The sequence below is a fragment of the Plantibacter sp. ME-Dv--P-122b genome (genome assembly GCF_030209375.1).
Lineage (GTDB): Bacteria > Actinomycetota > Actinomycetes > Actinomycetales > Microbacteriaceae > Plantibacter.
Window position 1 is genome coordinate 56,219 of record NZ_JARVSC010000003.1, and the last position, 461,373, is coordinate 517,591.

Annotated in this window: 412 protein-coding genes, 1 tRNA gene, 1 pseudogene and 1 riboswitch (1 of these 415 running past the window's edge); of the genes and pseudogenes, 162 read left to right on the forward strand and 252 right to left on the reverse strand. The window is 70.0% G+C overall.

Translation table 11 applies throughout. From position 1 onward, the window contains the following. From QRN19_RS05065 to dapA, 3 genes are all read right to left on the reverse strand, one after another. A protein-coding gene (locus QRN19_RS05065; protein ID WP_285025677.1) for an efflux RND transporter periplasmic adaptor subunit crosses the window boundary here: on the reverse strand, positions 1–718 show its 5' portion. The gene continues 275 nt to the left of window position 1, outside the view; the window shows 718 of its 993 coding nt (coding positions 1–718); the start codon lies at positions 716–718; the stop codon falls past the left edge of the window. Between the two features lie 147 nt (positions 719–865). Further along, positions 866–2,542, reverse strand: a complete 1,677-nt coding sequence (locus QRN19_RS05070; RefSeq protein ID WP_064294449.1) for a ribonuclease J — start codon at positions 2,540–2,542, stop codon at positions 866–868. 20 nt (positions 2,543–2,562) lie between these two features. After that, positions 2,563–3,540, reverse strand: a complete 978-nt coding sequence (dapA, locus tag QRN19_RS05075) for a 4-hydroxy-tetrahydrodipicolinate synthase (RefSeq protein WP_064294450.1) — start codon at positions 3,538–3,540, stop codon at positions 2,563–2,565. A gap of 181 nt (positions 3,541–3,721) precedes the next feature. Here dapA and QRN19_RS05080 point away from each other — a divergent pair, with 181 nt between their 5' ends. Further along, positions 3,722–4,147: an OsmC family peroxiredoxin gene (locus QRN19_RS05080; protein ID WP_064294452.1), complete on the forward strand. Its 426-nt coding sequence runs from the start codon at positions 3,722–3,724 to the stop codon at positions 4,145–4,147. 39 nt (positions 4,148–4,186) lie between these two features. Next, positions 4,187–5,077 carry a TIGR01777 family oxidoreductase gene (locus QRN19_RS05085; protein ID WP_285025680.1) on the forward strand — a complete coding sequence of 297 codons (891 nt, stop codon included), beginning with the start codon at positions 4,187–4,189 and terminating at the stop codon, positions 5,075–5,077. A gap of 23 nt (positions 5,078–5,100) precedes the next feature. Here the strand turns inward: QRN19_RS05085 and QRN19_RS05090 are convergent, their stop codons facing one another. The 10 genes from QRN19_RS05090 to QRN19_RS05135 all read right to left on the reverse strand — a co-directional run bounded on the left by QRN19_RS05090 (position 5,101) and on the right by QRN19_RS05135 (position 15,940). Then, complete coding sequence (locus tag QRN19_RS05090) at positions 5,101–5,538, reverse strand: hypothetical protein (RefSeq protein ID WP_285025682.1); 438 nt, start codon at positions 5,536–5,538, stop codon at positions 5,101–5,103. Beyond that, positions 5,535–6,353 carry a 4-hydroxy-tetrahydrodipicolinate reductase gene (gene dapB, locus QRN19_RS05095; RefSeq protein WP_285025684.1) on the reverse strand — a complete coding sequence of 273 codons (819 nt, stop codon included), beginning with the start codon at positions 6,351–6,353 and terminating at the stop codon, positions 5,535–5,537. The genes QRN19_RS05090 and dapB overlap by 4 nt, the downstream gene beginning before the upstream one ends. A gap of 73 nt (positions 6,354–6,426) precedes the next feature. Further along, positions 6,427–7,029 carry a histidine phosphatase family protein gene (locus QRN19_RS05100; RefSeq protein ID WP_285025686.1) on the reverse strand — a complete coding sequence of 201 codons (603 nt, stop codon included), beginning with the start codon at positions 7,027–7,029 and terminating at the stop codon, positions 6,427–6,429. After that, positions 7,030–8,397 carry a M16 family metallopeptidase gene (locus QRN19_RS05105; RefSeq protein WP_285025688.1) on the reverse strand — a complete coding sequence of 456 codons (1,368 nt, stop codon included), beginning with the start codon at positions 8,395–8,397 and terminating at the stop codon, positions 7,030–7,032. It lies immediately after the preceding gene. A gap of 70 nt (positions 8,398–8,467) precedes the next feature. After that, entirely contained in the window at positions 8,468–9,547 is a 1,080-nt protein-coding gene (locus QRN19_RS05110) for an aldo/keto reductase (RefSeq protein ID WP_079002693.1), read from the reverse strand. Between the two features lie 171 nt (positions 9,548–9,718). Continuing rightward, entirely contained in the window at positions 9,719–10,564 is an 846-nt protein-coding gene (locus QRN19_RS05115; RefSeq protein WP_285025692.1) for an HpcH/HpaI aldolase/citrate lyase family protein, read from the reverse strand. Then, on the reverse strand, positions 10,561–11,058 hold the full coding sequence (locus QRN19_RS05120; protein WP_285025694.1) for a MaoC family dehydratase: 498 nt from the start codon (positions 11,056–11,058) through the stop codon (positions 10,561–10,563). The genes QRN19_RS05115 and QRN19_RS05120 overlap by 4 nt, the downstream gene beginning before the upstream one ends. A 7-nt stretch (positions 11,059–11,065) precedes the next feature. Further along, on the reverse strand, positions 11,066–12,232 hold the full coding sequence (locus tag QRN19_RS05125; protein ID WP_064294458.1) for an acyl-CoA dehydrogenase family protein: 1,167 nt from the start codon (positions 12,230–12,232) through the stop codon (positions 11,066–11,068). Next, entirely contained in the window at positions 12,229–14,340 is a 2,112-nt protein-coding gene (locus QRN19_RS05130) for an ATP-binding protein (RefSeq protein WP_285025697.1), read from the reverse strand. Before QRN19_RS05130 ends, QRN19_RS05125 begins: the two co-directional genes overlap by 4 nt. A gap of 4 nt (positions 14,341–14,344) precedes the next feature. Next, entirely contained in the window at positions 14,345–15,940 is a 1,596-nt protein-coding gene (locus QRN19_RS05135) for a carboxyl transferase domain-containing protein (protein WP_502928131.1), read from the reverse strand. Positions 15,941–16,057: 117 nt separating this feature from the next. Between QRN19_RS05135 and QRN19_RS05140 the strand changes: the two genes are divergently transcribed. Beyond that, entirely contained in the window at positions 16,058–16,690 is a 633-nt protein-coding gene (locus QRN19_RS05140; RefSeq protein ID WP_285025701.1) for a TetR/AcrR family transcriptional regulator, read from the forward strand. A 15-nt stretch (positions 16,691–16,705) separates the two neighbouring features. Here QRN19_RS05140 and QRN19_RS05145 read toward each other — a convergent pair whose 3' ends face one another. From QRN19_RS05145 to QRN19_RS05170, 6 genes are all read right to left on the reverse strand, one after another. After that, complete coding sequence (locus tag QRN19_RS05145; RefSeq protein WP_285025703.1) at positions 16,706–17,083, reverse strand: VOC family protein; 378 nt, start codon at positions 17,081–17,083, stop codon at positions 16,706–16,708. Positions 17,084–17,205: 122 nt separating this feature from the next. Beyond that, a complete protein-coding gene (locus tag QRN19_RS05150) occupies positions 17,206–18,549 on the reverse strand; it encodes a dihydrolipoamide acetyltransferase family protein (RefSeq protein WP_285025705.1) in 1,344 nt (447 codons plus the stop codon). Further along, entirely contained in the window at positions 18,546–19,592 is a 1,047-nt protein-coding gene (locus QRN19_RS05155) for an alpha-ketoacid dehydrogenase subunit beta (protein ID WP_285025707.1), read from the reverse strand. Before QRN19_RS05155 ends, QRN19_RS05150 begins: the two co-directional genes overlap by 4 nt. Further along, on the reverse strand, positions 19,589–20,737 hold the full coding sequence (pdhA, locus tag QRN19_RS05160) for a pyruvate dehydrogenase (acetyl-transferring) E1 component subunit alpha (RefSeq protein WP_285025709.1): 1,149 nt from the start codon (positions 20,735–20,737) through the stop codon (positions 19,589–19,591). The genes QRN19_RS05155 and pdhA overlap by 4 nt, the downstream gene beginning before the upstream one ends. Before the next feature lie 194 nt (positions 20,738–20,931). After that, positions 20,932–23,223 carry a polyribonucleotide nucleotidyltransferase gene (locus QRN19_RS05165; protein ID WP_285025710.1) on the reverse strand — a complete coding sequence of 764 codons (2,292 nt, stop codon included), beginning with the start codon at positions 23,221–23,223 and terminating at the stop codon, positions 20,932–20,934. Between the two features lie 301 nt (positions 23,224–23,524). Beyond that, positions 23,525–24,607, reverse strand: coding sequence for an FUSC family protein (locus QRN19_RS05170; protein ID WP_285025711.1), 1,083 nt, complete (start codon positions 24,605–24,607; stop codon positions 23,525–23,527). Between the two features lie 117 nt (positions 24,608–24,724). Between QRN19_RS05170 and QRN19_RS05175 the strand changes: the two genes are divergently transcribed. Beyond that, positions 24,725–25,837: an acyltransferase family protein gene (locus tag QRN19_RS05175; RefSeq protein WP_285025712.1), complete on the forward strand. Its 1,113-nt coding sequence runs from the start codon at positions 24,725–24,727 to the stop codon at positions 25,835–25,837. On the opposite strand, the gene QRN19_RS05180 is transcribed toward QRN19_RS05175, so the two are convergent. Next, the gene (locus QRN19_RS05180; protein ID WP_159879101.1) at positions 25,827–26,747 is read right to left on the reverse strand and encodes an NADP-dependent oxidoreductase; all 921 of its coding nucleotides are present in this window, start codon (positions 26,745–26,747) and stop codon (positions 25,827–25,829) included. The two genes, QRN19_RS05175 and QRN19_RS05180, sit on opposite strands and share 11 nt — an antisense overlap. A 116-nt stretch (positions 26,748–26,863) precedes the next feature. Between QRN19_RS05180 and QRN19_RS05185 the strand changes: the two are divergent. Then, positions 26,864–27,349, forward strand: a pseudogene (locus QRN19_RS05185) (DedA family protein); the annotation flags it as partial. A 156-nt stretch (positions 27,350–27,505) separates the two neighbouring features. Here the strand turns inward: QRN19_RS05185 and QRN19_RS05190 are convergent. From QRN19_RS05190 to QRN19_RS05210, 5 genes are all read right to left on the reverse strand, one after another. Further along, positions 27,506–28,993, reverse strand: coding sequence for an amino acid permease (locus QRN19_RS05190; RefSeq protein ID WP_285025713.1), 1,488 nt, complete (start codon positions 28,991–28,993; stop codon positions 27,506–27,508). A 248-nt stretch (positions 28,994–29,241) separates the two neighbouring features. Continuing rightward, the gene (gene rpsO, locus QRN19_RS05195; protein WP_056012204.1) at positions 29,242–29,511 is read right to left on the reverse strand and encodes a 30S ribosomal protein S15; all 270 of its coding nucleotides are present in this window, start codon (positions 29,509–29,511) and stop codon (positions 29,242–29,244) included. Between the two features lie 102 nt (positions 29,512–29,613). Continuing rightward, positions 29,614–30,402 carry a hypothetical protein gene (locus QRN19_RS05200; RefSeq protein WP_285025714.1) on the reverse strand — a complete coding sequence of 263 codons (789 nt, stop codon included), beginning with the start codon at positions 30,400–30,402 and terminating at the stop codon, positions 29,614–29,616. Between the two features lie 148 nt (positions 30,403–30,550). After that, positions 30,551–31,180: an FMN reductase gene (locus QRN19_RS05205; protein WP_285025715.1), complete on the reverse strand. Its 630-nt coding sequence runs from the start codon at positions 31,178–31,180 to the stop codon at positions 30,551–30,553. After that, positions 31,177–32,340, reverse strand: coding sequence for an LLM class flavin-dependent oxidoreductase (locus QRN19_RS05210; protein ID WP_285025716.1), 1,164 nt, complete (start codon positions 32,338–32,340; stop codon positions 31,177–31,179). Before QRN19_RS05210 ends, QRN19_RS05205 begins: the two co-directional genes overlap by 4 nt. 151 nt (positions 32,341–32,491) lie before the next feature. On the opposite strand from QRN19_RS05210, the gene QRN19_RS05215 reads away from it, so the two are divergent. Together QRN19_RS05215 and QRN19_RS05220 are read left to right on the forward strand one after the other, a co-directional pair. Continuing rightward, positions 32,492–33,601 carry a M4 family metallopeptidase gene (locus QRN19_RS05215; protein WP_285025717.1) on the forward strand — a complete coding sequence of 370 codons (1,110 nt, stop codon included), beginning with the start codon at positions 32,492–32,494 and terminating at the stop codon, positions 33,599–33,601. Positions 33,602–33,642: 41 nt separating this feature from the next. Next, positions 33,643–33,915 carry a protealysin inhibitor emfourin gene (locus tag QRN19_RS05220; protein ID WP_064294474.1) on the forward strand — a complete coding sequence of 91 codons (273 nt, stop codon included), beginning with the start codon at positions 33,643–33,645 and terminating at the stop codon, positions 33,913–33,915. 35 nt (positions 33,916–33,950) lie between these two features. Here the strand turns inward: QRN19_RS05220 and QRN19_RS05225 are convergent, their stop codons facing one another. Next, the gene (locus QRN19_RS05225) at positions 33,951–34,991 is read right to left on the reverse strand and encodes an LLM class flavin-dependent oxidoreductase (RefSeq protein WP_285025718.1); all 1,041 of its coding nucleotides are present in this window, start codon (positions 34,989–34,991) and stop codon (positions 33,951–33,953) included. 168 nt (positions 34,992–35,159) lie between these two features. Between QRN19_RS05225 and QRN19_RS05230 the strand changes: the two genes are divergently transcribed. Beyond that, the gene (locus QRN19_RS05230) at positions 35,160–35,828 is read left to right on the forward strand and encodes a hypothetical protein (protein WP_285025719.1); all 669 of its coding nucleotides are present in this window, start codon (positions 35,160–35,162) and stop codon (positions 35,826–35,828) included. A 37-nt stretch (positions 35,829–35,865) separates the two neighbouring features. Here the strand turns inward: QRN19_RS05230 and QRN19_RS05235 are convergent, their stop codons facing one another. Together QRN19_RS05235 and QRN19_RS05240 are read right to left on the reverse strand one after the other, a co-directional pair. After that, positions 35,866–36,147 carry a YdeI/OmpD-associated family protein gene (locus QRN19_RS05235; protein WP_285025720.1) on the reverse strand — a complete coding sequence of 94 codons (282 nt, stop codon included), beginning with the start codon at positions 36,145–36,147 and terminating at the stop codon, positions 35,866–35,868. 84 nt (positions 36,148–36,231) lie between these two features. Then, positions 36,232–36,663, reverse strand: a complete 432-nt coding sequence (locus QRN19_RS05240; protein ID WP_079707123.1) for a pyrimidine dimer DNA glycosylase/endonuclease V — start codon at positions 36,661–36,663, stop codon at positions 36,232–36,234. A 131-nt stretch (positions 36,664–36,794) separates the two neighbouring features. Here QRN19_RS05240 and QRN19_RS05245 point away from each other — a divergent pair, with 131 nt between their 5' ends. Continuing rightward, entirely contained in the window at positions 36,795–38,111 is a 1,317-nt protein-coding gene (locus QRN19_RS05245; protein WP_285025721.1) for an MFS transporter, read from the forward strand. A 3-nt stretch (positions 38,112–38,114) separates the two neighbouring features. On the opposite strand, the gene QRN19_RS05250 is transcribed toward QRN19_RS05245, so the two are convergent. Beyond that, positions 38,115–38,645, reverse strand: a complete 531-nt coding sequence (locus tag QRN19_RS05250) for an adenine phosphoribosyltransferase (RefSeq protein WP_285025722.1) — start codon at positions 38,643–38,645, stop codon at positions 38,115–38,117. A gap of 88 nt (positions 38,646–38,733) precedes the next feature. Continuing rightward, positions 38,734–39,108: an FKBP-type peptidyl-prolyl cis-trans isomerase gene (locus QRN19_RS05255; RefSeq protein ID WP_137243256.1), complete on the reverse strand. Its 375-nt coding sequence runs from the start codon at positions 39,106–39,108 to the stop codon at positions 38,734–38,736. A 328-nt stretch (positions 39,109–39,436) separates the two neighbouring features. Between QRN19_RS05255 and QRN19_RS05260 the strand changes: the two genes are divergently transcribed. Then, complete coding sequence (locus QRN19_RS05260; RefSeq protein ID WP_370281973.1) at positions 39,437–40,339, forward strand: fumarylacetoacetate hydrolase family protein; 903 nt, start codon at positions 39,437–39,439, stop codon at positions 40,337–40,339. Between the two features lie 75 nt (positions 40,340–40,414). On the opposite strand, the gene QRN19_RS05265 is transcribed toward QRN19_RS05260, so the two are convergent. From QRN19_RS05265 to QRN19_RS05275, 3 genes are all read right to left on the reverse strand, one after another. Then, positions 40,415–41,893, reverse strand: coding sequence for an aspartate ammonia-lyase (locus QRN19_RS05265; protein ID WP_285026730.1), 1,479 nt, complete (start codon positions 41,891–41,893; stop codon positions 40,415–40,417). A gap of 177 nt (positions 41,894–42,070) precedes the next feature. Next, complete coding sequence (locus tag QRN19_RS05270; protein ID WP_285025723.1) at positions 42,071–42,973, reverse strand: phosphodiesterase; 903 nt, start codon at positions 42,971–42,973, stop codon at positions 42,071–42,073. 34 nt (positions 42,974–43,007) lie between these two features. After that, a complete protein-coding gene (locus tag QRN19_RS05275; RefSeq protein ID WP_086473905.1) occupies positions 43,008–44,459 on the reverse strand; it encodes an NCS2 family permease in 1,452 nt (483 codons plus the stop codon). A gap of 135 nt (positions 44,460–44,594) precedes the next feature. On the opposite strand from QRN19_RS05275, the gene QRN19_RS05280 reads away from it, so the two are divergent. Beyond that, positions 44,595–45,872, forward strand: a complete 1,278-nt coding sequence (locus tag QRN19_RS05280) for a uracil-xanthine permease family protein (RefSeq protein ID WP_285025724.1) — start codon at positions 44,595–44,597, stop codon at positions 45,870–45,872. Positions 45,873–46,166: 294 nt separating this feature from the next. Here the strand turns inward: QRN19_RS05280 and QRN19_RS05285 are convergent, their stop codons facing one another. The 4 genes from QRN19_RS05285 to QRN19_RS05300 form a co-directional block, all read right to left on the reverse strand. Continuing rightward, positions 46,167–46,502: a peptidase gene (locus QRN19_RS05285; RefSeq protein WP_079707129.1), complete on the reverse strand. Its 336-nt coding sequence runs from the start codon at positions 46,500–46,502 to the stop codon at positions 46,167–46,169. After that, the gene (locus QRN19_RS05290; protein ID WP_285025725.1) at positions 46,499–47,677 is read right to left on the reverse strand and encodes an inorganic phosphate transporter; all 1,179 of its coding nucleotides are present in this window, start codon (positions 47,675–47,677) and stop codon (positions 46,499–46,501) included. The genes QRN19_RS05285 and QRN19_RS05290 overlap by 4 nt, the downstream gene beginning before the upstream one ends. A gap of 144 nt (positions 47,678–47,821) precedes the next feature. Then, positions 47,822–49,666, reverse strand: coding sequence for a DUF2207 domain-containing protein (locus QRN19_RS05295; RefSeq protein ID WP_285025726.1), 1,845 nt, complete (start codon positions 49,664–49,666; stop codon positions 47,822–47,824). Positions 49,667–49,719: 53 nt separating this feature from the next. Further along, complete coding sequence (locus QRN19_RS05300; RefSeq protein ID WP_285025727.1) at positions 49,720–50,559, reverse strand: aldo/keto reductase; 840 nt, start codon at positions 50,557–50,559, stop codon at positions 49,720–49,722. A gap of 76 nt (positions 50,560–50,635) precedes the next feature. On the opposite strand from QRN19_RS05300, the gene QRN19_RS05305 reads away from it, so the two are divergent. After that, complete coding sequence (locus QRN19_RS05305; protein WP_285025728.1) at positions 50,636–52,738, forward strand: S9 family peptidase; 2,103 nt, start codon at positions 50,636–50,638, stop codon at positions 52,736–52,738. Between the two features lie 62 nt (positions 52,739–52,800). Here the strand turns inward: QRN19_RS05305 and QRN19_RS05310 are convergent, their stop codons facing one another. Then, entirely contained in the window at positions 52,801–53,829 is a 1,029-nt protein-coding gene (locus tag QRN19_RS05310; protein WP_064294489.1) for a 6-phosphofructokinase, read from the reverse strand. A gap of 146 nt (positions 53,830–53,975) precedes the next feature. Between QRN19_RS05310 and QRN19_RS05315 the strand changes: the two genes are divergently transcribed. Further along, positions 53,976–54,242 carry a mycoredoxin gene (locus QRN19_RS05315; protein WP_064294490.1) on the forward strand — a complete coding sequence of 89 codons (267 nt, stop codon included), beginning with the start codon at positions 53,976–53,978 and terminating at the stop codon, positions 54,240–54,242. Between the two features lie 57 nt (positions 54,243–54,299). Here QRN19_RS05315 and QRN19_RS05320 read toward each other — a convergent pair whose 3' ends face one another. The 18 genes from QRN19_RS05320 to QRN19_RS05405 all read right to left on the reverse strand — a co-directional run bounded on the left by QRN19_RS05320 (position 54,300) and on the right by QRN19_RS05405 (position 74,718). After that, complete coding sequence (locus QRN19_RS05320; protein ID WP_285025729.1) at positions 54,300–56,483, reverse strand: DEAD/DEAH box helicase; 2,184 nt, start codon at positions 56,481–56,483, stop codon at positions 54,300–54,302. 165 nt (positions 56,484–56,648) lie between these two features. Further along, on the reverse strand, positions 56,649–57,041 hold the full coding sequence (locus QRN19_RS05325; protein ID WP_285025730.1) for a DUF779 domain-containing protein: 393 nt from the start codon (positions 57,039–57,041) through the stop codon (positions 56,649–56,651). A 140-nt stretch (positions 57,042–57,181) separates the two neighbouring features. Continuing rightward, the gene (gene exaC, locus QRN19_RS05330; protein ID WP_285025731.1) at positions 57,182–58,705 is read right to left on the reverse strand and encodes an acetaldehyde dehydrogenase ExaC; all 1,524 of its coding nucleotides are present in this window, start codon (positions 58,703–58,705) and stop codon (positions 57,182–57,184) included. 115 nt (positions 58,706–58,820) lie between these two features. Beyond that, positions 58,821–60,101 carry a GAF domain-containing protein gene (locus tag QRN19_RS05335; RefSeq protein ID WP_285025732.1) on the reverse strand — a complete coding sequence of 427 codons (1,281 nt, stop codon included), beginning with the start codon at positions 60,099–60,101 and terminating at the stop codon, positions 58,821–58,823. Between the two features lie 75 nt (positions 60,102–60,176). Then, a complete protein-coding gene (locus QRN19_RS05340) occupies positions 60,177–62,471 on the reverse strand; it encodes a heavy metal translocating P-type ATPase (RefSeq protein ID WP_285025733.1) in 2,295 nt (764 codons plus the stop codon). Continuing rightward, positions 62,471–62,695 carry a heavy-metal-associated domain-containing protein gene (locus QRN19_RS05345; RefSeq protein WP_285025734.1) on the reverse strand — a complete coding sequence of 75 codons (225 nt, stop codon included), beginning with the start codon at positions 62,693–62,695 and terminating at the stop codon, positions 62,471–62,473. The genes QRN19_RS05340 and QRN19_RS05345 overlap by 1 nt, the downstream gene beginning before the upstream one ends. 82 nt (positions 62,696–62,777) lie before the next feature. Continuing rightward, positions 62,778–63,776: a malate dehydrogenase gene (locus tag QRN19_RS05350; RefSeq protein WP_285025735.1), complete on the reverse strand. Its 999-nt coding sequence runs from the start codon at positions 63,774–63,776 to the stop codon at positions 62,778–62,780. Positions 63,777–63,785: 9 nt separating this feature from the next. Beyond that, positions 63,786–65,384 (reverse strand): SDR family oxidoreductase, encoded by a 1,599-nt coding sequence (locus tag QRN19_RS05355; protein WP_285025736.1) that lies wholly within the window; start codon positions 65,382–65,384, stop codon positions 63,786–63,788. Between the two features lie 90 nt (positions 65,385–65,474). Beyond that, complete coding sequence (locus tag QRN19_RS05360; protein ID WP_285025737.1) at positions 65,475–66,335, reverse strand: aldehyde dehydrogenase family protein; 861 nt, start codon at positions 66,333–66,335, stop codon at positions 65,475–65,477. Beyond that, the gene (locus QRN19_RS05365; protein WP_285025738.1) at positions 66,332–67,825 is read right to left on the reverse strand and encodes an aldehyde dehydrogenase family protein; all 1,494 of its coding nucleotides are present in this window, start codon (positions 67,823–67,825) and stop codon (positions 66,332–66,334) included. The genes QRN19_RS05360 and QRN19_RS05365 overlap by 4 nt, the downstream gene beginning before the upstream one ends. Before the next feature lie 6 nt (positions 67,826–67,831). Continuing rightward, positions 67,832–68,854 (reverse strand): deoxyribose-phosphate aldolase, encoded by a 1,023-nt coding sequence (gene deoC, locus QRN19_RS05370; protein WP_071262338.1) that lies wholly within the window; start codon positions 68,852–68,854, stop codon positions 67,832–67,834. Then, positions 68,851–69,852 carry a sugar-binding transcriptional regulator gene (locus QRN19_RS05375; protein ID WP_285025739.1) on the reverse strand — a complete coding sequence of 334 codons (1,002 nt, stop codon included), beginning with the start codon at positions 69,850–69,852 and terminating at the stop codon, positions 68,851–68,853. The genes deoC and QRN19_RS05375 overlap by 4 nt, the downstream gene beginning before the upstream one ends. Before the next feature lie 145 nt (positions 69,853–69,997). Further along, positions 69,998–71,227, reverse strand: coding sequence for an MFS transporter (locus QRN19_RS05380; RefSeq protein WP_285025740.1), 1,230 nt, complete (start codon positions 71,225–71,227; stop codon positions 69,998–70,000). Next, positions 71,227–72,159: a bifunctional riboflavin kinase/FAD synthetase gene (locus QRN19_RS05385; protein WP_285025741.1), complete on the reverse strand. Its 933-nt coding sequence runs from the start codon at positions 72,157–72,159 to the stop codon at positions 71,227–71,229. The genes QRN19_RS05380 and QRN19_RS05385 overlap by 1 nt, the downstream gene beginning before the upstream one ends. Next, the gene (locus QRN19_RS05390; protein WP_086473922.1) at positions 72,156–72,575 is read right to left on the reverse strand and encodes a hypothetical protein; all 420 of its coding nucleotides are present in this window, start codon (positions 72,573–72,575) and stop codon (positions 72,156–72,158) included. Before QRN19_RS05390 ends, QRN19_RS05385 begins: the two co-directional genes overlap by 4 nt. 102 nt (positions 72,576–72,677) lie before the next feature. Beyond that, positions 72,678–73,046: a hypothetical protein gene (locus tag QRN19_RS05395; RefSeq protein ID WP_285025742.1), complete on the reverse strand. Its 369-nt coding sequence runs from the start codon at positions 73,044–73,046 to the stop codon at positions 72,678–72,680. Beyond that, positions 73,043–73,978 (reverse strand): tRNA pseudouridine(55) synthase TruB, encoded by a 936-nt coding sequence (gene truB / locus QRN19_RS05400; RefSeq protein ID WP_285025743.1) that lies wholly within the window; start codon positions 73,976–73,978, stop codon positions 73,043–73,045. Before truB ends, QRN19_RS05395 begins: the two co-directional genes overlap by 4 nt. A gap of 65 nt (positions 73,979–74,043) precedes the next feature. After that, positions 74,044–74,718 carry a nucleoside/nucleotide kinase family protein gene (locus tag QRN19_RS05405; RefSeq protein ID WP_071262341.1) on the reverse strand — a complete coding sequence of 225 codons (675 nt, stop codon included), beginning with the start codon at positions 74,716–74,718 and terminating at the stop codon, positions 74,044–74,046. A 38-nt stretch (positions 74,719–74,756) separates the two neighbouring features. Here QRN19_RS05405 and QRN19_RS05410 point away from each other — a divergent pair, with 38 nt between their 5' ends. Further along, positions 74,757–75,641 carry an iron-sulfur binding domain-containing protein gene (locus QRN19_RS05410; protein WP_285025744.1) on the forward strand — a complete coding sequence of 295 codons (885 nt, stop codon included), beginning with the start codon at positions 74,757–74,759 and terminating at the stop codon, positions 75,639–75,641. A gap of 154 nt (positions 75,642–75,795) precedes the next feature. On the opposite strand, the gene rbfA is transcribed toward QRN19_RS05410, so the two are convergent. From rbfA to nusA, 4 genes are all read right to left on the reverse strand, one after another. Continuing rightward, positions 75,796–76,233, reverse strand: a complete 438-nt coding sequence (rbfA, locus tag QRN19_RS05415; protein ID WP_079707157.1) for a 30S ribosome-binding factor RbfA — start codon at positions 76,231–76,233, stop codon at positions 75,796–75,798. Positions 76,234–76,351: 118 nt separating this feature from the next. After that, positions 76,352–79,126 (reverse strand): translation initiation factor IF-2, encoded by a 2,775-nt coding sequence (gene infB, locus QRN19_RS05420; protein WP_285025745.1) that lies wholly within the window; start codon positions 79,124–79,126, stop codon positions 76,352–76,354. 287 nt (positions 79,127–79,413) lie between these two features. Further along, on the reverse strand, positions 79,414–79,683 hold the full coding sequence (locus QRN19_RS05425; protein WP_285025746.1) for a YlxR family protein: 270 nt from the start codon (positions 79,681–79,683) through the stop codon (positions 79,414–79,416). Between the two features lie 5 nt (positions 79,684–79,688). Then, a complete protein-coding gene (nusA, locus tag QRN19_RS05430; RefSeq protein WP_079707160.1) occupies positions 79,689–80,690 on the reverse strand; it encodes a transcription termination factor NusA in 1,002 nt (333 codons plus the stop codon). A gap of 207 nt (positions 80,691–80,897) precedes the next feature. On the opposite strand from nusA, the gene QRN19_RS05435 reads away from it, so the two are divergent. Both QRN19_RS05435 and QRN19_RS05440 read left to right on the forward strand, forming a co-directional pair. Continuing rightward, the gene (locus QRN19_RS05435; protein WP_285025747.1) at positions 80,898–82,607 is read left to right on the forward strand and encodes a sensor histidine kinase; all 1,710 of its coding nucleotides are present in this window, start codon (positions 80,898–80,900) and stop codon (positions 82,605–82,607) included. Then, positions 82,604–83,284: a response regulator transcription factor gene (locus QRN19_RS05440; protein WP_285025748.1), complete on the forward strand. Its 681-nt coding sequence runs from the start codon at positions 82,604–82,606 to the stop codon at positions 83,282–83,284. The genes QRN19_RS05435 and QRN19_RS05440 overlap by 4 nt, the downstream gene beginning before the upstream one ends. Before the next feature lie 47 nt (positions 83,285–83,331). Here QRN19_RS05440 and QRN19_RS05445 read toward each other — a convergent pair whose 3' ends face one another. The 7 genes from QRN19_RS05445 to QRN19_RS05475 are packed head-to-tail and all read right to left on the reverse strand — an operon-like array spanning position 83,332 to position 90,625. Then, positions 83,332–85,089, reverse strand: a complete 1,758-nt coding sequence (locus QRN19_RS05445) for a proline--tRNA ligase (protein ID WP_285025749.1) — start codon at positions 85,087–85,089, stop codon at positions 83,332–83,334. Between the two features lie 41 nt (positions 85,090–85,130). Beyond that, positions 85,131–86,252 carry a hypothetical protein gene (locus QRN19_RS05450; protein WP_285025750.1) on the reverse strand — a complete coding sequence of 374 codons (1,122 nt, stop codon included), beginning with the start codon at positions 86,250–86,252 and terminating at the stop codon, positions 85,131–85,133. After that, positions 86,249–87,289 carry a VWA domain-containing protein gene (locus tag QRN19_RS05455; protein ID WP_285025751.1) on the reverse strand — a complete coding sequence of 347 codons (1,041 nt, stop codon included), beginning with the start codon at positions 87,287–87,289 and terminating at the stop codon, positions 86,249–86,251. Before QRN19_RS05455 ends, QRN19_RS05450 begins: the two co-directional genes overlap by 4 nt. Continuing rightward, positions 87,286–88,284, reverse strand: coding sequence for a vWA domain-containing protein (locus tag QRN19_RS05460; RefSeq protein WP_285025752.1), 999 nt, complete (start codon positions 88,282–88,284; stop codon positions 87,286–87,288). Before QRN19_RS05460 ends, QRN19_RS05455 begins: the two co-directional genes overlap by 4 nt. Then, a complete protein-coding gene (locus tag QRN19_RS05465) occupies positions 88,275–88,742 on the reverse strand; it encodes a hypothetical protein (RefSeq protein ID WP_285025753.1) in 468 nt (155 codons plus the stop codon). The genes QRN19_RS05460 and QRN19_RS05465 overlap by 10 nt, the downstream gene beginning before the upstream one ends. Further along, positions 88,729–89,619 (reverse strand): DUF58 domain-containing protein, encoded by an 891-nt coding sequence (locus QRN19_RS05470; RefSeq protein WP_285025754.1) that lies wholly within the window; start codon positions 89,617–89,619, stop codon positions 88,729–88,731. Before QRN19_RS05470 ends, QRN19_RS05465 begins: the two co-directional genes overlap by 14 nt. Positions 89,620–89,623: 4 nt before the next feature. Further along, positions 89,624–90,625, reverse strand: a complete 1,002-nt coding sequence (locus tag QRN19_RS05475; RefSeq protein ID WP_502928030.1) for an AAA family ATPase — start codon at positions 90,623–90,625, stop codon at positions 89,624–89,626. A gap of 198 nt (positions 90,626–90,823) precedes the next feature. Between QRN19_RS05475 and QRN19_RS05480 the strand changes: the two genes are divergently transcribed. Genes QRN19_RS05480 through QRN19_RS05490 form a run of 3 tightly spaced genes read left to right on the forward strand, consistent with a single transcriptional unit; the run spans position 90,824 to position 94,357 of the window. Next, positions 90,824–92,092 carry an acylneuraminate cytidylyltransferase gene (locus tag QRN19_RS05480; RefSeq protein ID WP_285025756.1) on the forward strand — a complete coding sequence of 423 codons (1,269 nt, stop codon included), beginning with the start codon at positions 90,824–90,826 and terminating at the stop codon, positions 92,090–92,092. Then, complete coding sequence (locus QRN19_RS05485) at positions 92,089–93,018, forward strand: N-acetylneuraminate synthase family protein (RefSeq protein WP_285025757.1); 930 nt, start codon at positions 92,089–92,091, stop codon at positions 93,016–93,018. Before QRN19_RS05480 ends, QRN19_RS05485 begins: the two co-directional genes overlap by 4 nt. Next, positions 93,011–94,357 (forward strand): DUF6716 putative glycosyltransferase, encoded by a 1,347-nt coding sequence (locus QRN19_RS05490; protein ID WP_285025758.1) that lies wholly within the window; start codon positions 93,011–93,013, stop codon positions 94,355–94,357. The genes QRN19_RS05485 and QRN19_RS05490 overlap by 8 nt, the downstream gene beginning before the upstream one ends. A 45-nt stretch (positions 94,358–94,402) precedes the next feature. Here the strand turns inward: QRN19_RS05490 and ispG are convergent, their stop codons facing one another. The 7 genes from ispG to QRN19_RS05525 form a co-directional block, all read right to left on the reverse strand. Continuing rightward, on the reverse strand, positions 94,403–95,563 hold the full coding sequence (gene ispG / locus QRN19_RS05495; protein ID WP_064295337.1) for a flavodoxin-dependent (E)-4-hydroxy-3-methylbut-2-enyl-diphosphate synthase: 1,161 nt from the start codon (positions 95,561–95,563) through the stop codon (positions 94,403–94,405). Positions 95,564–95,639: 76 nt separating this feature from the next. Next, positions 95,640–95,978, reverse strand: a complete 339-nt coding sequence (locus QRN19_RS05500) for an SHOCT domain-containing protein (protein WP_285025759.1) — start codon at positions 95,976–95,978, stop codon at positions 95,640–95,642. 137 nt (positions 95,979–96,115) lie between these two features. Next, positions 96,116–96,775, reverse strand: a complete 660-nt coding sequence (locus QRN19_RS05505; protein WP_285025760.1) for a response regulator transcription factor — start codon at positions 96,773–96,775, stop codon at positions 96,116–96,118. Continuing rightward, positions 96,772–97,980 carry a sensor histidine kinase gene (locus QRN19_RS05510; RefSeq protein ID WP_285025761.1) on the reverse strand — a complete coding sequence of 403 codons (1,209 nt, stop codon included), beginning with the start codon at positions 97,978–97,980 and terminating at the stop codon, positions 96,772–96,774. Before QRN19_RS05510 ends, QRN19_RS05505 begins: the two co-directional genes overlap by 4 nt. 125 nt (positions 97,981–98,105) lie before the next feature. After that, a complete protein-coding gene (locus QRN19_RS05515) occupies positions 98,106–99,440 on the reverse strand; it encodes a M50 family metallopeptidase (protein ID WP_285025762.1) in 1,335 nt (444 codons plus the stop codon). Between the two features lie 85 nt (positions 99,441–99,525). After that, positions 99,526–100,605 (reverse strand): 1-deoxy-D-xylulose-5-phosphate reductoisomerase, encoded by a 1,080-nt coding sequence (locus tag QRN19_RS05520; protein WP_121291795.1) that lies wholly within the window; start codon positions 100,603–100,605, stop codon positions 99,526–99,528. A gap of 35 nt (positions 100,606–100,640) precedes the next feature. Next, on the reverse strand, positions 100,641–101,639 hold the full coding sequence (locus tag QRN19_RS05525; RefSeq protein ID WP_285025763.1) for an FKBP-type peptidyl-prolyl cis-trans isomerase: 999 nt from the start codon (positions 101,637–101,639) through the stop codon (positions 100,641–100,643). A gap of 146 nt (positions 101,640–101,785) precedes the next feature. Between QRN19_RS05525 and QRN19_RS05530 the strand changes: the two genes are divergently transcribed. Further along, the gene (locus QRN19_RS05530; protein WP_285025764.1) at positions 101,786–102,598 is read left to right on the forward strand and encodes a lysophospholipid acyltransferase family protein; all 813 of its coding nucleotides are present in this window, start codon (positions 101,786–101,788) and stop codon (positions 102,596–102,598) included. Between the two features lie 21 nt (positions 102,599–102,619). On the opposite strand, the gene QRN19_RS05535 is transcribed toward QRN19_RS05530, so the two are convergent. Further along, entirely contained in the window at positions 102,620–103,102 is a 483-nt protein-coding gene (locus QRN19_RS05535) for an OsmC family protein (protein WP_192006645.1), read from the reverse strand. Between the two features lie 82 nt (positions 103,103–103,184). On the opposite strand from QRN19_RS05535, the gene gabT reads away from it, so the two are divergent. Next, complete coding sequence (gene gabT / locus QRN19_RS05540) at positions 103,185–104,558, forward strand: 4-aminobutyrate--2-oxoglutarate transaminase (RefSeq protein WP_285025765.1); 1,374 nt, start codon at positions 103,185–103,187, stop codon at positions 104,556–104,558. Continuing rightward, the gene (locus QRN19_RS05545) at positions 104,555–105,559 is read left to right on the forward strand and encodes an asparaginase (protein ID WP_285025766.1); all 1,005 of its coding nucleotides are present in this window, start codon (positions 104,555–104,557) and stop codon (positions 105,557–105,559) included. Before gabT ends, QRN19_RS05545 begins: the two co-directional genes overlap by 4 nt. 30 nt (positions 105,560–105,589) lie before the next feature. Here QRN19_RS05545 and QRN19_RS05550 read toward each other — a convergent pair whose 3' ends face one another. Next, positions 105,590–108,643 (reverse strand): FtsK/SpoIIIE domain-containing protein, encoded by a 3,054-nt coding sequence (locus tag QRN19_RS05550; RefSeq protein ID WP_285025767.1) that lies wholly within the window; start codon positions 108,641–108,643, stop codon positions 105,590–105,592. Between the two features lie 91 nt (positions 108,644–108,734). After that, on the reverse strand, positions 108,735–109,541 hold the full coding sequence (locus QRN19_RS05555) for a PP2C family protein-serine/threonine phosphatase (protein WP_285025768.1): 807 nt from the start codon (positions 109,539–109,541) through the stop codon (positions 108,735–108,737). A 193-nt stretch (positions 109,542–109,734) separates the two neighbouring features. Here QRN19_RS05555 and QRN19_RS05560 point away from each other — a divergent pair, with 193 nt between their 5' ends. From QRN19_RS05560 to QRN19_RS05570, 3 genes are all read left to right on the forward strand, one after another. After that, the gene (locus tag QRN19_RS05560; protein ID WP_085513208.1) at positions 109,735–110,217 is read left to right on the forward strand and encodes an Lrp/AsnC family transcriptional regulator; all 483 of its coding nucleotides are present in this window, start codon (positions 109,735–109,737) and stop codon (positions 110,215–110,217) included. A 218-nt stretch (positions 110,218–110,435) separates the two neighbouring features. Beyond that, positions 110,436–112,028: an ATP-binding protein gene (locus QRN19_RS05565; RefSeq protein WP_285025769.1), complete on the forward strand. Its 1,593-nt coding sequence runs from the start codon at positions 110,436–110,438 to the stop codon at positions 112,026–112,028. Further along, the gene (locus tag QRN19_RS05570) at positions 112,025–113,197 is read left to right on the forward strand and encodes a diguanylate cyclase domain-containing protein (protein WP_285025770.1); all 1,173 of its coding nucleotides are present in this window, start codon (positions 112,025–112,027) and stop codon (positions 113,195–113,197) included. Before QRN19_RS05565 ends, QRN19_RS05570 begins: the two co-directional genes overlap by 4 nt. Before the next feature lie 19 nt (positions 113,198–113,216). Here QRN19_RS05570 and QRN19_RS05575 read toward each other — a convergent pair whose 3' ends face one another. Then, on the reverse strand, positions 113,217–113,855 hold the full coding sequence (locus QRN19_RS05575; protein ID WP_285025771.1) for a hypothetical protein: 639 nt from the start codon (positions 113,853–113,855) through the stop codon (positions 113,217–113,219). 199 nt (positions 113,856–114,054) lie between these two features. Here QRN19_RS05575 and QRN19_RS05580 point away from each other — a divergent pair, with 199 nt between their 5' ends. Next, on the forward strand, positions 114,055–115,551 hold the full coding sequence (locus QRN19_RS05580; RefSeq protein WP_285025772.1) for a glycosyltransferase family 2 protein: 1,497 nt from the start codon (positions 114,055–114,057) through the stop codon (positions 115,549–115,551). After that, positions 115,548–115,925 (forward strand): hypothetical protein, encoded by a 378-nt coding sequence (locus QRN19_RS05585; RefSeq protein ID WP_285025773.1) that lies wholly within the window; start codon positions 115,548–115,550, stop codon positions 115,923–115,925. The genes QRN19_RS05580 and QRN19_RS05585 overlap by 4 nt, the downstream gene beginning before the upstream one ends. Before the next feature lie 63 nt (positions 115,926–115,988). Here QRN19_RS05585 and QRN19_RS05590 read toward each other — a convergent pair whose 3' ends face one another. Then, complete coding sequence (locus QRN19_RS05590) at positions 115,989–116,966, reverse strand: response regulator transcription factor (protein ID WP_350224026.1); 978 nt, start codon at positions 116,964–116,966, stop codon at positions 115,989–115,991. Positions 116,967–117,021: 55 nt separating this feature from the next. Next, a complete protein-coding gene (locus tag QRN19_RS05595; protein ID WP_285025774.1) occupies positions 117,022–118,083 on the reverse strand; it encodes a glycoside hydrolase family 6 protein in 1,062 nt (353 codons plus the stop codon). Between the two features lie 263 nt (positions 118,084–118,346). Here QRN19_RS05595 and QRN19_RS05600 point away from each other — a divergent pair, with 263 nt between their 5' ends. Further along, positions 118,347–120,113: a BCCT family transporter gene (locus tag QRN19_RS05600; RefSeq protein ID WP_502928031.1), complete on the forward strand. Its 1,767-nt coding sequence runs from the start codon at positions 118,347–118,349 to the stop codon at positions 120,111–120,113. A 9-nt stretch (positions 120,114–120,122) separates the two neighbouring features. On the opposite strand, the gene QRN19_RS05605 is transcribed toward QRN19_RS05600, so the two are convergent. Beyond that, the gene (locus QRN19_RS05605; RefSeq protein ID WP_285025775.1) at positions 120,123–121,091 is read right to left on the reverse strand and encodes an aldo/keto reductase; all 969 of its coding nucleotides are present in this window, start codon (positions 121,089–121,091) and stop codon (positions 120,123–120,125) included. A 108-nt stretch (positions 121,092–121,199) separates the two neighbouring features. On the opposite strand from QRN19_RS05605, the gene QRN19_RS05610 reads away from it, so the two are divergent. Further along, entirely contained in the window at positions 121,200–121,748 is a 549-nt protein-coding gene (locus tag QRN19_RS05610; protein WP_285025776.1) for a methylated-DNA--[protein]-cysteine S-methyltransferase, read from the forward strand. Continuing rightward, entirely contained in the window at positions 121,745–122,332 is a 588-nt protein-coding gene (locus QRN19_RS05615; protein ID WP_285025777.1) for a DNA-3-methyladenine glycosylase I, read from the forward strand. The genes QRN19_RS05610 and QRN19_RS05615 overlap by 4 nt, the downstream gene beginning before the upstream one ends. 10 nt (positions 122,333–122,342) lie before the next feature. On the opposite strand, the gene QRN19_RS05620 is transcribed toward QRN19_RS05615, so the two are convergent. The 16 genes from QRN19_RS05620 to QRN19_RS05695 form a co-directional block, all read right to left on the reverse strand. Further along, a complete protein-coding gene (locus tag QRN19_RS05620) occupies positions 122,343–123,104 on the reverse strand; it encodes a YaaA family protein (protein ID WP_285025778.1) in 762 nt (253 codons plus the stop codon). Between the two features lie 4 nt (positions 123,105–123,108). Continuing rightward, positions 123,109–123,384, reverse strand: a complete 276-nt coding sequence (locus QRN19_RS05625; RefSeq protein ID WP_064295316.1) for a F0F1 ATP synthase subunit epsilon — start codon at positions 123,382–123,384, stop codon at positions 123,109–123,111. Between the two features lie 2 nt (positions 123,385–123,386). After that, entirely contained in the window at positions 123,387–124,853 is a 1,467-nt protein-coding gene (gene atpD, locus QRN19_RS05630) for a F0F1 ATP synthase subunit beta (RefSeq protein ID WP_064295315.1), read from the reverse strand. 47 nt (positions 124,854–124,900) lie between these two features. Further along, a complete protein-coding gene (locus tag QRN19_RS05635) occupies positions 124,901–125,794 on the reverse strand; it encodes a F0F1 ATP synthase subunit gamma (protein ID WP_064295314.1) in 894 nt (297 codons plus the stop codon). Between the two features lie 3 nt (positions 125,795–125,797). Continuing rightward, complete coding sequence (gene atpA, locus QRN19_RS05640) at positions 125,798–127,426, reverse strand: F0F1 ATP synthase subunit alpha (protein WP_071262368.1); 1,629 nt, start codon at positions 127,424–127,426, stop codon at positions 125,798–125,800. Between the two features lie 109 nt (positions 127,427–127,535). Then, complete coding sequence (locus QRN19_RS05645; RefSeq protein WP_285025779.1) at positions 127,536–128,333, reverse strand: F0F1 ATP synthase subunit delta; 798 nt, start codon at positions 128,331–128,333, stop codon at positions 127,536–127,538. Further along, positions 128,333–128,884 carry a F0F1 ATP synthase subunit B gene (locus QRN19_RS05650; protein ID WP_064295311.1) on the reverse strand — a complete coding sequence of 184 codons (552 nt, stop codon included), beginning with the start codon at positions 128,882–128,884 and terminating at the stop codon, positions 128,333–128,335. Before QRN19_RS05650 ends, QRN19_RS05645 begins: the two co-directional genes overlap by 1 nt. Positions 128,885–128,914: 30 nt before the next feature. Beyond that, positions 128,915–129,148: an ATP synthase F0 subunit C gene (atpE, locus tag QRN19_RS05655; RefSeq protein WP_064295310.1), complete on the reverse strand. Its 234-nt coding sequence runs from the start codon at positions 129,146–129,148 to the stop codon at positions 128,915–128,917. 46 nt (positions 129,149–129,194) lie between these two features. Next, positions 129,195–129,974, reverse strand: a complete 780-nt coding sequence (gene atpB, locus QRN19_RS05660; protein WP_175117868.1) for a F0F1 ATP synthase subunit A — start codon at positions 129,972–129,974, stop codon at positions 129,195–129,197. A gap of 274 nt (positions 129,975–130,248) precedes the next feature. Further along, positions 130,249–130,734: a Cg1360 family ATP-synthase-associated protein gene (locus QRN19_RS05665; protein ID WP_085513235.1), complete on the reverse strand. Its 486-nt coding sequence runs from the start codon at positions 130,732–130,734 to the stop codon at positions 130,249–130,251. Next, positions 130,731–131,996, reverse strand: coding sequence for an MraY family glycosyltransferase (locus QRN19_RS05670; protein WP_285025780.1), 1,266 nt, complete (start codon positions 131,994–131,996; stop codon positions 130,731–130,733). The genes QRN19_RS05665 and QRN19_RS05670 overlap by 4 nt, the downstream gene beginning before the upstream one ends. Further along, positions 131,993–132,661 carry an L-threonylcarbamoyladenylate synthase gene (locus QRN19_RS05675; protein WP_285025781.1) on the reverse strand — a complete coding sequence of 223 codons (669 nt, stop codon included), beginning with the start codon at positions 132,659–132,661 and terminating at the stop codon, positions 131,993–131,995. The genes QRN19_RS05670 and QRN19_RS05675 overlap by 4 nt, the downstream gene beginning before the upstream one ends. Before the next feature lie 73 nt (positions 132,662–132,734). Next, positions 132,735–133,721, reverse strand: coding sequence for an MraY family glycosyltransferase (locus QRN19_RS05680; protein ID WP_285025782.1), 987 nt, complete (start codon positions 133,719–133,721; stop codon positions 132,735–132,737). Beyond that, positions 133,718–135,538 (reverse strand): polysaccharide biosynthesis protein, encoded by a 1,821-nt coding sequence (locus QRN19_RS05685; protein WP_285025783.1) that lies wholly within the window; start codon positions 135,536–135,538, stop codon positions 133,718–133,720. Before QRN19_RS05685 ends, QRN19_RS05680 begins: the two co-directional genes overlap by 4 nt. A 12-nt stretch (positions 135,539–135,550) precedes the next feature. Continuing rightward, positions 135,551–136,528, reverse strand: a complete 978-nt coding sequence (locus QRN19_RS05690) for an NAD-dependent epimerase/dehydratase family protein (RefSeq protein ID WP_285025784.1) — start codon at positions 136,526–136,528, stop codon at positions 135,551–135,553. Then, positions 136,525–137,322: a glycosyltransferase family 2 protein gene (locus QRN19_RS05695; RefSeq protein WP_285025785.1), complete on the reverse strand. Its 798-nt coding sequence runs from the start codon at positions 137,320–137,322 to the stop codon at positions 136,525–136,527. The genes QRN19_RS05690 and QRN19_RS05695 overlap by 4 nt, the downstream gene beginning before the upstream one ends. Positions 137,323–137,447: 125 nt before the next feature. On the opposite strand from QRN19_RS05695, the gene QRN19_RS05700 reads away from it, so the two are divergent. Then, positions 137,448–138,086 carry an HAD-IA family hydrolase gene (locus tag QRN19_RS05700; protein WP_285025786.1) on the forward strand — a complete coding sequence of 213 codons (639 nt, stop codon included), beginning with the start codon at positions 137,448–137,450 and terminating at the stop codon, positions 138,084–138,086. A gap of 6 nt (positions 138,087–138,092) precedes the next feature. On the opposite strand, the gene prmC is transcribed toward QRN19_RS05700, so the two are convergent. Then, the gene (gene prmC / locus QRN19_RS05705; RefSeq protein WP_285025787.1) at positions 138,093–139,001 is read right to left on the reverse strand and encodes a peptide chain release factor N(5)-glutamine methyltransferase; all 909 of its coding nucleotides are present in this window, start codon (positions 138,999–139,001) and stop codon (positions 138,093–138,095) included. A gap of 163 nt (positions 139,002–139,164) precedes the next feature. Here prmC and cysK point away from each other — a divergent pair, with 163 nt between their 5' ends. The 3 genes from cysK to QRN19_RS05720 all read left to right on the forward strand — a co-directional run bounded on the left by cysK (position 139,165) and on the right by QRN19_RS05720 (position 142,327). Beyond that, positions 139,165–140,103 carry a cysteine synthase A gene (gene cysK, locus QRN19_RS05710; RefSeq protein ID WP_285025788.1) on the forward strand — a complete coding sequence of 313 codons (939 nt, stop codon included), beginning with the start codon at positions 139,165–139,167 and terminating at the stop codon, positions 140,101–140,103. A gap of 9 nt (positions 140,104–140,112) precedes the next feature. Further along, positions 140,113–140,679 (forward strand): serine O-acetyltransferase EpsC, encoded by a 567-nt coding sequence (epsC, locus tag QRN19_RS05715; RefSeq protein ID WP_285025789.1) that lies wholly within the window; start codon positions 140,113–140,115, stop codon positions 140,677–140,679. A 91-nt stretch (positions 140,680–140,770) separates the two neighbouring features. Further along, positions 140,771–142,327: an ABC-F family ATP-binding cassette domain-containing protein gene (locus tag QRN19_RS05720; protein WP_285025790.1), complete on the forward strand. Its 1,557-nt coding sequence runs from the start codon at positions 140,771–140,773 to the stop codon at positions 142,325–142,327. A gap of 65 nt (positions 142,328–142,392) precedes the next feature. On the opposite strand, the gene prfA is transcribed toward QRN19_RS05720, so the two are convergent. The 9 genes from prfA to QRN19_RS05765 form a co-directional block, all read right to left on the reverse strand. After that, positions 142,393–143,472, reverse strand: a complete 1,080-nt coding sequence (prfA, locus tag QRN19_RS05725) for a peptide chain release factor 1 (RefSeq protein WP_071262434.1) — start codon at positions 143,470–143,472, stop codon at positions 142,393–142,395. 109 nt (positions 143,473–143,581) lie between these two features. Then, on the reverse strand, positions 143,582–145,810 hold the full coding sequence (rho, locus tag QRN19_RS05730) for a transcription termination factor Rho (RefSeq protein ID WP_285025791.1): 2,229 nt from the start codon (positions 145,808–145,810) through the stop codon (positions 143,582–143,584). A 232-nt stretch (positions 145,811–146,042) separates the two neighbouring features. Beyond that, positions 146,043–146,999, reverse strand: a complete 957-nt coding sequence (gene thrB, locus QRN19_RS05735; protein ID WP_285025792.1) for a homoserine kinase — start codon at positions 146,997–146,999, stop codon at positions 146,043–146,045. 65 nt (positions 147,000–147,064) lie between these two features. Next, complete coding sequence (locus QRN19_RS05740) at positions 147,065–148,384, reverse strand: homoserine dehydrogenase (RefSeq protein ID WP_285025793.1); 1,320 nt, start codon at positions 148,382–148,384, stop codon at positions 147,065–147,067. Further along, positions 148,381–149,787 (reverse strand): diaminopimelate decarboxylase, encoded by a 1,407-nt coding sequence (lysA, locus tag QRN19_RS05745; RefSeq protein WP_285025794.1) that lies wholly within the window; start codon positions 149,785–149,787, stop codon positions 148,381–148,383. Before lysA ends, QRN19_RS05740 begins: the two co-directional genes overlap by 4 nt. A gap of 322 nt (positions 149,788–150,109) precedes the next feature. After that, entirely contained in the window at positions 150,110–150,877 is a 768-nt protein-coding gene (locus QRN19_RS05750) for an LmeA family phospholipid-binding protein (protein ID WP_285025795.1), read from the reverse strand. Between the two features lie 37 nt (positions 150,878–150,914). Next, positions 150,915–151,496, reverse strand: coding sequence for a hypothetical protein (locus QRN19_RS05755; protein WP_285025796.1), 582 nt, complete (start codon positions 151,494–151,496; stop codon positions 150,915–150,917). A 118-nt stretch (positions 151,497–151,614) separates the two neighbouring features. Then, positions 151,615–153,285 (reverse strand): arginine--tRNA ligase, encoded by a 1,671-nt coding sequence (locus tag QRN19_RS05760; protein WP_285025797.1) that lies wholly within the window; start codon positions 153,283–153,285, stop codon positions 151,615–151,617. Positions 153,286–153,344: 59 nt separating this feature from the next. Continuing rightward, complete coding sequence (locus QRN19_RS05765) at positions 153,345–154,178, reverse strand: transglutaminase-like domain-containing protein (protein ID WP_285025798.1); 834 nt, start codon at positions 154,176–154,178, stop codon at positions 153,345–153,347. Between the two features lie 90 nt (positions 154,179–154,268). Here QRN19_RS05765 and QRN19_RS05770 point away from each other — a divergent pair. After that, positions 154,269–154,343, forward strand: a tRNA-Arg gene (locus QRN19_RS05770). Positions 154,344–154,398: 55 nt separating this feature from the next. Beyond that, the gene (locus QRN19_RS05775; RefSeq protein WP_285025799.1) at positions 154,399–155,067 is read left to right on the forward strand and encodes a 4'-phosphopantetheinyl transferase family protein; all 669 of its coding nucleotides are present in this window, start codon (positions 154,399–154,401) and stop codon (positions 155,065–155,067) included. Positions 155,068–155,073: 6 nt separating this feature from the next. Here QRN19_RS05775 and QRN19_RS05780 read toward each other — a convergent pair whose 3' ends face one another. Together QRN19_RS05780 and QRN19_RS05785 are read right to left on the reverse strand one after the other, a co-directional pair. Next, the gene (locus QRN19_RS05780) at positions 155,074–156,408 is read right to left on the reverse strand and encodes a M1 family metallopeptidase (protein WP_285025800.1); all 1,335 of its coding nucleotides are present in this window, start codon (positions 156,406–156,408) and stop codon (positions 155,074–155,076) included. Next, positions 156,408–160,412: a Pls/PosA family non-ribosomal peptide synthetase gene (locus tag QRN19_RS05785; protein ID WP_285025801.1), complete on the reverse strand. Its 4,005-nt coding sequence runs from the start codon at positions 160,410–160,412 to the stop codon at positions 156,408–156,410. The genes QRN19_RS05780 and QRN19_RS05785 overlap by 1 nt, the downstream gene beginning before the upstream one ends. 159 nt (positions 160,413–160,571) lie before the next feature. On the opposite strand from QRN19_RS05785, the gene QRN19_RS05790 reads away from it, so the two are divergent. Then, the gene (locus QRN19_RS05790) at positions 160,572–161,906 is read left to right on the forward strand and encodes an aminotransferase class III-fold pyridoxal phosphate-dependent enzyme (RefSeq protein ID WP_502928032.1); all 1,335 of its coding nucleotides are present in this window, start codon (positions 160,572–160,574) and stop codon (positions 161,904–161,906) included. A gap of 207 nt (positions 161,907–162,113) precedes the next feature. Here QRN19_RS05790 and QRN19_RS05795 read toward each other — a convergent pair whose 3' ends face one another. Together QRN19_RS05795 and QRN19_RS05800 are read right to left on the reverse strand one after the other, a co-directional pair. Then, positions 162,114–162,944, reverse strand: coding sequence for a DUF3097 domain-containing protein (locus QRN19_RS05795; protein WP_071262446.1), 831 nt, complete (start codon positions 162,942–162,944; stop codon positions 162,114–162,116). Between the two features lie 120 nt (positions 162,945–163,064). After that, complete coding sequence (locus tag QRN19_RS05800) at positions 163,065–163,811, reverse strand: gamma-glutamyl-gamma-aminobutyrate hydrolase family protein (protein ID WP_285025803.1); 747 nt, start codon at positions 163,809–163,811, stop codon at positions 163,065–163,067. 294 nt (positions 163,812–164,105) lie between these two features. On the opposite strand from QRN19_RS05800, the gene QRN19_RS05805 reads away from it, so the two are divergent. The 5 genes from QRN19_RS05805 (at position 164,106) to QRN19_RS05825 (ending at position 169,746) form a co-directional block, all read left to right on the forward strand. Further along, the gene (locus QRN19_RS05805; RefSeq protein ID WP_350224027.1) at positions 164,106–166,139 is read left to right on the forward strand and encodes a TPM domain-containing protein; all 2,034 of its coding nucleotides are present in this window, start codon (positions 164,106–164,108) and stop codon (positions 166,137–166,139) included. A gap of 74 nt (positions 166,140–166,213) precedes the next feature. Then, the gene (locus QRN19_RS05810) at positions 166,214–166,987 is read left to right on the forward strand and encodes a PspA/IM30 family protein (RefSeq protein ID WP_285025805.1); all 774 of its coding nucleotides are present in this window, start codon (positions 166,214–166,216) and stop codon (positions 166,985–166,987) included. Between the two features lie 79 nt (positions 166,988–167,066). Next, entirely contained in the window at positions 167,067–167,927 is an 861-nt protein-coding gene (locus QRN19_RS05815) for an arginase family protein (RefSeq protein ID WP_285025806.1), read from the forward strand. Next, positions 167,924–169,339 (forward strand): dihydrolipoyl dehydrogenase family protein, encoded by a 1,416-nt coding sequence (locus tag QRN19_RS05820; protein WP_285025807.1) that lies wholly within the window; start codon positions 167,924–167,926, stop codon positions 169,337–169,339. Before QRN19_RS05815 ends, QRN19_RS05820 begins: the two co-directional genes overlap by 4 nt. Continuing rightward, positions 169,336–169,746, forward strand: coding sequence for a Fe-S oxidoreductase (locus QRN19_RS05825; RefSeq protein ID WP_285025808.1), 411 nt, complete (start codon positions 169,336–169,338; stop codon positions 169,744–169,746). The genes QRN19_RS05820 and QRN19_RS05825 overlap by 4 nt, the downstream gene beginning before the upstream one ends. 46 nt (positions 169,747–169,792) lie before the next feature. Here QRN19_RS05825 and QRN19_RS05830 read toward each other — a convergent pair whose 3' ends face one another. After that, the gene (locus QRN19_RS05830) at positions 169,793–170,248 is read right to left on the reverse strand and encodes an SIP domain-containing protein (protein WP_285025809.1); all 456 of its coding nucleotides are present in this window, start codon (positions 170,246–170,248) and stop codon (positions 169,793–169,795) included. A gap of 273 nt (positions 170,249–170,521) precedes the next feature. Between QRN19_RS05830 and QRN19_RS05835 the strand changes: the two genes are divergently transcribed. Genes QRN19_RS05835 through QRN19_RS05855 form a run of 5 tightly spaced genes read left to right on the forward strand, consistent with a single transcriptional unit; the run spans position 170,522 to position 175,457 of the window. Further along, positions 170,522–172,030 carry an ABC transporter substrate-binding protein gene (locus tag QRN19_RS05835; RefSeq protein WP_285025810.1) on the forward strand — a complete coding sequence of 503 codons (1,509 nt, stop codon included), beginning with the start codon at positions 170,522–170,524 and terminating at the stop codon, positions 172,028–172,030. After that, positions 172,027–172,986 (forward strand): ABC transporter permease, encoded by a 960-nt coding sequence (locus QRN19_RS05840; protein WP_285025811.1) that lies wholly within the window; start codon positions 172,027–172,029, stop codon positions 172,984–172,986. The genes QRN19_RS05835 and QRN19_RS05840 overlap by 4 nt, the downstream gene beginning before the upstream one ends. Then, entirely contained in the window at positions 172,983–173,894 is a 912-nt protein-coding gene (locus QRN19_RS05845) for an ABC transporter permease (RefSeq protein ID WP_285025812.1), read from the forward strand. Before QRN19_RS05840 ends, QRN19_RS05845 begins: the two co-directional genes overlap by 4 nt. Beyond that, positions 173,891–174,679 carry an ABC transporter ATP-binding protein gene (locus QRN19_RS05850; protein WP_285025813.1) on the forward strand — a complete coding sequence of 263 codons (789 nt, stop codon included), beginning with the start codon at positions 173,891–173,893 and terminating at the stop codon, positions 174,677–174,679. Before QRN19_RS05845 ends, QRN19_RS05850 begins: the two co-directional genes overlap by 4 nt. Then, positions 174,672–175,457 (forward strand): ABC transporter ATP-binding protein, encoded by a 786-nt coding sequence (locus tag QRN19_RS05855; RefSeq protein ID WP_285025814.1) that lies wholly within the window; start codon positions 174,672–174,674, stop codon positions 175,455–175,457. The genes QRN19_RS05850 and QRN19_RS05855 overlap by 8 nt, the downstream gene beginning before the upstream one ends. 33 nt (positions 175,458–175,490) lie before the next feature. On the opposite strand, the gene QRN19_RS05860 is transcribed toward QRN19_RS05855, so the two are convergent. The 6 genes from QRN19_RS05860 to QRN19_RS05885 all read right to left on the reverse strand — a co-directional run bounded on the left by QRN19_RS05860 (position 175,491) and on the right by QRN19_RS05885 (position 180,820). Next, entirely contained in the window at positions 175,491–176,444 is a 954-nt protein-coding gene (locus QRN19_RS05860) for an oxygenase MpaB family protein (RefSeq protein ID WP_285025815.1), read from the reverse strand. Between the two features lie 244 nt (positions 176,445–176,688). Continuing rightward, a complete protein-coding gene (locus QRN19_RS05865) occupies positions 176,689–178,119 on the reverse strand; it encodes an amidase (protein ID WP_285025816.1) in 1,431 nt (476 codons plus the stop codon). A 55-nt stretch (positions 178,120–178,174) separates the two neighbouring features. Then, complete coding sequence (locus tag QRN19_RS05870; RefSeq protein WP_085513310.1) at positions 178,175–178,756, reverse strand: GNAT family N-acetyltransferase; 582 nt, start codon at positions 178,754–178,756, stop codon at positions 178,175–178,177. 65 nt (positions 178,757–178,821) lie between these two features. Further along, positions 178,822–179,541: a uracil-DNA glycosylase gene (locus QRN19_RS05875; protein WP_285025817.1), complete on the reverse strand. Its 720-nt coding sequence runs from the start codon at positions 179,539–179,541 to the stop codon at positions 178,822–178,824. A gap of 3 nt (positions 179,542–179,544) precedes the next feature. Further along, positions 179,545–180,282, reverse strand: coding sequence for a Type 1 glutamine amidotransferase-like domain-containing protein (locus QRN19_RS05880; protein WP_285025818.1), 738 nt, complete (start codon positions 180,280–180,282; stop codon positions 179,545–179,547). A gap of 40 nt (positions 180,283–180,322) precedes the next feature. Further along, on the reverse strand, positions 180,323–180,820 hold the full coding sequence (locus QRN19_RS05885) for a phosphoribosyltransferase (protein WP_071262460.1): 498 nt from the start codon (positions 180,818–180,820) through the stop codon (positions 180,323–180,325). 45 nt (positions 180,821–180,865) lie between these two features. Here QRN19_RS05885 and QRN19_RS05890 point away from each other — a divergent pair, with 45 nt between their 5' ends. After that, positions 180,866–182,404 carry an MFS transporter gene (locus QRN19_RS05890; RefSeq protein ID WP_285025819.1) on the forward strand — a complete coding sequence of 513 codons (1,539 nt, stop codon included), beginning with the start codon at positions 180,866–180,868 and terminating at the stop codon, positions 182,402–182,404. 71 nt (positions 182,405–182,475) lie between these two features. On the opposite strand, the gene QRN19_RS05895 is transcribed toward QRN19_RS05890, so the two are convergent. Then, positions 182,476–183,252 (reverse strand): SDR family NAD(P)-dependent oxidoreductase, encoded by a 777-nt coding sequence (locus tag QRN19_RS05895; RefSeq protein ID WP_285025820.1) that lies wholly within the window; start codon positions 183,250–183,252, stop codon positions 182,476–182,478. Positions 183,253–183,455: 203 nt separating this feature from the next. Between QRN19_RS05895 and QRN19_RS05900 the strand changes: the two genes are divergently transcribed. From QRN19_RS05900 to QRN19_RS05920, 5 genes are all read left to right on the forward strand, one after another. Next, a complete protein-coding gene (locus tag QRN19_RS05900) occupies positions 183,456–184,781 on the forward strand; it encodes a bifunctional o-acetylhomoserine/o-acetylserine sulfhydrylase (RefSeq protein WP_079707226.1) in 1,326 nt (441 codons plus the stop codon). Positions 184,782–185,066: 285 nt separating this feature from the next. Beyond that, a complete protein-coding gene (metX, locus tag QRN19_RS05905; protein WP_285025821.1) occupies positions 185,067–186,272 on the forward strand; it encodes a homoserine O-acetyltransferase MetX in 1,206 nt (401 codons plus the stop codon). Positions 186,273–186,361: 89 nt separating this feature from the next. Next, positions 186,362–187,519 carry a sensor histidine kinase gene (locus tag QRN19_RS05910; protein ID WP_285025822.1) on the forward strand — a complete coding sequence of 386 codons (1,158 nt, stop codon included), beginning with the start codon at positions 186,362–186,364 and terminating at the stop codon, positions 187,517–187,519. Next, the gene (locus QRN19_RS05915) at positions 187,516–188,748 is read left to right on the forward strand and encodes a hypothetical protein (protein WP_285025823.1); all 1,233 of its coding nucleotides are present in this window, start codon (positions 187,516–187,518) and stop codon (positions 188,746–188,748) included. Before QRN19_RS05910 ends, QRN19_RS05915 begins: the two co-directional genes overlap by 4 nt. Further along, positions 188,745–189,395, forward strand: coding sequence for a response regulator transcription factor (locus tag QRN19_RS05920; protein WP_056012577.1), 651 nt, complete (start codon positions 188,745–188,747; stop codon positions 189,393–189,395). The genes QRN19_RS05915 and QRN19_RS05920 overlap by 4 nt, the downstream gene beginning before the upstream one ends. 87 nt (positions 189,396–189,482) lie before the next feature. On the opposite strand, the gene QRN19_RS05925 is transcribed toward QRN19_RS05920, so the two are convergent. The 8 genes from QRN19_RS05925 to QRN19_RS05960 all read right to left on the reverse strand — a co-directional run bounded on the left by QRN19_RS05925 (position 189,483) and on the right by QRN19_RS05960 (position 197,583). Further along, a complete protein-coding gene (locus tag QRN19_RS05925; RefSeq protein ID WP_285025824.1) occupies positions 189,483–190,199 on the reverse strand; it encodes a hypothetical protein in 717 nt (238 codons plus the stop codon). A gap of 327 nt (positions 190,200–190,526) precedes the next feature. Then, the gene (locus tag QRN19_RS05930; RefSeq protein ID WP_285025825.1) at positions 190,527–191,828 is read right to left on the reverse strand and encodes an MFS transporter; all 1,302 of its coding nucleotides are present in this window, start codon (positions 191,826–191,828) and stop codon (positions 190,527–190,529) included. Between the two features lie 76 nt (positions 191,829–191,904). After that, positions 191,905–192,213: a thiamine-binding protein gene (locus tag QRN19_RS05935; protein WP_285025826.1), complete on the reverse strand. Its 309-nt coding sequence runs from the start codon at positions 192,211–192,213 to the stop codon at positions 191,905–191,907. 2 nt (positions 192,214–192,215) lie between these two features. Next, on the reverse strand, positions 192,216–193,445 hold the full coding sequence (locus QRN19_RS05940) for a glycosyltransferase 87 family protein (RefSeq protein ID WP_285025827.1): 1,230 nt from the start codon (positions 193,443–193,445) through the stop codon (positions 192,216–192,218). Positions 193,446–193,534: 89 nt separating this feature from the next. Further along, positions 193,535–195,076 carry an FAD-dependent oxidoreductase gene (locus QRN19_RS05945; RefSeq protein WP_285025828.1) on the reverse strand — a complete coding sequence of 514 codons (1,542 nt, stop codon included), beginning with the start codon at positions 195,074–195,076 and terminating at the stop codon, positions 193,535–193,537. Positions 195,077–195,134: 58 nt separating this feature from the next. Continuing rightward, positions 195,135–196,022, reverse strand: a complete 888-nt coding sequence (locus tag QRN19_RS05950) for an FAD:protein FMN transferase (RefSeq protein ID WP_285025829.1) — start codon at positions 196,020–196,022, stop codon at positions 195,135–195,137. Between the two features lie 20 nt (positions 196,023–196,042). Beyond that, on the reverse strand, positions 196,043–196,570 hold the full coding sequence (locus QRN19_RS05955; protein WP_285025830.1) for an FMN-binding protein: 528 nt from the start codon (positions 196,568–196,570) through the stop codon (positions 196,043–196,045). A 149-nt stretch (positions 196,571–196,719) separates the two neighbouring features. After that, the gene (locus QRN19_RS05960; RefSeq protein WP_285025831.1) at positions 196,720–197,583 is read right to left on the reverse strand and encodes an ADP-dependent NAD(P)H-hydrate dehydratase; all 864 of its coding nucleotides are present in this window, start codon (positions 197,581–197,583) and stop codon (positions 196,720–196,722) included. 141 nt (positions 197,584–197,724) lie between these two features. On the opposite strand from QRN19_RS05960, the gene QRN19_RS05965 reads away from it, so the two are divergent. After that, positions 197,725–198,801: an NADH:flavin oxidoreductase/NADH oxidase gene (locus QRN19_RS05965; RefSeq protein WP_285025832.1), complete on the forward strand. Its 1,077-nt coding sequence runs from the start codon at positions 197,725–197,727 to the stop codon at positions 198,799–198,801. A gap of 75 nt (positions 198,802–198,876) precedes the next feature. On the opposite strand, the gene QRN19_RS05970 is transcribed toward QRN19_RS05965, so the two are convergent. From QRN19_RS05970 to QRN19_RS05980, 3 genes are all read right to left on the reverse strand, one after another. After that, positions 198,877–199,926, reverse strand: coding sequence for a hemolysin family protein (locus QRN19_RS05970; RefSeq protein WP_285025833.1), 1,050 nt, complete (start codon positions 199,924–199,926; stop codon positions 198,877–198,879). Continuing rightward, positions 199,923–201,242 (reverse strand): hemolysin family protein, encoded by a 1,320-nt coding sequence (locus QRN19_RS05975; RefSeq protein WP_137243333.1) that lies wholly within the window; start codon positions 201,240–201,242, stop codon positions 199,923–199,925. Before QRN19_RS05975 ends, QRN19_RS05970 begins: the two co-directional genes overlap by 4 nt. Before the next feature lie 149 nt (positions 201,243–201,391). Next, on the reverse strand, positions 201,392–202,705 hold the full coding sequence (locus tag QRN19_RS05980) for an MFS transporter (protein ID WP_285026736.1): 1,314 nt from the start codon (positions 202,703–202,705) through the stop codon (positions 201,392–201,394). Between the two features lie 203 nt (positions 202,706–202,908). Here QRN19_RS05980 and QRN19_RS05985 point away from each other — a divergent pair, with 203 nt between their 5' ends. Then, positions 202,909–203,754: a LysR substrate-binding domain-containing protein gene (locus QRN19_RS05985; protein WP_079003972.1), complete on the forward strand. Its 846-nt coding sequence runs from the start codon at positions 202,909–202,911 to the stop codon at positions 203,752–203,754. A 15-nt stretch (positions 203,755–203,769) separates the two neighbouring features. Here QRN19_RS05985 and QRN19_RS05990 read toward each other — a convergent pair whose 3' ends face one another. Next, entirely contained in the window at positions 203,770–204,069 is a 300-nt protein-coding gene (locus QRN19_RS05990) for a hypothetical protein (RefSeq protein WP_194645532.1), read from the reverse strand. Between the two features lie 48 nt (positions 204,070–204,117). Continuing rightward, positions 204,118–205,557: a GMP reductase gene (gene guaB1, locus QRN19_RS05995; RefSeq protein WP_285025834.1), complete on the reverse strand. Its 1,440-nt coding sequence runs from the start codon at positions 205,555–205,557 to the stop codon at positions 204,118–204,120. A gap of 134 nt (positions 205,558–205,691) precedes the next feature. On the opposite strand from guaB1, the gene QRN19_RS06000 reads away from it, so the two are divergent. Both QRN19_RS06000 and QRN19_RS06005 read left to right on the forward strand, forming a co-directional pair. Beyond that, positions 205,692–209,459 (forward strand): multifunctional oxoglutarate decarboxylase/oxoglutarate dehydrogenase thiamine pyrophosphate-binding subunit/dihydrolipoyllysine-residue succinyltransferase subunit, encoded by a 3,768-nt coding sequence (locus QRN19_RS06000; protein ID WP_285025835.1) that lies wholly within the window; start codon positions 205,692–205,694, stop codon positions 209,457–209,459. Positions 209,460–209,583: 124 nt separating this feature from the next. Further along, positions 209,584–211,287 (forward strand): cation:proton antiporter, encoded by a 1,704-nt coding sequence (locus QRN19_RS06005; protein ID WP_285025836.1) that lies wholly within the window; start codon positions 209,584–209,586, stop codon positions 211,285–211,287. 16 nt (positions 211,288–211,303) lie between these two features. Here the strand turns inward: QRN19_RS06005 and QRN19_RS06010 are convergent, their stop codons facing one another. Together QRN19_RS06010 and QRN19_RS06015 are read right to left on the reverse strand one after the other, a co-directional pair. Further along, a complete protein-coding gene (locus QRN19_RS06010) occupies positions 211,304–211,555 on the reverse strand; it encodes a zf-HC2 domain-containing protein (protein WP_079707242.1) in 252 nt (83 codons plus the stop codon). Continuing rightward, complete coding sequence (locus QRN19_RS06015; protein WP_191942097.1) at positions 211,552–212,163, reverse strand: sigma-70 family RNA polymerase sigma factor; 612 nt, start codon at positions 212,161–212,163, stop codon at positions 211,552–211,554. Before QRN19_RS06015 ends, QRN19_RS06010 begins: the two co-directional genes overlap by 4 nt. Positions 212,164–212,284: 121 nt before the next feature. Here QRN19_RS06015 and aroA point away from each other — a divergent pair, with 121 nt between their 5' ends. Genes aroA through bcp form a run of 3 tightly spaced genes read left to right on the forward strand, consistent with a single transcriptional unit; the run spans position 212,285 to position 215,196 of the window. After that, complete coding sequence (gene aroA / locus QRN19_RS06020) at positions 212,285–213,634, forward strand: 3-phosphoshikimate 1-carboxyvinyltransferase (protein WP_285025837.1); 1,350 nt, start codon at positions 212,285–212,287, stop codon at positions 213,632–213,634. Between the two features lie 4 nt (positions 213,635–213,638). Beyond that, the gene (gene rsgA / locus QRN19_RS06025; RefSeq protein ID WP_285025838.1) at positions 213,639–214,703 is read left to right on the forward strand and encodes a ribosome small subunit-dependent GTPase A; all 1,065 of its coding nucleotides are present in this window, start codon (positions 213,639–213,641) and stop codon (positions 214,701–214,703) included. Positions 214,704–214,716: 13 nt separating this feature from the next. Then, positions 214,717–215,196: a thioredoxin-dependent thiol peroxidase gene (gene bcp / locus QRN19_RS06030; protein WP_285025839.1), complete on the forward strand. Its 480-nt coding sequence runs from the start codon at positions 214,717–214,719 to the stop codon at positions 215,194–215,196. Positions 215,197–215,234: 38 nt separating this feature from the next. On the opposite strand, the gene QRN19_RS06035 is transcribed toward bcp, so the two are convergent. Further along, positions 215,235–215,660 (reverse strand): hypothetical protein, encoded by a 426-nt coding sequence (locus QRN19_RS06035; RefSeq protein ID WP_285025840.1) that lies wholly within the window; start codon positions 215,658–215,660, stop codon positions 215,235–215,237. 193 nt (positions 215,661–215,853) lie between these two features. Here QRN19_RS06035 and QRN19_RS06040 point away from each other — a divergent pair, with 193 nt between their 5' ends. Next, a complete protein-coding gene (locus QRN19_RS06040) occupies positions 215,854–216,102 on the forward strand; it encodes a WhiB family transcriptional regulator (RefSeq protein WP_056012627.1) in 249 nt (82 codons plus the stop codon). Between the two features lie 77 nt (positions 216,103–216,179). Here the strand turns inward: QRN19_RS06040 and QRN19_RS06045 are convergent, their stop codons facing one another. The 4 genes from QRN19_RS06045 to QRN19_RS06060 form a co-directional block, all read right to left on the reverse strand. Beyond that, complete coding sequence (locus tag QRN19_RS06045; protein ID WP_079002802.1) at positions 216,180–217,679, reverse strand: sensor histidine kinase; 1,500 nt, start codon at positions 217,677–217,679, stop codon at positions 216,180–216,182. Positions 217,680–217,818: 139 nt separating this feature from the next. Next, positions 217,819–218,154, reverse strand: coding sequence for a histone-like nucleoid-structuring protein Lsr2 (locus QRN19_RS06050; protein ID WP_085513359.1), 336 nt, complete (start codon positions 218,152–218,154; stop codon positions 217,819–217,821). Positions 218,155–218,356: 202 nt separating this feature from the next. After that, positions 218,357–219,628, reverse strand: coding sequence for a CpaE/TadZ family protein (locus tag QRN19_RS06055; RefSeq protein ID WP_285025841.1), 1,272 nt, complete (start codon positions 219,626–219,628; stop codon positions 218,357–218,359). Continuing rightward, positions 219,628–220,284: an SAF domain-containing protein gene (locus tag QRN19_RS06060; RefSeq protein ID WP_285025842.1), complete on the reverse strand. Its 657-nt coding sequence runs from the start codon at positions 220,282–220,284 to the stop codon at positions 219,628–219,630. Before QRN19_RS06060 ends, QRN19_RS06055 begins: the two co-directional genes overlap by 1 nt. A 189-nt stretch (positions 220,285–220,473) precedes the next feature. On the opposite strand from QRN19_RS06060, the gene QRN19_RS06065 reads away from it, so the two are divergent. Continuing rightward, positions 220,474–220,770, forward strand: coding sequence for a helix-turn-helix domain-containing protein (locus QRN19_RS06065; protein WP_285025843.1), 297 nt, complete (start codon positions 220,474–220,476; stop codon positions 220,768–220,770). A 33-nt stretch (positions 220,771–220,803) separates the two neighbouring features. Here QRN19_RS06065 and QRN19_RS06070 read toward each other — a convergent pair whose 3' ends face one another. Beyond that, positions 220,804–221,394, reverse strand: a complete 591-nt coding sequence (locus QRN19_RS06070; RefSeq protein ID WP_285025844.1) for a hypothetical protein — start codon at positions 221,392–221,394, stop codon at positions 220,804–220,806. 147 nt (positions 221,395–221,541) lie between these two features. Between QRN19_RS06070 and QRN19_RS06075 the strand changes: the two genes are divergently transcribed. Then, positions 221,542–222,042 (forward strand): Rv3235 family protein, encoded by a 501-nt coding sequence (locus QRN19_RS06075; protein WP_285025845.1) that lies wholly within the window; start codon positions 221,542–221,544, stop codon positions 222,040–222,042. A 92-nt stretch (positions 222,043–222,134) separates the two neighbouring features. On the opposite strand, the gene secA is transcribed toward QRN19_RS06075, so the two are convergent. Continuing rightward, positions 222,135–224,963, reverse strand: coding sequence for a preprotein translocase subunit SecA (gene secA, locus QRN19_RS06080; RefSeq protein ID WP_285025846.1), 2,829 nt, complete (start codon positions 224,961–224,963; stop codon positions 222,135–222,137). A gap of 227 nt (positions 224,964–225,190) precedes the next feature. Here secA and QRN19_RS06085 point away from each other — a divergent pair, with 227 nt between their 5' ends. Beyond that, positions 225,191–225,811, forward strand: a complete 621-nt coding sequence (locus QRN19_RS06085; RefSeq protein ID WP_285025847.1) for a PadR family transcriptional regulator — start codon at positions 225,191–225,193, stop codon at positions 225,809–225,811. On the opposite strand, the gene hpf is transcribed toward QRN19_RS06085, so the two are convergent. The 5 genes from hpf to mtrA all read right to left on the reverse strand — a co-directional run bounded on the left by hpf (position 225,786) and on the right by mtrA (position 231,475). Further along, the gene (gene hpf / locus QRN19_RS06090; protein WP_285025848.1) at positions 225,786–226,430 is read right to left on the reverse strand and encodes a ribosome hibernation-promoting factor, HPF/YfiA family; all 645 of its coding nucleotides are present in this window, start codon (positions 226,428–226,430) and stop codon (positions 225,786–225,788) included. The genes QRN19_RS06085 and hpf overlap by 26 nt on opposite strands. Positions 226,431–226,571: 141 nt before the next feature. After that, on the reverse strand, positions 226,572–227,273 hold the full coding sequence (locus QRN19_RS06095; protein ID WP_285025849.1) for a ComF family protein: 702 nt from the start codon (positions 227,271–227,273) through the stop codon (positions 226,572–226,574). 94 nt (positions 227,274–227,367) lie between these two features. Then, a complete protein-coding gene (locus QRN19_RS06100; RefSeq protein WP_285025850.1) occupies positions 227,368–229,101 on the reverse strand; it encodes an LpqB family beta-propeller domain-containing protein in 1,734 nt (577 codons plus the stop codon). Next, the gene (gene mtrB, locus QRN19_RS06105; RefSeq protein WP_285025851.1) at positions 229,094–230,785 is read right to left on the reverse strand and encodes an MtrAB system histidine kinase MtrB; all 1,692 of its coding nucleotides are present in this window, start codon (positions 230,783–230,785) and stop codon (positions 229,094–229,096) included. Before mtrB ends, QRN19_RS06100 begins: the two co-directional genes overlap by 8 nt. 6 nt (positions 230,786–230,791) lie before the next feature. Further along, entirely contained in the window at positions 230,792–231,475 is a 684-nt protein-coding gene (mtrA, locus tag QRN19_RS06110) for an MtrAB system response regulator MtrA (RefSeq protein WP_064295232.1), read from the reverse strand. Positions 231,476–231,638: 163 nt separating this feature from the next. Here mtrA and QRN19_RS06115 point away from each other — a divergent pair, with 163 nt between their 5' ends. The 5 genes from QRN19_RS06115 to QRN19_RS06135 are packed head-to-tail and all read left to right on the forward strand — an operon-like array spanning position 231,639 to position 237,269. Next, positions 231,639–233,096 (forward strand): DUF7847 domain-containing protein, encoded by a 1,458-nt coding sequence (locus QRN19_RS06115; protein ID WP_285025852.1) that lies wholly within the window; start codon positions 231,639–231,641, stop codon positions 233,094–233,096. Further along, the gene (locus QRN19_RS06120) at positions 233,093–233,761 is read left to right on the forward strand and encodes a DUF4129 domain-containing protein (protein ID WP_285025853.1); all 669 of its coding nucleotides are present in this window, start codon (positions 233,093–233,095) and stop codon (positions 233,759–233,761) included. Before QRN19_RS06115 ends, QRN19_RS06120 begins: the two co-directional genes overlap by 4 nt. Beyond that, entirely contained in the window at positions 233,758–234,975 is a 1,218-nt protein-coding gene (locus tag QRN19_RS06125) for a DUF4350 domain-containing protein (RefSeq protein WP_285025854.1), read from the forward strand. The genes QRN19_RS06120 and QRN19_RS06125 overlap by 4 nt, the downstream gene beginning before the upstream one ends. Beyond that, positions 234,972–235,961 carry an AAA family ATPase gene (locus QRN19_RS06130; protein WP_079707257.1) on the forward strand — a complete coding sequence of 330 codons (990 nt, stop codon included), beginning with the start codon at positions 234,972–234,974 and terminating at the stop codon, positions 235,959–235,961. The genes QRN19_RS06125 and QRN19_RS06130 overlap by 4 nt, the downstream gene beginning before the upstream one ends. Continuing rightward, a complete protein-coding gene (locus QRN19_RS06135; protein WP_285025855.1) occupies positions 235,962–237,269 on the forward strand; it encodes a DUF58 domain-containing protein in 1,308 nt (435 codons plus the stop codon). It begins immediately after the preceding gene. A gap of 60 nt (positions 237,270–237,329) precedes the next feature. On the opposite strand, the gene QRN19_RS06140 is transcribed toward QRN19_RS06135, so the two are convergent. Beyond that, a complete protein-coding gene (locus QRN19_RS06140; protein WP_285025856.1) occupies positions 237,330–238,196 on the reverse strand; it encodes a LysR family substrate-binding domain-containing protein in 867 nt (288 codons plus the stop codon). A 98-nt stretch (positions 238,197–238,294) separates the two neighbouring features. On the opposite strand from QRN19_RS06140, the gene QRN19_RS06145 reads away from it, so the two are divergent. Further along, complete coding sequence (locus QRN19_RS06145) at positions 238,295–238,690, forward strand: DUF5997 family protein (RefSeq protein WP_056012681.1); 396 nt, start codon at positions 238,295–238,297, stop codon at positions 238,688–238,690. Between the two features lie 3 nt (positions 238,691–238,693). Here QRN19_RS06145 and QRN19_RS06150 read toward each other — a convergent pair whose 3' ends face one another. Then, on the reverse strand, positions 238,694–239,689 hold the full coding sequence (locus tag QRN19_RS06150; RefSeq protein ID WP_285025857.1) for a stage II sporulation protein M: 996 nt from the start codon (positions 239,687–239,689) through the stop codon (positions 238,694–238,696). A gap of 67 nt (positions 239,690–239,756) precedes the next feature. On the opposite strand from QRN19_RS06150, the gene QRN19_RS06155 reads away from it, so the two are divergent. Continuing rightward, entirely contained in the window at positions 239,757–240,617 is an 861-nt protein-coding gene (locus tag QRN19_RS06155) for an RDD family protein (protein WP_285025858.1), read from the forward strand. A gap of 22 nt (positions 240,618–240,639) precedes the next feature. On the opposite strand, the gene ahcY is transcribed toward QRN19_RS06155, so the two are convergent. Further along, entirely contained in the window at positions 240,640–242,130 is a 1,491-nt protein-coding gene (gene ahcY / locus QRN19_RS06160; protein WP_285025859.1) for an adenosylhomocysteinase, read from the reverse strand. 81 nt (positions 242,131–242,211) lie between these two features. Beyond that, a complete protein-coding gene (locus QRN19_RS06165) occupies positions 242,212–242,421 on the reverse strand; it encodes a DUF3499 family protein (protein ID WP_369808449.1) in 210 nt (69 codons plus the stop codon). Positions 242,422–242,528: 107 nt separating this feature from the next. On the opposite strand from QRN19_RS06165, the gene QRN19_RS06170 reads away from it, so the two are divergent. Then, complete coding sequence (locus QRN19_RS06170) at positions 242,529–242,966, forward strand: metallopeptidase family protein (protein WP_064295223.1); 438 nt, start codon at positions 242,529–242,531, stop codon at positions 242,964–242,966. A gap of 25 nt (positions 242,967–242,991) precedes the next feature. On the opposite strand, the gene QRN19_RS06175 is transcribed toward QRN19_RS06170, so the two are convergent. The 5 genes from QRN19_RS06175 to QRN19_RS06195 form a co-directional block, all read right to left on the reverse strand. Continuing rightward, on the reverse strand, positions 242,992–244,425 hold the full coding sequence (locus QRN19_RS06175) for a DUF5719 family protein (RefSeq protein WP_285025860.1): 1,434 nt from the start codon (positions 244,423–244,425) through the stop codon (positions 242,992–242,994). Then, complete coding sequence (locus QRN19_RS06180) at positions 244,415–247,774, reverse strand: glycosyltransferase (protein WP_285025861.1); 3,360 nt, start codon at positions 247,772–247,774, stop codon at positions 244,415–244,417. Before QRN19_RS06180 ends, QRN19_RS06175 begins: the two co-directional genes overlap by 11 nt. A gap of 111 nt (positions 247,775–247,885) precedes the next feature. After that, on the reverse strand, positions 247,886–248,215 hold the full coding sequence (locus QRN19_RS06185) for a WhiB family transcriptional regulator (protein WP_079002812.1): 330 nt from the start codon (positions 248,213–248,215) through the stop codon (positions 247,886–247,888). A 186-nt stretch (positions 248,216–248,401) separates the two neighbouring features. Beyond that, on the reverse strand, positions 248,402–249,364 hold the full coding sequence (gene galE, locus QRN19_RS06190) for a UDP-glucose 4-epimerase GalE (protein WP_285025862.1): 963 nt from the start codon (positions 249,362–249,364) through the stop codon (positions 248,402–248,404). A gap of 54 nt (positions 249,365–249,418) precedes the next feature. Beyond that, positions 249,419–249,562, reverse strand: a complete 144-nt coding sequence (locus QRN19_RS06195; RefSeq protein ID WP_285025863.1) for a hypothetical protein — start codon at positions 249,560–249,562, stop codon at positions 249,419–249,421. Between the two features lie 93 nt (positions 249,563–249,655). Here QRN19_RS06195 and QRN19_RS06200 point away from each other — a divergent pair, with 93 nt between their 5' ends. Next, positions 249,656–250,636 (forward strand): GlxA family transcriptional regulator, encoded by a 981-nt coding sequence (locus QRN19_RS06200; protein WP_285025865.1) that lies wholly within the window; start codon positions 249,656–249,658, stop codon positions 250,634–250,636. Between the two features lie 31 nt (positions 250,637–250,667). Here QRN19_RS06200 and manA read toward each other — a convergent pair whose 3' ends face one another. Then, the gene (manA, locus tag QRN19_RS06205) at positions 250,668–251,867 is read right to left on the reverse strand and encodes a mannose-6-phosphate isomerase, class I (protein WP_285025866.1); all 1,200 of its coding nucleotides are present in this window, start codon (positions 251,865–251,867) and stop codon (positions 250,668–250,670) included. 196 nt (positions 251,868–252,063) lie between these two features. Here manA and QRN19_RS06210 point away from each other — a divergent pair, with 196 nt between their 5' ends. Genes QRN19_RS06210 through QRN19_RS06220 form a run of 3 tightly spaced genes read left to right on the forward strand, consistent with a single transcriptional unit; the run spans position 252,064 to position 256,011 of the window. Continuing rightward, the gene (locus tag QRN19_RS06210) at positions 252,064–253,242 is read left to right on the forward strand and encodes an acyl-CoA dehydrogenase family protein (protein ID WP_086474313.1); all 1,179 of its coding nucleotides are present in this window, start codon (positions 252,064–252,066) and stop codon (positions 253,240–253,242) included. 56 nt (positions 253,243–253,298) lie between these two features. Beyond that, complete coding sequence (locus tag QRN19_RS06215; RefSeq protein WP_285025867.1) at positions 253,299–254,726, forward strand: O-antigen ligase family protein; 1,428 nt, start codon at positions 253,299–253,301, stop codon at positions 254,724–254,726. A gap of 7 nt (positions 254,727–254,733) precedes the next feature. Next, on the forward strand, positions 254,734–256,011 hold the full coding sequence (locus tag QRN19_RS06220) for an O-antigen ligase family protein (RefSeq protein ID WP_285025868.1): 1,278 nt from the start codon (positions 254,734–254,736) through the stop codon (positions 256,009–256,011). 22 nt (positions 256,012–256,033) lie between these two features. Here QRN19_RS06220 and QRN19_RS06225 read toward each other — a convergent pair whose 3' ends face one another. Then, positions 256,034–257,479 carry a sugar transferase gene (locus QRN19_RS06225; RefSeq protein ID WP_285025869.1) on the reverse strand — a complete coding sequence of 482 codons (1,446 nt, stop codon included), beginning with the start codon at positions 257,477–257,479 and terminating at the stop codon, positions 256,034–256,036. 187 nt (positions 257,480–257,666) lie between these two features. Here QRN19_RS06225 and QRN19_RS06230 point away from each other — a divergent pair, with 187 nt between their 5' ends. Then, positions 257,667–258,587, forward strand: a complete 921-nt coding sequence (locus QRN19_RS06230; RefSeq protein WP_285025870.1) for a polysaccharide pyruvyl transferase family protein — start codon at positions 257,667–257,669, stop codon at positions 258,585–258,587. Continuing rightward, positions 258,584–259,921, forward strand: coding sequence for a hypothetical protein (locus QRN19_RS06235; protein WP_285025871.1), 1,338 nt, complete (start codon positions 258,584–258,586; stop codon positions 259,919–259,921). Before QRN19_RS06230 ends, QRN19_RS06235 begins: the two co-directional genes overlap by 4 nt. Here the strand turns inward: QRN19_RS06235 and QRN19_RS06240 are convergent. Together QRN19_RS06240 and QRN19_RS06245 are read right to left on the reverse strand one after the other, a co-directional pair. After that, on the reverse strand, positions 259,807–260,919 hold the full coding sequence (locus tag QRN19_RS06240; protein WP_285025873.1) for a glycosyltransferase family 4 protein: 1,113 nt from the start codon (positions 260,917–260,919) through the stop codon (positions 259,807–259,809). The two genes, QRN19_RS06235 and QRN19_RS06240, sit on opposite strands and share 115 nt — an antisense overlap. Beyond that, the gene (locus tag QRN19_RS06245) at positions 260,919–261,983 is read right to left on the reverse strand and encodes a glycosyltransferase family 4 protein (RefSeq protein ID WP_285025874.1); all 1,065 of its coding nucleotides are present in this window, start codon (positions 261,981–261,983) and stop codon (positions 260,919–260,921) included. Before QRN19_RS06245 ends, QRN19_RS06240 begins: the two co-directional genes overlap by 1 nt. Positions 261,984–262,107: 124 nt before the next feature. Between QRN19_RS06245 and QRN19_RS06250 the strand changes: the two genes are divergently transcribed. Genes QRN19_RS06250 through QRN19_RS06260 form a run of 3 tightly spaced genes read left to right on the forward strand, consistent with a single transcriptional unit; the run spans position 262,108 to position 264,870 of the window. Then, positions 262,108–262,698, forward strand: a complete 591-nt coding sequence (locus QRN19_RS06250; protein ID WP_285025875.1) for an acyltransferase — start codon at positions 262,108–262,110, stop codon at positions 262,696–262,698. Positions 262,699–262,736: 38 nt separating this feature from the next. Next, the gene (locus QRN19_RS06255) at positions 262,737–263,582 is read left to right on the forward strand and encodes a glycosyltransferase family 2 protein (RefSeq protein WP_285025876.1); all 846 of its coding nucleotides are present in this window, start codon (positions 262,737–262,739) and stop codon (positions 263,580–263,582) included. A gap of 7 nt (positions 263,583–263,589) precedes the next feature. Further along, complete coding sequence (locus QRN19_RS06260; protein ID WP_285025877.1) at positions 263,590–264,870, forward strand: lipopolysaccharide biosynthesis protein; 1,281 nt, start codon at positions 263,590–263,592, stop codon at positions 264,868–264,870. Here the strand turns inward: QRN19_RS06260 and QRN19_RS06265 are convergent. Then, positions 264,867–265,859 (reverse strand): glycosyltransferase family 2 protein, encoded by a 993-nt coding sequence (locus tag QRN19_RS06265; protein ID WP_285025878.1) that lies wholly within the window; start codon positions 265,857–265,859, stop codon positions 264,867–264,869. The genes QRN19_RS06260 and QRN19_RS06265 overlap by 4 nt on opposite strands. 87 nt (positions 265,860–265,946) lie before the next feature. On the opposite strand from QRN19_RS06265, the gene QRN19_RS06270 reads away from it, so the two are divergent. Then, on the forward strand, positions 265,947–267,035 hold the full coding sequence (locus tag QRN19_RS06270; RefSeq protein WP_285025879.1) for a glycosyltransferase family 4 protein: 1,089 nt from the start codon (positions 265,947–265,949) through the stop codon (positions 267,033–267,035). Between the two features lie 47 nt (positions 267,036–267,082). Here QRN19_RS06270 and QRN19_RS06275 read toward each other — a convergent pair whose 3' ends face one another. From QRN19_RS06275 to gmd, 5 genes are all read right to left on the reverse strand, one after another. Beyond that, positions 267,083–269,602, reverse strand: a complete 2,520-nt coding sequence (locus QRN19_RS06275; RefSeq protein ID WP_285025880.1) for a glycoside hydrolase family 65 protein — start codon at positions 269,600–269,602, stop codon at positions 267,083–267,085. Then, the gene (locus QRN19_RS06280; protein ID WP_285026739.1) at positions 269,599–270,426 is read right to left on the reverse strand and encodes an HAD family hydrolase; all 828 of its coding nucleotides are present in this window, start codon (positions 270,424–270,426) and stop codon (positions 269,599–269,601) included. The genes QRN19_RS06275 and QRN19_RS06280 overlap by 4 nt, the downstream gene beginning before the upstream one ends. Before the next feature lie 124 nt (positions 270,427–270,550). Beyond that, positions 270,551–271,738: a DegT/DnrJ/EryC1/StrS family aminotransferase gene (locus QRN19_RS06285; protein WP_285025881.1), complete on the reverse strand. Its 1,188-nt coding sequence runs from the start codon at positions 271,736–271,738 to the stop codon at positions 270,551–270,553. Then, positions 271,735–272,670, reverse strand: coding sequence for an NAD-dependent epimerase/dehydratase family protein (locus tag QRN19_RS06290; protein WP_285025882.1), 936 nt, complete (start codon positions 272,668–272,670; stop codon positions 271,735–271,737). The genes QRN19_RS06285 and QRN19_RS06290 overlap by 4 nt, the downstream gene beginning before the upstream one ends. A 5-nt stretch (positions 272,671–272,675) precedes the next feature. Continuing rightward, positions 272,676–273,707, reverse strand: a complete 1,032-nt coding sequence (gene gmd, locus QRN19_RS06295) for a GDP-mannose 4,6-dehydratase (RefSeq protein ID WP_285025883.1) — start codon at positions 273,705–273,707, stop codon at positions 272,676–272,678. A gap of 233 nt (positions 273,708–273,940) precedes the next feature. On the opposite strand from gmd, the gene QRN19_RS06300 reads away from it, so the two are divergent. Genes QRN19_RS06300 through QRN19_RS06310 form a run of 3 tightly spaced genes read left to right on the forward strand, consistent with a single transcriptional unit; the run spans position 273,941 to position 275,975 of the window. Further along, complete coding sequence (locus QRN19_RS06300) at positions 273,941–274,822, forward strand: glycosyltransferase family 2 protein (RefSeq protein WP_285025884.1); 882 nt, start codon at positions 273,941–273,943, stop codon at positions 274,820–274,822. Positions 274,823–274,875: 53 nt separating this feature from the next. Continuing rightward, complete coding sequence (locus QRN19_RS06305) at positions 274,876–275,610, forward strand: glycosyltransferase family 2 protein (RefSeq protein ID WP_285025885.1); 735 nt, start codon at positions 274,876–274,878, stop codon at positions 275,608–275,610. After that, on the forward strand, positions 275,607–275,975 hold the full coding sequence (locus QRN19_RS06310) for a DUF2304 domain-containing protein (RefSeq protein ID WP_285025886.1): 369 nt from the start codon (positions 275,607–275,609) through the stop codon (positions 275,973–275,975). Before QRN19_RS06305 ends, QRN19_RS06310 begins: the two co-directional genes overlap by 4 nt. Here the strand turns inward: QRN19_RS06310 and QRN19_RS06315 are convergent. Next, positions 275,935–277,239: a polysaccharide biosynthesis protein gene (locus tag QRN19_RS06315; protein ID WP_285025887.1), complete on the reverse strand. Its 1,305-nt coding sequence runs from the start codon at positions 277,237–277,239 to the stop codon at positions 275,935–275,937. The two genes, QRN19_RS06310 and QRN19_RS06315, sit on opposite strands and share 41 nt — an antisense overlap. 128 nt (positions 277,240–277,367) lie before the next feature. Between QRN19_RS06315 and QRN19_RS06320 the strand changes: the two genes are divergently transcribed. The 4 genes from QRN19_RS06320 (at position 277,368) to QRN19_RS06335 (ending at position 282,507) form a co-directional block, all read left to right on the forward strand. Beyond that, entirely contained in the window at positions 277,368–278,498 is a 1,131-nt protein-coding gene (locus tag QRN19_RS06320; protein WP_285025888.1) for a hypothetical protein, read from the forward strand. Next, positions 278,495–279,907: a glycosyltransferase family protein gene (locus QRN19_RS06325; protein ID WP_285025889.1), complete on the forward strand. Its 1,413-nt coding sequence runs from the start codon at positions 278,495–278,497 to the stop codon at positions 279,905–279,907. The genes QRN19_RS06320 and QRN19_RS06325 overlap by 4 nt, the downstream gene beginning before the upstream one ends. Before the next feature lie 81 nt (positions 279,908–279,988). Further along, positions 279,989–281,107, forward strand: a complete 1,119-nt coding sequence (locus QRN19_RS06330) for a hypothetical protein (protein ID WP_285025890.1) — start codon at positions 279,989–279,991, stop codon at positions 281,105–281,107. Next, positions 281,104–282,507, forward strand: a complete 1,404-nt coding sequence (locus QRN19_RS06335) for a hypothetical protein (RefSeq protein ID WP_285025891.1) — start codon at positions 281,104–281,106, stop codon at positions 282,505–282,507. The genes QRN19_RS06330 and QRN19_RS06335 overlap by 4 nt, the downstream gene beginning before the upstream one ends. Before the next feature lie 197 nt (positions 282,508–282,704). Here the strand turns inward: QRN19_RS06335 and QRN19_RS06340 are convergent, their stop codons facing one another. Next, positions 282,705–284,999 (reverse strand): hypothetical protein, encoded by a 2,295-nt coding sequence (locus tag QRN19_RS06340; protein ID WP_285025892.1) that lies wholly within the window; start codon positions 284,997–284,999, stop codon positions 282,705–282,707. Next, positions 284,996–285,460 carry a hypothetical protein gene (locus tag QRN19_RS06345; RefSeq protein ID WP_285025893.1) on the reverse strand — a complete coding sequence of 155 codons (465 nt, stop codon included), beginning with the start codon at positions 285,458–285,460 and terminating at the stop codon, positions 284,996–284,998. The genes QRN19_RS06340 and QRN19_RS06345 overlap by 4 nt, the downstream gene beginning before the upstream one ends. 244 nt (positions 285,461–285,704) lie before the next feature. On the opposite strand from QRN19_RS06345, the gene QRN19_RS06350 reads away from it, so the two are divergent. The 3 genes from QRN19_RS06350 to QRN19_RS06360 are packed head-to-tail and all read left to right on the forward strand — an operon-like array spanning position 285,705 to position 289,007. After that, positions 285,705–286,631 carry an ABC transporter permease gene (locus tag QRN19_RS06350; protein ID WP_285025894.1) on the forward strand — a complete coding sequence of 309 codons (927 nt, stop codon included), beginning with the start codon at positions 285,705–285,707 and terminating at the stop codon, positions 286,629–286,631. A gap of 12 nt (positions 286,632–286,643) precedes the next feature. Then, on the forward strand, positions 286,644–287,813 hold the full coding sequence (locus QRN19_RS06355; RefSeq protein ID WP_285025895.1) for an ABC transporter ATP-binding protein: 1,170 nt from the start codon (positions 286,644–286,646) through the stop codon (positions 287,811–287,813). A 3-nt stretch (positions 287,814–287,816) separates the two neighbouring features. Continuing rightward, positions 287,817–289,007, forward strand: a complete 1,191-nt coding sequence (locus QRN19_RS06360) for a polysaccharide pyruvyl transferase family protein (RefSeq protein ID WP_285025896.1) — start codon at positions 287,817–287,819, stop codon at positions 289,005–289,007. Positions 289,008–289,052: 45 nt separating this feature from the next. Here QRN19_RS06360 and QRN19_RS06365 read toward each other — a convergent pair whose 3' ends face one another. The 4 genes from QRN19_RS06365 to QRN19_RS06380 are packed head-to-tail and all read right to left on the reverse strand — an operon-like array spanning position 289,053 to position 292,690. Beyond that, complete coding sequence (locus QRN19_RS06365; protein WP_285025897.1) at positions 289,053–289,970, reverse strand: NAD-dependent epimerase/dehydratase family protein; 918 nt, start codon at positions 289,968–289,970, stop codon at positions 289,053–289,055. After that, positions 289,963–291,213 carry a rhamnosyltransferase WsaF family glycosyltransferase gene (locus tag QRN19_RS06370; RefSeq protein WP_285025898.1) on the reverse strand — a complete coding sequence of 417 codons (1,251 nt, stop codon included), beginning with the start codon at positions 291,211–291,213 and terminating at the stop codon, positions 289,963–289,965. The genes QRN19_RS06365 and QRN19_RS06370 overlap by 8 nt, the downstream gene beginning before the upstream one ends. After that, complete coding sequence (gene rfbA, locus QRN19_RS06375) at positions 291,213–292,082, reverse strand: glucose-1-phosphate thymidylyltransferase RfbA (RefSeq protein WP_285025899.1); 870 nt, start codon at positions 292,080–292,082, stop codon at positions 291,213–291,215. Before rfbA ends, QRN19_RS06370 begins: the two co-directional genes overlap by 1 nt. A 2-nt stretch (positions 292,083–292,084) precedes the next feature. Then, entirely contained in the window at positions 292,085–292,690 is a 606-nt protein-coding gene (locus QRN19_RS06380) for a dTDP-4-dehydrorhamnose 3,5-epimerase family protein (RefSeq protein ID WP_285025901.1), read from the reverse strand. Between the two features lie 89 nt (positions 292,691–292,779). Between QRN19_RS06380 and QRN19_RS06385 the strand changes: the two genes are divergently transcribed. From QRN19_RS06385 to QRN19_RS06400, 4 genes are all read left to right on the forward strand, one after another. Continuing rightward, a complete protein-coding gene (locus tag QRN19_RS06385; protein WP_285025903.1) occupies positions 292,780–293,373 on the forward strand; it encodes a GtrA family protein in 594 nt (197 codons plus the stop codon). Then, complete coding sequence (gene rfbD / locus QRN19_RS06390; RefSeq protein ID WP_502928033.1) at positions 293,370–294,221, forward strand: dTDP-4-dehydrorhamnose reductase; 852 nt, start codon at positions 293,370–293,372, stop codon at positions 294,219–294,221. The genes QRN19_RS06385 and rfbD overlap by 4 nt, the downstream gene beginning before the upstream one ends. Further along, positions 294,218–295,354 carry a glycosyltransferase family 4 protein gene (locus QRN19_RS06395; RefSeq protein ID WP_285025904.1) on the forward strand — a complete coding sequence of 379 codons (1,137 nt, stop codon included), beginning with the start codon at positions 294,218–294,220 and terminating at the stop codon, positions 295,352–295,354. The genes rfbD and QRN19_RS06395 overlap by 4 nt, the downstream gene beginning before the upstream one ends. 116 nt (positions 295,355–295,470) lie before the next feature. Continuing rightward, on the forward strand, positions 295,471–296,286 hold the full coding sequence (locus tag QRN19_RS06400) for a class I SAM-dependent methyltransferase (protein WP_285025905.1): 816 nt from the start codon (positions 295,471–295,473) through the stop codon (positions 296,284–296,286). Positions 296,287–296,312: 26 nt separating this feature from the next. On the opposite strand, the gene QRN19_RS06405 is transcribed toward QRN19_RS06400, so the two are convergent. Both QRN19_RS06405 and purE read right to left on the reverse strand, forming a co-directional pair. Next, entirely contained in the window at positions 296,313–297,683 is a 1,371-nt protein-coding gene (locus tag QRN19_RS06405; protein WP_285025906.1) for an LCP family protein, read from the reverse strand. Then, on the reverse strand, positions 297,680–298,210 hold the full coding sequence (purE, locus tag QRN19_RS06410) for a 5-(carboxyamino)imidazole ribonucleotide mutase (RefSeq protein ID WP_285025907.1): 531 nt from the start codon (positions 298,208–298,210) through the stop codon (positions 297,680–297,682). The genes QRN19_RS06405 and purE overlap by 4 nt, the downstream gene beginning before the upstream one ends. A gap of 138 nt (positions 298,211–298,348) precedes the next feature. Here purE and QRN19_RS06415 point away from each other — a divergent pair, with 138 nt between their 5' ends. Continuing rightward, on the forward strand, positions 298,349–299,452 hold the full coding sequence (locus tag QRN19_RS06415) for a VIT1/CCC1 transporter family protein (RefSeq protein ID WP_285025908.1): 1,104 nt from the start codon (positions 298,349–298,351) through the stop codon (positions 299,450–299,452). Between the two features lie 132 nt (positions 299,453–299,584). Continuing rightward, the gene (locus tag QRN19_RS06420) at positions 299,585–301,678 is read left to right on the forward strand and encodes an acyltransferase family protein (protein ID WP_285025909.1); all 2,094 of its coding nucleotides are present in this window, start codon (positions 299,585–299,587) and stop codon (positions 301,676–301,678) included. A 217-nt stretch (positions 301,679–301,895) separates the two neighbouring features. Here the strand turns inward: QRN19_RS06420 and QRN19_RS06425 are convergent, their stop codons facing one another. Genes QRN19_RS06425 through mvk form a run of 5 tightly spaced genes read right to left on the reverse strand, consistent with a single transcriptional unit; the run spans position 301,896 to position 307,420 of the window. Then, positions 301,896–303,089 (reverse strand): hydroxymethylglutaryl-CoA synthase, encoded by a 1,194-nt coding sequence (locus QRN19_RS06425; protein ID WP_285025910.1) that lies wholly within the window; start codon positions 303,087–303,089, stop codon positions 301,896–301,898. A gap of 59 nt (positions 303,090–303,148) precedes the next feature. Next, positions 303,149–304,216: a hydroxymethylglutaryl-coenzyme A reductase family protein gene (locus tag QRN19_RS06430; RefSeq protein WP_079002857.1), complete on the reverse strand. Its 1,068-nt coding sequence runs from the start codon at positions 304,214–304,216 to the stop codon at positions 303,149–303,151. Then, positions 304,213–305,430 carry a phosphomevalonate kinase gene (locus QRN19_RS06435; protein WP_071262515.1) on the reverse strand — a complete coding sequence of 406 codons (1,218 nt, stop codon included), beginning with the start codon at positions 305,428–305,430 and terminating at the stop codon, positions 304,213–304,215. Before QRN19_RS06435 ends, QRN19_RS06430 begins: the two co-directional genes overlap by 4 nt. Further along, positions 305,427–306,485, reverse strand: a complete 1,059-nt coding sequence (gene mvaD / locus QRN19_RS06440) for a diphosphomevalonate decarboxylase (RefSeq protein ID WP_285025912.1) — start codon at positions 306,483–306,485, stop codon at positions 305,427–305,429. The genes QRN19_RS06435 and mvaD overlap by 4 nt, the downstream gene beginning before the upstream one ends. Continuing rightward, positions 306,482–307,420 carry a mevalonate kinase gene (mvk, locus tag QRN19_RS06445; RefSeq protein ID WP_285025914.1) on the reverse strand — a complete coding sequence of 313 codons (939 nt, stop codon included), beginning with the start codon at positions 307,418–307,420 and terminating at the stop codon, positions 306,482–306,484. The genes mvaD and mvk overlap by 4 nt, the downstream gene beginning before the upstream one ends. Before the next feature lie 389 nt (positions 307,421–307,809). Here mvk and QRN19_RS06450 point away from each other — a divergent pair, with 389 nt between their 5' ends. Together QRN19_RS06450 and QRN19_RS06455 are read left to right on the forward strand one after the other, a co-directional pair. Next, a complete protein-coding gene (locus QRN19_RS06450; protein WP_285025916.1) occupies positions 307,810–313,392 on the forward strand; it encodes a glutamate synthase-related protein in 5,583 nt (1,860 codons plus the stop codon). Between the two features lie 23 nt (positions 313,393–313,415). Beyond that, positions 313,416–315,248, forward strand: coding sequence for a sulfite reductase subunit alpha (locus QRN19_RS06455; protein WP_285025917.1), 1,833 nt, complete (start codon positions 313,416–313,418; stop codon positions 315,246–315,248). 136 nt (positions 315,249–315,384) lie between these two features. Here the strand turns inward: QRN19_RS06455 and QRN19_RS06460 are convergent, their stop codons facing one another. Both QRN19_RS06460 and QRN19_RS06465 read right to left on the reverse strand, forming a co-directional pair. Next, positions 315,385–316,530: a 5-(carboxyamino)imidazole ribonucleotide synthase gene (locus QRN19_RS06460; RefSeq protein WP_285025918.1), complete on the reverse strand. Its 1,146-nt coding sequence runs from the start codon at positions 316,528–316,530 to the stop codon at positions 315,385–315,387. A gap of 129 nt (positions 316,531–316,659) precedes the next feature. Beyond that, positions 316,660–317,217 (reverse strand): PH domain-containing protein, encoded by a 558-nt coding sequence (locus tag QRN19_RS06465; protein WP_231884331.1) that lies wholly within the window; start codon positions 317,215–317,217, stop codon positions 316,660–316,662. Between the two features lie 101 nt (positions 317,218–317,318). Here QRN19_RS06465 and QRN19_RS06470 point away from each other — a divergent pair, with 101 nt between their 5' ends. After that, positions 317,319–318,131 carry an EI24 domain-containing protein gene (locus QRN19_RS06470; protein ID WP_285025920.1) on the forward strand — a complete coding sequence of 271 codons (813 nt, stop codon included), beginning with the start codon at positions 317,319–317,321 and terminating at the stop codon, positions 318,129–318,131. Here QRN19_RS06470 and QRN19_RS06475 read toward each other — a convergent pair. Then, on the reverse strand, positions 318,115–318,906 hold the full coding sequence (locus QRN19_RS06475) for a biotin--[acetyl-CoA-carboxylase] ligase (protein ID WP_285025921.1): 792 nt from the start codon (positions 318,904–318,906) through the stop codon (positions 318,115–318,117). The genes QRN19_RS06470 and QRN19_RS06475 overlap by 17 nt on opposite strands. Positions 318,907–319,045: 139 nt before the next feature. Here QRN19_RS06475 and QRN19_RS06480 point away from each other — a divergent pair, with 139 nt between their 5' ends. From QRN19_RS06480 to QRN19_RS06490, 3 genes are all read left to right on the forward strand, one after another. Continuing rightward, complete coding sequence (locus tag QRN19_RS06480; RefSeq protein WP_285025922.1) at positions 319,046–320,647, forward strand: acyl-CoA carboxylase subunit beta; 1,602 nt, start codon at positions 319,046–319,048, stop codon at positions 320,645–320,647. Next, positions 320,644–320,895: an acyl-CoA carboxylase subunit epsilon gene (locus QRN19_RS06485; RefSeq protein WP_124769700.1), complete on the forward strand. Its 252-nt coding sequence runs from the start codon at positions 320,644–320,646 to the stop codon at positions 320,893–320,895. The genes QRN19_RS06480 and QRN19_RS06485 overlap by 4 nt, the downstream gene beginning before the upstream one ends. A 613-nt stretch (positions 320,896–321,508) precedes the next feature. Beyond that, positions 321,509–322,729, forward strand: a complete 1,221-nt coding sequence (locus QRN19_RS06490) for a DUF222 domain-containing protein (protein WP_285025923.1) — start codon at positions 321,509–321,511, stop codon at positions 322,727–322,729. A 175-nt stretch (positions 322,730–322,904) separates the two neighbouring features. On the opposite strand, the gene QRN19_RS06495 is transcribed toward QRN19_RS06490, so the two are convergent. From QRN19_RS06495 to QRN19_RS06510, 4 genes are all read right to left on the reverse strand, one after another. Then, on the reverse strand, positions 322,905–323,966 hold the full coding sequence (locus QRN19_RS06495; protein WP_285025924.1) for a DUF8320 family protein: 1,062 nt from the start codon (positions 323,964–323,966) through the stop codon (positions 322,905–322,907). Beyond that, entirely contained in the window at positions 323,963–325,135 is a 1,173-nt protein-coding gene (locus QRN19_RS06500) for a sensor histidine kinase (protein ID WP_285025925.1), read from the reverse strand. Before QRN19_RS06500 ends, QRN19_RS06495 begins: the two co-directional genes overlap by 4 nt. Positions 325,136–325,202: 67 nt before the next feature. Beyond that, positions 325,203–325,859 (reverse strand): response regulator transcription factor, encoded by a 657-nt coding sequence (locus QRN19_RS06505; protein WP_064294846.1) that lies wholly within the window; start codon positions 325,857–325,859, stop codon positions 325,203–325,205. A gap of 77 nt (positions 325,860–325,936) precedes the next feature. Further along, positions 325,937–327,241 (reverse strand): class I SAM-dependent RNA methyltransferase, encoded by a 1,305-nt coding sequence (locus tag QRN19_RS06510; RefSeq protein ID WP_285025926.1) that lies wholly within the window; start codon positions 327,239–327,241, stop codon positions 325,937–325,939. A 62-nt stretch (positions 327,242–327,303) separates the two neighbouring features. Here QRN19_RS06510 and QRN19_RS06515 point away from each other — a divergent pair, with 62 nt between their 5' ends. The 3 genes from QRN19_RS06515 (at position 327,304) to QRN19_RS06525 (ending at position 331,503) form a co-directional block, all read left to right on the forward strand. Next, positions 327,304–327,954, forward strand: a complete 651-nt coding sequence (locus QRN19_RS06515; protein ID WP_285025927.1) for a Maf family protein — start codon at positions 327,304–327,306, stop codon at positions 327,952–327,954. A 96-nt stretch (positions 327,955–328,050) separates the two neighbouring features. After that, complete coding sequence (locus QRN19_RS06520) at positions 328,051–329,811, forward strand: ATP-binding protein (protein ID WP_079707321.1); 1,761 nt, start codon at positions 328,051–328,053, stop codon at positions 329,809–329,811. Between the two features lie 54 nt (positions 329,812–329,865). After that, complete coding sequence (locus QRN19_RS06525) at positions 329,866–331,503, forward strand: helix-turn-helix transcriptional regulator (RefSeq protein ID WP_285025928.1); 1,638 nt, start codon at positions 329,866–329,868, stop codon at positions 331,501–331,503. 38 nt (positions 331,504–331,541) lie between these two features. Here QRN19_RS06525 and QRN19_RS06530 read toward each other — a convergent pair whose 3' ends face one another. After that, positions 331,542–332,978, reverse strand: a complete 1,437-nt coding sequence (locus QRN19_RS06530; RefSeq protein WP_285025929.1) for an NAD(P)H-quinone dehydrogenase — start codon at positions 332,976–332,978, stop codon at positions 331,542–331,544. Between the two features lie 128 nt (positions 332,979–333,106). Here QRN19_RS06530 and QRN19_RS06535 point away from each other — a divergent pair, with 128 nt between their 5' ends. Further along, a complete protein-coding gene (locus QRN19_RS06535; RefSeq protein WP_285025930.1) occupies positions 333,107–333,940 on the forward strand; it encodes a purine-nucleoside phosphorylase in 834 nt (277 codons plus the stop codon). Continuing rightward, entirely contained in the window at positions 333,937–335,640 is a 1,704-nt protein-coding gene (locus QRN19_RS06540; protein WP_285025931.1) for a phospho-sugar mutase, read from the forward strand. Before QRN19_RS06535 ends, QRN19_RS06540 begins: the two co-directional genes overlap by 4 nt. Positions 335,641–335,696: 56 nt before the next feature. Here the strand turns inward: QRN19_RS06540 and QRN19_RS06545 are convergent, their stop codons facing one another. The 10 genes from QRN19_RS06545 to QRN19_RS06590 form a co-directional block, all read right to left on the reverse strand. Beyond that, positions 335,697–335,969 carry a PTS sugar transporter subunit IIB gene (locus QRN19_RS06545; RefSeq protein ID WP_285025932.1) on the reverse strand — a complete coding sequence of 91 codons (273 nt, stop codon included), beginning with the start codon at positions 335,967–335,969 and terminating at the stop codon, positions 335,697–335,699. Continuing rightward, on the reverse strand, positions 335,966–336,433 hold the full coding sequence (locus tag QRN19_RS06550; protein ID WP_285025933.1) for a PTS sugar transporter subunit IIA: 468 nt from the start codon (positions 336,431–336,433) through the stop codon (positions 335,966–335,968). The genes QRN19_RS06545 and QRN19_RS06550 overlap by 4 nt, the downstream gene beginning before the upstream one ends. A 120-nt stretch (positions 336,434–336,553) precedes the next feature. Next, the gene (locus tag QRN19_RS06555) at positions 336,554–337,711 is read right to left on the reverse strand and encodes an adenosine deaminase (protein WP_502928034.1); all 1,158 of its coding nucleotides are present in this window, start codon (positions 337,709–337,711) and stop codon (positions 336,554–336,556) included. 62 nt (positions 337,712–337,773) lie between these two features. Beyond that, positions 337,774–339,066 carry a thymidine phosphorylase gene (locus tag QRN19_RS06560; protein WP_285025935.1) on the reverse strand — a complete coding sequence of 431 codons (1,293 nt, stop codon included), beginning with the start codon at positions 339,064–339,066 and terminating at the stop codon, positions 337,774–337,776. Further along, a complete protein-coding gene (locus tag QRN19_RS06565; protein WP_285025937.1) occupies positions 339,063–339,482 on the reverse strand; it encodes a cytidine deaminase in 420 nt (139 codons plus the stop codon). Before QRN19_RS06565 ends, QRN19_RS06560 begins: the two co-directional genes overlap by 4 nt. A gap of 2 nt (positions 339,483–339,484) precedes the next feature. After that, positions 339,485–340,786, reverse strand: a complete 1,302-nt coding sequence (locus tag QRN19_RS06570; RefSeq protein WP_285025938.1) for an ABC transporter permease — start codon at positions 340,784–340,786, stop codon at positions 339,485–339,487. Next, on the reverse strand, positions 340,783–342,069 hold the full coding sequence (locus QRN19_RS06575; protein WP_285025939.1) for an ABC transporter permease: 1,287 nt from the start codon (positions 342,067–342,069) through the stop codon (positions 340,783–340,785). The genes QRN19_RS06570 and QRN19_RS06575 overlap by 4 nt, the downstream gene beginning before the upstream one ends. Beyond that, a complete protein-coding gene (locus tag QRN19_RS06580; RefSeq protein ID WP_285025940.1) occupies positions 342,066–343,580 on the reverse strand; it encodes an ABC transporter ATP-binding protein in 1,515 nt (504 codons plus the stop codon). Before QRN19_RS06580 ends, QRN19_RS06575 begins: the two co-directional genes overlap by 4 nt. A 140-nt stretch (positions 343,581–343,720) precedes the next feature. Then, positions 343,721–344,827 carry a BMP family lipoprotein gene (locus QRN19_RS06585; protein WP_285025941.1) on the reverse strand — a complete coding sequence of 369 codons (1,107 nt, stop codon included), beginning with the start codon at positions 344,825–344,827 and terminating at the stop codon, positions 343,721–343,723. Positions 344,828–345,123: 296 nt separating this feature from the next. Beyond that, a complete protein-coding gene (locus QRN19_RS06590; RefSeq protein ID WP_285025942.1) occupies positions 345,124–346,830 on the reverse strand; it encodes an ABC-F family ATP-binding cassette domain-containing protein in 1,707 nt (568 codons plus the stop codon). A gap of 263 nt (positions 346,831–347,093) precedes the next feature. Here QRN19_RS06590 and QRN19_RS06595 point away from each other — a divergent pair, with 263 nt between their 5' ends. Beyond that, complete coding sequence (locus tag QRN19_RS06595; protein WP_285025943.1) at positions 347,094–348,089, forward strand: LasA N-terminal domain-containing protein; 996 nt, start codon at positions 347,094–347,096, stop codon at positions 348,087–348,089. Between the two features lie 71 nt (positions 348,090–348,160). On the opposite strand, the gene QRN19_RS06600 is transcribed toward QRN19_RS06595, so the two are convergent. After that, positions 348,161–348,649, reverse strand: coding sequence for a hypothetical protein (locus QRN19_RS06600; protein WP_285025944.1), 489 nt, complete (start codon positions 348,647–348,649; stop codon positions 348,161–348,163). Between the two features lie 13 nt (positions 348,650–348,662). Beyond that, complete coding sequence (locus QRN19_RS06605; protein ID WP_064294827.1) at positions 348,663–349,778, reverse strand: mannose-1-phosphate guanylyltransferase; 1,116 nt, start codon at positions 349,776–349,778, stop codon at positions 348,663–348,665. Positions 349,779–349,885: 107 nt separating this feature from the next. On the opposite strand from QRN19_RS06605, the gene corA reads away from it, so the two are divergent. The 5 genes from corA (at position 349,886) to QRN19_RS06630 (ending at position 354,677) form a co-directional block, all read left to right on the forward strand. Next, positions 349,886–351,010 carry a magnesium/cobalt transporter CorA gene (gene corA, locus QRN19_RS06610; protein WP_285025945.1) on the forward strand — a complete coding sequence of 375 codons (1,125 nt, stop codon included), beginning with the start codon at positions 349,886–349,888 and terminating at the stop codon, positions 351,008–351,010. A 193-nt stretch (positions 351,011–351,203) separates the two neighbouring features. Further along, entirely contained in the window at positions 351,204–351,632 is a 429-nt protein-coding gene (gene sdhC, locus QRN19_RS06615) for a succinate dehydrogenase, cytochrome b556 subunit (protein ID WP_255376691.1), read from the forward strand. Then, complete coding sequence (locus QRN19_RS06620; protein ID WP_064294824.1) at positions 351,632–352,078, forward strand: succinate dehydrogenase hydrophobic membrane anchor subunit; 447 nt, start codon at positions 351,632–351,634, stop codon at positions 352,076–352,078. Before sdhC ends, QRN19_RS06620 begins: the two co-directional genes overlap by 1 nt. A gap of 26 nt (positions 352,079–352,104) precedes the next feature. After that, positions 352,105–353,907: a succinate dehydrogenase flavoprotein subunit gene (sdhA, locus tag QRN19_RS06625; protein ID WP_285025946.1), complete on the forward strand. Its 1,803-nt coding sequence runs from the start codon at positions 352,105–352,107 to the stop codon at positions 353,905–353,907. Positions 353,908–353,909: 2 nt separating this feature from the next. Beyond that, on the forward strand, positions 353,910–354,677 hold the full coding sequence (locus QRN19_RS06630) for a succinate dehydrogenase iron-sulfur subunit (protein ID WP_285025947.1): 768 nt from the start codon (positions 353,910–353,912) through the stop codon (positions 354,675–354,677). A gap of 145 nt (positions 354,678–354,822) precedes the next feature. Here the strand turns inward: QRN19_RS06630 and ptsP are convergent, their stop codons facing one another. Continuing rightward, complete coding sequence (ptsP, locus tag QRN19_RS06635) at positions 354,823–356,481, reverse strand: phosphoenolpyruvate--protein phosphotransferase (RefSeq protein WP_285025948.1); 1,659 nt, start codon at positions 356,479–356,481, stop codon at positions 354,823–354,825. Positions 356,482–356,538: 57 nt separating this feature from the next. Between ptsP and QRN19_RS06640 the strand changes: the two genes are divergently transcribed. The 3 genes from QRN19_RS06640 (at position 356,539) to trpS (ending at position 359,777) form a co-directional block, all read left to right on the forward strand. Beyond that, positions 356,539–357,846: a YihY/virulence factor BrkB family protein gene (locus tag QRN19_RS06640; RefSeq protein WP_285025949.1), complete on the forward strand. Its 1,308-nt coding sequence runs from the start codon at positions 356,539–356,541 to the stop codon at positions 357,844–357,846. A gap of 9 nt (positions 357,847–357,855) precedes the next feature. After that, entirely contained in the window at positions 357,856–358,701 is an 846-nt protein-coding gene (locus QRN19_RS06645; RefSeq protein WP_285025950.1) for an exodeoxyribonuclease III, read from the forward strand. Positions 358,702–358,772: 71 nt separating this feature from the next. Further along, positions 358,773–359,777: a tryptophan--tRNA ligase gene (gene trpS / locus QRN19_RS06650; RefSeq protein ID WP_285025951.1), complete on the forward strand. Its 1,005-nt coding sequence runs from the start codon at positions 358,773–358,775 to the stop codon at positions 359,775–359,777. A gap of 123 nt (positions 359,778–359,900) precedes the next feature. Here the strand turns inward: trpS and glpK are convergent, their stop codons facing one another. From glpK to QRN19_RS06665, 3 genes are all read right to left on the reverse strand, one after another. Continuing rightward, positions 359,901–361,415: a glycerol kinase GlpK gene (gene glpK / locus QRN19_RS06655; RefSeq protein ID WP_285025952.1), complete on the reverse strand. Its 1,515-nt coding sequence runs from the start codon at positions 361,413–361,415 to the stop codon at positions 359,901–359,903. 101 nt (positions 361,416–361,516) lie between these two features. Then, positions 361,517–362,269, reverse strand: a complete 753-nt coding sequence (locus QRN19_RS06660) for an MIP/aquaporin family protein (protein ID WP_285025953.1) — start codon at positions 362,267–362,269, stop codon at positions 361,517–361,519. A 146-nt stretch (positions 362,270–362,415) separates the two neighbouring features. Continuing rightward, on the reverse strand, positions 362,416–364,152 hold the full coding sequence (locus QRN19_RS06665) for a glycerol-3-phosphate dehydrogenase/oxidase (RefSeq protein WP_285025954.1): 1,737 nt from the start codon (positions 364,150–364,152) through the stop codon (positions 362,416–362,418). 133 nt (positions 364,153–364,285) lie between these two features. On the opposite strand from QRN19_RS06665, the gene QRN19_RS06670 reads away from it, so the two are divergent. The 7 genes from QRN19_RS06670 (at position 364,286) to QRN19_RS06700 (ending at position 372,890) form a co-directional block, all read left to right on the forward strand. Continuing rightward, positions 364,286–365,272, forward strand: coding sequence for a sugar-binding transcriptional regulator (locus QRN19_RS06670; protein WP_056012949.1), 987 nt, complete (start codon positions 364,286–364,288; stop codon positions 365,270–365,272). Between the two features lie 90 nt (positions 365,273–365,362). Continuing rightward, a riboswitch (FMN riboswitch) is annotated at positions 365,363–365,524 on the forward strand. A gap of 80 nt (positions 365,525–365,604) precedes the next feature. Then, on the forward strand, positions 365,605–366,681 hold the full coding sequence (gene ribD / locus QRN19_RS06675) for a bifunctional diaminohydroxyphosphoribosylaminopyrimidine deaminase/5-amino-6-(5-phosphoribosylamino)uracil reductase RibD (RefSeq protein ID WP_285025956.1): 1,077 nt from the start codon (positions 365,605–365,607) through the stop codon (positions 366,679–366,681). A 21-nt stretch (positions 366,682–366,702) separates the two neighbouring features. Beyond that, entirely contained in the window at positions 366,703–367,398 is a 696-nt protein-coding gene (locus tag QRN19_RS06680) for a riboflavin synthase (protein WP_285025957.1), read from the forward strand. Further along, a complete protein-coding gene (gene ribA, locus QRN19_RS06685) occupies positions 367,395–368,678 on the forward strand; it encodes a GTP cyclohydrolase II (protein WP_285025958.1) in 1,284 nt (427 codons plus the stop codon). The genes QRN19_RS06680 and ribA overlap by 4 nt, the downstream gene beginning before the upstream one ends. Positions 368,679–368,758: 80 nt before the next feature. Next, positions 368,759–369,229 carry a 6,7-dimethyl-8-ribityllumazine synthase gene (gene ribH, locus QRN19_RS06690; protein WP_285025959.1) on the forward strand — a complete coding sequence of 157 codons (471 nt, stop codon included), beginning with the start codon at positions 368,759–368,761 and terminating at the stop codon, positions 369,227–369,229. 203 nt (positions 369,230–369,432) lie between these two features. Further along, the gene (locus tag QRN19_RS06695; protein ID WP_285025960.1) at positions 369,433–370,779 is read left to right on the forward strand and encodes an MFS transporter; all 1,347 of its coding nucleotides are present in this window, start codon (positions 369,433–369,435) and stop codon (positions 370,777–370,779) included. 182 nt (positions 370,780–370,961) lie between these two features. After that, the gene (locus QRN19_RS06700; protein ID WP_285025961.1) at positions 370,962–372,890 is read left to right on the forward strand and encodes an ABC transporter ATP-binding protein; all 1,929 of its coding nucleotides are present in this window, start codon (positions 370,962–370,964) and stop codon (positions 372,888–372,890) included. A gap of 69 nt (positions 372,891–372,959) precedes the next feature. Here the strand turns inward: QRN19_RS06700 and QRN19_RS06705 are convergent, their stop codons facing one another. Both QRN19_RS06705 and QRN19_RS06710 read right to left on the reverse strand, forming a co-directional pair. Continuing rightward, entirely contained in the window at positions 372,960–373,712 is a 753-nt protein-coding gene (locus tag QRN19_RS06705; protein ID WP_285025962.1) for a putative endonuclease domain-containing protein, read from the reverse strand. A 377-nt stretch (positions 373,713–374,089) separates the two neighbouring features. After that, positions 374,090–375,955 (reverse strand): phosphoenolpyruvate carboxykinase (GTP), encoded by a 1,866-nt coding sequence (locus QRN19_RS06710; RefSeq protein ID WP_285025963.1) that lies wholly within the window; start codon positions 375,953–375,955, stop codon positions 374,090–374,092. A gap of 123 nt (positions 375,956–376,078) precedes the next feature. On the opposite strand from QRN19_RS06710, the gene QRN19_RS06715 reads away from it, so the two are divergent. Continuing rightward, positions 376,079–377,536, forward strand: coding sequence for a helix-turn-helix transcriptional regulator (locus QRN19_RS06715; protein WP_124769726.1), 1,458 nt, complete (start codon positions 376,079–376,081; stop codon positions 377,534–377,536). Here the strand turns inward: QRN19_RS06715 and QRN19_RS06720 are convergent. Next, positions 377,521–378,708, reverse strand: coding sequence for a DUF4192 family protein (locus QRN19_RS06720; protein ID WP_285025964.1), 1,188 nt, complete (start codon positions 378,706–378,708; stop codon positions 377,521–377,523). The genes QRN19_RS06715 and QRN19_RS06720 overlap by 16 nt on opposite strands. Before the next feature lie 223 nt (positions 378,709–378,931). Here QRN19_RS06720 and QRN19_RS06725 point away from each other — a divergent pair, with 223 nt between their 5' ends. Beyond that, entirely contained in the window at positions 378,932–380,656 is a 1,725-nt protein-coding gene (locus QRN19_RS06725; RefSeq protein WP_285025965.1) for a thiamine pyrophosphate-binding protein, read from the forward strand. Positions 380,657–380,690: 34 nt separating this feature from the next. After that, positions 380,691–381,485 carry an alpha/beta fold hydrolase gene (locus tag QRN19_RS06730; RefSeq protein ID WP_285025966.1) on the forward strand — a complete coding sequence of 265 codons (795 nt, stop codon included), beginning with the start codon at positions 380,691–380,693 and terminating at the stop codon, positions 381,483–381,485. Positions 381,486–381,579: 94 nt separating this feature from the next. On the opposite strand, the gene QRN19_RS06735 is transcribed toward QRN19_RS06730, so the two are convergent. The 3 genes from QRN19_RS06735 to QRN19_RS06745 all read right to left on the reverse strand — a co-directional run bounded on the left by QRN19_RS06735 (position 381,580) and on the right by QRN19_RS06745 (position 384,798). Further along, positions 381,580–383,850 carry an MMPL family transporter gene (locus QRN19_RS06735; RefSeq protein ID WP_285025967.1) on the reverse strand — a complete coding sequence of 757 codons (2,271 nt, stop codon included), beginning with the start codon at positions 383,848–383,850 and terminating at the stop codon, positions 381,580–381,582. Positions 383,851–383,928: 78 nt separating this feature from the next. Further along, complete coding sequence (locus tag QRN19_RS06740; RefSeq protein ID WP_285025968.1) at positions 383,929–384,504, reverse strand: isochorismatase family protein; 576 nt, start codon at positions 384,502–384,504, stop codon at positions 383,929–383,931. Between the two features lie 99 nt (positions 384,505–384,603). Further along, on the reverse strand, positions 384,604–384,798 hold the full coding sequence (locus tag QRN19_RS06745; RefSeq protein ID WP_285025969.1) for a hypothetical protein: 195 nt from the start codon (positions 384,796–384,798) through the stop codon (positions 384,604–384,606). A gap of 60 nt (positions 384,799–384,858) precedes the next feature. Between QRN19_RS06745 and QRN19_RS06750 the strand changes: the two genes are divergently transcribed. Both QRN19_RS06750 and QRN19_RS06755 read left to right on the forward strand, forming a co-directional pair. Beyond that, positions 384,859–385,722: an endo alpha-1,4 polygalactosaminidase gene (locus tag QRN19_RS06750; protein ID WP_285025970.1), complete on the forward strand. Its 864-nt coding sequence runs from the start codon at positions 384,859–384,861 to the stop codon at positions 385,720–385,722. A 131-nt stretch (positions 385,723–385,853) separates the two neighbouring features. Beyond that, positions 385,854–386,759, forward strand: a complete 906-nt coding sequence (locus QRN19_RS06755) for a LysR family transcriptional regulator (RefSeq protein WP_285025971.1) — start codon at positions 385,854–385,856, stop codon at positions 386,757–386,759. A gap of 10 nt (positions 386,760–386,769) precedes the next feature. Here QRN19_RS06755 and QRN19_RS06760 read toward each other — a convergent pair whose 3' ends face one another. The 13 genes from QRN19_RS06760 to QRN19_RS06820 all read right to left on the reverse strand — a co-directional run bounded on the left by QRN19_RS06760 (position 386,770) and on the right by QRN19_RS06820 (position 401,551). After that, complete coding sequence (locus QRN19_RS06760) at positions 386,770–388,224, reverse strand: LCP family protein (protein WP_285025972.1); 1,455 nt, start codon at positions 388,222–388,224, stop codon at positions 386,770–386,772. A gap of 82 nt (positions 388,225–388,306) precedes the next feature. Next, positions 388,307–389,464 (reverse strand): CPBP family intramembrane glutamic endopeptidase, encoded by a 1,158-nt coding sequence (locus tag QRN19_RS06765; RefSeq protein WP_285025973.1) that lies wholly within the window; start codon positions 389,462–389,464, stop codon positions 388,307–388,309. A gap of 74 nt (positions 389,465–389,538) precedes the next feature. Next, a complete protein-coding gene (locus tag QRN19_RS06770; protein ID WP_285025975.1) occupies positions 389,539–390,528 on the reverse strand; it encodes a LacI family DNA-binding transcriptional regulator in 990 nt (329 codons plus the stop codon). An 87-nt stretch (positions 390,529–390,615) separates the two neighbouring features. Next, on the reverse strand, positions 390,616–391,536 hold the full coding sequence (locus QRN19_RS06775; RefSeq protein WP_197479028.1) for a hypothetical protein: 921 nt from the start codon (positions 391,534–391,536) through the stop codon (positions 390,616–390,618). A gap of 88 nt (positions 391,537–391,624) precedes the next feature. Next, a complete protein-coding gene (locus QRN19_RS06780) occupies positions 391,625–393,034 on the reverse strand; it encodes an FGGY-family carbohydrate kinase (protein WP_285025977.1) in 1,410 nt (469 codons plus the stop codon). A 159-nt stretch (positions 393,035–393,193) separates the two neighbouring features. Then, entirely contained in the window at positions 393,194–394,249 is a 1,056-nt protein-coding gene (locus tag QRN19_RS06785; protein WP_285025979.1) for a DUF4432 family protein, read from the reverse strand. A gap of 53 nt (positions 394,250–394,302) precedes the next feature. Next, complete coding sequence (locus QRN19_RS06790; protein ID WP_285025980.1) at positions 394,303–395,070, reverse strand: SDR family oxidoreductase; 768 nt, start codon at positions 395,068–395,070, stop codon at positions 394,303–394,305. A gap of 57 nt (positions 395,071–395,127) precedes the next feature. Beyond that, positions 395,128–395,874 carry an SDR family oxidoreductase gene (locus QRN19_RS06795; RefSeq protein WP_285025981.1) on the reverse strand — a complete coding sequence of 249 codons (747 nt, stop codon included), beginning with the start codon at positions 395,872–395,874 and terminating at the stop codon, positions 395,128–395,130. Next, complete coding sequence (locus QRN19_RS06800) at positions 395,871–396,713, reverse strand: class II aldolase/adducin family protein (protein ID WP_285025982.1); 843 nt, start codon at positions 396,711–396,713, stop codon at positions 395,871–395,873. The genes QRN19_RS06795 and QRN19_RS06800 overlap by 4 nt, the downstream gene beginning before the upstream one ends. Then, positions 396,710–398,182, reverse strand: a complete 1,473-nt coding sequence (locus QRN19_RS06805) for a rhamnulokinase (RefSeq protein WP_285025983.1) — start codon at positions 398,180–398,182, stop codon at positions 396,710–396,712. The genes QRN19_RS06800 and QRN19_RS06805 overlap by 4 nt, the downstream gene beginning before the upstream one ends. Further along, on the reverse strand, positions 398,179–399,183 hold the full coding sequence (locus tag QRN19_RS06810) for a 1-phosphofructokinase family hexose kinase (protein ID WP_285025984.1): 1,005 nt from the start codon (positions 399,181–399,183) through the stop codon (positions 398,179–398,181). The genes QRN19_RS06805 and QRN19_RS06810 overlap by 4 nt, the downstream gene beginning before the upstream one ends. Continuing rightward, the gene (locus QRN19_RS06815) at positions 399,180–399,965 is read right to left on the reverse strand and encodes a DeoR/GlpR family DNA-binding transcription regulator (RefSeq protein ID WP_285025985.1); all 786 of its coding nucleotides are present in this window, start codon (positions 399,963–399,965) and stop codon (positions 399,180–399,182) included. Before QRN19_RS06815 ends, QRN19_RS06810 begins: the two co-directional genes overlap by 4 nt. Beyond that, entirely contained in the window at positions 399,962–401,551 is a 1,590-nt protein-coding gene (locus QRN19_RS06820) for an FGGY-family carbohydrate kinase (protein WP_285025986.1), read from the reverse strand. Before QRN19_RS06820 ends, QRN19_RS06815 begins: the two co-directional genes overlap by 4 nt. Positions 401,552–401,683: 132 nt before the next feature. On the opposite strand from QRN19_RS06820, the gene QRN19_RS06825 reads away from it, so the two are divergent. Further along, a complete protein-coding gene (locus tag QRN19_RS06825; protein WP_285025988.1) occupies positions 401,684–402,454 on the forward strand; it encodes a DeoR/GlpR family DNA-binding transcription regulator in 771 nt (256 codons plus the stop codon). A 54-nt stretch (positions 402,455–402,508) separates the two neighbouring features. Beyond that, positions 402,509–403,327, forward strand: a complete 819-nt coding sequence (locus tag QRN19_RS06830; RefSeq protein WP_285025989.1) for a class II fructose-bisphosphate aldolase — start codon at positions 402,509–402,511, stop codon at positions 403,325–403,327. Positions 403,328–403,365: 38 nt separating this feature from the next. Here the strand turns inward: QRN19_RS06830 and QRN19_RS06835 are convergent, their stop codons facing one another. The 6 genes from QRN19_RS06835 to QRN19_RS06860 all read right to left on the reverse strand — a co-directional run bounded on the left by QRN19_RS06835 (position 403,366) and on the right by QRN19_RS06860 (position 408,964). Continuing rightward, entirely contained in the window at positions 403,366–403,665 is a 300-nt protein-coding gene (locus QRN19_RS06835) for a hypothetical protein (RefSeq protein ID WP_285025990.1), read from the reverse strand. 123 nt (positions 403,666–403,788) lie between these two features. Beyond that, complete coding sequence (locus tag QRN19_RS06840; RefSeq protein WP_285025991.1) at positions 403,789–404,784, reverse strand: ABC transporter substrate-binding protein; 996 nt, start codon at positions 404,782–404,784, stop codon at positions 403,789–403,791. Between the two features lie 71 nt (positions 404,785–404,855). Further along, positions 404,856–405,941 (reverse strand): ABC transporter permease, encoded by a 1,086-nt coding sequence (locus QRN19_RS06845; RefSeq protein WP_285025992.1) that lies wholly within the window; start codon positions 405,939–405,941, stop codon positions 404,856–404,858. Next, positions 405,938–406,699, reverse strand: coding sequence for an ATP-binding cassette domain-containing protein (locus QRN19_RS06850; RefSeq protein WP_079707372.1), 762 nt, complete (start codon positions 406,697–406,699; stop codon positions 405,938–405,940). Before QRN19_RS06850 ends, QRN19_RS06845 begins: the two co-directional genes overlap by 4 nt. A gap of 130 nt (positions 406,700–406,829) precedes the next feature. Beyond that, a complete protein-coding gene (locus QRN19_RS06855; protein ID WP_285025993.1) occupies positions 406,830–407,930 on the reverse strand; it encodes a class I mannose-6-phosphate isomerase in 1,101 nt (366 codons plus the stop codon). Continuing rightward, positions 407,927–408,964, reverse strand: coding sequence for a LacI family DNA-binding transcriptional regulator (locus QRN19_RS06860; protein ID WP_285025994.1), 1,038 nt, complete (start codon positions 408,962–408,964; stop codon positions 407,927–407,929). The genes QRN19_RS06855 and QRN19_RS06860 overlap by 4 nt, the downstream gene beginning before the upstream one ends. A gap of 356 nt (positions 408,965–409,320) precedes the next feature. Between QRN19_RS06860 and QRN19_RS06865 the strand changes: the two genes are divergently transcribed. The 3 genes from QRN19_RS06865 (at position 409,321) to QRN19_RS06875 (ending at position 413,276) form a co-directional block, all read left to right on the forward strand. Then, on the forward strand, positions 409,321–410,529 hold the full coding sequence (locus tag QRN19_RS06865; RefSeq protein ID WP_285025995.1) for an HAD-IA family hydrolase: 1,209 nt from the start codon (positions 409,321–409,323) through the stop codon (positions 410,527–410,529). Between the two features lie 246 nt (positions 410,530–410,775). Then, on the forward strand, positions 410,776–411,396 hold the full coding sequence (locus tag QRN19_RS06870) for a CPBP family glutamic-type intramembrane protease (protein WP_285025997.1): 621 nt from the start codon (positions 410,776–410,778) through the stop codon (positions 411,394–411,396). 332 nt (positions 411,397–411,728) lie between these two features. Next, entirely contained in the window at positions 411,729–413,276 is a 1,548-nt protein-coding gene (locus QRN19_RS06875) for an HNH endonuclease signature motif containing protein (protein ID WP_285025998.1), read from the forward strand. Between the two features lie 327 nt (positions 413,277–413,603). Here QRN19_RS06875 and QRN19_RS06880 read toward each other — a convergent pair whose 3' ends face one another. Together QRN19_RS06880 and QRN19_RS06885 are read right to left on the reverse strand one after the other, a co-directional pair. Next, a complete protein-coding gene (locus QRN19_RS06880) occupies positions 413,604–415,097 on the reverse strand; it encodes a mannitol dehydrogenase family protein (RefSeq protein WP_285025999.1) in 1,494 nt (497 codons plus the stop codon). 101 nt (positions 415,098–415,198) lie between these two features. Further along, positions 415,199–415,915 (reverse strand): nucleoside/nucleotide kinase family protein, encoded by a 717-nt coding sequence (locus tag QRN19_RS06885; protein ID WP_285026000.1) that lies wholly within the window; start codon positions 415,913–415,915, stop codon positions 415,199–415,201. Between the two features lie 221 nt (positions 415,916–416,136). Here QRN19_RS06885 and QRN19_RS06890 point away from each other — a divergent pair, with 221 nt between their 5' ends. Both QRN19_RS06890 and QRN19_RS06895 read left to right on the forward strand, forming a co-directional pair. Beyond that, positions 416,137–416,865 carry an SDR family oxidoreductase gene (locus QRN19_RS06890; protein WP_285026002.1) on the forward strand — a complete coding sequence of 243 codons (729 nt, stop codon included), beginning with the start codon at positions 416,137–416,139 and terminating at the stop codon, positions 416,863–416,865. A 36-nt stretch (positions 416,866–416,901) separates the two neighbouring features. Further along, on the forward strand, positions 416,902–417,885 hold the full coding sequence (locus QRN19_RS06895) for a LacI family DNA-binding transcriptional regulator (protein WP_285026003.1): 984 nt from the start codon (positions 416,902–416,904) through the stop codon (positions 417,883–417,885). A 169-nt stretch (positions 417,886–418,054) separates the two neighbouring features. On the opposite strand, the gene QRN19_RS06900 is transcribed toward QRN19_RS06895, so the two are convergent. The 4 genes from QRN19_RS06900 to QRN19_RS06915 form a co-directional block, all read right to left on the reverse strand. Next, positions 418,055–418,996 carry a linear amide C-N hydrolase gene (locus tag QRN19_RS06900; protein ID WP_285026004.1) on the reverse strand — a complete coding sequence of 314 codons (942 nt, stop codon included), beginning with the start codon at positions 418,994–418,996 and terminating at the stop codon, positions 418,055–418,057. Positions 418,997–419,035: 39 nt separating this feature from the next. Then, entirely contained in the window at positions 419,036–419,587 is a 552-nt protein-coding gene (locus tag QRN19_RS06905) for a GIY-YIG nuclease family protein (RefSeq protein WP_285026005.1), read from the reverse strand. A gap of 114 nt (positions 419,588–419,701) precedes the next feature. Then, complete coding sequence (locus QRN19_RS06910) at positions 419,702–420,880, reverse strand: Gfo/Idh/MocA family protein (RefSeq protein ID WP_285026006.1); 1,179 nt, start codon at positions 420,878–420,880, stop codon at positions 419,702–419,704. Next, a complete protein-coding gene (locus QRN19_RS06915; protein WP_285026007.1) occupies positions 420,877–421,719 on the reverse strand; it encodes a class I fructose-bisphosphate aldolase in 843 nt (280 codons plus the stop codon). The genes QRN19_RS06910 and QRN19_RS06915 overlap by 4 nt, the downstream gene beginning before the upstream one ends. Positions 421,720–421,844: 125 nt before the next feature. Between QRN19_RS06915 and QRN19_RS06920 the strand changes: the two genes are divergently transcribed. Together QRN19_RS06920 and QRN19_RS06925 are read left to right on the forward strand one after the other, a co-directional pair. Next, on the forward strand, positions 421,845–422,921 hold the full coding sequence (locus QRN19_RS06920) for a carbohydrate kinase family protein (RefSeq protein ID WP_285026008.1): 1,077 nt from the start codon (positions 421,845–421,847) through the stop codon (positions 422,919–422,921). A gap of 25 nt (positions 422,922–422,946) precedes the next feature. Continuing rightward, the gene (locus QRN19_RS06925; RefSeq protein WP_285026009.1) at positions 422,947–423,969 is read left to right on the forward strand and encodes a LacI family DNA-binding transcriptional regulator; all 1,023 of its coding nucleotides are present in this window, start codon (positions 422,947–422,949) and stop codon (positions 423,967–423,969) included. A gap of 18 nt (positions 423,970–423,987) precedes the next feature. Here the strand turns inward: QRN19_RS06925 and QRN19_RS06930 are convergent, their stop codons facing one another. Both QRN19_RS06930 and QRN19_RS06935 read right to left on the reverse strand, forming a co-directional pair. Continuing rightward, the gene (locus QRN19_RS06930; RefSeq protein ID WP_285026010.1) at positions 423,988–425,757 is read right to left on the reverse strand and encodes a glycoside hydrolase family 3 protein; all 1,770 of its coding nucleotides are present in this window, start codon (positions 425,755–425,757) and stop codon (positions 423,988–423,990) included. Positions 425,758–425,893: 136 nt separating this feature from the next. Further along, a complete protein-coding gene (locus QRN19_RS06935) occupies positions 425,894–426,847 on the reverse strand; it encodes an alpha/beta hydrolase fold domain-containing protein (RefSeq protein ID WP_285026011.1) in 954 nt (317 codons plus the stop codon). A gap of 68 nt (positions 426,848–426,915) precedes the next feature. Here QRN19_RS06935 and QRN19_RS06940 point away from each other — a divergent pair, with 68 nt between their 5' ends. From QRN19_RS06940 to QRN19_RS06955, 4 genes are read left to right on the forward strand one after another with little or no spacing between them, the layout of a single operon-like run. Continuing rightward, positions 426,916–427,767: a siderophore-interacting protein gene (locus tag QRN19_RS06940; protein WP_285026012.1), complete on the forward strand. Its 852-nt coding sequence runs from the start codon at positions 426,916–426,918 to the stop codon at positions 427,765–427,767. Between the two features lie 56 nt (positions 427,768–427,823). Beyond that, positions 427,824–428,759 carry an ABC transporter substrate-binding protein gene (locus tag QRN19_RS06945; RefSeq protein WP_285026013.1) on the forward strand — a complete coding sequence of 312 codons (936 nt, stop codon included), beginning with the start codon at positions 427,824–427,826 and terminating at the stop codon, positions 428,757–428,759. Beyond that, positions 428,756–429,811: a FecCD family ABC transporter permease gene (locus QRN19_RS06950; RefSeq protein WP_285026014.1), complete on the forward strand. Its 1,056-nt coding sequence runs from the start codon at positions 428,756–428,758 to the stop codon at positions 429,809–429,811. Before QRN19_RS06945 ends, QRN19_RS06950 begins: the two co-directional genes overlap by 4 nt. Next, positions 429,808–430,836: a FecCD family ABC transporter permease gene (locus tag QRN19_RS06955; protein ID WP_285026015.1), complete on the forward strand. Its 1,029-nt coding sequence runs from the start codon at positions 429,808–429,810 to the stop codon at positions 430,834–430,836. Before QRN19_RS06950 ends, QRN19_RS06955 begins: the two co-directional genes overlap by 4 nt. Before the next feature lie 20 nt (positions 430,837–430,856). On the opposite strand, the gene QRN19_RS06960 is transcribed toward QRN19_RS06955, so the two are convergent. From QRN19_RS06960 to QRN19_RS06975, 4 genes are all read right to left on the reverse strand, one after another. Continuing rightward, the gene (locus QRN19_RS06960; RefSeq protein WP_285026016.1) at positions 430,857–431,096 is read right to left on the reverse strand and encodes a helix-turn-helix domain-containing protein; all 240 of its coding nucleotides are present in this window, start codon (positions 431,094–431,096) and stop codon (positions 430,857–430,859) included. Then, entirely contained in the window at positions 431,096–431,746 is a 651-nt protein-coding gene (locus QRN19_RS06965) for a DUF2975 domain-containing protein (protein WP_285026018.1), read from the reverse strand. Before QRN19_RS06965 ends, QRN19_RS06960 begins: the two co-directional genes overlap by 1 nt. Before the next feature lie 100 nt (positions 431,747–431,846). Beyond that, positions 431,847–432,179 (reverse strand): biopolymer transporter Tol, encoded by a 333-nt coding sequence (locus QRN19_RS06970; protein ID WP_285026019.1) that lies wholly within the window; start codon positions 432,177–432,179, stop codon positions 431,847–431,849. An 81-nt stretch (positions 432,180–432,260) separates the two neighbouring features. Then, positions 432,261–432,569: a hypothetical protein gene (locus QRN19_RS06975; RefSeq protein WP_079706962.1), complete on the reverse strand. Its 309-nt coding sequence runs from the start codon at positions 432,567–432,569 to the stop codon at positions 432,261–432,263. Positions 432,570–432,866: 297 nt separating this feature from the next. Between QRN19_RS06975 and QRN19_RS06980 the strand changes: the two genes are divergently transcribed. Continuing rightward, entirely contained in the window at positions 432,867–433,352 is a 486-nt protein-coding gene (locus tag QRN19_RS06980; protein WP_285026020.1) for a pyridoxamine 5'-phosphate oxidase family protein, read from the forward strand. 21 nt (positions 433,353–433,373) lie between these two features. On the opposite strand, the gene QRN19_RS06985 is transcribed toward QRN19_RS06980, so the two are convergent. Continuing rightward, the gene (locus QRN19_RS06985) at positions 433,374–434,786 is read right to left on the reverse strand and encodes an aminotransferase-like domain-containing protein (protein ID WP_285026021.1); all 1,413 of its coding nucleotides are present in this window, start codon (positions 434,784–434,786) and stop codon (positions 433,374–433,376) included. Between QRN19_RS06985 and QRN19_RS06990 the strand changes: the two genes are divergently transcribed. Then, on the forward strand, positions 434,785–435,699 hold the full coding sequence (locus tag QRN19_RS06990) for a DMT family transporter (protein WP_285026023.1): 915 nt from the start codon (positions 434,785–434,787) through the stop codon (positions 435,697–435,699). The genes QRN19_RS06985 and QRN19_RS06990 overlap by 2 nt on opposite strands. A 7-nt stretch (positions 435,700–435,706) precedes the next feature. Beyond that, positions 435,707–436,324, forward strand: a complete 618-nt coding sequence (locus tag QRN19_RS06995; protein WP_285026024.1) for an FMN-binding negative transcriptional regulator — start codon at positions 435,707–435,709, stop codon at positions 436,322–436,324. On the opposite strand, the gene QRN19_RS07000 is transcribed toward QRN19_RS06995, so the two are convergent. Beyond that, positions 436,242–437,252, reverse strand: coding sequence for a DMT family transporter (locus QRN19_RS07000; protein WP_285026025.1), 1,011 nt, complete (start codon positions 437,250–437,252; stop codon positions 436,242–436,244). The two genes, QRN19_RS06995 and QRN19_RS07000, sit on opposite strands and share 83 nt — an antisense overlap. Before the next feature lie 32 nt (positions 437,253–437,284). On the opposite strand from QRN19_RS07000, the gene QRN19_RS07005 reads away from it, so the two are divergent. Both QRN19_RS07005 and QRN19_RS07010 read left to right on the forward strand, forming a co-directional pair. Continuing rightward, the gene (locus tag QRN19_RS07005; RefSeq protein WP_285026026.1) at positions 437,285–437,872 is read left to right on the forward strand and encodes a TetR/AcrR family transcriptional regulator; all 588 of its coding nucleotides are present in this window, start codon (positions 437,285–437,287) and stop codon (positions 437,870–437,872) included. 55 nt (positions 437,873–437,927) lie between these two features. Next, a complete protein-coding gene (locus tag QRN19_RS07010; protein ID WP_285026027.1) occupies positions 437,928–438,752 on the forward strand; it encodes an SDR family oxidoreductase in 825 nt (274 codons plus the stop codon). On the opposite strand, the gene mmuM is transcribed toward QRN19_RS07010, so the two are convergent. Then, a complete protein-coding gene (mmuM, locus tag QRN19_RS07015; RefSeq protein WP_285026029.1) occupies positions 438,749–439,648 on the reverse strand; it encodes a homocysteine S-methyltransferase in 900 nt (299 codons plus the stop codon). The two genes, QRN19_RS07010 and mmuM, sit on opposite strands and share 4 nt — an antisense overlap. A gap of 237 nt (positions 439,649–439,885) precedes the next feature. Between mmuM and QRN19_RS07020 the strand changes: the two genes are divergently transcribed. Further along, the gene (locus QRN19_RS07020) at positions 439,886–441,472 is read left to right on the forward strand and encodes an MFS transporter (RefSeq protein WP_285026030.1); all 1,587 of its coding nucleotides are present in this window, start codon (positions 439,886–439,888) and stop codon (positions 441,470–441,472) included. Here QRN19_RS07020 and QRN19_RS07025 read toward each other — a convergent pair. From QRN19_RS07025 to QRN19_RS07040, 4 genes are all read right to left on the reverse strand, one after another. Beyond that, on the reverse strand, positions 441,453–441,938 hold the full coding sequence (locus tag QRN19_RS07025; RefSeq protein ID WP_285026032.1) for a twin-arginine translocase TatA/TatE family subunit: 486 nt from the start codon (positions 441,936–441,938) through the stop codon (positions 441,453–441,455). The two genes, QRN19_RS07020 and QRN19_RS07025, sit on opposite strands and share 20 nt — an antisense overlap. A 15-nt stretch (positions 441,939–441,953) precedes the next feature. After that, positions 441,954–442,133, reverse strand: coding sequence for a twin-arginine translocase TatA/TatE family subunit (locus tag QRN19_RS07030; RefSeq protein WP_137243487.1), 180 nt, complete (start codon positions 442,131–442,133; stop codon positions 441,954–441,956). 66 nt (positions 442,134–442,199) lie between these two features. Continuing rightward, positions 442,200–443,183, reverse strand: a complete 984-nt coding sequence (locus tag QRN19_RS07035; RefSeq protein ID WP_285026033.1) for an intradiol ring-cleavage dioxygenase — start codon at positions 443,181–443,183, stop codon at positions 442,200–442,202. Positions 443,184–443,318: 135 nt separating this feature from the next. Further along, a complete protein-coding gene (locus tag QRN19_RS07040) occupies positions 443,319–443,594 on the reverse strand; it encodes a hypothetical protein (protein ID WP_285026034.1) in 276 nt (91 codons plus the stop codon). Positions 443,595–443,733: 139 nt separating this feature from the next. Here QRN19_RS07040 and QRN19_RS07045 point away from each other — a divergent pair, with 139 nt between their 5' ends. The 9 genes from QRN19_RS07045 (at position 443,734) to QRN19_RS07085 (ending at position 453,964) form a co-directional block, all read left to right on the forward strand. Then, a complete protein-coding gene (locus QRN19_RS07045; protein WP_285026035.1) occupies positions 443,734–445,221 on the forward strand; it encodes a glycoside hydrolase family 32 protein in 1,488 nt (495 codons plus the stop codon). A gap of 78 nt (positions 445,222–445,299) precedes the next feature. Beyond that, a complete protein-coding gene (locus QRN19_RS07050) occupies positions 445,300–446,661 on the forward strand; it encodes an ABC transporter substrate-binding protein (protein WP_285026036.1) in 1,362 nt (453 codons plus the stop codon). Positions 446,662–446,731: 70 nt separating this feature from the next. Beyond that, positions 446,732–447,613: a carbohydrate ABC transporter permease gene (locus QRN19_RS07055; RefSeq protein ID WP_138947179.1), complete on the forward strand. Its 882-nt coding sequence runs from the start codon at positions 446,732–446,734 to the stop codon at positions 447,611–447,613. After that, positions 447,610–448,524: a carbohydrate ABC transporter permease gene (locus tag QRN19_RS07060; protein WP_285026037.1), complete on the forward strand. Its 915-nt coding sequence runs from the start codon at positions 447,610–447,612 to the stop codon at positions 448,522–448,524. Before QRN19_RS07055 ends, QRN19_RS07060 begins: the two co-directional genes overlap by 4 nt. Next, positions 448,521–449,561 (forward strand): LacI family DNA-binding transcriptional regulator, encoded by a 1,041-nt coding sequence (locus QRN19_RS07065; protein WP_285026038.1) that lies wholly within the window; start codon positions 448,521–448,523, stop codon positions 449,559–449,561. Before QRN19_RS07060 ends, QRN19_RS07065 begins: the two co-directional genes overlap by 4 nt. 10 nt (positions 449,562–449,571) lie before the next feature. Next, positions 449,572–451,014, forward strand: coding sequence for a glycoside hydrolase family 32 protein (locus QRN19_RS07070; RefSeq protein WP_285026039.1), 1,443 nt, complete (start codon positions 449,572–449,574; stop codon positions 451,012–451,014). Positions 451,015–451,096: 82 nt separating this feature from the next. Then, the gene (locus tag QRN19_RS07075; protein WP_285026040.1) at positions 451,097–452,674 is read left to right on the forward strand and encodes a glycoside hydrolase family 32 protein; all 1,578 of its coding nucleotides are present in this window, start codon (positions 451,097–451,099) and stop codon (positions 452,672–452,674) included. A gap of 145 nt (positions 452,675–452,819) precedes the next feature. Continuing rightward, entirely contained in the window at positions 452,820–453,302 is a 483-nt protein-coding gene (locus QRN19_RS07080) for a hypothetical protein (RefSeq protein ID WP_285026041.1), read from the forward strand. Positions 453,303–453,376: 74 nt separating this feature from the next. Beyond that, positions 453,377–453,964 carry a DUF1349 domain-containing protein gene (locus QRN19_RS07085; RefSeq protein ID WP_285026042.1) on the forward strand — a complete coding sequence of 196 codons (588 nt, stop codon included), beginning with the start codon at positions 453,377–453,379 and terminating at the stop codon, positions 453,962–453,964. Here QRN19_RS07085 and QRN19_RS07090 read toward each other — a convergent pair. Next, positions 453,918–454,925 carry a helix-turn-helix transcriptional regulator gene (locus tag QRN19_RS07090; protein ID WP_285026043.1) on the reverse strand — a complete coding sequence of 336 codons (1,008 nt, stop codon included), beginning with the start codon at positions 454,923–454,925 and terminating at the stop codon, positions 453,918–453,920. The two genes, QRN19_RS07085 and QRN19_RS07090, sit on opposite strands and share 47 nt — an antisense overlap. Before the next feature lie 98 nt (positions 454,926–455,023). On the opposite strand from QRN19_RS07090, the gene QRN19_RS07095 reads away from it, so the two are divergent. Beyond that, positions 455,024–455,482, forward strand: a complete 459-nt coding sequence (locus tag QRN19_RS07095) for a VOC family protein (protein ID WP_285026044.1) — start codon at positions 455,024–455,026, stop codon at positions 455,480–455,482. Between the two features lie 88 nt (positions 455,483–455,570). On the opposite strand, the gene QRN19_RS07100 is transcribed toward QRN19_RS07095, so the two are convergent. Beyond that, a complete protein-coding gene (locus QRN19_RS07100) occupies positions 455,571–456,161 on the reverse strand; it encodes a DUF805 domain-containing protein (protein WP_285026045.1) in 591 nt (196 codons plus the stop codon). Between the two features lie 259 nt (positions 456,162–456,420). Here QRN19_RS07100 and QRN19_RS07105 point away from each other — a divergent pair, with 259 nt between their 5' ends. Beyond that, on the forward strand, positions 456,421–457,689 hold the full coding sequence (locus tag QRN19_RS07105; RefSeq protein ID WP_285026046.1) for an HNH endonuclease signature motif containing protein: 1,269 nt from the start codon (positions 456,421–456,423) through the stop codon (positions 457,687–457,689). A gap of 172 nt (positions 457,690–457,861) precedes the next feature. Here QRN19_RS07105 and QRN19_RS07110 read toward each other — a convergent pair whose 3' ends face one another. After that, positions 457,862–458,173: a GNAT family N-acetyltransferase gene (locus tag QRN19_RS07110; protein WP_285026047.1), complete on the reverse strand. Its 312-nt coding sequence runs from the start codon at positions 458,171–458,173 to the stop codon at positions 457,862–457,864. A 178-nt stretch (positions 458,174–458,351) separates the two neighbouring features. Between QRN19_RS07110 and QRN19_RS07115 the strand changes: the two genes are divergently transcribed. Together QRN19_RS07115 and QRN19_RS07120 are read left to right on the forward strand one after the other, a co-directional pair. Further along, positions 458,352–459,620: an ammonium transporter gene (locus tag QRN19_RS07115; protein WP_079706939.1), complete on the forward strand. Its 1,269-nt coding sequence runs from the start codon at positions 458,352–458,354 to the stop codon at positions 459,618–459,620. A 46-nt stretch (positions 459,621–459,666) separates the two neighbouring features. Continuing rightward, positions 459,667–460,290: a hypothetical protein gene (locus QRN19_RS07120; protein ID WP_285026049.1), complete on the forward strand. Its 624-nt coding sequence runs from the start codon at positions 459,667–459,669 to the stop codon at positions 460,288–460,290. Here the strand turns inward: QRN19_RS07120 and QRN19_RS07125 are convergent. Next, positions 460,281–460,799, reverse strand: coding sequence for a DUF3592 domain-containing protein (locus QRN19_RS07125; protein WP_285026050.1), 519 nt, complete (start codon positions 460,797–460,799; stop codon positions 460,281–460,283). The two genes, QRN19_RS07120 and QRN19_RS07125, sit on opposite strands and share 10 nt — an antisense overlap. 24 nt (positions 460,800–460,823) lie before the next feature. Then, complete coding sequence (locus tag QRN19_RS07130) at positions 460,824–461,324, reverse strand: DUF4188 domain-containing protein (RefSeq protein WP_285026051.1); 501 nt, start codon at positions 461,322–461,324, stop codon at positions 460,824–460,826. Between the last annotated feature and the right edge of the window lie 49 nt (positions 461,325–461,373).

Genomic DNA, 461,373 nt, shown 5'->3' on the forward strand with positions numbered 1-461,373 from the left:
CGAGTTCGATCGTCGCGGCGAGTCCGGCGAAGACCCGGACGTCACCGGGCACCGCGCAGGTGACGGAGGTTCCGCCGGCACCGGGTGTCTGCCCGGATCCACCGCCCGTCGCCGGCTCCTCCTCGTCGCCACCGCTCGACGGCGTCGTGACGCGGACCGCCGGACAGACGAACGGGGCCGGGCCGCCGTTGATGGTGACCGTCGCCTCGCCGGGGATGGTGAGCAGACGGTACTGCTTGTCGGCGCTCAACGCCCCGGTGATGGAGAACGTGGCCGGCGACACCTGCGCCACCGCGTCGCCGATCTGGACGGACTGTCCGTGGATGAGCTTGACGTTGCCGAGGGTGCCCGCGACCGGTGCGGTCACCTGCACGTACCGCTCCTTGCCCTCCTCGTCGATCGTCTTGACGTCGAGGATGGGGTCACCCTCCGCGAGGACGGCCCCCTTGGCGGCGAACACCTCGTCGACGGTGCCTGCGACGGTCGACTTCGCTGTACTGGCCGGGTCGGCCACGACCTGGCCCTCCACCGAGACGGTGTTGACCACGGTGCCGAGCGCCGCCTGGACCTGCGGTTCGACGAGGCTCCCGGTCGGCTGCGTCGGTCCTTCCTCCTGCGGCGCGTCCGGGAAGAACGCGACCTTCACGAGCGCCACCGCGATCACGGCGAAGACGAGCAGTTTCAGAATGGGGAACACCCAGGTGCGGACAATGCCCACGCCGACCTCCGGAATCCACCGCAGTCGGAGTGACGAGCGGCCATAGGAGATTCCAAGGTAGCAACGCCGAAGGCGGCCGGACATCACCCTCGCGGATGATGTTCGACCGCCTTCTGGCGGGTGGATCCGAGCGGACCCGACCGGTGATCAGGCCTCGATGACGAGCGGCACGATCATCGGGCGGCGACGGAAGGACGTGTTGACCCAGCGGCCGACGGTCCGACGGATCACCTGCGACAGCGCGTGCGTGTCACGGACGCCGTTCTCCGCCGCCTCGGCGAGTGCCTTGGCGACCTTCGGCTTGATGTCGGCGAAGACCTTGTCGTCCTCGGCGAAGCCCTTCGCGTGCACCTCGGGGCCGGAGATGATGTGCCCGGTCTTCGAGTCGACGACGACGATGACCGAGATGAAGCCCTCTTCCGCCAGGATGCGACGGTCCTTGAGGTCGGCGTCGGTGATCTCACCGACGGTCGAGCCGTCGACGTAGACGAGCCCGACGTCGAGCTGCCCGACGACCTTCGCGACGCCGTCCTTCAGGTCGATGACGATGCCGTCCTCGCCGATGAAGGTGTTCTGCGCCGGGACGCCGCTGTCGATCGCGAGTTTCTGGTTCGCGACGAGGTGACGGTACTCACCGTGGACCGGCAGCACGTTCTTCGGCTGGAGGATGTTGTAGCAGTAGAGCAGCTCGCCGGCGGCCGCGTGCCCGGAGACGTGGACCTTCGCGTTGCCCTTGTGGACGACGGTGGCGCCGAGCTTCGTCAAGCCGTCGATGACGCGGTAGACCGCGTTCTCGTTGCCCGGGATGAGGCTCGAGGCGAGGATGACGGTGTCGCCGGGGCCCGGCTCGATCGCGTGGTCGAGATTCGCCATCCGGCTCAGGACGGCCATCGGCTCGCCCTGCGACCCGGTCGACATGTAGACGATCTTGTCCTCGGGGAGGTCCTTCGCCTTCTTGTAGTCGATGAGCAGGCCCTCGGGGACGTTCAGGTACCCGAGGTCGGCTGCGATCCCCATGTTGCGCACCATGGAACGACCGAGGAACGCGACCCGGCGGCCGTGGGCGTGTGCCGCGTCGAGGACCTGCTGGACGCGGTGCACGTGACTCGAGAAGCTCGCGACGATGACGCGGCGCTCGGACTTCGCGATGACCTGGTCGAGGACCGGCCCGATGGACCGCTCGAGCGGCGTGAATCCCGGGACGTCGGCGTTCGTCGAGTCGACGAGGAAGAGGTCGACGCCTTCTTCACCGAGGCGGGCGAAGGCGCGGAGGTCCGTCAGGCGGCCGTCGAGCGGCAGCTGGTCCATCTTGAAGTCACCGGTCACGAGGACGGTGCCGGCATCGGTGTCGATGAACACCGCGAGTGCGTCCGGGATCGAGTGGTTGACCGCGACGAACTCGAGGTCGAACGGCCCCAGCGCCTCGATCTGGCCCTCCTTCACCGGCAGGGTGTACGGGACGATGCGGTGCTCCTTGAGCTTCGCCTCGATGAGCGCGAGCGTCAGGCCGGAACCGATCAGCGGGATGTCCTTGCGGAGCTTCAGGAGGTACGGCACGGCGCCGATGTGGTCCTCGTGACCGTGCGTGAGCACGACGCCGACGATGTCGTCGAGCCGGTCCTTGATGGAGGTGAAGTCGGGCAGGATCAGGTCGACGCCCGGCTGGTGCTCTTCGGGGAAGAGCACGCCGCAGTCGACGATCAGGATCTTGCCGTCGATCTCGAAGCAGGTCATGTTCCTGCCGATCTCGCCGAGTCCTCCGATGGGGATGACGCGGAGCGTCCCCGGTTCGAGGACTGGCGGATCGATGATGGTATTGGGCATGTAGCCCCCCTCTGGTTTGTCTAGCGAGTCGTACCGGCGACCTTGGGCAGCGCGCCACCGGCGGCGGCGTTGCGGTCTGGCCGGAAGTTGCGGAAGTCGACGCCTGGGATGTCCTTCACCAGGTCGATCTCATCCTCGATCTGCGCGGCCTCCCACTCCTCCGGACCGACCAGCGGAAGACGTACCCGCGGGCTCTGGATCCGGCCGAGGCCGTGCAAGATGTATTTGGCGGCGACGGTGCCGGGGACGTGGGTCATGACCGCGCGCACGAGCGGCTCGAGCTGCCGGTGCGCGGCGGTCGCCGCGACGAGGTCGCCGGAGTTCACCGCGTCGACCATGTGTCGGTAGGGCGTCGGCGCGATGTTGGCCGTGACGCCGATGAGGCCGGTCCCGCCGATCGCGAGCGTCGGGAGGGCGTTGGCGTCGTCGCCGGCGAAGTACATGAGGTCCGTCTGGTTCATGACGCGGCTCACTTCGCTGAGGTCGCCCTTGGCGTCCTTCACCGCGAGGATGTTCGGGTGCTTGGCCGCACGCAGGATCGTCTCGTACGTGATGGGGATACCGGTTCGCCCCGGGATGTCGTAGAGGATGACGGGTAGGTCCGTGGAGTCGGCGATCATGCGGAAGTGGGTCAGCACGCCGGCCTGCGTGGGCTTGTTGTAGTACGGGGTGACGATCATGTTGCCGTCGGCGCCCGCCTGTTCGCTCTTCTTCGCGAGCTCGATCGCGTGGGCGGTCTCGTTGGACCCGCCGCCGGTGATGATTTTCGCGCGGCCGCCCGCGACGGCCTTGCCGACCTCGACGAGCTTGACCTTCTCCGGGTCCGTCAGCGTGGACGTCTCACCGGTGGTGCCGGTGACGACGATGCCGTCGGCACCCGCGGTCACGACGTCGTCGATGTGTCGCTCGACGGCCTTCCAGTCGACCTCGCCGTCGGCGGTGAACGGCGTCACCAGGGCGACGAGGACTTGACCGAAGGGGTTCTCTGCACGCGACACCCTCTCAGGCTATCGGGTTTCCCTCTTCCGGGTCACCACCCGACGGGCGTCGGCGGGTGGCCGAAGGCACACCGCGCGGCTCCCGTCGACGGGGTGACCACCCAGGTCGATCCGGTTAGGCTGACCCCACGAACACCAGCGCCGATGCGCTCCTGCACGGCCCGACGACGGAGGTTGCACCATGGCGGTAACAAGCGAAGCCACGACAGTCTGGAACGGCACGCTCTTCGAGGGATCCGGGCACACGAGCCTCGACACCTCCGAGGCGGCCGAGTTCGCCGTCGACTGGAAGGCACGCTCCGAGGGCTCCAACACGACGACGACCCCGGAGGAACTGCTCGGGGCTGCGCACGCCTCCTGCTACTCGATGGCGTTCGCCAACGAACTCACCAGCGCCGGCTTCCCGCCGGAGCGCATCCAGGCGACCGCAGCGGTCTCCTTCACCCCCGGCACCGGCATCACCGGCAGCCACCTGCTCGTCAGCGCGGTCGTGCCCGGCATCTCCGAGGCCGACTTCGAGCGCATCGCCACGGCGGCGAAGGACGGCTGCCCGGTCTCGCAGGCGCTCGCCGGCATCCCGATCACCCTCGAGGCCAGCCTCGCGTAACCACCACCGTCCAGCAGCACGACCAGGAAGGCGACGCGCATGCGCATCGTGATCGGCGGAGCCTCCGGGCTCATCGGAACGGCGCTCGGGCGCTCCCTCGAGACCGACGGCCATGAGGTCGTCCGGCTCGTTCGTCGTCCGGCGCGCGGTGCCGGAGAAGCGGAGTGGGATCCGCTCGCAGGCGTGCTGGATCCGACGGTCGTGAGCGGTGCCGACGCGGTCGTCAACCTCTCCGGCGCCTCCCTCGGCAAGCTGCCGTGGACGGCGGCCTACCGCTCCACGATCCTCTGGTCACGACTCAGCGCGACCCGCACCCTCGTCGACGCCATGAACCGGGCCGAGCAGCCACCGGCCGCCTTCCTCAGCGGGTCGGCGGTCGGGTACTACGGCGACCGTCCGGGAGAGACCCTCACGGAGGACTCCTCCAGAGGGGCCGGATTCCTCGCCGACGTCGTCGTCGCCTGGGAGGACTCGGCGCTCGCGGCGCCCGACGCCGTCCGCACCGTGCTGCTCCGCAACGGCATCGTCGTCGACCTGGCCGGCGTGCTCAAGCCGCTGGCACCGCTCACCCGGTTCGGTGTCGCCGGTCCGCTCGGTTCGGGCCGCCAGTTCTGGCCGTGGATCGGGCTGCAGGACGAGGTCCGGGCGATCACCCACCTCCTGACCTCGACGCTCTCCGGACCGGTGAACCTGTGCGGTCCGCAGGCCGCCCGTGCCGACGACCTCATGTTCGAGCTCGCCAGACGGATGAACCGGCCCTATCTGCTCCGCGTCCCGACGTTCGCCCTCAAGGCGCTCCTCGGCGACGCCGCCGACGGACTGCTGCTGAGCGATCAGCGCGTCGAACCTCGTCGACTCCTGGACGACGGCTTCACGTTCAGCACGCCGACCGTCGAGCAGGCGTTGGCCGAAGCACTCGCCCGCGACTGAACGACGGGACGCCGCCGCTCCGGTCAGCTCCGCGAGAGCCGGATCGCCTGTCGGATGGCCTGCCGCGCGCGGCGACGGTCTCCGGCTCCGTCGTAGACGAGTCCGAGGCGGTACCAGGATCGCCAGTCCTCGGGAGCGGCCTCTGCCGCGTCACGGTATTTCGGGAACAGCTCGTCTGCGGCATCACGCATCGGCCGGCCGCTCTCGCGGGTCTCGACCTGCTCGGGCGGAAGGCCGCCCTCGGCCTCGAGGCGGACGCCGAGTCGCTCGGCGCCCACCCCGAAGACGATCTCGCGCCAGAGCGCCCAGACGCCGAGGATCGGTAGGACGATGAGCGCGGCACCCATGGCGATGCCGACAGGCTCACCGGTGCTGAGGAGGACGACGGCACGGTACCCGACGAGGACGATGTAGAGGACGAGCAGGGCCGCGATGATCGCGACCATGATGCGGGTCTTCACAGGGCGCTGGCCGCCGCGGCTTGACCGGAGACGTGCTCGGGCGCGCCCTGGGCGGGCCGCCGACCCGCCGGCCCTGGGCGATCGAGTCCGAGGTCGAGCAGACTGTCGAGACCGACGGTGACCCCCCGGGCGTCGCGGGCGGCCACGAGGGCGAGCCGGATGCCCCGCTCGTAGGACGCGGGCGAGATCGTGTCGTGCGTGATCGTGACGAGTTCGTCGACGCCTCCGAACACGACCTCCTGGCGGGCGACGACGCCCTGGAGCCGCAGGCTGTGGATCGGGATGCTCGAGACCTGCTGTCCCCTCGCCCGCTGGTCGGTGTGTGGGGCGGCGACCGGCCCCCGGTCGCCACGCGCGGCCATCATCAGCTCGGCGGTGCGCACGGCGGTCCCGGAGGGCGAGTCCACCTTCGTGTCGCGGTGGGACTCGATGATCTCGATCGAGTCGAAGAAGCGGGCCGCGACGGTCGCCAGACTCGTCGACAACACCGATCCCAGCGAGAAGTTCGGGATGATGACGACGCCCTGTTCCGGCAGCTCGGTGAGCCGTCGGTCGAGTCGCTGGATCCGCTCGGCCGACCAACCGCTCGTCCCGACGAGCACGTTGATCCCCTGAGCGACGGCGTGGTCGACGATCCGCTGGCTGACACCCGGGACCGTGACGTCGACGACCAGGTCCGCCGCGTCCATCTCGCTCAGCTCGCTCAAGGAACCGAGCGACGCGACCAGCTCGAAGTCGTCGAGCGAACCGATGATGCTGGTGAACAGTCGGCCCATCTTGCCGCTCGCGCCGGCCAGCGCCACTCGTGTCGTCATGTCCTCAGCTTACGTGCTGCCCGTGCGCGCCGTCCTCGGGCGGAGGCCTGCCGACCTGCTCCCCCGCCGCCGACTAGACGATGTGCGGCTCGGGAAGACCCGTGCGGAGTTCCATGGGGAGGTGCGCGAGGTCGTTGTGGGTGATGAGGCTCCACGGACGCCCGGCGCGCTGGTGCAGCACCGTCAGTCCGCCGTTGGCCTGGTTGATGCTCACCCAGCGCCATGCAGGCGACTGGAGCGCCTCGCGGACGAGCCACCCGATGACGAAGTTGTGCGTGATGAGCAGTTCGTGATGGTCACCGCGCTTCGGCGAGAGGAACTCGGCGGCGGCGTCGGCCATCTGCGCTTCGCCCGCCTCGATCTCCGCCTCGGTGATCGAGCCGAAGAAGGGGTCGAACGCCGACGGCGTCTCCGGTGTGCGACCGCTCGGGACGCAGTCGAAGAGCAGTGACGACGGTTCCGGTGTGACGGCCGGCATCCGCTCGGCGATGATCTGGGCGGTCTCCGCGGCACGCTGCAACGGCGAGTGCCACGCCGCGGTCATCGGGACACCACCGAGGCGCTCCGCGAGCAACTGTGCCTGACGCCGACCGCGTGCCGACAGTGGTCCGTCGGGTAAGCCGTGCTCGGCGTGCTGCTGCTCGCCGTGTCTGACGAGATATAGGTAATGGGACATTCAACGCACCCCCGCGATGATCGGAGCGAAGGTGTCCTCGTCGACGGCTCCGACCGCCGACACCGTGATGGGCTGCGCGGCGAGATGCTGCGCGAGCTGCTGGACGTCGTCGTGACCGACGGACTGCAGGCGACGGATGCTCTCGTCGAGGTCGATGAACTCGCCGAGGGTCAGCTCCGCCCGACCGAGGCGGCTCATGCGCGAGTCCGAATCCTCCAGGGCCAGCGCCGAGGCGCCGCTCAGCTGCCCGAGCGCGCGCGACAACTCCTCGTCCGTCACGCCGTGCTCGGCGAGCCGGTGGAGTTCGGCGAGCATGAGTTCGGCGACGGTCGCCGCCTTCGCCGTGGAGCAGGCGGCAGCGAGGCCGAAGACGCCGGCATCCGAGTAGCTGCCGGCGAACGAGTACACCGAGTAGGCGAGCCCGCGCCGTTCCCGGATCTCTTGGAACAGGCGGCTGGACATGCCGCCGCCGAGGATGGAGTTGAGCATGCTCATGGCGAATCGACGCTCATCGCCCGCGATGAGGCCCGCTCCGCCGATCTGCAGGTGGACCTGCTCGGTGGGCCGGTGCACGACCGAGAGCGGCGAGCCGCCGACGATGGCAGCAGGCGCGAGTGTCCGACGCGCGACCGGTGCGGCGACCGCGTCCGCCGGCCAGCCCGCATGCACGAGCGCCTCGGACACCTGTGCGACGAGCGCGTCGTGGTCGACGGCGCCGGCCGCCGTCACGATGACGTCGTTCGCGCGGTAGTTGGCCCGATAGTGTGCTACGACGGCGTCCCGGCCCACTTCGATGATCGACTGCGGGTGACCGCCGATGGGACGCCCGAGCGGGTGCTCCCCCAACACGCGCTCGAAGAACCGTTCGTTGGCGACGTCTCCCGGATCGTCGTCCATCATCGCGAGCTCCTCGAGGATGACGCCGCGTTCGTTCTCGAACTCCTCCGGGTCGAGCAGCGAGGAGGTAAGCATGTCGGTGATGACGTCCACAGCCATCGGCAGGTCGCGATCGCGCACCTTGGCGTAGTAGCAGGTGTGCTCCTTGGCCGTGAGCGCGTTGTGCTCGCCGCCGACCGCATCGAAGGCGACCGCGATGTCGAGGGCGGAACGCGACGGCGTGCCCTTGAACAGGAGGTGCTCCAAGAAGTGCGTCGAGCCGAAGGTCGCCGGTCGATCGGCAGTCGCCGGTTGTTCGTCGCGGGAGCCGACGGCCACCCAGTAGCCGATCGTGGCGCTGCGGCTGCCCGGCATGTGTTCGCTCAGGATGCGCAGCCCGTTGGGCAGGACCGTCCGTCGGACGAGCGCGTCCCCGGATGCGGTGAACGCGAGCTCGGGACGAGTGAGCGGAAAGTCGACGGCGGCGTTCATCACCCCAACCATACGTCAGGTTCTCGGGCGTCGCGCGCGAGCGTCGGTGCGCAGGCGCACGCCGGTCGACTCAGCGCAAGCGACCGGAGACGCGGTCGAGCTCGAGGATCTGCCCGCGGCTCAGCCGCACGTCGGCCGCCGCGATGAGCGAGTCGACGTGAGCCGGCTGGGACGCGCTCGCGATCGGCGCGACGACGCCGGGACGGGACATGGCCCAGGCGAGCGCGGCCGAGGCCACCGTGCAGCGGTTCTCCTCCGCGATCTCGTCGAGGACGTGCAGGACCCGCAGCCCACGGCGGTGCAGGTGGGTCGCGGCGCGACTGCCGCGGGTGCTCGGGTCGAGGTCGGAGCGGGTGCGGTAGCGGCCGGTCAGGAACCCGTTCGCGAGGGCGAAGTAGGGCAGGACGCCGAGGTGCTGGGCCGTCGCGACGAGCGCGAGGGTGCTCTCGTAGGGCTCCCGGTGCATGAGGCTGTAGTGCGTCTCGAGCGCGACGAACTGGGTGAAGCCGCTCGCCGAGAGGATCCGTGCCTCCATGAGCCGTTCGGGGGTCGTGTTCGAGGTGCCGAGGTAGCGGACCTTGCCGGTCTCGATCAACCAGTCGACCGTCCCGAGGCTGTCGGCCAACGGGATGCTCGGGTCGTCGTCGTGGAAGGACAGCAGGTCGATGTGGTCGGTCTGCAACCGTTCGAGCGCCGCCTCGACCGCACGGATGATGCTCACCGAGCCGAGACCCGGGTAGTCGGGGTGCCGGCCGATCTTCGTCGCGACGACCATGTCGTCCCGGTTGCGGCGCTTCCGCATCCAATTGCCGATGAGGATCTCGCTGCGTCCGCCCGCGTAGCTGTCGGCGGTGTCCACCATGTTGCCGCCGGAGTCGTGGAACCGGTCGAGGATGTCCGACGTCGTGTCGGGGTCGACGGTCCACCCGAACACGCTGCCACCGAGCACGACCGGGAAGACCGACAACTCCGAGTCGCCGATCGTGCGCCTCGGCGCCTCGGAGGGCTCGGGGTCCTGGACAGGCGTCGGGAAGGACGGGTGCGGGACGAGCTGCTCGGGACGACGACTCGCGTCGTCGTCGACGCCGTCCGCTGCTCCGCCGACCAGAGAACTGCCACGGGTGCTCGACGAGCGCCAGAGGTGTGGCATCCCCTGCCCCTCTCTCGGTCCGCCGACCGGTGACGCGCTGCACCGTCGGGATCCGTGCGTGGAGCGACGGGCCGGTGCTTGCTCACCAGGCTAGAGGAGACCGGCGACTTCGGCTGGACGACATCGCGACCGGGCGGCAACTGATTCGTAACGATTGCTGGAGTCGGCCGATCACCTCGGATCGACGGACCCCCCGGCACGGGCGAGCACGAGTCGCGCGTGTCGCAGGAGCGGCTCGTCGACCATACGCCCCTCGTGCCGGAACACCCCGGAGGCACCCGCTGCGGCGTCGAGCAGCTCCCGCGCCGCGACCACCGATCGGGGATCCGGGCGGTAGGCGGCGCGAACGGTCGGGACCTGTCCCGGGTGGATGCACGCGGAGGCGATGCAGCCGACGGCGGCCGCGTCCGCCGCCTCGTCCGCGAGCCCGGCGAGATCGTCGATGTCGAGATGGACCGCGTCGATCGCGGCCACCCCTGCGGCTCCCGCGGCGAGCAGCACCGAGGAGCGCGCCTGTCGGACGACGTCCCGGTATCGCCCGTCGGCCCCTCGGCTGCTCATGCCGCCCAGGGAGGCGATGAGGTCTTCAGAGCCCCACATGAGCGCGATGACCGCAGGATGGGCGGCCAACGCGGGTGCCTGCACGACACCGGCAGCGGTCTCGCACAGCGCGATGATCCGGGCGTCCGGGATCGCGTCCACGAGCCGGTCGAGCGCCGCGGTCGTCTCCGTCTTCGCCAGCATCACCGTGCGATAGGCGGTGTCCGCGAGCGCCGCGACATCGTCGTCGAAGTCGACGGTCCCAGCCGGGTCGACCCGGACGACCGTGCGCGAGGGATCGAGCGGATGGTCGACGATCGCCCGGCGGGCGGCCGGTTTGTCGGCCGGGGCCACGGCGTCCTCGAGATCGAGGATGACGGCATCCGCGCGCTCGGCCGCTTTCGCGAAGCGGTCCGGACGGTCCGCCGGGACGAAGAGGATCGCCGGCCCCAGGTCGAACGCCGCGGCGCCGGTCACGATGCACCCGAGCACTGGACGAGCGTGCTCCTGGTCGCGGTCGCGACGACGACGCCGTCCTGGTTCCGGCCCGTGTGGAGCAGGGTGACGACACCCTCGCCCGGCCTCGACGACGACAACCGTTTGGCCGTCACGAGCGTCTCGGCGTACAGCGTGTCGCCGTGGTGCATCGGGTTCGGGAAGGCGATGTCGGTGAAGCCCAGGTTCGCGACGATCGTCTGCTCGGTGAGCTGCGCGACCGACAGCCCCACGAGGGTCGAGAGGGTCAGCATCGAGTTCACGAGCCGTTCGCCGAAGGGCCCGGTCGCGGACCACGCGGCATCCACGTGCAGCGACTGCCCGTTCATCGTGAGGGTCGAGAACAGGACGTTGTCGGCTTCCGTGAGGGTGCGCCCGGGGCGATGGCGGTACGTCGCACCCACCACGAACTCCTCGAAGTACAGGCCTCGCTGCTCGATCACGGGGCCGGACGACGTCTGGGACGAGTCGGTCATCATGACCTCACGACGCGAAGCCGAGTTCGCGGGCGATGATCATGAGCTGCACCTCGGTGGTGCCCTCACCGATCTCGAGGATCTTCGAGTCCCGGTAGTGCCGCGCCACCGGGTTCTCGTTGAGGAACCCGTAGCCGCCGAAGATCTGGGTCGCGTCACGGGCGTTGTCCATCGCAGCCTCCCCGGCGACCATCTTCGCGATGGAGGCCTCCATCTTGTAGGGCGCTCCCCGGAGCATGCGCGACGCGGCGTCGTAGTAGGCCTGCCTTGCGGTGTGGACCCGCGCCTGCATCTTCGCGATCCGGAAGGCGATCCACTGGTTGTCACCGATCGCCCGACCGAACACGACCCGCTCCTTGGCGTAGCGGATCGCCTCCTCGAGGCAGCCCTGGGCAGCTCCGACGGCGAGCGCGGCCACGGCGATCCGTCCCCCGTCGAGCGCCGTGAGGAAGTTGGCGTACCCGCGCCCGCGTTCGCCGAGCAGGTTGCCCTCCGGTACGCGGACGTCCTCGAACCGCAGCGGGTGGGTGTCGGAGGTGTGCCACCCGACCTTGTCGTACGGTGGCAGCGCGGTGAAGCCCGGCGTCGGGACCGGTACGAGGATCGACGACAGCTCCTTCGTCACCCGCCCGTCGGATCGGACCCGTTCCCCCGTGACCGCCGTCACCGTCACGAGCCGGGTGATCTCGCTCCCGGAGTTGGTGATGAACTGCTTCGTGCCGTTGATCACCCACTCGCCGTCGACGAGCTCGGCGGTGGTCTCCGTCGCGCCCGCGTCGCTGCCGGCTCGCGCCTCGGTGAGGCCGAACGCGGCGAGCGCCTGCCCGCTCGCGAGCTGCGGGATCCATTCCTCGCGCTGGGCGTCGGTGCCGTACAGGTAGATCGGCATGGCTCCGAGGCCGACGCCGGCCTCGAGGGTGACGCCGATGCTCTGGTCGACGCGTCCGAGCTGCTCGACGGCGAGGCAGAGCGCGAAGTAGTCCATCCCCCCACCGCCGAGTTCCTTCGGGAACGGCAGCCCGAAGAGTCCGAGCTCCCCCATCTGCGCGATGATGTCGTACGGCAGGCGGCGTTCGGTGTCGTACTGATAGGCGGCGGGCGCGACGACCTCGTCGGCGAACGCCTTGACCGTGTCGACGATCCGCTGGTGCTCGGGGCTGAGCTCGGTGTTCATGCTGATGCTCCGTTCGTGGGTGCTGCATCGGTTGGGGCTGCGTTCAGGTGGGCTGCGACGGGGTCTGCGGCGATCGTCGCGACCGACTGACGGGTGGCGACCGTGCCACCCGTGGCGACGTGGAGGGTGACCGTGCCGTCGGTCGTGGCGGTGAGGAGGTGCTCCATCTTCATCGCTTCGACGGTGACCAGCGGCTGACCGGCCGTGACGCTGTCGCCGCTCGTGACGTGCACGGCGGTGACGGTGCCGGGCATCGGCGTCCGCACCTCCGGATCGACCGCCCCGGCCGCGGTCGGATCCCCGCCGGCCGGGAGCGCCTCACGCGGGACCACCTCGACCACACTGATGGCACCGTCGAGCGCGATCCATCGCTCGTCCCCCACGCGGACGGTCTCCAACGGGGTGCTGACACCGTCGTGCTCGAACCGCAGGGTGCCGTCCGACCGGCTGAGGACCGCGGCCCGGGCCGGTGCCGCGTCATCGACGGAAACGCTCGCGTCGTCGATCGACCCACGCACCTCGATGCGCACGATGCGTCCGTCCTCCAGACGCAGATGCTGTCGCGTCGGTGCTGCCGCGCCGAGGCGCCACCCACCCGGATCCGACCACGGCGTCCCGAGTCCGGCGGTCCGCGCTGCGGCCTCGGATCGCCGGTCGTCCATTTCGGCGAGCGCCGCGGCGGTCAGGACGCGCTCGGACGTCGTGGCGGGCGGGCTGTCGTCGAGCAGGTCGGCGATGAGACCCGTATGGAGTCGTCCCGCGAGGACGTCCTCGTCGGAAAGGAGCCGTCGGAGGAAGCCGAGGTTCGTGCGGACGCCGAAGACCACCGTCGCCGCGAGCGCCGCGTCGAGTCGCCGGAGCGCGGTCTCGCGATCCTCGGCCCAGCACACGATCTTCGCGAGCATGGGGTCGTACCAGGGGCCGACGAACTGCCCGGCGACGATGCCGCCGTCGACACGGACCCCCGTGCCCTCCGGCAGTCGCACCCGCTCGAGCACCCCGGTCTGGGGCAGGAAGCCGCTCGACGGGTCCTCCGCGTACAGCCGTGCTTCCACCGCGTGACCACGCAGGACGACGTCGTCCTGCGTCATCGTCAGCGGTTCACCGGCGGCGACGCGCACCTGCCACTCCACGAAGTCGAGCCCCGTGACGAGCTCGGTGACCGGATGCTCCACCTGCAGCCGCGTGTTCATCTCGAGGAAGGCGAACTCGTCCGGTCGGTCGTCGGCGACGAGGAACTCGACGGTCCCCACACCCCGGTAGCCGACGCTCCGGGCGACCGTGCAGGCCGCCTCGCCGAGTCGGGCCCGCTGCCGGTCGTCGATGAGTGGCGACGGGGACTCCTCCATCACCTTCTGGTGCCGACGCTGGAGCGAGCATTCGCGCTCCCCCAGGTGCACGACTGCACCGTGGGCGTCCGCGAGCACCTGCACCTCGATGTGCCGGGGCCTCACGACGAACCGCTCGAGGAGGAGGGTGGCGTCGCCGAAGGCCGCCTCGGCCACCCGATGCGCGGAGGCGATGGCCGATGGGAGCTCCTCGGCGCGCTCCACCACCTGCATCCCCTTGCCGCCGCCACCGCCCGCCGGTTTGACGATGAGCGGGAAGCCGATGGCGACGCCCGCGCTGACGAGCGCTTCGTCGTCGAGCGAGGCGTCGGCGACACCCTCGATGATCGGGACACCTCGTGCCGCGACGTGGTCCTTCGCCCGGATCTTGTCGCCCATGAGGACCAGGGCGCGCTCGTCCGGGCCGATGAAGACGATCCCGGCAGCGGCGAGCGCCCTCGCGAGCGCGGGCTGTTCGGACAGGAAGCCGTACCCCGGGTGCACCGCCTCGGCCCCGGTCGAGACGGCGGCACGGACGACGGCGTCGACGTCGAGATAACTGTCCGAGGCCGGCGCGGGTCCGAGTCGGACGGCGCGGTCCGCGAGCCGGACGTGCGGGGCGTCGCGGTCAGCGTCACTGAAGACCGCGATGCTCTCGATGCTCATCGCCTTGAGCGTACGGATCACGCGACAGGCGATCTCGCCGCGGTTCGCGACGAGGACGGAGCGGAAGGGACGGGCGCATGTCTGGCCCGGCCGGTTCGGTGTCTGGGTCGTCATGCCGTCACATCCTGAACAGGCCGAAGCCGGGTTCTGGCAGGGGCGCGCGGGAGCACACCTCGAGCGCGAGTCCGAGGACCGTGCGGGTCCGGGCGGGGTCGATGATGCCGTCGTCCCAGAGTCGTGCGGTCGAGTAGTACGGGTTGCCCTGCTCCTCGAAGTCGGCGAGGATCGGCGCCCGGAAGTCCTCCTCCGCCTGGGCGGTCCACGTCTCGCCGCGTGCCTCGAGCTGGTCGCGCTTGACGGTCGCGAGGACGCTCGCCGCCTGCTGTCCGCCCATCACGGAGATGCGCGCGCCCGGCCACATCCAGAGGAAGCGTGGGTCGTAGGCCCGGCCGCACATGGAGTAGTTGCCGGCGCCGAACGAACCGCCGATCACGACCGTCAGCTTCGGCACCCGGGTGGTCGCGACCGCGGTGACCATCTTCGCGCCGTGTTTGGCGATGCCTCCGGCCTCGGCGTCACTGCCGACCATGAAGCCCGAGATGTTCTGGAGGAACAGCAACGGGATGCCGCGCTGGTCGGCGAGCTCGATGAAGTGGGCGCCCTTCAGGGCCGACTCGCTGAAGAGGACGCCGTTGTTCGCGATGATGCCGACGGGGTGCCCGTGCAACCTGGCGAACCCGGTCACGAGGGTCTCGCCGTACTCGCGCTTGAACTCCGAGAAGTCGCTGCCGTCCACGAGCCGCGCGATCACCTCGCGGACGTCGTAGGCCGTCTGCAATTCCGCCGGGACGACGCCGTACAGCTCCGCCTCCGGGACGACCGGTGGCACGCTCGGACGCACCTCCCACGCGCGCGCGTGGGGCGCCGGCAGCGTCGCGACGGCGTCCCGGAGGATGTCGAGCGCGTGCGCGTCGTCGTCCGCGAGGTGGTCGGTGACGCCCGACACCCGGGCGTGGAGGTCACCGCCGCCGAGCTGCTCCGGGGTCACGACCTCGCCGATCGCGGCCTTCACGAGGGGTGGACCGCCGAGGAAGATCGTGCCCTGGCCGCGCACGATCACGTTCTCGTCGCTCATCGCGGGGACGTACGCGCCTCCGGCGGTGCAGGAGCCGAGCACGGCGGCGAGTTGCGGGATGCCGGCCGCCGACATCCTGGCCTGGTTGAAGAAGATCCGGCCGAAGTGGTCCCGATCGGGGAAGACCTCGTCCTGCGTCGGGAGGTTCGCTCCCCCGGAGTCGACGAGGTACAGGCAGGGCAATCGGTTCGCAGCCGCGATCTCCTGGGCCCGGAGGTGCTTCTTCACCGTCATCGGGAAGTACGAGCCACCCTTCGCGGTCGCATCGTTCGACACGACGAGCACGTGTCGTCCGTGGACGAGGCCGATCCCGGCGATGACCCCGGCGCCGGGAGTCGCGTCGTCGTACATGCCGTGGGCGGCCAAGGGCGCGATCTCCAGGAATGGGCTCCCCTCGTCGAGCAGGCGGTCGACCCGATCCCGCGGCAGCAGCTTCCCCCGGGCGACATGCCGGGCCCGCGACGCCTCCGGTCCGCCCAGGGCCGCGGTCGCCATCGTCTGTTCGAGCTCCGTCACGAGCTCCCGCTGCGCCGCCTCCTGCTCGCGGAATCGGGCTGAGGTGGGATCGGCACCGCTCATGAGGGTGGGCACTCGGGCTCCTGTCGTCGTCGACCGTGAGTGCGTTCAGTTACTCATCACTCACTGAAAGAGAGGTTACAGTTCATTAACTGAAAAAGTCCACCCCGAGGAGATCCGATGACCGGTCGTGACACACCGTCCCCGAACCCGCCGCACCTCGGACGCTCGGAGGCGAAAGCGGCCCGCCGTTCGGCCCTCCTGCGGTCGGCGGCCGGACTGTTCGCCGAGCGCGGCTTCGCCGGGGTGTCGATGGAGGACCTCGGAACGGCCGTCGGCATGAGCGGACCCGCCGTCTACCGCCACTTCCCGAGCAAGCAGGCCGTCCTCGCAGCACTCCTCGTCGGCGTCAGTCAGGACCTGCTCGAGGGCGGGACCCGCGAGGTCGAGCAGGCTCCGGACGGCGATCGGGCGCTGCGTTCGTTGGTCGCCTTCCACGTGGCCTTCGCCCTCGACGACCCCGACGTGATCCGTATCCAGGACCACGACCTCGACAGCCTGGCACCGGACGACCGTCGCACGGTCCGCACCCTCCAGCGGCGGTACGTCGAGCGGTGGGTGGACGTCCTCACGACGCTGCATCCCACGATCCCCGCGACGGAACTGCGGGTCCGCGCGCTGGCGGGCTTCGGACTGATCAACTCCACGTCCCACAGCACCTCCCTCGGCAGGAACGAGGCCGGGCCACCCGACCGCGAGGCCGTGCGCTCGACGCTCGAGCGGATGGCGCTGGCCGCCCTGCTCGCCGCGTGAGGAAGCGGGCCAGGGTCAGTCGACGAGCACGGACAGGACGTTCCCCGCTGGATCGGTGAACCAGGCGATGTCCGGGCCGTTCCCGCGCATGATCCCCTTCGCGTCCGTCGGCAGGACGTCGTCCGGGTAGAGCTTCGTCACCACACCGCGCGCCTGCAGCTCGTCGACCGCCGTGTCGATGTCGTCGACCACGAGGTTCAGCACGGTGAACGAGGCCGGCGCGTGGTCCGGCTTGTCGTAGACGAGCACCGACCCACCGGCGGGGAGCGAGAGGTCCAGGAACCCCATGGCGTTGTCCGTGACGGTGAGCCCGAGGACGTCCCGGTAGAACGTCCTCGCCGCGTCGATGTCGTCGACCGAGAAACCGCTGAAGACATCCCTGTACGTGACCATGAGCCGCTCCTTCGCTGATTCCCGATGCGTACACGATGCACGATGCCACGTCGTGGTCGTCGCGTCCAGGCCCGAACGGCCACCCGGGCGGGCGGGCGAGCGCGCGGGCCTGGTCACAACGCTCACACCATCGTCAGGACCATCGCCGGATCGGACAGCATCGTCCCGAGGTCGACGAGGAACCGGGACCCCTGCTCCCCGTCGATGAGTCGATGGTCGAACGACAGCGACAGCGTCACGACGTGTCGCAGCGCGACCTGCCCCTCGAACTCCCACGGCCGGCGACGGACGGCACCGAGCGCGATGATCGCCGCCTCACCGGGGTTGAGGATGGGCGTCCCCGCATCGACGCCGAAGACGCCGACGTTGGAGATCGTGATCGTCCCCCCTCGCAGTTCCGCCGGAGCGGTGCGTCCCTCGCGGGCCGTGCGCACGAGGTCCGCCACGGCGTCCGCGAGTTCGAACAGGCTGAGCTCCTCCGCCCGTGCGATGTTCGGGACGAGCAGACCCCGCGGCGTCGCTGCGGCGATCCCGAGTCCGACGTGCCCGTACTCGACGATCTCACCGGCCGCCTCGTCCCAGCTCGCGTTGACCGCGGGGGTGCGTCTCACGGCGATGCAGACCGCCTTGGCGAGGACGGTCAGGATGTTGACCCGGTGGTCGCCGGTCCGAGGCGAGCGGGCGAGCGCGTCCAGCAGGGACATCGTCGGTGTCACGTCGACCGTCAGGAACTCCGTCACGTGGGGAGCCGTGAACGCGCTGCTCACCATCGCCTCGGCGGTGCGGCGTCTGACCCCCGTGATCGGTCGACGAACCGACCCGTCGGCCGCCGTGGCCGGCGCTTCCGGGGTCCCGGCCGGTGTTCCTCCCGCTCCGCGAGCACGCTCCGGCAGCTGCCCACTCAGGCTGGTCGCAGCGCGCTCGACCTCCTCACGCGCGATCCGACCACCGACGCCGGTGCCGACGAGCGTTCCGAGGTCGACGCCCAGATCGCGCGCGAGTCGTCGGACCGGTGGCGTCGCGCGGGGCCGGGCACGCTCCGGCATCGGAGCGGTGTGCGCCCGGGCGGGTGCGTCATCGCCCACGGACCGGGCACGACGCCGTGGCCGTTCACCGCTCGCCGTGCGAGGGCCGTAGCCGACGAGGACCGGCTCGCGGTCCGCCGCCCCACTCGGGCTGTCGGCCTCCGCCCTGCCGGCCCCGAGGACCGACGGGGACGGAGCGGTCTCACCATCGGGCGCGAAGTCGACGAGCGCCTCGCCGACGAGGACCGTCGTCCCCGGTTCGACGTGGAGCCTCGTGACCACGCCGGCGGTCGGCGCGGGCAGTTCGACGAGCGCCTTCGCGGTCTCGACTTCGGCGATCACCTGGTTGAGCTCGACGTGGTCGCCGACGGCGACGCGCCAGGACACGAGTTCGCTCTCGGTCAGACCTTCACCGAGGTCGGGCAGGGAGAAGCGCTTCATCGCCGTCCCTCCCCACCGGTCACGGGCCGGGCATCGGCCCTGCCGACGTCCGAGGTGGAGGACCGACGTCCCAGTGCGCGATCCACCCCGTCCAGGATCCGGTCGAGATCCGGGAGGAAGTGGTCCTCGAGCGCCGACGCGGGATAGGGCGTGTCGAACCCCGTCACCCGCACCGGGGCCTCCTCGAGGAGGTCGAAGCAGCGTTCGGTGATCGAGGCCGCCAGCTCGGCTCCGACGCCGCCGGAGCGTTGCGCCTCGTGCGTGATGACGAGTCGCCCGGTCTTCTCGACCGAGACCGCGACGGCGTCGACGTCGAGGGGCGCGAGGGATCGGAGGTCGATCACCTCCAGGTCGACGCCCTCGTCGGCCGCGGCCTCCGCAGCTTCGAGCGCCGTCTGGACGAGCGGTCCGTAGGCGACCAACGTCGCGTCCGTGCCGGCGCGAACCGTCCGCGCACGGGTGAACGCGAGCGGATCGGCGGGAAGGTCGTCGAGCACCTCGCCCTTCGTCCAGTACCGCCGCTTCGGCTCGAAGAACAGCACCGGGTCGTCGCACGCGATCGCCTGACGGATCATGGTGTGCGCGTCCTGGGGATCCGAACACGTCACCACGCGCAGTCCCGCCGTGTGCGCGAAATACGCCTCCGGGGACTCGGAATGGTGCTCGACGGCGCCGATGCCTCCGCCGTACGGCACCCGGATGGTGACCGGCATCCGAACGGCCCCCTTCGTCCGGTAGTGCAGCTTCGCCAACTGCGCGACGATCTGGTCGAACCCCGGATAGATGAACCCGTCGAACTGGATCTCACACACCGGGCGGAAGCCCCGGAACGCCAGACCGATCGCCGCTCCGACGATCGCGGACTCCGCCAGCGGCATGTCGACGACGCGATCGGCACCGAACTCCGCCTGGAGGCCGTCGGTCACCCGGAACACCCCACCGAGTCGGCCGATGTCCTCGCCGAGCAACAGGACCCGGTCGTCATCGGCGAGGGCGTGGTGCAGTCCGGTGTTGATCGCCTTGCTGAGGGTGAGCGTGGTCATCGGGCACCACCGTCGAACATCGCGAGGTACGAGCGGTACTCCTCGCGTTGCCGTTCGAGCCCGGGGTGGGCGGTGGCGTAGACCTCGTCGAAGAGCGAGAGCGGGTCAGGAGCAGGCAGCGCGAGGCACCCCGCACGGACCCGGGCGGCCGCCGTGTCGGCGACGGACGCGACGTGGGCTCGGGCCGTCTCGTCGAGGACCCCCTCGGACTCCAGCAGACGCTCGAGACGGGTGATCGGATCCTTCGCACGCCACGACGCGACCTCGCTCTCGTCCCGGTACCGCGTCGGATCATCCGAGGTGGTGTGCGGTCCCATACGGTAAGTGACGGCCTCGATGAAGGTCGGCCCACCACCGGACCGTGCGCGGTCGACGGCGATCCGCATCGCCGCCGTCACGGCGAGCACGTCGTTGCCGTCGACCCGCATGCTCGGCACCCCGAAGCCCGGTGCCCGGTCCGCGATGGGGCGCTGGGCCTGCAGCCCGACGGGCTCGGAGATCGCGTACTGGTTGTTCTGGCAGAAGAAGACCACGGGTGCCTGGAAGCTCGCGGCCAGCACCAGCGCCTCGTTCACGTCGCCCTGACTCGTCGCCCCGTCGCCGAAGTAGGCCACGGCCACCGCGTCGGACCCGTCGCGCTGACAGCCCATCGCGTAGCCCGTCGCATGGAGCGTCTGGGCCCCGATGATGACCGCCGGCGTCGCCATGCCGACCGCGAACGGGTCCCAGCCCGACAGCGCGGTCCCCCGCCACATCGCCATCAGTTGGTCGAGTTCGACGCCACGGCAATAGGCGACGGCCTGTTCGCGGTAGCTCGTGAAGACGAAGTCCCCGCGCCGCAGGACCCGCGCCGACCCCACCTGGGCGGCCTCCTGCCCGAGCGACGGTGGCCATAGACCGATCTCGCCCTGCCGTTGCAGAGCCGTCGCCTCCGTGTCGATGCGACGTGTGACGACCATGTCCTCATAGAGCGCAAGGAGCTCGGTGTGACCGAGGTCGGCGACGAAGAGGTCATAGAGGGCGTCCTCCTGACGGACGCCCTCCGGATCGAGGAGCTGAACGCACCCGTGGTCGACCGGGACCGGTTCGCGTGCATCACCGCCCCGCTCGTCGGAATCCTGCGGGAATTGGGTGTGAGTCTCCATCGACACGATGCACGCCGCCTTGAGTTCGGTGACCTCACGGCGGTGCCTCGTGAGCGATGCCGTGCCCTCGCGTCATCGCGAGGTGGTCCGAGGCTACGCCGGATCGCCCTGGCGCTCAACCGTCGACACTCCGCGCAACGGCGAACGCCCGCCCCGCGGAAGCGGGACGGGCGTTCGGGTGCAGCTGGTGAGACTTAGCCCTCGGCCGGAGCTTCGGGGCCCTCGCTGGCAGCGTCGCTGCCGTGCGTGTCGGCCTCATCGGCGACGACCGGAGCGAGCGAGAGCTTGCCGCGGTCGTCGATCTTCGTGATCTCGACGAGGATCTTCTGGCCGACGCCGAGCACGTCTTCGACGTTCTCCACGCGCTTGCCACCGGCGAGCTTGCGGACCTCGGAGATGTGCAGCAGGCCGTCCTTCCCCGGGAGCAGCGAGACGAACGCGCCGAACGCGGCGATCTTGACGACGGTTCCGAGGAACTGCTCGCCGACCTCCGGGTTGGTGGGATTCGCGATCGCGTTGACCTGGGCACGGGCGGCCTCGGCCGACGGACCGTCGACGGCGCCGATGTAGACGGTGCCGTCCTCCTCGATGGAGATGTCGGCGCCGGTCTCGTCCTGGATCGAGTTGATCGTCTTGCCCTTCGGGCCGATCAGCTCACCGATCTTGTCGACGGGGATCTGGACGCTGATGACGCGAGGCGCGGTCGGCGCCATCTCGTCGGGGGCGTCGATCGCCGCGTTCAGCACGGAGAGGATCGTCGTGCGGGCGTCCTTGGCCTGCTGGAGCGCACCGGTCAGGACCGAGGTCGGGATGCCGTCGAGCTTCGTGTCGAGCTGGATGGCCGTGACGAACTCGGAGGTACCGGCGACCTTGAAGTCCATGTCGCCCAGGGCGTCTTCGGCGCCGAGGATGTCGGTGAGGGCCGCGTAGCGGGTCTCGCCGTCGACGACATCGGAGATGAGGCCCATGGCGATACCGGCGACGGGTGCGCGGAGCGGCACACCGGCGTTCAGCAGCGACAGGGTCGAGGCGCAGACGGAACCCATCGAGGTCGAACCGTTGGACCCGAGGGCCTCGGAGACCTGACGGATCGCGTAGGGGAACTCCTCGCGGCTCGGCAGCACCGGCACGAGGGCGCGCTCGGCGAGGAAGCCGTGCCCGATCTCGCGACGCTTCGGCGAACCGACCCGGCCGGTCTCACCGGTCGAGTAGGGCGGGAAGTTGTAGTGGTGCAGGTAGCGCTTCTTCGTGACCGGCGACAGCGAGTCGATCTGCTGCTCCATCTTGAGCATGTTCAGCGTGGTGACACCCAGGATCTGGGTCTCGCCGCGCTGGAAGATCGCGGAACCGTGGACGCGCGGGATGACCTGCACCTCGGCGTCGAGCGGACGGATGTCGGTCAGGCCACGACCGTCGATGCGGATGCCCTCGCGGAGGACACGGCCGCGCATGACGACCTTCGAGACGGACTTGTACGCCGCCGAGAACTGCGTGAGCACCTCGGCGTCGAGCGAACCGGCCTCGACGCGCTCGGTGATCTCCGCCTTGACGCGGTCCTTGAGGGCGTCGTCGGCGTTCTGGCGCTCGATCTTGTCGGCGATCTGGTAGACGTTCACCAGTTCGTCGTGTGCGAGACCGGCGACGGTGTCGTAGCTCTCCTGCGTGTACGGGAGGAACACGGGGTAGGCCGCGATCTCCTTGGCCGCCTGAGCGGCGAGTTCGCTCTGCGCCTTGACGAGCTGCTTGAGGAACGGCTTGGAGGCCTCGAGGCCGGCCGCGACGACCGCCTCGTCGGGCTTCGTGGCGCCGCCCTTGATGAGGTTCCAGCTGTTCTCGGTGGCTTCCGCCTCGACCATCATGATCGCGACGTCTTCGTTGCCGTTGGCGTCGGTCACGATGCGACCGGCGACGACGATGTCGAAGACGGCCTCCTCGAGCTGGTCGACCTTCGGGAAGGCGACCCACTGGTCGGCCTCGCCGGCCTGGCCGGGGATCAGCGCGAGACGGACGGCGCCGATCGGACCGGAGAACGGCAGACCCGAGATCTGGGTGGACATCGACGCCGCGTTGATCGCGAGGGCGTCGTAGAACTCACCCGGAGCGATCGAGAGGACGGTGATGACGATCTGGACCTCGTTGCGGAGGCCGGTGACGAACGACGGGCGCAGCGGCCGGTCGATGAGGCGGCAGACGAGGATCGCCTCGGTCGAGGGGCGGCCCTCACGACGGAAGAACGAACCGGGGATCTTGCCGGCGGCGTAGGAGCGCTCCTCGACGTCCACCGTGAGGGGGAAGAAGTCGAAGTTGTCCTTGGGGTGCTTTCCGGCCGAGGTGGCCGAGAGGAGCATGGTCTCTTCGTCGAGGTACGCGGCGATCGCGCCCTGTGCCTGCTGCGCGAGGCGGCCGGCTTCGAACCGGACCGTGCGCTTGCCGAACTTGCCGTTGTCGAGAACGGCCTCGGCGAACTTGATTTCTGGACCTTCCACAGGTCTCTCCTTCGTACGTGTGCGCTCCCGTCGAGTGACGGGCCGCGCGTCCCGAATGGACGCGCCGTCGAGCGCGGTCGTGCATGATGCAGCGCGCAACACAGCCGCAGTACTTGCTCAAGCCGCCCGGTCTTCCGGGACTTGGCTGGCCACCAGTAGAACACCACCCGCGGATCGCGAGGGATACACCACCGAGGACCAGCTTCCTGTCGGCTGGCTGTGCGCGGAGCGGACCATCACGGTCCGCCGTCGGCCAGCCTAGCAGAGGGGGGTCCGGCGATCCCCGGAACGACACGGATCCTCAGGTGATGGGCGGGCTGCCAGGGGTGTCCGGAGACGCCGCGCGCCGGCGGTCGCGTCCCCAGGACACGACCAGGAGGAGCATCGCGACGGCCGCTCCGAGGAGGGTGTCGAGCACGCGCTCCCCCACGATCGCGAGCACCGGCTGTGTCGACGAGGACGTGCTGATGATGAGCACGAGCGGCGTGATGAAGACGAGCGCCAACGCGTAGTGCCGGATGACGACGAGCTCGATCGTGAACTGCAGGGCGGCCAGCACGAGTGCGAGGACGTAGCCGTGCGGCTGGAGCGAGGCCACGGCGAGGAAGATCCCGGCGCCGACGACCGTCCCGAGCACGCGGTGCACGCCGCGGGTCGCGCTCAGGGTGCGCGAGTGCCCGACGCTGAGGATCGCGACGGCGGACCCCGCGATCCAGTACCCGTGACCGAGGCCGAGGACCGCTCCGAGGACCGCACTGATCGCCAGCGCGACCGTCAGGCGCGTCGCGATCCGGCGGTCGGTCGCGCTCAGCCGGTACTCCGGGAACAGCACGCGCATCGGCGTCGGCCTCCCCGCGCCGCGGCGGACGGCCGGCACGAGCAACGGCACGACGACCACCAGGAAGGCGAAGGCGGAACCGGCCGCCACGAGCAGGATCACCAGTCCGCCGTCGAGACCAGCGCCGCCGATCGGGACGGGCGCGGTCAGGTGGCCGGCGATGCCGAACACGAGGATGAAGAACAGCGCGCCCGGCGGGCCGAGGACGATGCCCTGCACCAGCCAGATCACCACCGTCCCGACGACGATGAGACCGATCGCGGTCAGCGGCCGCGAACCCGACATCGCGACGCCCAGCGCCGCGGCCGTGACGAGTCCGGCTCCGATGAGCGGCAGCACCCGCAGACGGTCCCGACGGCTGAGCGGCGCGCAGTAGAGCGCGGTGAACGCCCCGAGGCCGGTGAGCAGGCCGAGCGGCGTGAGTCCGAAGAACGTCGCGACCGCGACCGGCACGGCCATCGCTATCGCGGCTGTGAGGGCGGCCGGCCAGCGCTTGGGCGACGGCGCGAAGCTGATCAGCGAGGTCTTCAGACCGCGTTCAGCCATCCGGTCCTCCGCTCTCATGCAACCATCCAACGCTACGCCATCCTGAGCCCGGCGCCCGGGCCCCGTCGTCGCACGGGCCGCCCCGGGCTACGCTGGTGCGGACCCCAGGAGGTGACGTTGACGCATCCCGCGCCGGCAGCCGCTCGCCCGAAGCAGCGCGTCCCGTTCTGGGACAACGCCCGTTTCGCGTGCATCACGCTCGTGGTCATGGGCCACGCGATCCAGCGCCTGACCTCCGAGTCCGACCCCGCGCTCGTCGTGTACCTGTTCCTCTACGCCTTCCACATGCCGGCGTTCGCGATCATCAGCGGGTACTTCTCGAAGTCGGCCCCTCCCGGACGTCGACAGATGCGTCGGGTGATCACGGACATCCTCCTGCCCTACCTGATCATGGAGGGGATCTGGTCCCTCGTGCAGTTCCTCGTCGAGGGCAAACGCGCGTTCAACCCGACCCAACCGTCGTGGACCCTCTGGTTCCTCCTCGCGCTCGGCATCTTCCGCCTCGTCCTGCCCTATCTCGCACTCCTGCGCTGGCCACTGCTCTGGAGCGTGGTGATCTCGATCGGCGTCGGCTACCTCGACAACGTCGACAGCACGTTCTCGCTCTCACGCGCGCTCGGGATCCTGCCGTTCTTCGTGCTCGGGTGGCAGATCAACCGGTGGCGGCTCGTCGACCGCTGGCGTCTCGTCCGAACGAGGGCCTGGTGGATCCGGATCGCTGCCGCCGCCGTCCTCATCGTGTGGGCGGTCGTCCTCGTCGTCGGGATCGACCTGTGGCGGCGCATCGACCTGCGCTACTGGTTCTTCTACGACCGGGGGTACACCGCGCTCGGCAACGAGGACGGGACGGGCGGCCTGGTGCGACTCGCGGCGATCCTGCTGGCCGTCGTCCTCACCGCGGCGTTCTTCGCGCTCGTCCCCCGCGGCCAGTCGTGGATCACCCGGTACGGACAGTCGACGATGTACGTCTACCTGCTGCACTCCTTCGTGCTCTACCCCCTGCGTGAGTCGGGCGTCCTCACCGACACGGGCAGCCCCGAGCTCGTCCTCGTCGGCCTCCTGGTGCTGTCGGTCCTGATCGTCGTCGTACTCTCCAGCGGACCCGTGCGCCGCATCACGAGACCGCTCATCGAACCCCGCGCGGCGTTCATCTTCAGTCGCAAGCGGGCCTTCGACCCGGAGCCCCCTCGGAGCGACCCGACCGGGTCGCGCCGCGACGTCACGAGGTGACGAGGACGACCTTCCCGCGGACGTGACCGTCGATGAGGTGGCGGTAGGCGTCGACGACCCGCTCGATGGGCCACACGCTGTCGATGGGGAGGACGATCTCACCCCGCGCGATCGACTCGCCGAGCGCTGCCAGCTCGTCGAGCGTCGCGTCCTGTCCGCCGACGCCGCGGAACCCGTGCTCGGCTGCAAACGGACGGTCCGCGATCGTGTTGACCCGCTCCGGCGCGACGCCGAGGTCGCGCGCCAGCTCGAGGGTGGGCCGGCCGTGGGTGTCGATGACGGCGGTGATCCCGCCAGGGGCCGCCTCGAGGACACGCTCGCGCAGCCCGTCGCCGTACTGGACGGGGATGATGCCGAGACCGCGGAGGAACTCCTGATTGGCCTCGCCGGCGGTGCCGAGCACGACCGCGCCCGTCCGCCTGGCGAGCTGCGCCGCGAGCACGCCGACCCCGCCGGCCGCAGCACTCACGAGCACCGTGTCCGGCTGCTGGACGCCGACGGCGGCGACCGATGCGATCGCCGCGCGTCCCGCGATGTCGAGGGCGCCGGCCTGCTCGATGGTGAGCCCGTCCGGCACGTGATGGAGGATGCCGGCCGGAGCGATGAGGAAGTCCGCCTGCGCGTGGAACCGGTGTCCGCCGTACACGTGGTCGCCCGTCGCGAATCCCTGGACACCGCTCCCCACGCCGTCCACCACCCCGGCGAAGTCGTTGCCGTTCCCGCTCGGGACGTCTCGGCCGAAGGAGGCGAGCGCTTCGGGTGATGCCGCGAGCTTGTGGTCGACGGGGTTGAGGCCTGCGACCAGGACACGGACGCGGACCTCGTCGTGGCCGGGCACCGGGATGTCACCCTCCACGAGGTGGAACACCTCAGGACCGCCGAACCGATCGAACCGCACGAACCTCGCCATGATGCCTCCTCCGCCGGCTTCCGCCGACCTCCATGCTCACACGCTTCCCGGGCGAGGACCACCCTGGCCCCAGGGGACGTCACGCGCCGTTCACCCGGTCGAGCGAGAATCGCGGCATGGCATGGGTCGATGAGCTGCAGACGGCGATCACGGCGTGGTTGCTCGAGATCGCCGCGTCGGGCTGGGTGTTCCCGGCGCTGTACCTGCTGACGGTCGCCGACGCCTTCCTGGTCGTCCTGCCGAGCGAGACCGCGGTGACGGCGCTCGGAGCGATCTCGGCGTCGAGCGGCTCGCCGGACCTCGCCCTCCTCATCGGCGTGGCCTGGGCGGGCGCCGTGACCGGCGACGTGTCCTGCTACCTCCTCGGAAGACGGATCGGGACCACACGGTTCGCCTGGATGCGGCGCCCGCGGATCGCGGGCGCGATCGGACGTGCGGGCGTCGCGCTCGAGCGCCGCGCCGCTGCAGCCATCCTCACCGCGCGCTACATCCCGTTCGCGCGCATCGCGGTCAACCTCGTCGCCGGGGCGAGTGGCCTCCGCCCCCGTCGGTACCTGCCGATCACCGTCCTCGCAGGGCTCGCCTGGGCACTGTGGAACGTGGGCGTCGGAGCCGTCGTCGGCCGGTTCCTCCCGGATCAGCCGGTACTCGCGACCGCCGTCTCGATCGTCATCGCCGTCGGCCTGGGCGTGACCGTCGACCGGCTCAGCGCAGCCCTGACCGCACGACGGCGACGGCGACGGACACAGACACGGGCGTCACTCGACGAGCTCGCCCCGCGCCTTCTTGCCGACGATGGAGTGCCGGCGGCTGTAGGCGAAGTAGATGATGAAGCCGAGCGCCAGCCAGACGAGGAACCGCACCCAGGTGAGCGTCGTCAGGTTGAGCATGAGCCAGACGCAGAGCACCGCTGAGAGGATCGGGAGGAACGGCGACCACGGGACGCGGAACGCCCGCGGCAGCTTCGGGTACTTCTTCCGCAGCACGATCACCGCGATGCTGACGAGCACGAACGCGGAGAGCGTCCCGATGTTGATCATCTCCTCGAGGATGCCCACGTCGGTCAGGCCGGCGATCAGCGCGACGAGCGCGCCGACGATGAGCTGCACCCGCACGGGTGTCTTGCGCTTCTCGGAGGTGACGCTGAGCGAGCGCGGGAGCAGGCCGTCGCGGCTCATGGCGAAGACCACACGGGCGAGGCCGAGCAGGAGCACCATGATGACGGTCGTCAGGCCGGCGAGGATGCCGATCGAGATCACCTGCGCCGCCCAGTCCGCGCCCACCGCGATGAACGCCGTCGCGAGCGAGGGGTCCTCAGCCTCGGCGAGCGTCGTGTACGGCACCATGCCGGTGAGGACGAGGCTCACGCCGACGTAGAGGACGGTCACGATGGCGAGGCCGCCGAAGATGCCGCGTGGCAGGTTGCGCTGCGGGTTCTTGACCTCTTCCGCGCTCGTGGCGACGACGTCGAACCCGATGAAGGCGAAGAAGACGAGTGAGGCACCGGCGAGCAGACCGAAGACGCCGTACTGCGCGGGCGCGGCCCCCGTCATGAAGGAGAACAGCGACTGCGACCAGGCGTCGGACGCCCCGCCCTTGGTCGGGACCTCGTCGGGGATGAACGGCGTGTAGTTCGCCGCCTTGACGAAGAAGGCACCGACGACGACGACGAAGATGACGATCGCGACCTTGATGATCGTGAAGACACTGGCGACACGCGAGGACAGCTTCGTCCCGAGGACGAGCAGCGTGGTGAAGATCGCGACGATGACGAACGCACCCCAGCTGACCTTGAGCCCGAAGACGTCGAGCTCGCTCGGCACGTCCCAGCCCCAGAGCATGAAGACGTTGCTGAGGTAGATGCCCCAGTACTTGGCGATGACGGCGGCCGCCGTGAGCATCTCCAGGATGAGGTCCCACCCGATGATCCACGCGAGGAGCTCACCGAGGGTGGCGTAGGTGAAGGTGTAGGCGGAGCCGGCGACGGGCACCGTGGAGGCGAACTCCGCGTAGCACATGATGGCGAGGGCACAGGTGACGGCCGCGAGGATGAACGCGAGCGACACGGACGGGCCCGCGTAGTTGCCCGCGGCCTTGGCTCCGACGGAGAAGATGCCGGCGCCGACCGCGACCGCGACACCCATGATCATGAGGTCCCAGGTGCCGAGGGTCCGCTTCAGACTGCGCCCCTCGATGCCGGAATCCGCGAGAGAGTCCTCGATGCTCTTCGTCCGCCAGATGCTCATGGTGCTCCTTGCCGTGGTGCGGTCCTTCGTGGCCTCGCGCGAAGCCGACTCTCGACCTTGCCAGATACGTGGGCCCTGGTCGAGTCGTCGACAGGATTTCCTCCAGCTGTCCGGTTCCTGGCGCAACACGAACGGGCCGCCATCCCGGAGGATGACGGCCCGTCACGAAGAAGCTCGCGGTGTCAGCGCCCTTCGACAGGCTCAGGGACCGTGGGTCTCGTGGGCTGGCGGAGGGTTCAGAGTGCTGCCTAGCGGCGGAGTCCGAGGCGCTCGATCAGCGAGCGGTAACGCTCGATGTCGACGGCCTGGAGGTAGCCGAGGAGGCGGCGACGCTGTCCGACCAGGAGCAGCAGGCCACGACGCGAGTGGTGGTCGTGCTTGTGCTCCTTGAGGTGCTCGGTGAGGTCCTTGATGCGGCGGGTCATGACCGCCACCTGGACCTCGGGGGATCCGGTGTCACCTGGGTGGGTTGCGTACTCTTCGATGATCGCCTTCTTACGGTCTCCTTCAAGCGCCATAGTGGTGATCCCCTCTCTGTTCGTTGCGCGGTGCCCGTCGCCTGATGCGTGGGCTCTCTTGATCCGCGGCCGTTCGACGGCAACCTTGTGATTCTAGCAGGTTCAGAGCGTGGGAGGTTCGCGGTGCGTCGAGCGCCGCTTCGCGTTCGCCCGCTCCTCCGCCTCGGTGGCTGCGACCCGGCGCCGACGACGCAGCACGAGGATGAGGGCGAGCGCGATGAGGTCCAGGACCAGGAAGGCGAGGAGCAGCCAGACCCAGAGCGGCGGCCCGGCACCGGCACTCGGCGCGGGCTCGGCCGCGGCCTCCGCCGCCTCCGCGGTCGTCGTGGAGTCGTAGACGAGCCGGACCGGGTCGCCGAGCGTCGCCCCGCCGTCGTCGTTCGTCGACACGAGGGCGAGGGTGATGTCGTACTCCCCCGCCTCCGCACCGCGCAGCCACTGGGTCATGTTGATCCTGGTGGACCATCCGCCGTCGCTCCCGACCTCGATCGACTGCCCGTCGAAGCGGAACTCGGTCGCACCGGTCCCGCCGGTGGACTGCAGGTCGCAGGACGCGTCGTCGGCCGTCGAGCTGCTGAAGCAGGCCTTCGCCGAGTCGTACAGGTCGATCGAGCGCCAGTAGGACAGCACGACGTCGGCACCCGGGTCGGCGGTGCCGGTGACGTCGAATCCGCTCACCTGCTCACCGTCCAGGGTGTAATCGACGCGGTAGACGGTGTCGCCGTCGGTCGGGCTCTCGATCGTGCCGGCGCCGGCGGCCGACGCGGGAGCGGATGCGGCGAGCGGCAGGACGACGGATCCGGCACCGAGCGACACCGCCACCACGGCGAGCGCCGCGGCACGGGAGGCACGCTGCAGCAGCGAACCGAGTCGACGCGCTCCGGGGATCACCTGGCCACCACTCCCTCCGGCGACGCCGGACGGCGACGCACGCCACCAGTATCCCAAAGACCGGGGCGCCGAGCCTGGGAACGACGGGGGGCGGGGACCGCACCCGGCGATCCCCGCCCCGTCGTGGCGGTCGGACGGAGCCGTCCGATCAGGCCCCGAGACCGCCGAGCAGCTCGGAGAACGGGCGATCGAGTGCGAACGGGTCGTCCAGGCGCCCGGAACGGTCCGAGGCCGCCACGAGTGCGCTCAACTTACCGGCAGCGCGGTCGATCCGCGCCGGCAGGGCACTGACCTGCGCGTCGCCCGACCCCCAGTCCTCGGAGGCCGCGAACACGGCGGTCGGCACGGTCACCGCCCGCAGGTAGGCGAACAATGGACGCACGGCGTATTCGAGGGCGAGCGAATGCCTGGCCGACCCACCCGTCGCCCCGAGGACGACGGGCACCCCGGTCAACGCCGTCGGCTCCACCACGTCGAAGAACGACTTGAACAGGCCGGAGTAGCTGGAGGAGAAGATCGGCGTCACCGCGATCACGCCGTCGGCTGCGGTCATCGCCTCGATCGCCTCGGACAACCGTGGACTGGGGAACCCGGTCAGCAGGTTGTTCGTGATGTCCTGCGCGAGGTCGCGCAGCTCGATCGACGTCGTCCGGACCTCGTACCCGTCCTGCTCGAGGCGTGCCACGGCGGCGTCGCGGAGGCGGTCGGCGAGGAGGCGCGTCGACGACGGCTGGCTGAGGCCGGCCGACACGACGGCGAGTGTGCGCTTCGCGGTCATCGGGTCGCCCCGACCGCCGCCGCGCCGAACGCCGAACCGGATGCGACGCGGCTCGTCTCGACCGCACCGGAGCGCGAGGCGAGTTCCGCCTCAGCGGCCGCGACCATCGACGCGTGCGTCGGCGCCTCCGGCACGTCGGCCGGACGGTCCTTCGCGAACTCCTTGCGCAGCACCGGCACGACCTCGCCGCCGAGGATCTCGAGCTGGTCGAGCACCGTTGCGAGCGGGAGCCCGGCGTGATCCATGAGGAACAGCTGACGCTGGTAGTCGCCGAAGGTCTCGCGCATGCCGGCGTACCGGTCGATGACCTGCTGCGGGCTGCCGACGGTGAGCGGCGTCTGCTCGGTGAAGTCCTCGAGCGTCGGCCCGTGGCCGTAGACCGGAGCATTGTCGAAGTACGGCCGGAACTGGGCGACGGCGTCCTGCGAGTTCTTCGCCATGAACGCCTGACCGCCGAGTCCGACGATCGCCTGCGCGGCCGTGCCGTGCCCGTAGTGCTCGAACCGCTGACGGTACAGCTGGATGAGGCGCATGTAGTGCTCCTTCGGCCAGAAGATGTTGTTCGCGAAGAAGCCGTCGCCGTAGTAGGCCGCCTGCTCGGCGATCTCGGGGCTCCGGATGGAGCCGTGCCACACGAAGGGCGGCACGCCGTCGAGCGGTCGCGGCGTGGACTGGAAGCCCTGCAGCGGGGTGCGGAACTGGCCCTGCCAGTCGACGTAGTCCTCTCGCCAGAGGCGGTGGAGCAACGCGTAGTTCTCGATGGCGAGGTTGATGCCCTCGCGGATGTCCTTGCCGAACCAGGGGTAGACGGGCCCCGTGTTGCCACGGCCCATGATGAGGTCGACCCGGCCGCCGGCCAGGTGCTGCAGCATGGCGTAGTCCTCGGCGATCTTCACCGGGTCGTTCGTGGTGATGAGCGTCGTGCTCGTCGAGAGGATGAGGTCCGTGGTCTTCGCCGCGATGTAGCCGAGCATGGTCGTGGGACTCGACGGTACGAAGGGCGGGTTGTGGTGCTCGCCGGTCGCGAAGACGTCGAGGCCGACCTCCTCCGCCTTCACGGCGATCGCGACCATCGCCTCGATGCGCTCGTGCTCGGTGGGCGTGACCCCGGTGGTCGGGTCGGTGGTGACATCCCCCACCGTGAAGATTCCGAATTGCATCGTGCGCTCCCACTCGTTCTTTCATGCGTTTGCATGGATATTCAGGACAACGGCGTTCACACCCGCGCTATTCCCGCCCCGTTCGGCACCCTGTCCACAGCGCGCCGAGCGAGCCGTACGCCGTGTCGGCGGGCTATGGCAGGATCACCGCATGAACGGCTCACCGAACCCTTCGTCCAGCACGCCGCCACCGGCCCCTCGGCACGTGTGCGGCATCGTCCCGCCCTGGTTGCTCGAGCGGATCGCCGAACTCGACGCCCCGCAGCTGGCACGCGCCGCCAGTGCCGCACGGTACTCGCTGCTTGCCACGCGACCATACCGCTTCCCGGAGCCCGGATCGGAGCGGGCCGCTGATCCCGTCCGCAGCGCCACCGCGGGCAAGCGTCCGGTCGGCCCACCACAGCGCAGTATCCACGACGCCCGGCGGACGGAGACCCTCCCGGGCACGCTCGTCCGCTCGGAGGGTGAGCCGGCCACCACCGACACCGCGGTCTCCGCCGCCTACGACGGCCTCGGCGACACCCACGCCCTCTTCGCCGAGGCGTTCGCACGCGACTCCATCGACGGCCGCGGGCTGCCCCTGCTCGCCACGGTGCACTACGGCGACGACTACGACAACGCGTTCTGGAACGGCGAGCAGATGGTCTTCGGCGACGGCGACGGCGAGGTCTTCCGCAGCTTCACGAGCTCCCTGAGCGTCATCGGCCACGAGCTGGCCCACGGCGTGACGCAATACACGGCGAACCTCGTCTACGAGGGGCAGCCCGGAGCGCTCAACGAACACGTGTCAGACGTCTTCGGCGCCCTCGTCGAACAGCACGCGCGCGGCGAGGACGCGGCATCGGCGTCCTGGCTCATCGGCGAAGGGCTCTTCACCGACGAGGTCGAGGGCAACGCCCTGCGCTCCATGCTCGCCCCGGGCACGGCCTACGACGACGACGTCCTCGGCAAGGACCCGCAGCCGGCGCACTTCGACGACTACATCGAGACGACCGACGACAACGGAGGTGTCCACCTCAACTCCGGCATCCCCAACCGGGCGTTCGCGACGCTCGCCGTCGCGCTGGGCGGCAACGCCTGGGAACGTGCGGGTCTCATCTGGTACGACACCCTCATCGGTGGCCTGTCGGAGCGCGCCGACTTCGCGACCTTCGCAGCGGCGACGATCGCGGCGGCCGCCGCCAGGTTCGGTGCGGACTCGGAGGAGCACACCGCGGTCGGGCAGGCGTGGGCGCTCGTCGGTATCGAGCCGTCCGCCTGAGCGCCGTGGCAGCGCCCACGCTCGCGGAGTAGCATCGCGGCATGAAGGTCACGGTGACGAGGAGCGGCGGTGTCGCCGGTCTCACCCGACGCTGGGAGGTCGTCGTCGACGAGCAGCCCGACGTCGACCGGTGGATCGTCCTGCTCGACCGCCTCCCGTGGGACGACACCCCGCAAGGACCACCGGTCCCCGACCGCTACGTCTACCGCATCCGATGCGCGCCCAAGGAAGCCACCCTCGGCGAGCAGCAGCTCACCGGTCCCTGGCAGGAACTCGTCGAACGGGTGCGCGCCGTCCAACCACCGCGCGACTGACGATTCCTCGCCCGCGTCGCACGATCCCGACGGCGTCAGCGCTGCGGGAAGCGCTCCGCCAGCAGTTCGATCGTCCGCTCACGTGCGGGCGCCGAGTTCGACGGCGTGCCCTCCCGTGCCGACCCGACCGGCGACACCATGACCTCGTCGACGCCGAAGCGGTCGGCGAGACCCTGCAGCTCGGCCGCAGCCCGGTCGGCGTCGCCGATGATCCAGGCGGCGCGCATCTGCTCGACGAACCCGAGCTCGAGATCGCTCTGCTCGGTCGCGGCGGCCTCCTCGACCGTCGCGATGGGGCCGAGCGACTTGCCGGAACGCAGTCTCGCCATCTGCTGCAGGTTGGGCAGCGCCAACGCCTCCGCCTCGGCGGCCGTGTCGGCGACCACAGCGTTCGCGGTCAGGAAGGTGCGAGGCGCGTCGAGATGTGCGGATGGTTGGAAGCTCGACCGGTAGAGCTCGAGGGCCCGAGCCGTCCCCTGGCCGGAGAAGTGGTGCGCGAAGACATAGGGGAGTCCGAGCGCTGCGGCGAGCGCCGCCGAGTAGTCGCTCGAGCCGAGCAACCACACGTCCGGCACGCTGCCGGCCTTCGGCGTTCCCCGCAGGGCGTACTCCTCGCCGGAGGTCATCCGTACACTCGCACCGTCGACGCCGAGGAGGGCGACGATGTCCTGCACGTTGTTCGGGAACCGGTCGACGTCGCTCGTGTTACCGGACTGGCGGAGCACGGCGGAGATGACCGGGTCGCTGCCCGGTGCCCGGCCGAGGCCGAGGTCGATGCGGCCGGGCGCGGAGGCCTCGAGGAGCGCGAACTGCTCGGCGACGACGAGCGGAGCGTGGTTCGGGAGCATCACGCCGCCGGAGCCGACGCGGATCTGCTGCGTGGCGGCGGCCAGGATGCCGATGACGACCGCGGGGTTCGTCGATGCGACGGACGGCATGTTGTGGTGCTCGGCCACCCAATACCGGTGGTACCCCAGCTCGTCGGCGCGCTTCGCCAGGGCGATCGTCGCGGCGAGGGCAGCCGCGGTGTCCTGGTCGGTGCGGACGGGGATGAGATCCAGTATCGAGAGTCGCATGGTCACCTTTCGTCGCGCTGCCGAACGGCGACAGACGCATCAGGGTGCAGCGCTCGGACGGCCTGACATATTCCGCCTCGGCGACCGCAGCGGATTCCCAGGGCGATCCAAGCCAGATGCCACACCTGACGCGTACGCTGGACGCCCGCGACCGTGAAGGAGCACAGCATGGGATTCCTCGATCGACTGCTCGGACGTCCCGAGTCGGATGGACCTGTCCAGGCGACGGGCGGCGGCGGAAGCCAGGCTTCGGCACCCGCACGGACGGAGGACGAGATCGCCGTCGAACGCTACCGCTACCTCCTGCGGACCGCGCCGCCGGAGACCATCGAACAGGTCCACGAAGAGGCCTTCACGAAGCTCACCCCCGAACAGCGGGGCATCCTCTACCGACAGCTGTCGGAGGACGCTCCGACCGGTGAGGCACCGGCAGACGACTCCCCCAAGGCCCTCGCGCGTTCGGCCACCCGGGCCGAGGTGCGGCAGCCCGGGACCCTCGAGCGCAACCTCGGTCCGCAGGGCGGCGGGGTGGGCTTCGGCGGCATGCTGGCCAGCTCCATGCTCGGCACCATCGCCGGTGTCGTGGTCGGTTCGGCCATCGCGCAGGCGTTCATTCCGGACACCGCCGGGACCGATGCCGCAGCCGATGCCGGTGGCGCCGACCAGAGCGGTGCCGAGGCCGGGGCGGGAGACAGCGCGGCGACCGACACCTCCGCCGACGGCGGTGGCTGGGGTGACGGTGGATTCGGCGACGTCGGAGGTGGCGGCGACTTCGGTGGCGGCGGCGACTTCGGTGGCGGCGGCGACTTCGGTGGCGGCGGCGACTTCGGGTTCTGAGCCATACCGGCACCCGTGGCGCGCCGACGCGTGTCCGTCAGCGCCGCTGACCACCCGCGGTACGCGCAGGAGCGGCCGTCCGGAGTTCCACGGCCCGCTGGGCGAGCAACTCGATGACCGCTTCGATCCGTGCATCCCGCTGCGTGTCGTCGGACCGCTCCACCCACATCGCGAGTTCCCGCTGTGCACTGTTCGGCAGGCCGCGGAAGAACGACAATCGACCGGCGTCGTCGATCGCCTCCTCAAGGTCCGGCCGCAGCCGCACCACCGTGCCGGTCGCCGAGAGCGGCGCGGCTCCCACATCAGCGTGTCTGCCCATGCGGCAACGGTAGTGGGTCGGGCGGCAGCCGTCGAGCAGCTCGGTCCTGACCGACCTCGGCCGGGTCCTCGGGCCGTCAGGACCTCAGGCGAGTTCCCATGAGGCGACGCCACCACCGACGACGACGAACACCGGGTGCGGCTGCGGTCGCCAGACCTTCGCCCATCGGGACGCGACGTCCGGGCTGCGTCCGAGCAGATGTCGCCGCAGGTTGCCCCATTCGTAGTCGAGCTGGCCGTCGGTCACGACGAGAGGTTCCGGGAGGACGCCGGAGGCGACGACACGCGCACGGTCGAAGACGATGTCGCGCTCCTGCGCCTCGTCGGCGACACCGTTGAGGTAGGCCGCGATCGCCTCCAACGGTTCGTCGGCCTCGAGGAACCGCTGGAGCTGCGGGTGTGCACGGAGGCTCGATCCGGGCTCCTGCAGGACCCGTTGGGCGATCAGCCCCTCGCGCCAGGACGACGTCAGTGCCTGGGCGTCGAAGTACCGGGGGTGGATCGACCAGAGACGCATGTCTCCATCCTGCCCGAGGGCGCTGACAACCGACTCCGGGCAGCCCCTGCCCTCACCGCGGAGCCCTGCCGCGACGCGCGTAGGCTGAGGTGCATGTCTGAGCGCGCCCCATCCCGTCACCCGATGCCCCGGTGAGCGCTGCACCCGGATCCGGGCGGCGCGGACTCCTCGTCGATCTGAGTCCACTCCGGGAGAGTCCCGCCTTCGCCCGGCTGTGGATCGGCGGCGCGATCACCGGGATCGGCGGTCAGATGACCATCGTCGCCGTCGGCCTCCAGGTCTACGACCTCACCGCGTCGACGTTCGCCGTCTCGCTCGTGGGCGTCATCGCCCTCCTCCCGATGATCTGCTTCGGCCTCTACGGGGGCATGCTCGCGGACGCGTTCGACCGACGCACGGTCGCCCTGACGGCCGCCGTGGTCACGTGGGTGTCCACCGCGATCATCGCGGTGCTCGCCTGGAGCGGCTCTGAGGTGGTCTGGCCGCTGTACCTCCTCACGACGATCAACGCCGTGTCGACGACCATCGTCGGGACGACGCGCCAGGCGATCCTCCCCCGGCTGCTGCCGGCCCGCCTCCTGCCGTCCGCCGCGGCGTTGTCCGGCATCGCCGCGGGGGTCATGGTCACGGTCGGTCCCGCACTCGCCGGTGTGCTCGTGGCCGGTGTCGGATTCCGATGGACCTACACGATCGACGTCGTGCTGTTCGTCGCCGCCTTCCTCGGGATCGCGTCGCTGCCGAAGATCCTGCCCGAAGGCGGCGTCAGTCGGCTCCCGGGCCTCGCGAGCCTGGTCGACGGCTGGACTTTCCTCCGGACGGCCCCCAACGTCCGGATGACGTTCATCGTCGACATCGTCGCGATGACGTTCGGCAACCCACGGGTGCTCTACCCGGCCGTCGGCACCCTGTTGCTCGGTGGCGGCGCGATCACCGTCGGGGTCCTGACCGCGGCCGGCGCGGTCGGCACCCTGCTGTCGAGCCTCGTGTCCGGACGACTCGGCCGGATCGACCACCAGGGCCGCGCCATCGAGCGGGCCATCATCGTCTACGGGCTCGCCATCGCCTGTTTCGGCGCGGTCCTCGCATGGGTCACGTTCTCCGGGACGGCGACCCACGATGCGGCAGACGCGAACCTGCCCGCCATCGTGATCGCGGCGATCGCACTCGCCGTCGCCGGAGCGGCCGACAACATCAGTTCGATCTTCCGGATGACGATCCTCCAGGCGGCCGTGCCCGATGCCGTGCGGGGCCGGTTGCAGGGCGTCTTCACCGTCGTCGTGACCGGCGGTCCCCGCGTCGGCGACCTCTACATCGGCCTCGCGGCTTCGGTGTTCGCGCTCTGGGTACCGGCGCTCGCCGGCGGACTCCTGGTCGTCGTGCTCGTCTGGACACTCGTCCGCGTCCAGGGGGCCTTCCGGCGCTACGACGCCCGGACGCCGACGCCGTAGCGCCTAGGCGGGAGCCGTGGCGATCGAGAAGACGTCGCGACCGCTGAGCGAGGCTCGGCCGGGCAGTCCCTCGAGCTCGAGCACCAGCCCGAGGCCAGCCACCTCGTACCCGGCGCGCTCGATGAGGTTGACCGCCGCACCGCAGCTGCCGCCCGTCGCGAGCACGTCGTCGAGGATGAGCACGCGCGTCCCGGCCGGCAGCTGCTCGGTGCGCAGCTCAAGGGCGGCGGCACCGTACTCGAGTCCGTAGTCCTCGCGGAGCACCTCACCCGGCAGCTTGCCCGCCTTGCGGATGGGGACGAGGCGGGTGTGGGTCGCGTACGCGACCGCCGCGGCGAGCAGGAACCCGCGGGCCTCGACGCCGGCGACGGCGTCGAAACGCCCCGCGAAGCGCGCTGCCAGCTCGTCGATGATCGCGCGGAAGGCGTCTGCGTCGGCGAAGACCGGGGTGAGGTCGCGGAACAGGATGCCGGGCGTCGGGAAGTCGGGGATGGTCGCCGTCAGGCGGTCGACGTACTGGGTTGCGGTGGTCATGCGGTCCTCGTTCGGTCTGGGAGACATGCGACACCCCTCGCCTCCGCGACGCGTCGGTCGAGGGAGACGAGGGGTGACCTGCGGATGGTTACTTGACGCCCAGGAGGTCGATCACGAAGACGAGCGTCTGGCCGGAGAGCTGGTGGCCGCCACCGGCGGGGCCGTAGGCGAGCTCCGGCGGGACCGTGAGCTTGCGACGGCCGCCGACCTTCATGCCGGGGATGCCGTGCTGCCAGCCCTGGATGAGGTTGCGCAGCGGGAAGTTGATGGACTGCCCGCGGCTCCAGGAGGAGTCGAACTCCTCGCCGGAGTCGTAGCCGACGCCGAGGTAGTGGACGTCGACGGTCGAGGAGGCCTGGGCCTCGTCGCCCTCGCCGAGGAAGATGTCCTCGATGACGAGTTCGGTGGGGGCCGGGCCCGTGGGGGCGTCGACCTCGGGCTTGGTGCGTGCTGAATCGGTCATGACTCCATCCAAGCAGTTCCGTCCGACCGGTTCACGCGGATTTCGCTGAGCGCGTGACGACCCGGGCCGACGCCGGGTGGGGTGGTCGTGGCGCTGCACCCGGTACTTGGGGGTTGCGGGCCGTGGCACCCGGGTGCATGCTGGATGGACAGACCAACTCATCGCCCGGGCGACTCGCAGGCAGTGCCGCAGCACCGGGCGATGAGTCTGTCCGGGGCCGACACCCGGGATCCGCCTCGCAACCCGTTCCGTCGCGTCCGGGCACCGGCAGCTCGGACCGGTATGTCCACAACGCCCGCGCCCGACGCGCCTGCGATACCGTAGACGGGTGAAGTTCGCCCATTTCGTCGCCACAGACCACCAGCCGAGTACCCCCGCAGAGCCGCGGGTCCGACTCGCCGTCATCAGCGACACCGGGGCGGTGTTCCTCGACGAGATCCTCGAGGACGCCCCGCGCGACCTCCAGGAGCTCATCGAGCGCGGCCCGGCCGAGCTGGACCGCGTGCGGAGCTTCGTCGAGACGTCGCTCGCCCACGGTGTCAGCGGAGAACCCCTCGACGGGCTCGTGCACGCGTCCGCGGTCCTCCGCCCGCCGACGATCCTCGCGGTCGGGCTCAACTACTCGGCGCACTCGCAGGAGCTCAACCTCAAGACCGACAACGCCCCCACCATCTTCGGCCTGTGGGCGAACTCGCTCACCGGTCACGAGGGCACCACGAGCTGGCCCGCGGCGATCAGCGAGCAGGTGGACTACGAGGCGGAGCTCGGTGTCGTCATCGGCCGGGCCGCTCGCGACGTCGATGCGGCCGACGCGCTCGGGTACGTGTTCGGGTACACCGTCGTCAACGACATCACCGCCCGCAACATCCAGTACTCCGAGGCCCAGTGGTCGCGCTGCAAGTCCTTCGACGGGTTCACCCCGACCGGCCCGGTCGTCGTGACCGCCGACGAGATCCCCGACCCGCAGGACCTCCACATCTCGACCGTCCTCGACGGCGTGACGCTCCAGGACTCCTCGACCAGCCACATGGTGCGCAGCGTCGCAACGCTCATCGAACACTTGTCGGGCTCCGCGACCCTCCTGCCCGGAACGCTCATCTCGACCGGCAGCCCGGGCGGCGCCGGATACTCGCGCGACCCGCAGGTCTTCCTGACCGACGGCGCGACGGTGACCGTGTCCGTCGAAGGCGTCGGATCGCTCACGACGCACTGCACGGTCACCGCCGGGTAGCGACTCCCCCCACAGCACACGACGAAGCCGCCCGGACCCTGGTCCGGACGGCTTCGTCGTGTACAGCCGCGTCGGTCAGCGACTCGGGTCGGAGTCCGCGCCCGGGATCGGCAGGTCGATGATCGGGATGGCGGAGGTGATGGCCTCGATCCCCGAGAGCCGTGCGGGCGAGAGCTGCTTCGTGACCTCGTCGCGCGTCATGAGGTTGGCCTCGACCACGAGGTCCGCGACGTTGCGGCCCGTGAGCAGTGCGGTCTTCGCGAGCGCCGCAGCCGACTGGTAGCCGATGAACGGGGTCAGGGCGGTGATGACGCCGACGGAGGCGCCGACCATCACCTCGAGCCGTTCCTCGTTCGCCGTGATGCCGTCGATGCAGTTCACCCGCAGCGTCTTGCACGCCTGCGCCATCCAGACGATGCTCTGGAGCAGCGAGTGGGCGATGACCGGCTCGAAGGCGTTGAGCTGCAGCTGCCCGGCCTCGGCAGCCATCGTGACCGTCATGTCGGCGCCGACGACGCTGAAGGCCACCTGGTTCACGACCTCCGGGATGACCGGGTTGACCTTGCCCGGCATGATGCTCGATCCGGCCTGTCGGGGCGGCAGGTTGATCTCGCCGAGGCCGGCCTGCGGACCGCTCGACAGTAGACGCAGGTCGTTGCAGATCTTGGAGAGCTTGATGGCGCTCCGCTTCAAGGTGCCGCTGAACGACATGAATCCGCCGGCGTCGCTCGTCGACTCGATAAGGTCGGGTGCCGTGGTGAGCGCGAGGCCCGTGATCTGGTTGAGGTGACGGACGACGGCCTCCGCGTAGCGCGGGTCGGCGGTGATCCCCGTCCCGATCGCGGTGGCGCCGAGGTTGACCTCGGCGAGCAGCCAGAGGGTCTCGTGGAGGCGGTCGTAGTCCTCCGTCAGTGTGGTCGCGAAGCCGTGGAACTCCTGCCCGAGGGTCATCGGCACCGCGTCCTGGAGCTGCGTGCGTCCGACCTTGAGGACGTGGGAGAACTCGACGGACTTGGCGCTGCACGAGTCACGCAGCAGGCCGAGCTCCGTCAGGAGGAACTGCAGCGAGAACGCGAGCGCGATCTTGATCGAGGTCGGGTAGACGTCGTTGGTGGACTGCGATCGGTTTGTGTCGTCGAGCGGGTGTAGGAACTGGTAGTCGCCCTTGGCGTGGCCGGCGAGCTCGAGCGCGATGTTGGTGATCACCTCGTTCGCGTTCATGTTCGTCGACGTGCCCGCGCCGCCCTGGATCACGCCGACGAGGAACTCCTCGTGGAAGTCACCGTCGATGATGATCTGGCACGCGCGGTCGATGAGGTTCGCCTTCGCGGGGTCGAGGACCCCGATCTCGGCGTTCGCGCGGGCGGCGGCCTGCTTCACGCTCGCGATGGCGACCACGAGGTCGGGGTAGACGGAGATCGGGCGCTTCGTGATGGGGAAGTTCTCGAGCGCGCGTGCCGTGTGGATGCCCCAGTACGCGTCGGCCGGGATCTCCATCGAACCGAGTGAATCCGACTCCGTCCGAGTCTCGTCGCTGTTCGTCCTGTCCGCCATGTCGTCGTCTGCTCCAAGGGTGGTGGGGATGCTGCTGCTGGTGGTGCTGATCGTCACTCGTGGCTCCGTTGCCTGGTGGGTGGATGTCCCTTCCAGCGTAGCCGGGTGCGATCCGCGATGCCTCTGCGGTGTCTTGGACCCGAGACGGTTCCGTGCCTGCGGTGCAGCGCCCGTGGGTCACCGCTTGCGCGAGAACGCCTCCAGCCGCTCGGCCGGGCTCAGGGCGGCCATGCGGTCGATGAACGCCGCACTGAAGGTGTCGGCGGTGGTGTAGTCACCGAGCGGGACCGTGGAGTGGGTGATGCGGTCGTCGTAGACGTGCACGAGGTTGAAGGACTGACCACCGAACATCCCGTTCACCTCCACGGACGGGAGCGAGAGGTTCATCGAGTAACAACTCGCGCTGGCGACCTGGACGGGGATGCCGGCGAAGGTACTCGAAGTGGAGTAGTGCAGATGGCCGCCCAGGATGGCCCGGACGTCGCTCCCGCGCAGCACGGCCTCGAGCCGGTGCTGGTCGCGGAGCTCGAGGATGTCGAAGAACGGGATGCTCGACGGCACCGGCGGGTGGTGCATGGCGAGGATGCTGCCGAGCGGCGCCGGCGTGGCCAGCACCGTCTGCAGCCACTCCAGCTGGCTGTCTTCCAGCTCACCGTGGTGCCATCCCGGGACGGTCGAGTCGAGGCCGATGACGCGCAAGCCGCCGAAGTCCCAGACGGCGTCGAGCGGCTGCTCCCCCGCCGGGAGGTCGAGGAGCTCCGTCCGCATGACCGACCGTTCGTCGTGGTTGCCCATGAGCCAGACGATGGTGGTGCCGAGTCGCTCGGCGACGGGCTCGACCCGCTCCCGGAGTCGACGGTAGGCGTCGGCCTCTCCGAGATCCGCGAGGTCGCCCGTGAACACCATCGCGTCGGGCCGGAGCTGCATGCGCTCGATCTGACGGAGGGCCTGCTCAAGGTTGGCCTGCACGTCGACCGCGTCGTAGAGGCGTCGGCCGTCGGCCAAGAGGTGCGGGTCGCTCAGATGGACGATGACCCTGTCGGGTGCCGGATACTGCCCGAATCGGACGTCGGAAGTCATGCCCCGAGTCTAGGACGCGCCCCCGACGCTCCGATCAGGACGCGACGCCGAGGAGCTGCTCGATGGGCCCGCGGGCGAAGAACACGAGGAACCCGGCTGCGACGACCCACAGTAGCGGGCTGATCTCGCGCGCCTTCCCGGACAGGGAACGGAGCACGACCCAGGCGATGAAGCCGGCGCCGATGCCGTTGGCGATCGAGTAGGTCAGCGGCATGACGACGACCGTCAGGAACACCGGGAGCGCGACCGAGAACTCGGTCCAGACGATGTCCTTGATCTGCGACATCATGAGCGTTCCGACGATGACGAGCGCGGCGGCGGCGACCTCGGAGGGCACGATCTGCGTGAGCGGCGTGAAGAACATGGCCAGGAGGAACAGCGCGCCGGTCACGAGGTTCGCGAGGCCGGTCCGTGCTCCTTCACCGATACCAGCACCGGATTCGATGAACACGGTCGACGAGGAGGACGAGGTCGCGCCGCCGGCCACCGCACCGACACCCTCGACGATGAGCGCCGAGCGGAGTCGCGGGAAGTCGCCCTTGGCGTCCGCCACACCGGCCTCCTTCGAGAGCCCGGTCATCGTGCCCATGGCGTCGAAGAAGTTCGTGAACACGAGGGTGAAGACGAGCATGAGCGCGGCGAGGACGCCGATGCGCTCGAAGCCGCCGAAGCTCACCTGGCCGAGCAGGCTGAGGTCGGGGATCCCGACGACCTGGGTGGGCAGGGTCGGGACGCTCAGGTTCCAGCCACCGGCGTTCTCGCCACCGTTGGAGGCGCCGACCTTGAAGATCGCCTCCGCGATGATGGCGATGATCGTGGAGGCGACGATGCCGATGAGCAGCGCACCCTTGATCTTGCGAGCGACGAGCACGCCCGTGAGCAGCAGGGAGATGACGAACACGGCGGTGGGCACGGTGGCGACAGAGCCCTCGATCCCGAGGCCGACGGGCGGCGAACCGGCGCCCGTCGAGCGGACGAAGCCGGCGTCGACGAAGCCGATGAACGCGATGAAGAGACCGATGCCGACCGTGATCGCGATCTTCAACTGGATGGGTACCGCGTTGAAGATCATGGCGCGGAGGCCGGTCGCCGCGAGGAGGACGATGATCAGGCCGTTGATGACGACGAGCCCCATGGCCTCGGCCCAGGTGACCTGACCGACGACGCTGACCGCGAGGAACGAGTTGATGCCGAGTCCGGCCGCGAAGGCGAACGGCAGCCGCGCGACGAGACCGAAGAGGATCGTCATGACGCCGGCGGTCAGGGCGGTCACGGCGGCGACCTGGGCGAAGCCGAGCTCGCCACCGGTGACGTCGGCCGAGCCGCTCAGGATGATCGGGTTGAGGATGACGATGTAGGCCATCGCGACGAAGGTCACGAGGCCGCCGCGCACCTCGCCTCCGACGGTCGAGCCGCGCTTGCTGATCTCGAAGAAACCGTCGAGACGCTCTCGGAACGAGCGCGGAGCGGTGGGCGTCGTGGTCACTGGACCTCCTGGGTCTGCATCGAAGGAACCAGCGTACCGGCACGGCGGACCGCCCCGCGACGACCGGGATGCGAGGGTGCCGCTACGATCGGCTGGACCCCTTTCCCAGTACCCTCCTCACGGAATCGAGCTCACATGGCGCTGCCCTGGACTCTGCACGGCGACGGCAAACACGTCCCGACCCACGCGATCGTCGGCCCCGGAGAACGACTCACCTGGCCGCGGACCATCGGCCTCGGCATGCAGCACGTCGTCGCGATGTTCGGCGCCACGTTCCTCGTCCCCGTGCTGACCGGGTTCCCGCCCACCACGACACTGTTCTTCTCGGGCGTCGGCACCATCCTGTTCCTCGTCATCACCAAGAACCGCGTGCCGAGCTACCTCGGCTCCTCGTTCGCCTTCATCGCCCCCATCTCCGCCGCGGTCGCGAGCCAGGGCATGGGCAGCGCCCTCTTCGGCATCCTCGCGGTGGGGCTCCTCCTGGCGCTCGTCGGCGTCATCGTGCAGGTCACGGGCACGGGGTGGATCGATGCGCTCATGCCGCCGGTCGTCGCCGGTGCCATCGTCGCGCTCATCGGGTTCAACCTCGCCCCCGCCGCGAAGAACAACTTCGTTGCGGCTCCGATCACCGCCCTCGTCACGCTCGCGGCCGTCATCCTGTCGACCGTCGTCTTCCGCGGGATCCTCGGCCGACTGTCGATCGTCATCGGCGTCGTGGTCGGGTACATCGTCGCGGCGATCCGTCAGGAGATCGACTTCTCGAAGATCGGCGACGCCGCTTGGGTCGGCCTCCCCGAGTTCCACCTCGCGGACAACCCGATCTCGAACCCCGCGGTCTGGGCGGTCCTCCCGGCCTTCCTCCCCGTCGTGCTCGTCCTCATCGCCGAGAACGTCGGCCACATCCGGGGCGTCGCGCAGATGACCGACGCCTCCGTGAACAAGCAGACCGGTCGCGCGCTCCTGTCCGACGGCCTGGCGACGATGCTGGCCGGCTTCGGCGGCGGTTCGGGCACGACGACCTACGGCGAGAACATCGGCGTGATGGCGGCGACGCGGGTGTACTCCACGGCGGCCTACTGGGTCGCAGGGCTCTTCGCGGTCCTCCTCGGTCTCTCCCCCAAGGTCGGCGCGGTCATCAACACCATCCCGGCGGGCGTCCTCGGCGGCGTCACGACGGCGCTGTACGGACTCATCGGCATCATCGGCGTGAAGATCTGGCTCGACAACAAGGTCGACTTCTCGAAGCCCGTCAACCAGTTCACGGCCGCGACCGCGCTCATCATCGGCATCGCGGACTTCACCTGGGTGGCCGGTGGCGACGTGAGCTTCAACGGGATCGCGCTCGGCACGATCGCCGCGATCGTCATCTACCACGTGATGACGGTCATCGGCCGCTGGCGGAAGACCGCCTGACCCGTCCGGTGCGGGTGCGCCAGCGCGGTGCGCTGACGTCAGCGCGGGTCGTACGCGTGGGCGCGGGTCGTTCGCACGGTTTCGGGTCGGGCCAGCGCGGTGCGCTGACGTCAGCGCGGGTCGTACGCGTGGGCGCGGGGCTCTGGAGGCCCGCGCTCACGCGTGTCCCCCGCGGTCACGCCAGGTAAGTGCGGTTCGCGTCAGCGCACCGCGCTGGCGCTCCTACACGGATCGGTTCAGGACCGGGTGGCCCGCGCTCGCGTCAGCGCGGTGCGCTGGCGAAACCCCGAGGGGTCAGCCCTGGTGGAAGAACGGCACGATCAGGTAGATGCCGAAGAGGACCGCCGCCGCACACAGGGCGAAGCAGGCATAGGCACCGGCTCGGGCCAGGTTCTGCTGTGCCGGGGTCAACGGGTTCTTCCGGGCGGCCTTCGCAGCCCGCTTCGCCGCCTTCGCGGCCTCCTCCGGCGTGATGACCGTGATCGCGTCGGTGAACTCGGCCGGCGCCACCACAGGTACACGCCCGGCGGTCGTCAGGAGCCGGAGCCCGAGGGAGTACAGACTGACGATCGCGGTCGCACCGATGAGCGACGTCGCGAAGACGATCAGGAATGCTGCCCAGTCGATCACTTCTTCACCTTCTTGGGCTTGGGATTGCGCTTGATCTTGACCGCACGACCGGAGTCGGCGACCTCGCTGACGACGTTGCTGTGGTCGACCTGGTTCCGGCGCGAGATGAGGAAGATGGTGAGGATGACACCGACCCCCACCACGGCGTCGATGACGATGCCGACGACGCCGAGGTGGGCGACGGCGGCGGCGAGTGCCCCGACGATACCGGCCGCTGGCAGGGTCATCAACCAGCCGAGGGCGATGCGCCCGGCGGTCCCCCAGCGCACCTTCGATCCGCGTCGCCCGAGGCCGGAGCCGATGACGGAACCGGAGGCGACCTGCGTGGTGGAGAGGGCGAAGCCGAGGTGGCTCGACGCGAGGATCGTGGCGGCGGTGCTCGTCTCGGCAGCGAAGCCCTGCGCAGGCTTGACGTCGGTGAGCCCCGTGCCGATGGTCTTAATGATCCGCCAGCCGCCCATGTAGGTGCCGAGCGCGATGGCGAGGGCGCAGACGACGATGACCCAGAGCTCGGGGCCGGTGCCGACCGCCTGCACGCCGACCGCGATGAAGGTGAGCGTGATGACGCCCATGGTCTTCTGCGCGTCGTTCGTGCCGTGCGCGAGGGCGACGAGGGACGAGGAGAAGATCTGCGCGTACCGGAATCCGTCGCGGCCGTCGGGTTTGCCGTCGTAGCGGCGCGTGATCCGATAGGCGAGCTTCGTCGCCGAGTAGGCGACCAGGCCCGCCGTGACGGGGGCGATCAACGCCGGGAGGATGACCTTGGAGAGGACGACACCGAAATCGATCGAGCCGAAGCCGGCGCCGACGATCGCCGCGCCGATGAGCCCGCCGAACAGCGCGTGGCTGGAGGACGACGGCAGACCGAGGAGCCAGGTCAGCATGTTCCAGACGATCGCGCCGATGAGCCCGGCGAAGATCAGCTCCGGTCCGATCCGGATGCCGCCCTCGCCCTCCCGGATGAGCCCGCCCGAGATGGTCTTCGCGACCTCCGTGGACAGGAACGCGCCGACGAGGTTGAGGATCGCGGCGAGCAGGACGGCGGTCTTCGGCTTGAGGGCGCCCGTGGCGATCGGGGTCGCCATGGCGTTCGCCGTGTCGTGGAACCCGTTCGTGAAGTCGAAGAACAGTGCCAGTGCGATGACCAGCACGACAGTCAGGGTAACGAGTTCCACTGGTGTCTTTCTCGAGGCGGAGCGAATACGGACACAGTGCTCCCCGACGAGATGTTTGGGGGGAATTCACGTGCTGGATACGGGCGGTTCACCCGCCGTACACGATCCTTACACCCTGCCCGGTCGAGGTCAACTCGACGCCGATCAGCGCCCGCCGCCGCCTCCGCCGCCTCCGCCGCCGCCCGCGAAGCCGCCGCCCGTCGAGCCGCCGGACGAGCTTGCTCCCCCACTGGTCGACCAGGACGCCGACGTACTCGACGCCGATCCGGAGAAGCCGGAGAACGCGTTCGCGAACATCGCCGCCTGGAACGGGGTGTTCGAGGCGTACCACGACGGCGCACTCCCTGCCTGCTCGTAGCGGGTGCCGAGTTCCTTCGCCCACTCGCGCTCCACGCCCCAGAGCACGGCGAAGGGCAGGAGCCGCTCGGTGACCCGGACGAGCTGGCCGGGGTCGCCGAGGTCCACCCGTTCGGCACCGTCAGGGCTCTGCAACATGCGGAAGCGGTCCTGCTCCGCCAGCGCGAGGTAGTCGCGGAGGCCGAGCAACTCGTCCCGCGCATCGGCACCGGTGGCGGTGAGCGGCTTCGGCGCGATGGCCAACACGATCCCCGCGAGCAGCGCGATCCCGGTCACGAAGAGCGCGGCGACCGACCAGCCGTTGTCCGCTCGCTGGGAGTAGGCGACCCCGAAGAAGACGATCCCGGCGACGCCGAGGACGGCGAGCGCCCCCACGATGATCCACGCCCGCCCGGAGGAGACCGAGCGTCGGAGGCCGAGGTCGAGGGCGTTCCGCTTGGCGGCCGCGAGTTCCGCGGTGACCGCCTTGCCGAGCGCCGGGTCGACCTCCTTCATCTCCCGCGGTCGGTTCCGGTCGGGGAAGAGCGCGGCGAGCACGCGCCGTTCCTGCTCATCCGTCGCGCTGTCGTCGAGGTACTGCAGGGAGTAGTCCTTCTTGCCCGGTCCGTCCACGATCCGGAGCTTGCCGCGGACGGCCAGGCTGACGATCTCGGCGGCCATCGACGAGGCGGCGCGACCGGCGAGGTCGCCCGCCAGCAGGAGGTTCATCTGCCTCGGGGCGGAGTACTGCGGCACGATGACGCCACGACCGGGGTGGTCCCTCCAGAAGCGCAGTCGGATCCACAGGAGTGCTCCGAGCCCCGCGGCCGACAGCGCGCCGAGGACGATCGGGACGATGGAGAAGACCGGTGCCTCGCCGGGGCGGGCCGGTTGGACGAACGTGCCCGGTTCGAACCCGATCGCGACCGTCAGCGTCTGGCGGGCCTGCAGCGGGACGGAGGAGGTCGTGAAGACGTCTCCGTCGGCGTCCTCCGCTTGGGAGAGGTCGCACGGCGAGCTGTCGTCCGGATCCCCGCGGTAGCAGGCGCCGTCACCGGTGAGCGCGTCGGCGATGTCGGGCGCGACCCGCACCGTCATGCTGGCGTCGGCGAACGGCTGGTCCCAGCCGGTCCCGGGCGCGTCCCAGTAGAACTCGTCGGAGCGTGTGTCGCGATAGGCGCCGACGACGCCGCGCTGCGTGTAGGTGATGACGTAGCTCTGCGTGCCGCGCACGTAGTCGTCCGTCCCGAGCGACAGCTCGAGGAAGTCACCGTCGCGCTCGGTCTCCCACTCCACGGGCGCACCGTCGGCGTCGGTCACCGAGACGACCTCCGTGTGCAGTGGTGCCCGGTCGAACTCGTCGGGGATCGCTCGGATGATGCCCTTGTTCTGGTCGGAGTCGGGGAACTCGGCGACGAAGGTCTCGACCGCGCGCAGCTCGGCTTGACCGTCGCCGCCACGACTCAGGGTGTAGTCGCCGTCGAAGGACGCGAAGGTGAAGTCGGACACGTCGGTCCAAGCGTCGGCCGCGGCGGGCTGCGTGCTCGCCAGGGTCGCGACGAGCGGTGCACCCACCGCCAGGGCCAGGGCGACGAGGAGCACCCGCGACGAGCGTGCACGGACCGGGGACAGGCGACGACGTCTGGGCTTCACCCGGCCAAGTCTAGGAGGGGTGCCGGCGGGCGCGCGGACGCGCCCGCCGGGACTCACATCTCCTCGTGGGTGTTGGGGTCTCCGTCGAAGAGCCTGCCGTCGGTCCGCCCGAGTGCGGTGATCGCCTGCACCTCGGTGTCGCTGAGCTCGAAGCCGAACACGTCGATGTTCGTGCGCTGGCGTTCCGGGGACGCGGACTTCGGGATCGGGAGCACGCCACGCTGGTGGTGCCAGCGGAGGACGACCTGCGCCGGTGAGACGTCGTGCGCCGCGGCGGCCGCTGCGACGGGTTCCTCGGCGAACGGCGCCTGTGCCTTGCCGAGCGGGCTCCACGCCTCGGTGACGATGTCGTGCTCGCGGTGGAAGGCGAGGAGCTCCTCCTGCGGGAAGTACGGGTGCAGCTCGACCTGGTTGACGGCCGGCAGCACACCCGTCTCGTCGGCGAGGCGGGTCAGGAACTCCTCGGTGAAGTTCGAGACGCCGATGCTGCGGACGAGGCCCTCGCGCTGCAGCTGGATCATGGCCTTCCACGACTCGACGAAGCGGCCGACGGAGGGGTTCGGCCAGTGGATGAGGTACAGGTCGATGTGGTCGAGGCCGAGCGAGGCCAGGGATCCACGGCACGAGGTGATGGTCTCCTCAAAACCGTGGTCACGGCCGGGCAGCTTCGTCGCGACGACGAGCGCGTCGCGTGGGACGTCGGTCTCGCGGACCGCGGCGCCGACGGCGTCCTCGTTGCGGTAGTTCACGGCGGTGTCGATCAGTCGGTAGCCTGCGTCGATGGCGGACAGCGTGGCGTCGGTGCCCTCGCGGCCTCGCAGGGGGTACGTGCCGAAACCGATCGCGGGGACGCTCGAACCGTCGTTGAGCGCGAATGTTGGGATGGTCGTCATCACCCCACGCTAGACCCGGCGGCCCTCGGATGGCTCCGAGCAGGCTGGGAGGGCGTGCCTCGACTAGCGTTGGACCATGGCGAAGCTCTCTGCCCCCCGTGCCCAGACCCGACCGACCGAACGCACCCACCACGGCGACACCGTGGTGGACCCGTACGAGTGGCTCCGAGAGAAGGAGTCACCGGAGGTGATCGCGCACCTCGAGGCGGAGAACGCCTACACCGAGCAGGAGACGGCCCATCTGGCCGGACTGCGCGAGCGCATCTTCCAGGAGATCAAGGGACGCACGCTCGAGACCGACCTCTCGGTCCCGACCCGGTCCGGCGCATGGTGGTACTACGGCCGCAGCGTCGAAGGCCGACAGTACGGCATCCAGTGCCGCATCCCGGTCGCCGACCCGGAGGACTGGACGCCGCCGACCCTGCCCGAAGGCGGCGCGGCCCCCGGCGAGCAGATCATCCTCGACGCCAACGTCGAGGCGGAGGGCCACGAGTTCTTCTCCCTCGGCAGCTTCGACGTGTCGGACGACGGCTCGCGACTGCTCTACGGCGTCGACGTCGAGGGCGACGAGCGGTACACCGTCCGTGTCCGGGACCTCGCGAGCGGCGTCGACCTCGACGACGAACTCCTCGGGACCGCGGGCGGGGCGGAGTTCTCCCCCGACGGCACCGCCATCGTCTACACGACGGTCGACGAGAGCTGGCGCCCCGACACCGTGCACCTGCACCGGGTCGGGACCTCCCAGGACGACGACACGGTCCTCTTCCACGAGCCCGACGAGCGGTTCTGGGTCGGCGCCGGATTCACCCGCAGCCGCGCGCTGCTCCTGATCGAGGCCGGCTCGTCGGTCACGAGCGAGACCCGGCTCGTCCCCGCCGACGCACTGTCCGAGGAGGCGCGGATCGTCTGGCCGCGGACCGACGGCGTCGAGTACAGCGTCGAACACCGGGTGGCCGACGGCGCAGACCGGTTGCTCATCCTGCACAACCGGGACGCGCCGGACTTCGAGCTCGTCGAGGTGCCGCTGACGGATCCACTCGGCACCGCCCGGGTCGTCGTCGCGCACAGCAGCGAGCGTCGGCTCGAGGACGTCGAGGCGTTCGAGACCGTGACCACCGTCTCCTACCGGCGCGACGGCCTCACTCGCATCGGCCTGCTCGACCCGACGAGTGGCGACATCGACGAGATCGCCTTCGACGAACCGCTGTCCACCGTCGGTTGGCACGGCAACGGTGAATGGGCGCAACCGATGCTGCGGTTCGGCTACGGCTCCCTCGTCACACCGTCCACGGTGCTCGAACTCGACCTCCGGTCCGGCGAACGCTTCGTGCGCAAACAGCAGCCGGTGCTCGGCGACTACGACCCGGCGGACTACGAGCAGTTCCGTGAGTGGGCGACGGCCGCCGACGGGACCCGGGTGCCGATCTCCATCGTGCGCCGGGTCGGCGTCCAGGGGCCCGGGCCGCTCCATCTCTACGGGTACGGCTCGTACGAGGCCAGCATGGACCCGTCCTTCTCGATCGCGAGGCTGTCGATGCTCGACCGCCGTGTCACCTTCGCGATCGCGCACGTGCGCGGCGGCGGCGAACTCGGGCGGCACTGGTACGAGGACGGCAAGAAGCTCCACAAGCAGAACAGCTTCAGCGACTTCGTCGACGTGGCCGACCACCTCATCCGCGAGGGCTGGACGACGCCTGCCCGGCTCGTCGCCGAGGGCGGCAGCGCCGGTGGGCTCCTCATGGGCGCCGTGGCGAACCGTGCTCCCGACCGCTTCGCGGGCATCCTCGCCGGCGTCCCCTTCGTCGACGCGCTGACGAGTATCCTCGACCCGTCGCTCCCCCTGACGGTCATCGAATGGGACGAGTGGGGCGATCCGCTCCACGACCCCGAGGTCTACGCGTACATGAAGGCGTACAGCCCCTACGAGAACGTCGACCCGGCGAAGCGCTACCCGCGCATCCTCGCGACGACGAGCCTCAATGACACCCGCGTGCTGTACGTGGAACCCGCGAAGTGGGTGGCCCGCCTGCGGGACGCCGGAGCACCGGCACTGATGAAGATCGAGATGAGCGCCGGCCACGGCGGGGTGAGCGGCCGCTACAACGCGTGGCGTGAGCGCGCCGAGGAGCTCGCCTGGCTGCTCGACGTGCTCGAGCTCACGGACACCGATCCGGCCTGATCGACGCGACGACGCCCCTGCTCCGGACGGAGCAGGGGCGTCGTCGGTGCGGCGGCGGGTGTCTAGCCGAAGAGGATCGCGGCCTCGTCGTAGCGCTCCTGCGGCACGGTCTTCAGCTTGCCGAGCGCCTCTTCGAAGCGGCAGTTGACGAGTTCGGTGCCGCGGAGTGCGATCATCGTGCCCCAGTCGCCGGCCATGACGGAGTCGATGGCCGCCATACCGAGGCGGGTGGCGAGCACGCGGTCGTAGGCGCTCGGAACGCCACCGCGCTGCAGGTGGCCGAGCACGGTCGCGCGCGACTCGATGCCCGTGCGGCGCTCGATCTCGGGTGCGAGCACGTCGGCGATGCCACCGAGACGGGGACGGTTGAACGCGTCGAGTCCCTTCTCGGAGTGCGCGGTCTCCATGGTGTCGAGCGTGAAACCCTCGGACACGACGATGATCGGAGCGCGACCGCGCTGGTAGACGCTGTCCGCCCACTCGCAGATCTGCTCGATCGACTGCGGCTGTTCCGGGATGAGGATGGCGTGGGCACCCGCCGCCATGCCGGCGTGCAGGGCGATCCAGCCGACGTGTCGGCCCATGACCTCGATGACCATGCACCGTTTGTGGGACTCGCCCGTCGTCCGGAGGCGGTCGATGGCCTCGGTCGCGATCTCAACGGCGGTGTCGAAGCCGAAGGAGTAGTCGGTGGCGTCGAGGTCGTTGTCGATCGTCTTCGGGACGCCGACGATCTTGAGGCCGGCGTCGGTCAGGCGCTTCGCCGCGGCGAGCGTGCCTTCGCCACCGATGGCGATGAGCGCGTCGATGCCGAGCCGGTCCATGGTGTGCTGGACGTTCTCCGGGCCGCCGTGCGGTCCTTCGAACGGGTTGGTGCGGCTCGTGCCGAGGATGGTGCCACCCTGCTTGGCGAGACCACGCACGCTGTGGCGGTCGAGTGGCATCGTCAGGCCCTCGACGACTCCTCGCCAACCGTCGCGGATGCCGATGAACTCCTGGTTGTGGATCTTCGTCCCCTTGAGGACCGCTCCTCGGATGACCGCGTTCAGGCCGGGGCAGTCGCCGCCGCTCGTGAGCACACCAATTCTCATATCAACAGTCCTCATGGGGATCGGGGCACCTCAGGTGCCGGGAGTCATCCCCGACAATACCGTCTCGCCGACGGTGCTTCATCCGGCGCGGACGGTCCTCCGGCCCAGAGGGTCGGTGCCTCGTCCACCGGGGTTAGGCTGCTGGGATGAGTGCCGACGACTACCTGCCCGCCGATGGCGGCATCACGATGTTCTCCACGACCTGGTGCGGGTACTGCGCCCGACTGAAGCACCAGCTGTCCGCAGCCGGCATCCCGTTCACCGAGGTCGACATCGAGCAGGTCCCTGGGACCGCCGACCTCGTCGCTTCGCTGAACGGCGGCAACCAGACGGTCCCGACGGTGATCTTCCCCGACCGCTCGACCGCGACGAACCCGTCGCTCGCTCAGGTGAAGGCGGCACTCGGCGTCTGACCAGCCGACGACGTCCGGCCGGGCGACCCGTGGTCACCCGGCCGGACGATCCGGACGTCAGGCGCCCAGCGCCTCGCGGAGCAGGTGGACGAGGGCGTTGAGCTGCACCGAGTCGACCGACGCGACGTCCTGGTCGCTGCCGTCGAGCGCGCGAGCGGCCAGGCCCTGCTTGCTGTCGATGAGTTCCGCGACCTTCGCGTCGATCGTGTGCGCGGCGATGATGCGCCAAGCGGTGACGGGCTCCTCCTGACCGATGCGGTGCACGCGGTCGATCGCCTGGGTCTGCTCGGCGGCCGTCCAGGACAACTCGGCGAGCACGACGTTGGATGCAGCCTGCAGGTTGACGCCGACGCCGGCGGCGGTGAGTGAACAGACCGCGACCGCGACCTCCGGATCGGTGTTGAACGCGTCGATCGCGGCCTGACGTGCCTGCGCGGTCTGGTCGCCGCGGAGCGACACCGTCTTCAAGCCGCGACCCGCGAACAACTGCTCGGCCGCGTTCATGACGTCGATGTGCTTCGCGAAGAACACGACCTTGCCGACGGACCTCGCGAGCTGCGCCGTGTAGTCGGCGGCGAGCACGGCCTTCGCCTGACCGATCTTGCGGATCATGGTGAACACGTTCTCCGTGCCACCGGCGGCCTTGGACTCGTCGAGCTCGGCCTGGGCGACCATGCGCATGAGGTCGGTGTTCGGCTCGTGCAGCGCGTCGACGCGCTCACCACGCGACTCCAGGACCCGCACGTAGCGGGACTTGAGCCGTTGCCCGAGCTCGGCCTCCGCGTCGCGGATGGAGCGGATCGCCTCGTCGTCGAGCTCGACCGGGAGGTCGGCGACGCGCTTGGCGGGCAGGTCCTTGGCGACGTCGAGCTTCTTGCGGCGTACGATGCCCATGTCGATGACGGCGGACCGCGCGGCGGCGTAGAAGGCGTGCTCGGCCGGGGTCAGACCGGTGTCCTCGAGCCGCTCCATGAGTTCGGCGGTCGGCTTGCCGTCCTTGATCCAGCCGAGGAACTGCCAGATGGCGTTGAAGTCCTCGACGTCGTTGATCAGCGGCGTACCCGTCAGCGCGAGCAGCAGCGGGTCCTGGCCGGGCGTCGCCTTCCGGATCCGGTTCGCGAGCGACAACACGTGCTGCGAGCGCTGGGAGTGGAGGTTCTTGATGAAGTGCGCCTCGTCGACCACCATGCCGCGGAAGCCGAGCGTGCCGAGCCAGGCGAGGTGGCGGTCGAGGACCTCGTAGTTCACGATGATGACGTCGGCGAAGGCGTCGAGCGCCTGACCGTCGCCATGGATGACCGTCGCGCGCCGGTGCGGCGTCCAGCGCTCGACCTCGCGGGCCCAGTTCATCTTGACGACGTTCGGGACGATGACGAGGAGCGGGTACGCCTCGGCGACCGAGGCGGCGAGGACCGACTGCGCGGTCTTGCCGAGGCCCGGCTCGTCGGCGAGCAGGAACGAACGGTGTCCTTCACGAACGCTCTCGACGAAGCGCGCCTGGTGCTTCATGACCTCGAGGCCGCGCGGCGAGAGCCGGTCGAGCTTCGGGGCCTCGGGCAGTTCCATCGAGGCCGCTCCCCCGCCGGAACCGAGCTCGAACGCCTTGTACAGGGGGCCCATGAGCTCCCAGCTGTCGAGTCGTCGGCGCACGGTGGGCTGGGGCGCCGCCTGGCTGAAGTCCGGGGCGAGGAACGGATTGGCCAGCTGACGTGCCTTGACCGACTGCGGGATGACCTGCTTCTCGGCGAGCTCGGCCGGGACGACGGACTCCACGGCGGGCTTCTCGACGGTGATGATGAGCTCGTCGGCACTGAGTTCGGCACCGGACTCGAGGAGCCAGTCGCGCCGGAGCCGCTGCGCGACGGGGCTCGTCGCGGCGTCGGCTTCAAGCAGCTGGATGAGCGAGGTGTCGCGCGCCGCCGTCTTGGCGAGGATGGTCGCCACACCGTCGAGGCGCTTCAGGAGCTCGGCCCGTGTGGCGTCGCTGTACGTCGTGTCGGCCTTGACCCTGGCGCGTTCCTCGCGGACGAGGAACGCGATGACCTGGTACTTGGTCCGATTGGTGGGACCGACCTTGCCCTTCTGCGCCTTCGCCTCGACCTCGCGCACCTTGCGGGCGAGGATGGGGATGATCGGCGCGTCGTCGTCGTGACGCGACGAGGACCCTCTGGGGTTCGAGCGGCCAGATGAACGGGTGCTGGAACGCCCCTGGGAACGGCGTTGCTGGCCGGTGTGCGGCATGCTCCTCCTGAGCAGTCGAAGAGCCTCATCGGCCGAGGGGCCGGAAGAGACGGGCGTCGGGCCCGACTGGTCGTCGTGGAGCAACAGAGCGTTGCACGAGACCGACACGGGCGCCCGACGGGCGTGTGCCCAGTCTACGCCATCGGCCGCATCGGTCGCGAGCGCTCAGTCCGGCGCACTGTCGACGAGTCCGAACCGCTCCAGTTCGGCGTCGTCGAGCATGCGGGAACGGATGAGGAAGCGCTGCCCCGTCGGGGCCTCGACGCTGAACCCGCTGCCGCGCCCCTGCACCACGTCGATCGTCAGGTGCGTGTACTTCCAGTACTCGAACTGGGAACGCGACATGTAGACCTCGACGGGCGCGTCGAGCCCCGGCACGTCGAGCGTGTCGAGCAGGACGTCGACCGCGCCCGTACGGAACATCCCGACGGGGTAGCACATGGGCGAGCTCCCGTCGCAGCACCCTCCGGATTGATGGAACATGAGCGGTCCGTGCAGCGCGGTCATCTCCTGCAGCAGTGCGGCCGCGGCGTCGGTGACGTCGACCCGTCCGGTCATGGTGTACTCCCTCGTCGTGTCGTGTATCCCGGCCCTGCCCCTCCGCCGGTCCCTGAGCCTGTCGAAGGGCGCCCTTCGACAAGCTCAGGGACCGGATGGGGCTCAGAGACCGGATGGGGCTCAGAGACCGGGGATGTCGATCAGAAGAAGCCCATCGGCCCCTCCGCGTAGCTCACGAGCAGGTTCTTCGTCTGCTGGTAGTGGTCGAGCATCATCTTGTGGTTCTCCCGGCCGATGCCCGACTGCTTGTACCCGCCGAACGCCGCGTGCGCCGGGTACTGGTGGTAGGTGTTCGACCAGACACGTCCCGCCTCGATCGCCCGCCCGGCCCGGTACAGCGTCGTCGCCTCACGGCTCCACACACCGGCGCCGAGGCCGTAGAGGGTGTCGTTCGCGATGGAGATCGCCTCGTCGTAGTCGGCGAAGCTCGTGAGGGCGAGCACGGGCCCGAAGATCTCCTCCTGGAAGATCCGCATGTCGTTCGTCCCCTCGAAGACGGTCGGCTGGACGTAGAACCCACCACTCAACTCACCGCCGAGGTCGGCGCGCTCGCCGCCGATGAGCAGCTTCGCGCCGCCCTGCTTGCCGATGTCCATGTAGGAGAGGATCTTCTCGAGCTGGTCGTTCGACGCCTGGGCACCGATCATCGTGTCCGTGTCGAGCGGGTTGCCCTGCTTGATCTTGGCGATGCGGGTCAGCGCATCACCGACGAAGCCGTCGTAGATGGACCGCTGGACGAGCGCCCGGCTCGGGCAGGTGCAGACCTCTCCCTGGTTGAGGGCGAACATGCTGAAGCCCTCCTGCGCCTTCTCGTAGTACTGGTCGTGCTCGCGCGCCACGTCCTCGAAGAACACGTTCGGGCTCTTACCGCCGAGCTCCAGCGTCACCGGGATCAGGTTCTCGCTCGCGTACTGCATGATCAGGCGACCCGTCGTGGTCTCGCCGGTGAACGCGATCTTGCGGATCCGCGGGTGGGAGGCCAGCGGGGCCCCGGCCTCGATGCCGAAGCCGTTGACGACGTTGAGCACGCCGGCCGGCAGCAGGTCCTTCACGAGGTCGACGATGAGGTGGATCGACGCCGGAGTCTGCTCGGCCGGCTTCAGCACGACGCAGTTGCCTGCGGCGAGCGCCGGTGCGAGCTTCCACACGGCCATGAGGATCGGGAAGTTCCAGGGGATGATCTGTCCGACGACGCCGAGCGGTTCATGGAAGTGGTAGGCGACGGTGTCGTGGTCGAGCTCCGAGATGCCACCCTCCTGGGCGCGGATCGCCCCGGCGAAGTAGCGGAAGTGGTCGATCGCCAGGGGGATGTCGGCGGCGAGGGTCTCACGGACCGGCTTGCCGTTCTCCCAGCTCTCGGCGACGGCGATCTCCTCGAGGTGCTCCTCCATGCGGTCGGCGATGCGGTTGAGGATCACCGCACGCTCGGCGACGCTCGTCTTCGACCAGGCGGGGAACGCCTTCCATCCCGCCTCGACCGCTCGGTCGACGTCGGCCGCGGTGCCCCGGGCGATCTCGGTGAACACGGCTCCCGTGACCGGGGTCTGGTTCTCGAAGTACTGCCCGTTCGCGGGCGGGACGTACTCGCCCCCGATGAAGTGGTCGTAGCGGGGGGCGTAGCTGAACACGGCACCTTCGGTACCCGGGTTGGCGTAGACGGTCATGTCACTCCTTGTCGACGACGTTGTCGGTGTCCGCACCGCTCAGGTGCGTGCCGTCGACGCTAGTCCGCCGGAGGTTGCAGGAGGTTGCGCCGAGGAGCGCGGACCGGATCGACCGTCAGGACGCCGAGAGGTCGGCGTCGATCGCCTCGATGCGGGCGACGAGCCCCGCGCGCTTCGGTGACCGCGGCGGTAGGAGCCGGAGGCAGGCGTGCAGGACCTCGACGTCGTCGGGTGCGGCCGCGGTCCGGATGTAGTCGTGCAGCAGGTCCGCCGATGCGTCGGTCAGCATCGCCTCCCGGAGGCGCGTCGCGACCCGCTCGCGGAGGTCGACGACACCGGGGGCGGTGGAGTCGGGCAGAAGCGGACCCGGGTAGGCGGCGAGCGCTGCGCGGTGGGCGCCGCGGTCCAGGAGCGACAGCACCTGGTGGGCGTCGAGCTGGAGCGGGGTGGTGAGCCGGTACGGCCGCGAGGCCGGCACGAGTGTCGGTGCGGTCCCGCCGAGCACCTTCCGCAGCCGGACGAGCTCCGCCCGGAGGGTGACCGCCACCTCGTCCGCGTCGTACAGCAGCCCGGCGAGCGCGTCGGCGCTGAGGCCCTGGTGGTGCCAGGCCAGGAGCGTCAGGATCTCGGCGTGCCGTCGGCTGAGCTCGGTCGGGCGGCTCGCCCCGTGTCCGACCAGCAGGCCGGTGTCGCGGCCGAGCACCTGCAGGCCGGGCCGCGCCGTGGTCGTCCGGCGAGGTGCGTCCGTGCGTGGACGACCGGCGAACCGACGGTCGGCGACCGCGCGCAGCCGCTGCACCATGATCTCGGACTCGACGGCGGCAGCGGTCGCCTCCATGAGCGGCAGCGCATGTGAGGCGACCGCCTGCGGGCCACCGGTGATGTCGATCACACCGATGATCTGCCGGGTCTCCGGATCGTGCACCGGGACCGCCGTGCAGCTCCACGGGTGCACGAGGCGGTTGAAGTGCTCGGCCGCGTGGATCTGGATGCCGTGGTCGAGTTCGAGCGCGGTGCCGGGCGCGCTCGTCCCCACCTCCCGCTCCGACCACCCGGCACCCTCGACGAAGAGCATGCCCTCCGCCCGTCGCCGCAGATGACGGTCGCCGTCCACCCAGAGCAGTCTGCCCATGGCGTCGCCCACCGCGACGAGCATGCCTGAGTCGTCGTCCGCGTCGTTGACCAGCAACCTGGTGATGACCGGGAGGACGCCGGCGAGCGGGTGCCCGAGGCGGTGGTCGCGCAACTCGTCCTCGTCGAAGGCGAGCTCCGGCATGAGGTTGTCCGGGTCGAGGTGACGGCCCATCGACCGCTCCCAGGACTCGCGGACGAGCCGTCGGACGAGTCCGCGCTGCGCTTCGGCACGCGTCGGGGCCGCCAGCCACGGACTGGACACCTCACCACCACCCATCCACGTCGACCGGTTCTGCGGACAGTGTATCCGCCGCAGCCTGACGGCCGGCGGGTAACCTCAGGCGGCCGGCCGGAACCGGCGGAGGCGCAGGCTGTTGAGGACGACGAACACGCTGGAGAACGCCATCGCCGCACCCGCGATCATCGGGTTGAGGAGCCCGAGCGCGGCGAGCGGGATCGCCGCCACGTTGTACGCGAACGCCCAGAACAGGTTGCCGCGGATGATCCCGAGCGTCCGTCGGGACAGCCGGACGGCGTCGATCGCCGTGGCGAGGGAGCCGGAGACGATGCTGAGGTCGGCCGCGCCCTTGGCCGCATCCGTGCCCGTCCCCATGGCGATTCCGAGATCGGCCGTGGCGATCGCCGCGGCGTCGTTCACCCCGTCGCCGATCATGGCGACGCGGTGACCGGCCGCCTGGAGCCGTTCGACGGCGGCGACCTTGTCGGCGGGGCTCGCGTCGGCGATCACCTGGGTGATCCCGACCTCGGCCGCGACCCGCGCTGCGACGGCCGCATTGTCGCCGGTGAGGAGCACCGGTGTCATGCCCAGGGACACGGCGCGTCCGATGGCGGCGCGAGCCTCAGGCTTCACGGTGTCGGCGACCTCGACGACGCCGCGGACCTCGCCGTCCCAGGCGACCACCACCACGGTGCTCGCACGCTCCGCGGCGGCAGCGAGGGCGCTCGCCGCGTCCGGCCCGATGCGGAAGCCCTGGTCCTCCGCGAAGGCGGGACGTCCGGCCAGCACGGCTCCTCCGTCGATCGTGCCGGTGACGCCGAGACCCTCGAGGCTCGCGAAGTCCGAGACCACCGGACGCGCTGCGTCGCGACGTGTCGCTTCCGCGACGATCGCCTCGGCGATGGGGTGCTCGGAGGCCGCTTCGAGCGCCGCGCCGAGGGCGAGCACCTCGTCCATCGCACCGGCCGCCCAGACCGCCGTGACGCTCATCCGCCCGGACGTGACGGTCCCCGTCTTGTCGAGCAGGATGCGGTCGATGCCGCTCGCCCGCTCGAGCGCCTCCGGTCCGGCGATGAGGATGCCGAGCTGCGCGCCACGCCCCGTCCCGACGAGGAGGGCCACCGGCGTCGCGAGCCCCAGCGCGCACGGGCAGGCGATGATGAGGACGGCGACCGCGGCGGTGAACGCCGCCTCCATGGTCGAGCCGGTGAGCGCCCACACGATGGCGGTGCCCAGGGCGATCACCAGGACGACCGGGACGAACACGCTCGAGACGCGGTCGGCGAGCCGTTGGACCCGGCTCTTCCCGAGCTGCGCCGCCTCGACCGCCTGAGCCATACGCGCCAGCTGCGTCTCGGCGCCGACGGCCGTCGCCCGCACGACGAGACTGCCGCCGCGCGCGATCGTGCCACCGATCACCCGAGAGCCGGCTACGAGCTCGACCGGGACGGACTCCCCCGTCACGAGACTCTCGTCGACACTCGCCGCCCCCTCGACGACGACGCCATCGGTGGCGACGGACTCGCCGGGACGCACGAGGAAGCGGTCTCCGACGAGCAGCTGCTCGATCGGGATCCGTTCCTCGGTGCGGGTGGGCGCCATGAGGTCGGAGGGGTCCGGCGCACGGTGCCGGAGCACGGAGACCTCGGAGGCACCCAGCGTCATGAGGTCCCGGAGTGCCTCACCGGCTGCGCGCTTCGACCGCTGCTCGATGAGGCGGCCGGCGAGCAGGAAGACGGTCACGCCGGCGGCCACCTCGAGGTACAGCGCGCTCGACGGGTCGGCGTCGGGTGCGAAGAAGGTGAACTCGTGCCGCATGCCCGTCATCCCGGCCATGCCAAAGAAGAGCGCCCAGACCGACCACAGGTATGCAGCCCCCGTCCCGAGCGTGATGAGGGTGTCCATCGTCACCGAGCCGTGCCGCAGCGTCGCGAACGTCGCCCGGTGGAACGGGTACCCACCCCAGAAGACGACCGGCGTCGCGAGGGTCAGCGAGAGCCACTGCCAGTGGTCGAACTGCCAGGCGGGGATCATCGCGAGCAGCACGACGGGCAGCGCCAGCACCGCACTGACGACGAGGCGGGTGCGGAGCGTCGTCACGGTCGCCGAGGGGTCGGACGTCGTTCCCGACGTCGGAGTCTGCTCCCGGTTCGCCGCGGCGCGTTCGTCAGCGGGCGGACGCACCGTCGCCGTATAGCCGGCCTTCGCGACGGCCGCGACCAGCTCGTCCGCGGTGACGGTGGAGGGCGCGGTCACCGTCGCCCGTTCGGTCGCGAGGTTGACCTGCGCCTCGACACCGTCGAGCGCGGTCAGCCGCTTCTCGACGCGTGCCACGCAACTCGCGCAGGTCATGCCCTCGATGTCGAGGTCGAGCTGGATGAGTGGCGCGCTCATCAGCGACGACCCACGAGGGTGTAGCCGGCTTCCTGGACGCCGGCCGCGATGGCCGCGTCGTCGGTCGACGAGGCACCCGAGACAGTGACCGTCCCCGCGGCGAGATCCACGGCGACCCCGTCGACGCCGGGCATCGCGGCGAGCTCGGTCGTGACGGCGGAGACGCAGTGCGCGCAGGTCATGCCGTCGACCCGGTAGGTGGTGGTTGCGGTGGTTTCGGACATGCGTCCTCCTCAGTGGATCGGAGCCCTCACTATACCCCCAGGGGGTACCCCTTGCAACCGTCCGCGGGACGCGATCGCCGGGTCAGCCGAGCAGGCCGAGCGCCCGCACTGCCGCACGCTCCTCCTCGAGTTCCGCCACGGAGGCGTCGATGCGGCGCTGCCAGACGGGCGCGATGCCGAGCCCCTCGACGACCTCCCAGCGTCCGTCGACCGAGCGGGCCGGGAACGAACTCACGAGCCCCTCCGGCACGCCGTACCAGCCCTCCGAGGGGAGCGCCACGGACGTCCAGCGTTCCGGCCGGTCTGGAGTGGCCGTGCCGTTCACCCAGTCATGTACGTGGTCGATGGCGGCGGCAGCGGCCGAAGCGGCGGACGACGAGCCCCGGACCGCGATGATCTCCGCACCGCGCTTCGCCACCCGTGGGATGAACTCGTCGGCGATCCACTCCTCGTCGACGAGGTCAAGGGCCGGACGACCACCGACCGTCGCGTGGGAGAGGTCCGGCACCTGGGTCGCCGAGTGGTTGCCCCAGATCACGACGCCGTCGATCTCGGACACGGGTGCGCCGGTCTTGGCGGCCAACTGCGCGACGGCACGGTTGTGGTCGAGTCGGGTCAGGGCGGTGAACCGTTCGGCCGGCACCCCGGCGGCGGCCGACTGCGCGATGAGTGCGTTCGTGTTGGCCGGGTTGCCGACCACCAGGACGCGCACGTCGTCGGCCGCACCGGCCCCGATCGCCGCGCCCTGCGGTGCGAAGATCCCGCCGTTCGCCGCGAGGAGATCGGCTCGCTCCATGCCGGGGCCACGCGGACGTGCCCCGACGAGCAGCGCGACGTCCACCCCGTCGAAGGCGCGCGACATCTCGGTCGTCGCCTCGACCCCCACCAGGAGCGGGAACGCGCAGTCCTGCAGTTCCAATGCCGTCCCCTCGGCCGCGCCGAGACCCTGCGGGATCTCGAGTAGGCGCAGGACCACGGGCCGGTCGGGCCCCAGCAGCTGACCTGACGCGATGCGGAAGAGCAGGGAGTAGCCGATCTGGCCTCCGGCTCCGGTGACGGTGACGACGGTGGGTTCGCTCATACGCCCACGCTACTCCGCGGCCTCCGGCGTGGGTCGGGAGGCCTGCATGTCCGCCTCTGCGGAGTCCACTGCGTCGTGCTCCTCGGGAGACACCGGGCCGACCCGGCTCTTCCGTTGCGCAGAGGTCTCCGAGGGCAGCGCGACGGCCGCCTCCGTGATCCGGTTCGCCATCCCGTTGAAGATGATCCCGTGGAACGGCAGGATCGCGAACCAGTAGAGTCGACCGCCGAGCCCCTTCGGGAAGAAGACCGCGCGCTGCCGGTAGACCGAGCCGTCGCCGACCGGGGTCGCGCTCATCTCCAACCACGCCAGACCGGGCACGCGCATCTCGGCGCGCAACCGCAACATGCGACCGCGTTCCAGATACTCCACGCGCCAGAAGTCGAGCGCGTCCCCCACGCTGAGGTGCTGCGGGTCGTCCCGGCCACGTCGGAGCCCGACACCCCCGACGAGCTTGTCCATCCACCCGCGGATCGCCCAAGCGAGCGGGAACGAGTACCAGCCGTTCTCACCGCCGATGGACTCGATCACCGAGAAGAGACGGTCGGCGCTCGCGGAGGTCTTCCGTTCCTTGAGATCGATGTAGACGGTGTGACCGGCCCAGTCGGGGTCGCTCGGCAGCGGGTCGCTCGGCGCGCCGTCCACGGTCGCGTTCCGCCAGGAGGTCTCGACCTCACCGTCCCGCATGCGCTGCAGCGCGAGGCGCACCGCGCGTCGGTACCCCGTCAGACCGCTGTCCGGCGGCGGGATGACCGCGTCGATGTCGTGGTCGCCCATGACGCAGTCCACGAGGAGCGACTCGATGATCGGCGACGCGAGCCGACGCGGGATCGGGGTCACGAGGTTCACCCACTGCGAGGCCAACCACGGCGTCAGGACCGGGAGCGGCGCGATCGGGCGCTGCGGGAGGCCGGCCTCGACCGCGTAGCCGTTCATCATCTGTCCGTAGCGGAGGACGTCGGGGCCACCGATGTCGAAGGCCCGGTTCACGTCGCGGTCGACCTCGGCGCTCGCCAACAGGTAGTGCAGGACGTCGCGGACCGCGATCGGCTGGATGAAGTTCCGGACCCAGCGCGGCGCCGGCATGTACGGCAGGATGTCCGTCAGATGGCGGATCATCTCGAAGGAGGTCGATCCGGAACCGATGACCACGCCCGCTTGCAGGACGATCGTCGGGACGCCCGAGGCGAGCAGGATCCGCCCGACCTCGGTGCGGGACCGCAGGTGCTTCGACAGCTCGACGCCCTCGGGGTGCAGACCACCGAGGTAGACGATGCGCGACACCCCCGCCGCTGCAGCGCCGGCGGCGACGTGCTCGGCGGCGTCGAGTTCCGTCTGCTCGAAGTCGCCCTTGCCGCCCATGGAGTGCACGAGGTAGTAGACGACGTCGACGTCCTCGCAGGCCGAGGCGACCCGGGCGGCGTCGCCGAGGTCGCCCTCGACGACCTCCACCTGATCACGCCAGGGCACGTCGGTGAGCTTCTGCGGCGAGCGCACGAGGACCCGGACCGTGTACCCGGCCTCCAGGAGGCGCGGCACGAGCCGCCCGCCGATGTAGCCGGTGGCACCCGTGACGAGCACAAGCTTCGGAGTCGATGATTCGGTCATGGGTGCAACGTTACGACCCGTCGACGACAGCGGCGCCCGGCTGTACAGCCGGGCGCCGCTGTGCAAGCACCACGCGGGTACTGCGGGTCGCTACAGGAGCGCCTTCGTGTGCCAGACGGTCTTCACCTCGGTGAACGCGGTGATGCGGTCGAGGCTCGCGGGGACCGGACCGCTGGCACCGCTCGGACGGACCACGCGCTTGAGCGTCTCGGCCGCGAGGACCTCGAGCTCGACCCAGTCGAGCTCACCGGCGCCAGCGAGGTCGATCGCGTTGACGTCGGCGTGCGATGCGAGCCACGGAGCCATCTCAGTCGGCGAACCGGTCAGCACGTTCACGACGCCGCCGGGGACGTCACTCGTGGCGAGCACCTCCGCGAGGCTGATCGACGAGAGCGGCAGGCGCTCGCTCGCGATCACGACGACCGTGTTCCCCGCGACCAGCGCGGGAGCGACGACGCTTACGAATCCGAGGAGCGACGAGTCCTGCGGCGCGATGAGTGCGACGACGCCCGTCGGCTCCGGAACCGACAGGTTGAAGTACGGACCCGAGACGGGGTTCGCTCCCCCGACCACCTGGACGTACTTGTCCGCCCAGCCCGCGTACCAGACCCAGAGGTCGATGGCCTCGTCGACCTGGGCTGCGGCCGTCGCCTGCGAGACGCCCTCGGCCTGCACGATCTCCTCGACGAACTGTGCCCGCCGACCCTCGAGCAGCTCGGCGATGCGGTACAGCACCTGGCCGCGGTTGTAGGCGGTGGCGCCCGACCAGCCGGAGAGGGCCGATCGTGCGGCGACGACCGCGTCGCGGGCGTCCTTCCGTGAGGCCAGTGAGGCGTTCGCCAGGAACCCGCCAGACGCGTTCGTCACTTCGTACGTCCTTCCGGATTCGCTGCGGGGGAACTTGCCGCCGATGGCGAGCTTGTAGGTCTTGGGGACGGTGAGCCGGCTCATCGCTGCTCCTCCTTCGTGATGCTCGTGGACGGTGCGACGACGACGGCCGATGATCCGGCCGGGGCGAGATAGGCACCGAGCCCGTGGCGACCGCCCTCGCGGCCGTATCCCGACTCCTGGTACCCGCCGAACGGGCTTGCGGGATCGAACCGGTTGAAGGTGTTCGCCCAGATGACGCCGGCGCGGAGCTTGTCGGCGACCGCGAGGATGCGGCTCCCCTTGTCGCTCCAGATACCCGCGGAGAGCCCGTACGGGGTGTTGTTCGCCTTCGCGATGGCCTCCGCGGGCGTCCGGAAGGACATGACCGAGAGCACCGGTCCGAAGATCTCCTCACGGGCGATGCGGTGGCTGGTCGAGACGTTCGTGAAGATCGTCGGCGCGAACCAGAAGCCGTTCTCGGGCAGCTCGCAGTCCGGGCTCCACCGTTCGGCTCCTTCGAGCTCGCCGATGTCCGACAGCTCGCGGATGCGTGCCAGCTGCTCCGCCGAGTTGATGGCGCCGACGTCCGTGTTCTTGTCGAGCGGGTCGCCGACGCGCAGCGTCTGCAGACGGCTCTTCAAGCGGTCGACGACCTCGTCGTGGATGCTCTCCTGGACGAGGAGCCGGGAACCGGCGCAGCAGACGTGACCCTGGTTGAAGAAGATGCCGTTCACGATGCCTTCGATGGCCTGGTCGATCGGGGCGTCGTCGAACACGATGTTCGCCGCCTTGCCACCGAGCTCGAGCGTCAGGCGCTTGTCGCTGCCGGCGATGGTCTTCGCGATCTCGCGCCCGACGGCGGTCGACCCGGTGAAGGCGACCTTGTTGACGTCGGGGTGGCGGACGATCGCGGCACCGGTCGCTCCGGCACCCGTGACGATGTTCACGACGCCCGCGGGGAGCTCCGCCTGCTGGAGGATCTCGGCGAAGATGAGCGCCGTGAGCGGTGTGGTCTCGGCCGGCTTGATGACGACCGTGTTGCCGGCGGCGAGCGCCGGAGCGACCTTCCAGGCGAGCATGAGGAGCGGGAAGTTCCACGGGATGACCTGCCCGGCCACGCCGAGGGCGCGCGGGTTCGCGCCGAGGCCCGCGTAGTCGAGCTTGTCGGCCCAACCGGCGTAGTAGAAGAACCATGCGGCGACGAGCGGGACGTCGACGTCGCGGGACTCCTTGATCGGCTTGCCGTTGTCGAGGCTCTCCGCCACGGCGAGTTCGCGGGCGCGCTCCTGGACGAGGCGCGCGATCCGGAAGAGGTACTTGCCGCGGTCGGCGCCCGACAGCTTCGACCAGACGCGGTCGTAGGCACGCCGCGCGGCGATGACGGCGCGATCGACATCGGCATCACTCGCCGCGGAGATCGTCGCGATGGACTGCTCGGTGCTCGGGGAGATCGTCTGGAAGGTCCCACCCGTGCCCTCGGTGAACTCGCCGTCGATGAAGAGGCCGTACTCGGAACGGAGGTGGAGGACGGAGGTGGACTCCGGGGCTGGTGCGTATTCGAGGAAGCTCATGATGTCCTAGTCGATGGTGACGTAGTCGGGGCCGGAGTAGTGGCCGGTGGTGAGTTTCTGACGCTGCAGGAGCACGTCGTTGAGGAGGCTCGAGGCACCGAAGCGGAACAGGTGCGGCTGGAGCCACTCCTCACCGACCGTCTCCGCGACGGTCACGAGGTACTTGATCGCGTCCTTCGAGGAACGGATGCCGCCGGCGGGCTTCACACCGATCTGCTCACCGGTGAGGCGGTGCCAGTCCCGGACCACCTCGAGCATGAGGAGGGTGACCGGGAGGGTCGCGGCGGGCGCGACCTTGCCGGTGGACGTCTTGATGAAGTCGCCGCCCGCGAGGATGGCGAGCCAGGAGGCGCGCTTCACGTTGTCGTAGGTGTTCAGCTCGCCGGTCTCGAGGATGACCTTGAGGTGCGCCGAGGTGCCGTCGCTCCGACGGCAGGCCTCTTTGACCGCGACGATCTCGTCGAAGACCTGGCCGTACCGGCCGGAGAGGAACGCACCCCGGTCGATGACCATGTCGATCTCGTCCGCTCCGGCGTCGACGGCGTCGGCCGTGTCCGCCAGCTTGACCGCCAGGGAGGCGCGTCCGCTCGGGAAGGCCGTCGCGACCGCCGCGACGTTGATCCCGCCGGCGTCGTGTGCCGCACCGGGCTGCGTGTGCGCCGCGCCCAGCGCCTCGACGGCGTACGGCACCATGTCGCCGTAGACGCAGACCGCGGCGACGCGCGGGGTGGACGGATCCCCGGCGTCCGGGGTGATGGCCTTGGCGACGAGGGAGCGCACCTTGCCGGGAGTGTCGGCGCCCTCGAGGGTGGTGAGGTCGATGAGTTCGATGATGCGGTCGAGGGCCCAGGCCTTCGACGTCGTCTTGATCGAGCGCGTGCCGAGGTCGGCTGCGCGCTGTTCGAGCCCGACGGCGTCGACGCCCGCGAGGCCGTCGAGGTAGCGCCTGAGGCTGGCGTCGGTGACGGGGCCGTCGACGAGTTCGAGCGCCGTCGGCTTGGCCACGAGGTCGCCTGGTGGAGTGGTCATGGTGCGTTCCTTCCGAGCAGTTCCTGCTCCGGGGTGTGCTGCTTGGCGGATGATGGTTCGTGGTCGGCGAGGAGTGCCGTCGCGGTCGCCTCGTCGGTGACGAGCACGGTGCAGAGGCCGCTGCTGACGACGGCTCTCGCGACGGCGTGCTTCTGGGCTCCGGCGATGACCGCGATGCTGCGGCCGGCGCGCCGGAGCGCTTCGAGTCCGAGCCCGACCGTGCGCTCGTCGAGTGTGGGGTCGACGATCATGCCCTCGGCGTCGATGTAGCGCCCGACGACATCCCCGACGGCACCGCGTGCGACCAGGACGTCGACGTCCGCGGCCGTGAGGTAGCCGCTGTGGACGAGGGCGGAGTCGGGCCCGGCCACGCCGGCACCGTACAGGTAGGTGTCGGCCGCTGCGGCCGTGCGGAGCACCTCCGCGACCGTGCGGTCCGACTCGATGCTCAGCTTCGTCTCCAGTCGCTCGAAGATCGCCGGGCTCGGAAGCAGGGTGACGTCGCCACGGCCCTTCTCGGCGATCCGAGCAGCCGTGGCGGCAGCGGTGCCGACGCGCTGGTTGAGGCTCACGCCGCCGTTGATCTGCACGACCGAGAGCCCCGTCGCCCAACCATCCGACAGGTGGTCGGCGATGTCGCGCAGCGTCCTCCCCCAGCTCACACCGAGCGTCCGCGGCACCGGTCGCATGGCACCGAGGTAGTCGGCGGCCGCGCGCGCGACGCGTTCGTGGAGGTCGGCACTGTCGCTCGGGTTCGGCACGACGACCGCGTCCGCGAGTCCGAAGCGCTCGCGGAGCGCCCGTTCGAGTGGAAGACGGCGTGCGCGCGGATGCACGATCTCGATGCGGATGTAACCGAGTTCCCGGGCCTGGGCGAGAAGCCGACCGACCTTCCACCGCGTGATGCCGAGCAGCGCGCCGATCTCGTCCTGGGTCTTCGTCTCGTCGTAGTACAGCTCCGCGGCGCGCACCGCGAGCAGCTCGTCGCTCTCGATCACCTCGGGCCTCCTCCGGATCGTCTCCAGCCTAGGACGCCACCACCACCCGGACAACGTCCGTTGGCACCCATGCTCAGATGAGCAGAGGTCGGTGCGCGGATGCGCATCGTCGCTGCGATCCGTCAGGGGGTCCGGACCAGACCGTTCAGCGACCGCGTGCCGCCAGATCCGCCTCGATCGTCGTCGGCCGGCCGGTGATGCGCCCGGCGATGGCGCACAGCGCGCCCGTGGCCAGCAGGAGCAGCAGCGGGACGGTCCACGATCCGGTCACGGCGTGCAGCAGGCTCACGACCAGCGGGCCGAGTGCACCGAGGGTGTAGCCGACGCTCTGCACGAAGCCACTCAGGGCCACCGCGCCCTCGTGCGTCGCCGTCCGCAGGTTGATGAGCACGAGGGCGAGCGGGAACAGCAGCGGGCCGAGCCCGGCCAGCAGCACCCACAGCCACGTGAGCGTCGCCGGCCACAGGAGCAGCCCGAGATAGCCGAGCACGAAGCACGCGCTCGCGACGTAGACGAGGACGGCGACGTTCCGCAGCCTCGCGACGAGCATCGGGACGATCAGGCTGGCCGGGACACCCATTGCGGAGAAGAGCGAGAGCAGCAGGCCGCCCTGGGCCGGGGTGACGCCGGCGACGTCACCGACGATGGTGGGGAGCCAGGTGAACATCGCATAGGCGTTCAGCGAGGAGGTGGCGAACACGGCCGCGATGGCCCACGCGATCGGCGATCGGTGGACGAGGACGCGCCCGGCGCGGGGCACCTCCTCGATCTCGGGATCCGTCGCGGCGGCGGCCCGGGCGTCGCGACGCTCCCGGACGATGAGCGTGATCCAGGGCAGCACGGCGAGCATGGCGACGATGGACCACACCCCGAGCGACACCTGCCACCCCGCGGCGTCGGCGACCGGCACGGCGATCAGCGGCGGGATGAAGGTGCTGACCGACAGGACCGTCGCGTAGAGGGAGGTGACGAGGCCGACGCGGTCGGGGAAGTACTTCTTGACTAGCGGCGGGAGCACGACGTTGCCGATGCCGATCCCGGCGAAGCAGAGCGCACTCCCGATCGCGAGGACGGCGAAGTCGGGAGCGAGCGAGCGCATGAGGTGCCCGGCGACGATCGACCCGAGCGCGATGAGCAGCACCGGCTCGAGATGCAGCCGACGCACGAGTCGCGGGGTGAAGACGCCGAAGAGGGCGAAGCACAGGGGCGGCAGCATCCCGAGGAGTCCCAGCCCGACCGACCCCACGCCGATGTCGCCGTCGATCTCGGCGTAGATCGGCGAGAGCGAGGTGACGGCCGTGCGGAGGTTCGCCGCGACCAGCACGATACCGACGAGCGCGAGGGCCCTCCCCCGCCACAGGGGACGCGGACCCACTAGGACAGCATCCGGCGCGCGCGCTCGACGTCGTCGGTCATCTGCACGATGAGCGGCTCGATCCCGGTGAACGCGACCATGCCGCGGATACGCTCGACGAACTGCACCTCGACCTCGTCGTCGTAGAGGTCGAGATCGGTCTCGTCGAGGACGTAGGCCTCGACCTGCTTCTGCGGGACGCCGTCGAAGGTCGGGTTGTTCCCGACCGAGATCGCCGCCGGATACCGACGCCCACGCCAGAACAACCAACCCGCGTACACGCCGTCCGCGGGGATGAGCCCCTGCGAATCCGGCGACAGGTTGGCGGTCGGGAACCCGAGTTCCCGGCCACGCTTGGCGCCGTGGACGACGACGCCCCGCACGCCGGGCGGACGACCGAGGAGCCGCGACGCCTCACGGACGTCACCCTCCTCGAGGAGTTCGCGGATCCAGGTGGACGACACCCGACGCCCGCCGCCGGGACGGACGTCGTCGACGACGCGCACGGAGAATCCGTAGACCTCACCGAACGACTCCAGCGTGGCGACCGTGCCGAGGCCGCGATGGCCGAACCGGAAGTCCTCGCCCACGAGGACCGTCTTGGCGCGCAACGCTCCGACGAGGATCGAGGTGACGAACTCCTCGGGCGTGAGCTGGGCCAGCGTCTGGTCGAAGCGCAGCAGCAACGCCGCGTCGACCCCGGCGTCCGCCAGGAGACCGAGCTTCTGCTCGTTGCTCACGAGCGACGCCGGGCAGCGGTCGGGGTTGATGAGACTCAGCGGGTTGCGGTCGAAGGTGACGGCGACGGAGCTGAGACCGGCGCTCGCGGCCTCTTCGAGGAGCGCGGCGACGACCGCGCGGTGACCCGTGTGGACGCCGTCGAACTTGCCGATGGTGACCGCAGACGGTCCGAAGGCGTCGGGGACCTGGTCGAGCTCGGTGAACGTGATCATTTGCCGGTACGCCGATGTCCGGCCAACCACCACAGTCCGAGGACCGGGAGGACGAGCGGGATGAAGACGTACCCGCGACCGAAGACGGACCAGACCGTGTCGTGGGGGAAGAGCTCGGGATCGAGCAGGCTCAGCAGGCCGACGATCAGGACCCCGGCGAGCTCGAACGAGATCGTGGCCCAGGCGATCCGCCGCCAGACGGCACCTGGTGCGACGAGCGAGACGGTCGCCAGGATGTACACCACGGCGGCGACGGCCGAGAGCACATAGGCCAGGGGCGCCTGGTCGAACTTGGTCGTGATCTGCACCACGGACCGGCCGGTGGCGGCGAGGGCCAGGATGCCGTAGACGGCGACGAGCACGACCCCGACACCACGGACGCGTGGACGGGCTGGAGCGGTGGTGGGGAGAGGCATGACCCGACGATTCTATGCGACGCAGGCCCTCGCCCCGGCACTTCGCGACCGTCACGCGGGCTGTGGTGCCCTCGCCCTTCACCGCCGTCGGTGCACCGACGGTCAGCCGAGCTGGACGGTCCAGATCTGCTCCATGCGGTAGAGCATCACCGCGATCGCGAGACAGACGACGCCGAGGACGACCGTCGACCATCGGGTGCGCTCGACGAGCGCCCAGAACCCGCCGGCGATCGGCAGGATCATCGCGGAGACGAGGTAGGTGTAGAACTCGGGCACACTCCCCGTGGCGGTGTTCCCGAACGCGGGCGCGGCGATCGCCACCACCAGCTGCACGATGAGGAGGACCTCGACGAGTGCCGTCGCCCCCATCGTCAGGTCGTTCGGCGCGCGCCCGGCGAACCCGAGCACGACGCAGAGGAGCCCGGCCACGACCGCGACCGCGATCTGGGCGAGGGTGAACCACTCGATCATGCCGGCTCCTCCGCCGGGAAGTTCACGACCGACTTGAGCGAGCCGCCACGGCGCTCGACGAGCCCCACCAGTCGGCCGTCCGGCGCGAGGGCGGCGATCGGACCGGTGTGGCCGGCCGGCAGGTCGCGTTCGAGCCGCTTCCCGTGGCCGAGATCGACCGCCTCCTGCTCCGTGAGTTCGAGGGCACCGAACAGGCGCTTCGCGACGTCGGCCGGGTGCAACAGCGCCGTCTCCACGTCGAGGTCGTCGATCGTCGATGCGGCCGTGACGTGGAAGGGTCCGATCCGGGTCCGGCGGAGCGCGGTGAGATGGCCACCGACGCCGAGGGACGCCCCCAGGTCGCGGGCGAGCGCGCGGATGTACGTGCCGGAGGAACAGACGACCCGGACGTCGACGTCGACGGCCGCCCCATCCCGACGGATGGCCAGCACGTCGAACGCGCTGACGGTGACCGCACGGGACTTCAGCTCCACCTCGATCCCCTCGCGCGCCAGGGCGTAGGCGCGCTTCCCGCCCACCTTGATGGCGCTCACCGTGCTCGGCACCTGCTCGATGTCGCCGGTCAGCGGACGGATCGCGGCGATGATCGCGTCGTCGTCGACGGCAGCCACCGCGGCCTGGTCGGCGCGCTCGGTGACCTCACCTTCGGCGTCGTCGGTGGAGGTCGCCACGCCGAGGCGGATGGTCGCCGTGTACTCCTTGTCGAGACCGACGATGAAGGTCAGCAGTCGGGTCGACGAGCGCGTGCCCAACACGAGCAGCCCGGTGGCCATGGGGTCGAGCGTTCCCGCATGCCCCACCTTGCGCGTGCCGGCGAGCCGTCGCACCCGGGCGACCGCGTCGTGGGAGGTGTGCCCCTGCGGCTTGTCGATGAGGAGGATACCGGGACGGGCGGACGCCGACCCGGGTGCTGCTGTGCTGTTCTCGACCACCCTGCAACGGTACCAGCGGCGGTCGGCGCAGCCAGGCGCCCGGAGCACCCCCTGGACGGCGGCGCTCAGCAGAAGTCGGCGAAGATCCGCCGTGGGTGCCGCTCGTCCGTGTTGTCCACCAGGGCGGTCGCCCGCGCGGTCGGGTCGTCGTCCTTGCGGTACAGCGCCTGCCCGCCCACGTAGCGTGCGTTGGACGGCGCCGTCGGGTCGGCGTCGACGCCGAGGCGCTCGTGCAGCCGCTCGTAGGCCGTCGCCATCGGGACGTCGAGCCAGACCGACGCATGCCAGAGGCCGCGGAGCTCGGGCCGGTTCAGGAAGACCCCGTCGACGATGAGGACGGCGTCCTGCGGGCCGGTCGTCCACCGCAAGGGAGCGCCGACGTCGCGCTGCTCGTCGAACCCGACGAGTTGGAAACCGGCGCTGCCCGCCAGGCGGAAGGGCTCGACGAGCACCCGGCGGAACAGCGAGTAGTCGAACGAGTCGAGCCAGTACCCCTCGGCCGAATCCCGCCCCCGCGCGTACCGTTCCTCGCGAGGACGGTGGAAGTCGTCGATCGAGGCGCGGAACACCGCACGGCCGGCCTCGTCGAACACCTCGGCCAGTCCGTCGGCGAACGCCGCCGTGCCGGAGCCACTGACGCCGTCCACCGCGATGAGGGTGCGGCCTCGTGGGTAGTCCCGTTGGAACTGGTCTCGCAGCTGCCGGAGCAACTCGATCCGTGGTGTCGTGACGAGCTTCATGGCGCCGAGCCTACCCGCGCGGATCGTAGGCTGGTGCGGTGCCGCCCGAACCCTCCGACCTCACCCCGCTCGTGACGGGATGGTTCCGCACCAACGCGCGCGACCTCCCGTGGCGTCGCCCGGGGTTCCCTGTCTGGGGCACGCTCGTGTCGGAGTTCATGCTCCAGCAGACGCAGGTCAGCCGGGTGATCCCGCGGCTCGAAGAGTGGCTCGGGCGCTGGCCGACGCCCGCCGACCTGGCGGCCGAACCACCGGCGGAAGCCGTCCGTGCCTGGGGCCGGCTCGGCTATCCGCGCCGAGCGCTCTGGCTCCACGCGGCGGCCACCCAGATCGCCGAACGGCACGACGGCATCGTCCCGTCGGACGTGGATCAGCTCCTGGCGCTCACCGGCATCGGCGACTACACCGCACGCGCCGTGGCCGTCTTCGCCTACGGGGACCGGCACCCGGTGGTGGACACGAACACCCGACGGGTGATCGCGCGAGCCGTCCGCGGCCAAGGCGAGCCCGGCCCACCGAACGCCAAGACGGACCTCTCCGCCATGGAGGCGCTCCTGCCGGAGTCCCGCTCGGAGGCAGCCGTCTTCAACGCCGGGCTGATGGAGATCGGCGCGGTGGTCTGCACGGCTCGAGCACCGCGGTGCGAGGAGTGTCCGCTCCGCGAGGTGTGCGCTTGGCGCGCAGCGGGATACCCGGCCTACGACGGACCGGTCAAGACGAAGCAGAGGCAGTTCGCGGGCAGCGACCGACAGGTCCGGGGCATCATCATGGCCGAGCTCCGTTCCACCCACCGCTCACTCACGGACGAGGAGCTCCGGGCGCTCTGGCCCAACGGCGAGCAGTTCGACCGCGCACTCGCAGGACTGGTCGCCGATCGCCTCGCGGTGCGCGTCGACGGCGGGTACGCCCTCCCCCACGACTGACCGGTCCCTCGGCCCCAACCGGGCCCCGGAGCCTGTCGAATGGCGCACGTCGACAGGCTCAGTGACCGGATGAAGGAATCCAAACGTCGACAGGCTCAGTGACCGGATGAAGGAATCCCGGTCCCTGAGCCTGTCGAAGGGCTGATGGAGGTGGCTAGTCCTCGGCGTCCACGTCGCGCGGCTTGACGTAGGGGTCCTCGTCGCCGGCGTAGGCGGCACCGGCGGCAAGCCCGGCCACCTCGGTGTCGCGGTTCTTCGCCTCGCGCAGCAGGTCTTCGATGTGCTGCGCGTTCTCCGGGATCGCGTCCAGGAAGAAGTCGAGGCTCGGGGTCAGCCGGGTGTTGATGTTGCGGCCGATCTCGGCACGCAACAGGCCCTTGGCGGACTCGAGCGCGGCCGAGGTGTCGGCGCGTTCCTCGTCGGAGCCGTACACCGTGTAGAACACGTTCGCGTGCTGGAGGTCGCCGGTCACCTGTACGTCGGTGATCGTCACGAAGCCGAGCCGCGGGTCGCGGATGCCCTTGTCGAGCCGTTTGGCGATGACTTCCTTGATGCGGTCCGCCAACTTGCGGGCCCTGGGGTTCTCTGCCATCTCGTCCTCCTCTGATGACCGTCGGGCGGAGGGCCGCCCGACGGATGCTGCACACACAATACAAGCAGGAATCCCCGCCGCCCTCCCGGAGGAGGACGACGGGGATCGGCCGAGCGGACTAGCCGCGCGGCTTCTCCTTCATTTCGATCGTCTCGATCTCGTCACCGATCTGGATGTCGTTGAACTTGCCGAGACCGATACCGGCCTCGAAGTCCGTCCGCACCTCGGTGACGTCGTCCTTGAACCGACGCAGCGATTCGATCGCCAGGCTGTCGCCGACCACGACGCCGTCGCGGATGACCCGCGCCTTGGCGTTCCTCGTGATCGTGCCCGAGCGGACGATGACACCCGCGATGTTGCCGAACTTGGAGGAACGGAACACCTCGCGGATCTCGGCGACACCGGACTGGACCTCTTCGTACTCGGGCTTGAGCATGCCGGTGAGGCTCTGCTCGACGTCCTCGAGTGCGTTGTAGATGACCGAGTAGAACCGGACGTCCACACCCTCACGGGCCGCACGCTCGCGGGCCTTCGGGTCGGGGCGCACGTTGAACCCGATGATGATCGCGTTGTCGATCGTGGCGAGGTTGACGTCGGACTCGGTGACCGCACCGACACCGCGGTGGATGATCCGCAGCTGGACGCTGTCGTCGACGTCGATCTTGAGTAGCGACTCCTCGAGTGCCTCGACGGCACCGGAGACGTCACCCTTGATGATGAGGTTGAGCGACTCGACCTTGCCCTCTTCGAGTGCACGGGTGAAGTCCTCGAGCGAGATGCGCTTGCGAGCCTTGGCCAGAGCGGCGTTGCGCTCCGCGGCTTCACGCTTCTCGGCGATCTGACGCGCGGTGCGGTCCTCCTCGGTGACGAGGAAGGTGTCGCCGGCCCGAGGAACACTCGAGAGGCCCTGCACCTGGACGGGACGCGAGGGACCCGCCTCGGCGACGGTGTCGCCGTTCTCGTCGACCATCGCACGGACGCGGCCGTAGGCCGTACCGGCGACGATCGCGTCACCGACGCGGAGCGTACCCGACTGGATGAGGACGGTCGCGACGGAACCGCGGCCCTTGTCGAGCTTGGCCTCGATGGCCACACCGCGTGCATCCTTGTTCGGGTTGGCGCGCAGGTCGAGACCGGCGTCCGCGGTGAGCAGCACGGCGTCGAGGAGGTCCTTGATGCCGGTGCCGGCACGAGCCGAGACGTCGACGAACATGACGTCTCCGCCGTACTCCTCGGCGACGAGGCCGTATTCGGTCAGCTGCTGGCGCACCTTGGCCGGGTTGGCGTCGGGCTTGTCCACCTTGTTGACCGCGACGACGATCGGCACGTCGGCCGCCTGCGCGTGGTTCAAGGCCTCCACCGTCTGCGGCATGATGCCGTCGTCGGCCGCGACCACGAGGATCGCGATGTCGGTGACCTGCGCACCACGAGCACGCATGGCGGTGAACGCCTCGTGACCCGGGGTGTCGATGAAGGTGATCGGACGCTCGACGCCCTCGTGCTCCGCGACGACCTGGTACGCACCGATGTGCTGCGTGATGCCACCGGCCTCGCCGGCGACGACGTTCGCGTTGCGGATGGCGTCGAGGAGGCGCGTCTTACCGTGGTCGACGTGACCCATGACGGTGACCACGGGAGGACGGATGGCGAGGTCCTCGTCGGACTCATCCTCCAGCTCCTGGTCGAGGTCGATGTCGAAGCCCTCGAGGAGCTCCCGGTCCTCGTCCTCGGGCGAGACCATCTGGATCTTGTAGCCGAGCTCGGAACCGAGCACGTCGAATGTCGCCTCGTCGAGCGACTCCGTCGCCGTCGCCATCTCGCCGAGGTGGAACAGCACGGTGACGAGGTTGCCGGGGCTGGCGTCGATCTTGTCGGCGAAGTCCGAGATGGACGCGCCACGACGCAGACGGATGATCGTGTTGCCATCGCCGCGGGGAACGCTCACGCCGCCGAGCGACGGGGCTTCCCGCAGCTCGAACTCGGCCCTCTTCGTCCGCTTCGACTTGCGTGCCTTGCTCTTGCCGCCACCGCGACCGAAGGCACCTGCGGTACCACCGCCGGGTCCGCGACCACGACCGCCGCCGCCACCAGGGCGACCGGCGAATCCACCGGCGGGCGCACCACCGGGGGCGCCACCGGGACGGAAGCCGCCACCGGCACCACCGGGACGGAAGCCGCCGCCACCGGCGGGACGACCTGCGCCACCTGGACGACCGGGACCGCCGGGACGCTGACCCTGGCCGACGCCCGGACGGGGCGAGCCGGGGCGCGGAGCCTGCGGACGCGGGATGTTGCTGGGGTTCGGACGCTGACCCATGCCCTGAGCCGCTGCGAACGGGTTGTTCCCCGGACGCGGCGTGCCGGTGGGGCGCTGGCCCATGCCCTGCGAGGACGCGAACGGGTTGTTCCCCGGACGCGGAGCACCGGGACGAGGGCCGCCCGGCTTCGCGGCGTCGCCGGAGGGCGAGTCGCCGGCGGCCGGAGCCGCGGGTGCGGACGGTGCCGCCGGAGCAGCGGCCGCCGGTGCCTCAGCCGCAGGGGCGGGGGCGGGGGCTGCCGGAGCCTTCGGGCCTGGGGCGGCCTGCTTCGGTGCGGGCGCAGCGGGCGCCTCGGCCTTGGGGGCGGGTGCCGCGGGGGTCGGAGCCTTGGGTGCTGCGGGACCCGGGGTCGGAGCGCCGGGCGTGGCCGGTCGCTTCGCCGGGGCGGCGGGGGCGGCTGACGCCTTCGCGCCCTCGGCCTCGAGGGCGGCGCGCAGCTTGCGGGCCACCGGTGGTTCGATACTGGAAGACGGTCCCTTGACGAACTCGCCCAATTCCTTGAGCTTCGCCATGGCGATCTTGCTGTCTACTCCGAGTTCGGATGCGATCTCGTGTACACGTGGTTTTGCAGCCACAATTCTCCTGTCTGAGCTTGCACCCAGGCAGGGGCAAGCGTTAGTGGTGGACGGTGCTCATTTCGAGCCGCTCATGAGTTGTCCATTAGCCGTTCAGCCTGTTCTCTCGGAATGCCGCACCCGGGTGGGGCGGCAGCAGGATGGAGGCCCGAGATTCGGACCTGATACCTGCGGTGGGAAGCACGGTGTGCGCCGGAGCGCTCTCGCGTGCACTCACCATCGTACACCCCGACCCTGGGTGCGGGCTCACCACCGGATCATGAGCGGGTCGTTCGAGCCCGCCGACGTCATTCAGCCGTCGGCGCGGCCGGTTCCGTCGACACGAAGGCCCGGACCGCCGACGCGTCGGGTCCCGTGCTCAACCGGAGCGCTCTCGTGAACGCCCGACGCTGCACCGCCTGGTCGACGCACGCCGACGTCGGATGCACCCAGGAGCCGCGACCCGGCAGGCGCGCCGCGGCGTCGGGGACGAGCGCCCCCTCGACCGCGACGACGCGCAGCAGAGCCGAGCGCGGCTCGCGACGGCGACAGCCGACGCAGGTCCGCACCGGTTCCATCCGGCTCAGTCCGATTCGAGGATCGAGTCCGGCTGGATGTCGATCTTGGCGCCGGTGAGCTTGGCGGCGAGACGGGCGTTCTGCCCCTCCTTGCCGATCGCGAGCGACAGCTGGTAGTCCGGCACGAGCGCCCGGACGGCCTTGAGGGACTGGTCGATGACGTACGAGCTCGTCACCTTGGCCGGCGAGAGCGCGTTCGCGACGAACGTCGGCAGGTCGGGCGAGTAGTCGACGATGTCGATCTTCTCAGCGCCCAGCTCGTCGGTGACCGCGCGGACACGACGCCCGAGCTCACCGATGCAGGCGCCCTTGGCGTTGATGCTCGGGTCGTTCGCCTTCACCGCGATCTTGGTCCGGTGTCCGGCCTCGCGGGCGAGTGAGACGATCTCGACGATGCCGGATGCGATCTCCGGGACCTCCAACGCGAACAGCTTCCGAACGAGTCCGGGGTGGGTGCGCGAGACGGTGATCTGCGGACCCTTGAGGCCCTTCGTGACGCTCGTCACGTACACGCGGATGCGTGCGCCGTGCGGGTACTCCTCGCCGGCCACCTGCTCCTCGGGCGGGAGGATCGCCTCGATGGTGCCGAGGTCGACGTGGATCATGCGCGGGTTCGGGCCCTGCTGGATGACACCCGCGATGATGTCGCCCTCGCGGCCCTTGAACTCTCCGAGGACGGCGTCGTCCTGGATGTCGCGGAGTCGCTGGAAGATGACCTGCTTCGCGGCGAAGGCGGCGATGCGGCCGAAGTCGTCCGGCGTGCTCTCGGCCTCCCCGATCAGGACACCCTCGTCGTCGAACTCGGGCACGAACACCCCGACGTGGCCGGTCTTGCGGTCGAGCTGGACCCGGGCCGCCGGGACGTCGCCGCGCGCGGTGGTGTCGGTACCCTCGGTGCTCTTCAGGTACGCACTCAGGATGGCCTGCTCGATGATCACGACGAGCTCCTCGAATGGGATCTCCTTCTCGCGTTCGATCGACTTCAACAAACCGAGATCGATGTCCATCGATGGCCTCCTCTATTCAACTGGTGGTGCCGCGGCAAGACGTGCAGCGGCACGACGGGCATGCTGCTGCCGTGCTGCCGAACCCGTCTGTCTACGGTACCGGATGCCGAGGGGTACGTCATCCACCCAGCTGGGAAGCGGCCGCGCGTCCTCGAGGGCCCCGCCACCGGCTCGACCGCGTCTCGGCGCGGGTGACATGATTGGCCAATGGTCTTGGGCGAGCTGCGGAACGTCATGCGGAGCACGAGGGTGAGGATCCTCGTCGCGATCCTGCTCGCGACGACGCTCGCGATGACGCTCGTGGGTGTCTCCACCTACACGCTCGGCCGGCAGCAGACCCTCGCGACCATCGACGCCCGCCTGGAGCACAGCGCCGAGCTCATCGCCTTCATGGTGGTCGGTTCAGGCGACTCCGCCGACGCCCCGGCGACGAGCGACGCGGCCGTCGACGCGGTGATGCGACGCTGGATCTTCGCCGAGGACGAGACCGCCATCGGTGTGCGCGCGGACGGCTCGACGGTCGCCCCGAGCGCCCCGTCCGCCTTCCGCCTGGACGACGACCCGCGGCTCCTCGACGCCATCACGGCCCGATCGTCCCGCGGCGTCGTGACGGGTGAGGCCACCGGCGACCGCACCGTGCGGTACGCGATCATCCCGGTGCAGGTCGTCGGCGATCCGAGTGTGGCCCACGTCGTCATCGCCACCGACGTGCACGCGGCACTCGCGGAGTCCCGAGGCATCCTCGCCGTCGAGATCGTGGTCGCCGTCGTCTGTCTGCTGCTCCTCGGCCTCGTCGGTTGGCAGCTCGCGGGCGGACTCCTCCATCCCATCCGACTGCTGCGGGACGCCGCCGCGCGCATCACCGAGTCGGACCTCGACGAACGGATCCCGGTCGTCGGTCGCGACGACGTCTCGGAGCTCACCACGACCGTGAACGGCATGCTGGACCGGCTCGACGAGGCCTTCACCAGTCAGCGGCAGCTGCTCGACGACGTCGGCCACGAACTGAAGACGCCGCTGACCATCGTGCGCGGACACCTCGAGCTCCTCGACCCGTCCGACCCCGCGGAGGTGGCCGCCACCCGGGACCTCGCCCTCGACGAACTCGACCGGATGAGCTCCCTCGTCGCCGACATCACGGAGCTCTCGACGGCCGGACTCGCGTCCACCCTCGACCGGGAGCCGGTCGACATGGAGGCGTTCACCGCCTCGGTCCACGAGAAGGCGACGGCGATCTCGACCGAACACGAGTGGACCCTGGGCGAACAGGCCGCACTCACCGCGGACGTCGACGCCGGGCGCTTGGCCCAGGCCTGGCTGCAGCTCGCGGACAACGCCGCGAAGTACTCACCGGCCGGGTCGACGATCGTGATCTCGAGCCGGTTCGACGAGTCGGACGACCCGGCGCTCGTGCTCTCCGTCGCCGACGACGGGCCCGGGGTGCCGGAGGCGCTCCGCGAACGCATCTTCGACCGGTTCACCCGGGTGAGCGGTGGACGGGGCGTCGCCGGCTCCGGCCTCGGCCTGTCGATCGTGCAGGCGATCGCCGCGGCACACGGCGGGTGGGCCGAGGTCGAAGACACGCAGCAGGCCGGCTCCCTCTTCAGCATCCACCTGCCGCTCGCGGTGGCGGATGATGACGAGAGCTCCGACGCCGACCTCGACCTCGACCCGGACGAGACGGCGGCGATCCCCCGCAGCGCGATGGCCCAGGCGATCGCACTCCGGGAGGCGCAGGCCGCTCAGGAGGCCGCTGAGGCGCAGACGACTGCGCTGATGCAGGCCGGACCGACACCCGGCGATGCAGGCCCCGCGATCGACGCGTCCCCGCCGTCGCGAGCGCCGTCCGCCGAGGACGACTTCCCCGACCTCGTCGACACCTCGGCTCGGCGGAGTGCGCCGGAGGACCGCGTATGAGCCGGATCCTGGTCGCCGAGGACGAGACGCGGATCTCCGCGTTCGTGAGCAAGGGCCTGCGCGCCGCCGGCCACACGGCGGACGTGACCGTCGACGGCTCGCAGGTCGTCGAGCTGGCGGAGAGCGGCGACTTCGACCTCCTCGTCCTCGACATCGGCCTGCCCGGTGTCGACGGCTTCGAGGTGCTCAGACGGCTGCGGGACGACGGCAGCGAGCTCCCCGTCATCATCCTGACCGCCCGCGATTCGGCCAGGGACCTGGTGGCGGGCCTCGACGGCGGGGCGAACGACTACATGTCGAAGCCCTTCCGGTTCGAGGAGCTCCTGGCCAGGATCCGCCGACGCTTGGCCGAGCGGGCACCGGCGTCGACCACCGCCGTGCCGGAACGGCTGTCGGTCGGTCATCTGGAGCTCGAGCTGCGCGAACGGCGCGTCCTCGTCGACGGGGTGCCGGTCGAGCTGTCCACCCGTGAGTTCGCCCTCGCCGAGGAGTTCTTCCGCCACCCGGACCAGATCCTCAGCCGCGAGGAGCTCCTCAGCCGGGTCTGGGGCTACGACTTCGATCCCGGCTCGAACGTCGTCGACGTCTACGTCAGGTATCTCCGGAACAAGATCGGCAAGGACGCCATCGCGACGGTCCGCGGAGCCGGCTACCGCCTCAGCACGAGAGCGCAGTAGCGGTCGTCATCCGCGCTGGATGACGACCGTTCCTGCGTTCTCGCGCCTCAGAGGGCGAGATCGGCGATCGCGACCCGGTCCTTCGTGCCGGCGGCACGGTCCCAGAGCTCGACGAAGCCCTCGGTTGCCTCGCGACCGACGACCACCACGACGGGCACACCGATCAGCTCGGCGTCGCCGAACTTGACGCCCGGGGACACCTTGCCGGTGCGGTCGTCGTAGAGGACGTCCTTGCCGCCGGCCTCGAGGGAGGCCACGAGTTCCTCGGCCACCTCGAAGATCGCCGCGTCGCGTCCCGCTGCGACGACGTGCACGTCGAACGGGGCGACGGCCTTCGGCCAGATGAGACCGCGCTCGTCGTTGTTGCCCTCGGCGATGATCGCGAGGATGCGCGTGATCCCGATGCCGTAGGAGCCCATGGTCACCGTGACGAGCTTGCCGTTCTCGTCGAGCACCTTCAGGCCGAGCGCCTCGGCGTACTTGCGCCCGAGCTGGAAGACGTGCCCGATCTCCATGCCTCGAGCGAGCTCGACCGGCCCGGAGCCGTCGGGTGCGGGGTCGCCGGCACGGACCTCCGCCGCCTCGACGAAGCCGTCGGCGGTGAAGTCGCGCCCGGCGACAAGGCCGAAGACGTGCTGCTGATCGACGTTCGCGCCGGTGATCCACTCGGTGCCGTCGACCACGCGCGGGTCGAGGAGGTACCGGATCTCCGTTGCCGACTCCTCTCCGAGGACGGGCCCCTGCGGGGACCACGGCCCGATGTAGCCCTTGACGAGCCCGGCGTTCGCGGCGAAGTCAGCCTCGGTCGCGGCCTCCACCTCCGCGGGGCTGAAGGCCACCTCGACGCGCTTGAGGTCGACGTCGCGGTCGCCCGGCAGACCGATGACGACCAGCTCGCGCGTACCGTCGAGGTGCTGGAGCGCCAGGACGACGTTCTTGAGGGTGTCGGCGGCCGTCCAGGCCCGTCCATCGTCGCGCGGGTGTCGTTCGTTCGCGAGCTCGACGAGCGTCGAGATCGTGGGGGTGTTCGGCGAATCGAAGACCGTCGCGGGTGCCAGACCCTCGATGGGGCGGGCCTCCGGGACCTCGGTGGTGTAGGCCTCGACGTTGGCGGCGTACCCGCCGGCCGAACGCACGAAGGTGTCTTCGCCGACCGGGGTGGGGTGCAGGAACTCCTCGCTCCGCGAACCGCCCATCGCTCCGGCGTCGGCCTGCACGATCTCGTACTCGAGGCCGAGCCGCGTGAAGATGCGCTCGTAGGCATCGCGCTGCGCCTGGTAGCTCGCGTCGAGCCCGGCGTCGGACACGTCGAACGAGTAGGCGTCCTTCATGGTGAACTCACGACCGCGCAGGAGGCCTGCCCGGGGACGGGCCTCGTCGCGGTACTTGTCCTGGATCTGGTAGATCGACAGGGGCAGGTCCTTGTAGGAGGAGTACAGGTCCTTCACGAGCAGGGTGAAGACCTCCTCGTGCGTCGGCGCCAGCAGGTAGTCGGCACCCTTGCGGTCGTGCAGGCGGAAGAGGGCGTCGCCGTACTCCTCCCACCGGCCGGTGACCTGGTAGGGCTCGCGCGGCAGGAGGGCGGGGAAGTGCACCTCGAACGCGCCGGCGTTCGCCATCTCCTCGCGGACGATGGCCTCGATCTTGTTCTTCACCCGCAACCCGAGCGGCAACCAGGCGAAGACACCCGGTGCCTGGCGGCGGATGTACCCCGCCCGCACCAGCAGGCGGTGACTCGTCACCTCCGCGTCGGAGGGGTCTTCACGGAGCGTACGGAGGAAGTAATTCGAAAGGCGCGTAACCACCTGTCCATGCTAGTCCGTCACGCGCGGGCAGCCCGGAACCGCTACCAGGGGCGATCGGCGAAGTTCCCGTTGTCGTTGTTCCGACCGCGGTTCTTGGCGTCCTCGGTCGACTTGTCCTGCTGGGCGTCCTGGCCGGCGTCCTTCAACTTGTCGACCTTCCCGTCGACCTCGCTGTCACCGGTACCGCTCGAGCCGCTCGAGTCGCCGTCGCCCTGTCCCCCGTTCGAAGGATCCTGCTGGCCTTGCCCGCCGGACCGGTCGCGCTGGTCGGTCGCATCCTGACGTTTCCGGTCGATGCGATCGCCGGTGTCCTGCAGGTTCTCACCGGGCGTACCCTTCGGATCGATCACGTCGGGCTGCTGCCCGGTTCCGCCCTGGTCGCCCTGGTCGCCCTGGTCTCCTTGGTCACCCTGGTCCCCTTGATCGCCCTGGTCCCCCTGGCCGCCTTCGTCGCCTTGGTCCCCTTGCTCGCCCTGGTCCCCCTGGCCGCCTTGGTCCCCTTGCTCACCCTGGTCCCCCTGGTCGTCTTGACCGCCCTGACCACCCTGATCGCCCGCATCCCCCTGGCCACCCTGGTCCTGCTGGTCCTGCTGGTCCTCGTTCTGATCCTGGGACTCCCCCTCGAAGCAGTCCTCGCCCTCGTCGACGATGCGCTTCGCGGTGTCGTAGAGGTTGATGGCGCCCTGGAAGAACTGACCCTTCACGTACTCGTCGGCCTGGGTCTCGTACGCGCGCGCCAGATTGACCCGGACGATGCACGCGGTCTCCTTCGTCGGCGCGAGCTCGAGCGCCTTCCCGAGGTCGTCGGTCCCCTGCACCCAGTCCTGTCCGGCCGCTGCTGCGGTGCCTCGGTCGAACCAGGCGATCCACGGCTCGACGGCGTTCCCCGTGAAGAGGTGCCCCGCGCTCAACTGCGCCCCGGAGTAGTCCTCGGCGCGGTACTCGGCGATCGCCGACTGCGCGACGACCGGCAGACTCACGAACTTGACCCCGACGACGAGGGCGATGAGCACCAGTGGAAGGGACCACCAGAACAGCCGACGGCGCAACCGGGCGACCTCGGCCGGGGCCAACGGCGGACGCCGCGGTTCCTCGGGCCGTGGCCGTGGCTCGGGGCTGCGCGGCACATCGTCGGTCCGGGTCCGATCGTCGAAGAGGGTCATACCCGCCCACCCTTCGTCCGTCGGAGCTCGCCCAGCGCGCCGACCAGGCCGGGGAGCTCGGTGAGGAGCAGCACGCCGAACCCGAGCGCGAACACCCAGTACAGCTCATCGGTGCGCCGGATGTCCACCTCGTCCTCGACGGTGACACCGCCGACCGCGAGGCCGTCGAGCGCGTCGTCGAGCGACGCGCCCGGAGTCCTGATCTCCGCCTCGACGCCGAGCTGCGACGCGATCGTCTCGAGTGCGCCCGGATCCAGCCGGGACACGGCGGGCTCACCGGTCGCGTAGTCCTGGATGTAGCGGACGCTGCCGTCCTGGTATCCCGAGAACTCACGCATGGTCCCGCCGGCCTCGGTCCCGTAGCCGAGCACGCCACCGCCGCCGATGAGCGGTGCGATGCTCTCGAACGACCCGGGCGCCGCGCCACTCGTCTGCTCGCCGTCGCCGAGGTAGAACATGATCCGGTTCCGACCCGGCTCCTGCTCCTCGGCCTGGGTCAGCAGCGTGGTCATGAACTCCACCGGCGCGTCGATGCTGCTGCCGCGGGAGTAGGTGGTTATCTCCTGCGTCATCGCCTCCGCAGCCGACCGGAGCGCCGTCGCGTCCGTCGTGAGCGGCATGCGCTGGACGGCCACGGCGTCGAACGTCACGAGGGCGTAGCGGGCACCGGCCAGCCGGTCGGCGATGCCGGTGATGTCGGCCTTCGCACCGTCGAGTCGGGTCGGCGGCTTCGGGGCGCCGTTCTCGTCCGTCCCCGACGCGCTCTCGTCCGGCCAGTCCTCGGCGGCCATCGAGCTCGTCGTGTCCACGACGAAGTAGACGTCGAGGTCGCCCATCGCGGACGGCGGGCGATGGTTGCCGGGGATGGTCGGTCGGAGGGCGATGATCACGAGCACGACGACCATGGCCAGTCGGGCGATCCAGTGCCAGGCTCCCGGCCGCCGCACCCCGGCGAGGAACTGCCAGACGGCGAAGGCCGCGAGGACGGTGCCGAGCACGGCGACGGCCCAGATCGGGAGGACGGGGTTGATGGTCATCGGCGCAACCTCCAGGCGAGCAGCATGAGCGCCGCGAGGCCGCCGAACGCCGCCAGCACGAACACGAACGGCTCGTCGACCTGCACGAGCTGTTTGGCGCCCTTCAGCGTCTTCGTCTGTTCGGCCGTGATCTGCTGGACGATACCGCCGACCGCGCCGGGGTCGGCGAGCGCGTAGTAGTCCCCTCCGGTGGACGTCACGACCTCGTCCATCTCCGCGGCGAGGTCGTCGAGGTAGTCCTTGCTGGAGACGTCGCCGGGGTTGATCCCGTACACCGTCACGTCCTGCGCCTTCGCGTACGCGCCGGCCTCCTTGAGCGTGAGGATCGGCTCGCCGGCGACGTAGTTGTCGGTCGCGAGCACGATCGAGCGCGACCGTTCCTCGCCGACCTGGTCGAACCGCATGACGCAGGACCCGAGACCGTCGCCGATGAGGGACGACCCGTTCCCGAGATCGGTGCCGTTCCAGTACTCGTAGTCGCTCTCCGGCGAGGTGAGGTCCTCGACGAGGTGGTCGAGCTGCGCGGCCACGTAGTCGTAGTCGCTCGTCAGCGGGAAGTACGTGGTCGCGGACGCGTTGAACAGGACGAGCGCGATCCGCTCACCGTCGAACCGCTGCACGAGCTTCTCGAACACCCCGACCAGCGCGGCGTCGTACTCCGTCATCGACCCGGAGACGTCGAGGCAGAGCACGATGTCGCGGTTGCGGAGCTCCGGCTGGAACACCGTCGTGCTCACCACGCGGGACCCGAGGGCCGTGCCGGCGAGGAGCAGCACCCCGAGCGCGGCGATCGTCGCGATGATGAGGCGTCGGTACCGCGACAGCGCGCGACGGTATCCGGGCAGCGCGGTGAGCCGTTCGGAGTGCGCGACCCACAGGGGTTCGGCGCTCGCCTTCCGGCGCCGCCCGGTGCGGGCGACGAGGAGGACGGCGGCGACCACCGCGGCCACGGCGAGGAGCCAGACGAGTGGCATCCACCAGTAGATCAGCTCCACGTCGTCACCACCTGGCGGGCGAGCGTGGCGGCCTCGGCGACGCTGCCCGTCTCGGCTTCGCGGAATTCGACCGGGTAGTAGGCCGACACGGCACGACTGAGTGGCCCGAGTCCGGCGCGATCGAGGTCGGCGAGGGTCATGACCTGGGCGCGGACACCGCTGGACTCGTGCGCGTACATCCGGAGGATGGCTCCGAGCCGCTGGTGGGCGCGCCGGGTGCTCAGCGCGCCGTCCCCGTGCTCGCGCTCGATCTCGCCGATGAGTGCGAGGTAGCGGTCGCGCAGGACGGTCGGCGACGGCTGTGGCGCCGGGCGTGGAGCGCTTCCGCGCGCGCGACGGCGCACGTGGGCGAGCATCCAGATGTACCACCCGATCACGAGCGCGATGAGCACGAGTCCGAGCACCGGCCAGAGCAGCGTGTACTGGACCGGTGCGTAGTAGCCGTTATCGCCGGGCATGTCGGTGGGCCTCGAGGAGGTGGAAGAGGACGGGGACGACGTCGTCGGCCCCGGTCACGCGCTGACCGCTGATGCCGAGTTCCTCGAGCTGGTCGAGGTGACGGGCGGTCGCGCTGGTGACGGCCTCGGTGAACTCGCGTCGGAGCGCGTCGTCCGACCGGATGAAGGCCGGCAGGGACCGCTCGTCGGCGACGTCGACCATCGACCGACCGGTGTACTCGGCTCGCATGAGGTCGGCGTCCCCGACCGAGATCCAGAGCACCTCGTGCTGGACGTGCAGGCGACGGAGGATCTCCGACCGCTTCGGCGAGATCTCCTCGTCGTCGGAGACGATCACGAGCAGACAGCGCTGCTTGACCGACCGTGCCGCGTAACCGAGCAGCTCGTCGAGATCGCTCTGGGGTGCCGCGAGCGACGCACGCCGGTCGATGTGCTGCAGCAGGCGTTCGAGCGCCGATTCGGTGCCGGCGGGTCGGACGAGTTCCGGTGCGGCGGCGTCCCCGGCGACGAGACCGACGAGGTCGCCGTGCCGGATCGCGAGGTACCCCAGGATGCCGACCGCGAGGATGGCGACCTCGCGTTTGGTGCTCCCACCCTCGGCGAGCGCCGCGAGATCACGACCCGTGTCGACGACGAACAGCACCTGGTGCTTCCGCGTGGCGATGAAGCGCTTCACGAGCGGAGCACCGTGTCTGGCGGTCGCCTTCCAGTCGATGTCCTTGATCTCGTCGCCCGGGGTGTACTCGCGGAGGTCGTCGAAGTCGAGGCTCCTGCCCTGGAAGACCGAGCGGTACTCGCCGTCGAGCATCCCCCGCACGCGGCGGTGGGCGTGGATGAAGAGCTTGGACTTCACCCGGTGGAGCAGCGGGGTCGGCACGGGCCTACGGGGCCTGGACCGCTCCGAAGACGGCGTCGATGATCGTCTCGGGTGAGACGTCGTCGGCCGCGGCCTCGAAGTTCAGGATGATGCGGTGCCGCAGCACCTGATGGCGGTAGCCCTTCACGTCCTCGGGGATGACGTGGTCACGCCCGGCGAGGATCGCGAGCGCCCGTGCGACGGTGCTGAACGCGATGCTGGCACGCGGGCTCGCCCCGTACTCGATGTAGCTCGCGAGCTTCAGCGGCAGGTAGTCGCTCGCATGGCGGGTCACGTAGACCGTCTGGACGATGTAGTTGAGGATCGATGCGTCGAGGTAGACCCGCTTGGCGAGGGACTGCAGGAACAGGACGTCCTCGAGGCTCACCCCCGGGCGATCCTGGTCGGTCTCGTAGAGCCCGGAGTTCACCCGACGGACGATCTCGGCCTCCTCGCCGATCGTCGGGTAGTCGAGCACCTCCTTGAGGAGGAAGCGGTCGAGCTGCGCCTCGGGCAGGTGGTACGTGCCCTCCTGCTCGATGGGGTTCTGCGTGGCGAGCACGAAGAACGGCTTCGGCAGCGGATAGTGCGTGCCGCCGATGGAGGTCTGGCGTTCCTGCATCGCCTCGAGCATCGCGCTCTGGGTCTTCGCGCTCGACCGGTTGACCTCGTCGAGGAGCACGAAGTTGGCGTGCACGGGCCCGAGCTGGGTCTGGAACGCGCCCGTGCGGGCGTCGTAGATCTGGGTGCCGATGATGTCGCTCGGCAGCAGGTCGGGGGTGCACTGGATGCGTTTGAACGAGGCGTTCACCGCTTGGGCGATCGATTCCGCCGCGGTCGTCTTGGCGAGTCCGGGGACGCTCTCGAGCAGGACGTGTCCGCCCGAGACGAGTGCCGCGAGCAGGGTGGTGCGCAGGCCCTGCTGGCCGACCACCTTCGCGTCATAGGCACCGACGATCTCGGAGAGGATGCTGCGGGCCCGCTGCAGCTCGGCGGGCGCGATGGGGGTGCTCGGCGTCACGGTCACTGGTCTCCCTGGCGAGGCTGGCGGTCCGGACGGTTGACCGTCGAACGCGGATCCGCCTGGTGGAACCCGGCGGTCCGAACAGTCTACGTGTGCAGATCCGGAGCTCGGACGCCTCGGCCACCGGATGGCCACCCGGGCGTCGGCCGCCGTTCGCCCACCGTCCTCCTCGCGTCCACCGCTGCTTCCTACCGTGGATCGATGACATCTGCAACGCACGGGAGGCCCCCGGAGACCGGCGGCGCGACGGCGATCGTCCCGGTCAGGGGCGGTTCGAAGGGGATCCACCGCAAGAACCTCAGGACGGTCCGCGGGAGCACCCTCATCGCGCGGTCGGTCGAAGGTCTGCTGCGGTCGGGTGGTGTCTCGCGCGTCGTCGTCACGACCGACCACCCGGACCTCGCCGCCGCCGCCGTGGCGGCCGGTGCCGAGGTCATCGATCGGCCCGCCGAACTCGCCGAGGACAGCACCTCCTCCGAGGCCGCGCTCCTCCACGCGCTCGGCGTCCTCGCGGAGCGTGGCGAGCTCACCCCCGTGACGGTGTTCGCGCAGGCGACGTCGCCCTTCCTCGACGTGGAAGCGCTCGACGACGCCGTCGCGCTGGTCTCCTCCGGGAGGGCGGACTCCGTCTTCGCCGCGGTGCTCGACCACGGATTCCTCTGGACGGAGAAGGCGAAGGGTGCCCGAGGGATCGGTCACGACCACCGCGAGCGTCCCCGGCGGCAGGACCGCGCCCCGCAGTACCGCGAGACCGGCTCGTTCTACGTCTTCGACACCGACGGCTTCCTCGAGGCCGGGCACCGCTTCTTCGGCCGGATCGCACCGGCCGTCACCAGGTCCTTCGCCGCGCTCGACATCGACGAGCCGGAGGATCTGCTCGTCGCCGAGGCGATCGCCGGACTCGCCGAACGCCAGCTGGGCATCCCGTCGGGCTCGGAGCGTTCGGAGCACCACCTCGACGTCGATGCCGTCGTCACCGACTTCGACGGGGTCCACACCGACGACCGCGCCAGCATCGACGCCGACGGGGTCGAACGGGTGAGCGTCCATCGCGGTGACGGCCTCGGCGTCCGTCTGCTGCGCGAAGCCGGGCTGCCGTTCCTGATCCTGTCGACCGAGCGGGTCCCGATCGTCGCCGCACGTGCGGCCAAACTCGGCGTCGACGTCGTGTACGGCTCAGCCGACAAGGCGACCGCGCTCCGCGACTGGGCCTCGGTGAAGGGCGTCCCGCTCGACCGCATCGCGTACCTCGGCAACGACGTCAACGACATCCCGGCCCTCGAGATCGTCGGCTGGCCGGTCGTCGTCGCCGACGCGCACCCGGAGGCCCATGCCGTCTCCCGGCTCGTCCTGGAACGCCGGGGCGGCGATGGCGCCGTCCGCGAACTCGCCGACCTCGTCCTCGCCGCACGCGCGCCCCTCGACCCCCTGAAGCTGTCCACGCTGCAATCGAACGGAGCACGACCATGAGCATCCACCAGGACGCGAACGACACCACCGACCTCGACGGCCGGACGCAGCCGTCTCCCGTGCGCATCGACGGCATCCCCGTCGGCGGCGGCGCCCCCGCGTACGTCATCGGGGAGATCGGCCTCAACCACAACGGCGACGTGGAGCTCGCGAAGCGACTCATCGACGTCGCCGCCGACGCCGGCGCACAGGCCGTCAAGTTCCAGAAGCGCACGCCGGAGATCTCCACGCCGGCGCACATGCGCGACGTCCCGCGGCAGACGCCGTGGGGTGAGATGAGCTACCTCGACTACCGCTACCGGGTCGAGTTCGACCGCGAGCAGTACATCGAGATCGGCGACCACGCCACCCTGCGCGGCCTCAGCTGGTTCGCCTCCCCGTGGGACGAACCGTCGGTCGACTTCCTCGAGGACCTGGGCGTCAGCGCCCACAAGGTCGCGTCCGCCTCGGTGACCGACTCGAGCCTCCTGACCCGTCTCGCGGCGACCGGGAAGCCGATCATCCTCTCGACCGGCATGTCGACGCTCGAGCAGATCGACCGCGCCGTCGAGATCCTCCGGGGCTCACCGCTGGTCATCCTGCACGCGACCTCCACCTACCCGTTGCCCGCCGAAGAGGCGAACCTCCGGATGATCGACAGCCTCGCCGCCCGGTACCCCGGGGTGCCCATCGGGTACTCCGGCCACGAGACCGGCCTGCAGATCTCCCTCGCCGCGGTCGCCCTCGGGGCCACGATGGTGGAACGCCACATCACGCTCGACCGTGCCATGTGGGGCTCGGACCACGCCGCGTCGCTCGAACCGCACGGCTTCTCGAACCTCGTCCGCGACATCCGGGTCATCGAGACCGCCATGGGTGACGGCGTCAAGCGCATCTTCCCCGGCGAACTCGCGCCGCTCGCGAAGCTGCGCAGGGTCGATGCCTGATCACGGGCCCCGTCGTCGGGTGATCGGGGTGGTGGACTCCGACTCCTTCGTGAAGTGGGGCGCCGCCACCCTCTCCCGCGCGACGGGCTGGGACGTCGACCTCGTCCTCATCGAGAGCGACGTGTCCGCCACGGACCGGCAGGTGGACATCGCCCTGCTCCACACGGCGTTCGAGGGTCGGACCGTCCGGCGCCTGTCACTCCGACGACTCGTCGACCTCATCCGGATCGAGCAGCCGGACGGGGTGTTCGTCTCCACCCGTGGGCCGGTCGCCGAGGTCGTCATCTCGGAGCTCCTCGCGCTCGGACGCGCGACGCGTCCGGTGCTGCTCACCGGCCTCCCGGGCATCTCCATCCCGGCGAAGTGGAAGGGGATCTTCCTCCGTGCGCAGGCGGACGTCTTCGTCCTGCACAGCCACCGGGAGGTCGCCGCCTACCGCGAGCTGGCGGTGGCCCACGGGGTCGAGCCGGCGTTCGCGCTCGCGACCCTGCCGTTCCTGACGGACGCGGCGACCGAGCCACCGGCCGAGCCCGCCCCGCGTACCCGGGTAATCTTCGCCGCCCAGGCCACCGTCCCGGCCGATCGCGGCGACCGGCTCCGGATCCTCTCCTGGCTGCGGACCCTCGCGATCCGGCACCGTGACCTCGATGTCGTGATCAAGGTGCGCGGCCTCGCCGGCGACCCGCAGACGCATCACGAGCACTACCCCTTCGACACCCTCCTGACCGGGCCGACACCCGACAACCTGCGGGTCGCCACCGGTTCGATGGCGGTCCACCTCGGCCACGCGGCCGGGCTCGTCACCGTGAGTTCCACCGCCGCGATCGAAGCCATCGCCGCCGGCGTGCCGGTCATCCTGCTCGACGACTTCGGTGTGGACCCGGCGCTCATCAACACCGTCTTCGAGGGCAGCGGGCTGCTGGCCTCCAAGGACGACCTCATGGCCGCCCGGTTCCGGCACCCGAACCCGGACTGGCTGCAGCAGAACTACTTCCACCCCGTCGAGGAGGACGACTGGATCCAGCGGTCGGAGGAGGCGTTCGTCGCGCGCGACCTCGGGACCCTGCCGATCCGTCCTCGCGCACGACGCAGTCGCGGCGGCATGCTCCGCACCGGTTGGGAGCGTCGTCGGGCGTTCGGGCGAGCCGACACGAGCGCGCTGGGCACGGTCGCCTTCGTCATCGGGCGGCCACTGCAGATCGTTCGTCGTCTGGTCCGTCGCGCTCGAGGCGTCCAGCCGGCCGAACGCCGACCGATCCCCTCCCGTCGGCTCGCGCCGATCGAGACGGAGACGCCGGTGCGCGCTCCGCACGGGGCTCGTCACCGAACGGCTCGCTGACGAGATCGCCGTTCGACCGGAGCCCGGTCGGACGGCGCTCCGGGCTCAGTTGGAGCCGACCGTCACCACCGGTGCGCCCGTGGAGGTGTCGTCGGCGGGCATCTCGGCGGCGAGACGGTTGGCCTCCTGGATGAGCGTCGCGACGATCTCCGACTCCGGCACCGTCTTGATGACCTCGCCCTTGACGAAGATCTGGCCCTTGCCGTTGCCGCTCGCGACACCGAGGTCGGCCTCGCGAGCCTCTCCGGGGCCGTTCACGACGCAGCCCATGACGGCGACGCGCAGGGGGACGCTCATCCCCTCCAGGCCGTCGGTCACGTCGTTCGCGAGCTTGTAGACGTCGACCTGCGCGCGCCCGCAGCTCGGGCAGGAGACGATCTCGAGCTTGCGCTCGCGGAGGTTCAGCGACTGCAGGATCTGCAGCCCGACCTTGATCTCCTCCGCCGGAGGCGCGGAGAGCGAGACACGGATGGTGTCGCCGATGCCCTCGGAGAGCAGGATGCCGAACGCGGTCGCGCTCTTGATGGTGCCCTGGAACGAGGGACCGGCCTCCGTCACACCGAGGTGCAGGGGCCAGTCACCGCGCTCCGCGAGCAGCCGATAGGCCTTCACCATGACGACCGGGTCGTTGTGCTTGACGGAGATCTTGAAGTCGTGGAAGTCGTGCTCCTCGAAGAGGCTCGCCTCCCAGACGGCGCTCTCGACGAGCGCTTCGGGGGTCGCCTTGCCGTACTTCTGCAGCAACCGCGGATCGAGGGACCCGGCGTTGACGCCGATGCGGAGGGAGACGCCGGCGGCCTTCGCGCGCCGGGCGATCTCGCCGACCTGGTCGTCGAACTTCCGGATGTTGCCCGGATTGACGCGGACGGCCGCACACCCCGCGTCGATCGCGGCGTAGACGTAGGCGGGCTGGAAGTGGATGTCGGCGATCACCGGGATCTGACTCTTCTTCGCGATGATCGGCAGCACCTCGGCGTCGTCGCGGGTCGGGACGGCCACGCGGACGATGTCGCAGCCCGAGGCCGTGAGCTCGGCGATCTGCTGGAGGGTCGCGTTGATGTTGGTCGTCTGGGTCGTCGTCATCGACTGGACACTCACCGGGGCGTCGCCACCGACGAGCACCTTGCCGACCTTGATCTGTCGCGACTTGCGCCGCGGGCTGAGCGTCTCGGGAACCGACGGAAGACCCAGATTGATAGCTACCACGAGCCTCAGCTTACGCGCGCGACGCCTCGCAGGCTCCCCGTGAGCTGAATGCCTGCTGGGACGGCGCGACGCGCGGTCAACGCGTGGGCGGCGCCTCGCGATTCGCGCGCAGGACGCCGAGCCGTTCCCGATACTCGACCTCGTCGATGTCGCCCTGGGCGAAGCGCTCGGCGAGCGTCTGTTCGGCGCTCCTGGCCCCGTCCTGACGCCAGGCCCACGGCGGGCCCTGGTGGCCGTCCGGGGACGCCCCGGACCAGGCCCGGCGACGCCACCGCCGACCGACCAGCGCGACGATGAGCACGATCACGCCGATCCAGAACGCGGGGATGAGGAGCAACCAGAGGAGGTGCAAGCCCGGCCCGGGACCGCCGGGATGCATGGCGGTCGCGGCGAGCACGATCAGGGAGGTGGACATGGAGCACTCCGTTCGTCGGGCGGACGACGACGACCGTCCTCCGCATCACGAACCCGAGCCTCCTCCGGACACCGTCGGAGGACATCCGACGACGGGACCGATCGTCTGACTCCCCCGGGAGTACGACAGCCAGGCGTTCAGCTGCCCGGACTCACGAGCCCGCTCTCGTAGGCGATGACGACGAGCCGGACCCGGTCGCGCGCGGCGAGCTTCGACATGATGCGTGACACGTGGGTCTTCGCCGTGAGCGGGCTGAGGAACAGTGCCCCGCCGATCTCCTCGTTGGTGAGTCCGCGTCCGACGAGGCCCAGCACCTCGCGTTCGCGCTCCGTGAGGCCGGCGATCACGGTGTCGTCGAGCGGCGCGGCGATCGCTCCCGCGACCTGGGTGAGCAGCCGCCGCGTGACCCCGGGCGACAGCAGGGCGTCACCCGAGGCGACCACGCGGACGGCCCGGATCAGCTCGGCAGGTTCGGTGTCCTTGACGAGGAAGCCGCTCGCTCCGGCCCGGATCGCCTGCGCGACGTACTCGTCGAGTTCGAAGGTGGTGACGACGATGATGCGGGTGGCCTCGAGTGCCGGATCCGCGACGATGGCCTCGGTGGCGGCCAGGCCGTCCCCGCCGGGCATCCTGATGTCCATGAGGACCACGTCCGGCCGTTCCCGGCGGATGACGACGAGCGCCTCGTCCCCACCGGCCGCCTCGCCGACGACCTCGATGTCCGGCTCGCCGTCGAGCAGGGCGCGGAACCCGCCGCGGATGAGTGCCTGGTCGTCGGCGACCACCACGCGGATCATGCGACGCCTCGGACCGGCACCCGGGCCGTGACACGGAAGCCGCCGAGCGGACTCCGCCCGGACTCGAGGGTGCCGCCGAGGAGCTCGGCGCGCTCGGTCATGCCCAGGAGACCGTTCCCGTGCTCCGCGGGTCCGGGCGGGGCGCCGACTCCGTCGTCCTCCACGAGCAGGCGGTAGGTGCCGTCGACCTCGACGAGCTCGACGGAGACCCGTCCGGCCTGCGCGTGCCGGAGGACGTTCGTGACGCTCTCCTGCGCGATCCGGTACAGCGCCTGCTGCACGGCCGCGCCGGGCGTGGAGACGAGGCGCAGGTCGAGCACCGCGTCGACGCCCTGGTCCCGGAGGGACTGGACGAGGACTGGTAGCGCCTCGAGATCCGGCCCCGGTCGCCTCGGCGCACCGGTCGTGGGGTCCTGAGCATCATCGGCACCACGGAGGACGTCGAGGAGGCCACGGACCTCGTCGAGCGATGCCTTGCTCGACCCCTTGATGTTCGTCAGCGCCTCCCTGGCCCGTTCGGGCTGCGTGTCCATGAGGTGCAGTCCCATGCCCGCCTGGACGGTGATCTGCGCGAGCGAGTGGGCGACCACGTCGTGCAACTCACGGGCGATGCGCACGCGCTCCTCCTGGGCGGCGGACGCCCGACGTTCGCCCTGCCGCCGGCGGTCCGCGTCGAGCTGTTCGCGTCGAGCGCGGAGCCCCTCGGCGAGGAGGAGGGCGACGATGACGAGGACGGTCGTCGCTCCGACGCGGAAGCCCGACAGCTCCCAGCCGAGGGCGAGGGCGACGGTCAGGACCAGCGCCCAGCCGAGGCCCAGCGACGGATAGGTCCAGCCGCGCGCCCCGCGGACGATGCCGGAGGCGGCGGCGAAGGCCAAGGCCACGGCCGGCGGCCCCCAGGTGGGGCCCGCCAGCATCGAGGCGCTCGACAACACGGCGACGGCCGCGACCGTCGGCCCGGGCGAGCGCCTGGCCGCGAGCAGGCAGAGCGCGCCGGCGACGGCCAGCAGGACGGCTGAGGAACGGGACCACCCCGAACCGCCGGCAGCCGGGCCGACCGCCCCGTGGAGGGCGATCACCGCGGTCGCGGGCACTTGGACGAGGAGCGACACGAGCACCGGTGTCAACAGGCGCCAGACGGGGCGCCCGGGTCGGCGATCGCCCGGCGTGATCCAGGGCGCCGAACCCGTCTCGACCGATGCCATCCCTGCATGCTACTCGCGGGTGGAAGCCGTCGCGTCGGCCGCTCGGTGCCTCCGCCGTACTCCAAGGGGAGTACCCGTCGTCGGCGGACCGGCTTGCTGGTGTCGACCCCGCAGCCGTGACCCGTCTACCCGAAGAGGTTGACCGGCTTGACGATGTCGGCGTAGACGAGGAGCGCGCTCATGCCGCCGAGGACGATCACGACGCCGAAGGTGAGCGGGATGAGTCTCGCCGCGTCCACCGGCCCCGGATCACGACGTCGGAAGATCTTCGCGAAGCGGCGACGGATCGCCTCCCAGAGCGCGGCTGCGACGTGCCCGCCGTCGAGGGGCAGCAAGGGGATGAGGTTGAAGACGAAGAGCGCGACGTTCAGCGAGCCGAGGATGCCGAACACGGTCGCCGCCTTCGACGCGACCGGGATCTCGTCGAGGCTGACCACCTCGCCCACGACCCGTCCGACACCCACGACGCTCATCGGCCCGTTCGGGTCGCGCTCTCCGGATCCGAACGCGGCCTGCCCGACGTCGATGAGTCGCTGGGGCAGGTTCAGGATGATGTTGGCGGTCCGGGCGATCGTGTCGCCGACGGTCGGCAGGATCGTGGTGACGGGCTGCGCCACCATCTGCTGCTGCGGGGTGATCCCGACGAAGCCGACCTCATGGGTCTTCGCCGAGCCGTCGGCGTTCGTGACGATCTTGCCGGTCTCGGCGTCGACGACGTCCCGCTCGAGCAGCAACGGCGTCAGGGTGAGGTCGAGTCGCTGCTCACCGCGCGCGACCTCGAGGGCCAACGGCTTGCCCGGCGAATCCTGCACGGCCGCGGAGATCTCGGCGAAGGTGGAGATCGGGGTGCCGTCGATCGAGAGGATCGTGTCGCCCGGCTTCAAGCCCGCGGCAGCGGCCGGACCCTGCGGATCGCCCGCCTCACAGCTCTGGCGGTCGCTCGTCGACGGCAACACGCACTCGTACACCGACGTCAGCGTGCTGCTCTGCTGAGGGACGCCGAACCCCGACACGGCGATACCGATGAACAGGACGGCGAGGACGAGGTTCATGAACGGCCCGCCGAGCATGACGACGATCCGCTTCCAGACGGGCAATCGGTAGAAGGTGCGCTCCTCGTCGCCGGCGCCGATCGTGTCGGCACTCGCCTCCCGCGCGTCCTGGACCAACGTGTCGAAGAAGCCGGTGCTGGCGTTCCGGGCGGCACCGCCGGGCTGCTTTGGCGGGAACATGCCGATCATCGAGATGTAGCCGCCGAGCGGGATCATCTTGACCCCGTACTCGGTCTCGCCCTTGCGGCGCGACCAGATGGTGCGGCCGAAGCCGATCATGTACTGGGTGACCCGCACGCCGAACAGCTTCGCGGGCACGAGGTGACCGACCTCGTGCAGCCCGATGGACACGATGAGGCCCACGAGCACGATCACGATGCCGAGGAGGTAGAGGAGGACGGATTCCACGGCGCAACCCTACTCGCGCGGTCGGGTCACCGGCTGCACGCCGGCTGTACGGCCGCTCGGAAGCTTCCGACGATGATCGAGCAGGTCAGCCGATGCGCTGCTGCGCGCGGGCCCTCGCCCAGCGCTCCGCCTCGGCGAGCGCCTCGCGGGTGAGCTCGCCCTCGGGCGCCTCATGATCGTCCACGACCGCGCGGACGGTGTCGAGGATGCCGAGGTAGCCCAGTCGACCCGCGTGGAAGGCCGCGACGGCTTCCTCGTTCGCCGCGTTGAACACGGCCGGATAGGTGCGACCCTGCCCACCCACGAGCTTGGCCAGTCGCACCGCAGGGAAGGCCTCGTGGTCGAGGGGCTCGAACGTCCACTGCTGGGGCGACGTCCAGTCGAGCGGGACGCCCACGCCGCCGACCCGGTTGGGCCAGTCGAGTCCGAGGGAGATAGGGAGCCGCATGTCGGGCGGCGAGGCCTGGGCGATGGTGGAACCGTCGATGAACTCGACCATCGAGTGGACGATCGACTGTGGGTGGACCGTCACCTCGATGCGGTCGTACGGGACGTCGAACAGCAGGTGCGCCTCGATCACCTCGAGCCCCTTGTTGACGAGGGTCGCCGAGTTCGTCGTGACGACGAGACCCATGTCCCAGGTGGGGTGGGCGAGCGCCTCGGCCGGCGTGACACCGACGAGTGACGCGCGGTCCCGTCCACGGAACGGCCCTCCCGAGGCGGTCAGGACGAGCCGGCGCACCTCGGTGGCGGTGCCGGAACGGAGGGCCTGGGCGATCGCGGAATGCTCGGAGTCGACGGGCACGATCTGGCCGGGTGCCGCGATCCGCCGCACGAGGTCGCCACCGACGATGAGCGACTCCTTGTTCGCGAGCGCGAGCGTCCGGCCCGTCTCGAGGGCCGCAAGGGTCGGTCCCAGCCCGATGGAGCCCGTGATGCCGTTCAGCACCACGTCGGCGTCGACACTGCGGATGAGCCGCTCGGCGTCGGCCGCGCCCAGAGCCGTGTCGTCGACGTGGAAGGCGGCGGCCTGCTCGGCGAGGAGCTCGGCGTTCGAGCCGGCCGTCAGACCGACGATCTCGAAGCGGTCGCGGTCACCCCGGATGACGTCGAGTGCCTGCGTGCCGATCGAGCCGGTTGATCCGAGGATGATGACGCGTCTCACGGCGGTCAGTCTACGTCGGCGGCGGTGCGGGCCGCTCAGCCCGCGGCGGGAGCCGTGGTGCTGCTCGCGTCGAGGATGTCGATGACGAACACGATGGTGTCGTCGGCTTCGATGCCCGCCTGGCTGTTGCCGCCGCTCGGTCCGTATCCGAGGTCGGGTGGGATGACGGCGATGACCTGCGATCCGATGTGCTGGCCGGCGATGGCGCTCGAGAAGCCCTTCACCACGGCGGACAGTTGGAAGTTGGTCGGCCCGTTGCCCCAGCTCTCGTCGAAGACCTCGCCGGTCCGCCAGTTCACGCCCTGATAGTTGATGATCACTTCGGCGTCGGGCTGGACCACCGCGCCGTCGCCCTGCTTGAGGACCGCGACCTGGAGATCGGCCGGGGCTGGCTCCTCGGGGATGGTGACCGTCGGCCGTCCAGCGGTGTCGAGTTCGACCGCCGGCATCCCGGCGACGGGCTCCTGCGGGACGCCGTCGGCCTTGGCGTCGCTGTGCACGGTGCTGAGGACGTCGGCGACGACGACCAGCGGCTGGTCGGCCTGGACCGTGCCGTCGCTCGAGCCGGCGGAACCGAATCCGTCGCCCGCCGTGACGAACGCCGCGACGCGGGATCCGACCGTCGTGCACTCCACGGCCCGGACGAGCCCCTTCAGGTACTTCTGGTCGTTGACCACGATCGCGGTCGCGGGGCTCGCACCGTAGGCGGTCTGCGCGACGATGGACCCGGTCACGGCGTTGTAGATGGACATCTCGACGAAGGTCGTGTCGCCGGGGTCGACCTGTTCGCCGTCACCCTTCGACACGATCGTCCGTTCGGTCGCGTCGGCGGCGAGCTTCCCCTTCGCGAAGGTGACCTCGGGGATCGAGCCGAAGTCGCCGCTCACGCTGATCGCCTTGGACGCCTTGCCGGCACTCGTGTCGGCGCACTCCCCCGGGCTGGCCAGCGCCTGCGACTGCGACGTCGCCGAACTGCACGCGGTCAGCGACACGAGGGACGCGATGACGGCCAGAAGGCAGAGGCTCTTGCGCACAGGGGAACTTTCGGTCGTTGCTGAGGGGTCGGTCCAGTTTCACCCACCAGGCTCCATGCTGGCTGACAGCGCGCCGAACATCCGCGGTGCACGAGTACGCGTGAGTATGCCGGGTCGCGCATGCGACGGCGGGTACAGTCGTGCGCATGGCCGATGAGGAGCAGACGCAGCGCCGCGCCCAGGAACCCTCCGACCAGACCACGGTCGAGCCGTCGACGGACGACACGGCGGTCGCACCCTCGAAACCCGGTGTCGTCTACTACTTCGGTCGAGCCGTCTTGAACACGACGGCCAAGCTCCTCTACCGCCCCAAGATCATCGGCCGGAAGAACGTCCCGAAGCGTGGGCCGGTCATCCTGGCGAGCAACCACCTCTCCTTCATCGACAGCATCGCGATCCCCATCAGTGCCCCACGTCGGGTGCAGTTCCTGGCGAAGTCCGACTACTTCACCGGCCACGGCTTGAAGGGTTGGGTCTCGCGCACCTTCTTCACCTCGATCGGCGCGGTCGGGGTCGAACGGGGTGTCGGGCAGGCGGCGCAGGAGGCGCTCGACCAGGGACGCCGGATCCTCGAGAGCGGCGAGGCCTTCGCCATCTACCCCGAAGGCACCCGGTCGCTCGACGGACGGTTGTACCGCGGCCGGACCGGCGTCGCCTGGCTGGCGCTCACCACGGGCGCGACGGTCGTGCCGGTGGGCCTCATCGGCACCGACGACCTCATGCCCGTCGGCACGACGATCCCGAAGTTCAAACCCGTGACGGTGATCTTCGGCGAGCCCATCGACGTGAGCCACCACGGCCCGGCGACCTCAGGACGCGCCAGACGCAAGGCGACGGACGAGATCATGGCGGCGATCCACGCGCTCACCGGTCAGGAGCTCGCGAACGCCTACAACGAGTCGCCGCCCGCCGACGCCGTCGAGCGGATCAAGCGCGCCCTGCGCCCGGAACGGCTCTGAGGCACGGCATCTTCCTGATCCTCAGGCGGTCGTCGCGACCACGATCGTCGGCTCATGGCGGACCGGGAAGTTCACCGAGTTGGCGATGAAGCACAGCTCGTTGGCGCGGGCGTGTCCGGCTCGCGCCGCCTCGACCATCGACGCGTCGGCGACCGTGACCTGCGGGCGCAGGACCACCTCGGTGAACGCTCCGCTGCCCGCGCCGTCCTCGACCATGGTCCCGACGGCATCGTCCGTGTAGGCCGTCACCACGACACCGAGGGTCACGGCGACGTGGAGGTAGGACAGGAGATGACACTGCGCCAGGGCCGCCAGGAGCAGCTCCTCGGGGTTCCATCGACCCGGGTCGCCGCGGAACGGTTTGTCGGCCGACCCCTCGAGGTCGTGCTTCCCGGCGGCCGTCACCGTGAGCTCCCGGGAGTAGTCCCGGTACCCGCTCGTGCCCGTCCCGAGGTCTCCGTCCCAGCGGACGCCGATGGTGTAGTCGTGGTGGCCCGTGATCATGCCACCAGTATCCCACTGGCCTCCCCGCCGCAGCCCGCGTTCGCGGCCCCGCTGTCGGGAGGTCGCGCTACGCTGGAGGACTATGACTGACACGCTCGACACCACGGACCAGACGACCGCCTCCGCCCCCAGCGTGACGCAGGAGCGTCGCATCGTGACGGCCGTTCCGGGCCCACGCTCGCAGGCGCTGCACGCCCGCCGGACCGCCGTCGTGTCCGATGGCGTGTCGAGCGTCCTCCCGGTGTACATCGAGCGCGCGCACGGCGCGATCGTCGTCGACGTCGACGGCAACCAGTTCATCGACCTCGGTGCCGGCATCGGCGTCACCACCATCGGTCACACCGAGTCCTCCGTGGTCGGCGCCGTCCAGGACCAGGCGGCCGACGTCCTGCACACCCTGTTCACCATCACCCCCTACGAGGAGTACGTGCGCGTCGCGGAACTGCTCGCCGAGCACACCCCGGGCGACTTCGCGAAGAAGTCGGTCCTGGTGAACTCGGGCGCCGAGGCGGTCGAGAACGGCGTGAAGATCGCCCGCAAATACACCGGTCGACGGGCGGTCGCCGTGCTCGACCACGGCTACCACGGTCGCACCAACCTGACCATGGCGATGAACTACAAGGCCGCCCCGTACGCGACCGGCTACGGTCCGTTCGCCGGCGACGTCTACCACGCCCCCAACTCCTACCCCTACCACGACGGCCTGTCGGGAACTGCGGCCGCAGCCCGCACCATCGCGTACCTCGAGAAGCGCATCGGCGCCACCGACCTCGCGTGCCTGGTGGTCGAGCCGATCCAGGGCGAGGGCGGCTTCGTCGTCCCCGCCGAGGGCTACCTCCCCGCGCTCCAGGAGTGGTGCACGGCCAACGGCGTCGTGTTCATCGCAGACGAGATCCAGAGCGGCATGGCGCGCACCGGCGAGTACTTTGCGAGCTCGCACTTCGGCCTCGTCCCCGACCTCGTGCTGAGCGCGAAGGGCATCGCCGGCGGCCTGCCGCTCGCTGCGGTCACGGGGCGCGCCGAGATCATGGACGCGAGCCAGCCCGGCGGCCTCGGCGGTACCTTCGGTGGCAACCCCGTCGCGTGTGCCGCGTCGGTCGCGGTCTTCGAGTCGATCGAGTCCCGTGGTCTGCTGGCCGAAGCGGATCGCATCGGTGCCACCCTGACGTCGGCGCTGCTCGAGCTGCAGGGCAAGTACGACATCATCGGCGACGTCCGCGGCATCGGTGCGATGATCGCGATGGAGCTCGTCCAGCCGGGTACCGCCTCGACGACGAAGGAGCCCAACCCGGCCGCCGTCAGCGCCATCGCCGCAGCCGCCGCGCAGCAGGGCGTGCTCGTCCTCACCGCCGGCACGTACGGCAACGTCCTCCGCTTCCTCCCGAGCCTCGCCGTCTCCGACGAGCTCATCGCGGACGCGATGACGGTCATCGATCAGGCGCTCGCAGCGCTGTGAGCACGGCGGTCCCCCAGACCTTCGGCGTCGCGGACGCGGTGGAATTGGCCGTGGTCGAGCGCAGCGGCTTCGTCGAGTCACGACACGCCGGATCGGCGATCGTCCTCGGGCCGGAGGGCGAGGTCCTCGCGAGCCTCGGAGCACCGGACGCACCGGTCTTCCCCCGCTCGTGCCTCAAGCCCTTCCAAGCGATCACGATCATGAACGCCGGCGTCTCCCTCGAGGGCGCTCAGGCCGTGCTCGCGACCGCGAGCCATGCGGGGACCCGGAAGCACGTCCAGGTCGTGCGCAGCATGCTCGGCCGGGCGCGGATCGAGGACTCAGCGTTGCAGTGCCCGGCCGATTGGCCCGGTGATCGCGCGTCCCGCGACGAGCTGGTCCGGGACGGGCTCGGCACGAGCCCCCTGTACATGAACTGCTCCGGCAAGCACGCAGCCATGCTGCTCGCCTGCGCGCAGAACGGGTGGGACCAGGCGACGTATCTCGAGCCGGACCACCCGTTGCAGCTCGCCATCCGCGACACCGTCGAGCGTTTCACCGGCGAGAAGCCCGCCGCCAGCGGGGTCGACGGCTGCGGGGCGCCGGTGTACGCGATCTCGCTGACCGGACTCGCTCGTGGCATCGGACGCGTCGTCAACTCCTCGCCCACCTCGCCGTTCGCCCTGTACCGGAACGCCGGGCTGCTCACGGCGGCGGTGCTCGCCAACGGCTGGGCGCTCGACGGGCCCGGCCGGGCGAACACGCTCGTCATCGAACGCCTCGGCCTGTTCGCGAAGCTCGGTGCGGAAGGTGTGATGGTCATGTCGGCACCCGGCGGCGCGACCGTCGCCCTCAAGGTCCTCGACGGCTCGCTCCGGGCCTCGACGATCGTCGCCCTCCGGCTGCTCGTCTCGGTCGGAGCGCTCGATGCGGCCGCCGTCGACGCCCTCGAACCGGAACTCGACCTGGCCATCCACGGCGGAGCCGCCGTCGTCGGGCGGATCGCCGTCACCGCGGTCTGACCGCCGTCCGACAGCCTCGGCGGTGTCGGGTCAGGAGCCGAGCAGGTCCACACGCGTCGTCTCCTGCCCGGCCCGCCACCACCAGGCACGTCCGCTCGCATAGCCGAGGAGCGGCGGGAGTTCGCGACTCCTGGTCACCTGCCGGAAGTCGGCGGCGGAGCAGGCGTGGACCACCAGGTCGGCACCCGCGGTGCTCGGCGGAAGGTCTCGGCCGACGACCAACCGGCCAGACAACCACGTCTCGGGGTCGACGAGGACGACGACCGCGGCATCGTCCTCCGGGACGTCCTTCTCGATGCCGGCGACGCCCGCGAGCGGTGCGGACGGGAACGGGTGCGCCGCCGGTTCGATGAGCCGCAGACGTTGCTGCGTCCCGTTCGGGCGCTGCAGCATCGCCCGGACTGCTCCGGTCGCACGCGTGACGATGACGGTCGCGCGTTCCGGGCTCGGCCGCCAGCGGTGGACCCCGGGCGCAGAGGACGGCGACGCAGGCGACGGCGGAGCGAGCGCGATCTGCACCTCCGCGTCCTGCCAGTGCGCGCGGCCGGCAGGGCGGCGTGGATCGAAGCAGGAGGCGGGTGCGCCGGCGACGAGATGATCCTGCCGATCGGCGAGGCGGAGGACCAGGGTGCTGCCCAGCTGAGCCGAGAACCGGTGGACCACCCCGCCGAGCCGGGAGGCGACGAGGACGACGCTGATGCCGCGGCGTCCGCCGTCTCGAAGCAGGCCGAGCAGTGCGTCGCGGAGGGCGGCGCCGTGCTCGTCCCCGGCGGTGGCGAGGAGTGACTCCACGTCGTCGACGAGGAGGAGGAGGTTGTGCTCGGTCGGACGGAGCGGATCCGACAGTGCCATGACGGTGTCCCAGGCCTGCTCGGCATCGTGACCGACGCGCTCCACCTGGAAGCGATCGCGCGCGCCGACCTCGAGCGTGTCCAGCAGGGTCGTCCGACCGGAACGCCCGGTGCCGAGCACCAGCAGTGAGCCGTCGTGCTCCGGACACCACACCGCGGGACGTTGCGCCTGCTCCTCGGGGAGGTCCGCGAGGCCGAACACGATGCCCTCCCCGGGAGGACAGCCGCCACCGGCGCTCTCCGATCCTCCGGAACGTCCCGCCTCGATCGCCGAGACGGCGCTCAGCGCCAGCCGGGGCGGCAGGGGGTCGAGCCAAGGCCGCCGAGGGACTGGCGCGTCGCGCCAGCGCTCGCGCACCGCAAGGATGTCGTCCGAGGTGGTGACCGCGGACTGGAACACGAGTCGTCGGTCACCGTTCCAGACGATGCAGCGGCCCGGTGTCCCGGCCGGGATCGACGCTGCATCGGGCACGCCGAGGATCGCGGCGCTGTCGGGGCGCGAGGTGACCCGGAGCGAGAGACGGAGCGTGCAGTTCGCGAGGATGGCATCGGCGGCGACCGCCGCAGGACGCTGACTGCAGAGGATCAAGTGCAGGCCGAGTGATCGTCCACGGGCCGCGAGGTCGGCGAACACCTGATGGAGGTGCGGGCTCGCGTCGAGCAGTGCCTGGAACTCGTCGACGACGACGACGAGCCGAGCCGGGCGGTGTTCCGGCAGCAGCACGGGGTCGAGCAGGTGCCGCGCCCCGTGTTCGGCGAGCACGCGCTCGCGGTGGCGGAGCTCGGCTCGCAGACTCGACACGACGCGCTCCGCCGCTCCCGGTTCGAGGTCGGTCACCATCCCGACCACGTGCGGCAGGGTCTCCACCGCTTGGAATGAAGCACCACCCTTGCAGTCGACGAGGAGCAGGGAGAGCTCCTGCGGCGAGCACTGCGCGGCGAGAGCCGTGATCCAGGTGATGAGCAGTTCGCTCTTGCCGCTCCCGGTCGTGCCACCGACCAGAGCATGGGGGCCGTCCGCCCCGAGGTCCAGCAGCTGCACGCCCTCGACGCCGGCGCCGACGGCGACCCGGAGTGCATCGGGCCGCCAGTCGGATCCCGTCGGCGGGCGTCGGCCTCGCACCGGATGCACCTGTGCGAAAGCGACGTCGGTCGGCAGACTCGAGAGGGTCGGGGACTCCCCCGTCGTGAGTGCGGCGGCGGTGAGCGCCGCGACGACATGCTCCGCCTCGGCTTCCGCGAGCAGGGTGGGCGACACCGACACGGACGAGGAACCACCGGTACCGTCGGCGAGGACGGTCTGCCCATCAGCACCGAGGACGAGCAGGTGTCTGCAGCGGGTGGGGATGAGCTCGACGGTGTCGGACAGTGCGATGAGCACACCGCCGGTCGGTGGGCGTCCTCCTGAACGCCCCGCGGCGGACCCGACCGCTTCCCAGCGTTCGACGACCGCGACGGAGGTCGGCTCCGCCGTTCGCCCGCCGTGCGCAGGCTCGACCGGGTCCGAGACCGCACGGTGCGGGAGGTCTCCGAGGAACGCCCAGGTGCGATCGTCGGGAGCCACGGGCTCGCCGGAGAACTGCGCTGCCTGCGGCGGGAGCTGTCGGGCGAGCTGGACGAGGATGCTGCGGGCCACCGCGCGCGCGATCACCTTCCCGCCGACGATGCCGATCCCCTCGACCGCGTCGACCACCACGGGCGCCTCGGACAGCCGTGCCGCCCACTCCCACCGTTCGTCGTCGGCGCCCGCGTCCACCCGGACGGCACTCCTCGTCTCCCCTCGCCCGACGCAGACGAGCGTACGTCGGGCCTCCGGTACCCGCCATCTGGCACGATCGGGTCCGTCGAGGGTATCGAGCTGCCGACCGGCAGGATGGAGCGCGCCCAGTTCCTCGCGTTCCTCGGCGTGTGCGCGCGCGATGTCCTGTTCCAGCTCCTGCGCCGCAGCGTCGTACGCCACGCGTGCCCGCCGTCCGCGCCGCCGTCGGGTCCAGCGTGCGTCGATGAACCCGGCGACGGCGATGAGGGGCCCGAGCGCGGCGAAGACGAGGGTCACGGGTGAGCCGGTGATGGCGAACAGGGCGACCGACCCGACGACCGGAGCGAGGCTCGCGAGGATCGGGAGCGACCCGGCGGGCGGCTGCGCCGGTGGGCTGGGGGCACGGAGGCGGGTCGGAGTCGTCACGGGCCGGTGCGAGGTCGTCGCGGATGGCGACACGTCCGAAGGGCTCATGGCTCCAGTGGAGCACCGTGCGGGCCTGACGGCTCCCCCGGACGACCCGACGTGGCGCGGAGGCCTCGCGAGCAGCGGCTGTGGAGCGGACTCAGGAGGCGGGCTGCTCGACGCCCTCGTCCGCGGACTCGTCGACCGCCGCGATGTCGAGCACGATGACCGAGACGTTGTCGCGTCCGCCGTTGTCGAGGGCGGCACGCAGCAGGAGCTCGGCCGCGTCGACCGGTGTGGCCCCCTCCGTCAGGAAGTACCAGATGCCGTGGTCGGTGAGTTCCTTCGTGAGCCCGTCCGAGCAGACGAGCCATCGGGCACCGGTCTCGATCGGGAAGAGTTCGACGTCCGGCACGGGGTCGTCCGACGGTCCGACGGCCCGGGTGATCATGTTGCTGTTCGGGTGGAACTCCGCCTCCTCCGGGCTGATCGCTCCGGCGCGGATCAGTTCTTGGACGATCGAGTGGTCTTCGGTGACCTGGACCAGCTCGCCCTCCTGCAGCCGGTACACCCGGGAGTCGCCGATGTTGAAGACCGCGACGCGCCCCTCGCCCTCGTCGGCTGTGAGGACGACACCGGTGACGGTGGTGCCCATGCCGAGTTCGCCCTCCTCCGCGGTGTCGATCATGTCCGCGACGGCCATGCGCAGCGCGTCGACGAGACCGTCGACGGTGAGGATCTCGGCCCCCTCGGTGGCCTTGGTGAGGCGGTGCGCGACAGCGGCGCTCGCGACCTCGCCGGCGGAGTGACCGCCCATGCCGTCGGCCACGGCGAACACGGGAGGGAGCGCCACGAAGGCGTCCTCGTTCAACTCGCGCCGCTTGCCGACATCGGTCATGCCGGCCCACGCGAGTGAGACTCGACGCCCGCCGGGCAGCGTGACGATCCGTTGCCCGTGCTCGGTCACGTCTGCTCCTCTAATACGGCTGGCGGTGGCTGATGCACCCTCGACGATAGTACGGTACCGGCCGACCGCAGGACCGCCCTACCCGGCTCGGCGGATTCCGCCGGGGGATCGGCGACGACGGATCCGCACGCCGGGGTCCGCCGGTCCTGCGGATCCGCTTGCCGCGACCCGTCGGCACTGTCATGATCGACGCATGACACGAGCGAGCTCCGATCCACCGGCGAAGGCGGCGCCGCCCGACGACACCTCGAAGGCGATCATCGAGCAGCTCCAGACCGACGGCCGCCGCTCCTACGCCGAGATCGGGAAGGCCGTCGGCCTCAGCGAGGCCGCCGTGCGGCAGCGGGTGCAGAAGCTCACCGAGTCCGGCGTCATCCAGATCGTCGCGGTGACCGACCCGATGCAGCTCGGTTTCACCCGACAGGCGATGATCGGCGTCCGGGTGACCGGTGACACCCGCGTGGTCGCGGACCGTCTGTCCGCGTTGTCGGCCGTCGACTACGTCGTCCTGACCGCCGGCTCCTTCGACCTGCTGGTCGAAGTGGTCTGCGAGGACGACGAGGAACTGATCGCGCTGCTGAACGACGAGATCCGTACCGTCGACGGCGTCTCCGGAACGGAGACCTTCGTCTACCTGCGCCTGCACAAGCAGCTCTACGACTGGGGCACCCGCTAAGGGGGTTCCCCGCATCGGCGCAAGCCGCCCCTCGTAACACGCTCCGCCACCCCCGACCGAGGTACGCTCAACCCATGCCCGCGAAGCCGAACGGAGAACGGACTCCCCCGTCCGCTCCGTCGACGTCGGATGACACCGCTTCCACGCCCGGTCTCGCGGACACCGGCCCCACGAGAACGGGGCCCCACGCGGTCGAGGTCCCGCGACGCGTCGGCAGGATGACCGGCTACAGCGCCTTCCCACAGCTGCTCTTCGGCCTGGCTGTCGTCGCGATCCTCTTCGCCACGCTCCTGTTCCAGGGCGTCGACGACAACTCCGTCCTGTTCTACATCGGGGTGATCCTGGCGTTCATCGCCACGGCACTCGCACCGATCGTGCCCTGGCACCAGGTGCCACGCCTGCTCATCGTGCTCCCCATCCTCGACATCCTCGCCATCGCGCTCATCCGGCAGGGCGAGCCGCTGATCGGCGCGGGACTCCTCTGGGTCTTCCCGACCATCTGGATGGCGACGGCCTTCGGGCTCGCCGGAGCCGTCACCGCCATCGTGCTCGTGTGTGCGTCGAGCTGGTCCACCCTGGCGATGACGCCGGGCCAGATCACCATCGCCAACCTGCCGGCGCTCGTCATCCTGCCGACGGTCCTCGCCTTCGTCGCCGTCTCCACCGCGATGACGGCGAAGCGCACGGAGGCGCAGCGCGTCCTACTGAACAAGCAGGCCGGCCAGCTCGAGACCGCCCTGTGGCGCGCACAGGACCAGGAGAGCCGCCTCGCGGAGATCCTCAACGCCGTGAACTTCGGCGTCGTCCGCTTCGACCGCATCGGTGCCCGGGCGATGGTCAACCGGTTTCAGACACGGCTGCAGGACGAGGTCGGCGAGCTGTCCGACGTCAATCCCGCACTCCCGGTGTGGGCCGAGGACGGACTGACCCTCCTCGAGCCGCAGGACAAGCCCTACATCCGCGCACGCCGTGGCGAGGAGTTCGAGAACCTCACCGTGTGGCTCGGCGCCCCCGGCACAGAACGGATCGCCCTCGCCCTGACCTCGCGCCGCCTCTACGATCACGAAGGCGGATACGACGGCACGGTCCTCGTCTCGCGCAACGTCACGAGCGAGATCAACGCGATCCGCGCCAGGGACGACCTCGTCGCCTCCGTCTCGCACGAGCTCCGGACGCCGCTGACGTCGATCCTCGGGTACCTCGACCTCGCCCTCGACGACCCAGGGCTCCCGCCGCGGGTCGCGAAGCAGCTCACGATCGCCCAGACGAACGGTGATCGCCTCCTCGAACTCATCGCGGACATCCTCGCCGCCTCCCGCGACGTGAATCGGACCATGGCGCTCGAACGCACCGAGTGCGAGCTCCGTGAGATCGTCGACCGCTCGGTCGAATCGTTGGCGCACGTGGCCGCCGAACGGAGCATCACGATCGTGCGACACGACGAGGAGGCCGTGCCACTCTTCGCCGACCCGTTCCGCCTCCGGCAGGTGGTCGACAACCTGCTCTCGAACGGCATCAAGTACAACCGGGACGGCGGCGAACTGAGCGTCGGTGTCACCGCTGAAGGCGACACCGCCTGGGTCATCGTGCGCGACACCGGCATCGGGATCTCCGAGGAGGATCAGCCGAAGCTCTTCGAGCGGTTCTTCCGCTCCGACCTCGTCCGCAACTCCACGGTGCACGGCAGCGGCCTGGGCCTCGCGATCAGTCGGGACATCGTCCGCTTGCACGGCGGCGACCTCACCCTCCACAGTGTCCTCGGTGAGGGCACGACAGCGGTCGTCCGGATTCCGAGAGGCGGGACCGAATGACCTTCGACAGCCAGACCGTCGCGGTGATCAACGCGCTCGTGATCTTCGTCTGCGGCGCCACGTTCATCGTGAACACCTTCATGCGGAAGGACGACGCGAGCGGGCGGGTGTGGTCCGTGTCCTACATGGCCGGGATGTTCACCAGCTTCTCCTACGTCGTCAGCGCGCTCAGCCACGAAGCCTGGTGGGCGATCGCCGCCGGGAACGGCGGCTACGTGCTGAGCATCGCCGCCCTGTGGTCCGGCGCGCGGCTCTTCAACGGCAAGTCGAGTCTGCTCTGGGTCTCGCTCGTCGGGACGGGGGTCACGATCGTCGCCGCGCTCGCCGCAGGGCCCTCGGGTGGCCCCTGGGCGGGCGCGCCCGCGACGTTCCTCTGCATCGCCCTCTTCGCCGGCCTCGGCACCGCCGAGACGCTCCTCGGTGCGATGCGGGACAACCCGACCACCCGCGGCTTCACGATCGTGCTCGGCATCGCGTCCGCGTTCTTCACGGCTCGGCTGATCGCGCTCCTCGTGGAGGGGCCGGACGGCACGCTCTTCACGACACTCTTCGGGACCGTGGCCGCCTCGTTACTGCTCATCGCGCTCCTCATCGTCGCGACCGTGGTGCTCTCGGTCCTGCGCGCAGAGCGGGCCGCACCGGCGAGCCGCCGGCACGGCAGCATCGTCGCGTACACGGGTGACGACGTCCTCCTCCACGAGTCCTTCGTCCGCATCGTCGAGGACTGGCTGGAACGGGCCAACTTCCACGACGAGCAGCTCGCGATCCTCCACATCCGTCTCGACGACCTCGACGAGATGAAGACGGCGTTCGGAGCGGCGTTCAGTAGCGAGGTCGCCGAGGGGTTCATCTCCTCGGTCCGTCGATACGGTCCGACGCTCTCCGACATCGGCGAGGACGGCGCCGGGTGTCTCCTGATCGCGACGCCCGCGGTGGACGCCGACGTCGCGCTCCAGGCGGCCAAGGGCATCCAGGACGGCCTGCTCGACCACCCCGTCGAGACCACGCCGCGCCTCCGCCCGACGGCGAGCATCGGGATCGCTCTGACCGACTACCTCGGGTACGACGTCGCCGTCCTCACGCGTGCCGCCAGCGACGCCAGCCTGCGTGCCGCAGCGGCCGGCGGGAACCGCACGGTCCTCGCCTCGTCGTCGCCGACGGGCCGCTGACGGATCGGACCGAGCTCGGTCAGGCCTGCGGGGCGATCGCGATGGTGAGCGTGTCCACCGCAGTCTGTTTCGCGTACTCGGCGGACGTCGGCGTCGCCTGCACCAGCAACTCGTAGGTGATCGTCAAGGTGACGCCGGTCGCCGCGCTGTCCACCTCGGGCAGGACGAACGTCTGGCTGTAGCTGTACGGCGCCTTGATGAGGTACCCCGGAACCACCGTCGACTGGTCGGTGAACGGCGCTGGCGACTCCAGCTGACCCTTCGGCCCGTGGACCGTCGTGGTGAGCGTCACCCGCGACAGGTAGAGCGCCTGGAGATCGTCGGGGTTGAGCACACCGCTGAGGGAGAAGCTCACCGGCTTGTTGACGTCGGCGGTCCACGCATCCATCGACAGCGTGGACCAGTAATCGACGGTGAGGGTCGCCGCACCGGCCGTCAGCGTGTGCTTGGCACTCCCGCTCGCGAGTTCGTTGGTGATCGCACTCACCGTCGGCCTTGGCGTCTTCGACACGCGCGGCGAGCTGGTCGGCTGCGCGCCCGGTTCCTCCCACGGAGGCGTGCCGCAGGCGCTCAGCCCGAGGACGAGCGCGGCGGCGGTCGCGGCTTGGAGAGCGTGCCGGACGTGCCCGTTCCGGACCTGGCTGGGGTGGTTCGACATGAGGCTCCTGGCGGGTGTCGGAGGGATGATCGCGTGACCCTCGAGGGTCCGCATGACCCACGAACTGGGGCCAGCGCGAATCTTGAGGAAATCCTGAGCCGACGCTATCGCATTCGCGCGCGAAAGCCGCGCCTGACGCGGCAGAGTTGCAACTACAGCGCGACCCGCTGCACCTCACCCACTCGGAACAGGACCCCTGATGTCAGAACTCGAAGCGCGACCGGACAGCTCTCGGCCCAACGCCCAGCAGCCTGACCCTCGGTACATTCAGACGCAGCCGCTTCTCGCGCCCGAACTTGAAGCGTACGCCAACGAATTCATCGACTCGGTCAACTCGCTCCCCGAGTACCGCGCGACCATCGGGTGCATCATCCCCGCCTACAACGAGGAGGAGTCGCTGCCGGCAGTGCTCGCGTCCCTCCTCGAGCAGACGCGGATGCCCGACGTGATCCACGTGGTCATCAACAACACCACGGACCGGTCGGTCGACGTCGCCGCGCCGTACGCCGGCCCGCACTCCCGGGTCGACGAGGACGGCTACGAGCAGTTCACCGAGGTGTTCATCCACGACATCGGGAAGAACCCCGACAAGAAGGTGGGCGCGCTCAACTACGGCTTCACGCTCGTCGAAGGCTACGACTACCTGCTCGGTGTCGACGGTGACACGGTCGCCGATCCGACCGCGATCGAGTCGCTCGAAGCCGAGATCGTCTCGGACAGTCGCATCGGCGGCATCTCCGCGATCTTCTCGATCGACGACGAGCCGTTCAAGAGGCAGCTCGTACCGGCGTTCCTCATCGCCGGCCAGCGCACGCAGTTCGCCGCGTTCAACATGCAGAACATGCTCCGCGGCCGCAACATGGCCGTGCTCGGCGGTCAATACTCGATCTTCTCCGTCCAGGCCCTGCGCGACGCCATGGAGCAGAACCACCAGTCCACCCCGTGGGTGAAGGACTCCGAGGTGGAGGACTCGCTCCTGTCGCTGCAGATCAAGAGCGCCGGCTACCTCACGAAGATCAGCGCCCGCGCCCGCGCCGACGTCGGCGGGATGACCACCGTCCGGTCGCTCGACGCCCAGCAGGTCAAGTGGAACTACGGTGCGATCGAGCTCATGTGGCCCGGCCAGCGCGGAGACACCAAGGGGCAGCCGCTCCACCCGAACCTCCGACTGCGGTGGCTCGAGAACGCGGAGATGCTCCTCAACATGGTCACGCGCATCCTCTTCGTCGTGCTGCTCGCCGGTTCGCTGTCGATCCACGCGTTCGTGTTCAGCCCGGTGTGGCTCATCCCACCGCTGATCGCGATCCTCCTCAACCTGCGTATCGCGCTGTCGATGAAGAAGCGGAACGTGCGCGACATCCTCTTCGCGGTCCTCATCTTCCCGGCCGAGTTCTACATGTGGATCCGTATGGGGCACTTCATCCGCGCTTGGTCGAAGTTCGCCTCGAACAAGAAGGTCGACAACTGGGCCGAGCAGGCGAAGGCCGAACGAGGCTCGGGCAACGCGCACCTCGCGCCACTCCTGTTCGTCCTCGCCGCCATCATCGCGATCGTCGCCGCCTGGACCCAGCTCTCCCCCGTCGTCCAGTCCACGATCCTCTGGGCGGGCTGGCCGGTCCTCGGCGTCATCACCGTGCTGCAGACACTCAGCATGTTCGGCAAGCTCATCCGTCGTCAGCGCGGCTACCGGGTGTGACCTCCCCCGACCAGGGCACGGTCGACGCCGAGGAACTGCGCAGGTTGCTCCGAGAACTCTCGGGCGACCTGCGCAGTCGTCGTCGGTTCGTCCAGACGTACGTCGAGATGTGGCCCACCCGTCTGGCGCGTCTGGGAGCGGCGCTCGACGCCCACGACACCGACGAGTCCAAGGTCGTCCTCCTGAGCATGCGCTCCTCCAGCGTCATGCTCGGCGTGATCGGGGTGGCCGGGCTCGCGAGTGCCGGGCTCCGGGCGATCGAGCTGGGGCGACTCGATCGCGCACGCGAGATCCACGCCGCCCTCCATGAGGTCGGCCGTCGCAGCTGCGAACGGCTCCTCGAACTCGACGCGGCGGACGCGGCGGAATCCTGAGCCCGGGCACCTGGCGTCGTCCGTCGTCGGTGAGGCTCCGTCGCGGTGAGGATCGCGGCGGTCTCAGTCGTCGGAGGTCATGCGGTAGCCGACACCGCGCACCGTCTCGATGAACCGCGGCGCCACCGTGCTGTCCGCGAGCTTCCGTCGCAGGTTTGCGAGATGCACCTCGATCGCACGCTTGTCGGCTTCACTGACGTAGTAGGCCGTGATGTAACTCTCGCCGCGGAGCATGAGCGCGAGGTCCGCCTTGCTGCGCACTCGCCGGCGGGACTCCATCAGTGCCTGCAACAGGTCGAATTCGCTCCGCGTGAGGTCCACCTCGGTGCCGTCGACCTCGACGATGCGGGTCGCCGAGCTGAGCTTCAGACCGCGGTGGACGAGCCACCCCTCGCCGTCGTCGGGCGCTGCGGCGGCAGGCTGCATGATGATCGGGACGACCGACTGACCGACGGGTGCGACATGACGGGCGACGGTCTCGTGGACGATCGTGGGTTCGGGCGAGGACACCTGCTGCTGCAGCGGCGGCGCGGCGACCTGGGCCTGCGTGACCTGAGCGCCCTGGGCCGGCGCGACCTGGGCGACGGGAGCCGGCGCGGCCGCGGTCGGAGCCGGTTGTGCCGGTGCCGCCGCCGCGACGGCGGGAGCATCACCGTTCGCGCGAGGCCGACGGAGCATCGCCTCGATGCGGGCACGGAGTTCGCGCGGGCGGAAGGGCTTGGTCATGTAGTCGTCGGCGCCGGAGTCGAGCCCCTGCAGGGTGTCGATCTCGTCGCCCCGGGCGGTGAGCATGACGATGTAGGTGGAGCTGATGGCGCGGATGCGCTTGGCCGCTTCGAAGCCGTCGATACCCGGCATGCTGACGTCGAGTGTCGTGACGAGGGGGTTGTGCGTCCGGACGGCCTCGACGCCGTCGAGACCGTTCGCCGCGGACACCGTCTCGAAGCCGGCCTGCTCGAGGACGGTCTCGAGCAGTTGGCGGATGTCCGCGTCGTCTTCGATGACGACCGCGGTCCGACGTTCGCTCAGCTCTTCGGTCACGATGCCCCTACCCGTTCCACCCGTCAGCGACGTGCCGGATGTGGCCGTTCCCGACTCACCACGCGCTGAATCCCTTGGCCAGTTGCACGGCCTGCTCCGGCCACCATACCCCAGCAAGGGGGCCACCGTTGCACGCTCCGTCGCTCTCGCCGGGGGCTTTCACCCAGAGGTTCGCGTCGAGGTGTTCGGCCTGCGCGGTGAGGGGCTGCTGCCCCACCGTCCGGCCGGACGGGTTGCACCACTCGCCGTTCGAGCCACTACCGTTCCGAGAGGTGTCGATCACGTAATGGGCGCCGTCGAGGAGGCCGCTCAGTTCCTCCGCATAGGCGATCTCGTCCTCGGTCGTGTTGTAGTTGGAGACGTTGGTGGCGAAGCCCGTGGCGTCGGCCACACCGGCCTCCCGGAGCAGTTCGGCCATCTCGGCGGGCGGTCGCCAATCGGAATGCCCGCCGTCGAGGTACACGGGGACTGATGCGTCCGCGAACTGCTCGGTCGCGGCTGCCAGTTGCCGCATCCGCGCGGTGCGGTCACCGCAGTCCGGCGCGAGCGCGACGGCGTCCGGTTCGAGGACGACGGCGACGCGGTGATCCGCGACGGCGGCGACGATCTCGGCGACCCAGTCCTGGTACTCGTCACTCGACAACCCACCCGCCGACTGGTTGCCGCAATCCCGCTCCGGGATGCCGTAGACCGTGAAGACCGGCATGGAGCCAGCGCGTTCGGCTGACCGGACGATCTCGGAGACGGTGTCCTGCACCGTGTTCATGGGATACCGCTCCGGGACGAGCCAGATCGCCGTCGGCTCCGCTGCGAGCCGTGACGCTGCCGCGAGTTGGTCGGCGACGTCCGTCGGGTCACCGTCGGACCCACCGCTCGTCCCGGTCGTGGCGGAGCTCGACGGTTCCTCGGTCGTGGCGACCTGATCGGCCGCGGCGGCGCGAGCGGCCAGCGAGGACGGATCGACGTACAACTGCGCCCCGTCGAACGGGCCTGCGGCGGCGTTCGGGACGCGGCTCACGAGGGACACCGCGAGCGCACCGCCGGCGAGGAGGACGGCGACGACGCCGAGGGCGACGGCCGTCCGGGTACGTCGTCGGTCGCGGGGCGTTCTCGGCACGGATCCTCCTGCATGGTCATCCGCAATTGTGCCCGACAATGTCCCACCACGGTGCCGATTCCCGTGAATCCGTGCCCCGAGTGGGGGACGTGTTCGCTCAGTGGCCGCCCTGACGGCCCGGGGACGCGCCGAGCTCCGCCAGCGACACGCCACTGGGACTGCACACCACGGCCCGCTCCGCAACGTTGTCCGGATCGCCGCGGCTCCCTACCCTTGATGATCGGAGCGACGCAGGGTCGCTCCAGGGCCCGAGGAGCGCACACGTGAGCACGAAGACCATCCCCACCTCCGACGCGGCCGCCGGCGGTGCGCCAGCGAAGGTCATCCCGTGGGTGCTCGGGCCATCCCTCGTCGTCATCCTCGGCGTGGCGCTGTTCTCGATCCTGCTCCCGAAGCAGGCCGAGTCCGTCTTCGGCTCGATCCAATCCGGCATCATCGGGAGCCTCGGGTGGTACTACGTCCTCCTCGTCGCGGCCTTCGTCATCGTGGCGATCGTCTTCGCCGTGTCGAAGTTCGGCGACATCAAGCTCGGCAAGGACGACGACGAACCGGAGTTCTCGCTCCTGTCCTGGTTCTCCATGCTCTTCGCGGCCGGCATGGGCATCGGGCTCGTCTTCTACGGCGTCGGTGAACCGCTGACGCACTTCCTCGAGCCGCGTCCCGGCGTGACGGGGTCCCAGCAGTCCCTCGCTCAACAGGCGATGAGTCAGACGTACCTGCACTGGGGCCTCCACGCCTGGTCGATCTATGCGGTCGTCGGCGTCGCGTTGGCCTACGCCGTGCACCGGAAGGGACGGCCGATGTCGATCCGCTGGGCGATCGAACCACTCCTCGGCAAGCGCGTGCAGGGCGGCTGGGGCAACGCGATCGACACCATCGCCGTCATCGGCACCGTCTTCGGCGTCGCGACCTCACTCGGGCTCGGCGTGCTGCAGATCTCCGCAGGACTCGGCTACACGGGCATCGCCGAGCCGAACATCCTCACCCAGGTCGTCCTCATCCTCGTGATCACCGGCGTCACGATCTTCTCCCTCGTCTCCGGCGTGCACAAGGGCATGAAGTGGCTCTCGAACACCAACCTCATCCTCGCCGGGCTCCTCCTGTTCTTCGTCCTGTTCGCCGGCCCGACGCTGTTCCTCCTGCGTGAGTGGGTGCAGTCGATGGGCGCGTACCTCCAGAACGTGGTCGGACTCACCTTCAACGTCTCCGCGTACCAGGGTGCTGCCGGCGAGGCCTGGCAGTCCTCGTGGACGACCTTCTACTGGGGCTGGTGGATGTCGTGGGCACCCTTCGTCGGCGTCTTCATCGCCCGCATCTCGAAGGGGCGCACCGTGCGGCAGTTCGTGCTCGGCGTCCTCCTCGTCCCGACCCTCGTGACCTTCCTCTGGTTCGCCGTGCTCGGCGGCACCGCCATCATGCAGTCGTTGGAGGGCCGTGACTTCAGCGGGGCGGACGGTCCCGTCGACCTCAACACCGCCCTGTTCAACATGCTCGCCGGCCTCCCCGGTGGATCGATCGCGACCGTCGGCGCCCTGCTGCTCATCCTCCTGTTCTTCGTGACCTCGGCCGACTCGGGATCGCTCGTGATGGGCATGCTCACGACCGGTGGGACGGAGCCACGGAACCGGGTCCGGATCGCCTGGGCACTCGTGACGAGCCTCCTGGCCATCTCGCTGCTCATCGCGGGCGGTCTCGCTTCGATGCAGACGGCGGCCATCATCACCGCGCTGCCCTTCAGCGTCGTGATCATCCTCATGTGCGTCTCCTCGTTCAAGGCCTTCGGCATCGAGGTGCGACGGGAGCAGCGAGCGAAGCGCCGTCTGTTCGCCGCCGAGCTCACCGAGAGCGTCTCAGCCGACGTGAGCGAACAGCTGTCCGATCAGGTCTCGGAGCAGGTCACGGAGCACTTCGGTACGATGACCGCCCAGCTCGACCTCCGGCAGCTCGCGTCCCCGGACACCCCCGGATCATCGGCCGTGTCCGCTGACCCGCAGCAGCAGGACCCGAAGCAGCCCCGCTCGAAGGACTGACCGGGCGGCTCAACCGACGGGGAAGCGGTCCGAGATCCAGGCCGCTTCCTCGGCGGTCGGCGACCATGCCGAACCGGCCGCGGCGTTCGCGCGGATCTGTTCCGGAGTGGTCGCGCCCGCGATGACACTCGTGAGCCCGTCCTGGGCGAGCAACCAACCGAAGGTCGCCTCGAGCATGGTGATCCCACGCTCGTCGCAGAAGGCCTGGTAGGCCTCGATCGCGTCCCAGGGCGCCGTGTCGAGCAGGTGCTTGCGCTGGCGCATGATGCGGCTGTCCGCCGGCCCGCCGTCGCGGGAGAACTTCCCCGTGAACAGGCCGTTGTAGAGCGGGAAGTACGGGAGGAAGCCGACGCCGGCGGCGCGCATGGCCGGGAACAGCTCGCGCTCCGCGCCGCGGACGAGCAGGCTGTACTCGTTCTGGGCCGAGATGAAGGCGGGGTGGCCTGCCGTGCGAGCCGCCCAGTCCGCCTCGGTCAGCTGCCAGCCGGCGAAGTTCGAGTGGCCGGCGTAGCGGATCTTCCCCTCGTGGACGAGCTCGTCCAGGGCCGCGATCGTCTCCTCGATGGGCGTGAACGGGTCGGGGGTGTGCAATTGGTACAGGTCGATCCAATCCGTGCCCAGGCGGCGGAGCGAACCCTCGACGGCGAGCCGTACATAGCGACGGGAGCCTTTGGCACCCCAGTTCGGGATCGGGCTCTCGTAGTCCACGTGGCCGAACTTGGTCGCGAGCACGATCTCATCCCGTCGTCCGGCGATCGCCTGACCGAGGAGCCGTTCGCTCAGCCCGTACTCCCGGCCGTAGATGTCGGCGGTGTCGAAGAGGGTGACGCCGGCGTCGATGGCCGCGTCGACGACGGCTCGCGTGCCGTCCAGGGTCTCGGTGACCGTGCCCTCGCGGCCGAAGTTGTTGCAGCCGATGCCGACCGCTGAAACGAGGAGGCCGCTGCGACCAAGTGGGCGATAGCTGAGATCAGACATGCATCCAGGCTAGTCCGACCGTCCTCCACAGGCACCCGTCAGGCCCCGACGTCGCAGCCACGCCCGCGTGACGCATCGCGCCGATCACGGGCTTCCTACGCTCGGTGGATGACCACACACCTCACCGCTACCGATCCCTCGCTCCCCTCCTCCTCCGCCGCCGATCCGGCCGCCGAGCGTTTCCTCCGGATGCCGACGCCGGTGGGGCGGATCGAACTCCGCTCCATCGACGATGCGGTCTCAGCGGTGCGTTTCGAGCGCCACGGGCGACTCCCGCTCGACGGGGCGGACGAACGACCCACCACGGTGCTCCTCGACGCTGCCGAGCAGATCGACGAGTACTTCCGCGGACGACGCACCGTGTTCGACCTCCCGATCGTCACGACCGGCACACCGTTCCAACAGGCGGTCTGGTCGGCGCTCGCCGAGGTGCCGTTCGGCGACTCCACCGGGTACGGCGCCCTTGCGGCCGCGGCCGGAGCCCCACAGGGCGGTCGGGCAGCCGGTCAGGCGGTCAGGGCCAACGCCATCGCGCTCCTCATCCCCTGCCATCGCGTCCTCGGAACCGGACGGATCGTGACGGGCTATTCTGTCGGGGACGGACCGGCCACCAAACGCTGGCTCCTCGACCACGAAGGGATCCCGTACCGCCGATGAGCCCAGCCTCGCCCACCATCGTCGGCGCCGACGGCCTGACCCGCTGCTCCTGGGCTGGGACGGACGCGGAGTACCAGCGCTACCACGACGAGGAGTGGGGCGTGCCGCTCCACGGACAGCGTCAGGTCTTCGAGAAGATCAGTCTTGAAGGGTTCCAGGCCGGGCTCTCCTGGATCACGATCCTCCGAAAGCGGCCGGCCTTCCGCGAACGGTTCCACGGCTTCGACCTCGACGCCGTCGCAGCCATGACGGAGGCGGATGTCGAGAGTCTCCTCGAGGACGCCCGGATCATCCGGCACCGCGGGAAGATCAACGCGGTCATCGGCAACGCCCGCACCGCCCTCGATCTGGGCGACGACCTGGATGAGCTCCTCTGGAGCTTCGCTCCCCCGCCACGGCCCGCACGGTTCGCCGAGTGGACCGAGGTCCCTGCGGTGACCCCGGAATCCACCGCCCTCAGCGCCCACCTGCGGAAGCGCGGCTACCGGTTCGTCGGCCCGACGACGATGTACGCCCTCATGCAGTCCGGAGGCCTCGTCGACGACCACCTCGTCGGCTGCTGGCGTTCCGAGAGCGCTCCCTGATCCGCCGCGGTCAGACGACGAGGGCGAGCTCGGTCACCCGACCGTCGTCGGCCCGGGCGTGGACATCGAGCACCCATCCCGTCGATCGTGCCCAATCGAGCAACGACTCGACATCAGGGTGGTCGACACCGGCCTCCAGCAGCGCGCGGGTGAACCGGCCTTTGCCCTGCTTGTTGAAGTGGTTGAGCGCCCGGCGTCGGCCATCGTCGCCGACCGTGAGCACCCGGAGGTAGACGGCACCGACGCGGTCCGGCAGCGGTCCGAGCGCGGCATACCCTTCCGAACGCAGGTCCAGCAGGACACCCGGGACCGCGTCGAGCTCGCGGGCGACCGGTCCCGCCCAGTGACGTTTCAGGACGAACCCAGGGAGCCTGGAGTCGTGGGAGAGCCGATACGCCGGAATGGGATCGAGCGCGCCGACCGGGCCGAGTAACGCCGAGTGCACGGCCAGGTGCTCTGCGGCGAAGCCTCGCGCATCCGCTGGGAGCGTGGCTGCATCAAGCGCGTCGTACAGCACCCCCGTGTACCGGTCGACCGCCGCCATCGTCGGGGATGTCGCAGCCACACGGTTGCGCTGGACCTCGCCGAGCTGCTTGGGGCCGAGCTTGAGGGCCTTCACCGTGGCAGCCTCGTCAGCAGCGAGCGACACCAGGGCGCCTAGGCAATCGTTCCGGGACGAGGAGAGCCCTGGAAACCGCAGCAGAGCGATGTCCAGGGCTCGTCCGTCGCCGCCGTCCCGCTTCGTCTCCGAAGGGGGAAGGAGGATCAGCACCGAATCAGGAGCTGGTCACGAGCGTGGCGTTGCCGGCCACGACGGTGACGGTGTTGTTCTCGACCGACAGGAAGCCGTCTTCAGCGTTCGCGACGATCTTCGAACCGTCTTCGAGCGTGACACGGACCTCACCGGCGGCGAGGATGGCCAGCATCGGCTCGTGGCCGGGCAGGATTCCGATCTCGCCGTCGACGGTCTTCGCGATCAGCTGGCGCGCCGGGCCCGACCACACTTCGTGGTCGGCCGCGACGACGCTCACGGTCAGAGGAGCGGAGGCCATGACTAGCCGTTCTCCTTCTGGATCTGAGCCCACTTCTCTTCGACGTCGGAGATGGCCCCGACGTTGAAGAAGGCCTGCTCGGCCACGTGGTCGAACTCGCCCTTGGCGATGGCGTCGAACGACTCGATCGTCTCCTTGAGCGGAACGGTCGAACCCTCGACACCGGTGAACTTCTTCGCCATGTAGGTGTTCTGCGAGAGGAACTGCTGGATCCGGCGCGCACGCGACACCGTGATCTTGTCCTCCTCGGAGAGCTCGTCGACACCGAGGATGGCGATGATCTCCTGCAGTTCCTTGTTCTTCTGGAGGATCTGCTTGACCGTGGTTGCGACGCGGTAGTGGTCGGCACCCAGGTAGCGGGGGTCGAGGATACGGCTCGTCGAGGTCAGCGGGTCGACGGCCGGGTACAGACCCTTCGACGCGATCTCACGGGAGAGCTCGGTCGTCGCGTCGAGGTGCGCGAAGGTCGTCGCCGGAGCCGGGTCGGTGTAGTCGTCGGCGGGGACGTAGATCGCCTGCAGCGAGGTGATCGAGTGACCACGCGTCGAGGTGATGCGCTCCTGGAGGAGGCCCATCTCATCGGCGAGGTTCGGCTGGTAGCCCACGGCGGACGGCATGCGACCGAGCAGGGTCGACACCTCGGAACCGGCCTGGGTGAAGCGGAAGATGTTGTCGATGAAGAGCAGCACGTCCTGCTTCTGGACGTCGCGGAAGTACTCCGCCATCGTCAGCGCGGAGAGGGCGACGCGGAGACGCGTTCCCGGCGGCTCGTCCATCTGGCCGAACACGAGGGCCGTCTTCTCGAAGACCCCCGCCTCCTCCATCTCGTGGATGAGGTCGTTGCCCTCACGGGTGCGCTCGCCGACACCGGCGAACACCGACACACCACCGTGGTCCTGCGCGACGCGCTGGATCATCTCCTGGATGAGGACGGTCTTACCGACACCGGCACCACCGAAGAGACCGATCTTGCCACCGAGGACGTACGGCGTCAGGAGGTCGATGACCTTGATGCCGGTCTCGAACAGCTGCGTCTTCGACTCGAGCTGGTCGAACGACGGCGGCTGACGGTGGATCGGCCAGCGCTCGGTGATCTCGATCTGCTCACCGGGCTCAGCGTTGAGCACCTCGCCGATGACGTTGAAGACCTTACCCTTGGTGACGTCGCCGACGGGCACCGAGATGGGCGAGCCGGTGTCGGTGACCTCCTGGCCGCGGACGAGGCCGTCCGTCGGGTTCAGGGCGATGGCGCGCACGAGGTCGTCGCCGAGGTGCTGCGCGACCTCGAGCGTGAGGACCATCGTCTGCTCGCCGATCACGACGCTGGTCTTCAGGGCGTTGTAGATGCCCGGGATCGCGTCGTGCGGGAACTCGATGTCGACGACCGGGCCGGTGACGCGGGAGATGCGGCCGACGGCGCCGGCCTTCACCTCTGCAGCGCCCTGCTCGGCAGTTGCGGTGGGAGTCATGTTCTTCTCTTCTCTGTCTCTACAGATACGTGTGCGTGTTGCGATGACTAGGACGAGAGCGCGTCTGCGCCGCCAACGATTTCGGAAATCTGCTGGGTGATCTCGGCCTGCCTCGCGTTGTTGCGGAGGCGGGTGTAGTCGGTGATGAGCTTGTCGGCGTTGTCGCTGGCCGACTTCATCGCCTTCTGCGTCGCGGCGTGCTTCGCGGCGGAGGACTGCAACAGCGCGTTGAAGATCCGGCTCTCGATGTAGTTCGGGAGCAGTGCATCGAGCACGCTCTCCGCATCCGGCTCGAACTCGTACAGCGGCAGCACAGCGGTGTCGGTGGGCTCCTCGACGCCTTCGACGACCTCGAGCGGCAGGAGACGGACGACCTCGGGGGTCTGCGTCATCATGCTCACGAGGCGGTTGTAGACGATGTGGATCTCGTCGACGCCACCCTCGGAGGCGTCCGTGAGGAACGCCTTGAGGATGGACTCGCTGATCTCCTGCGCCGTGGCGAAGTCGGGGTTCTCCGTGTTGCCGACCCACTCCCCTGCAGCCTGCATCCGTCGGAACGTGAAGTAGGCGACGGCCTTGCGGCCCACGAGGTAATGCGTGACGTCCTTGCCCTGGCTGCGCAGGAGCTCGGTCAGCTCGGCGGCCTCTCGGAGGACCTGCGAGTTGAAGGCGCCGGCGAGGCCTCGGTCGGATGCGAACACGACGACCGCAGCCCGCTCAACCTTCTCCGGCTCGGTCGTGAGCACGTGGTCGACGTTGGAGTACGTCGCGACGGCGGACACGGCACGAGTGATCGCACGAGAATAGGGTCCGGATGCCGCCACCCGCGCCTGCGCCTTCTGGATGCGCGACGCGGCGATGAGCTCCATCGCCTTCGTGATCTTCTTGGTCGTCTGCGCAGACTTGATCTTCTGCGTGTAGACCCGGAGTTGAGCGCCCATGGACTAGCGGCGACCCTTCACGATCTTCTCCTGGTTGACGTCTTCAACCGGGAGCTCCTCGACCTGCTCCGAACCGAGGGCAGCGCCCTCGCCCGTCTGGAACTCGAGCTTGAACTGGTCGACAGCGGCATCGAGCTTCGAGACGGTGTCGTCGTCGAGCACGTTCGTGTCGCGCAGCGTGGTGAGGACCTCGGTGTTCCGACCCAGGTAGTCGAGCAGCTCGCGCTCGAACCGGAGGACGTCCTCCACCGGGACGTCGTCCAGCTTGCCCTTGGTTCCGGCCCAGATCGAGACGACCTGCTCCTCGACGGGGTACGGCGAGTACTGCGGCTGCTTGAGCAGCTCGGTGAGGCGGGCGCCACGGGCGAGCTGACGGCGGCTGGCCGCGTCGAGGTCGGATGCGAACATCGCGAACGCCTCGAGCGAGCGGTACTGCGCGAGCTCGAGCTTCAGCGTTCCGGAGACCTTCTTGATGCTCTTCACCTGAGCGTCACCGCCGACGCGCGAGACGGAGATACCGACGTCGACCGCTGGGCGCTGGTTCGAGTTGAAGAGGTCGGACTGCAGGAAGATCTGGCCGTCGGTGATCGAGATCACGTTGGTCGGGATGTACGCCGAGACGTCGTTCGCCTTGGTCTCGATGATCGGCAGACCCGTCATCGAACCGGCGCCGAGCTCGTCGGACAGCTTCGCGCAACGCTCCAGCAGACGGGAGTGGAGGTAGAAGACGTCACCCGGGTAGGCCTCGCGTCCCGGCGGACGACGGAGGAGGAGGGAGACGGCACGGTAGGCCTCGGCCTGCTTCGACAGGTCGTCGAAGATGATCAGGACGTGCTTGCCCTCGTACATCCAGTGCTGGCCGATGGCCGAACCGGTGTACGGAGCGAGGTACTTGAAGCCGGCCGGGTCGGACGCAGGCGAGGCGACGATCGTCGTGTACTCGAGCGCGCCGGCCTCTTCCAGCGCACCCTTGACGGAGGCGATGGTCGAGCCCTTCTGGCCGATGGCGACGTAGATGCAGCGGACCTGCTTGTTGACGTCGCCCGACTCCCAGTTGGCCTTCTGGTTGATGATGGTGTCGATCGCGATCGCGGTCTTGCCGGTCTGGCGGTCACCGATGATCAGCTGACGCTGGCCGCGGCCGACGGGGATCATGGCGTCGATCGCCTTGATGCCGGTCTGGAGCGGCTCGTGCACCGACTTGCGCTGCATGACGCCGGGAGCCTGGAGCTCCAGCGCGCGGCGCCCGGTGCTGGCGATCTCGCCGAGGCCGTCGATCGGGTTGCCGAGCGTGTCGACGACACGGCCGAGGTAACCGTCGCCGACGGGGACCGAGAGGACCTCGCCCGTGCGGGTGACGTCCATGCCTTCGACGATCTCGTCGAACTCACCGAGGACGACGACGCCGATCTCGTGCTCGTCGAGGTTGAGCGCGAGGCCGAGGGTGCCGTTCGCGAAGCGGAGGAGCTCGTTCGCCATGGCGCCCGGGAGGCCCTCGACGTGGGCGATGCCGTCAGCGGCATCGATCACGCGTCCGACCTCGGTGGCCGCGGCGGTGCCGGGCTCGTAGGCCTTGACGAAGTCCTTGAGAGCATCCCGGATCTCGTCTGGGCTGATCGTGAGTTCTGCCATCATGTTCCTTTTGGTTGTGGAACCCGGGGGTTCCGAGAGGTGCGATCCGTCAGGATCAACGTCTTGAGTTGTGGAGACCGTCGGGCCGGTCCCCGCGCTGCACGGGCCGTTATCCGGCCAGTTGCAGACGGAGGTCGTTCAGTCGGGCAGCGAGGCTGCCGTCGATGACGTCGTCCCCGAGCTGCACGCGCAGTCCACCGACGACGGCGGGGTCGATCACCTGGTTGATCTTCACCTGACGGCCGTAGGCCGTGGCGAGGTGGCGCTCGAGGCGCTGCAGCTGCGACGCCTCGATCGGTGCGGCTGCCGTGACCGTGGCGACCGCGAGGCCCTGCTGGTCGGCGACGATGCCTGATGCGTACCGGAGGAGTTCTCCGATCCGACGGTCTCGCGGCTGCTGCACGAGCTGACCGACGATGCTGACGGTCTGCGGGCTCGCCTTGCCCGCGAGGAGGGACGCCGCGAGGGCACCCTTCGCAGCGGACGAACCGAGCTTGCTGCTGAGCGCGAGTTCGAGCTCGTGATTGCTCGACACGAGCTTCCCGAACTCGAACAGCTCGGCCTCGATGTCGCCCTGCGCGCCCGCGGAGATCGAAGCGGCCCGGAGGCCGAGCTCCTCGATGCCTGCGAGCAGGTCGGCCTCGCTGGACCAGCGGCCGGAGACGACGGTCTGCAGCAGGCCGAGCGCCTGAGCGTTCAGCTGGGTGCCGAAGATCCGCTCGACGACGGTGCGCTTGGCACCGGCGTCGGCTGCAGGGTCGCTGAGCGCTGCGCTCAGGTGGCTCGAGCCGCCGATGGCCCGGCCAGCTGCGAACAGTCCGTCCGCGGTGGCCAGATCGGCCCCGGCGCCGAGGGCGGCGAGGGCCTCCTTCGACGAGGCGAGTGCTTCTCTGGTCGCGCTTCCCATTACTTGGCTGCCTTCTCCGACGCCTCGAGGTCCGCGAGGAACCGGTCGACGACCGCCGTGGCCTTCGCGTCGTCGTTCAGCGTCTCGCCGATGACGCCACTGGCGAGGTCGAGCGCGAGCGTGCCGACCTCGGCACGCAGCGACACGACGGCCGCCTGACGCTCGGCTTCGATCTGTGCCTGAGCGCTCGCGGTGACGCGAGCGGCCTCGACCGTGGCCTGCTCCTTGAGCTCGGCGAGGATCGTCTGACCCTCGACACGAGCCTGCTCGCGGATGCGGCCGGCTTCCTGACGGGCTTCGGCGAGCTGAGCGTTGTACTGCTCGAGCGCCGCTTCGGCCTGCTTCTGCGCTTCATCGGCCTTGGCGATGTTGCCCTCGATGGCCGCTGCGCGGTCGTCGAGGAGCTTCTGCACCTTGGGCAGGACCAGCTTCCAGAAGAAGCCGAGGATGATGATGAAGACGACGGCAGACCAGACGATGTCGTAGACCGCTGGGATGAGAGGGTTCGTCGGAGCGCCCTCTTCAGCAGCGATGATCACTGCATCAAACATCTTGCCTCCTTCGGAGATGTGAAAGGGGGCTTAGACGAAGATGAAGTAGGTCGCGATGCCGATGAAGGCGAGCGCCTCGGTGAAGGCGATACCGATCCACATGAGGACCTGGAGACGACCACCCAGTTCGGGCTGACGCGCGGTGCCTTCGATCGTCTTGCCGACGACGATACCCACGCCGATGGCGGGGCCGATGGCTGCGAGACCGTAACCGACCGTCGCGATGTTTCCTTCAAGGGCGGCGAGAACGGTAGTTGCGTCCACGTTTGTTTCCTTCCGTTGGGTGAGACCTGGCGGGTGCCCGGCTCGATTAGTGCTCTTCTGCGACCGCGAGCTGGATGTAGACCGCGGTGAGGAGGGTGAAGACGTAGGCCTGGAGGACTGCGACCAGGAGTTCGAAGAGGGTGAACACGAGGCCGAAGGCCAGCGTGCCGACACCCATGAGGGCGAACCATCCACCGAGGTTCACGATGAAGAACTGCGTCGCCGCGAAGAACAGGACGAGCAGCAGGTGCCCGACGATCATGTTCATGAGGAGTCGGAGCGTCAGCGTGAGCGGGCGGATGACGAAGGTCGAGATGAGCTCGATCGGCGTGACGATGATGTACACCGGCCACGGCACCCCGGAGGGGAAGAGGGAGTTCTTGAAGAACTTGCCCGGGCTCTTCTTGATACCGGCGTAGATGAAGGTGACGTAGGACACCAGCGCGAGCACCAGCGGGACACCGATGACCGAGGTGCCGGCCAGGTTGAGTCCCGGGATGATGCCCGTCAGGTTCATCGCGAGGACCATGAAGAAGATGGTCGTCAGGATCGGCAGGAACCGGAGGCCGTCCTTCTTGCCGAGCAGGTCTTCCGCGATGTTGACGCGGACGAAGCCGAGCCCCATCTCGGCGAGGCTCTGCGCACGGCCGGGGACGAGACGCATCTTGCGCGTCGACAACCAGAAGAACAGGAGGAGCGCGATCACCGCGATGAACCGGATCAGGATGACCCGGTTGATCGCGAAGGGCGTGCCCTCGAAGAGGATGATGTCGGGGAAGAACTCGTCGATCGACGGACCGTGGAACTCGCCATCTTCGGCGGCCATCGGTGCGATCAGGTGCACGGCGTTAGCGAACAGCACGTATCTCCAGTTTCGGGGGCGTGGAGCAGAGCTCTCGCGGCGACGAACAGGGGGGATGTCTCCTCGCCGCACGCCGAAGCGGTGCTAGTGGGAGGATTCGTTGACGAGTCTAGCAAGGAAACCCGGCCCCGACGAACCCAGGGGTGGTATTCCACGGCTATATTCCGAGCCGCGACCTCGACTGCGGCCCGGATACCGGTTCCGGCATGCTGCCGCGCGGCGAGATGCGTTTGCCGCGTCAGCCTTGGTCGGAGTCCTGCGGCGATGCCTTCGGGAGGATGTCGTCCGAGACGTAGGGCACCCGCACCTTCGCCGCCACGACGGCGTCGATCACGAGCGAACCGACGACACCGACGATGACGCTCCCGAACAGGATCGGTGCGTTGACCCAGGGTTGGTCCTTCAGGATGAAGCCCAGGACGAGGAAGATGACGAACTTCACGAGCCAGCTGCCCATCACCACCCCGAACAGGATGCCGACGAAGAACTCCTGGCCGGACCAGCGGTTGGCGAAGAGGATGCTCACCGAGGTGATGCCGAGGAACACGAGCGCCATCGCGGTGCCGATGAGCGCACTCGTCAGCCCGCGGGAGCCGTCGACGCTCCAACCGACCACTCCCCCGACGACGGCGATCACGAGGGCGAGGAGCGCGCTGTACCGGAGTGCCGTGCGGAAGACCCGGTTGGCACTCGCGTGCGAGCCGGCCTGGGCGGGAGGAGTCATGGATGCTGGTCCTTCTTGGCGAGAGAGTCGAGGGTGTCGAGGGTGTCGCCGCTCACGGGCGCCTCGGGGTCGCGCTGCCCGGAGGCCTCGTCGAGCCGATCGTACAGCGCCGACCCGGGAGCCCCCTCCGCGCCGGCAGTCACGCGCTGCGCGAGCCGGTCGGCCCGCCTCCGGCGACCGATCGGCAGGAGGGTGAACACCGTGCAGGTGACGACGCCCACGGACACGAAGAGCACGGCCACCCACGTCGGGGCCGCGAAGAACGCCAGGCATCCGACGGAGATGACGACGGTCCAGCCGTAGAAGATGAGGACCGCGTGCACCTGGCTGTGACCGAGGTCGAGCAGCCGGTGGTGGAGGTGCATCCGGTCGGCGCTGAACGGCGACTTGCCGGCGCGGAGACGACGGAGGACCGCCAGGACGAAGTCGGCGAGCGGCACGACCAGGATGGCGAACGGCAGCAGGATGGGGATGAACGCGGGCAACAGTTGCGTGCGGCCGAGGGCGGCCGGGTCGACCTGGCCGGTCACGGCGGCTGCGGAGGTCGCCATGAGCAGCCCGACGAGCAGGGCACCGGCGTCGCCCATGAACAGCCGGGCGGGGTGCCAGTTGAGCGGGAGGAAGCCGAGGCACGCACCGACGAGGATCGCGGCGATCAGCGAAGCGAGGTTGAAGTAGTCGCTCGCCCCGGTGGAGGTCACGAGCAGCTGGGTGTAGACGAAGAACACGGTGTTCGCGATGACGGCGACACCGGCGACCAGCCCGTCGAGCCCGTCGACGAAGTTGATCGCGTTCATCACGAGCACGATGGCGAAGACCGTCATCGAGAAGGACACCCACGACGAGCCGACCGTCAGGCCACCGATGGGCAAGGAGTAGATCTGCACACCGAGCCAGGCGACGAGCCCTGCCGCCATGAACTGCGCGGCGAGCTTGATCATCCAGTCGAGGTCCCAGAGGTCGTCGGCGACGCCGATCCCGACGATGAACAGGGCGGCACCGAGGATCGCCAGCACCGGCTCCGGATCGGCGAACACGAGGTCGAAGAACGGCAGCTGCCAGGCCACGCCGAACGCGACCAGGATGCCGATGAACATCGCGACCCCGCCGAGACGCGGCGTCGGCGTCTGATGGACGTCCCGTTCGCGGATCGGCGGGTGGAGGCCGTACTTCACGCCGACCCGCCGCGCGAGGTGGGCGAAGCCGAAGGTGATGCCCGCGCTCACGACGAGCACGATGAGGTACCCGGAGAACTGGTTCATGGTTCGCGCGGCTCGGGGAGCAGATCGCCCACCACGTCGCGGATCGCCTCCCGGGAGACGGCTCCGTCGCGCAGGACGACGATCCGTTCGTCGGCCGTGCCGAGTCGGGTCGCGTCGATGATCGTCGACGACTGCTCGCCGCTCTCGCCGCCGTCGAGGTAGACCGCGACCGAATCGCCGAGCATCTCGAGCGCGGCAGCGGCGGACGTGGCGGCCGGTCGGCCGGTGAGGTTCGCCGAGGAGACCGCGAGCGGGCCGGTGTCCTGCAGGAGTTCGAGGGTCACCGGGTTCGACGGCATCCGGAGCGCGACCGTGCCCGCGGTCTCGCCGAGGTCCCAGGCGAGCGAGGGCTGGGCCTCGAGCACGATGGTCAGGCCCCCGGGCCAGAACGCCTCGACCAGCCGGTGCACGGCATCGGGGACGGACGCCGCCAAGGCCTCGAGCGTGTTCACACCGGAGACGAGGACGGGCGGCGGTGACTGCCGGGTCCGTCCCTTCGCGTCGAGCAGGCGCTGCACCGCGGCCGGCGAGAACGCGTCGGCGGCCACCCCGTAGACCGTGTCGGTCGGGAGTACGACCAGCTCACCCCGGGCCAGGGCCGTCCGTGCCAGGCGCATCCCGGCGAGCAGCTGCGCGTGATCCTGGCAATCGAAGGTCTGCGGCATGTGGTGGGTCCTGGCTGAACGGGGCCGCCGATCGGTGATCAGTCGGCCGGATGATCGGGGTGACGACGCTCAATCATAGCCTCGGGCGTCTTCCGAGCAGTCTGGGCAGGCAGAGGTAGACAGCGAGGACGATCAGGATGCCGAGGACGGCGAGGGCCTGGAACGGCCAGGCGCCCGTCGCCACGACCACCCCGAGGAGCCCGGTGGCGAGGGTCGCGACGCTCACGACGGCGGTGGACCCGAGGTGACCGAGTCCGCCGGCGGCGAGACGCTGGTACACGTGGCTGCGATGCGCCTCGTGCAGCGGCTCCCCCCGCCGCCAGCGCGCGATGATCGTCGTGCCGGTGTCGGCGACGTACACGAGGACCGGGCCGATCAGCGCGACGAAGGAGATGCCGCTGAAGGCCGCGGAGATGGCGACCGCGACGAGGGAGCCACCGAGGAGGTAGCTGCCGACGTCGCCCAGGAACATCCGGCGCCGAGCGAGGTTCCACGGCAGGAACCCGAGGAACGCGGCCGCGACGACGAGGCCGGCGGCCGTGACGCCCGGGAGTCCGGCCACGGCACCCAGACCGGCGTAGAACCCGCCGACGACCGTGCCGTGCATCGAGGAGATGCCGTTGACGCCGTCCATGAAGTTCGCGATGTTCGTGTAGGCGACGAGCGCCACGATCCCGAGCGGGATCCACCAGAAACTCGCGGCCATCGAGACGACGAGCACCCAGGTCGCCACGAGTCCGAGGACGACCTGCAATCCGAAGCGCACGCGCACGGGGAGTCCGCGGACGTCCTCCACGGCGCCGATGGCCGCGTTCACGACCGACACGGCGGCGACGATCCAGAGCGGCAGGCTGTGGAGCAGGACCGCGGCTGTTCCGAGACCGACGGCGACCGCGACGGCGACGCCGATCCCGCCCCCGCGGATCGTCGGCGTGGCGTGCATGGACCGGTGGTTCGGGGTGTCGACGACCGCCCGGCGGATGAGGATCGGGCGGATAGCGAGCTGGGACAGCAGGCTCACGACGAGCGCGAGCACGCCCGCCAGGATGGCAGTCGTCATTGCACCAGGTGGTGGGTGCCGGCGCCCTCGTCGGCGATCGTCTCCCGCCAGACGTCGATGTCGAGCAGTGCCGGGTCGAGCGGCTGGATCCGCGTGTGCGAGACCTTCGGGTGCTTCGAGCGGTCGGCGATCTCGTCGGTGTCGATGAGGACCTCGTGCAGCTTCTCGCCGTGGCGGAGACCGGTGTACACGATCTCGACATCCTTGCCGGACGCGGCGATCATGCGCTTGGCGACGTCGAGGATGCGGACCGGACGGCCCATGTCGAGGATGAGGACCTCGCCCGGGTCGCCGATCGCGCCGGCCTGGATGACGAGCTTCGACGCTTCGGGGATCGTCATGAAGAAGCGGGTGACGTCGGGGTGCGTGACCGTGACCGGACCGCCGGCCTCGATCTGGGCGGTGAACGCCGGGATGGCGGACCCGCGGCTGCCGATGACGTTGCCGAACCGGACCGAGAGGTACCGTGCGTCGGTCTCCTGGGCGCTCATCCAGGCGGTGAGCTTCTCGGCGATGCGCTTGCTGTAACCGAGGACGGTCGTCGGGTTCGCGGCCTTGTCGGTCGAGATGTTGACGAAGGTGCCGACACCCACGGCCCGCGCCGCGTTGAGGACGTTCAGGGTGCCGAGGACGTTGTTCTTCCAGGCTTCGTCGGGGTACTGCTCGAGCATCGGAGCGTGCTTCAGCGCTGCCGCGTGGAACACGACGTCGGGGCGTCGGTCCTCGAAGATCTCCATGAGCGAGGGGAGGTCGCGGATGTCGGCGAGCACGACCTCCTTGGTGTCGAGCAGACCGTGTCCCGAGATCGAGAGCTGCGTGGTGTGGAGTCCCGTCTCGTCGCGGTCGAGCAGGACGAGCTCAGCCGGACCGAACTGGTTGACCTGGCGGGCGATCTCGGAGCCGATGGATCCGCCGGCACCGGTGACGAGCACACGCTTGCCGGTGAGGTACCCCGCGATGCTCTCGACCTGCAGGTCGACGGTGTTGCGGCCGATGAAGTCCTCGACGTTGAGGTCGCGCAGGCTCGGCGCGCTCTCAGCCGTCCCGGGAGCGAGCATCGTGTCGATGGGAGGGACGACGAGCACCCGAAGCTTCGCCTCGTCGGCTCGCTCGCTGACCTGCCGGATGAAGTCGTTGTCGACGTCCGCGATGCTGATGATGAGGGCCTGCGCCCCGGTGCGCTTGACGGCCGCCACCAGGTCTGCTCCCGTGCCGACCACGGCGACGGAGGCGATGCGGAAGTTGCGCTTCGAGGGGTCGTCGTCGATCACGCCCACCGGGAGGTAGGGCGACTGCGGGTCGCGCATGAGCCGAGGGATGATCGACATCCCCAGCGCACCGGCTCCGTAGACGAGGACGCGCTGCGCCTCGATGGGCCGGCTGCGGCTGTCGACGAAGAGTCGCTTGACGTAGCGCGTGATGCCCATGAAGACGATCGCGAACGGGAACGCGATCACCGTGGTGGACCGTGGAACCCCCCACGCGACGCCGAAGACGGCGTTGACCGCGATGAGGATCGCGGTGACGATCAGGGCGACGACGATGAGCTGTTTCGCCTCGTAGAAGCTGCCGAAGCTGTGCAGGCCGTGGTAGTAGCTCCACAGGTAGGCCACGACGAGCTGGGCGACCACGGCGATGACGCACAGGAGGACCGTCCCCACGAGGGCCACGCGCTCGTACTCGAGCTCGAACCGGACGAGCTGGGCGACCACGATGGCGAGCACCCAGCACAGTGCGTCGAGGGCGGTCTTCGCGGCGAAACGAGGACCGGGCGCCTGCGTCCATCTACGGGGGGCGTCTGGGAGCGTGGAGGTCATAACGTGTCGATCCTACCGATCGCCGGCTTCGCGTTGGCTGCGCACGGACTGCGCGTCGGCGTCGGGGCCGGGTGCACCGCGCTCCGCGGCGAGGGCGGCGATCGAGGACCGGAGACCGTCGTCCGTCGCCGTCGGCATGCGCTCGTGCCCGAGTGCACCGAGCAGTCGGGCACCGGAGACGCGGTAGTCCTCGGTGAGCTTCGCGAGACGCCCGGAGTTGAGCGGCACGGCGGGGACGCGATCGCCGACGGCTGCCGCCAACCGCACGAGGGCCGGTGGGAGCGCCAGGCGACGGACCCGGCGACCGGTGACCTCGGCGATGAGGGTGACGAGGTGCCCCGTCGACACGGGCTCGTCGTCGGCGACGAGGTAGACACCCGTCGTGACGGCGGGCGTGTCGATGATGCTCGTGATCGCCCACGTGAGGTTCTGGATCGACACGAAGCTGCGCTCGTTGCGGAAGGCGTCGAGCGGGTACGGGATGCCACGGGACAGCAGACCGAACAGGAGGCGCAGGTTGCCCTTGTCCCCCGGCCCGTGCACCATCGTCGGACGGAGGACGATCGTCCGGCGACCGGCAGGGGGCTCGACGGCGAGCAGGAGCCGCTCGGCCGCGAGCTTCGACTTCCCGTACGGGGTCACCGGGTGGGGCTCGGCGGACTCGTCGAGGACGCCGTCGACCGTCGCCTCGTTCACCGCGGCGACGCTGCTCAGCTGGATGAAGGTGGTGGCGTCCGACGCCAGGAAGGCGACGTACGCGCGTTCGGCGAGGTCGGTGTTGATCCGGCGGTACACCTCGGGAGAAGCGGTGCCGTCGAGGTCGTGCGCCTTCCCGGCGAGGTTCACCACGACGTCGAGGTCCGCGGGGAAGGCCTCCCCCGTCCACCCGCGCAACGAGAACGGCACGACCTCGTGGCCGGCCGCCTCGAGGACGGGGACGAGGTTCGTCCCGATGAAGCCGGTCGCACCGGTCACGAGCACTCGGCTCATCGTCCGAACCATCCCCACGTGCGGAAGTACACGAACGCCCCCTGGATCGAGTACCACATCAGCTTCCGGTTGTGGTGCGAGCCCTTCGCGAAGTGATGGTGGATCGTCGCCCCCGGGTAGTACGCGGTCCGGGACACCTGGAGAAAGCGTCGGGTGAGGTCGGCGTCCTCGATGTACATGAAGATCCGCTCGTCGAAGAAGCCGACGCGGTGCAGGGTCGAGGTCCGGAGGAACATGAAGCAGCCCGAGAGGTAGGGCACGTCGAACATCGTCTTGCTGTAGTCGTGCGCCGGGTTCTCGTCGATGTCGCGGTATTCGTACCTCGCCATGCGTTTCGCGACGAGCGGTTTCAGCGGACCGGGCAGGAACCGGCGGGCGAAGAGGTCGAAGACGGAGGGGTTGCGCTTCACCAGGTACTGGAGGGAGCCGTCGGGGTACAGCACCTTCGGCATGACGTGTCCGACCTCGGGGTGCTCGAGCATGAACTCGTGGAGCTCCTCGATCGCCTCCGGCTCGAAGTACACGTCCGGGTTGACCACCATGTGGAACTTCGAGCGCCCGAGGACCTTCGCGATCGCGAGATTGTGTGCGGCACCGAAGCCGGGGTTCGACGGGTTGTGCAGGTATTCGATCCGCGGGTCGTCCGCGAGGTCGCGGAGCTCGTCCGTCGGCGAGTTGTCGACGAGGTAGAGCGTCTCGACGAGCGGGCTGCCGAGGGTCGAGTCGATGGCCGCACGCAGCTTGTCGCGATCGTTCCGGTACATGACGATGCAGGCGGTCACAGGACGGTCCACGGTTCACCCTCTCCGGCGGCGGGGACGGCACCGCCGAGGCACGACGGACGTGGGCCCGACGCGCCTGGTCAGTCTACGTGCTGCCCGCGTCCGGTCCTGGGAGCCCGGGGCCGCATACTGGAGTGGTGCCAGAGCGTGTGTTCTTCTTCGACTGCGACAAGACCCTGTACGACTACGACTTCCGGAAACGCCTCCCGGCGCTCTCCCGGTTGACGGGCGTGAGCCAGTACCGGCTCGCGAAGCAGTGGTGGGTCGGCGGCCACGAGGCCGCGGCCAACATCGGCGAGTACCCGACGAGCGACGACTATCTGGCGGTGTTCGCCGAGGTCACCGGCTACCCGCTGTCCCTCGAGGAGTGGCGCGAGGCCCGTGCGGCGGCGATGACCCCGGTTCCCGGCGTCCTGGCCACCCTCGCCCGTGCCTCGACGCTCGGGACGGTCTCCCTGCTGTCGAACAATCCGATCCCGTTCCGGGACTCCTTCGCACAGCTGGCCCCCGAAGCCGCAGCCCTCCTCGGCGAGAATGACCTCGTGTCCGCCGTCCTCGGAGCGGAGAAACCCGAGCCCCGTGTCTACACCCGGGCGCTCAGCCGGTACGGCGTCGCACCTGGCCGCACCATGCTCATCGACGACTCCGCGGCGAACTGCGCGGGTGCCGAAGCCGTCGGGATGCACGCGTTCCAGCTGACGAAGGACGCCTCAGGCGCCTTCGACGTCGCGGGACTCGACGCAGCCGTCGACGCCTTCGTGGCGGCCACGCCCTGACACCGGTCAGCGGATCGCGATGGTGGTGCGGTCGCGGGTGGTGAGGTCGCGGTGTGTCGCGGCCGCGTGCCAGCCGTCGGCCGTGAGTAGCTCGCGGATGGCCTGCCCCTGGAGTTCGCCGTGCTCGATGATGAGCGTGCCGCCCCGGTGGAGCAGTCGCTGCGCGGTGACGGACACCTGGCGCACCACGTCGAGACCGTCCGGGCCGCCGTACAGCGCGGCCGAGGGGTCGTGGAGACGCACCTCGGGATCGCGCGGGATCGCGTCGTCCGGGACGTACGGGGGGTTGGAGATCACGACGTCCACCGAGCCGTCGAGCTCGTGGAAGGCGTCGGCGAGGTGCTCGAAGACGACGGTGGCGTTGTCAGCAAGGGACTCGGCGAAGTTCCGCCTCGCCCAGATGAACGCCTCGACGGAGTTCTCGGTCGCGTAGATCGCCGCGTTGGGGACCTCGGTCGCCATCGCCAGCGCGATCGCTCCACTGCCGGTGCCGAGGTCGACCCCGATGGGCCGAGGGATCGGCACGGCTCGGAGCGCGTCGATCGCGAACTGCACGACCGACTCGGTCTCGGGGCGCGGGACGAAGACACCTGGTCCGACCGCGAGTTCCATCGAACGGAACGCGGCGCGACCCGTGATGTGCTGCAGCGGTTCTCGCGCGGCGCGTCGCTCGACCAGCTCGGCGAACACCGTGCGCTCCTCGGCGTCGAGCACGCGACCGGTGATCGCCGCGGCCTGTACAGCCCCGCGACCGAGGCCGAGCACGTGTCCGAGGAGGAGCTCCGCGTCGACGTCGGGTGACGGCACGGCTGCGCGGGTGAGGATCTCCACGGCGTGTTGACGCGCGAGTTCGACCGTCGCAGGGTGGCCGGCGGACGGGTTGTCTGCGGCGGCGGCGGAAGGGGTGCTGGGCATGAGCGAGGTCATCATCTGGGGCGGCCGGGTCGGATGGGCCGCACCGAGCCTACCCCACCGCCTCGGTGCGGCCGCGGGCCGGCAACCCTCGTCGTCACACGGGACACCGTCGTCCGACCAGGTCGTAGGCTGAACCGAGCCCCGTTCGAGGAAGAGGAACACCGTGACCGGCACCGTCTACACCGACATCACCCAGGCCTACGGCCGCACCCCGCTCGTCCGCCTGAACCGCATCGCCGAGGGCGTCGGCGCCACCATCCTGGCGAAGCTGGAGTTCTACAACCCGGGGTCGAGCGTCAAGGACCGCCTGGGCATCGCGCTCGTCGACGCTGCGGAGGCCTCGGGTCAGCTACAGCCGGGAGGCACCATCGTCGAGTCGACGAGCGGGAACACGGGCATCGCGCTCGCCCTCGTGGGCGCCGCGCGTGGCTACCGGGTCATCCTCACCATGCCGGCCTCGATGAGCAAGGAACGTCGCACCCTGCTCCGTGCCTACGGTGCCGAGCTCGTCCTCACCGACCCGACGAAGGGGATGGCGAACGCCGTGCAGGAGGCCCACCGCATCGTCGCCGAGAACCCCGGCGCCGTCTGGGTCAGGCAGTTCGAGAACGAGGCGAACCCCGCCATCCACCGGCGGACGACCGCACCCGAGATCTGGGAGGACACCGCCGGCACGGTCGACGCGTTCGTCGCGGGCATCGGGACGGGCGGGACGATCACCGGCGTCGGCAGCTGGCTCCGCGAACACAACCCCGACGTGCAGATCATCGCCGTGGAGCCGGCGGACTCCCCACTGCTCAGCGAGGGTCGCGCCGGCGGACACAAGATCCAGGGCATCGGCCCGAACTTCGTGCCCGACATCCTCGACACGTCCTTGTTCAGCGAGATCATCCCGGTCGAGACCGACACCGCCTACGCGACCGCACGACGCCTCGCGACCGACGACGGCATCATCGGCGGCATGTCCTCCGGCGCCGCGGTGTGGGCCGCCCTCGAGGTCGGACGCCGTCCTGAGATGACCGGCAAGACCATCGTCGTCATCATCCCCGACGCGGGCGAGCGCTACCTGTCGACGACGATGTACGACGACCTGCGCGACTAGGCTCGACGCATGGGAATGCTGTCGCGGGTCCGCGAGGACATCGGTGCCGCACGCGCACACGATCCGGCGGCCCGCGGCACCATCGAGATTGCACTCAGTTACTCCGGGCTGCACGCCGTCTGGGCGTACCGGCTGCACCATCGACTGTGGCGGCGCGGCTTCCGCACCCTCGCCCGGTTCGGCTCGCAGTTCACCCGGTTCCTCACCGGGGTCGAGATCCATCCCGGCGCCCGGATCGGCAGACGGTTCTTCATCGACCACGGCATGGGCGTCGTCATCGGCGAGACGGCCGAGGTGGGCGACGACGTCATGATCTTCCACGGCGTGACCCTCGGCGGGAAGAGCCGCGGCGTCGGCAAGCGCCACCCGACCATCGGTGACGGGGTCGCCGTCGGCGCCGGGGCGAAGATCCTCGGGCCCATCTCGATCGGTCCCGGCACCATCGTCGGTGCGAACGCCGTCGTCACCAAGGCGTGCCCACCCCGCAGCCTGCTGCTCGGCGTCCCGGCGGTCGAGCGCCCGCGCGGGAGCGGCACGCACGGACTCGCGTTGCTCGATCCCGAGTACCACATCTGATCCGCGCGAGGTGAGGCGAATCGTCGTCCACGCCTCCCCCGGACGACGATCCCCGCATCCCACCCGCATCCCCGTTCCTCGAGAGGTCCCCATGAGTCTCATCCGCCTGCACGACGTCACCGTCCGGTTCGAGGAACGCCCGGTGCTCCGCGACGTCTTCTTCCGGCTCGAGCCAGGCGACCGGGTCGGGCTCATCGGTCGGAACGGCTCCGGCAAGTCCACCCTCCTGAAGCTCGCCCTCGACCAGCTCCAGCCGGACTCGGGCACGGTGAGCATCGAGGACGGAACGCGGATCGGGTACTTCTCCCAGTTCTCTGAGCTCGACGGCAGCGCCACGATCACGGAGGTCCTCGAAGGACTCTTCGGTCACATCCACGCCATCGAGGCCGAACTCGCATCCATCGACGCCGCGATCGCCGCGGACCCGAACGACCTCGACGGGATGACGAAGCTCATCGAACGGCAGGCCGAGCTCTTCGAGGAGATGGAGCGCCAGGACGGCTGGGACTACCAGCGCCACATCGACACCGCCCTCACCACGCTCGGCTTCGACGCCGCGCGCCGGGTGCTCCCCATCGACTCGCTCTCCGGTGGTTGGCGCAACCGCGCGGCGCTCGCGAAGATCCTCCTCGAGCGCCCGGACGTCCTGCTGCTCGACGAGCCGACGAACTTCCTCGACGTCGCGGGGGTCGAGTGGCTCGAATCCTGGTTCGGCTCGTTCCGCGGCGCGGCCATCGTCGTCTCGCACGACCGGACCTTCCTCGACGCCGTGGTCACCCGCATCGTCGAGGTCGAGAACTTCCACCTCCACGAGTACCCCGGCAGCTTCGACGAGTACGTCGTCCAGAAGCAGTTCCGGCTCAAGAGCCTCGAGGCGCAGTTCGTCCACGAGTCCGAACTGCTCGCCTTCGAGGCGGAGGGCATCTCGGACCGTCGCGAGGCGGCGAAGGCCGCCGGGAAGAAGGACCTCTCCTCACAGCTGGCGAAGATCAAGAAGGCCAGGCCACCACGTCCGGTCGACGACATCATCACCGACATCTACGGCGGTCTGCACATCAAGGACACGCTCTGCCGGATCCAGGGGCTCACGAAGGCCTACGGCGAGCACACACTGTTCGACGGGCTCGACCTGGAGATCGGCCGCCGGGAACGCATCGTCGTCCACGGGCCGAACGGTGCGGGCAAGTCCACCTTCCTCCGAATCCTCGAGGGCGACGAACGCCCCGACGCCGGTCACGTCACCTGGACCGGCGGGGTCCGATACGCGTCCTACAACCAGATGGTCGACGAGCTGGACCTCACCGACACGGTGGCCCATGCCGTCGGTGCCATGCCCGACAGCCTCGCCTTCGCGGCGACGAAGAAGTCGGTGAACCGCTTCCTCGGCATGTTCCAATTCTCGGACGCCGACCTCAAGCAGAAGATCGGCATGCTCTCGGGTGGGCAGCGCGCCCGCGTCGCCATGGCCCAGTGCCTGCTCTCCGGGGCGTCGGTACTCCTCCTCGACGAGCCGACGAACCACCTGGACCTCGCGAGCACGCAGGTCATGGAGCGCGCACTCGTGCACTTCCCCGGCGCCATCGTCGTGGTCAGCCACGACCGGTTCTTCGCCGACAAGGTCGCGACGAAGCGACTGCGCATCGGCTGAACGACGAAAGCGCAGTCGTGGTCGTCATCCGAGCGGGATGACGACCACGACTGCGCTCTCGAGTCCTAGTCCTGGTCGCCGATGTCGGCCAGGCGAGCCTCCTCGTCGGCGGTGATCGCCGATTCGATGATCGGCCCGAGCGCGCCGTTCATGACGCCGTCGAGGTTGTACGCCTTGTATCCGGTCCGGTGATCGGCGATGCGGTTCTCGGGGAAGTTGTACGTGCGGATGCGCTCGGAGCGGTCCATGGTGCGGATCTGCGTCTTGCGGGCCGCGCTGTCGAGTGCCGCCTGCTCCTCCTGCTGACGCGCGAGGATGCGGGCGCGGAGCACGCGCATACCGGCCTCACGGTTCTGCAGCTGGCTCTTCTCGTTCTGCATCGACACCACGATGCCGGTCGGCAGGTGGGTGATACGCACCGCCGAGTCGGTCGTGTTGACCGACTGACCACCGGGGCCGCTCGACCGGTAGACGTCGATCTTCAGGTCGTTCTGGCTGATCTCGACCTCCTCCGGCTCATCGACCTCGGGGAAGACGAGGACACCCGTGGTGGAGGTGTGGATGCGGCCCTGGGACTCTGTGGCCGGCACACGCTGCACACGGTGCACGCCGCCCTCGTACTTGAGGTGCGCCCAGACCCCCTGCGACGGGTCGGTCGCGTTCGACTTGATCGCCACCTGGACGTCCTTGTAGCCGCCGAGGTCGCTCTCGGTGCGTTCGAGGAGCTCGGTCTTCCACCCCTTGGACTCCGCGTAGTGCAGGTACATCCGGAGCAGGTCGGCGGCGAAGAGGGCGCTCTCCGCGCCGCCCTCGCCACCCTTGATCTCCATGATGACGTCGCGGCCGTCGTCGGGGTCGCGCGGGATGAGCAGACGGCGGAGTTTCTCCTGGTTGGTCACCAGCAGCTCTTCGAGCACCGGCACCTCCTCGGCGAACGCCTCGTCCTCCTTGGCGAGTTCCCGAGCGGCGTCGAGGTCCTCCTGCGTCGCCTGCCAGGTGTGGTAGGCCGCGATGATCTTCGACAGCTCGGCGTAGCGGCGGTTGATCTTCTTCGACCGTGCGGGGTCGGCGTGGACCGCCGGGTCGGCGAGCTGGTCCTGGAGATCCTTGTGCTCGGCGACGAGCGTCTCAACTGATTCGAACATCGTTCTCTTCCTTCATCACCATCATGCGGCACCGGGGGCGAAACAGGACCGACCCCACCCGTTCCCGACGCCGGTGCGGCGCGGATGCGGATGGGGTCGGTCGGGACCGCTAGCGGTGGTTGTTCTCGTGTCCGTGGCTGTGCGAGGTCGGTGCGGGCATCGACTTCTGCATCTGGACGAGGAACTCCACGTTGGACGTGGTCTCCTTCAGCTTGCCGAGGACGACCTCGAGGGCCTGCTGCTGGTCGAGGCCGGCGAGGGCACGACGCAGCTTCCAGGTGACCTTGACCTCGTCGGGGGCGAGCAGCATCTCCTCGCGGCGGGTCGAGGACGCGTTGACGTCCACGGCCGGGAAGATCCGCTTGTCGGCGAGCTGGCGCGAGAGCCGGAGCTCCGAGTTGCCGGTGCCCTTGAACTCCTCGAAGATGACCTCGTCCATCTTGGAACCGGTCTCGACGAGCGCGGTCGCGAGGATCGTGAGCGATCCGCCGTTCTCGATGTTGCGAGCGGCACCGAAGAAGCGCTTCGGCGGGTAGAGCGCCGCAGCGTCGACACCACCGGAGAGGATCCGACCCGAGGCGGGTGCGGCCAGGTTGTAGGCACGACCGAGACGCGTGATCGAGTCGAGCAGCACGACGACGTCGTGGCCGAGCTCGACGAGACGCTTGGCGCGCTCGATCGCGAGTTCGGCGACCGTCGTGTGGTCCTCGGCCGGACGGTCGAAGGTGGAGGCGATGACCTCACCCTTTACCGTGCGCTGCATGTCGGTGACCTCTTCGGGACGCTCGTCGACCAGCACGACCATGAGGTGGACCTCAGGGTTGTTGATCGAGATCGCGTTGGCGATCTGCTGCAGGACGATGGTCTTCCCGGCCTTCGGCGGAGCGACGATCAGGCCGCGCTGGCCCTTGCCGATCGGTGCGACGAGGTCGATGATGCGCTGCGTGAGCTTCGTCTGCTCCGTCTCGAGACGGAGGCGCTCCTGCGGGTACAGCGGAGTCAGCTTGCCGAACTCGACGCGGGCGCCGGCCTCGTCGACGGACAGGCCGTTGACGGAGTCGACCTTGACGATCGCGTTGTACTTCTGGCGGCTGCTGCTGTCGTTGTCGCGCGGCTGACGGATGGCGCCGACGACGGCGTCGCCCTTGCGCAGGTGGTACTTCTTCACCTGGCCGAGGGAGACGTAGACGTCGTTGGTGCCCGGGAGGTAACCGGAGGTGCGCACGAACGCGTAGTTGTCGAGGACGTCGAGGATGCCGGCGACCGGGATGAGGACGTCGTCCTCGGCGATCTCGGGCTCGACGTCGTCGTTCTGCACGGATCCGCGACGCTTGCGGTCGCGGTAACGGCTGCGGCCGCCACGACCCTCGGACTCGTCGCCCGGTGCGCCCTGGTTGCCCTGACCGCCCTGGTTGCCGCGGTTCTGCCCCTGCTGCTCCTGCTTGGCGTCGGCCTTCTGACCGGCGTCGGCGTTCTGGCCGCCGTTGTTCTGGTTGCCGTTGTTCTGGTTGCCGTTGTTCTGGCCACCGTTGTTCTGGTTGCGGCCTCGGCCACGACCACGACGTCCGCCGGAGGACTGGCCGTCCTGCTGCTCGCCGTCCTGGGTGTCGTCGGCGTCCGTGTTCGCGGCGTCGTCGTTCGAGTCCTGCTCGGAGGCGTGCTGTGCGGCGCGGTTCTGCTCGCCGCCGGCCTGCTCGCCGGTGCCCTGCTCAGCCGTGTTCTGCTCGGCGTCGTCGGCGTTGCGGTCGCGATCGCGTCCGCGCCCACGGCGGTTGCCGCGTGAACGCCTCGGCGTCTGCTCGGGGGTCGTCTCGTCGGCCTGCTGCGGCTCGGCGGTCGCGGCGGCGTCGTCGGACTGCTCGGCGGGAGCCGCGTCGGCCGGAGCGGATGGTTCCTCGACCAGGGCGGGAGCGGCGGCCGGCGCAGCCGGTGCCTCGACGACGGGGGCGCCGACGATCGGGGTGGCGTTCGGGGCGACGGTGGCCGTCGTGGCCCGGCGGGACTTGCGTCGCGCCGGCGGGGCCGCCTTCTCGGCACCGAAGGCCTGGTCGAGGGCGAGGTCGAGCTCGGGCAGCTTGGACTGCACCGGTGCCTCCGGCGCGACTTCGAGCGCGGAGACCGACTCGATGACGTCGGCGGTCTCGGTGGCCGCGGCGTCGGTGTCGGTGTCGGTGCTGTTCTGGATGGTCTGGATGGCTTCGACCAGCTCGCCCTTGCGGAGCTTCGAGGCTCCGGCCACTCCGAGAGCGGCGGCGAGACGCTGCAGGTCGGCGACCTTGAGCGTCTTCGGGTCGGCATCCAGCGAGACGCCTGAGGCGCCTTCGTTGACGTCTGTCACGTGTGTCTTCCTTCCCTTGCGTCGAGACAGAGCTGTCTCGCGCAGGCGGCGATCGCACCGGAATCCTGTGCGGCGGGTGGGTGATGTTCACACGACGCAGAGCCTGTGCGGATAGCCCGGTGCGACGACCCGGCGGAGCGCTGCTCAGCAGGATGGAAACACGGTGGGACCCGAACAGACGCGATCAATTGGTGCGAAAGCGATGATTGTGCGGAATTGCCCCGGAAGCCGGTTACGCCGAAGAGGCGGGGTGGGCCGGGTGCCCTCCCACTGTAGCACCCTTGAAGTCGACCGCGAGCATGAGCGACTGCCACGGGGTGGCGGCGTGCTCGGCGACCAACGCCGTGGCTTCGAGACGGCGTCCGGGATCGTCAGCGAGGACGAGGATGGACGGACCGGCGCCGGAGACGACGGCGGCGAACCCGTGCTCACGCAGCATCGTGATGAGGGCGTTCGTCTCGGGCATCGCGGCGGCGCGGTAGCTCTGGTGGAGCCGGTCCTCGGTGGCCGCGAGCAGGAGCTCCGGGCTCTGCGTGAGCGCGGCGACAAGGAGCGCCGAACGCGAGACGTTGAACGCGGCGTCGGCGTGCGGCACGTTGGCCGGCTGCAGGCTGCGGGCGAGTTCCGTGGACATCGTGTGCTCGGGGACGAGCACGAGCGGCGACACCCCGCGGTGCACGATGAGCTTCTTGTGCTGCGGCCCGGCGTCGGTGGTCCACGCGATCGTCAGGCCGCCGAAGAGTGCGGGGGCCACGTTGTCGGGGTGTCCCTCCATCTCCGTCGCGAGCCGGAGGAGGTCGTCGGGTCCGAGTTCGACCTCTCCCTCGAGCAGCCCCTTCGCCGCCATGATGCCGGAGACGATCGCCGCACCCGAGGAACCGAGGCCGCGGCCGTGCGGGATGACGTTCCGCGCGACGACGTCGAGACCCGGAAGGTCGTGGCCGTAAGCCCGAAGGGCATGGGCGATCGCGGTGATCACGAGGTTCGACGCATCGGTCGGCACCTCGCCGGCGCCGACACCGATGACCTCGACGAACACCCCGGGCTCCTCGCGGACCGTGACGGTCAGCTCGTCGTACAGGGCGAGCGCGAGACCGAGCGTGTCGAAGCCGGGGCCGAGGTTGGCGGTGGTCGCCGGCACCTTCACGGTGACGGTGCGTCCGATCGCAAGCGGTTCGGTGTGACTCATAGGGATGCCTGCAATCTGGTGAGAGGTCGGCGAGCGACGCGGTCGGTGGTCGTGCGGTTCGGCACCTACTCGGCTCCTTCGACCCGGAGCACGGACACGACCCGCTCGACGTGGGCGTTCGAGGCGAACTGCTCGACGGTGGCCGCGAGGGCCGATTCGAGCGCCCGGTGGGTGCCGATGACCAGGGTAGCGGTCGACAGCGTCCCGTCCGAGGAGGCCACGGACTGCTGGAACGTCTCGACCGAGACGCCGCCGTCGCTGAGGATCCCCGCGACCGCGGCGAGCACGCCGGGTTCGTCGGCCACCTCAAGGGTGACCTGGTACCGCGTCGTGACGCGGCCGATCTCGAGGACCGGCAGGTCGGCGTGCGTGGACTCGCCGACACCGGGACCGCCGGCGACGTGGCGGCGGGCCGCCGAGACGAGGTCGCCGAGCACCGCGGAGGCGGTCTCCTTGCCACCGGCGCCGGCGCCGTAGAACATCAGGCTCCCGGCGTTCTCGGCCTCCACGAAGACGGCGTTGTTGCCGCCGTGCACCGCGGCGAGCGGGTGCTCACGACCGATGAGCGCCGGGTACACGCGGGCGGACAGGCCCTCCTCGCCGGTGGTCTCGTCGACGATCCGCTCCGCGATCGCGAGCAGCTTGATGACGTAGCCCTCGCTGCGGGCGAGGTCGACCTGCGCCTTCGTGATCCCGGTGATGCCCTCACGGTGGACGGCCTCGACGGGGACGGTGGTGTGGAAGGCCAGGCTCGCCAGGATGGTCGCCTTCTGCGCCGCGTCGTAGCCCTCGACGTCGAGGGTGGGGTCGGCCTCGAGGTACCCGAGCTCGCTCGCGACGGCTGCCGCGTCCTCCATCGTGTCGCCGAAACGGTCCATCCGGTCGAGCATGTAGTTCGTGCTGCCGTTGACGATACCGAGCACCCGGTTGATGCGGTCGCCCGCGAGGCTCTCCCGCAGGGGCCGGATGATCGGGATCGCTGCAGCGACGGCCGCCTCGTAGTACAGCTGGGCGCCGACCTGCTCAGCGGCGTCGAACAGTTCGGGGCCGTGCGTCGCGAGCAGCGCCTTGTTGGCGGTGACGATGTCGGCACCGGCGTTGATGGCCTGCAGGATGTGGCTGCGCGCCGGCTCGATGCCGCCGATGAGCTCGATCACGATGTCGGCGCTCAGGATGAGCTGCTCGGCATCGGTCGTGTACAGCTCCTTCGGCAGGTCGACGTCGCGAGGCGCGTCGACGTCGCGCACGGCGATGCCGATGAGCTCGAGACTCGCCCCGGCGCGGGACGCCAGTTCGTCGGCGTGCTCGAGCAGTAGACGCGCCACCTGGGAGCCCACCGAGCCGGCACCCAGCAGGGCGACTTTCAGTCCGCGGTATTCGATCATTCCGTGTCCAATCCCGCATCGCGGCTGAGGAGGTCGTGTTCGGTCTCGCCCCGCACGATGACGCGGGCCGCGCCACCCGACACGGCGACGACGGCCGGGCGACCGAGGTAGTTGTAGTTGCTCGCGAGGGACCAGCAGTACGCCCCGGTCGCGGGGACGGCCAGGAGGTCGCCGTCGCGGACGTCCGACGGCAGGTAGTCGGCGTTCACGACGATGTCGCCCGACTCGCAATGCTTGCCGGCGATCCGGACGAGCGCGGGGGACGCGTCGCTCACGCGATCGGCGATCCGGACCGTGTAGTCCGCGCCGTACAGCGACGGGCGGGCGTTGTCGCTCATCCCGCCGTCGACGCTCACGTAGCGACGGACGGCGGTCTCGCCCTCGTCGTTCCAAGCGACCACGACGTCCTTGATCGTGCCGACCTCGTAGAGCGTGATGCCGGCTCCGCCGATGATCGCGCGTCCCGGTTCGAAGGCGAGCTTCGGGATCGGGACGCCGTGGAGGTCTGCAGCGGCCTGGACTCCTGCGAGGATGTCCGCCGCGAGCTGCTCGATCGGCGTCGGGTCGTCGGCGCTGGTGTAGGCGATGCCGAAGCCACCACCGAGGTTGAGCTCGGGCACGGGGCCGCCCTCGAGCAGGCGGGCGTGCACGGCGAGCAGGCGGGCGGCGGATTCGGCGAACCCGTCGGACCCGAAGATCTGCGAGCCGATGTGGCAGTGGAGTCCAAGGAAGTCGAGCGAGGCGTTGGCCCGGATGCGCGCGACGGCGTCGACGGCGTCCTCGAGCGGCAGGCCGAACTTCTGGTCCTCGTGGGCGGTCGCGAGGTACTCGTGCGTATGGGCGTGGACACCGCTGTTCACGCGCAGGCGCACGGACTGGACCCGCCCGGCACGCTCGGCCGCCGCGGCGACGCGGTCGATCTCGGAGAGGCTGTCGAGCACGATGGCACCGATCCCGACACCCACGGCTCGCTCGATCTCCGCGACCGACTTGTTGTTGCCATGGAAGCCCAGTTGGGCCGGATCGGTTCCGGCGGCGAGTGCGACGGCGAGCTCTCCGCCGCTGCAGATGTCGATGCGGAGGCCCTCCGCGGTCATCCAGCGCGCGACCTCGGCGGAGAGGAACGCCTTCCCCGCGTAGTAGACGGCGACACTCGTACCGCGGGCGGCCGCCTCACGCTCGAACGCCTCTCTCAGCGTGCGGGCGCGGGCACGGGCGTCGTCCTCGTCGACGACGTAGAGCGGCGTGCCGAAGCGTTCCCGGAGCGTGCGGACGTCGACGCCGCCGAGCTGCAGGAGGCCGTCGGTGTCGCGGGCGGCCGAGGCGGGCCACACGGCCGGATCGAGCGCGTTCGGATCGACGGGCTCGGCGAGCCAGTCGGGGGCGAGGGGGTTTCTGGCCACGGGGGTGTCCTGAGTCCTGTTGAGCGGAAAAGGAGGTTCTCGTTGGGCGAGCGGACCCGGTTTGGCCCCTGAAGCACCGATTTGCAGAGCACCGATGAAGGTGGATGCGCACGACCCGGTGGTTGGTGATCCCGGTCGTCCGCACCCATCGTCGCTCGGTTGGAACGACTGTGGTGGAACACGGGCCGGAGGGCCCGACGGCACACCTCACCGCCCGGTCGGAGCAGTGGGTGTGTGGAAAGTCTAGCGAGACGCGCGTGCCCGTGCAGCATCGTGACGCCGGGTGGGCCGCTCCCCTACCCACCGGGTGGAGGGACGAGGGTCAGTCGCAGCTGCCGAGCGTCTGCAGCGACGCCTCGTCGAGGCGGAGCGTCGTCGACGTCAGGGTGGCGGTCGCGGCCTCCGGCGTCACCGCGAGTCCATCGAGGTCGACCCCCTCCGGCAGGTACTGCGCGACGCAGATGCTCGGCGGGTCGCCCTGCAGGAACCCGGTCACGAGGGCTCGCAGGTCGATCACGCCGAGGAGGCCGGTGTCGACGTTCACGGACGTCGGCATGAGGTTCACGCGGTCGGCCGTGGTGGTCGGCGCCACGGAGAAGTCGTACGGGATGGTGAACCCGAGGACGGTCGCCTCACCCGCGTACCCGATCTCGTCGTCGCCGAGGGTGAGCGTGCCCGGGAGCCTGGCCGTCTTGGCGAGGTCCGCCGCGCCGGCAGCATCGATCCTGATGGTCGCCACCACCCGACCGATGGTCTGCTCCGGGTCGAGGGGCACCCGGTCCGCGCTGACCCGGAGGTCCAGCGGGACGCCGTCGACGCTCGCATCCGGTGCACGCAGGTCGACGTGCTCGAACGTTCCGGTGAGGTACTGGGCGATGACCGAGGCACCGCCGATCGACACGGCGACGTCCGCGTCGACGTTGTCCGGCAGGCTCTGCTCGATCTGCGTCGCGACGCGCTCCTCGGCGACGCCGCGCACGATCGTGTCGGCGATCAGGAACGCGCCGACGAGGACGATGAGTACCCCGACGACGATGACGATCGGAAGCCACGGACGCCTGCGCTTACCCGACGGTTGCTGCTCACTCATGTTCCGAGGGTAGCGAACCGTCGTCTCCTTGGACCTGTCAGCAGGCCTGGTCGAGCTCGACCTCCGGCATGTCGAGCACCCTGCCGCTGAATCGCTCCCAGTCGGCAGCCGAGGTGGGGTACAAGGCCGCCAGCGTGAACCCTTCCAGCTCGGTGAGGTTCGAGTCCTCCAGGGAACTCTTCGTCAGGACGTCCGGAGAGGTGAACGCCGCACGAACCGGGTCACCGGGGATGACGAACGCCGGCGCGACCGCCTTCCCGCCCTCGCCCCGGACGACGACGGAGAGTGCCCCGTCGATCTGCAGCGTGCTCGTGCCCACCTCCTCGAGCTCGATCTCGAACGGCGCGCACTGCACCGGAGGCGAGACGATGTTCTGGAGGTAGTCCATGGTGCCGACGCTGCCGGCGTGCAGGCCGTCGGGGAACTGCAGGCGGATCGAGACGCCGGACCCTTCCGTCCCGAATGGTGCGAATGCTCGGAGGTCTACGGCCGACGCGGAGGTCGTGCTCGGCGTCGCGGTGCCGGGAACGCCCGAGCCCTGGCCGACACAGCCGGAGAGCGACAGGGCCGCCGCGATCACGACGACGACGAGGGACGGGCGGGACGTGAGGCTGCGCATCCTGTCACGCTACCGAAGGACTCGCCGCTCGGACAGCGCACACCGGAGATCGCCGCGAGCACAGGACCGCTCCCGAGGAACCGTCCCGCGCCCGCGCGGATCTTTTGCTGCGGCGGAGCTACATGCGCTCCGGCGCGGAGACGCCGAGGAGCGCCAAGCCGTTGCGGATGACGGTGCCGGTCGCGTCGTTCAGCCAGAGGCGCGTGCGGTGCAGGTCGGTGACCGGCTCCTCCCCCATCGGGACGACCCGGCAGCTGTCGTACCACTTGTGGTACAGGCTCGCGGTCTCCTCCAGGTGCCGGGCGACGCGGTGCGGCTCGCGCAGCTGCGCGGCCTGCGCGACGATCCGGGGGAACTCCTGGAGGACGCCGAGGAGCGCCGACTCCGTCTCGTGGACGAGCAGCTCCGGTGCGAAGGCGCTGCGGTCGACACCGGCCGAGGCGGCGTTGCGGGCCACCGAGTTCGTGCGGGCGTGCGCGTACTGGACGTAGAAGACGGGGTTGTCGTTCGTCCGGCTGCGGAGCTGCTCGGGGTCGAGGGCCAACGGCGAATCGGCCGGGTAGCGTCCGAGCGAGTACCGCAGGGCATCCGTCCCGATCCAGGCCTGCAGGTCGTCCAGCTCGATGATGTTGCCGGCCCGCTTGGAGAGTCGGGCGCCGTTCACGCTCACCAGCTGCCCGATGAGCACCTCGATGTCGCGGTCCGGGTCGTCTCCGGCCGCACCCGCGAGCGCCTTCAACCGGTGGACGTACCCGTGGTGGTCGGCGCCGAGCAGGTAGATCTTGTGCTGGAAGCCGCGGTCGCCCTTGTTCAGGTAGTACGCGGCGTCGGCGGCGAAGTAGGTGTAGACCCCGTTGGAGCGACGGATGACGCGGTTCTTGTCGTCGCCGAAGTCCGTCGTGCGCACCCAGACGGCGCCCTCCTCGTCGAACACGTGCCCCTGCTCGCGCAACCGGTCCACGGCCTGGTCGATGAGGCTCGTGCCGTCCTCCCCCGTCGCGTGCAGGGTGCGCTCGCTGAACCAGACGTCGAAGTGCACGTTGAAGCGCTCGAGGGACGCGCGGATCTCACCGAGCTGCAGGGCGTAGGCGCGTTCGCGCGCGACCTCACGGGCGTCCGGGCGCTCGAGGAGGTCGGGGATCTCGGCCAGCACGGTCTTCGCGAGGTCACCGATGTACGCCCCGGGGTAGCCACCCTCGGGCGTCGGCTCCCCCTTGGCCGCGGCGAGGATGGAGTCCGCGAAGGTGTCCATCTGGTTGCCGGCGTCGTTGATGTAGTACTCGCTGACGAGCGTCGCGCCGGACGCGCTCAGCACGCGGGCCAGCGAGTCGCCGAGCGCGGCCCAACGCGTGTGGCCGATGTGGAGCGGTCCGGTCGGGTTGGCCGAGACGAACTCGATGTTGATGGTCTGACCGGCGAGGCTGTCGTTGCGGCCGAACGCGTCGCCGGCGTCGACGATCACCTTCGCGAGCGCACCCGCGGCAGCCGCGTCGAGACGCACGTTGATGAACCCGGGACCGGCGACCTCGACCGAGGCGACACCGTCGACCTGCACGAGCGCATCGGCGAACTCCTGCGCGAGCTCGCGCGGGTTCGACCCCACCCGCTTCGCGAGCTTCATCGCGATGTTGCAGGCCCAGTCGCCGTGATCGCGGTTCTTCGGACGCTCCAGCACCACGTCGTCGACCGACACCGCGACCTCGTCGGTGATGCCCGCCGCCTCGCGTCGTCGTTCGACGATCGGAACGACGATGGCGTGCAGGGCGGAGGCGAGGTCTTCAGGAGTCACGAGGAGCGATTCTACCCGGGCGCGTCGCACCGGCGACACGGTGGTCCTCGGGGCGACCGTCAGGCGAGCACGACCGCCTGCGCCGGGTCGTCGGCGGGCAGGACGTCGATCAGTGCGTCGATCCGCATGTCCTCGACGGTCACGTTGCCGTGGTGGTTGCTCAACCAGGCCACGTCCGCGGCATCGCGTCCGGTGGCGATGCGGACGAGCGACTGACGCGGCGCCAAGCCCGTCGCGTCGACCACGTGCCAGGCGCCGTCGACGAACCCCTCGGCCACCGCGTGGAAGTCCATGGGGACGAGACCCGGGGCGTAGACGGCGGCGTACCGGGCCGGGATGTCGAGCGCCCGCAGCATCGCGATGGTCAGGTGCGCGAAGTCCCGGCACACGCCACGGCCAGCGGCCAGGGTCGACACCGCACTGTCGGACACAGTCGTGGAGCCGGAGACGTAGGAGAGGTGGCGTCCGACCCAGGCCGCCACCCACGGCAGCACCTGCAGACCGCCGGACACCGTGCCGTCCTCGTGCAGGCGACGGTGCTCGAGCAGGTAGCCGAGCTCGGAACGGGCGAGCGAGAACAGCGCGTCCGACTCGCAGTAGCGGCTGGGACGGAGGTAGGTCACGGTCTCCAGGGCGTCCACAGGACGCGGCACGGCCTGCCCGACGACCACCGCCTCGTAGTCGACCTGCAAGCGGCCCGGCTCGGCGATGACCCGGTGGAGTCGCGTGTCGTCGGGCCCGACGATCTCGGTGACCGCGCACGGTCCGTCCGAGGACTGCACCTGCAGTCGCTCGCTCGCCAGCGGGGTGCCGCCGGCTGCAGCGATCGAGAAGATGAGGTCGGCTCGATCGTGCACCCGCAGATCGAGCGACGCGGTCAGGGTGCGCTGCATGGACTCATTGTTCCACGCGTCGGGCGGCGCGGATCCCGCACACCTCCGGTACCGGCGTGGGCTCCGACTCTGGTAGCTTGGAGACGTTCCGCCTTCGTAGCTCAGCGGAAGAGCGCTTCCCTCCGGAGGAAGAAGTCGCTGGTTCGAATCCAGTCGAGGGCACCATCACCATCTCGCGAGGTCCTGCTTCGCATCGCTCCGACTCCGGGACGCGGGGGCCATGCACCGAGCCGATCCCCTCCCGCAGCCGACGGTCCGCCTCCTGCGCTGGGCCAGCGCCGCTGAGCTCGACCTCGCCGGCACGGCCGCCCGGCTGGACCCGTCCGCCCGTGACCGCCTCGACACCTTCTCCGCGTCGGCGGCGCACCGGTTCCTGTTCGGTCGCGCACTGCTCGTGCGCACCGTCGCGGAGACGATCGGCACCGACCCCGAGCGGATCGAGGTCACGGCGGTCTGCCCGGACTGCGGTCTCGCGCACGGACGACCACGGGTGCGCACGGGTGACCGGACCGTCCACGCGAGTGTCTCCCACACCGCGGACGCCTCCGCGGTGGCGGTGTCCATCGAGCATCCCGTCGGTGTCGACGTCGAACGGCTCGACGCTGCCCGGTTCGCCGGAGTCGAGGACGTCGCCCTCACCCCCACGGAACGGGAGGAATGGCGACGGCTCCCCGACCGTCGACGCCTGCGGGCGCTCGCCGAACGCTGGACGGCGAAGGAGGCCGTGACGAAGGCCCTAGGCACCGGCCTCACCACCGATCCCGCGACGATCGACCTCGGATCGGGTGCCGCGCGACACGTCATCGAGACCGCCGGCCACCGCTTCGTCATCGACCGCCCGGAGCCCGCGCCGGGATTCGTCGTCGCGACGGCCCTCCTGCTCCCCTGATGCGGTTCAGTCGACGGGGAACGGCGGGAGCGCCTCCTGGAAGAGCCACGCATCGAGGAGCGGCTCGACCGGTGCCGGTGCATGTCGATCGGCCGTCCGGATGAAGTCGTCCGTCGACACGCTCGCGTGTCGGAAGGACGCCGCCCAGTCACGCAGGAGGTCGAAGAACGCCTCGTCGCCGAGCAGTCGGCGCACGGCGTGCAGGGCGATCGCGCCCCGCTTGTAGACCCGGTCGTCGAACATGTCCGCAGGTCCCGGGTCGCCGACGACGATGTCCTGCGGCGCCCGTCGGAGCGCCGCGTAGTGCGCGCGAGCACAGGCGTCGGCGGTCTCGGCCCCCGACTCCTCCGACCACAGCCACTCGGCGTAGCAGGCGAAGCCCTCGTGCAACCAGATGTCCCGCCAGGTGGCGATCGTCAGGCTGTTCCCGAACCACTGGTGGGCGAGCTCGTGCGCGATCAACCGCTCCGAACCGCCGACGCCGTCGACGTGGTTGCGGCCGAACACGCTCACGCCCTGCGCCTCGAGTGGGATCTCCAGCACGTCGTCGGTGACGACGACGCCGTAGCTACCGAAGGGGTAGGGCCCGAAGGCGCGCTCGAAGCACGCCAACATGTCGACCTGGTCGGCGAAGTCGTGTCGGAACCGCGCGGTGAGGTCGCGCGGCAGGTGTGCGACCACCGGCACCGTGGTCGTCGCGACCCGAGCGCTGACGGCGAGCCGCTGGTACCGGCCGATCTGCACCGTCGCGAGGTAGGCGGCCATCGGTTCGGGCTGCTCGTAGACCCAGGTGGTCCGGCTCGCGCGTGCGACCCGCGACATCAGCTCCCCGGGGGCGACGACCGTGTACGCCGACGAGGCCGTGACACTGATCCGATAGGACGACTTGTCCGAGGGGTGGTCGTTGCAGGGGAACCAACTCGATGCGCCGCACGGCTGGGACGCCACGATGACGCCGTCCTCGAGTTCCTCCCAGCCGATCTCGCCCCACGGGCTGCGCACGGGACGGGGCGCACCCGAGTAGCGGACGAGCACGGAGAACTCGGCGCCGTCCGCGATGGTGCTCCGCGGCGTCAACGTGAGCTTGCCCGAGCCGTGCGTCCGCTTCGCCTCGGCCCCGTCGACCTGGACCCGGGTGACGCGCAGCGCAGCGAGGTCGAGCGAGAACCGCGTGAGCTCCTCCGTCGCGACAGCGGTGAGCCGAGCCGTCCCGGACAGGGCGTTCCGGTCGACGTCGTAGTCGAGCTCCAGCTCGTACCGCACGACGCGGTAGCCACGATTCCCGCTGGAGGGCGTGTAGGGGTCGCCTGCGCTCCGCAGACGGGCGAGAGCCTCCCCCATCAGGACGCGACCTGGGGCTCCCGGTACTCCGCCGTCGTCACCTCGCGCCACGGGCCGATCGGGTTGCCGCTCCATCGGGTGCCGGCCGGAACGCGTTCGCCGCGCATGACGAGCGAGGCCGGTCCGACCGTCGCGTCGTCGTCGATCCGCGCTCCGGGGAGGATGACGCTGTGCGGCCCGAGCGTGGCACCCGATGCGAGTTCGACCTGATCCATACTCATGATTCGATCATGGAACAGGTGCGTTTGCACAACGCAGCCCCGGTTGACGGTCGCGCCGTCGCCGAGTTCGACGAGGTCGGCCTCCGGAAGCCAGTAGCTCTCGCACCAGACCCCGCGGCCGATGCGGGCTCCGAGCGAGCGCAACCACCAGGTGAGGGCGGGGGTGCCGGTGGCGGGAGCCGCGAACCAGGGTGCCGCGACCATCTCGACGAAGGTGTCGGACACCTCGTTGCGCCAGATGAACGAGGACCAGAGCGGGTGCTCCCCCGCGCGGATCGGGCCGACGATCACCCATTTGGCGACGGTCGTGATCCCCGCCGCGACCGCGCCGGCGGCCAACAGCACGGCTCCGCTGACGGCGATCGCCACGCCGAGACCCCAGGTGTCGGCGAACCAGGCGAGCGTGAGGAGCACCAGGAGTGCGATGCCGGTCGTCACCATGACCGGGACGATGCGACAGAGCTCCCACAGCGCGCGGGCGATCCGGAGCCGGAGCGGCGGGTCGTAGGTCCGGTCGAGATCGGCGTCGGACACCTGCCGCCGGAGTCGCATCGGGGGGCTCCCGAGCCAGGACGAGCCGGACTTGGCCTTGCGCGGTGCGGCCGACAACACGGCGACGAGCCCGTTCTTCGGGACGTGCATGCCGGGCCCCGCCATGCCCGAGTTGCCGAGGAAGGCGCGCTTGCCGACGGACGCTCCGGCGATCCGCATCCACCCGCCGCCGAGCTCGTAGGACGCCACCATCGTGTCGTCCGCGAGGAAGGCACCGTCACCGACGGTCGTCATCCGCGGGAGGAGGAGCACCGTGGACGCTTCAACGTTGCGCCCGACCTTCGCCCCGAGCAGGCGGAGCCAGACGGGTGTGAAGAGGCTCGCGTACAGCGGGAAGAGGAGGGTGCGCGCGGCGTCGAGGAGCCGCTCTGTGGCCCACACCTGCCAGCCGACCCGACTGCGCACCGGGAAGTAACCCTCGCTGAGACCGAGGCCGAGCAGCCGGACCAGACCGATCGTGCTGATCGCCAGGACGACGAACCACACGAGGGTGGCGACGGGCACCCAGAGGAGCGCGCGCCAGGAGAACTCGAGCAGACTCGTCGCGCCCGAGGCACCGGCCGCCACGACCACCGCTGCGAGGACGAAGGCGAGGAACGGCAGCACCGACAGCAGCGCCGATCCCGCGCCGTACGCGAACAGCCAGCGTCGACGCCGCGGGGGGCGTTCGGTCGGCCAGACCGGTTTCGCCTTGCCGACGCGGACGGCGGGCGACCCGGACCACAGGTGTCCGGAGGGGACGCGGCCGAAGACGGACGATCCTGGCGCGATCTCCGCACGCTTGCCGATCCGGGTTCCGGCGAGCAGGGTGCTGCGAGCGCCGACCGTGCTCTCGGCGCCGATGTGGACGTGGCCGAGCCGGAGCGTGTCGCCGTCGACCCAGTAGCCGCGGAGGTCGACCTCGGGCTCGATCGATGCGCGCGCCCCGACGGTGAGGAACCCGGTGACGGGCGGCACGCTGTGGAGGTCCGCGTCGGCACCGATCTTCGCGCCGAGCGCCCTGGCGTAGCCCGAGATCCACGGGGCACCGGCGAGACTCACCGCGCCGACCGTGTCGGCGACGCGTTCGGCGAGCCAGAGTCGCACGTGGACCGAGCCACCGCGGGGGTAGTCGCCCGGGCGGACGCCGATGAGGAGGAGCTTCGCGGCGACGACGGAGATCGCCATGCGCCCGATCGGGGTGATGACCACGAGGAACCCGAGGGCGATCCACCACCAGGAGACCATCGGCAGGTACGGTACGTCGGCGACGTGGCCGAGCACCCGGCTGCCGGCGAGGAGGTACACGAGCCACCGGAGGCCGACGAGGATGAGGAGCGGGACACCCAGGAGGGTCTGCGCCCACTGGGTCCCGAGCGGCGTCGGGAGCACGGGGTCCGCGACGGCCGCTCGGCTGCGCCGCTCGGGGCGTCGTCCGTCGAGTTCGGCTGCCATCGCGCCGAGTCGGGGGTGTCCGTAGATGTCGGCGACCGTGAACTCGGCGTCTCGGGTGCGGATGAGCGAGACGAGCTGTGCGGCCGCCAGGCTCCCGCCGCCCAGGCTGAAGAAGTTGTCGCTCTCGGCCGTGACCCGGACACCGAGGACGGCCGTCCACTGCTCGGCGAGCCATGCGGCGGTGCCCGACAGGGTCGAGGCGTCCTCGCCGTCGGCGGTGTCGAGCGGCCACGGCAGCGCGGCCCGGTCGACCTTGCCGGAGGTGCGGGTGGGCAGCTCTCCGACGACCGCGAGGAGCGGGACGAGCGGTGCCGGGAGCTGCTCGCGGAGGGTGCCGAGGGCGCTCTCGACGGAGAACCCGTCGCGGTCGGGCACCGCGAGGTACCCGACGAGGACGGCGTTCCCGGCGGCGGTGCGCTGGACGGCTGCTGCCGCACCCGAGACGCCCGGCAGCGCCTGCAGGGCGGCCTCGATCTCGCCGAGTTCCACGCGCCGACCGCCGATCTTCACCTGATCGTCCGCGCGCCCCTGGAACACGAGTCCTGCGGCCTCGTAGCGGACGAGGTCGCCGCTCCGGTACGCCCGCGACCACCCGATGCTCGGCATGGACGCATACCGTTCGGCGTCCTTGGCGGGGTCGAGGTACCGGGCGAGTCCGACGCCGCCGATGATGAGCTCGCCGACGCCGCCCTCCTCGACCGGGACGCCCTCGGCGTCGACCACGGCGAGGTCCCAGCCGTCGAGCGGCAGTCCGATGCGCACGGGCTGTTCGCCGGTCAGCAGCGCAGCACAGGCCACGACGGTGGCCTCGGTGGGTCCGTAGGTGTTCCAGACCTCGCGGCCGTCCACGGCCAGCCGGGCTGCGAGCTCCGGCGGGCAGGCCTCGCCGCCGAAGATGAGCATGCGGATGTTCTCGAGGGACTCGGCGGGCCACATCGCCGCCAGCGTGGGCACCGTCGAGACCACGGTGATGCCCTTCGCGGTGAGCCATGGGCCGAGGTCCATGCCACTGCGGACGAGCGAGCGCGGCGCCGGGACCAGACACGCGCCGTGTCCCCAGGCGAGCCACATCTCCTCGCAGGACGCGTCAAAGGCGACGGACAGCCCGGCCAGCACGCGATCACCGGGTCCGAGCGGTTCCGCCTGAAGGAAGAGCCTCGCCTCGGCGTCGACGAACGCGGCGGCAGAGCGGTGCGAGACGGCGACGCCCTTCGGCGTGCCCGTCGAGCCGGAGGTGAAGATGATCCAGGAGTCGTCGTCGAGTCGCGGTGGTTCGAGGACCGGGATCGCCCGGGTGCCCGGGTGGGGTGCGGCGCCCGTCGCGAGCTGCACCCGGTCGGGATCGGCACCGTCCTCGCCCGGGTCCGCCACACCGTGGCGGGAGCGCTCGAAGACACCGCCGTCGACCAGGACGCCCACGACGGCCGCCTCGCCGAACACGAGTCGTGCCCGCTCCTCCGGGTCGTCGGCGTCGACGGGCACGTAGGCCGCTCCGGTGAACAGGATGCCGAGGATCCCGAGGTAGAGGTCACGGGTGCCCGAGGCGATCCGGACACCGACCCGGTCACCGCGGCGGACCCCGGCGGCGAACAGGCCGGCCGCGACCCGCTCAGCGCTGAGGACGAGCTCGCGGTAGCTGAGCGCTCCCTCCGCGTCCTCGATCGCCGAGGCCTCCGGGTTCGATGCGGCGACGTCACGGAGGACGTCGAGGAGGGTGCGTTCGGCCGGTGCGCGCACGCCGCCGAGCAGCGCGGGCTGCCGCTCGATGAGGAGGGCGGTGCTGGTGTCGGCGTCCATACGCGATCCCCTGTCGTCCGGCTGTTCAGCGCCGCCAACGGTAGGCAGCGCGCATGGACGGTTGGTGAACACCAGTCAACCGCCAGATGTCGTGGAATCGTCGGCGACGCTCCGTCGGCCCCCGGCATCCTCGGAGGACGCGCGCCTACCATGGCCTGCATGACCATCGACTACTCCGTGCCCCAGGAACGCCAGCTCGTGACCGCCATCCCCGGCCCCCGATCGCTCGCCCTCACGGAACGGCGCCGCCGCGCGGTGTCGCGCGGTGCCGGCAACCTCGCGCCGGTGTGGATGGACCACGGCTCCGGCGGCATCCTCGTCGACGTCGACGGCAACCACATCATCGACCTCGGAACGGGTATCGGCGTGACGACCATCGGGCACGCCAACCCCGACGTCGCCGCGGCAGCAGCCGAGCAGGCGACGAAGCTCACGCACACGCTCTTCACCGTGACGCCGTACGAGAACTACCTGCGCGTCGCGGAGAAGCTGTCCGAGATCACGCCGGGCGACTTCGAGAAGCGCTCGATCCTCTTGAACTCCGGTGCCGAGGCCGTCGAGAACGCGGTGAAGATCGCGAAGAAGTACACCGGTCGTCGCGCGATCGTCGCCCTCGACCACGCCTTCCACGGACGCACGAACCTGACGATGGCGATGACCTACCGGCCGGCACCCGAGCGCCTCGGGTTCGGCCCGTTCCCCGGCGAGATCTACAGCGTCCCGCTCTCCTACCCCTTCCGCGACGGACTCGACGGACCGGCGGCTGCCGAGGCGACGATCGACTACATCGAGCGGCACATCGGTGCGAGCGAGGTCGCGGCGTTCTTCGCCGAACCGGTCCTCGGCGACGGCGGCATCGTCATCCCCGCGCCCGGCTACTTCGCGCGCATCAGCGAGTGGTGCACCGAGAACGGGATCGTGTTCGTCGCCGACGAGATCCAGGCCGGCATCGGCCGCACGGGTGCGTGGTACTCGATCGAGCACCACGGTGTCGTGCCCGACCTCGTCACGAGCGCCAAGGGTATCGCCGGCGGTTTCCCGCTGTCGGCCGTGACCGGGCGTGCCGAGATCATGGACGCCGTCCAGCCGGGTGGCATCGGCGGTACCTTCGGCGGCAACCCCGTGTCGACGGCGGCCGCGCTCGCGACGTTCGAGGTCATCGAGCGCGAGGACCTGCTGGGCGAGGCCCGTCGGGTGGAGGCGACCCTGCGCTCCCTCATGGGTGACTGGGCCGAGCGCTTCGACATCGTCGGCGAGGTCCGGATCATCGGTGCGATGGCCGGCGTCGAGTTCGTCGTCCCCGGCACGAAGCAGCCGCACCCCACGGCGCTGCAGACGGTCATCGACGCGGCGATCGCCCAGGGTGTGCTCGTGCTCGACGCCGGCTCCTGGGACTCGGTGCTGCGACTCCTCCCGAGTGCGGTCATGTCCGACGAGCTCCTCCGCGACGCGGTGTCCGTCCTCGAGGACGCCCTGGGTCAGGTCGCCGCCTAGCGGCAGCGGTCGCCAGCGCGGTGCGCTGACGCGAGCGCGGGTCTCCGGCCGCCGAACCCTTCCGGCAGCGCGGTGCGCTGACGCGAACCCACACGAATCGGCGCGGGCGCGGCCCGGGCGCGTGAGCGCGGGTCTCCGGAGGGGCGCGCTCGAGGCTGTGCCCCGCGGTGACGTCAGCGCACCGCGCTGGCGCAACCGACAAGCGGGTCAGTCGACGGTGACGAAGTCGATGAGCTGCTCGACGCGACCGAGGAGCTCCGGCTCGAGGTCGTTGAAGGTCCGGACCTGACCGAGGATGCGCTTCCAGGCACGGGCGATGTCGGCCTGCGAGTCGTGCGGCCAGCCGAACGCCTGGCAGATGCCCTTCTTCCACTCGATGGAGCGAGGGATGGTCGGCCACTCGCGCAGGCCGACCCTGGCCGGCTTCACGGCCTGCCAGACGTCGACGTACGGGTGCCCGACGATGAGGACGTTCCGGCCGTTCGGTCCGGCCATGACGGCATCGGCGATCCGCTGCTCCTTCGAGCCGGGGACCAGATGGTCGACGAGGACACCGACACGACGGTCGGGGCCCGGCCGGAACTCGGCGAGCGCGGCGTCGAGGTGGTCGACGCCCGCGAGGTATTCGACGACGACGCCCTCCACGCGGAGGTCGTCGCCCCAGACCCGCTCGACGAGTTCCGCGTCGTGGCGACCCTCGACGAAGATCCGGCTCGCACGAGCCACCCGAGCGGTCGTCTCCACCGCGAAGGAGCCGGAGGCGGTGCGCGCCCGCCCGGTCGGTGCACGCTTCGGCACGACGAGGACGACGGGCTCACCCTCGAGGAGGAACCCTGCCCCCATGGGGAACACACGTCGCTTACCGCGGTAGTCCTCGAGCTCGACCGTCTTCGCCTCCACGCGCGTGATCGCGCCGCAGAAGCCGCCGAGTTCCTCGACCACGAGGTCGGTCACCGCCTCGACCTCACGGGCCACCACACGGTTCTTCTTCCGCCAGTCCCCCGCGAGGACGTCCTGACCGTACCTGTCTTCGAACACCCGTCAACGCTACGACAGCACCGTCCACAACGCAGGAGCGTCGCGGCGTGGCGACCCCGCCGGCTGTCTGGACGAGCGGACACGCCCGGGGCGTCCTGAGTTGCGAACCGGAGAGCCGGTTCAGGCTGCGGCGCGCTCGGCCTCGCGGGCGAGACCGCCGAGCAGGAGCCCGAGCTGGTCGTCCACGGTGCCCGGGTCCTCCGGGTGCCACTGCACGCCGGTGATCGGCAGGGTGCGGTGCTCGATCGCCTCGACGGTGCCGTCGGAGGCCCAGGCGACGGCGCGGAGGCCTTCGCCGAGCTCGCCGACCGACTGGTGGTGGGCGCTCTGCACCTGGAGGTGACGGGCACCGAGTCGGAACGCGAGGGCACTCGAGGGGTCGAGCTCGACCTCGTGCGGGGTCATGCTCTCATCGACCGGGACGCCCTCGTTGCGGTGGGCGCTGTGCTCACCGAGATCCTGCACGAGCGTCCCGCCGAGGGCGACGTTGATGATCTGGTGACCGCGGCAGATCCCGAGCAGCGGTGTGCCCCGCTCGGCGGCGCGACGGGCGACCGCCAGCTGGGCGCGGTCGGCCTCGGGGAAGTGCTGACCCTCGGCGCGGTAGCCGGTGGTGCCGCCGTAGTGCGCGGGATCGATGTCGGCTCCGCCCATGATGACGACGGCGGAGGCCCCGTCGGTCGAGGCGAGGAGCGCATCGGTGCCGAGATCGTGCGCGGCCAACCGGGTCACGCGCCAGCCGACCCGTTCGGCGGCGGCGATGGTCCGTCCGACGAGGATCTGCACGTACTCGTGGTACGCCTGGTCGTCCTCACGGAACCTGGTGACCTCGACGAGCGCCAGCATGGGTGAGACGTGTCCTTGCATGATGCTCCTTCCAGGGGTTCCGTGCCGTGACTCCACCAGTCTCGCCGGGCCCGTCGTCCCGCGCGAGCGCCCGCGTCATGGTCGGTAACAGAGTCACTGCCGGCGACCGTGAACCTCCGTCACCGCCGTATAGCACAGCTCCGGTTCGGTGCGCTCGCTGGGAGCCCGCTGTAGAGATGTCGAGGGCCCGGACCTAGACTCGGAACCGAGCCGCGGGTTGGGGCTCCAGGGTCCGAACGAGTGACGAGGTGGCCGATGCGGGTTCGCTGGGCGGTATCGATCTGGGCGTTCTGTGTGGCTGTACTCCTCGGAGCGGGACCCACCGCCGCCTGGGCTGAGAGCCCGGTGCAGCTCGGGGCCGGGCGCGTGTCCGACAGCGCGGGGGTCCTCAGCAGCGGCGAGGTCACCGACATCACGACCGCTGTCGACGACCTGGCCGCGGATTACGGCGTCGACCTCTGGGTGGTCTACGTGCCGACCTTCACCGACCCGAGCGACGCCGAGTCCTGGGCGAACCAGACCGCGAAGGACAACAACCTCGGACCGAACCAGTACCTGCTGGCCGTGGCGACCGAGGACCGCGCCTACTACCTCTCCGGCGACGCCAGCGGACCGGTGAGCGGCGACCAGCTGACCGAGATCGAGCAGCAGCGCATCCTGCCGCAGCTGCGTGACGAGAACTGGGCCGGGGCCGGGGTCGCCGCCGCCGAAGGCCTGGGTGCCGCCGTCGGCGGCGGATCGATCGGAGGCACCGGTGGCGACTCAGGGGGCTCAGCCGGGTGGCTGACCATCCTGCTGATCGTGGTCGTCGCCGTCGTGGCCGTCGCACTCCTGGTCGTCTTCCTCCGCCGGCGACGCGCTGCGAACGGCGACGGCGCGGTGACCGCGGGCCGGCAGGGGGCACCGGTCGACCCGCTGACCACCGCACCGATCCCCGAGCTCGAACGACTCGCCGGCAGTGCGCTCGTCCAGACCGACGACGCCGTCCGGACGAGCGAGGAGGAGCTCGGCTTCGCGACCGCCTCCTACGGCGAACCGGCCACGGCCGCGTTCACCGCCGCTCTCGCCGGGGCGAAGGACGACCTCTCGCAGGCCTTCGCACTCAAGCAGCGGCTCGACGACGCCGAGCCGGACACGGAACAGCAACAGCGGGACTGGAACCTCCAGATCATCCGGCTCTGCGAGCATGCGAACCACGTGCTCGACGAACAAGCCGCCTCCTTCGACGAACTCCGCGCGCTCGAGAAGAACGCACCCGCCGCGGTCGAGGAGCTGCGAGCCAGGGCGACCGCGGCCGGACCGACGGTGACGGCCGCGCAAGACGCGGTACACGCCCTGCAGACGCGCTACAGCCCCGACGCCCTCATCACCGTGATCGACAACCCGGCACAGGCGACCGAGCGACTCGCCTTCGCCACCGCGGCGATCTCGGACGCAGCTGCACGGCTCGCCACCGGAGACTCGGGCGAGGCCGCCGTCGGCATCCGCGCCGCGGAGGAAGCGCTCGACCAGGCCACCCAGCTCACCGGGGCCGTGAAGCGGCTGCAGGCGGACCTGACGACCGCCGAGCAGCACCTCGCTGCCCGACTGGCCGAATTGGACGGGGACGTCGCCGCGGCGGGCGGCCAACCTGACCCGACCGGCACCCTCGCCGCAGCGGTCGCGAGCACCACCGCGACGGTCTCCCAGGTGCGCGGCGCGCTCGGCGCACCGAACAACCCGATCACCCTCCTCGCCCGCCTGGACGCGGCGAACACGCAGATCGACGGTGCTCTCCAGGGGGTGCGCACCGCGGCGGAGCAGCGACAACGCGCCGCAGCCGCCCTCGGGCAGACCCTGCAGACGGCGGGCGCGCAGGTGTCGGCCGCAGAGGACTTCATCGTCTCGCGGCGCGGAGCCGTCGGCCCGGAGGCCCGGACGCGCCTCGCCGAGGCCGGCCGCACCCTCGTGCAGGCCCAGGGCCTCGCCGCCACCGACCCGACGCAGGCGCTCTCCCTCGCACAGCGCGCCAACTCGCTCGCGAGTCAGGCGGTGCAGCTCGCCCAGGCCGACCTCGGGCAGTTCCAGAGCCGGTCGGCGGGCGGACTCGACGGCATGTTCGGCGGGGGCCAGGGGCAGCAGGGTGGCAACGGGATGCTCGGTGCCGTCCTCGGCGGCATCCTGATCAACTCCGTCCTCGGCGGCGGCGGGTCCCGTTCCGGCGGCGGCATGTTCGGCGGCGGAGGATCGAGCGGCGGCATGTTCGGCGGCGGCTCCGGTCGCTCACGCAGCGCCGGCAGCTTCGGTGGCGGCGGCACCCGTTCCCGACGCGGTGGCGGTCGCTTCTGATCCGCTTCACCACCCACATCATCACCGGACACCGACCGACACGACCTAGCAGGACACGAGAGAGGAACCACACCATGGCAGAGAAGCAGTCCATCTTCGGACGCATCGCCCAGCTGACCAAGGCCAACATCAACGCGCTGCTCGACTCCGCCGAGGACCCGCAGAAGATGCTCGACCAGATGGTCCGGGACTACACGAACTCGATCGCCGACGCCGAGAGCGCGATCGCCGAGACGATCGGCAACCTCCGGCTCCTCGAGCAGGACCACGAGCAGGACGTCGAGGCGGCCTCCGAGTGGGGCACCAAGGCGCTGGCCGCGAGTCGCAAGGCCGACGAATACCGTCAGGCGGGCAACGCCGCGGACGCCGACAAGTTCGACAACCTCGCGAAGATCGCGCTCCAGCGCCAGATCGGCGCCGAGAACGAGGCCAAGCAGGCCGAGCCGCAGCTGGCGTCGCAGACGAAGGTGGTCGAGCAGCTGAAGAACGGCCTCAACGGCATGAAGGCGAAGCTCGAGCAGCTGAAGACGAAGCGCAGCGAGCTCGTCGCCCGTGCCAAGACCGCCGAGGCCCAGCGCAAGGTCGCGGATGCGGTCGGCAGCATCGACATCATGGACCCGACGAGCGACCTGAGCCGCTACGAGGACAAGATCCGCCGCGAGGAGGCGAAGGTGCTCGGTCAGCAGGAGCTCGCCGCCTCGAGTCTCGACGCGCAGTTCAACGACCTCGAGGACCTCGGCGAGCTGACCGAGGTCGAGGCCCGCCTCGCCGCGCTGAAGGGCGGCGGCTCCACGTCACCCGCGATCGAGTCCTCCGGCCCCGAGTACACGCCGAACGCCGGCCAGTAGTGCCGATCCGACGGGCCCTCGGGACCTCCCGAGGGCCCGTCGCCCTCGCCCCCTCGCACCGTCTCCAGGAAGGCACCGCATGACGAAGTTCGTCGTCGTCCCCCAATGGCAGGGCTCCGGCTCGTCCAGGGCCATGCAGTTGATCGATGGAGCCGAGGCGATCCGTGGCGACCTGCCGACGGCGGCCACGACACTCGTCCACGTGCCGACCGAGGCCGGCGAGGCTCTCGATACCGACATCCGGCGCGCGAGTTCCCTCGTGACGACCGCGGAACTCCAACGTCAGGCGCTCGTCGGGATCGACGAGCCCGTCATCACCATCGGTGGGGACTGCGGCGTCGAACTCGCGTCGGTCGGTGAGGCCCTCCGACGCGACCCCGGCATCGCCGTCGTCTGGTTCGACGCGCACGGCGACCTCAACACCCCGCTCAGCTCGCCGTCCGGGTCGTTCAGCGGCATGGTCGCCCGGGCGCTGACCGGCGAAGGCGCCGCGATGCTGCTGCCCGAGGCCCCACTCGATCCCGCCCGGCTCGTCCTCGTGGGGGTGCGCGACCTCGACGACGGCGAACTCGCGCATATCGACGAGCGAGGCATCCCCATGGTCTCCTCGGTGATGACGAGCGCCGCCGAGGTGGTCGCTGCCGTCGAGGCGACGGGCGCCGACCGCGTCTACCTGCACGTGGACGTCGACGTCCTCGACCCCGCCGTCATCGCCGGCGTCAGCTCGGCCGTCCCCTTCGGTCTCGAACTCGGCACCCTGCTCGACTGCATCACCGCCCTCCGCGCCCGATTCGGCTTCGCCGGAGCCGGGGTCACGGGCTTCTCGCCCGGCTCCCCCGACGCCGCAGCCGACGACCTCGGCACCATCCTCCGCATCATCGGCGCGATCAGTCGCGAACCGAAACCCGACAGCACCAACCCGACAGGAGTCACCCCATGAGCCGTACCGTCGATCTCGTCGTCATCGGAGCCGGACCCGTCGGCGAGAACGTCGCCGACTACGCCCACAAGAGCGGCCTGAGCGTCGTCATCGTCGAGAGCGAACTGGTCGGCGGCGAGTGCTCCTACTGGGCCTGCATGCCGTCCAAGGCCCTCATCCGCTCGGGCGCCGCGCTGCGGGCCGCGAAGCGCACGGGCGGAGCCATCCCCGAGGACACCGCGCTCGACCCGCTCAAGGTCCTCGCGCGACGGGACTCGTTCACGAGTGACTGGTCGGACGACGGCCAGGTCGAGTGGCTCGAGGGCGCCGGCATCGAGCTGGTGCGCGGGCACGGTCGTCTGACCGGTGAGCGTGAGGTCACCGTGACGGCCGCCGACGGCTCGACGACCGTGCTCACGGCGACGCACGCCGTCGCGGTCTGCACCGGCTCCGCCGCACTCCTGCCCGACATCCCCGGGCTGGCGGCGGTGGAGCCGTGGACGAGCCGCGAGGCCACGAGTGTCCAGTCCCTGCCAGCGTCCGTCGCGTTCCTCGGTGGCGGTGTCGTCGCCGTCGAGCTCGCGACCGCTTACCGCTCACTCGGGGTCGACGTCACGCTCGTCGCCCGCAGTGGCCTGCTCGGCAACACCGAGCCGTTCGCCGGCGAGCTCGTCGAGTCCTCCCTGCGTGAACTCGGCGTGACGATCGTGCACGCCTCCCCCACCGCCGTCTCCCGGGCTGCCGACGGTGCCGTCACGCTCGAGTTCGACGACCGGGACGCGGTGACGACGGCGGAACTCGTCGTGGCCACCGGACGGACGCCACGGACGGACGACCTCGGGCTCGAGACCGTCGGCCTGGAACCGGGTACCTGGATCGAGGTCGACGATCAGCTCCTCGCTCACGGCAGCGACTGGCTGTACGCCGTCGGCGACGTCAACCACCGGGCGCTCCTGACACACCAGGGCAAGTACCAGGCACGCGCCGCGGGTGCGGTCATCGCGGCACGGGCGAACGGCGAGGACGTCGACACCAGCCCGTGGAGCGACCACGCGGCGACCGCCGACCATCGTGCCGTGCCGCAGGTCGTCTTCTCCGAACCGGAGGTCGCCGCCGTCGGACTCACGGCCGCGCAGGCCGAGGCGGCGGGGATCGACCACCGGGTCGTCGACTACGACCTCGGTGGCATCGCGGGCTCCAGCCTCCACGCCGACGGCTACACCGGGCAGGCGAGGATGGTCGTCGACGAGGAGCGCGGGGTGATCATCGGGATGACCTTCGTCGGTCAGGACGTCGCCGAACTCGTCCATGCTGCGACGATCGCCGTCGTGGGTGAGGTGCCGCTGCACCGTCTCTGGCACGCGGTTCCGTCCTACCCGACGATGAGCGAGATCTGGCTGCGACTCCTCGAGACCTACCGGAGCGGTGCGTGACCCGTCCCGGCGACGTCGACGAGGCGCGGAGCCGTCGTTCCGGCGGCCCGTGGCTCGACTCGCCCCTCAGCCGGATCGGGTATTGGTACGCCACGCTCACCGGGCTCGTCTGGGGCGCGCTCTGGAGCACCGGTCCGGTCGAACGGCGGGGCGGGATGATCGTCTTCCGCGGGATGCCGTCGTGGACGTTCGGCCGAGGTGGCTCATGCGTCGGTGGCGTGTATCTCACCGACCGGAACGTGTCGACCCGCGTGCTCGAACACGAGGCGGTGCACAAGCGGCAGTGGCAGCGGTACGGCATGCTCTTCCCGCTGATGTACGCCATCGCCGGTCGTGATCCGCTCCGGAACCGGTTCGAGATCGAAGCCGGTCTCGAAGCGGGCGGCTACCTGCCGAAACGCCGCTGACGAGCGTCGCGGCGTCCTCGCGACGGCGCTTCGGAGTGAAACCGCGTCAGTGCGATGCGCGCTCGACCGAACGCGAGCGCTGACGCGCACCGATGCTCGCGAGGGTCATCCTGAGGTCGTTCCGGAGGCCCGAGAGGTGCTCCGTCTCGCCGCCGATCCACACGTGGTAGTCGGCCGCGTCGTGTCCGTCGACGTCGAGCATCTCGCTCGCCCAGGCCCGGGTCGCTCGCGCGACGGCCTGACCGCGGGCGCACCGGCTGCCCGTTCCGGGTTCCCCCGAACGCGCTGCGCGGACGAGCCACGTCACGACGACGCGTCCCGGCGAGTCGAGCGTGGTGATGGAGGCGGCGTCGTCGACCTCGACGAACACCTGGCCGCGGGCGCAGATGGGGAGGAGCGCGAGCACGTCAGCCAACTCGCTGATCGACGATTCGTCACCCGCGAGCAGCACGTGCCGTGCGTCCGCGACGGCGAACTCCGCCGGATCCTCGAAATAGCTCACGCAATCAGTATAGGCGAGCCTAAGCTCACTTCGATCCCCTGCGCAGGGTCTTCCAAGGCGGTGGAGCACATCACGATCCGATCACTCTGTGACGCCCCCAGACACCCTGGCTGGCACCACACACGTCAACTGGGTACGCTCGCTGGAGCCCCAGCGATGCGGCTTTCCGGACGCGGTCCAGTATTGACGCGACCCACGCGGGAATGCCCGCTGCCCGGAACCGGTTGTGCGTCTCCAGATGCCGGCCACTCCAGCATCCCCGAAAGGACCTCCATGCGTCATCGTCAGCTGCGTCGTCAGCTCCTCACCGCCGCGATCGCGGTCACCGGCGCCGCCCTCGTCCTCACCGGCTGCGCAGGCCCGGCCGCGACGCCGACGCCCGACGCCGACGCGACCCTTCGGGTCGGCCTCGTCCTGGAGCCCTCCGACCTCAACATCCGCACCACCTCGGGTGCCGCGCTCGATCAGATCCTCATCGACAACGTCTACCAGGGGCTCGTGTCCCGCACCGAGGACAACCAGATCGTCGACACGCTCGCGAAGAGCCACGAGATCAGCCCCGATGGCCTCACCTACACCTTCGTCCTCCGCGACGGCGTGACCTTCCACGACGGCGCCGCACTGACCGCGGCCGACGTGGTCGACTCCATCACGCAGGTGCAGCAGGACCCGACGTTCGTCGACAACGTGGCGCTCCAGAAGGTCGCCTCGATCACGGCCGTCGACGACTCGACCGTGCAGTTGCAGCTCACCTCGCCCGACTCCAACCTGTTGTGGACCCTGACCGGTCGCGCAGGAATCGTGCTGGAGTCGGGTGCCACCAACGACCTGTCGACGACCGCCAACGGCACCGGCCCGTTCACCCTGAAGACCTGGAAGCAGGGCGACAGCATCACCTTCGATCGGAACGCGAAGTACTGGGGCGACGCTCCGAAGGTCAAGGAGGTCGTCTTCAGCTACATCCCCGACGCCTCCTCCGCCGTCAACGCCACCCTCGCCGGCGAACTCGACGTGCAGACGGCGCTCGACGCGAACCTCAAGGACCAGATCACGCGCGCCGACGGGTTCAGCATCACCGAAGGCAAGACGACCGACAAGTACACCCTCGCGTTCAACAACCAGCGCGCTCCCCTGAACGATCCTCTCGTCCGGCAGGCGCTCCGCTCCGCCATCGACCACGCCGCGATCGTCGAGGCCGTCGGCGGCGCCGCGGTCGAGCAGTACGGACCGATCCCCGAGCTCGACCCGGGCTACGAGAACCTCAGCGAGCTCGTCACGTACGACCCTGACCAGGCGAAGGCGCTGCTCGCCCAGGCCGGCCAGGAGAACCTGTCGCTGACGCTCACGATCCCGAGCTTCTACGGCACCTCGGTGGCCAACGTCCTGGTGTCCGAGTTCAAGGCCATCGGCGTCACCCTCACGGTCAAGAGCGTCGAGTTCCCGACCTGGCTGAACGACGTCTACACCAACAAGGACTACGACCTCAGCTACGTGAACCACGTCGAGGCACGCGACTTCCAGAACTGGGCGAACCCGAACTACTACTTCGGCTACGACAACGCGCAGGTCCAGTCGCTCTATGCTGAATCCGTAGCGGCGACCGACCCGGCCGTCGCAGCCCAGAAGCTCAAGGAGGCGGCGTACCTCGTGTCGAAGGACAACGCCGCCGACTGGCTCTACACCGCGATCACCCTCACGGTGGTGCGCGACGGCGTGACCGGCTTCCCCGTGGACTCGGTCAACTCGCGCATCAACCTGGCGAAGGTCGCCGTGACCGGGTGACCCGGTTCATCCTGACGAGGCTGGTACTCCTCCTCGTCGGGCTCCTCGCCGCGAGCGCCCTGATCTTCTTCACCATCAGGGTGCTTCCGGGCGACGTCGCCCAGGTCATCGCCGGAACGGACGCGACGCCGGAAGCGGTCGCCGCGATCCGCGAACAGTTGGGGCTCGGCCAGCCCGTCCTCCTGCAATACCTGGACTGGATCGGCGGATTGCTCCGCGGCGATCTCGGGAACTCGCTCGTCACAGGCACCCCCGTGGCGAGCGAACTCGCCCAGAAGGCGCAGGTCACCGTTCCGCTCGGCATCATGGCGCTCGTGATCGCCCTCGCGTTCAGCGTGCCGCTCGGGGTGTTGGCGGCCGTCCGCCGCACCCGCGCGACAGGCGTCGTCATCTCCTTCGCGTCGCAGGGACTCGCCGCCATCCCGGTCGTCTGGGCCGGCATGATGCTCGTGCTCCTCTTCGCCGTCGTGCTCGGTTGGCTCCCCGCGCAGGGCTTCCCGCGCGCGGGCTGGAACGATCCGCTGGTGGCGATCCGCGCCCTCCTCCTCCCGGCGATCACGATCGGCGTCGTCGAGGGTGCGGTCCTGCTGCGCTTCGTCCGTTCCGCGGCCCTCGACGCGATCGGCCAGGACTACGTGCGGACCGCGGCGGCGAAGGGGCTGACCCGTTCGCAGGCACTCATCCGCCACGGGCTGCCGAACGTGGCGCTCTCGGTCGTCACCGTGCTCGGGCTCCAGGTCGCCGGGCTCATCGTCGGCAGCGTCATCATCGAACAGCTCTTCACCCTGCCCGGCATCGGGCGCATGCTCGTCGCCGACGTCGGCAACCGCGACCTCGTGAAGGTGCAGGGGGAGCTCCTCGTCCTCACCGGGGTCGTCCTCGTGATCGGCGCCGTCGTCGACGTCGTCCACCGTCTCGCGGACCCCCGCCTCCGAGAGCGGGAGCGGACCACATGACCGCCCGTCGGGATCACCCGCGTCGGCGCGCGGGATCAGGCGGACTCCGCACGCTCGTGTCCAGCCCGGCCGGCGTGTTCGGGATCGTCGTGGTCACCCTGCTCCTCCTGAGCGCAGGCGTCTCCTTCCTCTGGACGCCGTACGACCCCCAGCTCACCGATCCGTTCGCGAAATGGCTGGCTCCGTCGCCGGCCCATCTGCTCGGCACGGACGAGGTCGGACGCGACATCTTGAGCCTGCTGCTCGTCGGTGCGCGGGTGACCGTGGCCGTCGCGATCGGTTCCGCAGTGGTCTCGACGGTCATCGGAGTCGCCCTCGCCGCCCTCGGTTCGCTCACGCGGCGCTGGGTCCGGGAGACGGTCGCGGTCGTGATCGACATCCTCATCGCGTTCCCGACGCTGCTCATCGCCATGATGATCGCCTCGGTCTTCGGGGGCTCGCTGTGGGTCGTCATCTGGGCGGTGGGCATCAGCTTCGGCGTGAACATCGCCCGGGTGACCCGCCCCGAGATCCGCCGGGTCTCGCACAGCGAGTACGTGCTCGCCGGCAAGGCCGCCGGTCTCGGACCGGTGAGGAACCTGACGCGGCATCTGCTGCCAAACGTCGCACCGGTGTTCATCGTCCAGCTGTCGTGGTCGATGGCGGTCGCGGTCCTCGCCGAGGCGGGCCTGTCGTACCTCGGCTACGGCGCCCCCTCCAGTGTCCCGTCGTGGGGTCGGATGCTGAGCGAGCTGCAGACCTACCTCGCCGTGCACCCGCTGTCGGTGCTGTGGCCGGGACTCGCCATCACCATCACGGTGCTCGCCCTCAACCTGCTGGGAGACGCCCTGCGGGACGCGACCGATCCGACCCTCGGTCGCCGAGGTCCCGCCTCGACCCCCACCTCGCCCCAGGGGGTGACCGCATGAGTCTCGACGTCCAGGACCTCGTCGTCACGCTCGGTGGTCGCCGGGTCGTCGACGGCGTCAGCTTCAGCGTGCCCACGGGCGCACGGTTCGGCCTCATCGGCGAGTCCGGATCCGGGAAGTCGCTGACGGCGCTGGCGATCCTCGGACTGCTCCCGGACGGCGCCTCGGTCAGCGGGAGCATCCGCTGGCAGGGCGAGGAACTCCTCGGACGCGACGACCGCGAACTCGCACGGATCCGCGGCCGTGAGATCGGGATCGTGTTCCAGGAACCTCGGACGGCCCTCAACCCGATCCGCACCATCGGACGTCAGATCGGCGAGCCGCTCCGCATCCACGAGGGGCTGTCGAAACGGGAGGCGCTCGACCGGGCCGTCGAACTCGCCGCGCGGGTCCGTCTGCCCGACCCCGAGCGCATCGTCCGGCGGTACCCGCACCAGCTGTCGGGCGGGCAACGTCAGCGGGTCGCGGCCGCCATCGCCCTCGCCTGTGGGCCGGCCCTCCTCATCGCGGACGAACCGACGACGGCGCTCGACGTCACCATCCAGTCGGAGATCCTCGGCCTCTTCGAACGCCTCGTGAGCGAGACCGGGGCGTCCCTCGTCTTCATCACCCACGACCTCGCGGTCCTCTCCCGGATCGCCAGCGACGCCGTGGTGCTCGCGCAGGGGAAGGTCGTCGAGGCCGGGCCCGTGGCGCAGCTGCTCTCGACGCCGGTGTCGCCCGTGACGCAGCGGCTGTTGGCCGCCGCCAAGACCATGAGCTGGAAGGGCGAGGACGATGACTGAGCCGCTGCTCCGCGCCCAGGGCCTCGGGCGGGTCTACACCACCCCGCGGGAGTCGCTCTTCCAGCGCCCGAGCCGCACCGTCGCGCTCCACCCCAGCGACCTCGTCGTCGCCCCGGGTGAGGCGGTCGGGATCATCGGCGAGTCCGGTTCCGGCAAGTCGACGCTCGTCCGCCTCCTGCTCGCACTCGACACCCCGAGCTCCGGCACGGTCGAGTTCGACGGCCGTCCCGTCAGCGCCACGGCGAGCGCCAGGAGTCTGCACTGGTTCCGTCGACAGACGGGCGTGGTGTTCCAGGACCCGTACGCGTCGCTCGACCCGCGCATGAGCGTCGGGCGGATCGTCGCCGAGCCGCTCTCGGCGCTCGGGATCGAGGGCGACCACCGTTCCAAGGTCCGCGCGGTCCTCCGGCTCGTCGGGCTCGACGCCGACGCAGCCGACCGCTTCCCGCACGAGTTCTCCGGTGGTCAGCGCCAGCGCATCGCCCTGTCGCGCGCGATCGTCCACCGCCCGCGCCTCCTCGTCGGCGACGAACCGCTCAGCGCGCTCGACGTCACCGTCCGCGCACAGATCCTCGAGCTGCTCGGCGGGCTGCGGCAGGAGCTCGGGCTGGCGATCGTGCTCGTCTCGCACGACATCGGCGTGGTCCAGCATCTCTGCGACCGGGTCGTCGTCATGCGCGACGGGGCGATCGTCGAGGAGGGCCCGGTCGCCAAGGTCCTCAGTCGGCCCTCGCACCCGTACACGACCCAGCTGCTCGCCTCGGTCCCCCGCCTCTGACGCCGTCCCGGTCTCTGAGCCTGTCGAAGGGCCTCAGGCCGGCGGGTCCGCCAGCCGCCGGTGGCGGCGCAGGGCCGCGCGCTGGCTCGGTGACTCACCGTGCAGGACGAGCCCCACGATCCACAGGACGACCCGGGTCGCCGTCACGACCGGCAACGGGATCGGGCCGAGGTGCGCGGTGCGGAGCCCGAGGATGCGGCGGTACTCGGGTGGGATCGTCGCGACGGCTCCCGCGAAGAGGATCCCGTAGGCGGGGAGCAGCGAGCGGTCGAGCGGCGGTCGACGGAGGAACGCCAGAGTCTCGTCCACCCGCGGGCCGCCGGTCAGGTCGCCGGCGTCGAGGTACCCGCGCAGCTGCCTTGCCAGTTCGGCCTCCGAGCGGGGCGGGTCGACGACGCCCATGAGCTCGCCCGCGAGCGCCCAGTCGGCCACATAGGCGTCCGCACCACCGGGGATCCGGCCGCCCCAGGTCTGTCGCACGCTCAGGAAGGCGTCGGTGAACGCCAGGTGCACCCAGCGCAGAAGGTCCGGGTCGTTGGCCGCGTACGGGCGCACCACGCCATGGGCGTCGAGGTACTCCCCGACGACGCGTTCGTGGAGTTTGAGCACGTGGTCGCTCGTCCGGCGCGCCGTGTCACGGTCGCCGTAGGTGACGGTGAAGATCCAACGGATGGTGCCGTCGAGCCGTCCGAGGGGGTCCTCCCGGTACCGGGACCAGTCGTGCACGCCGGCGAGCGCCCCGGGATGGGCCGCCTGGAGGAGGAGCGCCCGGATGCCGGCGACCATGGTCTCGACACCGCCGTGCACCGTCCAAGCCGCGGAGTCCGGCGTGAAGAACCCCGTGTCGGTGCCGTCCTCGAGATCGAGCGTCCACTGCGGCGGACGGTCCTGCTCCACCGCGAAGACCGCGAGGATGCGTGAGCGGAGCCCGGCGAGCAGGCGAGTGCGCAGGCGGGAGACCGGTCGCCGTCCAGTGCCGACATCCACCACTCGATCGTCCTCCACTCGCCGTCACGACGAGCCTACGTCGGGATGCGGGCACCCGGACCCGTAGCACGTCCTGTTCGACGTCGCCGCCGACCCACCGACGAACTCGGCTCCGGGGGCGGTGATCGGTCGGTCCGCCTGGACCGGGCCGCCTGTGCACCCGAGGCGCACCGGGAGGGACGGGGTCCGGCCGCGACATCACATCCCGTCATACGCCACCCGGCGACGCGAGGGCGACGGACGGTCAGCGGGCGACGGACGGGACGCGGTCCTGCCAACGCAGTCGCCGCTCCAGTTGCGCACCGAGGGCGAGCAGGGTCGCCTCGCCTCCAGGACGCCCGATCAGCTGGACGCCCATCGGCAGCCCCTCGGACGTCTCGTGCACCGGGAGCGTGATGGCCGGCAAGCCGGTCGCGTTCACGAAGGAGGTGTGCGGCGCGTAGCGCACCTGCTGCTCGAAGTTCAGCTCGGGCGAGCCCTGGTCGTACCACCCGATCGGCCGTGGGGTCTGGGCGAGCGCCGGCGTGATGATCGCGTCGAACGGCGCGAACTGCGCGAGGACGCTGCGCTCGAACCGGTGGAGACTGGCGAGTGTCTCCATGAGCCGGGTCGCAGACAGCGCCCGACCGCGCTCGACGAGGGACCTCGTGATGGGTTCGAGGAGCGCCAGCTCCGCCTCCGACGATGCCGGGACACCGGCCGCTGAAGCCTGCCAGATCGTCGTGAAGTCGGCCGGGTACCGTTCAGCGTCGCGCAGGGTGAGCTCCTCCAAGCCGTGCCCCATCGCGGTGAACGCCCGGGTGGCGACGTCGACGGCGGCGCGGGCCTCCGGGTCGACCGCCAGCTCGAAGGCGCTGTCCCAGGGTGAGCCGTCGAGGACTGCCAACTGGAACCGGCCCTCGCCGCGCACGGCGTGCCCGAGCAGGGGTCCGTCATCGGCGTCGGGTGCTCGCAGCGTGAAGTGATGGTCGATGCGGCCATGGACGCGCTCGATCATCGCGTCGAGCAGGAGCGCCGCGTCGGCGACGGTCCGGGCGATCGGCCCGGGGACGACGAGGCCGGCGAGTCGGTCGACACCGGAACCCGCGGGGACGAGCCCCCTCGTGGGCTTCAGGCCGACGAGCCCGCAGGCGGCCGCCGGGATGCGGACGGAGCCGCCACCGTCGGAGCCGGGGGCGAACGGGAGGAGCCGCGCGGCGACGGCGGCTGCGGCCCCGCCACTCGATCCGGCCGCCCCACGGTCGAGGGCCCACGGGTTCCGCGTCGGCACCCCGTCGAGCGGCTCCGTGTAGCCGTAGAGCCCGAACTCCGGAGTCGAGGTCTTCCCGAGGCTCACCGCACCGGCCCGGTCGAGGACGCCGACCAGCTCGTCGTCGGTGGTGGCGACCACCTCAGCGGTGAGCCGGGACCCGAAGCGGACGGGCTGACCGGCACGGGACACGAGGTCCTTGTCGCCGATCGGGAGTCCCCACAGCGGTGCGGTCCGCGGAAGCGCCTCGACCTCCTCCACGCGTTCTGCGAGCGATCCGGCGGCGACCGAGGTGAAGGCGCCGATCGCGTCGTCGAGGCGCTCGATGCGGTCGAGGTAGTGCCGCGCCAGCTCCGTCGGTGAGACCTCGTCCCGCTGCAACGCCTGCCACTGCTCGAGCGCCGTCAGCTCGTGGAGTTCCGCCATGCGACCAGCCTAGAGGCGTGTCGGTCCCTGCCCGCGGTGCCGTGACCGCACGGGTTCAGCGCTTCAGGGACTTCTGGAGGAGGACCGTGCCGATCCAGCGGTCGAACTTGAACCCGACTCGGCCCATGCGGCCCACCTCGGTGAACCCGAACTTCTCGTGCAGGGCGATCGACGACTCGGCGCCCTTGTCGGCGATGACGGCCAGCATCTCCTTGAGCCCGGCGGCCTTCGAACGCTCGATGAGCTCACCGAGCAGATCGGTGCCGAGGCCTTTGCCGGTCGCCGCGGCTCCGAGGTAGATCGAGCTCTCCACCGTGAAGCGGTAGGCGCGCTTCTGCTTCCACGGCGCGCACAGCGCATACCCGAGGATCTGTCCGGTCGGGTTGACGGCGACGATGAACGGGAGCTGGAGCCGCTGCAGGTAGGCGAACTTGGAGCGCCACTCGGCGAGGGTCATCGCGTCCTCGTCGAAGGTGACCATGCTGTTGGCGACGTAGTGGTTGTAGATCGCCCGGATGTCGGGCAGGTCGGCCGCAGTGGCGTCGCGCATCGTGAAGGCGAACGGCGTCTCGGGGGTCGGCGGCTTGCGCAGGTGCGGCGGCAGCCGGCGCCTCGGCTCGTACTCCTCTTCCAGCATCCCCCAAGCCTAACGAGGGGGTGGGTCGGCGGACAGCCCTTGCGGCCGACGCCGCGAGCCGGTCGTCAGCCGAGCGACCAGTCGATCGGGTCCGCGCCACGGGAGACGAGGAAGTCGTTCGTGCGGCTGAACGGCTTCGAGCCGAAGAAGCCCCGTGAGGCGGAGAGCGGACTCGGGTGCGCCGAGACGATGACGTGGCGGTCGGGGTCGCTCGATGATTCGAGCAGCGGCGCCAGTCGTTCTGCGTCCTTGCCCCAGAGGATCGACACGAGCGGTGCGGGGCGTGCGGCGAGCGCGCGGATCGCCTGTTCCGTGACCGCCTCCCAGCCGTGTCGGCGGTGCGACCCGGCGGAACCCGCCTCGACCGTGAGGACGCGGTTGAGGAGCAGCACGCCCTGTCGGGTCCACGAACTGAGATCGCCGTGTTCCGGCGTCGGGACGCCGAGGTCCTCGCGGAGTTCCCGGTGGATGTTCGCGAGGCTGCGCGGCAGCGGGCGCACGTCCCGGTCCGCGGCGAACGACAGGCCGATCGGATGACCCGGCGTCGGGTACGGGTCCTGCCCGACGATGAGGACGCGGACCGCGCTGAACGGCGTACGGAAGGCCCGCAGGACGAGCTCGGGTGCCGGCAACCATCGGGCACCGGCCGCCGACTGCGCCGCGAGCCAGTGGTCGATCGCAGCGAGACGGTCGGCGACGGGTGCGAGTGCGTCGGCCCAGCCGGCGTCCATCGACCCCGCCGCGGCGAGCTGTGCGGGGCTGCCACCGAGGATCCCGTTCGTCATCGACTACTGCTGCTGCGGCTGCTCGGCACCGATCGTGCGGACGACGACCCCGTGCTCGGCGGTGAAGACCTGCCAGACACTGCCGCCACCGAGGACGGTGAGCGCCCCCTGCCCGACGACGAGCGCCGTGTTCTCGTCGATCGCGACGCCGCCGTCGACGACCCCGGCCTCCGTCGCGGCGACGAGCCGCCCGAGGGTCCCCCACTGTGCGGCATGCGCCTCGACCGCGATGTCGACGAGTCCGAGACCGTCGCCGATCGTGACCTCGTCGAGCTCCTCGGACGCCGCCTCGGGGCTCACGGGGACCTCGCCGACACGCCATCCGCCGATGATCGCGTGCTCGGCGGCGATCATCGCGCCGGCCGAGATGCCGAGGTAGGGCAGACCGGACGCCACGAGGCGTCGGATGTCGGTGGCGACCGGCGCGACCGCCTCCGCGTAGGCCGAGGGCAGCCCGCCGCCGACGACGATCCCGTCGACCTCGGCCAGCTGAGCCTGCGCGACCACACCGCCCTCGCGGACGACCACGCGGATCGCCTCGATCTCACCGGAGCGTGCCACGGCGCGTTCCAGGGCAGCGGACTGCTCGAGTCCATCGCCATCGTGCACGACGACGATCGCGATGCGCGGGGCCAACCGACCGGCGACGACCGCGAGCGCGGCCGCCTCGGCGATGAACGCTGCGTAGACGGTCGACTCGGTCTCTGGGGCGGCCGGACCGCCGAGGAGGAAAACACTCACCCTGAGACCCTACCCGGCACCCCGGATCAGGCGGGGACGATCAGGCCGTGATCGTCGGCAGCGTCGACCAGGGGAAGGAGATCCAGCGGTCGACGCGCTTCCACACGTAGTCGGGACGGAGCACCGTCTGCGGCTTCTCGTACAGCGTCACCGTGCGGACCTCCGCACCGCTCGCCTGCATGAGTTCCAGCACCATCGCGAGCGTACGACCCGAGTCGGACACGTCATCGACGAGCAGCACCCGACTCCCCGGCAGCCCGGCGACGTCGAGCAACGGCGGGAGCACGACGGGCTCAGGGAGACGCGCGTCGACCCCGGTGTAGAACTCGACGTTCAGCGCGCCGCACGCCTTGACGTCGAGGGCGTAGGCGATGGCACCCGCGAGCAGGAGCCCACCGCGCGCGATCGCGACGACGGAGTCGGGCCGGAACCCGCTCGCGACGATCGCACTGGACAGTTCGCGGGCCGCGTCACCGAACGTGGGCCAGTCGAGGACCTCTCGCTCCGGGGACGCTGCGCTGGGGTTCTCGGTCGACATCCTCCAACGCTATCCTGCCGGCCAGGCCGCCTGTACCATCCCCCCATGGCGCGAGACAGCACGACGACCGACGGAGCCTCGGCGACCGGATGGCGGACGACGATCCGCGGGTCGGAGGCGGGCATCACCGCGGGGCTCATCGGCTGGTTGTTCCTCGTCGAGATCACCAGCGGTGTCCTGCAGGGCTACTACGTCCCGCTCATCCCCGACCTCGTCGAGCACCTGGGCATCCATGACGCGGACTTCAACTGGTTCGAAGCCGCGCAGCTGCTGCTGTCGGCGCTCGTCGTCCCCATCCTCGCGAAGCTCGGCGACATGTTCGGGCACAAACGGATCCTCCTCGTCTCCACCGTGCTGACGGCCGGCGCCAGCTGGTGGCTCGTCGTCGCGGGCGACTTCTGGTCGTTCCTCGCCGCCTGGGCACTGCAGGGCTTCTATGTCGTGTGGTTGCCACTCGAGATCGCGCTCATCTTCGAGCGGGGTCGGCGCTCCGGCACCGGAGCCTCGCAGACCCGCCGGGCCGCCGGACTCCTCGTCGTGGCGCTCGAGGCCGGGGCCATCATCGGAGCGCTGTCGAGTGGACGCATCCTCACCGCCCTCGGCGGCGACATCCCGCTCACGATGATGCTGCCGGCCGTCGCGGTGACCCTCGTCTTCTTCGCCATCCTCTTCGGCGTCCCCGAATCCGAACCCCTGCCGGGCAGGACCCTGGACCTCGCGGGCTTCGTGCTCCTCAGCCTCGCGCTCCTCCTCATCACCTCGGGGCTCACCTTCCTGCGGCTCAACGGACCGCAGACGTGGTGGGTGTGGGGGCTCATCGCGATCGGTGTGCTCGCGTTCCTGCCCTTCGGGCGCCATGAACTGCGCCAGCCAGACCCGGCGATCGACCTCCGGGTGCTCCGGCAACCCAACATGTGGCCGGTGCAACTGACCGCGGGGCTCATCGGGATCAGTCTGCTCGGCGCCCAGGCCCCGCTCAGCACCTATGCGGGGACACCACGGGAGAACGGGTACGGGCTCGGGCTCGACGCCGGCGACATCTCGACGCTCATCGGCGCCTACCTGATCTCGATGATCGTCGGCGCCCTCCTGTTCCCGCTCGTGTCGCGCTGGGCGACGCCTCGGATCGCGCTCATCATCGCCGCCTCACTCGTCGCGGTCGGGTACCTGCTGTTCCTCCCGTTCCACCTCGAGACGTGGCAGGTCTTCCTGAACATGGCGATCGCGGGGCTCGGCTCCGGTGCGCTCGTCGGCGCCATGCCGGCTGCGGCCGCGGCCGCCGCACCTCGCGGGCAGACGGGCGTCGCGTCCGCGCTGACCAACACGACGAAGACGATCGGTGGCTCGTTCGCCTCGGCCGTCTTCGGCGTGGTGCTGTTCGCCGGCGCCGCGCAAGCCGTCACGGCCGGGGCGTCGAGCCTCTCCGGCTACCTCACGGTCTGGGCGATCTGCGGGGCGGGCGCGCTCGTCGCCGCCGTCCTGCTCTGCTTCGTCCCGAGACTCGCCTTCGCGGACGCGGCCCCGGTCGACGCCGGACTCGAGCCGCGCCCCGATCCCGCGACTGAGCGCCCGACCGGCCCCTGACTCCCCGACCGGTCCCTGAGCTCCAAGCCGGTCCCTGAGCTCCCGATCGGTCCCTGAGCCTGTCGAAGGGCCTACTCCGCGACGCGCAACGGGCCCTTCGCCAGGCGGTACGGGGCGGCCTGCGCGACCGGCTTGATGGTGATGAGGTCGAGGTTGACGTGTGGCGGCAGCGACGTCGCGTGGACGATCGCCTCGGCGACGTCGTCGGCCGAGAGCGGATCCGGCACGTCCTCGTAGACGGCGTCGGCGCGGTCCTGGTCGCCACCGAAGCGCACGAGCGAGAACTCCTCCGTGTGCACCATCCCGGGCGCCACCTCGATCACCCGGATGGGTTCGCCGTTGAGCTCGAGCCGCAGCACCTCGAAGAGCGCGCGCTCGGCGAACTTCGCCGCGTTGTACCCGCCGCCACCCACGTAGGCGACGTGGCCCGCGATCGAGGTGACGCCGACGATGGTGGCGGCACCACCCTCCGGGATGCTCCGTCGGAGGATCGGGAGGAGCGCCTGGACCACGCGCTTCGTGCCGAGGACGTTGATGTCGAACATGCGCCGCCAGTCCTCGACGTCGCCGTCCTCGACGGACGCGAGGCCGAAGGCACCGCCCGCGTTGTTGATGAGCGCGTGGGCGCCGCCGAGCTCCGCCACTCGAGCGGCGAGCGCGTCGACGTCCGCCTGCAGGGTCAGGTCCGCGACGACCGCGGTACCGCCGATGTCCGCGACGAGCGCCTCGAGCCGCTCCGCGCGGCGGGCCACCGCCACGACGTCCCAGCCGTCGGCGGCGAATCGCCTCGCGGTCGCCTCCCCGATCCCTGAACTCGCACCGGTCACCACCACACGTCTCGTCGTCATGACTCCAGGGTAGCCACCGGGCCGAGGCGTTACGCCGTGTTTCCGCGCGGTTGGCGCGTGCAGGTGGGGCCGGTAGCCTCGGGGTCACGACGGAGCACCACCCGAAGCCACGCTCGGCGACATCGCTGTCGGACCGAGCGGCCCACCCGCGGCACCCATCACCCGAGCAGCACCGACCACCCGAGCAGAGGGGACCATCCACCATGAGCGATGCCACGAACGACTGGAAGTTCGAAACGAAGCAGATCCACTCCGGAGCTGCGCCCGACCCGGTCACGAAGGCTCGGGCCACGCCGATCTACCAGACGACGAGCTACGTGTTCGACAACGCCGACCACGCCAAGAACCTCTTCGCCCTCGCGGAGTTCGGCAACATCTACACGCGCATCCAGAACCCGACGCAGGCCGTCGTCGAGGAGCGCCTGACCGCGCTCGAGGGCGGCAGCGGCGCCCTCCTCCTCGCCTCCGGACAGGCGGCGGAGGCCTCGGCCGTCCTCAACATCGCACAGGCCGGCGACCACATCGTGTCGTCCTCGTCGATCTACGGCGGCACCTACAACCTCTTCAAGTACACGCTCGCGAAGCTCGGCATCGAGACCACCTTCGTGGAGAACCAGGACGACGCCGAGGAGTGGCGGCGTGCGGTGCGCCCGAACACGAAGCTGTTCTTCGCGGAGACCATCGGCAACCCGAAGATCAACATCCTCGACATCCGCCTCGTCGCCGACGTCGCGCACGAGGCCGGCGTCCCACTGATCGTCGACAACACGATCGCCACGCCGTACCTCATCCGTCCCTTCGAGCACGGAGCGGACATCATCGTCCACTCGGCGACGAAGTTCCTCGGCGGTCACGGCACGGTCATCGGTGGCGTCATCGTCGACGGCGGTACCTTCTCCTGGACCGGGCACGCGGACAAGTTCCCGGGCCTCACGACGCCGGACCCCTCGTACCACGGGGCGGTCTACACGGACGCCGTGGGCGACTCGCTCGCCTACATCATCAAGGCGCGCGTGCAGCTCCTGCGCGACCTCGGCGCGGCCATCGCCCCGGCGAGCGCCTGGCAGCTCATCCAGGGCATCGAGACGCTCAGCCTCCGCATCGAGCGCCACGTGCAGAACGCCCAGCAGGTCGCCGAGTGGCTCGACGCCCACCCCGACATCGCGAGCGTCAACTACTCGGGTCTGCCGTCGAGCCCCTGGTACGCGGCGGCCAACCAGTACGCCCCGAAGGGTGTCGGAGCGGTCCTGTCGTTCGAGCTGAAGGGCGGGGTCGACGCCGGCCGCGCCTTCGTGAACTCGCTGCAGTTGTTCTCGCACCTCGCGAACATCGGCGACGTCCGTTCGCTCGTCATCCACCCGGCGTCGACGACGCACTCGCAGCTCACCCCGGAGCAGCAGCTCACGGCCGGCGTCACGCCCGGCCTCGTGCGGCTCTCGGTGGGGCTCGAGAACATCGACGACATCACGGCCGACCTCCAGGCCGGTCTGACCGCCGCGAAGCAGGTCGTCGAGGCCGCCCGGGTCTGAGTCCGTCCCGCGACGTGTCCCTCCCGGGTTGCGCCAGCGCGGTGCGCTGACGCGAGCGCACCCCACAACCGCGAGCGCGGGTCTCCAGAGACCCGCGCTCGCGTCGTTCGTTGCGCGCTCGGGCCGGTTCCGCGTCGCTCGAGCCCGTTCCCCGTCGCTCGAGCCCGTTCCGGCGCGCCGAGGGCGACGGGAGCACACTCGCGTCAGCGCACCGCGCCGACCACCACCGATCGGGTGACGTAACACGGCCGGTCGACGCCCACGGGCACGCCACAATGGAGACCTATGGACTGGCAGACCCCGGAAGACAGCGTGCCCTCCCGCTTCGTGACCGAAGCCGAGGTCGGCGCCCTGCTCGCGAACCCGCCCTCGAGCGGCGCCTGGCGCGACGGCGACCGGCCGGGCGATCGGCTCTTCGCCCCGCTCGGCCGCCTCGACTTCGAGCACGGCGGGAGCATCCCGCACGCCAGACTCGCCTACGAGACCTGGGGCACGCTCGACGACGACGGCGGCAACGCGGTCCTCGTCCTCCACGCGCTCACCGGCGACAGCCACGTCCTCGGTGGCGCCGGCAACGGGCACGCGACCGCCGGGTGGTGGGCCGGCATCGTCGGTCCGGGACTGGCCGTCGACACGGACCGCTGGTTCGTCGTCGCACCGAACATGATCGGCGGCTGCCAGGGCAGCACCGGTCCCTCCTCCTTCGCGCCCGACGGCGTCGAGTGGGGTTCGCGGTTCCCGTACACCTCGATCCGCGACCAGGTCGAGGCCCAGCACCGGCTGCTCGGCCACCTCGGGCTCGACCGCTGGGCCGCGGTGATCGGCGGCTCGATGGGCGGCATGCACGCTCTCGAGTGGGCCGCCACCCACCCGGACCTCGTCGACCGACTCGCCGTGATCGCCGCACCCCCGGTCACGACGGCCGACCAGATCTCCCTGAACTTCGTGCAGCTCGAAGCGGTCCGCACGGATCCACACTTCCAGGGCGGCGACTACTACGACGCCCCGGACGGTGAGGGCCCCCACCGCGGCCTCGCCCTCGCCCGGCGGATGGCCCTGCTCAACTACCGCAGCCCGGGTGAGCTGAACGCCCGCTTCGAGCGCAGCTGGCAGTCGAGCGTGAGCCCGCTCGGGCACGGCGGACGCTTCGCCGTCGAGTCCTACCTCGACTTCCACGGCAACAAGTTCACCCGACGCTTCGACGCCGGGAGCTACGTGACCCTCGTCGAGGCGATGAACTCGCACGACGTGGGTCGTGATCGCGGCGGCGTCGGTGCGGCACTGCGGGCCTACGCCGGTCCGTCCCTCGTGCTCGGGATCGACAGCGACCGGCTCTTCCCCGTCAGCGGGCAGGAGGAGATCGCCCTCCACCTCCCCGGCAATCTCGACGGCACCCGGCCGGCGGTCCTCCGGTCCGACTTCGGACACGACGGCTTCCTCATCGAGAACGCGCTGGTCGCGCCGCATCTCGGCCGACTCCTCGCCGTCTGACGGCCGCGCCCCGTCTGTCCGACACCCGTTCCGTGGCGGTCGTGTCACCCGATAAGGTGACTCCTCAGAGGAGCGTGAGCATGGATCGGGTGGCGAGGACCCAGCGACGTCTGCTGCTGCGTACGACGCGCCTCTTCGGGCTCGCGGGTTGCGTCACGGCCGCGATGATCCTCAGCGTCCCGGGCGTCGTCTCGGGAGGTCGGTACACCGTCCTCCTCATCCTCGTCGCCGCCCTCGCGCTCACGCATGTGGCCGCGGAGCAGTACGACGGCCGTCGTTGGCTGGTGCTGGTGTTCCTGGTCGGTGTCGGGGTCGTCGTCGTCGTCGGTCTGTCCGACGGGAACACCGGCCAAGTCGGCTCCGCGAGCGCGATCGCCGCGATCACCTCTCTCGGCCTGGGCGCTGTCGCGGCCAGACTCGTGCCGCTCCGGCGCACCTGGCCGCTGCTCCTGACCGCGTTCGTCGTGACGGCGGTCACGATCATCGTCGTCACCGGGCCCACTGCGCTCACGATCCCGACCATCGGCCTGACCGCGGTCGTGTGGATCGCGATCGGCGCCTTCGGCGGATGGCTCGACACGAGCATCCCCCGACTCATCCGTCGGGTCGACACCATCGGCAGCGCCTACAACGCGGAGCGGCTCGCGAGTCAGGCCGAGTCGCAACGACGACAGGACGCACGACTCCTGCACGACACCGCGCTCGCGACCCTGACGCTGCTCGCCCACTCCGGACGAGGCGTCGACGCCTCCGCCCTTCGTTCTCAGGCCGGGAACGACGCGCATCTGCTCCGCAGCCTGCGCCTCGGTGAGGAGCTCAGCCCCGTCTCCTCCGGCTCGTACATCCTGCAGCGGGGTGCCGAGTTCACCCTCGACGAAGGCATCGAGGCCGTGACGGACCGGTTCGCCGGGCTCGGCCTCACGGTCAACGTCTACGGCGGTGGACAGGCGAACCTCGACCCACGCGTGCGCGAGGCGTTCCTCCTCGCGCTCGGGGAGTGTCTGGAGAACGTCCGGCGTCACTCGGGCGTGGATTCGGCCGATGTCACGGTCTCGATCGACGAGCTGACGGCACGACTGCTCATCACCGACACCGGCACCGGGTTCGATCCCTCGGCCGTGCCGGACGGCCATCTCGGCGTCGCGGAATCGGTCGTCGCGCGCATCCAGGAGGTCGGCGGACAGGCGCGCGTCTTCTCCGCCCCCGGCGCCGGGACGACCGTCATCCTGGAGGTCCCGCAGGCATGAGTGTCGACGCCCTCGAAGAGACCACCGGACCGACCCGGCGCTATCGCCATCGGCGCGCCATCGACCGGCAGCGCTCCTCGCTCGGCACGCGGCAGCTCGGCATCGGCCTCTCGGTGTCCGGCCTCGTGCTCGTCGTCTACGCGGCGATCCGCTTCGTCGGGTCGGTCCACCACTACCCGCGACCACTGCTCAGCGTCGTCGCCTGGCTGCTGCTCACCGCGGCCATCGCGTCGACCTTCCTCCTGCTCCGTCGTTCCGCCTTCCACCTCTCGGATCGACTGTTCGTCGCGCTGCTGATCCAGCTGGTGGTGGTCGCCGCGCTCGACCTGGCGAGCGTCTGGAGTCGCGACGCCGTGGGCGTCTATCCCACGGCGGCCGCGGCGGTCGGCGGCGTCCTGCTCGCGGTCGTCACCCTCCGACCGGTCCGCGACATCGCCGCCGCGACCGTGGTGCTCGGACTGATGCTCGTGGGGTCGATCCTCACGATCACGCGGACCCAGACCGCGACGCTCGGGGCGGAGCTGCTCTTCGCCGCGGTCGCCGTCGTCCCCCCGCTCATCGCCTGCGCGATCGTCTCCCAGTACCGCCGGATCGTCCGCCTCGAACTCGACCGGGTCATGGTCGCCTCCACGGTCGCGAGCGTCCGGGACGCACTCGGGTTCTTCGACTCGGAGGAACTCGTCACCCTCGACCTCGAAGCGGAGGAACTGTTCGTCGGTGTCGCCGACGGCTCGGTCGACCTCCCGCTCGGCCCCGAGCTCGCGGCGCGCGCCTCCCGCCTCGCGACCGAGCTCCGGCGTCATCTCATGTCCGAGGGCAAGGAGTCCTGGCTCGAGCACGCGTTCCAGGAGTCGTCCGTGTTGTCGGACCGCGCGACCCTGCGCGACCCCGAGCGACTCGCGACGTATCTCGCAACGGATCAGCGGGATGGCCTGCTCTCTGCAGTATGGTTGCTCCTCGGGGAAGCAGATGCGCAGAGTGCCAGAGCTGTGCTGACGCTCGGACCGGTCGACCGCTCCGAACGACCGGGCCGATCTGGTGCGCTCGTCATCCCGATCGTCCTCGAAGCGGTCGGAGTGCAACGCGCCAAGGTGGATCCCGCGGTGTGGGAAGCGCTCGGACGAGTGGGCAGCTCTACGGACACGTACCAGAAATCCCGGATCAGGATCGAGATCGACAGCACCGTCGACAATCCTGCTGCGGGCCAGCGGAAAGGGGAACGTCAATGACGTCACAGGAGTCTCGCATCAGGGTCGGCATCGTCGATGACCACCGGATGCTGCTCGGTGCGCTCACCGAATGGATCAGGAGCGTGGCCGACGACATCGAACTCGTCGTCGTCACCCCGTCCTGGCCGGAGTTGCTCACGCATCCCGCGTTCCCCGTCGACGTCCTCCTGCTCGACGTCGACCTCAAGGACAACGTCCCGGTCGCCGTCAAGCTCGCGACGCTCAAGACCACCGGCGTCACGACCGTCCTCATGAGCACCTACAGCGACCCGGCGGTCGTCCGCGAGGCCCTGGCCGCCGGCGCCTTGGGCTACCTCGCGAAGAGTGAGGACGCCGAGACCATCGTGCACGCCCTCCGTGCTGCGTCACGCGGTGAGTCCTACATCTCCCCCGAGCTCGATCTCGCCCTCGCGAGCGGCGCCTCGGGCACCGGTCCGCGGCTCAGCGCGCAGGAGCGTCGCGTCATGGCGCTGTACGCCGCCGGTGAACCCGTGAAGATGGTCGCGGAGAGCCTCGGCATCTCCGACGAGACCGCGAAGAGCTACCTCAAGCGCATCCGCGAGAAGTACCGCAACGCGGGTATCGACGTCGGCACGAAGGTCGCCCTGCGCAAGCGGGCGATCCTCGACGGCATCATCGTCGACTGACGCGAACCGCTCGGTATGGCCGTTCACAACGTGAGCGGCCATACCTGTGTCAGCGCCAGAGGATTGCGAATGCTGTTTCCTCTGGGTCTACGCGTGCGCGTTCGCGTACGCAATGCAGGAGATGATCACCCCTTCGGAAATGCCGATCGCTGCAGCGATACACGCGGCGCACGCGATCCCGAACGTGACAATGCACGCAGCCGCGCAGAGGGTCGACAATAAAGCGAGCGCCCAAGCAGCCACTCCCTGCTGGCCGAGGCACCAGTTCAATTCGCCCCACCAATCGCCGCTGCCCGCAACATCCCCGCTTCCCACGACGAATTGCGCCGCCTCCCCGGCAGTAATCGAGTCAGTAAACGTCAGTTCTCCGTCCTGCCAGGCTGTCAACGATCCTCCGCCCGCCAGGTCGTCGACGAACTCGAGCTCAACCGTGTGCACAAACGCGCCTTCGGAGTCGAACAACACGGTGAAACTCGACAAGGGAGCGATTCCCTGCCCCTCCATCGGGAACCTCACCGCCGAGTTTCCATCGACGAGATCCAGAACACTCTCCTCGCCGAGCGCAGGTGCCCCGTGGCCCCGAATTTCCATGTGCTCTCGCGCCGTCGAGGTCAGAGAAACGCGCTCGACCTCGTCAGTGACCACGGTCGGCGTCTGCGCCGCTGCACTGTGGAGAAAAGCTGAAACATCCGCCACCGGGGTCGTTTCCGCTGCCGCGGGTGCGGCATTGAGGCCGAGAGAAGAAAGAGCAATCACGACCAGCGTAGCCAACATTGCTGCTCGGTTTGATCCTTGCCCCTTCATCCTCGTGCTCCTCGAACGCTTCCAACACACGCCGCCGCGACGAAACATCCGAGGGACATTGTCCACAGCACGCTCGCAACCTGCGGAGCGGTCGTCACTGCGACGAGCGGTAGTCCTCCTCCGATGCACAGCAGCGCGACGACGACGCCGCGACCCATCCGGCCGTTCCCGGCTGCCGCGCGAGTGCTTTTCTCCACCATGAGCTCAATCCATCCTGTCGATGAGAGGATCTCGCGATGCTCGCACCGTTGCGGACATCGGTTCGACTTCACCAGCGTAGAGTTTATGAGCTTGAAATTCTAGATGTAAGCCTGATACGTAAGCGAGTCACACAGGGATCGGTGCCGTCGGCGGGTTGCGGTCCGCGATCCTCCGCTCCTCGGCGTCGTTCGCCCGCAGGAGTTCGCGCCGCAGCTGCCGACGCTCGACGGAGAAGCTCGTGACGACGATTCCGAGGCCGATCACGGTCAACACCGCGCCCGTCCAGACCGGGGCGAGGTAGCCGAGGCCACCGGCGATGACCACGCCGCCGAGGAAGGCACCGAGGGCGTTGCCGATGTTGAGCGCCGAGTGATTGAGCGCGGCGGCGAGCGACTGGCTGTCGCCCGCGACGTCCATGAGCCTCGTCTGGATGGCCGGCCCGAGACCCTGCGACGCGAAGCCGGTGGCGAAGACGAACAGGAACATCGTCGGCGTCCACGTCGCGGTGAGGGCGAGGGCGACCAGGACGACGATCATGAGTCCGAAGAACACCACGAGCGCCCGCTTGACGCCCCGGTCGGCGAGATGCCCGCCGACGAGGTTGCCGACGGTCATGCCGAGCCCCATGGTCGCGAGCGCCCACGGGACGAGCGACGCCGACTCCCCCGCCACCTCGGTCACGAGCGGTGCGAGGTAGCTGTAGACGGCGAAGAGCCCTCCGAACCCGATGGACCCGAACCCGAGCACGAACCACACCTGGCTCCGGCGGAAGACCCGGAGCTCACGGCGCATCGTCTGCTGCGGGTTCCCCGCCTGCACCGGCACGGCGAACCAGATGGTCACCGTCGCGAGCGCGAAGATGCCGGTGACGATGAGGTAGGCCGAGCGCCAACCGAACTCCTGACCCACCCAGGTCGCGAACGGCACGCCGACGACGTTCGCGATCGTCAACCCGGTCATGACGAGCGCGACGCCCTTGCCGCGCTTCCCCGGCCCCATGAGACTCGCGGCCACGAGGGCGGCCATGCCGAAGTAGGCCCCGTGGGGCAGGGCGGCGACGAAGCGGGCGAGGAGGACGAGGCCGAAGCTCGGCAGCACCGCCGAGGCGAGCGTGCCGACCGTGAACGCGACGCCCAGACAGAGCAGGACGGTCTTCCGCCGGTATCGCGCGACGAGCGCGGCGATCGTCGGCGCACCGACGACGACGCCGAGGGCGTACGCCGTGATCAACCAGGCGGCCTGAGCGTTCGCCTGCTCCTGGCTACGCGCGGCCAGCTCGGGCAGGAGGTCGGTCGCGATGTTCGGCAGCAGCCCCATCGCCACGAACTCGGTCGTGCCGATGCCGAAGGCCCCGACGGCGAGCGCGAGGATGGCAAGACGAACACGGGTCGGCGACAGCTGCGTCGACCCGTCCAGGATGGTGGGCATGAATCGAGTGTACGGGAATCCTCGAATCGATTCGAGTCCCCGGCCGGCGAAACCGGACCACCGCCTCCCGGTGGGCTCAGCCGTCGTTCTCGAGCGCGGCGTCGAGGCGGTCGAGCTTGGCGGTCAGCTCACCCGTGTAGCCGGGACGGATGTCGGCTTTGAGGACGAGCGAGACCCGGCTGCCGTAGGCGCCGACCGCATCGGTGGCGTCCTTGATGACCGCGAACACCTCGTCCCACTCCCCCTCGATGGTCGTGAACATGGAGTCGGTCCGGTTGGGCAGGCCGGACTCGCGGACGATCCGCACGGCCGCGGCGACCGCGTCGTGGACGGAACCGTCCGAGTTGCCGGTGCCGCTGGGGGCGACGGAGAAGGCGACGAGCATGGTCACTCCTTGTGGGTTCGAGCGGGGACGGGGATGGATACCGACGAGACGTCCTCGTCGTGGCGGTGCGGCGAGAACAACGCGTGGACGGCCCAACCGGCGAGGACCAGGTAGGCGAGGTTGCGGACCGTCAGCACCGTCACGAGGACCGGGTCCACATTGAGCAACCACAGGTACAGGTAGGGGTAGACGAGCTGCGTGAGCGCGGCGATCATCAGCGCGAGCACGGCCGGCGCGAGGAAGCGCCGACGCTGCAGGACGATCCCGAGGATCACCGGTGCCGCCAACCACATCGCGAACTGCGGTGACCCGACCTTGTTGAAGATGATGAGCGTGAGGACGAAGAGGAGCGACAACGGTGCGAGCACCTGCACGAGCGGGCGACCGGACCGCACCGCGAGCACCCCGAGGAGCACCGCGCCGGCGACGGCGAGGCCGAGGAGCGGCGTCATGACCGCGATCGCCGTGTCGACGCCCGGGCCGGTCACCTGGAAGGTCAGGATGTCGCGGTCGTAGTAGACGAAACTCTGCGGGACGCCCAGGACGGCGAGCCACAGGTAGGCGTTGCCGATGAGGGACTCGATCTGGAGACCACGTCCGGTCTGCTCCGTCACGAAGCTGACCGCGTTCGCACCGCCGAGCACGAGGCCGACCCCGAGGACCACGACCGACGTCGCCGCAGCCGCGACCAGGACCTGCCCGCGATGGCGGTGCGCCAGGACGATCGCCCCGATCAGTGCCGCCGGCCAGATCTTCATCCAGGCGGCGAGCGTCAGCAGGACGGCGGCGACCCGTGGACGGCCGGCGACCCAGAGGAGACCCACGATCGCGATGGGGACGGTCACCGAGTCGATCCGGGCGAGTGCGATCGGTCCGAGGAGCACGAGGAACGCGAGCCACCACCACGCCGCGATCAACCGCGGACGCGAGTGGCCGTTGCCGAGCAGGACCGCGAAGGCACCGGCGTTCATCGCGGTCACCAGCAGGAGCCAGCCGACGCCGTACCCGGCGCTGCCGAGCAGCAAGGGGATCAGCATGGGCACGATCGCGAGGATCGGGTAGACCCAGGGGGCGTCGATAGCGGGGATCGGACCGCCGGACGTCGCCTGCTCGACCCACGGCCGGTACACGAGGACGACGTCGCCGAGCGGGAGTCCCTCCGCCACGAGGCACAGCCACCCGACGACGAGGTGCACGAGGCCGAACCCGCACCAGAGGAGCCAACGCCGCATCACGTGGACCATCCTAGGCTCGTGCCGCCTGGAGAACCGGTCCGCCACTCGCTCGATGCCCGACCGGGTCGGGTCCGCCACCGTGCTGATCAGTACCCGCTGAACGCGTCGGTGCGGACGTGTCCGACGCCGATCCCGCGCAGGGCGGGCTTCAGCGCCTCGATCATCGCGGGCGGACCGGAGATGAAGACCTCCCGCTCGGCCAGGTCGGGGACGGCCTCGGCGAGACGTTCGTGGTCGAGGCGGCCCGCTCCGAGACCACGCCAGCCGGCCGGCAGCCGGACGTCGTCCGTCGGTCCCGCGACGAGCACCGGCGTCCCCCAGGTCTCGAGCTCGGCCGCGTAGGCGAGCTCCTGCGGGTCGGACACGACGTAGACGAGGACGACGTCGCGCTCGTCGGCCCTGAGGTGCAGCCGGGAGAGTTGGCTGACGAACGGGGTGATCCCGATCCCGGCGGCGATGAGCAGGATCGGCTTGCTCGCGTCCTTCGGCAGGACGAAGTCGCCCCACACGCCGGTCGCCGAGAGGCTCGCGCCGACCGGCAGCGCGCTCAGCGCCCGCTTGAAGCTACTGGCCCGCTCGGGCACGCGCATCGCCACGCGGATCGTACGGTCGTCGTCGGGTGGCGACGAGATGCTGAAGACCCGCCTCGAGCCGCGGACGTCGGCCCCACGGTGCGGCAACGACAGCTCGAGGTACTGCCCGGCCGCGAACGGGATCGACCGCTTCGAGCTGAACTGGTACTCGACAGCCGTCGGGGTGAGGGCGCGGGTGCCTTCGAGCGTCAATCGCATCCCCCGGCGACGGGCGACGGCGAACGCGAGCACGTTGCCCACGATGAGCGCGAGCTCGGGGGTCGATGCCACCTGGCCGAGCATGAACGGGATGGAGAACAGCATCGCGACGATCGCCGCCTCGGCGAGCTGCTGCCAGCGCCGCGGTGGAAGCGTGAGCGGCTCGGTGAGCATGAACGCCGCGAGGAAGAGGATCGGGTACGAGGTGAGCGGGGCCAGCAGTGCCGGTCCCAGCTCTTGACCACCGGTGACGAGCCGGACGGTGACGAGTGCCCAGGACAGCACGATGAAGACGAGTGCCATCGTGAGCCGCTTCGTCCGGATGAGGACGAGTCCGCCGAGGATGACGACACCGGGCAGCAGCCACGGGTTGGCGACCCACCAGACCGACGGTGACACGCCGGGGAGGGTGACGTAGCTCGCCAGCACGCTCATCACGAGTGCGGCGATGGCCGCCGGATTGAGGACGTGTCGACCCCGGATCGCGAGCAGGTACTTCGACGCCGAGGCGACCGTGGCGGCGAGGGCGATCCAGGCCAGCGCGGTGGGCTCACTCGTCGGCCACAGGATGAAGAACAGCAGCAGGGAGGTGATGACGGACGACTCGCTGTGCGGCTGCACCTGGAACAACGCACCGAACAGACGGTTCGTCAGGTAGCCGACGACGAGCAGGGTGGCCAGGGTGGCGAGGAGCTCGAGCGGCTTGTAGAACACCTGCCCGAACAGCGACAGCACGAAGGCGTAGACCGCGAGCGTGCCGAGTGACAGCGTCACGAGGCGGTACATGGTGACCCGCCCGAGGACGGTGCCGAAGAAGGAGCCGGTGCGGCCGTTCATGTGCGGTCTGCTTTCTGGGAGATGGTGTCGTCCGGGCTGAGGCCCTCTGGCGCGTGACTCAGGTGAAGAGTTCGCCGGGGAACCCGACGGACCGATCGGTGAGACCGGTCGTGAACATGCGGACGCTCTCGAAGGTGAACGCCTCCGCCAGGGTCTCGTGATCGGTGAAGAACAGCGCGGTGGCCAGTCCGTCGGCGACCATCGCGTCCGGGGCGGTGACCCAGGTCGCCGCGACGGTCCTCGTCGGTTCGCCGGTCCGGCCGTCGATGACATGGTGGAGCCCGTCGCCCCAGGCACGGCGATTGGTCGCCGAGGCGCACAGGGCTCCGTCGTCGATCGTCGCGACCCCGATGGCCTTGCTGGGATCGTACGGATGCTCGAGCGCGATACGGAGCGGGTCCGCCGCGCGGGACCCGTGCTCGTGACGCAGGTCGCCCGAGGCGTCGACCGTGAAGGACTCGTGGCCGTGGCTGCGGAGGAGGTCGGCGACGAGGTCGACGAGCCGCCCCTTTCCGGCCGCACCGATGTCGATCACGAGCGGGAGGCTCGTCTCGAGCACCTCGCCGTCCCACCGGGCCACGTCGTCCCAGTGCGGGGCGGCGACCGCCGGGCCCTGGGGGACGAGCGAGTAGGAGGCGTCGTAGCCGAGCCGTTCGAGCGAGGTGCCGATGAACGGCGTCACGGCCCCGGCGGTGGCATCGTACAGACGCCGGTACGTGTCGAGCAGTGCGACCGCATCCTCGCGCGCGTCGTCGGGGAAGGCGGTCGAGACCGGACCGGCGGCGAACTGAGCGATGAACGCGTCGTCCCGGAACCTCGACCAGGTCCGGTCGAACCGGTCGATGCACGCCGCGACGGCCTCAGCGGTCTCAGGCTCGAGCGGGAGAGCCGTGTCGAGCTCCCATCCGGTGCCGATCGCCTCGAAGCGCAGTGTCGTCTCGCTCATCGTCGGTCCGGCCCCGCGGCTCAGCCCTTCGCTTCGGTCTTGATCGTGTCGATGGCCGCGTTGAAGCCACCGCTCGTGAGCGAGGAACCGGCGACCTTGGAGACCTTGAGGTCGTCGATGTCCTTGCCGACCACCTCGGCGGCGATCCCGGAGATGAACTCCGCCTGGTAGCGCTTGCTGTTCGCGCTCTCGGCGTGCGAGACGACGTCGACCGCCGTGACCTTGTCCTCGGCGAGGGTGACGGTCACCGTGATCGACTCGGTGCCGTTCGGCGACTGGTAGCTGCCGTCCGCGGTGTAGGAGCCGTCCTGGTAGTCGGTGGAGCCGGAGCCCGCTGCGGCGTCGGTGGAGCCGGTCGCCTGCGGGGTCGCGGTGCTCTTCGTCTCGGGCGACGTGGTCGTGGTCGAGCCACCGGCGTCGGCCGCCGAGCAACCGGCCAGGCTGCCGACGAGGGTGAGGCCGGTCAGGGCCGCGAAGGTCGTCTTCTTCGCCGCCACGGACAGTCGTGGTGCGTGGAAGGGAGGCTGGCTGGTGGTGGGGTTGCGCATCGTTCAATCTCCTCGGGCGATGTGTGGGCCGCGGTGCGGCGGCCGCCGCGGCGAGGTCTCCGCCGCGGTGGCACCAGTGTCCTGAGCTTCCCTATGGGCGAGCTATGAGCGTTCTGGGAGTTGTCCTTCGTCCACCGATGAACGATCGTTCAGCGCAGGAGACCACCGACGACACCGCGCACCGCTTCGGCCACGTCGAGCGCAGCCAGCGGGCCCTCGGCTGCCGCCGCATCCCCGGCGGCCGCGTGCAGGAGCACCCCGCTGGCCGCCACGCTCGCGAGGCAGCCGGGGTCGGCGAGCACGCGCTCGGCGTTCGTGGCGACGAGCGCCCCGATGATCCCCGCCAGGGCGTCGCCGGTGCCGGCGGTCGCGAGCCAGGGCGATCCGCCGGGGACCGTGATGGCGTCGCCGTCCGGCGCGACCACGTGGGTCGTGCCGCCTTTCAGCACCACGACGATGCCGAGGCGGGCGGCGACGTCGCCCGCGTACGACACCGGATCGGCACGGATGGCCCCGACCTCGGCCGGGCTCCCCAGGCCGCTCAACATGGTCGCCAGTTCTCCCACGTGGGGAGTGGCCACGATGCGCCACGACTCGTCGACACCGAACGCCCGCTGGTGAGCGCCCGCGGTGACGCGACGGAGCGACCCGGCATCGGCGACGACCGGCTCGCCCCCATGCAGGGCGGCGTCGAGCAGGGAGCTCTCCTCGCGGGTCAGCTTGCCGGGGTCCATGCCGGAGCCGATGAGCCACGCCTGCACGCGCCCCTCCGCCGTCACGATCTCGGGCCGACGCTGCAGGACGAGGTCGGCCGGTCGATCGGCGCCGAGGTAGCGGACCATGCCGACCCCGGTGCGGATCGCCGCCTCGACACCGATGACGGCGGCACCCGGGTAGCGGTCGGACCCGGTCACCACACCCAACACGCCCCGGGAGTACTTGTCCGAGTCGGCGTCGGGCACGGCGATCCAGTCTCGTGCGTCGGCAGGGGTCCAGAGTCGCGGTTCGGCCATGCCATCACCCTAGGCCAGTCGTCGCGGCGGTCTGGCTCTGAACCGTCGATCGTCGGTCATCCCGGAGGCGGGAATCCGAACGCCTGCTGGAACGTTGGGCCGGGTGGCGACGCCCGTCGCCCTGAGACCCCGAGGAGTTCCGTGCCCCAGCTGTTCGATCCGATCACCATCCGCGACCTCACCATCCCCAACCGCCTGTGGATCGCCCCGATGTGCCAGTACAGCGTCACCGCCCGAGACGGCGTCCCGACCGATTGGCACCTCATGCACCTCGGCCAGTTCGCGGCGGGCCGCTTCGGCCTCGTCATCTCCGAGGCGGCGGCGATCAGCCCCGAGGGTCGGATCTCGCCCCAGGACGCTGGCATCTGGAACGACGAACAGCGCGATGCCTGGCGACGGATCACCGCGTTCATCACCGAGCAGGGTTCGGTTCCCGGCATCCAGCTCGCGCACGCCGGCCGGAAGGCGTCCACGTTCGCCCCCTGGGGCACCGTCGGACAGGGCAGCGTGCCGCTCCAGGAGGGCGGCTGGCCGACCGTCGCGCCGTCGCCCGAGGCCTTCCCGGGCTATGCGGTCCCGGAGGCCCTCGACGACGAGGGCATCGACCGCGTCGTCGACGACTTCCGCGCGGCGGCCGTCCGGTCGGTCGACGCCGGCTTCCAGGTCATCGAACTCCATGCCGCGCACGGCTACCTGCTGCACCAGTTCCTCTCACCGCTCGTCAACCACCGCGAGGACGGCTACGGCGGCTCGCTCGAGAACCGGGCCAAGCTCCTCCTGCGGGTCGTCGAGGCGGTGCGCGGCGTCCTCCCGGCCGGTCTGCCGCTGTTCGTCCGGTTCTCGGCCACGGACTGGGTCGACGATGGATGGGACGAGCACCAGACCGCGACCGTCGCCGCCTGGTGCGCCGAACGCGGGGCCGACTTCTTCGACATCTCCACCGGTGGAGCCGTCGGCGGCGTCCGCATCCCGCTCTCCCCCGGGTACCAGGTGCCGTTCGCGGCGCACATCGGGTCGACGGGTGTCGACACGAGCGCCGTCGGGCTCATCACCGACGCCCAGCAGGCGGCGGCAATCGTCGCCGACGGGCAGGCGGAGGCGGTCATGGTCGCCCGCGAGGCGCTCCGCGATCCGCACTTCGCGCTGCGCGCCGCCACCGAGCTCGGCGTGGAGGTGGCTTGGCCGGGCCAGTACGAGCGGGCCAAGCCGCGCGCCTGAGCACCACCCCGACACGACGACGGCCCGCACGCGATCGCGTGCGGGCCGTCGTCGTGTCGGCGCTCAGGCCTCCGATCAGCGACGCCGCGTGGCGTCCTGGACCTCTCCGACGAGTTCCTCGATGATGTCCTCGAGGAAGAGGACCCCGGTGGTGGAGCCCGCTTCGTCGAACACCCGGGCGACGTGCGCTCCCGAGCGACGCATCGTGGTCAGCGCGTCTTCGACGTCTGAATCCTCGAACACCGACACCAGCTGCCTGATGTGCTTCGCGGGCACCGGACGCTCCTCGTCGCCGCTGCCGTCGAGGTCGTCGTACCGCAGGACGTCCTTCAGGTGGAGGTAGCCGATCGGCACCGACTCGTCGTCGACGATCACGTACCGCGAGTAGCCGTACTTCGCGACGGCCCGCTCGACGTCCGAAGGAGTGGCCTCCTCCGTCAGCGTGATGAGGCTCCCGAGCGGCAGGGCCACGTCGTGGACCTTCTTCTCGGTGAACTCGAACGCCGCCACGAGCGCACCCGTCGAGTCGGTGAGCACACCCTCGCGGGTGGACTGGTCGACGATGGTCGCCACCTCGTCCAGCGTGAACGCACTCGCGGCCTCGTTCTTCGGCTCCACCCGGAACAGGCGGAGGACGGCGTTCGCGGTCGCGTTGAGGGACACGATGATCGGGCGGAAGACGCGCGCCACGAAGACGAGCGGCGGAGCGAGCAGCAGCACCGCGCGATCCGGGATCGAGAAGGAGAGGTTCTTCGGGACCATCTCGCCGAAGACCACGTGGAGGTAGGAGACGAGCAGCAGCGCGATGATGAACGCCACCGTACCGATGGTCTCCTCCGGCCAACCGGTGAGCGCCAACGGCACCTCCAGCAGGTGGTGGATCGCCGGTTCGGAGACGTTCAGGATGAGCAGCGAGCAGACGGTGATGCCCAACTGACTCGTCGCCAACATGAGCGTGGCGTGTTCCATGGCCCACAGCGCGGTCTTCGCGCTCCGGCTCCCCTGCTCGGCGAGGGGTTCGATCTGCGATCGTCGCGCGGAGATGACCGCGAACTCGGCACCGACGAAGAAGGCGTTCGCGAGCAGCAGCACGACGAGCCAGGCGATTCCTGCCCAGTCGCTCATACGTCACCACCGTCCTCCGACACGACGGGTCTCGGGGTGAATCGGATCCGATCGATCCGTCGGCCGTCGAGTCGCTCCACGCGGAGCGTGCCGTCCTCGAGCTCGAGCTCGTCGCCCGAGACCGCCAGCCGTCCGAGCTCGCTCATGACGTAGCCCGCGACCGTCTCGTACGGACCGTCCTCGGGGACGCGGACGCCGGCGCGCTCGAGGAGTTCGTCGGGACGGAGGCTGCCTGGGAAGGTCGTGGAGTCGCGTCCGCGGACCACCCCGGCACGCGAACGGTCGTGCTCGTCGGCGACCTCGCCCACGAGTTCCTCGACGAGGTCCTCGAGGGTGGTCACGCCGGCGGTGCCGCCGTACTCGTCGACCACGACGGCCATCTGGTAGCCACGTCCGCGCAGCTGCGAGAGCAGCACGTCCAGCTTCATCGTCTCGGGGACGCGCAGGGCGGGAGACTGCAGCGCGGAGACGGGCACCTCGCCGCGGCGGTCGCGAGGGACCGCGATGGCCTGCTTCACGTGCACGACACCGGTGATGTCGTCGACGTCGGCATCGGTGACCGGGAAGCGCGAGTGGCCGGTCGACCTCGCGAGGGCGAGCACCGCCTGGGCGGGTTCGCCGCGCTGGATCGACGCGATGCGCGGCCGCGGCGTCATGACGTCCGAGGCATCGTGGCTCGAGAAGCGGAGGGTGCGGTTGAGCAGGGTCGCGGTGTCGGCCTCGAGCGTGCCCTCGAGCGCCGATCGACGCACGAGCGACGACAGCTCCTCGGCCGTCCGGGCTCCGGACAGCTCCTCCTTGGGCTCGATGCCCATCGACCGCAGCAGGCCGTTGGCGCTGCCGTTGAGGACGACGATGGCGGGCTTGAACACCCAGGTGAAGGCCGTCTGGAACGGGACGACGAACTTGGCCGTCTGTCGGGGCAGCGCGAGCGCGAAGTTCTTCGGGACGAGCTCACCGATGATCATGCTGAGCAGCGTCGCCAGGGTGATCGCGACGATCGTCGCCACGACGGCGACGACGCCCTCGGGGATCCCGATGGAGCCGAGCGGGCCGGCGAGCATCGACGACAGCGCCGGCTCCATGGTGTAGCCGGTGAGGAGGGTGGTCAGGGTGATCCCGAGCTGCGCGCTCGACAGGTGCGTCGAGGTGATCTTGAGCGCCGCGATCGTCATCGTCAGGCGGGTCTCACCGCGGTCGCGGCGGGCCTCGAGGTCGGCGCGGTCGAGGTTCACGAGCGCGAACTCGGAGGCGACGAAGAAGCCCGTCCCGATGGTCAGTACGAGGCCGACGCCGAGCATGATCCACTCAGACATGACGATCCCGTCCGTGCTGAGCGGTCGATGCCGGAGTGAGGGTTCCGTCGCCCGGGTGGGCGGTCGTCTCCCGTGATCGGGTCAGCACGGGGCTGGGATGGTGGCCGGGGGATCTGTCTGAAGGAGGGTCGTCCATTGTGCGGACGAGTCTATCGGACATCCGCGGCTGTGGACCCCGGATTTCCGGGGTTCTTCTCAGCCTCCGCCAGACGCAGGCGCTCCTCGGCCGCGCGACGCTTCCGACGCCGCAGGAGGAGGAACCGTACACCGATGCAGGCCGCGGCGAGCGCCGGGACCCCACCCGAGACGATCATGCCCACGTGCGCCCCGGCGACCTCGACGAGCCAGCCCATGAGCGGACCGCCGATCGACTGACCGCCGAGCAGCACGAGGATGTACAGCGACATCACCCGGCCGCGGATCGCCATGTTGGACGACAGCTGGACGAGGGAGTTCGCCGCCGTGATGAAGAGGAGGTTCGCCACCCCACCCGCGACGAGCAGGAGGGCGAAGGGGAGGAGGACGGGCATCGCTCCGGCGGCCGCCTGCAGGACGCCGACCGCCGCCGCCGCGACGATCACGATGCGCAGGTCCACACCCCCACGCCTCGTCGACGCGAGCGCCCCGGTCAGCGCGCCGACGGCGACGAGGGCGTTGAGGAACCCGTAGCCGCTCGCGCCGATGTCGAAGACGTCCGACGCGTAGGCGGCGAGCAGGACCGGCAGGTTGAAGGCGAACACCGACATGAACGCGACCATGATGACCGTCCACCGGATGGCCGGCTTCCGCATGGCGTAGCCGAGCCCCTCCTTGAGCTGGCCCTTCGCCTTCGCGACGACCGGGGTCGGGACGAGTTCCGAGACCCGCATGAGCGCCAGGGTGAGCACGACGCCGGAGCAGGCGAGGGCGTTGATCGCGAAGGACCATCCGGAACCGACGGCGGTGATGAGGACACCGCCGACGGCCGGACCGACGAGCTGGCCGAGCTGGAAGACGGCGGAGTTGAGGCTGATGGCGTTCCGCAGCCTCGCCGGACCCACGAGCTCGTTGACGAACACCTGTCTCGCGGGGTTGTCGACGACGGTGACGAGGCCGAGCATGAAGGCGATGACGTAGATGTGCCACACCTCGACCGCGCCGCTGAGCGTCAGGATCGACAGCGCGACCGCGAGGACGGCGGCGAGCGACTGGGTGATCATGAGCAGCACGCGCTTCGAGTAGCGGTCCGCGATGACCCCGCCGAGGAGTCCGAACAGCAGCATGGGCGCGAACTGCATGGCGACCGTGATCCCGACGGCGGCGACGCTGCCGGAGAGCTCGAGGACGAGCCAGTCCTGCGCGATGCGCTGCATCCCGATCGCGGTCGTCGCGACGATGTGCCCGATCGTGAAGAGCCGGAAGTTCGGGACGCGGAGCGAGGAGAAGGTGTCCCGCCAGGCGGGGCGCTCCCCCACGATCGGCATGGGGGCGGTGGGCGGCGGTGGAGCGACGGCGGTGTCGGAGGGAGGGGTCACGAAGAGAGCCAGCGTTTCGTATGTCGAGTGCGTGTCGTATGGGTGGAGCCGCGGAGGCCGTCGGCTCCCATCCACGCTATTGCCGACACGGCCATTTCCGAGCAGGATGATCCCTATCAGTCCTATTCGATTCCCGAATGATCGGCTCACGCATGTTCGACCCCGCCCTGCTGCGCACCTTCCTGGCCGTCGCCGAGACGAAGAACTTCACGCGCGCCGCCGCGCAGCTCGGGCTGAGCCAGCCGACGGTCAGTCAGCAGATCCGACGGCTCGAGGAGGCCGCCGGCCGGTGGCTGGTCGTCCGGGACACGAGGGCGGTCCGCCTGACCGACAATGGTGATGCGATGGCCGGGTTCGCGCGGACCATCCTCGCTGCACACGCCTCGGCGGAGAGCTACTTCACCGGCTCGGCGATGAGCGGCCGACTCCGCTTCGGGGCCGCCGACGACCTCGCGATGACCCAGCTCCCCCGGATCCTGCGGCACTTCCGTCAGGGGCACCCGCAACTGAACCTCGAACTGACGGTGAACCAGAGCGGGCCGCTCTACCGCCGACTGAAGGCGGGTGCCCTCGACCTCATCTTCATCAAGATGCACCCCGGCCAGAACGAGGGCAAGCTCGTGCGGACCGACTCGATGGTCTGGGTCGGTCTCGAGAAGACCACGATCGAACCGGGCCAACCCGTCCCCCTGATCGCCTATCAGGACCCGAGTCTCTCCCGCCAGCTGGCGATCGATGCCCTGGAGGCCGCCGGGCGCACCTGGCGGATCACCTGCAGCACCCGGGAGGTGAACGGCGTCCTCGCGGCCGTGCGGGCCGGGCTCGGGGTCGCGGTCTTCCCGCGCAGCTTGATCCCGAGCGACCTCGTCATGCTGAGCAACCGGCTGGAACTCCCGACCCTGGGCGGCGTCGACTTCACCCTGCTCGCGAACCCGTTGGCCGCGGCCGGCCCGGTGGAGGCGCTGTCCTCGGCCATCATGGACCGGTCGCTGGCCTGAGCGAGCACGCGGCGGTCAGGCGTCGACGGACTCCGACGCCTCGGCGAACGGCGCCGGGATGAGGTAGGTCTCGCGGACCTCGGCCGATTCGTGCGGGCCGCTGCCGTCGGGCGCAGTGAAGGGTTCGTCGAACTCGACGATCCACGTCGTCAGCTGTTCGGTCCACACCGAGACGAACGCCGCGGCACGCTGGCGTCCGGGTGCCACGATGACCCCGGAGGCACGCTCCCCCGTCGAGGGGTCGGACGCCGGGTCCACGAGCACGAGGACCTGCATGCCGACACCGAACCCGTGCGTCCCACCGTTCACCACCATGGGCCCATCATCCCACCGCGGTCGTGCGAGCCGCACCAGCACCGCGGCTCACCAGGAGACGGGCAGCGCCTTGCCCTCCTCGTACCCGGCGGCCGACTGGACGCCGACGATGGCGCGCTCGTGGAAGCCGGGGACCGAGTCGGCACCCGCGTAGGTGAACGACGAGCGCACACCGGCGGTGATCATGTCGAGGAGATCCTCGACCGAGGGCCGGAGCGGGTCGATCGTGATGCGGGAGGACGAGATGCCCTCGGCGAAGAGCGTCTTCCGCGCGAGTTCGAACGGATCGAGTCGGCCGAAGCGCTCGTGCACGGCCTTGGTCGACGCCATGCCCCAGCTCTCCTTGTACAGCGACCCGTCGGCGGCGCGCTGCAGCTCACCGGGGGCTTCGATCGTGCCGGCGAACCAGGAACCGATCATGACCGAGGACGCGCCCGCGGCGAGGGCGAGGGCGACGTCACGCGGGTAGCGGACGCCACCGTCCGCCCAGACCTTCGCGCCGAGCGCGCGGGCGGTCGCGGCCGTCTCGAGCACGGCCGAGAACTGCGGACGTCCGACCGCGGTCATCATCCGCGTGGTGCACATCGCACCGGGGCCGACCCCGACCTTGAGGATGTCCGCTCCGGCGTCGACGAGGTCCTGCACCGCGACGGCGGACACGACGTTCCCGGCGACGATCGGGAGGCCGAGACCGAGGGCACGGACGGCCGCGATCGCCCGGAGCATGCCCTCCTGGTGCCCGTGGGCGGTGTCGATCACGAGGACGTCCACCCCGGCGGCGGCGAGCGCCTGCGCCTTCACGGCGACGTCACCGTTGATGCCGATCGCCGCGGCGACCCGCAGCCGGCCCGACGCGTCGAGCGCCGGCCTGTAGATGGTCGACCGGAGCGCGCTCGTGCGACTGAGGGTGCCGACGACCGCGCCGTGGTGCAGCACGGGAGCGAACTCGAGGTCGGCGGCGACCATGAGGTCGAACGCGGCCCGGCCACCGGTCACGTCGTCGGCGTCGATCGAGGCGAGCGATCCGCGAGCGAGGTCGCCGAGTCGCGCGTCGGGCAGCGCCGTGGCGAGGCGCGCGGCCGGGATGCAGCCGGCGAAGGCGTCGCGCTCGTCGTGGAGCACGATGCCGTGACCGGCGACCGCGGGGATCAGGCGCAGCGCGTCGGCCGCGGTCTGGTCGGCGCGCATGATGAGCGGGGTGTCGAAGGCGACCGGCTGCTCCTTGACCCAGCGGATCGCCGCGTCGAGCTCCTGGAGCGGCATGTCCTGCGGCAGGACGCCGAGTCCGCCGCGGCGCGCCAGGGCTGCCGCGAGGCGAGGCCCGGTGACGGAGTTCATGTTGGCGGAGACGATCGGGATCGTGGCGCCGGTGGCGTCGTCCGGGGCCAGGTCGACGTCGAGTCGACTCGTGATCCCGGAGCGGCTGGGGACGAGGAACACGTCCGAGTACGTCAGGTCGTGGCTGGGAATCTCACCGATGAACCGCATGAGAACACCGTATCCCGACCGGCGTCCGAGCCGCACCGACGCCGGAATGGGTTTAGGCTTGATGACTGGATCGTGCGGGCATGTTCCCTGCCTGCAAACAGTGAGAATTCAACGGAGAGAGTGGGCGATCGACGGTGTCGAGCCAGATGACCGGAGTGGGCGCCGATGACGGCGCAACGAACGAATTCGGAGCCAATGAATGGCTCGTCGACGAGATGTACGAGCAGTACCTCGTCGACAAGGATTCCGTGGACCGCTCCTGGTGGCCGATCCTCGAGCACTACCGGCCGGTGAACGGCGCAGCCCAGGGAACGACGGGCGGCCAGCCGGACGACGGTGCGGCAGCCGCCGGCGCCACGGCGTCGGCCCCCGCCCCTGCCGCGACGGACGAGTCGGCCCGCGTCAACCCGCCGACGGCCCCGATCCAGGTCATCGGCGCTCAGCCGGTCGCCCGCACCACCTCGGTCCAGGCGAAGCCGGCCCCGATCCCGGCCGACGCCCCGATGACGAGCCCGAACCAGGTCCAGCAGCCGAAGAGCGACCAGACCGGACCCGCTCCGGAGGACGTCGACAAGGTCACCGTCCTGAAGGGCATGGCCAAGTCGCTCGCCACCAACATGGACGCGAGTCTGACGGTCCCGACCGCGACGAGCGTGCGCACCATCCCGGCGAAGCTGATGATCGACAACCGCATCGTCATCAACAACCACCTGAAGCGCGCCAGAGGCGGCAAGGTCAGCTTCACCCACCTCATCGGTTGGGCCCTCATCCAGGCGTTGAAGGACTTCCCGAGCCAGAACGTCTACTACGAGGAGACCGACGGCAAGCCCACGGTCGTCGCCCCGGCGCACATCAACCTCGGCATCGCCATCGACCTCCCGAAGCCCGACGGCTCGCGCGCCCTCATGGTGCCGGGCATCAAGCGCGCCGACACCCTCACCTTCAACGAGTACCTCTCGGCCTACGAGGACCTCGTGACCCGCGCCCGCAAGGGCAAGCTCACCGGAGCCGACTTCCAGGGCGTCACGATCTCACTCACGAACCCCGGTGGCATCGGGACCGTGCACTCGGTCCCCCGCCTCATGAAGGGCCAGGGCTGCATCATCGGCGCCGGCGCCCTCGAGTACCCGGCCGAGTTCCAGGGCGCCTCCGAGCGCACGCTCAACGAGCTGGCGATCGGCAAGACGATCACGCTCACCAGCACCTACGACCACCGCGTCATCCAGGGTGCCGGCTCGGGCGAGTTCCTCAAGGTCGTCCACGAGCTGCTCATCGGCAGCCGCAGCTTCTACCAGGACATCTTCGCCGCGCTCCGCATCCCGTACGACCCGATCCACTGGTCGCCCGACATCAGCGTCGACCTCGCCGACGCCGTCGACAAGACCGCCCGCGTGCAGGAGCTCATCAACGCGTTCCGCGTCCGCGGCCACCTCATGGCCGACATCGACCCGCTGGAGTACGTGCAGCGCTCGCACCCCGACCTCGAGATCGAGACCCACGGCCTGACCTTCTGGGACCTCGACCGCGAGTTCGTCACCGGCGCCTTCGGCTCGGCCCGCACGGCCAAGCTGCGCGACATCCTCGGCGTCCTCCGCGACTCGTACTGCCGCACCACGGGCATCGAGTACATGCACATCCAGGACCCCGCGCAGCGCAAGTGGATCCAGAGCAAAGTCGAGCGCAAGTACGAGAAGCCGACGCACGACGAGCAGATGCGCATCCTCGGCAAGCTCAACGAGGCCGAGGCCTTCGAGACCTTCCTGCAGACGAAGTACGTCGGTCAGAAGCGCTTCAGCCTCGAGGGCGGCGAGTCCACCATCGCCCTCCTCGACACCATCCTCCAGGGCGCGTCGCAGGCCCAGCTCGACGAGGTCGCGATCGGCATGGCCCACCGCGGCCGCCTCAACGTCCTCACGAACATCGCCGGCAAGACCTACGGTCAGATCTTCCGCGAGTTCGAGGGGACGCAGGACCCGGCGAGCCACGGTTCCGGCGACGTGAAGTACCACCTCGGCACCGAGGGCACCTTCAAGGCCGAGGACGGGCGGGAGATCCCGGTCTACCTGGCCGCGAACCCCTCGCACCTCGAGGCCGTCAACGGCGTGCTCGAGGGCATCGTCCGCGCGAAGCAGGACCGCGGGCCGATCGGCGCGTTCGGCACCCTCCCGATCCTCATCCACGGTGATGCGGCGATGGCTGGACAGGGCGTCGTCCTCGAGACCATGCAGCTGTCCCAGCTGCGCGGTTACCGCACGGGCGGCACGGTCCACGTCGTCATCAACAACCAGGTCGGCTTCACCACGCCTCCCGGCGAGGGTCGTTCCTCCATCTACAACACCGACGTGGCGAAGACCATCCAGGCACCGATCTTCCACGTGAACGGCGACGACCCCGAGGCCGTCGTCCGGGTCGCGGAGCTCGCGTTCGAGTACCGCCAGGAGTTCAAGCGCGACGTCGTCATCGACCTCGTGTGCTACCGCCGCCGCGGTCACAACGAGGGCGACGACCCGTCGATGACGCAGCCGCTCATGTACAGCCTCATCGAGGCGAAGCGCTCCGTCCGCAAGCTCTACACGGAAGCGCTGGTCGGCCGTGGCGACATCACCGAGGAGGAGTACGAGGCCGCGCACCGCGACTTCCAGGACCGCCTCGAACGCGCCTTCATGGAGACGCACGCCGAGCAGACCTCGCCGACGCCGATCCCGACCGAGGTCCTCGACGAGGACGGCTACTCCGGCGAGCTCGAGACGACCGGCGTCTCCGAAGGTGTCGTGCAGCTCATCGGCGACGCGTTCAACAACAAGCCCGCCGGGTTCACCGTGCACCCGAAGGTGCAGCAGCTCCTCGAGAAGCGACTCGACATGAGCCGCAACGGCAACATCGACTGGGGCTTCGGAGAGCTGCTCGCGCTCGGATCCGTGCTCATCGAGGGCACCCCGGTGCGGATGTCCGGCCAGGACTCCCGTCGCGGCACCTTCGTGCAGCGCCACGCCGTCCTCCACGACCGGGTGAACGGCCAGGAGTGGCTGCCGCTCGCCAACCTCAGCGACAACCAGGCCCGCTTCTGGATCTACGACTCGCTCCTCAGCGAGTACGCGGTCATGGGCTTCGAGTACGGCTACTCGGTCGAGCGTGCCGACGCGCTCGTGCTGTGGGAGGCGCAGTTCGGCGACTTCACCAACGGCGCGCAGACGATCATCGACGAGTTCATCTCCTCCGCCGAGCAGAAGTGGTCGCAGCGGTCGAGCGTCACGCTCCTCCTCCCCCACGGCTACGAAGGCCAGGGTCCCGACCACTCGTCCGCGCGGATCGAGCGGTTCCTGCAGCTCTGCGCCGAGGACAACATGACCGTCGCACGGCCGTCGACCCCCGCGTCGTACTTCCACCTCCTGCGTCGCCAGGCGTACGCCCGTCCGCGTCGGCCGCTCGTCGTCTTCACCCCGAAGGCGATGCTGCGTCTGCGTGGCGCGACCAGTCCGGTGGCGGACTTCACCTCCGGCCGCTTCGAGCCGGTGATCGACGACGCACGGATCACCGACAAGGGCGCGGTCAAGCGGGTGCTCCTGCACTCCGGGAAGATCCACTACGACCTCCTCAGCGAGCTGCAGAAGCAGCCGAACGACGAGATCGCCCTCGTCCGCGTCGAGCAGTTCTACCCGGTCCCGGTGGCCGAGCTGAACGCCGTGGTCGCGCAGTACCCGAACGCCGAACTGGTGTGGGTGCAGGACGAGCCGGAGAACCAGGGCGCGTGGCCGTTCATCTGCCTGGAGGCCGCCAAGCACCTCGAGGGTCGGACGATCCGCAACGTGTCGCGCACCGCGTCCGCCTCCCCCGCCACGGGGTCGGCGAAACGTCACGCCGCCGAGCAGGCGGAGCTCCTCCGCACGGCGCTGGCGCTCTGACCTCAGCCGCACGACCGACGACGGCCTGTTCCGACAGGCGGTCGTCGTCGTCTGGACACGGGTGGTCAGCACGGCGACAGCGATCCGTGAGTGGCCGGTGAGCCACCGCCAATAAGCTGACGCCATGGACTTCGCATTCCTCGCCGTCGTCGCGGTGGTGACCATCGTCGCGGTGGCCCGCTTCGCGAACAAGCTGCGTGTGGCAGCCCCGCTCATCCTCGTCCTGGTCGGGCTCGCCCTCAGCTATCTGCCGTTCGTACCGGACGTCGTGGTCAAGCCGGAGTGGATCCTCGCCGGCGTGCTGCCCCCGCTCCTCTATTCGGCCGCCGTCAACGTGCCGCTGGTCGACTTCCGTCGCAACCTCAAGGCGATCTCCGGGCTCTCGGTCGTCCTCGTCGTGGTGTCGTCGGTCCTCATCGGCTGGATCCTGTCGACGATCCTCCCCGACCTGAGCCTTGCCGCCGGCATCGCCCTCGGCGCCGTCGTCAGTCCGACCGACGCGGTCGCCGCGACCTCCATCGGCAAGCGGCTGGGCATGCCGTCGCGCCTCGTGAGCGTCCTCGAAGGCGAGAGCCTCGTGAACGACGCCTCGGCACTCGTCCTCCTGCGCTCCGCGATCGCCGCGACCGCCGGCACGGTCTCCTTGTGGGGCGTCCTGGGCGACTTCGCCTACGCCGTGGCGCTCGCGATCGCGATCGGGATCGTCGTCGGGTTCATCACGGTCCGTGTCCGGTCCCGCCTGGGCGACCCGGTCCTGACGACGGTCATCTCCTTCGCCGTGCCGTTCATCGCGTATCTGCCTGCCGAGCACTTCCACGCCTCAGGCGTCCTGTCGGTCGTCGTCGCCGGACTCTACACCGGGCATCAGAGCGCGAAGTACTTCACCGCGCAGGACCGCATCAGCGAGCGCATCAACTGGCGGACGACGCAGTTCCTCCTCGAGAACGGGGTGTTCCTGCTCATGGGGCTCGAGCTCGAGGCCATCGTCTCGCAGGTGGAGCAGGACGACCTCGGCATCTGGTCGTCGATCGGCCTCGGGTTGCTGACCGCCATCACCCTCATCGTCGTCCGCATCGTGTTCGTCGGCGTCCTCGTCTGGTCGTTGCGACGCGACGAACGGGAGGCGCTCGCCCGGCGTCCGCGACTCGACGCGGTCTCCGCCAGGCTCGAGGAACACGCGACCGAGGATCCGCGGTTCGCGAAGCGGAAGGCGGCCTTCTCGAGGTCGATCGCCCGTCGGAGCGCCGACCTGGACTTCCTGCAACGTGAAGGACTCGGGTGGCGGGGCGGCGCGGTGCTCGCCTGGGCGGGGATGCGTGGTGTCGTCACGATCGCCGCCGCGCAGTCGCTCCCGCTCGAGACCCCGTACCGCGCCGAGCTGGTGCTCATCGCGTTCACGGTCGCGATCGTCACCCTCCTGCTCCAGGGCGGTTCCCTCCCGCTCGTCATCCGGCTCACCCGGGTCGGCGGGACGGACGAGCAGGCGGCGATGGCCGAACTGGCCGGTCTCGTGGAGGAGATCTCGACCGTCGGTGTGGCCGCCCTCGACGACCCGCAGCTGCGCACGGACGGCGGGGAGCCGTTCGACACCGCGGTCGTCGACCGGGTGCGCACGGGCAGCCTCATCCGCGTCGAGTCGGCAGCGGAACGGACCGATGCCGGAGTCGGCCCGCACGAGCAGTTCCGGCAGCTCAGACGCCGAGTGCTCGACGCCGAACGCGATGCACTCCTCGATGCGCGGGCGACCGGGAGCTACTCCTCCGAGGTGCTGGCGAAGGCGCAGCGGATGCTGGACGTCGAGGAGTCACGCCTCGACGGTGCCGGCTGATGCGGTCGGTCCGCCGTCAGGCGCTCTCGTGCGTCGCCTGGGTGGCCCGCAGCGACGCCAGGACCTGGTTCTTCAGGTCTTCGGGTGCCGTCTCCTTGCACGCCCGCTGGACGGCCTCGGTGAGGGTCTGGGCGACGAGCGCCTCGTTCTGACACTCCGGGCAGTTCGCGAGGTGCTCGCGGATGTCGGCCGCTTCGGTCGTGCACACCTCGTGACGGAGGTACTCCTCGAGGTCCTTCTTGGCCTTGTCGCAGCCGCAGTCGCTCATTTCTTGCTCCCCTGCTTCGTCACGGTGAACCCCCGGGACTCGGCGTAATCGGCCAACAGGTCGCGGAGGAGTCGTCGGCCACGGTGCAGACGACTCATCACGGTCCCGATGGGCGTTTTCATGATGTCGGCGATCTCCTGGTAAGCGAAGCCCTCCACGTCGGCGAGGTACACCGCGAGGCGGAAGTCCTCCGGGATGGCCTGCAACGCGTTCTTCACGTCGCTGTCCGGCAGGTGATCGATCGCTTCGGCCTCGGCAGAGCGGCTGGAGGTGGCGCTGATCGACTCGGCGCCGCCCAACTGCCAGTCCTCGAGGTCGTCGATGGTGCCCTGGTACGGCTCGCGCTGCTTCTTCCGATACGTATTGATGTACGTGTTCGTGAGGATGCGGTAGAGCCACGCCTTGAGGTTGGTGCCCTGTTCGAACTGCGCGAACGCGGCGAAGGCCTTCACGAACGTCTCCTGGACGAGGTCCTGAGCGTCCGACGGGTTCTTCGTCATGCGCATGGCAGCGCCGTACAACTGATCGATGAACGGCAGTGCCTGTGCTTCGAACAGTGATCGGGGGTCCGGCTCGGCCGGAAGGGCTTCTGGGTCGACGGAGGTCATCACCGGCAAGTCTACGGCCAGCGCCAGACGGCCGTGATCGGCCTCCGTCACCGGTCGTTCCAGTACCGCTGTGGACATCCGCTCCTCCTTCTGCTCTCGACCCCGACTACTGTTGGAACCAATGTTGACCAATCCGTATTCCGCACCAGATTTCGACGTGTACGGCGATGCCGAACCCGAGCACGACGACGCAGCCTGGCCGGCGCCCGTCGCGGGCGGCCCGGTCGATGCGACCGTCTCCCTCCCGGGCTCGAAGTCCCTCACGAACCGCGAGCTCGTCCTGGCCGCCCTGGCCGACGGCCCCTCCCTCCTGCGCGCCCCGCTCCACTCGATGGACAGCACCAACATGGTCGAGGCGCTGCGCGCACTCGGGACCACCATCGTCGAGCGACCGGCGTCGGGCGCGTTCGGCAAGGACTGGCTCGTCACGCCGGGCGAGCTGTTCGGCAGCACGACCGTCGAATGCGGGCTCGCCGGCACCGTCATGCGGTTCGTCCCGCCGCTGGCCGCCCTCGCCCTCGGGCCGACCGTCTTCGACGCCGACCCCTCGGCCAGGAACCGGCCGATGGCCACCATGATCGGCTCGCTCCAGGCGCTCGGCGTCGACATCAGCGACGACGGCCGGAAGGCGCTCCCCTTCACGGTGCACGGCACGGGCACGGTCACGGGTGGCAAGCTCACGATCGACGCGTCGTCGTCGAGCCAGTTCGTGTCCGGCCTCCTGCTGGCCGCAACCCGCTTCGAGCAGGGCCTCCACCTCGTCCACGAGGGCGAGCGTCTGCCGAGCCTGCCGCACATCGAGATGACCATCGCGGCCCTCGCGGCCCGAGGGGTCACCGTCGAACAACCCGCCGTCGGTGAGTGGGTCGTCGCCCCCGGCACGATCGCCGCGCTCGACGTCGACCTCGAGCCCGACCTCTCCAACGCCGCACCGTTCCTCGCCGCGGCACTCGTCACCGGTGGAAGCGTCACGCTCCGCGGCTGGCCCACCTCCACCACCCAGGTCGGTGCCGACCTGGCGGACCTCCTGCCCCGCTTCGGCGCGACGGTCACCCTCGACGGCGACCGCCTCACCGTCACCGGCGGCGAGCGGATCACCGCGGTCGACCTCGACCTGACCACCGGCGGCGAGCTCGCGCCCGCCCTCACCGCGCTCGCGGCCCTCGCCGACGGACCGTCGACCATCACGGGCATCGGACACATCCGTCACCACGAGACCGACCGCCTCGCGGCGCTCGCGACGGAGATCAACAAGCTCGGTGGCGCCGTCACGGAGCTGCCGGACGGTCTCCGCATCGAGCCGCGCCCCCTCCACGGCGGCGAGTGGTCGAGCTACCACGACCACCGTATGGCGACCACGGGGGCGATCCTCGGTCTCGTCGTGCCAGGGGTCACCATCGAGAACGTCGCCACGACCGCCAAGACGCTCCCGCAGTTCACCGAACTGTGGCACGCGATGCTCGGGGCCTGATCCGATGAGCTGGTGGAACGACGACGAGGACGACGACGACCGACTCGAACTCGACGAGTCGAGCATCCGGATGCGGCCGAACCCGAAGGCGAACCGCCCACGGACGAAGACACGGCCCGAGCACCTCGATGCACTGACCGCCCGAGTCCTCGCGGTCGACCGCGGTCGGTACACGGTGCTCCTCGACGAGGGCACGCCCGAGGAGCGCGTCCTGACGTCGACCCGCGCTCGTGAACTCCGCAAGCAGCCCATCGTGACCGGCGACCGGGTGGACGTCGTCGGCGACACCTCCGGTGCCGAGGGCACGCTGTCGCGCATCGTGCGGATCGTGCCGCGCACCACGTTGCTCCGCCGCAGTGGCGACGACACCGACGCCATGGAGCGTGTCGTCGTCGCCAACGCGGACCAGATGCTCATCGTCGTGGCTGCGGCGAACCCCGAACCACGGGCCCGACTCGTCGACCGCTACCTCGTCGCCGCCTACGACGCGGGGATCACCCCGATCCTCTGCATCACGAAGACGGACCTCCAGGACCCCGACGAGTTCCTCGCGAACTTCGCCGGGCTCGGCCTGCGCGTGTTCCGCAGCCGGGAGGACGACGTCCCCCTCGCCGAGATCACCGAGGCCCTCATCGGCCACGACACGGTCTTCGTGGGCCACTCGGGCGTCGGCAAGTCCACCCTCGTCAACGCCCTCGTCCCGACCGCAGAGCGCGCCACCGGGCACGTGAACGTCGTCACCGGTCGAGGCCGCCACACCTCCTCGTCGACCGTCTCCCTGCGCATCGAGGCTCCCGGAGGGTCCGGATGGGCCATCGACACCCCGGGCGTCCGCTCGTTCGGCCTCGGACACGTCGACACCGCCAACATCCTGAAGTCGTTCACCGACCTCGCCGAGATCGCGCTCGAGTGCCCGCGTGGCTGCACCCATCTGCCCGACGCCCCCGACTGCGCGATCATCGAGGCCGTCGCCGAGGGACGCCTCGGCGAGAACGGCCCGGCACGCCTCGACTCGCTCCAACGGCTGCTGGGAACCTTCGCGACGATCAAAGCAGACCAGTACTCCTGACTAGGCTTGGGGCATGCCTGAAGCACTCCGTCTGTCCGCCGGCGACCCGGCCCCCGCGTTCACCCTCACCGATCAGGACGGCGCCAGCGTGTCCCTGTCCGACTTCGCCGGACGACGGGTGATCCTCTACTTCTACCCCGCGGCGATGACGCCCGGCTGCACCACCCAGGCGTGCGACTTCCGCGACAACCTCGCATCGCTCGGCGGTGCCGGGTACGTCGTGCTCGGCGTCTCGAAGGACTCCGTCGAGAAGCTCAAGGCCTTCCAGGAGGAGGACGGGCTCACGTTCCCGCTCCTCAGCGACCCGGAGCTGACGGTCCACCAGGCGTACGGAGCCTACGGTGAGAAGAACTCCTACGGACGCATCGTCACGGGCGTCCTCCGCTCGACGTTCGTCATCGACGAGACCGGTACGATCACCCTCGCCCGGTACAACGTCAAGGCCACCGGCCACGTGAAGAGCCTCCGGAAGGTCCTCGGCCTCGACGCCTGACGCCTCGCGGCCGGGCCCTCACGCCCGACCCGTCGTGCTCAGATCTCGCGTCGGGTCACGGCGGCGACCGCCGGCGTGAACAGGAGCCCGAGGACGGCCAGCGACGGCAGCAGCAGGAACCACCCGATCGCGGGTTGCGCGAAGACCCCCTGGAACGCGCCGACGGCGACGGCGATCTGCACGAGCTGCCAGGTGACCGCTCCCCCGCGGATCCAGCTCCGTCCGCGGATCGCGCCGACGGCGAGCGCCGTGACGAACGCCGTGGCGATGAGCAGGATGACGAAGATCGCCAGCGCGCTCGTGAACGAGGCCGGCGTCGCCGCGACCAGCTCGAAGAGGAACCAGGCCGAGAGCGCGATCATGAGCAGCGCCTCGGCGACGAGCAGCACGATGAAGGCCAGCACCGCCGGACGACGACGCTCCCGTGGGTTCGGAGCGGAGGCGGCGTTTCGATCGGTACTCACAGGGTTCACCCAAACTTGACTATTGATTTGCTCTTACCGATATGAAACCATGTTTGAGGCCGACATGAGGTCCACGAGGGTGTGGACAGATCCCGAATCCCGGACGATCATCCCCCTCGCATTTCGGCTTTCGCTTCCCGAGACCCCTCACTCGGTTGAAGAAATCTCACCATGCAATAAAAGGAGCTCCCCTATGGATTGGCGCGATAAAGCTGCCTGCCTGACTGTCGACCCGGAATTGTTCTTCCCGGTCGGGAACACCGGTCCGGCGGTCGATCAGATCGACAAGGCGAAGGCCGTGTGCGCCACCTGCAGTGTCACGGAGCTGTGCCTCCAGTACGCGCTCGAGACCGGCCAGGACTCCGGCGTCTGGGGCGGCCTCAGCGAAGACGAGCGTCGCGCCCTCAAGCGTCGCGCGGCTCGCGCCCGCCGCGCCTCCTAGTCGCAGACGAGAACCCCGGGTGCCGAACGGCCCCGGGGTTCTCGCATGTCTCCGTCCGTTCGCGACGGACCAGGACCTCAGCTCTTGGCGACCCATCGCATCGGGATCGCGATCGTGACCTCGGTCCCGCTCCCCATGAGCGTGTGCCAGTCGATCGTCCCGCCCAGTTCACCCTGGATGAGCGTCCGCACGATCTGGGTGCCGAGACCGGACCCGACCTTCCCCTCCGGAAGCCCCACGCCGTTGTCGCGGACCTGCACGCTCAGCAGCTCGTCCGTCCGGTCGGCCGTGATCTCGACGTCGCCGTCGCGGCCGTTGAGCCCGTGCTCCACCGCGTTGGTGACGAGTTCGGTGAGCGCGAGGGCGAGTGGCGTCGCGTACTCGCTCGGGAGCACGCCGAAGGAGCCGGAGGACTTCGGGCGGACCGTGGTGTTGTGCGAGCTCGCCACTTCGGCGATGAGCAGGAGCACGCGCTCGAAGACCTCGTCGAAGTCGACGTTCTGATTGAGCCCCTCGGACAGCGTGTCGTGCACGACCGCGATGGCGGCCACGCGCCGCATGGCCTGCGTGAGGGCGTCGTGGGCGTCCTCCGAGTGCGTCCGCCTGGCCTGGATCCGCAGGAGCGATGCGACGGTCTGGAGGTTGTTCTTCACCCGGTGGTGGATCTCGCGGATCGTCGCGTCCTTGGTGATGAGTTCCTGCTCCTGGTGACGCAGTTCGCTGACGTCGCGGCAGAGCACGATCGCGCCCACCCGCTCACCCCGGCTCCGCAACGGGATCGCCCGGAGGGAGACCGTCACGCCCTTGTCCTCGATGTCGGTCCGCCAAGGCGCCCGACCGGTGACGACGAGTGGCAGCGATTCGTCGACGGTGACGGTCCCCGTCCCGGAGAGCAGATGGGTCGTGACGTCCGCGAGCGACTCGCCCTCGAGTTCCTCGGCGAATCCGATCCGGTTGAAGGCCGAGAGCGCGTTGGGGCTGGCGAAGGTGACGGTGCCGTCGACATCGAGACGGATCAGGCCGTCGCTCGCGCGCGGCGCGCCCCGGCGTGGTCCGGTCGGCGCTCCGAGATCGGGGAAGTCGCCCACCGCGATCATCTCGAACAGGTCGCTCGCGCAGTCGTTGAAGGTGAGTTCCTGCCGGCTCGGCGTCCGAGCCTCACCGAGATTGGTATGACGCGTGATGACCGCGATCGGTCCGTCGGCATTGGTCGTCTCGGTCGGCGATATCCGCCGGGCGACGGGCACGGCACGAACCCTGGTCGGGGTCTCCTCATACCAATCCGGCGCGGACGACTCGATGATCCGTCCGCTCTCGAAACAGTCCGTGACCTGCTTGCGCCATTCCTGTTTGATGGATTGACCGACGAAGTCGCGATAGAAGAGCGTCGCGGCACTCGACGGACGCGAATGCGCGACCGCTATGAAACTGCCGGAATCCGTCGGCACCCAGATGACGATATCGGCGAACGCCAGATCCGCGAGGAGTTGGCTGTCCGCGAGCAGCATGTGCAGCCACTCCACGTCGGCTGCACTGGAGCGGCCCTGGGCGAGAACGAGATCACTGAGCGTCGACACCGTTCCAGTCTAGGCTCGGCAGGCCGACACCGAGCGCGCCGCACGTGCCCTCCACGACCGCTGGGAGGCCGGGCCTGGAATGATGACGGCGCCCAGCGGCCCGTGTGGGCCACTGGGCGCCGTCATCGGACGCGCCTCGTCAGTTCGCTGCGCGGTAGGCGTCCTGCACCGCCTGGGGGATGCGTCCGCGCGACGACACGGCGTGTCCGTTCTTCGCCGCCCACTCACGGATCGCGGCGAGGTTCTCGGCGCTGTTGCGAGTGCTGGTGCTCGAGGTGCGGCGCCCCCGCTTGACCGGGCGTCCGGCTCCGATGTAAGGCTTCAGCGACTCGCGCAGGTTCTTCGCATTGTCCGCACCGAGATCGATCTCGTATTCGGTTCCATCGATCGCGAACCGTACGGTCTCGCCTGCACCGGAAGCGAGTTCGCTGCCGTCCAGATCGTCGATGTATGTGGTGATGACTTTCTGAGCCATGGGGGTCCTCCTGAAGATATCCGTGGTGAGTCCGACGGTTATCCGATCATATCGAACACTCCCAAGCGAATCCGAATACCGACACGATACCGGAGTAATTCATCACCCAATGGATAGCGACGAGTCGGAGAAGAATGCAGATGCATATATCGGTGAGCGAATGCAAATTCGGTTGATCAACCAATTGTATTGAGTGACTTCATCAAGACTCTTCTCCTCGGCGCGACCCACTCCGCGCACGACGCCCTCGTGCCCCTCCCGCCGATCGCCGCGAGCGGTCCCGCACCGGCGTCGGCTGGTGGTCGAGAACGGTGGACACGAACCGGCGCAACGCGACGGGAAGCGCCCCGCGCGGGGCCTGATCGCGGAGACTCCTCCCCGCGATCACCGCGGCGTCCACCACCCGTTGATCCTCCGGCAGGAGCGCGGCCGCCTCGATCCCCCCGAAGCGGGAGAGCGTGGACGCCAATTGACCGGCCGGGCCGGTACCGAGCGCCACGCCACGCAGCCGGTTCACCACCACCGAGATACGCGACGGGTCGACGAGTTCGACGAGCTCCGCGTGGCCGCGGAGCAGCCTCGTGACCCCGACCGGGTCGGCCGCGCCGACCTCCACCACCCGGTCCGCGGATCCGAGGACGGCGAACGCCGCCCCGTTCCGTCTGGGCGCGAACAGGTCGCTCGAGATCTCCTCGTCAGCCTCCAGGCAGAACGCCGTGTCGATCACGATGTCGTCCATCCACGCCCGGCACCGTTCGATGGTCGTCGCGACGCGTTCCGTCGACAGTTCCGTCCACCGTGCCGCACGCGAGATGCCGGTCAGGACCCGGAACGCGCCGGACGGCGACGGATGGACGACCGCGATTCGCTCGAGCTGCTCGATGTCGAGTGCTCCGCTTCCGGCCAGTCGGCAGGCCGCAGCGAACCCGGGTGCCTCGTCGAGGAGGCCTAGCATCGCCGCGACGGATGACCCGTAGGTGTCCGCGTCGATGAGGACGACCCGGCGCCCGCGCGCGGCGAGCTCGCTGGCGATGCCCGCGGCGACGGTGGTCGTGCCGGGCGACCCGGCCGCGCCCCACACCGCGATGACCCGCCCGGCGGCCGGGGCGACCGGACGAGGGCCGTCGCCGCCGAGGTCGAGCGGCGCGATGGTCCGATCCAGCTCGTCGGGATCGACCGGCAGGAGGAGGGTGTCCACCAGACCGAGCCCAGCCGCGTGGCGTCGCTCGGACTCACCCGACGCGAGCGCCACGACCCTCGTGCCCACGCGGTCCGCGAGATCGATGAGTTCAGCGCGCAGGCGGTCGGTCCCGGGCGACACGAGCAGCACGTCGACGGGCGTACCGGTGCCGATGCGCTCCTCGAGTCCGGTGCCGTCGTGACAGCGCCAGGCGACGCGGTGCCCGAGGTCGAGCATCGTCGCGAGGACCTCGCCCTCGATCCGTGGATCGAGGGCGAGCCCGACGCGCAGCATCAGCGTTCGCCGGGCTCGGTCGGGACCACGGACAGCAGGTGCGCTGCAGCCGTCGCCGAGAGCACGGTCGCGACGGCCGAGCGCGGGACCGCGAGCTCGAGGGCGACCGAGCCGCGGCCGGACAGGAGCCCTTCCTCCTCGCCGACCCGGACGACCGTCGCGGCCGAGACCAGCACCTCCGGCACGCCGTACCCGTCGCCGTCCGGCGCGGCCGCCCAGAGGTCGACGACGGTACCCGGCACGATGTCGGCGCCGAGTCGTCCGGCAGGTTCGACGACGAGCGTGGTCACGCCCACGGCGCTCGCCTCGCCGAGTGCGTCGAGCGGTACGAGCTCGCCCGCTGCGATCGTCCGGGTGACGACGGTTCCCGGCGGCGGCGCCGCACCGGCTCCGAGGTACCCGCCTTCGACCGATCCCAGACGTGCGTCGATCACTTGGAGCGAGGAGCGGTCGAGGCGCGTTCCAGGCGTCAGCGTCTCGGAGGCCGCATACACCGGGATCGTCCGGCTCGACGTCGTGACGAGCCACCACACCCCCAGGATCGACACGACCACCAGCATGAGGCCCACGAGGAAGCGTGGGTCCACCCAGATGCGCGACCGGGACACCTGCCGTCCGCCGACACCAGGCCGCAGTCCCGCGAGACGGTCGCTCATCCGTTCGCCACCCTCGACCCGCGCCCCTCCCGATTCCGCTCCGTGTCCCCGCTCGCTTCCCCGCACCGTCTCCTCCTTCATCGGCACGCCGTGCGCCGCCTCCGGTCCCATGCTGCCCGGGCTCCGGACATGGCGCCGAAGTTATCCACAGCCCGGCGGACGCCGCTCGCGCGAGAGGATAATCGAGGAATGGAATCGCAGCGCGATGCGGCCCCGCTCGGTCGCTTCCTCACCGTCGCCGACACGGCCGAGGTCTTGAACGTCTCGGCCCAGCACGTGGCCGAGCTCATCTCGAGCGGCGAGCTGCCCGCCATCCGGATCGGGCGCAGCGGCCCATGGCGCATCGAGTTCCCCGCACTCGAAGCCTTCATCAGCGGTCAGTACGAAGAGGCACGTCGTGCAGGCCTCTGGCATCAGGCCCAGCTGACCGAGCTCGCCGAGTTCTCCGGCGCACCGGTACTCCGGCCCGTGCCACCCCTCGACTGAGCGCCGGCTCCGGCGGGCGCCCCTGGCGACGCCTCAGCCGGCACGCTCGACGACGACGACCTGCGCCAGCACGATGACACGGATCTGCTCGACGCCCCGACTGCGGCGCGGCGACCCCGGCTCGTGGACGGCCAGATCCAGGTGGTCCCGGCCCACCCGGTCGATCGTGCCCGTCCAGCTGCCCGTCCGGGTCCGCACGACCACTGCCGCACGGCGTCGGCAGAGATCACGGAGCAGGAACGACACGGTCAGGCGGTCGAGCAGTCGCGGTTCACGGACCACGACGTCGTCGAGACTCCAATCGATCTGGGTCTGCGTCAGGGCGACCGCCGCGATCGCATCGAGCGGGACGACGACCTCCCGGCCGCCCGGAGTACCGGAGTCGGCCTGCAACCAGTCCTTCCCGATGCTCCGGACCCGCAGCCGCCAGGTCGTCCCGTCGACGAGTTCGACGACGAGCGGTCCTGGTGCGTCGGCGTCTCCGCAGAGGGCGACCAGCCGCTCGCGGAGGGCCAGACGCCCACGCCGAAGCCGCTCGGCCTCGATGCGGACGGCGTCGTCGTCGACGGCGAGCTCGTCGTCGAGCTGACCGGCGAGATCGTCGAACAGGCTGTCCCAACGCATACGCCGACGGTAGTGCGCCGAGGGCGTCCGCGTCCTGCGTTCTCCACAGACCTCTGGCCCTGGACACCGGGGAACTGACATGATGAGTGTGACATGCCAGATTCTGGTCGCCCGACTCGTGGCGGCCGCCCACCCCTCGGAGGCCCTATGAGCACCGCTGCCCGGCACGACGACGACGAGCCCGAAGCACGTACGGCTCGCCTCCGGCCGGCACCGCCGCTCCACGAGCGACGCACGCGGGAGGCGCGCGCGGCCGCACGCCCCGGCGCGGACGACTACTTCGCACCCCAGCCGGCGCCTCGAGCCGAACTGCCCGACCCGCGACCACTGCTCGAGAACCTCACCCGGAGTGTGATCGAGGTGATCGCCGGAGCCCGAGACCTCACGCAGCTCGCGCGGTGGATCACGGCCGACGTGCACACCGTCCTGCTGAAGCGCGTGATCCTCGCCGAACGGGCACGGCGCGTCCGAGGCGTCCCGGGTACGGTCCCGGTCGTCTCGATCGGCACCGTGACCGTCTCCGAGCCACGAGACGGCGTCGTCGAGTCCGTGGTCATCGTCCATGGGCGAGCCCGGTCCCGTGCCGTGGCCATCCGATTGGAGGGCTTGGACGGCCGCTGGCGGGCGACCTCGGTGAGCGTGCTCTGACCGCCGCGGCACCTCCGCCGCCCCGACAGACGGGAGCCCTCCGGACCGATGTCACCATGGTCCGGAGGGCTCCCGTCTGTTGCGGCGTCCGCCTACTTCTTCTTGCCCTGCTTCCGGCGGTCCGAACGGTTGCTCGGAGCAGCCGCGGGCGCCTCTGATTGCTGACCGAAGGCCCCACGCGACGCCTTCGCGGCAGGGGCGGACTTCGTCGCGGGAGCCGCATCGCCGGCAGGACGGTTCGTCTGCTGAAGACGCTGCGCCCGTTCGGTGGCCGCCTTCTCGATCTGCCCGCGCTGGTTGCGGACCTCGACCCCGCCCTGCTCGCTCGGGGCGGAGTAGCTGAGCTTCTCGGTGTCGGGGGTCTCCTGCGTCAGGCCCTTGGCCGTGATCGCCGGTGCGGCGGTGCCCGCGTCGACCTCGCCGGCGACCTCCACCTCGAGGTTGAAGAGGAAGCCGACGCTCTCCTCGCGGATCTGCCCCATCATCTGCTGGAACATCGCGTAGCCCTCACGCTGGTACTCGACCAGCGGGTCGCGCTGCGCCATGGCCCGCAGACCGATGCCGTCCTTCAGGTAGTCCATCTCGTACAGGTGGTCGCGCCAGCGACGGTCGATGACCTGGAGGACGACGCGGCGCTCGAGCTCACGCATCGCCGGGGCACCGAGCGACTCCTCGCGGTTGCTGTACGCGAGCTTGGCGTCGGAGAGGATCTCGCGCCGCATGAAGTCGCGGTTGATCCGCCCCTTCGTCCCGGCCTCCTGGACGACCTCGTCGATCGTGAGACCGACGGGGTAGAGCGTCTTCAGTTCGGCCCAGAGTGCGTCGAAGTCCCAGTCGTCGCCGTTGCCCTCGCCGGTGTGCTCGTCGAGGACGTCGTCGACGACGCTCTCCAAGAACTGCTGCGCACGATCGTGAAGATCGTCGCCCTCGAGGATGTGGCGGCGGTCGGAATAGATCGCCTCGCGCTGCCGGTTGAGGACGTCGTCGTACTTGAGCACGTTCTTGCGGATCTCCGCGTTCCGCGCCTCGACCTGCGACTGGGCGCTGCGGATCGCCCGGCTCACGATCTTCGACTCGATCGCGAGGTCGTCCGGCACGTTCTGACGCCCCATGAGGCTCTCCGCGGCTCCGGCGTTGAACAGGCGCATGAGGTCGTCGGTGAGGGACAGGTAGAACCGACTCTCGCCCGGGTCGCCCTGACGGCCGGAACGACCGCGCAACTGGTTGTCGATGCGGCGCGACTCATGGCGCTCGGTACCGAGCACGTAGAGTCCGCCGGCGTCGATGACCTTGTCGGCCTCCTCCTTGACCGCTGCCTTCACCTCGGTGAAGACGTCGTCCCACGCGGCCTCGTACTCCTCGGGGGTGTCGATCGGGCTGAGCCCCTTGGCGTTCATCTCCGCGACGGCGAGGAACTCGGCGTTGCCGCCGAGCATGATGTCGGTTCCACGACCGGCCATGTTGGTGGCGACGGTGACCGAGCCGAGTCGACCGGCCTGGGCGATGATGGCGGCCTCACGCGCGTGGTTCTTCGCGTTGAGGACCTCGTGCTTGACGCCCTTCTTGGCGAGGAGCCTCGACAGGTACTCGCTCTTCTCGACGCTCGTCGTGCCCACAAGGACCGGCTGGCCCTGCTCGTGGCGCTCGACGATGTCCTCGACGACCTGCGCGAACTTCGCCTCCTCGTTCTTGTACACGAGGTCCGACTGGTCGATGCGCTGCATCGGGCGGTTGGTCGGGATCGGGACGACGCCGAGCTTGTACGTCGACATGAACTCGGCCGCCTCGGTCTCGGCCGTACCGGTCATGCCGGACAGCTTCTCGTAGAGACGGAAGTAGTTCTGGAGCGTCACGGTCGCGAGGGTCTGGTTCTCGGCCTGGACGGCGACACCCTCCTTGGCCTCGATCGCCTGGTGGATGCCCTCGTTGTACCGACGTCCGACCAGGATGCGACCGGTGTGCTCGTCGACGATGAGCACCTCGCCGTTCATCACGACGTAGTCCTTGTCCTTCTTGAAGAGTGCGCGGGCCTTGATGGCGTTGTTCAGGAAGGAGATGAGCGGCGTGTTCGCCGACTCGTAGAGGTTGTCGATGCCGAGGTAGTCCTCGACCTTCTCGATACCGGGCTCGAGCACACCGACGGTGCGCTTCTTCTCATCGACCTCGAAGTCCTCGCCGGGCTCGAGTCGCACCGCGAGCCTGGCGAACTCCTGGAACCAGCGGTTCGCCTCGCCGGACGCCTTCCCGGAGATGATGAGCGGGGTCCGTGCCTCGTCGATGAGGATGGAGTCGACCTCGTCGACGACGGCGAAGAAGTGGCCGCGCTGGACCATGTCCTTGGCCTGCCACGCCATGTTGTCGCGAAGGTAGTCGAACCCGAACTGGTTGTTCGTGCCGTAGGTGATGTCGGCCGCGTACTGCTCGCGGCGCTGCTCCGGTGTCTGTCCCTCGACGATCACGCCGGTCGTCATGCCGAGCGCACGGAAGACGCGTCCCATGATCTCCGACTGGTACGACGCGAGGTAGTCGTTCACCGTGACGATGTGCACGCCCTTGCCGGCGATGGCGTTGAGGTAGGCCGGGAGGGTCGCGACGAGCGTCTTGCCCTCACCGGTCTTCATCTCGGCGATGTTGCCGAGGTGCAGCGCGGCGCCACCCATGATCTGGACGTCGAAGTGGCGCATGCCGATCGTGCGGCGTGCAGCTTCGCGCACCGCCGCGAAGGCCTCGGGGAGGAGGTCGTCGAGGGTCTCGCCGTTCTCGAAGCGCTCGCGCAGCTCGACGGTCTCGCTCTTCAGCTCCTCGTCGCTCAACTCCGTGAAGTCGTCCTCGAGGGCATTGACCGCCTTCGTGAGGCTGGTCAGCTTCCGGAGGATGCGCCCTTCGCCGACGCGAAGGATCTTCTCAAGTGGTGAGGCCACGAATTGCTCTCCATTACGTGTTCCTGATCTCCGTCCTGGTCGACTGACCGGGGCGGACGGGGTGCACCAGAACGGGGCAGTCCTCTGAACATGTTAGCGGGGAGTCCCTTGAGTGGACGCTGTGTATCGAGGGGCGCCCGGATGTCGACGGAGTGCCGCCGCAGCGAGGGACGGACGGCTCACTAGGCTGGCGACACCCTACGGCGTAGGTATTTCATGGAGGTTCGATGTCGGTCAAGCACGGTCTGCTCGCGATCCTCGCGCTCGGTGACGACTACGGGTACCGTCTGCGCGGTGAGTTCGACCGGCGGACGACGCCCGACACACCGCTCAACGTCGGCCAGGCCTATGCGACCCTCGATCGTCTCGAGCGGGACGGGCTCGTCGAGCGCGCCGCCCTGGACGCTCAGGGGCATGTCTTCTACCGCATCACCGCAGACGGGCGCGACGTCGTCGATCGCTGGTGGGCGACGCCCGTCACGGCGAGCGCCTCGCGGGACGAGCTCCCGAACAAGGTCACCCTCGCGGCGTCACTCGACGGCGTCGACGTGTTCGGGGTCATCGCCGTCCAACGTGCCTGGGCGCTCGATCTCGTGCAGCAGCTCGATGCCGACCTGTCGGCGCTCCCCCCGACGCCGCAGGGCGACATCGCGTGGATCGGGCTCGAAGCCAGACGTCGACGTTCCCTGGCCGAGCTCGACTGGCTCGAGGCGACCTCGGCACGTCTGCGGGTGCACGACGCCGTCTTCGAGGTCGGCACCGACATGCCACGCCGCGGCCGCCCGGCGAACCGGGCGACCGCGTCGGTCGGGGTGCGGGATGCTAGTTCGAGCCGTCCTCCAGGCTGATCACGCCGTAGTCCCAGCCCTTGCGGCGGTACACGACGCTCGCCCGCTCCGACGAGGCGTCGATGAACAGGAAGAAGTCGTGGCCGACGAGTTCCATGCGGTCGACGGCGTCCTCGACGCTCATCCACTCCGCGGGGAACTCCTTCGTGCGGATGACGACGGGTGAGTACGCTTCCTGCTCCTCGTCCTCGTGGGTCAGCGTCGCGACGCTGCCGGTCGCGACCTGCTCGAGCAGCTCCGGCGCCGCAGGGGTGATGTCGACGCCACTGAACCCCTCGCTGCTGGCGGCGTGCAGGGAGGTGCGGTGCTTGCCCCGGTGCTCCTTCTTGCGATCCTTCGAGCGGCGGACGCGCTCCAGCATCCGCGCGAGCGCGAGATCGAAGGCAACGTACTTGTCGGAGCCGGTCGACTCCGCACGAACCAACGGTCCGGGGCCGACGAGCGTCAGCTCGACGCGATCCTCGCCTTTGCGTCCGTTGGCGTCGTGATGGCGGGACACCTTGATGTCGAGCGACTGCGCCTGCTCGACCAGATGGGCGACCTTCTCCGCCTTCTCGGTCGCGTACTCGCGGAACCGATCGGTGATGCCGAGTCCAAGTCCGACGATGTTGATATCCACGTTCGACCTCCTCATCCGGCTGACCACCCGGTCCCGGGCGGTCCTTTCACGCCGTTCTGCCACCGTAGTGCCCGAGCCTGCGGAAGTCATCAGCGGCGTTCAGGGAACGTTCATCTTCCGGCCCCGGGACCCATCGTCCGTTCACGGCCCGACCCTGGCGAGGGCCGCGACACCGACCACGAGACCTCCGCCGTCGTGCATCGCCCGGACGGCTTCCCCGACGGTCGCCCCCGTCGTGACGACGTCCTCCACGAGGAGGAAGCGACGCCCGTCGAGCCGCCGCGGCGCGACCAGGGCCCCGGCGAGGTTCTCCAAGCGCTCCGCCCGACCGAAGCCCCGCTGGTCGGCGGGCTCCCGGGCCCACCGCAGCGGGCGCGACGGTCGGGCGCCGAGCCGGCGTGCGAGCTGCTCCACCGGGTGGAAGCCCCGCTCGCGGGCGGCGCGTCGCCTGGCCGGGATCGTCGCGATCTCCGGCGAGGCGCCGCCCGTCGCCCGGCTCGCCTCGAGCACGGCGAGCTGGAACGCCGGTTCGAGTGCGGCGGCCAGCGGTCGGACGAGGCCTGTCCGGGCGTCCTCCTTGTAGGCGAGGAGGACGGCGCCGAGGAACTCGTCGTAGCGACGGGCGGCGAGACCGGCGGTACCGTCCGCGCCGGTCCACCGCACGAGGTGGGCGTCGTCGTGGGAGGCCGCCTGCCGGACCAGACGCCCGCGGCAGTCGTCGCACAGCCCCCGGTCCGGTGCACCGCACCCGGCGCACGTCACCGGGACGAGCAGTGCCCACGCGTCCAGGCAGGCTTCGCGGGCATGAGCGAGGGGTGTGCTTCGACTCGACGAGGACGGCATGATCCGATGGTCGCGCCCTCACAGCGCGCTGGCTGGCGCATCGTCGGAGACGCAGCCGGCTCCGAGCTCCAGCGGCCCTGTGGAGCGCGCTCCCTCAGTCGGGCGACCCCAGCTGGGTCGCGATGAACCGGACGTCACTGCCCGCCTCCTGCCAGCTCGACCCGCGAGGCAGCAGCAGCCGGCCGTCGCTCGTCAGGGCCCGGAGTTGCGTCGGCCCGTTACCCCCGACCAGGTTCGTGACGTCCGCCAGCTTCGGAACGGGTGCGGAGCGGCCGCCGATCTGCTGGGTGACGATCGTCGTCCCGTCTCCGCCGCCCAGCAGGACGGCGACGGTGATGTCGTCGACCCAGGTGACGGTCGTCGCCTCCGTGGACATCACGCGGAGCTCCACGGGATCGCCGAGTCGCAACGGCGCGTTCCGGTCACCGCGGATGATCGCGGCGGCCACGAGCCGCGACTGCGTCCCGTCCCTGAGCAGCGCGACGAGGCGCGTCCCCTCCCGGGACACCTGGATCGAATCGATCGTGGACGCGCCGGTCCAACTCGTCGCGACCTGCACCGTGCCACCCGCGGCGTCGTGCGCGAGCAGTGCGGACGGCGCCGCCGCGGGCACGGTCCAGGTGAAGCCGAACGGGTCCATCGTCGGCGGGAGCAGTCCCGGACGGTTGTCGACGAGCCGGACGTCGCCGTCCGCCTGGATCACCGTGACACCGGCGGCGGAACGGACGGCGGCCTGGTCGTGGTCGGCGGACAACACGGCCGCGTCTGCCCCGGCCGCCACGACCGCCGTCGAGATCCCCGGCACGGCCTCGAGCCGGTTCCCCGAGGCGAAGCCGAACTCGTCCCCGCGCTGGACGAGCGCCCGGGGGTCGACCCGCGGTGCGGCGAGCGACAGCGGCGAGACCGTCTGCGTGGAGTTGCCGACGACGGTGATGGCGACGTTCGAGACGGCGGCGACCCCGCCGACGCTGCCCGACAGCTGCACCAGACTGCTGCTCAGCTGAAGCTGCATCCGCTGAAGGGTGACCGCGTCCGCCTGCAGGGCCGGTTTGGTCAGGTCCACGCGCGCGGTCCCGGCCTCGACCGGAACGGCGTCGCTCGTGAGCGAGGTCCCCTCGGGGAACGCCGTCGCCACCGCGCCCTTCAACCATTCCGCCGGTCCGTCGAGCAGCGCCCCGACGATCCTCGTCGCGGTCGACGCCCGCGAGGGGAACCAGCGCTGGTCGGGGACGAGTCGGGTGAAACTCGGGTCGAAGTAGCTCAGGGAGTAGGCAGCGAAGACGTCGGCGAAGGTCGACGCCTCGAGGACGATGCCCGGCGGAGCGGCCGCGATCCGCCACTCCCCCCGCACCTGCTCGAAGGAGTAGGTCCAGCTGAGCGGCGACGAGTTCCCCGATTCGCGGTACTCACCCCGGTCGTCGACCGCCGCGACGGGACTGACGGTGAGTTGCACCGTGTCGGCGACCGGGGCGAACGTGCGGCCGCCCTGGTCGATGGTCACCCCGGCGTCGGGATCCCAGTCGGACCGGAGCGCCGGCGCGAGGAACTCCCGCGCGATCTCGTAGTTGTTCTGCGGGCTCGCGGCGGCGTCGATGAACCCCCGGAGGGTCTGCTCCGGCGTCGCCCCCTCGGCCGGGCCAGGCGCGATGAAGTTGACGTCGACGTCGCCGCCGTCCCCCTCGACCGTGCCGCCGTCCTGCACGGAACCGCCCCGCGGGATGCCCACGCAGGCGCAGAGCACCACCGCGAGGAGCATCGGGAGCGCCGCCGCAGCGATCCGACGCGCGGCGGATCGTCGTCTCGGCGATCGTGCGGGGACGTCAGCCACGAGCATCCTCCTTGTCGTCGTCGGCCGATCGCACGGTCGGCAGTGAGCGCGTCGTCGGCGCCGTGAGCTCGTCGACGATGGACTCGATCGCATCGTCGGGCGGCAGGCTGATGGGCGAGCGGACGATCTCCGTCCCGGGTTCGCGCGGGATGGTGAGGCGGAAGGACGAGCCGGCGGCGGGCTCCGACCAGACCTCCAGCCACCCCTCGTGCAGGACCGCGTCCTCGAGGGAGATCGCGAGTCCGAGCCCGGTGCCGCCGATGGTGCGCTTGCGGGACGGGTCCGCGCGCCAGAAGCGGTCGAACACGCGCTCGGTAGCCTCGCGCGTCATCCCCTGGCCGTAGTCGCGCACCGCGATCGCGACCGAGGACTCGTTGCTGTCCACCGACACGACGATCGGTTTGCCCTCGCCGTGCTCGATGGCGTTGCCGACGAGGTTGCGCACGATCCGCCGGATGCGCCGCGGGTCCATGAGGACCGCCGAGTATCCACCGGGCGCGACGATCCGGAGGTCCGAACCGGTCGGCTCCGCAAGGGGCCGGAGCTCCTCCACGACCTCCTCCGCGAGATGGACGAGGCTGGTCGGTTCCAGTTCGAGTTCGATGCTGCCGGCGTCGTAACGGCTGATCTCCAGCAGATCGGCCAGCAGGATCTCGAACCGCCCGACCTGGTCGTGGAGGAGCTCCGCCGTCCGCTCGGTCGCCGGTGGGAACGAGTCGCGCTGGTCGTAGAGCACGTCGCCTGCCAGGCGGATGGTCGTCAGGGGCGTGCGCAGCTCGTGCGAGACGTCCGAGACGAACCGCTGCTGCACGAGCGAGAGCTCCGCGAGTTCCTTGATCTGCTTCTGCATGCTGGCGGCCATCCCGTTGAAGGAGCGGGCGAGGATGGCGAGCTCGTCCTCGCCCTTCTCGGGCATCCGCACGTCGAGGTCGCCGCCGGCGAGGCGTTGACTCGTCTCGGCGGCGAACCGGATCGGTGTCGCGACGAAGCGGACGATGAACCACGCGGCACCGCCGACGAGGATCATGAGGCCGACGCCCGCGACGAAGAGGGTCCGTTGGACGAAGCCGAGCGTCTGCTCCGAGTCGCTCAGGTCGAAACCGAGGTAGATCTCGTAGGAGCCGGCGGTCGGCATCGACACCACGGAACCGACGACGATGCCGGCAGTGGTCGAGCCGTCGGCGGCGGTCAGCGTCACCGACTGCCACTGGAGGGAGTCCGGGTCGGCCCGGACCGCCTCACTGAGCGCGTCCGAGATGACGCCCCCGCCGAGTCCCGGCGACTCGAAGCCCGGAGGCGTGACCTGACTGGGGTCCTGCCCGGGAGCGCGGTAGGCGGCGATGAGGGTGCTGCCCGACGTGGTCTGGAGATCGGTCCGCACGGTCCCCATGAGCTGCTGCAGCGCGACCCGCTCACTGGCGTCGGACGCGTCGAGGATGCTCTGCGCGGACGCGATGGCGCGTCCGGAGCCGCCGAGCGCCTGCTGCAGTCGGGATTGGAACAGGTCGTTGCCGATGCTGAACGAGAGGTAGGCGCCGGTCAGGAGGATGGCGAGTCCCGAGAGGCCGACCGTGATGGCGACCGTCCGGAACTGCAGCGAGCGCCGCCACTGCGAGCGCACCTGCTGCGGCCACCTCCGCCACAGCCGCCAGTCGGCCGCCCAGCCGGCGAGTCGGGAGGCCATGTCGGATCAGCCGGTGACCGCGCCGGCGCGGTATCCGACGCCACGCACCGTCATGACGATCTTCGGGTTGTCGGGGTCTTCCTCGACCTTGGCGCGGAGCCGCTGCACGTGGACGTTCACGAGTCGGGTGTCGGCCTTGTAGTGGTATCCCCAGACCTGTTCGAGCAGCATTTCACGGGTGAAGACCTGCTGCGGTTTGCTCGCCAGCGCGAGGAGGAGGTCGAACTCCAGCGGCGTGAGCCCGATGACCCCGTCGGCGCGACGGACCTCATGGCCCGCGACGTCCACCGTGAGGTCGCCGATGCGGAGCGTCTCCGCGAGGTCGGCGGCCGGCGCCCGCAGACGCGTGCGGATCCGGGCCACGAGCTCTTTCGGGTTGAAGGGCTTCACCATGTAGTCGTCGGCGCCGGACTCGAGCCCCTTCACCACGTCCGCGGTGTCGGACTTCGCGGTCAGCATGATCACCGGGACGCCCGACTCCTGGCGGATCAGGCGGCACACCTCGATCCCGTCGATCCCCGGGAGCATGAGGTCGAGGAGCACGAGGTCGGGCTTGGTGTCGCGGAACGCCTGGAGCGCGCCGCCGCCGTCCGCGCAGAACGACGGCTCGAAGCCCTCGGTGCGCAGCACGATGCCGATCATCTCGGCGAGTGCGGTGTCGTCGTCGACGACGAGGATGCGTGCGTTCATAGCTCCGTCTCGGGTGTGACCGGCCGGCCGCGCTGCCTGACCGGTGTCCTTACGTCTCGCCTCAGCGTAGTCGAAGTGTCCAGGAGAACCGCCGAAGCGCCGGTCGCGGGCAGGCTCGGTGTGACAACATGGAGGGGTTCGAGACGGCGAGGGGGTGTTGCTGATGGACACGGAACAGCGAGCCGGGGGCGAGATGGGCGATCAGGATCCGAACCCGTGGGCGACGCCGCAGGGGCCACAGCAGCCGGTGACGCCGGAACCGGCGACACCGCAGCCGCTCCCACCGCAGCAGGGGTATCCGCCGCTGCCACCGCAGGGAGCCCCACAGCAACCCGCGTATCCGTCGCAGCAGCAGGGGTACCCGCAGCAGCCCGGCTCTCCGCCGCAGGCGACGTACCGGCAGCAGGGGTACGGCCAGCAGCCGTATCCGCAGCAGGTCCCACCCCAGTACACCCAGCCGTATCAGCCGCACCCCCAGGTGCAGCAGCCCGGGTACGGGACCCCTCCTTCCGCTCCGACCGCCGCCTACGACGCGAACCCGTACGCGACCGATGCGTCCTGGGCCCCTGGTCCCCAGCAGGGATGGGCACCGCCGCCGAAGCCCGGGCTCATCCCACTCCGGCCGCTGTCCTTCAGCGACCGGTTCGGCGCCCCGTTCCTCGTGCTGCGACGCAACCCCAAAGCGACGTTCGGGAGCGCTCTGCTCCTGCAGGGCCTCACGGCCGTCCTCTCCCTCGTCATCGTCGGCGTCGTCACCTGGCTCTCACTGAGCCGGCTGTCGCAGGCGGCCCCCGGCGAGGAGGACGCCATCAGCGCCGGGGCGATCACGGCCATCATCCTGTCCTTCCTCATCCCCGTGGCGGTCTCGATCGCCGGCAGCGCGATCCTGCAGGGCATCATCGCGCAAGAGGTCGCTCGCGGCACCCTCGGTGAGAAGCTGCCGCTCGGCGTGCTCTGGCGGCGCACGAAGGCGCGATTCCTGCCCCTCATCGGCTACACCTTCCTCCTGATCGGTGTCGTGACGGTGTTCATCGCCGTCGCGGTGGGCCTCGGATTCGTGCTGACCGGTCTCGGCGGGACCGCGGGCGTGGCCCTCACGGTGGTCATGGGCATCGGCGCGCTGCTGGTCCTGATCGCCGCTTCCGTATGGCTCGGGACCAAGTTCTCCCTCACACCGAGCATCATCGTCCTCGAGAACGGCAAGGTCTTCCCCTCGCTCGCTCGCTCGTGGCGGCTGACCGACGGCTACTTCTGGCGGACCTTCGGCGTCCAGTTCCTCGTCTCCTCGGTCGTCAGTGTCGCGTCGCAGGTCGTCGCGACCCCGATCAGCCTGCTCGCGAGTCTCGTCCCCGTACTGTTCGTCGGGGTCGACTCGGAGGCGACGATGATCGTCGCCACCATCGCCGCGCAAGGCTTGTCGCTGCTCGTGTCGGTCATCATCGGCGCGATCACGGTCGTCGTCATCAGCGCCACGTCGGCGGTCATCTACGTCGACCTGCGGATGCGCAAGGAGGGGCTCGACCTCGACCTCGCGCGGTTCGTCGAGGCCCGCGCGGGCGGCCGTGAGACGGTCGACAACCCCTTCGACGTCGCCGCCGCCGGAGGCAAAGCGACCCGATGAGCCCGCTGTTCCTCGCGTCGCGCCTCGACGTCCCGCTCGTCCCGGATGCGCCGGGCGCCCGGGACCTGCTCCAGCGCGAACTGTCGAAGCCCGAATACCAGACGGCTCAGCCGTCGCTGTGGGACATCGTGTCGAAGGCGTTCTGGGACTGGGTGAACTCGCTCCGGGTGCCGGGAGACGGGCCCTTCACCGGCCTGTTCCCGATCATCGCGATGACCGTGGTCGTCGTCGGCATCGTGATCGCGTTCATCGTGTGGGGCGTCCCCCGGCTCAACCGCCGGAGCGCCCGTCAGCTCGACCTCTTCGGCGAACGCGACGACCGGACCGCGGAGCGGTTGCGCCAGGATGCGAGGACCGCCGCCGCGGCCGGCGACTGGACCCTCGCCCTCCAGGAGCTGTACCGGGCGATCGCTCGCGGACTGTCCGAGCGGACGATCGTCGTGGTCACCCCCGGCACGACGGCGCACGGTTTCGCCGCACGGGCGGCGGCCGCGTTCCCGCAGGACGGGCGCGCACTCGCGGACGCCGCGGACGTCTTCGACGCCGTCCGCTACCTCGAGGCGACGGGCACCGAGGCACAGTACCGGGAGCTCGAAGCGCTCGACGCCCGGCTCTCCGCTGCCGCGCCGCGGCTCCTCGCCGACCCCGAGGAGCTGGTCCGGTGACGCTCGCGACGAAGCCCACGGTGCAACGGCAGCCCGAGCCCGACGTCGCCACACCGCGGCTGCGGACCCGGCTGCGGCGGAACCGGTTCTGGATCATCGCGGCGGTGTTCGCGGTCGGGATCGCCCTCGTGCTCATGTTCGCGACGCGGGGCGCGTCGATCGACGCCGCCCTGCTCAGCCCGGGCAACCAGACTCCGAACGGTGGGCGCGCACTCGCGCAGGTGCTCCGCCAGGAGGGCGTCACCGTCACGGAGACGACCACGCTCGACGCGACGCTCGAGGCGGTCGACGACACCGACAGCACCGTCCTCCTGTTCGATCCCAGCGGACTGCTCGACGCCTCGCAGCTCGAGCGGTTGAGCGACGCCGACGCCGGACTCGTCGTCGTCACCCCCCGGGCCGCGGCGCTCCGCACCCTGTTCCCCGGCGTCTCGTTCGCGGGCAGCTCGGACGCCGCCGACGTCCTGTCGTCCGACTGCGGCGACCCCACCGCCGAGCGGGCGGGCACCGTCACCGGCGGCTGGACGCTGTACACGGCCACCGACGCCGACGCCGAGGGCTGCTTCACGGCCGACAGCGGCGGGAGTGCTGTCGTGACGCAGGCGGACGGCGCACGGGTGCTGCTCGGCTCGGCCGACGCATTGACGAACGACGTCGTCGACCGGGCCGGGAACGCCGCTCTGGCGCTCGGCCTGCTCGGCTCCACCGCGCAGTTGGTCTGGTACCTGCCGAGCCTCGATGACGTGCCGGTCACCGGTCCCCCGAGCCTCGACGAGCTGACGCCGAGCTGGGTCGCCGGAGTCACCGGCACCGTTGTCGTCACAGCGATCCTGGCCATGTTCTGGCGCGGGCGCCGCTTCGGCCCGCTCGTCATCGAGGACCTGCCCGTCGCGGTCCGCGCGAGCGAGACGATGGAGGGGCGCGCACGCCTCTACCAACGCTCCGGTAACCGTCAGCGGGCGCTCGACGCGCTGCGGATCGGCACCGTGTCCCGCCTCGCGGTCGCCGCGGGCCTCTCCCGGCACGCCTCCGTCGTCGAGGTCGCCGACACGGTCGCCGGACTCACCGGGCTCGACCCCCGGCACGTGCGGTCCGTCCTGCTCGACGCCGTACCGACGAGCGACGCCGACCTCGTCTCCCTGTCCGATCACCTGCTCGACCTCGAAGCCGCCGTCGCGCGCGCCACGGACCTCACCGGAAGGAACCATCCATGACCGACGCCCCCGTGCCAGGATCCACCGCACCGAACCCCGACGATCTCCGGCGAGCACTCGCCCAGGTCCGCGTCGAGGTCGGCAAGGCCGTCGTGGGTCAGGACGCCGCCGTCACCGGGCTCGTCATCGCACTCCTCGCCAAGGGCCACGCGCTCCTCGAGGGTGTGCCCGGCGTCGCGAAGACGCTCCTCGTCCGATCACTCAGCCACGCGCTGAGTCTGGACACGAAGCGCGTGCAGTTCACGCCCGACCTCATGCCCGGCGACGTCACCGGCTCGCTCGTCTACGACGCCAAGACCGGCGAGTTCGAGTTCCGCGAGGGCCCGGTGTTCACGAACATCCTGCTCGCCGACGAGATCAACCGCACACCCCCGAAGACCCAGTCCGCCCTGCTGGAGGCGATGGAGGAGCGCCAGGTCAGCGTCGACGGCCGTTCGCTTCCACTCCCGGACCCGTTCATCGTGGCCGCCACGCAGAACCCGATCGAGTACGAGGGCACCTACACGCTCCCCGAGGCGCAGCTCGACCGCTTCCTGCTGAAGCTCGTCCTCGACGTGCCCGAACGCGACGTCGAGGTGGAGGTGCTCCGGCGGCATTCCGCCGGGTTCAGCCCGCGCGACCTCACGGCTGCGGGTGTCAGGCCGGTCATGGGCGCGGCCGATCTGCGGGCGGCCCAGCTCGAGGTCGGACGCGTGGGTGCCAGCGCCGACGTCCTCGCCTACATCGTCGACCTCGCGCGCGCCACGCGGCGCAGCCCGTCCGTCCGACTCGGGGTCAGCCCCCGAGGGACGACCGCCCTCCTCGCGTCGGCGAAGGCCTGGGCCTGGCTGAGCGGCTACCAGTCGATCACCCCCGACCACGTGCAGACGATGGTGCTCCCGGTCTGGCGCCACCGCATGCAGCTGCGGCCCGAGGCAGAGCTCGAGGGTGTCTCGGTCGACGCGATCCTGCGCTCGATCATGCAGCAGGTGCAGGTGCCCATCTAGATGGCCGTCACCGGGAGGTTCGTCGCGCTCGTCGCGTTCGGCGTCGTGCCGATCGTGGTGCTCGGCGTGCTCACGGGCGACGCCGCCCCGGCGTTCATCGCGTGGCTCGTCCTCGCCGCCGCGCTCGGCGCGCTCGACCTCGTGGTCGCGGGTTCGCCGCGGGACATCGTCCTGCAGCGGCAGCTGCCGTCCCGCGTCAGACTCGGCGACTCGGCGACGAGCACCCTCTTCCTCACCAACCGCGGACGCCGCCGCGTCCGTGCACTGGTGCGGGACGCCTGGCAGCCGTCCGCCGGTGCGCCCGCCGAGCGGCTCCGCGTCGACCTCCCACCGGGCGAGCGACGGAGCGTCGGTCTGGTGCTCACCCCGTTCCGCCGCGGCGAGCGACGGGTGTCCCAGGTCACGGTGCGGTCCTTCGGTCCGCTCGGACTCCTGGCACGTCAGGCGACGTTGAACAGCGCCGGACACCTCCGGGTCCTGCCGGCGTTCGCCTCGCGGAAGCACCTCCCGAGTCGGATCGCACGCCTCCGTGAACTCGACGGCGCGACGAGCGTCATGGTCCGCGGTCAGGGCACCGAGTTCGACTCCCTGCGCGAATACGTGCGGGGCGACGACGTCCGGTCGATCGACTGGCGTGCCACGGCACGACGGGGCGACGTCATGATCCGCACCTGGCGACCGGAGCGCGACCGCCGGGTCGTCATCGTCACCGACACCGGCCGCACCTCCGCCGCGCGCATCGCCGACGAGCCGCGCATCGACACCGCGTTCGAAGCCGCGCTCCTCCTTGCCGCGCTCGCCACGAGAGCCGGCGACCGCATCGACTATCTCGCCTACGACCGTCGGGTGCGTGGTCGCGTCCAGGGGGCGACCGGCGCAGAACTCCTGTCCAGGATGGTCGACGCGATGGCGCTCGTCGACCCTGAGCTCATCGAGACCGACTGGGACGCCGTCCCCGGCCAGGTCAGGCAGATCACGAACCAGCGCGCCCTCGTCGTCCTGCAGACCTCGATCGACGCCCCCGGGGCGGCGCGCGGGCTCCTCGCCGTCCTCCCCCAGCTCACGCAGCGCCACACGGTGGTCGTGACGAGCGTCGTCGACCCGGCGACCCTCGAGGCCACGCGCGACCGCGGCGACCGCGAGACCGTGTACCGCGCCGCCGCGGCCGAACGCGCCCTGCTCGACATCGAACGCGTGTCGGCGGCGATCAGACAGCTCGGGGCCGACGTCGTCACCGGCTCACCAGAGACCCTGCCCCCGGCGCTCGCCGACGCCTACATCGCACTCAAGGCGTCCGGTCGGCTCTAGCCCGATCCGTCGCCGATCGACCGGATCCCTCCACCTGCCGGCCGGAACCGGGAGGACGGGTCAGCGGCCCTTGCGCTTCTTGCGCCGTTCGCGGGCGAGTTCCTCCTGCTTGGCCTTGCGTGCGGCGAGCTGGGCGCCTCGGCTCGTCCCGGCGGCGGTGCCCTGGGTCGAGCCGGCCTTCGGCGTCTTCCGCCGTCTCGCGGCCTGCTGCGGTGCGGGCGCGGGGACCTGCTCGGCCGGAGCGGCTCGTCGCGAGCTGTTGGCCGTGCGCCCGCGCACGATGCCGATGAACTCCTCCACGGCCTCGTCCTCGCGGTCCTTCGGCCAGACCAGCACGACGGGTATCGGTGGAAGATCGGCGATCGGACGGTATTCCACGTCCTTCCGCTGGTGCAGGCGCGCGACGGATTGCGGGACCACGACGATCCCGACCTCGGACGCGGCCAGTTCGACCGCGGCCTCCGGGTCGTCGGTCAGCGGCGCCGCCGGGGCGTCGAACCCGAGCACGGCGGCACGTTCGTTCCACTCGAGGACGAGCGGCGTCATGATCAGCTGCTCGTCGGCGAGCGAGGCCATCCCGACCGTGTCCCCGGCTCCGAGCGCAGCGCCCTTGGCGAAGACGACGACGGGGAGCTCCTCGAACAGGGCGATCGTGTTCAGCCCGTCCTGGTCGATCGGGACCCGGGCGAGCACGACGTCAGCCGCACCGGAGACCAGGACCGCTCGCTGCTCGTCGAGGTCGACTCGGATCAGCCCGAGTTCGTCGTCCGGACGGCGCTCGCTCCAGATGCGCGCCCACTTCCCCGGGTTCACGCCGCGCGCGTAGGCGACGGTCAGCGCCGGCGGGGTGGTCTCCGGCTCCGTGTCGGCGCCGAGCCCGTCGTCGCCGACCTCGATCCCGTCGACCTGGTCGTCCTGCCTGTCCATCGAAGCCTCCACTGCTCGGCTTGCCACACTACTGCAGCGCGGTCGACGGGTGATCCGGCCGGTTGGGCGAGGACACCGCAGCGAGGTACGCTGAGCGGATGGGTGCGAGCGAACAGATCATGAAACCGGCGACCGCGGCGAAGAAGCTCGGGGTCTACCTGCCGGCGACCCCGGCGTCGTTCCAGGAGGAGCCGATCACGCGGTCGGCGTTCCTCGAGCTGCAGGCGAACCCGGCGGACTGGCTCGTCGAGCTCCGGAAGAACGGACCGCACCCGCGCGATGTCGTCGCCCGCAAGCTGGGCGTGTCGACCTCCGGTCTGGCTCGCGCCGAGATCACCGAGGCGCTGACCACCGAACAGATCCAGGAGCTCCTCCGTACGCTGCCCGCCTGGCTCGTCCAGGAGCGCGCCGTGCACGCCGAGGTGAACGCCGAGAACGCCCGGGTCAACGCCAGGAACGCCGAGCGCCGCGCACGATCCGAAGCCGGCGAGTAGCCGTCAGCCGGCGACGATCCGCTTCGCGCCGGCCTCGAACTCGGCCAGGTCTCCACGCTCACCTGACCGGTACGCGCGTCCACCCCACCAGCACATGTAGGCCAGGAAGGCGGCGAGGGCTCCTCCACCGATGAGCATCTTGACCGCCCACGGCCACGGTGCCGGCGTCACGAAGCCTTCGACGAGCCCCGAGACGAAGAGCACGATCACCAACCCGATGGCGATGGTGAACAGCGCTCGGCCCTCCTCCGCGAGCGCCTGCCCCCTCGTCCGTGGTCCGGGTGCCACCCAGGCCCAGAAGATGCGGAGACCTGCCGCCGCCGCGACGAACACCGCCGTGAGCTCGAGCATGCCGTGCGGGAGGATGTACTCGAAGAACACGTCGCCCTTGCCGTAGGCGAACATCACCCCTGCGGCCTGCCCGACCCCCTGGGCGTTGGTGACGATGATGTACGGGACCCAGACACCGCTGATGCCGAACGCCACGCATTGCGCCGCGATCCACGCGTTGTTCGTCCACACCTGACCGGCGAAGCTCGCGGCCGGGTTGTTCGAGTAGTAGGCGACGAAGTCGTCCTCGACGTACTGCTTGAGTTGCGCGTCGGTACCGAGGTTCGCGAGGACCTGCGGGTTGCCGGCGATCCACACGGCGTACAGGGTCGCGATGACGACCGTCGCGACCGCGACGGCGAGGGTCACCCAACGGACCCGGTAGAGCGCGGCGGGCAGCGCCAGGACGAAGAAGCGCGGAACACTCGACAGCACGTTCGCACTGGCTCCGGTGAACCGCAGGCGCGCCCGCGACAGGGACACCGAGAGGCGGTCGCCGACGAGGGTCGATCCGGCCGTCGTCTTGATCGCGGAGAGCTGAGTCGCTCCGGCCTGGTATCGGTCGATCAACTCATCGGCTTCCGGCCCGCTGAAGAACCGCTGCTTGCCGAGCGCGTCGAGGCGGTCCCATTCCTGGCGGTGGGCTGCGGAGTAGGCGTCGAGGTCCATCGCAGCCATGCTACGCGGTGGTGGCGCTCCATGGCCGGTCCCCCACGCATCTGCTTGAATGGAGCACATGTCCGAACCGGCCCGGGTCCCGCTGCACGAGACGACGCTGGACGACGGCACCGAGCTGATCACCGGCGAGGCGGTCGCCCTCGACGTACGGCCCACCGGATTCATCCTGCGCGCAGCGGGCGCCGTCATCGACTACGTGGTGTCGATCCTCGTGTTCGTCGGCCTCATGCTCGCGATGTTCTCCTGGGTCCTGTCCGGGGTCGCCATGGACACCGCGATGTTCACCGCCATCGTGCTCGGCCTGACGGTGCTCTGCCTCGTCGTCCTGCCGGCGGCGGTCGAGATCGCCACCCGCGGACGGTCGCTCGGCAGACTCGTCGTCGGTGCTCGCATCGTCCGGGACGACGGGGGTGCACCCGGCTTCCGACACGCGTTCATCCGTGCCCTCACCGGGTACTTCGAGATCTACGCCACCGCTGGCGGCATCGCCGCGCTCACCGGCCTGCTGAGCGCCCGTTCGAAGCGTCTGGGCGACGTGCTCGCCGGGACCTACAGTCAGCGCGAGCGTCTACCGCGGGTGGTGGAACCCGTCGCGATGATCCCACCACAGCTCGCCGCCTGGGCCGGCGGCGCCGACGTGGCCCGACTTCCCGACCCGCTGGCGCGGCGCGTCACCCAGTTTCTCAAACAGGCCGGCTCACTGACCCCGGCCACGAGGACCCGATTGGCGGCCGAACTCGCGGCGGAGGTGTCGCGATTCGTGTCGCCGCTGCCGATCGCTCACCCGGAGGCGTTCCTCGTCGGGGTCTCCGTCATCCGCCGAGAACGCGAGTACCAGGCCCAGCTCGCGGCCCGTCAGCGGCTGTCGCTCCTCCAGCCGGTGCTGAGCGGTCAGCCGCACCGGTTCCCCGACCGCTGAGGCGGGGAACCGGCGGCTCCGCCTAGTAGCGGTAGTGGTCGACCTTGTACGGGCCCTCGACCGGCACACCGATGTAGTCGGCCTGCTCGCCCGTGAGCGTCGTCAACTGCACGCCGAGTGCGTCGAGGTGCAGGCGCGCGACCTTCTCGTCGAGGTGCTTCGGCAGCACGTACACGCCGATCGGGTACTCCTCGATCCGCGTCCAGAGCTCGAGCTGTGCGAGCACCTGGTTGGTGAACGAGTTGCTCATCACGAACGATGGGTGCCCCGTCGCGTTCCCGAGGTTCATGAGGCGTCCCTCGCTGAGCACGAGGACGCTGCGCCCCGTGGGGAGCCGCCACTCGTGGACCTGGGGCTTGATCTCGATCTTCTCGGCGCCCTCGAGGGCCTCGAGGGAGGCCATGTCGATCTCGTTGTCGAAGTGCCCGACGTTCGAGACGATCGCGAGGTGCTTGAGCGCCAGGATGTGGTCGAGGGTGACGACGTTGAAGTTGCCGGTGCACGTGACGATGATGTCGACCTGGTCGGCGACGCTCTCGAGGGTCGCGACCTGGAAGCCGTCCATCGACGCCTGGAGGGCGCAGATCGGGTCGACCTCGGAGACGATGACCCGGGCACCCTGGCCGCGGAGGGCTTCGGCCGCACCCTTGCCGACGTCGCCGTAACCTGCGACGAAGACGACCTTGCCGCCGATGAGCACGTCGGTCGCGCGGTTGAGGCCGTCCGGCAGGGAGTGCCGGATGCCGTACTTGTTGTCGAACTTGCTCTTCGTGACCGAGTCGTTCACGTTGATCGCGGGGAACAGCAGCTCGCCCTGCTTCGCCAGCTCGTAGAGCCGGTGCACACCGGTGGTGGTCTCCTCGGTCACGCCGAGGATGTCGGCGGCGACCTTCGTCCAGCGATCGCTGCTGCCGGCGAGCGAGCGACGGAGCACGTCGAGGACGATGCTGTACTCGTGGCTGTCGGCGTCGGTCGTGTCGGGGACCGCTCCGGCCAGTTCGAACCGACGGCCCTGGTGGACGAGCATGCTCGCGTCGCCGCCGTCGTCGAGGATGAGGTTGGGGCCGGTCCACTCGGCGCCGGCAGCGGCGGCTTCGGTCGACCAGTCGAAGATCTGCTCGGTGCACCACCAGTACTCTTCGAGCGTCTCGCCTTTCCAGGCGAAGACCGGCACACCGGCCGGTGCCTCGACGGTCCCGTGCGGACCGACGGCGACGGCGGCCGCCGCCTCGTCCTGGGTCGAGAAGATGTTGCAGCTCGCCCAACGCACCTGGGCACCGAGCGCGACGAGCGTCTCGATGAGCACTGCGGTCTGCACCGTCATGTGCAGCGAACCGGCGATCCGGGCGCCGGCGAGGGGCTGGCTCGCGCCGAACTCCTCGCGCAGGGCCATCAGGCCGGGCATCTCGTTCTCGGCGAGGCGGAGCTGGTGTCGGCCGGCCTCGGCCAGCGACAGGTCGGCCACCTTGTAGGGCAGGGTGGTCGTGGGGGCAGACGGTGCGGAAGAACTCATGACGCCATTCTCTCAGACCGTCAGGCGTCGCGGACCTTCATGTCGGTACCGAGATCAGGCACGGGGCGGGGCCGTCGACGGTCAGGAACCGTAGCCGACGTCTCCGAGGACGCTGTGCTTCACGACGCTCCAGCCCTGCGGCACGCTCAGCCGCACGGCGTGGATGGAGCAGAGGTCGTAGCTGTGCGGGCTCTTCTCGATGCTCAGCGGGCCGAGGACGGCCATCGAGTCACGGTAGTCGTAGGTCAGCGTCGCCACGGGCTCGCGCGAGCAGCCGACCTTCGAACACATCCTGTCCACCATTTGCCCCAGCGTAGCCCGGGGGCGACGGCGGCACCGTCCGGCTCGCCGGTCGAGCGGGTCTGAACCGGGCCGCCGACCACACCTAGACTGGACGCATGGCGCAGGCTGACGAGGAGACGCGAGGCGCCCTCTCGCGCCGCCGGTCACGGCACGGTCGCAACGGTCGTTCGAGCGTCGTCGGACCGGACGTGCCCCCGATCGACACCCGGATCGATCAGTTCGACCTGACGGTCGCCACCACCGCCGACTACCTCCGCGGAGCCTGGCCCGCCGAACTGGCCGACGTCCGGTTCGAGGTCGGCGCGATGCCGGCGCAGAACTCCGGGACGGACGGCGTCGACCGCTGGTTCGTCGACCGAGCACGCCGACGCATCATCCTGTATCGGCTGCCCATCCAGCGGATGAGCAAGCTCCACCGGAACGACGAGCTACATCAGCGCATGATGGTGGAGAGCTGCGTGTTCCGTGCCGTCGCCGAGCTCCTCGGCAAGGACCCTTGGGACCTCGGGCCGGAGCGCTACCGGTTCCTCTGACCCGAGGTCACCGCGGTCACCGCGGTCACCGCGGGTAGACGCTGATCGGCGCAGCCAGCGGGTTCGGCGGTGTGACCGGCAGCGACGCGAGCCGCCCTGCCGCAGCGAGACTGATCGAGGCGTGGAGGCCGTCGGCCCCGGCGACGACGTAGCTCTGACCCGAGGCGACGCCGAGCGTCACCGCCGCGCCCGCACCGACCTTCGCCGTGGTCTCCTTGCCGTCAGCACCCGTCAACGTGAGTTCGGCGTCGGTTCCGGACGGGTTGAAGACGTGGAGTTTCTGCCCCGGACCCGTGGGGACCGTGAAGGCCGCGGTGTCGTCGAGTGCGGGCGTCGCTCCGAACCAGGCGAAGTCCTCGAGCGTTCCACCGCGGGAGTTCGTCCTGGCCGCCGCGACCACCGGTCGGGTCGAGGTGACCTCCAGCGAGAACTCACCGGCCGGGAGTTCGGCCAGGGCGATCTCACCGGGAACGCCCGGCTGGATGGTCGCATCGATGACGATCGGCTCGTCCTTCGCGTTCTCGCGGGTGGCGGTGATGACGACGTCAGCGGGCTCGGATCCCGGCGCGAACAGCCTGAGGGCCGTGGCCCGGTCGTCGACGGACGCGGTGTCGGAGCTCGCCCCTGCGGCCGCCGGAGCGGTGACCACGACGCCCGGGATCACGAGATCGGTCGAGGGAGCCGCGGTCGGCCCCTGGACCTCGACACCGCCGGGGGTCAGGACGCGGACCGTGCTCTGCTGGAGTGCGGCCACCACTCGACCGCCCTCGCTCGTCACGTGCACGACCGGGGTCGGCTCGTTGGGCGCGAGACCGGTGAGGGCGATCACCCGCTGCGTGCCGGTGGCGACGACGATCCCGGCGGCTCCCGGAGCGTCGATCCGCCCGGCGGCACCGAAGACCTCGAGGGTCACGTTCGCATCGACGGCCGACGGATTGCTCAGCAGGATCAGGGTGGTGCGACCGATGTCACTCGACCCGCCGACGAGCCAGCTCTCGGCCGATGCCGGCGTGCAGGCGGCGGCCGCCAGACCGGCGACCTCGGCTTCGGCGGCGATCTGCGACTGCGCGCCGCTCAGGGGCGTCACCGTCCCGTCGGTGGCGCCGGGCACGGTGATCACCGTGGGTCCGCCGTCCGCCGCACCGCTCGTGTTGTCGGGCGCGGCGAGCTCACTCGTCGTGGGCGTCACCCCGTTCGCGCCGAAGTCCACGGTCGCCGGACCGAAGGAGCCGGCTGCCGTGGCGGCCGTCGCGTCCTGGGCCAGGGCGAGCAGCGGCCCCGGGCACACGACCGACTGGTCGCCGGCCACCGGGGTGACTCGGATGTCCTGAGGGGCGATCTCGACCGTCGGGAGGGGCAGCTGCCCGGCCGCTGCGATCGTGACCGCGGCGATCCCGATCCCGACGAGGCCGGTGACGATGCGACCGGAGGTGATGGCGACTCCGCGCTTACTGGGCATGCGGCTGCTCCGTTCCCGGGGTGTCCCGGCGGGTGGTGTCGGGACCCGACGTCGTCTCGGTGGAGTCGCTCGGATCCGGATCGGACACGACGGCGTCGCCTGCGGCGACCGTCGGTTCGTCGGGGACCTGGTCGGCTGTGGTGTTCGTGTCGGCGTCGGCGTCTGGAGTCGATCCGGTCACGTCGCGGTCCGTGAAGACGGTGTCGTCCGTGACCGACTCGGTTTCATCGGGAGCGACGGTGTCGTCCGACGCAGCGTCGGCGGTCGCCACAGCGCCATCGACCGACTCGGCGTCGTCGGCCGCCTCGGCCTGCGCCGCCACGGGCGCAGCGGCCCCGGCCGAAGTCCGCCCCCGACGCCACCAGCGCGGCTTGGACGGACGGGTCGACCCGTCGGCAACGGTGGCCGGCTCGGTTCCCTCCGCCTCGTCGTCGGGATCGGCGGTCGGTTCCTCGTCGTCGTACGTGCCGGTCTCGTCGTCGTCGGTCACCGCGACCGTCGCCCCGGACGCGGCCGCCTTGCGAGCGGCACGGCCCTTCAACTTCGCGGGCTTCCGGGATCCAGCGCGGTACCCGTCGCGGGATGCACCGTTCGGGATGCTCAGGAGCAGGGTGATGAGGAACACGACGCCCAGGCCGACACCGATGAGCGTGCCGAGCACGTTGGACGTCGGGAGCGCGGGACCGGTGCCGACATCCGCTGCGGTGCGCCAGAGCGTCCCGCTCGTCGTGTCACCGACGGCGACCAGGGCCGCGTTGGCGTCGAGCGCGCTCGCCGCGCGGCCGGCGGTCTGACCGGCCACCGTCTGCTCCTCGCCGTCGGCCACCGGCGACAGCAGCACGAAGGCGATGCCGTGCTCGACGAGGGTCTCCGTCGGGTCCAGTCCGCTCTGCGAGGCGAGGTTGCCGGCGAGCTCGGCGACCACGCGGTCGTCCGAGGACACGCCGGGGGCCGTCTGGGCGATGGTCGACTGGCCGTCGAGCGTCTCCCCCTGTCCACGGATGACGACCGCGGTGATGGTCCCGTCGTCGAGGGGCGTGATGACGAGGGTGCCGAGCCGAGGATCGGTCTGCGTCGCGGCCGTCACGTAGGCGGGCAGCTGGCGACCGGAGCTCTCACGGACCACCGAGGTGCCGAGCGGCTGGGCGAGGGCGAGCGGGAGGGCGATCACCGCGGCGGCGAGGACCATGACGAGCGCCGGGACAGCCCGGAACCGTGGGATGCGATCGAGGCCGAGGGTCGCGGCGCCTACGATCCCGAGCCAGTAGAGGCTGATCGCCGCGCCGGCCCAGACGGGCACGGCCGTTCCGGAGGCCGAGGCGAGGAAGAGATGCGTGGCGAACACGGCCGACACGAGTCCGAGGAACGCCGCGATGAGCAACGGGACGGCCCGTCGGGAGCCTGGGAGGAACAGCGCCAGCAGCGCGACGATCGCGAGTGGCGCGAGCAGCGCGGGCACCACGATGGCGGGAGCCGCACCCGGCAGTCCGAGTGCTGCGCCGAGCTGGCTCCATCCACCCAGGCTTCCGCCGGGGAAGCCGAGGGAGAGTTGCCAGCCGGACGCCGCGGTCGCGGGCGTGGCGACCCCCGGATCGGCGAGGAGTCCGAGCCAGTTGTTGCGATGGATCCCCTGCTGCCAGATGAGCGGGGCGAACAGCGCGGCGGCGGGGATCGGGACGAGTCCGACCCTGGCGACCCCCCGACCGGAGAAGACCATCGCGACGACCCAGATGACGAGTAACGCCGGGGCGAGCGACGGCGAACTCGCGACGATCGCGGCGAACAGGAAGGCGCTCGTGCCGGCGGCGGCCCAGGAGCGCGACGCGACCACGCCCGCGTAGAAGAGCCAGGGCAGCAGGACATGGACGATGACGGCCGCGGGACGACCATCGGCGAGCGCGGTCAGGAGCGTCGGGGCGAGCGCCCAGAGCAACGCTGCCACCGCACGAGGACCGCTGCGTTCCGTGAGCCGGGTGGCGGCGAACCAGGCGCCGAGCGCCGAGAGCGGCAGCGCGAGCAGGAAGAGCAGGACCAGGGAGAACGACGGCTGCCAGAAGGTGATGCTTCCGAGCACCGCGAGGACCGCGCTGAACGGGTCGGCGGCACCGACGAACCCGAGACCGACGTCGCGCCACCCGAAACCGATGTGCTGCCAGAGTTCGCCGACCGTCGCCGACAGCGGGAGGAGTCCCCCGCCGGTGAGGTACGCGGCCCCGAGGAGCGGAGCGAGGATCGCCGCTCCGACGACCGCCGTCGCGAGGACGACCCAGGCACCTCCGCCGGAGAAGAATCGCAGGTCGCGTTCCTCGCCGATGAAGCCGATCTGCGTCGCCTCCCGCGCGAGCGCGCGTTTGCGTCGGACCTCGTCGAGTCGCATCCGCAGGCCCGCGATGCTCGACCAGCCCAGGGTCCGGTTCTTCGCGAGCTGGCGCCGGGCACTCCCGACCTTGGTCCCGGAGAACGCGACGGCGCACGCCGCCGAGAGCTCGCCGAGCACGAGTTCGGGTTGCTTCTTCACGAAGTGGCCGATGACCCGGAGGATGGCGAGCGGAACCAGCGTGAGCCAGTGCACCGGGACCATGATCCCCGGCGCGTAGACGAGACGCCGGTGGAGCTGTGCGGCGCGCGCCTGGCGGTGGCGACGACGACGCGCGCCGAGCCGGTTCGACCAGGAGGGACCGGCGATGCCTTCGCCGGCGGAGGCGACCCGCGCCGTCGGCACGACCGCGACCAGGTAACCCGCGAGGCGGGTCCTGATGCAGAAGTCCAGGGCGTCGTCCGCCACGAGGGCCTGGTCGAAGCCGCCCAACTGGTCCCACAGCTGGTGGCGCACGAGCATGCCGGCCGGGCCGACCGCCATCACGTCGTTCATCGTGTCGTGCTGGGCCTGGTCGAGCTCGTCCTCGACCACCGGGACCGCCGCACCGAGGGTGGTGATCGTCTCGCCGTAGCGACGGAGGAACGACGCGTCGTCCCAGTCGAGGATCTTCGGGCCCGCCACACCGACGGACGGCGAGACCTCGAGGGCTCCCAACAGTGCGGCGAGCGCCGTCGGCTCGGGAGCCGTGTCCTCGGAGAGCAACCAGAGCATCTGCTCGGCGTCCTCAGGCTGATCGGTGACGCGGACACCGGCGGCAACGGCCTGCGCGAAGCTGAGGTCCTCGGTCGAGGTCACGAGCTTCATGCCGGGGACGCGACCGAGTTCCTCGATCGTCGCCTCACTCCCACGCGTGGCGACGGCGATGATCCCGTCCGCCGGACGGGTCTGGGCACGGAGGGCGTCGAGCGTGCGTGCGAGCGGCTCTGAGCCGTCGCGCACCACGAGAATCGCCGTTACTCGGGGAGACATCGGATTCAGACTAAGCGGGTCCGGCCGGAAGATCGGGAACCGAGCGGGCGCGCCCCGAATCGGGGGCGTTCCGGTGAGCCGGGAGCGCTTCGATCAGGGATCGGCTGAGCGTCAGACGGCGCGTTTGCGCAGTTTCCGACGCTCGCGCTCGGAGAGGCCGCCCCAGATGCCGAAACGCTCGTCGTTCGCGAGCGCGTACTCGAGGCACTGCGACTTGACGTCGCAGCTGGTGCAGATCCGCTTCGCGTCGCGTGTGGAGCCACCCTTCTCGGGGAAGAACGCCTCGGGATCGGTCTGCGCGCACAGGGCGTCGGTCTGCCAGGAGAGCTGGGTGTCGTCCTCGCCCTCCGCAGCGGGCTGACGGACGCCGGGCACTCCCAGATTGACCGGATCGACGAACCAGTCGTCGGGTACTCCGGCACGATACTCAGGAATCGCCATACCGTCTCCCCACCTACTCGTACCCTGCGCCACGCGGCGCGATACATAATTACACCCTTGTAGTTATGGTCGAGTCAAGTCGCACATGGTAAAGCCTCAATCACGACGTGAGGGTTCGCGACGCGCCGAGTGTGACCCGAACTGGGTGTCGGGGTACGTCGGGGCGGATCGCGCGGCCGCGCGACGTCAGTCGGCGGCGCGCCTGGCCCGCCACGCGCTCTCCACCATCTGGCGCAGATCGTGTCGCATCCGCCAGTCGAGATCGCGAGCTGCGAGCGCGCCGGACGCGACGATCCGAGCGGGATCGCCCGCCCTCCGCGGCATGATCTCGGGAGTGAAGTCGATCCCGGTCACCTCCGCCATCGCGGTCATGATCTCGCCGACACTCGAGCCGTCCCCGCTCCCGAGGTTGTAGGCCGCCTCGAGCGACTCACCCGCATCGAGCCGCTTGGCTGCGGCGACATGGGCGGCTGCGAGATCCGCGACGTGCAGGTAGTCGCGGACGCAGGTGCCGTCCGGCGTCGGGTAGTCGTCGCCGTTGATGCGGGGGGTGCGTCCGGCGAGGAGCGCGTCGAAGACAAGCGGGAAGAGGTTGTGCGGGCTCGTGTCGTAGACCTCGTCCGTCCCGGAGCCGACGACGTTGAAGTACCGCAGCGAGGTGTGGCGGAGCCCGGTCGCGACACCCTGGTCGCGCAGCAGCCACTCGCCGATGAGCTTGGACTCGCCGTAGGGCGATTCAGGGGCTTTCGGGGTGTCCTCGGTGACGAGGTCGACGTCCGTGGTCCCGTAGACCGCGGCGCTCGATGAGAAGACGATCTGCTCCACCCGATGCTCCTCCATCGCGGCGAGCAGCATCGCGGTGGCCGTGACGTTCTGGGCGTAGGTGTGGAGCGGGCGCTGCACGGACACACCCGCGTACTTGTACCCGGCGACATGGACGACACCGCTCAGCTCGAACTCGGAGAAGGTGCGCTCGAGGACCGAGCCGTCGAGCAGGGTTCCGCGGACGAACGGCACGCCGGCCGGGACGAAGCGCTCGTGCCCGCTCGACAGGTCGTCGAGGACGACGACGTCGATCCCCTCAGCTTGGAAGGCCCGCACCACATGGGCTCCGATGTATCCGGCTCCGCCCGTCACCAGCCACGCCACGATGCTTCCTCCAGGGAGTCATCCATCTGCCGTGCTGCAGACGGAGTGACCAGACTACTGGAGGCTCGTGCGTTGTGCGGCGGGGCGACTGGGGACGCGGCGATAGCCGTCGGTCAGGACGGTACGGATGGTCGCGGCGGAGGCGACGATCGCGACGAGGACGATGATGAGGCCGACGACGAGTGCGATGATGGACATGTCTGAAACTCTAGGAATGGCGAAAAACTGCCACCAGTGGCAGGATGGACGCAAATCAGCACATTCCTGCCAAATCGATCATCCGGAGGTCCCATGCTGTCGAAGGTCGCCCTGCTCGCCATCCCGGGGCTGCAACCGTTCGAGTTCAGCGTCGTCTGCGAGGTCTTCGGCATCGACCGGTCGGACCAGGGCGGTCCCGCCTTCGACCTCCGCATCGTCACGAAGGACCCCGGTCCGGTCCGGATGAACCTGAGCGACGACGGTGCGCGGGGCTTCGACATGATCGTCGACGAAAACCTGTCGTTCGCGGCCGAGGCGGACCTCGTGGTGATCACCGGTCGTGGTGGATCGCGTGCCGGAGCGGTCGACGAGGCCTACCTCGACGTCCTCCGAGCGGCGGAGGCACGGGGTGCCTGGGTCCTCAGCGTGTGCAGCGGGTCGTTCGTCCTCGGTCAGGCCGGGCTGCTCGACGGTCGGCGCAGCACGACCCACTGGATGTACACCAGCGAGCAGCAGACGATGTTCCCGGGCACCACCGTCGACCCCGACGTGCTGTTCGTCGAGGACCGCAAGGTCATCACGGGCGCGGGGACCGCTGCCGGCATCGACGCGTGTCTGCACCTGGTACGACAGGAGTACGGCGCGGCGAGCGCCAACGTCATCGCCCGCCGGATGGTCGTCCCGCCACAGCGCGACGGCGGTCAGGCGCAGTACGTCCTCTCCCCCGTCGCGGCGCAGCAGTGCGAGTCGCTCGCCCCGGTCGTCGACTGGATGCTCGACCACCTCGCCGAGGACCTGCCCATCGGGCGTCTCGCGCGGCAGGCGCACATGTCCGAGCGGACCTTCGCACGCCGCTTCCGCTCGGAGCTCGGCAGCACGCCGGCCGCCTGGCTGAACCGGCAACGTCTGTTCCGAGCCCAGGAGATGCTCGAACGCACCGACCACGGTGTCGAACGGATCGCGGCCGACACCGGTTTCGGCACCGCCGCCGTCCTCCGCCACCACTTCGACCGCGTCCTCGGCACGACGCCCGCCGCTTACCGGCGCAGTTTCGGGGTACGGGAGAGCGCCTGAGCTGCATGGACCGGACCGCCCGGCCAGGTGGTCAGCCCTGGGTGGTCGCCAGGAAGAGAGTCCCGGTCCCGGAGAAGCGCAGCTCCGCCTCGTCGGGCGTGATGAAGGCGTAGCCACCTCGACCGAGCTCGATGGACGAGGCGGCTCCGGTGATCCGCACCGAGCCGTCGGTCACGATCGCGATGCCGGGGCCGGGGAGCCGGAACGACGACTCCTGCTCGGACGGCTCATCGGAGAGGTCCACCCGCAGCAGCTCGAAGTCCGGCACGTCCGGGACGAAGAGGCTGAGTCCCCCACCCAGGTCCGTCGGTGTCAACCACGGCACCGGACGCGGCTCGAACTCCAGGACGTCGAGCAGCTCGGGCACGTCGACGTGCTTCGGGGTGAGCCCCCCGCGCAGGACGTTGTCGCTCGCCGCCATCAGCTCGACGCCGATCCCCCGGAGGTAGGCGTGGATGTTACCGGCGGGGAGGTAGAGCGCCTCCCCCGCCCGCAACGTGACGAGGTTGAGGAGGAGGGCGACCGCGATGCCGGGATCGCCCGGATACTCCTCCGCGAGCCGCCCGACCAGGGCCCGCTCGGCGTCGAACGCACCCGAACCGGGCGCCGCAGCAGACACGACGAGGGCGTCCAGCAGCCCGCCGGGGTGGTGTTCGAGCAGGATCCGCACGGTGTCGCGGAGCCCGTCGGGAGCGGCGACCATCCCCCGGAGCATGTTGATGTGCGCCGCAGCAGCCGGATCGGGTGCCGTGGTCCCCAGCTCGATGAGCAGGGCGTCAGTCGCGTTGAGCTCGCGGAACCCACAGAGCGCCTCGAAGCCGTCCCGGAGCGCGACGATGAGTTCCGGTTTGTGGAGGGCGTCCTTGTAGTTGCGGTGCGGGGCGTCGAGCGGCACCCCGCGTTCGTTCTCGGCGGCGAAGCCCGCGGCGGCTCGCTGCAGGTCGGGGTGGGCCTGCAGTGAGAGCGGGTGGGCGGCGGCGAGGACCTTGAGGAGGAACGGCAGCGAGCGATGGCCGCCGAGCGCAGCGGGATCGGCGGCGAGCCAGCCCTCGAGGTCGGCGTATCCCCCCACCGTCGTCGGATCCGCGATCGGCGTCGGGGCCCCCGGGTGTGCGCCGAGCCAGAGTTCCGCCTCTGGACGACCCGAGGGCTCGGACCCGAGCACCTCCGCGATCGCGGTCGGCGACCCCCACGCGTAGTCCCGAGGAGTGGCACGGAGCGGCACGAACATGATGGGGCCCTTTCGACGGACGAGGGTGACGCGCCAGCCGGACCCTGGGGCCGGTTGGCGTCGTCCTACAAGCCGCGCGACGCGGTCGCCCGGCACCGTGCACCAAACTACCAAGCCGTTGTCGGCGCCGAGCACACCTGCCTAGGCTGGCCGGGACGCCGATCCGGCGCCAGCGGACGCAATGGAGCAACGGACCATGATCTTCGAACCCCTCGCCAGCGACTTCTACGGCTTCGAGAGCCTCCTGACGGCTCCCGAGCAGGAGGCCATCGCCCGCCTCCGAGCGTGGGCCGAGACCGAGGCGAAGCCGATCGTGAACGAGTACTGGGAGCGAGCGGAGTTCCCGAAGCACCTCATCACCCCGCTCCTCGAGCTCGACGTCGCCCGGTGGGCCTGGCCGGAGACGACGCCGTTCGAGAACAGCGCCGTGTTCCGCGGCCTCGCCTCGATGGAGCTCTCCCGGATCGACGCGTCGATCTCCACGTTCGTCGGAGTGCAGGACGGTCTCACCATGGGGTCGATCAGCGAGTGCGGCTCGCAGGAGCAGCAGGACGAATGGCTCCCGAAGCTCGCCTCCGGCGAGGTCCTCGGTGCCTTCGGTCTCACCGAGCCGCAGTCGGGGTCGGACAGCGCACAGGGGCTCCGCACCACGGCCACCAGGGACGGCGACGACTGGATCCTGTCCGGCTCCAAACGGTGGATCGGCAACGCGACCTTCAGTGACATCACGATCATCTGGGCGAAGGACACGGCCGACGGTCAGGTGAAGGGCTTCATCGTGCCGACCGACTCCCCCGGCTACTCCGCGACCAAGATCGAGGGCAAGATCAGCCTGCGCATGGTGCAGAACGCCGACATCACCCTCGAGGACGTCCGGGTCCCCGAGCGCCTCCGGCTGCAGCACGCGAACTCCTTCCGCGACACCGCGAAGGTGCTGCGACTCACGCGGGCCGGCGTCGCCTGGTCGAGCGTCGGCGTCGCTGTCGGCGCGTACGAGGCGGCGGTCGCCTACGCGAAGGAGCGCGTGCAGTTCGGCAAGCCGATCGCGGGCCACCAGCTGATCCAGGACCTCCTCTCGAAGTGCCTCGGGAACATCACGGCGTCGATGGCGATGTGCGTCCGGGTCTCGCAGATGCTCGACGAGGGCACCCAGCGCGACGAGCACTCCGCGCTCGCCAAGGCGTTCTGCACCGCGCGGATGCGCGAGACGGTCGCGTGGGCACGGGAGATCATGGGCGGGAACGGCATCGTGCTGGACTACCACGCCGCCCGGTTCTTCGCCGATGCCGAAGCCCTCTACAGCTATGAGGGCACGCGGGAGATGAACGCGCTCATCGTCGGGCGGGCCATCACCGGCACCGCGGCGTTCGTCTGATCACGGCGCCGGACCAGAGCCTCGGCACCGGCCGCAGCCGCTACCCTGGGGGCACCATGCTGTCCACCGAACCCGCCCCGCCCCGCCCGCCGGCAGCGCTGACGACACGCGCGCTCGTCGTCAGGCACGTCGCCGTGTTCGCGACGTTCGCGGTGCTCGCCGGGACGTTCTGGACGAACCTCCTTACCATCTGGGGCTACACGGCCGTGGCCCTCGTCTCAGGCGGCGCCGCGCTCGCGTGCCTGATGGTCGTCCGCCCGAACTGGCGGCGCACCCGGGTGCCGTGGTCGCTCGTCGGCTACGGGGTGCTGTCGATCGTTTCGCTCGCCTGGTCCGCCTACCCGAGCGGCACGGCCGCGACCCTGCTCGGTGCGGCGCTGTGCACCATCCTCGGTGTGACCCTCGCCGGCTGCTTCACCTGGCCGGAGGTCATCCGGGTCCTCGGCCGTGCCGTCACGTGGGTGCTGTCGCTCTCCCTCCTGTTCGAGTTCGTCGTCGCGGCGATCATCCGGCACCCGGTGCTCCCGAACTTCTACGCCGGGGACTCGGCGGATCCGCCCCTGCTCGACTACTGGTCGCGGGACCTGCTGTTCTCCGGAGGACGCATCCAGGGCATCTCAGGGAACGCCAACCTCCTCGCCGTGGTGGCGCTGCTCGGGATCATCGTCTTCGGACTGCGGCTGGCGGCGCGGCGCGACGAGCCCGGCGCAGCCACGCTGACCGGCCCGGAACGTCGCTGGACCCTGCTCATCCGCCTCGGCCTCTCCGTCGTGATGTTCCTCCTGAGCTTCTCGACCACCATCCTGCTCGCCGCCGTGGTGACGGCGGTGGTCCTCGCGGCTGCGCTCGCGATCCGTCGGGCACCTCGCCCGGAGGCGAGGACACCGGTGTACCTCGGTTTCCTCGGCATCGGGGTCGTGGGCGCGGTGGGGGCGGTCGTCTTCCGGACGCAGCTCCTCGGCCTCCTCGGGAAGAGTCCAGACCTCACCGGTCGGCTCGACATCTGGGCGACGGTCTGGCGCCTCATCGAACAGCGGCCGGTGTTCGGATGGGGGTTCTCGAGCCCCTGGGCGCCATGGGAGCCGCTCTTCACCGACCTCGTCATCCGACGCGGCGTGCGACAGCTCCAAGCGCACAACGCCTGGCTCGACGTCTGGTTCCAACTCGGTGTCGTCGGCCTCGTCCTGTTCGCCGCGGTGGTCCTATCCATGCTGACCCGCACCTGGTTCCTGGCCGTCGACCGTCCACGCGTCGACCTCGACGCACGGCGTCCGTACACGGCCCTCTCGCTCGCCCCCGTCCTCATCGCGGTCTCCCTCGTCGTGCAGTCGGTCGCGGAGAGCCGACTGCTCATCGAATCCGGCTGGGTCCTCCTCGTGCTCCTCGTCGTGAAGACGAAGCAGGAACCCGCCTGGCCGGTCCCTGCCGTCGCAGCCTCATCCGACCTCGCTCCCGCGCACCGGCGCGACGTCGTCGACGGATGAGACCGGCGTGAGAACAGCGGACTTCGACGCGTTCTCCGTCGCAGCGCGCGTCCTGTCCTCAGCGCCGCTGGCTGCAGCGTTCGCCACCATCGCCGTCGCGACCGCCTTCGGTGAGCACCTCGTCACGAGTCTGATCGGTGTCGCCGGTTCCAGCGCGATGCTCGCGGGCCTCGCGACGATCGGCACGGGCATCCTCCTCGCACGCCTCCCCATCATCGAGTGGCGTGGTCTCCTGCCGATCTCGGTCCTGCTGTTCCTCGCCTGGAGTGCGGTGTCGGTGGTGTGGAGCGCCACGCCGCTCGCGACCCTACCCGCTATCGGCGGACAGCTCGCGTGGGCCTTCATCGCCATCGTGATCGCGCTGACCCGCGACACCATCCAGATCGTCCGGGCGACAGGCACCGCCTTCCGCGCGCTGCTCGGCACCTCCCTGGCGCTCGAGATACTGAGCGGCGTCCTCATCGACACTCCGTTGCCGTTCCTCGGGATCAGCGGAAACCTCGCCTTCGGTGGCCCGCTGGAAGGCGTCTTCGGCTCCCGGAGCGCCCTCGGCATCGCGGCCCTGCTCGGTCTCGTCACCTTCGTCGTCGAATGGCGGACCCGTTCCGTGCGCCACGGGGTGACGATCGGGTCGATCGCCCTCGCCGCCGGACTCATCCTGGGCACGCGCTCACCGAGTGTCGCGCTCCTCGCCGCGGCCCTCGGCATCGCGACCGCCGTGCTCTACGTCTTCCGGCAACTCCGACCGGAACTCCGCCGCACCTGGCAGTTCGTGCTCCTCGCCGCCCTCGCGCTCGTCGGCCTCATCGGGTATCTCTTCCGATCCGAAGTGTTCCGCGTGCTGGGTCTCGGGCTCGAGATCGAGCAGCGCTATGCGCTGTGGCAGGAGACCCTGCGACGTTTGGCCCCGAGCGAGCTCAACGGCTGGGGATGGACGGGCGGCTGGGTCTCCGATGCGGTCCCGTACCGGTTCATCGACGCGAGCCTCGGCCGCATGAACGACTCGGCGCTGAACGCCTATCTGGACGTGTACCTGCAGCTCGGACTGATCGGGCTCGCCCTGTTCCTCCTCCTCGGCGGCCTGGCGCTCGTGCGGACCTGGCTCATCGCGACCAACCGGCGCAGCGTCGTGCACGTCTGGGCTGCGCTCATCGTCGTGACCCTGCTCGCATCGGGTGCCGCCGAGAGCAGCCTGCTGTTGAGCGGCGGCTGGCTGCTCCTCGTCGTCTGCGCGGTCATCGGTGCCGGCGGACTGAGCTGGCGGCGCAAGCTCCCGGAACGCTGAACCCGGCCGGAGCGGCACCGGATCACCGTGCGTCGGTTCCCGGGGCGACGACCGCGCGCACCGTCTGCGCGAGGATCTTCAGATCGATCGCGGCCGACCGGTTCTCCACGTAGTACAGGTCGAGATCGACGGAGTCGTCCCAGGAGAGGTTGGACCGCCCGCTGACCTGCCACAGTCCGCTCATACCGGGCTTTACCAGGAGGCGTCGCTGGGCGAGCAGGTCGTAGCGTTCGACCTCCCACCCCCGGTGGGGCCGCGGGCCGACGAGACTCATCGAACCACCCAGGACGTTCAACAGCTGCGGCAGCTCGTCGAGCGAGTACTTCCGGAGGATCCGTCCGATCGGCGTCACGAGCGGATTGTCCGGAGCCTTCGTCAGCAGTTCGCCCGCATCCTGCTGCACCGCGAGGGCTGCTCCGGTGTCGGCGTCGGCGGCCATCGAGCGGAACTTCAGGATCTGGAAGGGGCGGCCGCGCAAACCGACGCGCTCCTGCCGATACAGCACGGTCCCCCGACTCGTCGTCTTCACCGCGAGCGCGACCGCGAGCATGACCGGGGCCAGGAGCAGGAGCAGCGTCGCGGAACCGATGACGTCGAACGCCCGCTTCGCCACAGCCTCGACCCGGGACGGCTCGAGGTGGTCGACGTGGATGAGTGGAATGCCGGCCACCGCCTGCAGGTACAGGCGCGTCGAGGCCACCCCCGTGAGCGTCGGCGCGATGATGAACTTCACCCCGCGCTCGCTGAGGTCCCAACCGAGGCGGCGGAGCTCGACGGGGGCGAGTTCGACGGGCCCGACGAGGATCACGGTGTCCGCTTGGACCTCCTCGGCGGCGTCGACGATCGAGGGTCGTCCGCTGAGGACGGGGGCACCCACGATTCGGACGTCGTCGACGATGCCCGGGGTCGCGACTCCGACCACCCGATGCCCGGCCCAGTCTCCTCGGCGCATGCGCTCGGCGACGTGCACCGCGTGGTCGCGGTCCCCCACGAGCAGCGTGCGGTAGACCAGTGCGCTGTCACGCCGCCGCGCGCGGAGGTGACGGCGGGCTCCCCAGCGGACCGCCAGCAGGAGGGCGACCCCGAGTGGCATGGCCGTGAGCAGGAACCCGCGTCCGATCTCGAGCTTGAGGAGGTAGGACACCATCGCCACCGTGCCGAAGACCGTCGTCGTCACGACCACGACCCGTCGATACGGCGTCCAGCCATCCGCCAGGACCCGCGGGTGGCGCGACCGGGCCGCGGACAGGGGTGACCACCACGCGACAGCGAGCGCGAGGGTGACCGCCGGGTAGCCGATGTCGAGGCGTCCGAACGGCGCGACGAGCTCGACGACCCCGCGCCAGTACGCGTCCCACCACAGGAGCTGGGTCACGCCGAGCGCCAGGGTGACGGCGAGGAGGTCGAGGACGAGGACCATGCGCGAGCACCGTCGCTCCCAGCAGCGGCGGGCTTCGACGAAGGGCATGACGGCGGCCTCCCTGGGTGAGGTCTGGTGTGCATCGGATCGGTCCTCGATGCGCACGGTCACGGTGAGCGAGGTCGATCACCGGAGTGCGAGACGACCCGGCGAGAATCGAGCATAATGTATTCGACCAACTGAAGTATCCGATTCCAGCGCAACGCTCGGTGTCGATCGAACGGAGCACCCACCCATGCCCTACCTCGAGACCATGCGACGGCGCGCCGAAGCCTCGTTCGTCGAACTGCATCGCGGTGTCACCGAACTCCACTACACGCAGTTCCCAGACCACCGGAACTCGGGCGACTCGGCCATCGCCCTCGGACAGGCCCGGTTCTGGCGCGCACACGGCATCGCCGTCCGTACGACCTCGAGCGCCGGGAGCATGCCGGAGCGGGTCCGAGACTCGTCGATCCCGGTCCTCATCCAGGGCGGCGGCAACCTCGGGGGCCTCTACCCGGTGCTGAGCGAGGCGCGCTACGAACTCGCGGAGCACCTCCCGGTCGCCACCTTGCTCATCCAGGCACCGCAGTCGGTCGTGTTCCCCACGGACGCGGATCGCCGGGCGTTCTCCCGACGGTTCGCCGCCCGGCGCCACCTGCGGGTCGCCGTCCGCGACCAGGCCTCCTACGACCTCCTCCGCGACGAGGTCGACGACCTCAGCCTCTCGCCGGACGCCGTGCACCTCCTCGGCCCGATCAGCGCCCCTGAACCGCGGCAGCGACGCATCGTCATCGCCCGGACGGACGAGGAGACCGCGGGCGGGCTCGTGGGCTCCGAGAGCGCCGATTGGCCGGCCGACCCCCTGGACCTCCGAGCGCATGAGTGGCTCGGCTGGCGGGCGGCGAAGCACCCGGTGTTGAAGCCCTTCATGGAGCGCGACCATGCGTCGTGGATGCGGCGAGCCGAACGTCGATTCGACGCCGCCGTCCGGCTGATCGCCCGCGGCGAGGTGGTCGTCACCGATCGTCTCCACGCCATGCTCATCGGGCTGCAGATGGGTCGGCGCGTGATCGCCATCGACAACAACAACCACAAGCTGTCCAACTATGCGGAGACCTGGTTCGGCGGCCTCCAGCCGACGGTGAGCTTCGAGCACACCCTCCGCCCGTGACGTCCGGGCAGCCCTCCCACCACCTGACCCGTCGGGACGCGGCCAGAGCCCGCGCGGAGGCCAGCGCCCACCGGACCGAATGCCGCCGGCGGTTGACGCGACGGACGCGCGGTGTCGGCGGACGAGAACCTGACCGCGCTCTCGTCGGTGGTTCGCTCCTCGTGATCGCCTCGCTGCTCGCCCTCGCCTGGGTGACAGCCGACCAACCAGGGCTGCCCGGGCATTTCGCGAACGACGAGGGCACGATCATCAGCGTGAACCGGGGGACGTTCACCGAGGCCGACTCGTCGTTCCAGCTCATCGCCGCGGTCTACCGCTGGATGGGCCTCGCCGAGCTGCCGACGCTCGCCGCCCTCATCGGTGTCGCGAGTTACCTGCTCGTCCTGACGGCCGCGATCTCGCACACCCGGCTTGCGACGGCCGAGTGGGTGGACTGGGCCATCATCATCAGCTGCGTCGCACTCGCCGCCATCTACCACGGTGCGTACACGAAGGACCTGCTGACCGTCGGCGCAGTACTCGCCCTCATCGCCAACCGGGGACGAGGCCTCCTGGCCGAGCTGGTGCCGGTGGCCGCGATGCTGCTCTATGCGCAGAGCTTCCGCACGTACTGGTTCCTCGTGGCAGGCCTCTACCTGGTGCTCCGTCTCGCGCTGCGGGCGCGGCGCGGCTGGACGGCCACCCTGGGGGTCATCCTCGTGCTCTACGCCGGGCTCTCCGTCGTCTTTCCGTTGATCGTCGGTGTCGACCTCGACCACTACCGCCTCACGGTGAACGAGCATCGCAGCACGGAATCGGTCAACACCCTGATCGTGCAGTTCCTCCCCGGCACAGGTCCCGTGTCCGGGTTCGTCAACAGTGTCCTCACCTTCGCCTCGTTCATCGTCCCGATCCCGCTGATGCTCCGCGGCGGGGCGATCTACCTCGTCGTCGCGCTCGTCCTCCTCGCCCTCTGGGGATCACTCGTCACCGTGATCCGGTCGGCGAGGCTTCGAGCACCCCGCGGAGCTCCAGTGCTCACAGCGTTCCAGAACCGGTTGTTCGCGGCGATCCTCGCCTTCCTGATCGTGCAGTCGATCTTCGAGCCGGACTACGGCTCGTTCCTCCGGCATCTCACACCGATGCTGATCGTCGCCATGTGCCTGCTCCTGAGCCTGCGGCACGGTGCGGCGGCACTCTCGGCCCGGCGGAGGCCGGCTTCCGCTGCGTCCCGTGTGGATCAGCGAGGTGCCTGCAGGACGGATGCTGCCGCGATGCGCACGTCCGCTGCGACGCGCGCCCAGGAGAACGGCCCCGCTGCAGCGAGCACACCCGCCGCGGAGAGCGCCTGGTAGCGACCCGCGTCGGTGAGGACCCCCTCCAGCGCGTCGGCGAGCGCGGTCGACGTCACCGCCGTGGCCACGATGCCCGATCCTGACGCGATCGCCTGCTCGGCGAGTCCGCCGACCGGCGTCACGACGGAGGGCACCCCGAGCGCCATGGCATAGGCGAGCACACCGGACTGACTTGCCTCGGTGTACGGCAGCAGGGCCACGTCGAACCCGCCGATCACCTGCGCGATCTCCTCCTGGCCGACCCAGCGGTTCTCGAGTTCGTCGTCCTCGTGTCGCAGGAGCGCGAGGGCGTCGTCGGTCCCGGACCCGACGACCCGCAACCGGACCCGGATCCCGCGACGGCGCAGTTCGGTGATCGCTCCCACCCCCAGACCGAGCCCCTTGTATGCCGACAGACGACCGAAGCATCCGACGACCGGAACACCCTCCCGGTACGTCGATCGGACGACGGCCCGGCCCGGGTCGACACGGTACGCGGCGTGGACGGTCTCGTGGACGCGATCCGCGCGGAACTCGCCACGGGAGGTGAGTGCAGCGGCGACCGGCGCGGAGAACACGATCGCTCCGTCCGCCGCCCGACGCTCGGCACGACGCAGGAGGTGCTCGAGCCGCGAGAAGTCCCCGGGGTGCATCGTCGCGTCATGGACGCAGAGCAGGCTCCGACGACCACCGAAGCGGAACACGGGCGCGACCACCCCCTGCCAGAGCTGCTCCATGGCGATGACGGCGACGTCGATGCGATGCCGCCGGAGGAATCGGTCGAGCCGGAGCGCCGCCCAGAGGAGGCGCGGAAGACCGAGCACCGCGCCGCGCTTGGCTCGGTAGGTGTGGATCCCGAAGGACGGCACGCCGAGTGCTGTGAACCGATCGGCCACCTCCGCGTCGAGCGAGTACGACACGACGACGTCGCACCCGCCGTCGCGGAGCGCCTGGGCCAACTCGGCGGCGAAGAGCGGGCCAGCACCGGTGCAGCCCCACTGCACGACGGCGACCCGCATCAGGCCACCTGCGGTATCCGGTAGGCCTCGGCGAGCGCCGACCGCTGACGGTCGGGCGTGTGGCCCCGAAGGCGATCCGACCAACGGGCGACGTTCGTCTCGGCCCACGCGGCGAACGCCCGGGGTCCGGCCAGCCGGCTGGCGACCAGCGCCTCGAGACCACCGTCGAGCGTGAGGGCGTCCGGGAGCGTCCCGAACGCGGCGATCGGACGGACGAGCGTCGGGACACCGGCCTGCACCGCCTCCAGGACGGCGAGCGGGAACCCCTCCCAGGCGGCGGTATGGAGGTAGACGTCGCTCTGCGCGAGCCGCTCGCCCACCTCGGCGTGCGGGATCCACCCGGTGACGTGCACGCCGGACGCCTCCAAGCGGGCGACGTCGTCGTCCGCGCCACCACCCATCCAGACCGGGACCACCTCGATCCCTCGCGCTCGGATCGACGCCGCGGCGTCGGCGAAGCGCATCGGATCCTTCTGTGGAGCGATCCGTCCGAGACTCGCGACCGACAACGGACGGTGCTGCTCCGGGCCGTCTCGGCGGGCATCGGGTAGCGGAACCGCGACCACGTTCGGAACGTGGACGACGCGCGGCCGGAGGGGCCCGCGCCGTTCCGCGGCTGCGGCCTCGCCCTCGGAACAGGCGGCGATGGTCTCGACGTTGAACGACAGCAGCCATTCGACGGCCCGGAACGTACGGCGGCTCCAGGCGGAGAGGTCGGCGCGCTCGAACGCGTAACAGTGCGGGGTGTAGACGATGCGGGTCCGTGGCGAGCTGCGCAGGGCGACGCGCGCGTACGCGCCGGCGAAGCTCGAGTGGGCGTGCACGATGTCGGCCCCGATACGACGACGCACCCGCCGGATCGACCGCACGGCAGCGAGCGGTCGCCGCCCGAGCGCGGTCACGGACGCGAAGCAGTCGGACAGCGTGTCGTCGACCGGGGCGCCGTCCGGGATCTGCGCGAGCAGGTGATGTTCGACCCCCGGCGGTGCATTCCGCACGTAGGCCTCGATCGCCACGGGGATCCCACCCGCATAGCAGTCGGTGACGTGGAGCACGGTCGTCATGGCACGCCTTCAAGGACTCGATTATCGGAACATGTCGCCCTGGAATGAGAAATATCAACTGAGGACATCTGTAATATACTGGTCGACCGAGCGAACCCCAAACCCCGCCGATTCGGAGGAACCCGTGCCGAAAGCGCTGCGCCGAGTCCTCCTGCGTCTCCACAAACTGTCCGTGAACGCCTCGGGCCTGGTCCGCGCCGGCATCCTGTTGTGGATCCGCGCCGGTGAGAGTCCGCGCCTCGCGATCTTCGAAGGGCGCGCCCCCGTCCTCGTGATCCCTGGGACGTTTCAGGCAGGCACGCGCCTCAAGCTCCGCTCGACCACGCAGCGCTCCTCGATCTCCACCGGTCCGCGCGGCTCCCTCGTCCTCGGAGACCGCGTCTTCATCAACCAAGGGTCGTGCATCCACGCCGAGCAGTCGATCGTCATCGGCGACCGCGTCTCGATCGGAGACGGCGCGCGGATCTACGACACGAACTTCCATCCGGTGCGCCCCGGGCAGCCCGTCAAGGTCGAGCCGGTGGTCATCGAGGACGACGTCTGGCTGGCGGCCGGCGTCACCGTGTTGGCGGGCGTGACGATCGGGCGGGGGTCCGTGATCGGGACCGGAGCCATCGTCACCCGCTCCGTCGCTCCAGGCTCCCTCGTCGTCGGTCCCGCCGCATCGACCGTCGAACGGTTCCCGATCCCGTCAGCATTCCGACGGACCCCCTGACACCCGACGAGCTTCGACCCAGACACAGGAAAGGCCCCGTGTACACGATCGTCATCCCCTGCCGTGACGGGGCAGCGACGCTGGACGCCCAGCTGAATGCCCTCCTGGAGCAGGAAGCCTCAGTCGACTTCGAGGTGCTCGTCGTGGACAACGGCTCCACCGACGGAACCGCCGACCTCGTCCGTTCCGTCGCCAGCAATGACGACCGCGTGCATCTCATCGACGCCTCCGCGCGGACCGGCATCAACCACGCGCGAAACCGAGGAGTCGAAGCAGCACGGGGTGACCGGATCCTGCTGTGCGACGCCGACGACATCGTCCACGAGGGCTGGCTGGCAGCGCACCATGCCGCGTTCGAAGCCGGCGCCGAGTGCGTCGGTGGCGGGCTGGATCGCACGCTCCCCGACGGCACCGTCATCATGCGCCAGCGAGAACTCCTCTTCGTCGGCTGGGATCTCGCCAGCCCGTTCGGTGCGAACTGCGGGTTCACGAGGGAGGTGTACGAGCGGATCGGAGGGTTCGACGAGACGTTCCGCGACGGCGGTGACGACACGGACTTCTTCTGGCGAGCCGCGCTCGCCGGAGCCACGTCGGTGCTCGTGCCCGATGCCGTCGTGACCTACGCGCTCCGCGCCGATCTCCGACGGGTGATGCGGCAGCACATCAACTACGGCCGCGGCGTCACCCATCTGTACGTCCGGCACCGTGCATCTGGAATGCCGCGATCATCGCCGATCCGCGCGGTCCTCTCGGTCACCGCCTGCCTGTTGATCATCGTCACGAGTGGTCGCCGGTCGCTCCGCCGGCGGTTCGCCGTCGAACGGCTGGCTGGCCGGATCGGACGGCTCCGGGAGAGCGTGCGCCGACGCACGTGCTATCTGTGAGCGGCCGATGATCCATCTCGCCTGGGCGGTCCTCGAGCGCATCCTCCCCCGGGTGGCCTCGGCGCTCATCATGCTCGTCCTGGCGGCCCGGCTCACGCCGTCCCTCGTCGGGATGTACGCCTGGATGGTCCTCGCCCTCACGCTCGTCCAGACCGTCGGCGACACGGCCGCCCGGCAGACCGCCGTCGTCCACGGAGGTACCGAGGCCGGGGACCGGTTCGTCCTCCGGTTCCGGGTCCGGTCCGCGCTGATCGGAGGCGCCGCGCTCGCCGTGACCGTCGGAGTCCTGCTCCTGACCCATCACGCGGAGGACCGATGGCAGGCGATCGCCCTCGCGCCGTTCGTCATCGTCCCGGCGGCCTCGGCCGTGGGCATCGACGCCCTGGTCCGCCTGCAGCGAGCCGGGAGATGGAAGGAGATCGCGTCGCATCAGGCATGGTCATCGCTGGCGTCCCTGCTCTGCAGCGTCCCGACCCTGCTGCTGACGGGATCGCTGCTCGCCAGTGCGCTGCAGGCGATGCTCGCGGAGGCGGGGTTCACCCTCCTCAACCGGCGACGTGCAGCGCGACTCCCCCGCACGTCAGCCGCTGACGCGCGTTCCCGCGAACCCACCGCGAACGTCCTCAGCGATTACCGGCACACGGCACTGTTCTCACTCCTCGGCTGGGGACAGGGACAGACCGACCGTCTCTCGATCGGTGCGCTCGCGGGCGGGGCACGCCTCGGTCAGTACGCGTTCGCCGTGTCGCTGTCGCGGAGCATCGGCGACGCGGCGGCGCTGGCTGCGATCAACGTCCTCCGGCCGGTCGTCGCCGAAGCGGCACGCGCCGGCCGGGGGTCCGAGATCGTCGCGATGACGGAGGCTTCGCTCCGACGATCGCTGACCCTGTCGGTCATGGCCGCCGTAGCGACGGGCATCGGGGCTGAGCTGGTCGTGGCCCCCTTCCTCGCGGACGACTGGGACCCCGCCCTCGCACTCGTCCCCGTCCTCGCCCTGTCGGTCGCTCCCTCGGTCGTCGCCTGGTCGGTCACGGCGGTCCTCCAGGCCGAGAGCCGGATGCGCTGGGCGAGTCCGATCAAAGCGGTCGGCGTGCTGCTGTCGCTCCCAGTCGGCGTCGTCGCCCTCCACGACCTGCAACTCGCGGCCTGGCTCGTGAACGCCCGGGAACTCGTCGTGATGGCGCTGCTCCTCCTCGCCGCGCGTCATCGGGCGCCCTGGCGGGGTGGCCTTCTCGCCGTCGGCGTCGTCGTGGTCGGCGCGGCCGTATGGCAGCTGACCCGAGGCTAGGCCGGCTGCAGCAGATCCCTCACGATGTCCAGAGTCCCCTGGCTCGCATACCGCTGATACTCCCCGCGGGGAGCACGCAGGAGGACGGGGAGGATCCGTCGCCATCTCGAGGGAGGGAGGTCGGCCCGGAACCGCTCGAAGACCGCTTTGGCGACGACGGCCGAGCGATCGGCGAGCGGCGCGGGCTCACGAGCTTCGGCGAGCCAGGAGGCGAGCCCGGCGACGCGGTCGGCGATGTCGCGGTTGCGCTGGCGCCCCGGCTGCATCAGTCTCGAGATCTTGTACGCCAGCGTCGGCTCGACGATCCCGATCTGGTTCGCACCGTGCTGCCGGTAGTCGACGAGCGGTTCGTCCAGCAGCTCGATCGGGCCGCGCGATGCGGCGACGATCGCCAACCACTCATCATGGACCCACGGCGAGGGGAACGGCACGGCCGCGTCAACGACCGCACGTCGGAACATGGCGGTCGCGCCGGTGACGAGGTTGCGTCGCAAGAGCACGCCGAACGCGTCGCCCGCGCGGATACGGTCGCGCTCGGATGGCCCGATCGACAGCGAGGCGAACAGGGTGGTGCCGAGCGGAGCGCCGTCGGCCCCGACAAGGCGGGCGTCGGAGCACACCATCTGGACCTCCGGACGCGCGTCGAAGGCGGCCACGGCACGCTCGATGCGGTCGGGCCGCCACACGTCGTCCTGATCGGAGAGGACGATCAGGCTCCCCGTGGTCGCGCGGATCGCCGCCTCGAAGTTCTTCGTCACGCCGAGCGGAGTCGGATTCCGCAGGACGCGCACCGGGACGGACGACTCAGCGGCGAAGCGTTCGACGATGGCGGACGTCGCGTCGGTCGACCCGTCGTCGCTGACCACGATCTCGCCCGGGAGCACGGTCTGCGCGAGCATGCTGGCCAGCTGCTCCTCGAGGAACACGGCGCCGTTGTAGGTGCACAGGGCTACGGAGACGCGTCCGTCGACTGCTGCTGTTGCTGGCATGGACCCGCCCTTCACCGCTCATCGGACCGCGGACCGCGGTCCGCGGTCCAGCCTATCCCGGCCGCCCCACTGGTATGCTTGTGTCTTATGCCCCGCGTAGCCGTCGACCTCCTCTCGTACACCGGCACGAAAGGGGGTATGGAGACCTATGCCCGCGAGCTGTACCGCGAGATCGGCCGCCAGGGCAGTGAGTTCGAGTTCGTCGGACTCGCCAGCAAAGAAGGGTACCAGCTCGACCGTTCCTGGTTCCCCGGAGACATGATCGACACCGGTATCAGCGGAGAGAACCGCTTCCGGTGGGCGGTCGGCGAGCTCTGGTCGATCGGTCGCATCGCGAAGCGTCACCGTGCGGATCTGTTGCATTGCCCGGCTCTGCTCGGTCCTGCCCGGAGCAGCATGCCCACCGTGATCTCGATGCACGACATGCTCTACTGGAGCCAGCCCCAGATGATGAGCACCCCGGTGTTCACAGAACCCGTGAAGTTCATGGAGCGCCTCGGCGCACGGAACGCCAGCCGGATGATCACCATCAGCGAGGTGTCCCGGCGCGAGATCATCACCTACCTCGGCTTCCCGGAAGACCGCATCGACCTCATCCCCCTCGCCGGCACCGCCCTGCCGATGGGCGAACGACGACCGGACAAGGAGCGCCCGTTCATCCTGGCGACGGGCAACCGGCGCCCGCACAAGAACTGGGCTGGTCTCATCAGGGCGTTGCCGCTCGTCGACGAGGCGATCCGCCCTCGAGTGGTCATCACCGGCAGCCACGGTGAGGACCCGTTGCGCGCTGTCGTCGATGAGGTCGGCATGCACGACTGGGTCGAGCTGCGATCCTGGTTGACCAGCGAAGAGCTCGGTCACCTGTACGAGACCGCGACCGCGCTCGCCATGCCGTCGTTCCACGACGGATTCAGCCTGCCCGCGCTCGAGGCCATGATGGCCGGGCTCCCCGTACTCATCTCCGACATCCCCGTGTACCGGGAGGTCGCCGGCGATGCGGCCGAGTACTTCGATCCCCACTCGCTCGAGTCGATCGCCAAGGCCATGACAACGGCGGTCAGTGACCCCGCTCGGATGGCCGAACTCGCCGATCAGGGCGGGGAACGCGCCAAGCAGTTCTCCTGGGAACGCGTGGCGACGCGCACACTCGAGACCTTCCGGACCACACTCGCCTGAACCGGCCGCGGCTGGACGACGGGCCAGCGCCGTCCAGCCGCGTCGCCTCACTCCGACTGCGGCTGGATGACCGGGATCGACTCGGTGTCCGCCGGCCCGAGCGCGATCGTCGGCATCGACACGGTGATGAGCGAGCCGTCGGCACGGCGACTCCCCTCGATGTCGCTCGCGCTCGGCTCGCCGACGAGGTGCGGACCCTGGTTGTCGAGCGGAACAGTGACCGTCGTCCCGGCCTCGACCAGGACGTTGCCGCCACCGACGACGAACGAGGCGGACTCACCCTCCTCGACGGTGAACCGCATCTCGGTGCGCCGGACGGAGATGCGCACCCGCGTGCCCTTGACCGTGAGCCGGAAGGTGATGCCCTGCCAGTCGACCGGCAGGCGCGGCGAGAAGGAGATCACCCCGCCGTGGTCGCGCATCCCGGCGAAGCCGAGCACGAGCGCGCTCCACACGCCACCGGTGGAGGCGACGTGCACACCGTCCGGGGTGTTGCGGTGCAGGTTCGCGAGGTCGACGAACAGCGCCGACCAGAAGTACTTGAGCGCGAGCCGCTGGTACCCGACCTCGGCGGCGATGATCGACTGCACGACCGCCGACAGGGTCGAGTCGCCGGTCGTCAGCGGGTCGTAGTAGTCGAAGTCGGCGAGCTTCTCCTCGTCGGTGAAGTGGTCGCCCTGCAGGAGCAGCGCCAGCACGACGTCCGCCTGCTTGAGCACTTGGAAGCGGTAGATGACCAGCGGGTGGAAGTGCAGGAGCAAGGGAAGGTGCTCGGGAGGCGTGTGATCGAGGTCCCACAGCTCCTTCTCGAGGAACTGGGCGTCCTGCGGGTGGATGCCGAGCCGCTTGTCGAAGGGGATGTGCATGTGCTCGGCGGCGCGCTGCCACTCTCGGACCTCGGCGTCGTCGAGCGACAGCCGCGTGACCAGGCGTTCGAAGGAGGCCGGATCGTCCTCACGGAGGCGCTCCACGGCCTCGACGGCCGACAGCAGGTTGGCCCGCGCCATGACGTTCGTGTAGAGGTTGTCGTTCACGACGGTCGTGTACTCGTCCGGCCCCGTGACCCCGTAGATGTGGAACGAGTCCTTGCCGTTCGCTCGCCAGAAGCCCAGGTCGGCCCACATGCGCGCCGTCTCGACGAAGATGTCGACGGCTCCGCGGGCGAGGAAGTCCTCGTCTCCCGTCGCCGCGACGTACTGCCGCAGCGCATAGGAGATGTCGGCGTCGATGTGGTACTGCGCCGTTCCGGCCGCGTAGTAGGCGGACGACTCGAGCCCGTTGATCGTGCGCCACGGGAACAGGGCGCCGTGCTGGTTGAGCTCGGTCGCGCGGGAGCGGGCGGCGTCGAGCATGTTCTGGCGGAACCGGAGGGCGTTCCGCGCGACGAGCGGTGCCGTGTAGCTGAGGAACGGCAGGACGTAGACCTCGGTGTCCCAGAAGTAGTGGCCGCCGTACCCGGAGCCGGACACGCCCTTCGCCGCGACACCGCCACCATCCGTGCGCGCGGACGCCTGCGCCAGCTGGAAGAGGTTCCAGCGCGTCGCCTGCTGGATGGCCGGCTGTCCGTGGACCTCGACGTCGGAGCGCGCCCAGAAGTCCTCGAGCCACAGCTCCTGGTTGCGGATCGCCGATTCGATGCCGTTCTCAGCGGAACGGTCGAGCGTGCGGGCGCAGCGGTCGGCGAGCTCCTTCGGTGGGACGGCGTTCGACGTGTGGTAGCTGATGATCTTCGTGAGCTTCGTGGGCACGCCCGCGCGGCCTCGGATCGTGTACACGTGCTTCGCGAGGTCAGCCTCGATGTGCGTCGAGACCTCGTACTCGTTCTCGGTCTCGATCGTGTGGTCGGCGCCGGCGACGATCGTCATGCCGGAGTTCGTCGTCTGGTACCCGAGCATCGCGCGCGGACCGTCGATGAGCTTGTACCGCGGCTGCAGCACCCGCTCGGTGAGGGACTCAGCCTTGCGCGGGTCGCCCATCCCCGGCTCGGGCGCGTTCGTCAGGTAGTCGTCTTGGCGGTCCTGGCGGTTGATGATCTGGCTGGAGAGCACGAGCGAGGCATCCGCGTCGAGCAGCGTGACCTCGTAGTCGAGGACCGCGAGGTGGCGGTCGGTGAAGGACACCATGCGACGGGAGCGGATGTGGACGCGCTTCCCGGAGGGCGTCCGCCATTCGAGTTCGCGACTGAGGACACCGGTCTTGAAGTCGAGGCGACGCTCGAAGCCCAGGAGGTCGGCGTCGTTGAGGATCAAGGGCTCGTCGTCGACGTAGAGGCGGACGACCTTCGTGTCGGGCGCGTTGACGATCGTCTGACCGACGCGGGCGAAGCCGAACGCCTCCTCGGCGTGACGGATCGGCCAGGTCTCATGGAACCCGTTGATGAACGTCCCGTGGACGTGGCCGTCGCGGCCCTCTTCGACATTGCCGCGGAAACCGAGGTAGCCGTTGCCGAGTGCGAACAGGGTCTCGGTCGTGCCCTCGTCGTCCGCGTCGACATGGGTCTCGACGAGCGCCCAGTCGTCGAGCGGGAACCGGTGACGGTCGAGCGGGTCGCTGGTGATGTGGTTCATGCCTGGTCCTCGGAGGAGTCGTGGGGTGCCGTGGGGGTCTGTGGGTCGGCCGGCGCGTCCGGCCCGGCTGTTCGCGAAGCCGACCGCAGTGGGTCGACGAGGTCGGCGAGGTCATCGACCACCACGTCGGCTCCCGCATCGATGAGCGCCTGGTGTCCGATACCACGGTCGACGCCGAGCACGAGACCGAAGTCGCCGCGGCGCCCGGCCTCGACCCCGGAGTGCGCGTCCTCGACGACGACGCATTCGGACGGAGCGTAGCCGAGCAAGCGACCGGCCTCGACGTAGGTGTCCGGCGCGGGCTTGCCGGCGATGCCTTCGCGCGCGGCGACGACGCCGTCCATCACGACGGTGAACCGTTTCCGGAGTCCTGCCGCGCGGAGGACGACCTCGGCGTTCTTGGAACTCGACACCACGGCGACCTCGAGGCCTGCCTGCTCGACCGTGTCGAGGAAGGTCAACGATCCCGGGTACGCGGCGATGCCGTCCGCTTCCAGGACGGCCGTGAACACCGAGTTCTTCCGGTTGCCGAGACCGCACACCGTCTCCAGCTCAGGCGCGTCGGTCGGCGAACCCTCGGGGAGCGTGATGCCGCGTGACGCGAGCATCGCGCGCACCCCGTCGTACCGCGGCTTGCCGTCGATGTACTGGAAGTAGTCGGCGTCGGTGTACGGCTCGGTGATCCCGTGCGCGAGGAGCTCGTCCGTGAAGAGCTTCGCCCAGGCGTGCATGTGGATCTCGGCGGTCGGGGTGATGACGCCGTCGAGGTCGAACAGCACCGCCCGGCAGCCGAGGAGCCGCGAGGCCGCCTCGCCGAGGGTCAGGACGTCGTTCGATGGCGCGTTGATCGGCTGGGTCACGGTGCACGGTCCTCGTCGGTTTGGGGGAAGAGGTGGACAGTGGAACGGAAGCTGCTGCGGACCGGTGGGGCGGCCGCGCAGACCCAGCCTAGGAGAGTTTGGCCACCACGTCGTACACGCGGTCGATACCGGCGTGGACCGGGAAGTGGTGGTTACCGACGAACAGTCCGTCCTCGTGGATCTTGTCGGCGGCGGGGAGTTCGGCCGGGACCTTCGCGTCGAGGTACTTCATGACCGGGTTCTTCGTGAAGTTGCCCGCCACGATGGGCCGCGACTCGATCCCCTCGGCAGCGAACGCCTGCACGACCTCCTTGCGTCGGCCGGCGAGCGCGCCCTCGAGCACGAGGGAGAAGCCGAACCAGCTGCTCTCGCCCTGCTCGCGCTGGATGCGCACGGAATCGAGGTCGGCGAAGCGTTCCGTCCAGTACACGGCGTTCTCCCGACGACCAGCGATGAGCTGTGGGACCTTCTGGATCTGCTCGATGCCGATCGCGCCGGACATCTCGAGCGGACGGACGTTGTACCCGGGAAGGACGAAGCGGAAGAGGTCGTCCCACTCGTCGCCCGACTTGTCGTGGACGGCGTTCTGCTCGGGGAGTCCACGGGTCCAGCCGTGGGCCCGCAGCGAGATGAGCATCTGCGCCGTGGCCTCGTCGTCCGTCAGGATCATCCCGCCCTCCATCGTCGAGATGTGGTGGGAGAAGAAGGCGCTGAACGTGCCCATCGCTCCGACCGTACCGGCGAACCGACCGTCGTCCTTCGCGCCGAGCGACTCGCAGTTGTCCTCCAGCAGGAGGAGACCGTGACGTTCGGCGAGCGCCGTGAGCGCCGCGAAGTCGTTCGGGTTGCCGAGGAGGTTGACCGCGAAGATCGCCTTGGTGCGCGGGGTGATCGCGGCCTCGGCGAGCGCGAGGTCCAGGTTGAGGGTGTCGACGTCGATGTCGACGAAGCTCGGGATGAGGCCGTACTGCTGAAGGGGGTAGTAGGTGGTGGCCCAGGACACGGCGGGCACCAAGACCTCGTCGCCCGCCTGCAGGTCGACCCGGTCGTCGAGGACGGCAGCGGCGATCGCGAGGAGGTTCGCGCTCGACCCGGAGTTGACCATGACGCCGAACCCGGCGCCGAACGCACTGGCGAAATCGCGCTCGAACTGCGCGACGAGCGGACCCATGGTGAAGCGGCCGCTGTCGACGACGCGCTGGATGGCGGCGTACTCCGCGGCGTCCCAGGAGGAGGTCGCGAGGGGGAAACCGGAGTCGAAGGTGTCGTCGGTCATGCTGTCTGTGGCTCCTGAGCTGCGAGATAGGCGTGGTAGCTCGCGGCGACGCCGGCCGCGAGCGGGGTGGTGGGGTTCCAGCCGAGCGCACGGGCGGCGGCTGAGTCGAGCAGGCGCTGGTGCACGCCGGAAGGCTTGGTGGCGTCGTACCGGAAGCGGCCGGTGAAGCCGGCGGCACGACCGGCTGCCTCGTAGTACTCGGTGATGCTGTGGTCGACGCCCGGCCCGAGGTTGAGCGTGACGGGCCATGCGTCGAGTATGCCGAGCTGCGTGACGAGCCACGCCGCGAGGTCGGGCGTGTAGGTGAATTCGCGTCGGGCGGTGCCGTCGCCCCAGACCTCGACCTCATCGGAGCCGCTCGCCACGGCGGCGTGCACCTTGCCGAGGGCGGCGGCGATGAGGTGCGCCTGACCGTGGGTGTAGTCGTCGCCCGGGCCGTAGAGGTTCGACGGCACTGCTGCGCGATAGGCGAACCCGTACTGCCGACTCGCGTACTCGCAGAGCTTCGTCCCGGCGATCTTCGCGAGCGCATACCCCTCGTTCGCGCCCTCCAGCGTGCCGCTGAGGAGCGCGCCCTCACCGATCGGCTGCGGGAGCCCCTCGGGGTAGATCGCCGCGCTCGACACGTAGAGCAGTTCGGAGACACCGGCGTCGATGGCGCCTCGGATGACCGAGGTGTCGATCAGGAGGTTGTCGAGCAGGAAGTCGGTGGGACGCTGCAGCTTCGCCTGGATGCCGGCGACCTTCGCGGCGGCGTGCACGATCGCGTCCGGCGACGTGCGCCCGATGAGGGCGGCGACGGCGGCACGATCGGTGAGGTCGGCGTCCGCGCGCGTCGCCACGATCAGTTCGTCGGCGGCGCGGAGCGTGGGCCAGACCTCGGCGATGCTCGAACCGAGCATGCCGGCACCACCGGTGAGAAGGACGCGCACCGCGCCTAGACCTCCGCGGTGTCGATGTAGGGCTTGCCCGACGCCTCGAGCTCGGCGACGTCGGAGTCGACCATGATCTGCGCGAGGCGCGGTGGCAGCACCTTCGGGGTCCAGCCGAGGACCGACTCGGCCTTGGCGTAGTCGCCGATCAACGCGTCGACCTCGGTGGGACGGAGGTAGCGCTCGTCGAACTTGACGTACTTCTCCCAGTCGAGGTCGAGCCGCTCGAAGGAGAACTGGAGGAAGTCCTTGACCGTGTACGCGGTGTTGGTGGCCAGGACGAAGTCGGTCGGTTCGTCGGCCTGCAGCATCCGCCACATGCCCTCGACGTAGTCGGGCGCGTAGCCCCAGTCGCGGACGGCGTCGAGGTTGCCCATGTACAGGAAGTCCTGCTGGCCTGCGGCGATGCGAGCGGCGGCGCGGGTGATCTTGCGGGTCACGAAGGTGCCACCGCGTCGCGGTGACTCGTGGTTGAACAGGATGCCGTTGACCGCGAACATGCCGTAGGCCTCGCGGTAGTTCCGCGTGATCCAGTAGGAGTAGACCTTCGCGACGCCGTAGGGCGAGCGCGGATAGAAGGGGGTCTCCTCGTTCTGCGGCGGCGGCGTCGCCCCGAACATCTCGGAACTCGACGCCTGGTAGAAGCGGCAGTGCAGACCGATCTGGCGGATGGCCTCGAGGAGCCGGACCGTCCCGATGCCGGTCGTGTCGCCGGTGTACTCCGGCTCGTCGAAGCTGACCCGCACGTGCGACTGCGCGGCGAGGTTGTACACCTCGTCGGGCTGGATCTCCGCGAGCAGCGTCGCCAGGCGCGACCCGTCGGCCAGGTCGGCGAAGTGCAACTGGAGCCTGGGCGAACCGTCGTGGGTCGCCTCGGGGTCGTAGATGTGGTCGATCCGACCGGTGTTGAAGGTCGACGCGCGACGCACGAAGCCATGCACCTCGTATCCCTTCGACAGCAGGAGTTCTGCGAGGTAGCTACCGTCCTGGCCGGTGATACCGGTGATGACGGCCTTCTTCGGGGTGTTCTCGGTCATGGTGCTCACTCTCGTCTGGCGTCGCGTCGTGCCTGTCGGTGGCCTGCTGGGCGGCGCTTCGACTCGAATGAGTGTACCCGAGCCGGTGCATACGCCGCGGAACGGCGAAGGCTGGCGATCGGTTGCTTGACGCTGCAGAGTGTTGGCCGACATCCGCCGACCCAAACGTCGACGTCCGCCCGACCGACGGAGCCGACAGCGGGGGCCGGCTGAGGGTTTGCTACCGTACGTGGGTGACGCTCGACATCTTGATGCCCTTCTACGGCCGCTTCGACCACTTCCAGGCGGCCGTGCGAAGCGTCATCGCCCAGAGCGACCCCGAGTGGCGTCTCGTGATCGTCGACGACGTCTATCCGGACACCGCGCCCGGTGAGTGGGTGCAGTCGATCGGCGACGCGCGCATCGTCTACATCCGCAACGAGCGCAATCTCGGTGTCAGCGGCAACTTCGACCGCTGCATCGAACTCGCGACCGCCGAACGCTGCGTCCTCATGGGTTGCGACGACGAGCTGCTCCCCGGCTACGTCGCCCGCATCGCCGAGATCGCCGCCCACTTCCCCGACGCCGACCTCATCCAGCCGGGGGTCGAGGTCATCGACGGCGACGGCGTCGTGGTCCGTCCGCTCGGCGACCGGGTCAAGGCCTGGCTGCGTCCGAAGGCTCCGCAGCCGCTCCAGCTCGCCGGCGAGGAGCTCACCTCGAGCCTGCTACGCGGCAACTGGGCGTACTTCCCCTCCGTGTGCTGGCGGGTCGCGACCGTGCGGCGCTTCGGCTTCCGGCGCGACCTGCAGGTCGTGCAGGACCTAGCCCTCATGATGGAGATCTTCCGCGGCGGAGGGACCCTCGTCCTGGACGACGTGCCCGTCTTCCGCTACCGGCGCCACGGCGGCAGCGTGTCCTCGTACACCGCCGTCGACGGACGACGCTTCCAGCAGGAGCGGACGGTGTTCGCCGAGGAGGCGGAGCGCCAGGCGTCCCTCGGCTGGCGGAAGGCCGCGCGGGTGTCGCGCGCCCACCTCACCTCCCGCCTGAACGCCCTGCTCCAGCTGCCGAAAGCTGTCCTCGCGCGCGACGGCGCAGGTATCCGGGTCCTAGCCAGGCATACCTTCGGATGAACCGCCGCGCTGGGCTCGCGGGAACCGACCCCACCCCTGATTAGAATTGACCCATGCCGCACCAACTCGAGCGCACGCTCATCGTCATGCCTGCGTTCAACGAGGAGGCTTCCGTCGCAGCGGTGGTCCGCGAAGTGCAAGCCAGACTCCCCGGCGTGAGCATCCTCGTCGTGAACGACGGGTCGACCGACAACACGACGGTCGAGGCCCGTTCGGCCGGCGCTGTCGTGGCTGAGCTGCCCTTCAACCTGGGTGTCGGCGGCGCGATGCGCGTCGGCTTCAAGTACGCCATCGAGCACGGTTACGACAACGTCGTCCAGGTCGACTCCGACGGTCAGCACGACCCTGCAGGTGTCCCCCAGCTGGTCGCCGAACTCGCCACCGCCGACATCGTGCTCGGCGCCCGCTTCGCCGGCGAGGGCGACTACCAGGTCCGTGGTCCACGCCGCTGGGCGATGGTCGTGCTCTCCGGCGTCCTCAGCAAGGTGGCGCGGACCCGGCTCACCGACACGACCAGCGGCTTCCGCGCGACGGGTCCTCGCGCCGTGCGGTTGTTCGCCGAGCACTACCCGGCCGAGTACCTCGGCGACACCATCGAGTCCCTCGTCATCGCAGCTCGGGCCGGCTGCGTCGTCCGCCAGGTGCCGGTCGCGATGCGCCCGCGGGCCGGCGGCACACCCTCGCACAACCCGTTCAAGGCGGCGACCTACCTCGGTCGGGCCGGGATCGCACTTGTCTTCGCCCTCATCAGACCGCCACTGACCTTGGCCCAGGGAGAACCGGCATGAGCATCGCGACCTACATCTTCGGCATCGCTAGTGCCCTGCTGACCCTCGGTGTCGTGGTCGAGATGCTGCGCCGTCGCCGCCTCCGCGAGCGTCACGCGATCTGGTGGATGGTGGCCGGTGTCCTCGCCCTCATCATCGGCGTGTTCCCGGGCGTACTCACGTGGGCCGCGGACATCGTCGGCATCACACTGCCCACGAATCTCGTCTTCTTCGTCAGCATCTTCATCCTGTTCCTCGTGAGCATCCAGCACAGCACGGAGCTCACGACGCTCGAGCAGAAGACCCAGACGCTCGCCGAACGCGCTGCCCTGCAGGACATGCGGCTCAGCGAGCTGGAGCGTCGTCTGGACTCCGAGAGCCGCTGAGCCGCCGAGCAGCGCCGGGTCTCCGAGCAGCGCCCAGCAACAGCAAGATGTGGGCCAGCAGGCCAACGACGGGTCCGATCGACAGCGCCAGCACCGCTCGGGTCGCGAGCTCGTTCGGCACGAGCAGCATGATGATCGTGACGACCGCGGCGATGACCCAGCCGAAGGTGAAGGTCCCGTGCCGCGACTGGGCGAGCGCAGCCGCCCCGGTGGCGCACAGGGCGCCAACGGGTCCGGCACTCAGCACCAGCAGTGCGAGCAGTCCGCCGTCCAACCGGTAGACCTCGCCGAAGAGCCAGCCCATGATGCCGGGCCCCAGCCACCACACCACGAGGGCGATGGCTCCGGAACCGGCGAGGATGATCGCGACCATCGGAGCGAGGGTGCGCCAGATCGCATCAGCGCGTTGCTGGAAGAACACGATCAGGAAGCTCTGCATCGCCATCACGACGATGACGACGGGCGCGCGCAGCAGGGTGATCGCGAAGATGATCACGCCGAGTTGCGCGTCGCTCTCACCCTGAGCCGTCGCTCGGAGCAGCAGTGGGAGCCCGCTGACCATGATGCCCGTGGCCGCCGAGGCGACCACGGTGCGGATGACGTTCCAGACGAGCTCACGTGCTCCGACATCGAGGACGAACCGACCGACCACCCGCTGGCGTACGAACGGCCAGACGAGCACGGGGGCGAGGACGAAGGGCAGGATCACCGCCCAGGCGAGGAGCGCCGGATCGGTGGTGACGAACAGGACGACGACGACGCTGATGAGGCGGATGATGCCGTCGAGGGACATCTGCATCGCGATCGCGTTCCACATCGACAGGCCGTAGAACACACCCACCACGGTGGCGACGGCGACATAGGAGGCGGTCCCGAGCGCCAACGGCAGGACCAGCGCCCACCCGCCGACCGGGAAGACGCCGCCGACCCACAGCCAGGCGGAACCGAGGATCAGGGCGACGACGACCCCCGCGGCGGCGATCGCGAAACGTCTGGCGAGGGAGTGCGAGGGCGGCACGTCGGTGGCGGAGACCGGCGTCGCGCTCCTGGCGATCTCCTGCTGCAGGCCGCCGAGCGCCGCGAGGATCAGGTACAGCGCGGACCAGAACACGGCGAACGAGGCGTAGGCCTCCGGCTGGAGCGCCGGCCCGGCGATCGCGGTGACCAGGTAGCCCGTGCCGCCACCGATCGCGGTTCCGAGGAGCAACCGGGAGGGTGCGCCTCGCCCTGACGGCGCTGGCGCCGGTACTGCGGCTTCTGACACGAGACTCCTTCGGTGATTCACCGACCATACAAGACCCACGCGCGGGCGCCCTGTCCGTCTCACCGATCCGCGCGAAGTCCGCCGGGCTGCCGGGACCTCGGGGCTCGCGCGTCTAGTCTGGGGTGGCCATGAAGACGACCTCCTCATCGACCCATCCGATCGGCGTCGAAGCCACATCGGAGCCGCGCCTGCGACCGCTCGCGCTCTGGCCGATCTCAGCGGTGGCTGTCGCGCTGCTCTGGACGCTGCTCATCCTCCGAGCCGCCACCGGTCGTGCCGGGTTCGACCCGGTCCTCCTCGTCCACGCGATCGGTGCGGACGCGTCCTCACCGGCCGCCCTCCTGAACCCGAACCTCGTCACCGCACTGCTCTGGGGAGCCGTGACCGTCTGGGCGCTGGTGATCGTCCTACACGCAGCCGGAGCCACGCCGCTCGCCGTCGCTGCGCTCTCGGCTGTGTTCATCGTCTCCCCCCTCGCTTGGAGCGCGTTCCTGCCCGGATCGCCGTTCGCGACCGCCGCGCTTTGCGGGCTCGGCCTGTTGGTCGTGAACAGAGCCACCCTCGCCGGAACGGTCAACCCCTCCTGGGTGGGAGTTGTCGCGTTCGCGGCCGTCCTGCTGAACACCAGCAACCTCGTGGCCGTGCTCGCGGTACTCGCGTGGGCGGCCCTCGCCGTCCTACCGCGCTTCCGCCCGTCGGCTCCTGGCGCGAGGTCGCGCCGCCCGTTGCTGACCGCCGCGTCACTCGCCGTCGGCGGCGCAGCCGGACTGGCGTTCGCCGCGGTGCTCGCCCCGCCGCGCACGCCGGACGCGCTCGCCCTCGCACGACCGCTCGATCTGCCCGGTCTCCTGGTCCAGATCAACCAGGGCCTCGAGGGTGGCCTCGTCTCGCTCACCGACTCCGGGGCCGGTTCCGCCCAGTTCCCGTTCTCCGCGGTGATGACGGTCCCGCTGACCTGGATCGGCATCGTCGGGACCGTGGCATGCGTCATCGTCTCCATCGACGACCGACGCTGGGCTCCTGCGTCGATCGGACTGCTCGCGGCCACAATCATCGCCGCCCCGGCGACCGCCCTGCTGCTGAGCCGCATCAGCGGAGGATTCTTCGGCCTCTCCGGCCTGGGCGTCGCCTCCCTCGTGCCGATGGTCCTCGTCGCCTCGTCATCCATCGCGCGAGACCGGATCGTGACCGCGGTCGTACTCGTGTACGCGCTCACCCTCGGCGGCGCGCTCCTCGTCTGGTCGGCGGTCGTCGCGTGAGCGGCGATATCACCGGGCGCGTTCGAACCTGGCGCAGCAGCGTCGGCGAACGGCTGCTCGTCGGTGACCGCTACCGCTTCGTGTACGTGGTCGTCGCCGTCGCCGCCGCGGTGATGGCGTTGAGCCTCACCGCCGGGCACTCGGCAGCATTGTCCCCCTTCGACGAGTGGATGTACTTCGACTACCTCGTCAAGTTCCCGACGCAGGGCTACGTCCACCTCGGAGAACCCGTCGGCGACGTCGCGATGAACTGGCTCGCCTGCAACGGTTTCCAGGCGTTCGGCAACACGGTCAACGCCTGCAACGTGACCCCGATCGATCCGGCGATCTTCCCGTTCGCCGGTATCCAGTCCGCGCAGCTCTACACGCCGGTCTTCTTCGCGCCGACCTGGGCGGTGGGCACCGCCGTCCAGGCGGTGACGGGCCTGTCGCTGCTCGAGGCCGCCAGGTACACGGGAACACTGTGGCTCATCGGCACGGTCATCGCCGTGGCCGCGGTCCTGCGTCAGTTCCGCGTACCGGCCAGTGCGGCCATCGCGGTCGTCCTCATCTTCATCGCCTCTCCGTTCGCGTACTGGACGTACACCTTCGTCTCGACCGATGCGCCGGGAGTGCTCATCGGGGCGCTGTCGATCCTCCTGATCGAACGCGCCGCCCGGGGCCGCTCCAACGCGTGGTGGTTGGTGGGACTGTTCACCCTCGCGATGCTCATCAAGGCGGTCAACATCATCGCGATCGGGCTCGTGGTGCTGTACGCGGTCACGAGGTTCATCATGCGCTACCGCGACCGCGTGGTGTGGCGTCGCCCTGGCGCGTGGCTCAGCGCCCTGCGCGGCCGCGGCCCGCTCGCCATGCTGGCCGGGCCGCTCGTCGGCGCCGTGCTGGGCGTGGCAGCCCAGCTCGCGTGGCTGCGCGTCGTCGCGAGCTCCGCCGTCGGCGCCCAGGTCGACATGGGCCAGGGCAGGCCGATGACCTCGATCGACGTGATCGGGCAACTGTGGTCGTTCATCCCCGGGATCTTCGCGACGGGTTCGTTCGAGATGGCCGCGGTGTCGCGCCTCTACCTCCCGGAACCCGTGCTCGCGCCGATGCTCGGCTGGCTGTGCCTGGCCGGCGTCGTCGGCGTCGTCTGGCTCGGTCGGCTGCGTGGCGTCCAGCGGCTCGTCACCGGCGTCACGCTCGTCGCGGCACTCGTCGCCGGACCCGCCTTGGCCGTCATGTTCACGATCTCCGTCGGCGAGTACGTCGACCTCGGCGCCCGCTACGGCGCCAACCTGCTCCCGGTGATCCTCCTCAGCGTGGCCCTGCTCTGCAGCGGACGCACGCAGCGGAGGGTCCTGCTCGGTTTCGCGACCGCCCTGTTCTCACTCTCGCTCGTCGCGAGCTGGATCGTGCTCGTCGCGAGTTGACCTGCGGAGACGGCATCGTCCTCGTCTCGGTTCCGAGCGCGTCCGGGCGCAGGACGACCCACCGCGTATCATGGTGCTGCTATGACGACGACCCACCTCACGACGGACGAGCCCGCACCCGCCGACCCTCCGGTCCGAACGTCGTGGAGATACGGCTGGCAGGTCGCCGTCGCACTGACGGCGTTCGAACTGGTCCTCATCCTGCTGCGCACCGTCACCGGGCGCGGCGACTTCGACCAGGCGCAGGTCATCGACTCGATCGGTGCCGGCAACCGTGCCTTTGGAACGATCCTCAACCCGAACACGGCCACCGCCATGCTCTGGGCGGCCGCCACCGTGCTCCTGCTCTTCGTGGCGATCCGGCAACTGGCCGGTGACACGCTCACCACCGGCACACTCGTCCTTGTCTTCGTCGTCTCACCGCTCGCCTGGGACGCATTCAGGCCCGGTTCCCCCTTCGCCACGACCGTGCTCGTCGGGACCGCACTGTTCGTGGTGACCCGAGCGGCCGTGACGGGCCGGTGCTCGGCCCTGTGGCTCCTGCCGCTCGGCGCGGTCGCAGTGCTGCTCAACTCCACCCACCTCGTCGGCGTCCTCGCGATGGCCCTCTTCGCCGGCATCTCGTTGCTCCCCTGGTTCCGCGGGTTCCCTGGTCGCACGCGCTGGTCCGCGCTGCTCTCGGCTGGAGGCCTCATGGTCGGGGCGCTCGCGGCGCTCGCCATCGTCAAGGTCGCCTTCCGCGGGGCGACCCAGGTCGGGGCAGAGGCGCCTGCGGACACGCTCGCCCGCCTACGGCAGGCCGCGATGAGCCTCCAGGGCGGCGTGCTGTCGCTGACCTCAGCGTCGGCGACCAGCCCCGACTACCCGCTGGATCCGGCCCTGACCATTCCACTCGGGTGGGTGTGCATCGCAGGACTCGCCGCGGCGACTGCGCTGTACCTGACCGATCGCCGGTGGTCGGCGATGACCGTCGCCCTCGTGATCGCCGCGGTCGTCGCGGCTCCGGTCACGGCGTCGGTCCTGTCCCGTCTCACCGGACTCCACTACGGTGTCTCCGGCATGGCGACGGCGACGCTCGTTCCCATGTTCCTGCTCGTCAGCGCGCTCGTCGCCCGAAACCGAATGGTGAACCTCGTCATCCTCGCCTACTCCGCCATCCTCGCCGTGTCCCTGCTGCTGTGGTCGGTGGTGCCGGTATGAGCACCGTTCTGACCCGCACCGGGATCCGGCCCCTGGTCGATCGCCTCACCCACCGCGACAGCTATCGTCTCGTCTACCTGACGCTCATCGTCGCTGCGCTCGTCATGGGTCTGAGTGTGACCGCGTCGCATTCGCTGGCGTTCTCTCCCTTCGACGAGTGGATGTACTTCGACTACCTGAACAAGTTCCCCACCCAGGGCTTCATCCGTCTGGGTGAACCCGTCGGCACGACGGCGATGAACTGGATGGCGTGCAATGGACTGCAGGCGTACGGTAATCCTGTCGACGCGTGCGGGGTGACGCCGATCGACTACACGATCTTCCCCTTCAAGGGCGTCCAGTCCGCGCAGCTGTACACCCCGCTGTATTTCGCCCCGACCTGGCTCGTCGCCTCGGCTGTCCAAGCCGTCACCGGACTGACCTTCCTGGAGGCCGCCCGCTTCGCCGGGACGCTGTGGCTCATCGGCACGATGGTCGCGATGACAGCGGTCCTCCGGATGTTCAAGGTGCATGCCACGGCCGCGATCGGCGTCGGGCTGCTCTTCCTCGCCACGCCGTTCGCGTGGTGGACCTACACCTTCGTCTCCACCGACGCACCCGGCGCGCTCGTCGGCGCGGTCGCCGTCATCCTGATCGAGCGCGTCATCCGCGGCAGGCTCAACGCCTGGTGGTTGGTGCCATTCTTCGTGCTCGTCGTCCTGATCAAGGCCGTGAACGTGATCTCGATCGGCATCGTCCTGCTGTACGCCATCGCCCGCATCGTCAGCCGCCGCCATCACTACCCCGCCTGGCGCCGACCCGGGCTCTGGCGCGCTGCGATCGCGGGCCGCGGGCCGATCGCCCCGATCACCGGAACGCTCGTCGCCGGACTGGCGGCTGCAATCGCGCAGGTCGCCTGGTCGCGGTTCGTTGCCGCCAACGTGATAGGTCTCGGTCCGGTGATGGGCGACGAACGGCCGATGAAGGCCGCCGACGCCGTCGGGCTCGCGTGGGCGTTCATCCCCTCCATGTTCGGTACCGGCTCGAGCGAGTTGTCCGCCATGTCGACCGACTTCGCTGGTGCTCCGTTCATCGGTCAGGCGATCGGGTGGCTGTGCATCGGCGGCGTGCTCGGCGTGGTCTGGCTGAACCGTCAGCGAGGCCTGCAGCGCGCGGTGACGAACGTGACCCTCGTGGCGAGCGTGCTCGCCGGACCCGTGCTCGCCGTCGTCTTCACAGCGTCGGTGGGCACCTTCGTCAACCTCGGAGCACGGTACGGAGCCAACCTGATCCCGCTCATCCTGGCGAGCGTGGCGATCCTCGCCGCCGGTCGTCCGCATCGCCGGATACTGCTGGTCCTCGCGTGCGTCTGCTACGTCTTCGTGATCGGCGTCACCGTGGCCGACGCCCTCACGCGCTGAGCTGCCACGCTGCCGAGCCGCCGCGCCGCCGCGCTGCCGAGCCGCCGCGCCGCCGCGCTGCCGCGCTGCCGCGCTGGGGCGCAGAGGCGGGGAAGCGGAGAGATGCTGCCCCGCACCGATCGACGACAGGCATGACCGCGCAGACGAAACGGCCGGTCTCCTCCATCTGGTGGAGACCGGCCGTTCCGTCGTCAGCGTCAGGCGTTCGGGCCCGCCGGGACCTGTGCGCCCAGGTCGGCCGGAACATCGAGCCAGCCGCCGTAGGTGCCGCCGAGTTCGGCCAGACGTTCGAAGGTGAGGATCGAGCGCTTCTGCCCTCCCTCGAGGAGTGAGATCCGACCATCCGGCGTGCGGATGAACTTCCCGGCCGCTGTCCCCTTCTTGAGCAGCTTGCAGGTGATGTCGCTGAGCGGGGTGAAGGCGATGGGCCACAACGCGGCGTCCGCTTCAGCAACCGCGTGCAGGCTGCCACCCGAGGCGATGTAGCGCTGCGTCCCGCACTGCACGCCGTAGCTCAGCGGAGCGTTCGTCGTCGCGTAGGGCGCGAGCTCGGCGTCGGACGCATAATCCCAACCGGTGATACCCATCTCGTTGCTCGGCCCGAACGTCGACAGCAGGATCTTGCTCCCGGTGCCGTCGATCAGGTACAGCTTCGGGCTGGTGACCGTACGCAAGAGTGTGCCGGGGGTCAGGATCGCGGTCCCCTTGCCGATGGTCGTCACGAGTCCCTGCGGGACGGAGACGATCGGCGGGCTCGTCGTGCCCGCGATGGTGGTCAAGGCCGTCCAGGACGAGAACTTGCGGGCGAGCCCGGCGTCGACCAGGTACACGGACGCTTCACTGGAGGACTTGATGATGGAGTTCTGCCCCAGAGCCCCTCGCATCGGATAGGCACCGACGAACTCCTGGCTCGCCGGGACGAACGGGAGCACCTTGGCACCCGGGGCGTCCTGCCAGTCGTACCGCAGACCGTTGGACAGCACCGAGCTGATCGTGTAGCCGGGCATGCGGACGACGCCCGTGAACGCCGTTGAGGACTGCGTGATCTTCCCGAGGCTCGCCGCGCTGAGCGTGCCGACACGACCGGGCGCGAGATCCATCGCCGTTGCGGTCGGCCCGTCCATCGCGTACCGCTGCGCACTCCCGAGGAATGAGTAGTCGTTCGTCCCACGCTGCTGCACGAACGCCGATTCACGAATGATCGGCGGATCCAGTGGGAGATTGGCGATGCCGGCTTCGGTCAGCACGTTGAAGGTCGGCTCCAGGCCTGCTTCAGCCTGAGAACGAGCGTCGAGGATCTCGCGCTTCCGTCCGTCGGTCATGGCGTATCGACCGCCTTCGATCGTGCCGAGGACGCGGGTGACCACTGGGCCCGTGGCGAAACCGGCGACCTGCTCGTTGGTCAGCTGCACGTAGCCCTTCTCGTCGCAGGCGCCACCGTAGTGAGCGACCATCTCGCAGGATCCGAACGGGAGTTTGCTCCCGGCGTCGAAGAAGTACATCTTGCCGTTGGTGTCGCGCATGATCCGGCCGACCGACTGCGCGGTGGTGTACTTGTCGAGGTAGGACTGCGAGACGAAGGTCACGAGACCGAGCGGCGCGAGCGCGCTCAGCATGGACTCATTCGGAACCGGGTACTTCTTGGTCCCGGAGACGACGTACACCGTGGGGTTCGCGGTCGTGCGGACGAGGCTGGATGCTCCGGTGGTGGAGCCGAACCAGTCGGTGTACAGGCGCCAGAAGTTCCGGTTGCCGTACGCGCCGCACCCGTCACCGGTGCCATAGAGGTTGGCCAGCGCAGAGGCGTTCGGCTGGTACGGCGTGTAGTTGTAGAGGCCGGCGGTGGCGTTGTTCTGGATGTAGACCTGGCTGGAACCGCACGCGGCGTTCGGGTGGTATCGAACGGTGTTGACGCGACCCGCGACGTGGTTCCAGCGGGTGGGGTTGGCCTGGTAGTTCTTGAACTGCAGTGCGGCCGCGTACACCTGGTTGAAGAAGCCGTAGTAGTTCTGGTCGCAGTTCGCGGTGTCCGGGCACCCGTATCCCATGGCGATGTTGTACTGCAGCTTCGAGGGCCAGGTGTCGCCGACGAGGCTCTGCTCCTTCTCGAGCATGACGAGCAGCACCTTCTGGCTGATCCCGCAGGCCGCGCCGACCTTCGCGATGATGGATGCGGCCTTCTCGCCCGGGCTCCCCTGGTAGGCCTCGCATCGGTACGCCACGGCGGCGCGGTTCGGAGTCGCCTGGGCGTAGTCCTTCAGACACGTGTATCCAGCCCGGCAGGCGCTCATCTGCGCGTTGAGGAAACTCTGGACCTGCCCCTCGGTCATCGCGCCGCCGTCGTAGAACAGCTGGTCGCTGATGATGTTGCCCGCGTTGAAGTCGCTTGCCGTCGCGGCCTGTGCCGATGGTGCCGGAGCGGCCGGGGAGACCACGATTCCGGTGGCGATCACGGCGATGACCGCGATGACGGCGGCGAAGTGGCGTTTCATGGGATCTCCACGGTGAGAGGTGATGAGACGACCTTGGGTGTCGTCGGGGACGAGTACTCGAGCGCGACGGTCCAGCTGCCGCGGGAAACCTGGTTGATGGGCACTTGGACGACGCCGCAGGAGGTCTGGGCGCGGTCGGCGGAACCCGTGCTCGGCACGCGGACCTCGTCGGTGCCGTTGGAAAGCAGGTACTCGCAGGAGCCTGCCTCCTCGATCACTCCGGCGACGTATCCGGAGACGCTCACATTCGCGCCGTCCATGTCGACGCTCGCGATGACCATGACGGCTTCGACCGGCAACGGCGTCGGCGTCTCCTGCGGCGGCTTCGTCACGAAGGTCTCCGTCGGGACCGGGGCGCGAGTGGTGTCCGGGTCATCCGGCGACGGCCCGGTGCATGCGGAGGCACCGATCGTGATCCCCACGATGATCGCGATCCCCGCGATTCGTCGCCTGACACCCATACCGATACTCCACTCTGTTGTCGACTTAGGCTAGCGGGTGTTTGTCCCCCAAGTGAGGACAATTCCGCTGAGCAACGCGGGATGGCCATCGGCGGCGATCGGCGGGTGGAGCCGTGACGCTTCCCTGACGGTAGGTGCACAGAGTCCGAACACGTAGAATGTCTTGATCGTGTGCCCCCGACCGAGGAGGGGTGCCCGCGTCGATTTCGACGCCTCCGACTCCAAGGATTCGACGAACCACTCCATGACTGCGACTCCACATCAGACCCGCGCGGCGCGCGTCACTGCTCTCCCCCTCCTGCCGGTCGGCAGCTCGAGCGGGTTCTTCGCGGGCACCTCCGGGTCGATCCGCGACATCTGGGCCCACCGGGAACTCCTCGGGCTCCTCGTCAAACGCGAGGTGCGAGCGAAGTACAAGGACAGCTCACTCGGCCTCGTGTGGAGCCTGTTCCGTCCGATCGTGCAACTGCTCATCTATTTCCTCGCCATCGGCCAGGTGCTCGGGCTGTCCCGCCAAGTGCCCGACTTCGCAGTGTTCGTCTTCGTCGGCCTCACCATGTGGGCCCTGTTCAACGAGGTCGTGACCTCGTCGACGAGCTCGATCGTGGGCAACTCCGGCATCGTCAAGAAGGTATACCTGCCGCGGGAGATCTTCCCGCTCAGTTCCGTGGGCACCTCGCTGTTCAACTTCCTGATCCAGCTGGTCGTGCTTATCGCGGCGGTCGCCTTCCTGAGCGACTTCGTTTGGTCCCTCGACATTCTCCTCGCGCCTCTCGCGGTCGTCACCCTCGTGGTCTTCGCCTTCGCGATCGGCCTCATGCTCGCTGCCGCCAACGTGTACCTGCGCGACGTCCAGCACCTCGTCGAACTGGCCCTGATGGTGCTGTTCTGGGCGTCGCCGATCGTGTACTCCTTCACCTTCGTGCACAAGGCCCTCGGCGGGAACTGGCTGGAGCAGCTCTACCTCGCGAACCCGGTCACCACCTGCATCATCGCGATGCAGAAGGCTCTCTGGTCCGCCGGCACCACCGCCGAGGGCAGCTTCGCGCAGGTCTGGCCGGAGGACCTCGCCTTGCGTCTCGGGATCACCCTCGCCATCAGCCTGGTGCTGCTCTGGATCGCCCAGCGGGTGTTCTCGCGCTACCAGGGCAACTTCGCGCAGGAACTCTAGGACGCAGGAGCCATGACGGACAACACGATCATTCGCGTCGACCAGGTGTCGAAGCGCTTCATCATCCACAAGGACAAGTCACTCAAGGAACGCATCGTCAACATCGGTCGGCGGGGCACCGAGGACTTCTGGGCGCTGCGCGATGTCAGCCTGGACATCCCGCTCGGCAGCACGGTCGGTCTCGTCGGGCACAACGGCTCCGGAAAGAGCACGCTGCTGAAGACCATCGGCGGCATTATCGAACCCACCAGCGGGACCGTCTCCCGGCGCGGCCGCATGGCCGCGCTTCTCGAACTCGGTGCCGGGTTCCACCAGGACCTCACCGGCCGCGAGAACGTGTACCTCAACGCTGCGATCCTCGGCCTGACCCGCCGCGAGACCGACCGCTACTTCGACGCCATCGTCGACTTCTCCGGTATCGAGGAGTTCATCGACACCCAGGTGAAGTTCTACAGTTCCGGCATGTACGTGCGTCTCGCCTTCGCCGTCGCCGTCCACGTCGACCCTGATCTCCTCCTGGTCGACGAAGTGCTCGCGGTCGGTGACGAGCCGTTCCAGCGCAAGTGCATGGAGAAGATCGCCGAGTTTCAAGCCGAGGGACGCACCATCGTCCTCGTCAGCCACTCGGCCGCCCAGGTCGGCTCGCTCTGCGATCGCGTCGTCGTCCTCCATGCCGGCAACGTCATGCACGATGGCGATCCCGCGGAGGGGCTGCGCCAACTGCGGGCAGGCTACGAGGCCGACCGCCGCGAGGCCGAGCACTCGAAGCAGCAGTCCGGAATCGTGACGACCGAGCCGTACCATCTCCACTCCGCCGACGCGTACTACGCCGAGGACCTCGAATCCGGCGACATCACCCTGCGCTTGCAGGTCGACATCAACGACCCCCGCGAGGAGTGGGGCGTCGGCGTCGCACTGGAGACCGGACTCGGCACAAGCGTGTACAACATGACGACCTTCGGCATGCCGGTGCAGCTGCCCAACACCGTGGGCCGTCACGAGGTGACGATCGTCCTTCCCAACGCCCGCTTGGGTGCCGGACAGTACCTCGTCAACGTCGGCATCGGGGACGCCTATGGTCGCACCTACCACCGAGTAGCGCCCGCCGCAACGTTCGAGATCCCTCACGACGACATCGGTCAGGGGCTCGTGCGCTTCCGCCCCAGCGTCACCCTCACCTGAGTTATGGAGCCCACGATCAGCAGTCCAGCCGCCCTCCTGTACGACTCCATCAGCCCGAACACCGGCGACATCGCGATCGGCATCGCGGGGCAGCAGGTCTTCGATCGACTCGGCTTCGGCACTCGGATCGCCGACCCGTTCGAACATGAGCCCGCCGCGGGCCTGATCGTGGGCGGCGGCGAACTCATCCGGACCACCGGGGACGCATTCTACGATCGCTTCCGGCCGCGGGGGCGGCACATCTTGAACGCCGCGGGTGTCTGGACGACGGCTGACGACCTCGACTACCTTCGTGAGTACGCCGTGGTCTCCGCCCGCTCAAGCGTCGAGGCGGAGGTCCTCGGGCGCGCGGTCGACGACGTTCGAGTCCTGCCCTGCGCCACGACGCTGCTGGAGAGCCCGACGTACACGATCGAAGGCGTGGAACCCTGCGAGCCGCTCGTCGGCATCCACGTGGTCCCGCATTCGCTCCGGCAGATCGAGACCCTCATCCCCATCATCGATGCGATCCCCTACCGCAAGGTCTTCATCCCCTTCACCCACTACAACGGCGACCAGTCGTTCATGCGGGCGCTCCCGTTCGATCGCAGCAACACGATCGACCTACCCCAGCTGAGCCCGCTGGAGCTGCACTCCGTCCTCGGACAGATGTCCTCCGTGCTGGTCACCTCGCTGCACGCGTCGATCTTCGCTTACAGCCAGAACGTGCCGTTCGTCTCCATCCATCAGAGAAAGGTCGGCTACTACTTCGCCGATCGCGGTCTCGACGACTTCGTGGTCCGCACGGATGCGGAGCTGCGCTCCGCGATCGATCGCATCGAGCACGAGCGGCCTGACTTCTCCTCGCTCATCAACCGCGACCGCGAAGCCGTGACCGAGGCATTCACCGAGTACGCTGCGATCGCCGATGTTGCGCCGAGCGCGGGACCGGTGCCGTCGCACGAGCTGTCACCGGCGTCTGCGGAGCACCGCCGGCACCTCCTGCAACAGCAAGCCCTGCACGTGCTGGGCGACCGGGACCTCGCGATCGGATTTTCGGAGACGCGCCGACTGCACGGACTCGACCGCGAAGCACTGCTCCAGCGTCAGCTGGCTGAGGTGTCGAACGAGATCGAGGAGATGCGGATGCTGCGCAGGCACCGTTACCCCGCGGCCATCCGCACGCGGTTCCAGAAGCTCCTCGGCCGAGGGTGACCGCACGCTCGGCGCGACACCTGAGCTGGTTCCGACAGGGGACGCTCAGCCCAGCATGTCCTCGTAGGTGCGGCGGATGCCCTCGGCCAGTGGTGTGAGCGGGACCGGTTCGAACTCCCTGCTCCAACGCTCGGTGTCGAGGATGACGCGGTCGACGAAGGTCGGCGGCGTCGGGCGCTCCTCGATGGCGAAGTCCACCCCGGTGACGTTGCGGAGTTCGGCGAGGATGTCGTTGACCGACAGGCCGAAGCCACTGCCGAGGTTGTAGAGGTCGTGCTCGGTCTCGCGCCCGACGAACGCCACGATCATCCGCACGAGGTCTTCGACGTAGACGTAGTCGCGCACCATCTGACCGTCGCCGAAGCGGACGACCGGGCGGCCCTCGGTGATGTTCCGCAAGGCGATGGGGATGAGCCCCTGGCGCCGGTTCGGCCGCTGGCGGGTGCCGTAGGGGTTGGAGATGCGCAGAGACGTCGATGCGAGGCCGTGACGCGTGCGGAAGTAGTGCAGATAGTGCTCGATCGCCAGCTTGCCGATGCCGTATGGCGAGATCGGCATGGCCCGGTCGGTCTCGGCGTAGCGGGCCTGCCCCTGCGGTCCATAGATGGCCCCGCCGGTGGAGGCGTAATAGAAGTGCTTCACCTCGGCGCGCGCGGTCGCCTCCAGCAGCTCCACGGTCTGGGCGATGTTGGTGCGGATGTCGAGCGTCGGATCACTCTCCGCCGTCGCCGGTGACGTGGTCGACAGCAGATGCAGCACGTGGTCCTGACCGCGCACCGCCTCGTCGAGGTCGGACCGGCTGAGGAACTCGCCGCGGATGAGGCGGACCCCTTCGGTACGGAAGGTCGGCTCCGAGCCACTGAACCGGTCGAACGCGCTCACTTCGTGGCCGACGCGCTGCAACGCCTCCACCAGGTGCGACCCGATGAAGCCGTTCGCCCCGATGACGAGCGTCTTAGCCACGCATAGCCCGTTCGAACGCGTCCACGAACTGCGTACCCGAATCTGCCCAGTCGATGGCCTCGACAGACGCGGACATGGCGACGGAACGGTCGATCGCGTCCGGCCGCTCGATCACCTCGACGAGCTTCTTCGCGATGACAAGGGGTGAGGGCTGCACGTACTCGATGTTCTCGTTGTCGGAGACCATCCGGTTGTTCGGGCCGTCGTTGACCACCGGCGTGACACCGGCGGACATGAGTTCGAGCGGGAGGAGCGACATGTTCGTGAGCGAGAGGACGAGACCGGCGCCGCACCGATTGTAGACCGCGTTGAGCTGGTTGATCTCCATGCTCGCGAGGTTGTTGTGCTTGAACGGGATGGTGAACTCGGACACGTCCCAGCCGGCGAGGTTGATCGTCACGTCAGGCCGCATCCGCGCGAACTCCGTGAGGGCGAGGATGCCCAGCTCGAAGGCGCGCCGCGGCGTCACGGGGCGGGCGTAGAAGAAGATCTCGTCGCGCTTTCCCCGGTTCGTCACGCTGTAGTGCGTCTTGTCCACCGCGAAGTCGAAGGAGTCGCACGGCATGCCGTACTCAGTGCTCAGCTTGTGCTGCAACCAGCCGCCGGCGGTGATGCCGTGGAAGCCGAACTTGTAGGTGTTCTCGGCGAGGAGCGCCTGCGAACCGAGTGGGTAGAACAGCGGTTCGAAGTCCTGGACGAAGTAGAAACGACGGGCGGAGGAGGCGTCGCGGTACGCGGGGTACGCGGTCTCCCAGCCGGTGGCGAAGAGCGCCTGGGTGTCGGCGCGTACGCCGGCCTCGCGATCGTAATCGACGATCTCGGCACGCAGATTCGGGTACGCGCTCGATTCACGGAGCATCGCCTTCGTCGCGGCGAGAGTCGGCGCCGCGCCGACATTGTCGTACAGGTAGATCGTGCACTCATGCCCGGCCTGCTCGGCGAAGTTGATGAACCGGAACAGGTTCTGGTGCCCGCCGCTCTCCTTACCGGGAGGCGACATGATCCACGCGATCTTCACCGGCCCCTCGGTGACCGTGGTCGGGTGTTCGAACCGTTCGGCGTGCTCGGTCCAATCGACGTCGGAGACGTCCATCGAGTCGACGAGCATGCCGCCCGCCGGCTCTCGCGTCAGGAGCTTGATCGCCGTGCGCTGGGCGATGTACCCGAACAGGTTGCGAACACCTTCGTCCTGGACGAGTTTCCGCGCCCGTCCGAGCTTCTGGCGGAATCGGTTGACAGCCATCAGCGTTCGGTCTCCAGCAGGGTCTGCAGGTACCGGCCGTAGCCGCTCTTGACCAGCGGAGCCGCGAGTGCGGCGAGCTGCTCGTCGTCGATCCATCCGGCGCGCCAGGCGATCTCCTCGATGCAGCCGACCTTGAATCCCTGTCGGTCCTCGATGACGCGGACGTACTCAGACGCCTGCATCATGGATTCGAAGGTGCCGGTGTCGAGCCAGGCGGTGCCGCGGTCGAGGACCTGCACCTGCAGCTCGCCCTGCTCGAGGTAGCGTTCGTTGACGGTCGAGATCTCGAGCTCGCCACGAGCCGAGGGTTCGATCGTCTTGGCGACCTCGACGATCGAGTTGTCGTAGAAGTACAGGCCGGGGACGGCGTAGTTGCTTTTTGGCTTGGCCGGCTTCTCCTCGATGGAGAGGGCCGTGAAGTCATCGTCGAACTCCACGACGCCGTAGGCCTTCGGGTCAGCCACCTGGTAGGCGAAGATGAGCGCGCCGTCGATGCTGTTGTGGTTGCGCAGCGCGGAGCCGAGACCGGTGCCGTGGAAGATGTTGTCGCCGAGGACGAGAGCGACGCTCTCATCGCCGATGAACTCCTCACCGATGATGAACGCCTGAGCGAGACCGTCGGGCGAGGGCTGCACAGCGTACTCGAGGCGGATGCCGAGGTCGGAACCGTCGCCCAGCAGCGCACGGAACTGTTCGTTGTACTCGGGCGTCGTGATGATGAGGATCTCCTTGATGCCCGCCATCATGAGCGTGGAGAGGGGGTAGTAGATCATCGGCTTGTCGTAGATCGGCATCAACTGCTTGGAGATGCCCTTCGTGATCGGCCAGAGTCGTGTGCCGGATCCGCCGGCGAGAATGATGCCGCGCATCGTCAGTTCCCCTTCAAGGTCGCGTAGAACGCCCGGGCGTCATCCCAGGTCGGCAGCAGGCCGGCGGCCGCTGCTTCGGCGAGGCCAGGGGCCTCGGTGTCTTTCGGAGAGAGCAGGGGAGTGCCGGCCTCCGGCGGGAGGACCAGGCCGATCTGCTCGTCGAGCGGGTTGATGCCGTGTTCACGTTCAGGACGGTAGATGTCGGTCACGAGATAGCTGACGGTGGCGTCGTCGGTCAGCGCGACGAAGCAGTGTCCGAGGCCCTCCGAGATGAAGATCGCCTTGCGGTCCGTGTCGTCGAGGAGGACGGAGTCCCACTGCCCGAAGGTGGGCGATCCGACACGGATGTCGATGACGTAGTCGAGGACCGCGCCGCGCGTGGCGGTGACGTACTTCGCCTGCCCGATCGGGATGTCCGCGAAGTGGATGCCGCGCACCGATCCGCGCTTGGACACGGACGTGTTCGACTGCGCGAGGGCGATGGAGCGGCCAGTGGCCTCTTCGAGCCGGTCGAAGCGATACCACTCGAGGAAGACGCCTCGGTCGTCACCGAACTGCTTCGGCGTGATCTCATAGCTGTCTGGCACGTTCAGTTCGCGGATCTGCACTCGGGGAGTCTACCAAGAGGAGCCTGAGCGCGGTCGTCGGGGACCAGGCCTCAGGCATAATCGAGTGTCCGCGCACAGAACGGCCCGCCATGATCCCTCTGCTCCGCCGCCTCTGGAACGGCGTCGCCGCCTACGCCGTGAAGTTCGGCGTCGTCGGGCTGATCGGCTTCGGCCTCGATGTGCTCGTGTTCAACCTGCTGCGCGTCGGCGTCTTCGGGCACGACCACCTCGCCCAGTCCCCCATCGGTGCCAAGGTGATCAGCGTCTCGGTCGCGATCGTCTTCAACTGGATCGGCAACCGGTACTGGACCTTCCGCGAGCACCGTCGCAAGAACTTCGTCCTGGAGCTCGGCGAGTACGTGATCGTCTCACTGGGCGGCATGGCCATCGCCGTCGGCTGCCTCTATGTCAGCCACTACGTCCTCGGCTTCACCTCGCTGCTCGCCGACAACCTCGCCTCGAACGTCATCGGGCTCGGCCTCGGAACCCTCTTCCGGTTCTTCCTCTACCGGTTCTGGGTCTACGGGCACCACCGGGCGGACGGCCTGGCCAACCTCGCTCGCGTGGAGGAGGCTCAACGGACGCTGTTCGAGGAGCCGCCCGTCGACGCCGCACGAACAGGGACCTCCCCGGGCGAGCCCGGTACGATGAACGGGCCACTCCCGAGAGGACCCCAATCTTGACGTACCTGATCACCGGTGCTTCCGGCATGCTCGGCCACGACCTGCAGGAGGCCCTGACGGGTCGCGAGGTCACCGCCCTCGGTCGCGCGGAGCTCGACGTGACCGACCTCGAGGCCGTTCGCGCCGCTGTCGCGGGTCACACCGCCGTCATCAACGCCGCCGCCTATACGAAGGTCGACGACGCCGAATCGCATGAAGCGGACGCAGCCGCCGTGAACGCCATCGGCGCCCGGAACCTCGCGGTCGCCACCCGGGAGGCCGGCGCGAAGCTCGTCCAGGTGTCCACCGACTACGTCTTCGACGGCTCGGCCACCTCGCCCTACCAGGAGGACCACCCGCTGGCCCCGATCAGCGCCTACGGCCGCACGAAGGCCGACGGGGAGCGAGCCGTCCTCGCTGAGCACCCGAACGGCGGCTACATCGTCCGGACGGCCTGGCTCTACGGCAAGAACGGCCCCAACTTCGCCGCGACCATGGCGAAGCTCGCGGCGAACGGCGTCGACCCGGCCGTCGTCACCGACCAACTCGGCCAGCCCACGTGGACCGCGGATCTCGCCGCACAGATCGTCGCGCTGCTCGACGCCGACGCACCCGCCGGGATCTACCACGGCACCAACGCCGGGCAGGCCTCCTGGTACGAGTTCGCCCAGGCGGTCTTCGCGGCGGTCGGCGCCGACCCCGCACGGGTCTCCCCCACCGACAGCTCGGCGTTCGTCCGCCCAGCTCCGCGCCCCGCCTACTCGGTGCTCGGCCACGACGCCTGGAGCACGGCCGGTCTCGCCCCGATGCGTGACTGGCGGGAGGCCTTCGAGGCAGCGACGCAGCACGGCGTCGTCACGGCGCCGTGACCACCCTGCGCGTCGTCGTCGACCAGATCGTCGCACCGGTCGCCGGCGGGGTCGGTCGCTACTCCGAAGAACTCACCCGTGAACTCATCGCCAGCGCCCCGGCGGGGTGCGACGTCGAAGGCATCGTCTCGGCGGTGCCGAAGGAGAAGATCGACCTCCTGGAGTCCAAGCTCCCCGGACTGGCGGCGCTGCATCGCACCACGCTGCCGCGTCGCGAGCTCAGTGCCGCCTGGCAGCTCGGCATCGTGGCACCCGGTACCGCCAACGGCATGGTGCACGCTCCGGGTCTCCTCGCCCCGCTGAATCGCCATGACCGCATCAACGACGGCAACCAGATCGTCGTCACCATCCACGACACGCTCGCCTGGTCGCACCCCTCGTCACTGACGCCGATGTCGGTGGCTTGGCAGAAGGCCATGGTCAAGCGGGCGCGGAAGCACGCGGACGCCATCGTGGTCCCGACACACGCCGTCGCCGACGAACTGCGCGACATCGTCGATCTCGGCGACCGCGTCCGCGTCATCGGCGGGGCCGCCGCGACCACGCTCACCATTCCGACCGACGCCGACGGTCGAGCACGGACGCTCGAGCTCCCGTCGGAGTACCTCGTGTCCGTCGGCTCACTCGACCCCCGTCGCGGCATCACGGAACTCATCACCGGCCTCGGCCGCCCCGGCGCCCCCGACCTCCCGCTGCTCATCGTCGGCACGGACAGCTGGGGCGACGTCACCCTCGCGCAGGTCGCCGACGAGGCAGGTCTGCCCGAGGGTCGCGTGCGCGCGCTCGGGTTCCTCGACGACGCCGACCTCGCCGTCGTCCTCGACCGCGCGACCGCCTTCGTCTACCCGAGTCTCGCCGAAGGGTTCGGGCTTCCGCTCGTCGAGGCGTTCCGCTTCGGCACGCCCGTCATCCACTCCGACGTGCCGGCGCTCGTCGAGGTCGGCGGTGGAGCCGGCGTCGTGGTCGAGTCCGGTGCCAAGGGGTACGCCGATCGACTCATCGCCACCATCAACGACGTCATCGGCGACAGCGAACGCCTCGCCCGCCTGCGCATCCTCGGCATGGACCGCGAGCAAGCCTTCAGCTGGCGCGACTCCGCCGAACGCGTGTGGCAGCTGCACGCCGAGATCTGACGCCTGGCCCGGAGCGCGGTCGCTCGCTGCACCGGCGGACCGCGTCGGACGGCGAGCGGTTCGCGGCCAGTCGTAACGTGGGAGGGATCACGATCCGGCACCCGTAGGGTTGAAGGGTGACTTCTGCGAAATCCCACGAGCGCTACACCCTGGGCCATCACCCGAGTGTGCTCCGCACGCATGCCTGGCGCACCGCACAGAACTCTGCGGCCTACCTGCTCCCCCATCTGCACGCCGGACTCGATGTGCTGGATCTGGGCAGCGGCCCGGGGACGATCACGATGGACTTCGCGCGCCTGGTCGAACCAGGCACGGTGATCGGCATCGACGCGGCCCCCGAGGTCGTCGCCGAGGCACGCGATCGTGCTGCCCTCGCTGGCCTCGAGAACGTCTCGTTCGCGGTCGGCGACGCCTATGCCCTCGACCTCCCCGACGACAGCGTCGACGTGGCACACGCGCACCAGCTGCTCCAGCACGTCGGCGATCCTGTCGCCGTGATCCGCGAGCTGCGCCGTGTGGTCCGCCCCGGCGGAGTCATCGCGTTCCGCGACATCGTCTACGGCGGCGCCGTCTGGTATCCCCTCTCCGATGGGCTCACCCGCTGGATGGAGGTGTATCAGGAGCTGGCGCGGGCCAATGCCGGCGAACCCGACGCGGGCAGCCGACTCAAGTCCTGGGCACTGGCGGCGGGCCTGACCGACATCCGGAGCACCGCGAGCGTCTGGTCCTTCGAGTCGCCCGAGGACCGTGAGTGGTGGGGCGGCGCCTGGTCCGAGCGCGCCAGGACCTCCAGCTTCGCCACCCAGGCGTTGGAGATGGGGATCGCCACCGATCGTGAACTGGTGCAGATCTCATCTGCGTGGCGGGACTGGGTCGATGCGGAGGACGGCTGGTTCGCGGTGCCTCACGGCGAGATCATCGCGACGGTCTGACAAGGGTCCGACGAACGACGGGTCGGTCAGCCCGCGTCCGGGCTGGCCGTCGGCGTCACGGGCCACAGGGTGTCGTGGACCGTCTGCCTGATGAGCGCGTAATCGGGTTCCTCGGGATCGATCGTCGGTGGCGTGAATTCGACACTCGACAGGCCTTGTTCCTTCGTTTTCGACGCGAGGTCGACGAAGTACCCGATCATGCCCTGGGGCACATCGGTCCGCACAACGTCCGGGCTGGCCGCCGCGATCTCCTGGAACCTCGAGAGCACATTCGTCACGTTGAACTGCGAGAGCATCGCCTGTTGGACCTGGCGTTGTCGTTCGATGCGCAGGTAGTCGGTCGAGCCGTGACGAGCGCGGGCGTACATGAGCGCGTGCCAGCCGTCCATGTGCTGGTTGCCGACCTCGATCCACTCGGTCACGTTCGACAAATCCGCGTCGCCGTCCATTGGCAGGCGCTCCTTCGCGTCGATCTGAATCCCACCGAGTGCATCGATGAGCTGTGCGAAGCCGTACATGTCGACCAGCACGTAGTACTGGATCTTGAGCCCGGTGATGCCTTCGGCAGCCTGCTTCATCGCCTCGATGCCCGGCTCGCTCCCCTCGGCCTCGGCTTTCGGGAACAGTTCGGGGTTCTTCAGTTCGATCTCGGTGTAGATCGAGTTCAGCTGACACACGTCCACGTTGCAGTCGTCGTTGTAACCGTCGGGATACATCCCGGCCATCTCGCTGCCCTCGGGGAACGGGATGTCGACCAGGTCGCGAGGCAACCCGAACGCCGTCGCTTTCCCGGTCTCAGCGTTCACGCTGACCACGGATGTGCTGTCCGGACGCATCCCATCGCGGTCGGGACCGGCATCGCCACCCAGCAGGAGGAAGTTGTAGTACCCGTCGATCGGCTCCTCGGACGGACCCGCGGTGAAGATGGACGCGATCGTCCCGCGGGCGGACCCGGCGAGTACCGCACCGTAGCCGGCGGTGCCGGTCACAGCCAACATCGCGACGGTCGCCAGGAGCGCGATGCCGAGCCTCGCGTTGGGCGACGCTTTGACCAGCCGGATGAGCCTGAGGGTGTCCAAGGTCAGCACGATCCAGAGCACGGCGTAGACCGCGAGGAGCACCTGCGCGATCGTGAGTCCGAACCAGTTGGTCGCGGCGGTGTAGACGAGTTGCGGCGCTAGGAGATAGGTCACCATCACCGCGACGACGAGCAGCCAGAGGAAGAGCGTGAACCCGAGGCCGAACCGCCCGAGCCTCCGGTTGCCGGCGAGCACCTGCGCGGAGCCGGGGATCAGCAGGTTGAGGACGACGAGCCACCAGGCGCGCTTCGTCATCACCTCGCGCGAACGGGTGTCGGGATACCGCATCGGCTTCGCGGCGGTTGCTGCACTCGTCATAGCTGCGCTTTGAGGTTCCGGTTCTTCTCCTCGACCGAGTCGGCGAGGGCCTCGGCGTAGGCGACGAGCGCCTGGTGCAGGGCGTCGTCGGCCGTGGCGAGGATCTTGACGGCGATCAGCGCGGCGTTCTTCGCGCCGCCGATCGACACGGTCGCGACCGGCACGCCCGCGGGCATCTGCACGATCGACAGGAGCGAGTCGAGGCCGTCGAGGCGGGAGAGCGGCACCGGGACGCCGACGACCGGGAGCGTGGTCACGGAGGCGAGCATTCCGGGAAGGTGGGCAGCGCCACCGGCACCGGCGATGACGACCTTGACGCCGCGGCCGTGGGCGGCCTTGCCGTAGGCGATCATCTTCTCGGGCGTGCGGTGAGCCGACAGCACCTCGACCTCGAAGGGCACGCCGAAGTCGCGGAGCACCTGCGCCGCATCGCTCATGACGTTCCAGTCGGAGTCCGAGCCCATCACGACGCCGACGAGCGGCGGGGCGTCACGGGACGGGGCGGAGTTCTCGGGCATGAGCACCATCGTAGATCGCGGTGCCTGAAGATCGGCTCAGGACGCACCGCAGGTGCCGGACAACCCCTCGCCCAGACGACCCCAGTCCGGGGACGCCTCCCCGGTCGCGCGGCACGCCGATCGACAGGTGTCTGGGACAATCGGCGGATGAGCACGCCGACCGCGGATGGATCCGCAGCACGCCACGAGCCACCCAGCCAGCGCGAGCTGCGGCGGTGGCGCGGGTACCTCGCCGACGAACGCGCCGAGGCCGCCGTCTACCGGGATCTCGCTGGCCGACGGAGCGGCGAGGAGCGCGACATCCTGCTCGCGCTCGCCGAGGCTGAGAAACGCCATGAGTCGCACTGGATCGCCCTGCTCGGAGACGACGCCGGGAAGCCGCAACGCGGTGACCTGCGGACCCGGTTGCTCGGCTGGCTCGCGAGGCGGTTCGGATCCGTCTTCATCCTGGCGCTCGTCCAGCGCGCCGAGTCGCGCTCGCCCTACGCGACCGAACGGGCGGCCACCGAGCGGATGGCCGCTGACGAGCAGATCCACGAGGAGGTCGTCCGGGGCCTGGCAGCCCGCGGGCGCAACCGCCTGTCCGGAACCTTCCGAGCGGCCGTGTTCGGAGCCAACGACGGACTCGTCTCGAACCTCGCGCTTGTCATCGGCATGAGCGCCACCGGCGTCGGCAACGGCGTCGTCCTCGCCGCCGGGCTCGCAGGCCTCCTGGCGGGCGCACTGTCGATGGGAGCCGGCGAGTACGTCTCGGTCCGGTCGCAGCGGGAACTGCTCGAGGCGTCCAGCCCCAACCCGGCGGCCGACGACGCCCTCCCTCACCTCGACGTCGACGCGAACGAACTCGCGCTCGTCTACCGGGCGCGCGGCATGGAGGTCGGCGAGGCCGAAGCCCACGCCGCGGACGTCCTTGCCCGCGTCGGCGCCGGCACCTACCAGCGCGAGGCCCGCGCGGCGATGGAGCACGAGGCCGTCGGGACCGGGCTCGGCGCAGCGCTCTCGAGTTTCTGCTTCTTCGCGTCGGGGGCCGTCATCCCGGTCCTGCCCTACCTGTTCGGGCTCCAGGGTGTCGCCGCGCTGCTCGTCGCCGCGGTCCTGGTCGGGGTGGCCCTCCTCGGCACCGGCGCCGTCGTCGGGCTCCTCTCCGGAGGGCCACCGCTCCGCCGGGCACTGCGACAACTCGCGATCGGGTACGGCGCCGCCGCGGCCACCTACGTGCTCGGCCTGCTCTTCGGCGCGAACGTCGGCTGACCCGATCGTCGACCGTCCGTCGAGCGGCACCGGGAGCCGATGCGAACCCGTCATCTGCCGTCCACGAGTGCGTCACCGGCGTTCCCTACGCTGAGCCAGCCGTCCGTCGAACCGGACGGCGGAGGAGGGCGCGTGAGGCAGGTGCAGGACCGGACCGGCGCGTCTCCCCTCCTCGGAGCGGCTCCGCGCACGCAGCCGGACATCCAGTTGCTGCGCGCGATCGCCGTCCTGTCCGTCGTGGTCTTCCACCTGTCGTCGACCCTCCTGCCCGGCGGGTACGTCGGCGTCGACGTGTTCTTCGTCGTCAGCGGGTATCTGATCACGAGTCACCTCGCGCGCCAGGCCGACGAGACGGGACGCGTCGACCTCCCGGCGTTCTGGGCCCGCCGGATCCGGCGACTCCTCCCGGCCGCCCTGCTCGTCCTCGCCGTGACCGCCGTCCTCATCTGGCGGCTGGCTCCGCCGAGCGACTGGACGCAGTTCTTCACCGAGACCGTGGCGAGCGCGACCTCCTGGGAGAACTGGTTCCTGGCGGGGAGTTCCGTCGACTATCTCGCCCAGGGCAGCGCCGCGTCACCGGTCCAGCACTTCTGGTCGTTGTCGGTCGAGGAGCAGTTCTACCTCGGCTGGCCACTCGTCGTCGTGCTGTGCGTGTGGCTCACCAGGCGGCGACCGTCGGACCTCCGCCGCACCCTCGGTGTGGCGCTGGGGATCATCGGTGTCGCCTCACTCACGTGCTCGATCCTGTACACGTCGGCGGATCCGGCACCGGCGTACTTCGCCACGCCGACCCGTGCCTGGGAGTTCGCGGCCGGCGGTCTCCTCGCGCTCCTCGGGCCGGTCGTGGTCGTGCACCGCACCCGGTGGCGAACGGTCTCCGGCGTCCTCGGCGTCGTCCTCCTGGCGGTCGCGCTGGTCGTCTTCACCGAGCGGACGGCGTTCCCCGGGATCGCCGCGGCCCTCCCGGTCCTCGGGACGCTCCTCGTGATCGTCGGCGGGTCGTCGACCCACCGGTGGTCGGTGACGACCGTTGCCCGCACACGTGCGTCGCTGCTGCTCGGCGATCTCTCCTATTCGCTGTACCTGTGGCACTGGCCGCTCATCGTGGTCGCACCGTGGGTGCTCGGCGTGCCCGTCGCGCTCGGCGACCCGCTCGGTTGGGCGATCGCTGCCGCTCTCCTGGTCGTCGCCGTGGTTCTCGCCGCGCTGACGAAACGGTTCGTCGAGGACCCCGTCCGACGAGCCCCCGTCCTCGCGCACGCGCGCTCCGCACGGACCTTCCTGCTGGCTGGCGCGACGACCGCACTCGTGCTCTGCATCCCGACGGCGGGGTTGCTGACCGTCGCCGCCGAGGAACGCACCCTCGCGAGCACCGTGGACGCCTACGTCACGGACGGCGAGCCGTGTTTCGGTGCCGATGCGGCCGTGTCGGGTTGCACCAATCCGGCGTTGGCGGACGAACTCCTGCCGCCCCTGTCGGTGCGGACCGAGGACACCGGCGACACCTTCCGGTGTTCCGCAGCGGCCGACGCTCCGGACTTCCCCGGCTGCACCTTCGGTTCCGACCGCCCGGACGCCACGCGGGTCGCGCTCACCGGGAACTCGCACGCCACGATGCTCATCCCCGGCCTCATCGACCAGCTCGAGGTGCGCAACTGGCGACTCGACGTGTACGTCGGCAAGGGCTGCGAGTGGCGGGCACCGGGACCGGACGACTCGGCGGCCTGCGACGCCCGGCGGACCCTCATGCAGCAGGCGTTCACGGGCGAGCGGCCGTACGACATCATCCTGGTGACCTCCAAGAGCCCGGACGAGACCTCGGTGGCCGAACAGGCCCGGATCCGCGATGCGACGCTCGAGGCGTGGGGACCGGTGCTCGACGTGGGGACGTCGATCGTGGTGCTGCGGGACAATCCGCGCGTGCCGACCGAAGCCGCGGCGTGCGTCGACCGGACGAGCGCCGCCGAGCTCATCGCGGGGGCGTGCGCCTTCCCCGTCGCCGAGGCGTACCCCACGTTCGACCTGAACACCGCGACCGCGGCGATGACCGACGGCGCCGTGCCGGTCGTGGATCTCGGCGAGCTCTACTGCGCCGCCGGGACCTGTCCGCTCGCCGTCGGGAACGTCCTCGTCTATCGTGATCTGCACCACATCACGGCCACCTGGTCGCGGACCCTGGGCCCGTTCCTCGTCGACCGGATCCGAGCCGCCACCTCCCGAGGCTGACTCGTCCCCGGTCGGTGGAGTGCCAGCGCGGTGCGTTGACCCGAGCGCGTCGAACCCGGCGTCACCGCGGTGCGCTGACGCGAGCGCGTCGAACCCGGCGCGACCGCGGGGCACACGCGTGGGCGCGCCCCTCCGGAGACCCGCGCTCAGGTCCTCAGCCCGCGGTGACGTCAGCGCACCGCGCTGGCGTCACCCCAGGAGGGCACAGAGGGGGCGATCAGGCGGAGGTGGGCTCGTACTGCCGGCGGTCGCCGACGACGCCCGCGAAGCGGAACGGCGCGCTGGTCTCACGCGGACGGTCGGAGTCGTGGACGTCGGCCGAGGCCGCGTCCTCGAGGAGCTGCAGGTAGCGGGCGTCGTCGACGACCGTCCTGGCATCGAGCTGAGCACGGTTCGCGTCGCTCCGCAGAGCCGAGCGGTAGCCCGGACGCACGATGCCGCTGAAGCACTCCGCGACCGCACCCGAGCCGTAGCTGAGGAACGCGATACGCCGACCGGTGAGGTCGTCGTCGCCGTCGAGCAGCGCAAGCAAGGCCAGGTACACGGAGGCCGTGTAGCTGTTCCCGATCCGGCGGTTGTACCCGGTCGTCGGCTCGATCTGTGCGTCCAACTCCTCCTGGGTGCGCTCGGAGCCGAGCGACTTGGCCAGGTGCCGGTGCGCCTTGATCGCCATCTTCGTGAACGGCTGGTGGTAGCAGAAGTGGTCGACCTCGGAGAAGTCCGCTCCGCCGCGTGACCGGTAGTCCGCCCAGGCACCCTCGATCGCGTCCTGGTAGGCGGAGATGGACAGCTTGCCGTCGACGATCGCCGTCGCACTGTGGTTCGGACGCCAGAAGTCCATGACGTCCTGCGTGTAGACGCCGGTCGCGGTCTCGAGCTCGAGGATGGCGGGATCAGCGGCCACGAGCATCGCGACGGCCCCTGCGCCCTGGGTCGGCTCGGCGTTGGAGTGCAGTTCGTACCGCGCGACGTCGCTCGCGATCACGAGGACGGTCTCCTCGGGGTTCCGCGCCACGAGCGCAGCGGCGAACTGCAGCGCGGCCGTGGCCGAGTAGCAGGCCTGCTTGAGTTCGACCACACGGACCGCCTGCGGCAGGCCGAGCAGCCGGTGCACGTAGACACCCGCGGACTTCGACTGGTCGATCCCGGACTCGGTGGCGAACAGGACGGTCCGGAGGCGGTCGCTGCCGTGCCGCTCGATGATGGGCGCGGCAGCGGCTGCGGCCATCGTGACGATGTCCTCGTCGGCGGCCGGGACGCTCATCTCGCTCTGGCCGAGCCCGACGTAGTACTTGGCGGGTTCGACACCGAAGCGCCCGGCGAGTTCGGCGAGGTCGATGCGGTTCGCCCCCGTCGCGAAGGCGATGTCGTCGATGCCGACGGCGGGGCTGCTGGTCTGGTTGGTGTTCACGTGCGGGGTGCTCCGTTCGAGCGTCGACGATGCACCGGTCCCCCGGTGCGGTGGGAGGGTCAGGCGGGCGCGCCGGCCGCGGTCTGCGCGCTGCGTTCGAGCTTCAGGTGGGCGGCCATGAGCTCACCGGGGTTGGTCTGCGCGGCGAGGAGCGACAGTTCGCCGCACCAGACGGCGGCAGCGCACAGCACGGCGAGTCGCCGGGCGTTCGCGCCGGGTTCACGGTCCTCGCGGCACCCGAGGCGGGTGAGGTTCTCCTCGACGAAGCCGAGCCCCTTGCCGTTGCCGACCGTGCCGACGATGAGGTTCGGCAGGGTGCAGGAGAAGTACAGGTCGCCGTCGTGCACCTCGGCGTGCGTGACGCCCTGCGAGCCCTCGACGATGTTGGCCGCGTCCTGCCCGGTCGCCAGGTAGAACGCGAGCAGCATGTTGGCGTAGTGCGCGTTCGCGCTGCGCAGGCCACCGGCGAGGATCGTCCCGACGAGGTTCTTGCGCACGTTCAGCTGCACGATCTGCTCGGGCGTCGTGTGGAGGAACCGCTCGACGATCGCCCGCGGGATCGTCATCTCGGTGACGACGTTCTTGCCACGACCCAGGATGCCGTTGACGGCGGTCGCCTTCTTGTCGGAGCAGAAGTTGCCGGAGATCGAGCCGTACCGGAGCATCGGCCAACGCTCCATGATGTACGGCATGAGGCGATCGGCCGCGAGCGTGACCATGTTGTGGCCGGACGCGTCGCCCGTGCGGAACTCGAGGCGCAGGAAGAGCAGGTTGCCGGCGATCTGCGAGTTGATCTCGATGAGTTCGGCGAAGTGACTCGACTGGGCGACGACGGCCTGCAGCTCGGGCAGACTGCGTTCGATCTCGCGGAGCGCCTGCAGGGCGTCGCCGGCCGAGTCGACCTCGAACAGGACGGAGCGGCTCATCCGCTCGTCGACGAGCGTCGCGCGGATGCCACCGGGGACCATCGAGGAGATGCGGGCGCCTCGGCGCACCGACGGCCAGAGCGGGCTCTCGTAGGTGGCGAGTGGGACCTCCTGCTCGCCCTCCATGACGTTGCCGCTCAGGTGGAGCGGACCGATCCACTTGAGTGGGACCGGTGCGACGCCGTCGGGTTCGTTGCTCATGCGTGGGGTTCCGTTCCGCCCCGGAGGACGTCGTGCTGCTCGGCGAAGGCGCGAGCGTAGGTGGATCTGATGGATTCGACCGCGTCGTCGTCGGTACGGCTGATCTCCGACGGTCCCCACGGGCTGTGGGCGGCGTCGATGAGTCCGGTCGGCGGGTGCACCGTGAGCGGGAGCCGCTCGATGCCGTGCGCCGACCAGTCGTCCTCGAGGGCGGCGGTGGAGACGGACTGGCCGATGAACGCGATCCCGCAGTCGCCACCACCGGCGCCGGAGGACTTGGCCGCCCCGCCGAGGCGCTCGGCGGCGTCGCAGAGCTGAGCAAGCGCGGCGGTCTCGATGTCGACACCGGCGTCGCGGCCGAGACCCGCGAGCGTCGCGCGAGCGGAGCGGACGGCACCGAGCACGAGGGCCGGGTCCTCGTCGTTCAGCCCGATCGTGAGGGCGTCGACGGCGGCGCGACTGGCTGCGAGGAACGAGGTGTAGTGAGCCGTCTCCGCCCACTTGCGGGACTGCAGTTCGTCGACCAGACGCGTGGTCGAGGCTGGTTCGCCGGTCCAACCGACGAGGAGTCGGAGCGAGGTCGGCGGCGACAGGCGCTCGAGCCCAAGCTCGGCCCAGGGGTCGCGGAGGGCTGCGAGCACCCCTTCGCGGTGGCGCACCTCCCGCAGCCGCGCCCGGTCGGGCGAGGTGTAGCGGAGCCAGCCGCCGAACATGCTCGCCGCGAGGTCGCCCCCGGACGCTGCCGGTGCGACGTCGATGGTGGCGAGGATCGCGAGCTTGAGCATCTGCGTCCGGGTGAGGTCGAGCTGGTAGAACTCGTCGAGGGCGCGGATGGTGGCGGTCGTCACGGCCGCGCTCGAGCCGAGGCCGAACTTCCGGCCACTCGCGTCATCGAGCTCGCTCGTGATGGACAGGGCGGAGAACCGCTGCGCCACGCCGAGCTCGGCGACGAGGGTCTCCATCGTGCTCACGGCTGAGAGGACGTGGTCGAGCGGGCGTTCCTCGTGCTCGACGACGACCCCGTTGCGGTTGCGGCGCCAGATGATGGGCGCTCGGCCGTACTGGTCGGAGAAGATGCGGCCCTCGTGCTCGCTCGCCTCGAGTCGGACGGTGACGCACCGGTCCACGGCGACGAGGATGGAAGGGTGCCCCGGCTCGACGACGGCGTACTCGCCGGCCACGAAGAGTTTGCCGGGCGCCTTGATCTCGATCATCGCGCTCCTTCCGTTGTCTGCTCGCCCGCCGATCCGCCGGGCTCCGAGGTGATGAGCCTCGCGCCCCGTCCGGCTCTGGCGGGGATGACGCCGATGTCGGGCTGCGCCTCGAGGATCCGAGTCGCGAGCTCGTCGACCGCGTCGGCTCGACACAGGATCTTCACGTTCGGGCCGGCGTCCATCGTCGCATAGCATTCGAGGCCGTCGCCTCTGAGGTTTGCGACGAGGTCGAGCAGTTCCACGCTCGCCGGTCCCCAGTACCGGACCGGCGGCTCGGCGCCGAGCATCGTGGCGTGCATCCGCATCGCGTTCCGCTCGGCGATCGTGCCCACCGCGGTGAAGTCGGCGCGGGCGACCGCGGCGAGCATCTCCTCGAGTTCGACGGGGGTGCGCTCGACCCAGGCGGGGTAGTAGGGGGAGGTGTCGACCGTGCGCCGCATGCCGTCGCGACTGGAGACCGACTTGGCCCGGGCGTCGAGGACGGTGAGGACCATGCCGAGCTCGAGTCCGGGCGCGGGCACCGCCTCGGCGAAGGAGCTCTCGTCGTCGTGCCCGGCGTGCCAGACGGCGATCCCGTCGAAGATCGAGCGGGAGGCGGATCCCGAGCCACGGCGGGCCAGCCGGGAGAGGGCTCGCCGATCGAGGTCGAGTCCGAAGGCGGTCGATGCGGCGAGCGCCAGCGCGGCGAAGCCCGAGGCGGAGGAGGCGAGGCCGGCGCCCGTGGGGATCTCGTTATGGGAGTCGACGGTGACGCGATCGTCGCGGCCGGCGAGCGCGCGCACGAGGTCGATGAAGCGCGTGACGCGGGAGCGGGCGGTGCCTTCGAGGGCTCGTCCGCCGAGGAGCACGACGTCGTCGGACGCGTCCGTCAGTCGTACCGTCGTCGTCGTAGGCGCCGCGTCGAGGGTGAGTGACAGGCTGCCCGTCCACGGGAGGATGAGCGCCTCGTCCCGCTTGCCCCAGTACTTGACGAGGGCGATGTTGGGGTTCGCCAGCGCGGTCGCCGTGCCCTCGTCTGAGGCGGTCACCGCGTGCTGTTGTGGGGTCAGGGTCACGCGTAGTCCTCCGCGTCGATCGTCCAGGTGCCGAGTGCTCCGGCCTCGAGGAGGGCTTGCGAGATGCGTCGGGCTGCCGCGGGGTCTGCGGCGAGCGTGATGATGCATCCGCCCTGCCCGCCGCCCGTGAGCTTCGCGCCGAGGGCGCCGTTCGCCGTGGCGACCTCGATGAGCGCGGTGATGGCGGGGTGGCCGGCACCGAGCTCGTCCAGGGCCACCTGCACCGCGTTCATGCGGGTCCCGAGGTCGTCGCGGCGGTCCACTGCGAGATCGGCGACCCCCGCGACGGTCGCGCGTTCGAGCTCGGCCAGGAGCGCGCGACCACGCTCGGGGTGGAGCTCGACGAAGGCGCGGACGTCGGCGACCGCCTTCCGGGTCGACCCGCGCGCGCCGGTGTCGGCCACGACGAAGCTGCCGCCGAAGCGGATCGGTGGATGCTCGACCCGGCCGGCGGTGAAGAGGATGGGTGTCGAGGCGCTCGTGGCCCGGGCGTCGAGACCGCTGGGCGTCCCGTGGGCGACGCGTTCGCCGCGCTGCACGAGCTCGAACCGGTCGGCGTCGTCGAGCGTCACCCCGTGGAGGTCGGCGACGGCGTCGACGATCGCGTTGGCTGCCGCGGCGCTCGAGCCGAGGCCTCTGCCGATCGGGAGCGTCCCACGGACGACGACCTCGACGCCGGCCGGTGCCGCACCGACGTGCGCGAGGGTCTCGAGGACGGTGGTCCCGAGCGGATCGGAGGCGTCGAGCGGGCCGAGCGAGATCTCGGTGTCGAGCACCGAGGCGCCGTCGACGCGTCGGGCGGTCGCCTCGACCCGGAGCGACGGGATGGGCAGGGCGACGGCTGGAGCGCCGTAGACGACGGCGTGCTCACCCAGCAGGATCGCTTTGGCGTGCGCGAAGCCGCGACCGGTCGCAGCCGTGTGCTCTGTCGTCATCTCACCATTCTGGTCCGAAAAACATGCAGCTGGCTGCACATCGGTCGTCCGGTCACGATCCGTTCCACCACGGGCAGGCTCGTGAGCCGTCCTGCAGTGCATCCGGGCGCTGCACGATGGGCCGTCGACGGGAGCCACCGGAGCGCTCACGGCGTGTCCCATACGTACCGGAAACACCCAGCCTACGCCGAACGGCCCGGTTCGGCTCGTTACGGTTGAGTGGGCGGGACGGCCCGGTTAGTATCGGAACACCTCCATTCATGCAGACGACGGCCGCCGCACCCAGCGCCCGCGTCGACACGGACCCTCCCTCCAGCGACGTAGATCCGGTCCCGTCATCTCACCGTCTCCGGGCCGTCCAGCGCCCGCATTCCGAGGGGTACCCCGTCGTGATCTCGTCTTCCGTTCCACCGCGCCCGCGCACTGCCGCACCATCGCCCCTGCCCGACCTCGTCGATCGTCAGACCGACAAGAGCGACTGCGGCGTCGGCTTCATCACCCGCAAGGACGGCGTGCAGAGCCACGACGTCATCGCGCTCGGCGACACAGCCCTGTGCGCCATCCCCCACCGCGGCGGCATGTCCTCCGAGGGCGTCGGCGACGGCGCGGGCGTCCAGATCGACCTCTCGGTCGACTTCTTCAGCTCCCTCGTCGGCAAGCCGCTCACCGCCGGCCGGTTCGGTGTCGCGAACGTCTTCCTCCCGGTCGCCCACGATCGGATCGGCGACGCCGAAGCACTCATCGAACGTTCGCTCGGCGAGGCCGGCTTCACCGTGCTGCTCTCCCGAGCCGTGCCGACGGTCGACGCCGTCCTGCGCCCGAAGGCCGTGCAGTACCAGCTGCCGATCCGACAGTGGATCTTCGAGCCGTCGGACGAGGCATCCACGGAGGACCTCGACCGGCGCGCGCACGCGGCCCTGCTCGCGATCGAGGCGACCGCCTACACGGACCTCACTCTCGACGGCCTGTACCCGCTTTCGCTCAGCACGCGCACCCAGGTCCTCAAGGGACGCCTCAACTCCGGCGAGGTCATCCCCTACTTCGCCGACCTGGCCGACCCCCTGCACCGGGTCAGGACCCTCGCCTTCCACACCCGCTTCTCGACGAACACCGCTCCCCACCCCTCGATGGCGCAGCCCTTCCGCCTGATGGCGCACAACGGCGAGCTCAACACCGACCGCAAGAACCGGCTGTCCGAGACGGCGCTGGCTGCATCGCGGGGCCGGAAGATCATCCGCGCCAGGGGCCAGTCGGACAGCTCGCGCCTCGACCAGACGCTGCACAGCCGCGTGGTCGAGGACGGACTCGAACTGCTCGAGGCGGTCGTGTCGGTCATGCCCCCGGCCTGGGAGAACGATCGCACCCTGAGCCGCGAGGTGCGCGCGATGCTCGAGTACTTCTCCCTCGTCGAGGAGAAGAACGACGGCCCGGCCGCGCTCATCTTCAACGACGGGACCACCGTCGGCGCCCGGCTCGACCGGCTCGGCCTGCGCCCGCTGCGCAGCGTCGAAACGGCGGACTACCTCTGCGTCACCTCCGAAGCTGGACAGCTGCCGTTCCCGGACGACGAGGTGGTCCACCGCGGTCGCATCGAGGCCGGCGGCATGCTCGCCTACGACCACCGCACGGGCACGCGCCTCCGCACGGGCGAAGCGCTTGAGCTCCTCGCGGCGCGCAAGGACTACCCGGCGATGCTCGCCGCGTCCGCCACCGACCTCGACGCGCTCGAGGACCGGGGGGTCCCGGTGTCGGCACCGACGGCTTCGGCGGACGACGCCTTCGTCTACCGCGGTGGACTGAGCCAGGTGCAGCGCTACGTCGCGTACTCCCTCAACCAGGAGAGCTTCCGATTCATGACGGACCCGATGCTCGCCTCGGGCAAGGAGCGGATCTCGGCAATGGGCTACGGCAACGCCATCAACGCCCTGTCCGACCAGGAGGGCGGCCTGGCGAAGTACTTCTCCCAGCGTTTCGCCCAGGTGACCAACCCGCCGCTCGACAGCATCCGTGAGGCCGACGGCATGACCCTCCGGGTCGCGCTCGGCCCGAAGCCCGGCAGCGGCACGGTCGGCACGAAGCAGCTCGTCCTCCGATCCCCCATCATCAGCGAGGACGAACTCCGGCGCCTCAGCGCTCAGCACGAGTCGCCGGTCGCGTGGTTCGACATCCTCTACCGGCCCGAGGTGGACGCGCAGGCGAACGCCGACGCGCTGGAGGCCGCCGTCGAGCGCGTGGCCGCGGAGGTCGCCGCGTTCGCCGCCGCGAACGGCGGGATCGCGATCCTCTCCGACCGCGGTGTGCATGCTGAGGGTGCCGCCCTCCCGCTCATCCTCGTCGTGGCGGCCGTCAACCAGCGGCTCATCGACGACGGTCTCCGGCTCCGCGTGTCGCTCGTGGTCGACAGCGGACAGCTGCCGTCCTCGCACCACGTCGCCTCCGCTCTCGGCTTCGGTGCGTCGGCCGTGCACCCCCTCGCGGTCCGGCTCCGTGCTGAGCAGCAGCATCCCGACGACGTCGAGGCCGCGTTCCGCCGGTTCGCCTATGCCGCCGAGAAGTCGCTGCTCAAGACCATGGGTCGGGTCGGTCTGTGCACCGTCGAGAGCTACATCGGCGGCGAGTTCTTCGAACCGAACTACCTCGACACGAGCGACCCCGTGCTCGCGCGCGCCTTCCCCCACCTCCGCGCCCCCGTCGGCGGCGTCGGGTTCGCCGGGATCGCCCGGACGGCGAGCGCCTGGCACGAGCGTGCGCTGACGACGTCGAGCGAGGCGGACGTCCCGCTCCTCGGCCTGTTCAAGGAACGCGCCGAGGGCGCCGGCCACTCCTACGGGACGACCGCGGTCCGCGGCTTCGTCGACCTCACCGAGGAGCCCGTGCAGTTGCCGCGAGCGGACACGACGGCCGTCGACCGCGACGGCGGCACGCTCGGCGACGACCCCCTGCGCCTCCACACCATCGGGAACCTCGAGGACGCGTTCGGGATCGACGACGACGCCTACCAGCACACGTCCTTCGACGCCCTCGACGACGACGAGATCGACGCCTTCACCATCACGCCCGGCTACCGCTCCTTCGTCCAGTCGATGACGACCGAGCGGCGCCGTCGCCCGGCCGCGCTCCGCGACGTGCTCGTGCTGCCCGAGGACATCACCCGGCTCACCACCCCGGAGGAGTTCGCTCGCGAGCTCGACCGGCTCGGCCCGGTCGGCAACTCCTCGATCGTCGTCCGCGGCCTGCGTGCGACGCGGACCGAGCAGGGACGGCACCGGCTGCAGCTCACGGGTCCGCTCGCGGGCGACCTCACGCGGGTCTCGGCGCTCGGCGAATACTACGTCCAGCGCTTCGGCGGCGAGGTGACGGGGCACTGGATCTCCGGCGGCGACCTCATCGTGGAGGCGACGGGGTCCGCCGACGACTACTTCTCGATGCTCGTCGAGGGTGCCGAGAGCATCTCGACCGACCTCGTCCAGCCGGCGAGCGAGATCACCCGATCCCTCGCGTCCGGGGCGATGAGCCACGGCGCCCTCGTGGCGACCGCGCACGAGGCGGTCGCGCACGGCACCAACATGGTCGGCGGGATGTCGAACAGCGGCGAGGGCGGCGAGCACCTGTCCCGCTACGGCACCATCCGCGGCTCGCGCATCAAGCAGTTCGCCTCCGGCCGCTTCGGCGTCTGGGCCGGCTACCTGGCCGACCCGATGCTGCAGGAGCTCGAGATCAAGATCGGCCAGGGCGCCAAGCCCGGCGAGGGCGGCCAGCTCCCGGCTCCGAAGGTGACGGTGGACATCGCCGCCGCCCGGGGTGGCACGCCCGGTATCGAGCTCGTCTCGCCGCCGCCGCACCACGACACGTACTCGATCGAGGACCTCGCGCAGCTCATCCACGACTGCAAGGCGGCACGGGTCCGCGTCGTCGTCAAGCTCGTCTCCTCCGAGGGCATCGGCACGATCGCCGTCGGCGTCGCCAAGGCCGGCGCCGACGTCATCAACGTGGCCGGTAACACCGGCGGCACGGGTGCGGCCGCCGTGACGAGCCTCAAGTACGCCGGACGCAGCGCCGAGATCGGCATCGCCGAGGTCCACCAGGCCCTCAGCGCGAACGGTCTGCGCTCGAAGGTCACGCTGCGCTGCTCCGGCGCGCACCAGACCGGCCGCGACGTCGTCATCTCCGCCCTGCTCGGCGGCGACAGCTTCGAGTTCGGGACCACCGCACTCATGATGCTCAAGTGCGTCATGGCGAAGAACTGCAACGTGAAGTGCCCGGCCGGTCTCACGACCAACCCGGAGACCTTCGACGGCGACCCGCGCGCGCTCGCGCAGTACCTCTTGAACATCGCACACGACGTCCGCGAGCGGCTCGCCATCCTCGGCCTCCGCTCGCTGCGCGAAGCCCGCGGTCGCACCGACCTCCTCCACCTCGTCGACCACCCGGCGGCCGTCGCGGACCTCGACCTGCGGGCCATGCTCGCGGTCGTCCCCGAGGTCGTCGTCACCGACCCCGTGTACCTGGAGAAGGACTTCACGCTCGACGACGCCCTCATCGAGCGTGTGCGCGCCGGGCTGTTCGACGACGGCCGGACGACGCTCGACCTCGGCGCCGAGGACGCCGACGGCGGGATCCGACTCGGCAACCGCTGGCGTTCCGTGGGCGGCCAGCTCGCGATCGACCTCGAACGCATCCTCAACCACGAGCTCGACGACGCCCAGGCGGCGGCGATCCCCTCCGTCGTCACCGACGACCGTGGCCACCGTTCCCTCGCCGCCGACACCGTGACGATCCGCACCGAGCACTCCGCCGGGCAGTCCTACGCGGCGTTCTGCGTCGACGGCCTGCACTGGCGGCACACCGGCACCTGCAACGACGGCGTCGGCAAGAGCGCGTCCGGCGGCACCATCGCGATCCTCTCCCCCGGCGGCGGCAGCTCGGAGGACGGCGGCAACGTCCTCATCGGCAACTTCGCGCTCTTCGGGGCGACCGGTGGCCGCACCTTCGTCCAGGGCGAGGCCGGCGACCGCTTCGCCGTCCGCAACTCAGGTGCCACCGCGGTCGTCGAGGGCGTTGGCGACTACGCCTGCGAATACATGACCAACGGCGCCGTGCTGAACCTCGGCGGCTTCGGGATCGGCTTCGGCAACGGGATGAGCGGTGGCTTCGTCTACCAGTACGACCCGCGGGGCGAACTGCCGAGCAAGGTCAGCGCGGACTCGCTCCTCCTCGGATCGATCACCGAGGGCGAGCAGGCGGCGTTCCACGAGGCCGCCGTGCTCCTGCTGCTGGAGTGGCACGTCGAGGCGACCGGCTCACCGCTCGCCGCCCGGTTGCTCGCCGATTGGGAGACGGCCCGGCACCAGTTCGTGTTCGGCATGCCGCGCGCGCTGCTCCTCTACCAGGACAGCGACGCGATCCTCGCCGCCAAGAGCCGGAAGGAACTCCTCGACGAGCTCGGCGCGGCCCTGGCCGCGCAGCAGCTCCGCACCTTCAAGCTCGACTACCGCGACCGCCGACCGGTCCGCGGCGGTCGCGCGCCCGGACTCGGCGAGCCCGCGGCTGACCCGCAGGACGTCTACGCGCTCCTCACGAGCTACACGGTGCTGAAGCTCGCCCAGGAGGTCGCGCTGTCCCGCACGCCCGGCGTCGACGACCCGTCGCACCCGCTCGTGCAGGCGAGCGTCCGCACGCTCATCCTCACCGAGGACTTCTTCGTCATGCAGCGGGTGCAGCGGGCGGCTCGAGAGCTGCTCGAACGGTACGACGACGAGGCGCTCGCCGCCATGATCGCCGCGAAGCGCCTGCACGACTACACGGAGGCACTGCGCCTGCGGAACGTGCGGTCGATCGACCACCCGGGCACCACGGGGTGGATCATGCACCAGCACGCCAAGAACCGGGCCCGATCCGCAGCGACCGGTGGCACCGAAGCACTCCTTGCATCGGCCGCTCTGGCCGAACTGACGCTGGCGGGCGCCCGATGACCGCGCCCGGCCCGGAGGGGACCATGACCGAGACACGGACACCGACGGCGAACGGGCCGAGCCCGGTGCTCTTCGAGGCGCTCGCCGCGCTCGGCAGCAGCGCCGACGACCCCTTCATCCCGGCGGACGCGCCGTTCAGCCCCGAGCAGCGGGTCTGGCTCGCCGGATTCCTGGCAGGGGTCCGCTCCAGCGCGATCGACGCCACCGACGCCGGTGGCCGGACACCGCAGCTCGCCCTGCACGTGCTCGTCGGGACGCAGACGGGCACCGCGGAGGCCATCGCGGAGGATCTCGGCCGAGCCGCCTCCGGCTACGGCGTGGCGGTGACGACGATCGGCCTCGACGACGTCGACGTCGAGCGGCTCCCGGCGATGGGACACGTCGTCGTCATCACCTCCACCTACGGCGAGGGTGAGATGCCCGACAACGCCGAGTTGTTCTGGGAATCGCTCCAGGCGAGCACCGCACCACGCCTCGACGGCCTGAAGTTCTCCGTGCTCGCGCTCGGCGACTCCGGATACGACGGGTTCTGCCAGGCGGGCAAGCTCATCGACACGCGCCTGGAGCAGCTCGGCGCGGAACGCATCCTGGCCCGCGTGGACTGCGACGTCGACTACGAGGAGCCCGCCGCGGCGTGGACCACGCAGGCCCTGTCGCTCTTCGGCGCCCTCGCCCCGTCGGACGCCGACGCCGCCCCCGCTCCCACGCCGGCTGCCAAGCCGGCGAAGAAGCCCGGCCGCACGCGTTCACCGTGGACCCGCAAGACGCCGTACGGCGCGACGCTCGCCGTCAACCGCGTCCTGTCCGGGTCCGCCTCGTCGAAGGAGATCCGGCACTACGAGTTCGATCTGGGCGACAGCGGCATCGAGTACGCGGCCGGCGACGCCCTCGGCGTCATGCCGAGCAACGACCCGGCGCTCGTCGACGCCATCATCGCCGAACTGGACGCGACCGCGGACGAGTCGGTCGACGGCTCGACCCTGGCGGACCGGCTCACCCACGGGTTCGAGATCCGCACCCCGTCGAAGGACCTCGTGGCCGAGCTCGCCGACCGCGCGCCGGACTCGGAGCTGGCGGGGATCCTCGCGCTCGCCCAGGCGGAGACGCTCGACTCCTGGTTGCGCGACCGCGACATCCTCGACCTCCTGCGCTCCACCGCGGTCCGGTTCGACGCCGCCGCGCTCCTCGACGTGCTGCGTCCGCTCCAGCACCGCGCCTACTCGATCTCGTCCAGTCCGCTGGCGGCCGACGGGCGCGTGCACCTCACCGTCGCGAGCGTCCGGTACGCGGTCGGCGACCGTCTACACGGCGGCGTCGCGTCGACGCATCTCGCCGACCGGGTCGCGGAGGGCGCCACGAGCGGGATCTTCGTCTCCGCGAACGCGGGCTTCCGGGTGCCGTCGGACGACGATGCGCCACTCATCATGGTCGGCCCGGGAACCGGGATCGCGCCGTTCCGCTCGTTCCTCCAGGAGCGCCGCGAGCGCGGGGCCACTGGTCGGAACTGGCTGTTCTTCGGCGACCAGCACCGGGCGCACGACTTCATCTACGAGGACGAACTCGGCGAGCTGCTCACCGGAGGGGTGCTGGACCGTCTGGACCTCGCATTCTCCCGCGACCAACGCGAGAAGGTGTACGTCCAGACCCGGATGCGCGAGAACGGCAAGGAGCTGTACGCCTGGCTCGAGGAGGGCGGCCATTTCGCCGTCTGCGGTGACGCCTCACGGATGGCGAAGGACGTCGACCAAGCGTTGCACGAACTCATCGCCGAACACGGCGGGCGCTCGACGGAGGCCGCAGCCGAGTACGTGCACACGCTCAAGCGCGAGAAGCGCTACATCCGCGACGTGTACTGACCCTTCGACAGGCTCAGGAACCGGACATCGACTCCCGAGCACCACCCTTCGACCGGCTCAGGGACCGGACATCGACTCCCGAGCACCGCACGGTCCCGGAGCACCACATCCGGTCCCTGAGCTTGTCGAAGGGCGGTCAGGCGTTCTCGGCGCCGAGCAGCGCCGCGGCGGCCCGTGCCTCGTACACGACGTCGTCGAGGTCGTCGCCCGCGACGTTGACGTGGCCGACCTTGCGCCCGGGGCGGGGGTCCTTGCCGTAGTTGTGCACCTTCGCCAGCGGGTGCGCACCGAGGACCTGCGGGTAGCGGTCGCCGAGCGACCCCTCGGCCGGCCCGCCGAGCACGTTCACCATGACGGTCCAATCGCGGTGGCAGCCCGTCCAGCCGAGGGGCAGGTCGAGGACGGCGCGCAGGTGCTGCTCGAACTGGCTGGTAACGCTGCCGTCCTGCGTCCAGTGCCCGCTGTTGTGCGGACGCATGGCGAGTTCGTTGATGAGCAGGCGGTCGTCGTCGGTCTCGAAGAGTTCGACGGCCAGGACGCCCGTCACCCCGAGCGCGGTCGCGACGGTCACGGCGATCTCCTCCGCGGTGTCGGCGAGCCGGCCCGCCGAGCCGGGCGCCGGAGCGATGACCTCGCTGCACACCCCGCCGAGCTGCACGGTCTCGACGACGCGCCACGGCACCACCTCGCCGGACGGGCGACGGGCGACGAGCTGGGCGAGCTCGCGCCGGAACGACACCAGCTCCTCGACGAGCAGCGCTCCGCCGTTGGCGTCCTCGGAGAGCGCCGTGAACCAGTCGTCGACCTCGTTCGGCCCGTGGACGACGCGGACGCCCTTGCCGTCGTAGCCACCACGCGGCGTCTTCACGACGCCCTTCCCGCCGTGCTCGGCGAGGAAGGCGGCGAGCTCCTCCTGGTCGTGCACGCGCGCCCAGTCGGGCACCGGCAGTCCGAGCTCCGTCAGGCGCTCGCGCATGAGGAGCTTGTCCTGGGCGACGGCGAGCGCGTCCGGTCCCGGGTGCACCTGTACACCGGCGTCGACGAGTGCCCGCAGGACGTGCTGCGGCACGTGCTCGTGGTCGAAGGTGATGACGTCGACCGTCTCGGCGAAGGCGAGCACGGTGTCCGCGTCGCGGTAGTCACCCACCTCGACGGTGGCGAGTCGGGCGGACATGCCCTCCTGCTCGGCGAGCACCCGGATGTCGAGTCCGAGGTTCACGGCCGCCGGCACCATCATCCTGGCCAGCTGACCGCCGCCGATCACTCCGACGCGAATGCTCATGGGTTCACTCCAGCTCTCCGGCGACCGGCCGGCGGGTCTCGTTACGGCAGGCGGGACGGGCGGATCCTGAGGCGGATCGGCGGGTGCCCCGACTCGAACATCGTACCGGCCGGGCGCGCCCCGCACCGGTCAGCGTCGGACCGGTGGCTGCTGCATCGGAGGCGGTGCTGCCGGGTAGGGCGCGGCGATGCTCTGGTTCTCCGCGACGAGCTCGTGGAGGGCGTTCTGGACGAGGACCGCGCCGGGCACGTCCCGCAGGACGACCGGCACCTCGCCACCGCTCGTCACCCGGACGTTGCCGCTCCCGAAGGCGCTCTGCACCCAGCTCTTGTGCACCGTGATGCCGTAGCCGCGGGCGTGGTAGAGCTCCTGGCGCGTCCGCACGAAGAACCCGCGACGGACGATCAGTCGCCGGGTCGTGATCACGTAGCGGACGGACAGCCAGGCGATGAACGGCAGGACGCAGGCGACCAGCACGATCACCCCGCCGCCGATGAGGACGGCCCAGTTCTGCCACTCGAGGTCGAACGAGCCGAAGAAGTACGCACCGGCACCGCTCACCGCGATGAGCAGGAGCGCGGGGAGCAGGAGCCGCCGGGCATGCGGACGCAGGCGTGCGACCACACGTTCGGTCGCCGCCGCGGGAGGAGCCGGCCTGCCCGGCCCCGTCATACCGGGATCAGCCATACTCCCATTCTTAGCAGTCGCGGCAACCCGCCGCCTGCTCCCACCCCGCCCGTCGGCGATCCCGAGCATCCATGCATCGGCCGCCCGGCTAGCATGAAGGCGTGAAACCGGCAGACAGCACCGCCCCGACGGCGCAGCACCCCGGCGTCGTCGGGTCGTTCCTCGAGGGGATCGGCATCCTCTTCGGCGGTTTCCGCCTCTGGGGCACCTCGCCGAAGCGCATGCTGCTCGGCATGATCCCCGCCGCGATCGTGGGCGTCGTGTTCATCGCGTTGCTCGTCATCCTCGGCGTCAATGCCGCCACGATCGTCGACTGGGCGACACCGTTCGCCGACACCTGGGACGAGCCGTACCGCTCGTCCATCCGGGTGGCCGCCGCGGTCGCGTTGGTGGCCGTCGCCATCGTGGTGATGCTGTACGCCTACGCCGCAGCGACGCTCCTCGTCGGCGACCCCTTCTACGAGCGGATCTGGGCCGACGTCGAACGCACCCTCGGCGACGCCCCTCCGGAGTCGGGTGAGTCCGCATGGCACGGACTCCTCACCGGTGTCACCCGGGCGCTCGGCCTGCTCCTGCTCACCATCCCGACGGCGGCCGTCCTCTTCCTCCTCGGCTTCGTCCCGGTGATCGGCCAGACGGTGGTCCCGGCGCTCGGGCTCGCCGTGAGCGGGTGGTTCCTCGCCCTCGAACTGACGGGCTACGCGTTCGACGCGAGGGGGTTGTCGTTGCGGGACCGCCGCCGGACCCTCGCCAGGCGACGCGCCCGCACCCTGGGCTTCGGGATGACGGTCGCGGTCCTCTTCCTCGTCCCGGTCCTGTCCGTGCTGGTCATGCCGGCCGCCGTCTCCGGCGCGACGGTGCTCGCACGCCGGTCCCTCACCGAACAGGTGGGAACGCTCAGCGCACGTGCGTGACGTCGCCGGCCGCCACCGCGACCGGCGCACCACCGTCGGTCGGTCGGACGACGAGCCGCCCGTCGGCGTCGATCCGCTCGGCCGTCCCGGTCAGGACGTCGCCGCCGGGGAGTTCCACCCGCACCGAGCTGTCCAACGTCACGCATCGCTCGGTGACCGCAGCTCGGAGCCCGCTGGCCTCGGCGTCACCGGACGCCGCCAGGTAGGCGTCGTACAGGGTGCCGAACGCACGCAGGTAGCCGACGAGGACGGTGTCCGGGTCAGGATCGACGAGGCCGGCGAGCGCGAGCGAGGTTGACCGGTCGGTCGGCAGTTCCTCGGCACGCTGACGGAGGTTGACGCCGGTCCCGAGGATCACCGCGTCCCCGCTCGGCAGCAGCTCGGCGAGGATGCCGGACACCTTCAGGCCGCCGATGAGCACGTCGTTCGGCCACTTCACGTCGGCGGGCACCCCGAGCTCCCGGAGCGATTCCGCGAGCGCCGCACCCGCGAGGAGCGGGAGCCAGCCGTAGGCCTGCAGTGGGAGCGGATCACCCGACGGAGTGACCGGCCGGAGCAGGACCGACACGGCGAGTGACGTGCCGGGTGGCACCGTCCACACGCGACCGAGGCGACCGCGTCCACCGCGCTGGTCGTCGGTGAGGACGACCGAGCGGTCCGGCCACGCGTCGCCGCCGTCCTCGCGCACGCGTCGGGCGAGTTCGTCGTTGGTGGAGCCGGCGTGGGCGAGGATCTCGAGGCGTGGCACGAGGGCGGCGGTGAGGGGCAGATCCATGGCACAACCCTACTGAGGCCGGTCGTCGGCGCCCTCGTCGCCCTCCGGCACGCTTGGACGATGCCGACAATGGATCGGCGCGCCGCTTGTACCCGATCGTCAACGGGTCGGCCGGGGGACCACCGGGTAAGGTGAAAGCGTGACCGACGAAACCACCTCCGGGCCTGACCTGTACACGACGGCCGGGAAGCTCGCCGACCTCAAGAACCGCTATCACGAGGCCGTGACGGCGAGCGGCGAAGCCGCCATCGAGAAGCAGCACAAGAAGGGCAAGCTCACCGCGCGGGAGCGCATCGAGCAGCTGCTCGACCACGGCAGCTTCGTCGAACTCGACGAGTTCGTGCGGCACCGCACGACCGCCTTCGGCATGGACCGCTCGCGGCCCTACGGTGACGCCGTCGTCACCGGCACCGGCACCATCCACGGGCGCCAGGTCGCCGTGTACTCGCAGGACTTCACCATCTTCGGCGGTTCGCTCGGCGAGGTCGCCGGCGACAAGATCATCAAGATCATGGACCTCGCGTTGAAGACCGGCGTCCCGATCATCGGCATGCTCGACTCCGGTGGGGCGCGCATCCAGGAGGGCGTCGTCGCACTCGGTAAGTACGGCGAGATCTTCCGACGCAACACGCAGGCCTCCGGGGTCATCCCGCAGATCTCCATCATCATGGGTCCGGCGGCCGGCGGTGCCGTCTACTCCCCCGCACTCACCGACTTCGTCATCATGGTCGACAAGACCAGCCAGATGTTCGTCACGGGCCCCGACGTCATCAAGACCGTCACGGGCGAGGACGTCGGCATGGAGGAGCTCGGCGGCGGGTACACGCACAACACCCGCTCGGGCGTCGCCCACTACCTCGCGAGCGACGAGCCGGACGCCCTCGACTACGCTCGCACCCTCGTCGGCTTCCTGCCCGACAACAACCTGTCCGAGGCCACGATCTTCGACGTCGAGGTGGAGCTGGAGACGACGGACGAGGACCGCCGCCTCAACACCCTCATCCCCGACTCGCCGAACCAGCCCTACGACGTGAAGACCGTCATCGAGCATGTCGTCGACGACGCCGACTTCCTCGAGGTCCAGCCGCTCTTCGCCCCGAACATCGTCATCGGTTTCGCACGCGTCGAGGGGCGGTCGGTCGGTGTCATCGCCAACCAGCCCTCCCAGATGGCCGGAACGCTCAACATCGAAGCGGGCGAGAAGGCGAGCCGGTTCGTCCGCTTCTGCGACGCGTTCAGCATCCCGATCCTCACCCTGGTCGACGTCCCCGGCTACCTGCCCGGCACCGATCAGGAGTGGACCGGCGTGATCCGCCGCGGCGCGAAGCTCCTCTACGCCTACGCCGAGGCCACGGTGCCCCTGGTGACCGTCATCCTGCGCAAAGCCTACGGCGGCGCGTACATCGTCATGGGCTCGAAGCAGCTCGGGGCCGACATCAACCTCGCCTGGCCCACGGCCGAGATCGCGGTCATGGGCGGGCAGGGTGCCGTCAACATCCTGTACCGCGGCGAGATCAAGCGGGCCGAGGAGGCCGGCGAGGACGTCGCCGCCGTGCGCACGCGCCTCGCGAACGAGTACACCTACAACGTCGCGAGCCCCTTCCTCGCCGCCGAGCGCGGCGAGCTGGACGGTGTCATCGAGCCGGCGGCCACGCGGGTCTCGGTCATCAAGGCGCTCCGCGCGCTGCGGACGAAGCGTGCGAGCCTGCCCGCCAAGAAGCACGGGAACATCCCGCTGTGAGCACCGGCGCCGAGCCGAACACGACCGAGCCGTCGTCGATCGATCTCCGGATCGAGCGCGGTACCCCCACCGACGAGGAGCTCGCGGCGCTCACCGCGGTGCTGAGCGTCGCGATCGCCGAACAGGCGCTGCGTGACGCCGACACCGCCCCGGCACCGCGCGTCCCGTCGACGTGGGAGCGGACGAGGCGGAACCTCCGTACGGGCATCACCGTCGGCCCAGGACACTGGCGAGCGTTCACCGGCTGAGCGGTCTGGATGGAGGACCAGCCGGTTGCCCCTCACGGCGCGCGGTGCTGTCCCCCGTTCGTGTCCTCCATAGTGCCGACTGTCGGGGGTACCCCTGATGGAGGATCATCATTCTCGAAAGTTGCGTCTCATCGAGACCACTTCACCAGCTCCTGCTCCATCTAGGGTAAGCGGGTAGGAGTTCGGGGGCGGGTCAGAGCGGTATTCGGGTTACCGCTCTGACCCACGAACGTCACGGAGGGCCAGCATCGGGTGCTGGTCCTCCTTTCGTTCGTCCAGGACCGGGCACGTCGACAGGCTCAGTGACCGGGAACGTCTCGCTCGGATGCGTTCCGGTCCGGGTGCTTGTCGAAGAACGCGAGAACCACTGACGCCGCCTGAGGCCCTGAGCGACCCCCTTCCGGCCCTTGATCCTGTCGACCGCCCAACACGCGTCGCCTCGAGGCCCCCTGCCCTCCCGGCCCCCTGAGCACCCCCTCCGGTCCCTGAGCACCCCCTCCGGTCCCTGAGCACCCCCTCCAGTCCCTGAGCCTGTCGAAGGGCGCACGGACAGACTTCCACAACCCCGCGACTCATCGTCTGGAATGTCAGTGGTCCATGGTGGACTGGTTCCATGACCGAGACCACCACCGTCGCCGCGATCCGCGCGAACGACGAGTACTCCGCGCAGCTCGCCGAGTTCTCGGACCACTTCGCGGACATCCAGCGGCGGCGTGCGGCGCTGGACGCTGAAGAGGTCCGGCTACTGGCCCGTTCCGCCGCTTACGCGGACGCCTTCGCAGACGCCACGGTCCCGGCGATCTTCCCGCCGGCCGAGCGCCTGGCGCTCTCGCGCCGCTCCACCTGCGCGGCCCTCGCCATGGCGGCCCGGATACCCGAGCGGACCGTTCAATGCGCGACGAACGACGCGGAACGTCTCGTGAACGACGCACCGGCCGTGCTCGAGTCGCTCGAGGCGGGCCGTATCTCGGCCAGTCACGCACAGACGATCACCGACCAACTCCGCGACGTGCCGACCGCAGGGCGGGCGGCGCTCCTCGCTCAGGTCCTACAGGTCGCGGAAGAGTCCACCAACGCGAACCTCCGGAGACGCGCCCGCATCCTGCGCGAGCGCCTCCACCCCGAGCCCATCACGACACGCGCGGTCCGCTCCGAGGCAGACCGTCGGGTGGAGTTCGAGCCGGCCGCCGACGGCATGGCCTGGGTACATCTCTTCACCACCGCACCCATCGCGCAAGGCATCATCGAGCGCGTCGAAACGGCCGCGGCCGAGTCACGCAAATCGGGCGACACCCGCACCTGCGCCCAGCTCCAGGCGGACGCCCTGGCGGCGCTCGCGCTCACCGGCGTGACCCCGGAAGACGTCATGTCCAGCCCAGTGCTCCCGCACCCCATCGAGGTGCAAGAGCACATCAAGCCGACGGTGCAGATCACGGTCCCGGCACTGAGCATGGCCGGCGTCAGCGATGCCCCAGCCACGCTCGACGGCTACGGCCCGATCGACCCGGAGACCGCAGCACGCATCGCAGTGAACGCGCCCAGCTTCACCCGCATCCTCGTCCAACCGGAAACCGGCGCGGTCCTCTCCGTCGGCCGGAACCAGTACCGCGTCCCGGCCGACCTGCAACGCGCGGTGCGGCTTCGGGACGGCACGTGTCGGGCACCGGGTTGCGGGAGACGCGCCAGGGCCTGTGATCTCGACCATTCGGTCGCGTGGGACAACGGACGTCGGCAATCTCGCCTGCCTCTGCCGACATCATCACCGGATGAAGCACTTGCCCGGGTGGAACCTCGACCACGGTCCTGGTGGGGTCCTCAAGTGGACGACACCTGACGGGAAGCAGTATCGGACCGAACCCGACCCCGCACCGTTCTGACCCGCGCCGGTCCCTGAGCCTGTCGAAGGGTTTCTCGTGGGCACTTCGACAAGCTCAGTGACCGGGAGAAGTGCGCCCGGATGCGCTCCGGTCCCTTAGCCTGCCGACGGGCACGGTCCTCGTCGGAGCGACTCAGTCCTCGTCGGACACGCTGACGGCACCCACGCCGGCACGGGAGCCGTCGCGCGGGATCTCGAGCCAGACGTCGAGTTCCTCGTCGTCGTCGTCCGGCCCAGCAGCGACGCCCGGTTCGCGGTGCACCGCACGCAGGCCGACCACGGTCACCGCGACGCGTTCGTCGTCCGGCACGCTCCGCACGATGAGGCGTGTGGCTCGCGAGGCGGCGAGCGTTTCGGCGATCTGCTCGTGGATCGCGTCGAGGACACCGGCGTCGAGCTCCTCGAGGCCGCCTTCGTCCAGCATGTTCACGATCGCGCCGCGACGCCGGGCCGCGAGCACCTCGGATCGGACCGCGTCACTCAGGAGATGACGCCCTCGGATCTCGTCGCGGAGACTGGCCTCCAGCGTGCGGCATTCCGTGCGATCGGCCACGGAGAGCCTGCCTCCGTTGGCGATGATCGTGCGGAGCATCGGGGTCGCCAGGCGCCCCGTCTGGCTGAGGCGCCGTCTCCGCTCGTGCACGTGCGCGTACTGCGCCGCCTGCCAGTCCGAGGTCGCGTGCTCCGCCTGGGTGAGGCGCTCGGCGTCGTGCTGGGCCCCGGCGATCGATCGGGTGAGCACACTCGCGAGGACGACCCAGATGAGACTGCCCGTGACGCCCATCCCGAGCGCCAGGCCCGGACCCGCCCAGAGGAGCGACTGGACCGTGAGGAAGACGATCCCGATGTACGCGACCGCCTCCCGCTGCCGGACCACGGTGATCGTCATCAGTGTCCCGATCGACGCCACGTGCCAGGTGGCGTAGCCGTTGTTCCGCGTCGGATCGAGCTGGCTCGTGACGAGCAACGGGACGATGATCGCGGTGGCGAGGTTGATGCTCGCGAGCCACGACGGCATGCGCGTCGTGCCCATCGGCCAGAGGCTCAGGACGCTCGCGACCGCGTAGACGAGCATCGCGATGAGGACCGGGACGACGTCGCGGGGTGTCTCGAGCGTCAGCGCGGCACGGAGCAGGTGGTACGCGGAGAAGAGGGCGGCGAGGATGACGAGGGCGTACCGCGGTGCCGGGGTCATGAGCCGTGCTCCGGAGACCACTCGATGCGGATGACGGCACCCTCACCGGGACGGGAGATCACCGTCGAGCGGCCGCCGACCGCGGCGACGCGCTCGACGATCGAGACCTTCAGCCCGAGCCGCTCCTCAGCGACCTGCTCGGGGCAGAACCCGACGCCGTCGTCGCCGACGATGACGCAGACGCCGCCGGAGACCGTGCCCTCGATCGACAGGCTCCGTGCGGCTCCCGAACCCGCGTGCTCGACGCTGTTGACCATCGCCTGCACCGTCGCCCAGTAGACCGCGTTCGCGACCGTGACGGGCAGGACCCGGCCGGAGGCCCCCTCGACCGTGACGGAGAACGGTTCACCGAGCATCGATGCGGCAGCACGCAGCCGTTCGATGAGCTCGGCGAGACCGGTGACCTCGTCCTCGTTCGTCATCGGCGCTCCGACACCCTCGAGTTGCTCGATCGCGACCCGCGCCATCATGACGGCGAGCGCCTCCGACTTCGGGGTCAGCGCCCGATCCGCGGCGAGCAGGGAGGCGAGGACGCTGTCGTGGACGATCGAGTCGACCTCGACGCGCTCCACCTCCGTGGCGTGCTGCTTGACGGCCGCGTCGTAGGTGGCGAGAGCGGCGGCCCTCGCGGTGTCGACCCGGCCGGCCAGCACGCGGAACAGCCCGACGAGGACGACGATGAGCCCACCGATGATCGTCGCGTAGGACGCGTCGAGCGCACCGATCTCGAAGGACGCGGGTGCGAAGTCGGCGTCGATGACGCGGTTGACGCCGTACATGACCGAGGTCACGACGAGGTACACGATGGCACCCCGCAACTGCAGCGGGATGCAGGCGAACGCGACGGCGATCGTGCAGAGGTACCAGATCCACGGTTCCTGGTTGATGTCCGCCGACGCCTGCGCGTTGACCGCGGGCCAGATGAGGAGGGCCACGAAGAACACGGCGGCGAAGACGCCCGAGGCGATGCGGTGGTGCCACAGGAAGAAGCAGCAGATGATGGCGCCGAACATCGTCCCGAAGACGAGGGAGACGTAGACCACGCCCAACCAGCCGGTGATCTGGACACCCTGTCCGAGCGTGGTGAACGCGGTCTGCAGTCCGAAGACGAGTCCGATGATCGCGACCGAACGGCCGAGGAGGCGTTCGAAGTTCGCGGTGTTCAGCATCCGGCGCTGAACCTGGGCATCTCTCGTGGTCGCGGGGATCGCGGGATGCCTGGTCGGTGCCCGGAAGCTAGGAGACATCCGTCCCGCCTTGATCGAGGCCGGGGAGGATCCCGTCCTCGACCGCTCGGCGGAGCAGGTCGACCTTCGTCGGGGCCGGGCGACCCACCTCGACGTACTTCACCCGGATGCGGTCGATGTGCTCGCGGGCCGTGGAGTACGCGATGCCGAGCTGCATGGCGACCGTCTTCAGCGGGAGTCCGGACGCGTACAGGTGGAGGACGTCGCGCTCGCGACGGCCCAGCTGCGCCCGAGCGAAGTCGCTGTCGGCGTCGATCGCGCTCGCCCACTCGATGTTGTTCAGGGCCTCGCCACGGGCGACCGTGCCGATGGCGGCGATGACCGTGTCGGTCGGCGACGACTTGGGGATGACCCCGGACGCACCGGCGGCCAGCGCCTCGCGCACCAGTGCGACCCGATCGGCGATGGAGTGGATGAGGACGTGCGCCCCCACGGCCTGCACCGCATGGATGTTCGAGGTCGGCGTGCTGCCGTCGGAGAGCGAGAGGTCGAGCACGACCACGTCGGGCACCACGCCGTTCAACGCGGCGATGCACTCGACGGCGGTCGGGGCACTCGCCACGACCTGATACCCGGCGTGCGCACACACCGCTTCGATCCCGAGCCGGACGGACTCGTGATCATCAATGATTGCGACGGTCACCACGGCACCATCGTAGCGAGTGACTGACCCGCCGGGCGCGACGGCCTGATCGCGAGTCGCCTCCGTCGGCACGGGCCCGCTCAAGCCGTTCGAGAGAAGCCCGCGACGGCCTCGAGGTGGTGCGTGTTGGGGAAGAGGTCGTAAGCCGCGAGGTGGTCGAGCTCGTAGCCCTGCTCCGCCAGGAGGGCGACGTCGCGGGACAGTGCGATGGGGTCGCAGGCGACGTAGACGATCGACGCGGGCCGCAGTTCGCCGAGCATGGCGACGATCTCCGCACCGGCACCCGAGCGGGGCGGGTCGAGGACGACGGTCGCGGTGGCGTACCGGGACCGCTCGATCCGACTGCCCGTCGCGATCTCCGACCGCAGGAAGGCGTCGACCTTCGCGGTGACGGCCTGTGCGCCCACCCACTCGGACAGGTTCTCGCCCGCGTACTCGGTGGCGCGTTCGTCGCTCTCCACGGTCGTGATGCGCGTGGTGGAGCCGAAACGGTCCCCCACGCCCGCGGCCAGGAGGCCGACGCCGCCGTAGAGGTCGAGGTTCGCGGCGCGCGGGTCGAAGCGCGCGCCGTCGATGGCCGCGGACACGGCCTGCTGAAGGGTCGTCGCAGCCTGACGGTGGACCTGCCAGAATCCGTTCGCGTCGACGATGAACTCACGCTCGCCGACGAGCTCGCGGATCGGGTCGGCCGCCGGACGGACCGGCTTCGGTCCCCCGCGTCGACCACGGCCGCCACCGCGCCGACGGTCGCCGCCTCCGACTTCGTCCGCACGCGTCAGGACACGGACCGTCCCGGTCGAGGAGGCGACGATGTCGATGGAGGTGGTGCCGTGCGGCAACTCCTCGAGCTTGGCCGCCTCGGCCACCGCTTCGATCGCGAGCGGCAGGTCGTCGACGGGGACGACGTGGTGGGACCGCGCGGCGTAGGGGCCGACGTTGCCGTGCTGGTCGACGTGCAGGGAGACCCGCGTCCGCCACCGGGTGCCGTCGGGCGTCTCGCCGTCGACCGCGTCGACCGTGAACTCGGGCGTGACCCCGGCGAACCGCTCGAGCCCCTCCGCGAGGACCTGGTGCTTCAACGCGCGCTGGTGGGCGAGCTCGATGTGTCCGAACTCCGCTCCCCCGGCCCGCTCGCTCGGCTGGCGGTCGACGGAGGCCTCGGCCCAGACGTGCGGACGGCGGTGCTCGGACGGCGTGAGGACCTCCAGGGTCTCCGCCCGCCAGAAGCGCTTCTCGTTCTCGTCGACGATGCGCGCCCGCACGCGCTCGCCGGGGAGCGTGTCGGGTACGAAGACCACCCGGCCCTCGTGCCGGGCGACGAAGACACCCCCGTGGGCTACGTTGGTGATGTCCAGTTCCACGGTGCGTGCAGTCGTCGTGCTCATGCGTCGAGCATGTCACACGGGCGGCTGCGGGGAGTCCACCGTCCACTGCAGAAGGAACCGTCATGCGCCTCACGCTCGCCTCCACGTCACCGGCCAGACTCGCCCTGCTGCGGTCGAGCGGCATCGAGCCGATCGTCGTCCCATCGTCGGTCGACGAGGACCAGGCCGTCGACGAGGCGACCCGCGCCGCAGGTGCGCCGCTCGCCCCGGACGAGGTCGTGGCACTCCTCGCCCGGGCGAAGGCGGAGGCCGCGCTGGCCGTCGTGCGCGAACGTGGCGACGCGGTCGACCTCATCCTCGGCGGCGACTCGGTCTTCGTCCTCGACGGCGTCGTCCACGGCAAGCCCCACACGCCCGAGCGCGCCCGCGAACGTTGGCACGCCCAGCGCGGGAGGACGGGGACCCTCTACTCCGGCCACTGGCTCATCGACTGCACCGGTGCATCGCCGGTCGGGATCGGCGCGATCGCGAGCGCCGAGGTGTCCTTCGCAGACGACCTCGACGACGCCGAGATCGACGCCTACATCGCGTCGGGCGAGCCCCTGGCAGTGGCGGGGGCGTTCACGATCGACAGCCTGGGTGCCGCCTTCATCACCCGCATCGAGGGCGATCCGTCGACCGTCGTCGGCCTCTCGCTCCCGACCCTGCGGCGTCTCGTCCGCACGCTGGGACACGACTGGCACGAGCTCCGCAACCGGCGCGGCGCCCTCTGACGACCCTGGTGTTGTAGAGGCGGCACGTCGTTCCTGCGCCTTTTTTGTGCGTGTGAGCCAAAGGCTCACCCGGGCCTCCCGGTAGGCTCGTGGACTGTGCCACGTATAACCAAGGTCCTCATCGCCAACCGTGGCGAGATCGCCGTCCGCGTCATCCGAGCCGCGAAGGACAGCGGGATCGCCTCCGTCGCCGTCTACGCCGACCAGGATCGCGACGCCATGCACGCCCGTCTCGCCGACGAGGCCTACGCCCTCGACGGGACGACGAGCGCGGAGACGTACCTCGTCATCGACAAGCTCCTGTCCATCGCCCGACGGTCCGGCGCCGACGCCGTCCACCCGGGCTACGGCTTCCTCGCCGAGAACGCGGACTTCGCGCGTGCCGTCATGGCCGCAGGGCTCATCTGGATCGGCCCGTCGCCCGAGGCCATCGAGCGGCTCGGCGACAAGGTCTCCGCCCGCCACGTGGCCGAGAAGGTGGGCGCTCCGCTCGCCCCCGGCACGCTCAACCCCGTCTCGGGCGCCGAGGAGGTGCTCGACTTCGTCGACATCCACGGCCTGCCCGTCGCCATCAAGGCGGCGTTCGGCGGCGGCGGTCGCGGCCTGAAGGTCGCCCGCGAGCGCGAGGAGGTCGCCGAGCTCTTCGAGTCGGCCACCCGCGAGGCCATCGCGGCGTTCGGCCGGGGCGAGTGCTTCGTCGAGAAGTACCTCGACCAGCCGCGCCATGTCGAGACACAGTGCCTCGCCGATGCGCACGGCAACGTGGTCGTCGTCTCCACCCGCGACTGCTCCCTGCAGCGTCGCCACCAGAAGCTCGTCGAGGAGGCACCGGCACCCTTCCTCACCGACGACCAGGTGACGGAGCTCTACCGCGCGTCGAAGGCGATCCTCAAGGAGGTCGGCTACCTCGGTGCCGGCACCTGCGAGTTCCTCATCGGCAAGGACGGCACCGTCTCCTTCCTCGAGGTCAACACCCGCCTGCAGGTCGAGCACCCGGTCTCCGAGGAGATCACCGGCATCGACCTCGTCCGCGAGCAGTTCCGTCTCGCCGAGGGCGGCGTCCTCGACTACGACGACCCGCAGCCGAGCGGCCACTCCTTCGAGTTCCGCATCAACGGCGAGGACCCGGGACGCGGCTTCCTCCCACAGCCGGGTCCGATCCACGTCTTCAAGACCTTCGGCGGCCCCGGTGTCCGGCTCGACTCCGGCGTCACGGCCGGCGACACGATCTCGGGGGCGTTCGATTCGCTCCTCGGCAAGATCATCGTCACGGGTCGCACCCGCGAGGAGGCGCTCGAGCGCAGCCGCCGCGCCCTCGACGAGTTCGAGGTCGCCGGCCTCCCCACCGTCATCCCCTTCCACCGCAAGATCGTCCGCGACCCCGCGTTCACCGCGGAGGACGGCACCTTCGGTGTGTACACCCGCTGGATCGAGACGGAGTTCGTCAACGACATCGAGCCCTGGGACGGATCCATCGATGCGCAGCAAGCGCCCGCCGCCCGCTCGACGGTCGTCGTCGAGGTCGGCGGCAAGCGGCTCGAGGTCAGCCTTCCGGGTGGACAGCTGGGGCTGAACGTCGGTGCACCGGTCGCCGCTCCCGCTCCGCACCGCCGCGGTGGTGCAGCGGTGGTCTCGGGTGCAACGGGTGATTCCGTCTCGGCACCCATGCAGGCGACCATCGTGAAACTCGCGGTCGCCGAGGGCGATGTCGTCGTGAAGGGCGACCTCGTCGTCGTCCTCGAGGCGATGAAGATGGAACAGCCCATCACGGCGCACAAGGACGGCACGGTCGGCGCGATCGACGCCACGGTCGGTGCCACGGTCTCCTCTGGTCACCAGCTCCTCACCATCAGCTGACCCGACCGGCGCCCTCGGGCGTCGCATCGGACCCGGCGACGATACGCTGAGCAGGTGTCAGCAGCCGACCTCCTCGAAGACGCGTTGGATCGTGTGGCGGACTTCGACGCCGCCGGTGCGATCGCGCTGCTCGAGGCCGAGCCGGACGCGGCGTCGGATCCCCGCGTCCTCGCCCTCCTGTCCTACGCCCGGTTCACCACCGCCGACTTCGCGGGTTGCCGCCGGGACGCGGTGGACGCGCTCGCCGCCTCGACCGACTCCGACCGGACGACGCGCCTGCTCGTGCTCGGAGCCGCCGGGCTGGCCCTCGGGTCGGACCGCTCGTCCGGCTCGGAGCTGGAGGGGTGCTTCGCGGAGGCGGACGCCCTCGTCGACGACGGCGGCGACCTCGAACCGACCCTGGCCTGGCTCGTCGGGTACCTGCTCGTCGAGGGTGCCGTCGTCAACGTCCTGATCCACGCCGCCCGGCGCTTCGCCGACGCGTTCGCCGACGAGATCGCCGCCACCCCGGGCCGCTTGTACCGGACGCTCGTCGACGGGGTCCTCGCCCGGCTGCTTCTCAATGAGGGACGCGTCGCCGAAGCCGAGGCCGCCGCACTCGCGATGTTCGAGCGTGCAGGGAGCGGACCGACAGCGCTGTACGCGGAGGCCGTGCAGTGCCTCGTCGCCGGGAACCGTGCCGAGCAGGGGGCGACCAGGACGCTCGCCCGCCGGGTGCGTCAGGCCATCCCCGAACCCACGGGCGCCTTCCAGACGACGTGCTACCTCCTCGTCGGCTACGGTCTCGCCGCCCTCGCGGACGACCACGGCGCCGCGGCCCTCGCCCGGAGCGCTTCGGGGAACGACTTCAGCGGCCTGTCCGTCCAGGACCGGGCCCTCGCGATCGAGCTGCTCGTCTCGAGCGCCTTCCTCGACCGCGACATCGTCGAATCGGAACGCCTCATCGGCTTCATCGCCGCCGATGTCGACCGCAGGGTCCCCGGGCCGGCCATCCTCCGGATGCAGTGCAAACTCGAGCTCCTCCGCGGGCGACCCGCCGACGCCCTGGCCCTCGCACGGACGGCGACCACCCGTGCGTTGGCCGACGGGCGCGTGCTCGAAGCCGGGATCGGGGAGATCCTCGCGACCCGTGCCCTCATCGCCATGTCCGACCGGACGCAGGCCGTCCGCGAGCTCGCCGCGCTCGCCGAGCAGGCGGTCCGCGGCGGGCACACCGCCGCGACCCGCTCCGCCGCCCGGGAGCTGAAGGCGATCGGCCGACGCCTCGCACCGGTCGCCGGATCCGGCTGGGACGGACTGTCGCCGCGCGAACGCGAGGTCGCCCTCCTCTCCGCGGAGGGCAACTCGACGGCGGAGATCGCGTCCGTCCTCCAGCTCTCCTCGCGCACGGTCGACGCGCACGTCACCCGGGTGCTCGCCGCCTTCGGGATCGTGTCCCGCCGTCAGCTCCCGTCACGACTCCCGGCCACACTGCCGTTGACCGCCGTCCCGGTCCCGACCACCCCGCTGACGCCCCGACAGCGGGATCTCACCGGACTCGTCGCGGACGGCCTGTCGAACGACGAGATCGCGACGGCCCTCGGCATCTCGCGCAAGACGGTGGAGAAGCACCTGAGCGCCGTCTTCCACGCCTGGGGCGTGCGCTCGCGGGTTGCCGTCGCACGCATCGTGCTCGCGAACCGCGATCGGTGAACCCCGGCGCCTCGGCGACCGTTCGACGAGGTCGACGCCTATTCGACGATGTGCATGGCGCGCGCCGCGTCGGTGATCGACCCGGTGAGTGACGGGTAGACCGTGAAGGCGCGCGCGACCTGGTCGACGTTCAGCCGCTGCTCGACCGCGAGGGCGAGCGGGAAGATGAGCTCGCTGGCCTTCGGGGCGACGATGACCCCGCCGATGACCGTGCCGCTGCCGGTCCGCGCGAACAGCTTGACGAAGCCGTCCTTGATGCCCATCATCTTCGCGCGCGGGTTCTGCGCGAGGGGCAGCTTGTAGATCTCACCCTGGGCGATGCCGTCCTCGATCTGCTTCTGGGTCCAGCCGACGGTCGCGATCTCCGGCTGCGTGAAGATGTTCGCGGCGACGTTGCGGATCTCGGTCGGGTTCACCGCGTCGCCCATCGCGTGCAGCATCGAGGTGCGACCCTGCATCGAGGCGACGGACGCGAGCGGCAGGAAGGTCGTGCAGTCACCGGCGGCGTAGATGTTGGGGACGCTCGTGCGCGCCACCCGGTTCACGCGGATGTGCCCGGAATCGGTCAGCTGCACACCGGCCTCCTCGAGGCCGATCCCGGCGGTGTTCGGCACCGAACCGACCGCCATGAGGCAGTGCGACCCCTCGACGGTCCGGCCGTCGGACAGCGTGGCCACGACACCGTGCTCGGTGCGGGTGACGGAGTCGGCCCGCGACTTCGACAGGACCGTCATGCCGTTGCGCTTGAAGACGTTCTCGATGACCGCCGCAGCATCGGCGTCCTCACCGGGCAGCACCTGGTCGCGACTCGAGATGAGCGTGACCTTGGAACCGAGCGCCGTGTAGGCGGAGGCGAACTCCGCGCCGGTGACGCCCGAGCCGACGACGATGAGGTGCTCGGGGACGGAGGTGAGGTTGTAGAGCTGCGTCCAGGTGAGGATGCGCTCGCCGTCCGGCAGCGCGGAGGGCAGCTGGCGCGGGCTGGCACCGACGGACACGACGACGGTGTCGGCCTCGATGCGGTCGAAGTCGGTGCCGGCGGACAGGTCGGTCGAGACGATGACCTCGTTCGGTCCGTCGAGCCGCCCCTGACCGTTGATGATGCGGACGCCGGCGCGGATGAGGCTCGCGCGCATGTCCTCGGACTGCTGGCGGGCCAATCCGAGCAGTCGCTTGTTCACGGCGGCGAGGTTCACCGCGACCTCGGGACGGCTGGGCTTCCCGGTGGTCTCCGAGCGGACGAAGAACTGCACTCCGAGGTCGGCGGCCTCGCCGATGGCCCCGACCGCGTCGGCCGTGGCGATGAGGCTCTTGGAGGGGACGACGTCGGTGATGACCGCCGCTCCACCGACGCCTGAACGCTCCACGAGCGTGACGTCGGCGCCGAGCTGCGCCCCGGCGAGGGCCGCCTCGTACCCGCCGGGTCCGCCTCCGATGATCGCCACTCGCTGCTTGCGTTCGAACTCGTAGGCCATGCGTCCATTCTCGCGCGCCACCAGGGGCGGGACCAAACCCGTCCGGCCCGGCGATCGCGGCGATCGTGCGCGGATGAGCGGGGTCGGCACGGTTGGGTGCCGGCCCCGCCTCTGTCTAGAGTGAGAGGATGTCCGAAACCTCAGCGAATCCACTCGATCTGTCCGACGTCGATCCCTTCGAGATCGCCCGCGAAGCCGCCGGCCAGATCGCCGAGAAGACCGGCGTGGAACGCCACGACATCGCGCTCACCCTCGGCAGCGGCTGGGGCAAGGCGGCCGACCTGATCGGCGAGACGACGGCGACGATCCCCGCGTCGGAGATCGTCGGCTTCTCGAAGCCGGCGCTCGAGGGCCACGTTGGCACGTTGCGCTCGGTCCTGCTCCCGAGCGGCAAGCGTGCGCTCGTCATCGGCGCCCGGACGCACTACTACGAGAACCACGGTGTCCGCCGGGTCGTGCACAGTGTCCGGACGGCCGCTGCGGCCGGCGCGAGCATCATGGTGCTGACGAACGGCGCCGGTGGCATCAAGGACCACTGGACGCCCGGCACGCCCGTGCTGATCAGCGACCACATCAACCTCACGGCCGACTCGCCGCTCGAGGGCGCGACGTTCATCGACCTCACCGACCTCTACGCCAAGCGGCTGCGGGACATTGCGCACAGCGTCGCCCCGGAACTCGACGAAGGCGTCTACACGCAGTTCCGCGGGCCGCACTACGAGACCCCGGCCGAGGTGCAGATGGCGAAGGCGATCGGCGGCCACATCGTCGGCATGTCGACCGCGCTCGAGGCGATCGCCGCACGTCAGGCCGGCATGGAGGTCCTCGGGATGTCGCTCATCACGAACCTCGCGGCCGGCATCCAGCAGACGCCACTCAGCCACGCTGAGGTCATCGAGGCCGGCCAGGCGGCCGAACCGGTGATCAGCAAGCTCCTCGCGCAGATCGTCGCGGCCCTGTGAGCGAGGCGACGAGCCTGCTCGCGACCGCCGAGGCCTGGCTCGCCCAGGACCCCGACGACGAGACCCGGGCCGAACTGGCAGGCCTCGTCGAACGCGCCCACGTGTCCGACGACGTGGCCGTCGCAGAACTGCACGACCGCTTCGACACCCGACTGCAGTTCGGCACGGCCGGGCTCCGCGGTCGCATCGAGGCCGGCTCCAACCGGATGAACCGGGTCCTCGTGTCGCAGGCTGCAGCCGGGCTCGCCGCCTATCTGCTCGAGCAGGCGCCGGCTGGCGTGACGCCGAGCGTCGTCATCGGATACGACGGTCGGAAGAACTCCGCCGTGTTCGCCAGCGACACCGCCGAGCTGATGGCCGGTGCCGGCGTCCGCGCCATCCTCCTCCCACGGCTCCTGCCGACGCCCGTCCTGGCGTTCGCCGTGCGGTTCTTCGACGCCTCGGCCGGAGTCATGGTGACCGCGAGTCACAATCCGCCCGCCGACAACGGCTACAAGGTGTACCTCGGTGGCGAGCACCACGGGTCCCAGATCGTGTCCCCCGCCGACGCGGCCATCGCCGCCCACATCGGGCGCATCGCCGAGACGGCGCTCGTGCAGGACCTCCCGCGCAGCGAGGTGTTCGAGATCGCGGGCGAGGACGTCGTCGACGCCTACGTCGCGGCGACCGCAGCCGTCGCTCCCGCCCCGGCGGGCAGCCAGCTGCGCGTCGTCTACACGGCCATGCACGGCGTGGGTTGGGAGACGACCCGACGCGTCCTCGAGACCGCCGGTTACCCGGCACCGGAGCTCGTCACCGAGCAGATCGATCCCGATCCCACGTTCCGCACGGTCAGCTTCCCGAACCCGGAGGAGCCGGGCGCGCTCGACCTGTCGTTCGCGACGGCGCGAGCGGTCGGCGCCGACCTCATCATCGCCAACGACCCCGACGCCGACCGCCTGGCGATCGCCATCCCCGACGCCGCATCCCCCTCGGGGTTCCGTCGACTCACCGGCAACGAGGTCGGTCTCCTCCTCGGCTGGCGGGCCGCCCAGGCCGCCAGCGTCGGACTCGACGGTGACGCGGCACCCGAGGGCACGCTCGCCTGCTCGATCGTCTCCTCCCCCGCCCTGCGCGTCGTCGCCGAGGCGCACGGCCTCGAGTTCCGGGAGACGCTCACCGGGTTCAAGTGGATCTCCCGGACGCCGGGCATGCTCTTCGGCTTCGAGGAGGCCCTCGGCTACCTCGTGAACCCCGGGACCGTGCGTGACAAGGACGGCATCTCGGCCGCCGTCGCGTTCCTCGGTCTCGCGACGGCGTCGGCGCAGGCGGGCGAGACCGTCGCGCGCCTCCTCGACCGGTTCGCGGTCACCTTCGGCTCCTTCGGGAGCGACCAGATCTCCATCCGCTACGCCGAGCTCAGCCGCATCGGCGAGGTCATGGCCGGGCTGCGGGCACTCCCGCCGACAGAGCTCGCGGGCGTTCGGGTGACCCGGATCGACGACCTCGCCGACGGGTTCGAGACGCTCCCGCCGAGCGACGTCCTGCGCGTCTGGCTCGACGACGGCACCCGCGTCATGATCCGGCCGAGCGGCACCGAGCCGAAGCTCAAGGTGTACGTCGACGTGCAGTCCGCCGAGGGCGACGCCGCCGAGCGGGCGGCGACCGTCACCGCGAAGCTCGCAGCCCTGCGGACCGACCTGACGGCGCTCGTCTCCTAGCCGCTCGATGGGCTGAGCGGCCCGACTGGTGCGGCCCGGAGACCGGGCCGCACCAGTCAGCCGATGGCGCGCTCGAGCTTCTCGGTGAGTTCGGCGAGGTCGAAGTAATTGTCGATGACGACGATGTCGGCGAAGGTCTTGCCGATGCGCTCGACGAGCTCCGGCGAGGTCAGGATCACCTGGGCGTCGGCCGCGGTCGTGCCGAGGCTCTCGATGTCGCCAGCGACGACCTCGGCCTCGAGGTCGAGGCGTTCGAGCGCGCGTTCGGCGTTGAGCTTGAGGATCGCGGAGGAGCCGACCCCCGAGCCGCAGACGGCGACGATCTTCATGCGGGTTCTCCGTCGGACAGCGGGGACGCGCCGAACACGGCCCGCACCTCGTCGAGCGTCGTGGCCGCTGCGAGCCGCGGGATGGCGGTCTCGTCGTTGAAGACGTTGGCGATCTCCGCCACCCAGCCAACGTGCGACTCGGCGGTGGTGACGGCGAGGCCGAGGACCACTGACACGGGGTCGTTGTGGGGGTGACCGAACCGGACCGGAGCAGCGAGGGTCGCGACGACGAGGGCGTCCTCGTGGACGTCGGCACCCGGTCGGGCGTGCGCGAGCGCCAGGCCCGGCGCGATCACGACGTACGCGCCGAACTCCTCGACGACGTCGATCATCCGCTGGGTGTACGCGGCGTCCGTCGCGTGGGTGTCGGACAGCAGCGATCCGGCTACGCGGATCGCCTCGCGCCAGTCGTCGACGTCGACATGGAGCGCGACGCTGGCTTCGGACAGTTCTGGGAGTGGCATCGCTTCAATCAGAGGATCGGTCGACCCGAATGGATCGGAACCATCGTAACGCTCCGAGGCTGGAAGCCCGCCGCGCAGGTGCCGCCCAGGCGGTCGCCGGAACAGCACCTGCCGCCATCGTCAGTCCTCGTCGTCGTCGAGGAATTCGTCGAACGCCTCACTGATGCGGTCCGCCAGTGCCTCACGGATCTCCAGCGGCTGGAAGGTCGCGGCGGCGGCGTTCAGCTGGAAGGTCTCCAGGTCGGTGAGGTCGTAGTCGAACGCCTCGGAGAGGAGCGCGAGCTCCTTCGTCAGGCTCGTGTCGCTCATCGTGCGGTTGTCGACGTTCACCGTGACGGCGAAGTCGAGCTGGTAGAGCAGGTCGAACGGGTGGTCCTCGAGCTCCTCGCCCCAGGCCGCGATGGCCCCGGTCTGCAGGTTCGACTGCGGGCTGAGCTCCAGCGGGATCTTGCGGTCGCGGACCCACTCGGCGACGGGGCCGAGCGTGGCGTAGAGGGACTCGGCGTCGTCGCGCTCGATGAAGATGTCCTCGGCGATGCGGACACCGTGACCGAGCCGCAGCGCACGGCCGTCGAGCATGGCGCTCCGGATCGACTCGATGCCGTCGGCCTCCCCCGCGTGGACGGTCACCGGGAACAGCTCGGCCGCGAGGTAGTCGAACGCCAGCCGGTGCTTGCTGGCGGGGAAGCCCCCCTCGGCGCCGGCGATGTCGAACCCGACCACGCCGCGCTCTCGATGGCGCACGGCGAGCTCAGCGATCTCGAGCGCGCGGTCGGCATGCCGCATGGCCGTGACGAGCTGGCCGATCTGGATGTCGGAGCCGGAGTGAGCGGCGTCCTTGATGCCGAGCTCGATGCCCTCCTGGACGGCCTCGACGACCGCGTCGAGGCTGAGCCCCCGGGTGAGGTGCTGTTCGGGAGCCCAGCGCACCTCGCCGTAGACGACGCCGTCCGCGGCGAGGTCCTGGACGAACTCGCGCGCGATGCGGACGAGCCCCTCCTCGGTCTGCATGACCGCGGTGCTGAGGTCGAAGGTCTTCAGGTACTCGACGAGCGAGCCGGCGTTGCACTGCGTGTAGAACCAGTCGGCGAGGCCGTCGGGGTCCGACACGGGGACGTCGACACCGATGGCCTCGGCCAGCTCGATGATCGTGGCGGGCCGCACACCACCGTCGAGGTGGTCGTGGAGCGAGATCTTCGGAAGCGCGCGGAGGTCGACGCCGGAGAGGGGGGATTCGTCTGCAGAGGTCACGGGGTTCACTGTACCGCTCGCACGCATCCTGCGACATGGCTCAGTCCGTCACCCAGCGGACCGGGCGACGGACTGAGCGTCTGCGGCCGTCAGGCCTCGATGCGGGCCCGGACGATGGGGCCGCGCGGCGGGGCGGTGTCCTCGATCGTGTAGGCGCCCTCGAGGGCCTCGAGCGCCCGCGGGAAGCGGGCCGCATCGTCGGCGCTCAGCGTGAAGAGCGGCTGTCCGGCCCGGACCTCGTCGCCCGGCTTCGCGTGCAGGTCGATGCCCGCCGCGTGGATGACCGGGTCCTGCTGCCTGGCCCGACCGGCGCCGAGGCGCCAGGCCGCGATGCCGAACGGCAGTGCCTCCTGCGTCGCCAGCACGCCGTCGCGCGATGCCGTGACGACGTGGGTCTCCTTGGCGACCGGCAGCGGTGCGTCCGGGTCGCCGTCCTGTGCGCGGATCATGCGCTTCCAGACGTCCATGGCCCGACCGTCCGCGAGGGCGCCCTCGACGTCCGCGTCCGGCTGCCCGGCGAGCGTTAACATCTCCCGCGCGAGGGCGAGGGTCAACTCGACGACGTCCGCCGGACCGCCACCCGCGAGGACCTCGACGGACTCACGGACCTCGTTCGCGTTGCCGATCGCGAGGCCGAGCGGGACGTTCATGTCCGTCAACAGCGCGGTCGTGGCCACACCGGCGTCCGTCCCGAGCGCGACCATCGTGCGCGCCAGTTCCTCGGCACGCTCGTAGTCCTGCATGAAGGCGCCGGAACCGAACTTGACGTCGAGGACGAGCGCCCCGGTGCCTTCGGCGATCTTCTTCGACATGATGCTCGATGCGATGAGCGGGATCGCCTCGACCGTGCCCGTCGTGTCGCGCAGGGCGTACAAGCGCTTGTCCGCCGGGGCGAGACCGGAGCCGGCGGCGCAGATGACCGCGCCGACGTCCGCCAGTTGCACCATCATCTCGTCGTTCGTCAGCGCCGCACGCCAGCCGGGGATGCTCTCGAGCTTGTCGAGCGTCCCACCCGTGTGCCCGAGCCCGCGGCCCGACAGCTGTGGGACCGCGACGCCGAAGACGGCGACGAGCGGGGCGAGCGGCAGGGTGATCTTGTCGCCCACGCCGCCGGTCGAGTGCTTGTCCGAGGTCGGCTTGTCGAGTGATGCGAAGCTCATCCGCTCGCCGCTCGCGATCATCGCCATCGTGAGGTCGCGGATCTCGCGTCGCTCCATGCCGTTCAGCAGGATCGCCATCGCGAGGGCCGACATCTGTTCGTCGGCGACGTAGCCGCGGGTGAAGGCGTCGATCAGCCAGTCGATCTGCGGCGTCGACAACTCGCCGCGGTCGCGCTTCGTACGGATGAGATCGACGACGTCGAATGCTTCTACGGAACTCATGCGTGGTACTCCTCGAGTTGACGTGGGCCGAAGGCGTCCGGCAGGACCTCGTCGATGGTGCGGATGCCGGAGACGGTGTCGAGCAGCATGCCCGCCGTCGAGTGTTCGTACAGCAGCTGCCGACAGCGGCCGCACGGCATGAGGCGTTCGCCCTTGCCGTCGACGCAGGCGAACGCCACGAGGCGTCCTCCGCCCGACATGTGCAGGGCGGAGACGAGCGCGCACTCCGCGCACAGCGTCAGGCCGTAGCTGGCGTTCTCGACGTTGCAGCCGGAGATGATCCGCCCGTCGTCGACGAGAGCAGCCGCACCGACCGGGAACCGGCTGTAGGGCACATAGGCGTGACCCATCGCCTCCCGGGCCGCGGTGTGCAGCACCTCCCAGTCGACGGGTGGCGTGGTCGTCGTGTCGCTCACGGTCAGCCCTTCACGTACGGCTTACCGGCGGCTGCCGGTCCACGGGAGATGCCGACGAGTCCCGCGACGGCGAAGATCGTCACCACGTACGGCAGCATGAGCATGAACGCGCTGGGCACCGGGGAGCCGATGGCGCTCAACGCGAACTGCAGGTTCTGCGTGAAGCCGAACAGCAGCGCGGCGAGCGTCGCCTTGAGCGGGTCCCAGCGTCCGAAGATGACCGCCGCGAGCGCGATGTAGCCGGCGCCCGCCGTCATCTCCTTGTTGAACGCACCGACCGAGCCCAGGGTGAAGTAGGCCCCTCCGAGGCCGACGATCGCGCCCGCGAGCGCGACGTTCCAGAAGCGCGTCCGGTTCACGTTGATACCGACGGTGTCGGCCGCCTGCGGGTGCTCACCCACGGCGCGGAGGCGGAGGCCCCAGCGCGTGTAGAACAGGCAGAAGAACACCACGGCCACGGCGATGTACATCAGGTAGATGATGATCGTCTGGCGGAACAGCACGGGTCCGATGAGCGGGATCTCGCTGAGGATCGGGATGTTGATCCGCGGGAACTTCGGCGGGCTGTTGAAGAGCGCCTCGTTCTTCGTGAGCACCTGCGAGTACAGGAAGCTCGTGAGCCCGACGACGAGGACGTTGAGCACGACGCCGACGATGACCTGGTCGACGAGGTACTTGATCGAGAAGGCCGCGAGCAGGAAGCTCACGAGCGTGCCGGCGATCATCGCCGCGACGAGCCCGAGGAAGGCGTTCCCCGTCACCGAGGCGACGAAGGCGGACGAGAACGCACCGGCGAGCAGCTGGCCCTCGATCGCGATGTTCACGACACCGACCCGCTCGGAGATGACGCCGCCGAGCGCACCGAAGATGAGCGGGACGCTCAGGGCGACGGTGCCGAGCAGGAGCCCGGTGATCGGGATGGCCTTGCCCGCGGCGGCCCACGACAGGAACCCGACCATGAACAGCACACCGAACACGGTGATGAGCCAGAGCGGGACCTTCTTGCCCGTCGTGACGAGGTACGCGCTCAGGGCCGTGATGGCGGCCAGGAGGATCGTGATGACGATGCCGGTGATCGTCGACGGGAGCACGACCGTCGGCAGTTGGATGACGTCGCCGTCGCTGGAGAGCCGGAACGTGCTGTTGCCGTCGCGGTGCCAGATGACGAACAACAGGAACGCGATGACCGTGAAGATCCCGAACGCGATCGGGGCCTTCCAGCTCCGGACGACGACCGTCTCGAGGACGATCGGGGCGTCGGGCGCCGGCTGCGGCGTCTGCTTGTCGAGCGTGAATCCACTCATGCGGACACCTCCTTCTTGGCGGAGCGACGCGTTCGGCGCGTCGAACCGTCGGGCTTCGGCAGGAAGAAGATCGCCCGCACGAGCGGCGGAGCCGCGATGAACAGCACGATGAGTGCCTGGAGGACGAGCACGATGTCGATCGGCACGTTGACGCCCTGGGTGGCCTGCATGGAGTACCCGCCGGCCTTCAACGCACCGAACAGGATGCCGGCGATGAGGATGCCACCCGGCCGACTGCGGCCGAGGAGCGCGACGGTGATGGCGTCGAAGCCGATGCCGGCGTCGATGCCGTTGTCGAACCCGGAGGTCACCGTACCGAGTACCTGCGAGACGCCGGCGAGACCGATCAGTCCACCGGAGAGCAGCATGGCGTACACGTAGGTGTTCTTCACGTCGATGCCCGCGACGCGCGCGGCGTTCGGGTTCTCGCCGACCGCCCGGAAGCGGAAGCCGATCGAGGACCGGCTGAACAGCCACCACACGAACACGACCGCGAGGATCGCGATGAGGAAGCCGGCGTGCAGGTTGTAGCGGTCACCGAGGAGCTTGGGCAAGACGGCGTTCTCCGCCATCCCCGCGCTCTTCGGCACGTTCGACCCGGGAGCCTGCAGCAGCCCCTGCGTGGAGAGCATGAAGGTGATGAGGTAGAACGCGACGTAGTTGAGCATGATCGTGATGATCACCTCGTGCGCGCCGGTGCGGGCCTTCAGGACGCCCACGATGCCGCCCCAGAACGCGCCACCGATGATGCCGGCGGCGATCGCGACGAGCAGGTGCACCACGGGCGGGAGGTCGAGCGTGAAGCCGACCCATCCGGCGCAGGCGGCGGCGATGAGCATCTGACCACGCCCACCGATGTTGAACATGCCGACCCGGAACGCCAGGCCGACGCCGAGTCCGGCGAGGATCAGCGGGGTCGCGAACGTGAGCGTCTCCGTCAGAGGACGGATGCCGTTCAGGAAGTCGGGGCGCTTGAAGTTGTAGATCGACCCTTGGAAGAGCGCACCGTACGCGCCGGTCGCCGACTGCCAGACCGCCGCGATGGTGTCACCCGGGCGGGCGAAGAAGTATCCGGCGGCGGTGTGGACCTTCGGATCGGTCAGCGCGATGAGGATCGCACCGGCGACCATCGCCAGGACGACGGCGAGGATCGAGATGACGATGCTCGAGTTGAGGATCTCGGCGAGCACCTTGTTCGAGCGCGGCTGGGTCGTGTCGGGCTTCGCCTCGCCCGGTGCCACCGGCTGGACCGTTCCGGGCGGGGTGTGGGACGTCTCGCTCATGCTGCTGCTCCTGCCGGGAGTTCGCCGGCCATCATGAGGCCGAGGACCTCTCTGGGGGTCGATGCCGGGACGATCCCGACGATGCCGCCGCGGTACATGACGGCGATGCGGTCGGCGAGCGCGACGACCTCGTCGAGCTCGGTCGACACGACGATGACGGGGATGCCGGCGTCGCGCGTGGCGACGATGCGCTTGTGCACGAACTCGATCGAACCGACGTCGATCCCGCGGGTCGGCTGCGCCGCGACGAACAGCCGCAGCTCACGGCTGAGTTCACGGGCGAGGACGACCTTCTGCTGGTTGCCGCCGGACAGGGAGCCGGCCGGCGACTCGATGCCCTGCGATCGGACGTCGAACTCCTGCGACTTCTCGCGGGCGAACTCGTCGCGGAACCCGCGCTGCACGTTGCCGGCCTTCACGAAGGGGGCGCCCGTCGAACGGTCGAGCATGAGGTTCTCGGCGATGGTGAACTGCTTGACGAGTCCGTCCTCGGAGCGGTCCTCGGGCACGAACCCGACGCCGGCGTCGAGCACCTTGCGGGGTGTGGAGCCGACGAGTTCGACGCCGTCGAGCTTGATGCTGCCCTTGGTGTGCGGCTGCAGCCCCAGGATCGCCTCGGTGAGCTCGGTCTGCCCGTTGCCCTGGACGCCGGCGATGGCCAGCACCTCACCCTCGCGCACCTCGAAGCTGACGCCGTTCACGACGAGCTGACCGAGGTGGTCGACGACGGAAAGGTCCTGCACGGTGAAGGTGGTGTCGCCGAGGTTCGGCGCCTCCTTGTGGACCGTGAGTTCGACGGGACGCCCGACCATGAGGGACGCCAGCTCCGCGTTCGTCGCGGTCGGCGACGCCTCGCCGACGACCTTCCCGAGTCGGATGACGGTGATGCGGTCGGCGACTTCGCGGACCTCGCGCAGCTTGTGGGTGATGAAGACGATGGACGTGCCCTCATCCTTCAACTGCTTCATGATCGCCATGAGCTCATCCGTCTCCTGCGGGGTGAGCACGGCGGTGGGCTCGTCGAAGACGAGGACGTTGGCGTTGCGGGAGAGCGCCTTGACGATCTCGACCCGCTGCTGGACCCCGACCGGGAGGTCGCCGACGATGGCGTCCGGATCGAGGCTGAAGCCGAACCGCTCGGAGATGTCGATGACGAGCTTGCGGGCCGCTGCGACGTCGAGGCGGCCACCGCCCTTGGTCTGCTCGTGGCCGAGCATGACGTTCTCGGCGACGGTGAAGACGGGGATGAGCATGAAGTGCTGGTGCACCATGCCGATGCCGGCGCCCATGGCGTCGCCAGGGCCCTGGAAGTGCTGGACGACGTCGTCCAGGAGGATCTCGCCCTCGTCGGCCTGGTAGAGGCCGTACAGGACGTTCATGAGGGTGGACTTGCCCGCACCGTTCTCGCCGAGGAGACAGTGGATCTCCCCCGGTTCGACGGTGAGGTCGATGTGGTCGTTGGCGGTGAGTGCGCCGAACCGTTTGGTGATGCCGCGGAGCTCGAGCTTCATGGGTCCCAATCTAGTCACGTGTCGGATGTCGGCACAGGCGGTCGGGATCGCCGTCCGACCGTGCCGCGAACAAAGCGGGGGGAGGTCGCTGATCGCGACCTCCCCCCGGAGTCCCGGGCATCCGCCCGGGTGAAGAGGGACTACTTGACGGGCGAGGAGACCGAGGTCGCCTTGATGGAGCCGTCGATGATGCCCGCCTTGATCTTGTCGAGCTCGTCGGCCAGGGTCGGGGAGACCTTGGACTCGAAGTCGTGGAACGGCGCGAGGCCGACGCCCTCGTTCTCGAGGGTGCCGATGTACGCGGCGGCGTCGAACTTGCCACCACCGGCCTCGGTCACGGTGTCGGCGACGCCGGCCTTCATGCCCTTGAGGATGGAGGTGAGGAAGAGGCCCTTGTTCTCGGCGTTCGTCTCGTACAGGTCGGCGTCGACACCGATCATGGCGATGTCCTTACCGGTCTCCTGGATCTCGGCGATCGCGCTCAGGAAGATCGGGCCACCGACCGGGAGGAGCACGTCGGCGTTCTGGTCGATGAGCGTGCGGGCGAGCTGCTTGGCGGTGTCGTTCGCCTCGAAGCCACCGGTGAAGGAACCGGTCTGAGCGGCGACGTCCCAACCGACGACCTGGACGCTCTTGCCCTTCTGCTCGTTGTAGTACGCGACGCCCTCGGCGAAGCCGTCCATGAAGATCTGGACGGACGGGAAGGGCTGGCCACCGAAGGTGCCGACGACGCCGGTCTTCGAGTAGTCGGCCGCCGCGTAGCCCGCGAGGAACGCGGCCTGGACGGTGTCGAACAGGATCGGCTTGATGTTCGGGGCGTCGACCTTGCCGTCGAAGTCGTTGTCGGCCGCGTCGTCGATGATCGCGTAGTCGACGTCCGGGTTCGCGAGCGCAGCGTCGACCGTGTCGGCGGAGAGGGCGAAGCCGACGCTGACGATGAGCGAGCAGCCCTGGTCGGCCAGGCTCTGCAGGTTCGGCTTGTAGTCGTCGGCCTTGTCGGACTGGACGGTGATGGGCTCGACGCCGAGGTCCTTCGCCGCTTCGGTCAGACCCTCATAGCCGAGCTGGTTGAACGACTTGTCGGTGAAGCCACCGGCGTCGGAGACCATGCACGGGAGGAAGTCGGATGCGGCACCGGTCGAGTCGCCGCCACCGGTGCTGGGAGCCGATGCGCAGCCGGCGAGCAGTGCCATGAGACCGACGCCGGCGATTGCGCCCGCAGCGGCCTTCCGAGTTGAGATTGCCAAGGTAGCCTCCAAGATGCAGCCCCGCGGGTCACGGGGCGTATGGGGTTACGTTACCCAATGCGACGACTGCCGAACGGACGATCCCGGCTTCGCGACCGAAGCGTTACAGAACGGTGGCACCGGCGTCATGCGCCGGAAACACGGCGATGCGCAGACGCGCACCACCGGGCCGTGATGCTGCGCACGTGAGCGCGGAGTGACCCCGCCGAGGCCCGCCTTGCGCTCCGGGTAGCTGCGGTCCCCACCTGGGCACCGCGCGCGGCTCGGTGCCCAGGCCGAACCGACCGGGATCCCGGTCAGCGGCGGTCCAGCATCAGGGTGTCGCCGGTCCAGCGCCGACGGAGCCATCGGTCGTGGCTCGCGATGACGACCGCCCCCGGGTAGTCGCCGAGGGCGTCCTCGAGCTCCGTCGCAAGCGCGAGCGACAGGTGGTTCGTCGGCTCGTCCAGGAGGAACAGGTGCGGAGGCCTCGCGATGATCAGCGCCAGGGCCAGACGGCGCTGCTGCCCGACGGAGAGTTGGCCGATCGGGCGGTCGAGGTCGCGAAGCGCCAGGAGCCCGAGACCCGCAAGCGGGGTGCGTGCTGCACGCGCCTCGCCGAGCGTCCGGTCGTAGACCTCCCGAGGTGATCGCTCCGCATCCGGGAACGCGACGTCCTGCTCGAGGAGCCCCACGCGGAGCCCCTTCCGCCGGAGGACGGTCCCCGCATCGAGGCGCAGCGACCCGGCGAGGACCGCCAGGAGCGTCGACTTCCCCGAACCGTTCGCCCCGGTGACCAGCACCCGCGACCGGGGTGCCAGCTGCAGGCGTTCGAGGTACAGTCGGCCGTCGACGCGGGCGTCGGCGAGGTCGAGCAGCTGCTCCCCCTCGTCGAGGACCGTCGATCCGCTCGGGATCCCGGCGAACGAGAGTCGGCGAGGCGGACGCCGCACCTGCTCGCGCTCGAGGACCTCGAGTCGGAGCTGCGCGTTCCGCACCCGCCGACTGATCTGCTGCTCGACGCGGTCGCCGCGCATGCCGAACGCCATGCGGTTGTTGTCGCGGATGCCTCGATCGTGGTTGATCCGCGGGGCGACGTCGTGCACCGCGGATGCGAGGCGGCGCAGTTCGGTCTGCTCCTCCTCGTAGCGCGCCGACCAGCGATCGAGTTCCGCTGCCTTCCAGTCGAGGTACTCGCTGAACGGCCCGCCGAACTCCACGACGGGTGACGCCTCACCGACGGGGACGGGGCGGGATGCATCGATGTCGACGAGCCCCGTCGCCACCTCGTCGAGGAAGGCGCGGTCGTGGCTCGCGAAGAGCACCGGACCGGGCCACTCCGACAGGTGGCCGCGGAGGAAGGTGACCGCCTCGTCGTCCAGATGGTTGGTCGGCTCGTCGAGCAACAGTGCGGTCGGTCTGGCGACGAGGAGCGCGGCGAGGGCGAAGCGGGATCGCTGTCCCCCGCTCACCTCACCGAGTCGTCGCGACCGTTCGATCGCGGCGATGCCGAGGCCGTCGACGACCGCGTCCAAGCGGGCGTCCGCCGTCCAGACGTCGGCGCGTTCCGCCGCGTCGAGCGCGGCGGCGTACCGCTGTTCAGCGGAACCGTCGCCGGGGGAACCCGTGTCACCGAGTGCCGCCGCCGACGTCTCGAGCTCCTGCTCGACGGCCCGGACCTCGCCGAGCGCCTGCTCCAGCAGCTCGCCGACCGTCGTGTCGTCCGGAAGTTCGAGTTCCTGCATGAGGATGCCGGTGCGCACCGGGCGGACGGCCTCGCCGTCGTCCGGCTCGTCGATCCCGGCGAGGATGCGCAGCAGCGTGGACTTCCCCGCGCCGTTCTCGCCGATCAGGCCGAGACGGTCTCCGGCCGACACGACGAGGTCGACGTCGCGCAACACGACGCGGTCGCCATAGGAGCGGGTGACGCCGTCGGCACGCAACTGCTGGATGTCGATGGCTCGACCGAAGGTTCGGGTCGTATCGAGGTGGACGGGTGTTGCATGGGTGATGGGTGCTCGCATGGAGGCCCCTTTCGAGATGGGGCACGCCGCGCACGGTCATCGTCCGACACGTCAGGAGTGAGCGCTGGGCTCGAACTCCTGGGCGGACCTGGAAGTGTCTGGCGTACCTCGATGGATTCCCGCCGGGCACATCACGTTCGTGATGGTCTGCCGCAGACGCGGGACGTCGATTCGCTCAGTTCTTCACAGTGATCTCAGGCTATCCGTCGGTTGTCAGCCGCCGCAAGCCTTGCACGTCACCGGTCCCGATTAGGCTGGTCGTCATGCGTGCTCCGTCGGTCCCCTCGCCCGCGCGGCGTCGCCGTGCGCATCGATCGACCGCGGCCTCGCTGCTCGCCGCGCTCGGTATCGGTGCGCTCGTCGCGCTCGGCGCGCTGCCGACCACGCCGGCGACCGCGGCCGCTGCGAGCTCGCAGCTGAGCCGGACGCAGACGACGCCCACCCCGAGTCCCTCGCCGGCCACGCCCTCGACGGCGACCCCGAAGCCGACGAAGCCGGCTCCCGGCAAGCCTGCCCAGCCCGCGCCGCCCACGGTCCGCGGCACGGACTTCGACCCGGGCGAGATCATCAGCGACGCGAACTTCTACGACGCGAACGCCATGAGCGAGGCGGACGTCCAGGCGTTCTTCGCCTCCCAGCCCTGCACTCCGAAAGACGGCGTGCCGTGCCTGGCGGACTTCCGTGCCAGCACCGACTCCGTCCCGGCGGCCGAGCCCGGACACTGCGAGGCCTACCGTGGCGCCGTGAACGAGTCGGCGGCGAGGATTGTCGCGAAGGTCGCGCATGCGTGCGGGATCAACCCCAAGGTGCTGCTCGTCCTCATGCAGAAGGAGCAGTCGCTCATCACCGGGCCGAGCGAGTACGGCTACGCGCGCGCCATGGGTTGGGGCTGCCCTGACACCGGCCCGAACTTCAGCGCGAGCTGCGACGCGGACTACTTCGGGTTCCAGAACCAGGTCTACCGTTCCGCATGGCAGTTCCGGCAGTACACGCTGTACCCGCTCAACGTGCCGGGTGAGTCCTACCAGCGGGCGTATCACCTGGGATCGGTCTACATCCAGTACAGCCCCGACGCGGCCTGCGGCGGCACCCAGGTCGACATCCGCAACCAGGCGACGGCGAACCTCTACCTCTACACGCCGTACCAACCGAACGCCGCGGCCCTCGCGAACGTCTCGGGCACGGGCGACGCCTGCAGCGCCTACGGCAACCGCAACTTCTGGCGGCTCTACACGGAGTGGTTCGGCCCAGCGGTCTGATCGCCCGGTTCGTTCGCCCATTCCTGGGCGAACCAGAGCCCGTTCGCCCAAGAACGGGCGAACGGAACGGGTCACTCGCCGATGAGGAGCGAGACGCGGTCGTCGAGGTAGGCGTCGAGCGGGGTGAGCCCGAGGTCGTGCCCGGCCCAGCGGAGCATGACCGTGTCGTCCAAGAGCCGCAACGGACCCGAACCCTCCCGGAGTGACGCCTCGTCCAGCGCGAGCTCGACGACCTCGAAGTTCACGACGTCGCCCTCGGCGAAGGGGCCGCGGTGTGCCGCCTGCTGCGCGATCCGACGGTGCTCGACCTCCGATGAGCGGTGGTTGAACCACTTCGGCTCCACCGCCCGGGTGGACTCGGCGGCGGTGAAGAGGCGACCGTCGGCCGAGAGCAGGACGACGCCGAGACGCCACGCTCGACCGATCGGCCGCAGCGCGGGTGCCCGCTTGACGAGCGGGATCCCCCGGGGCGTGTAGACCTCCGCGAGCGCTTCGTCACGCACGCCTGCGGCTTGGAGACGCGCGCCCGCCTGCAGGAGCAGCTCGCGCAGCGCGGTCACCGTCGGTCGCCGATCAGAGGACGTCGTCGCGACCGGACAGCTTGAGGGCGTCGACGACGCTCTTCACCCGCTGCGCGTTGGCGCTCGTGGTGACGAGCAGGGCGTCCGGGGTGTCGACGACGACGATGTCCTGCACGCCGATGAGGCTGATGACCCGGCCGGTCTGGCTGACGACGATGCCGCTGGAGGCATCCGACAGCACCCGCGCGTTCTCACCGAGGATGGCGAGGTCGGACTTGCGCCCACCGGAGTTGAGCTTGGCGAGCGAGGCGAAGTCCCCCACGTCGTCCCAGTCGAAGTGCGCCGGAACGACGGCCATGCGACCGGCGGCTGCGGCGGGCTCCGCCACGGAGTAGTCGATCGCGATCTTCTCGAGCGCCGGCCAGACGCGGTCGACGACCGGTCCACGGGCGGCCGCGTCGTCCCAGACCTCGGCGAGTTCCAGGAGGCCCGCCAGGAGTTCGGGCTTCTGCCGACCGATCTCCTCGAGCAGGACGTCGGCCCGCGAGATGAACATGCCGGCGTTCCAGAGGTGCTCGCCGCTCGAGACGTAGCGCTTGGCCGTGGCGAGGTCGGGCTTCTCGACGAAGGAGTCGACGAGCATGACCCCCTCGGCCCCGCGGATGCCGAGGTCGCGCGCACTCTTGATGTAGCCGAAGCCGATGGCGGGCTCCGTGGGCTGGATGCCGATCGTGACGATGTAGCGCTCCTCGGCGGCCGTGACCGCCTGGGCGACCGCGGCACGGAACAGGCGGTCGCCGCGGATGACGTGGTCGGCGGCGAACGAGCCGACGATCACGTCCGGTTCGCGACGGACGAGGATCGCGGCGGCGAGCCCGATCGCGGCGGTCGAATCGCGCGGCTCGCTCTCGAGGACCACGTTGGCGTCCGCGAGGTCGGGCAATTGCTGTTCGACGGCGGCGCGGTGTGCACGCCCGGTGACGACCATGATGCGCTGGTCGCCGGCGATCGGCGCGAGGCGGTCCCAGGTGGCCCGCAACAGCGTGCTGCCGGAGCCGGTGAGGTCGTGCAGGAACTTGGGTGCGTCGGCTCGCGAGAGCGGCCAGAGACGACTGCCGATGCCGCCGGCCGGGATCACCGCGTAGAAGCGTTCGAGAGGCGTGGTCATCCCCCGAGCGTACCGCCAGGCTCCGGCCTGATGAGGACGGCACGGAACCGTCATGTGACGGGATTACGATGAGCGCCAGATCGAGCACGAGAAAGAACGGTACGAGCATGGCTGGACGCAACGTCCTCGGGATCCCGATCCCGTCCTTCGGCAGCAAGCAGGCTCCCCCGGCCCCCGTGGGTCCGCCGGACGCGGCGGACCTCGACGGCCGAAACAGCATCGTCAACGCCTGCATCTACCGCCATGGTTCCCGCAGCTCGACGCTCACCTCGCTCGAGGACACCTTCCGCGCGCTCCATGAGACCCCGGACGGCGTCGCGTGGATCGGGCTCTACCGGCCCGACGCCGGCGAGCTCGGCATCCTGGCGGCGGAGTTCGGTCTCCACCCGCTCGCCGTCGAGGACGCCATCACCGCGCACCAGCGGCCGAAGATCGAGCGGTACGACGACGTCCTGTTCGTCGTCCTCCGGGCCGCCAACTACGTCGACGAGACCGAGACCGTCGAGTTCGGCGAGCTGCACGTCTTCGTCGGCCCGAACTTCGTCATCACCCTGCGGCACGCCGAATCCCCCGACCTGTCGCACGTGCGGGCGCGGATGGAGCAGGAGCACGAACTCCTCGCCTATGGTCCGCAGGCGATCCTGTACGCCATCATCGACGCCGTCGTCGACGGCTACGGTCCGGTGGTCGCCGGGCTCTCGAACGACATCGACGAGATCGAGGAGCAGGTCTTCGTCGGCGAGTCCCAGGTGTCCCGCCGCATCTACCAGCTCTCCCGCGAGGTCATCGCCTTCGAGCGGGCGACGCACCCGCTCAGCGATGTGATGCTGTCGCTCGAGCAGGGCAGCGCGAAGTACGGGGTCGCCGACGAACTGCAACGCGGCCTCCGCGACGTCGCCGACCACCTCACGAGCGTCAACCAGCGCATCGACGCCTACCGGGAGCTGTTGCGCGACATCCTGACGGTGAACAGCACCCTCGTCGGCCAGCGCCAGAACGAGGAGATGGCGAAGATGACCGAGGCGAGCCTCAAGCAGGGCGACGAGGTCAAGAAGATCTCGTCCTGGGCCGCCATCCTGTTCGGCCCGAGCCTCATCGCGGGGATCTACGGCATGAACTTCACCCACATGCCGGAGCTGTCGTGGTGGTTCGGCTACCCGATGGCGCTCGCACTCATGGCCACCACGAGCGTCATCCTCTACAAGGTGTTCAAACGTCGGAACTGGTTGTGAACCCCGGTGTCGCCTGGTCGTCGCGCAGGTGTCCGGCCTCTCTCGACGTCGAGACAGTTAGGCCAGCCTTAGCGGCGGGACCGCGCATCCCACGCCTACACTTGGTCCAGCGCGCCGATTCGACGCACGGCAGGCAACAACCCCCGCACGGCAGAACGATCTGCCGCAGATAGCGACTATCAGGGAGGACCTCGTGACCGCGAGTCTCACGCGAACGTCACCGTTGGAATCCACGACATCCAAACGCCCGGCCGGCACCCTGTACCGGGGCCGTGAGGGCATGTGGTCGTGGGTGCTCCACCGGATCACCGGCGTCGCCATCTTCTTCTTCCTCCTCGTGCACGTCCTCGACACCGCGCTGGTGCGGGTCTCCCCCGAGGCGTACAACGCGGTCATCGGCACGTACAAGAACCCCATCATGGGGCTCGGTGAGGTCGCGCTCGTCGCCGCCATCGCCTACCACGCGTACAACGGCATCCGCATCATCCTCATCGACTTCTGGTCGAAGGGCACCAAGTACCAGCGGCCCATGTTCTGGATCGTCATCGGTCTGTGGGTCGTGACGATGCTGGGCTTCACGCCGCGCCACCTGATCAACGTGTTCAGCGAGATGGGCCACTGATGACGACGATCGCCGCTCCCCGCACCCCCGCTCGTCCCGCGCGCCGCAAGGGCGTCAACTGGGAGAAGTGGGGCTGGATCTACATGCGCGTCTCCGGCGTGATCCTGCTGGTCCTCATCTTCGGCCACCTGTTCGTCAACCTCATGGTGGGCGACGGCATCAAGGCCATCGACTTCGCCTTCGTCGGCGGCAAGCTGTCGAACCCCTTCTGGCAGTGGTGGGACGTCGCCATGCTGTGGCTCGCGCTCATCCACGGCGGCAACGGCATGCGCACCATCGTCAACGACTACGCCACGGGTCGCACGATCCGCGGTGTCCTCAAGGTCGCGATCCTCGCCGCCGTCACCATCCTCATCATCCTCGGGACCCTGGTCGTCTTCACCTTCGACCCGTGCCCCGCCGGCGCACCTGCAGACCTGCTCGCGTCGTTCTGCCCCGCCAACTGAGCAACCGAGACCGAGCAACGGAAACCGTGACTACAGAAACCACCGAGTCCACCGTCATCGACGGCATCCACTACCACCAGTTCGACATCGTGATCGTCGGTGCCGGCGGTGCCGGCATGCGCGCCGCGATCGAGGCCGGCCCTGGAGCGAAGACGGCCGTCATCTCCAAGCTCTACCCGACGCGGTCCCACACGGGAGCGGCGCAGGGCGGCATGGCCGCAGCGCTCGCGAACGTCGAGGAGGACAGCTGGGAGTGGCACACCTTCGACACCATCAAGGGCGGCGACTACCTCGTCGACCAGGATGCAGCGGAGATCCTCGCGAAGGAGGCCATCGACGCGGTCATCGACCTCGAGAACATGGGCCTGCCGTTCAACCGCACCCCGGATGGCAAGATCGACCAGCGTCGCTTCGGCGGCCACACCCGCGACCACGGTAAGGCTCCGGTCCGCCGCGCCTGCTACGCCGCCGACCGCACGGGCCACATGATCCTGCAGACGCTGTTCCAGAACTGCGTCCGCCTCGGCATCAACTTCTTCAACGAGTACTACGCGCTCGACCTGATCATGACGAACGTCGACGGCGTCGACAAGCCGTCCGGTGTGGTCGCGTACGAGCTCTCCACCGGCGAGATCCACGTCTTCCAGGCGAAGGCGGTCATCTTCGCCACCGGTGGCTTCGGCAAGATCTACAAGACGACCTCGAACGCCCACACGCTCACGGGCGACGGCGTCGGGATCATCTGGCGCAAGGGTCTCCCCCTCGAGGACATGGAGTTCTTCCAGTTCCACCCCACCGGCCTGGCCGGTCTCGGCATCCTCCTCACCGAGGGAGCCCGAGGCGAGGGCGCGATCCTCCGGAATGCGAGCGGTGAACGCTTCATGGAGCGGTACGCACCGACCATCAAGGACCTCGCCCCGCGAGACATCGTGGCGCGCTGCATGGTCCAGGAGGTCGCGGAGGGCCGCGGCGCCGGGCCGAACAAGGACTACGTCTACCTCGACTGCACCCACCTCGGTGCCGAGGTCCTCGAGACCAAGCTGCCCGACATCACCGAGTTCGCGCGCACCTACCTCGGCGTCGACCCGGTGACGGAGCCCGTCCCGGTCATGCCGACGGCGCACTACGCCATGGGCGGCATCCCGACGAACGTCAAGGCCGAGGTCCTGAGCGACAACAACACCGTCGTCCCCGGCCTGTACGCCGCCGGTGAGTGCGCCTGCGTGTCCGTCCACGGCTCGAACCGACTCGGCACGAACTCCCTCCTCGACATCAACGTGTTCGGCAAGCGCGCCGGCAACAACGCCGTCGAGTACGTCCAGGGCGTCGACTTCACGCCGCTGCCCGAGAACCCCGCCGGCTTCGTCGCCGGCCTCATCGAGCAGATGCGGAACTCCAACGGCACCGAACGGATCTCCACAATCCGCAAGGAGCTCCAGGAGGAGATGGACCGCAACGCCCAGGTGTTCCGGACCGACGAGTCCCTCGCGGGCGTCACCGCCACCATCCACAACCTGCGCGAGCGGTACCAGAACATCGCCGTCCAGGACAAGGGCAAGCGCTTCAACACCGACCTCCTCGAGGCGATCGAGCTCGGCTTCCTGCTCGACCTCGCCGAGGTGGTCGTCTACTCCGCTCGCAACCGTCAGGAGAGCCGTGGCGGTCACATGCGCGACGACTACCCGAAGCGCGACGACGAGAACTACATGAAGCACACGATGGCGTACCTGTCCGGCGACCCGCACTCGTCCGACGCGGCCGACCACATCCGGCTCGACTGGAAGCCCGTGGTCATCACGCGGTACCAGCCGATGGAGAGGAAGTACTAGCGATGAGCACTGCAACGCTCGAGAACCCGCCGGCCGCGGCCCCGGAGGAGATCCAGTCCTTCACGGTCACCCTGATCATCCGTCGGTTCGACCCGGACGTGGACACCGAGCCGCGCTGGGAGGACTTCGACGTCGAGATGTTCCCGACGGACCGCATCCTGGACGCGCTCCACAAGATCAAGTGGGAACAGGACGGGACGCTCACGTTCCGTCGCTCGTGCGCACACGGCATCTGCGGCTCCGACGCCATGCGGATCAACGGCCGGAACCGGCTCGCCTGCAAGACGCTGATCAAGGACCTCGACATCTCGAAGCCGATCTACGTCGAGGCGATCAAGGGTCTGCCGCTCGAGAAGGACCTCGTCGTCGACATGGACCCCTTCTTCGCGTCGTTCCGCGAGGTGCAGCCGTTCCTCATGCCGGGCAAGCCCGCGGAGAAGAACAAGGAGCGCGTGCAGTCGGTCGCCGAGCGCGCCCGCTTCGACGACACCACGAAGTGCATCCTGTGCGCCGCGTGCACCTCGTCGTGCCCCGTCTTCTGGACCGACGGCCAGTACTTCGGGCCGGCGGCGATCGTGAACGCGCACCGCTTCATCTTCGACTCCCGCGACGACGCGTCGCAGGTCCGCCTGGACATCCTCAACGACCAAGAGGGCGTGTGGCGCTGCCGCACCACCTTCAACTGCACCGAGGCATGCCCCCGCGGTATCCAGGTCACGCAGGCGATCGCCGAGGTCAAGCAGGCCATGATCTCCGGCAAGGTCTCCTAGCCGTTCCCAACCCTGGTGTCAGCGCGATGCGCTGGCGCGAGTGCAGGCCATCACATCGAGCGCGCCCCTCCGGAGGGGCGCGCTCAATGCGTTCTCCCGCGGTCACGCCGAAGACGGCGCTCTCGCCTCAGCGCACCGCGCTGCGTCAGGCCAGCGCAGCGGCTCTTGCTTCAGCCGGCGACGCGGCGCTCAGGGCGTCCATGGCCATGGCCCGGGCCGCCTCGAGCGTGTAGCGGCGCAGCTCGCTCCGAACATCACCGAGCGCTGCCGGGGTGACCGAGAGACTCGTCGCCCCGAGTCCGACGAGCACGACCGCGAGGGCCGGATCCGCTGCCGCCTCCCCGCAGACGCCGATCGAACGCCCGGAGGCGAGCCCCGCGTCGCCGACGAGCTTCACGAGCCGCAGGACGGCCGGGTGCCACGGGTCCTGGTACGAGCCGAGTGGCCCGAGGAGACGGTCCGCAGCGAGCGTGTACTGCGTCAGGTCGTTGGTGCCGATGCTCACGAAGTCCGCGACCCCGAGGATCTGCGCGGCGAGCAGCGCACTCGACGGCACCTCGATCATCGTCCCGACCGTCCGCAGGCCGAGCCGCTTGGCGAGGGTCACGAACGCCGCGGCCTCGGGAAGGTCGGCGATCATCGGGGCCATCACCCAGAGGTCGGCCTCGTGGGCGTCCTGCGCGAGAGCGAGCGCCGTGAGCTGGTCTCGGAGCACCTCGTCACGAGCGCGGAGCGCCCGGATGCCTCGCACCCCGAGCGCCGGGTTGGGCTCGGCCGCATCGGGTCTGAGGAAGGCGAGCGGCTTGTCGGCCCCGGCGTCGAACATCCGGACGACGACCCGCTTGCCCGGGAACGCCGCGAGCAACTCGCCGTAGCGAGCAGCCTGCTCGGCGACGCCCGGTGCCTCCGCGCGGTCGAGGAAGAGCAACTCGGTGCGGAACAGCCCGACCCCCTCGGCTCCGAGCGCCAGCGCACCGGCCGCACCGGCGACCGACCCGAGGTTCGCGAGCAGGGGCACCGGGGTGCCGTCGGCGAGCTCGCCGGGCGAGCGCGGTGACACTCGCACCCGCTCGGCCGCGGTGGACCTGGCCGAACGCACCTCGCGCTTCGTCGGGGACCCGGTGACGACCCCGGCTCCGGCGTCGACGAGCACGATCTCACCGTCCTCGAACTGCTCGGCTCCGGCGACGCCCACCACGGCGATGAGCGACTGCTCGCGCGCGAGGATGGCCGTGTGCGAGGTCGCCGAACCGCCACTCGTCACGAGCGCCAACACCCGGTCGAGATCGAGGAGCGCGGCGTCGGCCGGAGCGAGGTCCGCGGCGACGAGGACGAACGGTTCGTCCGACTCGGGCGGACCTGGGACGGGGCGGCCGAGCAGCCGTGCGATGACCCGTTGCGAGACGTCACCGACGTCGGTCGCGCGGGCCGCCATGGGCTCCCCGAGGTTGAAGAGGACCTGCTGGACCGTCGCCAGAGCCTCGAACACCGCGCGCTCCGCGGAACGTCCGCCCGCGATGCGCGTCGCGACGTCCGCCGCGAGGGCCGGATCGTCAGCCATGACCGCCTGTGCTTCGAGCACGTCCTGCGCATGGCCACCGGCTCGATGAGCCCGCTCCTCGAGGTCGGCCCGCGTCGCACCCAGTGCTGCGACGGCCCTGGCTTGTTCGAGCGCGACGTCCCCGCCGAACGGGTCGGCGCTCGGCTCGGGCAGCGGCTCCGGCATGCGGAGCACGGGACCGGCGACGACGCCACGTCCGACGCCGGTGCCGGTGAACGTGCGTTGCCCCTCCGCCTCGCGCATGGTTCGACCCTAGTGCACCGTCTCTCCCCCGGTCCGGCCCGCTTGTAGGCTGGTGCGGTGACCAATCCGCGTGCGCCGAGGAAGGACTCCGTCGACGCACCGGACGTCAACACCACCCCCAGGGTGCGGCTGCAGCAGACACCACCGCCACTCGTGTTCCAGTGGATCCAGAACAGCGAGAACCCGTTCATCCGACGACTCGCGCCCCGCGCGGCGAGGGCGGAGCGCGCCACGACCTGGGTCATGCGGCTGAAGCCCTACCGCGTCATCCATCGGTATCTCGCCATGGACGGCAATCTCCTGGCCGCAGGGATCAGCTTCCAGGCCGTCTTCGCCGTGTTCGCCGCGGTCTACGTCGGATTCGCCATCACCGGCATCTGGCTCGGCAACAACGCCGAGGTCTTCCAGGCGCTGGTGGAGATCATCAACCGCGCCGTCCCAGGCCTCATCGGCACCGACGGCGAAGGCATCATCGCCGAGGAGCAGTTGTCGAGCGCCTCCCTGCTCGGCTGGACCGGGGTCATCGCCGCCGTCGGACTCATCTGGACGGCGATCGGTTGGCTCTACTACACCCGGCAAGCGGTCAGGTCGATCTTCGCGCTCCCGAAGGTCGCCGCGAGCTTCTTCCTGCTGAAGGTCGTCGACCTCGTCCTGGCACTCGCCTTCGGTGTCCTGCTCCTCGTCTCCGCGACGCTGTCGGTCGCCAGCACGCAGGCACTCAGCTGGCTGCTGGCACTCGTCGGACTGGAGGGCACCTTCTGGGTGACCGTGGGCAGCCGCGTCGTCGGTCTGGTCGTCGCGGTCGTCGTGAACCTCGTCACCCTCGGCGCCATGTACCGCGTGCTCAGCCGGATCCGGATCCCGTGGCGCAACCTCTTCGGAGGCGCACTCCTCGGCAGCTTGGTGCTCTCGCTCCTGAGCGTCGCGAGCAGCGCGGTGATCGCCGGGGCCTCCCGGAACCCCCTGCTCGCGACCTTCGCGGTGTTCATCGGCCTCATGCTGTGGTTCAACCTCGTGAGCCGGGTGATCCTCGCCTCCGCTGCGTGGATCGCCGTCGGGCTCGACGACCAGGGCATCAGTGTGCGCACCACGACGCCGGAGGAGCAGGCGGCCGAAGAGCTGGCGGCCAGGAGACTGATCGCGGAGGCGGAACTGCGGGAGGCCCGCGAATCCCTCCGGCACGCCAAGGGTCCGGCGGTCTGGTTCGCCCGTCGGCGCGTGCGGCACGCCGAGGATGCCGCAGCCGAGCTCATCCGACAACACGGTGAGGCCCCTGAGTCGCCCGCGACGGAGGCATCGGATCCACCCCATCGCCGACGTCCGGGCGGACGCCTGGGCCAGGGCGTTGTCGGCCCCCGCGACTAAGCTGGAGGCATGTCTGCACCCCTCCGCATCGCCAGTGTCAACGTCAACGGAGTCCGCGCGGCCTTCCGCAAGGGGATGGGCGACTGGCTCGAAGACCGCGGGGTCGACATCCTCGCCCTGCAGGAGGTCCGCGCCGCGACGAGCGACCTCGAGACGCTCTTCGGACCGGACTGGAACATCCTGCACGACGCCGCGACCGCCAAGGGGCGCGCGGGCGTCGCGATCGTCAGCCGTCGCTCGGCGGGCATCCACCGCGTCGCCCTCGGTGCCGACGACTTCGACAGCGCGGGTCGGTGGATCGAGGCCGACTTCGACATCGACGGCACCCTCGTCACGGTCGTGAGCACCTACGTCCACTCCGGCGAGGTCGACACCCCCAAGCAGGTCGAGAAGTTCCGCTTCCTCGAGGCCATGCTCGAGCGGCTGCCCGCGCTGCGCGAGCACAACCCGCTGTCCCTCGTCGTCGGCGACCTCAACGTGGGTCACACCGAACTCGACATCAAGAACTGGAAAGGAAACGTCAAGCGTGCCGGTTTCCTGCCCGCCGAGCGGTCCTATTTCGACCGCTACCTCGGCCCGGCGGGCGAGACCGTGACGGGCGTCGATGGCGTGACCGGTACCGGCCTCGGCTGGGTCGACGTCGGGCGTCAGGCGGCCGGCCAGGTCCCCGGCCCCTACACCTGGTGGTCCCAGCGCGGCCAGGCCTTCGACACCGACACCGGATGGCGCATCGACTACCACCTCGCCACCCCCGAGCTCGCAGCCCTCGCGTCCGGCTACACGATCGACCGGGCCGCGGCGTACGACCAGCGATGGTCCGATCACGCCCCCGTCGTCGTCGACTACGCCGTCTGACCCTTCGGCATCACGCCACCCCACCACTCCGTGCCCCGGCTCCGGCCGCTCATCCCTCTGCGAGAACCCACATGACCAAGCCACGCCTGTACTCCGGCATGCAGCCTTCCGCCGACTCGCTCCACCTCGGCAACTACATCGGTGCCCTCCTGCAGTGGAAGCAGATGCAGCAGGAGCACGACGCCTTCTTCAGCATCGTCGACCTGCACGCGATCACGGTGCCGCAGGACCCGGCCGAGCTGCGCGAGAAGACCCGTCGCACGGCCGCCCAGTACATCGCCGCAGGCATCGACCCCTCGGCCTCGACGCTGTACGTCCAGTCGCACGTCCCCGCGCACGCGCAGCTGGCCTGGGTGCTCAACACGATCACCGGCATGGGTGAGGCTGCGCGCATGACGCAGTTCAAGGACAAGTCGGCCAAGCACGGGCGCGACGCCTCGTCGGTCGGGCTCTTCGCCTACCCGATCCTCATGGCGGCGGACATCTTGCTCTACCAGACCGACATCGTGCCGGTCGGCGACGACCAGCGACAGCACATCGAGCTCACGCGCGACCTCGCCGAGCGGTTCAACGCCCGCTTCGGCGACACCTTCGTCGTCCCGAAGGCGCAGATCCAGAAGGACTCCGCGCGCATCTACGACCTCCAGAACCCGACGTCGAAGATGTCGAAGTCCGCCGAGACCCCGGCAGGGATCATCTGGTTGCTCGACGAGCCGAAGGTCACGCAGAAGAAGATCATGCGTGCGGTCACCGACAACGACGGCGTCATCGCCTTCGACGCCCAGACGAAGCCCGGCGTCTCGAACCTGCTGAGCATCTACTCCGCGATCACCGGCTCCCCCATCGAAGCCGTCGTCGGCGAGTTCGAGGGTCGTGGCTACGGCGACCTCAAGAAGGGCCTCGCCGAAGTCGTCGTCGGCGAACTCGAGCCGGTCCGTGCGCGCGCGCTCGAGCTCCTCGACGACCCCGCCGAGCTCGACCGCCTGCTCGCGGTCAACGCCGCGCGCGCGACCGAGGTCGCCGAGCAGACCCTCGCCGAGGTCTACGACCGCGTCGGACTCCTCCGCCCCGCCTGATCCCGCCGTCCGTTCGCCCATCTTCGGGCGAACGAGGGCTCCGTCGCCCGAAGATGGGCGAACGGACCACGACAGAACGGCCCGCCCTCCGCGAGGAGGACGGGCCGTTCCGGTCGGTCGGGACTACTGCACGTCGTCGTCGACCCAGTCGAAGGTCTTCGTGACGGCCTTCTTCCAGTTGCGGTAGAGGCGGTCGCGCTCCTCGGAGTCCATGTTGGGCTCCCAGCGCTTGTCCTCCTGCCAGTTCTTCGCGAGGTCGTCGAGGTCGGACCAGAAGCCGACGGCGAGACCGGCCGCGTAGGCCGCGCCGAGCGCCGTGGTCTCCGCGACGACCGGTCGGATGACCGGGACGCCGAGGATGTCGGCCTGGAACTGCATGAGCGTGTCGTTGGCGGTCATGCCGCCGTCGACCTTGAGCTCCGTCAGCGGGACACCCGAGTCGGCGTTGACGGCGTCGATGACCTCGGCCGTCTGGAACGCGGTCGACTCGAGGGCGGCGCGGGCGATGTGGCCCTTGTTGACATAGCGGGTGAGCCCGACGAGCGCACCGCGGGCGTCCGGGCGCCAGTAGGGCGCGAACAGCCCGGAGAATGCCGGCACGAAGTACGCGCCACCGTTGTCCTCGACGGTCTTGGCGAGCGCCTCGACCTCGGGAGCCGAGGAGAACATGCCGAGGTTGTCGCGCAGCCACTGGACGAGCGAACCGGTCACGGCGATCGAACCCTCGAGCGCGTAGTGCGGCTTCGCGTCGCCGAGCTTGTAGCCGAGCGTCGTCAGCAGACCGTTCTCGGAGTGGACGATCTCCTCACCGGTGTTGAAGATGATGAAGTTACCGGTGCCATAGGTGTTCTTGGCCTCGCCCTGCTGGAATGCGGCCTGCCCGAAGGTCGCCGCCTGCTGGTCGCCGAGGATGCCGGCGATCGGGGTCTCGCGGAGGAGGCTGTCGTCGGACGCGTGTCCGTAGACCTCGGAGGAGCTCTTGATCTCCGGGAGCATCGACTTCGGGACGCCGAACGCCTTGAGGATCTCGTCGTCCCACTGCAGGGTCTCGAGGTCCATGAAGAGCGTGCGCGAGGCGTTCGTGACGTCGGTGACGTGCACGCCGCCGTTGACACCACCGGTGAGGTTCCAGATGACCCAGCTGTCGGTCGTGCCGAAGAGGAGGTCGCCCGCCTCGGCCTTCTCGCGAGCACCCTCGACGTTCTCGAGGATCCAGACGATCTTGGTGCCGGAGAAGTAGGTCGCCAGCGGCAGGCCGACGGTCTTCTTGAAGCGCTCGACGCCACCGTCCGCGGCGAGGCGGTTCACGATGTCCTGCGTGCGAGTGTCCTGCCAGACGATCGCGTTGTAGACGGGCTGACCGGTGGTCTTGTCCCAGACGACGGCGGTCTCGCGCTGGTTCGTGATGCCGATGGCCGCGATGGCGTGCCGGGTGATGTTGGCCTTGCTGAGCGCCTGGCCGATGACCTCGCGGGTGTTGTTCCAGATCTGGTTCGGGTTGTGCTCGACCCAGCCGGCCTTCGGGAAGATCTGCTCGTGCTCGAGCTGGCCCGTCGAGACGATCGATCCGCTCTTGTCGAAGACGATGGCCCGGGAACTCGTCGTCCCCTGGTCGATTGCGATGACGTAGTCCGCCATTGGATACTCCTTCGTTGCGTGCGTTGCGAGGTGAGGCACCGGAACCGGTACCCCGGGGTGCCGCGGCGGTGGTCGTGTCCGGTCACCGCCGCAGCGTCAGGTCAGACGGCCGGGAGCAGCACCATCGAGGCGAGGGCCGCGAGGACACCACCGAGCAGGGGGCCGACGACCGGCACCCAGGCGTAGGACCAGTCGCTCTTGCCCTTGCCCTTGATGGGGAGGATGGCGTGGGCGATGCGCGGACCGAGGTCACGTGCCGGGTTGATCGCGTAGCCGGTCGGGCCACCGAGGGAGGCACCGATACCGACGACGAGCAGGGCGACGGGCAGGGCGCCGAGGGCTGCGAGTCCTCCGGGGACGCCCTCGATGACCACCGCGTCGGGGCCGGTCTTGCCGAAGGACATCACGACGAAGACGAGGACGAAGGTCGCGATGACCTCGGTCACGAGGTTCCAGCCGTAGCTGCGGATCTCCGGACCGGTCGAGAAGACACCGAGCTTCTTGCCCGGGTCCTCCTCCTGGTCGAAGTGCTGCTTGAAGGCGAAGTACGTCAGCACGGCACCGATGAAGGCACCGACCATCTGCGCCGCCCAGTAGACGAGCGCCGTACCGAAGTCGATCGACCCCGTGGTGAGGAAGCCGATCGTGACGGCGGGGTTCAGGTGTCCGCCGGAGGCGTAGGACACCGTGACACCGGCGAAGACCGCGAGGCCCCAACCGAAGTTGATGAGCAGCCAGCCGCCACCGAGGCCCTTGGATTTCGTGAGGATCGCCGTGGCGACCACACCGGTACCGAGGAGGACGAGCATCGCCGTCCCCACGGTCTCGGAGAGGAAGATGGTTCCGAGGTTCATGTCTTCATTGACCTTTCATAGGTGTGGCCGTGTGGGGGCCGACGCCGAGGCGCGAGCCCCGCTGGGCTAGGTTGCACTGACCAGTTGCTTGTAAGGTAGCCAGCTCCTGTTGCACAGGACAAGGGCCTTGCCTGCACATTCGTGCATTATGAGAACGCCGGGGCCTCCTTGGCGGCGTCGACCCGGAGCTCGACCTGGTGGGCGTCGCGCAGGCGGTCGAGCGCTGCGGTGATCTGCGCGGTCCGCTCGGCGTCGTCCCACCCGAGGACACCACCGACGACGCGGGCGATCTCGTCGACGAGGTCGGCGGTGAGCGATCCGGTGAAGGCGAGACTCGTGCGGCGGTGCAGCACGTCGGAGAGGTGCACGACCTGCTCCTGCTCGACGAGGTACTCCAGCTCCTGCACGCTGTAGTCGGCAGCGCCCTGCAAGCGGTCGTCGCCGTGCTCGGACAAGTGCTCGAGGAGTGCGGCTGCCTTCGTGCCGTACCGGTTGAGCAGCTGCTCGGCGCGCTTCGCACCGGTGCCGTCCTCGTGCGCGGCGACCCAGGTACGCGTCGCGGCGTCGGTGCGCGGGAAGCCGGCGCCGCCGCCGATCGCGAGTCCGAGGGTCTGCACGGGTCGCGGGGCACCGATGGTGTTGAGCACATCCGTGCTGAGGTGCTCGGCGAGGGCCCGGAAGGTGGTCCACTTGCCACCGACGAGGCTGAACACGGTGGTGGACGGACGTGCAGCGGCGGCCCGGCGCTCGATCCGGTAGTCGCGCGACACGAAGCCGGGGGCCTCGTCGTCGTGCTTCGGCAGCGGACGGATGCCGGAGAACCGGTACACGATCTGCTCGCGCGAGGTCGCGATGGTCGGGAAGACGTGCTTCACGAGGTCGAAGAAGTAGTCGACCTCCTCCTCGGTGCAGACGCTCGGGGTGCTCGGGTCCGCGTCGATGTCGGTCGTGCCGACCATGACCTTGCCCTTGAGCGGGTAGATGAGGACGATGCGGCCGTCCTCGTGCTCGAAGAAGATCTCGCGCCCCTTGGTGGCCGCGTAGAGCTCCGGGTTGTCGAGGACGATGTGCGAGCCCTTCGTGCCACCCATGTAGGTCGTCGGCTCGCCGAGGCCGGCGTTCGTGAGGTCGGTCCAGGGGCCGGAGGTGTTGACCACGACGTCGCTCGTCACGGTGAAGGTCTGGCCGGTGACGGTGTCGCGGAGCTCGACGCCGTCGGCTCCCATGCCGACCGCCTCGACGTAGTTGACGGCGCGGGCGTGCGGGCCGGCGGCGAGGCCGTCCATGAGGACGTCGAGTGCGAGGCGCTCCGGGTCGTGCATGGAGGCGTCGTAGTAGGTCGCCGTGTACTTGAGGCCGGGGTTCATCTTCGGCAGGTCGGCGAGGGACTTCTTGCGGCCGTGGAAGCGGTGGCGCGGCACGCTGCCGCCGTCCCGGGAGAAGGAGTCGTACGCGGTGAGGCCCACCTTGATGAGCAGCGCACCACGCTCCTGCGGCTTGCCCTGCTTGTGGGTGAGGAAGCGCAGCGGTGCGGAGAGGATGCCCGAGAAGGTCGAGAAGATCGGGACCGTGGTCTCGAGCGGCTTCACGTAGTGCGGGGCGATCTTGATGAGCCCGTTGCGCTCCTGCACCGACTCCTGGACGAGACGGAACTCGCCGTTCTCGAGGTAGCGGATGCCGCCGTGGATCATGTGGCTCGACGCTGCGGAGGCACCGGAGGCCCAGTCGTTGCGTTCCACGAGCGTGACGTCGACGCCCTGGAGCGCGAGGTCGCGGAAGGTCGCGATGCCGTTGATGCCGCCGCCGATGATGAGCACCGACGCCTGCGGGCGGTCGATGACGGACTGGACGGTGGAACGGGGAGCTGACGACTTGAGGGACATGAGATGCCTCGCTTCTTCGCGGTTGGAACGCGACGCTGCCGGGATTGCGCGCCGCCGAATGATGTGACTGAATACATCGTGACACCCGCTGCAACTCTGAACAGCCCTAGTGAACAAACGTGCAAGGAGACCGATGTCGCTCGCAGACGCGCTCAGCCAGCCGGACCGGACGGCCGAGGCGCTCCGCGCCGCACAGCTGTATTACGTGCAGGATCTCACCATGGAGGCCATCGCCCAGGAGCTCCACACCTCTCGGTCGTCGGTGTCCCGCCTACTCGGATACGCCCGGGAGAGCGGGCTCGTCGACATCCAGGTGCGCTCCCCGCACGACATGCCGTCTCGGCTCGAGGCGGAGTTCCGCGACCGCTTCGGCGTGACCGCCCACATCGTCCCGGTCCCCGACCACACGAGCGACATCGACCGCCTGGAGCGCGTCGCCCTCTCGGCTGCACGTTTTCTCGGCTCGGTGTTCGACTCGAACATGACGCTCGGCCTGGCATGGGGCTCGACCGTGAGTGCGGTGGCGAGGCACCTCACCCCCAAGCGGACCCACAACTCGCAGATCGTCCAGCTGAACGGTGCGGCCAACACGCGCACCTCGGGCATCCTCTACGCGAGCGAGATCCTGCATCGATACGCGGACGCCTACGGGGCCTACGCGCAACAGTTCGCGGTGCCGGCCTTCTTCGATGATCCGGCGACCAAGCTCGCCCTCTGGCGGGAGCGCAGCATCCGACGGGTGCTCGAGATCCAGCGCCGCATGGACGTCGCACTGTTCGGTCTCGGTTCGCAGCTCTCGGGGGTGCCCAGCCATGTGTACGTCGGCGGCTACCTCGACGACAGCGACTTCGAGGCGCTCGCGAGCGCCGGGGCGGTCGGGGACGTCGCGACGGTGTTCTTCAGAGCCGACGGTTCCTGGCGGGACATCCCCTTCAACAACCGTGCGTCCGGGCCCGACCTCGACGTGCTGCGCGGCGTCTCCCGTCGGATCTGCGTGGTCGCCGGAGCCGCCAAGGTGCCCCCGCTCCTCGGGGCGTTGGCGGGAGGACTCATCTCCGACCTCGTGGTCGACGAGGGAACGGCCCGCGCGGCGATCGACCAGCACGACGCCCAGCGCTGATCCCGGCCGCATCAGGCGCTGCAACCGGGCGTCATCCGAACCGGGAATAGGGCACCCACTCAGGCCGTTGGCCTAGAATCGACAACACGTAACGTGCTCCGGGGTCGGTGAGAGTCCGAACCGGCGGTGATAGTCCGCGACCCGTGTCTCGCGCAAGCGAGGCCCGGTTGACCTGGTGGAACTCCAGGACCGACGGTTATGAACGCGTCTGCTCGCAGGCGGCGTTCGAGTCCGGATGGAAGGAAGCACGGGCGTCGGCCGATGGTCGACGCCGGCGAGCACCTGCCCGCGACCCCGGAACTCGTGTCAGTACCGACCGAGATGACGGACAGATGAGCGCAGGAACCGAGGCACCGCAGGCGAGTGTCCGCGAGGAGCAGGCCATGCTGCGTGCGCTCGAACTCGCTGCCAACGGCCCGTCCCGCGGCGTCAACCCCCGCGTCGGCTGCGTGATCCTCGACGCCGACGGCACCGTGCTCGCCGAGGGCTGGCACCGTGGAGCCGGCACCCCGCATGCCGAGGTCGACGCCCTGTCGCACCTCGCACCCGGAGCGGCCCGCGGCGCGACCGCCGTCGTCACCCTGGAACCCTGCAACCACACGGGCCGGACCGGTCCGTGTGCCGTCGCCCTCCTCGAAGCCGGCGTCGAGCGGGTCGTGTTCGCCGTGGACGACCCCGGCCACCACTCCGGAGGCGGAGCGGAACGGCTCCAGGACGGCGGCGTGACCGTCGTCGGCGGCGTGCTCGCCGGACCGGCGGAGGACCTCCTCGACGACTGGCTCACCACCGCCCGCCTCGGCCGCCCGACCGTCACGGTGAAGTGGGCCTCGAGTCTCGACGGGCGGATCGCCGCGAGCGACGGCACGAGCCGCTGGATCACCGGCGATGCCGCTCGCGACGACGTCCACCGTCGACGGGCCGCCCACGACGCGATCCTCGTCGGCACGGGGACGGTCCTCGCCGACGACCCGAGCCTCACCGCTCGCAACGACCGCGGCGACCTCCTGCCCGAGCAGCCCCTGCCCGTCGTCATGGGTGATCGCCCGATCCCCCGGGACGCCGCGGTCCACCGTCACCCCCGGCCGGTCGTCCTCCACCACGGGCACGATCCGGCTGCGCTGCTGGCCGAGCTCCGCGCCGCGGGCGTCCGGAGCGTCTTCATCGAGGGCGGCCCGACCATCGCCACAGCGTTCCTCCGCGCGGGACTCGCCGACACGGTCCTCACCTACCTCGCCCCGGTGCTCCTCGGCGGCCCTCGCCTCGCGATCGGCGACCTCGGTGTCGACACCATCGGCGATGCGATCCGCCTCACCACCGTCGGCGTCGAACCGCTCGGCGACGACCTCCTCGTCATCACGACACCCGACCGCAGCGCCTCCGCCTCGGCCGCCCACGACCTCACCGTCTGACCCCCAGAGAACGGACCACCCATGTTCACGGGCATCATCGAAGAACTCGGCACCATCGTCGCCATCGACCACGGCGAGGACTCGGCACGGTTCACCGTCCGCGGCCCGGTGGCCCTCCAGGGCACGCGGCACGGGGACTCCATCGCCGTGAGCGGCGTCTGCCTCACCGTCGTCGAGCAGACCGCTGACACCTTCACCGCCGACGTCATGGCGCAGACCCTCGTGATGAGCTCGCTCGACGGCGTCACGGTCGGATCGCCGGTCAACCTCGAACGTGCGGCCCGCGTCGGCGACCGCCTCGGTGGCCACATCGTCCAAGGTCACGTCGACGGCACCGGCACCGTCCTGGCCACGGTGCCCGGCGAGGCCTGGCGCGTCGTACGCGTCTCGCTCCCCGCGGCGCTCGCGCCACTCGTCGTCGACAAGGGATCGATCACCGTCGACGGCGTCTCGCTCACCGTCAGCGCCATCAGCGCACCGGATGCGCCGGAAGCCTGGTTCGAGGTGTCCCTCATCCCCGAGACGCTGGCCGCGACGACGCTCGGCGACCGGGTCCCCGGCGACCGCGTGAACCTCGAGACCGACATCCTCGCCCGGCACGTCGAACGCATGCTCGCATTCAGCCGTCTCGAGTCGGCACTCCCCAGCAGCATCGGCCAGGATCCGCAGTCCGCGGACCCGGTCGGCACCACCGCCACCGGAAGGGGCAACGCATGACCATCGCCAGCATCCCGGAGGCCCTCGAGGCACTCCGCCAGGGTCGTCCGGTCATCGTGGCCGACGACGAAGGCCGTGAGAACGAGGGCGACGTCATCCTCGCCGCGGAGTCCGCCACCCAGGAGTGGATCGCGTGGACGGTCCGTCACTCCTCCGGCTTCATCTGCGCACCGATGACGAACGAGATCGCCGACCGTCTGGCCCTCCCGCCGATGGTCGCGCTCAACGAGGACCCCAGAGGCACCGCGTACACCGTCACGGTCGACGCGGCCGACCGGCTCAGCACCGGCATCAGCGCCGCCGACCGCGCGCACACCCTGCGCGTGCTCGCCGACCCGGCGTCCGTGCCCGCCAACCTCTCGCGCCCCGGACACATCGTCCCGCTGCGCGCCGTCGACGGCGGGGTGCGCGAGCGCGACGGGCACACGGAGGCGGCCGTCGACCTCATGAAGCTCGCGGGGCTCGTCCCCGTCGGGGCGATCTCCGAGATCGTCGCCGACGACGGCGAGATGATGCGTCTGCCCGGCCTCATCGCCCTCGGGGAGCGGGAGGGCGTGCTCGTCACGACCATCGCCGCACTCATCGCCTTCCTCGAGGAGAATCCCGACGCGGCCGCGGTGTGCGCCGAGGAACGCGCCGCGCAGGCGGCCATCCCCGAGTCGTCGAACGTGTCGTTCGAGGTGGAGACGACCGTCCCGACGACCCACGGCTCGTTCCGGCTGCGCGCCTACCGCGACCGCAGGACCGGGGCCGACCACGTCGCGATCATCGCCGGCGACCCGCAGGCCACCGGCGCGCTCGTGCGCGTCCACTCGGAGTGCCTGACCGGCGAGGCGTTCGGCTCGCTCAAGTGCGAGTGCGGACCGCAGCTCGACAGCGCCCTCGACACCATCCAGCGCCACGGCGGTGTGGTCGTCTACCTCCGCGGGCACGAGGGGCGCGGCATCGGCCTCGTCAACAAGCTGCGCGCCTACCGGTTGCAGGAGGACGGTCTCGACACCCTCGACGCCAACCTCGCACTCGGGTTGCCGGCCGACGCCCGCGACTACACGGCGGCGAGCGCGATCCTGACGGACCTCGGCATCACCTCCGTGCGCCTGCTCTCGAACAACCCGGAGAAGGAGCGCCAGCTCACGAACCACGGCATCGCCGTCAGCGAGCGCGTCCCGCTGGTCGTCGGCGTCGGTCTGTTCAACGAGGGCTACCTCGAGACGAAGCGCGACCGCATGGGCCACAGCATCGGCTTCGAGCTCGCACCCGAACCGCACCCCCACCAGTAGTCCTCATCCCCGACCGACTCGGGGAGCGAGCACACCACCAACCCCCTCGAGGCATTCGGGGGACGAAGACAGGAGACCGCATGAGCGGCGAAGGATCCCCCACCATCAGCGTCGACGGCACCGGCCTCGACATCGTCGTCATCGCCGGCACCTGGCACGAGACCATCACCGACGGCCTCATCGCCGGAGCCGTGAAGGCCCTCGACGCCAGCGGCGCCAACCACCGCCTCGTGCGGGTCCCCGGGAGCTTCGAACTCCCGGTCGTCGCCAAGGCAGCCCTCGAGGCCGGCGCCGACGCGGTCGTCGCACTCGGGGTCATCATCCGCGGCGGCACCCCGCACTTCGAGTACGTCTCCGGCGCCGCGACGAGCGGCCTCACCCAGGTCAGCATCCAGACGGGCAAGCCCGTCGGCTTCGGCGTCCTCACGCTCGACGACGAGAAGCAGGGGCTGGACCGCGCGGGGCTGCCCGGGTCGAAGGAGGACAAGGGCGCGGAGGCCGCCGATGCCGCCGTCGCCACCGCGGTCGTCCTCCGCGAGCTGCGCGGCTGACCCGACCGGAGGCGCATCACGCGGCATTCCGGCATCGGCATTCGCCCCGCAGGGCAACCGAATACCGGAATGCCGTACTTCGGCGTACAGTGTCATGGTCCTGCCACAAGCGGGCGAACCTCTGATCCTGCCGTCGTCGGCGGGCGTGCGCGACCGGTGCTGATGCTTCGACGGCGTCCATTCCCGAACCGAAACGCGCACGCATGTCTCTCGAAGCAACCCCAGTCACCAAGGCCCCGGTCAATCCGCGCTCCCGTGTCGTCCTCGCCAGCCTCATCGGCACGACGATCGAGTTCTACGACTTCTACGTCTACGCGACGGCCGCCGTCCTCGTCTTCCCGCATCTCTTCTTCCCGAGCGAGGACCCGACCGCTGGTCTCCTCGCCTCGTTCGCCGTGTTCGGCGCCGCGATGGTCGCCCGCCCCGTCGGTGCCGTCATCTTCGGGCACCTCGGCGACAAGCGGGGCCGGAAGGCGACCCTCGTCGGCGCCCTCCTCACGATGGGGATCGCGACCTTCCTCATCGGCCTGCTGCCGACCTACCAGCTCGTCGGCTGGGTCGCTCCGCTGCTCCTCGTGATCCTCCGCATCGGTCAGGGCTTCGCGCTCGGCGGCGAATGGTCGGGAGCCGCCCTCGTGGCGACGGAGAACGCGCCGACCGGCAAGCGCGCCCTGTTCGGTACGTTCCCGCAGCTCGGTGCGCCGATCGGCTTCATCATCGCCAACGGACTCTTCCTGATCATCGCGGCGATCCTGCCGAGCGACGACCCGTCCATGCCGTCCGAGGCCTTCCTCGAGTGGGGCTGGCGCATCCCGTTCCTCTTCTCCGTCGTCATGGTGATCGTCGGCCTCTGGGTCCGACTCCGCCTCGTCGAGAGCAACGCGTTCACGAACGCGAAGGAGCAGGGCAAGGTGCAGCGGTCGCCGCTCGCGAGCGTCTTCAAGCTGCACTGGCGCAAGCTGATCCTCGGCACCTTCTTCATGCTCGCCACGTACGTCCTCTTCTACCTGATGACGACGTTCTCCCTGAGCTACGGCCGTGCGCCGCTCGACGCACCGGTCGCCGGGCTCGGCTACAGCTACACGACCTTCGTGCTCATGCTCATCGCCGGCGTGGTGTTCTTCGGGATCTTCACGCTCGTGTCCGGCCCCTTCGCCGACAAGTACGGACGCCGCAAGACGCTCATCGTCGTGACGAGCGCGATCCTCGTGTTCGGGCTCGTCTGGGTCCCGCTGCTCGGCGCCGGGTTCACCGGGGTCATGATCTGGCTCATCATCGGGTTCAGCCTCATGGGATTCACCTTCGGACCGATGGGCGCCCTGCTGCCCGAACTGTTCCCGACGAACGTGCGGTACACCGGGTCCGGCATCTCGTACAACGTGTCGTCGATCCTCGGTGCCGCGGTCGCACCGTTCATCGCCGTCGCGCTGTGGAGCGCCGGCGGCGGCAGCCCGTTCTGGGTCGGCGTCTACCTCTCGGCGATGGCCCTGATCACGCTCGTCGCCCTCATCGTCTCCAAGGAGACCAAGGACGTCGACATCGACGCCTGATCGAGGCGGTCACCGAGGGCCGGTGCGTGGAGGACAACTCCGCGCACCGGCCCTCGGTGCGTCCGCGCTCGGTGCGTCGGCTTCGGGCTCGGCGCATGCGACTCTCGCCTAGAGTTGAACCACGGTGCGCCGTCGCCATGGCCGTCTCGGAGCCGCGCACCGCACCTCGGAGGAAGAGCACCATGAGCACCCCAGCGCGCCCGGCACGCAGCCGCAACCCGTTCAGCCGACCGAAGGACGACGGTCCCCGCGCGAGCCTCAAGCAGCTCATGCCGTACATCTTCGAGCACCGCTCGATCCTCATCGTCGTCATCATCCTGAGCGTCATCGGAGCGGCCGCGTCGCTCGCCCAGCCGCTCATCGTCAGCCAGGTGATCGGGGTCGTCGAGGCGGGCCGGTCGCTCGGCAACCTGGCCTGGCTCCTCGTCGGGCTCGTCGTGGTCTCCGGCGTCATCAGCGGGTACCAGCACTATCTCCTGCAGCGCGCAGGCACCGGGGTCGTCTACTCCTCCCGGCGCCAGCTGATCGCGCGCATCTTCCGGCTGCCGATCAGCCAGTTCGACACGCGCCGCACCGGCGACCTCGTCTCGCGGGTCGGCAGCGACACGACGATGCTCTACGCCGTCCTGACGCAGGGCTTCGTGGACGCCGTCGGCGGTGCCATCACCTTCCTCGGGGCGCTCATCGCCATGGCGATCATCGACCCCGTCCTGCTGGGTCTCACCCTCCTCGTCGTGATCGTCTCGGTCGTCGTGGTCGTCGCCCTGAGCGGACGCATCCGCGTCGCCAGCCGTGAGCAGCAGACCAAGGTGGGCGAGCTCGCCGCCGCGGTCGAGCGGGCCATCAGCTCCATCCGCACCATCCGGGCGTCCAACGCGACCGACCGTGAGATCGACGCGGTGGACGGCGTGGCCAAGGAGGTCTACGGCGTCGGCGTCCGGATCGCGAAGATCTCCTCACTGGTCGTCCCGGTCGCCGGCATCGCCATGCAGACCTCGTTCCTGGTCGTCCTGGGCGTCGGCGGGTTCCGCGTCGCGTCCGGCGCCATCACCATCGCGAGTCTCGTCGCGTTCATCCTCTTCCTGTTCATGATGATCATGCCGCTCGGCCAGGCCTTCGGCGCGATCACGAGCGTCAACCAGGCGCTCGGAGCGCTCGGCCGGATCCAGGAGATCCTCGACCTGCCCGACGAGGGCGACGACGACGCCGCCATCGCCGCGAGGGTCGGCCGGCCCGGGACCGCCTCGGCCTCCGCACCGGCCATCGAGTTCGACGGCGTCGAGTTCGCCTACCCGGACGCGGCGGTCATCGAGCGCGAACGGGCTGCGGCTGAAGCACTCGCGACCGAGGCGCTGAGCGAGGGCACCAGCGCGCCCGAGGTGGTCACCGCCGACGCAGCGCGACTCACCGAGGCGCAGTCAGCGCTCGGCCGTCAGGTGCTCCGTGGGGTGTCCTTCGCCGCGATGCAGGGCAGACGCACGGCACTCGTCGGACCGTCCGGCGCCGGCAAGAGCACCATCCTCGGGCTCATCGAACGCTTCTACGACCCGACCGCCGGTGCCATCCGCCTGGGCGGGGTGGACATCCGCACGATCCCCCGCGCCGACCTCCGGGATCAGATCGGGTACGTCGAACAGGACGCTCCGGTCCTCGCCGGCACGCTGCGCGACAACCTGCTGCTGTCGTCGCCGGATGCGAGCGACGCCGACTGCGAGCGTGTGCTGCACGCGGTCAACCTCGGCGGGGTCCTCGACCGCAACCCGCTCGGTCTCGCCGCTCCGGTCGGCGAGGACGGCATCATGTTGTCGGGTGGCGAGCGGCAACGCCTTGCGATCGCGCGCGCCATCCTCGCGGCTCCCCCGATCCTGTTGCTGGACGAGTCGACGTCGAGCCTCGACGGCGTCAACGAGCAGATGATGCGTGAGGCCATCGACGCGGTCGCGACGGGACGCACACTCATCGTCATCGCGCACCGGCTCTCGACCGTCGTCGACAGCGATCAGATCGTCGTCCTCGAGGACGGTCGGGTGGTCGGCGTCGGCACCCACAGCGACCTCGTGACCGAGGTCCCGCTCTACCGCGAACTCGCCAAGCACCAGCTCCTCGTGTGACCCCGGTTCGTTCGCCCATGTTTGGGCGAACGGGTGCTCATTCGCCCAAAGATGGGCGAATGAACGGAGTCACGGGCGCCATCCTGCGGCGATGAGGCGCTCGCGCGCTCGGTCGATCGCGACGGCGGCACCCGCCTGCAGGTGATGTGCGAGGAAGCGGTCGTGGGACCAGCCGAGTCGGGTGACGGCATGGATCCGGTCGACGTCCTTGGCGAACTGACCCGCGTCGGTGGCGTGCTGGCGCCCGTCGTACTCGAACGCTGCGCGATACACCGGGTAGGCGAGGTCGAGACGTGCGATGAATCGCCCCCGGCGATCGTGGAGTTCGTGGTTGAGCACCGGCTCCGGGAGGCCGGCACGAACGAAGGCGAGTCGGAGTTCCGTCTCCTTCGGCGATTCGGAACCAGCGCGGATCTGCGGGAGCGCGGCACGGAGTGACCCCGCGCCGAGATGCCGGGATCCGTTGAGTGCCGCGACAAGGTCGTCGAGCGAGCACAGTGCCGGAAGGCGCTGGTGACCCCACCGGCCGGAAGCACCACGCTCCCGAACGAGATGATCTCCGACCGCGACCAGCTCATCGATGTCGAGCATCGGTCCGAGCTGACACCACATATCGGCGGGACTCACGACCGCGAGCCTCTCGATGAGGATCGGATCGCCGAAGAGGCCCGCCAAGCGATGGCCGACGACCCCGGCAACCCTGGGCGCTCGGTCCGGCGGCCGGACGCCGACATGCACCTCGTCCCAGCGCAGCCGCGCCGGAAGCGGAGCATCCAGCAGATGCGCGGCCGACAGGTGCGAGAAGAACTGCGCCGGTGCCATTCGCTGGGCGTACGCGCGACACAGCTCCAGGTGCGCGAGATGACGCTGTTCGGGAGGCAGGTCCGCGCCCCGGCGCGGTGCAGTGAAACTCCGTACCCCCGGGAACGGTGCTGGAACACGCGTCGTGCGGAGGCGCTCCGGCGAGACCCCCTGCTCCAACGCCGAGCGGACGGAGAACGCGTGGTGATCGGGCAGACCTGTTGACGTCATGCTTCGATCGTCGCGCGATCGGTCGGTGCGCGACCGGCGCGATCGGTCGCGCGGTACTGTCCCGGCCAACCGTCGAGCTGTGGAGCACCCTCGTCGCCGGTTCATTCGCCCGTACATGGGCGAACGAACCTCCATTCGCCCAAAACTGGGCGAATGGAGGTCGAGGGTCAGGACCGGAGGCGGTAGCGCAGCGCGGCGAGCTCTGCGCGGAGGGCGGCCGGGACGCGGTTGCCGAAGGTGTCGAAGAAGGACTCGGTGAGGTCGCACTCGACGAGCCAGGACTCGCGATCGACGGCGAACAGGGCGTCGAGGTCTGCCTCGGGCACGTCGATGCCGTCGAGGTTGAGCTCGTCGAGGACCGGCAACCGGCCGATCGCGGACTCCCGTGCATCGACCTCGTGCTCGAGCCGCCGCACGATCCACTCGATGACCCGCGAGTTCTCACCGAAGCCCGGCCAGAGGAAGGAGCCGTCGGCGTCCTTCCGGAACCAGTTGACCTGGAAGATCCGCGGCGCCTTGCCGTGCTCGAGTGCGCCGCCCACGCGGAGCCAGTGGCTCCAGTAGTCCGCCATGTTGTAGCCGCAGAACGGGAGCATCGCGAAGGGGTCGCGACGGAGCTCCCCGACCGTGCCCTCGGCCGCCGCAGTCTGCTCGGAGGAGATCGTCGCCCCCATGAACACGCCGTGCTCCCAACTGCTGGCCTCGACCACGAGCGGCACGTTCGTGGCACGACGTCCGCCGAAGAGGATCGCGTCGAGCGGCACGCCGTCGGCTGCGTCCCAGTCGTCGGCGATCGACGGGCACTGCGCCGCCGCGACGGTGAACCGCGAGTTCGGGTGGGCCGCAGGACGGCCCGACTCGGGCGTCCAATCCTGGCCCTGCCAGTCGACGAGGTGGGCCGGCGGCTCGGGGGTCAGCCCCTCCCACCAGACGTCGCCGTCGTCGCGGAGCGCCACGTTGGTGAAGATCGTGTTGCCCCACAGGGTCTCGACGGCCGTCGCGTTCGTGCCGGCGCCCGTGCCGGGTGCGACCCCGAAGAAACCGGCCTCCGGGTTGATGGCGTACAGACGGCCGTCGTCGCCGGGCCGGATCCACGCGATGTCGTCGCCGAGGGTCTCGACCGTCCATCCGGGGATCGTCGGCCGCAGCATCGCGAGGTTGGTCTTGCCACAGGCCGAGGGGAACGCGGCGGCGATGTGGAACGCCCGACCCTCCGGCGAGACGACCCGGACCAGCAGCATGTGCTCGGCCAACCAGCCTTCGTCGCGGCCGATGACCGAGGCGATCCGCAGCGCGAAGCACTTCTTCGCGAGGAGTGCGTTGCCGCCGTAGCCGGAGCCGAAGGACCACACCTCGCGCGTCTCCGGGAACTGGACGATGTATTTGGTGTCGTTGCACGGCCAGACCACATCGGCCTGCCCTGCCTCGAGCGGAGCGCCGACCGAGTGGACGGTCCGGACCCACGGCTGTCCGTCGGCGATGAGTTCGAGGACGCGGTCGCCCATCCGCGTCATGATGCCCATGCTGAGGACCGCGTACGCCGAGTCGGTGATCTGCACGCCGAGCTGCGAGAGCGGCCCGCCGACCGCGCCCATCGAGAACGGCACGACGTACATCGTGCGACCGCGCATGCTGCCGGCGAAGACCCCGTGCAGTTCGTCGCGCATCGCCGCGGGATCGCGCCAGTGGTTCGTCGGCCCGGCGTCCTCCTCCTGCTCGGAGCAGATGAAGGTGCGGTCCTCGACGCGCGCGACGTCGCGCGGATCGCTGCGGGCCAGGAAACTGTTCGGCCGCCACTCCGGGTTGAGCTTGATCAGCTTCCCCTCCTCGACGAGCTGGTGGGTGAGCCGGTGCGATTCGCTCGCGGAGCCGTCGACCCAATGGATCGCGGACGGCTCCAGCAGTGCCGCCAGGTCGTCGACCCAGGCGTGCAGCTCGTCGAGGCCGCTCTGCTGCGGGCGCGGCACTGCTCGGAGCTCTACGCGGGCAGCGGGAGCGGGTGCGGTGTCGGGAATCAGTTCTGCGATGGACATGCGTTCCTCCGGCGTTGGTGGGACGGTCAAGAAGTGGTCGTAGAGCAACCATGCGCCCACTTCGATCGATCTTCACGGTCTTCAAGACTTCAAGAATCCCGTTTCTTTCGATACGGTGAAGGAATGACGCCGACTCCCGCATCGAACGCCGCCGCCGAGCTCCTCACGCTCGGCCATCGGATCCGGCACTTCCGGACCCGGCGAGGCCTCACCCTCGACGACCTCGGTGAACGGGTCGGGCTGGCGGCGAGCCAGCTCTCCCTCATCGAGAACGGGAAGCGCGAGCCGAAGCTGTCGGTCCTGCAGGAGCTGACGACCGCGCTCGGGGTCGACCTGACCGACCTCCTGTCGAAGGAAGCGCCGAACCCCCGCGCGGCGCTGGAGATCGAGTTGGACCGGCTCCAGCGCAGTGCCCTCTACGGCGAGTTGACCCTGCCGATCGTCAAGCCGTCGAAGGGCATCCCCGACGAAGCCCTCCGCGCACTCGTGGGCCTGCACCGCGAACTGCAGCGGCACGCGAGCGAGGCGATCGCGACCCCGGAGGAGGCGCGGCGCGCGAACACCGAGCTGCGGGAGTGGATGCGGGAGCGCGACAACCATCTGCCCGAGATCGAGGAACTCGCGGAGTCGCGCGTGCTGCGTGCCGGGCACAGCACCGGCGCACTCACCCACCGCACGGTGAGCATCATGGCGGAACAGCTCGGCTTCGACCTCATCTACGTCAACGACCTGCCGCACTCCGCCCGCAGCGTCACCGATCTCGAGAACGGGCGCATCTACCTGCCACCGGCCTCGATCCCCGGCGGACACGGTCTGCGATCCATGGCCCTGCAGGCGATGGCACACCGCCTGCTCGGGCACCAGCGTCCGACGAGCTACGCGGAGTTCCTCCGGCAACGGCTCGAGATCAACTACTTCGCGGCGGCGGCGCTCATGCCACAGACGGCCGCGGTGTCGTTCCTGCAGCAGGCCAAGCGCGACCGCAACCTGGCCGTCGAGGACTTCCGCGACGCCTTCGGGGTCACCCATGAGGCCGCGGCGCTGCGCCTGACCAACCTGGCGACCGCCCGGCTCGACATGCGCCTGCACTTCCTGCGGGTCTCCGAGGACGGGGCGATCTCGAAGGCCTATGAGAACGATGCGCTGCCGCTGCCCGTCGACGTGACGGGCGCGGTGGAGGGCCAGATCGTGTGCCGGAAGTGGAGCGCGCGGAACGCCTTCGCGCGGACGAACCGCACCACGGAGCTCTACCAGTACACCGACACCCCGGCCGGTACCTTCTGGTGCGCGACCCAGACCGGCACGACCGAAGCCGGGGAGTTCTCGATCTCGGTCGGCGTGCCCTGGGGCGAGGCGAAGTGGTTCCGCGGACGGGAGACCACGACGCGTGCGGTCTCCACCTGCCCGGACCCGACCTGCTGCCGTCGACCACCGTCGGACCTCGCGGACAAGTGGCGGGAGCAGGCCTGGCCGAGCGCCCGGTTGCACACCCACATCCTCTCGCCGCTGCCGAGCGGCACCTTCCCGGGCGTCGACGACTCCGAGGTCTACGACTTCCTCGAGCGTCACGCGGCGGGCTGATCGCTCGGGGCGGCCACGCCGTCGCGTGTTCCCGCGGCACTGCAGAACGCCCAGGCCGGGAGGTGCCCCTGGCGGATCAGCGACCCGACGGTCGCCGCCAGCGGGTGGTCCAGTTCCTCGTCGGCCAGCTCGGCGAGGAAGGCGGTCGCGCGCGTGCTCTGGCCGAGCGCCCACGACAGCCAGGCGAGCATGGCGAGCGGCGCGACGCGTGCCGACTCCGACGCTCGCGCCGCGACGCCGAGGAGCAGGCTGCTCGCCGCCCGGATGCGCTGGACGTCGGGATGCGGTCCGTCGCCGACCAACAGGTGGGCGACCCGGTGGAACACCTCCGGGTCGTCCGCCCCGACCGGCAGATGCCCGTACGCGCGTTCGGCGTCGTCGAGTTCCTCACCGAGGTCGCGCCCGAACGCCCACTGCATGAGTGCGAGGTCGCTCGCCCACGGGCGTGACAGGCTCAGCAACAGGAAGGCCACTTCCCGGGCGGTCATCGCCTCGACACCGCGGGCGAGTGCGTCCTCGAAGACCCCAGGAAGGCCGTCGAGTCGTTCCACGACGTCTCCGAGGTCGATCCGCCAGGTCGTGCGGGCGTGATCGGCGGCCGCGTCGAGCATGGAGGCCAGTCGAGCGCAGAGCACCCGGTACTCGAGGTCGACGGCTGCGAACGTCGCCACGTCCACCGACGGGACCTCGGTCGTGACGAGCTCCCAGGGGAGCGGTGGGACCGGCGGGACCGCCGCCGAGGCCACGATCGCCGGCGGACGCCCTCCGGCGGGGAGTCCAGGGTCGAGGTAGGAGCCCCAGCCGTCAGCGGCCGAGCAGAGGGCGTCCTTGACCGTGAACCCCTGCGCGCCCGCCAGCTCGAGGACCGCGTCGGCGATGGTCCTGCCCGGTGGCTCCGCTCCGGCCCCGAACGCGTCGTCCGTGTAGACCACGGGCACGATGGCGTCGACACCCGGGGCCCGGCAGGCGAACCCGAGGGCGCGCTCCGCCGCGGCGTCCGCCACCTGCCGGTCGACGTCCGTTCCGGCCGGCAGGTGCACCTGGAGTGCGCCGCGGCTGTGACGGCCGGCGAACAGGACGACGACGAGGCTCGATCTCGGAGTGCTTCCGACGAGTCCGGGGATGAGGGCGAGGAGGTCTTCGGCCGCGTGGGCCTGCACGATGTGGATCATGCGGCAAGCTTCGGTCGAAGCCGGGTCCGGCTGTCCGGCAGATGTCACGGATGTGGAGCGGATGCTGTCGAGGCCGCACTGTGCAGCGTGGTCGCCGCGGAGTAGAGTGTGCTCGTCAGACTCCGCAGCACGGGGGTCGTTGCTCGAAAAAAGGGCGATAGCGCGGCCAGCACCGGCGAGACACACACGGAATCCCATCCGTCCACGTTCTCGAAGGTCTCCCATGTCCGAACACGCTTCGTCGACCGTTCCCACGTCGATCCGCCCCTCCACCGTCTCCGCCCGAGTGGCGCAGGCACTCAGTCGCCACGTCTCAGAGGTGTTCGGGGTCATGGGCAACGGCAACGCGCACCTCCTCGACGCCCTCGCCGCGACCAGGACCCGCTTCACCGCCATGCGCCACGAGGCCGGGGGCGTCGCCGCAGCCGACGCCTATGCCCGCGCGGGTGGCGGCCTCGCTGCCGCGACCGCGACCTACGGCGCCGGATTCACCAACACCCTGACGCCCCTCGCGGAGGCGGTGATGGCCCAGATCCCGCTGGTCCTCGTCGTCGGTGACGCCCCGACCACCGGCGCCCGCTCCTGGGACGTCGACCAGTTCCAGATCGCCGCCGGGCTCGGTGCGCCGACCTTCACCGTCGGCCGCGACGACGCCACCGCGACCACGCTGCGCGCCATCGAGCACGCCGTCCACCGCCGGACCGCGGTCGTGCTCGCCATCCCCTACGACCTCGCCGCCATGGCATCCGACGAACCGCTGCGGGCCGACGGGACACCGCACCACCCGGCGCTCGTCCGGCCGTCACGCGTGGAGCCGGTCGCGCGGCGCCTGGACGCCGCCGCCGCTGCCCTGCGCAGCGCAGACCGTCCGCTCATCCTGGCCGGGCGTGGAGCCTGGCTGGCCGACGCCGGCCCCGTGCTCGGCGAGCTCGCCGACCGGCTCGACGCCCACATCGCGACCACGGCGCTCGGACGCGGGCTCTTCGGTTCCAGCGCCCGTGATCTCGGCGTGGCCGGCGGCTTCGCGACGGAGCACGCCGCGAGACGCATCGCCGAAGCGGACGTCGTGCTCGTCGTCGGCGCCGGCCTCAACCAGTTCACGATGCGGTTCGGCGAGGCCTTCGCCCACGACGCGCACGTCATCCAGGTCGACCTCGCCGACGCCCCGACGAACGCCAGGGTCGACGAGCTCATCCACGGTGACGCGGCCCTCACAGCCGCAGGTCTCCTGGAACGGCTCTCCGACGGCGCGGGGTCCGGATGGGTCGCGTCGGCCGGCGCCGCCCGCCCAGCACCGCACCTCGATCGCGATCTGGGTGACGGCTCGTCCGGCGACGGACTGTGCGCGGACGGGCGGCTCGACCCGCGCAGCCTCGCGCACCGATTGGACGAGCTGCTCCCGGCCGACCGCACGGTCGTGCAGGACGGCGGCCACTTCATCGGCTGGGCGCCGATGTACTTCGACATCCCCTCCCCCGATCGCCTCGTCATGGTCGGGACGGCGTACCAGTCGATCGGACTCGGGTTCCCGAGCGCTGTCGGTGCAGCGGCGGCCGGGCACACGGGCACCACCGTCCTCTGCACCGGCGACGGCGGCGGTCTCATGGCACTCCCGGACCTCGACACCGTCATCCGCACGGTGCCGAGCGGCGTGATCGTGGTCTTCAATGACGCCGCCTACGGAGCCGAGGTCCACCAATACGGCTCACGTGGACTCGACCAGACCCCGATGCTCATCGACGAGGTCGACTTCGCCGCCCTCGCGCGGGCCTTGGGGGGCCAGGGCGTGACGATCGACACGCTCGCGGACCTCGACGGACTCACCGACTGGGTCCACGCCGGGGCGCAGGGCGTCCTCCTGCTCGACTGCCGCATCTCCACGAGCGTCGTCGCCCCGTACCTCTCCGAGATGATGCAGCAGGGACCACGACCGGTCACCGTCGACTGAGCCCGCGCGGCGCCACCGCGGGTATCGTTGACGGGTGCTTCCTCAGCCTGCCCCGACCGCACCCACCTACGTCATGTCGACGGACGGCATCCGGATCGCGACCTACCTCCACGAACCGGCTCCGGGCACCGGCGACCTCGGCACGATCGTCGCGGTGCACGGCTTCGCCTCGAGTGCCGGACTCAACTGGGACCTCGCCGGGTGGACACGCACGCTGACGCGCGCCGGGTACCGTCTGCTGACCCTCGACCAACGCGGTCACGGAGCCTCCGACAAACCGACGGATCCCGCCGCATACCGACTCGACATCCTCGTCGACGACGTCCTGTCCGTCCTCGACGGCTACGGCGTCGACGAACCGCACTACCTCGGGTACTCGCTGGGCTCCCGGGTGGGTTGGCGGTTGGGTGTCCGGCACCCCGACCGTGTGCGCTCGCTCAGCCTCGGCGGTCTCCCCGAGGGCGACTCGCTCCGCGACTTCGACCTGGAGGCGGCCCGTCACCACATGAGGACCGGGACGACGATCACCCACGCCCTCACGGACACGTACGTGGCGATGGCCGAGGGCGTCCCGGGAAACGACGTGGAGGCCCTCATCGCCCTGGTGGAAGGCCTCCGCGGAGGGCCACAACCGAGCACGGCCGAGGTGCCGCCGCTGCCGATGCTGCTCGTGACCGGAGACGACGACGCGGTCGCCGCCGGGAGTCGGCGGCTCGCCGAAGCCGCTGGCGCCCGCTACGTGGGGCTGCCCGGCCGCGAGCACTTCAACGCGGTCTCGTCGCGGGCGTTCAAGGACGCCGTGCTCGCGTTCCTCGCCGAGCAGGGGTAGCTGTCCGGGGTCAAGGTACTCGATGCGGAGAACCTGCCCGGGGGCACTTCGACAAGCTCAGTGACCGGAAGGAGTCCTCCCTCGACCGCCTCGGTCAGGCCGCGTGCCGGTGCTCGACACGACCCTTCGCGAGCTTCGACGGCCACCAGATGGCGCTCCCGATGTCGTGGCTGAGGGCTGGGACGAGCAGCGTCCGGACGATGATCGTGTCGAGGAGGACCCCGAACGCCACGATGAACGCGATCTGCGCGAGGAACAGGATCGGGATGACGCCCAGCGCCGCGAACGTCGCCGCGAGCACGAGTCCCGCCGAGGTGATCACGCCACCCGTGATCGCCAGGCCCCGCAGCACGCCGGCCCGCGTTCCGACCCGCAGCGACTCCTCGCGGACCCTCGTCATGAGGAAGATGTTGTAGTCGATCCCGAGCGCCACGAGGAACACGAAGCCGTAGAGCGGCACGCTCGGGTCCGCGCCCGGGAACCCGAGCACGTGGTTGAACACGAGCGCGGAGACCCCGAGGGCCGCCCCGAAGGACACCACCACGCTGAGGATCAGCAGGACCGGGGCGAGCACCGAGCGGAGCAGCAGCATGAGGATGAGGAGGATGACGGCGAGCACCACGGGGATGATGAGGTTCCGGTCGTGGATGGACGCGTCGTTCGAGTCGATGGCGGTGGCCGTCACGCCGCCGACCGGTGTATGGGCACCGACCTCGGCGTCGAGGGTCGAGCGCAGCTGTCGCACGCTCTCCTCCGCCGTCGCGGAGTCCGGTGCCGCGTCGAGCGTCGCCTGGAGCACGATGCGGCCGTCGTCGACCGTCGGGTCGGCCGACGCCACCGGGGTCCCGGGCGGCCCAGCGGCGGGAGCCGTGAACACCGCCTCCCCGTCCCCGACCGTCGCATCCGCAGTGCCGGTCGCGGAGTCGCCCGACAGCACCTGGACGGTGTCGAGACCGTCCGCCTCCTCGAGGATGCCGATGACCTGCGCAGCGTCGCCCTCCTGCGCGAGGACGTACACGGGGCTCGCCGAACCGGCCGGGAAGTGCTCACCGAGAGCCGCTTGACCGTCACGGGCCTCGGACGTGCCGAGGATGAGGTCGCTCTGGGCGACGCCGTCCGCCTTGAGCTGGAAGACCCCGAGGCTCGCGACCAGGAGGAGCAGGGTGCTCCCGATCCAGACGACGCGGGCGTGGCGGGAGATGAGGCGGGCGATCCCACCCCACAGACCGGTGGTCGGCACGGCGGTGTCGTCGGTCGACGAGGCGCGCACACGGTGCTCGCTCCCGTACTTCGGGCGCAGCGGCCAGAACGAGGTGCGACCGCAGGCCAGCAGGAGCGCGGGCAGGAAGGTGAGCGCCGCGAGGACCGAGAAGACGATCCCGATCGAGGCGACCGGCCCGAGCGCCTTGTTCGAGTTCAGGTCGCTGAGCAGCAGGCAGAGCAGTCCGGCGATGACGGTGCCGCCCGACGCGACGATCGGCTCGAACGATCCTCGGAGCGCAGCCCACGTCGCATCCCACCGCCGCTCGTGGTCGCGGAGCGCCTCCCGGTACCGGGAGACGTAGAGCAGTGAGTAGTCGGTCGCCGCACCGATCACGAGGATGAAGAGGATGCCCTGCACCTGGCCGTTCAGCAGGACGACGCCGGCCTTCGCGAGCCACCACACGGTGAGGAGTGCGGTGCAGAGGGCGAACAAGGAGGTGCCGAGCACGAGGAACGGGAGGACCGGCGAACGGTACACGACGATGAGGATGAGGAAGACGGCGCCGAGCGCGGTCAGGAGGAGGATGCCGTCGATGCCGGCGAAGGCGTCGCTGAGGTCGGCGGTGAACCCTGCCGGGCCGGTGACGAAGACGTCGAGGCCGGCCGGGGCAACTTCGGCGAGCTGCGCACGGAGGGCCTCGACGACGTCGCCGACCTCCGCGTCGCCGCTGATCGGGACGAAGACCTCGACCGCGTCGCCATCCTCGGAGGGGATGGCCGGAGAAACGCCGTCGGCGACGCCCTCGGTGGAGGACAGGGCTGAGAGCTCGTCGTCGATCGCCGCCCGGTCCTCGTCGGTGATCCCGCCGTTGCGGACGAACAGCACGAGGGCCGGGATGTCGTCACCCTCCCGGAACCCGTCGAGTGCCGTCTGCACCTCGGTCGCGTCCGCGCTCGCGGGGAGGAAGCTCGTCTGGTCGTTGGTCGCGACCTCGCTCACCTTCCCGAAGTACGGACCGCCGACGCCGGCGGCCGTGAGCCAGAGGAGGATGAGGACCACGGGGAGCACGACCCGCAGCCACCGCGGCGCACCCGCCCGATCCCGCTGCTGCGTCCGGGTGTCCGCGTCCGTCTGCGTTCCGCCGTGTCGTCCGTGCGTCATGCGCGCGCCCCGTTCTCGCCCTGCTCGAAATAATATGCAGCTAGCTTACTATCTGCGACAGGCGGCCGGGGACGGAGTTCAGGCGGGGACGACGACTCCCCCGGCTTCGGTGATCTCGGCGAGCGCCGCATCCCCGGCGGCCCGGTCGACGGGCGCGACGAGACCGGCGAGGACGCGGACCTGCAGGCCGTGCTCGATGGCGTCGAGCGCACTCCGGCGGACGCAGTAGTCGGTCGCGAGACCCACGACGTCGACCTCCGTGATGCCGGCATCCGTGAGGACCTCGTCGAGGCTCCGACCTTCCGGCGTCACGCCCTCGAAGATCGAGTATCCGTGGGCACCCTGGCCCTTGCGGATGTGGGTGCCGACGCTCTTGGTGTCGAGCGCGTGGTGGTACTCGGCGCCTGCACTCCCCGCGACGCAGTGCACCGGCCAGTTCGTCACGTAGTCGGGCTCACCCGTCGCGAAGTGACCGTCGTTGTCGCCCTCGGCATCGTGCCAATCGCGTGAGGCGAACACGTGCGCGTACTCGTCCCCGTGCTCGGCCAGCAGCTGCGTGACCCCCGCGGCGACGGCCTCGCCGCCGTCCACGCCGAGCGCACCGCCCTCGGTGAAATCGTTCTGTACGTCGATGATGAAGAGCGCGCGCGCCACGATGCCTCCGGGTTGTCGTCGTCCCGCCTCGGTGGAGGCGGGTTCCATCGAGGGTAACGCCGGGGAACCGACCTGGTCAGGTGGTTGCGCTGCCGTGGCTCAGAGGCGCCGCGCGCGTTCCTTGCGGCGGTCGAAGAACTGGAGACCGATGTTCACGCCCATGAGGATGGTGCCGAGGAGCATGGCGACGAGCCCGGCGATCCGGAACCCGACCGGCAGCTCGAGGAGCAGCGCGAAGACGATCCCGAGCAGGATGAGCGCGGCACCCGCGGAGAACAGCACCAGATACTTCATGCCCCAACGGTACCGGCTGGACGACGGCCCCGGGACGGGACCGCGACCTAGGCTGGGGACATGACCCGTCTCCCCCGTCGCACGCACCAGCTCATCGCGGCGGGCACCGCGCTCCTACTCGCGGTCACCGCCGCCGGTTGCTCCACCGTCCCGAGCGGTACACGCTCCGGTGCCGAATCGACCCCGTCGGTGGGCGACTTCCCCACGGACGTCGTCTTCGACTACCAGCTCGGCGGTGGCTACGAGCCGGCGGCCGGCGTGGGCGGCGTCGCGCGCGACAGCACCGACTCCCCCGACCCTGACTGGTACTCCATCTGCTACGTCAACGGCTTCCAGAGCCAGCCGGCCGATCGCGAGGCCTGGCTCGCCGAACCGGACCTCGTCCTCACCGACGACGACGGCGAACCGATCGTCGACGAGAACTGGCCCGACGAGCTCATCTTCGACCTCTCCACCGACTTCCGTCGCGCGCGGATCGCCGAGCGGGTCGGCGCGAGCATCACCCGCTGCGCGCAGGCCGGCTTCGACGCCGTCGAGATCGACAATCTGGACTCGTACACCCGATCCGACGGTCGACTCACCGTGGAGGACGCGATCGCCCTCGCCACCCGGTACGCCGACCTCGCCCACGACGCGGGCCTCCTCCTCGGGCAGAAGAACGCCGCCGAGCTCGGCACGCGAGGACGGGACGACGTCGGGTTCGACTTCGCCGTCGCGGAGGAGTGCCACCGCTTCGACGAGTGCGCCACCTACACCGAGGTGTACGGAGACGCCGTGCTGGACATCGAGTACACCGACGACCTGCGCGGCACCTTCGACGAGGTGTGCGCCGATCCGCAGGTCCCGTTCTCCACGATCCTGCGCGACCGCGACCTCCTGACGGCCGACGACCCCGCCCACGTGTTCGAAGCCTGCGCGAGGTAGGCACCGGCAGGAGATCCGCTCCGGGCCAGGAGCTTCCTCGGTGAAGCGTCCTCCTCCGGGGCTGATCCCCTGCGCTCAGGCATCTCCAGCAGGTGTCGGTAGCGTGGAGGCATGATCCGGACCCACGACGCATGAACTTGGAGCAGCTGGAGGCGGTCGTCGCGGTCGTCGACTACGGATCGTACGCGGCGGCGGCCGATGTCCTGCAGATCTCGCAGCCCTCGCTCACGAGACGCATCCAACGCTGCGAGACCGACCTCGGGCTCGCGCTCTTCACCCGGGTCGGTCGGCGCATGCACATCACCGACGCCGGCCGGTCCGTCCTCGGCCCGGCGAGGCGGATGCTCCAGGAGGCGAACGGGCTCCGCGCACTCGTCGACGCCCAGCACGCGCTCACCGTCGGCACGCTCCGGATCGGCGCACTCCCCTCGCTCGTCGCAACCCACGTCCCGGAGCTCGTCGCGCGGTTCCACGCCGCGCACCCCGACGTCCGCATCGAGGTCACGGGCGCCGTCGACTCCGCCGAACTGCTCGAAGCCGTCGACCTCGGGCGCATCGACCTCGGTGTGGCCGATGTGGCCACCGCCGGCCCCGGTGTCGAGGTGCGACTCCTGGAGGAACAGCGGTTCGCGATCGTCCTCCCCGGCTTGAGGACCGTCGCCGAGCGCGAGGCCGGCCACACGCCACCGACCATCACCGGCGACGAGCTGGCTGCGCACACCCTGGTGACCCTCCCCCGCGGGACCTCGATGCGCGGCGTGACCGACGAGGCGTACGCCCGCTTCGGCGTGCAGCCCCCGCGGGTCATCGTGACCACCCAGCGCGACGCGCTCACGCGGTTCGCGACCGCCGGCGTCGGCCTGACCGTGGTGCCCGAGCGGCTCGCCGACTGGGCTGCGGCGAACGGCGCCCGGGTCCGCCGGTTCCCGACACCGGTCACGAGGAGCATCGGCCTGCTCGTGCGCCACGACAGCCTCGGGGCACCCGCCGTGAGTGCCTTCCTCCGCTTGGCGGAGCGGGTCCCACCCGCCGAGTGACGCGGGCGCGTCAGCCGCAGAGGTCCGCGGCGGCGTTGCGGGACTCGACCTCGACGGGCGCCGGTGCGGTAGGCGTGGCCAGTGCGGCGAAGTCGTCGCCGATGACGAGCACGACGTCCTCCTCGTCCGGTCCCGGTTCGCCGCTCACGACGACGGTGATCCCCAGCTCCTGGGCGAGGGAGGCGGCCGTCGCCCGAGCCGCGTCCGAGTCGCGCGCGAGCAGGACCGTGACCGGGGTGTCCGTCTCCGCGTCGCCGATCGACGCGACGGTGTAACCGAGGGCGGTCAGTCGGTCGGCCGTCGCCGTCGCGACCCCGTTCGTCTGCGAGCCGTTGAGGACGCTGACCGCCTCGACCCGCACCGGTTCGACCGGGGCGACCGGCTCGGCGGGGGACGCATCAGCGGTTCCCGCGATCGGCACCGGGACATCGGTGGCGAGGCTCGAGAAGACGATCGCGGCGTCATCACTCGGGACGACCCGGTTGGCGTCCGACGGCGCCTCGGTCCACGGCATCGTCAGGAAGGTGATGGCCGACGCCGGCACCTGCGAGACCCGGTGGGCGAGCGAGGTCAGGCTCGCGAGGTCGCCGAGCGCGGTGTCGACGGTGAGCGAGGAGGTGACCGCGTCCAGGAAGCGGATGAGGCGGTCCGGCCGGGTGAGCACCTCGGCACTCAGCGCCCGCTGCACGATCGCGGACATCACCATCTGCTGGTTGCCGAGGCGGGAGATGTCGCTGCCGTCACCCACCGCATGCCGGGTGCGGGCGAGCGCGAGCGCCTGCGTCCCGTCGATGACCTGCGCCCCTGCGGGCAGCGCGAGGTTCGAATAGGGGTCCTCCATGTCCGACGGCAGACACACCGCCAGCCCGTCCATGCCGTTGACGATCGCCTGGAAGCCGCTGAAGTCGAGCTCGACGAAGTGGTCGATCGGCACACCGGTCATCGCCTGCACCGCAGCGACCGAGCAGGCGGCACCGGAGTTCAACGCCGCGTTCACCATGCCGTAGTCGTCGGGCGTCCCCCGCCCGGTGTCCATGCACATCGACAGGTCGGTCAGCGTGTCACGCGGAATCTGCATCGCGTCGATCCGGGTGTTGCCCTCGGACACGTGCACGAGCACCATCGCGTCGCTGCGCTTGGTACCGGTGTCCTCACCGTAGTCGCCGACCCCAAGGTCACGGCTGTCGGAGCCGAGGAGCAGGACGTTGATCGCCGGGTCCGGCGCGCCCGGCTGTGCGGGCTCGGTCGAACGTCCGGTCGGGGCGGCGATGGCCTCGGAGCTGAGGTTGCCCTGCAGCCGCAGTGCGAGCGCACCGACACCCCCGAGGAGTGCGAGCACGAGGCCGCCTGCGATGCCGACGATGAGGCGCCGACGGCGGACCCGTGCGCTCACCCCACCGCCGTGACGGCGAGCGTGGGCGGCACGTGGGCGGACGGATGCCTCGGGGAGATCGGGTCTGCGCATCGTCCCAGTGCACCAAGCGTCGAAGCGGCGGACAAGCAGCCTGCCCGGCGCGACTCATGCGCGGCGCGCATGCGTCGGAGGATCAGCTCACGGGCGAGGCGACCTCCGAGCCACGCAGCCCGGGCACCGCGCGCTTGCCGAACTGGCCGGTGACGACCAGGATGAGCGCCGTCGCTGCGAGGAGGATCCAGCCCGGCCAGCCGAGTAGGGTGCCGAACACGCTGCCGCTGTCCTGCATCGACGACCGGCTGGCGAACAGCAGCAGTGCCCCGACGGCGGCGTTCACCGCGCCGTGGGCGATCACCGCCGGCCAGACCGAGGCCGAGCGGAGCCGCAGCCAGCCGATGAGCACGCCGAGCAGCATGCACCAGCCGACCATGAGGAGCAGGCCGACCACATCGGTCCGCTGGTAGTTGTAGCCGAGGAGGATGAGCGGTGCGTGCCACACGCCCCAGATCGCCCCGGACAGCAGGAGGGCGGGCCAGGTGCCGAGCGGCAGGAGGTTCGGCAGCAACCAGCCGCGCCAGCCGAGTTCCTCCCCGAACGCGGACAGCGATGCCACCAGGACGCCGAGGGGCAGGGTGAGGAGCTGGACCAGGGCGACCGTGGTGAGGTCGTCGCGCCCGAGCTCGCCGGCGCCCGAGGCGGTCATGATGGCGGCGAGACCGGACAGGCCGACGAGGTCGAGCTCGATGAGCCCCATGGCCTGCCCGAGCAGCATGGAGCAGAACGCGAGGACGGGGAACCCGACGAGCGCCGACGCGCACAGCCCGAGGGTCCGCCCGAGCGGACGCAGCGGCGCGAGTCCGAGCAGCCGCGGGATGCTCCTCGGGCGGGCGACGAACAGCACCACGACGAGCGCGGCGATGGTCGGGGTGTACATCATGCCGAGGGCGATGAGCTGGAACCAGGGGTTCGCGAGTCCCTCGCCCGACAGCCACAGCGGTGCGGCGATGAGCCAGGCGAGGCCGACGGCGAGCGCGGTGAAGACCCCGACGGCGACCCACGGGACCCTGGCGGGCAGGATCGGGGCCAGCTCGCGGTTGCGCCGGCGCTGGCGGTCCGCCGCGGACTCCGGCTGCTGCGCGAGCACGGCCCGCCCGGCGGCACCGATCACCGGAGCCGCGGCCGGTGCTGGTGCAGGCGGTCCGTCGGCGACCGGCGTCCGGATCGGCCCCGGCACGGGCTGTCCGATCGGCGCCCAGCCGCCCTCGATCGGTGTGTCGTCCGGTCGCTGCATGTCATCCCCCGTGGTCGCGAACAGATTTCTACGCTACGGAGCGACGGCGCGTGGCGCATCCGCCGCCCGGGGGATCACGCGGTGAGGTGGCAGCCGCAGGACTCCCGCAGGAGGAGTCCGACGGGGACGACGGTGCTGCGCTCGTGCTCGCCGTCCGCGTCTCCGAAGCGGGCGAGCGCACGGGTGGCGGCCAAGCGGCCCAGTCGTGCCGGGTCCTGTTCGATCACGCTGACCGCCGGATCGAGCTGGTCGGCCATCGGGAAGTCGCCGAAGCCGAGCGAGGCGATCCCCCGCGAGCGCAGCGCGGGGACGAGCGCCATCGTCACACGCGCGTTCGCCGAGAACAGGGCCGTCGGCGGGGAGGCGAGGGCGAGGAGCCCGTCGACCACGGCGGCAGCCGGTTCGCGGTCCGTCGCGTCGAGGCTGACGAGCGCGTCGTCGAGGTCGATCCCGCTCTCGTCGAGCGCCGAGCGGTAGCCCTCGAGTCGGCGACGGGTGCTCGGCGGGTGTGCCGAGTCGGCGACGAAGGCGACGCGGGTGTGCCCGTGCTCGAGCAGGTGCCTCGTCGCGAGGTAGGCGCCGCGGTGGTCGTCCTCGACGAAGCTGTCGGCGTCGAGCCCCCCGGGGGCGCGGTCGACGAACACGATGGGCGTGTGCTCGGCCCACGGCGCGAGCCACGACTGGTCCTCCGCGACGGGCGCGAGGACGAGCCCCATGAGCTGCGATCGGAGCAGGGAGTCGAGCACGGCGCGCTCGCGCGTCGGATCGTCGCCGATGCTCGTGACGAGGGTGGTGATGCCCGAGACGGAGCAGACCTCCTCGACGGCTCGGACGACCGCGGCGAAGAAGGGGTCGACGACATCCGGGACAGCGACGCCGACGGAGGAGGACCGCCCGGCGCGGAAGGTGCGCGCCAGGACGTTCGGGACGTAGTTCAGCTCCCGCATCGCCGACTCGACCCGCGACCGCGTCTCCGGGAGCACGTGCGGATCGTCGTTGAACACACGGGAGACCGTCTTCGAGCTCACGCCGGCGAGGGACGCCACGTCCTGCATCGTGGCCATGGCTGCTCCTCGGGTGGTTCCACCTGCGTGGCGTGGTCGGATCGGGCTGGTTCGCGGGCGGCGACCGAGGACGCCGCCCGCGATCCGTCAGCGACCGGCGAGCGCGGTCTCGATGACCTGCTCGAGCTCACGGAGGCGAGGCAGCGCACGGTTCGTGAGCAGCTCCTCGCGCTTCGCCGACGAGATCGAAAGGCTATCCTTCCACAGCGAACGACCGGCCATCGCGCCGCCGGCACCGTTCTCGACCGCGGTGCGGACCTGGCCCACGAAGGTCTCGTGGTCGACGCCGGCGGAGAGCACGGCCCACGGCACGCCGGCGGCCGCCTCGGTCACGGCTGCGGCGGCCTCGGCGGAGCCCGGGTACTGGAGCTTCAGGACCTTGGAACCGGCGGCAACGGAGATCTCCGCGGCGCCGCGCACGAGCTCGGGGAAGATCTCGGCGTAGGCCTCGTCGCTCTCGCCGTCGAGCTGGTAGACGAGGATCTCGACGATGAGCAGCACGCCCTCGGCGGTGCACTCCTCCACGAGGCGGGCGATCTCGTCGATGACGACCTGCTCGGCCTCGCGCTGGTCGGAGCGCAGGTAGAAGAGCATCTTGGCGGCGTCGCCACCGAGTTCGCGGACCCGACGGGCGTCCATGCCGGGAACGTACTTCGTCCGACGTAGACCGTTCTCGGTGTCGAAGCCCGAGGAGTCCATGCCGACGACGAGACCGGTCGTGCGGGAGAGGGTGCGCTCGTCGACGACGAGCGGGAGGGCGACCTCCGGGTCGAGGAGGATGGCGGGTGCGTGGTTGCCGAGGAACCGGACGAGGTCGCTCTTGGCCTCGGCGAGTTCGTCACGGCTGATGCCGGCCGCGCCGTTCGGGGCGTCGGTCATGACGGCCTTCATGCCGTTGCGCTGGTCACCGGCGACGATGAGCATGCCGCCGCCCGGGGTGCTGATCGTGGCCATGGCGCGGCGTTCGAGCGTCGTCAGCTCGTTGGTCCTGGTGGCTACTGCGTTCATGAGGTGCTCCTTGTGCTTCGGATGGGGTCTGATCCCGGCAGCGGTCGCGCCGGGGAGGATCGGTCTGGGTCGTCGGGTGGTCGGTCGGTCAGGGATGTGATCGGGAGGTGGCTGGTTCGAGGAGCGCCCCGGCGAAGACGGCCGCGCCGTACGCGGTGTCCTGGGACCGGTGCGACACCTGCACGCCGGGCAGGACGGCCGCTCGGGCGCGTTGCACGGACCGCATGCCGGCCCAGCCGCCGGTGAGTAGCGCCGAGGTGGCCGGCGCGACCTCGCGGTCCATCGCCGCGATGAGCACGGCGAGTTCGTCGTTGCCGTGCCGGAGCACCGCTTCGAAGACCTCGGCCGGTCCAGCGCCGTCGGCACGGACCGTGAGCTTGAGGACGCCGTCGTCGTTCCGGGCGCCCGCGACCGAGATGTCGCCGTCGCCGAGCAGCCCGCCCGCCGGGAGCGCCATGACCTCGTCGTCCAGGCGGTCGCGCCCTGCGCGGTCGGTCACTCCGACGAGCTGGAGGGTGCGACGCATGAGCAGGCCGGTCTTGACGCCGGCGACGAGCACCCAGGTGCCCGGCACGACGTGACGGACGCAGTTGATGAACACCTCGGCGAGGCGCTCCCGAGCGGCGAACGGGAGTGGTTCGTCGAGGCGTCGCAGCAGGACCTCGGCCGTGCCCATCGACACGTGATACCGCTCGGCGGGGAACGAGCCGGTGGAGACGGCCGACACGAGGTGGTCGTGGCCGGCGACGGTCAGGGCCGCACCGGAGAAGACCGCCGGCACCCACGGACTGCTCGCTGCGCCGAGCGGGGCACCGGCGTCGGTGAACGGCGGGAGGAACGACGCGTCGACGCCGAGGTGGTCGAGCAGTTCGGGCCACGGCTCCCCCGTGTCCTGGTCGAGCAGGCCGGTGCGCGACGAGAGCGAGTACTCGGCTGCCTCCTCGCCGCCGAGGGCCGAGACGAGGTACTCCGGCAGGTTGAGCCAGCGCGTTCCGGCGAGGTCGAGTCCGGCGTCGCGGAGGTGGAGGAGCTTGATGACCGAGACCTGCACGCCGAGCGGCAGGCCGGTCCGACCGGCGAACTGCTCGGCGATCTCGGCCGGGAGGGCTGCGAGCTGTTCGGCGCCGCGCGGATCGAACCAGGCGATGGCGGGCGCGACGGGCCGGCCGACGGCGTCGAGGACGATCCCGGACTCCCCCATGCCGGAGACGGCGAGTGCTTGGACTCGCACGGCAGGCCCGAATCGGCCGACGAGCTCCGCACCGACGTGGTCGAGGAGCTCGCGGACGGTGGCGATGAGGGACGCGGCCTCCATGACGGTCGTGCCGCCTGGACCGGCGAGCCACGGGGTGGGCAGCTGGTGGATGAGGACCTCGGCGCCGTCGGCGTCGGTCACGAGGATCTTGACGCCGGTGCTGCCGAGGTCGAGGCCGGCGACGAGCCGATCCGCGGCCACGGCGGTGACGGCGGTCGAGTCGAGGTTCGCAGCAGGGTGCACGGCGGTGTCCGTTCAGGTTCCGACGTCCGTGTCGGCTTCCGACGATGACTCCATGTCATCGATGTCATGGCGAGCATACCTCGTTCATGTCATCGATGACATACCCCAGCGTGAATTCTTCGGAAACGGGGCACCGGAGGGTGGCGGAAGCCGGCGGACTCAGTCGCCGAAGTCGTCCGCCGCCGGCTCGAACACGATTTCGAGGTCGACCTCGAACGACTCCCCGGGCGCAACGGTCCGCCCGGCCTTCCCGCGATCCGGACCGACGGCGTGACTCGGCCAACAAGTGCCGGGTTCGATGCCGAGGGCGTACGACCCCGCGGCCGTGCTCCGCCACACCGTGAGGAAGGGCAACTGCTCCGGTCGGAACCGGACCGTGACCGTGCCGGCCTCGCCCGACAGGGTCGCGATGGACCAGCCGTCAGGCCCGGCGACCGCGTCGAGGGCGTCGACCTGTTCGTCTGCAGCCGGTTCGGGCTCGCCGATCACCCGCCGCCAGGCACCGTCGTCCGGGCGTTCGGACCCCGCCCCGCCGGGGACGTCGGCCTCGGCCGCCACGACGGCACCGCCGTGCAGCAGCGGCCAGCCGAGGTTCACGTGGTAGAGCAGGCGCACCGGCTCGGCGACGAACCCCTCGTTCCGGACGACGTCGTGCAGGCGGATCCGCGCGACGCCGACCTCGGCTCGGATGCTGCGGGTCACCGTGAGGTTCTGCTGGAACACGGCGCCCTCGCGGAGCAGACCGTCGACGAGGAGCTCGTACCGGCCCGACGCGGTCCATCGCCCCTCGCGGCGGGTGAGGGTCGCCGGGATGCGATGCGCCCGACCGTGCATCCCGCCGTCCGTCTCCGCGGCCACCCCGACGGCGGTGAGCCCGCAGGTCGTCAGCAGACCGCCCTGCCAGCGGCGGGCCCAACTCTCGGCCTGCGGAGCGGTCGTCGGCGCGACGAACGACACGACCTCGCCGTTCCAGGAGGCCTCGCCGAGGTCGAGGAACTGGTCGACCTCGACCGTGACCTCGAGTCCGCCGAGGTGGCGCAGTTCGACCTGGCGCCGGCCCGTCGACGGCCCGTCGTCGACGCGGACCGCACGCGGAGCCCACGCCCGCTCGACGGCACCCGATCGGGCTTCGACGAAGCGCCGACGTCTGGCGCCCCACGCGGCGTCACGGTCGACCTGGTCGTCAGGCGTCTGTTCGGGCGGCGTCGTCGTCATGGCGGATCCTCGGGTCGGTGCGGTCGGGTCGGTGCGGTCGGGGTGGGGCTGGCTCAGAGGGCGGTGTAGCCGCCGTCGATCACGAGGCTCTGGCCCGTGAGGTACGAGGAGGCGTCGGACGCGAGCAGCAGGACGAGCCCGTGGAGGTCCTCCGGCTGCCCCATCCGGCCCGCCGGGATGCCAGCGGTCCACTCGGCGGCGAGGTCGGGGTTCGCCTCGGTGAACTCGCGCGTCATGTCGGAAAGGAAGTACCCGGGGGCGATCGCGTTGACCCGGACGCCGAAGGGCGCCCACTCGACCGCGAGCGACGACGCGAGGTGACTGACCGCCGCCTTCGACGCGTTGTAGGAGGCCTGGAACTGCGGCTGGTTCACGATGAACGCCGACATCGACGAGATGAAGACCGCCGAGGCGGGCCGGCCCGCGGCGATGGCACGACGCGCGAAGGACTGCGCGGCGAAGAAGGTGCCGTCGAGGTTCACGGCGAGCACCTTCCGCCAGGTGTCCGCCGGCACGTCGACGCTGTCGCCCCAGATGGTGATGCCCGCCGCGGTCACGAGCAGCGAGGGCGCACCGAGCTCGTCCTCGGCAGCGGAGAAGGCGGCCTCGACGGCGGTGGCGTCGGTGACGTCGACCGGGTGCGCCGAGGTGCGGACGCCGTACTCGGACGCCAGCCGCTCGGCCGACTCGTGGACGGTCGGCAGGAGGTCGAGCAGCGCCACCTGGACGCCCTGCGCGGCGAGCGCCGTGGCGATCGAGTAGCCGAGCCCGCGGGCCCCGCCGGTGATGACGGCTGTGCGGCCGTGGAGGTCAGCGAACATGTGTGGTCCTTCGATCGGGGCGGGCTGGTGGAGGTGTCGTCGGGCGATGCGAGTCGCTCAGATCTCCTGGTCGGTGGGCAGGATGACGAGGTCCCGGATGGTGACGTGTCGGGGTCTCGTGAGCATGAAGAGCACGGCGTCGGCGACGTCCTCGGAACGGATGCCGGTGCGTGCGGCGATCTGGTCTTCCACGCCGGAAGCCCCCTCGGCGATCCCCCACAGCTCGTTGAGCACGACGCCGGGGGCGACCGCGCCCATCCGCACCCCGAATCCGACGAGGTTCCGCCGGGTGGTGTGGACGAACGACTGCATGGCGTGTTTCGTCGCGGAGTAGACGGGTTCCCAGTGGATGTCCTGGTGCCCGGACACGGAGCTCGTCACCAGGACGTCGCCAGCACCCTGCTCGACGAGGTGCGGCAGCGCTGCACGGACCGTCGCCATCGCTCCGAGGACGTTGACGCCGACGAGCTCATCGATCGCGGTCATCGGGGTGTCGACGACGTCACCGCCGACATAGAGGCCCGCGTTGGCGAGGACGATGTCGAGGCGCCCGAAGGCGGCGAGCGCCAGGGCGACGGCCTGCTCGGACACGGCGGGGTCGGCGAGGTCACCCGCCAGGAAGACGCTCGGTGTCGGCAGGGCGTCGGCGACGCCCGAGAGTCGCTCGGTGGAGCGTCCCACGAGCACCGTGCGCACCCCGGCACCGGCGAGCGCCTGGGCGTACGAGCGGCCGATGCCCGAGGACGCTCCGGTGATGATCGCGACCTGCCCGGTGAGGTCGGTGGCGCTGGTCGACACGCTCATGTCGTGGTCCTTCCGTGCGCCGTCCCGGCGCGGTCGGTGGTGGATTCCTGCGCGGCGAGCGCGGCTCGACGCAGCAGTTCGTCGGGTCTCGTGTCGATGCGGGCGACGGCCTCGTCGCTCAGGTACACCGGCCCGCCGGCGGCGAGTGTTCCGAGGAGCACCTGGGCGACCTTCACGGTCATCTCGGTGATCCGGAGGACCTCGGCCGCGCTCGATCCGAGGGCGAACATCCCGTGGTTCTGCAAGTACACGACCTTCGGCACCCGGCCGGTCGTGGCGAGCTGCTCGCGCAGCAGGCGGCGGACCGTGCGGGCGAGCTCGAGCCCGGGGTCGACGTACGGCACGAGCAGCGGATCGGTGCCGAGGACCACGATCTGGTCGGGGAAGAGCGAACCGCGGGTCAGGGCGTCGGCCGACGGTGAGCAGAGCAGCGCGTTGACCGGTACGGGATGGGTGTGGCCGACCGCGACGACGCCGGGCAGGTCGAGGCAGACGGCGTGGAGGATCGCCTCCACCGAGGGGCGCCGACCGTTCCCGGCGAGCGCCGCGGCGTCGAACAGCGCGGCCACCTCGGCATCGCCTCCAGTGCGGGAATCGACGAGGTCGAGCACCGGTCCGATCGCGAGACGGACCGCGTCCTCCGCGGTCGCCACGGCCATCGACGCGCCGCTCGCCTTCACGAGCATCGCCCGAGCACCGTCCTCGGTCAGGAGCAGGGAGGTGTTGCCCTCCGCCAGGAGCGCCCACGCCCGGTCTGCACGCCCGAGGTCGCGCGAGAAGGCGACGAAGCGGTCGAGGAGGTCCGTCTCGGCCTCAGATCGGTCGATGCGGTCGGTCATGTCGGTGTCCGCTCCTGGTCGTGGTCGTCGTGATCGTCGTGACCGTGGCGGTAGACCGCGTCGAGCGACGGCGCGTGACCGGCTGCGACGAGTTGCACGGCCAGGTTGCCGAGCGCCGAGGCCTCTGCCGGACCGGCGGTGACGGGGAGGCCGGTCCGCGCCGCCGTGCGGGTGCACAGGAGTCGGTTGCGCGATCCGCCACCGACGATGCGGACCGAACGGATCGTCACGCCGGTGATCGCCTCGCAGGCCCGGGCCGTCTCGGCGTAGGCGGCCGCGAGACTCTCGACGATGCTGCGCACCGTGGCGGCCCGTCCGCTCGGCGGACGCTGTCCGGTCTCCCGGCAGAGCGTCGCGATCCGTTCCGGCATGTCACCCGGGACGAGCAGTCGCGGGTCGGCGACGTCGAACACGGCGGGCGGGTCATCCGCGTCCGCCTGCGCCTCCGCCACGCCCGACACGAGACCGACGAGGTCGACCGCGCTCCCGTCCTCGGCGGACCAGGCGCGGGCGCACTCCGTGAGCAGCCACATCCCCGCCAGGTTGCGGAGGAGCAGTGAGGAACCGGCGACACCGGCCTCGTTGGTGAAGCCGGCGGTCCGCGCGTGCTCGGTGAGCACCGGTTCGGGCAGGCACACTCCGACGAGGGACCAGCTGCCACTCGAGACGAGGAGCTCCGCGCCGTCCGGGCGGGCGAAGGCGAGCGCGGACGCGGTGTCGTGCTCGGCGACGCGGTGGACCGGGATCGGCACGCTCGATCCGAGACGCGCCGTGACCTCCGGCGTCGTCGGGCCGGCGACCGTCCCCGGTCCGACCACGGGAGGGAAGTCGAAGCCGTCGAGACCCCAGCGACGGATGAGCTCGACCGCCCAGTCGCCGGTGCCCTGATCGAGCAGTTGCGTCGTCGAGGCGATCGTGCGCTCCGCTCCGACGACGCCCGTGAGCAGCCACACCCAGAGGTCCGGGACGAGCAACACGGTCGGGCGATCACCGTCGGCTCGGCGGACGTCGAGCTCCTCTGCGCGGGACCGGAGCTGGTACGAGGTGTTGATGGTCTGCTCCAGCACGCCGGTGACCGCGTAGGCCGTCGCGGCGTCGACGAGCACGGCGGCACGGGCCGGTCCGTCGGCGTCGGCGCCGCGGTGATGCGGCACGGTCGGGACCGCCGTCCCGGTGCCGGCAGTCAAGAGCGCCACGTCGACGCCCCAACTGTCGACTCCGATCCCGTCGAGCACACCGCCCGCGGTCTCTGCGATCCGGACGGCCTCCGCGAGCCCGACGAGGGTCTGCTCGAACAGGCGCTCCGCATCCCACCGGAGCCGCCCGTCTTGCGTGATCGGGCCGTTCGGGAACCGGTGCACCTCGGTGAGCTCCAAGCGGCCGTCGACCCAGCGCCCGAGCATGACGCGACCGCTCGACGCACCGAGGTCCACAGCGGCGTGGAAGCGAGGAACGGCCTGATCGATCATGGCGTCGTCGTCTCGTCGCGCGGTGGCGTGGCCGGTTCGCTGAGCGGCGTCGTCGGGTCGGGGTCCTGGACGGCGACCGGTGTCGTCAACGCCTCGAGCGAGGTGAGGACGGTCGTCGCGCTCGACACGGCGAGTGCACCCCAGGCGGCGGCCGACGCGACCGCGGCCGCCGGGTCGTCCCGTCCGTCCTCGCCGTGGAGTCCGACGAGGAATCCGGCCAACGAGGCGTCGCCGGCACCGGCCGTGTTCACGACCGTGGCTGCGACGTGCGCGTGCCACAGCCCCGCGGCGGTGCGGAGGAGCGCCCCGTCGGCCCCCATGCTCACGTAGACGAGGTCGCAGCCGGCACGGTGCAGTTCGTCGGCGGCGGACGCGACATCGCCGATCGTCAGCAGCTCACGGCCGGTGAGCTCGGCGAGCTCGTGCGCGTTCGGCTTGAGCAGGTGGACGAGGTCGAGGTTCGCGACGGCGGTCTCGAGCGCCGCACCCGCGGTGTCGACGGCCACGCGCGCTCCCCGGTCACCCGCCTGCCGGAGCAACTGGAGGATGTCGACGAGGCCGGTGCCGCCCTGGACCGTCGGGATCGTGCCGGAGAGGACCAGCCAGTCCGCGCCGATCCGGTCGATCTCCGCACCGGAGGTCGCCACGACGGCGGCCCAGTCCTCGGCGCGCAGCGGGATCGCCGGTTCGTTGACCTTGGTCGTCCCGGTCGCCGCGTCCAGGATGGTCGTGTTGACTCGCGTCCGCCCGTCGGTCGGGACAACGGCGAGCAACGTCCGGAGTGCGGGGTCGTCTGCGAGGATCCGTCCGTCCGCACCCATCGGCACCACCGCACGGACCGGGAGCGGCGAGAGGGTGACCGCCCGCGCGACGTTGACGCCCTTGCCGCTCAGCTCGGTGGACACGCCCACCGCCCGGTTGACGTCGCCGAGTCGCAACCCGTCGACGCGGTAGGTCTGGTCGATCGCGGCCGCCGGCGTGACCGTGACGATGCCGCTCATGCGTCCGCCCCGACCGTCTCGACGCGGACGCCGGTCGCGAGGAGGGCGTCGAGGGTCGGTTCGTCGACGCCGTGATGCACCACCGCCACGTCGAGACGGGCGGCCGGGACGGAGGCGGCGAGGCCGTCTGCGCCGAACGTCGCGGGGTCGCCCAGGAGCATCGCCGTGGACGCCAGCTCGACGGCCGACGCGACGACCGCCGCCTCCTCCGGAGAGGCGTGGAGCAGTCGGCCGTCCGCGGAGACACCGAGCGCCTCGACGACCGCGACGTCGAGGCGGAGGCCGGCGAGCTGCTCGCGCGCCCAGGCGCCGGTGAGGACGCCGCGCCCGTCCGCCGTTCCGCCGACGAGGTGGACGACGGCCGATTCCCCGGCAGCGGCAGCGGCCAGCGCCACCGGCACCGAAGCGGTCACGATGACGGTCCCGGCGGTCGTCGCGAGGCCGGCGGCGAGCTCCTCGCAGGCCGAGCCCGCGCCGAGGAAGACCGCTGAGCCCGGGTCGACCAGGGTCAGCGCTTGCGCCGCGAGCGCACCGGACACCCCGGAGTCCTGGCCCGGGTCGAGGTCCGTGCGCACCGCCCCGCCGTGCGCGCGTCGGAGACGTCCGTCGAGTTCGAGGACGCGGAGGTCGCGTCGGATCGTCTCCTCGGTCACGCCGAGGTCCGCTGCGAGCACGCCGACCTCGACCCGCCCGTCCTGGTCGAGTCGGGTGAGGATCTCCCGACGCCGGTCGTCCACCGAACTGGACGTGGCCGTCCCGCGGCCGCCGACGGAGGCGCTCATCGTTCCACCCCGACTCGGTCGTCGCGTTCGGACGCCGGACCGTCGGGGCTCGACTCCTCGGCCCGCCGTCGCCACCAGGGGCCGGTGGCCTCGACGAGCTCGTCGAACGCGGTTCCGACCCCGGCCCAGTACGCGGCCGAGGCGCCCGTCGGCAGGACGGCGGGTGCGTGTCGGACGACGTCGCGCTGGGCCTGTTCCACCGACGGCAGGAGTCCGGTGGCGACCCCGGCGACGATCGCGGCGCCGAGGGCTCCGGCCTCCTCGGAGTCGACGACCGTCACGGGCGCCCGGAGCGCGTTGGCGACGAGCTGTACGTACAGCGGCGACCGCGCGAGCCCGCCGCCGAGGACGATCGGCTCATCCCACCGGAATCGCTCGCCGAGCGCACGGGTGTGCCAGCGGTGCATGAGCACGATGCCCTCGAGGGCTCCGCGCAGGACGTGTGCCCGGGTGTGCCAGTCGCGGACGCCGGCGAGGGTGGCCGAGGCTCCGGCGCCGAGCGGCGAGTCCGATTGGAAGGGCAGGATGAGCGGCACCTGCTCCTCCGGCGGGAGGGCGGCGGCCTCGGCGATCAGCGCGTCGCGGCCGGTGGCGTCGGACACGCCCAGGAGCCGGAGCGTCCAGTCGAAGGAGGGCGATGCCGTCGCCGACGTGGACATCGCGATGCGCAGGTCCGGGGTGATCGAGAGGCGGGACTGCCACCGCGGGTCCACGTCGGGCTGGGTCGTCGTCACGCCGTTGGTGCTGAACGAGCCGGCCACGAGGGCGAGCCGCCCGGGGACGAGTGCGCCCATGCCGATCGACGAGGCCTGCACGTCGTGGAGTCCCGACACGACCGGTGTCCCGCTTGCGAGGCCCGTGACCGCGGCGGCCGCCGGCAGCACCGACCCGACGATCGTGCCGCTCGGGTTGATCGGCGGCAGCAGGCGGAGCAGTTCGGCGGGCAGGCCGTAGGCGTCGAGGACTTCGGCGCTCCAGGTGGCGGTCCCGACGTCCAGGAAGGAGGCGCAGGCGTCGGAGTAGTCGGTGGAGATCTCGCCGGTGAGCCGCAGGCGGACCACGTCCTTGCAGAAGAGCATCGCGTCTGCCTGCTCGACACGCTCCGGGTCGTGGCGGAGCAACCAGCGGAGGAGGTTGCCGGCGGCGCCCGGCGTCGGCAGCTGTCCGGAGCGTTCGAGCACCACGCGCAGCCGGTCCGGGTCAGCCGCGAGTTCGGCGGCCTCGACGTGCGCCCGGGAGTCCATCGCCGTGATGGCCGGGCCGACCGGCTCTCCGGCGGCGGTCACGAGGTGCAGGCCGTCGCCGTGGCCGGTGATCCCGACGGCGGCGACCAGGGCCGGGTCGACACCCGACGTCGCCATCACCTCCGACACCGCGTCGGCGACCGCGGCCCACAAGGCGTCCTGCGACCGCTCGGCGTGCCGGGCGACCGGGCGGTCGACGGGGCTCGCGCGGCGAGCGACCGCGACCGGCCGCAACCGCTCGTCGTGCAGGACGGCCTTGACGGCGGTCTGCCCGACGTCGATCCCGAGCAGGAACCGCGACCCCGACTCGTGGGGTGCGCTGTGCGGCCCGTGCTCAGCCATCGGCGGCCTTCCGTTCGTCGTCATCGTCGTCGTCGGGTGCGCCCGATCATGTTGATCTTCGCACCGATCCCACCGAATCGGAAGGGATATCGGACAGATTCGGATACGCTGGCCGGACCGGACGGAGCAGTCATGTACCCAGCAGAGCGTCATGCCGCGATCCTCGCGGGCGCCCGCGACGGCGACGGTGCCCTGTCGGTCGCCGAGCTGAGCAGCCGACTCGGCGTCACCCCGGAGACCATCCGGCGCGACCTCGCGGTGCTCGAGCGACAGGGACTCGTCCGCCGCCACCACGGTGGCGCGGTCCTCGCCCGACGATCCGCGTTCGAGCCCAGTCTCCAACGACGCCGCGAGGGCGAACGCATCGAACGCGCCGCCGTCGCCCGGCTCGTCGTCGAGCAGCTCCCCGAGGAAGGAGTCGTCCTGCTCGACTCCGGTGCGATGACCCTGGAGGTCGCCGCGCTCCTCCCCCACGCCAGCCGACTCCTCGTGGTCACGAACAGCCTGCCGATCGTCGCCCTACTCGGTGGTCGACCGCGGCTCACCGTGCTCGCCCTGCCCGGGCGGGTCCGCGCCGTCACGCAGGCGACGGTCGGCGCGTGGACCGTCGAACGGCTGTCGGGACTCCACGCCGACGTCGCCGTCCTCGGCGCCAACGGGGTGGGGCTCACCTCGGGTGCCACGACGACGCTGCCGGAGGAGGCCGAGGTGAAGCGGGCGATGCTCGGCATCGCCAGACGACGTATCCTCGCCGTCACCGCCACGAAGTTCGGCGCCACCTCGTTCCACCGGGCCGCTGGGCTCGACGAGTTCGACCAGATCGTGACCGACGACGGGCTCGACCCGGACACCGTCGAGGCGCTCGCCGAGACCGGTCCCGAACTGCTGCTGGCCACCACCTGACCATCCCCACCGGCACCGGGTCGATCGCCCGCGTGCACCCCGAGAGGAACCACCATGACGCTCGTCTCCACCGCCGCGCTCCTCGACACGCAGCGCGCCGTGCTCGCCTTCAACGTCATCCAGCTCGAACACGGCGAGGCGATCCTCCGCGGCGCCGAATTCGCGGGCCGGGGCGTCATCCTGCAGGTGTCCGAGAACGCGGCGAACTACCACGGCGGCCTCGCACCGATCGGGCTCGCGAGCCTGGAGCTCGCCCGCGAGGCCGGCACCGCGACCGCCGTCCACCTCGACCATGCCGAGGATGAGACGCTCGTCGAGGAGGCGGTCCGGCTCGGATTCACCTCGGTCATGTTCGACGCGGCGACCCTCCCCGACGAGGAGAACCGCGAACGCACCGCAGCGGTCGCCCGCGCGGCTCAAGCTCAGGGCGTGTGGGTCGAGGCCGAGTTGGGGGCCATCGGCGGCAAGGGTGGAGCGCACACCCCTGGTGTCCGGACCGACCCTGGCGAGGCAGCGGCGTTCGTCGCCGGCACCGGCGTCGACGGCCTCGCGGTCGCGGTCGGCAGCTCGCACGCGATGACCTCCCGGAGCGCGACCCTCGACTTCGGGCTCATCCGGGAACTCGCCGCAGCCGTCCCTGTCCCGCTCGTCCTGCACGGCTCGAGCGGTGTGAGCGACGAGGACCTCGTGCGGGCGGTGGACGCGGGCATGCGCAAGATCAACATCTCGACGCACATCAACGGCGTCTTCACCCGAGCCGTCCGTGAGCGCCTCGAAGCGGATCCGTCCCTCGTCGACCCGCGGAAGTACCTCGGCCCGGCGCGCGACGCGGTCGCCGCCGAGGTCGCGCGGCTCCTCACCCTCGTTGCGTAGGACTCGTCGCCGACCCGACGGTCAGTCGATCGAGCCGTTCACAACCAGTGGACGATGTCCGGGTCCAGGCAGACCCCGCCGAGACCCTCGGTGGTGGTGACGCCGTCCGCGAACCGGATCACCACGGCCCGTCCCTCCATACGCACGTACTCGGCCCGGAGCCCGAGTCGGAACGGGACGTCGGTCGACGCGGTGGCCGCACGGCTCGCGCGTTCGGGGACCGTGATGACCAGGCGGTGGGCTCGCCCCGCTGCATCGACGACCTCGGCCTCGATCCGTCCCGGAGCATCGTCGGACAGCCGGCGCACCGCGGTCGCCGCGACGATCACCTGGGTCATGTCGCGATTCTCGCACCCCGTGGAGGGTGGCGTCGAGGCGGAGCTGCCGGACGCAGCGCGACGGCGCCGGAGCTCGAAGCTCCGACGCCGTCGCGGTCTGATGATGCGGGACGACCGGAAGGCCTAGCCGCACTTGGACTGGTAGACGGCATCCTTCGCGTCGCCGTCGACGTTGTCCTTCGTGATGATGGTGAAGCCGGTCTCGATCTTGGCCTCGACCTTGTCACCGTTCAGTGCGGCGATCGCCTGGGCGACGCCGTCCTTGCCGATGGTGGCCGGCTCCTGAGCGACGAGCGCCTGGACGGTGCCCTCCTTCAGCTGCTTGACCTGGGCGGGACCCGCGTCGAACCCGACGATGGTGACCGAGTCCTCCTTGCCGGCCTGCTTGACTCCGGTCGCGGAACCTTCGGCCGCGAACAGGTTCGCTGCGAAGATGCCCACGATGTCGGGGTCCTTCTGGAGCGCCGCGGTCACGATCTCGGCGGCCGTGGACGGCTCGTTGTGGCTGTACTGCACGCCGAGGTCGGTGAACTTGTCATCGCCCTTGACCGCTTCCTGGAAGCCCTCGGCACGGGCGTCCGTGGTCGAGATGCCGGGGTCGACCGAGACCACGAGGACCTTGCCGCCCTCGGGGTGCGCTGCCTTGATCGCGTCGAACGCCGCAGCGCCGCCGCCCTTGTTGTCGCTCGAGATCTGCGAGACCGCGAACGACGGGTCGTCGACGGTGGTGTCGACGAGGACGACCTTGATGCCCGCGTCGGCCGCAGCCTTGAGCGGGGCCTCCATGGCCTTCACATCGGTCGGGGCGACGAGGATCGCGTCCGGCTTCGAAGCGACGACCGAGTCGACGAGCGGCTTCTGCAGCGTCGGGTCGAACTTCTCCGGACCCTGGGTCGTGACCGTCGCGCCGGCATCCTTCGCCGCCGATTCGATACCGCACTGCATCGAGATGTAGAACTCGTCGCCTGCGACGCCCTGGATGAACGCGATCTTGTAGCCGTCGGAACCTGCGCCGGCGCTGCTGCCGCCCGAGCTCGCGCCACCGGAACACCCGGTGAGCATGAGGCCTGCCGACGCGCCGAGCGCGAGGACTCCGAGAACTGACTTCTTCCACTTCATTGTGATTACCCGTTTCTCTTGAACTGCTGGACTACTGGGATGGTGCGGGGGGTGTTGATCGGTGTAGGGGGTTATTTCTTCTTCCTGCTGACGAGGGCTCGCCAGAAGCTCGTGGATCCACCGCGGGCTGCGGAGGAACGGCGGACCTGGTCGACGTAGACGGCCAGGATGAGGACGGCACCGACGGCGACCTGCTGCCAGAAGGGCTGCACGCCGGTGATGACGAAGCCGTTCTGGAGGACGGCCGGGATGAACAGGCCGACGACGGTGCCGAAGATCGTCCCGTAGCCACCGAACAGTGAGGTGCCACCGATGACGACCGCGGCGATGACGTTCAGGTTCGTCTGCGACTGACCGGCGATCGCGGTGGTGCCGAACTGCGACAGCGACAGGATGCCGGCGAGACCCGCGAGACCACCCGAGATCGCGTAGATGCGGATGAGGTGACGGTCGACCTTCACGCCGACGCGTCGTGCCGCCTCCTCGCTCGATCCGACCGCGTAGGTGTACAGGCCGAACTTCGTCTTGTGGAGGACGAGCGCACCGATGATGACGACGACGAGGGCGATGACCGAGATGATCGGGACCGCACCGAAGACGTTGCCGTACCCGATCGAGTCGGTGAGGACCGACGGCACCTCGCGGATGTCGACACCGCCGGTGAGGATCTGGGCGAGGCCGAGCGCCATGCCGAGGCTACCGAGGGTGACGATCAGCGGCGGCACCTTCGCCTTGGAGATGAGGATGCCGTTGAACGTGCCCCACAGGATGCCGACGCCGATCGACACGATGATGCCGACGATCGCGGTCCCCCAGTCGTCGCCACCCATGGCCCGCATCGTCGTCGCGGACACGACGCCCGAGAAGACGAGGACGGATCCGATCGAGAGGTCGATGCCGGAGGTGATGATGACGTAGGTCATGCCGACGCCGAGCACCGCGAGGATCGAGGCGTTCTGCACGACGAGCCGCAGGTTGGACAGCTGCGCGAAGGTGTCGGGCGCGATCGCGGAGAAGATCGCGATGACGACGAGGAGGACGATGAAGATCTGGAAGGCCTGGGCCTTGAAGAGCTTCCTGATCGGGGTCTCCCGATCCTTGGCCGTCTCGATGGCGGTCGTCTCCGGCCCCATCTCGGCCTGCTTCACCGCGCTCATGCGACGTTCCTCGTGCTGGCACCGGTCATGAGACCGACGAGTTCTTCCATGTTCGTGTCCTTCGTGTCGACCGTCGCCGCGCGGTGGCCGAGCCGCAGCACCTGCACGCGGTCGGACACCTCCATGACGTGCGGCATCGAGTGGCTGATGAAGACGACCGCGATGCCCTTGTCGCGCACCCGGCGGATCGTCTCGAGGACGTTCTTCGTCTGGCGGACGCCGAGGGCGGCCGTCGGTTCGTCGAGGAAGACGACCTTGTTGGCCCAGTGCACCGCGCGGGCGATGGCGATCGCCTGGCGCTGTCCACCGGACATCGCGCCGACCGGGTCGGTGAGCGAGCGGACGGTCGCGCCGAGTTCGTCGAAGGCGTGACGCGACTGCTTGCTCATCTCCTTGACGTTCATGAGGCCGAGCAGGCCGCCGAGGCCGGGCCGCATGATCTCGCGGCCGAGATAGACGTTCTGCACGGGGTCGAGGTGGGGCGCGAGGGCGAGGTCCTGGTAGACCGTCTCGATGCCGAGCGCGCTCGACTGCATGGGCGAGGTGAGGGTGATCGGTTCGCCTTCGAACTTGATAACGCCGCTGTCGACCGCGAGGTTGCCGGAGAGGGCCTTGACCAGGGTGGACTTGCCCGCACCGTTGTCGCCGATGAGGGCGGTGACCTCGCCGGGGTAGACCTCGAAGTCCGCTTCGTCGAGGGCGCGGACGTGCCCGAACTGCCGGGTGAGGCCTCTGGCCTCCAAGACGGGAGTCGTCATGTCGTTCTCGTTCCTTTCCAGCCGGCCCCGGTGGCCGGGTCCGGCGTGTGGTGGCTGTCGTACCGCCGGTCGGGGCGGTGGCGTGTGGTGAGCTGCTGCGTGATCGTGGGTCCTGCGTCGAGGGGTGGCGTCATCGGATGCCTCCCGATGCGAGGGTCGCCGGCCAGCCCGCACCGGGGCCGGCGGCGAGCACGGTTGCCGAGCCGCTGACGGTCCAGGGCCCGAACCCGGCCGGGACGGCGAAGACCTCGCCGGCCGAGAAGTCCACGGCGTCGGTCCCGGCGTCAGCCTCGGGGACCAGTGCGCCGGCGCCGGTGAGTGCGAGGGCGACCGAGAATCCCGCCTCCACGGATGCGCTGCCGTCGGTGCTGGGCGCCACGGCGACGAGCTGGAAGTAGGGGTCGGCGGCCGCGGGCAACAGCGACACCGGCGCGTCCGTCCGGGCGTCGAGGTCGTGCAGGACGACGAGGTGTTCGATCTCGGACTGCGGGAGCGCCTTCGTCGACACCGCACCCATCACGGTCTCGAATCCGAGGCCGAGGTGGGACTCGTCGCGCGTCGAGGTCGTGACCGACCACTCGAGGAGGATGGAGAGGTCGGTCGGTTCCTGCACCTCCGCGAGGAAGATGCCGCCGTCGATCGCGTGGGCCGTGCCGGCCGGGACGAGGATGCCCATGCCGCGCTCGACGACGATCCGGTTCATGTGCGACAGCATCCACTCGCTGTCCTGGGCGTCGCGACGACGGTCGAGTTCGTCGGGGTCGACATCCTCGCTCCATCCGAGGTGGACGGCCGAACCGGGCTCGGCGTCGAGGATGAACCAGGCCTCCGTCTTGCCGTAGGCGCAGTCGAGGTGGGAGGCGGCGAACGCCCGGTCGGGGTGGACGTGGACGGGGAGCCGCTGACGAGCGTCGAGCAGCTTGACGAGGATGCCGGTGTCGGCGGCGTCGGTGCCGTGGTCCTGTCCCGCACCGGTCCATTGCTCCGGGTCGGCCGCGACGAGGTCGCGGAGCAGGACGCCGTCGATGGTGCGGGCGAGGCCGATGGCACCGCCGGGCTCCTGGTCGGCGCGGCTCACGGTCGCTCCGAGCCACTCCTCCGGCTGGAACTCGCTCTGCTGCTCGATGCCGCGCAGGCTCGCGATGCGGTCGCCGCCGCGGTAGAAGTGCTCGATGAGGTTCGGTGCGAGTCGCGTCGGCTGGGCGAGCCTCGTGGGCTGGGTCGTGCTCATGCTGCTGGTCCTCCGACCATGCTCGTGGTGGACGCGGTGCGCGCGTCCACGGTGTGACGCTGCGCCGGGCCGGGGATCTCTCCGGAACCACGCGACACCAGGGAGGTCGGGACGACCCACTCGCGCGGCTCGTCGGCCGGCGATTCGCGCAGTTCGAGGAGTCGCTCGATCGCGGCGGTCCCGATGACGAACGGATCCTGGTTGATGCAGCTGACGGCCGGTCGCAGGACGTCCGCGAGGGTGAAGTCGCCGAACGCGATGTGCGCCGTCCCCTCACGCCCGATGCGGTGCAGCGAGGTCGTCAGACCGATCGCCGCCTTCGCGTTGGACGCGAAGAAGGCGGTGGGCGGGTCCTCGAGTCCGAGCAGGCGCTCCGTCTCGGCGGCGTAGTCGAGTGAGCCGTCGATGGTCCAGGAGACGAGCGACGGGTCGAGGTCGATGCCGGCCTCGGCGAGGACGTCGGTGTACCCGTGGTAGCGCCGACGGATGGTGAGGAAGCGCTCGTCCCGGTCGTAGAAGGCGATGCGGGTGTGGCCGAGCTCGACGAACTGGCGGATCGCGAGCTGGGTGGCGGCGTAGTCGTCGACCACGACGCTGTCGAAGGCGGCGAGCGGACGGTCGACGGCCACGACGGGCGTCACGTTCCGGAACGCCTCGAGGTAGGGAAGCTCCGCGGCGACCGGGGCGATGATGACGCCGGCGACCTGGTGGCCGGCGATGAACCCGGTGAGCTGGTCGCGCTCGCGCCCCTCGTCGAGCCCGGTGCTCGCCACGAGGACGCTCAGGCCCTCCTTGAGCGCGCGGGCCTCGATGGCGCTCACGAGCGACGCGAAGAACGGGTCGGCGAGTGAATCGATGAGGACGCCGATCGCGCCACCGGTGCCGGACTTCAGTGAGCGGGCGGCCGTGTTGGGCACGTACCCGAGGCGATCGATCGCCTCGAGCACGCGGCTTCGGGTCTCGGGGTGCACGGACGGTTCGCCGTTCACCACCCGCGAGACGGTCTTGATGCTGACGCCGGACTGCGCAGCCACATCCTTGATCCCGGGCGGCCGCATCAGCGGGTCCGCCTGACGGGAAGCGGAACGGGTCCGACGTCGCAGCCGGTCCGGAGCGACGGGACGTGCGCACGTGTCCGGATCGGACTGGTCGCGGTGATCGCGGGGTTGCAGGTGCCCATGGGCTCCACCTCCTGACAGCGTTGTCATCGGTCGGGGTGGTGCAGCTGCAGAACCCCGTCGTTCCTTCGTGCGCCTATACTGACCGCAGACCGACAACGTTGTCAAGCAACGTTGTCTGAAAGAGATCAAATTCATTTGGAACTCGCATCGAAGAGGCGTTTAGACCCCTCGGATGTGGGTCGCCACCCCGGAATCATCGAGGAGTCAGCGTGATCGTCGTCGTCGCAGGAGCAGCCGGAAGCGGGAAGACCACGCTCGGACGCGAGCTGGCCAGAGCCCTTCGACTCCCACTCCTGGACCTCGACACCATCACGAATCCGCTGCTCGACGGTCTCGGTGCGGTGGCGGATCCCGATGGCGACGAACCGCTCCACTGGAACGACCCGAAGCTGCGCCCGACCATGCGCCCGGCGCGGTACGCGGCCCTCCGAGCGGTCCTCGCCGATCAGCGCGACAGCGGCGTCGGCGCCGTGCTCGTCGCCCCCTTCACCGCGGAGCTCCGTGGCGGCGCCGAATGGGACGCGCTCGTCGAGGCGGCCGGGGTCGTCCCGAAGGTCGTCTGGCTGCACACCGATGCCGCCACGCTCGCAGCTCGCCGAGCCGAACGCGGCGCCGAGCGGGACACGCACATCGTTGACCCGTCGACCGACACCCCACCCACCATCGAGCACCTGTCGATTGAAGCGGCGTTGTCCACCTCGCAGCAGCTCGCCGCCGTCCAACGCGCGCTCGGCCTCGGACGGACCATCGAGGCCTCCGCACCGATCTTCGACCAGGTCTTCGCCGCCGGGCTCTTCGACCTCGACGGGACGCTCATCGACTCGACGCCGGCCGTGAACCGGTCGTGGGCGCAGCTCGCCCGCGAATACGGTCTCGAGGGCGACCTGCTCGCCGCGGGACACGGGCAGCCCGCTGCCCAGGTGCTCGCCGCGATCTTCCCGCCCGAGCAGGTCGCCGAAGCGCTCGCACGGATCATCGAGATCGAGGCCGACGAGGTCGCCGACGTCATCGCCCTCCCGGGGGCGGCGGAGGCGCTGGCAGCGCTCGGTGACGACGCGAAGGCGATCGTCACGAGTGGCACGAGACTCATCGCCGGCAACCGGATCGCGGCCGCCGGACTCGTGCGGCCGGAGGTCGTCGTGACCTTCGACGACGTCACGAAGGGCAAGCCGGACCCCGAACCGTTCCTGCTCGGCCGCACCCGGCTGGGCATGGAGTCGCAGCCGTGCGTCGTGTTCGAGGACGCACCGGCCGGGCTCGCCGCGGCGCGCGCGGCCGGCTGCTGGACGGTCGGCATCGCCGGCACGCACGAGGCGCACGAACTCGATGCGGACCTCGTCATCGACGGCCTCTTCCAACTGCGGCTCGAGCCGGTCGCCGCGGGTGGATTCCGACTCGCCCCGGCAGCGCTGGGCTGAGCGGCACCCCGATCCCTGAGCCTGTCGAAGAACCGGAGGCTGACGAAACTGATGCAGCCTCCTCCGAACACGCTCCTCGGCAACCGCGGAGACTCGTTCCCTGAGCCTGTCGAAGGGCACGCGGACGACTGCCGGATCGCCATGCCCGTTCCCTCGTCGACGTCAGCTGACCCAGGGCCACTTGGCTCGTCACGGTCACGTCGACTATCTTGCATCTGAAATAACACTGCTAACATATCGACTGCCATGTCGACGCTCACAGACGCCCCCTCCCGCCGATCCCTCCGCCCGCTCTCCGCGCTCGCGATCTCCGCGTCCTGGTTCGCCCTGTGGTGCTTGACCCCGGGCCTCACCGACCGAGGCCCCGTTCGTCTGGTGGCGCGCGACGACGCCCTCGTGGTCTTCCTTGAGTCCCTGATCGCCGGCCTCCTGGCGATCGCCATCGCCATCCTGCAGCGCACCCACACGCGTGCACTCTTCGCACCGTCTCGGCAGCGGTTCCTCTACGTCATCCCGCTCGCGCTCGCGCTCGCGTTGCCGTTGCACGATGAGCTCGAGTTCCCGGTGCTGCTCTACCTCTTCTGGATGACCGTCTCGGTGTTCTGGCAGGACTACCTGACCTTCGGACTCCTGCAACGCCATCTCGCCGCGCGCTTGCCATCGCGCACGGTCATCCCCGTCGTCGCCGCCCTGTTCGCCCTCGGACACGTCATCCTGCTCCCCGACAAGTTCGGGATCGTCCCGAACCCGCTTCCGGCACTGAGCATGCTCACTCTCGGACTCCTGCTCGCATGGCTCCGTCGCCGGTTCACGACGATGCACCTCATCCTGACGCTGCACCTGTCGTTCTATTTCATCTTCGCGTGAGGTCCAGCCACGCGTGGGGATGCGGACCCTGGCGAGCACCTCGACCGGCTTGACGACCGCGTCACCGTCGTTCCCTGAGCCTGTCGAAGGGCACCCCGAGCAACCTTCCCCACCGCACCACGACAAGCTCCGCGACCGCGTCTCCGCCGTTCCCTGAGCTTGTCGAAGGGCCCACGAGCAACCTCCCCACCGCACCTCGACAACGGCGGAACCTCGCTCCCTGAGCCTGTCGAAGGGCGCCCCGAGCGAACGTCACCTGTCGGATAAATACCCAGATCAGGGGCGTATTCACTGCACGTTCCAATGTCAGTGGTCCGTGTTTGGATGGATCCATGACCAGCACCGCACCAAGCCCGCTCGCCGCCGCCGCGGCCGGGTTCAATGCCGTGTGGCAGGGCGCGCTCGACGCGATCCGTCCAGGTTCCGGTGTCGCGGAGCAGCTCGAGAACATGAACGACGAGGCGATCCTCCGGGTCCTCGACGAACTCGGTGCCGTGCAGCATGCGGTCGAGGTCCTCGCGGCCCGCGTCGTCGGCGCGATCGCGTTGCGGCCGTCGCCCAGTGGCCGCGGCGGCACGCTCGTGCGCGCCGCCGGCTACGCCAACCCGGGCGTCATGGTCGCCGAACGGTGGCGCGTCTCCCGCGCCCGCGGCGCGGCGATCGCCGAGGTCGGTGCCGCCATCACCCAACCGCGCGGGCTGCTCGGCGAGTTGGAGGAATGCCCGTTCCCCGAGATCGCCACGGCGCTTGAACCGGCACCCCATTTCAACGCAACAACCGAACCCACCGCCGATCTCGACTCCACCACCGCCCAGGCCGACCGACCCGGGGAGCCCTCGTCGTCCACCACACCGGATGGTGACGCACCGGCTGCCCTCGGCAGCCCCCGATCACCCCTGAGCGTCGATGGTGCTGCGGTCATCGTCCGCGAGCTCCGCAACGCGGGCCGCATCTGCACCAAACCCGAACTGCAAGCCGCGTCGGTCATCGCCATCGAGCACGCCGCCCATGCACCCCTGCAGGACGTCACCCGCATCGCGAAACTCGTCCGCACCCGCCTCGACCAAGACGGCCGCGAACCCCGCGACGAACTCCTCCGCCGAGCAGAACGCTGCACCATCCACGAACTCCCCACCGGCATGACCCTCCTCCGCGCCGAACTCGCCCCCGAAAGCGCCGCCTTCATCCGCGCCGGCCTCGACGCCCTCATCGCAGCCACCACCCGCCGTCCCCACTTCATCCACCCCGACACGGCCGACCCCGCCGACCAACCCGACGGATCAGGCACCCCGATGCCCGACGGACCGTCGCTCATCCCCATCGACCGACGACGCGCCATCGCCCTCACCGAGACCTTCCGACACCTAGCCGGCTGCAGCGCCGCCGCCACCGAACTCACCCCCGTCACCGTCATCATCCGCACCGACCACGACACCCTGCAAACCGGCCTCGGCACCGCCACCATCGACGGCATCGACGAACCCATCGGCCCTGGCGCCCTCCGCCGCCTCGCCGCCGACGCCAACCTCATCCCCATGATCCTCAACGGCCCATCCCAAGTCCTCGACCTCGGCACCAGCACCCGCCTCTTCACCCGCGGACAGAAACTCGCCCTCGCCGAACGCGACGGCGGCTGCGCCTGGACCGGCTGCACCCACCCACCCTCCTTCACCGAAGCCCACCACATCCGATGGTGGTCCCAAGGCGGACCCACCAACCTCGACAACGGGGTACTCCTCTGCCCCTTCCACCACCACCGCATCCACGACGACCACTGGACCATCACCATCCAGAACGGCATCCCCTGGTTCATCCCACCCAGCCACATCGACCGACACCAAACCCCCATCCGAGGCGGACGAATCCACCTCGCCGCCTGACACACGGCACCCGCACGCCTGCGCCCTGCCCTTCGACAAGCTCAGGGACCAAGACGCGAATCATCCTTCGACAAGCTCAGGGGCCGACACGGGAACCACCCTGCCCTCGGACATGCTCAGCGACCGACGCCGTCCTCGACAACCCAGCCACCCCGCTCCCTGAGCCTGTCGAAGGGCCCGCGAACAACCGCCACACCCGCCCTTCGACAAGCTCGGGGACCAAGACGGGAACCGCCAGCACTCGACGACGGGGGCGGGTCAGCGACCGAGCGCACCCACGCCTCAGCCAGGGGCGGCCCGACGAAGCACCGTCCGACCGCCGCAGGCTCACCCCGCGGCGACGACCTCTTCCACCGCCACCCGCGCACCGACGGCCACAAGCCGCGCACGCGCCGCGATGAACGCCTCGCGCAACCGCGCGTCCGATCCGAGGTCGCCGAACACGACCTCCAGGTCCAGGAAGGCCCCAGGGCGCTCCGCCTCCTGCGCGACCGCCGCCTGCAACTCGGCCAACCGGCGGTCGACCGGGGCAAGCTCCCGCCCGTCGTCACCGACACCCTCGATGAACCGGCTCCACGCCGCGAGCACGAGCGCCGAGCGGGCGATCCCGCCGCCGGTCCGCAACTGCTCACGGACGACCGGGAGCAGGAACTTCGGGATGCGCTCCGAACCGTCGACGATCTGCCGCGCCAAGGTGTCCTTGATCGCCTCACTGCCGAACCGGCGCATCAGCTCCGCGCAGTACGCGTCGATGTCGATGCCCGGCACCGGCGCGAGCGTCGGCCTCGCCTCCTCGTGCATGTACCCGAGGAGGAACCGCGAGAACAGCTCGTCGCGGCAGACGTCGTGCACGTATGTCTCCCCCGCCAGCAGCCCGAGGTAGCTCATCGCCTGGTGGGAGGCGTTCAACAGCCGGAGCTTCATCAGCTCGTAGGGCTCGACGTCCTCCACGAGCTGCACGCCCACCTGCTCGTACGGCGGACGACCGTCGGAGAAGTCGTCCTCGAGCACCCACTGCTCGAAGGACTCCGAGAGCACCGGCCAGCGGTCGTCGATCCCGAACCGATCCGAGACGAACGCGCGCTGCTCGTCCGTCGTCGCCGGCGTGATGCGGTCCACCATCGAGTTCGGAAACCGCACCTCCGCGGCGATCCAGGCGGCGAGCGCCGGGTCGATCCGCTCGGCGAAGGCGAGGATCGCCGTCCGGGCGACGTGTCCGTTGCCCTGGATGTTGTCGCACGACATGACCGTGAACGGAACGGCACCGGCGTCGCGTCGGGCACGGAGGGCCGCCGTGATGAACCCGAGCGGGCTCTGCGGCAGCGCGCCCGCCGGCAGCCCGTCGAGGTCCGCGAGCGTCGCACCGTCGCTCGGCTCGAACGCGCCGGTCGCATCGTTCACCCCGTAGCCGCCCTCGGTGATCGTGAGCGACACGATCCGCGTCGACGGATCGCTCACCCGTGCGAGGACCGCTTCCGGGTCGTCGGGAGCGAACAGGTACTCGACGATCGACCCGACGACACGCGCCTCGACCTCGCCGTCCGGACTCGTCGTCACGAGCGTGTAGAGCCGGTCCTGAGCACCGAGTGCGTCCCGCATGGCGGCGTCACCGGCCAGCGTGCCGACGCCGACGAGCCCCCAGGACGCGTGCTCGTCCCCGGGGAGCCCGAGCACGCGGTCGACGAACATCGCCCCGTGCGCGCGGTGGAAGGCGCCGACCCCGAAGTGGACGATGCCGGGTCGGATGGCCGAGCGGTCGTAGGCGGGGACGGCCACCTGCTCGTCGAGATCGGTGAGGGTGGCGTCGGAGAGCTGGGTCATGTGGTGCCTTCTCGTCGGTGAGCGGGTTCCGGGTGGTGCAGGTCGGGGGTGCTGCGGCTGCTGCGTGGTTCAGGTGGAGGGCGCTGCGGCTGAGGGGCGGGTCAGGCGCCGTGGGTGGATTCGGTCTCCACCGGCGTCGACGCGTCGAGCGTGACGATCCGGGTGGCGCGTTGCTTGGTCGCGTCGACCAGGCGGGCGTTCGGCTCGTCGACGCCGAGCACCCAGGCTTCAGCCTCCTCGCGCGGGTGGCCGTGACCGAGGCGTCGGGCGATGAGTCGGTCGCGGCGGACCTCGTCGTCCACGTCGACGTACCAGGACTCGTCGAGTTGCGCGGCGACACCCTGCCAGCCGTGGTCGTCGAAGAGCAGGTAGTTGCCCTCCGTGATCACGAGCGGCACCTCGGGGCGGACGAGGACGGCACTGCCGATCGACGCCTCGAGCGAGCGGTCGAACCGGGGTGCATAGATCGGTGTGCCCGGCGACTCGGCGGTGCGTCCGGCACGGGCGAGGCGGAACAACAGCGCGATGTAGCCGTCGACGTCGAAGGTGTCGGGCGCGCCCTTGCGGTCGCGTCGCCCGAGGCGGACGAGCTCGGCGTTGTCGAGGTGGAAGCCGTCCATCCCGACGATGACCGCCTGATCACCGAGTGCGGCGGCGAGCGCGTCACTCACGGTGGACTTGCCCGCACCGGGCGCCCCGACGATCCCGAGGATCCGCCGGGACCCGGTGGCGGCGAGCGAGCGGGCGTGATCGATGAGGCCGTCGAGGTCGACGAAGCCAGCGAGGCCGGTCCCAGCGGTGGTCGTGATGCCGCTCATCGTGATGCCTGACCTCTCCTGGGAGCCGACCGGTCGCGGTCGCGCCGTCGCCCGACTCACGGTAGGTCCAGTGGATGCGTGTGTCAACACCAAATGTCACCGGTGTCATGATCTGCTGGTGAAATCCATGTCACGGGTGACATGGCCGTTGTTCCGTGGTTATGATGCTCCCGACCCGGTGCACCGACGCACGGGCCTCATCACGTCGATCGGACCACCTCATGACTGACTTCAACGGCCGCACCATCCTCGTCACGGGAGCGAGCGGCGGCATCGGCGGCGCGACCGTCCGCCACCTCGTCGCAGCGGGCGCGCAGGTGATCGCCTCCGGTCGCAACGTCGAGCACCTCGACGCCATCGCCGCCGAGACGGGCGCCGAACCGCTGCCCTTCGACCTCACCTCGGAGGACAGCGTCCGCGACGCGATCGAGGGACGCGACATCTGGGGCGTCGTGAACTCCGGCGGTTGGGGCGGCGAGATCGCCTCCCCGCAGGAGACCGACATCGACGTGTTCGACAAGGTCATCAGCATCAACGCGCGCGGGTCGCTGCTCGTCACCAAGTACGCGTCTCGCGAGATGATCCGCCAGGAACGCGGCGGTGCGATCGTGAACGTCTCCAGCCAGGCGAGCCTGGTCGCCCTCTCCGGCCACATCTCCTACGGCTCATCGAAGGCCGCACTCGACAACATCACGCGGGTCTCGGCCCTGGAACTCGGGAAGTACGGCATCCGCGTCAACGCCGTCAACCCGACCGTCGTGATGACGCCGATGTCCGCCTGGTACTGGGGTCGCCCCGACATCGAGGGCCCCTTCCTCGAGGCGATGCCGCTCGGTAAGTGGGCCACCGAGGACGACATCGCCGGCCCGATCACCTTCCTGCTGAGCGACGCCGCCGGCATGATCTCCGGCGTCTCGCTGCCGATCGACGGCGGCTACACCGCACGCTGACCCGATCCGGCAGGACCGAACGGGAGGGACCCGACCATGGCCACGATGCGCCAGATCGCCGCAGCCGCCGGCGTGAGCGCGAAGACGGTCTCGCGGGTCTTCAACGACGACCCGCACGTCCTCCCGGAGACGCGAGAACGGGTCGAGTCGATCATGCGGGAGCTCGACTACGTGCCGAACTCCCTCGCGACAGCGTTCCGCTCAGGCCGCCCGTCGGTCATCGGGGTCGCCGTCCCCGACATCGTCGACCCGTTCTTCGCCGAGATCGCGCGTGCGGTGGAGCGGACGGCGCGCGATCACGACATGTCGACACTCGTGACGAGCCTCGGCGACGACCCGGACCGCGAGCGCGCGGTCCTCGAGCCGATGCTCCGGCGTCAGCTGGCCGGGGTGGTGCTCGCGCCGATCGGCGACGACCAGAGCTCGCTGGCCGCGTGGGCGTCGCGGACGCCGTTCGTGTTCGTCGACCGCGCGCCGGGAGGCCTCACGGCCGACGCCTTCACGCAGGACGACTTCGGTGGGGCGTTCGCGGCGACGACCCACCTCGTCGAGCACGGCCACGACCGGATCGCCTTCGTCGGCGACCAACTGGCCCTGCCGACGACCGCCGAGCGGCTGCGCGGGTACCGGGCGGCACTCACCGAAGCCGGGCTGCCCGCCGACGAGGAGCTCATCGTCCTCGGCGCGGCGACCCGCGAGGGCGCGGCGCGTGCGCTGGCGACGGTCGGCTCGCGGGCGACGGCCTTGTTCTCGTCGAACGCCGTCTGCACGATGGCGTTGCTGCCCGCACTCGCCGAGCCGCCGCTCCCACTGGTCGCATTCGGCGACTTCCCCTTGGCCGAGCTCCTACGACCGTCGGTGTCCGTGATCACGCAGGACCCGGAGGCCCTCGGTCGGCTCGCTGCGCAACGCATCATCGACCGCCTCGACCGCCCCGACGGGCGATACCGCCGGAGCACGGTGCTCCCGGTGCACCTCGTCGAGCGCGATTCGTGTCGGGCCGCGTCCGCGGTGCGCTGAGTCGCCGGCTCAGAGCCGCCCCGGCCGAGCCGTCGAATCCCCGGTCACTGAACCATCCCCGCCCCTGAACCATCCCGGTCACTGAACCATCCCGGTCCCTGAGCCTGTCGAAGGGCGCCACGCGAACGCCACGACACCTCGACCGGCTCGGGAGACGAAACCGGGCGGCCTAGTAGCTCAACGTCGCCGGCGCGAACTCCACGGTCTGGTCGCCGACGCGGCTCGGGTCGCGCGGGTCGAGGCGGCGGACCTCGCTGACGTCCGCGAGTTCGTCGAGGTCGATCCAGAAGATGTTCGGACTCCGTGTCGAGCCGAAGTAGTACACCCGGTTCGTGAGGTCCGCCCCGGCCCGCCACCACGTCGGGTACACGTCGCCCGTCGAGTACGGCGCGCCGTACGGTACCGACACGTTCGCGATGAGCTGGAACACACCCGCCACCGCCTCGACGGTGTCCGCCGGCTCCGGCAGGTAGTGGAGGAAGTAGGAGGCGCGCACGAACCGGTCGACCGAGGTGATGTCGCCGGGAGGCGGGAGCTCGCCGCCGAACGGCCGGTAGCGGTCGCGGTTGGTGATCTGCTCGTCGAGGCTCGGCGAGTTGGCCATCACAGTGAACTCGCGGCCGTGGTGGACGACGAGCCGGCCGTCGATCGGCTCGATGATCGCGGAGTCACCCGATGCGTCCTCGATGGCGATGTGGATCCCCATCTGGAGGCCGCGGAACATCGGGGACGTGATGCGGACGGTGTCGATGTCGGCGATCGCTTCGGCGACCGACCCGTAGGTGTCGAGGAGGTACTGCACCCAGAGCGCGTTCGAGACCGTCGGACGGCCATCGGGCTCGGCGAATGTCACGTCCTCCGGGTCGAGGTAGAGCGCGTGTGCTCCGAGGCCCGCCGTGTTCAGGCCGTCGACGGTCCCCATCCCCCACATGCTCGTGACGACGCTGCCGTATCGCGAGGTCCACCGGTGCGAGGTGGCGTCGCCCGTGCCACCTCGGGCGGTACCGCTCGGGACGAACCACAGCTCGGGTTCGTCGCTCTCCGACCAGTCCATGCAGCGGCTGACCGTCTTGGCGACCGCGTTGTCGTTCCAGAAGATTCGAGTGCACACGCGCTGAGCGTACCCCGAGCGCGGTGCTCGCCGGAGGGGCTATCGCCCACGCAGTGCCGCCGCCTCGCTGAGCCAGCGGCTGTAGCAGTCCCAGGGGTCGACGTCGCGGGCGACCGAGGCGATGTGGGTGAGCAGTCGAGGCGACCCCGTGAACCACTCGGAGCGTTCGAGGCGCTCGCGGGCGAACTGTTCGTGACGCGCACGCTCGACGTGCCGGTCGCCGCGCTCGAGGGCGAGGAGTTCGTCGTGCCAGATCGCGGCGAACCGCTGGCGTGGGTTGGTCGTCGTGCCGATCTTCACGCGGTCGCCGTGGCGGAGGTAGTAGACGACGTCGATCCGCGGCCGGGCGAGGTCGTCATCGGGCACGTCCCCGTGCCGCCACTCGCACGCGGCGCACAACCAGCCGGACGGGTAGTGACGGCCGAGCCGCGAGCCGCACATGATGCACGGCGACGGCAGGGCGTCGACCACACCCCAACGGCGCTCCGCCCAGTCGGCGGCGAGGGCCAGGTGATCCTCGCAGAGCGCGACGGGCGCGTCGACCGGTGCCGCGGCGTCACACCCGGGTTGTACGCATCGTCTGTGGGGCATCTCCCGAGTGTCCCCCACCCCGCCGACACCGTCCTCCAACCCCGGACGGGACGCCGGGGGCAAGCGCGCTCCCGGCTGGGAGACGGTCGGGTGGCCTCCCAGCCGACGCGCACGTCACAGCGCGATCGCGCGACCCTCCTCGTGGGAGCGGATCGCCGCACGGTAGATGTCGTGGGTGAGCGCCGCCTCCTCGGGCCGCGCCGCGCCGAACCGGTCGCCGAGCGAGCCGTGCCGCTCGGCGAGGAACACGGCCCACATCTGGAGGATCGTGTCGGAGAACCCGGACTCGAAGTTCGGGCCGGTCACCGTCGGCCACACCGACTGGCTGCCCGCGTCCAGCTGCTGCCACACCTGCTCCCGCCCGCCACCCGGGATGTCCCGCACCGCGAACACCTCGACGAGCTTCGGGTTCTTCGTGCTGAAGCGGACCCCGCCGTCGAGACCGATCGCCTCGAACTCCCACGTGTTCTTCTGCCCGGGATCGATGCGCTTCGTCTCGGTCGTCAGCGGGAAGCGGACACCGTCGTGGGTCGCCCAGCTGTGCAACACGGCGTTGTCCCAGGTGTCGCACGGCACGAGCGAACCGTCGGGGCCCGGGCGCTCGGTGACGATGTTCTGCAGCACCCCGTACACACTCTCGGGTGCCCAACCGAGCCGCAACGGCACATGCCAGGTGTGCATCCCGAGGTCGTTCATCACGCCGGCCTCACCGCAGAACTGCGTCTGGCGCTTCCAGTTGATCTGCTTGCCCCGATCGATGTCACTCGAGTGCAGGAAGCTGTTGCGCGCCTCGACGATCGTGCCGAGCGCCCCGGACCGGACGTAGTCGATCGCCAGCTGCGCACCCGGGAAGAACGGCATCTCACTCGAGCACCGGACGAAGCTCTCGGGGTGCTCGGCCATCGCCGCGAGGACGGACTGCGCCGCAGCGGCATCCATGCCGAAGGGCTTCTCCGCCAGCAGACTCTTCCCGGCCCGGATGACGTCGGTGTAGATCTGCTCGTGGAGGTCGTGACGGACGGCCACGTAGACGACGTCGACCGACGGGTCGGCGAGCAGCTCGTGGTAGTCCGTGGTCTTCGTGACGACGGTGTCGATCTCGTCGAACCAGTCGAGCGCCGCCGGGTTGATGTCGCAGACGGCCGTCAGTCGCGGTCGCACCGGGTGGTCGATGAGTGCCGGCCACCGCTGGATGGCGGCGGCGATCTCGCGCCCCATGAGTCCGCCGCCGATGATCGCGACGTTGACGCGCTCCGCCGTCGCCCGGTCGGCCGTCACCTGGTCGGCGCTCATGCGCGAGCCGCCTCGAGGATCGCGAGGCCGGCATCGGCGTCGGCGCCGTCGTGCAGCACCGCCATGAGTGCCGCGGTGATGGCGGCCGGGTGCTCGTGCTGGATGATGTTGCGGCCGTAGACGATGCCGCTGACCCCGGCGTCGAGGACGGCGACCGTGCGCTCCAGCAGCGTCCGGTCGTCGACGCGACCGCCGCCGCGGACGAGGACGGGGATGTCACCGGCGATCTGAACGACACGTGCGTACTCGGTGATGTCGCTGCTCGGGTCCGCCTTGATGAGGTCGGCACCCAGTTCGACCGCCTGGCGCACGAGGGTGACGATCTTCTCGATGTCGCCGTCGACCTGATACCCGCCGGCCGTCGTGTTGTCCTGCATGACGAGCGGTTCGATCATGAGCGGCATCCCGTACCGGGTCGCTTCGCGACGCAGGGCCATGATCGAGCGGATGTTCGCCTCGCGGACCTCGGGGTGGTCGGGGAGCTGCATGAGGTTGACACACACGGCGACGGCGTCCAGCCGGACCGCCTCCTCGATCGCGTGCGGCACGTGGTGGCTGTAGAGGATCGAGTCGAGGGGGTTGCCGTAGACGTTCGCGACGTCCGTCCGCAGGACGAGCGCCGGCTTGTCCTTGCCGGGGACCTGCTGCAGGAGACGGGCCTGGCCGAGGGTCAGCTGGACGGCGTCCGGGCCCGCGGCGACGAGCGTGCGGACGACCTCGCCCATGTCCTCGATGCCGGTGATGAACGAACGCTCGCCGAAGAACCCGTGGTCGACGGCGACGTCGAGCGCGCGACCGGATCGGGCGTTGAAGAGACGATTGAGGCGGTACAGCGACATTGCGGCGGCTCCTGATCGTGACGGGGAGGGTTTCCGAATCGTCCCTCGGTGTGTCACAGTAGTGGCCTGAGACAACGTTGTCTAGCTTGCGCCGGGCCAGGCCCGGGGCGAAGAACGGAGGGTCCATGGGCGAGATCGTCGTCGCCGGTCACATCTGCGTCGACCTGTCGCCAGGGCTGAGCGCGAACGCGCGCATCGATCCAGGTGCCCTCATCGACACGGGCCCGCTCCGCATCTCCTTGGGCGGCTGCGTCGCGAACACCGGCCTCGCCCTCGCCGATCTCGGGAGCAGGGTCCGCCTCCACGCGACCGTCGGCGACGACGAACTCGGCGCGATCGTCGCGTCGCGCATCGCGGCGCACGAGCGGCTGCACCCGGCACTCGAGGTCACCGACCGCGCCGCGACCTCCTACAGCGTCGTCGTCGAGCCAGCCGGCCTCGACCGCACCTTCTGGCACCACACGGGCGCGAACGAGGTGTTCACCGGCGAGCACCTGGCCGTCGGCGACGCGGACCTCGTCCACCTCGGTTATCCTCCGCTGCTCCCAGGGATCGTCGCCGACCACGCGGCGCCCCTCGCGACACTCCTCGAACGGATCCACCGACACGGCGCGACCACCTCGATGGACCTCGCCGTCGTCGACCCCACGAGCGCCGTCGGCCATCTCGACTGGGAGGCGATCCTCCGACGCACCCTGCCGATGACCGACATCGTGAGTCCGAGCGTCGACGACCTGCGTTCTGCGCTCGGCACGCTCCGTCTCCCGGCCGGGACCAGTGCATCACCGCTGGCCCAAGCCGCGGCGTTCGCGGACCTCCTGCTCGCCTGGGGTGCCGGCGTCGTGGCGATCTCGGCCGGTGAGGACGGCCTGCTGCTCCGATCCGCCGGTGTCGACCGCCTGCGTCTGGGCGGACGGATGCTCGCACCGCTCGCCGAGGCCTGGGCCGACGTCGACCTCGTCGCGCCGCCCGTTCCCGCACCCGCGTTCGTGTCGACGAACGGCGCCGGCGACGCATCCACAGCCGGCCTGCTCTTCGCGATGTCGCGCGGCGCCGCACCGGCGGAAGCCGCCGAACTCGCGGGCGCCAGTGCCGCTGCGACGATCGCGGGACTCCGTCCGACGGCGGCCGAGATCACCCGGCTCCGCCCCGGGATCAGCAGCCTCTTCGCGGTCGCAGGGGCGGGCGATCCGATCGCGTGATCCCCCATACGCCAGGATGGTGAGCATGCGCAGCTCCCGACCCCCGACCATGAACGACGTCGCCGCGGCGGCCGGGGTCGGGCTGAAGACCGTGTCGCGGTATGTGAACGGCGCGACGAACATCAACCAGGAGCTGTCGGAACGGATCGGCGCGGCGATCGAAGCCCTCGGCTACCGGCACAACCTGGCGGCCGCGAGCATCCGCCCCGGACGGTCCAGCAAGGTCATCGGGCTCATCATCAGCGACCTGGCGAACCCCTATTACTCGGTCCTGGCCCGCTCGGTGGAGCGCGTGTGCACGGAACACGGCTACCTGCTGATGTCCGCGAGCTCCGAGGAGGACGCCGACCGGCACCGTCTCCTCGTCGACCGGCTCGTCGCGCAGCGCGTGGACGGCCTCGTCGTCGTGCCACCACGGCAGGCGACGACGGCCTGGGCCACCAGCACGATCGTCCACGTCCCGATGGTGCTCGTCGACCGACCGACCGGGCCGCTGGAGTCGGTCGAGGTGCACACGGTGCTCGCCGACAACGCTGGCGGAGCGACCCGGGCGACAGCGGCCATGCTCGCCGCGGGTGCGCGTCGGGTCGCGTTCCTCGGTGACTCACTCGAGTTGTACACGATGCGCGAGCGCCTGGCCGGCTACCACCGAGCGCTGGCTGAGGCCGATCTCGGCGGCGCGACGGGGACGGGTCCGATCGAGCCGATCGTCTCCGACGGCGCCCACTCCGTCGAGGACGCTGCGGCGGTCGTGGAGGGGTTCCTGGCGTCGGGCGAGGTGGATGCGGTGTTCGCCGCGAACAACCGGGCGGCGATCGGGGCGGTGCAGGCGTTCGCGATGGCCGGGCGACGGCTTCCGCTCGTGGGGTTCGACGACTTCGAGGCGGCACCGCTCGTGACGCCGGCGGTGTCGGTGGTGGCGCAGGACGTCGCGCTCATGGGTCGGGTCGCGGCGGAGACCCTCCTGGCGCTCATCGCCGGCGAGGCGGGCCCGCCCGTGAGCCACACCCTGGGCGTGCGTCTGGAGCTGCGCGGCTCCGAGCGCTGACGGGGCGGGGGCCTCGGCTCAGCGTCCGGGGTAGGTGAGGCCGTGGCCGAAGCGGAAGAGCGGGTCCTCGGTGTCGTAGGGGACGTCGGACCGACTCGCCTCGACGGCCGCCATCGAGCGCGGCAGATCGAACGGCAGCCGACCCTCCGGCAGCGCCCGACCGAACACGACGTCGAGGAACGCCGCGTCACTGCCGCCGAAGCTCGCGACGAGTGCCGCGACCGCATCCGCCACCCCGGTGAGGATGGCCGGTCGGTCGAGGTGCATGTCGAGCACGGTCGGCACCGTCAGCGCGAGCGCCCGCAACCGCTCGACCTCGTCGGCCGGGATGTCGAGCGATCCGGCGTGGAACATGGCCTCGAAGCCGCCGGGCCGCGGTTCGTACGGCGTCTGCATGCGCACGAGGGCGACGTCCGCCGAAGCCGGATCCGCGACGACCTCGCCGTACGCGCCCGCGACCTCGGGATCGATGCCCTCCAGGTACAGCCGCGGACGCGGCGAGCGCACCGGCAACGTCGCCTCCACGTTCGTCAGGACCGTGAACGCGCGGCGCTGTGCGGCCTCGCCGGCGGCGACGGAGTCCGCGCGCCCGACGATCCCACTCGCGGCGCCCGCGTCGACGTACGGCTGCTCGAAGAGCCCCAGCACGAACTTCTCGCGCAGCAATCGGCGCACCGAGGCGTCGATGCGATCCTCGGTGACACGTCCCTGCTCGACGAGTTCGACGACGAGCTCGGGGCGGGCCTCGCCACCGAACTGGTCGCAGCCGGCCTGCAGGATGCGCTCGACCCGTGACAGCTCGTCGAGGTGCTCCAGACCCCATGCCCGCGCGGGCATGTCCTGTCCCATGATCGACGTGTCGGTGACGAGCCCCCAGTCGGTGCAGACGATGCCCGCGAAGCCGAGCTCCTCGCGCAGGAGCCCGGTGATGATCCCGTGGTTGAAGGCGAACGCGACCTCTTCGTGTTCGGTCCCGACGGGCATGCCGTAGTAGGGCATCATCTGCGCGGCTCCGGCGGCGATCGCGGCGCGGAACGGGATGAGGTGGTAGTCGAAGTTGTCGCCGGGGTACACCTGTTCTCGCCCGTAGGCGAAGTGCGGGTCCTCCCCGTCGAGCTGTGGCCCGCCACCGGGGAAGTGCTTCGTCATCGTGGAGACCGAATGTGGCCCGAGTTCGGCACCCTGGAACCCTCGGATGTAGCCCGCGACGAGTTCGGCGCTGAGCTCGGCGTCCTCGCCGAACGTGCCACCGATGCGGGACCAGCGCGGCTCGGTCGCGAGGTCGACCTGCGGGTGGAGCGCCAGCCGGATCCCGACGGCGAGGTACTCCTGCCGCGCGGTGTCGGCGAACGCCTCGACGAGGTCGGCCGATCCGATCGCCGCGAGGCCGAGCGTCTCGGGCCACTGCGAGAACGCGCCGGCACGGGCCGCCGTCCCCACATTGTCGGTGAAATGGTTGCGGGGGTCGGTCGACAGCGTGACCGGGATGCCGAGCCGCGTGCGCGACGCGCGCTCCTGCAGGGCGTTGGTCCACTCGGCGAGGGCCGTCGTGTCTGGCGCGGTGCCGAGGACGTTGAAGTGGGACATGAGCTGCTCGCCGATCATGTGCTCGCCGCTCGCGAGCCCCATATGCGGGTTGGCCTCGTCGATGGGGCCCGGGGCGATCATCGTCTGGAAGAGCATGCCGGCCTTCTCGGCGACGGTCATCCGTCCGAGGAGGTCCTCCACCCGATCCTCCACCGGCAGGGTCGCGTCGCGGTAGGGCAGCGCGGATTTATGCTCGCTCATGGGTGGTCCGTTCCTCGTCGGTGAGTGGGGCGGCGTCGGGATCACCCGGGCTCAGGCGAGCCGGCAGCGAAAACCGAACTCCGTTCGGGAACGGAGCGTGACTCCAGTATGCCCGCTGACGAGGATCACGCAAGACTCAACCGGCGTGGGTCCCCATGGCGCGCAGCCCGTCGGCCAGCCAGTCCAGCGACGGGGAGACGCCTGGCGCGTCCGGATGGCGATTGAGGTGGCCATGGAGGACGCCCGGCTCCAGCCGGCTCCGTACGGGAGCACCGGCGGCCTCCGACGCCCTGATGAGCAGCTCCCCCGACGGCCGGAGGTCGTCGAACTCCGAGAGCAGGACCGACAGCGGCGGGCGGTCCGGCGTCACGGGGACAATTCCCGGCAAAGCGAGCTCGGGCACGTCCTCAAGCCGACCGACGTAGTTCTCGACCATCCAGTCGACCGACTCGGTCGGGAACCGCATGAAGTCCGGCAGGACCGCCATCTCGGACAGGACGTCCGCGGGCAGGGCGGGCACGACGGCGTGCAGGAACGGGTAGGCCAGCAGCACGGCGTCCGCGCGGCGATCGCTGCGGAGTGACGCGGCGAGCGCGAGGGCCGCTCCGGCACTGGCCCCACCGATGGCCGTCCGCGCACCGGGCACGGCCGACCGCTCGTCGTCGAGCTGCTCCCAGACCGCGAGCACGTCGTCGAGCGGCACCGGGTAGCGCGTCGTGCCGTTCGCCAAGCGGTAGTCGACGGAGACGACCTCGGCACCCGCTCGCGCCGCCAGTTCGGCGCTCACGACGTGTGCCTCCGGCCAGTCGAGCGTCCCCGCCGCGAAGCCGCCGCCGTGCACCCAGAGGAGGGCGACGCCGCTGGGGTCGGCCGGGACGTAGCGCCGGATCGGGACCGCACCGTGCGGGCCGTCGACGACCTCGTCGGTGATCTTCACGTCGCTCGGTGGACTCCACGGCCCGTCGTCGCCATAGGCCGCGAGTCGTTCCTGGAACGCCTCGTCCAGCGTGCCGCCGGCAGCGGCGCGATCGGCGTTCGAGAACCCGTCGAAGAGGCTCAGGCGGTCGCGGTAGTACGGATCGAGTGACATGCGCCGAGCCTACCCAGCCGAGTGTCCCCCGCCAGGACCGAGGCGCTGGTCCTCCTAGACTCGATGCGATGCCCGTCCCGTTCCTGCACTCGCCGAACATCCTGTTCGACACCGTCGTGGACCGCACGGAACGGCTGTCGCCCGGCTTCGTCCGACTCACCCTCGCCGGCACCTCCCTCGACGACTTCGCGCCGTACGAGCGGGACCAGCGGATCAAGATCCTGCTGCCGGGAGACGACGGCGCCTACCCGGAGGGACTCCACGGCGGCCTGCCGGAGCACGCGTGGCGGCGGGCCTGGCGCGCACTCCCACCCGCGGACCGTCCGGTGATGCGCAGCTACACGGCCCACCGTGTCAGGGCGGCGCAGCAGGAGGTCGACCTCGACGTGTTCATCCACGAGCCGGCCGGTCCAGCCAGTCGATGGGCGCTCGGGGCGCGGGTGGGCGACCGGTTGCTCGTCTCGGGACCGGACGTCCGTCGCGGCGACCCGACGCATGGTGTCCAGTGGGCACCCGGCACCGCGACGACCGTGCTCATCGCCGCCGACGAGACGGCCTTCCCGGCCGTCCACGGGATCCTGCGCTCCCTCGACGACGGCATCCGCGCCCACGTCCTCCTCGAGCTCGGCGACCCCGCCGACACCGCCCTGCTCGGGCCGCTGCTCGAGCGCCACACGGTCGAGGTCCATGAACGGGCCGCGCGGGCGGGCGGTGACGCGCTCGTCGCCGGCGTCGAACAGTGGCTCCGCACACACGGGTCGTCGGCAGCGACGCTCGGCACCGACTTCGCCGCCTGGCTGGTGACCGAGAGCACCCGGATCCCCCTCCTGCGCGCTGCGACGACCGACCACGGGATCGACCCGGAGCGCGTCCATGGGCAGGGCTACTGGAACGCCCGGCCCAGAGCCACGCCTGAATGAAGGTTATGCTTGCCTTACTCGGTCGCGTCCGTCGCGACCCGTTCGAAAGGTGATCCGTGCCCCTCCCCCTCGCCGATCGTCGACGTCTCGTCGCCGTCGCCGCCCTCTCCATCGCCGCCCTCGGCCTCTCCGCCTGCAGCAGCTCGAGCGCCTCGACCCCCTCGGACACCGCGGCGAGCGCGACGCACGTCATGGAGCACGCCCACGGCGAGACCAGCATCCCCGACGCACCCAAGCGGGTCGTCGTCCTCGAACCGGTGCAGCTCGACACGACCGTCGCGCTCGGCATCACCCCGGTGGGTGCAGCGGTGCTGAACGAGACCGCCGGTGTCCCCGCCTACCTCGGCGAGCAGGCTGCCGACATCCCCACCGTCGGGACCGTGGCGGAGCCGAACGTGCAGCTGATCGCCGCTGCGAAGCCCGACCTCATCATCGGCACCGAGTCGCGACACTCGGCCCTGTACGACCAGCTGTCCGAGATCGCTCCGACGGTGTTCATGGCGACGCAGACCGACCCCTGGCGCGACAACGTGCAGTTCGTCGCCGACGCGCTCGGCGACCCGGACGGCGCGGACGAGCTCCTCGACGCCTACGACGCACGCTGTGCGGAGATCGCCAAGGAGCACGACACCGCCGGCAAGACGGCACAGCTGATCCGTCCGCGCGACGGCGTCCTGACCCTCTACGGCCCGACCTCCTTCGCCGGCAGCACCCTCGAGTGCGCCGGGTTCACGACGCCCGAACACGCCTGGGAGGACATCTCCCTCGACCTCTCCCCCGAGCGCGTGCTCGAGGCGAAGGCCGACCAGGTCTTCGTGACCAGTGTCGACCCAGACGACGCCTCGACGCTGCCGGCCTCCCTCACCGCGAACGCGGACGCCTTCCCCGAGCTGCACCTCGTGGACCAGTCCTTCTGGATCACCGGCGTCGGCCCCCTCGGCGGCATGGCCGTCCTCGACGACCTCGACCGGCTGCTCTCCGACGGTTCGTGACGACACCGACCGCGATCCTGACCGCCCGCGACACCTCGGTGGGACGGCGGGCGCCGCAGCGACACCGCTTGCTCGTCGTACTGCTCGCGGGCGTCGCGGCGCTCGCGGTCGCCGTCCTCCTGTCGTTGTTCATCGGGGCGAACCCCATCGCTCCGGATGACGTCCGTGCGGCGCTCCTCGGCACGGGCTCGGATGAGGCGGACTTCGTCGTGTGGGACCAGCGGGTGCCACGCACGGTCGCGGCGCTGGCCGTCGGGGCCGCCCTGGGTGTCGCGGGTGCGCTCATGCAGGCGTTCACCCGGAACCCGCTGGCCGACCCCGGCATCCTCGGGGTCAACGCGGGGGCAGGCTTCGCGGTCGCCATCGGCCTGGCGTTCCTCGGCGTCCGGGCGCCGGGCGACATCGCCTGGCTGGCCTGCGGCGGGGCGCTCGTCGTCACCCTCGTCGTGTACGCGATCGGTTCCGGCGGGCGTGAGCAGTCCTCCACCGCCCGCCTCACCGTCACGGGTGTCGCCTTCGGCGCCGTGCTCGCCGGGCTGACGACGGGGATCGCGATCACGCACCCCGACGCGTTCGACCGGATGCGCGGCTGGAACGCCGGCAGCCTGCTCGAACGCGACCTCGGCGTCGTCGTGCCGGTCCTGCCCTTCCTCACCGTGGGGCTCGTCCTGGCAGCCGCGAGCGCGCGGAGCCTCAACGCGATCGCCCTCGGCCCGGACGTCGCCAGAGCACAGGGCGTCAGCGTCGCACGCAGTCGCATCCTGGTGCTCGCCGCGGTGACGCTGCTCGTCGGCGGCGCCACCGCGATCGCCGGGCCGATCGCCTTCGTCGGCCTCGTCGTGCCCCACCTCGTGCGCTGGTCGGTCGGCAGCGATCAGCGCCGCATCCTCGGGGGTTCGGTCCTCGTCGGCTGCATCCTCGTGCTGTGCTCCGACGTCGTCGGACGGATCGCGGTGCTCCCGGGCGAGATGCCCGTCGGGCTCGTGACCGCGTTCGTCGGGGCGCCCGTCCTCATCGCTCTCGCCCGACGCAGAACGGCCTCGGGCCTGTGAGCACGACACGGGATCGGGAGACCGCACGTCCGATCACCGGGCGCCGACCGGCACGACGGACCCTCCTCGTCTGCGCCGCCGTCGTCGTGGCGATCGTCGTCGCGGCGATCGCCGGCCTCGCGCTCGGCGACTACCCGCTGACCACCGACGAGGTGATCGGCGTCCTCACCGGACGCGTCGACGGCCTGGCCCGCACGGTCGTCCTCGACTGGCGACTCCCCCGCGTGCTCGCGGCGATCGGCTTCGGCGCAGCGCTCGGTGTCTCGGGAGCGATCTTCCAGACCCTCACCCGGAATCCGCTCGCGAGCCCCGACATCATCGGCCTCGCGAACGGCTCGTTCACCGGGATGCTCATCGCGCTGCTCCTCCTCGGCGGCAGCTGGCCGGCGTTGATGGCCGGGTCGCTGATCGGCGGTCTGGCTGCCGCGGTCGCGATCTTCCTGCTGGCCCTCCGCCAGGGCTTGTCGGGCTTCCGCTTCATCGTCGTGGGCATCGGCGTCTCGGCCATGCTCGCCGCGTTCAACAGCTGGCTGCTGCTCCGGGCCGACCTCGACGTCGCGCTCTTCGCGGCGGCCTGGGGCGCGGGGACGCTCAACACCGCGACCGCGACCGTCGTCTGGCCGGCACTCGCGTGCCTCGTAGTGCTCTTCGCGGTCCTGCCGTTCGCCGCCCGTCCGCTCCGCCAGCTGGAACTCGGAGACGACGTGGCTGCCGCGACCGGAGTGCGCCTCACCCGCGAACGCGCCATCCTCATCGGCCTCGCGGTCGCACTGGTGAGCGCGGTGACCGCCGTGGCCGGCCCGATCGCGTTCATCGCCCTGGCCGCGCCGCAGATCGCACGCCGACTGACCCGCTCGCCGGGCATCCCGCTGGTGGCGACGGGGCTCGTCGGCGGCGTCCTGCTCCTCGCATCCGACCTCGTGGCCCAGCATCTGATCCCGCTGACGGTGCCGGTCGGCGTCGTCACGGTGGTCGTCGGCGGGCTGTACCTCACGCAGTTGCTGCTCCGCGAACGGCGGCGCTGAGGGATCCGGGACCACGCGACTCATCGCGCGTCGTCGAGCTCCAGCAGTTCGCCGACCGTGCAGTCGAGCACCCGACAGATCGCCGTCAGGGTCGAGAACCGGATCGCCTTCGCGCGGTCGTTCTTCAGCACCGACAGGTTCACCACGCTCACACCGACGAGCTCGCTGAGCCGCGCGAGGGTGAGACCGCGGTCGGCGAGCAACCGGTCGAGGTTGCAGTGCACGCCGGTCGCGACGTCCTCGTCAGGCGCCGGCACCATCAGACGAGCCCCTCGGTGTCGGCGCGCAGGCGCTCACCGGCACGGAACGCGATCGCAAGGCCGCCGACCGCCATGGCGACGAGCACCGGGATCCAGGTGAGCGGATAGGGGGTTCCTTCGACGGCGCCGTCGGTAGCCACTGCGAGCGCGCCGTTCGACGCCATCGTTCCGAACCAGGTGTCCGCGATCCACCCGCAGAGGATGGCGATCGAGGCGATCGAGAGCAGCCGTGCGTTCCCGGGTGCGAAGGCATCGCCACGCAACAGGCGCCGGAAGAAGCGGAACGCGCAGACGATGACCACGAGGTTCGCGACCGCCGGCAGGATCGCGGCGAGCAGCACACAGACGAGGGTCACCACCGGCAGGTCGGCCACGACGACCGTGCCCTGATCGACCGTGAAGGAGCCGGCTCCTGCCGCGCCCGGCAGGGCCGTGTCCACGGCGTCGAAGAACACGGGCACGCGGGTCCCGTCGGTACCGAAGACGTCGAGCAGCCGGAGGACGAGGGTGACGACGACGGCCCCCGCCGCGAAGACGGCGGCTCCGAGCACGGACACGAGGTCGTTGCGGGTGGAGCGCTCGGTCTTCGCAGCCTGCCAGGCTGCATGGTCGAAGCCGGACGGCGTCGGGCGATCGGTGGAGTCGGTCATGATTATCACATCCATATCGATTGTCGTTGGTATCGATAAACGATATGTCGAGACTGATCAAAACGCAAGTGCGGGCGGAGAGCACGTCCGCCCGGCCGGATCATCCTGGCGGTGACTCGTCGAGCGCCTCGAGCTCACGCAGCGCCGCCTCGGCACGCTCGAGCCGATCAGCCTCCGGCTCCTCCCACCACTTCGGACCGCGTTCACCGAGCCCGTGCTTCGCGAGGCCGACGCGTCGACGGGCAGCAGCGACCGCATCGTCGTCACCCGCCCGCTTCGCGACGCCGACGCCGGAGCGCCCGCGGCCGAGATGGGACTGCAGGGACGCGACGAGCTCCGACGGCAGACTCGGATCCGTCCGGCGCCAGTGCCTGCCGTTCACGACGAACCAGTGCTCATCCTCGGTCGGTCCATCATCGGATCGCGGCGTCACGGGTGCCCCCTGGAGACGACGCAGGGCCCGGCCCACCGCGAACGCGGACGAGACCGGACCCTGGAGGTCATGATGGCGCGATCAGCCGTTCTTGACGGCGTCGAGCACGCCCGCCCAGCCGAAGGCCGAGATGGCGTCGGCAAAGGTCGAGTCGCCGCGCCCCTCGCCGATCTGCTTGCCCGAGGCGTCGCGGACGACGACCGTGTGGTCCTTCTCCGCCTCGGTGCCGTTGCCCTCCTCGATGAAGTCGATGTGGATCTCGCTGTCGCCGAGGGTGCCGGTGACCGTGGTCGTGGCGTCCTTCTCGGTGGTCTTCGTCGTGAGGAACGGACCGCCGCCGAGTGCCGCGAGCGCCTCGTTGATCTGGTTGGTGAGCGATGAGGTGTTCATGTGTCTCTCCCTACGGTGGTGAAGCGTCCAGGGTAGTGACCGCACCCGGGAACGGCAGGAGCATGGCGCTCGCGCGCGAGATGTGCGATAGGGCGACCGGAGACGACGACTGGAGACGGCGACCGGAGACGGCGACCGGACACGACGACCGGAGTCGCCGCAGGAGCAGAAGATCCGCCCCGCGTCAACGGTCGGCGCCATCCAGGTGCGGTCGGAGCCGCGAGTCGTAGGCTGCGAGCCACGCAGACCGGCGCCCCGACACCGAGGGGCCGGTCGACGAGACGAAGGAGATCCCCCATGGCCGGAGACACCGACCCCCACACGACCCTCAACACGCTGCTCGCGGACTTCCGGTTCGCGATGCTCACCACGGTGGACCTCGACGGCAAGCTCGTCGCCCACCCGCTCACCGTGCAGGAGCGCGAGTTCGACGGCGACCTGTGGTTCATCGTCGGCAAGGACGCCTCCGCGGTGCAGCAGCTCGACGTCAACCCGAACGCCGGCGTCACGCTGAGCTCGGACAGCTCGTGGGTGTCGCTCGCCGGCACCGCCGAACTCGTCGAGGACCAGGCCAAGCTGGAGGAGCTCTGGAACAGCGTCGTCGAGGCCTGGTTCCCGGACGGCCCCTCCGACCCGCGCGTCGGCCTGCTGAAGTTCTCGGCCGACAGCGCCGAGTACTGGGACAGCCCCGGCGGCAAGATCGCGACCGCCGTCGCGTTCGTGAAGTCGAAGGTCACCGGCGAGACCTACGACGGCGGCGACAACGCGAAGCTCGACCTGTAACGAGCGGTCGCCTGCACACCTTCAGGCACGTTCGTCCCTCAGGACGCCGCCGAGGATGCGGGCCGCTTCATCGAAGCGACCCGCATCCTCGCCGGAGTAGTTGACCCGGAGGTAGTGCCCCGCGGGTTCCGCCGGGAACCACTCGGTGCCGTCGGAGACGATGAGCCCACGGCTCTCGCAAGTGCGGACCACGCGCGGCACATCGGTGCCTTCCGGGAGCCGCAACCACAGGTTCAGTCCACCGAGCGGCAGCCGCTCGAGGTGCGTCGTCGGGGCGTGCTCGCGCAGACTCGCGACGAGCAGGTCCCGCCGGGCCCGGAGGAGCGGTCGCAGACCACGGAGGTGCGACCGCCACCCGGGTTGGGTGACGACGTCGAGGGCTGCGGCCTGCAGGACCCCGCTGATGTACATCGACTCGGCGGCCAGGTCGGCCAGGATCCGGTCGTGGGCGGGTCCCCGCGCGATGACGGCGGCGACCCGGAGCGCCGGCGAGACGCTCTTGGTGAGCGACCGGAGGTAGATGACGTGTCCGTCGTCGTCGAGCGCGGCGAGCGGCCGGGCATCGACGTCGATCGCGAGGTCGTGTGCCCAGTCGTCCTCGACGAGGAACGCGCCGTGCCGCCGGACGGTCTCGAGGATCGCGGCCCCCGTCTCCGGTGACCATCGGCCACCCGTCGGGTTCGCGAAGGTCGGCTGTGCGTAGAACGCCCGCGCACCGGTGTCCTGGAACGCGCGCTCCACGACGTCCGGGTCCGGTCCGTCGGGGCCGGTCGGCACAGGGACCAGCGTCACGCCCGCCTGCTCGGCCGCGAGGATCGCACCCCAGTAGCTCGGCGACTCGATGAGCATCGGCTGCCCCGGGCCGACGAGCGCTCGGAAGATCGAGCTGAGTCCGCTCTGACTGCCGGAGATCACGATGACGTCCCGCGCGGTCGGCGGCGTGACCCCGGGCGGTGCGGCCTCCGCGAGGTCGGCTGCGAACCACGCCTGGAGCTCCGGCGAGCCGGCCGCCGGCGATCGGGTCATCGCCACATCGGTGCGGGCGGCGCGGGCGAGCGCGGCACGGACCAGCCGTTCGGGCAACAATTCTCGGGCCGGGTATCCGGAGTGCATCGCGATCGCAGCGGGTGCGACCGACCGTTGCGCCGAGGACAGGGCGCCAGAGCGCCACGGCAGCGCGCCGAGCGCGGCGGTCTGCCAGCCGTAGTCCACCGATCGCGCCGGACGAGCCGCTCGCACGAAGGTGCCGACGCCCGGCCGACTCTCGATGAGCCCTCGCCCGGCGAGCTGGCGCATCGCGTTCTGGACGGTGACGGGGCTCGCTGCGAACTCGGCAGTCAACGCCCGATTGGAGGGCACGCGTGCACCCGGAGGTGCCGCTGCGATCCAAGCGGTCATGGCGGCGACGATCCGCCCGGTGCTATCGTTGTCCATGAGTCCAGAGAGTAGCGTTATCGTGACGCCGGCGCGAGTGTTATCCCGCAGCGGGCTCGGCTGGGGCTTCCTCGGCGTCCTGACGTTCTCCTTCACGGTCCCCGTCACGAAGGTCGCACTCGTCGGGCTCTCGCCGCTCTTCATCGGTTCCGGGCGCGCGGTCGTCGCAGCCCTGCTCGCCGCGATCACCCTCGCCACACTGCGAGCGCGGCGACCGACCGGCATGCAGTGGGCTCGCGTCGCGATCGTCGCGGGCGGCGTCGTCGTCGGATTCCCACTCCTGACCTCCTTCGCACTGACCACCGCTCCGGCCGGCCACAGCGCCGTGGTGATCGGCCTCCTTCCGGCAGCGACGGCGGTCGCCGCCGTCCTCCGCGGCGGCGAGCACCCGACGCGCCGCTTCTGGATCTTCGCCGGCTCGGGTGCGGTCGCCGCGATGCTGTTCGCGTCCGTTCAGCACGGCAACCTGGCCCCGATGGCCTGGTCGGATCTCCTCCTCCTCGGAGCCGTCGTCGCGGCCGCCGTCGGCTACGCGGAGGGCGGACTGCTCGCCCGGGAGCTGGGCTCCCGGCAGACGATCTCCTGGGCACTCGTCGTGGTAGCACCGCTCATGGTCGCCCTCACGGCGCTGTCGGTCGTCCAGAACCCTCCGACCGCCCCCGCGGTCAGCTGGCTGGCGTTCGGCTACCTCGGCGTCGTGAGCATGTTCCTCGGCTTCTTCGCCTGGTATCGCGGACTCGCGATCGGCCCGATCGCCCGGGTCAGCCAGATCCAACTCGTCCAGCCGGTGCTGAGCATCGTCTGGGCGGCCCTCATCCTCCGCGAGCGACTCGACTGGGCCACCGTGCTCGGCGGGCTCGCGGTCATCCTGTGCGCCGGCCTCGCCGTCCGCACCCGTCTCGACCGGAAGTGACCCCACCATGCGCCACACCCCCACCTACCTGATGACCGACGTCGACGAGGTCAAGCGCCTCATCCGCAACCACCCGTGGGCGACGTTCGTCTCGCCCGCGAGCACCGGGCTCGTCGCCTCCCACTACCCGGCGATCCTCGAGGAGGACCGGGACGAGCTGTCGATCGTCAGCCACTTCGGCCGGCCGGACGAGCGCTCGCACGAGCTCGGGGATCACGAGATCCTCGTCATCATCCAGGGACCGCACGACTACGTCTCGCCGAGCTGGTACCCCGAGGGTCAGGTGATCCCGACGTGGAACCACGTCACCGCGCACCTGTACGGCAGGCCGGAGGTCCTCAGCGAGGACGAGAACTACGAGATGCTCTCGCGACTCACCGACCACTTCGAGGATCACCGACCGGACGGCCGCCACCTGTCCCAGGACGAGGCCGGTACCCGGCGCGCAGCGAAAGGGACGGTCGGCCTGCGGATGCGCGTGACCCGCTTCGACGCCCGCGCGAAGCTCAGTCAGAACAAGACGCCCGAGGTGGTCGACGACATCACCGCACACCTTGCGGAGCGGAATCCGGCACTGGCCGAGGAGATGCGCCGCCAGCAGGATCGGCGGCCGGCGGGGCACTGACCCGACGGGCACCGACGCGACCGCGGGCGTCGCTCACGAGCACGAGGGCGACGCCCGCAGCACTGAGCAGGAACCCGCCGGCCGTCAGGAGCGTGAACGGCTCCCGGAAGAGGAGCGCACCCGCGACGGCGGTCGTCGGCGCGACGAGGAACAGGAGCGCGTTGAGGACCGTGACCCCGATGCGACGCAGCAGCCACCAGTAAAGGCCGTAGGCCGAGAGCGTCGGGACGAGCGCGAGGAAGAGCGTCGTGAGCCAGAAGGTCGCGTCAGCCGGCGGCATCGCGTCACCGGTCGCGAGGGCGAGCACCGCGAGGAGCACCATGGTCACCGTCGCATGGACGGTCAGCGTGAGGAGGACCGGGGATCGGTGCGGCGAGCGCCGTTCCAGGATCGTCGCGGTGATGAGACTGACCATGGCCAGTGCGGGCAGGGCGTAGGCGATCGGCGGTGCGTCCGAGGCGCCGAACTGGGACTGCACGATGAGGAACACCCCGACTGCGCCGATCCCGAGCCCCAGCCACTGGGCACCCGGAACCCGCACGTGCAACAGCGGTCCGGCGAGTGCCGCGATGACGAGCGGCTGGACGGCGTCGATGAGTGCGGTCGTCCCGGTCGAGATGCCCACGGCGACCGAGGCGTAGACGAACACGACGTAGCCGAACTGCGCGAACAGGCCGATGACGAGCTGCGACCGCACCTGAGCCCGGGTGGCGTTCCGCCACTGCCCGGTCAGCAGCAGCACGATCGAGAGCCCCACGGCGAGCGGGACGAACCGCCAGAGGAGCACGGTGAGCACCGGCACGTCCTCGGTTCCGATCTTCGCGACGATGAACCCGGAGCTCCACGCGAGGACGAACCCGATCGCCGCGAGGGGGACGATGACCGCATGGATCGCGCGAACCACAGGTATACCGATCTGTTTACTCATTCCCGCAGTATACAGACTGGTATAGTTTTCGCATGACGGTCGACACTCCAGAGCTCGCACCCCTCACGCCGGGCGCACGACTCGTGCTCGACGCCGCCTCCGTGCTCTTCTACGAGAACGGCATCCACGCGGTCGGCGTCGACACCATCGCGGAGGCGGCCGGGGTCACGAAGAAGACGCTCTACGACCGCTTCGGCAGCAAGGAGGCCCTCGTGCTCTCCTACCTGCAGCATCGCGACGCCCGCTGGCGCGCTTGGGTCGACGAGGCGCTCGCCCGGCACCCGGAACCCGGGATCGACCGCGTCCTCGCGATCTTCGACGCGGCGATCGGCTGGTCGGACGACAACAGCCCCAAGGGCTGCAGCGCCGTCAACGCACGCGCGGAGATCCCCGACCACGCGACGAGCGGCCTCGTCCTCCCCGAGGTCACGCGGCAGAAGCAGTGGCTGCTGGAGCGCTTCGCCGAGCTCATCACCGAAGCCGGCCTGTCCGACCCCGGAGCACGCGCCCGCGAACTCATGCTGCTCTACGAGGGCGCGATCGTGACGGTCGGGATGCGCACCTTCCGCGAACCGTTCGAGACCGCCCGCGCGATCGCGCGTCGACTCCTGGCCGCCTGACCTGGACCAGGCCACGGCCTGTCGGCGATTACCCGACATCCCGTAGGGTCTCGGGATGGACTTCACCGACGACGCCACCGCCACCGACCGCGAGAGCAGCACCGAACGCATCGACACCGACCGCGTCGCCGTCATCACCGGAGTCGGGCGCCGCCGCTCGATCGGCGCCGGACTCGCCACCGGTCTCGCCGCGGACGGCTGGAACCTCGTCCTCAACGCGTGGCGGCCTTACGACGAGCGCCTCGGCTACGAGCGGACCCCCGACGACCCCGAGGCGATCGCGGACGAGTGCCGCGCGCTCGGCGTGACCGTCGAGGTCGTGTTCGGCGATCTCGCCGACCCGGCGTTCCCGGCCGAGCTCGTCGGGCGGGCGGCGCGACTGGGTCCCGTGTCGGGGCTCGTCATGTCGCACTGCGAGTCGGTGGACAGCTCGATCCTCACGACGGACGTCGACAGCTGGGACCGCCACTTCGCCGTGAACGCGCGGGCGACGTGGCTGCTCATCAAGGCCTTCGCCGAACAGCTCCCCGTGCAGGAGGCGCCGCCCCGGGTGGCCGGTCGGATCGTCGCCCTCACGAGCGACCACACCGTGAACAACCTCCCCTACGGAGCCAGCAAGGGCGCGCTCGACCGCATCGTGACCGCTGCAGCGGTGGAGCTGGGCGACCGCGGGGTGCGGGCGAACGTCATCAACCCGGGTCCGATCGACACGGGCTGGATGACCGACGACATCCGCCGCTGGGGCACCGAGGCGACGCCCGCCGGTCGGCTCGGAACGCCGTCCGACACCGCCGACCTCGTCCGCTTCCTGTTCTCGCCCGCGGGCTCCTGGATCAACGGCCAGGTCCTCTCGAGCAACGGCGGGTTCAACGTCGGCTAGAGGCGTGCATCCCGGCCGATCCGAGCAGGGATGTCGGCGATGTCGTCCGGCATGATCCGGCAGCAGCCGCCGATGATCGTCGCCCCGGCCTCCAGCCAGGCCTCCACCTCGCCGACCCCGGCGACTCCCCGCCAGCAGCGGGCATCGGCATCCCAGCGCTCGCCGGAGTTCGGGTAGACCACCACCGCCTTGTCCGTCACGGACCGCGCAGCGGCGATGGCCGGGAGGACCTCGTCCGGGTGCGAGCAGTTGACGCCGACGGCCTGGAACTCGTCGATCCGCTCGACGAGACGGAAGCCCTCCGCCATCGGTTCACCCGAGCGCAGACGACCGCCCTCCACCGTGAACGACAACCATGCCGGCACGCCCGAACCCCGCACCAGATCGGCGAGCGCCGTCGCCTCGTCGAGCGTCGGGATGGTCTCGAGGGCGAGGAGGTCGGGGCCGGCGTCGGTCAGCACTGCCAACCGCCGCTCGTGCCAGCGACGGAGCTCGGTCCGACTGAGACCGGAGGCACCCTCGTACTCCGAGCCGTCACCGAGCGTCGCGCCGTACGGACCGACCGACGCGGCGACGAGGAGCGGGCCGCCGGGGTCCGAATCCGCCCGCGTGTCGCGCGCCGCACACGCCAGCTCGACGCTCGACCGCAGGAGCCGTTCGGTCTCCGGACCCGAGATGCCGATCCGCTCGAACGCCTCGAACCCGACCTGGTACGACGACGTGATCGCGATCTGCGCACCGGCGGCGAAGAACTCCCGATGAGCGTCCAGAATCGCCTGTGGCTCCTCCACCAACAGGCGAGCGCTCCACAGCGTGTCGGAGAGGTCGTGCCCGCGTGCCTCGAGCAACGTTCCGAGACCGCCGTCGAGGGTCCAGACACCGCGCCGAACATCCATGCCGTCCATTGTGCCCGCACGACCGCGGGGAGGGGCGCCACTGGACACCTGGTATTGTCTATACCCGTCCAGAGCCGAGAGGACGCGTTCTCCCCGAGAACGACCCGCCACCCGACGTGAAGCTCCCCCGAGCTCCGTGCCAGTGCAGCATGGCGATCCTCCGGCATTTCTCGGGCACTGAGCGATTACGCGAGTGCCGAATGATTCAACACGACTGTCAGGAAACGAGTACTGCTTGTGAACTCCAGCGACAACGCGGCATCATCGTCCCCCGCATCCCCCTCCCCCAAATCCGGCCGGAAGCCGGCCCGTAAGACCAGGCGACTCCGCGTCGACGACGTCCTCGTCGTCAAGACGTCCAAGGTCCGCACTGCCATCTCGGGCACCGTCGTCGGCAACTTCATGGAGTGGTTCGACTTCGGCATCTACGGCTACCTCGCGGTCACGATGACCGTCGTCTTCACCGAGGGACTCCCTCCTGAAGCCGGCATCCTCGTCACCCTGTTCGGTTTCGCCGTGTCGTTCCTCGTGCGTCCGCTCGGCGGGCTCGTGCTCGGACCGCTCGGCGACAAGATCGGCCGGAAGAAGATCCTCTTCCTCACGATGTCGATGATGGCCGCGGCGACCGCCCTCATCGGCGTGCTGCCGACCGCCGCCCAGATCGGGCTGTGGGCCATCGCACCGCTGTACCTCCTCAAGATGATCCAGGGCTTCTCGACCGGCGGTGAGTACGCCGGCGCGTCCACCTATGTCGCCGAGTTCTCCCCCGACCGCCGACGCGGGTTCTGGGCCTCCTGGCTCGACGTCGGGTCCTACGTCGGCTTCGCGGCCGGCGCCGGAACCGTCGCCCTCACCACCCTGATCGCAGAAGGCCTCGCCGGCCCCGACGCGATGACCGAGTTCGGTTGGCGCATCCCGTTCCTCATCGCCCTGCCGCTCGGTGCGGTGGCGGTGTGGTTCCGCCTCAAGATCCCCGAGACCCCGGCCTACGAGGTCACCGAGACCGCCGGTGGGATCGAGTCCGAGCACGAGGACCCCATGGCCCGCCAGGGGATCTTCGGGATCTTCCGTCACTTCTGGCGCCAGATCCTCATCGCGATGGCGATCGTCGCCGCGACGAACACCGCCGGCTACGCGCTCACGAGCTACATGCCGACGTACCTCGAGAAGGACGTCGGGGTCTCCAACCTGACGGCCGCCGTCGCGACCATTCCGGTCCTGCTGATCATGTCCGCCTGCCTGCCGCTCGTCGGCCGGATGTCCGACAAGCTCGGTCGCAAGCCCGTCTACCTCATGGCCGTCGGTGCGACCCTCGCCCTCATGGTGCCGGCGTTCGCGGTCATGCAGATCGGTGAGATCTGGGCCATCTTCATCGCCCTCTTCATGGTGGCCGCACCGGTGGCGCTGTGGGCGGGACCGTCCGCGGCCTCGCTCCCGGCCTTCTTCCCGACGGCATCGCGCTTCGGTGCCATGGCGATCGCCTACAACCTGTCCGTCTCGCTCTTCGGCGGCACGACGCCGCTGTTCAGCGAATTCCTGATCCAGGTCACCGGCAACACCTTCATGCCCGCGTTCTACATCATGTTCTTCGCGGCAGTGGCGGGCGTCGGCGTGCTCACGATGCGGGAGACGGCCCGTCGTCCGCTCATCGGCTCGGTGCCGACGGTCGAGACGAAGGCCGAGGCGGTGGAACTCGTCAAGGGGCAGGACGACAACCCGCTCATCGACACCCACACGATGCCGCTCGACATCCTGCCGCCCGCGTCGACCACCGGCGCAGCAGCGGACGGCCAGGACGGACGCGTCACGACGCCCGCCGGCTAGCGGACTCGTCGACGCGTTCGTCGATGACGACGCGTTCGGTGATCACGATCGGGGCGGGTGCGCGGTGCGCATCCGCCCCGTCGCGTCCGACCCGCTCGAGGAGCGCGGCCTGCCAGCCGCCGCTCGCAACCGGCTTCGCCGAGGCAGACGGCACGGACGGCTCCACCTGCACCTCCGACGTCGTCGACTGCTCGAGCTGCGCGACCGACCCATGATCCTCGACGAGCGCCTCCTGGATGATCCGTCGGGGATCGAACTGTCGAGGGTCGAGGCGTTTCCACTCGGTCGGGTCGAACTCGGAGCCCAGTTCCTCGGCGGCTCGCGCCTTGGTCGTCGCGACGAGGTCGCGGACGGTGCGGACGAGCACCCCGAGTCGCTCGGCGTACACGGGCAACTGTTTCGGGCCGATGAGCACGGCCGCGAGGATGCCGATGACGATCAGCTTGTCCATGGTGAGTCCGAACACGATGCGTTCCGATGATCAGGCGGCAGGGGTGTCGGCGCGAGTGTCGGTGTCGGCCGACACCTCGTCCTTCAGGATGCGCGCCGACTGCCCGACGCTGCGGGCGAGGCTGGGGAGCTTCGCCGCGCCGAAGAACAGCAGGATGACGGCGAGGACGATGAGGGCGTGCCAGCCCGTGAGGTTCTGGAGGAATCCCATGAGGGGTCCTTTCGGGTCGATGCGGGTCGATGCGGGTCGGGACGGGAGTGCGTGGAGGTGCCGCGGTCAGCGTCCGCTCGGCGGCGTTCCTCCGCCGCCGCCAGCCCCGCCACCGCCGGACGGAGCGGCACCGGCGGTCGGCGTCGTCGTGGTGTCCACTCGGACGGTGAGCGCCACCTGGTACCCGGAGGTCGCGTCGCCCGTCACCGTCGCGAGCTGCAGGGCCCCGCCGTCGTCGCCGAAGACGTTGTCGTCGTCGAGACTCACCTGGGCGAGGTTCGCGCTCGAACCGTCGTAGCCCGACAGCGCGTAGACGGTGTCGCACGCCGCCTGCGGGAGGGCGACCTGGGAGGTCGCGATCGCGTTCGCGGAGTCGGAGATGTCGTTCACCGTGGGGTACACCTCGAAGTGGATGTGCGGCCAACGGCCCGAGTAGCAGGCCGGGAAGATCGAGGTGTACGAGACGGTCCCCGAGGTGTCGGCGACCTGGACGCCGCGGAGATAGGTCTCGTCCTCGATCCCGTCCGAGTACATCGAGTAGCCGCCCGACGCGTCGCAGTGCCAGACGTAGACGGCGACGTCGGCGAACGGGGTGTCACCGTTCGCCAGGTCGAGGATGGTGAGCGAGAGGGCCATGGGGACCCCGCTCGCAGTGGTGCCGGACCCGATGCTCGACCGGATGTCGCTGCGGACGATGCCGGACTCCTCGAGTACGTCGGCACCGTTCGAACCGTCGCCCGGGTAGGGGCCCGCGGTCTCGTCGGGGATCTCGCCAGCCGGGAGACCGCCGGTCGCGGTCGCGGTGCTCGTGCCGGAACTCGCGGCGCCGGTGCTCGTGCTGCTGCTGCCGGACGCCCCGGTGGAGCAGGCGGCGAGCGCGACGGCCCCGACTCCGGCGCCCACGAGGCTCAGCACCGTGCGTCGGCTGACGAGGGTCCCGAGGTCGAACGCGACGCCCTGGTCGACGACCTCCTCGTCGGCCCGATCGAGCAGGCGGCCCTCGTAGGCCGGGCCGTCCGGGGTGGTCTCGGGTGTCGGGATCCTGCTCATGGTGCGCCTCGCCTTCGTCTGCGATCGGTGGTCTCGATCGGTCGTGAGACGAGCATCGACGCGCCGGCTATGGGCTTCCTCTGAGCCGTCCATGCGTCGTCGATGGGTCTGCTGGGCGGTTGCCGAGCCCGCGGATCAACGCGGGGTGGCCTTGAGTCCGTTGGGCGGCCCGTCGCGGTCGGAGGCGGTGCGCGGCACGTCGTACCGCACGAGCGCATCGGCGTGCTCGAGGCTCGGCTGCACGCTCATCAACACCCGCTTGAGCGGATCGATGTCCCAGGCGATGACGAAGTACGCGTCGGCACCACCCCGATCGCGGCGCCGCTCGATGACCGCCTTCGGGATCACCGGGTCGTTGCGCATCACGAGCCACGTGTCGTGGTCGAGGCGGATCGGACGCGGGCGGGTCATGTGTCGAACATACGTTCGAATGTCGTGCGGGGCAAGTCGAAGCTCAGGCTGCTTAACTTTGCTTAACCGCTTGACCACCTTCCCAGCGTCCCGCTACGGTCAGTGCGTAACCGATTAACCACTCACTGCAGAGGACGTCATGAACCAACGAGGGTTCCACCAGCCGAACGGCGCATGGGTCGGAGACGTCATCCCCTGGCAGGAGGACGGCGTCTTCCACCTGCTCTACCTGCACGAGTCGCGTCGCGTGCCGAAGATCGGTATGCCGTGGCATCGCGTGACCACCCGGAACCTCGTCGACCTCGACGACCTCGGTGAGGCGCTGGCGTCGGGCGGACCGTCCGCACCGGACTTCAACGTCTACACGGGCAGCATCGTCCGGGGCCCCGAGGGCGCCCACCACGTCTTCTACACGGGTCAGAACCCGGAGCGCCGCGGTGCCGACGGTCTGGCGTTGCAAGTGGTGATGCACGCCATCAGCACCGACGGCATGCGCACCTGGGAGCGCCGGGAGGCCGACACCTTCGGCGCCACCGCAGGATATGAGACCGCCGACTGGCGGGACCCCTACGTCTTCTGGGACGAGGACGCGGCCGTCTGGCGGATGCTCATCACCGCCCGACACGCAGCGGGTCCGGAACGGCGTCGCGGCGTCATCGCTCAGTGCACCTCCACGGACCTCTCGACCTGGGAACCCGTCGAGCCCTTCTGGGACCCGCGCCGCTACATCGCCCACGAGTGTCCCGAGGTCTTCCAGTGGGGCGACTGGTGGTACCTCGTGTACTCCGAGTTCAGTGAGTCGTTCACGACGCGCTACCGGATGTCGCGCACCCTGCACGGACCCTGGCTCGTCCCCGAGCACGACACACTGGACGGTCGCGCCTACTATGCGGCGAAGTCCGCCGCCCGCGATGGACGCCGGTTCTTCTTCGGCTGGATCGCCTCGCGCGAGGGGGCCCACGACGCGGGCGCCTGGCAGTGGGCCGGCACCATGTCGGTCCTCGAAGCGGAGCAGCGTGCCGACGGCACCCTCGCCTTCCATCCAGCGGCCGAACTCCGCGACACGTTCGGACCCGCCGACGAGCCGGCGGACACCGTCGTCACCTCGGGCACGGTCCTGAGCGCTCCGGACGGGTACGTCGACGCGCTGAGCCGCACCGACGCACCGAGTTCCTTCCGGCTGGTCGCCCGGTTCGACATCGCCCCCGGCACGACCGAGTGCGGCGTCCTTCTCCGGGCGAGCGACGACGGCGACGAGGGCTACGTCCTGCGCTTGGAGCCGAAGCGCGACCGCCTCGTGTTCGACCGCTGGCCACGCACCAGCACCGGCACGGAGCAGTGGCAGATCTCGGGCGACGTCCCGTTCGTCGTCGAACTCGAACGCCCCTGCCACCTCGCCCCCGGCTTGCACGAGCTCGAGGTGATCGTCGACGGCGACCTCTGCGTCGCGACCGTCGACGACGCGGTCGTCCTCAGCACGCGCCTCTACGACCGACCGACCGGTCGCGTCGGCGTCTTCGTCGGTGAAGGGACCGTCACCGTCGAGACGTGCACCCTGCTGCCGCGCGTCGGCGGCGACCCCGACGACGCGACGTCACACCGACTCCTCACCAGCACCACGTCCTGATCCCGGCACCACGCTCCCCCGCCTGCACCATCACCCCCACCCGCACCCACCTGTGATCGATCAACGGAGATTCCGACCATGCCAACCACCGCACGCACCCGCACCATGCGCCCCACCCGCAGCACCGCCTTCGTGGCGCTCGTCGCCGCCTCAGCGCTCGCCCTCTCCGGCTGCGCCGGCGGATCGAGCGCCACGGACCCGACCGACGTCGACCCGAAGGGCGACATCGTCCCCCGCGAGATCTCGTGGCTGCTCTCCCGCCCGGCCGACGGCGGGGTGATCACCGCGATGGAGCAGATCGCCGACGAGTACGCGAAGGACCACCCCGGCTTCTCGCTCAACCTCATCACGACGCCCGACCGGCCGTCCTACATCCAGAAGTACGAGACCCTGGCGGCCGCGAACAAGCTCCCCGAGCTCTTCGACACCGACGCGACCCCGTTCGCGCAGAAGCTCGCGAAGCAGGGCCGGATGGTCGACGTCGACCTGCTCCTCGAGGACCTCGGTCTCGCGGACTCCTACCGCGAGGCGGCGCTCAACTACCAGCGGTTCGACGACGGCTCGCTGTACATGGTGCCGTTCGAGTTCCAGCTGGAGTTCTTCTGGTACAACCGCTCGCTGCTCGCGGACGCCGGTGTCACCGTCCCGGCCACGCTCGACGACTTCCCCGCCATGTGCAAGGCGCTCCGCGCGAAGGGGGTCACGCCGATCGCGCTCGACGGTCAGGACCAGTGGCCGCTCGAACGCTACATGGCCTACTACCCGTTCCGGATGGCGGGTCCCGAGTACATCCAGGACCTGAAGGCCGGGAAGGCGTCCTTCTCCGACCCGGCCGGGAAGGCCGCGGCCGAGTGGCTGTACGACCTCGGGCAGGCCGGCTGCTTCCAGGAGGGCTTCTCCTCGACCGGTTACGCGGACGCGCAGGCGCTCTTCACCTCGGGGAAGGCCGCGGTCTACAACATCGGCACGTGGGAGCTCTCGAACCTCGCGACGGATGCGCTCGACCCCGGCGTCCGTGACGCGGTCGGCACCTTCACGCTGCCGACCATCGACGGTGCCGTCACCGCCGACAACGAGTACGTCACCCCGTCCGGCATCGGCATGGCGGTGAACGCGAAGACGTACGACCCGCTCGTCCGCGACTTCCTCGCGTTCGCCCTCGAGCGCTACCCGGAGCTCTACGCGGCGACGGGCGCCCTGTCGCCGACGACCTCCGCGCAGACGACCGTGCCCGCGAACGCGACCGAACTGTACGCCAGCTCCGTGGCGCAGGCCGACGGCGTCGGACCGGCGATCGCGATGCCCTGGGACACCCAGCTCGACCCGGCCACGAACACCCGGCTCCAGCAGGAGCTGACCCTGCTCGTGCAGGGCGACATCACGCCGGACGAGTTCATCACGACGATGGACGCCGCCCTGAAGGAGAACGTCGATGACTGAGCTCACCCGGACCGCGGTGGGCGCGGCACCGGCCCGCCCACCGCTGCGGCGGAAGCCGATGTCCACGTCGATGCTGCCCCGCCGGTCGACGCTGTCGGTGCTCGTGTTCCTCGTGCCGCCGCTCGTCCTCTACGGCGTCGCCGTGCTCCTGCCGATCGTGCAGTCGCTGTTCCTCAGCCTCTTCTCGTGGGACGGCATCACGGACATGGCGTTCGTCGGACTCGACAACTACGTCAAGATGCTCACGCGGGACGACGTCTTCTGGACCTCCTTCGGCAACGCCCTCGGCTACCTCGCGATCTGTCTGGTGCTCCAGCTCGGTGGTGCACTCCTCGTCGCCGGGCTGCTCACGGCCCTCCCCCGGGCCCGCGAGCTCGTCAAGACGCTCTACCTCCTGCCGGCCGTCATCTCGACGGTCGCGATCGCCATCCTGTTCCAGCGGTTGTACGCCCTCGAGCCGGTCGGGCTGATCAACCAGCTGCTCGCGTGGGTCGGCCTCGGCGACCTCCAGACGGCCTGGCTGTCGAACGTGCAGACCGTCCTCGCGGCCGTGTCGATCCCGGAGGGCTGGCGGTTCACCGGCCTGTACATGCTCATCATCTACGCCGCCCTCATGGCCGTGCCCCGCGACCTCGAGGAGGCCGCCCGGCTGGACGGCGCCTCCTGGTGGCAGATCTTCTGGCGGATCCGCTTCCCGTACATCCGGCCGGTGTGGATCACGACGACCGTCATGGCGACGACCTTCGCGCTCCGCGGCTTCGACATCCCCTACCTGCTGACGAACGGCGGGCCCGGCCAGTCGTCCGAGCTGCTGACGACGTACATGTACAAGACGGCGTTCGTCCACACGGACTACGGCTACGCCAGCGCGATCTCGATGTTCATCGTCGTCGAGTGTCTCGTCGCCGTCGGCCTCATCTTCCTGCTGCTCCGACGGAAGGACCAGTCATGACCGCCACCCTCCCCGCCCGGCCGACCGAACACGTCGCGCCCCCGGCGGCACCGGCACCGAAGCGGAAGCTCCGGCACACCCCGCGCGTGCGGGTGCAGCGGACGATCCTCACCGTGACCGTCGTCGCGATCGTGCTCGTCCAGGTCTACCCGCTCGTCTGGTTGCTGCTCACGAGCTTCCGGACGGCGGCGGACTTCGCCGGCGGCAACCCCTTCGCGCTGCCGTCCGAGTGGACGATCGACAACTACGCGCGGGCGTTCTCGACCGGCAACCTCGGCCTGAACATCGTCAACAGCCTGATCGTCACCCTCGGGTCGAGCGCCCTGATCGTCATCGCCGGCATGATGGCGGCGTACGCGCTCCAGGTCCTCGGGTTCCGCTTCAGCGGGCTCGTCCGCGGCCTGTTCCTCCTCGGCATCATCGTGCCCGTGCAGATCGCGCTCGTCCCGCTGTTCATCGACTACTCGCAGGTCGGCCTGCTCGACACCCACCTGTCGATGATCATCCCGCTGGCGGCGTTCGCCCTGCCGATGGCGGTGTACCTGTTCTCCTCCTTCTACGAGTACATCCCGAGGGAGATGTACGAGGCCGCGTCGCTCGACGGGGCCGGCCCGTACCGGATCTTCGGCCAGATCACGTTCCCGCTCTCGGTCAACACGATCATCACGGTCGTGCTCGTCAACAGCATCTTCATCTGGAACGACTTCATCTTCGCGAACACCTTCGTGCTCTCCGACGGATTGAAGACCATCCCGCTCGGCCTGCAGAACTACATCGGGGCGATGGGGAACACTGATTGGACGGCGACGTTCGCCGCCGTCTGCGTCACGGTCACACCGCTGCTGCTGGTGTTCCTCGTGTTGAACAAAGCGATGATCAGCGGCCTCGAGAGCGGAGCGACCAAGGGATGAGCAGCACCGACCAGCCGAAGCCCGGCGCGGACCACCCGAAGAACACCTCGGGCATCACGATGCGCGACGTCGCGAAGGCCGCCGGCGTCTCCGTGGCGACCGTCTCGCACGTCGTCAACGACAAGCCAGGGTCGCGGATCGGCGAGGACGCCAAACGTCGGGTGCACGAGGCGGTGGCGGAGCTCGGCTATCGGCCGAACGCCCTCGCGAAGACGCTGTCCCAAGGGCACTCCCGGTTCATCGGCCTCGTCGCCGACGCGATCGCGACGACCCCGTTCGCCGGCCAGATCATCCACGGCGCCCAGGACGAGGCGTGGCGCCACGGCTACGTCCTGCTCGTCGCCAACACCGACGGCAACACGGCCGCCGAGGAGGAGGCGATCGCGATGATGCTCGAGCATCAGGTCCGCGGGATCCTCTACTCGACCTGGTTCCACCACGAGATCACCGTGCCGGAGGCGCTCCTCCAGACCGACACCGTGCTCGTCGACTGCTACGCCGCGGGCAGCGGGCTCCCGGCCGTCGTCCCCGACGAGGAGCAGGGCGGGCGGACCGCGACCGAGGCGCTGCTCGCGGCCGGTCACCGACGGATCGCGTTCGTCAACACGACGACCCCCTCACCGGCGCAGACCGGCCGGCTCGCCGGGTACCGCTCGGCGTTGCAGGCGGCGGGGGTGGCGTTCGACGACGCCCTCGTGTTCCCGGCCTCACCGGAGCAGGAGGGCGGGTACGCGGCGACCGCCGAGGTCGTCGACTCGGGCGCCACCGCGGTCTTCTGCCACAACGACCGCGTGGCGATGGGACTCTACGACGGCCTGCGCGAGCGCGGACTGCGGATCCCCGACGACATGGCCGTCATGGGCTTCGACAACCAGGACGTCATCGCCGCCCACCTCCGGCCGCCGCTGTCGACGGTCGCACTCCCCCACTACGAGCTCGGAGCGGCAGGGGTCCGTCGGCTGCTCGGCCTCGACGCCGCGCTGCCCGCCGGGCCGCAGCTCATCGCCTGCCCGGCCGTCCCGCGGCACTCCGTCTGAGGGCGCGACCGTGCACGACGAGCAGCACGCCCTCCCTCGGCCCGGCTTCCACCTGACGCCGCAACGGAACTGGATGAACGACCCGAACGGCTTGGTCTTCCACCGCGGGCGGTGGCACGCCTTCTTCCAGTACAACCCGGAGGGTGGCGACTGGGGCAACATGAGTTGGGGCCATGCCTCGAGCGTCGACCTGCAGCACTGGGTCGAGCATCCGGTCGCCCTGCGGTACACCGCCGAGGAGCAGGTGTACTCGGGATCCGTGGTCGCCGCGGGTCCCGACGGACGCCTCACCGCGTACTACACGAGCGTGTCCACCGACGGCCGGCAGGCGCAGTCCCGGGCGACCAGCGACGACGACGGGCTCACCTGGCAGCGCGACCCGGAGAACCCGATCCTCGACCGCGGCTCGCACGCGTTCCGCGACCCGAAGATCATCCGGTACGAGGACGCCGCGGGCTTCCGCTGGATCATGCTCACGGTGGAGGCCGTGGAGCGTCAGGTCCTCGTGTACTCCTCCACCGACCTCCGCACCTGGGAGCACGTCAGCACCGTCGGTCCGTTCGGTCCCACCGGCGTCGTGTGGGAGTGCCCCGACCTCATCCCGCTCGCGGTCGACGGCCACCCGGACGAGGTCCGGTGGGTCCTGCTCCTCAGCACCAACCCGGTCGGCGACGCGCAGGACCCGGACGGGTCGTCGATGAGCTATCTCGTCGGCGACTTCGACGGCTCGGTGTTCACGCCTGAGCGGGCCGAGCTGCAGCGGCTCGACCACGGTCGGGACTTCTACGCGGCGGTCGGGTTCGACGGCGCTCCGGACGGCGAAGCGGTGATCCTCGGCTGGATGGGTAATTGGCGCTACGCCGCCGACCTCCCCGCCTCGCCGTGGCGGGGCGCGATGTCGCTTCCCCGACGCCTCTCCTTGACCACGGTCGACGGCGAGCCGCGACTCGTGCAGGAGCCGCCGGCCTACGTCAGGGAACCACTGGCCGCGATCGAACCGACCACCGTCGCCCTATCCTTGGACGCCGTCGACCTGGCGCTCGACGGCGACGGCGTGGTCGAGTTGCGCTGGGATCCGTCGGTCACGGGTGAGCTGCGGCTCCGACTGACCGCCGACACCGACGGAGCGGTCCTCATCGTCCACGACCCGACGGCGGCGTCACTCGCGGTCACCCGGTCGGGCGGTGCCATGGACACGGTGCACCCCGACTTCGCCTCCACGAGCATCGTCCCGCTCGCCGGCGACCGGTCGGCGCGGCTCCTCCTCAGCCTCGACGGCCCACTGCTCGAGCTGTTCGTCGACGGTGGTCTCGCCACCGTCTCCGACCTCGTCCTCCTCGGGACCGGACGACCGACGCTGACCCTCGCGAGCGAACGCGCCAGTCCCGTCTCGGTCGCCGTCGCCGTGCTCGGCCGGGCGCCCGCCACCGACCAGGTGCACGCGCTCGCCTGAGCCTTCCTCCACCGCACGATCCAGCACCATCCCCGCCACGGGTGCCTTCGGCGCGCCCGCGGCACCGACGAAAGGAACAGCAATGACGCACGACCTCTCCCGCCGGACCGTCCTCCAGGGCGCCGGCCTCGGGGCGCTCGCCCTGTTCGCGAGTGCCGGCACGCCCCTCGCCGCCCAGGCGTCGACCACCGCCCAGGCGCAGGCCTCCCTCAGGTCGATGTTCCACATGACGCCGCCGTCGGGGTGGCTCTGCGACCCGCAACGACCGGTGTTCACGAACGGCGCGTACCAGCTGTACTACCTGCACTCCGGCCAGAACAACGGCCCGGGCGGTTGGGATCACGCGACGACGACCGACGGCGTCGCCTTCACCCATCACGGAACCGTCATGCCCCTGCAGCCGGACTTCCCGGTGTGGTCGGGATCCGCCGTCGTCGACACCGCGAACACCGCCGGCTTCGGCGCGGGTGCGGTCATCGCCCTCGCGACGCAGCCCACGGACGGCGTCCGGAAGTACCAGGAGCAGTACCTCTACTGGTCGACGGACGGCGGCTTCACGTTCACGATGCTCCCCGACCCCGTGATCGTGAACACCGACGGACGTGCGGCCCAGACCACTGCGGAGATCGAGAACGCCGAATGGTTCCGGGACCCGAAGGTCCACTGGGACGCGGCCAGGAGCGAATGGGTCTGCGTCATCGGGCGCGCACGCTACGCGGCCTTCTACACCTCGCCCGATCTCACGACCTGGCAGCTGCAGCACAACTTCGACTTCCCGAACCACGACCTCGGCGGCATCGAATGCCCGGACCTGTTCCAGATGCGAGCGGGTGACGGCAGCTGGCACTGGGTCTTGGGCGCCAGCATGGACGCCTACTCGATCGGCCTGCCGATGACCTACGCCTACTGGACGGGCACCTGGGACGGGACGCGGTTCACGGCCGACGACCTCACCCCGCAGTGGCTGGACTGGGGCTGGGACTGGTACGCCGCCGTCACCTGGCCGAAGGCGGAGTCGCCCGACGACCGCCGGCTCGCGATCGCCTGGATGAACAACTGGAAGTACGCGGCCCGTGACGTCCCCACCGACGCCTCGGACGGGTACAACGGCCAGAACTCCGTCGTCCGGGAGCTGCGACTCGAGGCGCAGTCCGGCGGTCGGTACAGCCTGCTCAGCGCGCCCGTCGACGCCCTCGCCGGGTATGCGACCTCCACGGTCTCCCTCCCGGACCAGACGGTCACCGGGAGCGCCGTCCTGCCCTGGAGTGGCCGGGCGTACGAGATCGAACTCGACCTCACCTGGGACACCGCGACCAACGTCGGTCTCTCCGTCGGGCGGTCGGCGGACGGCTCCCGCCACACCAACATCGGGAAGGCCGGGGCCGAGCTCTACGTCGACCGCGCCCCGTCCGACCTGGCCGGCTTCGCGCTGCAGCCGTACACGCGAGCCGCGGCACCGATCGACGCGGCTGCGCGCTCGGTCCATCTGCGGGTCTTCGTCGACACGCAGAGTATCGAGGTCTTCGTCAACGCCGGTCACACCGTCGTCTCGCAGCAGGTGCACTTCGTCGAGGGCGACACGGGGATCTCGCTCTACACCGACGGCGGGCCGCTGACCGCCTCGGGGATCACGATCCGCGAGTTCGGCACGGCGATCTGAGGCGGGCGCGGTCGGGCGCGGCGACGGCGCCCGACCGCGTCCGACGGGTGTCCCCACGTTTCGTCGCGCGCACGGGTTCGACGGCTCTCGCTAGGCTTGATGTTCCTTCCGGCGGAGCTCGTCGGCGAGCAGGAGATGGGGATCCGTGAAGAACGCCGCCTCGTACGCGATCGGGCTCGCGCTGAGCCTGGTCTACGTCTCATTGGTCGGTGTGCTGTCGATCCAGATCGCCGGTCTCGCCGGAGGCGCGGTGTTCGACCTCAGCAACTCCCTGATGGCCGTCACCGAACCGAACGCCGGCCTGCTGCAGGTGCTCGGTATCGCCGTCGCGAGCGGAGCGGTGCTCTGGATCCTGATGCGGCGCGGGACCCCGGGGGCGGACGCGCAACGCCTCCTGCGACTCGGCTTCGGCACGGGAACGCTCGTACAGATCGCTGTCGGCGTCGCCCTCCTCGTCGGACGGTTCTCCGTCCTGGATCTGAATCAGGGTCCGGCGAAGTGGCTCGAGGGCTGGATCACCTCCGGTGCCTCGAACTCGGCGGTCCACGTCGTCCTCATCGTGACGGTGTACCTGATCGTGACGAGGCGACACCGTACCTGCGGCACAGCAGACCCCTCGCGGGCCTGACCGGCCGGACGCCACACCCCCCCCCCCAGCGCCCCGACCGTGCGGCAGGACCATTTGTACGTCAGGATGGACGGATGGATCTCCAGAGCCTGGTCGAGCACGGACGTTGGACGACGGCCCCTGCGGCGGTGACGACGGAGCCGGACGGTTCCCTGCTCGTCACCGCCGTCGAGGGCAGTGACGCCTGGCGGCACACCTCCTACGGCTTCGTCCACGACACGGAGCACGCACTGATCGCGCCGATGCAGCGACGAGCGGCGATCGAGGTGTCGTTCGTCCTCGACGGCTCCGAGCAGTTCGATCAGGCCGGCGTGTTCCTCCGGGTGTCCGAGTCGATGTGGATCAAGGCCGGGGTCGAGGTGTCCGACGGGGTCGCCCAGCTCGGTGCGGTCGTCACGCATGGGAACTCCGACTGGTCGGTGGCGCCGGTCCCCGATTGGCTCGGGCGAACCGTCACCGTGCGCGCGAGCAGCGACGGCGACGCCATCACCGTGCGCGCACGGGTGGACGACGAGGACTGGCGCCTGGTCCGCGTCGCCCACCTCGACCCGGAGGCCGACGTCGAGGCGGGACTCTTCTGCGCGGCCCCGACGCGCGCCGGTCTCACCGTGCGGTTCACCGCCGTCCGTCTCGGTCCGCCGGACGACGCACTCCACGGCTGACCGTCTGCGCGGTCGCGGCGTTGCGCTCCGCGAGCTGTGCGAACGCTGCGGCGAGCTCGGGCGGATCGACGACGTCGATGTCGGTGTCGAAGCGGTTCAGGGAGGCGGCGAGCGCCACCCACGACCACGCGCCGGCGGTGTAGCGCGTGCGGTCCGGGCCGAGGGGCTCGGCGGTGCCGTCGCCAACGAACGGCTGGACCGCCTCGAACGGCAGGTGGAGGACGACGGTGCCGAAACAGGGCCAGGCATCGGTCTGCTCGGCTCCCTTGAACCTCGCCGCCACGAAGGCCTGCACGTCGCCGCCCGGCACCTCGCGCGGCCGGAACCGCGGTCCGGATGGGGTCCTCGGCACGATGCGGTCGGCTCGGAAGATCCGCCAGTCGTCGCGGTCGAGATCCCAGGCCACGAGGTACCAGCGTCCCTGGGAGGTGACCAGGTGGTGGGGCTCGACGCGTCGAGGGGGTTCCGGGTCGCCGTCGGATCGCCCGAACCGGAGCACCTCCCGCGCGCGGATGGCGGCAGACAACGCGAGGAGGACCGACACGGCCACCTGCGGGGTCGGTCCGTCGCCTGAGCGGGGCACCGAGATGACGTCGAGGGCGTCGAGTCGATGCCGCAGCCGCGACGGCAGGACCTGTCTCACGGTCGTCAGCGCTCGGAGCGCGGGCTCCTCGAACCCGGATCCCGCGACGGCGGCGGTCTGGAGGGCGATCGTGAGCGCGACGATCTGCTCGTCGTCGAAGAGTAGCGGCGGGAGTTCGCTGCCGGCGTCGAGGTGGTACCCGCCGTCCGGGCCCATCGTGGCCTCGATGCGATACCCCATCTCCCGGAGGCGGTCGACGTCGCGGCGGATCGTGCGGTGGCTGACGTCCAGCCGGTCGGCGAGCAGGGCACCCGGCCAGTCGCGCCGCGCCTGCAGGAGCGAGAGCAACTGCAGGAGTCGGGAGGTCGGTGAAGCCATGGTGCGAGCGTAGTCCGAGTGTAGGACATGATCTGTCCTAGAGGCCTGGAACAGTGGTGCTCGACCGGGAGGAGCCCGGCACGACTCGAGGAGCACCCATGAGCATCACGACCACGACCCACCTCAACTTCCAGGGCGACGCCCGCGCTGCACTGGAGTTCTACCAGTCCGTCTTCGGCGGGCGGACGACGATCGCGAGCTACGGCGACCTCGGGATGCCCAAGGACGCGCCGGGCGCCGAGTTGGTCGTCTTCGGTCAGGTCGAATCCGAGGACGGCTTCCGGGTGATGGCGTACGACAGCCCCGGAGCTCCGGCGGCGTCACTGATCGGCACCGGAACGACCCGTCGCGAGCACGGGACGACGGTCACCGAACAGTCCTGCTTCGTCGCGGTGCGTGGCGAGACGCTCGCGGAGGTCGAGGAGTTCTGGAACCGACTCGTCGTCGGAGGTTCGGTCGTCGAGGAGCTCGCCGCGTCCGCCTGGAGCCCCGGCTTCGGCATGGTGACGGACCGGTTCGGCGTCACGTGGGTGCTCGACGTCGCGGCGGCCGACTGAGGCGTCCACGCACGTCCTGCGAGACGGAGAACGGGCCGGTGCGGACGATCGCGTCCACACCGGCCCGTTCCGGTCCTCAGGTCGCGGTTCAGCGCGCCAGGTCGAACCGCTGACCCTCGGGCTTCGAGGGCAGGAGGACGAGCACGAAGAGGATGATCCCGCCGATCGACGGGATGAGCGAGAGGAAGTAGAACGGGCCGGGGAAGTTGGCGTCGTGGAGACGGCGCCAGGCGAGGGCCAGGTTCGGGACGATGGTCGCCAGCCAGATGAGGCCGAGGAGCACCAGCCCGATCAGGATGAGGGTGCGAGCTCCGGGGATCTCCAGGATGCCGGGCTGGGTGTAGTAGGTCCGCGCGCCGGTGCTGCTGTCGAACACGACCGGCTCACGCTGCGCGGCGGCCGAGGCCGCCCCCGACACGACGCCCGCGACCAGGAGGATGTTCGGGATGAGCGTGACGAGGAAGACGAGCAGCGCGACCCACCAGTACTCGCTCCGCGAGGCGCGACCGGTGAAGGTCGCGTACTTGCGGAGGTAGCGCTTGATGGCCTGCGGGAACGTCGCCCCGTAGAGCGGGAGCGTCAGATCCTCCGGGGAGGCGGCGCCGCGGATCGGAGCGGGCGCGTAGGGCTGCCCGTACGTCGGCGTCGCAGGGTATTCAGGGGTGGTGTTGGAACTCATGGCGTCTTTCGATCGAGGTACACGGTACTGAGATCCTGGCATAACACATGACCACCTCAGAACAACTTGCGCGACCGACCGCGTTCGGGCATGCTTTCCGCCGATCCCCGAGCAACCCCCGTCGGTCCCCGAGCAACCCCCGCCGACCCCTGAGCAACCCCCTCCGGTCCCTGAGCCTGTCGAAGGGCACACGAGGAGACTTTCACAACCGAGCCGACTCAGCATCTGGAATGTCAGTGGTCCATGGTGGACTTGTCCCATGACCGAGACCACCACCGCGATCCGCGTCGGCGACGAGTACGCCGCGCGCCTCGTGGAGTTCTCGGACGAGTGGGCCGAGATCCACCGGCAGCAGGCCGTCTTGGACGCACGCAAGGCCCGCCTCCTGGCTCGTTCCGCTGCCTATGCCGACGCGTTCGCGGACTCGGTCGTCCCCGCCGTCTTCCCGCCCGCCGAACGCCGTGCCCTGTCTCGCCGCTCGACCTGCGCGACGCTCGCGATGGCAACCCGCGTCCCCGAGCGGACCGTGCAGCGGGCCACGAACGACGCCGAAGCGCTCGTCAACAACGCCCCCGCCGTCCTGGAGTCGTTGGAGGCCGGACGCATCTCGGCCCGGCATGCGAAGACGATCACCGACCAACTCTGCGACGTCCCCAGTGAGGGACGAGCGGTGTTCCTCGCGAAGGTACTTCCGGTCGCGGAGCAGACCACCGACGCAGAACTCCGCAGGCGCGCCCGGGTCCTGCGCGAGCGTCTACACCCGGAGTCCATCACGACGCGTGCTCTCCGGTCTGAGGCAGACCGCCGGGTCGAGGTCGAGCCCGCGGCCGACGGCATGGCGTGGGTGCACCTGTTCACCACGGCACCGATCGCGCAGGGCATCGCCGAACGCATCGAGGCCGCGGCAGCTGAAAGCCGCGCCGCGGGCGACACCCGCACCTGCGCGCAACTCCAAGCCGACGCCCTCGCAGCCCTCGCCCTCACCGGCGTCACGCCCGAGGACGTCACGTCGAGCCCGGTGCTTCCGCACCCCATCGAGGTGCAAGAGCACATCAAGCCGACGGTGCAGATCACGGTCCCGGCACTGAGCATGGCCGGCGTCAGCGACGCCCCAGCCACGCTCGACGGCTACGGCCCGATCGACCCGGAGACCGCAGCCCGCATCGCAGTGAACGCGCCGAGCTTCACCCGCATCCTCGTCCAACCGGAAACCGGTGCGGTACTCTCCGTCGGGCGGAACCAGTACCGGGTTCCGGCCGATCTGCAGCGGGCCGTCCGCCTCCGGGACGGCACCTGTCGGGCACCGGGCTGCGGCAGGCGCGCCAGAGCATGCGACCTCGACCATTCGGTCGCGTGGGAAGACGGCGGCGCGACGGATGTCGGGAATCTCGCCTGCCTCTGCCGACATCACCACCGGATGAAACACCTCCCCGAATGGAACCTCGACCACCAGCCCGATGGCGTGCTCGAGTGGACGACACCCGACGGGAAACACCACCGGACGGAACCGGACCCCGCACCGTTCTGACCCTCGCCGGTCCCTGAGCCTGCCGAAGGGTCCTCGTGGACACTTCGACAAGCTCAGTGACCGGCGGAGGTGTAGCCGAGGTGTTTCGGTCCCTGAGCCTGCCGAAGGGCGGCTCTGTCGGGGAGGGTCGTGGTCCCGGTGACGACCTCGGCCACCACCATCGACGCCGCCGTCACTCGGGCCAGGACACCTCGCCACTGAAGTCCGGGTGCTTGCGGAGATAGGCCTGGATGAAGGGGCAGTACGGCACGATCGTCAGGCCTCGCTCGACCGCATCATCGAGCGCCGCAGCGGCGAGGACGCTGCCGAGCCCCTGCCCACCGAAGTCAGGATCGATCTCGGTGTGGGTGAAGAGGATGCGGCCCGGCTCCTCCCGGTACCCGGCGATCCCGGCGACGCGTTCCCCCACCCGGATCTCGTACTCGTGACGCTCGTCGTTGCGGGCGACCTGCGGGCCGTCCTCGGGTGTGCTCGAAGTCGACATCGGGGCTCCCTTCCATTCGTCCCCCACTGTACGTCGAGCGATCCGTCATGTGCTGTTTACGCAGCGGCCGATTCCGCAACGTGCCGGAAACACGCGCACAGGCCATCGGAAACACGCCGGTGTCACGCTGGGCGCACCCGACGCGCTCCAGCCGCGTCCCTGCGGAGAGGCACCTCGAATGGATCAAGGAAACACAGCGTTCATCCTGATATCAGCGGCACTCGTGCTGCTCATGACACCAGGGCTCGCGTTCTTCTACGGCGGCCTGGTCAAGGCGAAGAGCGTCATCAGCATGATGATGATGAGCTTCGGCGCACTCGGCCTCATCGGCGTCCTCTGGGTGCTGTACGGGTACGCGATCGCGTTCCCCGGCTCCGAAGGCACCGTCGCCCCCTGGGCGATCGACACCGGCAACATCGGCCTGACCGCCGCCCTCGAGACGCCTGAGGGAGCGGCCTACCCACCGCTCGCCTTCGTCGCCTTCCAGGCCACCTTCGCGATCATCACCGTCGCCCTCGTCTCCGGCGCCATCGCCGACCGCGCGAAGTTCGGCTCCTGGATGATCTTCGCCGGCATCTGGGCGACCGTCGTCTACTTCCCGGTCGCGAGCTGGGTGTTCAACTTCGGCCTCGCCGACGACGGCAGCTTCGCTTACGGCGGTTGGATCACGCACGGCCTGCAGGACGTCTTCGGCGTCGGCGTCATCGACTTCGCCGGTGGCACCGCGGTCCACATCAACGCCGGTGCTGCCGCCCTCGCCCTCGCGCTCGTCCTCGGCCGCCGCGTCGGGTTCAAGAAGGGCGTCCACGTCCCCCACAACCCGCCGTTCGTCCTCCTCGGCGCCGGTCTGCTCTGGTTCGGCTGGTTCGGCTTCAACGCCGGTTCGGAACTGGCGGCCGACGGCACCGCGGCACTCGTGTTCGTCAACACCATCGCCGCCCCGGCGGCAGCCCTGCTCGCCTGGCTCGTCGTCGAGAAGATCAAGGACGGCAAGCCGACCTCCGTCGGTGCCGCATCGGGTGCCGTCGCCGGTCTCGTCGCGATCACCCCGGCGTGCGGTTCGCTGCACCCGATCTGGGCCATCGTCCTCGGCCTCGTCGCCGGTGTCGTGTGCGCCCTCGCCATCGAGCTGAAATTCAAGCTCGGCTTCGACGACTCCCTCGACGTCGTGGGCATCCACCTCGTCGGTGGCCTCATCGGCACCCTGTACCTCGGCTTCTTCGCCAACGGCACCGGCCTCTTCATGGGTGGTGACGCTTCGCAGCTGCTCGTCCAGGCGATCGCCGCGTTCGCCGTCCTCATCTACTCCTTCGTGCTCGCCTTCATCATCGGCTTCGCGATCGAGAAGACGATCGGCTTCCGCGTGAAGAACGAGGACGAGATCGCCGGCATCGACACCGTGGTCCACGGTGAAGAGGGGTACGTCCTGGTCGACACCAAGGCCTGATCCACCGGCCTGAACGACCTGCCCGACCCGACCCGACGAGGACGAGATGCGCGGAGCAGCTGGACCCGAACCGGCTGCCACCCCCGCTCATCTCGTCCTCGTCGACGTCGCGTCCAGACCACCTGCCGACCCGGGCCCGCCACGGCTCGTCCGGTTCGCCGACCTCGTGCGGCAACCGTTGGACCGCGGCCGGGGCAGCGTGCGAGACGTCTGGACGAGCACCGACGTCGACCGCCGCATCCGCTGGCGACTGCAGGTCGTCGAGCTCCGTGACGCGGCCGGACTCATCGCCGCTCCCGACGACATGAACCATGCGATCGTCGGCTTCGCCGGCCCACAGGTCGCGGTCCGCGCGGGTGGGAACGAGCTGAACGGCCCCGGACGCATCCTGCACCGCGACGAGGTCCTGACCGTGCGCGAATCCTCGGTGCGTCTCTCGAGACCGCGGCTGCGGGCCTCGGGGTCGAGCTCGATGATCCTGTTGAGCTACAGCACCTCGGAGGACCCGCCGACGCTGAACTTCGAGGAGCCGGACACCGCGCACGATCCCGCCGACGGCCTGCGGATCACCCTCGCCCTGCGCGGTCCGATCCGGCGCGGCGAGGGCGAGGTCCCGCAGGGTTCCGCCCTCGTCTCCGCGCCGCTCGCCGTTCCACCGCGCTACCGCTGACCGGCGGAAGCCTGTATCGCCGCACGGCGCGCCTGGGCACGCTCCGACCGGCCACGGGCGGCCATCACCAGCATCATGACGCCTGTCCCCCCGAGGATGACGGTGAAGACCACTCCGAGGCCCGTCATCCACTCGCCCTCGCCCCCATAGCCCTCGACGACCGCCGCCCCCGGGTCTGTCGCCCGGTACACGATCACGACCTCGTCGCCGACGGACGGCCGGTCGCTGATGTCCCAGGACTCCCACACCGAGTGCACGACGTCGTCGGTGGACCGGTAGTCGACCCGGAAGTCCATGTCGGAGGCCTCGACACCGTCCTGCACCTCGGTGATCGTGCCGGTGGTGCGCGTCCCCGTCTCCAGCAACTGGTCGTCAGCCAGCCGGAGGCCGACGCCGATCGCGATCATCACCGGACCGACGAGCAGCATGCCCAGGATCAGCGCGACGACGCCGAGACGGTTGCGGGTGGGATGCGACGCCGCGGCGGCAGGTTGCTTCTGGAGGTCCACCCGCCCATCTCAACACACGAGCGGTCAGGCCGACGCCTCCGACGCACCGGTCCGGCCGTCGGCGAACCGCTGGCGCGCGTGCTGCTGCCGCGACCCGACGGGCACCGCCTCGGTCGCCGCAGGCAGCCCCATGGACGGGGTCGACACGTAGATGCTCTCGGCGCGATCGACGAGGAACGTCTCGTGCCAGACGCCGACGGCCTTCGGAGCGGACCGGGCGCGCTTGTTGAAGCGCGACCAGGCAGGCCGATGTGCGGAGGCCGGTGCCGACGCGTAGGCGTAGAGCCGGTCGATCGACGACCAGTACTGGACGAGGTATGGGCCACGGGAACCGAGCAGGAACGTCGAACCGAGGAGCCCGGACTCGGGATCGGACATGAGCTCCTGCAGCATGCGCGGCATGTCGCCGAAGATCGGGAGCCACTTGTCCACCCGCCACCACTGGTTGATGGTCATCCCGATGTGGAACACGACGAGCTCACCCTCGTGACAATGGGTGACTCGGCCGACGACGACGCGTGACATAGACTGCTCCTGTTCGATAGTGACGCTATCCAAGTTGGATAGTAGCACT

Coding starts and splice junctions, on each gene's coding strand:
- QRN19_RS06065 (WP_285025843.1), top strand. CDS start 220,474: ATGGAATCGCAGCGCGATGCGGCCCCGCTCGGTCGCTTCCTCACCGTC.
- QRN19_RS05845 (WP_285025812.1), top strand. CDS start 172,983: ATGACCGCCCGTCGGGATCACCCGCGTCGGCGCGCGGGATCAGGCGGA.
- QRN19_RS05890 (WP_285025819.1), top strand. CDS start 180,866: ATGGCGCGAGACAGCACGACGACCGACGGAGCCTCGGCGACCGGATGG.
- QRN19_RS06840 (WP_285025991.1), bottom strand. CDS start 404,784: ATGAAGTGGAAGAAGTCAGTTCTCGGAGTCCTCGCGCTCGGCGCGTCG.
- QRN19_RS06120 (WP_285025853.1), top strand. CDS start 233,093: ATGAGCCCGCTGTTCCTCGCGTCGCGCCTCGACGTCCCGCTCGTCCCG.
- QRN19_RS06070 (WP_285025844.1), bottom strand. CDS start 221,394: ATGCGTTGGGACAGCCTGTTCGACGATCTCGCCGGTCAGCTCGACGAC.
- QRN19_RS05755 (WP_285025796.1), bottom strand. CDS start 151,496: ATGCGCAGCCTCACGTCCCGCCCGTCCCTCGTCGTCGTCGTGATCGCG.
- QRN19_RS05080 (WP_064294452.1), top strand. CDS start 3,722: ATGGCGGTAACAAGCGAAGCCACGACAGTCTGGAACGGCACGCTCTTC.
- QRN19_RS05110 (WP_079002693.1), bottom strand. CDS start 9,547: ATGCCACACCTCTGGCGCTCGTCGAGCACCCGTGGCAGTTCTCTGGTC.
- QRN19_RS05125 (WP_064294458.1), bottom strand. CDS start 12,232: ATGAACACCGAGCTCAGCCCCGAGCACCAGCGGATCGTCGACACGGTC.
- QRN19_RS06050 (WP_085513359.1), bottom strand. CDS start 218,154: ATGGCTCAGAAAGTCATCACCACATACATCGACGATCTGGACGGCAGC.
- QRN19_RS06720 (WP_285025964.1), bottom strand. CDS start 378,708: ATGATCCACATCGTGCAGGCCCACGCGGCCGAAGACCTCCTCGCCCTC.
- QRN19_RS06140 (WP_285025856.1), bottom strand. CDS start 238,196: ATGGACAGGCAGGACGACCAGGTCGACGGGATCGAGGTCGGCGACGAC.
- QRN19_RS06135 (WP_285025855.1), top strand. CDS start 235,962: ATGGCCGTCACCGGGAGGTTCGTCGCGCTCGTCGCGTTCGGCGTCGTG.
- QRN19_RS05485 (WP_285025757.1), top strand. CDS start 92,089: ATGAGCATCCACCAGGACGCGAACGACACCACCGACCTCGACGGCCGG.
- QRN19_RS05975 (WP_137243333.1), bottom strand. CDS start 201,242: ATGTCTGAGTGGATCATGCTCGGCGTCGGCCTCGTACTGACCATCGGG.
- QRN19_RS05490 (WP_285025758.1), top strand. CDS start 93,011: ATGCCTGATCACGGGCCCCGTCGTCGGGTGATCGGGGTGGTGGACTCC.
- QRN19_RS05455 (WP_285025751.1), bottom strand. CDS start 87,289: ATGACCATCAACCCCGTCCTCCCGATCTGGGCCGTCGCCGTGCTCGGC.
- QRN19_RS05690 (WP_285025784.1), bottom strand. CDS start 136,528: ATGAGCCGAGTGCTCGTGACCGGTGCGACCGGCTTCATCGGGACGAAC.
- QRN19_RS05550 (WP_285025767.1), bottom strand. CDS start 108,643: ATGAGCCCTTCGGACGTGTCGCCATCCGCGACGACCTCGCACCGGCCC.
- QRN19_RS05670 (WP_285025780.1), bottom strand. CDS start 131,996: ATGAACCAGTTCTCCGGGTACCTCATCGTGCTCGTCGTGAGCGCGGGC.
- QRN19_RS06270 (WP_285025879.1), top strand. CDS start 265,947: ATGCCCCGCGTAGCCGTCGACCTCCTCTCGTACACCGGCACGAAAGGG.
- QRN19_RS07130 (WP_285026051.1), bottom strand. CDS start 461,324: ATGTCACGCGTCGTCGTCGGCCGAGTCACCCATTGTCACGAGGGTGAG.
- QRN19_RS06905 (WP_285026005.1), bottom strand. CDS start 419,587: ATGCCCCACAGACGATGCGTACAACCCGGGTGTGACGCCGCGGCACCG.
- QRN19_RS06680 (WP_285025957.1), top strand. CDS start 366,703: ATGTTCACGGGCATCATCGAAGAACTCGGCACCATCGTCGCCATCGAC.
- mvk (WP_285025914.1), bottom strand. CDS start 307,420: ATGACGACAGAGCACACGGCTGCGACCGGTCGCGGCTTCGCGCACGCC.
- QRN19_RS05305 (WP_285025728.1), top strand. CDS start 50,636: ATGGCGAAGCTCTCTGCCCCCCGTGCCCAGACCCGACCGACCGAACGC.
- QRN19_RS07075 (WP_285026040.1), top strand. CDS start 451,097: ATGACGCACGACCTCTCCCGCCGGACCGTCCTCCAGGGCGCCGGCCTC.
- QRN19_RS06700 (WP_285025961.1), top strand. CDS start 370,962: ATGAGCACCCCAGCGCGCCCGGCACGCAGCCGCAACCCGTTCAGCCGA.
- QRN19_RS05190 (WP_285025713.1), bottom strand. CDS start 28,993: ATGAGCATCTGGCGGACGAAGAGCATCGAGGACTCTCTCGCGGATTCC.
- QRN19_RS05895 (WP_285025820.1), bottom strand. CDS start 183,252: ATGACGACGAGACGTGTGGTGGTGACCGGTGCGAGTTCAGGGATCGGG.
- QRN19_RS06060 (WP_285025842.1), bottom strand. CDS start 220,284: ATGAGCGACCGTCTCGCGGGACTGCGGCCTGGTGTCGGCGGACGGCAG.
- QRN19_RS07065 (WP_285026038.1), top strand. CDS start 448,521: ATGAGCAGCACCGACCAGCCGAAGCCCGGCGCGGACCACCCGAAGAAC.
- QRN19_RS05945 (WP_285025828.1), bottom strand. CDS start 195,076: ATGAACGGCCGCACCGGCTCCTTCTTCGGCACCGTCCTCGGGCGGGTC.
- prfA (WP_071262434.1), bottom strand. CDS start 143,472: ATGTTCGAATCAGTTGAGACGCTCGTCGCCGAGCACAAGGATCTCCAG.
- QRN19_RS05560 (WP_085513208.1), top strand. CDS start 109,735: ATGACACGAGCGAGCTCCGATCCACCGGCGAAGGCGGCGCCGCCCGAC.
- QRN19_RS05800 (WP_285025803.1), bottom strand. CDS start 163,811: ATGCAAGGACACGTCTCACCCATGCTGGCGCTCGTCGAGGTCACCAGG.
- QRN19_RS06150 (WP_285025857.1), bottom strand. CDS start 239,689: ATGGACCTCGACGCCTACTCCGCAGCCCACCGCCAGGAATGGGACCGC.
- QRN19_RS06835 (WP_285025990.1), bottom strand. CDS start 403,665: ATGACCCAGGTGATCGTCGCGGCGACCGCGGTGCGCCGGCTGTCCGAC.
- QRN19_RS06670 (WP_056012949.1), top strand. CDS start 364,286: ATGTCGCTCGCAGACGCGCTCAGCCAGCCGGACCGGACGGCCGAGGCG.
- QRN19_RS06770 (WP_285025975.1), bottom strand. CDS start 390,528: ATGGCCACGATGCAGGACGTGGCGTCCCTCGCCGGCGTGAGCTCGAAG.
- QRN19_RS06815 (WP_285025985.1), bottom strand. CDS start 399,965: ATGAGCGCCTCCGTCGGCGGCCGCGGGACGGCCACGTCCAGTTCGGTG.
- QRN19_RS06510 (WP_285025926.1), bottom strand. CDS start 327,241: ATGAGCACGACGACTGCACGCACCGTGGAACTGGACATCACCAACGTA.
- QRN19_RS06215 (WP_285025867.1), top strand. CDS start 253,299: ATGCTGTCCACCGAACCCGCCCCGCCCCGCCCGCCGGCAGCGCTGACG.
- QRN19_RS05645 (WP_285025779.1), bottom strand. CDS start 128,333: ATGGGAAGCGCGACCAGAGAAGCACTCGCCTCGTCGAAGGAGGCCCTC.
- QRN19_RS06935 (WP_285026011.1), bottom strand. CDS start 426,847: ATGTCACTCGATCCGTACTACCGCGACCGCCTGAGCCTCTTCGACGGG.
- QRN19_RS06260 (WP_285025877.1), top strand. CDS start 263,590: ATGATCCATCTCGCCTGGGCGGTCCTCGAGCGCATCCTCCCCCGGGTG.
- thrB (WP_285025792.1), bottom strand. CDS start 146,999: ATGAGTCACACCGAACCGCTTGCGATCGGACGCACCGTCACCGTGAAG.
- QRN19_RS05320 (WP_285025729.1), bottom strand. CDS start 56,483: ATGCCGCACACCGGCCAGCAACGCCGTTCCCAGGGGCGTTCCAGCACC.
- QRN19_RS05225 (WP_285025718.1), bottom strand. CDS start 34,991: ATGCGACTCTCGATACTGGATCTCATCCCCGTCCGCACCGACCAGGAC.
- QRN19_RS05310 (WP_064294489.1), bottom strand. CDS start 53,829: ATGAGAATTGGTGTGCTCACGAGCGGCGGCGACTGCCCCGGCCTGAAC.
- QRN19_RS05865 (WP_285025816.1), bottom strand. CDS start 178,119: ATGGCGGAACTCCACGAGCTGACGGCGCTCGAGCAGTGGCAGGCGTTG.
- QRN19_RS05270 (WP_285025723.1), bottom strand. CDS start 42,973: ATGACTTCCGACGTCCGATTCGGGCAGTATCCGGCACCCGACAGGGTC.
- pdhA (WP_285025709.1), bottom strand. CDS start 20,737: ATGGAGACTCACACCCAATTCCCGCAGGATTCCGACGAGCGGGGCGGT.
- QRN19_RS05665 (WP_085513235.1), bottom strand. CDS start 130,734: ATGACTCCTCCCGCCCAGGCCGGCTCGCACGCGAGTGCCAACCGGGTC.
- QRN19_RS06515 (WP_285025927.1), top strand. CDS start 327,304: ATGCGCCTCACGCTCGCCTCCACGTCACCGGCCAGACTCGCCCTGCTG.
- QRN19_RS05255 (WP_137243256.1), bottom strand. CDS start 39,108: ATGACCGATTCAGCACGCACCAAGCCCGAGGTCGACGCCCCCACGGGC.
- QRN19_RS06310 (WP_285025886.1), top strand. CDS start 275,607: ATGAGCATCGCGACCTACATCTTCGGCATCGCTAGTGCCCTGCTGACC.
- QRN19_RS05105 (WP_285025688.1), bottom strand. CDS start 8,397: ATGAACGCCGCCGTCGACTTTCCGCTCACTCGTCCCGAGCTCGCGTTC.
- QRN19_RS07045 (WP_285026035.1), top strand. CDS start 443,734: ATGAACCAACGAGGGTTCCACCAGCCGAACGGCGCATGGGTCGGAGAC.
- QRN19_RS06385 (WP_285025903.1), top strand. CDS start 292,780: ATGATCCCTCTGCTCCGCCGCCTCTGGAACGGCGTCGCCGCCTACGCC.
- mmuM (WP_285026029.1), bottom strand. CDS start 439,648: ATGGATGTTCGGCGCGGTGTCTGGACCCTCGACGGCGGTCTCGGAACG.
- QRN19_RS05575 (WP_285025771.1), bottom strand. CDS start 113,855: ATGTCGAACCACCCCAGCCAGGTCCGGAACGGGCACGTCCGGCACGCT.
- QRN19_RS06985 (WP_285026021.1), bottom strand. CDS start 434,786: ATGGACAACGATAGCACCGGGCGGATCGTCGCCGCCATGACCGCTTGG.
- QRN19_RS06495 (WP_285025924.1), bottom strand. CDS start 323,966: ATGACCCCGGCACCGCGGTACGCCCTCGTCATCCTCGCCGCCCTCTTC.
- QRN19_RS07115 (WP_079706939.1), top strand. CDS start 458,352: ATGGATCAAGGAAACACAGCGTTCATCCTGATATCAGCGGCACTCGTG.
- QRN19_RS06805 (WP_285025983.1), bottom strand. CDS start 398,182: ATGATCGATCAGGCCGTTCCTCGCTTCCACGCCGCTGTGGACCTCGGT.
- QRN19_RS05070 (WP_064294449.1), bottom strand. CDS start 2,542: ATGCCCAATACCATCATCGATCCGCCAGTCCTCGAACCGGGGACGCTC.
- QRN19_RS06915 (WP_285026007.1), bottom strand. CDS start 421,719: ATGTCGCTGTACCGCCTCAATCGTCTCTTCAACGCCCGATCCGGTCGC.
- QRN19_RS05650 (WP_064295311.1), bottom strand. CDS start 128,884: ATGTTTGATGCAGTGATCATCGCTGCTGAAGAGGGCGCTCCGACGAAC.
- manA (WP_285025866.1), bottom strand. CDS start 251,867: ATGTTCGTGCCGCTCCGTGCCACTCCTCGGGACTACGCGTGGGGGTCG.
- QRN19_RS05570 (WP_285025770.1), top strand. CDS start 112,025: ATGACCTTCGACAGCCAGACCGTCGCGGTGATCAACGCGCTCGTGATC.
- QRN19_RS05355 (WP_285025736.1), bottom strand. CDS start 65,384: ATGACCGAATCATCGACTCCGAAGCTTGTGCTCGTCACGGGTGCCACC.
- QRN19_RS06910 (WP_285026006.1), bottom strand. CDS start 420,880: ATGAGCGCCGACCAGGTGACGGCCGACCGGGCGACGGCGGAGCGCGTC.
- QRN19_RS06695 (WP_285025960.1), top strand. CDS start 369,433: ATGTCTCTCGAAGCAACCCCAGTCACCAAGGCCCCGGTCAATCCGCGC.
- QRN19_RS06155 (WP_285025858.1), top strand. CDS start 239,757: ATGTCCGAACCGGCCCGGGTCCCGCTGCACGAGACGACGCTGGACGAC.
- QRN19_RS06460 (WP_285025918.1), bottom strand. CDS start 316,530: ATGAGCATTCGCGTCGGAGTGATCGGCGGCGGTCAGCTGGCCAGGATG.
- QRN19_RS06965 (WP_285026018.1), bottom strand. CDS start 431,746: ATGACCGACTCCACCGATCGCCCGACGCCGTCCGGCTTCGACCATGCA.
- ribD (WP_285025956.1), top strand. CDS start 365,605: ATGAGCGCAGGAACCGAGGCACCGCAGGCGAGTGTCCGCGAGGAGCAG.
- QRN19_RS06465 (WP_231884331.1), bottom strand. CDS start 317,217: ATGGCTGATCCCGGTATGACGGGGCCGGGCAGGCCGGCTCCTCCCGCG.
- QRN19_RS05135 (WP_502928131.1), bottom strand. CDS start 15,940: ATGAGCGGTGCCGATCCCACCTCAGCCCGATTCCGCGAGCAGGAGGCG.
- mtrB (WP_285025851.1), bottom strand. CDS start 230,785: ATGGCCTCCCGACTCGCCGGCTGGGCGGCCGACTGGCGGCTGTGGCGG.
- QRN19_RS07010 (WP_285026027.1), top strand. CDS start 437,928: ATGGACTTCACCGACGACGCCACCGCCACCGACCGCGAGAGCAGCACC.
- QRN19_RS05425 (WP_285025746.1), bottom strand. CDS start 79,683: ATGGAACCGGTGCGGACCTGCGTCGGCTGTCGCCGTCGCGAGCCGCGC.
- QRN19_RS05390 (WP_086473922.1), bottom strand. CDS start 72,575: ATGCCTCTCCCCACCACCGCTCCAGCCCGTCCACGCGTCCGTGGTGTC.
- QRN19_RS05385 (WP_285025741.1), bottom strand. CDS start 72,159: ATGATCACGTTCACCGAGCTCGACCAGGTCCCCGACGCCTTCGGACCG.
- atpD (WP_064295315.1), bottom strand. CDS start 124,853: ATGACTCCCACCGCAACTGCCGAGCAGGGCGCTGCAGAGGTGAAGGCC.
- QRN19_RS06980 (WP_285026020.1), top strand. CDS start 432,867: ATGGCCGGAGACACCGACCCCCACACGACCCTCAACACGCTGCTCGCG.
- QRN19_RS05395 (WP_285025742.1), bottom strand. CDS start 73,046: ATGATCGAGTGGTTCACCCTCGCCCAGATCGCGGTCGCGGTCGTGGCC.
- QRN19_RS05790 (WP_502928032.1), top strand. CDS start 160,572: ATGACCATCGACTACTCCGTGCCCCAGGAACGCCAGCTCGTGACCGCC.
- QRN19_RS05235 (WP_285025720.1), bottom strand. CDS start 36,147: ATGGGCAGACACGCTGATGTGGGAGCCGCGCCGCTCTCGGCGACCGGC.
- glpK (WP_285025952.1), bottom strand. CDS start 361,415: ATGGCGGACTACGTCATCGCAATCGACCAGGGGACGACGAGTTCCCGG.
- QRN19_RS06115 (WP_285025852.1), top strand. CDS start 231,639: ATGGACACGGAACAGCGAGCCGGGGGCGAGATGGGCGATCAGGATCCG.
- QRN19_RS05450 (WP_285025750.1), bottom strand. CDS start 86,252: ATGACCCTCTTCGACGATCGGACCCGGACCGACGATGTGCCGCGCAGC.
- QRN19_RS05325 (WP_285025730.1), bottom strand. CDS start 57,041: ATGACCGGACGGGTCGACGTCACCGACGCCGCGGCCGCACTGCTGCAG.
- nusA (WP_079707160.1), bottom strand. CDS start 80,690: ATGGACATCGATCTCGGTTTGTTGAAGTCGATCGAACGCGAGAAGGAG.
- QRN19_RS07095 (WP_285026044.1), top strand. CDS start 455,024: ATGAGCATCACGACCACGACCCACCTCAACTTCCAGGGCGACGCCCGC.
- QRN19_RS07090 (WP_285026043.1), bottom strand. CDS start 454,925: ATGGCTTCACCGACCTCCCGACTCCTGCAGTTGCTCTCGCTCCTGCAG.
- QRN19_RS06890 (WP_285026002.1), top strand. CDS start 416,137: ATGACTGACTTCAACGGCCGCACCATCCTCGTCACGGGAGCGAGCGGC.
- QRN19_RS07000 (WP_285026025.1), bottom strand. CDS start 437,252: ATGAGTAAACAGATCGGTATACCTGTGGTTCGCGCGATCCATGCGGTC.
- QRN19_RS06185 (WP_079002812.1), bottom strand. CDS start 248,215: ATGGCGATTCCTGAGTATCGTGCCGGAGTACCCGACGACTGGTTCGTC.
- QRN19_RS06475 (WP_285025921.1), bottom strand. CDS start 318,906: ATGGATCTGCCCCTCACCGCCGCCCTCGTGCCACGCCTCGAGATCCTC.
- QRN19_RS05215 (WP_285025717.1), top strand. CDS start 32,492: ATGAACGGCTCACCGAACCCTTCGTCCAGCACGCCGCCACCGGCCCCT.
- gmd (WP_285025883.1), bottom strand. CDS start 273,707: ATGACCGAGAACACCCCGAAGAAGGCCGTCATCACCGGTATCACCGGC.
- QRN19_RS07040 (WP_285026034.1), bottom strand. CDS start 443,594: ATGACCCGCCCGCGTCCGATCCGCCTCGACCACGACACGTGGCTCGTG.
- QRN19_RS06245 (WP_285025874.1), bottom strand. CDS start 261,983: ATGACGACCGTGCTCCACGTCACCGACTGCTATGCGGGTGGGATCCCC.
- QRN19_RS05925 (WP_285025824.1), bottom strand. CDS start 190,199: ATGAAGGGGCAAGGATCAAACCGAGCAGCAATGTTGGCTACGCTGGTC.
- QRN19_RS05605 (WP_285025775.1), bottom strand. CDS start 121,091: ATGTCTGATCTCAGCTATCGCCCACTTGGTCGCAGCGGCCTCCTCGTT.
- QRN19_RS05340 (WP_285025733.1), bottom strand. CDS start 62,471: ATGAGCGCGCCACTCATCCAGCTCGACCTCGACATCGAGGGCATGACC.
- QRN19_RS05625 (WP_064295316.1), bottom strand. CDS start 123,384: ATGGCCTCCGCTCCTCTGACCGTGAGCGTCGTCGCGGCCGACCACGAA.
- QRN19_RS05675 (WP_285025781.1), bottom strand. CDS start 132,661: ATGCCGCAGACCTTCGATTGCCAGGATCACGCGCAGCTGCTCGCCGGG.
- QRN19_RS06430 (WP_079002857.1), bottom strand. CDS start 304,216: ATGAGCAACGAACCCGACGGCGTCGCACCGGTCCCACTCAAGTGGATC.
- QRN19_RS05750 (WP_285025795.1), bottom strand. CDS start 150,877: ATGAGTGAGCAGCAACCGTCGGGTAAGCGCAGGCGTCCGTGGCTTCCG.
- QRN19_RS06735 (WP_285025967.1), bottom strand. CDS start 383,850: ATGACGCACGGACGACACGGCGGAACGCAGACGGACGCGGACACCCGG.
- QRN19_RS06745 (WP_285025969.1), bottom strand. CDS start 384,798: ATGAAGTATCTGGTGCTGTTCTCCGCGGGTGCCGCGCTCATCCTGCTC.
- QRN19_RS05915 (WP_285025823.1), top strand. CDS start 187,516: ATGAGTGTCGACGCCCTCGAAGAGACCACCGGACCGACCCGGCGCTAT.
- QRN19_RS05970 (WP_285025833.1), bottom strand. CDS start 199,926: ATGAGCGACTGGGCAGGAATCGCCTGGCTCGTCGTGCTGCTGCTCGCG.
- QRN19_RS06145 (WP_056012681.1), top strand. CDS start 238,295: ATGGGTGCGAGCGAACAGATCATGAAACCGGCGACCGCGGCGAAGAAG.
- QRN19_RS05615 (WP_285025777.1), top strand. CDS start 121,745: ATGAGCCCAGCCTCGCCCACCATCGTCGGCGCCGACGGCCTGACCCGC.
- QRN19_RS05835 (WP_285025810.1), top strand. CDS start 170,522: ATGCGTCATCGTCAGCTGCGTCGTCAGCTCCTCACCGCCGCGATCGCG.
- QRN19_RS06210 (WP_086474313.1), top strand. CDS start 252,064: ATGATCTTCGAACCCCTCGCCAGCGACTTCTACGGCTTCGAGAGCCTC.
- QRN19_RS07005 (WP_285026026.1), top strand. CDS start 437,285: ATGACGGTCGACACTCCAGAGCTCGCACCCCTCACGCCGGGCGCACGA.
- QRN19_RS06095 (WP_285025849.1), bottom strand. CDS start 227,273: ATGCCGTCCTCGTCGAGTCGAAGCACACCCCTCGCTCATGCCCGCGAA.
- QRN19_RS06790 (WP_285025980.1), bottom strand. CDS start 395,070: ATGTTCGCTGACCTCCACGGCCGCACAGCCGTCATCACCGGCGGGGCC.
- QRN19_RS06755 (WP_285025971.1), top strand. CDS start 385,854: ATGAACTTGGAGCAGCTGGAGGCGGTCGTCGCGGTCGTCGACTACGGA.
- rfbA (WP_285025899.1), bottom strand. CDS start 292,082: ATGCGCGGCATCATTCTCGCCGGCGGATCCGGCACACGACTCTGGCCG.
- QRN19_RS05950 (WP_285025829.1), bottom strand. CDS start 196,022: ATGAGCGAGACGACACTGCGCTTCGAGGCGATCGGCACCGGATGGGAG.
- QRN19_RS06335 (WP_285025891.1), top strand. CDS start 281,104: ATGAGCACCGTTCTGACCCGCACCGGGATCCGGCCCCTGGTCGATCGC.
- QRN19_RS05530 (WP_285025764.1), top strand. CDS start 101,786: ATGGCCGATGAGGAGCAGACGCAGCGCCGCGCCCAGGAACCCTCCGAC.
- purE (WP_285025907.1), bottom strand. CDS start 298,210: ATGGTGCTCATGCCCGAGAACTCCGCCCCGTCCCGTGACGCCCCGCCG.
- QRN19_RS07030 (WP_137243487.1), bottom strand. CDS start 442,133: ATGGGATTCCTCCAGAACCTCACGGGCTGGCACGCCCTCATCGTCCTC.
- QRN19_RS06960 (WP_285026016.1), bottom strand. CDS start 431,096: ATGGTGCCGGCGCCTGACGAGGACGTCGCGACCGGCGTGCACTGCAAC.
- QRN19_RS06305 (WP_285025885.1), top strand. CDS start 274,876: ATGCCGCACCAACTCGAGCGCACGCTCATCGTCATGCCTGCGTTCAAC.
- QRN19_RS06490 (WP_285025923.1), top strand. CDS start 321,509: ATGACCGAGACCACCACCGTCGCCGCGATCCGCGCGAACGACGAGTAC.
- QRN19_RS05155 (WP_285025707.1), bottom strand. CDS start 19,592: ATGACCACGCTCACCCTCAGCAAGGCGATCAACACCGGACTGCACCAC.
- QRN19_RS05685 (WP_285025783.1), bottom strand. CDS start 135,538: ATGACCTCCACGCTCCCAGACGCCCCCCGTAGATGGACGCAGGCGCCC.
- QRN19_RS05875 (WP_285025817.1), bottom strand. CDS start 179,541: ATGACGAACGGGATCCTCGGTGGCAGCCCCGCACAGCTCGCCGCGGCG.
- ribH (WP_285025959.1), top strand. CDS start 368,759: ATGAGCGGCGAAGGATCCCCCACCATCAGCGTCGACGGCACCGGCCTC.
- QRN19_RS07060 (WP_285026037.1), top strand. CDS start 447,610: ATGACCGCCACCCTCCCCGCCCGGCCGACCGAACACGTCGCGCCCCCG.
- QRN19_RS05300 (WP_285025727.1), bottom strand. CDS start 50,559: ATGACGACCATCCCAACATTCGCGCTCAACGACGGTTCGAGCGTCCCC.
- QRN19_RS06085 (WP_285025847.1), top strand. CDS start 225,191: ATGTCGGTCAAGCACGGTCTGCTCGCGATCCTCGCGCTCGGTGACGAC.
- QRN19_RS06545 (WP_285025932.1), bottom strand. CDS start 335,969: ATGAAGATCGTCGCCGTCTGCGGCTCGGGGGTCGGCTCCTCCGCGATC.
- epsC (WP_285025789.1), top strand. CDS start 140,113: ATGGGAATGCTGTCGCGGGTCCGCGAGGACATCGGTGCCGCACGCGCA.
- QRN19_RS06550 (WP_285025933.1), bottom strand. CDS start 336,433: ATGCCACTCCCAGAACTGTCCGAAGCCAGCGTCGCGCTCCATGTCGAC.
- QRN19_RS06165 (WP_369808449.1), bottom strand. CDS start 242,421: ATGTGTTCGAAGGTCGGCTGCTCGCGCGAGCCCGTGGCGACGCTGACC.
- QRN19_RS06435 (WP_071262515.1), bottom strand. CDS start 305,430: ATGATCGAGATCAAGGCGCCCGGCAAACTCTTCGTGGCCGGCGAGTAC.
- gabT (WP_285025765.1), top strand. CDS start 103,185: ATGACTGACACGCTCGACACCACGGACCAGACGACCGCCTCCGCCCCC.
- ribA (WP_285025958.1), top strand. CDS start 367,395: ATGACCATCGCCAGCATCCCGGAGGCCCTCGAGGCACTCCGCCAGGGT.
- QRN19_RS05280 (WP_285025724.1), top strand. CDS start 44,595: ATGGCGCTGCCCTGGACTCTGCACGGCGACGGCAAACACGTCCCGACC.
- QRN19_RS05170 (WP_285025711.1), bottom strand. CDS start 24,607: ATGGCTGAACGCGGTCTGAAGACCTCGCTGATCAGCTTCGCGCCGTCG.
- QRN19_RS07035 (WP_285026033.1), bottom strand. CDS start 443,183: ATGAGCAGGATCCCGACACCCGAGACCACCCCGGACGGCCCGGCCTAC.
- QRN19_RS05780 (WP_285025800.1), bottom strand. CDS start 156,408: ATGGGGGAGGCTCTCGCCCGTCTGCGGAGCGCAGGCGACCCCTACACG.
- QRN19_RS07085 (WP_285026042.1), top strand. CDS start 453,377: ATGGATCTCCAGAGCCTGGTCGAGCACGGACGTTGGACGACGGCCCCT.
- QRN19_RS05440 (WP_285025748.1), top strand. CDS start 82,604: ATGAGCCGGATCCTGGTCGCCGAGGACGAGACGCGGATCTCCGCGTTC.
- rbfA (WP_079707157.1), bottom strand. CDS start 76,233: ATGGCAGAGAACCCCAGGGCCCGCAAGTTGGCGGACCGCATCAAGGAA.
- QRN19_RS05480 (WP_285025756.1), top strand. CDS start 90,824: ATGACATCTGCAACGCACGGGAGGCCCCCGGAGACCGGCGGCGCGACG.
- QRN19_RS06275 (WP_285025880.1), bottom strand. CDS start 269,602: ATGAACCACATCACCAGCGACCCGCTCGACCGTCACCGGTTCCCGCTC.
- QRN19_RS06925 (WP_285026009.1), top strand. CDS start 422,947: ATGCGCAGCTCCCGACCCCCGACCATGAACGACGTCGCCGCGGCGGCC.
- QRN19_RS06590 (WP_285025942.1), bottom strand. CDS start 346,830: ATGCGAGCACCCATCACCCATGCAACACCCGTCCACCTCGATACGACC.
- QRN19_RS06015 (WP_191942097.1), bottom strand. CDS start 212,163: ATGACCTCCGTCGACCCAGAAGCCCTTCCGGCCGAGCCGGACCCCCGA.
- QRN19_RS05510 (WP_285025761.1), bottom strand. CDS start 97,980: ATGGCATCGGTCGAGACGGGTTCGGCGCCCTGGATCACGCCGGGCGAT.
- QRN19_RS06710 (WP_285025963.1), bottom strand. CDS start 375,955: ATGTCCATCGCAGAACTGATTCCCGACACCGCACCCGCTCCCGCTGCC.
- QRN19_RS05345 (WP_285025734.1), bottom strand. CDS start 62,695: ATGTCCGAAACCACCGCAACCACCACCTACCGGGTCGACGGCATGACC.
- QRN19_RS06360 (WP_285025896.1), top strand. CDS start 287,817: ATGGAGCCCACGATCAGCAGTCCAGCCGCCCTCCTGTACGACTCCATC.
- QRN19_RS07055 (WP_138947179.1), top strand. CDS start 446,732: ATGCTGCCCCGCCGGTCGACGCTGTCGGTGCTCGTGTTCCTCGTGCCG.
- QRN19_RS06975 (WP_079706962.1), bottom strand. CDS start 432,569: ATGAACACCTCATCGCTCACCAACCAGATCAACGAGGCGCTCGCGGCA.
- QRN19_RS05580 (WP_285025772.1), top strand. CDS start 114,055: ATGTCAGAACTCGAAGCGCGACCGGACAGCTCTCGGCCCAACGCCCAG.
- QRN19_RS05785 (WP_285025801.1), bottom strand. CDS start 160,412: ATGGACGCCGACACCAGCACCGCCCTCCTCATCGAGCGGCAGCCCGCG.
- QRN19_RS05740 (WP_285025793.1), bottom strand. CDS start 148,384: ATGATCGAATACCGCGGACTGAAAGTCGCCCTGCTGGGTGCCGGCTCG.
- QRN19_RS05810 (WP_285025805.1), top strand. CDS start 166,214: ATGGCAGAGAAGCAGTCCATCTTCGGACGCATCGCCCAGCTGACCAAG.
- QRN19_RS06455 (WP_285025917.1), top strand. CDS start 313,416: ATGACCGAGACACGGACACCGACGGCGAACGGGCCGAGCCCGGTGCTC.
- corA (WP_285025945.1), top strand. CDS start 349,886: ATGGCTGGACGCAACGTCCTCGGGATCCCGATCCCGTCCTTCGGCAGC.
- QRN19_RS06920 (WP_285026008.1), top strand. CDS start 421,845: ATGGGCGAGATCGTCGTCGCCGGTCACATCTGCGTCGACCTGTCGCCA.
- atpA (WP_071262368.1), bottom strand. CDS start 127,426: ATGGCAGAACTCACGATCAGCCCAGACGAGATCCGGGATGCTCTCAAG.
- QRN19_RS06930 (WP_285026010.1), bottom strand. CDS start 425,757: ATGAGCGAGCATAAATCCGCGCTGCCCTACCGCGACGCGACCCTGCCG.
- QRN19_RS05315 (WP_064294490.1), top strand. CDS start 53,976: ATGAGTGCCGACGACTACCTGCCCGCCGATGGCGGCATCACGATGTTC.
- QRN19_RS06785 (WP_285025979.1), bottom strand. CDS start 394,249: ATGACGACGACGCCGCCCGAACAGACGCCTGACGACCAGGTCGACCGT.
- QRN19_RS06800 (WP_285025982.1), bottom strand. CDS start 396,713: ATGACCGACCGCATCGACCGATCTGAGGCCGAGACGGACCTCCTCGAC.
- QRN19_RS06665 (WP_285025954.1), bottom strand. CDS start 364,152: ATGTCCCTCAAGTCGTCAGCTCCCCGTTCCACCGTCCAGTCCGTCATC.
- QRN19_RS06715 (WP_124769726.1), top strand. CDS start 376,079: ATGACGCCGACTCCCGCATCGAACGCCGCCGCCGAGCTCCTCACGCTC.
- QRN19_RS06875 (WP_285025998.1), top strand. CDS start 411,729: ATGACCAGCACCGCACCAAGCCCGCTCGCCGCCGCCGCGGCCGGGTTC.
- QRN19_RS06340 (WP_285025892.1), bottom strand. CDS start 284,999: ATGAAACGCCACTTCGCCGCCGTCATCGCGGTCATCGCCGTGATCGCC.
- QRN19_RS06350 (WP_285025894.1), top strand. CDS start 285,705: ATGACTGCGACTCCACATCAGACCCGCGCGGCGCGCGTCACTGCTCTC.
- rpsO (WP_056012204.1), bottom strand. CDS start 29,511: ATGGCGCTTGAAGGAGACCGTAAGAAGGCGATCATCGAAGAGTACGCA.
- QRN19_RS05850 (WP_285025813.1), top strand. CDS start 173,891: ATGAGTCTCGACGTCCAGGACCTCGTCGTCACGCTCGGTGGTCGCCGG.
- QRN19_RS06175 (WP_285025860.1), bottom strand. CDS start 244,425: ATGCCCAGTAAGCGCGGAGTCGCCATCACCTCCGGTCGCATCGTCACC.
- QRN19_RS06330 (WP_285025890.1), top strand. CDS start 279,989: ATGACGACGACCCACCTCACGACGGACGAGCCCGCACCCGCCGACCCT.
- QRN19_RS06940 (WP_285026012.1), top strand. CDS start 426,916: ATGCCCGTCCCGTTCCTGCACTCGCCGAACATCCTGTTCGACACCGTC.
- ptsP (WP_285025948.1), bottom strand. CDS start 356,481: ATGCGCGAGGCGGAGGGGCAACGCACGTTCACCGGCACCGGCGTCGGA.
- QRN19_RS05815 (WP_285025806.1), top strand. CDS start 167,067: ATGACGAAGTTCGTCGTCGTCCCCCAATGGCAGGGCTCCGGCTCGTCC.
- QRN19_RS06180 (WP_285025861.1), bottom strand. CDS start 247,774: ATGTCTCCCCGAGTAACGGCGATTCTCGTGGTGCGCGACGGCTCAGAG.
- QRN19_RS06845 (WP_285025992.1), bottom strand. CDS start 405,941: ATGAGCGCGGTGAAGCAGGCCGAGATGGGGCCGGAGACGACCGCCATC.
- QRN19_RS06265 (WP_285025878.1), bottom strand. CDS start 265,859: ATGCCAGCAACAGCAGCAGTCGACGGACGCGTCTCCGTAGCCCTGTGC.
- QRN19_RS06830 (WP_285025989.1), top strand. CDS start 402,509: ATGACGCTCGTCTCCACCGCCGCGCTCCTCGACACGCAGCGCGCCGTG.
- rsgA (WP_285025838.1), top strand. CDS start 213,639: ATGAGCTGGTGGAACGACGACGAGGACGACGACGACCGACTCGAACTC.
- QRN19_RS05930 (WP_285025825.1), bottom strand. CDS start 191,828: ATGCCCACCATCCTGGACGGGTCGACGCAGCTGTCGCCGACCCGTGTT.
- QRN19_RS05360 (WP_285025737.1), bottom strand. CDS start 66,335: ATGAGCCGGCTCACCGTCCCCAAGACCTACAAGCTCGCCATCGGCGGC.
- QRN19_RS05980 (WP_285026736.1), bottom strand. CDS start 202,705: ATGCCGATCGTGGGGGAGCGCCCCGCCTGGCGGGACACCTTCTCCTCG.
- QRN19_RS06760 (WP_285025972.1), bottom strand. CDS start 388,224: ATGCGCAGACCCGATCTCCCCGAGGCATCCGTCCGCCCACGTGCCGCC.
- QRN19_RS06705 (WP_285025962.1), bottom strand. CDS start 373,712: ATGGCACCGGCGCAGTTCTTCTCGCACCTGTCGGCCGCGCATCTGCTG.
- QRN19_RS05635 (WP_064295314.1), bottom strand. CDS start 125,794: ATGGGCGCTCAACTCCGGGTCTACACGCAGAAGATCAAGTCTGCGCAG.
- QRN19_RS06075 (WP_285025845.1), top strand. CDS start 221,542: ATGAGCACCGCTGCCCGGCACGACGACGACGAGCCCGAAGCACGTACG.
- QRN19_RS05265 (WP_285026730.1), bottom strand. CDS start 41,893: ATGGCGGACAGGACGAACAGCGACGAGACTCGGACGGAGTCGGATTCA.
- QRN19_RS07110 (WP_285026047.1), bottom strand. CDS start 458,173: ATGTCGACTTCGAGCACACCCGAGGACGGCCCGCAGGTCGCCCGCAAC.
- QRN19_RS06200 (WP_285025865.1), top strand. CDS start 249,656: ATGCTGTCGAAGGTCGCCCTGCTCGCCATCCCGGGGCTGCAACCGTTC.
- QRN19_RS05765 (WP_285025798.1), bottom strand. CDS start 154,178: ATGCAGCGCACCCTGACCGCGTCGCTCGATCTGCGGGTGCACGATCGA.
- QRN19_RS06195 (WP_285025863.1), bottom strand. CDS start 249,562: ATGTCCATCATCGCACTCGTCGTCGGCCTCATCATCGTCCTCGTCGCG.
- QRN19_RS06725 (WP_285025965.1), top strand. CDS start 378,932: ATGTCCGAACACGCTTCGTCGACCGTTCCCACGTCGATCCGCCCCTCC.
- QRN19_RS06595 (WP_285025943.1), top strand. CDS start 347,094: ATGCGTGCTCCGTCGGTCCCCTCGCCCGCGCGGCGTCGCCGTGCGCAT.
- QRN19_RS05990 (WP_194645532.1), bottom strand. CDS start 204,069: ATGGTGGTGAACGGTGGGACGCACGGGTTCGGTGTCGGCATGCAGGTC.
- QRN19_RS05855 (WP_285025814.1), top strand. CDS start 174,672: ATGACTGAGCCGCTGCTCCGCGCCCAGGGCCTCGGGCGGGTCTACACC.
- QRN19_RS06570 (WP_285025938.1), bottom strand. CDS start 340,786: ATGAGTGGATTCACGCTCGACAAGCAGACGCCGCAGCCGGCGCCCGAC.
- QRN19_RS05610 (WP_285025776.1), top strand. CDS start 121,200: ATGACCACACACCTCACCGCTACCGATCCCTCGCTCCCCTCCTCCTCC.
- QRN19_RS06575 (WP_285025939.1), bottom strand. CDS start 342,069: ATGAGCGAGACGTCCCACACCCCGCCCGGAACGGTCCAGCCGGTGGCA.
- QRN19_RS06820 (WP_285025986.1), bottom strand. CDS start 401,551: ATGGCTGAGCACGGGCCGCACAGCGCACCCCACGAGTCGGGGTCGCGG.
- QRN19_RS06795 (WP_285025981.1), bottom strand. CDS start 395,874: ATGAGCGTGTCGACCAGCGCCACCGACCTCACCGGGCAGGTCGCGATC.
- QRN19_RS05365 (WP_285025738.1), bottom strand. CDS start 67,825: ATGAGCTTCCTCGAATACGCACCAGCCCCGGAGTCCACCTCCGTCCTC.
- QRN19_RS06225 (WP_285025869.1), bottom strand. CDS start 257,479: ATGCCCTTCGTCGAAGCCCGCCGCTGCTGGGAGCGACGGTGCTCGCGC.
- QRN19_RS05350 (WP_285025735.1), bottom strand. CDS start 63,776: ATGAGCGAACCCACCGTCGTCACCGTCACCGGAGCCGGAGGCCAGATC.
- QRN19_RS05920 (WP_056012577.1), top strand. CDS start 188,745: ATGACGTCACAGGAGTCTCGCATCAGGGTCGGCATCGTCGATGACCAC.
- QRN19_RS06605 (WP_064294827.1), bottom strand. CDS start 349,778: ATGACCACGCCTCTCGAACGCTTCTACGCGGTGATCCCGGCCGGCGGC.
- ahcY (WP_285025859.1), bottom strand. CDS start 242,130: ATGAGTTCTTCCGCACCGTCTGCCCCCACGACCACCCTGCCCTACAAG.
- atpB (WP_175117868.1), bottom strand. CDS start 129,974: ATGGCCGCCGAAGATGGCGAGTTCCACGGTCCGTCGATCGACGAGTTC.
- QRN19_RS06370 (WP_285025898.1), bottom strand. CDS start 291,213: ATGGCTGTCAACCGATTCCGCCAGAAGCTCGGACGGGCGCGGAAACTC.
- QRN19_RS06895 (WP_285026003.1), top strand. CDS start 416,902: ATGGCCACGATGCGCCAGATCGCCGCAGCCGCCGGCGTGAGCGCGAAG.
- QRN19_RS06765 (WP_285025973.1), bottom strand. CDS start 389,464: ATGCAGCGACCGGACGACACACCGATCGAGGGCGGCTGGGCGCCGATC.
- QRN19_RS06660 (WP_285025953.1), bottom strand. CDS start 362,269: ATGAACCTCGGAACCATCTTCCTCTCCGAGACCGTGGGGACGGCGATG.
- QRN19_RS05870 (WP_085513310.1), bottom strand. CDS start 178,756: ATGCTGGAAGAGGAGTACGAGCCGAGGCGCCGGCTGCCGCCGCACCTG.
- QRN19_RS06130 (WP_079707257.1), top strand. CDS start 234,972: ATGACCGACGCCCCCGTGCCAGGATCCACCGCACCGAACCCCGACGAT.
- QRN19_RS05150 (WP_285025705.1), bottom strand. CDS start 18,549: ATGAAGCGCTTCTCCCTGCCCGACCTCGGTGAAGGTCTGACCGAGAGC.
- QRN19_RS06645 (WP_285025950.1), top strand. CDS start 357,856: ATGTCTGCACCCCTCCGCATCGCCAGTGTCAACGTCAACGGAGTCCGC.
- QRN19_RS05085 (WP_285025680.1), top strand. CDS start 4,187: ATGCGCATCGTGATCGGCGGAGCCTCCGGGCTCATCGGAACGGCGCTC.
- QRN19_RS05120 (WP_285025694.1), bottom strand. CDS start 11,058: ATGACCGACTCGTCCCAGACGTCGTCCGGCCCCGTGATCGAGCAGCGA.
- QRN19_RS05885 (WP_071262460.1), bottom strand. CDS start 180,820: ATGTCGACCGAGAACCCCAGCGCAGCGTCCCCGGAGCGAGAGGTCCTC.
- QRN19_RS05205 (WP_285025715.1), bottom strand. CDS start 31,180: ATGACCGCGAAGCGCACACTCGCCGTCGTGTCGGCCGGCCTCAGCCAG.
- dapB (WP_285025684.1), bottom strand. CDS start 6,353: ATGACGACACGAGTGGCGCTGGCCGGCGCGAGCGGCAAGATGGGCCGA.
- QRN19_RS06040 (WP_056012627.1), top strand. CDS start 215,854: ATGGATTGGCGCGATAAAGCTGCCTGCCTGACTGTCGACCCGGAATTG.
- QRN19_RS07050 (WP_285026036.1), top strand. CDS start 445,300: ATGCCAACCACCGCACGCACCCGCACCATGCGCCCCACCCGCAGCACC.
- bcp (WP_285025839.1), top strand. CDS start 214,717: ATGCCTGAAGCACTCCGTCTGTCCGCCGGCGACCCGGCCCCCGCGTTC.
- QRN19_RS05100 (WP_285025686.1), bottom strand. CDS start 7,029: ATGTCCCATTACCTATATCTCGTCAGACACGGCGAGCAGCAGCACGCC.
- QRN19_RS06855 (WP_285025993.1), bottom strand. CDS start 407,930: ATGAGCACGACCCAGCCCACGAGGCTCGCCCAGCCGACGCGACTCGCA.
- QRN19_RS06560 (WP_285025935.1), bottom strand. CDS start 339,066: ATGAGTTCCGTAGAAGCATTCGACGTCGTCGATCTCATCCGTACGAAG.
- QRN19_RS05775 (WP_285025799.1), top strand. CDS start 154,399: ATGCACCGAGCCGATCCCCTCCCGCAGCCGACGGTCCGCCTCCTGCGC.
- QRN19_RS06995 (WP_285026024.1), top strand. CDS start 435,707: ATGCGCCACACCCCCACCTACCTGATGACCGACGTCGACGAGGTCAAG.
- QRN19_RS05680 (WP_285025782.1), bottom strand. CDS start 133,721: ATGACGACTGCCATCCTGGCGGGCGTGCTCGCGCTCGTCGTGAGCCTG.
- QRN19_RS06990 (WP_285026023.1), top strand. CDS start 434,785: ATGAGTCCAGAGAGTAGCGTTATCGTGACGCCGGCGCGAGTGTTATCC.
- QRN19_RS06810 (WP_285025984.1), bottom strand. CDS start 399,183: ATGAGCGGCATCGTCACGGTCACGCCGGCGGCCGCGATCGACCAGACC.
- QRN19_RS06530 (WP_285025929.1), bottom strand. CDS start 332,978: ATGGCCTACGAGTTCGAACGCAAGCAGCGAGTGGCGATCATCGGAGGC.
- QRN19_RS05935 (WP_285025826.1), bottom strand. CDS start 192,213: ATGCTCGTCGCCTTCTCCGTCGCCCCCAGCGGCACCGGCAACTCGGAC.
- QRN19_RS06620 (WP_064294824.1), top strand. CDS start 351,632: ATGACGACGATCGCCGCTCCCCGCACCCCCGCTCGTCCCGCGCGCCGC.
- QRN19_RS06500 (WP_285025925.1), bottom strand. CDS start 325,135: ATGCTGAACACCGCGAACTTCGAACGCCTCCTCGGCCGTTCGGTCGCG.
- QRN19_RS06775 (WP_197479028.1), bottom strand. CDS start 391,536: ATGAACGCAGTAGCCACCAGGACCAACGAGCTGACGACGCTCGAACGC.
- QRN19_RS06230 (WP_285025870.1), top strand. CDS start 257,667: ATGCCCTACCTCGAGACCATGCGACGGCGCGCCGAAGCCTCGTTCGTC.
- QRN19_RS05960 (WP_285025831.1), bottom strand. CDS start 197,583: ATGGCCGAACCGCGACTCTGGACCCCTGCCGACGCACGAGACTGGATC.
- QRN19_RS05250 (WP_285025722.1), bottom strand. CDS start 38,645: ATGACCACCGCAACCCAGTACGTCGACCGCCTGACGGCGACCATCCCC.
- QRN19_RS05140 (WP_285025701.1), top strand. CDS start 16,058: ATGACCGGTCGTGACACACCGTCCCCGAACCCGCCGCACCTCGGACGC.
- QRN19_RS06850 (WP_079707372.1), bottom strand. CDS start 406,699: ATGACGACTCCCGTCTTGGAGGCCAGAGGCCTCACCCGGCAGTTCGGG.
- aroA (WP_285025837.1), top strand. CDS start 212,285: ATGTTGACCAATCCGTATTCCGCACCAGATTTCGACGTGTACGGCGAT.
- QRN19_RS05505 (WP_285025760.1), bottom strand. CDS start 96,775: ATGATCCGCGTGGTGGTCGCCGACGACCAGGCACTCATCCGCGGCGGG.
- QRN19_RS06320 (WP_285025888.1), top strand. CDS start 277,368: ATGAAGACGACCTCCTCATCGACCCATCCGATCGGCGTCGAAGCCACA.
- exaC (WP_285025731.1), bottom strand. CDS start 58,705: ATGACCGTCTACGCCAACCCGGGTACCGAAGGTGCCGTGTTCAGCTAC.
- QRN19_RS05535 (WP_192006645.1), bottom strand. CDS start 103,102: ATGATCACGGGCCACCACGACTACACCATCGGCGTCCGCTGGGACGGA.
- metX (WP_285025821.1), top strand. CDS start 185,067: ATGGACTGGCAGACCCCGGAAGACAGCGTGCCCTCCCGCTTCGTGACC.
- QRN19_RS06345 (WP_285025893.1), bottom strand. CDS start 285,460: ATGGGTGTCAGGCGACGAATCGCGGGGATCGCGATCATCGTGGGGATC.
- QRN19_RS05240 (WP_079707123.1), bottom strand. CDS start 36,663: ATGCGTCTCTGGTCGATCCACCCCCGGTACTTCGACGCCCAGGCACTG.
- QRN19_RS06750 (WP_285025970.1), top strand. CDS start 384,859: ATGACCCGTCTCCCCCGTCGCACGCACCAGCTCATCGCGGCGGGCACC.
- QRN19_RS05565 (WP_285025769.1), top strand. CDS start 110,436: ATGACCGGCTACAGCGCCTTCCCACAGCTGCTCTTCGGCCTGGCTGTC.
- trpS (WP_285025951.1), top strand. CDS start 358,773: ATGACCAAGCCACGCCTGTACTCCGGCATGCAGCCTTCCGCCGACTCG.
- QRN19_RS06240 (WP_285025873.1), bottom strand. CDS start 260,919: ATGCGGGTCGCCGTCGTGCAGTGGGGCTGCACCGGTGCTGGCCCGCTC.
- QRN19_RS05955 (WP_285025830.1), bottom strand. CDS start 196,570: ATGCGCAACCCCACCACCAGCCAGCCTCCCTTCCACGCACCACGACTG.
- QRN19_RS06535 (WP_285025930.1), top strand. CDS start 333,107: ATGTCCGAAACCTCAGCGAATCCACTCGATCTGTCCGACGTCGATCCC.
- QRN19_RS06285 (WP_285025881.1), bottom strand. CDS start 271,738: ATGACCGACGACACCTTCGACTCCGGTTTCCCCCTCGCGACCTCCTCC.
- QRN19_RS05180 (WP_159879101.1), bottom strand. CDS start 26,747: ATGGCGAGGTTCGTGCGGTTCGATCGGTTCGGCGGTCCTGAGGTGTTC.
- QRN19_RS06170 (WP_064295223.1), top strand. CDS start 242,529: ATGGCGCAGGCTGACGAGGAGACGCGAGGCGCCCTCTCGCGCCGCCGG.
- QRN19_RS05985 (WP_079003972.1), top strand. CDS start 202,909: ATGTTCGACCCCGCCCTGCTGCGCACCTTCCTGGCCGTCGCCGAGACG.
- QRN19_RS06010 (WP_079707242.1), bottom strand. CDS start 211,555: ATGAGCGACTGCGGCTGCGACAAGGCCAAGAAGGACCTCGAGGAGTAC.
- mtrA (WP_064295232.1), bottom strand. CDS start 231,475: ATGAACGCACGCATCCTCGTCGTCGACGACGACACCGCACTCGCCGAG.
- QRN19_RS05500 (WP_285025759.1), bottom strand. CDS start 95,978: ATGTCCACCTCCCTGATCGTGCTCGCCGCGACCGCCATGCATCCCGGC.
- QRN19_RS06405 (WP_285025906.1), bottom strand. CDS start 297,683: ATGACGAGTGCAGCAACCGCCGCGAAGCCGATGCGGTATCCCGACACC.
- QRN19_RS07105 (WP_285026046.1), top strand. CDS start 456,421: ATGACCGAGACCACCACCGCGATCCGCGTCGGCGACGAGTACGCCGCG.
- QRN19_RS06415 (WP_285025908.1), top strand. CDS start 298,349: ATGAGCACGCCGACCGCGGATGGATCCGCAGCACGCCACGAGCCACCC.
- QRN19_RS05435 (WP_285025747.1), top strand. CDS start 80,898: ATGGTCTTGGGCGAGCTGCGGAACGTCATGCGGAGCACGAGGGTGAGG.
- QRN19_RS05940 (WP_285025827.1), bottom strand. CDS start 193,445: ATGCGGCGTTGGCTCCTCTGGTGCGGGTTCGGCCTCGTGCACCTCGTC.
- QRN19_RS06055 (WP_285025841.1), bottom strand. CDS start 219,628: ATGCTGCGCGTCGGGCTCGCCCTCGATCCACGGATCGAGGGCGAGGTC.
- QRN19_RS06885 (WP_285026000.1), bottom strand. CDS start 415,915: ATGAGCGGCATCACGACCACCGCTGGGACCGGCCTCGCTGGCTTCGTC.
- guaB1 (WP_285025834.1), bottom strand. CDS start 205,557: ATGCGGTTCATCGGTGAGATTCCCAGCCACGACCTGACGTACTCGGAC.
- QRN19_RS07100 (WP_285026045.1), bottom strand. CDS start 456,161: ATGAGTTCCAACACCACCCCTGAATACCCTGCGACGCCGACGTACGGG.
- QRN19_RS06580 (WP_285025940.1), bottom strand. CDS start 343,580: ATGAAGCTCGAGCTCCGCGGCATCACCAAACGGTTCGGCGCACTCACC.
- QRN19_RS06005 (WP_285025836.1), top strand. CDS start 209,584: ATGGACTTCGCATTCCTCGCCGTCGTCGCGGTGGTGACCATCGTCGCG.
- QRN19_RS05145 (WP_285025703.1), bottom strand. CDS start 17,083: ATGGTCACGTACAGGGATGTCTTCAGCGGTTTCTCGGTCGACGACATC.
- QRN19_RS06825 (WP_285025988.1), top strand. CDS start 401,684: ATGTACCCAGCAGAGCGTCATGCCGCGATCCTCGCGGGCGCCCGCGAC.
- QRN19_RS07120 (WP_285026049.1), top strand. CDS start 459,667: ATGCGCGGAGCAGCTGGACCCGAACCGGCTGCCACCCCCGCTCATCTC.
- QRN19_RS05405 (WP_071262341.1), bottom strand. CDS start 74,718: ATGAAGCTCGTCACGACACCACGGATCGAGTTGCTCCGGCAGCTGCGA.
- QRN19_RS05720 (WP_285025790.1), top strand. CDS start 140,771: ATGAGTCTCATCCGCCTGCACGACGTCACCGTCCGGTTCGAGGAACGC.
- QRN19_RS06880 (WP_285025999.1), bottom strand. CDS start 415,097: ATGACCCAGCTCTCCGACGCCACCCTCACCGATCTCGACGAGCAGGTG.
- QRN19_RS05220 (WP_064294474.1), top strand. CDS start 33,643: ATGAAGGTCACGGTGACGAGGAGCGGCGGTGTCGCCGGTCTCACCCGA.
- QRN19_RS05130 (WP_285025697.1), bottom strand. CDS start 14,340: ATGACGACCCAGACACCGAACCGGCCGGGCCAGACATGCGCCCGTCCC.
- QRN19_RS06555 (WP_502928034.1), bottom strand. CDS start 337,711: ATGCGTGCGAGCGGTACAGTGAACCCCGTGACCTCTGCAGACGAATCC.
- QRN19_RS05820 (WP_285025807.1), top strand. CDS start 167,924: ATGAGCCGTACCGTCGATCTCGTCGTCATCGGAGCCGGACCCGTCGGC.
- QRN19_RS06355 (WP_285025895.1), top strand. CDS start 286,644: ATGACGGACAACACGATCATTCGCGTCGACCAGGTGTCGAAGCGCTTC.
- QRN19_RS06870 (WP_285025997.1), top strand. CDS start 410,776: ATGTCGACGCTCACAGACGCCCCCTCCCGCCGATCCCTCCGCCCGCTC.
- QRN19_RS05230 (WP_285025719.1), top strand. CDS start 35,160: ATGGGATTCCTCGATCGACTGCTCGGACGTCCCGAGTCGGATGGACCT.
- QRN19_RS05210 (WP_285025716.1), bottom strand. CDS start 32,340: ATGCAATTCGGAATCTTCACGGTGGGGGATGTCACCACCGACCCGACC.
- prmC (WP_285025787.1), bottom strand. CDS start 139,001: ATGCCCAGCACCCCTTCCGCCGCCGCCGCAGACAACCCGTCCGCCGGC.
- QRN19_RS05465 (WP_285025753.1), bottom strand. CDS start 88,742: ATGCCCGGCGATAACGGCTACTACGCACCGGTCCAGTACACGCTGCTC.
- QRN19_RS05900 (WP_079707226.1), top strand. CDS start 183,456: ATGAGCGATGCCACGAACGACTGGAAGTTCGAAACGAAGCAGATCCAC.
- QRN19_RS06630 (WP_285025947.1), top strand. CDS start 353,910: ATGAGCACTGCAACGCTCGAGAACCCGCCGGCCGCGGCCCCGGAGGAG.
- deoC (WP_071262338.1), bottom strand. CDS start 68,854: ATGACCACTCCACCAGGCGACCTCGTGGCCAAGCCGACGGCGCTCGAA.